427 protein-coding genes, 1 tRNA gene, 3 pseudogenes and 1 riboswitch (1 of these 432 cut by a window edge) are annotated in these 455,516 nt (G+C 62.1%); of the genes and pseudogenes, 203 read left to right on the plus strand and 228 right to left on the minus strand.

Annotation, left to right across the window (positions count from 1 at the left end; genetic code table 11):
* Positions 1-90 precede the first annotated feature (90 nt).
* Genes ACU8HS_RS23775 through ACU8HS_RS23795 form a run of 5 tightly spaced genes read right to left on the minus strand, consistent with a single transcriptional unit; the run spans position 91 to position 5,195 of the window.
* Positions 91-828: an ABC transporter ATP-binding protein gene (locus ACU8HS_RS23775; protein ID WP_112759159.1), complete on the minus strand. Its 738-nt coding sequence runs from the start codon at positions 826-828 to the stop codon at positions 91-93.
* Complete coding sequence (locus ACU8HS_RS23780) at positions 828-1,655, minus strand: ABC transporter ATP-binding protein (protein WP_447016343.1); 828 nt, start codon at positions 1,653-1,655, stop codon at positions 828-830. The genes ACU8HS_RS23775 and ACU8HS_RS23780 overlap by 1 nt, the downstream gene beginning before the upstream one ends.
* A gap of 1 nt (position 1,656) precedes the next feature.
* On the minus strand, positions 1,657-2,559 hold the full coding sequence (locus ACU8HS_RS23785; RefSeq protein WP_112572614.1) for an ABC transporter permease: 903 nt from the start codon (positions 2,557-2,559) through the stop codon (positions 1,657-1,659).
* Positions 2,556-3,584 (minus strand): ABC transporter permease, encoded by a 1,029-nt coding sequence (locus ACU8HS_RS23790; protein ID WP_113413605.1) that lies wholly within the window; start codon positions 3,582-3,584, stop codon positions 2,556-2,558. The genes ACU8HS_RS23785 and ACU8HS_RS23790 overlap by 4 nt, the downstream gene beginning before the upstream one ends.
* Positions 3,585-3,599: 15 nt before the next feature.
* Entirely contained in the window at positions 3,600-5,195 is a 1,596-nt protein-coding gene (locus tag ACU8HS_RS23795; protein ID WP_113413604.1) for an ABC transporter substrate-binding protein, read from the minus strand.
* A gap of 122 nt (positions 5,196-5,317) precedes the next feature.
* Between ACU8HS_RS23795 and ACU8HS_RS23800 the strand changes: the two genes are divergently transcribed.
* From ACU8HS_RS23800 to kdgD, 3 genes are all read left to right on the plus strand, one after another.
* Positions 5,318-6,028, plus strand: coding sequence for a FadR/GntR family transcriptional regulator (locus ACU8HS_RS23800; RefSeq protein ID WP_113413603.1), 711 nt, complete (start codon positions 5,318-5,320; stop codon positions 6,026-6,028).
* A 66-nt stretch (positions 6,029-6,094) separates the two neighbouring features.
* Positions 6,095-7,075 (plus strand): mannonate dehydratase, encoded by a 981-nt coding sequence (locus ACU8HS_RS23805; RefSeq protein WP_113413602.1) that lies wholly within the window; start codon positions 6,095-6,097, stop codon positions 7,073-7,075.
* A 43-nt stretch (positions 7,076-7,118) separates the two neighbouring features.
* Positions 7,119-8,042, plus strand: a complete 924-nt coding sequence (gene kdgD / locus ACU8HS_RS23810) for a 5-dehydro-4-deoxyglucarate dehydratase (protein ID WP_112759152.1) — start codon at positions 7,119-7,121, stop codon at positions 8,040-8,042.
* 69 nt (positions 8,043-8,111) lie between these two features.
* Here the strand turns inward: kdgD and derI are convergent, their stop codons facing one another.
* From derI to ACU8HS_RS23845, 7 genes are all read right to left on the minus strand, one after another.
* Positions 8,112-8,567, minus strand: coding sequence for a D-erythrulose-4-phosphate isomerase (derI, locus tag ACU8HS_RS23815; RefSeq protein WP_112572626.1), 456 nt, complete (start codon positions 8,565-8,567; stop codon positions 8,112-8,114).
* Complete coding sequence (locus tag ACU8HS_RS23820; RefSeq protein WP_113413601.1) at positions 8,564-9,349, minus strand: triose-phosphate isomerase; 786 nt, start codon at positions 9,347-9,349, stop codon at positions 8,564-8,566. The genes derI and ACU8HS_RS23820 overlap by 4 nt, the downstream gene beginning before the upstream one ends.
* Complete coding sequence (locus ACU8HS_RS23825; protein WP_113413600.1) at positions 9,346-10,122, minus strand: DeoR/GlpR family DNA-binding transcription regulator; 777 nt, start codon at positions 10,120-10,122, stop codon at positions 9,346-9,348. The genes ACU8HS_RS23820 and ACU8HS_RS23825 overlap by 4 nt, the downstream gene beginning before the upstream one ends.
* Before the next feature lie 94 nt (positions 10,123-10,216).
* Positions 10,217-11,152, minus strand: coding sequence for a sugar-binding transcriptional regulator (locus ACU8HS_RS23830; protein ID WP_112572632.1), 936 nt, complete (start codon positions 11,150-11,152; stop codon positions 10,217-10,219).
* Between the two features lie 69 nt (positions 11,153-11,221).
* Positions 11,222-12,154, minus strand: a complete 933-nt coding sequence (locus ACU8HS_RS23835; protein ID WP_112758550.1) for a TIM barrel protein — start codon at positions 12,152-12,154, stop codon at positions 11,222-11,224.
* Positions 12,155-12,164: 10 nt separating this feature from the next.
* Positions 12,165-13,676 (minus strand): glycerol-3-phosphate dehydrogenase, encoded by a 1,512-nt coding sequence (locus ACU8HS_RS23840; protein ID WP_112705536.1) that lies wholly within the window; start codon positions 13,674-13,676, stop codon positions 12,165-12,167.
* A 35-nt stretch (positions 13,677-13,711) separates the two neighbouring features.
* Entirely contained in the window at positions 13,712-15,283 is a 1,572-nt protein-coding gene (locus tag ACU8HS_RS23845) for an FGGY family carbohydrate kinase (RefSeq protein ID WP_447016344.1), read from the minus strand.
* An 803-nt stretch (positions 15,284-16,086) separates the two neighbouring features.
* On the opposite strand from ACU8HS_RS23845, the gene ACU8HS_RS23850 reads away from it, so the two are divergent.
* From ACU8HS_RS23850 to ACU8HS_RS23880, 7 genes are all read left to right on the plus strand, one after another.
* On the plus strand, positions 16,087-16,743 hold the full coding sequence (locus tag ACU8HS_RS23850; protein WP_447016345.1) for a DUF2291 family protein: 657 nt from the start codon (positions 16,087-16,089) through the stop codon (positions 16,741-16,743).
* Positions 16,740-18,281 carry a sugar ABC transporter ATP-binding protein gene (locus ACU8HS_RS23855; RefSeq protein WP_112705538.1) on the plus strand — a complete coding sequence of 514 codons (1,542 nt, stop codon included), beginning with the start codon at positions 16,740-16,742 and terminating at the stop codon, positions 18,279-18,281. The genes ACU8HS_RS23850 and ACU8HS_RS23855 overlap by 4 nt, the downstream gene beginning before the upstream one ends.
* Positions 18,282-18,304: 23 nt before the next feature.
* Positions 18,305-19,357 (plus strand): ABC transporter permease, encoded by a 1,053-nt coding sequence (locus tag ACU8HS_RS23860; RefSeq protein ID WP_112705539.1) that lies wholly within the window; start codon positions 18,305-18,307, stop codon positions 19,355-19,357.
* 107 nt (positions 19,358-19,464) lie between these two features.
* Positions 19,465-20,412, plus strand: coding sequence for a D-ribose ABC transporter substrate-binding protein (locus tag ACU8HS_RS23865; RefSeq protein ID WP_112705540.1), 948 nt, complete (start codon positions 19,465-19,467; stop codon positions 20,410-20,412).
* 131 nt (positions 20,413-20,543) lie between these two features.
* Positions 20,544-21,386 carry a DeoR/GlpR family DNA-binding transcription regulator gene (locus tag ACU8HS_RS23870; RefSeq protein ID WP_112572652.1) on the plus strand — a complete coding sequence of 281 codons (843 nt, stop codon included), beginning with the start codon at positions 20,544-20,546 and terminating at the stop codon, positions 21,384-21,386.
* A gap of 27 nt (positions 21,387-21,413) precedes the next feature.
* Complete coding sequence (locus ACU8HS_RS23875; RefSeq protein WP_447016346.1) at positions 21,414-22,949, plus strand: FGGY-family carbohydrate kinase; 1,536 nt, start codon at positions 21,414-21,416, stop codon at positions 22,947-22,949.
* Positions 22,950-22,961: 12 nt separating this feature from the next.
* A complete protein-coding gene (locus ACU8HS_RS23880) occupies positions 22,962-24,707 on the plus strand; it encodes a glycerol-3-phosphate dehydrogenase/oxidase (RefSeq protein WP_113413597.1) in 1,746 nt (581 codons plus the stop codon).
* Here ACU8HS_RS23880 and fba read toward each other — a convergent pair.
* Positions 24,697-25,776, minus strand: coding sequence for a class II fructose-bisphosphate aldolase (fba, locus tag ACU8HS_RS23885; protein ID WP_113413596.1), 1,080 nt, complete (start codon positions 25,774-25,776; stop codon positions 24,697-24,699). The genes ACU8HS_RS23880 and fba overlap by 11 nt on opposite strands.
* A 315-nt stretch (positions 25,777-26,091) precedes the next feature.
* Here fba and ACU8HS_RS23890 point away from each other — a divergent pair, with 315 nt between their 5' ends.
* The 3 genes from ACU8HS_RS23890 to ACU8HS_RS23900 all read left to right on the plus strand — a co-directional run bounded on the left by ACU8HS_RS23890 (position 26,092) and on the right by ACU8HS_RS23900 (position 28,883).
* Complete coding sequence (locus ACU8HS_RS23890; protein ID WP_112758540.1) at positions 26,092-26,550, plus strand: helix-turn-helix domain-containing protein; 459 nt, start codon at positions 26,092-26,094, stop codon at positions 26,548-26,550.
* 19 nt (positions 26,551-26,569) lie between these two features.
* Complete coding sequence (locus ACU8HS_RS23895; RefSeq protein WP_113413595.1) at positions 26,570-28,507, plus strand: SARP family transcriptional regulator; 1,938 nt, start codon at positions 26,570-26,572, stop codon at positions 28,505-28,507.
* A 133-nt stretch (positions 28,508-28,640) separates the two neighbouring features.
* The gene (locus tag ACU8HS_RS23900) at positions 28,641-28,883 is read left to right on the plus strand and encodes a hypothetical protein (RefSeq protein WP_112758536.1); all 243 of its coding nucleotides are present in this window, start codon (positions 28,641-28,643) and stop codon (positions 28,881-28,883) included.
* Between the two features lie 12 nt (positions 28,884-28,895).
* On the opposite strand, the gene ACU8HS_RS23905 is transcribed toward ACU8HS_RS23900, so the two are convergent.
* Genes ACU8HS_RS23905 through ACU8HS_RS23930 form a run of 6 tightly spaced genes read right to left on the minus strand, consistent with a single transcriptional unit; the run spans position 28,896 to position 35,506 of the window.
* Positions 28,896-29,912, minus strand: a complete 1,017-nt coding sequence (locus tag ACU8HS_RS23905) for a dipeptide ABC transporter ATP-binding protein (RefSeq protein ID WP_162703016.1) — start codon at positions 29,910-29,912, stop codon at positions 28,896-28,898.
* Positions 29,909-30,901, minus strand: a complete 993-nt coding sequence (locus ACU8HS_RS23910; protein ID WP_447016347.1) for an ABC transporter ATP-binding protein — start codon at positions 30,899-30,901, stop codon at positions 29,909-29,911. Before ACU8HS_RS23910 ends, ACU8HS_RS23905 begins: the two co-directional genes overlap by 4 nt.
* Complete coding sequence (locus ACU8HS_RS23915; protein ID WP_112571065.1) at positions 30,898-31,806, minus strand: ABC transporter permease; 909 nt, start codon at positions 31,804-31,806, stop codon at positions 30,898-30,900. The genes ACU8HS_RS23910 and ACU8HS_RS23915 overlap by 4 nt, the downstream gene beginning before the upstream one ends.
* Positions 31,806-32,741 carry an ABC transporter permease gene (locus ACU8HS_RS23920; protein WP_447016348.1) on the minus strand — a complete coding sequence of 312 codons (936 nt, stop codon included), beginning with the start codon at positions 32,739-32,741 and terminating at the stop codon, positions 31,806-31,808. Before ACU8HS_RS23920 ends, ACU8HS_RS23915 begins: the two co-directional genes overlap by 1 nt.
* Before the next feature lie 32 nt (positions 32,742-32,773).
* On the minus strand, positions 32,774-34,372 hold the full coding sequence (locus ACU8HS_RS23925; protein ID WP_447016349.1) for an ABC transporter substrate-binding protein: 1,599 nt from the start codon (positions 34,370-34,372) through the stop codon (positions 32,774-32,776).
* Positions 34,373-34,399: 27 nt separating this feature from the next.
* Complete coding sequence (locus tag ACU8HS_RS23930) at positions 34,400-35,506, minus strand: mandelate racemase/muconate lactonizing enzyme family protein (protein ID WP_162718933.1); 1,107 nt, start codon at positions 35,504-35,506, stop codon at positions 34,400-34,402.
* Between the two features lie 341 nt (positions 35,507-35,847).
* Between ACU8HS_RS23930 and ACU8HS_RS23935 the strand changes: the two genes are divergently transcribed.
* Positions 35,848-36,918 carry a LacI family DNA-binding transcriptional regulator gene (locus ACU8HS_RS23935; RefSeq protein ID WP_112753092.1) on the plus strand — a complete coding sequence of 357 codons (1,071 nt, stop codon included), beginning with the start codon at positions 35,848-35,850 and terminating at the stop codon, positions 36,916-36,918.
* A 6-nt stretch (positions 36,919-36,924) separates the two neighbouring features.
* Here the strand turns inward: ACU8HS_RS23935 and lpdA are convergent, their stop codons facing one another.
* Genes lpdA through ACU8HS_RS23970 form a run of 7 tightly spaced genes read right to left on the minus strand, consistent with a single transcriptional unit; the run spans position 36,925 to position 45,000 of the window.
* A complete protein-coding gene (lpdA, locus tag ACU8HS_RS23940) occupies positions 36,925-38,322 on the minus strand; it encodes a dihydrolipoyl dehydrogenase (protein WP_447016350.1) in 1,398 nt (465 codons plus the stop codon).
* A gap of 3 nt (positions 38,323-38,325) precedes the next feature.
* Entirely contained in the window at positions 38,326-39,567 is a 1,242-nt protein-coding gene (locus ACU8HS_RS23945) for a dihydrolipoamide acetyltransferase family protein (RefSeq protein ID WP_447016351.1), read from the minus strand.
* A gap of 3 nt (positions 39,568-39,570) precedes the next feature.
* A complete protein-coding gene (locus ACU8HS_RS23950; protein WP_112571077.1) occupies positions 39,571-40,584 on the minus strand; it encodes an alpha-ketoacid dehydrogenase subunit beta in 1,014 nt (337 codons plus the stop codon).
* 1 nt (position 40,585) lies between these two features.
* Positions 40,586-41,818: a 3-methyl-2-oxobutanoate dehydrogenase (2-methylpropanoyl-transferring) subunit alpha gene (locus ACU8HS_RS23955; protein WP_112571079.1), complete on the minus strand. Its 1,233-nt coding sequence runs from the start codon at positions 41,816-41,818 to the stop codon at positions 40,586-40,588.
* A 60-nt stretch (positions 41,819-41,878) separates the two neighbouring features.
* A complete protein-coding gene (locus ACU8HS_RS23960; protein WP_112703081.1) occupies positions 41,879-43,006 on the minus strand; it encodes an acyl-CoA dehydrogenase family protein in 1,128 nt (375 codons plus the stop codon).
* A 15-nt stretch (positions 43,007-43,021) separates the two neighbouring features.
* Entirely contained in the window at positions 43,022-44,209 is a 1,188-nt protein-coding gene (locus tag ACU8HS_RS23965; protein WP_112753096.1) for an acetyl-CoA C-acyltransferase, read from the minus strand.
* 23 nt (positions 44,210-44,232) lie between these two features.
* On the minus strand, positions 44,233-45,000 hold the full coding sequence (locus tag ACU8HS_RS23970; RefSeq protein ID WP_112753097.1) for a 3-hydroxyacyl-CoA dehydrogenase: 768 nt from the start codon (positions 44,998-45,000) through the stop codon (positions 44,233-44,235).
* Between the two features lie 136 nt (positions 45,001-45,136).
* Here ACU8HS_RS23970 and ACU8HS_RS23975 point away from each other — a divergent pair, with 136 nt between their 5' ends.
* From ACU8HS_RS23975 to ACU8HS_RS24090, 24 genes are all read left to right on the plus strand, one after another.
* Positions 45,137-46,150: an AraC family transcriptional regulator gene (locus ACU8HS_RS23975; RefSeq protein ID WP_112753098.1), complete on the plus strand. Its 1,014-nt coding sequence runs from the start codon at positions 45,137-45,139 to the stop codon at positions 46,148-46,150.
* Positions 46,151-46,215: 65 nt separating this feature from the next.
* On the plus strand, positions 46,216-47,361 hold the full coding sequence (locus ACU8HS_RS23980) for an isovaleryl-CoA dehydrogenase (protein ID WP_447016352.1): 1,146 nt from the start codon (positions 46,216-46,218) through the stop codon (positions 47,359-47,361).
* Positions 47,358-48,968, plus strand: a complete 1,611-nt coding sequence (locus tag ACU8HS_RS23985) for a carboxyl transferase domain-containing protein (protein WP_447016353.1) — start codon at positions 47,358-47,360, stop codon at positions 48,966-48,968. The genes ACU8HS_RS23980 and ACU8HS_RS23985 overlap by 4 nt, the downstream gene beginning before the upstream one ends.
* Before the next feature lie 9 nt (positions 48,969-48,977).
* Positions 48,978-50,843 carry an ATP-binding protein gene (locus ACU8HS_RS23990; protein WP_447016354.1) on the plus strand — a complete coding sequence of 622 codons (1,866 nt, stop codon included), beginning with the start codon at positions 48,978-48,980 and terminating at the stop codon, positions 50,841-50,843.
* A complete protein-coding gene (locus tag ACU8HS_RS23995; RefSeq protein WP_447016355.1) occupies positions 50,843-51,295 on the plus strand; it encodes a MaoC family dehydratase in 453 nt (150 codons plus the stop codon). The genes ACU8HS_RS23990 and ACU8HS_RS23995 overlap by 1 nt, the downstream gene beginning before the upstream one ends.
* Positions 51,292-52,140, plus strand: a complete 849-nt coding sequence (locus ACU8HS_RS24000) for an HpcH/HpaI aldolase/citrate lyase family protein (RefSeq protein WP_447016356.1) — start codon at positions 51,292-51,294, stop codon at positions 52,138-52,140. The genes ACU8HS_RS23995 and ACU8HS_RS24000 overlap by 4 nt, the downstream gene beginning before the upstream one ends.
* Before the next feature lie 523 nt (positions 52,141-52,663).
* Entirely contained in the window at positions 52,664-54,022 is a 1,359-nt protein-coding gene (locus ACU8HS_RS24005; RefSeq protein WP_447016357.1) for an extracellular solute-binding protein, read from the plus strand.
* 127 nt (positions 54,023-54,149) lie between these two features.
* Positions 54,150-55,034: a carbohydrate ABC transporter permease gene (locus ACU8HS_RS24010; protein ID WP_112571102.1), complete on the plus strand. Its 885-nt coding sequence runs from the start codon at positions 54,150-54,152 to the stop codon at positions 55,032-55,034.
* Positions 55,035-55,044: 10 nt separating this feature from the next.
* Positions 55,045-55,959 (plus strand): ABC transporter permease subunit, encoded by a 915-nt coding sequence (locus ACU8HS_RS24015; RefSeq protein ID WP_112571104.1) that lies wholly within the window; start codon positions 55,045-55,047, stop codon positions 55,957-55,959.
* A 13-nt stretch (positions 55,960-55,972) separates the two neighbouring features.
* Positions 55,973-57,082, plus strand: a complete 1,110-nt coding sequence (locus ACU8HS_RS24020) for a sn-glycerol-3-phosphate import ATP-binding protein UgpC (RefSeq protein ID WP_112571106.1) — start codon at positions 55,973-55,975, stop codon at positions 57,080-57,082.
* An 11-nt stretch (positions 57,083-57,093) separates the two neighbouring features.
* Complete coding sequence (locus ACU8HS_RS24025) at positions 57,094-58,131, plus strand: endonuclease/exonuclease/phosphatase family protein (protein ID WP_112571108.1); 1,038 nt, start codon at positions 57,094-57,096, stop codon at positions 58,129-58,131.
* A 200-nt stretch (positions 58,132-58,331) separates the two neighbouring features.
* Positions 58,332-59,855: an aldehyde dehydrogenase (NADP(+)) gene (locus tag ACU8HS_RS24030; RefSeq protein ID WP_113412814.1), complete on the plus strand. Its 1,524-nt coding sequence runs from the start codon at positions 58,332-58,334 to the stop codon at positions 59,853-59,855.
* 191 nt (positions 59,856-60,046) lie between these two features.
* Positions 60,047-60,145, plus strand: a riboswitch (TPP riboswitch).
* A 51-nt stretch (positions 60,146-60,196) separates the two neighbouring features.
* Positions 60,197-60,997 carry a hydroxyethylthiazole kinase gene (gene thiM / locus ACU8HS_RS24035; protein ID WP_447016358.1) on the plus strand — a complete coding sequence of 267 codons (801 nt, stop codon included), beginning with the start codon at positions 60,197-60,199 and terminating at the stop codon, positions 60,995-60,997.
* On the plus strand, positions 60,994-61,629 hold the full coding sequence (thiE, locus tag ACU8HS_RS24040) for a thiamine phosphate synthase (RefSeq protein ID WP_112703069.1): 636 nt from the start codon (positions 60,994-60,996) through the stop codon (positions 61,627-61,629). Before thiM ends, thiE begins: the two co-directional genes overlap by 4 nt.
* Positions 61,626-62,438 carry a bifunctional hydroxymethylpyrimidine kinase/phosphomethylpyrimidine kinase gene (gene thiD / locus ACU8HS_RS24045; protein ID WP_112571116.1) on the plus strand — a complete coding sequence of 271 codons (813 nt, stop codon included), beginning with the start codon at positions 61,626-61,628 and terminating at the stop codon, positions 62,436-62,438. The genes thiE and thiD overlap by 4 nt, the downstream gene beginning before the upstream one ends.
* Positions 62,439-62,622: 184 nt before the next feature.
* Positions 62,623-63,102, plus strand: a complete 480-nt coding sequence (locus ACU8HS_RS24050; RefSeq protein WP_113499773.1) for a GNAT family N-acetyltransferase — start codon at positions 62,623-62,625, stop codon at positions 63,100-63,102.
* A gap of 25 nt (positions 63,103-63,127) precedes the next feature.
* On the plus strand, positions 63,128-64,150 hold the full coding sequence (locus ACU8HS_RS24055; RefSeq protein WP_447016359.1) for a glycoside hydrolase family 3 N-terminal domain-containing protein: 1,023 nt from the start codon (positions 63,128-63,130) through the stop codon (positions 64,148-64,150).
* Positions 64,151-64,194: 44 nt separating this feature from the next.
* A complete protein-coding gene (locus ACU8HS_RS24060) occupies positions 64,195-65,841 on the plus strand; it encodes an ABC transporter substrate-binding protein (RefSeq protein WP_447016360.1) in 1,647 nt (548 codons plus the stop codon).
* Positions 65,842-65,900: 59 nt separating this feature from the next.
* The gene (locus ACU8HS_RS24065; RefSeq protein ID WP_183886556.1) at positions 65,901-66,878 is read left to right on the plus strand and encodes an ABC transporter permease; all 978 of its coding nucleotides are present in this window, start codon (positions 65,901-65,903) and stop codon (positions 66,876-66,878) included.
* A gap of 1 nt (position 66,879) precedes the next feature.
* Positions 66,880-67,758 carry an ABC transporter permease gene (locus ACU8HS_RS24070; RefSeq protein WP_447016361.1) on the plus strand — a complete coding sequence of 293 codons (879 nt, stop codon included), beginning with the start codon at positions 66,880-66,882 and terminating at the stop codon, positions 67,756-67,758.
* Complete coding sequence (locus ACU8HS_RS24075; protein ID WP_113412807.1) at positions 67,755-68,558, plus strand: ABC transporter ATP-binding protein; 804 nt, start codon at positions 67,755-67,757, stop codon at positions 68,556-68,558. The genes ACU8HS_RS24070 and ACU8HS_RS24075 overlap by 4 nt, the downstream gene beginning before the upstream one ends.
* Complete coding sequence (locus tag ACU8HS_RS24080; protein WP_113412806.1) at positions 68,555-69,454, plus strand: ABC transporter ATP-binding protein; 900 nt, start codon at positions 68,555-68,557, stop codon at positions 69,452-69,454. Before ACU8HS_RS24075 ends, ACU8HS_RS24080 begins: the two co-directional genes overlap by 4 nt.
* Positions 69,455-69,586: 132 nt before the next feature.
* Complete coding sequence (locus ACU8HS_RS24085) at positions 69,587-70,267, plus strand: hypothetical protein (RefSeq protein WP_112571132.1); 681 nt, start codon at positions 69,587-69,589, stop codon at positions 70,265-70,267.
* 208 nt (positions 70,268-70,475) lie between these two features.
* A complete protein-coding gene (locus tag ACU8HS_RS24090) occupies positions 70,476-71,627 on the plus strand; it encodes an alpha-hydroxy acid oxidase (protein ID WP_113412805.1) in 1,152 nt (383 codons plus the stop codon).
* Positions 71,628-71,667: 40 nt separating this feature from the next.
* On the opposite strand, the gene ACU8HS_RS24095 is transcribed toward ACU8HS_RS24090, so the two are convergent.
* The 5 genes from ACU8HS_RS24095 to ACU8HS_RS24115 all read right to left on the minus strand — a co-directional run bounded on the left by ACU8HS_RS24095 (position 71,668) and on the right by ACU8HS_RS24115 (position 77,417).
* A complete protein-coding gene (locus tag ACU8HS_RS24095) occupies positions 71,668-72,546 on the minus strand; it encodes an ABC transporter ATP-binding protein (protein ID WP_113412804.1) in 879 nt (292 codons plus the stop codon).
* A complete protein-coding gene (locus ACU8HS_RS24100; protein WP_112703058.1) occupies positions 72,543-73,577 on the minus strand; it encodes an ABC transporter ATP-binding protein in 1,035 nt (344 codons plus the stop codon). The genes ACU8HS_RS24095 and ACU8HS_RS24100 overlap by 4 nt, the downstream gene beginning before the upstream one ends.
* Before the next feature lie 4 nt (positions 73,578-73,581).
* Entirely contained in the window at positions 73,582-74,439 is an 858-nt protein-coding gene (locus ACU8HS_RS24105; protein WP_112571140.1) for an ABC transporter permease, read from the minus strand.
* 5 nt (positions 74,440-74,444) lie between these two features.
* Positions 74,445-75,449, minus strand: coding sequence for an ABC transporter permease (locus ACU8HS_RS24110; protein ID WP_112571142.1), 1,005 nt, complete (start codon positions 75,447-75,449; stop codon positions 74,445-74,447).
* A 66-nt stretch (positions 75,450-75,515) separates the two neighbouring features.
* On the minus strand, positions 75,516-77,417 hold the full coding sequence (locus ACU8HS_RS24115) for an ABC transporter substrate-binding protein (RefSeq protein ID WP_112571144.1): 1,902 nt from the start codon (positions 77,415-77,417) through the stop codon (positions 75,516-75,518).
* A 378-nt stretch (positions 77,418-77,795) separates the two neighbouring features.
* Between ACU8HS_RS24115 and ACU8HS_RS24120 the strand changes: the two genes are divergently transcribed.
* The 8 genes from ACU8HS_RS24120 to ACU8HS_RS24155 all read left to right on the plus strand — a co-directional run bounded on the left by ACU8HS_RS24120 (position 77,796) and on the right by ACU8HS_RS24155 (position 86,537).
* Positions 77,796-79,400, plus strand: a complete 1,605-nt coding sequence (locus ACU8HS_RS24120) for a GH39 family glycosyl hydrolase (protein WP_113412803.1) — start codon at positions 77,796-77,798, stop codon at positions 79,398-79,400.
* A 363-nt stretch (positions 79,401-79,763) separates the two neighbouring features.
* Complete coding sequence (locus tag ACU8HS_RS24125) at positions 79,764-80,648, plus strand: dihydrodipicolinate synthase family protein (RefSeq protein ID WP_112703055.1); 885 nt, start codon at positions 79,764-79,766, stop codon at positions 80,646-80,648.
* A gap of 23 nt (positions 80,649-80,671) precedes the next feature.
* Complete coding sequence (locus ACU8HS_RS24130) at positions 80,672-81,331, plus strand: GntR family transcriptional regulator (protein WP_112571150.1); 660 nt, start codon at positions 80,672-80,674, stop codon at positions 81,329-81,331.
* 51 nt (positions 81,332-81,382) lie between these two features.
* Positions 81,383-82,714: an ABC transporter substrate-binding protein gene (locus tag ACU8HS_RS24135; RefSeq protein WP_112703054.1), complete on the plus strand. Its 1,332-nt coding sequence runs from the start codon at positions 81,383-81,385 to the stop codon at positions 82,712-82,714.
* On the plus strand, positions 82,714-83,652 hold the full coding sequence (locus ACU8HS_RS24140) for a carbohydrate ABC transporter permease (protein WP_112571154.1): 939 nt from the start codon (positions 82,714-82,716) through the stop codon (positions 83,650-83,652). Before ACU8HS_RS24135 ends, ACU8HS_RS24140 begins: the two co-directional genes overlap by 1 nt.
* Complete coding sequence (locus ACU8HS_RS24145; protein WP_112571156.1) at positions 83,652-84,473, plus strand: carbohydrate ABC transporter permease; 822 nt, start codon at positions 83,652-83,654, stop codon at positions 84,471-84,473. The genes ACU8HS_RS24140 and ACU8HS_RS24145 overlap by 1 nt, the downstream gene beginning before the upstream one ends.
* Before the next feature lie 25 nt (positions 84,474-84,498).
* Complete coding sequence (locus ACU8HS_RS24150) at positions 84,499-85,554, plus strand: sn-glycerol-3-phosphate ABC transporter ATP-binding protein UgpC (RefSeq protein ID WP_112756341.1); 1,056 nt, start codon at positions 84,499-84,501, stop codon at positions 85,552-85,554.
* Complete coding sequence (locus ACU8HS_RS24155; RefSeq protein WP_447016362.1) at positions 85,551-86,537, plus strand: PfkB family carbohydrate kinase; 987 nt, start codon at positions 85,551-85,553, stop codon at positions 86,535-86,537. Before ACU8HS_RS24150 ends, ACU8HS_RS24155 begins: the two co-directional genes overlap by 4 nt.
* A 4-nt stretch (positions 86,538-86,541) precedes the next feature.
* Here ACU8HS_RS24155 and ACU8HS_RS24160 read toward each other — a convergent pair whose 3' ends face one another.
* Positions 86,542-87,213 carry a GntR family transcriptional regulator gene (locus tag ACU8HS_RS24160; RefSeq protein ID WP_112703051.1) on the minus strand — a complete coding sequence of 224 codons (672 nt, stop codon included), beginning with the start codon at positions 87,211-87,213 and terminating at the stop codon, positions 86,542-86,544.
* Positions 87,214-87,239: 26 nt separating this feature from the next.
* Entirely contained in the window at positions 87,240-88,265 is a 1,026-nt protein-coding gene (locus ACU8HS_RS24165) for a Gfo/Idh/MocA family protein (protein ID WP_447016363.1), read from the minus strand.
* A 221-nt stretch (positions 88,266-88,486) separates the two neighbouring features.
* On the opposite strand from ACU8HS_RS24165, the gene ACU8HS_RS24170 reads away from it, so the two are divergent.
* From ACU8HS_RS24170 to ACU8HS_RS24185, 4 genes are all read left to right on the plus strand, one after another.
* Positions 88,487-90,199 (plus strand): IlvD/Edd family dehydratase, encoded by a 1,713-nt coding sequence (locus ACU8HS_RS24170; RefSeq protein ID WP_447016364.1) that lies wholly within the window; start codon positions 88,487-88,489, stop codon positions 90,197-90,199.
* A complete protein-coding gene (locus ACU8HS_RS24175; protein ID WP_447016365.1) occupies positions 90,196-91,068 on the plus strand; it encodes an amidohydrolase family protein in 873 nt (290 codons plus the stop codon). Before ACU8HS_RS24170 ends, ACU8HS_RS24175 begins: the two co-directional genes overlap by 4 nt.
* A 114-nt stretch (positions 91,069-91,182) precedes the next feature.
* Entirely contained in the window at positions 91,183-91,533 is a 351-nt protein-coding gene (locus tag ACU8HS_RS24180) for an MbcA/ParS/Xre antitoxin family protein (protein WP_112703047.1), read from the plus strand.
* Positions 91,534-91,542: 9 nt separating this feature from the next.
* Positions 91,543-92,037, plus strand: a complete 495-nt coding sequence (locus ACU8HS_RS24185; protein WP_447016366.1) for an RES family NAD+ phosphorylase — start codon at positions 91,543-91,545, stop codon at positions 92,035-92,037.
* 55 nt (positions 92,038-92,092) lie between these two features.
* Here ACU8HS_RS24185 and melA (ACU8HS_RS24190) read toward each other — a convergent pair whose 3' ends face one another.
* The 6 genes from melA (ACU8HS_RS24190) to melA (ACU8HS_RS24215) all read right to left on the minus strand — a co-directional run bounded on the left by melA (ACU8HS_RS24190) (position 92,093) and on the right by melA (ACU8HS_RS24215) (position 101,088).
* A complete protein-coding gene (melA, locus tag ACU8HS_RS24190; RefSeq protein ID WP_112571172.1) occupies positions 92,093-93,457 on the minus strand; it encodes an alpha-glucosidase/alpha-galactosidase in 1,365 nt (454 codons plus the stop codon).
* A gap of 22 nt (positions 93,458-93,479) precedes the next feature.
* A complete protein-coding gene (locus tag ACU8HS_RS24195; RefSeq protein WP_447016367.1) occupies positions 93,480-95,147 on the minus strand; it encodes an ABC transporter ATP-binding protein in 1,668 nt (555 codons plus the stop codon).
* Positions 95,148-95,157: 10 nt separating this feature from the next.
* Complete coding sequence (locus tag ACU8HS_RS24200) at positions 95,158-96,291, minus strand: ABC transporter permease (RefSeq protein ID WP_447016368.1); 1,134 nt, start codon at positions 96,289-96,291, stop codon at positions 95,158-95,160.
* 1 nt (position 96,292) lies between these two features.
* On the minus strand, positions 96,293-97,300 hold the full coding sequence (locus ACU8HS_RS24205; protein WP_447016369.1) for an ABC transporter permease: 1,008 nt from the start codon (positions 97,298-97,300) through the stop codon (positions 96,293-96,295).
* Between the two features lie 114 nt (positions 97,301-97,414).
* Positions 97,415-99,502: an ABC transporter substrate-binding protein gene (locus ACU8HS_RS24210; RefSeq protein WP_377313010.1), complete on the minus strand. Its 2,088-nt coding sequence runs from the start codon at positions 99,500-99,502 to the stop codon at positions 97,415-97,417.
* Between the two features lie 119 nt (positions 99,503-99,621).
* Positions 99,622-101,088, minus strand: coding sequence for an alpha-glucosidase/alpha-galactosidase (melA, locus tag ACU8HS_RS24215; protein WP_113499811.1), 1,467 nt, complete (start codon positions 101,086-101,088; stop codon positions 99,622-99,624).
* Positions 101,089-101,301: 213 nt separating this feature from the next.
* Between melA (ACU8HS_RS24215) and ACU8HS_RS24220 the strand changes: the two genes are divergently transcribed.
* Entirely contained in the window at positions 101,302-102,177 is an 876-nt protein-coding gene (locus ACU8HS_RS24220) for an AraC family transcriptional regulator (RefSeq protein WP_112571177.1), read from the plus strand.
* 101 nt (positions 102,178-102,278) lie between these two features.
* Here ACU8HS_RS24220 and ACU8HS_RS24225 read toward each other — a convergent pair whose 3' ends face one another.
* The 12 genes from ACU8HS_RS24225 to arfA form a co-directional block, all read right to left on the minus strand.
* A complete protein-coding gene (locus ACU8HS_RS24225) occupies positions 102,279-102,605 on the minus strand; it encodes a hypothetical protein (RefSeq protein ID WP_112753131.1) in 327 nt (108 codons plus the stop codon).
* Between the two features lie 32 nt (positions 102,606-102,637).
* Complete coding sequence (locus tag ACU8HS_RS24230; RefSeq protein ID WP_447016370.1) at positions 102,638-103,216, minus strand: hypothetical protein; 579 nt, start codon at positions 103,214-103,216, stop codon at positions 102,638-102,640.
* A gap of 8 nt (positions 103,217-103,224) precedes the next feature.
* The gene (locus tag ACU8HS_RS24235) at positions 103,225-104,556 is read right to left on the minus strand and encodes a hypothetical protein (protein ID WP_447016371.1); all 1,332 of its coding nucleotides are present in this window, start codon (positions 104,554-104,556) and stop codon (positions 103,225-103,227) included.
* 115 nt (positions 104,557-104,671) lie between these two features.
* Entirely contained in the window at positions 104,672-106,546 is a 1,875-nt protein-coding gene (locus ACU8HS_RS24240; RefSeq protein ID WP_447016458.1) for a TPR end-of-group domain-containing protein, read from the minus strand.
* A 170-nt stretch (positions 106,547-106,716) separates the two neighbouring features.
* Complete coding sequence (locus ACU8HS_RS24245) at positions 106,717-107,064, minus strand: hypothetical protein (RefSeq protein WP_447016372.1); 348 nt, start codon at positions 107,062-107,064, stop codon at positions 106,717-106,719.
* A 106-nt stretch (positions 107,065-107,170) separates the two neighbouring features.
* Complete coding sequence (locus ACU8HS_RS24250; protein WP_112753135.1) at positions 107,171-107,638, minus strand: MEKHLA domain-containing protein; 468 nt, start codon at positions 107,636-107,638, stop codon at positions 107,171-107,173.
* A gap of 156 nt (positions 107,639-107,794) precedes the next feature.
* The gene (locus ACU8HS_RS24255; protein ID WP_112571184.1) at positions 107,795-108,718 is read right to left on the minus strand and encodes an ArsR/SmtB family transcription factor; all 924 of its coding nucleotides are present in this window, start codon (positions 108,716-108,718) and stop codon (positions 107,795-107,797) included.
* Positions 108,719-108,884: 166 nt separating this feature from the next.
* Positions 108,885-109,709 carry a carbohydrate ABC transporter permease gene (locus ACU8HS_RS24260; RefSeq protein ID WP_112571185.1) on the minus strand — a complete coding sequence of 275 codons (825 nt, stop codon included), beginning with the start codon at positions 109,707-109,709 and terminating at the stop codon, positions 108,885-108,887.
* Between the two features lies 1 nt (position 109,710).
* Positions 109,711-110,544 (minus strand): carbohydrate ABC transporter permease, encoded by an 834-nt coding sequence (locus tag ACU8HS_RS24265; protein WP_112703093.1) that lies wholly within the window; start codon positions 110,542-110,544, stop codon positions 109,711-109,713.
* A gap of 100 nt (positions 110,545-110,644) precedes the next feature.
* Positions 110,645-111,913: an ABC transporter substrate-binding protein gene (locus ACU8HS_RS24270; RefSeq protein WP_112703039.1), complete on the minus strand. Its 1,269-nt coding sequence runs from the start codon at positions 111,911-111,913 to the stop codon at positions 110,645-110,647.
* A 141-nt stretch (positions 111,914-112,054) separates the two neighbouring features.
* The gene (locus tag ACU8HS_RS24275; RefSeq protein ID WP_112571187.1) at positions 112,055-113,140 is read right to left on the minus strand and encodes an ABC transporter ATP-binding protein; all 1,086 of its coding nucleotides are present in this window, start codon (positions 113,138-113,140) and stop codon (positions 112,055-112,057) included.
* Positions 113,141-113,202: 62 nt separating this feature from the next.
* On the minus strand, positions 113,203-114,723 hold the full coding sequence (gene arfA / locus ACU8HS_RS24280; protein WP_112571188.1) for an arabinosylfuranosidase ArfA: 1,521 nt from the start codon (positions 114,721-114,723) through the stop codon (positions 113,203-113,205).
* A 259-nt stretch (positions 114,724-114,982) separates the two neighbouring features.
* Here arfA and ACU8HS_RS24285 point away from each other — a divergent pair, with 259 nt between their 5' ends.
* Entirely contained in the window at positions 114,983-115,225 is a 243-nt protein-coding gene (locus ACU8HS_RS24285; RefSeq protein ID WP_112571189.1) for a DUF982 domain-containing protein, read from the plus strand.
* A 348-nt stretch (positions 115,226-115,573) separates the two neighbouring features.
* On the opposite strand, the gene ACU8HS_RS24290 is transcribed toward ACU8HS_RS24285, so the two are convergent.
* The 5 genes from ACU8HS_RS24290 to ACU8HS_RS24310 form a co-directional block, all read right to left on the minus strand.
* A complete protein-coding gene (locus ACU8HS_RS24290) occupies positions 115,574-117,208 on the minus strand; it encodes an FGGY-family carbohydrate kinase (RefSeq protein WP_447016373.1) in 1,635 nt (544 codons plus the stop codon).
* Between the two features lie 164 nt (positions 117,209-117,372).
* Positions 117,373-118,101, minus strand: coding sequence for an SDR family oxidoreductase (locus ACU8HS_RS24295; protein ID WP_377313004.1), 729 nt, complete (start codon positions 118,099-118,101; stop codon positions 117,373-117,375).
* Positions 118,102-118,126: 25 nt separating this feature from the next.
* Complete coding sequence (locus tag ACU8HS_RS24300; protein WP_447016374.1) at positions 118,127-119,386, minus strand: sugar ABC transporter permease; 1,260 nt, start codon at positions 119,384-119,386, stop codon at positions 118,127-118,129.
* On the minus strand, positions 119,383-120,204 hold the full coding sequence (locus ACU8HS_RS24305) for an ATP-binding cassette domain-containing protein (protein WP_447016375.1): 822 nt from the start codon (positions 120,202-120,204) through the stop codon (positions 119,383-119,385). Before ACU8HS_RS24305 ends, ACU8HS_RS24300 begins: the two co-directional genes overlap by 4 nt.
* Before the next feature lie 68 nt (positions 120,205-120,272).
* A complete protein-coding gene (locus ACU8HS_RS24310) occupies positions 120,273-121,319 on the minus strand; it encodes an ABC transporter substrate-binding protein (RefSeq protein ID WP_112571194.1) in 1,047 nt (348 codons plus the stop codon).
* Positions 121,320-121,592: 273 nt separating this feature from the next.
* Between ACU8HS_RS24310 and ACU8HS_RS24315 the strand changes: the two genes are divergently transcribed.
* Positions 121,593-122,618: a LacI family DNA-binding transcriptional regulator gene (locus tag ACU8HS_RS24315; protein ID WP_112753140.1), complete on the plus strand. Its 1,026-nt coding sequence runs from the start codon at positions 121,593-121,595 to the stop codon at positions 122,616-122,618.
* Positions 122,619-122,814: 196 nt separating this feature from the next.
* On the opposite strand, the gene hutC (ACU8HS_RS24320) is transcribed toward ACU8HS_RS24315, so the two are convergent.
* Both hutC (ACU8HS_RS24320) and ACU8HS_RS24325 read right to left on the minus strand, forming a co-directional pair.
* The gene (gene hutC / locus ACU8HS_RS24320) at positions 122,815-123,540 is read right to left on the minus strand and encodes a histidine utilization repressor (protein ID WP_112571196.1); all 726 of its coding nucleotides are present in this window, start codon (positions 123,538-123,540) and stop codon (positions 122,815-122,817) included.
* 57 nt (positions 123,541-123,597) lie between these two features.
* Positions 123,598-124,944 carry a formimidoylglutamate deiminase gene (locus ACU8HS_RS24325; protein ID WP_447016376.1) on the minus strand — a complete coding sequence of 449 codons (1,347 nt, stop codon included), beginning with the start codon at positions 124,942-124,944 and terminating at the stop codon, positions 123,598-123,600.
* A 125-nt stretch (positions 124,945-125,069) separates the two neighbouring features.
* On the opposite strand from ACU8HS_RS24325, the gene hutI reads away from it, so the two are divergent.
* From hutI to ACU8HS_RS24365, 8 genes are all read left to right on the plus strand, one after another.
* On the plus strand, positions 125,070-126,329 hold the full coding sequence (hutI, locus tag ACU8HS_RS24330; protein ID WP_447016377.1) for an imidazolonepropionase: 1,260 nt from the start codon (positions 125,070-125,072) through the stop codon (positions 126,327-126,329).
* Positions 126,326-127,861, plus strand: coding sequence for a histidine ammonia-lyase (hutH, locus tag ACU8HS_RS24335; RefSeq protein ID WP_447016378.1), 1,536 nt, complete (start codon positions 126,326-126,328; stop codon positions 127,859-127,861). The genes hutI and hutH overlap by 4 nt, the downstream gene beginning before the upstream one ends.
* A 1-nt stretch (position 127,862) precedes the next feature.
* Positions 127,863-128,663, plus strand: coding sequence for an N-formylglutamate deformylase (gene hutG / locus ACU8HS_RS24340; RefSeq protein ID WP_447016379.1), 801 nt, complete (start codon positions 127,863-127,865; stop codon positions 128,661-128,663).
* Between the two features lie 16 nt (positions 128,664-128,679).
* Positions 128,680-130,368 carry a urocanate hydratase gene (gene hutU / locus ACU8HS_RS24345; RefSeq protein WP_112756381.1) on the plus strand — a complete coding sequence of 563 codons (1,689 nt, stop codon included), beginning with the start codon at positions 128,680-128,682 and terminating at the stop codon, positions 130,366-130,368.
* A 3-nt stretch (positions 130,369-130,371) separates the two neighbouring features.
* Positions 130,372-130,947, plus strand: a complete 576-nt coding sequence (locus tag ACU8HS_RS24350; RefSeq protein ID WP_113412788.1) for a HutD/Ves family protein — start codon at positions 130,372-130,374, stop codon at positions 130,945-130,947.
* Between the two features lie 121 nt (positions 130,948-131,068).
* Entirely contained in the window at positions 131,069-132,016 is a 948-nt protein-coding gene (locus tag ACU8HS_RS24355; protein ID WP_112703026.1) for an ABC transporter substrate-binding protein, read from the plus strand.
* Positions 132,017-132,076: 60 nt separating this feature from the next.
* Positions 132,077-132,850, plus strand: coding sequence for an ABC transporter permease (locus tag ACU8HS_RS24360; protein ID WP_112571206.1), 774 nt, complete (start codon positions 132,077-132,079; stop codon positions 132,848-132,850).
* Positions 132,847-133,632 carry an ABC transporter ATP-binding protein gene (locus tag ACU8HS_RS24365; RefSeq protein ID WP_447016380.1) on the plus strand — a complete coding sequence of 262 codons (786 nt, stop codon included), beginning with the start codon at positions 132,847-132,849 and terminating at the stop codon, positions 133,630-133,632. The genes ACU8HS_RS24360 and ACU8HS_RS24365 overlap by 4 nt, the downstream gene beginning before the upstream one ends.
* 32 nt (positions 133,633-133,664) lie before the next feature.
* Here ACU8HS_RS24365 and hutC (ACU8HS_RS24370) read toward each other — a convergent pair whose 3' ends face one another.
* A complete protein-coding gene (gene hutC / locus ACU8HS_RS24370) occupies positions 133,665-134,420 on the minus strand; it encodes a histidine utilization repressor (protein WP_112571210.1) in 756 nt (251 codons plus the stop codon).
* 191 nt (positions 134,421-134,611) lie between these two features.
* On the opposite strand from hutC (ACU8HS_RS24370), the gene ACU8HS_RS24375 reads away from it, so the two are divergent.
* From ACU8HS_RS24375 to solA, 6 genes are all read left to right on the plus strand, one after another.
* Entirely contained in the window at positions 134,612-135,454 is an 843-nt protein-coding gene (locus ACU8HS_RS24375; RefSeq protein ID WP_447016381.1) for a transporter substrate-binding domain-containing protein, read from the plus strand.
* 103 nt (positions 135,455-135,557) lie between these two features.
* Positions 135,558-136,283 (plus strand): ABC transporter permease, encoded by a 726-nt coding sequence (locus ACU8HS_RS24380; RefSeq protein WP_447016382.1) that lies wholly within the window; start codon positions 135,558-135,560, stop codon positions 136,281-136,283.
* Between the two features lie 11 nt (positions 136,284-136,294).
* Positions 136,295-136,999: an ABC transporter permease gene (locus tag ACU8HS_RS24385; protein WP_112542068.1), complete on the plus strand. Its 705-nt coding sequence runs from the start codon at positions 136,295-136,297 to the stop codon at positions 136,997-136,999.
* A 27-nt stretch (positions 137,000-137,026) separates the two neighbouring features.
* The gene (locus ACU8HS_RS24390; protein WP_112571216.1) at positions 137,027-137,803 is read left to right on the plus strand and encodes an ABC transporter ATP-binding protein; all 777 of its coding nucleotides are present in this window, start codon (positions 137,027-137,029) and stop codon (positions 137,801-137,803) included.
* Positions 137,800-139,293 (plus strand): HAL/PAL/TAL family ammonia-lyase, encoded by a 1,494-nt coding sequence (locus ACU8HS_RS24395; protein WP_447016383.1) that lies wholly within the window; start codon positions 137,800-137,802, stop codon positions 139,291-139,293. Before ACU8HS_RS24390 ends, ACU8HS_RS24395 begins: the two co-directional genes overlap by 4 nt.
* Positions 139,294-139,306: 13 nt before the next feature.
* On the plus strand, positions 139,307-140,437 hold the full coding sequence (solA, locus tag ACU8HS_RS24400; RefSeq protein ID WP_447016384.1) for an N-methyl-L-tryptophan oxidase: 1,131 nt from the start codon (positions 139,307-139,309) through the stop codon (positions 140,435-140,437).
* A 42-nt stretch (positions 140,438-140,479) separates the two neighbouring features.
* Here solA and ACU8HS_RS24405 read toward each other — a convergent pair whose 3' ends face one another.
* Positions 140,480-140,746 (minus strand): hypothetical protein, encoded by a 267-nt coding sequence (locus ACU8HS_RS24405; protein ID WP_112703021.1) that lies wholly within the window; start codon positions 140,744-140,746, stop codon positions 140,480-140,482.
* A 438-nt stretch (positions 140,747-141,184) separates the two neighbouring features.
* Here ACU8HS_RS24405 and ACU8HS_RS24410 point away from each other — a divergent pair, with 438 nt between their 5' ends.
* Positions 141,185-142,165, plus strand: coding sequence for a LysR family transcriptional regulator (locus tag ACU8HS_RS24410; RefSeq protein ID WP_447016385.1), 981 nt, complete (start codon positions 141,185-141,187; stop codon positions 142,163-142,165).
* Here the strand turns inward: ACU8HS_RS24410 and ACU8HS_RS24415 are convergent.
* Positions 142,131-142,352, minus strand: coding sequence for a hypothetical protein (locus ACU8HS_RS24415; RefSeq protein ID WP_112571226.1), 222 nt, complete (start codon positions 142,350-142,352; stop codon positions 142,131-142,133). The genes ACU8HS_RS24410 and ACU8HS_RS24415 overlap by 35 nt on opposite strands.
* A gap of 2 nt (positions 142,353-142,354) precedes the next feature.
* Positions 142,355-142,906: a hypothetical protein gene (locus ACU8HS_RS24420; protein WP_377312993.1), complete on the minus strand. Its 552-nt coding sequence runs from the start codon at positions 142,904-142,906 to the stop codon at positions 142,355-142,357.
* An 86-nt stretch (positions 142,907-142,992) separates the two neighbouring features.
* On the opposite strand from ACU8HS_RS24420, the gene ACU8HS_RS24425 reads away from it, so the two are divergent.
* Both ACU8HS_RS24425 and ACU8HS_RS24430 read left to right on the plus strand, forming a co-directional pair.
* Positions 142,993-143,193: a hypothetical protein gene (locus ACU8HS_RS24425; RefSeq protein ID WP_447016386.1), complete on the plus strand. Its 201-nt coding sequence runs from the start codon at positions 142,993-142,995 to the stop codon at positions 143,191-143,193.
* Between the two features lie 50 nt (positions 143,194-143,243).
* A complete protein-coding gene (locus ACU8HS_RS24430) occupies positions 143,244-143,597 on the plus strand; it encodes a helix-turn-helix domain-containing protein (RefSeq protein ID WP_112571232.1) in 354 nt (117 codons plus the stop codon).
* 107 nt (positions 143,598-143,704) lie between these two features.
* Here the strand turns inward: ACU8HS_RS24430 and ACU8HS_RS24435 are convergent, their stop codons facing one another.
* The gene (locus ACU8HS_RS24435; protein ID WP_447016387.1) at positions 143,705-144,889 is read right to left on the minus strand and encodes a low temperature requirement protein A; all 1,185 of its coding nucleotides are present in this window, start codon (positions 144,887-144,889) and stop codon (positions 143,705-143,707) included.
* A 110-nt stretch (positions 144,890-144,999) separates the two neighbouring features.
* Between ACU8HS_RS24435 and ACU8HS_RS24440 the strand changes: the two genes are divergently transcribed.
* Positions 145,000-145,206, plus strand: a complete 207-nt coding sequence (locus ACU8HS_RS24440; RefSeq protein ID WP_447016388.1) for a helix-turn-helix domain-containing protein — start codon at positions 145,000-145,002, stop codon at positions 145,204-145,206.
* Here the strand turns inward: ACU8HS_RS24440 and ACU8HS_RS24445 are convergent.
* The 6 genes from ACU8HS_RS24445 to ACU8HS_RS24470 form a co-directional block, all read right to left on the minus strand.
* Positions 145,188-146,129 carry a dihydrodipicolinate synthase family protein gene (locus tag ACU8HS_RS24445; RefSeq protein WP_447016389.1) on the minus strand — a complete coding sequence of 314 codons (942 nt, stop codon included), beginning with the start codon at positions 146,127-146,129 and terminating at the stop codon, positions 145,188-145,190. The genes ACU8HS_RS24440 and ACU8HS_RS24445 overlap by 19 nt on opposite strands.
* A 131-nt stretch (positions 146,130-146,260) precedes the next feature.
* The gene (locus ACU8HS_RS24450) at positions 146,261-146,965 is read right to left on the minus strand and encodes a GntR family transcriptional regulator (RefSeq protein ID WP_447016390.1); all 705 of its coding nucleotides are present in this window, start codon (positions 146,963-146,965) and stop codon (positions 146,261-146,263) included.
* 138 nt (positions 146,966-147,103) lie between these two features.
* Positions 147,104-147,877, minus strand: a complete 774-nt coding sequence (locus ACU8HS_RS24455; RefSeq protein ID WP_112571242.1) for a FadR/GntR family transcriptional regulator — start codon at positions 147,875-147,877, stop codon at positions 147,104-147,106.
* A gap of 105 nt (positions 147,878-147,982) precedes the next feature.
* Positions 147,983-148,939, minus strand: a complete 957-nt coding sequence (gene araH / locus ACU8HS_RS24460) for an L-arabinose ABC transporter permease AraH (protein ID WP_447016391.1) — start codon at positions 148,937-148,939, stop codon at positions 147,983-147,985.
* A gap of 17 nt (positions 148,940-148,956) precedes the next feature.
* A complete protein-coding gene (gene araG / locus ACU8HS_RS24465) occupies positions 148,957-150,462 on the minus strand; it encodes an L-arabinose ABC transporter ATP-binding protein AraG (RefSeq protein ID WP_113412779.1) in 1,506 nt (501 codons plus the stop codon).
* 69 nt (positions 150,463-150,531) lie between these two features.
* Positions 150,532-151,515, minus strand: a complete 984-nt coding sequence (locus tag ACU8HS_RS24470) for an arabinose ABC transporter substrate-binding protein (RefSeq protein WP_112703016.1) — start codon at positions 151,513-151,515, stop codon at positions 150,532-150,534.
* 292 nt (positions 151,516-151,807) lie between these two features.
* Here ACU8HS_RS24470 and ACU8HS_RS24475 point away from each other — a divergent pair, with 292 nt between their 5' ends.
* Together ACU8HS_RS24475 and ACU8HS_RS24480 are read left to right on the plus strand one after the other, a co-directional pair.
* Positions 151,808-152,698, plus strand: coding sequence for an aldose 1-epimerase (locus ACU8HS_RS24475; RefSeq protein ID WP_113412778.1), 891 nt, complete (start codon positions 151,808-151,810; stop codon positions 152,696-152,698).
* A gap of 33 nt (positions 152,699-152,731) precedes the next feature.
* Entirely contained in the window at positions 152,732-153,508 is a 777-nt protein-coding gene (locus tag ACU8HS_RS24480) for an SDR family oxidoreductase (RefSeq protein ID WP_112756405.1), read from the plus strand.
* Between the two features lie 24 nt (positions 153,509-153,532).
* On the opposite strand, the gene ACU8HS_RS24485 is transcribed toward ACU8HS_RS24480, so the two are convergent.
* Entirely contained in the window at positions 153,533-154,549 is a 1,017-nt protein-coding gene (locus ACU8HS_RS24485) for a GntR family transcriptional regulator (protein ID WP_447016392.1), read from the minus strand.
* Positions 154,521-155,510, minus strand: a complete 990-nt coding sequence (locus ACU8HS_RS24490) for an alpha/beta hydrolase (protein ID WP_447016393.1) — start codon at positions 155,508-155,510, stop codon at positions 154,521-154,523. The genes ACU8HS_RS24485 and ACU8HS_RS24490 overlap by 29 nt, the downstream gene beginning before the upstream one ends.
* A 150-nt stretch (positions 155,511-155,660) precedes the next feature.
* Between ACU8HS_RS24490 and ACU8HS_RS24495 the strand changes: the two genes are divergently transcribed.
* From ACU8HS_RS24495 to ACU8HS_RS24535, 9 genes and pseudogenes are all read left to right on the plus strand, one after another.
* Positions 155,661-156,686: a sugar ABC transporter substrate-binding protein gene (locus tag ACU8HS_RS24495; RefSeq protein ID WP_113412775.1), complete on the plus strand. Its 1,026-nt coding sequence runs from the start codon at positions 155,661-155,663 to the stop codon at positions 156,684-156,686.
* Positions 156,687-156,755: 69 nt separating this feature from the next.
* Positions 156,756-157,775, plus strand: coding sequence for an ABC transporter permease (locus ACU8HS_RS24500; RefSeq protein ID WP_447016394.1), 1,020 nt, complete (start codon positions 156,756-156,758; stop codon positions 157,773-157,775).
* Complete coding sequence (locus tag ACU8HS_RS24505; RefSeq protein ID WP_112571258.1) at positions 157,772-158,728, plus strand: ABC transporter permease; 957 nt, start codon at positions 157,772-157,774, stop codon at positions 158,726-158,728. Before ACU8HS_RS24500 ends, ACU8HS_RS24505 begins: the two co-directional genes overlap by 4 nt.
* A 1-nt stretch (position 158,729) precedes the next feature.
* Complete coding sequence (locus ACU8HS_RS24510) at positions 158,730-160,253, plus strand: sugar ABC transporter ATP-binding protein (protein ID WP_447016395.1); 1,524 nt, start codon at positions 158,730-158,732, stop codon at positions 160,251-160,253.
* Positions 160,254-160,261: 8 nt separating this feature from the next.
* Positions 160,262-161,380, plus strand: coding sequence for a mandelate racemase/muconate lactonizing enzyme family protein (locus ACU8HS_RS24515; protein WP_113412773.1), 1,119 nt, complete (start codon positions 160,262-160,264; stop codon positions 161,378-161,380).
* Between the two features lie 4 nt (positions 161,381-161,384).
* On the plus strand, positions 161,385-161,714 hold the full coding sequence (locus ACU8HS_RS24520) for an L-rhamnose mutarotase (protein WP_113412772.1): 330 nt from the start codon (positions 161,385-161,387) through the stop codon (positions 161,712-161,714).
* A 105-nt stretch (positions 161,715-161,819) separates the two neighbouring features.
* The gene (locus tag ACU8HS_RS24525) at positions 161,820-162,065 is read left to right on the plus strand and encodes a FitA-like ribbon-helix-helix domain-containing protein (RefSeq protein ID WP_112703091.1); all 246 of its coding nucleotides are present in this window, start codon (positions 161,820-161,822) and stop codon (positions 162,063-162,065) included.
* A pseudogene (locus ACU8HS_RS24530) lies at positions 162,062-162,472 on the plus strand (PIN domain-containing protein); the annotation flags it as partial. The gene ACU8HS_RS24525 and the pseudogene ACU8HS_RS24530, both read left to right, overlap by 4 nt.
* A gap of 157 nt (positions 162,473-162,629) precedes the next feature.
* Positions 162,630-164,402, plus strand: coding sequence for an SLC13 family permease (locus ACU8HS_RS24535; protein WP_112703005.1), 1,773 nt, complete (start codon positions 162,630-162,632; stop codon positions 164,400-164,402).
* 35 nt (positions 164,403-164,437) lie between these two features.
* Here the strand turns inward: ACU8HS_RS24535 and ACU8HS_RS24540 are convergent, their stop codons facing one another.
* A complete protein-coding gene (locus ACU8HS_RS24540) occupies positions 164,438-165,781 on the minus strand; it encodes a sensor histidine kinase (RefSeq protein WP_447016396.1) in 1,344 nt (447 codons plus the stop codon).
* The gene (locus tag ACU8HS_RS24545) at positions 165,781-166,497 is read right to left on the minus strand and encodes a response regulator transcription factor (RefSeq protein WP_112571272.1); all 717 of its coding nucleotides are present in this window, start codon (positions 166,495-166,497) and stop codon (positions 165,781-165,783) included. The genes ACU8HS_RS24540 and ACU8HS_RS24545 overlap by 1 nt, the downstream gene beginning before the upstream one ends.
* Before the next feature lie 212 nt (positions 166,498-166,709).
* Between ACU8HS_RS24545 and ACU8HS_RS24550 the strand changes: the two genes are divergently transcribed.
* The 4 genes from ACU8HS_RS24550 (at position 166,710) to ACU8HS_RS24565 (ending at position 168,920) form a co-directional block, all read left to right on the plus strand.
* On the plus strand, positions 166,710-167,015 hold the full coding sequence (locus ACU8HS_RS24550) for a hypothetical protein (RefSeq protein WP_112571274.1): 306 nt from the start codon (positions 166,710-166,712) through the stop codon (positions 167,013-167,015).
* Positions 167,016-167,076: 61 nt separating this feature from the next.
* Complete coding sequence (locus tag ACU8HS_RS24555; protein ID WP_112753167.1) at positions 167,077-167,988, plus strand: sterol desaturase family protein; 912 nt, start codon at positions 167,077-167,079, stop codon at positions 167,986-167,988.
* Complete coding sequence (locus ACU8HS_RS24560; RefSeq protein ID WP_112703001.1) at positions 167,985-168,248, plus strand: hypothetical protein; 264 nt, start codon at positions 167,985-167,987, stop codon at positions 168,246-168,248. The genes ACU8HS_RS24555 and ACU8HS_RS24560 overlap by 4 nt, the downstream gene beginning before the upstream one ends.
* A gap of 9 nt (positions 168,249-168,257) precedes the next feature.
* Positions 168,258-168,920 (plus strand): SH3 domain-containing protein, encoded by a 663-nt coding sequence (locus ACU8HS_RS24565; RefSeq protein WP_447016397.1) that lies wholly within the window; start codon positions 168,258-168,260, stop codon positions 168,918-168,920.
* An 18-nt stretch (positions 168,921-168,938) separates the two neighbouring features.
* On the opposite strand, the gene ACU8HS_RS24570 is transcribed toward ACU8HS_RS24565, so the two are convergent.
* Complete coding sequence (locus tag ACU8HS_RS24570; protein WP_112571282.1) at positions 168,939-169,859, minus strand: LysR substrate-binding domain-containing protein; 921 nt, start codon at positions 169,857-169,859, stop codon at positions 168,939-168,941.
* 123 nt (positions 169,860-169,982) lie between these two features.
* On the opposite strand from ACU8HS_RS24570, the gene ACU8HS_RS24575 reads away from it, so the two are divergent.
* Together ACU8HS_RS24575 and ACU8HS_RS24580 are read left to right on the plus strand one after the other, a co-directional pair.
* A complete protein-coding gene (locus ACU8HS_RS24575) occupies positions 169,983-170,528 on the plus strand; it encodes a peroxidase-related enzyme (RefSeq protein WP_112753170.1) in 546 nt (181 codons plus the stop codon).
* 55 nt (positions 170,529-170,583) lie between these two features.
* Positions 170,584-171,216 (plus strand): pyridoxamine 5'-phosphate oxidase family protein, encoded by a 633-nt coding sequence (locus tag ACU8HS_RS24580; protein WP_447016398.1) that lies wholly within the window; start codon positions 170,584-170,586, stop codon positions 171,214-171,216.
* A gap of 202 nt (positions 171,217-171,418) precedes the next feature.
* Here ACU8HS_RS24580 and ACU8HS_RS24585 read toward each other — a convergent pair whose 3' ends face one another.
* Positions 171,419-172,123 (minus strand): transcriptional regulator NanR, encoded by a 705-nt coding sequence (locus ACU8HS_RS24585; protein ID WP_112571289.1) that lies wholly within the window; start codon positions 172,121-172,123, stop codon positions 171,419-171,421.
* Between the two features lie 182 nt (positions 172,124-172,305).
* Here ACU8HS_RS24585 and oiaX point away from each other — a divergent pair, with 182 nt between their 5' ends.
* From oiaX to ACU8HS_RS24635, 10 genes and pseudogenes are all read left to right on the plus strand, one after another.
* Complete coding sequence (gene oiaX, locus ACU8HS_RS24590; protein WP_447016399.1) at positions 172,306-173,562, plus strand: 3-oxo-isoapionate-4-phosphate decarboxylase OiaX; 1,257 nt, start codon at positions 172,306-172,308, stop codon at positions 173,560-173,562.
* 2 nt (positions 173,563-173,564) lie between these two features.
* Positions 173,565-174,899: a four-carbon acid sugar kinase family protein gene (locus ACU8HS_RS24595; RefSeq protein WP_447016459.1), complete on the plus strand. Its 1,335-nt coding sequence runs from the start codon at positions 173,565-173,567 to the stop codon at positions 174,897-174,899.
* A gap of 99 nt (positions 174,900-174,998) precedes the next feature.
* Entirely contained in the window at positions 174,999-175,826 is an 828-nt protein-coding gene (locus tag ACU8HS_RS24600; RefSeq protein WP_112702995.1) for a phosphogluconate dehydrogenase C-terminal domain-containing protein, read from the plus strand.
* Between the two features lie 131 nt (positions 175,827-175,957).
* Complete coding sequence (locus tag ACU8HS_RS24605) at positions 175,958-176,899, plus strand: D-ribose ABC transporter substrate-binding protein (RefSeq protein ID WP_112571297.1); 942 nt, start codon at positions 175,958-175,960, stop codon at positions 176,897-176,899.
* A gap of 77 nt (positions 176,900-176,976) precedes the next feature.
* Positions 176,977-177,621, plus strand: a complete 645-nt coding sequence (locus ACU8HS_RS24610) for a DUF2291 family protein (protein ID WP_447016400.1) — start codon at positions 176,977-176,979, stop codon at positions 177,619-177,621.
* Positions 177,618-179,168 (plus strand): sugar ABC transporter ATP-binding protein, encoded by a 1,551-nt coding sequence (locus ACU8HS_RS24615; RefSeq protein WP_447016401.1) that lies wholly within the window; start codon positions 177,618-177,620, stop codon positions 179,166-179,168. Before ACU8HS_RS24610 ends, ACU8HS_RS24615 begins: the two co-directional genes overlap by 4 nt.
* Complete coding sequence (locus ACU8HS_RS24620; protein WP_112571301.1) at positions 179,165-180,229, plus strand: ABC transporter permease; 1,065 nt, start codon at positions 179,165-179,167, stop codon at positions 180,227-180,229. The genes ACU8HS_RS24615 and ACU8HS_RS24620 overlap by 4 nt, the downstream gene beginning before the upstream one ends.
* Position 180,230: 1 nt before the next feature.
* Positions 180,231-181,265, plus strand: a complete 1,035-nt coding sequence (locus tag ACU8HS_RS24625; protein WP_447016402.1) for a Gfo/Idh/MocA family protein — start codon at positions 180,231-180,233, stop codon at positions 181,263-181,265.
* A complete protein-coding gene (apnL, locus tag ACU8HS_RS24630) occupies positions 181,262-183,106 on the plus strand; it encodes a D-apionate lactonase (protein ID WP_447016403.1) in 1,845 nt (614 codons plus the stop codon). The genes ACU8HS_RS24625 and apnL overlap by 4 nt, the downstream gene beginning before the upstream one ends.
* A gap of 28 nt (positions 183,107-183,134) precedes the next feature.
* Positions 183,135-183,359 (plus strand): annotated as a pseudogene (locus ACU8HS_RS24635) (GlxA family transcriptional regulator); the annotation flags it as partial.
* 95 nt (positions 183,360-183,454) lie between these two features.
* On the opposite strand, the gene ACU8HS_RS24640 reads toward ACU8HS_RS24635, so the two are convergent.
* A complete protein-coding gene (locus tag ACU8HS_RS24640; protein ID WP_447016404.1) occupies positions 183,455-184,402 on the minus strand; it encodes a GlxA family transcriptional regulator in 948 nt (315 codons plus the stop codon).
* A 187-nt stretch (positions 184,403-184,589) separates the two neighbouring features.
* Here ACU8HS_RS24640 and ACU8HS_RS24645 point away from each other — a divergent pair, with 187 nt between their 5' ends.
* The 7 genes from ACU8HS_RS24645 (at position 184,590) to ACU8HS_RS24675 (ending at position 192,226) form a co-directional block, all read left to right on the plus strand.
* Positions 184,590-185,384, plus strand: a complete 795-nt coding sequence (locus ACU8HS_RS24645) for an SDR family NAD(P)-dependent oxidoreductase (RefSeq protein ID WP_447016405.1) — start codon at positions 184,590-184,592, stop codon at positions 185,382-185,384.
* 30 nt (positions 185,385-185,414) lie between these two features.
* Positions 185,415-186,278 carry a type 1 glutamine amidotransferase domain-containing protein gene (locus ACU8HS_RS24650; protein WP_112571313.1) on the plus strand — a complete coding sequence of 288 codons (864 nt, stop codon included), beginning with the start codon at positions 185,415-185,417 and terminating at the stop codon, positions 186,276-186,278.
* Between the two features lie 180 nt (positions 186,279-186,458).
* Positions 186,459-187,712, plus strand: coding sequence for an extracellular solute-binding protein (locus tag ACU8HS_RS24655; protein ID WP_112702987.1), 1,254 nt, complete (start codon positions 186,459-186,461; stop codon positions 187,710-187,712).
* Between the two features lie 95 nt (positions 187,713-187,807).
* Complete coding sequence (locus ACU8HS_RS24660; RefSeq protein ID WP_447016406.1) at positions 187,808-188,707, plus strand: carbohydrate ABC transporter permease; 900 nt, start codon at positions 187,808-187,810, stop codon at positions 188,705-188,707.
* A complete protein-coding gene (locus ACU8HS_RS24665) occupies positions 188,704-189,588 on the plus strand; it encodes a carbohydrate ABC transporter permease (protein ID WP_447016407.1) in 885 nt (294 codons plus the stop codon). The genes ACU8HS_RS24660 and ACU8HS_RS24665 overlap by 4 nt, the downstream gene beginning before the upstream one ends.
* A 31-nt stretch (positions 189,589-189,619) precedes the next feature.
* Positions 189,620-191,140 carry a DUF5060 domain-containing protein gene (locus tag ACU8HS_RS24670; protein ID WP_447016408.1) on the plus strand — a complete coding sequence of 507 codons (1,521 nt, stop codon included), beginning with the start codon at positions 189,620-189,622 and terminating at the stop codon, positions 191,138-191,140.
* Between the two features lie 15 nt (positions 191,141-191,155).
* Positions 191,156-192,226: a sn-glycerol-3-phosphate ABC transporter ATP-binding protein UgpC gene (locus ACU8HS_RS24675; protein WP_112571322.1), complete on the plus strand. Its 1,071-nt coding sequence runs from the start codon at positions 191,156-191,158 to the stop codon at positions 192,224-192,226.
* 76 nt (positions 192,227-192,302) lie between these two features.
* Here ACU8HS_RS24675 and glpK read toward each other — a convergent pair whose 3' ends face one another.
* The 9 genes from glpK to ACU8HS_RS24720 all read right to left on the minus strand — a co-directional run bounded on the left by glpK (position 192,303) and on the right by ACU8HS_RS24720 (position 202,378).
* Complete coding sequence (glpK, locus tag ACU8HS_RS24680; RefSeq protein WP_112753186.1) at positions 192,303-193,799, minus strand: glycerol kinase GlpK; 1,497 nt, start codon at positions 193,797-193,799, stop codon at positions 192,303-192,305.
* 144 nt (positions 193,800-193,943) lie between these two features.
* A complete protein-coding gene (locus tag ACU8HS_RS24685) occupies positions 193,944-195,674 on the minus strand; it encodes an ABC transporter substrate-binding protein (protein ID WP_447016409.1) in 1,731 nt (576 codons plus the stop codon).
* Between the two features lie 78 nt (positions 195,675-195,752).
* Positions 195,753-196,034, minus strand: a complete 282-nt coding sequence (locus ACU8HS_RS24690; protein WP_112571326.1) for a DUF2160 domain-containing protein — start codon at positions 196,032-196,034, stop codon at positions 195,753-195,755.
* Between the two features lie 12 nt (positions 196,035-196,046).
* Entirely contained in the window at positions 196,047-196,874 is an 828-nt protein-coding gene (locus ACU8HS_RS24695) for a carbohydrate ABC transporter permease (RefSeq protein WP_447016410.1), read from the minus strand.
* 14 nt (positions 196,875-196,888) lie between these two features.
* Entirely contained in the window at positions 196,889-197,755 is an 867-nt protein-coding gene (locus tag ACU8HS_RS24700) for a carbohydrate ABC transporter permease (RefSeq protein ID WP_447016411.1), read from the minus strand.
* A gap of 3 nt (positions 197,756-197,758) precedes the next feature.
* On the minus strand, positions 197,759-198,829 hold the full coding sequence (locus tag ACU8HS_RS24705) for an ABC transporter ATP-binding protein (RefSeq protein ID WP_112571332.1): 1,071 nt from the start codon (positions 198,827-198,829) through the stop codon (positions 197,759-197,761).
* Between the two features lie 9 nt (positions 198,830-198,838).
* Positions 198,839-199,918, minus strand: coding sequence for an ABC transporter ATP-binding protein (locus tag ACU8HS_RS24710; protein ID WP_112753188.1), 1,080 nt, complete (start codon positions 199,916-199,918; stop codon positions 198,839-198,841).
* A gap of 42 nt (positions 199,919-199,960) precedes the next feature.
* Positions 199,961-201,490 carry a glycerol-3-phosphate dehydrogenase gene (glpD, locus tag ACU8HS_RS24715; RefSeq protein WP_447016412.1) on the minus strand — a complete coding sequence of 510 codons (1,530 nt, stop codon included), beginning with the start codon at positions 201,488-201,490 and terminating at the stop codon, positions 199,961-199,963.
* A gap of 114 nt (positions 201,491-201,604) precedes the next feature.
* Positions 201,605-202,378: a DeoR/GlpR family DNA-binding transcription regulator gene (locus tag ACU8HS_RS24720; protein WP_112567389.1), complete on the minus strand. Its 774-nt coding sequence runs from the start codon at positions 202,376-202,378 to the stop codon at positions 201,605-201,607.
* A 241-nt stretch (positions 202,379-202,619) separates the two neighbouring features.
* On the opposite strand from ACU8HS_RS24720, the gene ftsZ reads away from it, so the two are divergent.
* Complete coding sequence (ftsZ, locus tag ACU8HS_RS24725; RefSeq protein ID WP_112703130.1) at positions 202,620-203,645, plus strand: cell division protein FtsZ; 1,026 nt, start codon at positions 202,620-202,622, stop codon at positions 203,643-203,645.
* 70 nt (positions 203,646-203,715) lie between these two features.
* Here the strand turns inward: ftsZ and ACU8HS_RS24730 are convergent, their stop codons facing one another.
* The 7 genes from ACU8HS_RS24730 to ACU8HS_RS24760 all read right to left on the minus strand — a co-directional run bounded on the left by ACU8HS_RS24730 (position 203,716) and on the right by ACU8HS_RS24760 (position 210,594).
* Positions 203,716-204,459, minus strand: coding sequence for a tyrosine-protein phosphatase (locus tag ACU8HS_RS24730; protein WP_447016413.1), 744 nt, complete (start codon positions 204,457-204,459; stop codon positions 203,716-203,718).
* A complete protein-coding gene (locus ACU8HS_RS24735) occupies positions 204,460-205,320 on the minus strand; it encodes a carbohydrate ABC transporter permease (protein ID WP_447016414.1) in 861 nt (286 codons plus the stop codon).
* Entirely contained in the window at positions 205,310-206,263 is a 954-nt protein-coding gene (locus tag ACU8HS_RS24740) for a carbohydrate ABC transporter permease (RefSeq protein WP_447016415.1), read from the minus strand. The genes ACU8HS_RS24735 and ACU8HS_RS24740 overlap by 11 nt, the downstream gene beginning before the upstream one ends.
* A gap of 83 nt (positions 206,264-206,346) precedes the next feature.
* The gene (locus ACU8HS_RS24745; protein WP_447016416.1) at positions 206,347-207,642 is read right to left on the minus strand and encodes an ABC transporter substrate-binding protein; all 1,296 of its coding nucleotides are present in this window, start codon (positions 207,640-207,642) and stop codon (positions 206,347-206,349) included.
* Positions 207,643-207,657: 15 nt separating this feature from the next.
* Positions 207,658-208,500, minus strand: a complete 843-nt coding sequence (locus ACU8HS_RS24750; RefSeq protein WP_112758961.1) for a metallophosphoesterase — start codon at positions 208,498-208,500, stop codon at positions 207,658-207,660.
* 111 nt (positions 208,501-208,611) lie between these two features.
* The gene (locus ACU8HS_RS24755; RefSeq protein ID WP_112567410.1) at positions 208,612-209,253 is read right to left on the minus strand and encodes a TetR/AcrR family transcriptional regulator; all 642 of its coding nucleotides are present in this window, start codon (positions 209,251-209,253) and stop codon (positions 208,612-208,614) included.
* Positions 209,254-209,370: 117 nt separating this feature from the next.
* The gene (locus ACU8HS_RS24760; protein ID WP_447016417.1) at positions 209,371-210,594 is read right to left on the minus strand and encodes a flavin monoamine oxidase family protein; all 1,224 of its coding nucleotides are present in this window, start codon (positions 210,592-210,594) and stop codon (positions 209,371-209,373) included.
* 105 nt (positions 210,595-210,699) lie between these two features.
* Between ACU8HS_RS24760 and ACU8HS_RS24765 the strand changes: the two genes are divergently transcribed.
* A complete protein-coding gene (locus ACU8HS_RS24765; RefSeq protein ID WP_447016460.1) occupies positions 210,700-212,241 on the plus strand; it encodes a cation:proton antiporter in 1,542 nt (513 codons plus the stop codon).
* Positions 212,242-212,254: 13 nt separating this feature from the next.
* Here the strand turns inward: ACU8HS_RS24765 and ACU8HS_RS24770 are convergent, their stop codons facing one another.
* The gene (locus ACU8HS_RS24770; protein ID WP_447016418.1) at positions 212,255-213,061 is read right to left on the minus strand and encodes a transporter substrate-binding domain-containing protein; all 807 of its coding nucleotides are present in this window, start codon (positions 213,059-213,061) and stop codon (positions 212,255-212,257) included.
* A 179-nt stretch (positions 213,062-213,240) separates the two neighbouring features.
* On the opposite strand from ACU8HS_RS24770, the gene ACU8HS_RS24775 reads away from it, so the two are divergent.
* Positions 213,241-215,568 (plus strand): putative bifunctional diguanylate cyclase/phosphodiesterase, encoded by a 2,328-nt coding sequence (locus tag ACU8HS_RS24775; RefSeq protein ID WP_447016419.1) that lies wholly within the window; start codon positions 213,241-213,243, stop codon positions 215,566-215,568.
* Between the two features lie 18 nt (positions 215,569-215,586).
* On the opposite strand, the gene fhuB is transcribed toward ACU8HS_RS24775, so the two are convergent.
* Genes fhuB through ACU8HS_RS24790 form a run of 3 tightly spaced genes read right to left on the minus strand, consistent with a single transcriptional unit; the run spans position 215,587 to position 220,582 of the window.
* Positions 215,587-217,554 (minus strand): Fe(3+)-hydroxamate ABC transporter permease FhuB, encoded by a 1,968-nt coding sequence (gene fhuB / locus ACU8HS_RS24780; protein WP_112758512.1) that lies wholly within the window; start codon positions 217,552-217,554, stop codon positions 215,587-215,589.
* Complete coding sequence (locus ACU8HS_RS24785; RefSeq protein WP_447016420.1) at positions 217,551-218,456, minus strand: iron-siderophore ABC transporter substrate-binding protein; 906 nt, start codon at positions 218,454-218,456, stop codon at positions 217,551-217,553. Before ACU8HS_RS24785 ends, fhuB begins: the two co-directional genes overlap by 4 nt.
* A complete protein-coding gene (locus ACU8HS_RS24790) occupies positions 218,450-220,582 on the minus strand; it encodes a TonB-dependent siderophore receptor (RefSeq protein WP_447016421.1) in 2,133 nt (710 codons plus the stop codon). Before ACU8HS_RS24790 ends, ACU8HS_RS24785 begins: the two co-directional genes overlap by 7 nt.
* Before the next feature lie 143 nt (positions 220,583-220,725).
* Here ACU8HS_RS24790 and ACU8HS_RS24795 point away from each other — a divergent pair, with 143 nt between their 5' ends.
* The 8 genes from ACU8HS_RS24795 to ACU8HS_RS24830 all read left to right on the plus strand — a co-directional run bounded on the left by ACU8HS_RS24795 (position 220,726) and on the right by ACU8HS_RS24830 (position 227,813).
* Positions 220,726-221,646 (plus strand): LysR family transcriptional regulator, encoded by a 921-nt coding sequence (locus ACU8HS_RS24795; RefSeq protein WP_113414563.1) that lies wholly within the window; start codon positions 220,726-220,728, stop codon positions 221,644-221,646.
* Positions 221,647-221,812: 166 nt separating this feature from the next.
* Positions 221,813-222,067: a type II toxin-antitoxin system Phd/YefM family antitoxin gene (locus ACU8HS_RS24800; protein WP_112567429.1), complete on the plus strand. Its 255-nt coding sequence runs from the start codon at positions 221,813-221,815 to the stop codon at positions 222,065-222,067.
* Positions 222,067-222,489 (plus strand): type II toxin-antitoxin system VapC family toxin, encoded by a 423-nt coding sequence (locus ACU8HS_RS24805; RefSeq protein ID WP_112758506.1) that lies wholly within the window; start codon positions 222,067-222,069, stop codon positions 222,487-222,489. The genes ACU8HS_RS24800 and ACU8HS_RS24805 overlap by 1 nt, the downstream gene beginning before the upstream one ends.
* 281 nt (positions 222,490-222,770) lie before the next feature.
* Complete coding sequence (locus ACU8HS_RS24810) at positions 222,771-223,607, plus strand: metallophosphoesterase family protein (protein ID WP_447016422.1); 837 nt, start codon at positions 222,771-222,773, stop codon at positions 223,605-223,607.
* Entirely contained in the window at positions 223,604-224,767 is a 1,164-nt protein-coding gene (locus ACU8HS_RS24815) for an ABC transporter ATP-binding protein (protein ID WP_447016423.1), read from the plus strand. The genes ACU8HS_RS24810 and ACU8HS_RS24815 overlap by 4 nt, the downstream gene beginning before the upstream one ends.
* Complete coding sequence (locus ACU8HS_RS24820; protein ID WP_112567440.1) at positions 224,760-225,686, plus strand: carbohydrate ABC transporter permease; 927 nt, start codon at positions 224,760-224,762, stop codon at positions 225,684-225,686. Before ACU8HS_RS24815 ends, ACU8HS_RS24820 begins: the two co-directional genes overlap by 8 nt.
* A complete protein-coding gene (locus tag ACU8HS_RS24825; protein WP_113414566.1) occupies positions 225,683-226,522 on the plus strand; it encodes a carbohydrate ABC transporter permease in 840 nt (279 codons plus the stop codon). Before ACU8HS_RS24820 ends, ACU8HS_RS24825 begins: the two co-directional genes overlap by 4 nt.
* A gap of 25 nt (positions 226,523-226,547) precedes the next feature.
* Complete coding sequence (locus ACU8HS_RS24830) at positions 226,548-227,813, plus strand: ABC transporter substrate-binding protein (RefSeq protein WP_113414567.1); 1,266 nt, start codon at positions 226,548-226,550, stop codon at positions 227,811-227,813.
* Positions 227,814-227,832: 19 nt separating this feature from the next.
* On the opposite strand, the gene ACU8HS_RS24835 is transcribed toward ACU8HS_RS24830, so the two are convergent.
* Positions 227,833-228,876 (minus strand): substrate-binding domain-containing protein, encoded by a 1,044-nt coding sequence (locus tag ACU8HS_RS24835; RefSeq protein ID WP_112758496.1) that lies wholly within the window; start codon positions 228,874-228,876, stop codon positions 227,833-227,835.
* A 77-nt stretch (positions 228,877-228,953) separates the two neighbouring features.
* Positions 228,954-229,871, minus strand: coding sequence for a sterol desaturase family protein (locus tag ACU8HS_RS24840; protein WP_112758495.1), 918 nt, complete (start codon positions 229,869-229,871; stop codon positions 228,954-228,956).
* 464 nt (positions 229,872-230,335) lie between these two features.
* Here ACU8HS_RS24840 and ACU8HS_RS24845 point away from each other — a divergent pair, with 464 nt between their 5' ends.
* Together ACU8HS_RS24845 and ACU8HS_RS24850 are read left to right on the plus strand one after the other, a co-directional pair.
* Positions 230,336-230,608 (plus strand): hypothetical protein, encoded by a 273-nt coding sequence (locus ACU8HS_RS24845; RefSeq protein ID WP_112567455.1) that lies wholly within the window; start codon positions 230,336-230,338, stop codon positions 230,606-230,608.
* Positions 230,609-230,783: 175 nt separating this feature from the next.
* Entirely contained in the window at positions 230,784-231,041 is a 258-nt protein-coding gene (locus tag ACU8HS_RS24850; RefSeq protein ID WP_447016424.1) for a CrpP-related protein, read from the plus strand.
* Here ACU8HS_RS24850 and ACU8HS_RS24855 read toward each other — a convergent pair.
* Positions 230,990-232,066 carry a LysR family transcriptional regulator gene (locus ACU8HS_RS24855; protein WP_447016425.1) on the minus strand — a complete coding sequence of 359 codons (1,077 nt, stop codon included), beginning with the start codon at positions 232,064-232,066 and terminating at the stop codon, positions 230,990-230,992. The genes ACU8HS_RS24850 and ACU8HS_RS24855 overlap by 52 nt on opposite strands.
* Positions 232,067-232,068: 2 nt before the next feature.
* On the opposite strand from ACU8HS_RS24855, the gene ACU8HS_RS24860 reads away from it, so the two are divergent.
* The 6 genes from ACU8HS_RS24860 to ACU8HS_RS24885 all read left to right on the plus strand — a co-directional run bounded on the left by ACU8HS_RS24860 (position 232,069) and on the right by ACU8HS_RS24885 (position 236,758).
* A complete protein-coding gene (locus ACU8HS_RS24860; RefSeq protein WP_113500955.1) occupies positions 232,069-232,608 on the plus strand; it encodes a cupin domain-containing protein in 540 nt (179 codons plus the stop codon).
* Between the two features lie 311 nt (positions 232,609-232,919).
* Positions 232,920-233,657: a dienelactone hydrolase family protein gene (locus ACU8HS_RS24865; RefSeq protein WP_447016426.1), complete on the plus strand. Its 738-nt coding sequence runs from the start codon at positions 232,920-232,922 to the stop codon at positions 233,655-233,657.
* Positions 233,658-233,818: 161 nt separating this feature from the next.
* Positions 233,819-234,568, plus strand: coding sequence for a helix-turn-helix domain-containing protein (locus ACU8HS_RS24870; RefSeq protein ID WP_447016427.1), 750 nt, complete (start codon positions 233,819-233,821; stop codon positions 234,566-234,568).
* A 113-nt stretch (positions 234,569-234,681) separates the two neighbouring features.
* Positions 234,682-235,641, plus strand: a complete 960-nt coding sequence (locus ACU8HS_RS24875) for an alpha/beta hydrolase (protein WP_447016428.1) — start codon at positions 234,682-234,684, stop codon at positions 235,639-235,641.
* Positions 235,642-235,678: 37 nt separating this feature from the next.
* A complete protein-coding gene (locus ACU8HS_RS24880; protein WP_447016429.1) occupies positions 235,679-236,206 on the plus strand; it encodes a nuclear transport factor 2 family protein in 528 nt (175 codons plus the stop codon).
* A gap of 30 nt (positions 236,207-236,236) precedes the next feature.
* Complete coding sequence (locus tag ACU8HS_RS24885) at positions 236,237-236,758, plus strand: nuclear transport factor 2 family protein (RefSeq protein ID WP_447016430.1); 522 nt, start codon at positions 236,237-236,239, stop codon at positions 236,756-236,758.
* Positions 236,759-236,777: 19 nt separating this feature from the next.
* Here ACU8HS_RS24885 and ACU8HS_RS24890 read toward each other — a convergent pair whose 3' ends face one another.
* Positions 236,778-237,395: a TetR/AcrR family transcriptional regulator gene (locus ACU8HS_RS24890; RefSeq protein ID WP_112703106.1), complete on the minus strand. Its 618-nt coding sequence runs from the start codon at positions 237,393-237,395 to the stop codon at positions 236,778-236,780.
* Positions 237,396-237,526: 131 nt separating this feature from the next.
* On the opposite strand from ACU8HS_RS24890, the gene ACU8HS_RS24895 reads away from it, so the two are divergent.
* The gene (locus ACU8HS_RS24895) at positions 237,527-238,291 is read left to right on the plus strand and encodes an SDR family oxidoreductase (protein ID WP_113500959.1); all 765 of its coding nucleotides are present in this window, start codon (positions 237,527-237,529) and stop codon (positions 238,289-238,291) included.
* 37 nt (positions 238,292-238,328) lie between these two features.
* On the opposite strand, the gene ACU8HS_RS24900 is transcribed toward ACU8HS_RS24895, so the two are convergent.
* The 7 genes from ACU8HS_RS24900 to ACU8HS_RS24930 form a co-directional block, all read right to left on the minus strand.
* Positions 238,329-240,320, minus strand: a complete 1,992-nt coding sequence (locus tag ACU8HS_RS24900) for a polysaccharide biosynthesis protein (protein WP_377312939.1) — start codon at positions 240,318-240,320, stop codon at positions 238,329-238,331.
* A gap of 118 nt (positions 240,321-240,438) precedes the next feature.
* Positions 240,439-240,999: a sugar transferase gene (locus tag ACU8HS_RS24905; protein ID WP_447016431.1), complete on the minus strand. Its 561-nt coding sequence runs from the start codon at positions 240,997-240,999 to the stop codon at positions 240,439-240,441.
* A 332-nt stretch (positions 241,000-241,331) separates the two neighbouring features.
* On the minus strand, positions 241,332-242,552 hold the full coding sequence (repC, locus tag ACU8HS_RS24910) for a plasmid replication protein RepC (protein WP_113414578.1): 1,221 nt from the start codon (positions 242,550-242,552) through the stop codon (positions 241,332-241,334).
* Positions 242,553-242,760: 208 nt separating this feature from the next.
* Complete coding sequence (gene repB / locus ACU8HS_RS24915; protein WP_113414579.1) at positions 242,761-243,753, minus strand: plasmid partitioning protein RepB; 993 nt, start codon at positions 243,751-243,753, stop codon at positions 242,761-242,763.
* Positions 243,754-243,949: 196 nt separating this feature from the next.
* On the minus strand, positions 243,950-245,170 hold the full coding sequence (gene repA / locus ACU8HS_RS24920) for a plasmid partitioning protein RepA (RefSeq protein WP_113414580.1): 1,221 nt from the start codon (positions 245,168-245,170) through the stop codon (positions 243,950-243,952).
* A gap of 742 nt (positions 245,171-245,912) precedes the next feature.
* The gene (locus ACU8HS_RS24925) at positions 245,913-247,190 is read right to left on the minus strand and encodes an L-fuconate dehydratase (protein ID WP_113414581.1); all 1,278 of its coding nucleotides are present in this window, start codon (positions 247,188-247,190) and stop codon (positions 245,913-245,915) included.
* A 73-nt stretch (positions 247,191-247,263) separates the two neighbouring features.
* On the minus strand, positions 247,264-247,998 hold the full coding sequence (locus ACU8HS_RS24930) for an SDR family oxidoreductase (RefSeq protein ID WP_447016432.1): 735 nt from the start codon (positions 247,996-247,998) through the stop codon (positions 247,264-247,266).
* A gap of 356 nt (positions 247,999-248,354) precedes the next feature.
* On the opposite strand from ACU8HS_RS24930, the gene ACU8HS_RS24935 reads away from it, so the two are divergent.
* From ACU8HS_RS24935 to ACU8HS_RS24945, 3 genes are all read left to right on the plus strand, one after another.
* Positions 248,355-249,140: an IclR family transcriptional regulator gene (locus ACU8HS_RS24935; protein WP_112567493.1), complete on the plus strand. Its 786-nt coding sequence runs from the start codon at positions 248,355-248,357 to the stop codon at positions 249,138-249,140.
* Positions 249,141-249,217: 77 nt separating this feature from the next.
* Positions 249,218-250,042, plus strand: a complete 825-nt coding sequence (locus ACU8HS_RS24940) for an amidohydrolase family protein (RefSeq protein WP_112567495.1) — start codon at positions 249,218-249,220, stop codon at positions 250,040-250,042.
* Between the two features lie 218 nt (positions 250,043-250,260).
* Entirely contained in the window at positions 250,261-250,668 is a 408-nt protein-coding gene (locus tag ACU8HS_RS24945) for a helix-turn-helix domain-containing protein (RefSeq protein WP_112567497.1), read from the plus strand.
* 45 nt (positions 250,669-250,713) lie between these two features.
* Here ACU8HS_RS24945 and ACU8HS_RS24950 read toward each other — a convergent pair whose 3' ends face one another.
* The 11 genes from ACU8HS_RS24950 to ACU8HS_RS25000 form a co-directional block, all read right to left on the minus strand.
* A complete protein-coding gene (locus ACU8HS_RS24950) occupies positions 250,714-250,980 on the minus strand; it encodes a hypothetical protein (RefSeq protein WP_112567499.1) in 267 nt (88 codons plus the stop codon).
* Between the two features lie 59 nt (positions 250,981-251,039).
* Complete coding sequence (locus tag ACU8HS_RS24955; protein ID WP_447016433.1) at positions 251,040-251,786, minus strand: TfuA-like protein; 747 nt, start codon at positions 251,784-251,786, stop codon at positions 251,040-251,042.
* Entirely contained in the window at positions 251,783-253,045 is a 1,263-nt protein-coding gene (locus ACU8HS_RS24960) for a YcaO-like family protein (RefSeq protein ID WP_447016434.1), read from the minus strand. Before ACU8HS_RS24960 ends, ACU8HS_RS24955 begins: the two co-directional genes overlap by 4 nt.
* A 13-nt stretch (positions 253,046-253,058) precedes the next feature.
* Positions 253,059-253,202 (minus strand): hypothetical protein, encoded by a 144-nt coding sequence (locus ACU8HS_RS24965; RefSeq protein ID WP_447016435.1) that lies wholly within the window; start codon positions 253,200-253,202, stop codon positions 253,059-253,061.
* A 102-nt stretch (positions 253,203-253,304) separates the two neighbouring features.
* Entirely contained in the window at positions 253,305-255,257 is a 1,953-nt protein-coding gene (locus ACU8HS_RS24970) for a BTAD domain-containing putative transcriptional regulator (protein WP_112703097.1), read from the minus strand.
* Positions 255,258-255,461: 204 nt separating this feature from the next.
* Positions 255,462-256,994, minus strand: coding sequence for a glycerol-3-phosphate dehydrogenase (gene glpD, locus ACU8HS_RS24975; RefSeq protein ID WP_447016436.1), 1,533 nt, complete (start codon positions 256,992-256,994; stop codon positions 255,462-255,464).
* 263 nt (positions 256,995-257,257) lie between these two features.
* Entirely contained in the window at positions 257,258-258,043 is a 786-nt protein-coding gene (locus tag ACU8HS_RS24980) for an aldo/keto reductase (RefSeq protein WP_447016437.1), read from the minus strand.
* A 159-nt stretch (positions 258,044-258,202) separates the two neighbouring features.
* Positions 258,203-259,102, minus strand: a complete 900-nt coding sequence (gene nadC, locus ACU8HS_RS24985) for a carboxylating nicotinate-nucleotide diphosphorylase (RefSeq protein WP_447016438.1) — start codon at positions 259,100-259,102, stop codon at positions 258,203-258,205.
* Between the two features lies 1 nt (position 259,103).
* Complete coding sequence (locus tag ACU8HS_RS24990; protein WP_447016439.1) at positions 259,104-260,648, minus strand: L-aspartate oxidase; 1,545 nt, start codon at positions 260,646-260,648, stop codon at positions 259,104-259,106.
* Between the two features lie 11 nt (positions 260,649-260,659).
* Positions 260,660-261,631 carry a quinolinate synthase NadA gene (nadA, locus tag ACU8HS_RS24995; protein WP_112572151.1) on the minus strand — a complete coding sequence of 324 codons (972 nt, stop codon included), beginning with the start codon at positions 261,629-261,631 and terminating at the stop codon, positions 260,660-260,662.
* Between the two features lie 71 nt (positions 261,632-261,702).
* Positions 261,703-262,599 carry an NUDIX hydrolase gene (locus ACU8HS_RS25000; RefSeq protein WP_447016440.1) on the minus strand — a complete coding sequence of 299 codons (897 nt, stop codon included), beginning with the start codon at positions 262,597-262,599 and terminating at the stop codon, positions 261,703-261,705.
* A gap of 155 nt (positions 262,600-262,754) precedes the next feature.
* On the opposite strand from ACU8HS_RS25000, the gene ACU8HS_RS25005 reads away from it, so the two are divergent.
* Complete coding sequence (locus ACU8HS_RS25005; protein WP_112572153.1) at positions 262,755-263,000, plus strand: type II toxin-antitoxin system ParD family antitoxin; 246 nt, start codon at positions 262,755-262,757, stop codon at positions 262,998-263,000.
* 39 nt (positions 263,001-263,039) lie between these two features.
* Here the strand turns inward: ACU8HS_RS25005 and ACU8HS_RS25010 are convergent, their stop codons facing one another.
* The 4 genes from ACU8HS_RS25010 to ACU8HS_RS25025 are packed head-to-tail and all read right to left on the minus strand — an operon-like array spanning position 263,040 to position 266,526.
* Entirely contained in the window at positions 263,040-263,843 is an 804-nt protein-coding gene (locus ACU8HS_RS25010) for a 3-methyl-2-oxobutanoate hydroxymethyltransferase (RefSeq protein WP_447016441.1), read from the minus strand.
* Positions 263,844-263,865: 22 nt separating this feature from the next.
* Positions 263,866-265,092 (minus strand): NAD(P)/FAD-dependent oxidoreductase, encoded by a 1,227-nt coding sequence (locus tag ACU8HS_RS25015; protein WP_447016442.1) that lies wholly within the window; start codon positions 265,090-265,092, stop codon positions 263,866-263,868.
* An 8-nt stretch (positions 265,093-265,100) separates the two neighbouring features.
* Positions 265,101-265,415: a MocE family 2Fe-2S type ferredoxin gene (locus tag ACU8HS_RS25020; protein WP_112572043.1), complete on the minus strand. Its 315-nt coding sequence runs from the start codon at positions 265,413-265,415 to the stop codon at positions 265,101-265,103.
* 22 nt (positions 265,416-265,437) lie between these two features.
* The gene (locus ACU8HS_RS25025) at positions 265,438-266,526 is read right to left on the minus strand and encodes a fatty acid desaturase family protein (protein WP_112758734.1); all 1,089 of its coding nucleotides are present in this window, start codon (positions 266,524-266,526) and stop codon (positions 265,438-265,440) included.
* A gap of 134 nt (positions 266,527-266,660) precedes the next feature.
* Here ACU8HS_RS25025 and ACU8HS_RS25030 point away from each other — a divergent pair, with 134 nt between their 5' ends.
* Positions 266,661-267,689, plus strand: coding sequence for a LacI family DNA-binding transcriptional regulator (locus tag ACU8HS_RS25030; RefSeq protein ID WP_112572047.1), 1,029 nt, complete (start codon positions 266,661-266,663; stop codon positions 267,687-267,689).
* Between the two features lie 153 nt (positions 267,690-267,842).
* The gene (locus tag ACU8HS_RS25035) at positions 267,843-268,655 is read left to right on the plus strand and encodes a TIM barrel protein (RefSeq protein ID WP_112758732.1); all 813 of its coding nucleotides are present in this window, start codon (positions 267,843-267,845) and stop codon (positions 268,653-268,655) included.
* A gap of 6 nt (positions 268,656-268,661) precedes the next feature.
* Here the strand turns inward: ACU8HS_RS25035 and cobM are convergent, their stop codons facing one another.
* Together cobM and cbiE are read right to left on the minus strand one after the other, a co-directional pair.
* Positions 268,662-269,420 carry a precorrin-4 C(11)-methyltransferase gene (gene cobM, locus ACU8HS_RS25040; protein ID WP_112758730.1) on the minus strand — a complete coding sequence of 253 codons (759 nt, stop codon included), beginning with the start codon at positions 269,418-269,420 and terminating at the stop codon, positions 268,662-268,664.
* Positions 269,421-269,424: 4 nt separating this feature from the next.
* Positions 269,425-270,654, minus strand: coding sequence for a precorrin-6y C5,15-methyltransferase (decarboxylating) subunit CbiE (cbiE, locus tag ACU8HS_RS25045; protein WP_447016443.1), 1,230 nt, complete (start codon positions 270,652-270,654; stop codon positions 269,425-269,427).
* Between cbiE and ACU8HS_RS25050 the strand changes: the two genes are divergently transcribed.
* Positions 270,653-271,423, plus strand: coding sequence for a cobalt-precorrin-6A reductase (locus ACU8HS_RS25050; RefSeq protein WP_447016444.1), 771 nt, complete (start codon positions 270,653-270,655; stop codon positions 271,421-271,423). The genes cbiE and ACU8HS_RS25050 overlap by 2 nt on opposite strands.
* Here ACU8HS_RS25050 and ACU8HS_RS25055 read toward each other — a convergent pair.
* The 5 genes from ACU8HS_RS25055 to cobF all read right to left on the minus strand — a co-directional run bounded on the left by ACU8HS_RS25055 (position 271,387) and on the right by cobF (position 275,706).
* Positions 271,387-272,151, minus strand: coding sequence for a precorrin-3B C(17)-methyltransferase (locus ACU8HS_RS25055; RefSeq protein WP_447016445.1), 765 nt, complete (start codon positions 272,149-272,151; stop codon positions 271,387-271,389). The genes ACU8HS_RS25050 and ACU8HS_RS25055 overlap by 37 nt on opposite strands.
* On the minus strand, positions 272,148-272,873 hold the full coding sequence (locus ACU8HS_RS25060) for a precorrin-2 C(20)-methyltransferase (RefSeq protein WP_113413980.1): 726 nt from the start codon (positions 272,871-272,873) through the stop codon (positions 272,148-272,150). Before ACU8HS_RS25060 ends, ACU8HS_RS25055 begins: the two co-directional genes overlap by 4 nt.
* A complete protein-coding gene (locus ACU8HS_RS25065; protein ID WP_112704344.1) occupies positions 272,870-273,502 on the minus strand; it encodes a precorrin-8X methylmutase in 633 nt (210 codons plus the stop codon). Before ACU8HS_RS25065 ends, ACU8HS_RS25060 begins: the two co-directional genes overlap by 4 nt.
* Before the next feature lie 2 nt (positions 273,503-273,504).
* A complete protein-coding gene (gene cobG / locus ACU8HS_RS25070) occupies positions 273,505-274,866 on the minus strand; it encodes a precorrin-3B synthase (protein ID WP_113413981.1) in 1,362 nt (453 codons plus the stop codon).
* A 75-nt stretch (positions 274,867-274,941) separates the two neighbouring features.
* Entirely contained in the window at positions 274,942-275,706 is a 765-nt protein-coding gene (gene cobF, locus ACU8HS_RS25075) for a precorrin-6A synthase (deacetylating) (RefSeq protein ID WP_447016446.1), read from the minus strand.
* A gap of 202 nt (positions 275,707-275,908) precedes the next feature.
* On the opposite strand from cobF, the gene repA (ACU8HS_RS25080) reads away from it, so the two are divergent.
* From repA (ACU8HS_RS25080) to ACU8HS_RS25095, 4 genes and pseudogenes are all read left to right on the plus strand, one after another.
* Positions 275,909-277,105: a plasmid partitioning protein RepA gene (repA, locus tag ACU8HS_RS25080; RefSeq protein ID WP_112572067.1), complete on the plus strand. Its 1,197-nt coding sequence runs from the start codon at positions 275,909-275,911 to the stop codon at positions 277,103-277,105.
* Positions 277,102-278,085, plus strand: coding sequence for a plasmid partitioning protein RepB (gene repB / locus ACU8HS_RS25085; RefSeq protein ID WP_447016447.1), 984 nt, complete (start codon positions 277,102-277,104; stop codon positions 278,083-278,085). The genes repA (ACU8HS_RS25080) and repB (ACU8HS_RS25085) overlap by 4 nt, the downstream gene beginning before the upstream one ends.
* 260 nt (positions 278,086-278,345) lie before the next feature.
* On the plus strand, positions 278,346-279,476 hold the full coding sequence (locus ACU8HS_RS25090; RefSeq protein ID WP_112759352.1) for an RHE_PE00001 family protein: 1,131 nt from the start codon (positions 278,346-278,348) through the stop codon (positions 279,474-279,476).
* A gap of 99 nt (positions 279,477-279,575) precedes the next feature.
* Positions 279,576-279,809: pseudogene (locus ACU8HS_RS25095) on the plus strand (IS6 family transposase); the annotation flags it as partial.
* Between the two features lie 135 nt (positions 279,810-279,944).
* Here the strand turns inward: ACU8HS_RS25095 and ACU8HS_RS25100 are convergent.
* A complete protein-coding gene (locus ACU8HS_RS25100; RefSeq protein WP_377312910.1) occupies positions 279,945-280,217 on the minus strand; it encodes an usg protein in 273 nt (90 codons plus the stop codon).
* A gap of 280 nt (positions 280,218-280,497) precedes the next feature.
* Here ACU8HS_RS25100 and groES point away from each other — a divergent pair, with 280 nt between their 5' ends.
* The 5 genes from groES (at position 280,498) to ACU8HS_RS25125 (ending at position 286,424) form a co-directional block, all read left to right on the plus strand.
* Positions 280,498-280,812: a co-chaperone GroES gene (groES, locus tag ACU8HS_RS25105; RefSeq protein WP_112572073.1), complete on the plus strand. Its 315-nt coding sequence runs from the start codon at positions 280,498-280,500 to the stop codon at positions 280,810-280,812.
* Positions 280,813-280,871: 59 nt separating this feature from the next.
* Complete coding sequence (gene groL / locus ACU8HS_RS25110) at positions 280,872-282,500, plus strand: chaperonin GroEL (RefSeq protein WP_447016448.1); 1,629 nt, start codon at positions 280,872-280,874, stop codon at positions 282,498-282,500.
* Positions 282,501-282,590: 90 nt separating this feature from the next.
* The gene (locus tag ACU8HS_RS25115) at positions 282,591-283,013 is read left to right on the plus strand and encodes a hypothetical protein (RefSeq protein ID WP_447016449.1); all 423 of its coding nucleotides are present in this window, start codon (positions 282,591-282,593) and stop codon (positions 283,011-283,013) included.
* 89 nt (positions 283,014-283,102) lie between these two features.
* Positions 283,103-284,197, plus strand: a complete 1,095-nt coding sequence (locus tag ACU8HS_RS25120) for a glycosyltransferase family 4 protein (protein ID WP_447016450.1) — start codon at positions 283,103-283,105, stop codon at positions 284,195-284,197.
* A 16-nt stretch (positions 284,198-284,213) separates the two neighbouring features.
* Entirely contained in the window at positions 284,214-286,424 is a 2,211-nt protein-coding gene (locus ACU8HS_RS25125; protein ID WP_447016451.1) for an amylo-alpha-1,6-glucosidase, read from the plus strand.
* 456 nt (positions 286,425-286,880) lie between these two features.
* Here ACU8HS_RS25125 and ACU8HS_RS25130 read toward each other — a convergent pair whose 3' ends face one another.
* The 9 genes from ACU8HS_RS25130 to ACU8HS_RS25170 all read right to left on the minus strand — a co-directional run bounded on the left by ACU8HS_RS25130 (position 286,881) and on the right by ACU8HS_RS25170 (position 296,630).
* A complete protein-coding gene (locus ACU8HS_RS25130) occupies positions 286,881-287,597 on the minus strand; it encodes a Bax inhibitor-1/YccA family protein (protein WP_112572084.1) in 717 nt (238 codons plus the stop codon).
* A 20-nt stretch (positions 287,598-287,617) separates the two neighbouring features.
* A complete protein-coding gene (locus ACU8HS_RS25135; protein ID WP_113413987.1) occupies positions 287,618-288,385 on the minus strand; it encodes an anti-sigma factor family protein in 768 nt (255 codons plus the stop codon).
* Positions 288,372-288,911, minus strand: coding sequence for a sigma-70 family RNA polymerase sigma factor (locus tag ACU8HS_RS25140; protein ID WP_112572099.1), 540 nt, complete (start codon positions 288,909-288,911; stop codon positions 288,372-288,374). Before ACU8HS_RS25140 ends, ACU8HS_RS25135 begins: the two co-directional genes overlap by 14 nt.
* A gap of 183 nt (positions 288,912-289,094) precedes the next feature.
* On the minus strand, positions 289,095-290,345 hold the full coding sequence (locus tag ACU8HS_RS25145) for an oxalate decarboxylase family bicupin (protein ID WP_112572101.1): 1,251 nt from the start codon (positions 290,343-290,345) through the stop codon (positions 289,095-289,097).
* Between the two features lie 27 nt (positions 290,346-290,372).
* Positions 290,373-293,495 carry an efflux RND transporter permease subunit gene (locus ACU8HS_RS25150; protein ID WP_113413988.1) on the minus strand — a complete coding sequence of 1,041 codons (3,123 nt, stop codon included), beginning with the start codon at positions 293,493-293,495 and terminating at the stop codon, positions 290,373-290,375.
* A gap of 3 nt (positions 293,496-293,498) precedes the next feature.
* Positions 293,499-294,686 (minus strand): efflux RND transporter periplasmic adaptor subunit, encoded by a 1,188-nt coding sequence (locus tag ACU8HS_RS25155; RefSeq protein WP_112759379.1) that lies wholly within the window; start codon positions 294,684-294,686, stop codon positions 293,499-293,501.
* Between the two features lie 184 nt (positions 294,687-294,870).
* Complete coding sequence (locus ACU8HS_RS25160) at positions 294,871-295,293, minus strand: hypothetical protein (protein WP_447016452.1); 423 nt, start codon at positions 295,291-295,293, stop codon at positions 294,871-294,873.
* Positions 295,268-295,789: a hypothetical protein gene (locus ACU8HS_RS25165; protein ID WP_447016453.1), complete on the minus strand. Its 522-nt coding sequence runs from the start codon at positions 295,787-295,789 to the stop codon at positions 295,268-295,270. The genes ACU8HS_RS25160 and ACU8HS_RS25165 overlap by 26 nt, the downstream gene beginning before the upstream one ends.
* Positions 295,790-295,796: 7 nt before the next feature.
* On the minus strand, positions 295,797-296,630 hold the full coding sequence (locus tag ACU8HS_RS25170; protein WP_112759356.1) for a formate/nitrite transporter family protein: 834 nt from the start codon (positions 296,628-296,630) through the stop codon (positions 295,797-295,799).
* Here ACU8HS_RS25170 and ACU8HS_RS25175 point away from each other — a divergent pair.
* The 3 genes from ACU8HS_RS25175 (at position 296,562) to ACU8HS_RS25185 (ending at position 299,447) form a co-directional block, all read left to right on the plus strand.
* Complete coding sequence (locus tag ACU8HS_RS25175) at positions 296,562-296,729, plus strand: hypothetical protein (protein ID WP_162703033.1); 168 nt, start codon at positions 296,562-296,564, stop codon at positions 296,727-296,729. The two genes, ACU8HS_RS25170 and ACU8HS_RS25175, sit on opposite strands and share 69 nt — an antisense overlap.
* A gap of 676 nt (positions 296,730-297,405) precedes the next feature.
* Positions 297,406-298,896, plus strand: coding sequence for a glycosyltransferase family 39 protein (locus ACU8HS_RS25180; RefSeq protein ID WP_447016461.1), 1,491 nt, complete (start codon positions 297,406-297,408; stop codon positions 298,894-298,896).
* A gap of 245 nt (positions 298,897-299,141) precedes the next feature.
* The gene (locus tag ACU8HS_RS25185; protein ID WP_112704355.1) at positions 299,142-299,447 is read left to right on the plus strand and encodes a hypothetical protein; all 306 of its coding nucleotides are present in this window, start codon (positions 299,142-299,144) and stop codon (positions 299,445-299,447) included.
* A gap of 26 nt (positions 299,448-299,473) precedes the next feature.
* On the opposite strand, the gene cueR is transcribed toward ACU8HS_RS25185, so the two are convergent.
* From cueR to ACU8HS_RS25210, 5 genes are all read right to left on the minus strand, one after another.
* Positions 299,474-299,866 carry a Cu(I)-responsive transcriptional regulator gene (gene cueR / locus ACU8HS_RS25190; protein ID WP_447016454.1) on the minus strand — a complete coding sequence of 131 codons (393 nt, stop codon included), beginning with the start codon at positions 299,864-299,866 and terminating at the stop codon, positions 299,474-299,476.
* A gap of 11 nt (positions 299,867-299,877) precedes the next feature.
* Positions 299,878-302,397 carry a heavy metal translocating P-type ATPase gene (locus ACU8HS_RS25195; RefSeq protein ID WP_447016455.1) on the minus strand — a complete coding sequence of 840 codons (2,520 nt, stop codon included), beginning with the start codon at positions 302,395-302,397 and terminating at the stop codon, positions 299,878-299,880.
* 106 nt (positions 302,398-302,503) lie between these two features.
* On the minus strand, positions 302,504-305,113 hold the full coding sequence (gene treY / locus ACU8HS_RS25200; protein WP_447016456.1) for a malto-oligosyltrehalose synthase: 2,610 nt from the start codon (positions 305,111-305,113) through the stop codon (positions 302,504-302,506).
* 63 nt (positions 305,114-305,176) lie between these two features.
* On the minus strand, positions 305,177-307,258 hold the full coding sequence (gene pbpC / locus ACU8HS_RS25205; protein ID WP_447016457.1) for a penicillin-binding protein 1C: 2,082 nt from the start codon (positions 307,256-307,258) through the stop codon (positions 305,177-305,179).
* Positions 307,255-312,735, minus strand: a complete 5,481-nt coding sequence (locus tag ACU8HS_RS25210; protein ID WP_447015941.1) for an MG2 domain-containing protein — start codon at positions 312,733-312,735, stop codon at positions 307,255-307,257. The genes pbpC and ACU8HS_RS25210 overlap by 4 nt, the downstream gene beginning before the upstream one ends.
* Positions 312,736-312,936: 201 nt before the next feature.
* On the opposite strand from ACU8HS_RS25210, the gene msrA reads away from it, so the two are divergent.
* From msrA to ACU8HS_RS25225, 3 genes are all read left to right on the plus strand, one after another.
* Positions 312,937-313,647: a peptide-methionine (S)-S-oxide reductase MsrA gene (gene msrA, locus ACU8HS_RS25215; protein ID WP_112759362.1), complete on the plus strand. Its 711-nt coding sequence runs from the start codon at positions 312,937-312,939 to the stop codon at positions 313,645-313,647.
* A gap of 226 nt (positions 313,648-313,873) precedes the next feature.
* Positions 313,874-314,314: a response regulator gene (locus ACU8HS_RS25220; RefSeq protein ID WP_113413993.1), complete on the plus strand. Its 441-nt coding sequence runs from the start codon at positions 313,874-313,876 to the stop codon at positions 314,312-314,314.
* 193 nt (positions 314,315-314,507) lie between these two features.
* Positions 314,508-315,314: a Wzz/FepE/Etk N-terminal domain-containing protein gene (locus ACU8HS_RS25225; protein WP_447015942.1), complete on the plus strand. Its 807-nt coding sequence runs from the start codon at positions 314,508-314,510 to the stop codon at positions 315,312-315,314.
* 36 nt (positions 315,315-315,350) lie between these two features.
* Here ACU8HS_RS25225 and ACU8HS_RS25230 read toward each other — a convergent pair whose 3' ends face one another.
* From ACU8HS_RS25230 to ACU8HS_RS25305, 16 genes are read right to left on the minus strand one after another with little or no spacing between them, the layout of a single operon-like run.
* Positions 315,351-316,145, minus strand: a complete 795-nt coding sequence (locus tag ACU8HS_RS25230; RefSeq protein ID WP_112704363.1) for a glycosyltransferase family 2 protein — start codon at positions 316,143-316,145, stop codon at positions 315,351-315,353.
* A gap of 55 nt (positions 316,146-316,200) precedes the next feature.
* On the minus strand, positions 316,201-317,373 hold the full coding sequence (locus ACU8HS_RS25235) for a glycosyltransferase family 4 protein (RefSeq protein ID WP_113413995.1): 1,173 nt from the start codon (positions 317,371-317,373) through the stop codon (positions 316,201-316,203).
* Positions 317,370-318,320, minus strand: coding sequence for an SDR family oxidoreductase (locus tag ACU8HS_RS25240; protein WP_113413996.1), 951 nt, complete (start codon positions 318,318-318,320; stop codon positions 317,370-317,372). The genes ACU8HS_RS25235 and ACU8HS_RS25240 overlap by 4 nt, the downstream gene beginning before the upstream one ends.
* A 6-nt stretch (positions 318,321-318,326) precedes the next feature.
* Complete coding sequence (locus ACU8HS_RS25245; RefSeq protein ID WP_113413997.1) at positions 318,327-319,181, minus strand: class I SAM-dependent methyltransferase; 855 nt, start codon at positions 319,179-319,181, stop codon at positions 318,327-318,329.
* Positions 319,182-319,189: 8 nt separating this feature from the next.
* On the minus strand, positions 319,190-319,771 hold the full coding sequence (locus ACU8HS_RS25250; RefSeq protein ID WP_112704367.1) for an acyltransferase: 582 nt from the start codon (positions 319,769-319,771) through the stop codon (positions 319,190-319,192).
* Positions 319,768-320,859, minus strand: a complete 1,092-nt coding sequence (locus ACU8HS_RS25255) for a glycosyltransferase family protein (protein WP_113413998.1) — start codon at positions 320,857-320,859, stop codon at positions 319,768-319,770. The genes ACU8HS_RS25250 and ACU8HS_RS25255 overlap by 4 nt, the downstream gene beginning before the upstream one ends.
* A gap of 4 nt (positions 320,860-320,863) precedes the next feature.
* The gene (locus tag ACU8HS_RS25260) at positions 320,864-322,225 is read right to left on the minus strand and encodes an oligosaccharide repeat unit polymerase (protein WP_113413999.1); all 1,362 of its coding nucleotides are present in this window, start codon (positions 322,223-322,225) and stop codon (positions 320,864-320,866) included.
* Positions 322,215-323,378 (minus strand): N-acetyl sugar amidotransferase, encoded by a 1,164-nt coding sequence (locus tag ACU8HS_RS25265; RefSeq protein ID WP_447015943.1) that lies wholly within the window; start codon positions 323,376-323,378, stop codon positions 322,215-322,217. The genes ACU8HS_RS25260 and ACU8HS_RS25265 overlap by 11 nt, the downstream gene beginning before the upstream one ends.
* Positions 323,371-324,129, minus strand: a complete 759-nt coding sequence (locus ACU8HS_RS25270; protein WP_447015944.1) for a HisA/HisF-related TIM barrel protein — start codon at positions 324,127-324,129, stop codon at positions 323,371-323,373. Before ACU8HS_RS25270 ends, ACU8HS_RS25265 begins: the two co-directional genes overlap by 8 nt.
* Positions 324,129-324,740, minus strand: coding sequence for an imidazole glycerol phosphate synthase subunit HisH (hisH, locus tag ACU8HS_RS25275; protein WP_113414002.1), 612 nt, complete (start codon positions 324,738-324,740; stop codon positions 324,129-324,131). The genes ACU8HS_RS25270 and hisH overlap by 1 nt, the downstream gene beginning before the upstream one ends.
* On the minus strand, positions 324,741-326,339 hold the full coding sequence (locus ACU8HS_RS25280; protein ID WP_113414003.1) for an oligosaccharide flippase family protein: 1,599 nt from the start codon (positions 326,337-326,339) through the stop codon (positions 324,741-324,743). It lies immediately after the preceding gene.
* Entirely contained in the window at positions 326,336-327,439 is a 1,104-nt protein-coding gene (locus ACU8HS_RS25285) for a DegT/DnrJ/EryC1/StrS aminotransferase family protein (RefSeq protein ID WP_113414004.1), read from the minus strand. The genes ACU8HS_RS25280 and ACU8HS_RS25285 overlap by 4 nt, the downstream gene beginning before the upstream one ends.
* 47 nt (positions 327,440-327,486) lie before the next feature.
* Positions 327,487-327,978 (minus strand): acyltransferase, encoded by a 492-nt coding sequence (locus ACU8HS_RS25290; protein WP_113414005.1) that lies wholly within the window; start codon positions 327,976-327,978, stop codon positions 327,487-327,489.
* Positions 327,975-329,039 carry a Gfo/Idh/MocA family protein gene (locus ACU8HS_RS25295; RefSeq protein ID WP_113414006.1) on the minus strand — a complete coding sequence of 355 codons (1,065 nt, stop codon included), beginning with the start codon at positions 329,037-329,039 and terminating at the stop codon, positions 327,975-327,977. Before ACU8HS_RS25295 ends, ACU8HS_RS25290 begins: the two co-directional genes overlap by 4 nt.
* Before the next feature lie 31 nt (positions 329,040-329,070).
* Positions 329,071-330,189, minus strand: a complete 1,119-nt coding sequence (gmd, locus tag ACU8HS_RS25300; protein ID WP_113414007.1) for a GDP-mannose 4,6-dehydratase — start codon at positions 330,187-330,189, stop codon at positions 329,071-329,073.
* A complete protein-coding gene (locus ACU8HS_RS25305) occupies positions 330,190-331,170 on the minus strand; it encodes a GDP-L-fucose synthase family protein (protein ID WP_113414067.1) in 981 nt (326 codons plus the stop codon).
* A gap of 549 nt (positions 331,171-331,719) precedes the next feature.
* Here ACU8HS_RS25305 and ACU8HS_RS25310 point away from each other — a divergent pair.
* The 6 genes from ACU8HS_RS25310 to ACU8HS_RS25335 are packed head-to-tail and all read left to right on the plus strand — an operon-like array spanning position 331,720 to position 338,541.
* On the plus strand, positions 331,720-332,895 hold the full coding sequence (locus ACU8HS_RS25310; RefSeq protein ID WP_377312883.1) for a class I SAM-dependent methyltransferase: 1,176 nt from the start codon (positions 331,720-331,722) through the stop codon (positions 332,893-332,895).
* A complete protein-coding gene (locus ACU8HS_RS25315) occupies positions 332,892-333,713 on the plus strand; it encodes a phytanoyl-CoA dioxygenase family protein (RefSeq protein ID WP_113414009.1) in 822 nt (273 codons plus the stop codon). Before ACU8HS_RS25310 ends, ACU8HS_RS25315 begins: the two co-directional genes overlap by 4 nt.
* 4 nt (positions 333,714-333,717) lie before the next feature.
* Positions 333,718-334,665 (plus strand): glycosyltransferase family 2 protein, encoded by a 948-nt coding sequence (locus tag ACU8HS_RS25320; RefSeq protein ID WP_113414010.1) that lies wholly within the window; start codon positions 333,718-333,720, stop codon positions 334,663-334,665.
* Between the two features lie 42 nt (positions 334,666-334,707).
* Complete coding sequence (gene rfbA / locus ACU8HS_RS25325; protein WP_113414068.1) at positions 334,708-335,598, plus strand: glucose-1-phosphate thymidylyltransferase RfbA; 891 nt, start codon at positions 334,708-334,710, stop codon at positions 335,596-335,598.
* The gene (rffA, locus tag ACU8HS_RS25330) at positions 335,591-336,739 is read left to right on the plus strand and encodes a dTDP-4-amino-4,6-dideoxygalactose transaminase (protein ID WP_113414011.1); all 1,149 of its coding nucleotides are present in this window, start codon (positions 335,591-335,593) and stop codon (positions 336,737-336,739) included. Before rfbA ends, rffA begins: the two co-directional genes overlap by 8 nt.
* Before the next feature lie 47 nt (positions 336,740-336,786).
* Entirely contained in the window at positions 336,787-338,541 is a 1,755-nt protein-coding gene (locus ACU8HS_RS25335) for a hypothetical protein (protein ID WP_162758048.1), read from the plus strand.
* Between the two features lie 25 nt (positions 338,542-338,566).
* Here the strand turns inward: ACU8HS_RS25335 and ACU8HS_RS25340 are convergent, their stop codons facing one another.
* The 10 genes from ACU8HS_RS25340 to ACU8HS_RS25385 all read right to left on the minus strand — a co-directional run bounded on the left by ACU8HS_RS25340 (position 338,567) and on the right by ACU8HS_RS25385 (position 349,041).
* Positions 338,567-340,186, minus strand: coding sequence for a hypothetical protein (locus ACU8HS_RS25340; RefSeq protein WP_113414013.1), 1,620 nt, complete (start codon positions 340,184-340,186; stop codon positions 338,567-338,569).
* A complete protein-coding gene (locus tag ACU8HS_RS25345) occupies positions 340,170-340,544 on the minus strand; it encodes an EamA family transporter (RefSeq protein ID WP_377312877.1) in 375 nt (124 codons plus the stop codon). The genes ACU8HS_RS25340 and ACU8HS_RS25345 overlap by 17 nt, the downstream gene beginning before the upstream one ends.
* Positions 340,528-341,469, minus strand: coding sequence for a hypothetical protein (locus tag ACU8HS_RS25350; RefSeq protein ID WP_113414014.1), 942 nt, complete (start codon positions 341,467-341,469; stop codon positions 340,528-340,530). The genes ACU8HS_RS25345 and ACU8HS_RS25350 overlap by 17 nt, the downstream gene beginning before the upstream one ends.
* A complete protein-coding gene (locus ACU8HS_RS25355) occupies positions 341,466-342,134 on the minus strand; it encodes an acetyltransferase (RefSeq protein ID WP_447015945.1) in 669 nt (222 codons plus the stop codon). Before ACU8HS_RS25355 ends, ACU8HS_RS25350 begins: the two co-directional genes overlap by 4 nt.
* Positions 342,131-342,760: a class I SAM-dependent methyltransferase gene (locus ACU8HS_RS25360; RefSeq protein WP_113414016.1), complete on the minus strand. Its 630-nt coding sequence runs from the start codon at positions 342,758-342,760 to the stop codon at positions 342,131-342,133. The genes ACU8HS_RS25355 and ACU8HS_RS25360 overlap by 4 nt, the downstream gene beginning before the upstream one ends.
* Before the next feature lie 35 nt (positions 342,761-342,795).
* Complete coding sequence (locus tag ACU8HS_RS25365; protein WP_113414017.1) at positions 342,796-343,497, minus strand: WbqC family protein; 702 nt, start codon at positions 343,495-343,497, stop codon at positions 342,796-342,798.
* Positions 343,494-344,552, minus strand: a complete 1,059-nt coding sequence (rfbB, locus tag ACU8HS_RS25370; RefSeq protein ID WP_113414018.1) for a dTDP-glucose 4,6-dehydratase — start codon at positions 344,550-344,552, stop codon at positions 343,494-343,496. The genes ACU8HS_RS25365 and rfbB overlap by 4 nt, the downstream gene beginning before the upstream one ends.
* A 147-nt stretch (positions 344,553-344,699) precedes the next feature.
* On the minus strand, positions 344,700-345,818 hold the full coding sequence (locus ACU8HS_RS25375) for an acyltransferase family protein (protein ID WP_447015946.1): 1,119 nt from the start codon (positions 345,816-345,818) through the stop codon (positions 344,700-344,702).
* A gap of 176 nt (positions 345,819-345,994) precedes the next feature.
* Positions 345,995-347,017 carry a galactose oxidase gene (locus tag ACU8HS_RS25380; RefSeq protein WP_162758049.1) on the minus strand — a complete coding sequence of 341 codons (1,023 nt, stop codon included), beginning with the start codon at positions 347,015-347,017 and terminating at the stop codon, positions 345,995-345,997.
* Positions 347,018-347,145: 128 nt separating this feature from the next.
* Complete coding sequence (locus tag ACU8HS_RS25385) at positions 347,146-349,041, minus strand: acyltransferase family protein (RefSeq protein WP_447015947.1); 1,896 nt, start codon at positions 349,039-349,041, stop codon at positions 347,146-347,148.
* 270 nt (positions 349,042-349,311) lie between these two features.
* Here ACU8HS_RS25385 and ACU8HS_RS25390 point away from each other — a divergent pair, with 270 nt between their 5' ends.
* A complete protein-coding gene (locus ACU8HS_RS25390; RefSeq protein WP_113414022.1) occupies positions 349,312-349,689 on the plus strand; it encodes a tyrosine-type recombinase/integrase in 378 nt (125 codons plus the stop codon).
* Positions 349,690-349,866: 177 nt separating this feature from the next.
* Here the strand turns inward: ACU8HS_RS25390 and ACU8HS_RS25395 are convergent.
* Positions 349,867-349,942, minus strand: a tRNA-Val gene (locus ACU8HS_RS25395).
* A gap of 159 nt (positions 349,943-350,101) precedes the next feature.
* Between ACU8HS_RS25395 and ACU8HS_RS25400 the strand changes: the two genes are divergently transcribed.
* On the plus strand, positions 350,102-350,719 hold the full coding sequence (locus ACU8HS_RS25400; RefSeq protein ID WP_113414024.1) for a class I SAM-dependent methyltransferase: 618 nt from the start codon (positions 350,102-350,104) through the stop codon (positions 350,717-350,719).
* Positions 350,720-350,730: 11 nt separating this feature from the next.
* Here ACU8HS_RS25400 and ACU8HS_RS25405 read toward each other — a convergent pair whose 3' ends face one another.
* From ACU8HS_RS25405 to ACU8HS_RS25415, 3 genes are all read right to left on the minus strand, one after another.
* Positions 350,731-351,756 carry an NAD-dependent epimerase/dehydratase family protein gene (locus ACU8HS_RS25405; RefSeq protein WP_113414025.1) on the minus strand — a complete coding sequence of 342 codons (1,026 nt, stop codon included), beginning with the start codon at positions 351,754-351,756 and terminating at the stop codon, positions 350,731-350,733.
* Positions 351,757-352,066: 310 nt separating this feature from the next.
* On the minus strand, positions 352,067-352,390 hold the full coding sequence (locus ACU8HS_RS25410; protein WP_447015948.1) for a hypothetical protein: 324 nt from the start codon (positions 352,388-352,390) through the stop codon (positions 352,067-352,069).
* 229 nt (positions 352,391-352,619) lie between these two features.
* Positions 352,620-352,742 (minus strand): hypothetical protein, encoded by a 123-nt coding sequence (locus tag ACU8HS_RS25415; RefSeq protein ID WP_447015949.1) that lies wholly within the window; start codon positions 352,740-352,742, stop codon positions 352,620-352,622.
* Between the two features lie 564 nt (positions 352,743-353,306).
* Between ACU8HS_RS25415 and ACU8HS_RS25420 the strand changes: the two genes are divergently transcribed.
* Entirely contained in the window at positions 353,307-354,200 is an 894-nt protein-coding gene (locus ACU8HS_RS25420; protein WP_447015950.1) for a DUF3313 domain-containing protein, read from the plus strand.
* Between the two features lie 240 nt (positions 354,201-354,440).
* Positions 354,441-355,010: a hypothetical protein gene (locus tag ACU8HS_RS25425; protein WP_447015951.1), complete on the plus strand. Its 570-nt coding sequence runs from the start codon at positions 354,441-354,443 to the stop codon at positions 355,008-355,010.
* 18 nt (positions 355,011-355,028) lie between these two features.
* Here ACU8HS_RS25425 and ACU8HS_RS25430 read toward each other — a convergent pair whose 3' ends face one another.
* From ACU8HS_RS25430 to ACU8HS_RS25445, 4 genes are all read right to left on the minus strand, one after another.
* The gene (locus tag ACU8HS_RS25430; RefSeq protein WP_447015952.1) at positions 355,029-355,790 is read right to left on the minus strand and encodes an ABC transporter ATP-binding protein; all 762 of its coding nucleotides are present in this window, start codon (positions 355,788-355,790) and stop codon (positions 355,029-355,031) included.
* Complete coding sequence (locus ACU8HS_RS25435; RefSeq protein WP_447016462.1) at positions 355,787-356,776, minus strand: FecCD family ABC transporter permease; 990 nt, start codon at positions 356,774-356,776, stop codon at positions 355,787-355,789. Before ACU8HS_RS25435 ends, ACU8HS_RS25430 begins: the two co-directional genes overlap by 4 nt.
* A 47-nt stretch (positions 356,777-356,823) precedes the next feature.
* Complete coding sequence (locus ACU8HS_RS25440; protein ID WP_447015953.1) at positions 356,824-357,846, minus strand: ABC transporter substrate-binding protein; 1,023 nt, start codon at positions 357,844-357,846, stop codon at positions 356,824-356,826.
* A gap of 196 nt (positions 357,847-358,042) precedes the next feature.
* Positions 358,043-359,026, minus strand: coding sequence for a zinc-dependent alcohol dehydrogenase family protein (locus ACU8HS_RS25445; RefSeq protein WP_447015954.1), 984 nt, complete (start codon positions 359,024-359,026; stop codon positions 358,043-358,045).
* A gap of 242 nt (positions 359,027-359,268) precedes the next feature.
* Between ACU8HS_RS25445 and ACU8HS_RS25450 the strand changes: the two genes are divergently transcribed.
* The 4 genes from ACU8HS_RS25450 to ACU8HS_RS25465 all read left to right on the plus strand — a co-directional run bounded on the left by ACU8HS_RS25450 (position 359,269) and on the right by ACU8HS_RS25465 (position 363,293).
* Positions 359,269-359,562: an SPW repeat protein gene (locus ACU8HS_RS25450; protein WP_447015955.1), complete on the plus strand. Its 294-nt coding sequence runs from the start codon at positions 359,269-359,271 to the stop codon at positions 359,560-359,562.
* A complete protein-coding gene (locus tag ACU8HS_RS25455; protein WP_447015956.1) occupies positions 359,559-360,821 on the plus strand; it encodes an MgtC/SapB family protein in 1,263 nt (420 codons plus the stop codon). The genes ACU8HS_RS25450 and ACU8HS_RS25455 overlap by 4 nt, the downstream gene beginning before the upstream one ends.
* Before the next feature lie 143 nt (positions 360,822-360,964).
* Positions 360,965-361,789, plus strand: coding sequence for a universal stress protein (locus tag ACU8HS_RS25460; protein ID WP_113414034.1), 825 nt, complete (start codon positions 360,965-360,967; stop codon positions 361,787-361,789).
* Between the two features lie 13 nt (positions 361,790-361,802).
* On the plus strand, positions 361,803-363,293 hold the full coding sequence (locus tag ACU8HS_RS25465) for an acetyl-CoA hydrolase/transferase family protein (RefSeq protein ID WP_447015957.1): 1,491 nt from the start codon (positions 361,803-361,805) through the stop codon (positions 363,291-363,293).
* A gap of 27 nt (positions 363,294-363,320) precedes the next feature.
* Here ACU8HS_RS25465 and ACU8HS_RS25470 read toward each other — a convergent pair whose 3' ends face one another.
* Both ACU8HS_RS25470 and ACU8HS_RS25475 read right to left on the minus strand, forming a co-directional pair.
* Positions 363,321-363,770, minus strand: a complete 450-nt coding sequence (locus ACU8HS_RS25470) for a universal stress protein (protein WP_447015958.1) — start codon at positions 363,768-363,770, stop codon at positions 363,321-363,323.
* Positions 363,771-363,928: 158 nt separating this feature from the next.
* Entirely contained in the window at positions 363,929-364,492 is a 564-nt protein-coding gene (locus tag ACU8HS_RS25475) for a threonine transporter RhtB (RefSeq protein WP_447015959.1), read from the minus strand.
* A 260-nt stretch (positions 364,493-364,752) separates the two neighbouring features.
* Here ACU8HS_RS25475 and ACU8HS_RS25480 point away from each other — a divergent pair, with 260 nt between their 5' ends.
* Positions 364,753-364,965 (plus strand): hypothetical protein, encoded by a 213-nt coding sequence (locus tag ACU8HS_RS25480; RefSeq protein ID WP_112568937.1) that lies wholly within the window; start codon positions 364,753-364,755, stop codon positions 364,963-364,965.
* Positions 364,966-364,977: 12 nt separating this feature from the next.
* Here ACU8HS_RS25480 and ACU8HS_RS25485 read toward each other — a convergent pair whose 3' ends face one another.
* The 7 genes from ACU8HS_RS25485 to ubiT form a co-directional block, all read right to left on the minus strand.
* A complete protein-coding gene (locus ACU8HS_RS25485) occupies positions 364,978-365,334 on the minus strand; it encodes a hypothetical protein (protein WP_447015960.1) in 357 nt (118 codons plus the stop codon).
* Positions 365,335-365,357: 23 nt separating this feature from the next.
* Positions 365,358-365,540: a twin-arginine translocase TatA/TatE family subunit gene (locus tag ACU8HS_RS25490; RefSeq protein ID WP_112568933.1), complete on the minus strand. Its 183-nt coding sequence runs from the start codon at positions 365,538-365,540 to the stop codon at positions 365,358-365,360.
* A gap of 93 nt (positions 365,541-365,633) precedes the next feature.
* Positions 365,634-365,873: a hypothetical protein gene (locus ACU8HS_RS25495; protein ID WP_447015961.1), complete on the minus strand. Its 240-nt coding sequence runs from the start codon at positions 365,871-365,873 to the stop codon at positions 365,634-365,636.
* Entirely contained in the window at positions 365,870-366,292 is a 423-nt protein-coding gene (locus tag ACU8HS_RS25500) for a hypothetical protein (RefSeq protein WP_112702826.1), read from the minus strand. Before ACU8HS_RS25500 ends, ACU8HS_RS25495 begins: the two co-directional genes overlap by 4 nt.
* Positions 366,289-367,206, minus strand: a complete 918-nt coding sequence (gene ubiV, locus ACU8HS_RS25505) for a ubiquinone anaerobic biosynthesis protein UbiV (protein WP_447015962.1) — start codon at positions 367,204-367,206, stop codon at positions 366,289-366,291. The genes ACU8HS_RS25500 and ubiV overlap by 4 nt, the downstream gene beginning before the upstream one ends.
* A gap of 3 nt (positions 367,207-367,209) precedes the next feature.
* Positions 367,210-368,187, minus strand: coding sequence for a ubiquinone anaerobic biosynthesis protein UbiU (gene ubiU / locus ACU8HS_RS25510; protein ID WP_447015963.1), 978 nt, complete (start codon positions 368,185-368,187; stop codon positions 367,210-367,212).
* On the minus strand, positions 368,178-368,684 hold the full coding sequence (gene ubiT, locus ACU8HS_RS25515) for a ubiquinone anaerobic biosynthesis accessory factor UbiT (RefSeq protein ID WP_112758260.1): 507 nt from the start codon (positions 368,682-368,684) through the stop codon (positions 368,178-368,180). Before ubiT ends, ubiU begins: the two co-directional genes overlap by 10 nt.
* A 101-nt stretch (positions 368,685-368,785) precedes the next feature.
* Here ubiT and ACU8HS_RS25520 point away from each other — a divergent pair, with 101 nt between their 5' ends.
* Positions 368,786-370,294: a UbiD family decarboxylase gene (locus ACU8HS_RS25520; protein WP_447015964.1), complete on the plus strand. Its 1,509-nt coding sequence runs from the start codon at positions 368,786-368,788 to the stop codon at positions 370,292-370,294.
* On the plus strand, positions 370,278-370,916 hold the full coding sequence (locus tag ACU8HS_RS25525) for a UbiX family flavin prenyltransferase (RefSeq protein ID WP_112568919.1): 639 nt from the start codon (positions 370,278-370,280) through the stop codon (positions 370,914-370,916). Before ACU8HS_RS25520 ends, ACU8HS_RS25525 begins: the two co-directional genes overlap by 17 nt.
* Here the strand turns inward: ACU8HS_RS25525 and ACU8HS_RS25530 are convergent.
* A complete protein-coding gene (locus ACU8HS_RS25530; protein WP_447015965.1) occupies positions 370,871-371,551 on the minus strand; it encodes an NnrU family protein in 681 nt (226 codons plus the stop codon). The genes ACU8HS_RS25525 and ACU8HS_RS25530 overlap by 46 nt on opposite strands.
* A 216-nt stretch (positions 371,552-371,767) precedes the next feature.
* On the opposite strand from ACU8HS_RS25530, the gene ACU8HS_RS25535 reads away from it, so the two are divergent.
* The 5 genes from ACU8HS_RS25535 (at position 371,768) to ACU8HS_RS25555 (ending at position 375,468) form a co-directional block, all read left to right on the plus strand.
* Positions 371,768-372,310: an iron transporter gene (locus ACU8HS_RS25535; protein ID WP_447015966.1), complete on the plus strand. Its 543-nt coding sequence runs from the start codon at positions 371,768-371,770 to the stop codon at positions 372,308-372,310.
* Entirely contained in the window at positions 372,310-372,660 is a 351-nt protein-coding gene (locus ACU8HS_RS25540; RefSeq protein WP_447015967.1) for a cupredoxin domain-containing protein, read from the plus strand. The genes ACU8HS_RS25535 and ACU8HS_RS25540 overlap by 1 nt, the downstream gene beginning before the upstream one ends.
* Entirely contained in the window at positions 372,657-373,511 is an 855-nt protein-coding gene (locus tag ACU8HS_RS25545) for an FTR1 family iron permease (protein WP_447015968.1), read from the plus strand. Before ACU8HS_RS25540 ends, ACU8HS_RS25545 begins: the two co-directional genes overlap by 4 nt.
* On the plus strand, positions 373,508-374,893 hold the full coding sequence (locus ACU8HS_RS25550) for a 4Fe-4S binding protein (RefSeq protein ID WP_447015969.1): 1,386 nt from the start codon (positions 373,508-373,510) through the stop codon (positions 374,891-374,893). Before ACU8HS_RS25545 ends, ACU8HS_RS25550 begins: the two co-directional genes overlap by 4 nt.
* A gap of 287 nt (positions 374,894-375,180) precedes the next feature.
* The gene (locus ACU8HS_RS25555; RefSeq protein ID WP_112702835.1) at positions 375,181-375,468 is read left to right on the plus strand and encodes a hypothetical protein; all 288 of its coding nucleotides are present in this window, start codon (positions 375,181-375,183) and stop codon (positions 375,466-375,468) included.
* A gap of 126 nt (positions 375,469-375,594) precedes the next feature.
* Here ACU8HS_RS25555 and ACU8HS_RS25560 read toward each other — a convergent pair whose 3' ends face one another.
* The 10 genes from ACU8HS_RS25560 to nirK all read right to left on the minus strand — a co-directional run bounded on the left by ACU8HS_RS25560 (position 375,595) and on the right by nirK (position 387,698).
* Positions 375,595-376,587, minus strand: a complete 993-nt coding sequence (locus ACU8HS_RS25560; RefSeq protein ID WP_447015970.1) for an FAD:protein FMN transferase — start codon at positions 376,585-376,587, stop codon at positions 375,595-375,597.
* A complete protein-coding gene (locus tag ACU8HS_RS25565) occupies positions 376,580-377,140 on the minus strand; it encodes a nitrous oxide reductase accessory protein NosL (RefSeq protein WP_447015971.1) in 561 nt (186 codons plus the stop codon). Before ACU8HS_RS25565 ends, ACU8HS_RS25560 begins: the two co-directional genes overlap by 8 nt.
* A complete protein-coding gene (locus ACU8HS_RS25570; RefSeq protein ID WP_447015972.1) occupies positions 377,137-377,964 on the minus strand; it encodes an ABC transporter permease subunit in 828 nt (275 codons plus the stop codon). The genes ACU8HS_RS25565 and ACU8HS_RS25570 overlap by 4 nt, the downstream gene beginning before the upstream one ends.
* Positions 377,961-378,878 carry an ABC transporter ATP-binding protein gene (locus ACU8HS_RS25575; RefSeq protein WP_162702971.1) on the minus strand — a complete coding sequence of 306 codons (918 nt, stop codon included), beginning with the start codon at positions 378,876-378,878 and terminating at the stop codon, positions 377,961-377,963. Before ACU8HS_RS25575 ends, ACU8HS_RS25570 begins: the two co-directional genes overlap by 4 nt.
* Positions 378,878-380,254 (minus strand): nitrous oxide reductase family maturation protein NosD, encoded by a 1,377-nt coding sequence (locus ACU8HS_RS25580; protein ID WP_447015973.1) that lies wholly within the window; start codon positions 380,252-380,254, stop codon positions 378,878-378,880. Before ACU8HS_RS25580 ends, ACU8HS_RS25575 begins: the two co-directional genes overlap by 1 nt.
* Complete coding sequence (nosZ, locus tag ACU8HS_RS25585) at positions 380,254-382,173, minus strand: TAT-dependent nitrous-oxide reductase (protein WP_447015974.1); 1,920 nt, start codon at positions 382,171-382,173, stop codon at positions 380,254-380,256. Before nosZ ends, ACU8HS_RS25580 begins: the two co-directional genes overlap by 1 nt.
* Positions 382,174-382,219: 46 nt before the next feature.
* Positions 382,220-384,403, minus strand: coding sequence for a 4Fe-4S binding protein (locus ACU8HS_RS25590; RefSeq protein WP_447015975.1), 2,184 nt, complete (start codon positions 384,401-384,403; stop codon positions 382,220-382,222).
* Positions 384,404-384,820: 417 nt separating this feature from the next.
* Positions 384,821-385,516 carry a Crp/Fnr family transcriptional regulator gene (locus ACU8HS_RS25595; protein ID WP_112568892.1) on the minus strand — a complete coding sequence of 232 codons (696 nt, stop codon included), beginning with the start codon at positions 385,514-385,516 and terminating at the stop codon, positions 384,821-384,823.
* A complete protein-coding gene (locus ACU8HS_RS25600; RefSeq protein ID WP_112756954.1) occupies positions 385,506-386,468 on the minus strand; it encodes an SUMF1/EgtB/PvdO family nonheme iron enzyme in 963 nt (320 codons plus the stop codon). Before ACU8HS_RS25600 ends, ACU8HS_RS25595 begins: the two co-directional genes overlap by 11 nt.
* An 81-nt stretch (positions 386,469-386,549) precedes the next feature.
* Positions 386,550-387,698 (minus strand): copper-containing nitrite reductase, encoded by a 1,149-nt coding sequence (gene nirK / locus ACU8HS_RS25605; protein ID WP_112568888.1) that lies wholly within the window; start codon positions 387,696-387,698, stop codon positions 386,550-386,552.
* Between the two features lie 200 nt (positions 387,699-387,898).
* Between nirK and ACU8HS_RS25610 the strand changes: the two genes are divergently transcribed.
* Positions 387,899-389,116 carry an NnrS family protein gene (locus ACU8HS_RS25610; RefSeq protein WP_447015976.1) on the plus strand — a complete coding sequence of 406 codons (1,218 nt, stop codon included), beginning with the start codon at positions 387,899-387,901 and terminating at the stop codon, positions 389,114-389,116.
* Positions 389,117-389,155: 39 nt separating this feature from the next.
* On the opposite strand, the gene ACU8HS_RS25615 is transcribed toward ACU8HS_RS25610, so the two are convergent.
* The 5 genes from ACU8HS_RS25615 to ACU8HS_RS25635 all read right to left on the minus strand — a co-directional run bounded on the left by ACU8HS_RS25615 (position 389,156) and on the right by ACU8HS_RS25635 (position 392,029).
* Positions 389,156-389,458 (minus strand): DUF6522 family protein, encoded by a 303-nt coding sequence (locus ACU8HS_RS25615; protein WP_112702843.1) that lies wholly within the window; start codon positions 389,456-389,458, stop codon positions 389,156-389,158.
* 94 nt (positions 389,459-389,552) lie between these two features.
* Positions 389,553-389,858: a metal-sulfur cluster assembly factor gene (locus ACU8HS_RS25620; protein WP_112756958.1), complete on the minus strand. Its 306-nt coding sequence runs from the start codon at positions 389,856-389,858 to the stop codon at positions 389,553-389,555.
* Positions 389,845-390,372, minus strand: coding sequence for a DUF2249 domain-containing protein (locus ACU8HS_RS25625; RefSeq protein WP_112758294.1), 528 nt, complete (start codon positions 390,370-390,372; stop codon positions 389,845-389,847). The genes ACU8HS_RS25620 and ACU8HS_RS25625 overlap by 14 nt, the downstream gene beginning before the upstream one ends.
* Positions 390,356-391,729, minus strand: coding sequence for a hypothetical protein (locus ACU8HS_RS25630; RefSeq protein ID WP_113414055.1), 1,374 nt, complete (start codon positions 391,727-391,729; stop codon positions 390,356-390,358). Before ACU8HS_RS25630 ends, ACU8HS_RS25625 begins: the two co-directional genes overlap by 17 nt.
* 15 nt (positions 391,730-391,744) lie before the next feature.
* Positions 391,745-392,029: a DUF2249 domain-containing protein gene (locus ACU8HS_RS25635; RefSeq protein ID WP_112568876.1), complete on the minus strand. Its 285-nt coding sequence runs from the start codon at positions 392,027-392,029 to the stop codon at positions 391,745-391,747.
* Positions 392,030-392,254: 225 nt separating this feature from the next.
* On the opposite strand from ACU8HS_RS25635, the gene hemN reads away from it, so the two are divergent.
* Entirely contained in the window at positions 392,255-393,607 is a 1,353-nt protein-coding gene (hemN, locus tag ACU8HS_RS25640) for an oxygen-independent coproporphyrinogen III oxidase (RefSeq protein ID WP_113414071.1), read from the plus strand.
* Between the two features lie 144 nt (positions 393,608-393,751).
* On the opposite strand, the gene ACU8HS_RS25645 is transcribed toward hemN, so the two are convergent.
* From ACU8HS_RS25645 to ACU8HS_RS25670, 6 genes are all read right to left on the minus strand, one after another.
* Positions 393,752-395,638 carry a VWA domain-containing protein gene (locus ACU8HS_RS25645; RefSeq protein WP_447015977.1) on the minus strand — a complete coding sequence of 629 codons (1,887 nt, stop codon included), beginning with the start codon at positions 395,636-395,638 and terminating at the stop codon, positions 393,752-393,754.
* A 7-nt stretch (positions 395,639-395,645) separates the two neighbouring features.
* Positions 395,646-396,458 (minus strand): AAA family ATPase, encoded by an 813-nt coding sequence (locus ACU8HS_RS25650; protein ID WP_447015978.1) that lies wholly within the window; start codon positions 396,456-396,458, stop codon positions 395,646-395,648.
* Between the two features lie 27 nt (positions 396,459-396,485).
* Positions 396,486-397,826: a cbb3-type cytochrome c oxidase subunit I gene (locus ACU8HS_RS25655; RefSeq protein WP_112568871.1), complete on the minus strand. Its 1,341-nt coding sequence runs from the start codon at positions 397,824-397,826 to the stop codon at positions 396,486-396,488.
* 18 nt (positions 397,827-397,844) lie between these two features.
* Positions 397,845-398,297 (minus strand): c-type cytochrome, encoded by a 453-nt coding sequence (locus ACU8HS_RS25660; RefSeq protein ID WP_112568869.1) that lies wholly within the window; start codon positions 398,295-398,297, stop codon positions 397,845-397,847.
* 190 nt (positions 398,298-398,487) lie between these two features.
* The gene (locus tag ACU8HS_RS25665) at positions 398,488-398,769 is read right to left on the minus strand and encodes a cytochrome C oxidase subunit IV family protein (protein WP_112756965.1); all 282 of its coding nucleotides are present in this window, start codon (positions 398,767-398,769) and stop codon (positions 398,488-398,490) included.
* Positions 398,766-399,308 carry a cytochrome c oxidase subunit 3 gene (locus ACU8HS_RS25670; protein ID WP_112756967.1) on the minus strand — a complete coding sequence of 181 codons (543 nt, stop codon included), beginning with the start codon at positions 399,306-399,308 and terminating at the stop codon, positions 398,766-398,768. Before ACU8HS_RS25670 ends, ACU8HS_RS25665 begins: the two co-directional genes overlap by 4 nt.
* A gap of 158 nt (positions 399,309-399,466) precedes the next feature.
* On the opposite strand from ACU8HS_RS25670, the gene ACU8HS_RS25675 reads away from it, so the two are divergent.
* A complete protein-coding gene (locus tag ACU8HS_RS25675) occupies positions 399,467-399,622 on the plus strand; it encodes a hypothetical protein (RefSeq protein ID WP_183727154.1) in 156 nt (51 codons plus the stop codon).
* A gap of 60 nt (positions 399,623-399,682) precedes the next feature.
* On the opposite strand, the gene ACU8HS_RS25680 is transcribed toward ACU8HS_RS25675, so the two are convergent.
* The 5 genes from ACU8HS_RS25680 to ACU8HS_RS25700 all read right to left on the minus strand — a co-directional run bounded on the left by ACU8HS_RS25680 (position 399,683) and on the right by ACU8HS_RS25700 (position 405,250).
* Entirely contained in the window at positions 399,683-401,206 is a 1,524-nt protein-coding gene (locus tag ACU8HS_RS25680) for a copper resistance CopC/CopD family protein (RefSeq protein ID WP_447015979.1), read from the minus strand.
* Positions 401,207-401,304: 98 nt separating this feature from the next.
* Positions 401,305-401,832, minus strand: a complete 528-nt coding sequence (locus ACU8HS_RS25685; protein WP_112568863.1) for a YcnI family copper-binding membrane protein — start codon at positions 401,830-401,832, stop codon at positions 401,305-401,307.
* 70 nt (positions 401,833-401,902) lie between these two features.
* Positions 401,903-402,355, minus strand: a complete 453-nt coding sequence (locus ACU8HS_RS25690) for a pseudoazurin (RefSeq protein ID WP_112568861.1) — start codon at positions 402,353-402,355, stop codon at positions 401,903-401,905.
* 223 nt (positions 402,356-402,578) lie between these two features.
* Positions 402,579-404,504 carry a PAS domain S-box protein gene (locus ACU8HS_RS25695; RefSeq protein WP_447015980.1) on the minus strand — a complete coding sequence of 642 codons (1,926 nt, stop codon included), beginning with the start codon at positions 404,502-404,504 and terminating at the stop codon, positions 402,579-402,581.
* A gap of 17 nt (positions 404,505-404,521) precedes the next feature.
* A complete protein-coding gene (locus ACU8HS_RS25700; protein WP_112568857.1) occupies positions 404,522-405,250 on the minus strand; it encodes a helix-turn-helix domain-containing protein in 729 nt (242 codons plus the stop codon).
* 233 nt (positions 405,251-405,483) lie between these two features.
* Between ACU8HS_RS25700 and ccoN the strand changes: the two genes are divergently transcribed.
* The 16 genes from ccoN (at position 405,484) to ACU8HS_RS25780 (ending at position 420,393) form a co-directional block, all read left to right on the plus strand.
* Positions 405,484-407,106: a cytochrome-c oxidase, cbb3-type subunit I gene (gene ccoN, locus ACU8HS_RS25705; protein ID WP_447015981.1), complete on the plus strand. Its 1,623-nt coding sequence runs from the start codon at positions 405,484-405,486 to the stop codon at positions 407,104-407,106.
* Positions 407,107-407,114: 8 nt separating this feature from the next.
* Positions 407,115-407,849 carry a cytochrome-c oxidase, cbb3-type subunit II gene (ccoO, locus tag ACU8HS_RS25710; protein WP_112568853.1) on the plus strand — a complete coding sequence of 245 codons (735 nt, stop codon included), beginning with the start codon at positions 407,115-407,117 and terminating at the stop codon, positions 407,847-407,849.
* An 8-nt stretch (positions 407,850-407,857) separates the two neighbouring features.
* On the plus strand, positions 407,858-408,010 hold the full coding sequence (locus tag ACU8HS_RS25715; RefSeq protein ID WP_112568851.1) for a cbb3-type cytochrome c oxidase subunit 3: 153 nt from the start codon (positions 407,858-407,860) through the stop codon (positions 408,008-408,010).
* Between the two features lies 1 nt (position 408,011).
* Positions 408,012-408,875 (plus strand): cytochrome-c oxidase, cbb3-type subunit III, encoded by an 864-nt coding sequence (ccoP, locus tag ACU8HS_RS25720; RefSeq protein WP_447015982.1) that lies wholly within the window; start codon positions 408,012-408,014, stop codon positions 408,873-408,875.
* A 12-nt stretch (positions 408,876-408,887) separates the two neighbouring features.
* Positions 408,888-409,073 (plus strand): hypothetical protein, encoded by a 186-nt coding sequence (locus ACU8HS_RS25725; RefSeq protein ID WP_112568847.1) that lies wholly within the window; start codon positions 408,888-408,890, stop codon positions 409,071-409,073.
* Positions 409,074-409,336: 263 nt separating this feature from the next.
* On the plus strand, positions 409,337-410,905 hold the full coding sequence (gene ccoG, locus ACU8HS_RS25730) for a cytochrome c oxidase accessory protein CcoG (RefSeq protein WP_112756973.1): 1,569 nt from the start codon (positions 409,337-409,339) through the stop codon (positions 410,903-410,905).
* Positions 410,902-411,387, plus strand: a complete 486-nt coding sequence (locus tag ACU8HS_RS25735; protein WP_447015983.1) for a FixH family protein — start codon at positions 410,902-410,904, stop codon at positions 411,385-411,387. Before ccoG ends, ACU8HS_RS25735 begins: the two co-directional genes overlap by 4 nt.
* Positions 411,384-413,666 (plus strand): cation-translocating P-type ATPase, encoded by a 2,283-nt coding sequence (locus ACU8HS_RS25740; protein WP_112756975.1) that lies wholly within the window; start codon positions 411,384-411,386, stop codon positions 413,664-413,666. Before ACU8HS_RS25735 ends, ACU8HS_RS25740 begins: the two co-directional genes overlap by 4 nt.
* Positions 413,663-413,821 carry a cbb3-type cytochrome oxidase assembly protein CcoS gene (gene ccoS / locus ACU8HS_RS25745; protein WP_112568839.1) on the plus strand — a complete coding sequence of 53 codons (159 nt, stop codon included), beginning with the start codon at positions 413,663-413,665 and terminating at the stop codon, positions 413,819-413,821. Before ACU8HS_RS25740 ends, ccoS begins: the two co-directional genes overlap by 4 nt.
* 22 nt (positions 413,822-413,843) lie before the next feature.
* On the plus strand, positions 413,844-414,509 hold the full coding sequence (locus ACU8HS_RS25750) for a Crp/Fnr family transcriptional regulator (protein WP_112756977.1): 666 nt from the start codon (positions 413,844-413,846) through the stop codon (positions 414,507-414,509).
* 151 nt (positions 414,510-414,660) lie between these two features.
* Positions 414,661-415,389, plus strand: a complete 729-nt coding sequence (locus tag ACU8HS_RS25755) for a response regulator (protein WP_112568835.1) — start codon at positions 414,661-414,663, stop codon at positions 415,387-415,389.
* Positions 415,390-415,452: 63 nt separating this feature from the next.
* A complete protein-coding gene (gene ccmI / locus ACU8HS_RS25760; RefSeq protein ID WP_447015984.1) occupies positions 415,453-416,604 on the plus strand; it encodes a c-type cytochrome biogenesis protein CcmI in 1,152 nt (383 codons plus the stop codon).
* The gene (gene ccmE / locus ACU8HS_RS25765; protein ID WP_447015390.1) at positions 416,601-417,143 is read left to right on the plus strand and encodes a cytochrome c maturation protein CcmE; all 543 of its coding nucleotides are present in this window, start codon (positions 416,601-416,603) and stop codon (positions 417,141-417,143) included. Before ccmI ends, ccmE begins: the two co-directional genes overlap by 4 nt.
* The gene (locus ACU8HS_RS25770; RefSeq protein ID WP_447015985.1) at positions 417,140-419,134 is read left to right on the plus strand and encodes a heme lyase CcmF/NrfE family subunit; all 1,995 of its coding nucleotides are present in this window, start codon (positions 417,140-417,142) and stop codon (positions 419,132-419,134) included. The genes ccmE and ACU8HS_RS25770 overlap by 4 nt, the downstream gene beginning before the upstream one ends.
* Positions 419,131-419,625: a cytochrome c-type biogenesis protein gene (locus tag ACU8HS_RS25775; RefSeq protein WP_447015986.1), complete on the plus strand. Its 495-nt coding sequence runs from the start codon at positions 419,131-419,133 to the stop codon at positions 419,623-419,625. Before ACU8HS_RS25770 ends, ACU8HS_RS25775 begins: the two co-directional genes overlap by 4 nt.
* 75 nt (positions 419,626-419,700) lie before the next feature.
* Positions 419,701-420,393 carry a CBS domain-containing protein gene (locus ACU8HS_RS25780; RefSeq protein ID WP_447015987.1) on the plus strand — a complete coding sequence of 231 codons (693 nt, stop codon included), beginning with the start codon at positions 419,701-419,703 and terminating at the stop codon, positions 420,391-420,393.
* A gap of 206 nt (positions 420,394-420,599) precedes the next feature.
* On the opposite strand, the gene ACU8HS_RS25785 is transcribed toward ACU8HS_RS25780, so the two are convergent.
* Positions 420,600-420,761, minus strand: a complete 162-nt coding sequence (locus ACU8HS_RS25785) for a heme exporter protein CcmD (RefSeq protein WP_112573266.1) — start codon at positions 420,759-420,761, stop codon at positions 420,600-420,602.
* A gap of 1 nt (position 420,762) precedes the next feature.
* A complete protein-coding gene (locus tag ACU8HS_RS25790) occupies positions 420,763-421,527 on the minus strand; it encodes a heme ABC transporter permease (protein WP_447015988.1) in 765 nt (254 codons plus the stop codon).
* 248 nt (positions 421,528-421,775) lie between these two features.
* Between ACU8HS_RS25790 and ACU8HS_RS25795 the strand changes: the two genes are divergently transcribed.
* Both ACU8HS_RS25795 and ACU8HS_RS25800 read left to right on the plus strand, forming a co-directional pair.
* Entirely contained in the window at positions 421,776-423,626 is a 1,851-nt protein-coding gene (locus ACU8HS_RS25795; protein ID WP_447016463.1) for an ABC transporter transmembrane domain-containing protein, read from the plus strand.
* Positions 423,627-423,788: 162 nt separating this feature from the next.
* The gene (locus ACU8HS_RS25800; protein WP_112706092.1) at positions 423,789-424,088 is read left to right on the plus strand and encodes a hypothetical protein; all 300 of its coding nucleotides are present in this window, start codon (positions 423,789-423,791) and stop codon (positions 424,086-424,088) included.
* Positions 424,089-424,127: 39 nt separating this feature from the next.
* On the opposite strand, the gene lysA is transcribed toward ACU8HS_RS25800, so the two are convergent.
* Positions 424,128-425,399, minus strand: a complete 1,272-nt coding sequence (gene lysA, locus ACU8HS_RS25805) for a diaminopimelate decarboxylase (RefSeq protein WP_447015989.1) — start codon at positions 425,397-425,399, stop codon at positions 424,128-424,130.
* Positions 425,400-425,546: 147 nt separating this feature from the next.
* On the opposite strand from lysA, the gene ACU8HS_RS25810 reads away from it, so the two are divergent.
* Positions 425,547-426,470 (plus strand): LysR family transcriptional regulator, encoded by a 924-nt coding sequence (locus ACU8HS_RS25810; protein ID WP_113500127.1) that lies wholly within the window; start codon positions 425,547-425,549, stop codon positions 426,468-426,470.
* Between the two features lie 24 nt (positions 426,471-426,494).
* Here the strand turns inward: ACU8HS_RS25810 and ACU8HS_RS25815 are convergent, their stop codons facing one another.
* From ACU8HS_RS25815 to ACU8HS_RS25840, 6 genes are all read right to left on the minus strand, one after another.
* Positions 426,495-427,556, minus strand: coding sequence for an ABC transporter ATP-binding protein (locus ACU8HS_RS25815; protein WP_112706089.1), 1,062 nt, complete (start codon positions 427,554-427,556; stop codon positions 426,495-426,497).
* Positions 427,557-427,577: 21 nt separating this feature from the next.
* Positions 427,578-428,432 carry a sugar phosphate isomerase/epimerase family protein gene (locus tag ACU8HS_RS25820; protein WP_447015990.1) on the minus strand — a complete coding sequence of 285 codons (855 nt, stop codon included), beginning with the start codon at positions 428,430-428,432 and terminating at the stop codon, positions 427,578-427,580.
* A 30-nt stretch (positions 428,433-428,462) separates the two neighbouring features.
* Positions 428,463-429,701, minus strand: a complete 1,239-nt coding sequence (locus ACU8HS_RS25825; RefSeq protein WP_112573249.1) for an ROK family transcriptional regulator — start codon at positions 429,699-429,701, stop codon at positions 428,463-428,465.
* Positions 429,702-429,741: 40 nt separating this feature from the next.
* Positions 429,742-430,584, minus strand: a complete 843-nt coding sequence (locus ACU8HS_RS25830) for a carbohydrate ABC transporter permease (RefSeq protein WP_112573247.1) — start codon at positions 430,582-430,584, stop codon at positions 429,742-429,744.
* Positions 430,581-431,510, minus strand: coding sequence for a carbohydrate ABC transporter permease (locus ACU8HS_RS25835; protein WP_112573244.1), 930 nt, complete (start codon positions 431,508-431,510; stop codon positions 430,581-430,583). Before ACU8HS_RS25835 ends, ACU8HS_RS25830 begins: the two co-directional genes overlap by 4 nt.
* A 68-nt stretch (positions 431,511-431,578) precedes the next feature.
* Entirely contained in the window at positions 431,579-432,877 is a 1,299-nt protein-coding gene (locus ACU8HS_RS25840) for an extracellular solute-binding protein (protein WP_447015991.1), read from the minus strand.
* Positions 432,878-433,155: 278 nt separating this feature from the next.
* On the opposite strand from ACU8HS_RS25840, the gene ACU8HS_RS25845 reads away from it, so the two are divergent.
* On the plus strand, positions 433,156-434,202 hold the full coding sequence (locus tag ACU8HS_RS25845; RefSeq protein WP_112573270.1) for a Gfo/Idh/MocA family protein: 1,047 nt from the start codon (positions 433,156-433,158) through the stop codon (positions 434,200-434,202).
* Between the two features lie 15 nt (positions 434,203-434,217).
* Here the strand turns inward: ACU8HS_RS25845 and ACU8HS_RS25850 are convergent, their stop codons facing one another.
* Positions 434,218-435,354 carry an ROK family transcriptional regulator gene (locus tag ACU8HS_RS25850; RefSeq protein WP_112757229.1) on the minus strand — a complete coding sequence of 379 codons (1,137 nt, stop codon included), beginning with the start codon at positions 435,352-435,354 and terminating at the stop codon, positions 434,218-434,220.
* 208 nt (positions 435,355-435,562) lie between these two features.
* Entirely contained in the window at positions 435,563-435,793 is a 231-nt protein-coding gene (locus tag ACU8HS_RS25855; RefSeq protein WP_447015992.1) for a hypothetical protein, read from the minus strand.
* A gap of 306 nt (positions 435,794-436,099) precedes the next feature.
* Here ACU8HS_RS25855 and ACU8HS_RS25860 point away from each other — a divergent pair, with 306 nt between their 5' ends.
* From ACU8HS_RS25860 to ACU8HS_RS25905, 10 genes are all read left to right on the plus strand, one after another.
* On the plus strand, positions 436,100-437,158 hold the full coding sequence (locus ACU8HS_RS25860) for an ABC transporter substrate-binding protein (RefSeq protein WP_447015993.1): 1,059 nt from the start codon (positions 436,100-436,102) through the stop codon (positions 437,156-437,158).
* Complete coding sequence (locus tag ACU8HS_RS25865) at positions 437,158-438,192, plus strand: FecCD family ABC transporter permease (protein WP_447015994.1); 1,035 nt, start codon at positions 437,158-437,160, stop codon at positions 438,190-438,192. The genes ACU8HS_RS25860 and ACU8HS_RS25865 overlap by 1 nt, the downstream gene beginning before the upstream one ends.
* Positions 438,182-438,967: an ABC transporter ATP-binding protein gene (locus ACU8HS_RS25870; protein WP_447015995.1), complete on the plus strand. Its 786-nt coding sequence runs from the start codon at positions 438,182-438,184 to the stop codon at positions 438,965-438,967. The genes ACU8HS_RS25865 and ACU8HS_RS25870 overlap by 11 nt, the downstream gene beginning before the upstream one ends.
* Positions 438,967-439,701, plus strand: a complete 735-nt coding sequence (locus tag ACU8HS_RS25875) for a molybdate ABC transporter substrate-binding protein (protein WP_447015996.1) — start codon at positions 438,967-438,969, stop codon at positions 439,699-439,701. Before ACU8HS_RS25870 ends, ACU8HS_RS25875 begins: the two co-directional genes overlap by 1 nt.
* Before the next feature lie 356 nt (positions 439,702-440,057).
* Positions 440,058-443,084, plus strand: a complete 3,027-nt coding sequence (locus ACU8HS_RS25880) for an alpha-mannosidase (protein ID WP_447015997.1) — start codon at positions 440,058-440,060, stop codon at positions 443,082-443,084.
* A gap of 210 nt (positions 443,085-443,294) precedes the next feature.
* Positions 443,295-445,325: a transketolase gene (gene tkt, locus ACU8HS_RS25885; protein WP_447015998.1), complete on the plus strand. Its 2,031-nt coding sequence runs from the start codon at positions 443,295-443,297 to the stop codon at positions 445,323-445,325.
* A gap of 147 nt (positions 445,326-445,472) precedes the next feature.
* Entirely contained in the window at positions 445,473-446,618 is a 1,146-nt protein-coding gene (locus ACU8HS_RS25890) for an extracellular solute-binding protein (RefSeq protein WP_447015999.1), read from the plus strand.
* Positions 446,618-447,508 (plus strand): ABC transporter permease, encoded by an 891-nt coding sequence (locus tag ACU8HS_RS25895; protein WP_447016000.1) that lies wholly within the window; start codon positions 446,618-446,620, stop codon positions 447,506-447,508. Before ACU8HS_RS25890 ends, ACU8HS_RS25895 begins: the two co-directional genes overlap by 1 nt.
* Positions 447,508-448,326 (plus strand): ABC transporter permease, encoded by an 819-nt coding sequence (locus tag ACU8HS_RS25900; protein WP_447016001.1) that lies wholly within the window; start codon positions 447,508-447,510, stop codon positions 448,324-448,326. The genes ACU8HS_RS25895 and ACU8HS_RS25900 overlap by 1 nt, the downstream gene beginning before the upstream one ends.
* Positions 448,327-448,350: 24 nt before the next feature.
* Positions 448,351-449,430 carry an ABC transporter ATP-binding protein gene (locus ACU8HS_RS25905; RefSeq protein ID WP_447016002.1) on the plus strand — a complete coding sequence of 360 codons (1,080 nt, stop codon included), beginning with the start codon at positions 448,351-448,353 and terminating at the stop codon, positions 449,428-449,430.
* Positions 449,431-449,436: 6 nt separating this feature from the next.
* Here ACU8HS_RS25905 and ACU8HS_RS25910 read toward each other — a convergent pair whose 3' ends face one another.
* The 3 genes from ACU8HS_RS25910 to ACU8HS_RS25920 form a co-directional block, all read right to left on the minus strand.
* Positions 449,437-450,270, minus strand: coding sequence for an inositol monophosphatase family protein (locus tag ACU8HS_RS25910; protein WP_447016003.1), 834 nt, complete (start codon positions 450,268-450,270; stop codon positions 449,437-449,439).
* Between the two features lie 227 nt (positions 450,271-450,497).
* Positions 450,498-452,225: a ubiquinone-dependent pyruvate dehydrogenase gene (poxB, locus tag ACU8HS_RS25915; protein ID WP_447016004.1), complete on the minus strand. Its 1,728-nt coding sequence runs from the start codon at positions 452,223-452,225 to the stop codon at positions 450,498-450,500.
* Positions 452,226-452,453: 228 nt separating this feature from the next.
* A complete protein-coding gene (locus tag ACU8HS_RS25920; RefSeq protein WP_447016464.1) occupies positions 452,454-454,313 on the minus strand; it encodes a TPR end-of-group domain-containing protein in 1,860 nt (619 codons plus the stop codon).
* Positions 454,314-454,950: 637 nt separating this feature from the next.
* Between ACU8HS_RS25920 and ACU8HS_RS25925 the strand changes: the two genes are divergently transcribed.
* Positions 454,951-455,516, plus strand: the 5' end (the start) of a protein-coding gene (locus ACU8HS_RS25925) for a DUF4082 domain-containing protein (RefSeq protein WP_447016005.1). The gene runs 6,472 nt beyond the window's last position; the window shows 566 of its 7,038 coding nt (coding positions 1-566); it begins with the start codon at positions 454,951-454,953; its stop codon lies off the right edge, out of view.

Here is a 455,516-nt window from a genome sequence, read left to right on the forward strand (position 1 = left end):
GACCCATAGGGATGTTCGTTGCGTAGAGCGGTGCGAGCAATCATCGCCTGTCATCGTGAGGCGGTATGCCCAGCGGTGCCAGCCGCCGGTTCAGATGAAGGTCGCTTCGAACAGTTCGCGCGCATATTCGTCATGCGTTTTCCCGTCCTGCAGATCCTGCTTCGAGAGTTCGTCGATGAACCGGCCATCCTTCATGATCAGCACGCGATCGCACATATGGGCGATCACCGCGAGATCATGGCTGACAAGCACATAGGTCAGCCCCATCTCCTCGCGCTGGTCCGCGAGCAGGTTCAGGATTTCCGCCTGGATCGACACGTCGAGCGCCGAAGTCGGCTCGTCGAGAAGCAGGATCGGCGGCGAGAGGATCAGCGCCCGTGCGATCGCGACACGCTGGCGCTGGCCGCCGGAAAGTTCGTGCGGGAACCGGTTCGCAAATGCGGCCGGCAGGCCGACCTGGCGCAGGGAGCGTTCGACGGTCTGCCAGATTTCCTGCCTGCCCATCGCCCGCAAGGGCTCGGCAAGGGCAGTGCCGATCCGGTGGCGCGGATGCAGCGATCCGTAAGGGTCCTGGAAGACCATCTGCGCACATTTGAGGTCGTCGAGGCTGCGGGACTTGCCAACGCTGCGGCCGGCGAGGGAAATCTCCCCCGACCATCCCTTTTCCATGCCTGACAGGCATCGCAGGACGGTGGACTTGCCGCAGCCCGACTCGCCGACAATACCCAGCGTTTCCCCGCGCGCGACGCTGAAGCCGATGTCCCTGACGACATGGTTCTGCTGTTTGCCGGACGTGAATGTGACGTTGAGGTCGCGGACGTCGATCATCATGCTCTCTCCAGGTCGATCTTCGAGCGGTCGAGAACCGCAAGCCGCCGGACGGGATGGCGCGGATCGGGCATCGCGGCGATCAGCCCCTTCGTATAGGGATGGCTCGCATCCTCCAGCCGCGTCAGCGTCTCGACGATACGCCCCGCATACATGACGATGATCCGCTCGCAGAAGGCGGAGACCATCCGGATATCGTGACTGATCAGCAGCAGGCCGGAATCGTTCTCCCGGACGAGTTCGTCCAAGAGCGTCAGCACGTCCTTGCGCACGCTGACATCGAGCGCCGAGGTCGGCTCGTCGGCGATGACGAGCTTCGGCTTGGCAAGCAGCATCATCGCAATCATGACGCGCTGGCCCATGCCGCCGGATATCTGATGCGGATATTGTGCCATCACGCGCTCGGCGTCGCGGATGCGGACCCGTTCGAGCATCGTTTTGGCCGCTGCACTGGCCGCCGCGCCGCGCAGGCCGAGATGCAGGCGGGCCGCTTCGGCGACCTGCTTGCCGACTGTCAGCACGGGATTGAGCGAATAGCGGGGGTCTTGCATGATGAGCGCAATATCCTTGCCGCGCATCTTTCCCATCTGCCTCTCGGACAGCGACAGAAGCGGACTGCCGTCGAGGTCGAGGCGCCTTGCCGAGACGGTGGCGCCTGCCGACAGAAGACGCATGATTGCCCGACCGGTCGTCGATTTTCCCGAGCCGGACTCGCCGACGATGCCGACGCGCTCGCGCCCGATCTCGAAGCTGACATGGGAGACGGCCGGCACGGCATTCTTGCCGAAGGTCACATTGAGGTCTTCGACGCAGAGGACTGGCTTCATATCAGGACCTGGCATGACGGGGATCCAGAATGTCGCGAAGCGCGTCGCCCGCGACGTTGAAGGCAAGGCTGGTGACGAGAATGGCAACACCCGGCATCACGGCAACCCACCAATAATCAAGCATGAACTTGCGCCCGCTCGATATCATCGCGCCCCATTCGGGCGCCGGCGGTTGCGCGCCCAATCCCAGGAAGCCCAGCGAGGCGGCCGTCAGGATGATGCCTGCCATGTTCAGGGTCAGGCGCACGATCACCGAAGGAATGCACATGGGGGCGATATAGACGAACAGGATGCGCAGGGGCGAGGCGCCATAAAGGCGGGCCGCGGCCACATAGTCGGCATTGCGGACGACCAGCGCCTCGGCGCGCGCGAGGCGCGCGATGGGCGGCCATGCCGTGAGCGAAATGGCGATGATCGCCGTCGTCAGGCCGGCCCCGAGCGCGGCCGCAAATGCCAGCGCCAGGATCAGCGAGGGAAAGGACAGGACGATATCCGTTGCCCGCATCAGCAGTGCGTCCGTCCGGCCTCCGAAGAAGCCGGCGACGACGCCGATCAAAAGACCGATCGGGCCGACGATGAGAGAAATCGAGAGCACGGTCTGGACGGTGATCCGCGTTCCGTAGATCAGGCGGCTCAGAATATCCCGGCCGAACTCGTCGGTGCCCGCCCAATGCGCGGCGCTCGGCGGCTGCAGCGCATCGGACAGGACCTGGATGTTCGGATCATAGGGCGCAAGCAAAGGCGCAAGGATCGCAACGGCGCAGAGGATCGCCAGAATGACGAAGCCGGCCATGCCGAGCGGCTCCTGCCCCAGCCGTGAGACGATCCGCATGGTCGAGGCGCCAATCCGGGCAGGCAGGCTCGGCGGGCGTACAGCGAGGTCGGTCTGGATTGCATCGCTCATTGCGCGGCCTCCCGCGTCCGCGGATCGAATATCGCATAGGCGATATCCGCCAGGAAATTGAGGAACATGAAGATGAAACCGATGATGATGGTGGCGGCGACGACGGCGTTCATGTCGCCGATCATCAGCGCGTTCGTCATATATTGGCCGATACCCGGCCAGGAAAAGACGATCTCCGTCACGACGGCACCTTCCAGCAGCCCGCCATAGGAGATCGCCAGGATGGTGATGAGCTGCACGGCGATATTCGGCAGAACGTGACCGATGACGGTGCGGGCCGGGCCGACACCCTTTGCCCGCGCGGCAATCACGTAATCCTGGCTCAATTGCTCCAGCGTGAAGCTGCGGGTCATGCGGGTGATATAGGCCATGGCGGCATAGGCGAGGATCACGGCAGGCAGGATGATATGCCCAAGCGCATTCCAGAAGATTTCCGTCTCTCCCTGCAGCAGGCTGTCGATGAGCAGCAGCCCTGTCTGCGGCGCGACCATGCCCTCGTAGAAGACATCGACACGGCCGGGGCCGCCAACCCAGTTCAGCCCGGCATAGAAGATGACCAGGCCGACGATCCCGAACCAGAAGACCGGGATCGAGTGGCCGACAAGCGCGACGATCCGGGCGATCTTGTCGATAAACGTGTCTCGAAAGAGCGCCGCCGTCAGCCCAAGCGGAACGCCGACAAAGGTCGAGATCAGGATTGCCAGAGTGGCGAGCTCAAAGGTCGCGGGAAATGCCTGGGCAAGATCCGAAGAAACCGGATTGCCCGTCAGCACCGCCGTTCCGAAATCGCCATGTGCGAGACCGTTCAGGTAGATCAGGAACTGCTGGTAGATCGGCAGGTCCAGACCGAGCTTCTGGCGCATGGCGGCATAGGCGGCGGGGTCCGCCAGCTCGCCGACGATCGCTCCGACCGGATCGGCGGGAAGAATACGGCCGATCACGAAGGTGACGCACAGCAGGATGAACAGGCTGACGGCCAGGTGCCACACACGGCGCGCCAGTTCCTTGACGGAGAGTTCCTTCATGATCGGCGACCTTGCTTAATCGGTCTCGGCTTTCGTGACGGCCTCAAGGCGGGTCGTCTGGTTCGGATGGCCGACATAGTTCTGAACCTTGTCGTTCAGCACGATCGGCTCGAACCGCTCGAACATCGGCAGGACGGCGGGCTTCTGATCCACGAACATCTTCTGCATCTCGACATAGAGTTCGCCGCGCTTCTTCGGATCGGGCTCGAGCGAGGCCTTTGCCGTCAGGGCCGTCAGTTCGGGTATGTCCCAGGCCGAGCGCCAGACGAAGTTGCCGGCATTGTTCGCCTCGAGAGAATTGTCGGGATTGGAGGCGAACTGCTCCATCGCCCCAAGCACGTTCGGCATGTAGGCGCCGGTCTGCGGAATGAGCAGATCGAAATTCCGAGCCCGATGGGCCGCGATGATATCGGATCCGTTGCCCTGCTGGATATCGACCTTGATGCCGATCTGGCCGAGCGAGGCCTGGATGGCAGTGGCAAGATCGATGCGAGGGGTCTGCGCGATGGTCTTCAGAGTAAGGGTGAAACCGTCCTTGAAGCCCGCCTCGGCAAGAAGCTCCTTCGCCTTGGCGACATCGAGATGCCAGTCAGGGCTTGGAATTGCATATTCGAAGTTTTCGGGAACCGGCACGGTGCGCGCCCGCCCGTAAGGCCCCATGATGGTCTTCTCGATCCCCGTGTAGTCGATACCGTAGGCGATCGCCTCCCGCACTTTCGGGTTTGAGAGATATTTGTTGCCGGCATTCATCGACAGCACGTAGAAGCCGCCCGTGGGCACACGCTGGATCTCGAAGCCCTTCTTGTTTTCGAAGGTGGCGAGATCCGATGCGGTCATTGCGCTTGCTATGTCGATGTCGCCGCGCTCCAGCATCAGGCGCTCCACCTGGCTTTCGGGAACATGGCGGACGATGACGCGGCGCATCTTCGGCGCACCCGCAACGTAATTCTTGTTGGCGTCGATAATGACGAGTTCGTTGGGCGTCCAGCGGTTCAGCGTGAACGGCCCGGAGCCGGCCGAATGCGTTCTCAGCCATGCGTTGCCATAGTCGTCGTTGACGACATGTTTCTGGACCTCGACGCTATCGACCACACTCGCAATGACCATGGCGAGTCGGTAAAGCAGAAGCTCCGACGTCACTTCGCCGGAAAGATCGACGCGCACCGTCTTGTCGTCGACGGCCTTGACCAGCTGGTCGACATTGTCCTTCGTATAGCCGACGCGCTTCAGGTTGGCGGCGGCGGCCTGATCGAGCTTCAGCAGACGGCCGAGCGAATAGACGACATCCCTGGAGGTCACCGGATTTCCGGAAGCGAAGGTCGCGTCGCGCAGCTTGAACGTGATCCCCTTGTCGTCGACCTGCCAGCTCTCGGCAAGCTGCGGCACGATCTTGCCGTCAGGCGTCGAGGCGACGAGCCTGTCATAGAGGTTCGACATGATCTCGTTGGCCTTGGCCTCCGTCGCCTGCTGCGGGTCCAGCGAAAGAACCTGGGCAAGCGAGGTGCCGATCACCAGCTGATCGGCAGGCGTCGCCGCCCGAAGCGCGGGCGCCGCCAAGGTCAGCGTGCAGAATGCGACGCCAACAAACAGGCTTCTGGAAAAATGCTTCATTGCAACTCCTCCCTGAGTTACTATACAAGACATAATATGTCGTCCGTATGTCGTATTATGATTTTTCGATCCGCTTTGCAAGCGCCATACGGACGGGGGCGAATAAAATGGGGAAAGACGAGATGGTAGCGGGCACGCGCGGCAGGCAGCGTTTGGCGCAGCAGGTGATCGATCAGTTGCGCACGCAGATTGAGACGGGAAAGCTTCGCGAGGGAGACCAGCTTCCGACCGAGCCTCAGCTTGAGGCAACCTTCGGCGTCAGCCGCACCGTCGTGCGGGAAGCGATCGCCGACCTGCGGGCGGCCGGTTTTGTCCGCCCAATTCAAGGCAAGGGCGTCTTTGTGTCCGATCCCAATGCGCACGGCCGGCTGATCCTGACCCCGGTCGAGGTCAAGAGCATTCCGGAAACCCTTGAATTGCTGGAGTTTCGCATGGCGGTCGAAGGGGAAGCGGCCGCCATTGCGGCCTACCGCAGAACCGCCGAACAGGAGGCGGCTATTCGGCTCGCCAACCGGAAAATGGCTCAGTTCATCGAGAGCGGCGAGCCCACGGTCGAGGCCGACTACGAATTCCACACGGCCATTGCCAATGCCTCGAACAATAGGTTCTATATCGATGCGCTGCGTCATTTCGGGCCGCGCGCGATCCCGCGCGGCCAATTTCCGACCCTGCCCGAAGCCAATGACCGCGCCTATCTCGAAAAAGTTCATGCGGAGCACGGCGAGATCCTGGCGGCTATCGCCGAGCAGGATCCGGACCGCGCGCGACAGGCCATGCGCGCACATATGATAGCGAGCCAGCGGCGATACCGGATGCTGGCGGAGCAGCAATGAGGCTCGACAACCTCAGAAATTCATATTATGTCATACGACATGATTTGAATGGTCGGGAGGTTAATCGTGTATTTGGGAACCCAGGTCGCCGCGCGGGACGATGATGATTTTCGCGTTTTTGCCCAGCTTGGCGTAAAGCATATTTCCGCCGACCCGCCGGGCGCACCGTCGAGCTGGACACTGGAGGATATCGAACGTCATCGCGATCATGTGGAGAGCTTCGGCCTCGTGCTGGACATGATCCAGCTGCCCCTGCCCTCCAAGCCGATCGAAAACGCCTCCTATCCCGACATTCTGCTGGCCGGCCCGGAACGCGACCGGCAGATCGATGCCGTCTGCCGGATGATCGAGAATTGCGCAAAAGCCGGAATTCCGGCGGCGAAATACAATCTCAACCTCATCGGCATTCCCCGGACGGAACTTGAAAAGGGCCGTGGCGGCTCGCTGAACGAGGCCTTCCGCTGGGACAGGGCCGACCAGCAGGCGGCACCTGGCCTTGCCGGCGTCCTCTCGGAGGATGAGAACTGGGAACGCATCGACTATTTCCTCGAACGCGTGGTCCCCGTTGCAGAGAGCAACAGGGTGCGCCTTGCCTGCCATCCGCACGATCCCTACACGCCGCCGGGCTATCGTGGCGTCACGCGCGTCCTTGGCACGGTCGACGGGCTGAAGAGATTCGTGCAGATGCACGAAAGCCCCTATCACGGGCTGAATTTCTGCCAGGGTTCGATCGGCGAGATGCTCGACAATCCGCGCGAGGAGATCGACGACATCATCCGCTGGTTCGGCACGCGCGGAAAGATCTTCAACCTGCACTTCCGCAACATCAGCGGCGGCAAGCTCTCCTTCATGGAAACGTTCCCCGATGAAGGCGACATGGACATGGTGCGGTCCCTGAAGGTCTACCGGGAGGTGGGCTACAAATACATGGTCATGCCGGACCATGTGCCGCGAATCAGCGGCCGCGACGCGACGGGCGTCGCCTTCAGCTTCTGCTACGGCTACATCGCCGCAATCCTCGAGGCGATGGAAGCCGGGCATATGTGAGCAGGCGCTCACCTTCAATCAGCAATCATTCAAGGAATTCGACATGGATCCCAACGCTATCAAGAAAGCCGTGGGCGACGGCCTCCTCTCTTTCCCGGTGACGCATTTCGACAGCGAGAACAAATTCAACGAGGCAGCATATCGCGAACATGTGAACTGGCTTGCCGGCTATGACGCAAGCGCGCTCTTTGCCGCCGGCGGCACAGGCGAATTCTTCTCGCTCAATCCGGCCGAAATTCCCGCCGTCATCCGCGCGGCCAAGGCTGCCGCAGGCAAGACACCGATCATCTCCGGCACGGGCTACGGCACCTCACTGGCGATCGACATTGCCCGGTCCGCAGAAAAGGCCGGTGCCGACGGGCTGCTGCTCCTGCCGCCCTATCTGATGTTTGCCGAACAGGCCGGGCTTGTCGCTCATGTGAAGGCCGTCTGCCGGTCGGTCGGGATCGGCGTGATCGTCTACAACAGGGACAACGCGATCCTGTCGGCCGACAGCATTGCGGAACTTTGCGACGAATGCCCCAACCTCATCGGTTTCAAGGACGGCGTCGGCGATGTCGACCGCGTCATAGAGATCACCACCCGGATCGGCGACCGGCTGGTCTATGTGGGCGGCATGCCGACCCACGAAGTCTACGCGCAGGCCTATTTCGCGGCGGGGGTCACCACCTATTCCTCGGCGGTCTTCAACTTCGTGCCGGCTCTTTCGCAGCGCTTCTACAAGGCTCTCAGAGCCGGCGACCAGAAGACGGTCGACCAGATCCTGAAGGACTTCTTCTTCCCCTTCGTCGCGCTGCGCAACCGCAGGAAGGGCTATGCGGTCTCCATCATCAAGGCCGGGCTGAAAGTCATCGGCCGCGATCCGGGCGCCGTGCGCGCGCCGCTCACGGACCTGACGGCCGAGGAACTTTCGGTATTGCGGTCGATTGTCGAGGCCAATGATCAGGCGAAACTGGCCGCGGAGTAAAACCGCGGCCAGCGGCGCCGAGTTTCACGGCCGCCACGAGCGGCTGGCCTTGCGAAGGGCGGCCCGCTCCTAGCGCGCGTTGTATTTCGCGTCGAGCTCATCAATGGCGGAGACGTTGCCGGCGGAGCGGCCGTTCTGGTCGAAGGTTTGCGCGAGAAACGCGTCGGCGATCGACTTCGCGAGCTCCGGTCCGATCACGCGCGCGCCCATCGTGATGATCTGCGCATTGTTTGAAAGGGCGGCCCGCTCGGCCGAATAGGTGTCGTGCGTCAGGGCGGCGCGAATGCCCGGCACTTTGTTGGCCGAGATGCAGACGCCGATGCCGGTGCCGCAGACCAGGATCGCCTTGTCATAGGTGCCGTCGATCACGCCCGAGGCGACACGGTCCGAGAGGTTGGCATAGAACGGGTCGAGCCCGTCGTTGACGCGCGACACTTCATGAACGTCGAACCGATCCTTGAGATGTTCGGCGAGCACCTTGGCGAGACCTTCGCCGGCGCTGTCTCCAGCAATTGCAAGCTTCATAATCTTTCTCCTTGGAGTTTGGCGGCGCATTTCGAGAGGATGTCGAGATAACCCTCGACGTTCCAGGCGGAACGGCCAATGAAGAGCCCGTCGATATGCGGGCTCGAAATCAGTTCCTCGCAGTTCTGCGGATTGACCGACCCGCCGTAGAGGCAGGGGATTTTTCGCCCGAGCGCCGCTTCGGCGACGGCGATGATCTCGGCCTGCCGGGCATCGGCATAGTCAGCGGTCGCCGGAATGCCCTTCTCGCCGATCGCCCATACGGGTTCGTAGGCAAGAAGGATTTCCGCGGATTTCTGCTCGCCGGAGAGTCTCGAAAGCGCCCCGCGCACCTGGACCGCCAGGATCTCCGCGGCCTTTCCGCTTTCGCGGTCGGCAAGGGTTTCGCCGATACAGATGAGCGGGATCAACCCGTGGCGGACTGCCGCCTCGGTCTTCAGCCCGACCGTCTCATCCGTTTCTCCGAAAAACTCGCGCCGCTCGGAATGCCCAAGCTCGACGATATCGAGATTGCAATCCTTCAGCATCAAGGGGGAGACTTCGCCGGTCCATGCGCCCTGGTCCGCCCAGTGCATGTTCTGCGCGCCGACCTTGACGGAGGTCTTTGCAAGCATGCGCTTGACCTCCCGCACCGCCGTAAACGGCGGGATCACGAAGCGCTGGATGACAGGATCGCGCAGAGCATCGGCCGCCTCGAGGCCGCGAGCGAAATGCTCGGCTTCCGCGAGCGTCTTGTTCATCTTCCAGCTGGTGCCAATCCAGAAGCGCGGTTTCTCCGTCATGCCTGATCCTGTGCTGGAGCGACGGTGAGCCTGATGCCCGCCCGATCGAATTCATCGAGAACAGCGGCCGCCGGCGCGCTGTCGGTGATAACAGTGTCGAAATCCGCCAGATCCGCCATGACGTGCAGCGCCGTGTGGCCGATGCGCTGGTGGTTGACGAGCAGGCAGCTTCTCGCCGAAGAGGCCATCATCGCCCGCTTGGCGCGAACGACATTGTCGTCCATGTGATAGGCAAGCCTGCCGCTCACCGCCGGCGTCGAAATGAAAGCGATGTCCGCCCTCAGGCGTGACAGCGCTTCTTCCGTCACGACGCCGAGATAGGCGTTGAACTTCGCCGAATAGATGCCTCCGAGCGCGATCAGCGTTATTCCGTTCTCGCCCTTCAACCGCTCCATGATCGCCGCGTTGTTGGTAATCACCGTCAGCGGCCGCTTGCGCAACAGCATTTCGCCGAGAACCGCCGCCATCGAGCCGTCATTGACCATGACCGTCATGCCGGGCTCGACCAGGCCAAGCGCTTCCTGCGCCATGGCAATCTTGGCTTCGCCGCCCTGACGCTCGCGAATGCGAAAATCGCTCTCGAATTGCGTTCCGGCATCGATCGTCGCGCCGCCGCGCACTTTGCGCAGGACGCCCGCTTGTTCCAGGTCGTCGAGATCGCGGTGAATGGTCATCTTGGAGACGGAAAAACGTTCTGCGAGATCGTCCACTTCGACGGTCTTGGCCTCGACAAGCAGATTGACGATCAGTTGCTGGCGTTCTTCCCGTTTCATTCTTCTCAATCCCGATTGATAACAAAATAACATTGAAATCGTGAAAATCAACAAACAATGATGTTACTATGTGGCTATCGGCCACCAATCATCGTCACGCCAGAAGGGCTTGCGCGGTCCGTTCGTCGGTGATGAGCCCGTGAAGGCGGCGGCTGCGCAGGATGGCTCTGATGGCGGCTACCTTGGCCTGTCCGCCTGCCAGGGCCACGAGGCGTTCCTTCTTGGTCGTCGGAAAGGATGCCGACAGCGTGCGGCCGGTCAGGGCCGTATCGAGGATCTGGCCATCCGCATTGAAAAAGTGACCGAGAATTTCGCCGACGCCGCCCGCGGCGGCAATGTCCTCGATCTCGCCCGGCTCGACCAGACCGGAAAGCACCAGCTGGGCCTCGGCATCGACCGTCCCCAGGCCGACGAGTTTCAGGTCGGCATTGTTTGCGAGATCGAACACTTCCTTGACGCCGCGCTGCGCTCTCAGCACCTCCCGGTCCTCGGCGGTGTTGGCGAAGAAGGGAACCGGCATGACATAGGCCTGTGTGCCGGTCTTTTCCGCGATGCGGTGCATGACGTCATAGGGATTGGCGCCGTAATTCCGCGTGAGGCCGCCAAGCAGGGAAACGAAGCGCATATCCTTGGCATTGGTCCGCGGCATGTATTGAACGGCGGCCGAAAGCGTGCGGCCGTGGCCAAGGCCGATGACGGCGTGATCGCCATGTTCGATCTCGCGCTTGAGATAGCCCGCCCCCGCATGACCGAGCGCGCGCAGCGGCAGGCCCTCTTCGCCAAGATCGGGCGCGACCTCGCAATATTGCAATCCGAATCGCTCGGCGAGCCGCGTCTCCAGTTCGACGCACTCGACGATATCGCCGTCGATCGTGACCTTGACGACACCATCGGCGACGGCCCGCGCAATCAGCCGATGCGCCTTGACGGAGGGGATACCGAGGCGCCGGGCTACATCGGACTGCGTCAGCCCGCCGGCGTAGTGAAGCCAGGCGGCCCGGACTGCAAGCGTATCATCGGCATCCGTCATCGCCGCACCCTTCCCATCTCTTCGACGGCTACACCGCCTGATAACAACCAGCCTTTGTAAATCGCCGGATCATATCTTCAAGTCTGCAGCGCCCGTATCGATATGCGGCGCCCAGAAGGCGACACTCTCGGCGATCTGCGCGATGACCTCGCGGTCGTTCGGTTCGCGTTCCTTGAAGGAGAGCTCGAGGCAGATCTCGTTGTCATCGGCACCGCCTGCCGCGAAAGCCTCCAGCAGCGGCTCGGCTTGAATCCTGCCCTTGGCATTGAATTCCGCCGTGAACGGCCGGTGGCCGCCCTTGTCCATCAAGCTCTGCTTGATGTGGATGATCGGCGAGAGCTTCGGCACGGCCCGCGCCCAGGCATAGGGATCGTAATCGTCGGGATTGGCGGACGTGACGTCGCCATGGTCGATATCCGCCATCATCCACATCGGCACCGCCATATCGGCGGCAGTCAGTCGCGCCTGCAGCGCAAGGCAGGATTCGATCGTGTCGCCGAATTCCCGGCCGATGCTCATCGGTTCCCAGAAAACATAGGAAAGACCGGCGGCCCTGGCATGCTCGGCAACCTCGCACCAGCAATCGATGGCGATTTTGATCAGCTCTTCGCGCCGGCTCGCGTCGTCGAAGTCCTTGTAGGTGAAGATTGCAAATTGCGTGCCGACGGAATGGCCGCCGAGATCGGCGGTGATATCTGCGAAGGTTCTGAACCAATCCACGTAATAGCGCCGGACCTCGGCATCCGGATGCCCGAAATGGTTCAGCCGTCCGTAAGGCCCGGTCATGCCCGAGGTGACGCGAACACCGGTGCGCTCCAGGGCCGCCTTCATCTGGCGGGTGAGACGACGGATGACAGGCGCCTGCCAGCTTGGATTGATGAATTCGTGCGTCAGCTGGAGATCACGGATGCGCAGGTCGCGCGCCACCGTCTCGATCAGGTCGTCGGGATCGGCGAAACGGTTTACCAGCGGATTGGTATTCAGCGAAAGCGAAAGCGGCATCAAGGCCTCCTCAGGCGGCGGCAAGATGGGATGAGGCAAACCAGTCGGCAAAGGCTGCCCGCTCGGCCTCGCTCAGATGCAGGTAATGCTTGGTGCGGCGATAGAGGATGTCTTCGGCCGTCTCCGCCCATTCGCAGGCGGCGAGATAACGGGCTTCGGCCTCGTAAAGCTGCCCGCCGAAATGGCGGCCGAGGCCCTGCAGGTCCGTTGCTCCGGCAACCAGGTTCCTGGTGCGTGTGCCATACAGGCGGCCGTAGTGATGGACGAGCTTGCGCGGCATCCAGGGATAGCTGTCCCGCAGGCTGTTGGCGAAGGTTTCGTAGTCGGCATTGGGCATTTCGCCGCCCGGCAGCGGCGCCTTTTCCGTCCAGTCACCGCCCATGTTCGGGAAGACGTGCCTGAGGCGCTGCATGCCGCGTTCGGCGAGTTCCCTGAATGTGGTGATCTTGCCGCCGAAGACGTTGAGAAGCGGCGCCCCCCCGGTCTCGTCGAGATCGAACACATAGTCGCGGGTCACGGCCGACGGATTGCCCTTGCCGTCGTCAAACAGCGGGCGCACGCCGGAGAAGCTGTGCAGCACATCCTGCCGGCGCAGCTTCTCCTTGAAATAGCGGTTCACCGCCTTCAAGAGATAGTCGATTTCCGCCTCGTCGGCCGACACATCCTCGGCCCGGCCTTCATAGGCGATATCGGTCGTTCCGATCAGCGCCTTGTCGCCCTCATAGGGGTTGATGAAGATGACGCGCTTGTCGTGGTTCTGGACCAGATAGGCGTTGGAGCCGGCCCAGAACTTCGGCACGATGATGTGGCTGCCCTTGACGAGACGCACATTGCGGCTGGAATTGGAGCCGGCGACGCGGTTGATGATGTCGGTGACCCACGGGCCGGCGCAATTGACGAGACATTTGGCGCGGAACGTCCGCGTCTCGCCGCTCGTGCTGCTTTTCGTCGTGATCGTCCACTGGCCGTTTTCCCGGCGCGCCGACACTGCCGGCGAGCGGGTGAGCACTAGGGCGCCCTTCTCGGCGGCGCTCACCGCATTCAAGGTGACGAGGCGAGCATCATCGACCCAGCAATCCGAATATTCGAAACCGCGGGTATATTGATCGAGTAGGGGCGTGCCTTCGGGATCGCGCAGCAGGTTGAGCGTGCGGGTGCCCGGCAGTTTCTTGCGGCCGCCGAGATGATCGTAGAGGAAGAGGCCGAGCCGGACGAGCCAGGCGGGACGGTCCTCCGGACTGTGCGGCAGGACGAAACGCATCGGCCAGATGATGTGCGGGGCTGCGTTGAGCAGCACCTCGCGTTCGATCAGCGCCTCCCGCACGAGGCGGAACTCGTAATATTCGAGATAGCGAAGGCCGCCATGCACAAGCTTGCCGGAGCGGGAGGAAGTGCCCTGGGCCAGGTCATCCTTTTCGCACAGGGCGACTTTCAAGCCGCGCCCGGCGGCATCGCGGGCAATGCCCGCGCCGTTGATGCCGCCGCCGATGACGAAAAGATCCAGGATTTCGGGTTCGGTCATGTCATGCTCCCTCGGATGCCCGTTGCATCAGCGATTCATTTTGCAGGCGGTATCGCCGCGGCTCTGGCCAGTATTTCCCAGGCAGCGGGCATCGCCCTTCGGATATCCGCATAGGCGGAGAAAAGCAGATCGAAGCGCGCAGCTTCCTCACCGACCGGCTCTTCGGCCTCGCCGAGCAGCGGCGTGACCCAGTCGGCGATGCAGTCGTCCATTGTCCGGTAGGCGCCGATCGCCACAGCCGCCATCATGGCGGCGCCGGCCGCTCCGGTTTCCTCGCGGCGGGACAGCCGGATCGGCGCCTTGAGGGAAGCGGTGAGAGAGCGGCGCAGCGCACCCGAGCGCACGGCGCCGCCGGTGACGCGCAGCTCTTCCGGCATATCGCCCATGGCGGCGTAACAATCGCGTGTTGCGAGCGCCAGTCCTTCGACGACCGCACGGACGAGATCCGGAAATCCGTGGCGGACCGAAAGACCGGAAAAACCTGCCCGCGCCCGGGCATTGACGAAGGGGCCTCGCTCTCCGGCCTCGGAAATATAGGGATGATAGACGACCGATCCCGGCGTGCTTTCGAAAAACCAGCGGTCGATCCTGGCGACGAGATCGGCGTGCGTGGCAGGCTTTCCGGCCTCCGCCATCAGATAGGCCGCCATTTCCAGCAGCCAGTCGATGTTGATCGTCGCCCCCATATTGGTCTGCACCTGGGTAACAATGCCCGGGATCGGCAGGGCGATAACATAACCCGTGCCCTCGCGGTTGAGATGCACGTCGGCGACCGGTTTTGCACGCAGATGCACGCCGGTCGAGCCGATCGTCGAACAGGCCGCGTTGCGCCCATCGCTGCGCACACCGGCGCCGAGCGCCGTCATCACCATGTCGACATAACCGAGGCTGACCGGCGTGCCGGCGAGCAGGCCGCAGGCCCCGGCCGCTTCCGGTGTCAGCGGATGGCTGGTTTGGCTTCCGTCGACAATATCGGGCAGAAGCGCGCGGCGATGCGTCAGCCCGAGCGCGTCAATGGCAACAGGCGAATAGCGCCGGGTCCGGAAATCACCAAAAGTGAAGCTTGCCTCCGAAGGGTCGGTCGCCCGCACGCCGGTAAAGTTGAGATAGAGCCAGTCCTTGCAATGCAGCGCCGCTTCCGCCCGATCCAGAAGCTCCGGCACGACCCGATCCATATGAGCGAGTTGCGCGCCCTGCTGGCAGGTGTTGAGCCCCGTACCGGTCTGTTCGAAACGCGCCCGGTCCGTTGCCTGGCCGGCAAGCGAAACCACGGTCGGCGCAGCACGGGCGTCAAGCCAGAGCCAGGCATCGGCCACGGGCCGATTTCCGGCGCCGACAAGCCATGTTCCGTCGCCCTGCCCCGTCACCGCGATTGCGGCGGTACGCGATGCAAGACCCTCAAGCTTCTCGCCAAGGCCGAGAAGCGCAGTGACGCAATCTTCCCAGGTCTGCGCGAGCGATTGCGTGGCCGAACCATCGCTGCCGCTTGAATATCTGTTGCGGACGGATGCTGCGGCGATCTGACGGCCGGAAAGGTCGAAGGCGACCGCCTTGATGACCGACGTGCCGGCGTCGATACCGATGATGACCTGGTGGCTGACGTCCATCGCGGCTTATCCGGCAACCACGTCGAGTGTCGCGAGGGGCAAAACGCGCGTCGATTTCATGTCTCATATCCTCCCGGTCGGCATGGCCGGCAAAGGGCACAGGCGACCACACTTCGAATCTACGGGCAAGTCGGCGGGCGCGCAGCCGCGCTCCAAACCCTTGAGGCCCGATCCTTTCCGGACCTCCCATAGCTTCACCAAGAAGATAACATAAAGATATCATTGTTCCAGTAAGATTTTTCTCGCAATGAAATTTTTTTCAGATAAAATACACCCGATCAACAGGATAGACGCCGACGACGATCCTGGCCGCGCGCGACCACAGCCGTATATCGCGAATACGCAAGTGAAGTAATTTTCTCTTTTATAATCAAATATATATTATCAGAGGCCGTGGCGATCGAGCAGCTGATCGGTCGAAGCCTGCGTCCGATATCACGCTCCTTTTCGCCGCGCTTCGGATACGTCGAACACCAAGTTGTCAGCACCAGTTTACAAAACGGCTGTTGACAGGCGGACGATTTGATAACATGATTTTTGGCATAAGTACCACTTACCTATCACGCAGGCATCGCTGCTGACGGGAATAGAGGCCCAGGCGGTTGGAGGAGACAAGCGCCGGTCCGAGATGGAGGAGGTTCGGATGTGCATCTTTCCCGCTGATCGTCGCGCTGCCCGTTCCGGCAGGGTTTCGCACTCCAATGCGGTTTTCGATGCGCGCCGCCTGCGATGAACGGCACCAGGCTCTCGCCTCGTTCATCCTCTCTCGAGATAAATCCGACCAGCCGTAAAGGCCGCCAGCAATGAATACCCAGTCCGCCCCCGCACCATCCACGCCAGGCAAAGGCAACCTCAAGACCATCGTCAGCGCCGTTGCCGCAATCGTTGTCATCGGCGCAATCGCGCTCGACACCAAGGTCGTCCAGATCGGCTCGGCGAACGACGTGAGGCAACAGGCCTTTTCTCCGGAGACCTTCGGTGCGGAGCAGTTTCCGAAAATCCAGGCGGATGTCGAAAAGAGGGCTGTCGCCGCGTCCGACCTGGCTGCGGCGATCGCGGCAGACAAGAAGGCTGCCGGCGAAAAATACGGTGTTGCCACGAGCACCGGCCCGGTCATCCCGGTGACGCTGAGCGGCACTTTCGGCGCGCGCAAATCCAATACAAACGAGATGAAGATCGACGGCCTTCCCCCCGAGACGGTGGTCCGTGTCCAGACCGGCCCTGCGGTCAATGGCACGGACCTCCGCGACGCCACGGGCACGATCGAATTCGGTCAGTTCACCAACCAGATCCAGTATCAGGATGCCGGCTCGGCCATCAACAACGAGATGAAGAAGACCGTCTTCGCCGGCCTTGATCCGGACCAGCTCGATGGCAAGCCGGCAACCGTCATCGGTGTCTTCAAGCTGATCAACCCGAAGAACTGGCTCGTAACTCCGGTCAAGGTCGACGTCAGATGAGCGCGCCGTCCACATCCGAAGTCGTCGGCGAGGTCGTGCTTGCGGCCCGCAACATCGCCAAATCCTACGGCAGCGTGCATGCCCTCAAGGGCGTCAATTTCGATATCCATCGCGGCCAGGTCACCACGCTGTTCGGGGAGAACGGGGCGGGCAAATCGACGCTGATGAAGATCCTTTCGGGCGTCGTCCAGCCGACATCGGGCGAGATCATCCTCGACGGCGCGCCGATCAGCTTCAGCTCTTCGACCCATGCGCGCGAATGCGGCATCTCGATCATTCACCAGGAGCTCAGCCTCGCCCCCAATCTCAGCGTGCGCGACAACATTTTCATGGGCCGCGAGATCATCAGAGGCGGCGTTGTCGATTTCGCGGAGGAAGAGCGCCAGACACGCATCCTGATGGAAGAGCTGGAAGAGGAGATCGATCCGCTGACCAAGGTCGAAGATCTGCGTCTTGGCCAGCAGCAGATCGTCGAGATCGCCCGGGCGCTATCGGTCAATTCGCGCATCCTGATCATGGACGAGCCGACTTCGGCGCTGAGCGCCACCGAAGTCGAGGTGCTTTTCAAGGTCATCCACGACCTGACCGATCGCGGCGTGTCGATCGTCTATATCTCCCATCATCTCGAGGAAGCGCTGCAGATCACCAACCACGCCGTCGTCTTGCGCGACGGCACCATGACCGCCTACGCGCAACGCCGGGACATCGATCTTGAATGGATCGTGCGAAACATGGTGGGCGACAATTTCGATCTCGGCAGTCCGCCCGACGGTTACGAATTCGGTAAGCCTGCGCTGTCGATCGACAATCTCACCGTTCCCGGCCCGTCCGGCTCGGCCTTCAACTCTGTCGACCGCCTGTCGCTGGACGTGCGCGCCGGAGAGGTCGTCTGCATCTACGGCCTGATGGGCGCCGGCCGTACCGAACTTCTGGAATGCGTGGCCGGGCGATTGCGCGCAAGTGGCGGCACCGTTCGGCTCGAAGGCCAGGACGTCGGACATCTGAGCATCGCCGGACGCATCGCCAGCGGTCTTGTTCTGGTGCCCGAGGATCGCCAGCGTGACGGCCTCGTCCAGACGATGTCGGTCGGCTCCAACCTGTCGCTTGCCAGCATCGGCGCTTTTACCAGGGGGCTGTTCACATCCGGCCGTCGCGAGCGCGAGCTTGTCGATGCTTCCATTCGCAGGGTCCGCGTCAAGACCGACGGGGGAGAGGCCGCCATCGGCTCGCTGTCGGGCGGCAACCAGCAAAAGGTGGTTATCGGCAAAATGCTGGCGACCGACCCGAAGGTCATTCTTCTCGATGAGCCGAGCCGCGGCATCGACATCGGCGCCAAGGCCGAAGTCTTCAAGCTGCTGGCCGAACGCGCCCGGCAGGGCCTCGCCGTCGTCTATTCGACCTCGGAAGTCAACGAATGCCTGAGCATCGCGCACCGCATCATCGTCATGCATCGCGGCCGGATCTCGGCCGAGTTCGGTGCTGATGTCACCAAGGAAAAGATCATGGCCGCATCAGGCGAAGCCGTGGTCGCGCACTAGCCCGGAATTATGGAGCACTGATTATGTCAGTCACGAACATCACCGAAAAGAAGTCAGTGTCGCACGGGCAGAAGCGCAACACCAACCTCGTGCGCCTGATCCTGGAAGGCCGCGCCTTCTTCGCGCTGATCGTCATCATCGCGGTCTTCTCCTTCCTGTCGCCCTATTACTTTACCCTGGGCAACTTCCTGACCATGGCCTCGCATGTGGCGATCTTCGGCATTCTGGCGATCGGCATGCTTCTGGTGATCCTGAACGGCGGCATCGACCTGTCGGTCGGCTCGACGCTCGGGCTTGCCGGCTGCATTGCCGGCTTTCTGATGCAGGGTGTGACGCTGACGGCTTTCGGCGTCATCCTCTATCCGCCGGTCTGGGCTGTCGTGGTCATCACCTGCGCCCTCGGCGCCGTCGTCGGCGCGGTCAACGGCGTGCTGGTTGCCTATCTGAAAGTGCCGGCCTTCGTCGCCTCGCTCGGCGTGCTCTATGTGGCGCGCGGCATTGCGCTGCTGATGACCAACGGTCTGACCTACAACAATCTCGGCGGCCGCCCCGAACTCGGCAATACCGGTTTCGACTGGCTCGGCTTCAACCGTCTGGCGGGGATTCCGATCGGCGTCATCGTGCTCGCCGTGCTCGCGATCATCTGCGGCATCGTGCTTAGCCGCACGGCCTTCGGCCGCTGGCTATACGCCTCCGGCGGCAACGAGCGCGCCGCCGACCTCTCGGGCGTGCCGGTCAAGCGCGTCAAGGTGATCGTCTACGTGCTTTCGGGCGTCTGTGCGGCCATTGCCGGCCTGGTCCTGTCGTCGCAGCTGACCTCTGCCGGCCCGACGGCGGGCACGACCTACGAATTGACGGCGATTGCGGCCGTCGTCATCGGCGGCGCTGCGCTGACGGGCGGGCGCGGCACCGTGCGCGGCACGATGCTCGGCGCCTTCGTGATCGGCTTCCTCTCGGATGGCCTCGTCATCATCGGTGTCTCGGCCTACTGGCAGACCGTCTTCACCGGCGCGGTCATCGTCCTCGCGGTCCTCATGAACAGCATCCAATACGGGCGCCGGGCAAAATCGTCCTGACGTCAAAAGCAGAACTTATCCACGACGGCACCTGGATCTCCAAAAGACGGATCGTGGAAAGCACCGCCGGTTTCCGGCAGCACCTGAACTCACAAGGGAGAGAGACTATGTTTAAGAAAGGCATGCGCATTCTTCTGGCAGCCGCGGCTGTCGCCCCGATCCTCGTCAGCTCCGCCTGGGCGGCGGGCCAGATGACGATCATCGTCAACGATCCGTCGAACCCCTACTGGCTGACGGAGGGCAACGTCGCCAAGGCAACGGCCGAAAAACTCGGCTACACGGCCACTGTCAGCGCGCATAAAGGCGACACCAACACCGAAAGCAACCTGATCGATACGGCCATCACCAACAAGTCGGTCGCCATCATCCTCGATCCGGCCAATGCCGACGGTTCGATCGGTGCGGTCAAGAAGGCGGTCGCGGCCGGTATTCCGGTCATTCTCGTCAATGCCGAAATCAACCAGGAAGGCCTTGCCAAAGCCCAGCTCGTTTCTAACAACGCCCAGGGTGCGGCGATCGGGGCGCAGCAATGGGTAGAAGCGGTTGGCGACAAAGGCAATTATGCCGAACTCTTCGGCGCGCCCTCCGACAACAACGCCGCCACCCGCTCGAACGGCTATGAAACCGTTCTGACCCAGTATCCCGACCTCAAGAAGGTCGCCCAGGAAGTCGCCAATTGGGACCGCACCCAGGGTCACAACAAGATGCAATCCATATTGCAGGCCAATCCCGACATTATCGGCGTGATCTCCGGCAATGACGAGATGGCGCTCGGCGCCATCGCGGCGCTGAAGGAAGCCGGCAAGCTCGCCAACGTCAAGGTCGGCGGCTTCGACGGTTCGCCGGATGCGGTCGCCGCGATCAAGGCGGGCGAGCTGCAATATACCGTCCTTCAGCCCGTCGCCGTCTTCTCCGAAGAGGCCGTCAAACAGGCTGACAACGTCATCAAGACGGGCAGCACCGGCGCCAAGAGCGAAAAGCAGCTGTTCGATTGCCTGCTGATTACCAAGGACAATATCGACAAGTACACCGGCCCGTTCGTTCTGGCCCAGTAACGCGATGGAGGGCGCCCGACCGGGCGCCCTCCACAACTTTCAACCGCGTCCGGCCGCTTTCGCCTTCTTTGCCTTGGCACGGCAATCACTATACGAAGCTGGGATATGGAATTCAGCGACAAGGGTGAACCGTGACACAGAAGACCAATCAGGGCGACGAGCTGTTGGACCAGCTGACCAGCGACAGCCGCCAGACACGACAGGTCGCGCGCCGGCGCATGATCGCGGAGGCCGTAATGAGCGAAGGTTCGATGCGCATCGAGGATCTGACCGATCGTTTCGGCATCAGCCTGATGACGGCGCATCGCGATGTGGACGAACTCGTCAGCCGCGGGCTCTTCAGGAAGACGCGCGGCATCGTCACGGCGGCGGCTACCAACCTTATCGAGTCCAGCGATGTCTACCGCTCCAGCCGGCAGTCGGCGGAAAAGAAGGTGATCGCCGAGGCCGCCATGCAGTTCGTGGAACCGGGACAGGCCATCTTTTTCGACGATTCCACGACTGTCCTGCAGATGGCATCGCATCTCTCCTCGAAAGTGCCGATCACCGCCATCACCAATTCCCTGACGCTGATGAATGCCCTGACCGGCATGCACGACGTCACCCTTCTTGCGCTCGGCGGCCAGTACTACAACTGGTGCAATGCCTTCATGGGGCGCATGACGATCAACGAGATCAAGGGCTTGCGCGCGGATATCGCGTTCATTTCCATGTCGGCCATCAACGACGGCATCGTGCTGCATCAATCGCCGGAAACCGTCGATACGAAACGCGCCATGTTCGACTGTTCCGTCAAACGGATCCTGCTTGCCGACCATACCAAATTCGAACGGCGCGCGCTCCACAGCTTCGCGGCGCTCGAGGAATTCGACGTCGTCATCGTCGATGACAAGACCCCCCCTGTCCACATCGACCGGATGCGGTCCAGGGACATCAACGTCGTCGTCGCCAGGACCGGCCACGGACGCACGTGACCGGTCGCCACGGAAAGGTGAATGTGCATGCCGAGTCTTCTCGGGATCGATAGTGGCCTGACGGTTACGAAGGCCGTCATTTTCGATATCGACGGGACACCGATCGCCGTCGCGCGGCGGCGCGTCACCCAGCTCATCCCGAGGCCGCGTTTTGTCGAACGAGACATGCACGAACTGTGGACCGCAACGGCCGAGGCCATCCGCGAGGCTATCGGCCTCAGCGGCCGCCCGGCAGGCGATATCCAGGCCGTGGCGGCAACGGCGCATGGCGACGGCATCTATGTGCTGGATCACGCCCAGGCGCCGCTCGGCAACGGCATCGTATCGCTGGACAGCCGCGCAGGCGATATCGTCGATCAATGGACGACGACCGGGATCGCCGATGAGGCGATCGCGCTCACAGGTCAGGTGCCGCACGTCTCCGCCCCGTCGGCGCTGCTGGCCTGGATCCGGGATCATGAGCCGGAACGCTTCAAGCGTATCGGCCACGTTATCAGCTGCAAGGACTGGCTGCGATTTTGCCTGACCGGTACCGTCGGTACCGATCGCACCGAAGCGAGCACCTCGTTCACCGATGTCGGGACACAAGATTATAGCCAGGATGCCCTGCGCCTGTTCGGTCTGCAGGCGCTTGCCGGAGCTCTGCCGCCAGCCTCGCGCTCGGACGAGATCGTTGGCCGGGTAACGGCCGATGCATCGCGGTTGACCGGCCTCTTGGAAGGCACGCCCGTGGCTGCCGGATTGCACGACGTGACCGCCTCGGCACTCGGCGCGGGTGGTTATGCCGATGGTATCGTTGCGGTCATTGCCGGAACCTATTCGATCAACGAGACGCTGTCTTTCGAGCCGCGCGTCGACCGACGCTGGTTCTGCCGCAATGGCATTGCGCCCGGCGTCTGGAACAGCATGTCGATTTCGCCGGCTTCGAGTGCCAACTACGAATGGTTCATCGAAAAGCTGTGCGGCCGCGAATGGGCGGACTGCGAAGCCAGGGGCACATCCATCCACGCTTTGCTGGCATCGGAGATCGACGCGGCTTTCGCGCGTCCGTCATCGGTGCTTTTCCACCCCTATCTCTTCGGCTCACCCTACGGGGCATCGGCAAGCGCAAGCTTTTTCGGGCTCGGCGGCTGGCATGACCGCGGCGACATGCTGAGGGCCGTCATGGAAGGCATCGCGTTCAACCATCGCATCCATGTCGATGCCCTGCGCGACGGCTTCGCCTTCCGGGAGGCACGGCTTGCCGGCGGCGTATCGCGCAACCCGGCAGTCGCGCAGATGTTTGCCGATGTGCTGGCAATGCCGGTGACGGTGACCGGCACCGACGAGGCCGCGGCCTGGGGGGCCGCCCTTTGCGCCGGCGCGAGCGCCGGTCTTTACCCGGACCCGCAAAGCGATCCGGCAAAGGACAAGCAGGGCAAGACCTGCAAACCGGATGCCGCCCGCAGCGCGGAATATGAAAGGCGCTACCGCCTCTTCCGGGAAATCGCGGAAACGATGAAGCCGCTCTGGCCGAAGATCACCGGCCTTGCGCAGGACAGCGCGGCAGAGGCCGCAGTTTAGGACGACAGTACCATGATCCCCGATACGCTTGAGCGCAGCGCCGGCATCCGCGAGCACGACGTCGACGTCGTGATCCTTGGAGCAGGCATCAACGGTGCCGGCCTGTTTCGCGATCTCGCGGCCCAGGGCGTCAGCTGCATGATCGTCGACAAGGCAGACTTCGGTTCGGGAACGAGTGCGGCCCCATCCCGCCTCATTCACGGCGGACTGAAATATCTGGAAACCGGGGAATTCGGCCTGGTTGCCCAATCCACCCTGGAACGCAACCTGCTCTTGAAGAACGCGCCGCATTGCGTTGAAGCGCTGCCGACATTCATTCCGATCTTTTCGTGGACACGCGGTATCTGGGCGGCGCTGCAGACATTGTTCGGCTCCAAGACCGCGCCCCGCAGCCGGGGCGCCCTGCTCATCAAGATCGGCCTTTCCCTTTACGACTTTTTCGGTTCGCGCGACCGCGTGATGCCGCGCCACCGGCTGATCCTGAAGAAGAAGGCCAGGCGGGAAATGCCGCATGTGACGCCGGCAATCGTCGCCGGGGGCATTTATTACGACGCAAAGATCAGCCGGCCGGAACGCCTCGTCTACGAACTCGTCAAGGACGGGCTGGAGGCGAACCCGCATTGTTCCGCGGCAAATTTCACCACGCTGACCGCCTGCTCGGAAGGCCGCCTGAGCTTTCGACGCGAGGACGGAGCGGAATTTTCTGTGCGTCCGAGGCTCGTCGTCAACGCCGCAGGCCCATGGATCGATCACGTCAACGAAGCGCTCGGTGCGCCCTCGCGCCTGATCGGCGGCACGAAGGGCTCGCATATCCTGATCGATCACCCCGAGCTGGTGCGCAGCCTCAACGGCCACATGATCTATTTCGAAGCCGACGACGGTCGCATCTGCCTTGTCTACGGCTATCTCGGGCTCGCGCTCGTCGGCTCGACCGATATCCCGAGCCGGGACCCCGACAGCGTGCGCTGCGAGGAGCCCGAGATCGACTATTTCCTGCAGAGCCTGAGATCGCTGCTGCCCACGTTGCGCTTCGATCGCGACCAGATCGTCTACACCTATAGCGGCATCCGGCCGCTACCGGCCTCCGACGGAACGGCGCCGGGCCTGATCAGCCGCGACCATTCAGCACCGGTCATCGAAGCGGACGGCACGCGGCCTTTTGCCATCATGTCGCTTGTCGGCGGCAAGTGGACGACGTTTCGCGGTTTTGCCGAGGAGGTTGCCGACAGTGTTCTGGCCCGGCTCGAGCGTCCGCGCAAGCAGTCGACGCGCTATCTTGCGATCGGCGGCGGAAAGGCGTTTCCCGCCGATGCCCAGGCAAGACGGGGCTCTGTCGACAAGATCGCCAAGGCCGCAGGCATCACGGCCGCGCGCGCAGAACAGCTTCTGAACCGCTATGGCACCACGGCAGAGGCTATTGCGACGTTCCCTTCGGCTCATTCCGACGAGCAGCGCATAGCGAGGGCGGAACATTACAGTTTTCGGGAGATCGACTGGATCGCCCGCAACGAGCTTGTGGTCCATCTCTCCGATATCGTCTTGCGGCGCACGACGATCGCGATCGAGGGTCGGCTGACCTACGAGGGCTTGACGGATATTGCCGGCATCGCCGCCAAGGCGCTCGGCTGGGATGCTGTGCGTATCGAGCATGAAATCAGTGACGTCGTCACCCTGCTCAAAGTGTTTCACGGCCAGTCCCTGGCGGCCGGCACGACGGATATCGGGCCGGGGAAAAGCGCCCGCCCCGTCAGCCTTTAATATCCTGGGAAAAGACCGGGTCGAGTGCGCCGGAGGCATAGCGCTTTGCCATCGCCGAAACCGGGAGAGGGGTAATCCGTTCCGCCATGCCGGCGGTGCCGAACTGCTCGAAGCGCTCCCTGCAAAGCCTGGTGAGCGCGGCCATTGCGGGCTTCAGATATTTGCGCGGATCGAATTCGCTCGGATCCTCCTGCAGGACCCGGCGGATCTGGCCGGTCATGGCCATCCGGCCGTCGGTGTCGATGTTGACCTTGCGCACGCCATTCTTGATGCCGCGCTGGATCTCTTCGACCGGCACGCCCCATGTCGGCTTCATCTGACCACCGTATCTGTTGATGATCTCCTGCAATTCGACCGGAACCGACGACGAACCGTGCATGACGAGATGCGTGTTCGGCAGCTTGCGGTGGATCTCTTCGATGACATTCATCGCCAGCACCGAACCGTCCGGCTTGCGGGTGAACTTGTAGGCGCCGTGCGAGGTGCCCATGGCGATCGCCAGCGCGTCGACCCGGGTCTCGCGCACGAATTTTACAGCTTCGTCCGGATTGGTCAGCAGCTGGTCGTGAGACAGCTTGCCTTCCGCGCCGTGACCGTCCTCGGCCTCTCCCATGCCGGTCTCGAGAGAGCCGAGCACACCGAGCTCGCCTTCGACGGAAATGCCGCCGAGATGCGCCATCTCGGTCACTCTCCGGGTCACGCCGACATTATAGTCCCAGTCGGCAGGCGTCTTGGCGTCCGCCTTCAGCGAGCCATCCATCATGACCGAGGTGAATCCCGCCTGGATGGCCGTCATGCAGCTGGCCGGGTCGTTGCCGTGATCGAGATGCACGCAGACGGGGATGTGCGGATAGATTTCGACGACCGCGTCCATCATGTGCTTGAGCATGATATCGTGGGCATAGGCGCGCGCGCCGCGAGAGGCCTGCATGATGACGGGGGCGCAGGCCGCATCGGCGGCCTCCATGATGGCGAGCGCCTGTTCCATATTGTTGATATTGAAAGCGGGAACGCCGTAGCCTTCCTCCGCCGCGTGATCCAGCAATTGCCTGAGCGTAATGCGCGCCATTGAACACCCTTCCTCTCACACGGGAGACCGTCGAAATCCCGGTGCTGAAAAGATCGCACAATCACTAAATTGGAACAAGCATAAATCACAATATCACAATATTTATGATGTTTTCCATCTCTTTAAAACGTTTAGCATCATGGCGATACGGCCCGGCGGAAGGAACCCGCGGCCGCCGCCTTCCAGGATGGGCGTGACAAAGCGGCACCGGTCAGGATCGACCATCGTATGATATTAAAAACAAATCGTGGAAAAGCGGCGCGATGCCGTCTACAAGTCGATGGATTGAAATGCGAAAGAGACAGAAGGTAGGCCATGAACGTCAAGACACCGAACGCGATTGATACCTATGTCGGCATGCGCGTGCGCAGGCGCAGGCAGCTTCTCGGCATGAGCCAGGAACGGCTTGCCGAACAGATCGGCGTGACCTTCCAGCAGGTGCAGAAATACGAAAAGGGCATCAACCGCATCGGCGCGAGCCGGCTGCAGAAGATCGCCGAAGTGCTGCGCACCTCGCCCGCCTTCTTTTTCGAGCAGGACGATACGCAAGCGCCGAGCCTTGCCGGCCTCGATTTGTCCGCCCCCGCCGATCCGGTCGCGGAATTTCTGCGGTCGAAGGAGGGCCTCGTCCTCAACAGGGCCTTCATGAAGATCGAGGACCGGCGCATTCGCGAAACGATCATTTCGCTCGTCAAGGCGATGGCGCAGACCGAAAGCAGCGACATTCCGCTCAGCGCACTGAGGATGGACGAGCCGGATTCCCGCAGAGAGTGAAAGCGGACGTCACCGGCGCATGTCCCTCAGGCTCGAGTCGTTTGGCGCGCTGCGGCTGCTGAATGCGGCGGGAGAGCCTGTAGCCTTTCCCGAAAAGGGCCTGCTGACGCTTTGTTACCTGCTCGACAGGCCGGATAGAAAATGTTCGCGCCGCGCACTTGCGCGCTTTCTGTGGGACAGCCCCGGCAATCCCGATATCATGGCGAACCTGCGCAAGATGATCTCGCGCATCCAGGTGCGGCAGGCAGAACTCGGCGTGGAATTGCTGGCCTTCACCGCGACCGACGTAAGGGTCAGGCGAGAAGCTTTTGTCGCCGACCGCTCCGAACTCGATACCCTTGCCTCGACCGATCCGCTCGATGTGCTGCGCAGGCTCCTATCCCTGCTGCGGCCGGTTTTCCTCGCCGAACTTGCCGATCAAAGCACCGGCATGCGGGCGTGGGTTTCCGGCGAGCGCAGCCGGCATATGGCAATCCTTATCGACGCGGTGAAGCAGGCGCTGCCACAAGCCCGCTCGCGGGCCGATATCGGCCTCATCAAGGAAGCCGCGCTCAGGATCTTCCGCGATGCCCCCGACGACGAGAACATCCGCCATATCCTTCTGCAAGCCTATGAGGCCGAGGGCTCCCTGGAAAACGCCAGGCAGCTTTTCGAAAGCCGCAGGCCTGATCTCCGGAACGCGCTGGATGTCGGCCTCGATCTGCAGGCCTTGAAGGAAGTGCGCAGGATTTTCGATGCCGGCAGGGCGACGCCGTTGCCGGCCGCACCGAGGCTTGACAGCGGCATCGTTCTCAAAGCCACGCCCCTGCCCCGCCTTGTCCTGCTGCCGCCGGCCGAAGCCGGCGATGCCGGTTTCCTGCCGATGCTTTCGGAGGCGCTGATCGAGGACGTGACCATCGGCCTTTGCGCCCTGAACAGCGTCTCGGTCGTTGCGCCACATACCGCCGTGCAAATCGCACGCCATGCCGATCGTCAAGGCATGATCCTGCGTCATTCGATTTCCTATGTGCTCCACACACGGTTGGCTGCGGGCAGCGGCCCGCCGTCGCTGTTCGTCCAGCTCGTCTACGCCGCCAGTGACGAGGTCATCTGGGCCGAGCGCTTCAGCCTCGAAAAATACGACCTGATCGCTGACCGCCGGGAGATGGCACGACGCATTGCCAAGGAACTTTCCGCCCAGATACACCAGAACGAGAGCGTGCGCGGAGCTTTCGAGGCCAATCCGGCCGCCTATCACAGCTATCTCCTGGGCTTTCGGGACATGAAGCGGCTTTCCCTGCCGGATATCCGCAGGGCACGAAAGGCGTTCCGCGAGGCCCTGCAGCACAGCGCCCATTTCTCACCGGCGCTCGCCGGCCTTGCGCGCACCTTCCTGATGGAATGGCTGCTGACGGCTCGCGGCGATGCCGAGCTGATCCGGCTTGCGGAGGATTATGCAAACCGGGCCATCGTCGCCGACCCCTCGCTGGCTTCCGGCTTCCGCCAGCTCGGCGTTGCCAAGCTCTATCTGAACGACTTCGATGAAAGCGTGGTGGCGCTGAAGGTCGCCGAGGAGCTCAGCCCGCATTATGCCGACGGCATCGCAAGTTATGCCGATACGCTCGTGCATGCCTCGCGCCCGGCCGATGGGCTCGCCAAGATCGACCGGGCAATCTCGCTCAATCCGCTGAGCCCCGCCGAATATCTGTGGACCGAGGCCGGCGCGAATTTTGCGCTCTTCCGTTATGGGGAAGCGCTGGATGCGATCGGCAGAATGGATGACCGCACGCCGGCCGACCGGCTTGCGGCCGCCTGCTGGGCGATGCTGGGCGATGTGAAAAATGCCCGCCTCTACATGCGCAAGGCGCGCGAAACCAATCCCGATTTCGACGTCGACAGATGGCTGACCCTCGTCCCCTTCAAGGAGACGTGGCAGAGGGAACAATATCGCGAGGCACTACGGAAGGCGGGCTTCTGAACTGCTCCGGATTGCGCTGCAGGGTTGTCGCCTTTCGATATGCCATCCAGACTGGTGTCACGCCCGTGTCACGCGCTTTTCCCGCCCTTATCCTCTAGGTTCCTTCCGGCACACCCGGAGAGCTCAAATAGACATGGCAGCTGAAGACAATATCGAACTCGGGACCACCGAGAAGGATCAAAGGCTGCGGGATATCGCATCGCTTGCTCGGCTCGTGTCCTACGCCCGCCAGAACGCCCGGGAACTCAATGCCGAGTTTTCCGTCTATTGCCTCGATCTTGCGCTCGGCGCGCTGCTGCAGGATCTCGCCGAGAGCGGCTTAGACCTGCCCGTCGAGGAAACGATCGAAAGTGCGCCGGCAGGCCAGGTGCACTGAGGGCCAATCGTTTCAGCCCGCCTGCGTCAGCGGATTGGGCGCAGCGAAATGGCAGGCTGAGAACTGGTTTGGCGAGACTTCACGCAGACCCGGCCGATCGACCTTGCAGATGTCCTTTGCAATCGGACAGCGCGTATGGAAGCTGCAGCCCGGCGGAACGCGGGAGGGGCTTGGAACGTCGCCCTGCAGCACGATACGGTTTGCCTTGCGATCCGGATCGGGTTCGGGTGCTGCCGACAGCAGCGCCTGCGTATAGGGATGCTGCGGCATGGAATAGACCGACTTCTTCGGCCCGATTTCGACGATCCTGCCGAGATACATGACTGCTACGCGGTCGGCGATATGCCGGACCACCGCCAGATCATGGGCGATGAAGAGGTAGGAAAATTTCCGTTCGGCCTGCAGATCCTGCAACAGATTGACGATCTGCGCCTGTACCGAAACGTCGAGCGCCGAAACCGGCTCGTCGGCGACGATGAAACGCGGATTGACCGAGATGGCGCGGGCAATGCCGATACGCTGGCGCTGGCCGCCGGAGAATTGCCGCGGGTAGCGGTCCATGAAAGCGGGCGACAGGCCGACCTGCGTCAGCAGTTCCGCCACACGGTCCCGCCGCTGCCTTGACGACTTCGCCATGCCGAAGACTTCCAGCGGCTCGGAGATGATCTGCGCGATCGAACGGCGCGGACTGAGCGAGCCATAGGGATCCTGAAAGACCATCTGCATCTTGGCGCGCATCATGCGCATCTCGGCGGCACTCAGCGATGTGATATCGCGCCCCTCGAACAGCACTTCGCCGTCGGTCGGCTGGATCAGCCGCAGCAGAAGCCGTCCGAGCGTGGACTTGCCGCAGCCGGATTCACCGACCAGCGCCAGCGTCTCGCCCGGCTTGACGGAGAAGGAGGCGCCGTCCACGGCGCGCACGCCACCCGAGGACGAGCGCGCAAAAGACAGGCCGCCTGCATCCGAAAAGGTCTTGCCAAGGTTGCGGACGGTCAAGAGGTCGTCGACGCTGCTCATCTCTGTCATGCTGTTGCTCCGGCGGTGACCCAGCAGGCCGCCTTATGGCGTTCTGAAACGGTGAACATGGGTGGCATTTCGGCCGCGCATCTTTCGGTCCGGTCGCCACAGCGGGCATAGAAGGGACAGCCCTGCTTGACGGTGCCGGCAAGAGGCACCGAACCGGGGATCTGGTAGAGGCGCTTCTGATCGTCATCGAGGCGCGGGATGGATTTGAGCAGGCCGCGCGTATAGGGGTGGCTGGGATTGGCGAAGATCGAGCGGACATCGGCATCCTCGACGACCCGGCCGGCATACATGACGATCACCCGGTCGCAGACCTCGGCGATGACGCCGAGATCGTGCGAGATCAAGAGGACCGCGGTATTCAGCGTCTTGCGCACCCTGGCCATCAGGTCGAGCACCTGGGCCTGGATGGTGACGTCGAGCGCCGTCGTCGGCTCGTCGGCGATCAGCAGCTTCGGATTGCAGGCGACCGCCATGGCGATCATCACGCGCTGGCGCATGCCGCCGGAAAACTGGTGCGGATAGGCGTCAAGCCGCCCCTCCGGATTGGGAATGCCGACCAGTTTCAAAAGCTCGATGATGCGGGCGCGGCGCTGCTCGCGGCTCATCTTCTCATGCAGCTTGATCGCCTCGCCGATCTGGTCGCCGATCGTCATGACCGGGTTCAGCGAACTCATCGGCTCCTGGAAGATCATCGCGATGTCGCGGCCGCGGATCTCGGGCAGTTTCGTCTTCGGCAGATCGAGAAGGTTGACGCCTTCAAGCTCGATACGCCCCTCGGCGATGCGGCCCGGCGGATTGGGGATGAGCCCCATGATCGCCAGCGACGTAATCGACTTGCCCGAGCCGGATTCGCCGACGATACCGACCGAACCGCCCGCCTCGATTTCGAAGGAGACGCCGTTCACGACGCGGATCGGAGAAGCCTTCGGGCCGAATTCGACGGCGAGGCCCTCGACTTTGAGCAACGGTGTCTGTGTTTTGGACGTCATTGGCTCGTCTCCGGATCCAGCATATCTCGCACCGCATCGCCGATCAGGTTGAAGGACAAAACCACGCAGGTGATGGCGAAGCCGGCGGCGATGATCGGCCAGGGTGAGCCGAAGAGGTTGTTGAGGCCATCGCGGATGATGTTGCCCCAGCTCGGATTGGGCGCGCGCGTGCCGATGCCGAGGAAACTCAGCGAGGCTTCGAGACGGATGGCCGAAGCGACCCAAAGCGTCATCAGCACGACGATGGGGGCTGCGATATTCGGGATGATGTGCCGGAAGATGATGACGGGCGTGCGCACGCCGACGGCAATCGCGGCTTCCACATAGGGTTCCTGCTTGACCGACAGGGTCGAGGCGCGGGCCACACGGGCAAATCCGGGAACGAAGGCAACGGTGATGACGGCGATGATATTCCAGAAGGCGCCGCCGAGCACGGCTGCGATGATGATGGCAAGCAGCAGTTCCGGGAAAGCGAGCAGCAGGTCGATGAAGCGGCTGATGATACGGTCGATCAGCCCGCCGAAATAGCCGGCGGTCACGCCGAGCGCGGTGCCGAGCAACGCAGCGAGGGCCGGAGAGATCAGGCCGAAGAGCAGCGAATTGCGCGAACCGTGGATCATGCGCGAGAGAACGTCGCGCCCGAACTGGTCGGTGCCGAGCCAATGGGCGGCCGACGGCGCCTGGTTGATCGACAGGATGCTCTGGGCCAGAGGGTCATAAGGCGCGAGCCATGGCGCAAGCACTGCGACCAGAAAGAACACGAGCGCGATCGCCAGTGCGAAGATCGTCGAAGGCCGATGCAGAAGGGTTCTGGAAAGAAGCGACAGCAGGCCGGGGGCGGGTGCCAGCAAGGGCTGCTCGGATGCCTGCAAGGCAGGGGCCGACGTTTGAGTGACGATGCTCATTATTTCACCCGGATGCGAGGATCGATGACGATGTAGAGGAGATCCATCACCAGATTGATGAGAAGGACGAGGAGCGCGAAGACAACGACGCCGCCCTGGATCACGCCGTAGTCACGCTCGTTGATTGCCTGGATCAGCAGGCGTCCGAGACCGGGCCGGTTGAAGACCAGCTCGACGGCGACCGAGCCCGAGAGCGTGGCAAGCAGGCTGAGCCCCATGCCGGTCGACAGCGGCAGCAGCGCGTTGCGCAGGCCGTGGCGATAGATGACGCGTGGTTCGCGGGCACCCTTGGCGCGGGCGGTGCGGACATAATCCTTGCCGAGCGTTTCCAGAAGGGCTGTTCGCGACAGCCGGCCGATGAAGGCGGCCTTGACGAGCGCAAGCGTCAGCGCCGGCAGCACGATATGGTACAGGCGATCCATGAAACCTTCGCCGCCGCCATTGATCGGGAACCAGCCGAAGTTCAGGGCGAAGCCGATCAGGAGCAGCGCACCGAGATAGAAATCCGGTATCGCGTAACCGAGCAGGGCAAAGACGCGCATGCCGGAATCCGGCAGCCGGTCACGATGGGTTGCGGCCAGCACGCCGAAGGGTACACCGGCGCCGACACCGATGATCATCGCCGCAACAGTGAGTTCGATCGTATAGGGCAGATTGGCGGCAATCAGCTTCAGCACCGGCTCGTCATTCATGTAGGACTGGCCGAAATCGAGGCTGAGCACACCGACGAGGAAGTTGATGTATTGCTGCCAGAGCGACACATCGAGCCCCATCTTATGGCGGAAGGCTGCAAGCTGCTCCGGGAGAGCCATGTCTCCCAGAGCCGCGATCGCCGGATCGCCCGGCAGGATGCGCATCGCGATGAACACGAGCGTGAGCACCAGCCAGATTGTCGGAATGGCATCCGCCAGCCGGAGGAGAAAATATCTAGCCATGTTCATTCACTCGCATTCATCGCGATCTGCGATCAGGCTGTCTTCGTGGCGCGGTGGAAACGCCAACGCGCGTAACCGCTCTGCACCTTGTAGCCGAGGTCGAGGCGGGCATTGCGGGCGACCGTGAAGGAGAGCGTGGACATGCCGATCAGCGGCAGGTCACGCAGAACCTGAAGTTCGATCTGCTTGCAGTAGTCGACATAGGCGTTGTAGTCGGTCGCCTGCAGCGCCTTGGCGAGCAGGTCGTCGATGCCGGGCATGGCGACGCCGTAGTGACTGTAGTTGATGCCGCCCGATCCGTCCGGCTTGACTTCCGCCTTTGTCGACAGCTGCTGGATATAGAGCTGCGTCGGGATCGGCGGATAGCTCGAGGAATGCAGGGCCAGCGTGTTCTTGTCGTGCTGGTTGTCGGCGTGATAGGCGGTGTGGTCGCCGATATGCAGGTTCATGCGCATGCCGACGGCCCGCAGTTGCTCCTGCACGATCAGCATGATCGACGCATAGTCTTCACGCTGGCTGATATTGCTTTCGAAGTCGAAACCATCGGGGAAGCCGGCTTCGGCCAGCAGCGCCTTGGCCTTGTCAGGATCGTAGTTGTACTGAAGCTCCGGCGGCAGGTCTTCGGTCTTGAAGCCGCCCGGGAAGAAATCGGGCTGCAGGCCGGCCGTAAAACCGCCCATCGGCTTCAGCGCATTGCCGACCGCATGACGATCGACGGCGTACATGATCGCCTGACGCACCTTGATATTGTCGAAGGGCTTGCGCTTCAGGTTGATATGCAGCGTGTTGAACGAGCCCGGCGACGTCATGTCGAATTGCAGCGTGGAGTCGCGCTGCAGCATGGAATCGACCCAGCCCGGGGCGCGGACGGCTTCGATCATATCGACATCGCCCGACAGCAGCGCGAGCGTGCGGGCGGTCGTATCGGCAATATAGACGGACTCGACCTTGGCGACCTTCGCCTTCTCGCCCCAGTAGCCTTCATGGCGCTTCAGCGCCGTGCCCCACTGGCTGTCGAAACGGGCGAGTTCGTAAGGACCGGTGCCGACAGCGTCGGTCTTGAACTTGTCCGCGCCGATCTGATCGTAGGCCTTCTTGGAAACGATCGACGTGTTGTTGAGGAAGATCGTGGTTCCCAGGAGGTTCACGTCGGAATTCTTCAGCGTGATGACGACCTCATAGGGGCCGTTCGCGACCACATCGGCGACATTCGACAGGATCGGCTTGTTGGTGCCGTCGGCCATGGCGCGCTTGAAGGAAAAGACGACGTCTTCCGACGTCATTTCGCCGAAGCCCTTGTGGAACTGCACGCCCTGGCGCAGCTTGAAGGTCCAGGTCTTGGCATCGGGGGACGCCGACCACTCGGTGGCAAGCGTCGGACGATACTGGTCGGGCGTGGTGGCGAAAGTGCCGTCATCCGGGCGCACGAGCTGTTCGTACATCTGCTCGGTTGCCCAGTTGTCGCCGCCCTGCGTCGTGTAGTTCGGATCGCTGCTGCGCGGACCGCTCGCTGCGATGCCGATGCGGATCGTGTCCGGATCGCTCGCAGCGCGCGCGAAAGCGGGTCCAAGCATGCTCATTGCAGCGGTGGCTGCAGTCAGTTCCAGAAACTGGCGTCTTCTCAGGTTCATGTCATTTCCTCCCATGTGTCAGAATATTCAGCTGCGCCGTCTGTCGAGCTCGGCATCGTTGACGATCAGGCCGAGACCGGGGCCGGACGGCACCTTGAACTTGCCGTCTTCCGGGATCGGCGGATTGGCGAAGCCGACATGCATGCGCGTCGACGGATCGGAGAATTCGGCGGGTTTGGTATTGTGCATCAGCGTGGCCAGCACGTGCAGGTTCGCCACATGCGCAATCATCGGCTGGGTCTGGTGCGGAACGAGCTCGACGCCGTGGGCAAAGCAGATTGCGGCGCATTGCATGAGGCCGGTAATGCCGCCCATCTTGACGATATCGGGCTGCACCATGCGCACGCCGGCATTGATCATGTCGACGACGGCCTGGGTCGTGTAGGACTGTTCGGCGGCCGAAACCGTGATGTCGAGGCGCTGGGCAACCTCGCCCATGGCGCGAACGTTATAGTGCTGGACCGGCTCCTCGAACCAGATATAGCCGAGTTCCTCGAGCGCGCGGCCGACGCGGATGGCGCCGCCGACGGAATATTGGTTGTTGGCATCGAAGGCGAGCGGGAAATCGTCGCCCACGAGCTTGCGCACGGCCTTGGCCTTGGCGATGTCGCCGGGAATATCATAGTCCTGACGGGTGCGGTCGCCATCCCAGCGGATCTTGATGGCGGCCGGCTTTTCGGCCTTCCACCGCTGCTCGACGACACGAACCGTTTCATCGACGGTGCGGCCAGCATTGTTGCCGACCGAAGCATAGAAGGGCAGCTCCGTGCGCCAGGCACCGCCGAGCAGCTTGTAGACCGGCTGATTGAAGTGCTTGCCCTTGATGTCCCAGAGGGCGATATCGAGCGCGGCAAGCGCGCCGGTGACGGCGCCTTCCGGGCCGAGCTTCACATATTTATGCAGCAGCCGGTCGTAGATGACCGCCTGGTCGAGCGCATCGGCACCGACGAGCGAAGCGGCGAAATCCCTGACGACGCCGAGCGAATGTTCGCCGCCCATCATCGGCGAGGCCTCGCCGTGGCCGACAGTGCCGTCTTCGGTCGTCACCCGCACAAAAGCGGTGCGGCGGCCCGGCGGCTCATTGGGCTCCCATTTCACCTGAAAAGCTTCGACGGACTTGATGATCGTACCCACTGGCATTCCCTCAAAGAACGGACGTTTTAAGCGCCGGCATTGTCGTTGGAGGGAGCATCTTCCAATTTGCATCCGTATGCAACACGGTGATTGAATTGAAATTGGAACAGCTTTTATGTCAGAATCCGCAAAAATGCCTTCGCACCGACATGATATATAAGAGTGTCATACAATTCCTTATTTTATCGGCCATCCGAATGTTGCAGCGCATATAACTCGCGCCACCATCAGGGCGAAAAGCCGCCGAAAGAAGAATTGACGGCCAAGCGCAGGAAGCAGTTGAAATTGTTGCATCCGAATGCAAAAAGAGTGAGCAGGGTAGAGATTGGCAACGGGGAAGCATGATGCGCAAACAGGGATCGCCGTCCTTGCAGGGGGAGCCGCCCGGCGACGCACTGAGCCGAAAGCCGATTACGGCGCGCGAACTGGCGCGCATGCTCGGAGTGAGCCAGTCGGCCGTGTCGCGCGCCTTCACGCCCGGCGCCAGCATCGCGGCCGATCTGCGCGAACGCATCCTGAAATATGCGGCGGAAGTAGACTATCAGCCGAACGCAATCGCCAGCATGCTCTCGAAGAGCCGCACGAACATCATCGGCATCGTCGTCTCCGATATGCAGAACCCCTTCTATCCGGGCCTGATCGAGAAACTTTCCCGCTCGCTGCAGCGCATCGGCCTGCAGAGCCTTCTCTTCAACATCACGAAGGGGTCCAATCTCGAGGAGCAGCTTTCGGCGCTGCGACGTTACAATGTGGATGCGGTCATCGTGATCTCGGCGACAATCCTGTCGGGCAGCACGCTGAGCTGGGCGACGGAAGGCAGGCCGGCCATCCTGATCAACCGCGTGATCGAAGACACGAACCTCAGCTGCGTCGCCTGCAACAATGTCGAGGGCGCGCGCGCCATCGCCGATCATTTCCACAGGCAGGGCGCCCGCAGGGTGGCCTATGTCGCCGGTCTCAGCCACACGACCACCAACCGCGAACGCCAGAACGGTTTCGTAACGCGCATTGCCGAACTCGGCATGACGCTGAGCGCCCAGATCGAGGGGCGGGAATACAGCTATAATGCCGGCCGCAGGGCCGCGCTTGAAATCGCCGCCAGGAAAAGCACCGACGCGATCTTCTTTGCCAACGACATCCTGGCAATCGGCGGCATCGACGCGCTCAGGGAGGAGGCCGGTTGCCGCGTGCCCGACGATATCCTCGTTGCCGGCTTCGACGATATCCCGATGGCCGGCTGGCCGCATTACAACCTCACCACCTTTCGCCAGCCGGTCGACGAGATCGTGCGCGTCGTCGTCGAAATGATCGAGGGCGATACGTCGGCGCTGCTCAGAGCCGCGACAACCATCCGCCTTTCGGGCGAACTCATCGAACGGCGCTCGACCGGCGCGCAACCTGACGCACCGTAGCGCTGCTCAGATGTGAAGGGCGCTGCCCAGGGCTTTCAACGCCGCTTCCATGATTGCCTCGCTGCGCGTCGGATGCGCATGGATCGTGCCGGCGATATCTTCGAGCCGCGCGCCCATTTCGATGGCGAGCGCGAAAGCGGCGGAGAGTTCCGAGACACCGGCCCCTACCGCATGCAGGCCGACCACCAGATTGGTGTCGGCCCGCGCCACGACCCGCACGAATCCCTCCTCCGAGAGCATGGTCATCGCCCGTCCGTTGGCGCTGAAGGGAAACTGGCCGGTCCTGATCTCATAACCCTGAGCGCGGGCTTCCGACGGGGACAGGCCGGCGCTGACGATTTCCGGATCGGTAAAGCAGATCGCCGGGATACAGCGCTTGTCCCAGGCTCGCTTCTTTCCGGCAACGATCTCCGCCACCATCTCCCCCTGCGCCATCGCCCGATGCGCCAGCATGGGCTCGCCGGTGACGTCACCGATGGCGTAGATGCCGCGCATCGAAGTCCGGCAGCGATCGTCGATCCTCAGAAAGGGGCCGGCGCGATCGAGATCGAGTTCTTCGAGACCGGAGCCTGTGGTTCTCGGGCGACGTCCGACAGTGACGAGAACACGGTCTGCGGCAAGTGTCTGCTGCCGGCCGTCAGGCGTTTCGACGACAAGGCCGTCGCCGGAATCGGAAAGGCCGATCGCCTTCGCACCGGTCAGCACGCGGATGCCGCGCTCGGTCAACTTGCGCATCACGGGCCGCACGAGATCGGCGTCATATTGCGGCAGGACCTGTTGCGTCGCCTCGACCACCGTGACCTGCGATCCCATCCTGGCGAAGGCCGTCCCAAGCTCCAGGCCGATATAACCGCCGCCGACCACGACAAGATTTTTCGGCAACTCGCCCAACGACAGCGCCTCGGTCGAAGATATGATGCGGCCGCCGAAGGGCAGGTTCGGCAGTTCGACAGGATCGGAGCCGGTAGCGATGACGACGGTTTCGGCGCGAATGATCTGCTGGCCGGTCTCCGTCTCGACCTCGACAGTCTTGCCGTCGCGAAAATGCGCGCGGCCGTGGACGATCTTCACGCGGGCCTTCTGCAGCAGGCCGGAGACGCCGGCGGTCAGTCGCCCGACAATGCCGTCCTTCCAGGCGATCGTTCGCGCAAGATCGATGGAGGCACCTTCGACACGGATGCCCATCGGGTTCCTGCCCGCCAGCATCCGCTGTGCGGCATCGAATTCCTCCGCCGCATGGATGAGCGCCTTGGAGGGAATGCAACCGACGGTCAGGCACGTGCCGCCCGGCTTGCCGGCCTCGACGATGACCGTGTCGATTCCGAGCTGGCCGGCACGGATGGCGCAGACATAACCACCTGGGCCAGCACCGATGACGAGGAGCTTGCAGACAATCTCTTTCATGACTCAGCCTTCGATGAAAATGAGCGCCGGCGTTTCGAGCAGCGTGCGGATGCGCTGCACGAAGGTCGCCGCGTCCCAGCCGTCGATGATGCGGTGGTCGAAGCTGGAGGACAGGTTCATCATCTTGCGCGGCACGAATTGCGTGCCGTCCCAGACCGGCCGTGTCGCGATCTTGTTGACGCCGATAATCGCCACTTCCGGATGATTGATGACAGGCGTGGAAACGATGCCGCCGAGCGCGCCGAGCGAGCTGATCGTGATGGTCGAACCGGAGAGTTCATCTCGCGTCGCCGTGCCGGAACGCGCCGCATCCGCCAGCCGGTTCAACTCGACGGCGCAATCGAAGATGCCGCACGCCTCGGCATGACGCACGACGGGTACGGTCAGGCCCGCCGGCGTCTGCGTGGCAATGCCGATATGCACGGCGCTGTGGCGCGTGATAATGCCGGCGTCGTCATCAAAGGTGGCATTGACCTCGGGCTGTTCGGAAATCGCCTTGACCAGAGCCCGCATCAGAAAGGGCAGCACCGTCAGCTTGGGATGCTCGGCCTTGCGGTCGGCATTCATGGTGGCGCGCAACTCCTCGAGCGCGGTCATATCCACCTCCTCCACATAGGTAATGTGCGGAATACGCGAGGTGGAGAGCACCATTTTTTCGGCAATCCGGCGGCGAAGACCGGTCAGCTTGATTTCCTCGGTCGCCGTCTTCTTACCGAGAACCGCCCTTGCCGGCGCGGCCGCCGCCCCCTGGGTCAGGAACTGCTCGATATCTTCGCGCAGGATGCGGCCGGCCGGCCCGCTGCCTTGCACCTGCCGCAGATCCACCCCGCTCTCGCGCGCAAAGAGCCGCACGGACGGGGCGGCAAGCGGCTTTTCGGCGGGTGCGGGACGGGGCGGCAGTGGGGATGCGGGCGCCTTCGGCGCGGGTTTGGGCGCGTCCACCTTCACCGGCTCGACCGGTTGCGGCGGCGGAGCCGCTGCGGGCTCTGCCACGCTCACCTCCCCCGATGTCTCGATCCTCACCAGCGGCGCCTTGACCGCGATGCGGTCGCCGACCTCACCGGCAAGCCAGGTCACGGTGCCGCTGACGGGAGACGGGATCTCGACGGTTGCCTTGTCGGTCATGACCGCGGCGATGACCATGTCCTCGCGCACGGGATCGCCCGTCTTCACATGCCATTCGACAAGCTCGGCCTCCGCAACGCCTTCGCCGACATCCGGCATCTTGATGATGAATTCGCCCATGGCTCAGGCCTCCATCACTTCGGCAAGCGCACGTCCGACGCGGCCGGGTCCGGGGAAATAATCCCATTCCTGCGCATGCGGATAGGGCGTGTCCCAGCCGGCGACGCGCACGATCGGGGCTTCGAGCTGATAGAAGCAATGTTCCTGCACCAGCGACACGATCTCGGCGCCGAAGCCCGAGGTCAAGGTCGCTTCGTGCACGACGACGCAGCGCCCGGTCTTGGCCACGGATTTGACGATCGTGTCGAGGTCGAGCGGCAGGAGGCTCCTGAGATCGATCACCTCGGCATCGATGCCGGCATCCTCGGCGGCGGCGAGCGCCACGTGTACCATCGTGCCGTAGGCGACCACGGTCACAGCCGAGCCCGCACGCCGCACCTCCGCCCTGCCGATCGGGATCGTATAATGTCCTTCCGGCACCTCGCCGAGGTCGTGTTTCGACCAGGGCGTCACCGGCCGTTCGTGATGGCCGTCGAAGGGTCCGTTATAGAGCCGCTTCGGCTCCAGGAACATGACCGGATCGGGATCCTCGATGGCCGCAATCAGCAGGCCCTTGGCGTCATAGGGGTTGGAGGGCACCACCACTTTCAGGCCGCAGACATGGGTAAACAGCGCCTCCGGGCTCTGGCTGTGCGTCTGGCCGCCGAAAATGCCGCCGCCGGTCGGCATGCGCACGACGATCGGGCAGGTGAAATCGCCGTTCGAGCGGTAGCGGATGCGGGCCGCCTCCTGCGTCAGCTGATCGTAAGCCGGATACATATAATCGGCGAACTGGATTTCGACGCAGGGCTTCAGCCCATAGGCGGCCATGCCGATCGCCGTGCCGACAATTCCGGATTCGCTGATCGGCGTGTCGAAACAGCGCGTCGTGCCGTATTTTGCCTGCAGGCCCTGGGTGCAGCGGAAGACGCCGCCGAAATAACCGACGTCCTCACCGAAGACCACGACATTGTCGTCGCGCGCCATCGAGACGTCCATGGCGCTGCGCACGGCCTCGATCATCGTCATCCGGGCCATGTCAGTACCCCGCCTTCTGTCGCTGGCGACGGATGTGCGGCGGCATTTCGGCATAGACGCCCTCGAAAATATCGCGCACCGACGGCTTGCCGCCGTCATGCAGCGTGCCGTGCTGTTCGGCCTGGCGTTGGGCTTCGATCACCTCGTCCATGATCTCGGCCTCGGCCTGGGCATGGCGCTCTTCCGACCAGACGCCCCTGACGATCAGGTGTTTCTTCAATCGCAGGACAGGATCGCCGAGCGGCCAGGCCTCCGATTCCGTCTTCGGCCGATAGGCGCTCGGATCGTCCGAGGTGGAATGAGCGCCGACGCGGTAGGTGACATATTCGATCAGCGTCGGGCCGAGATTGCGCCGTGCCCTTTCCGCCGCCCAGCGGGCAACGGCGTGGACGGCGAGATAGTCGTTGCCATCGACGCGCAGCGCCGGAATGCCGAAACCGAGGCCGCGAGCGGCAAACGTGCCGGAACCGCCACGGGCAATGCCCTGGAAGGTGGAGATTGCCCACTGATTGTTGACGATATTGAGGATGACGGGCGCCTTGTAGGTGGAAGCAAAGACCAGCGCCGAATGGAAATCCGATTCCGCCGTCGAGCCGTCGCCGATCCAGGCGGCCGCGATGCGGCTGTCGTTCTTGATTGCGGAGGCCATGGCCCAGCCGACCGCCTGCACATATTGCGTGGCGAGATTGCCCGAGATTGTGAAGAAGCCATGTTCCTTGGACGAGTACATGATGGGGAGCTGGCGCCCGCGCAGCGGATCGCTCTCGTTCGAGTAGATCTGGTTCATCATCTCGACCATCGGATAGTCGTCGGCGATGAGCAGGCCAGCCTGGCGATAGGTCGGGAAATTCATGTCGCCCTTGCGCAGCGCCTTGCGGAAGGCGCAGCTGACCGCCTCTTCGCCGAGATGCTGCATGTAGAAGGAGGTCTTGCCCTGCCGCTGCGCCATCAGCATGCGGGCATCGAAGGCGCGCAGCTTCATCATGTTGCGAAGCCCGGCCAGCAGTTCCTCGTCGGTCAGCGATCCGGCCCACGGGCCGACGGCCTCACCCTCCCGGTTCAACACGCGGATGATCGAATAGGCGAGCTCGCGAATGTCCTCGGACGCGACATCCACTTCCGGGCGCGGCACCGATCCGGCCTTGGCGATCTTGACGTTGGAGAAATCGGGATGGCCGCCCGGACGGACGGCGGGTTCGGGAACGTGCAGGCTCAAACGAGCAGATTCCACCATATGGTCTTTTTCCTCCCATTATCGGCCCCGCTCCTCTCCTCCAGAAGCAGGACCCACTTGTTACAGGTTGCGGGCGATCACCATGCGCTGCACGTCGCTCGTTCCCTCATAGATCTGACAGATGCGCACATCGCGATAGATGCGCTCCACCGGATAGTCGGCCATGTAGCCGTAACCGCCATGGATCTGGATCGCGTCGGAACAGACGCGTTCGGCCATTTCGGAAGCGAACAGCTTGGCCATCGAGGCCTCCGACAGGCAGGGCAATCCCGCCTCCCGCAGCGAGGCCGCGTGGAACACCAGCTGGCGCGCCGCCTCTATCCGCGTCGCCATGTCGGCGAGCCGGAAAGCGACCGCCTGGTGCTCGACAATCAGCTTGCCGAAGGCGCTCCGTTCCCGGGCATAATCGCGAGCCGCCTCGAAGGCTGCTTTCGCCATGCCGACGGCCTGTGCGGCGATGCCGATCCGCCCACCTTCGAGATTGGCAAGCGCGATACGATAGCCCTCCCCTTCCCCGCCGAGGCGGAACTCAGCGGGGATGCGCATGTTGTTGAAGGCGATCTGGCAGGTGTCGGAGGAATGCAGGCCGAGCTTTTCCTCGACCCGGATCACCTCATAGCCCGGAGTATCGGTCGGCACGATGAAAGCCGTGATCCCTTTCTTGCCGGCATCGGGATCGGTGACGGCAAAGACGATAATGACCTGGCCGTTCTTGCCCGAAGTGATGAACTGCTTGGCGCCGTCGAGCACATAATGATCTCCGTCGCGCCGCGCCCGCGTTTTCAGGTTCGAGGCGTCGGAGCCGGCCTGCGGCTCCGTCAGCGCAAAACCGCCGATCCATTCGCCGCTTGCAAGCTTCGGCAGAAAGCGCTGGCGCTGCTCTTCATTGCCGAATTTCAGGATGGGCACACAGCCGACCGAACTGTGCACGCTCATGATGGTGGAGCAGGGACCGTCGCCGGCAGCGATCTCCTCAAGGGCCGCGGCATAGGCAATGACACCCGTATCCGATCCGCCATAGGCCTCCGGCACCAGCATGCCGAGCAGCCCGAGTTCGCCCATCTCCCGCAATTCCTCACGGGGGAAGAGAGAGTCCCGGTCGCGTTTTGCCGCGCCAGGCGCGAGCCTTTCGCGGGCGAAGTCGCGGGCGAGATCGCGGATCTGCTGCTGAAGTTCGGAAAGGATCATGGGCCTTGCCCTCCCCTAATGCCGCTCGATGGCAACGGCGGTTGCCTCGCCGCCGCCGATACAGAGTGCCGCCATGCCGCGCTTCAGGTCGTAACGGTCGAGCGCCGACAGAAGCGTCACCAGAATACGGGCACCGGACGCGCCGATCGGATGGCCGAGCGCACAGGCGCCACCATGCACGTTCACCTTGTCATGCGGCAGGTCGAGGTCGCGCATGGCCGCCATGGCAACGACGGCGAAGGCCTCGTTGATTTCGAAGAGATCGACATCGGAGAGCGGCAGGCCGGTCCGGTCCGAAAGCTTCTGCAAAGCACCGATCGGCGCCGTGGCGAAGAGATTGGGCGCCTGCGAATGCGTGGCATGGCCGAGGATGGTGGCGAGCGGCTTGAGGCCACGGCGTTCCGCCTGCGAGCGGCGCATGAGGATGAGGGCGGCCGCACCATCGGAAATCGAACTGGAATTTGCCGCCGTCACCGTACCGCCGTCGCGGAAAGCGGGCTTCAGGGTCGGGATCTTGTCAGGCTTTACCTTACCCGGCTGCTCGTCGCGGCTTGCCACCAGTTCGGCCCTGCCGGATTTTATCGTGACGGGCACGATTTCCTTCTCGAAACAGCCCTCGGCAATCGCCTTCTGCGCTCGCGTCAGCGAGGTCACGGCATAGGCGTCCTGCGCCTCGCGCGTGAACTGATAGGCTTCGGCGCAATCCTCCGCGAAGCTGCCCATCAAGCGCCCCTTGTCATACGCATCCTCCAGCCCGTCGAGGAACATATGGTCCACGACCCGCCCATGGCCGAGCCTGTAACCCGCACGGGCACGATCAAGGAGATAGGGCGCATTGGTCATGCTTTCCATGCCGCCGGCGACCGCGATCGAGCCGCTGCCGGCCGCGATCAGGTCATGGGCCATCATGACCGCCTTCATGCCGGAGCCGCACATCTTGTTGACCGTGCTGGCGCCCGTCCCAAAGGGCAGGCCGGCATGGATCGCCGCCTGACGGGCCGGCGCCTGCCCTTGGCCGGCCGGCAATACGCAGCCGAAAACGACCTCATCGATCGCATCGGCCGCAACGCCGCTGCGCAAAAGCGCTGCGCGGATTGCCACGGCGCCCAGTTCCGGGGCGGCCGCATCCCTGAGTTCACCCTGAAAGCTGCCGATCGGCGTGCGGGCCGCGCCGACGATGACGATAGGATCCTGCAAGGTCATGTTTCCTCCTTCGGGCGAGGCGCTCAGCGCGCGCCCATGCGCAACGCGCCGTCGAGGCGGATGACCTCGCCATTCAGCATGTTGTTTTCCAGGATATGGCGCACCAGCGCGGCAAACTCGGCCGGGTGTCCAAGGCGCGGCGGGAAAGGCACGCTCCTGCCGAGCGCCTCGCGCACTTCCGCCGGCATGGCTGCCATCATAGGCGTTTCAAAGATGCCGGGCGCGATCGAGACGGTGCGGATGCCGTGGCGCGCAAGCTCGCGGGCAATCGGCAGCGTCATCGCTGCAACCCCACCCTTGGAGGCGGCATAGGCGGCCTGACCGATCTGGCCGTCGAAGGCTGCGGCAGAAGACGTATTGACGATTACGCCGCGCTCGCCTTCCGCATCCGGCTCTGCCGTCTGGATGGCGGCGGCGGCAAGCCGGGTCATGTTGAACGTGCCGATGAGATTGATGGCGATCGTCCGGGCAAAGCTCTGCAGCCGGTGCGGCCCTTCGCGACCGAGTACTTTCTCCGCAGGCGCAACGCCGGCGCAATTGATAAGCCCGCGAAGCGGGCCGAAGGCGTCGAAGGCCGCGGCAATGACGGCCGCGCCGTCTTTTTCATCGGTCACGTCGGCCTTGACGAAACGTGCCCCCTGCCCGAGTTCGCCGGCGATCGCCGCGCCGGCATCGGGATTGAGATCGGCAATCGTCACGCAGCCGCCTGCTTCGACGAGCATGCGCGCCGTTGCGGCTCCAAGCCCGGAGCCGCCGCCGGTAACGATGAAATTTGCGCCGCGGATCTGCACGGAACGCTCCTCCCTGCCCGGCAGACACTCCTCCAGAGCCCGCCTGAGACACGATTCTAGTCCCTCACCCTATTGCAAGCGATGACAGAATTGCCCCATTATTGCGGACAGTTTTGCCATAGATCGCGGAGCGGCGATGGCTGAGATCGAGCGACGCATGATTGCCCCCGGCTTCGTCGAGGAAGCCCTCGACAGCCTGCGACGGCTGGGAAGGCCGACGGCACCGCTCCTGACCAGGCTCGGCCTGCCGTCAAAGATCGATCAGCCGGTTTCAGCCGAGACCTATGGCGCGCTCTGGCTGGCAATCGCCGCCGAGCTGGACGACGAGTTCTTCGGCATGGGCGGCCGGCCGATGCGCAGCGGCAGCTTCACCTTGCTCTGCCATTGCGTTCTGCACGCACCGACACTCGGCCACGCGCTCAGGCGCGCCTTGCGTTTCCTCGATGTCGTGCTGGACGATCCGCGCGGCACACTGCTTGTCCGCGACGGCCTGGCACAGGTCGAGCTTCGCGATGCCGGCGAGCCGCGTTCCGCCTTTGCCTACCGCACCTACTGGATCATCCTGCACGGCATCATCTGCTGGCTGGTCGGCCGGCGCATCCCGATCCGTCTCGTCGATTTCCGCTGTGCGGAACCCGGCCAGGGCGCCGACTACCGTCTCTTCTTCGGCGCGCCGGTGCGTTTCTCGCAGCCGATCAGCCGGCTCGGTTTCGACAGCGCCATGCTCGACCTGCCGATTTCACGCAGCGAACAGTCCCTCAAGCAGTTCCTGCGCGGCGCCCCTGCCAATATCCTCGTGCGCTACCGCTACGATGCCGGCATCGCCGCCGCCCTGCGCCGCCGCCTCTCCCAAAGCTCTCCCGCAGCCTGGACGGGCTTCCAGACGCTCGCCAGGGATATGCGCATCCCCTCCTCGACCTTGCGGCATCGCCTGCACGACGAGGGTCAGAGCTATGCCGGCATCAAGGACGATATCCGCCGCGACCTTGCCGTCGACATGCTGATGAATACGCAGAAGACCATCGGCGAAATTGCCGTGCAGCTCGGCTATTCCGAGCCCAGCGCCTTCTTTCGTGCCTTCAAGAAATGGATGGGCAAAAGTCCCGAGGCCTATAGGCGCGACGAGGCAAAATCGCCCCGCTGGGAATAGACTTCGATCAAGGGAGCTTTGAACCGGCCGCAACCCGCGCTACATATTTTGGCGGGAGGAATGCCATGTTTGATTTTTCGCTCGGCGAAACCGCGGACGCGATCCGCGAGGCGACGGCGCGATTTGCCGCCGACAATATTGCTCCGATCGCAACGGAGATCGACGAAAGCAACACGTTTCCACGCCAGCTCTGGCCGCAGATGGGTGCGCTCGGCCTGCACGGCATCACCGTCGAAGAGGAGTTCGGCGGGACGGGTCTCGGTTATCTCGACCATGTCGTCGCCATGGAAGAGGTTTCGCGTGCCTCTGCATCCGTGGGCCTGAGTTACGGTGCCCATTCCAATCTCTGCGTCAACCAGATCCGCCGCTGGGCGACGGCGGAGCAGAAGCATCGCTATCTGCCGAAGCTGATTTCCGGCGAGCATGTCGGTTCGCTTGCCATGTCCGAAGCCGGTTCGGGCTCGGATGTCGTTTCCATGCGGCTGAGGGCCGAGCGCAAGGGCGATCGCTTCACTCTCAACGGCACGAAATTCTGGATCACCAATGCGCCGCATGCCGACGTGCTCGTCGTCTATGCCAAGACCGACCCGGCCGCCGGGCCGAAGGGTATTTCGGCCTTCATCATCGAGAAAGGCATGCCCGGCTTCAGCGTTTCCAAGAAGCTCTCAAAGCTCGGCATGCGCGGCAGCGATACGGCCGAACTCGTTTTTCAGGATTGCGAGGTGCCGGCGGAGGCGCTGATGGGGCGCGAAGGCGACGGCGTGAAGATCCTGATGTCGGGCCTCGACTATGAGCGCGCCGTGCTTGCCGCCGGGCCGCTCGGCATCATGCAGGCCTGCCTGGACGTGGTGCTGCCCTACGTGCGGGAGCGCAAGCAGTTCGGCAGGGCCATCGGCGACTTCCAGCTGATGCAGGGCAAGATCGCAGACATGTATGTCGCGCTGAATGCGTCGCGCGCCTATGTCTATTCGGTGGCGCGTGCCTGCGATGCCGGCCGCACGACCCGCTCGGATGCGGCGGCGGCAATCCTCTTTGCCAGCGAAAATGCCGTGAAAGTGTCGCTGGAGGCCATCCAGGCGCTCGGCGGTGCCGGATATACCAAGGAATGGCCGGTCGAGCGCTTCCTGCGCGATGCCAAGCTCTACGATATCGGGGCCGGCACCAACGAAATCCGCCGCTATCTGATCGGCCGGGAGCTCATCGCGTCATGACGGTGATTTCCTCTGACATCGATCGCGACAGCGAGACCTTCAAGGCCAATAGCAGCAAGAACAAGGCACTGATCGACGAGCTCTACGACCGCTCGGCAAAGATCCGCGAAGGCGGTTCGCCATCGGCACGCGACCGCCACACCGGAAAGGGCAAACTGCTGCCGCGCGACCGCATCCAGCTCCTGCTCGACGCGGGGAGCCCCTTGCTGGAGATCGGCACGCTGGCGGCGAACGGCATGTACGGCAACGAGGCGCCCGGGGCAGGGATCATCACCGGCATCGGCCGCGTTCGCGGCCGCGAGGTCATGATCGTCGCCAACGATGCGACGGTAAAGGGTGGCGCCTATTTTCCGATGACCGTGAAGAAACATCTGCGGGCGCAGGAAATCGCCATGCAGAACAGGTTGCCCTGCCTGTATCTGGTCGACAGCGGCGGCGCCAATCTTCCGCATCAGGCCGAGGTCTTTCCCGACCGCGATCATTTCGGGGCGATCTTCTACAATCAGGCGCAAATGTCGGCCGAAGGCATTCCGCAGATCGCCTGCGTCATGGGAAGCTGCACGGCAGGCGGCGCCTACGTGCCCGCCATGTCCGACGAGACGGTCATCGTGCGCAATCAGGGCACGATCTTCCTGGCCGGCCCGCCGCTGGTGAAGGCTGCGACCGGAGAGATCATTTCGGCCGAAGAGCTCGGCGGCGCCGAAACCCATGGCCGCCGCTCCGGTGTCGTCGATCACGTCGCCGAAAATGACGAGCACGCGCTGCTTCTCGTGCGCGATATCGTCGCCAGCCTCAACAGCGTGAAATCAGTCGATATCGACATCCAGCCACCACGCCCGCCGAAGCTCGATCCGGAAGATCTCAACGGCATCATCCCCGAGGATGTGCGCTCGCCCTATGACGTTCGCGAGGTCATCGGCCGCATCGTCGACGGGTCCGAACTGCACGAGTTCAAGCCTCTTTACGGCACGACGCTGGTCTGCGGCTTTGCCCGAATCTGGGGCATGCCGGTCGCCATCGTCGCCAACAACGGCGTGCTGTTTTCCGAGAGCGCCCTGAAAGGCGCGCATTTCATCGAGCTTGCCTGCCAGCGCCGCGTGCCGCTGCTGTTCCTGCAGAATATATCGGGTTTCATGGTCGGCGGACGTTATGAGGCCAGCGGCATCGCCAAGGACGGGGCGAAGCTGGTGACTGCGGTTGCGACCGCCAGCGTGCCGAAAGTCACGGTCATCATCGGCGGCAGTTTCGGCGCCGGCAATTACGGCATGTGCGGCCGCGCCTACCGTCCCCGCTTCCTCTTCACCTGGCCGAACAGCCGCATCAGCGTCATGGGCGGCGAACAGGCGGCTTCCGTGCTTGCCACGATCCGCCGTGATGCCATGGAAGCGCGCGGCGAGACATGGCCGGCAGAGGACGAGGAGGCCTTCAAGGGGCCGATCCGCGCCGGCTACGAGGCCGAGGGCAATCCCTATTATGCCACCGCCCGCCTTTGGGACGACGGCATCATCGATCCGCGCCAGACGCGCGACGTGCTGGGCCTTGCCTTTTCTGCCTGCCTGAATGCGCCGATCCCTCGCGGGACGCGCTTCGGTCTCTTCCGGATGTGAGGTGGCGCGATGATGGAGAGCCTTCTCATTGCCAACAGGGGCGAAATCGCCCGCCGGATCATCCGCACGGCAAAAAGCCTCGGCATCCGCACCATTGCCGTCCATTCCGAGGCCGATGCCGGCCTGCCCTTCGTGGCGGAGGCGGACGAGGCCGTGGCCATCGGCCCGGCGCCTGCACGCGAGAGCTATCTTTCGCAGGCGCGCATTCTGGAGGCCGCCCGCAGGACCGGTGCGGCAGCCATCCATCCCGGCTACGGCTTCCTGTCGGAAAATGCCGAATTTGCCGAAGCCGTCGAGAATGCCGGCATCATCTGGGTTGGCGCGCCGCCGGCGGCCATCCGCGCCATGGGGCTGAAGGACGCGGCCAAGCAATTGATGCAGACGGCCGGCGTGCCCGTGACACCGGGCTATATGGGCGCCGACCAGAGCGACGAAAGGCTTGCGGCCGAAGCGGACGCGACAGGCTATCCCGTGCTTGTCAAAGCCGTCGCCGGCGGCGGCGGCAAGGGCATGCGCCGCGTCGATCGGCCGGAAGACTTCGCCGAGATGCTCGCTTCCTGCCGCCGCGAGGCGGCCTCCTCCTTCGGCGATGATCGCGTGTTGATCGAGCGCTATATCGCCAATCCGCGCCATATCGAGGTACAGGTCTTCGCCGACCGTTTCGGCAATTGCGTTCATCTCTTCGAGCGCGACTGCTCGCTGCAGCGCCGGCACCAGAAAGTAATCGAGGAAGCGCCCGCACCCGGCCTCGATGCCGAAACCCGCGCCTCGATCTGTGAGGCGGCGGTCAAGGCTGCAAAGGCGGTGAACTATATCGGGGCCGGCACTATCGAATTCATCGCCGACGCTTCCGAGGGCCTGCGTCCGGACCGCATCTGGTTCATGGAGATGAATACAAGGCTGCAGGTGGAACATCCCGTCACGGAGACCATCACCGGTGAGGACCTGGTATTCTGGCAATTGCAGGTCGCCGCAGGCCAGCCGCTGCCGAAGGGGCAGGACGAGATAACCATGCAAGGCTGGGCTTTCGAGGCTCGCCTTTACGCCGAAAACCCTGCCGCCGGCTACCTGCCGTCGATCGGGCGCCTGGATCATCTGCGCCTGCCCGCAGACACCAGGGTCGATAGCGGCGTCGAGGAAGGCAACGAGATCACCGCCTTCTACGATCCGATGATCGCCAAGATCATTACCCATGGCCGCAATCGTCAGACAGCGCTCTCCAAACTCGTCAAAGCCTGTGAAAGCATTGAAATCTGGCCGGTAAAATCCAATGCCGGCCTTCTCGCCCGCGTCGCCGCCGATGCGGACTTCCGCGCGGCAAGGGTCGATACCGGCTTCCTCGACCGCCACGGCGAGACCCTGCTGCCGAAAGAGCCGGATGCGGCGACAATCGACCGGGCGGCGACGGCCCTGGCCACGATTGGCGAAACCGATCCCTGGTCGGCGCTCGCCGGACTGCGCATTGCGGGCGCAAGCGATGGCCGCACGCGTGTGCGCGTCGGCGATCATCTCTACTGGGGGCATGTCCGCCCCGCTCCTGGCATCAATGCCGTCCGCATTGGCGAAACCACCGTTCTCTTCGATGCCGGCAATGCCTGGCCGATCGGCCCTGCCGCGGCCAGCGAAATCGAAGCGCATCAGGGCGCGGGCGACGGTGCGATCCTCTCGCCGATGCCGGGCCTCGTCATTTCCGTCGATGTCGCGGAAGGCGACCGCGTCGCCAGGGGCGACCGCCTGCTGACGGTCGAGGCGATGAAGATGGAGCATACGCTGCGCGCGCCCTTTGACGGCGTCGTCGGCAAGTTGCCGGTTTCGGTGGGCGCCAGGGTTTCTGAAAACCAGCTCGTCGTCAGCGTCATGAAGGGAGAGGATTGATGGCCGGCCGCTACTTCGACGAATGGGCTGTCGGCGACCGCATCGCCCATGAGATCCGCCGCACGGTCACGGAAACCGACAACCTGCTCTTCACCGCGCTCTCCCATAACCCGCAGCCGCTGCATCTCGATGCCGACTATGCGGCGGGCACGGAATTCGGCCGCATCGTCGTCAACGGAACTTTCACCTTCGCGCTTACCGTCGGGCTCTCGGTTGGCGACACGACACTTGGCACGCTTGTCGCCAATCTCGGCTATGACAAGGTGACGATGCCCAAGCCCGTCTTCATCAGTGACACGCTTCGGGTGGAGACCGAGGTGACGGAACTCCGGCGTTCCAACTCCCGGCCCGATGCCGGGATCGTCACATTCCGGCATATCACGCTGAACCAGCGAAATGAGATCGTCTGCCAGTGCCTGCGCACGGCCATGCTGCAGGTGAAGCCATCATGAGGCTGCGCTCGCTGCTTTTCGTGCCCGGCGACCGGCCGGAGCGTTTCGACAAGGCGGTCGCCTCCGGCGCCGATGCCGTCATCCTCGATCTGGAAGATTCCGTTTCCGCGCCGAACAAGCCGCAGGCACGGGAGGCCGTGCGCGACTTCGTCACGCGCCGCGCCGCCGATGCAAAGCTCGTCGTTCGCATCAATCCCCTCGCCACGCCAGCCTGCGATGACGACCTCATGGCACTTGCGGATATCAACGCCTTCGCGATCATGTTGCCGAAGGCCGAAGGCGCATCGTCAGTGCGCCGGCTCGCAAGCCGCCTGTCATCCGCCGTCCCCATCCTGCCAATCGCGACGGAGACACCGGCTGCCATTTTCGAGATCGGCAGCTACAGGGATGTCGCCTCTCATCTTTGCGGACTGACCTGGGGCGCGGAAGATTTGCCCGCCGCCATCGGTGCCGCTGCCGCCCGCGAGGCGGACGGACGCTACACCGCCCCCTATGAGCTCGCCCGCTCACTGGTGCTGTTTGGCGCCCATGCCGCCACGGTTCCCGCCATCGAGACCGTCTATCCCGACTTCCGCGATCTCGGCGGCCTCGCGGCCTATGCCGGGCGTGCGCGGCGTGACGGGTTCTCGGGCATGATGGCGATCCACCCGAGCCAGGTCGAACCGATCAACCACGCTTTCACACCCGACGCTGCGGAGATCGCCTGGGCGGAAAAAGTCGCGAGCGCCTTCGCGGCTTCGCCTGACAGCGGCGTCGTCCAGATCGACGGACGCATGCTCGACCTGCCGCACCTGAAACTGGCAAAGCGCATTCTGGAGGCGGGAAAACGATCGGATGAAGGATGACTGTCCTTCTCGGCTCTGCCGGGCGACCGCGAGAAACCGGCAGACGCGGGGATATGGGACACGGTTCGCGGGGTCTGAAGCGCCCAATGAATAGGCAAATTAACCCATATGTCGTGAACAGAACATCAGATGTCGTATTTTCTCGGCTCAACGCACAGCTGTGCAAAGCTATTTCCGATGTCGAATTCTCTTGATAGCAGGTTCTTTCCGATGGAACTTCCGAGTGAATTTTGAAATCAATCAATAATAACGGCAATTAATAGAATTGAATAGGCACATAGTCATCTCAAATCCTAGCTATATTTCATATATAATTGGAATATAGGCCACCACAACGACCAAGATACCAGAACGTCAAGCATCGATGTTCAACGAAAATTTCGCGAAATTTGGACATGAATATTTTATGACAGAAACTTTCTACTCTTTTCATGTCATAGAAACTTCATTGGTGGCCGCAAATTGAACCAGTTAATAGGGCGTGCGCTCAAGAGGGGGCGCGTCCTATTTTTCGAGGGTTCTCATGCAAGCCAAGCTTCTCGGCGCCGTAGGCGCCCTTCTCGCTTCAGCTTTCGTCGCTGCTGGTCCCGCCGCTGCTGCCGAAAAGACCAAGATCGACTTCTGGTTCGGTAACTCGGGCGATATCGCCACGCGCGTTCAGGAACAGTGCGACCGTTTCAACAAGTCGCAGAACGACTACGAAGTCGTCTGCACCAGCCAGGGTTCTTACGACGCCTCGCTGCAGAACACGATCGCCGCTTTCCGCGCCGGCAAGCAGCCGACCATCGCACAGGTTTCCGACGCCGGCACGCTCGACATCATGCTGTCTGGCGCCTACTACCCGGCCAACAAGCTCATGACCGACATGGGCTACAACGTTGACTGGAACGACTACTTCTCCGGTATCGCCGGCTATTACGCAACGTCGAAGGGCGACATGTACTCGTTCCCCTTCAACTCCTCGACCGCCCTTCTCTACTGGAACAAGGACGCCTTCGCCAAGATCGGCAAGGACCATGCTCCGGCCACCTGGAAGGAAGCTGGCGAAGATTTCAAGGCTCTGAAGGACGCAGGTTACGCCTGCCCGCTCGGCTTCGACATCTCCAACAACGAAGTCTGGCAGTTCATCGAGCAGTTCGAAGCCGTCAACGGCGAGCCGATCGCTACCAAGAAGAACGGCTTTGAAGGCCTCGACGCCGAGCTGGTGTTCAACAAGAACCCGATGCTCGTCAACTTCGTCAAGGACCTGAAGGGCTGGTACGACGCCAAGGAAGCCGTCATCAAGAACAAGGCTGTCGGCCAGACCTTCGTCGAAGCCTTCGCCGCCGGCGATTGCCAGGTCATCCTGACCTCGGTCGGCGACCACGGCAATATCGGCCGCACCGCCAAGCAGGGCATGAACTGGGGCGTTGCCATGCTCCCGACCTACGGCGATGCAACCCGTCACAGCTCCTATGTTGGCGGCGCTTCGCTCTGGGTTCTGAAGGGTCACTCGGACGCCGAATACAAGGCTGCCGCTGCCTTCTTCAACTTCATCGCAAAGCCGGAAGAAGCTCTCACCTGGTCGACCGTCACCGGCTACATCCCGGTTCGTAACTCGGGCTTCGAATATCTGAAGAAGCAGGGCTTCTACGACAAGGCTCCCTATGCCGGTCGCGAACTCGCCATTCAGAGCCTGACCGCCTCCCCGGCCGGCGACACGTCTGCCAAGGGCATCCGCCTCGGCGGCCTGCTCCAGGTCCGTACCGAAATCGCCAACGGCCTGCAGGCAATCTTCGTCAACAATGCCGACGTGCAGACTTCGCTCGACTCCGCTGCCGACCGCGGCAACCAGTTGCTGCGTCGCTTCCAGCAGACCTACAAGGGCGTTCAGCTGCCCTAACCGACTGATATGAGCCGCACCCGGCCCGCTTCTGGCGCGCCGGGTGCGTCTTTGTACATTCCCTACCGGCTGCGGCGGTGCGATCGCCGTCCGCGCCAGAACCAAACCAGGACGAAAACGACCACTCATGGAAAAGCGCGTCACTTTCTCCTCGACGACGATCGGCCTTCTCTTCGCATTTCCGATGCTGTTGCTGATCTTCGTCTTCTTCTACTGGCCGAGCGCGCAGGCGCTGTATTGGGCGTTCACGCTCGAGCAGCCATGGGGCGGCGGCAATGCCTGGGTCGGTTTCGACAATTTCAAGCAACTGCTGAGCGACCCGATCTACTGGGATTCCATCACCCGCAGCATGATCTTCGGCTTCGCCTCGACCGCCATTGCCATGGGCCTGGCGCTCATTCTGGCGCTTCTGACCGATCGTGAACTGCGCGGCCACAAGATCTATCGCTCGGTCTTCATCTGGCCCTATGCGATCGCCGCTCCCGCGCTCGGCCTTGCCTTCCGCTTCATCCTGGCGCCGGAAGCCGGCCTTCTGTCGGTCATCAACCATGTCTGGCCCGGTCTCTGGAACCCCGCTTTCGACGGCAAGGATGCGATGATCGCCGTCATCATCGCCTTCTCCTGGAAATATATCGGCTACAACTTCATCTTCTTCCTGTCGGCGCTGCAGGGCATCCCCCGCTCGCTGATCGAGGCGGCCGCCATGGACGGCTCGGGGCCGATGCGCCGCATGCGGGATATCCAGCTGCCGCTGCTGACCCCGACATTGTTCTTCCTGCTCGTCATCAACATTACCGAGAGCTTCCAGGATTCCTTCGGTATCGTCGATGTCATGACCCAGGGCGGCCCGGCGCGCGCCACCGAACTCATGGTCTACAAGATCTATTTCGACGGCTTCAAAGGCCTCGATTATTCGGGCGCCGCAGCCCAGTCCATGATCCTGATGGGCCTCGTCATCCTGCTTACCATCTTCCAGTTCCGCTTCATCGAGCGGCGCGTGCACTACAAGTGAGGTCGCGGACATGATCGAACGCACGCCAATCTTCAATTTCGTCTGCTACACCCTGCTGGCTGTCGGCCTGGTGATCGCGCTTCTGCCCTTCCTGATCGTCATCGTGGCATCGACGCTCGATCTCGAGACGGTCAACCGGGTGCCGCTGCCGCTCATTCCGAGCAGCCATTTCTGGGAGAACGTGCAGACCGCCTGGGTTCGCGCCGATCTCGGCAACAAGCTGTTCCACAGCATCATCTTCGCCGCCACGGTCGGCGCCGGCAAGGTCATCCTCTCGGCCATGGCCGCCTTCTCGATCGTCTATTTCCGTTTCCGCGGCCGCTACCTGATCTTCTGGATCATCTTCATCACGCTGATGCTGCCGCTCGAAGTGCGTATCGTGCCGACCTACTCGATCGCCGCCAATGCGCTTCAGCCCTTCCAGTCCATCCTTGATGTGACCGGCATCACCTGGCTGATCGCGCAGATCACCGGCATCCAGGTCAAGTTGGAATGGGGCCTGCTGAACTCCTATCCGGGTCTGGTCCTGCCGATGGTGGCAACGGCAACCGGCACCTTCCTCTACCGCCAGTTCTATCTGACGGTTCCGGACGAGCTGGCCGAGGCATCGAAGATGGACGGGTCCGGCCCGGTCCGCTTCTTCTGGGACGTGCTTCTGCCGCTGTCGCGCCCGAACATGATCGCGCTTTTCACCATCATGTTCGTCTGGGCCTGGAACCAGTATCTCTGGCCGCTTCTGATTACCACCGATCCGAGCTTCGGTATCGCTGTTACCCAGCTGAAGACGCTCATTCCCTCCGAATTCGGCCTGCCCGACTGGAACGTCGCTATGGCCGGAACATTGATCATCATGTCGCCGCCGCTGATCCTCGTCATCCTGATGCAGCGTTGGTTCGTGCGCGGCCTAATCTCCACCGAGAAGTGAAAGGAACAGACCCTTGGCACCGATCTCCATCCGTGGCGTGAAGAAAAGCTATGGCAAGAACGCCGTCGTTCACGGCGTCGATCTCGAAATCCAGTCGGGCGAATTCATCGTCATCCTCGGCCCGTCCGGCTGCGGCAAGTCCACGCTTCTGCGCATGATCGCCGGCCTGGAAGAAATCACCGGCGGCGAAATCGCCATCGACGGCCGCGTGGTCAACCAGCTTGAGCCGCGCGAACGCGGCTGCGCGATGGTCTTCCAGAACTATGCGCTTTATCCGCACATGAGCGTTGCCGAAAACATCGGCTACGCGCTCAAGGTTTCGGGCGTGCCGAAAGCCGAGCGCGACCGCCGCATCGCCGAAGTCGCCAAGGCGCTCAGCCTCGAGCCCTTCCTGGAACGCCGACCGGCAGCCCTGTCCGGCGGTCAGCGCCAGCGCGTCGCCATGGGCCGCGCCATGATCCGCGAGCCGAAGGTTTTCCTCTTCGACGAACCTCTGTCCAATCTCGACGCCAAGCTGCGTATCGCCATGCGCGCGGAAATCCGCCGCCTGCACCGCCGCCTCGGCGCCACCTCGATCTTCGTGACCCACGACCAGAACGAGGCCATGACGCTGGCCGACCGCATCATCGTCATGAATGCCGGCAATGTCGAACAGGTCGGCACGCCGGAAGAGGTCTACCACTATCCCGCAAGCCGCTTCGTCGCCGGCTTCGTCGGCACCCCGGCCATGAACCTGCTGGAGGGCCGCGTCAACGAAAACGGCACCTTCATCTATGACGAAGGCCGCAGCGTCGCGCTTCCGGCCGAACGCGGCAAGCAGCTTGCCGGCCAGCGCGTCGTGCTCGGCGTGCGTGCCGAAGCCGCCCGCCTCGTTTCCCCGGATGCACCCGGCGCACTCGTCGCCACCGCCGATTTCATCGAAGAACTGGGCGCGAGCCGCGTCGTGCATGCCGATTTCGATGGCCTGCCCTTCGCTGTCGCGATGACCGGTTCGGTCTCGCTGAAGACCGGCGACCGGATCGGCATCGCGATCGATCAGGATTCGATCCATCTCTATTCGGCCGACACCGGCGCAGGCCTCGTCGCCCCGGCTCGCGCGAACGCCAAGACCGTCGACGCCTGAGCCTGCCAGCCATGAGCAATTTTTCCGATCTCGCGACCGGCGACCGCAACCTCGTTGCGGTTGCCGTGGAAGCGCTTGCCGCCCCGTCAGCCGCCTTCTTCGACGAGGCACGGGCCGCAGCATTGACGCGAGCCGAACATGACCGGCTGGCTGCGACGCAGCCGGCCCTCTCGACGATCGAAGTGGTCCATGCCGATAGCGGCATTGAAGCGGCCAGCGGCATCGTCGTCGCTGCGTGGAATGCCGAACGTCTGAAGTACCACGCGCCTTCGGTCGAACTCGTTTCCCAAAGCGGTGCCGATATCCTGCTGCTGACCGAGGCCGATCTCGGCATGGCACGCGCCGGCAACCGCCATACCGTTGCCGATCTCGCCCGCGATCTTGGCATGTCCTATGTCTTCGGCGTGGAATTCATCGAGCTCGGCCTCGGGGATTCGCGCGAGCGCGAATGGCACAAGGGCGAAACGAACGCAGTCGGTTTTCACGGCAATGCGCTGCTGTCGCGCCTGCCGGTGACGGACGCCGCACTCATCCGCCTCGACGATGGCGGCAATTGGTGGACGGATGCGAAGGACGGTCAGGGCCGGATCGGCGGACGCATGGCGATTGCCGCGAGGATCGAGACTTCACTCGGGCCGATCCTCGCCGTCAGCGTGCATCTGGAAAGCAAGACCGATATCGAGGATCGCGCCGGGCAGACGCGCAGGCTGATCGCGGCCGTTGAAAAGCTGGCCGGAAACCTGCCTGTGGTGATCGGCGGAGACTTCAACACCAATAGCCTTCCGGCCGGCACGCGCGAACCGGAAGCCCACGAACCGCTGTTCGGCCTGCTTGCCGAAGCCGGCTACCGCTGGGAGGCAGCCAACGACTTCGCACTCACGCAGCGCACGCGTCCGGACGGCACTCCGCAGCCGCCTTTCGCCCGGCTTGACTGGCTGTTCACCCGCGGGCTTACGGCAAGCCAAGCCGTGACCGTTCCCGCCGTCGATGCCGACGGCGCAGCGATCTCGGACCACGACCTCGTCAAGGCCCGGTTTTCCACGCTCTGATCAGCCACGGACAAAGAGCCGCAGCCCGGCAGGCCCGCCGAATGGCGGCCTGCCGTTTCCCCGAATTCCCTGCGGAATGTCTCCCCGACGATGCTTCTGCCAGAGAGGTCCTCTTCGCTGCGACTTTGGGGAAAGATGTTGTGAAATTGAGAAAGCGAACGCCTATATAGTCGCCGAGTCTGTTTGAAAGGAAATCCGTCATGACTATCAATGGAAGCCTGCTCGTCGCGGGATCGGAAAAGCGCGGCACGCGCGGGGAACTCTACGGCATCGAGGCAGCCACCGGGACGCCCTTGCCCGTTTCCTTTGGCGGCGCCTCTGCCGAAGACGTCGAGGAGGCGACCAGGGCTGCATGGGAGGCCTTCGCCTCCTACCGGGAAACCGATCTCGAAACGCGGGCGGCCTTCCTTGAAACGATCGCCAGCGAGATCGAAGCGATCGGTGACGAACTGATCGTGCGGGCGATGGCGGAGACCGGGCTCCCACGCGGGCGCCTGGAAGGCGAACGTGCCCGCACCACCGGACAGCTTCGGCTGTTTGCGAAGGAGGTCCGTGACGGCCGCTTCCAGGAACTTCGTTTCGACGGCGCCGATCCCTCCCGCAAGCCGGTTCCGAAGCCGGATCTGCGCCTGCGCAACGTTCCCCTTGGCCCGGTCGCCGTTTTCGGCGCATCGAACTTTCCGCTCGCCTTCTCGGTCGCCGGCGGTGACACGGCGTCTGCGCTGGCGGCAGGATGCCCTGTCGTCGTCAAGGCGCACTCCGCCCATCCGGGCACATCGGAACTGGTCGGCCGCGCCGTACAGCGCGCCGTCGCCAAGGCTGGCCTGCATGCCGGCACTTTCGCGCTTCTTTTCGATACCGGTTTCGAGGTCGGGCAGAAGCTGGTGGCCGATGCCAGAATCAGAGCCGTCGGCTTCACCGGCTCACGCCGGGGCGGCACGGCGCTGATGAAGATCTCGTCCGAACGCAAGCAGCCGATCCCGGTTTATGCGGAAATGAGCAGCATCAACCCGGTCATCTTCTTCCCCCATGCGCTGAAAACCCGCGCGGCGGAGATCGCGACCGCCTTCGTGGGCTCGCTGGTTCTGGGTGCGGGACAATTCTGCACGAATCCCGGCCTCATTCTTGCCGTCGATGGCGAGGGCCTGGATACTTTCATTGCCAGGGCACGCGAGCTTCTGCCTGACGTCAGCGCCCAGACGATGCTGACGGGCTCCATCGCCAAGGCATTCTGCGATGGTGTCGCCCGGCTGGAAAAACATCCCGAAGTCCGCCTTGTCGCCAATGGCAAGCCCGGCAGCGAATTCGAAGGCACGGCCGCTCTCTTCGAGACGACGGCTGCGGCATTCCTGGCGCATCATGAGCTTCAGGACGAAATTTTCGGTGCAGCCGGTCTCATCGTGCGCTGCCGCGATCTCGCTGAACTCGAACGCGTCCTCGACGGTCTCGAAGGTCAGCTGACCGTTGCCCTGCATATTGCGAGCGAAGACGAGCCGGACGCGAAGCGCCTCGTTCCCAAGCTGGAAATGCTTGCCGGACGCCTGCTCGTGAATGGCTTCGGAACCGGTGTGGAAGTATCGCCCGCGATGGTCCACGGCGGCCCCTATCCGGCAACGGCCGACGGCAGGTCGACGTCGGTCGGGACGCTCGCCATCTACAGGTTCCTGCGCCCGGTTTCGTATCAGGACTTTACGACCGAGCTGCTTCCGGCTCCGCTGCGGTGATCGGCCGGGGCTTGCCGGCCTCGATACGGCGGTCTCCTGGAAGAGACCGTCGAAAGGCCGGCAAGCCCCAGCACGGCTGGAAAGAGACATCCATCTTAAGACCGGTGCAGCGTCAGCATGCGCGGAGCCGCATTCGCAAAACCGTCATTTTGCCAGTGACATTGGCTCCATTCTCTGCAAGAAAGAGTGCCGTTGAGAGACAGGGGCGCCCGTTTGCAGGAACGGGCTGAGAAGCACCCTTCGAACCTGAACCGGATAATGCCGGCGGAGGGAGTCGCTCGGGTCACAATCTGCTTCATCGCATGATCGTTCCCGCGCCTGCCCCGCCTGAAAGGGGTACGATGGAGAACAAGACACCCGGGGCACTGTTGACGGCGATGCGCGCAAAGCCGCCGCTCGTGCAGTGCATCACCAATTATGTCGCCATGAACATCGCCGCCAACGTGGTGCTTGCTGCCGGAGCGTCGCCCGCCATGGTTCACGCCGCCGAAGAGGCGGGCGAATTTGCGGCGATCGCCGGAGCTTTGACGATCAATATCGGCACGCTTTCCACCCAATGGATCGACGGCATGCAGGCGGCGGCAACGGCCGCGAATGCGGACGGCAAGCCGTGGGTCCTTGATCCGGTCGCTCACTTCGCAACGTCCTTCCGCCGCAAGGCGGTTGCCGATCTGCTGGCGCTTCGCCCGACGATCATCCGCGGCAACGCCTCCGAGATCATCGCTCTCGCCGGCGGCGAAAGCCGCGGCCAGGGCGTCGACAGCCGTGACCCGGTCGAACAGGCCGAGGCATCCGCGCGGCTGCTTGCCGAACGGCATGGAACGGTCGTCGCCGTTACCGGCGTCGTTGATTTCGTGACCGACGGAGCGCAGGCGCTGCGCATCGAAGGCGGTTCGCCGCTGATGCCGCAGGTGACCGCGCTTGGCTGCTCGCTGACCTGCCTGACCGGCGCCTTTGCTGCCACCATTCCGGCAGATCCTTTCGCAGCCGCTGTCGCAGCGCTTGCCACTTTCGCGGTCGCCGGCGAGGAGGCCGCGAAGGAAGCGACCGGCCCCGGCTCGTTCTCGTGGCGCTTCCTCGATGCGCTTTGTGCGCTCGATGGCGCAAAACTCGATGCGCAAGTTAGGATCGGTGGCGCATGAAACGTTTCGATCTTTCCCTCTATCTGGTTCTCGATCCCGATCTCTGCGCTGGCATCGGCATGGTCGAGACGGCGCGGCTTGCCGTGGCCGGCGGCGCGACGATGGTGCAGCTTCGCGACAAGCATGGTGGGACGGCAAGGCTGATCGAGACCGGTCTTGCCCTGAAAGAGGTCCTGAAGGGCACCGACGCATTGCTGATCGTCAACGACGACGTGGAGGCGGCGATTGCGATCGGCGCCGATGGATTGCATATCGGCCAGGACGATATGGGACCGGCCGCCGCGCGCGCAATGATCGGACCGGACATGATCCTCGGCCTGTCGGTGGAGACGGAGGCTCTGGCAGCGGCCATTGAACCAGGGATCGTCGATTATGCCGGTATCGGGCCGGTCTTTGCCACCCCCACCAAGACCGACCACAAGCAGCCGATCGGCTTCGACGGGTTGGCGAAGTCGGTGGAAGCGGCACCGGTTCCCACGGTTGCGATCGGCGGCCTGAAGAGCGAACATGTCGCTTCCGTCTTTGCAGCAGGCGCCGATGGGCTTGCCGTCGTCTCGGCGATCTGCGGTACGCCGGACCCGAAGGCCGCGACGATCCGTATCGCCAAAGAAATCAGAAAGGCCGGCCGATGATCCGCAACGTCCTGTCCATCGCAGGTTCCGATCCTTCCGGCGGCGCCGGCATCCAGGCCGATCTGAAGGCTTTCTCCGCCCGCGGCGTCTATGGCATGGCGGCGCTGACGGCACTGACGGCGCAGAACACGCGGGGTGTAACCGGTGTGCATCTCGTGCCGCCGCAGTTCGTTTCCCAGCAGATCAAGGCGGTCTTCGCCGATGTGCGCGTCGATGCGGTCAAGATCGGCATGATCGCCAATGCCGGCATTGCCGAAGCGGTCGCCGAGGCGCTGGCGCCTCATCGCGGCATTCCCATCGTCGTCGATCCGGTCATGATCGCCAAAGGCGGAGCGGCACTTCTCGACCCCCAGGCTGTCGATGCGCTGACGCGGCACCTGCTGCCGCTTGCCACGCTGCTCACGCCCAACCTGCCGGAAGCCGCAGCCCTGCTGCACGAAGAAGTTGCCAAAAGCCGCGAGCAGATGGCCTCGCAGGCTGAGCGTCTGCGCGCGCTCGGCCCGGCCGCGGTGCTGGTCAAGGGCGGGCATCTCGAGAGCGACGAAAGCCCCGATGTTCTGTCGACTGCCTCCGGCCTGCATTGGTTCGAGGCGAAACGTGTTCCTACGAAGAATACGCACGGAACGGGCTGTACCCTTTCCAGTGCGCTTGCTGCCGAACTCGCAAAGGGTGTCTTGCCGCAAGCGGCTGTCGCGACTGCAAAAACCTATCTTGCGCAAGCAGTCGCCGCCGCGGGCGAGTTGACGGTCGGTTCCGGCCATGGGCCTGTCCATCATTTCCACGCCCTGTGGAAAGACGCCGCACTCTAATCCCGATCACAAATCCGATAGTGGACAAGCGGCCCGGTCAATCCGGGCCGCTTTGTTTTGCCTACCCTCAGTTGAGCAGGGGCATCAGGCAAAAAAGCCTGTTGACATGGCCGCTCAGATATCCAAAGCTATCTCATTAAAAGGGGATACATTCCGCAATAACGGAATAATTGGAGGAATTCGGGTGTCGGACCTGCTTGTGAGCTTATATTCCGCAAAGCTCGCCGAACTGAGAGGCAAAGCCGACTCCGTCGGCATCACCATCCGCCCGGCCCTGCCGCCGGAACTTCACGTCGTCATCGGCTGGGTGCGCGAACATTTCAGCGAAAACTGGGCGAGCGAAGTGGCGGTCGCCTTTTCCCGCCAGCCTGTCGCCTGTCTCATCGCCGTCGAGAACGGCAAACTTCTCGGCTTTGCCTGTTACGACACGACCGCCCGCGGCTTCTTCGGCCCGACCGGCGTCGATCCCGCAGCGCGCGGCAAGGGCATCGGCCTCGCCCTCTTTTCCGCCTGCCTGCAGACCATGAAGACGCTGGGGCACGCCTATGCCTTCATCGGCGATGCCGGCCCCGTCGATTTCTACGTCAAGACCGCCGGCGCGGTCGAGATTCACGCCCCCGACAAGGGCATTTACGAAGGCATGCTGCGAAGCCAGCCGAAATGACCATCTGATACCGGAGTTTGAAATAGTGTCCTCGACCCCGCTCGCTCTCTTCGTCGGCCTTCCCAATCCGACGCTTTCGGACGACGAATTCGCCCTCTTCCGCGAGACCAATCCGCTCGGCCTCTTCGTCGGTCGCCGCAACCTGCGCAATCCGGAACAGGCAAAGATCCTGATCGAGCGTTTCCGCGAGGCCGTCGGTCGCGACGATGCGCCCGTCTTCACCGACCAGGAAGGCGGACGCGTGCAGCATCTCGATGCCGGCCCCTGGCCGCTCTTCCGCAGCTTCGGCCAGTTTGCCGAGCTCGCACGCCATGACTTCGAACTCGGCAGGACGGCCCTGCGTCTTTCCTCGCAGGCCATGGGCGCGATGATGACAGAGCTCGGCCTTTCGAGCGGCTGCTCGCCGGTTCTCGACCTCGTGTTTGAGACGACGAGCGCTGTTATCGGCGCCCGCTCCTTCGGTCCGGATCCGGATTTCATCGCGGCCCTCGGCCGCCAAGTCGTGGATGGCCTGCTTGAGACCGGCAACATGCCGGTCATGAAGCACATTCCGGGCCACGGCCGCGCCACGCTCGATTCCCACAAGGAGCGCCCTGTTGTCGACGCCTCGCGCGAGACGCTCGTTTCCACCGACTTCAAGCCTTTCGTAGCGCTGAAGGATACGCCCTGGGCGATGGTCGCCCATGTCGTCTACTCCGCTTACGATGCCGAGCTTCCGGCCTCCATCTCGCCGATCATGCATGACGTGATCCGCAACGACATGGGTTATGACGGCGTCCTGATTTCCGACTGCATCTTCATGGAGTCGCTGCGGGGCACCCTGCCGGAACGCGTCACCCAGGTTCTCGATGCCGGTTTCGACATCGCCCTGCACAGCCACGGCGACCTCAAGGAAAGCGAAGCCGCCGCCAAGGCCGCGCGTCCGCTGACCGAGGCTGCGCAGAAGCGTATCGCCGCAGGCAAGGCTCGCCTCGGCAATCTCAGGATCGACTATCGCGCTGCCCACGCGGAGGTCGAAGCCATGTTTGCAAGCGCGCTGGTCTCCTGACCGGCGCCATTATTTTTCACCGCATAAGAAAAGGGGAATTTGACATGAAGAAATATCTTTTGGCCGCTGCTGCCCTGACCATGCTGTCAGGCTCGGCCATGGCACAGACCATCCTGACGGCCAATATCGAGCCGGCCACGACCTGGGTGCGCAACTTCAACCCGTTCAACCAGACATCGTCGCGCCAGTCGACGCTCGACTTCATCTACGAGCCGCTCGTCATCTTCAACCGCTTCGACAGCAACAAGCCGGTCTATCGCCTGGCCGAGAGCTTCAAGCTTTCCGACGACCTCAAAAGCATCGATTTCAAGCTGCGCCCGAACCTGAAGTGGTCGGACGGCCAGCCGCTGACCTCTGCCGACGTCAAGTTCACCTACGATTATCTCAAGAAGTTCCCGGCGCTCGACTTCGTCAGCATCTGGACCTTCATCACCGACGTTCAGGCGGTCGATGCCCAGACGATCCGCTTCACGCTCGCCAACCCGAGCTCGCTTGCAGCCGAGCAGCTCTCGCAGCTGCCGATCGTGCCCGAGCATGTCTGGAAGGACGTTGCCGACCCGGTCACCTATGCCAACGAAAACCCTGTCGGCAGCGGCCCGCTGACGGAAGTGCCGCGCTTCACCGGCCAGACCTACGACCAGTGCCGCAACCCGAACTACTGGGATGCCGAGCACCTGAAAGTCGACTGCATGCGCTTCCCGCAGCTTGCGGACAACAACCAGATCCTGACCGCGACCGCCGACGGCACGCTCGACTGGGGCGTCTCCTTCATTCCCGATATCGACAATGTCTACGTATCGAAGGATCCGGCCCACTATCACTACTGGTATTCGCCGAGCAGCATGGTCGCCTTCCTGTTCAACCTCGAAACCTCCAACGAGGGTAACAAGAAGGCCTTCAACGACGTGAAGTTCCGTCGCGCGGTCTCCATGGCGCTCGACCGCAAGACGATGATCGATGTCGCCGGCTACGGCTATCCGACGTTGAACGAAGACCCGGGCCTGATGGGCGAGCTCTACAAGAGCTGGGCGGACCCGTCCGTCAAGGCCGACTTCGGCAAGTTCGGCGCCTATGACGCCGATGCCGCCAAGGCATTGCTCGACGAAGCCGGCTATGTCGACAAGGATGGCGACGGCCTGCGCGACAATCCGGACGGCTCGAAGATCTCCTTCTCGATCATCGTTCCGAATGCCTGGACGGACTGGATCGACACGGTCAACATCGCCATCGAGGGCATGCAGGCCGTCGGCATCGATGCCAAGATCGAGACGCCGGAAGAAGCCGTCTGGACCTCCGACCTCATCGACGGCAAGTTCGATGCGGCGATCAACAGCCTGCCGGCATCGGCCTCGCCCTACTATCCCTACAAGCGCGCCTTCAGCGCTTCGGACAAGGGCAAGACCCGCTTCACCGCCCAGCGCTGGTTCAGCCCGGAAGTGGAAGATCTGGTGACCCAGTTCACCCACACGGCCGATCTCGACAAGCAGAAGGAAGCGATGAACAAGGCTCAGCGCATCGTTGCCGAAAACATGCCGATGATTCCGGTCTTCAACAATCCGAACTGGTATCAGTACAACACCAAGCGCTTCACCGGCTGGTCCACGAAGGAAAACCCCTTCGTCAATCCGTCCATCTCGCGCACCAACCCGGCACGTCTCCTGAACCTGCTGGCGCTCGAGCCGGTCAAGTAAGCCATTAGCAAAGGCGGGAGCGGCGCGGCAGGCGCCGCTCCTGTTTTGACGGAGTCCCCATGGCCTTTCTGCTTCGCCGCCTCGCCTTTTACCTGGCGGCCTTCATCGCGGCAGCGACGATCAATTTCTTCCTGCCCCGGCTGATGCCGGGCGATCCCGTGCGCATCATGTTTTCGAGTGCGGGCGCCGAACTGCCGCCGGAAAGCCTGCAGGCGCTGAAGCTCACCTTCGGCTTCGTCGATGGGCCGCTCTGGCAGCAGTACCTCACCTATCTCGGCAGCATCTTCACCGGCGATCTCGGCCGCTCGATCAAATATTTCCCGCTTCCGGTCACATCTGTTCTCGGCCACGCGCTGGTTTGGACCGTGGGCCTGATGGGCACGGCAACGATCATCAGCTTCGCGCTCGGCACCTTCCTCGGCATCGTCGCCGCCTGGCGGCGCGGCAGCAAATTCGACGTCATTGTCTCGATCGGCGCGATCTTCGCGACATCGGTACCGGCCGTCGTCACCTCTCTGATCGTGCTGTTTTTCTTCGGTTTCACGCTCGGCTGGTTCCCGAACGGCTATGCGGCCGATCCCTCGCTCGATCCGGCCTTCAGTTTCCAGTATATCGGCAGCGTCGCCTATCACGGCATCCTGCCGATGATCACGCTCTGCACCGTACTGGTCGGCGGCTTTACCGTGACCATGCGCAACAACATGATCAACCTGCTCGGCGAGGACTATATCGTCATGGCCCGCGCCAAGGGCCTCTCCGACCGGCATGTGATGCTCTGGTACGCGGCCCGCAACGCCCTGCTACCGACCGTTTCCAGTCTTGCGATCGCCATTGGCACTATTCTCGGCGGCTCGCTGGTGACGGAGGTCGTCTATAACTATCCGGGTCTCGGCAACATCCTTTATCAGGCGATCCTTGCCCGCGATTATCCCGTCATCCAGGGACAGCTTCTGATCATGACCGCGACCATGCTGATCGCCAATTTCATCGTCGATGTCAGTTACGTGCTGCTCGATCCGCGGCTGAAGGGAGCGTGAGATGAAGAGCCTTCTGCGCAACCGCAAGGCGCTGATCGGCCTTGCCATCATCGCCTTCATCGTCATCGTGGCGATCGCCGCGCCGCTTTTGACGCACTACGATCCCGCCGCCCGTACCGGCCGTCCGCACCAGCCGCCGTCAGCCGAACACATTCTCGGCACGACCCGCATCGGCCAGGACGTCTTTGCCCGCATGATCTACGGCGCACGCACTTCGCTTGCCGTCGGCTTCGGCGCAGGCCTGCTGATCACCGCCGTCGGCACCGCGCTCGGCATCATCTCCGGCTATCGCGGCGGCAAGACGGACGAGGTCATCAGCTTCTTTACCAACATGGTGCTGGTCGTGCCGAACCTGCCGCTGCTGCTCGTCCTTGCAGCTTTCATCGGCCAGGCGAGCCCGCTGGTCATTGCGCTTATCCTTGGCGCCACGTCCTGGGCCTGGGGTGCGCGCGTGACCCGCGCCGAAACGCTCTCCGTCAAGCAGAAGGACTATGTCAAATCGGCTGAGATGATGGGCGAGCCGCAATGGCGCATCATGACGTCAGAGATCTTCCCCAACGTGATTTCCATCGTCGGCATCAATTTCATCGGCAGCGTCATTTTCGCGATCATCACCGAGGCGACGCTGGAATTCCTCGGCCTCGGCGACCCGCGCGTCGTCTCCTGGGGCACCATGCTCTATAACGCGCAGAAGGCCTCCGCACTTTCGGTCGGCGCCTGGTGGGATATTCTCACGCCGTGCTTCGCACTCGCCTTCCTCGGCATCGGCATGTCGCTCCTCAACTTCGCCGTCGATGAGATCGCGAATCCGCGGCTGCGCACCGGCAATCATCTGAAGCGCTGGTCCCTGCTCATCCGCGCCGGGGAGGGTCGCCTGTGAACCAGCCGCTGCTTTCGGTCAAGAACCTCACGATCGACTATATCGGCGAGGAAAGGGACTTTCGCGCCGTCGATGACGTCAGCTTCGACGTGGCGCCGGGCGAAGTCTTCGGCCTTGCCGGCGAATCCGGTTGCGGCAAGAGCACGATCGCCTTTGCCATCAGCCGCCTGCACAAGCCGCCGGCGCTGATCCGCAAGGGCAGCCAGATCCTGCTCGCCGGCCGTGACGTGCTGGACCTCGATCCGAAGGCGCTCGCCGCCTTTCGCTGGCGCGAGGTCGCCATGGTCTTCCAGAGCGCCATGAATTCGCTGAACCCGGTGTTGCGCATCGAGGATCAGTTTTATGACGTGCTGCGCACCCACAAGGGCATGACGAAGGCCGAGTCGCGCGAGCGCACGGCCGAAATGCTGCGGCTCGTCGATATCGCGCCGGACCGGATGCGCAACTATCCGCACCAGTTTTCCGGCGGCATGCGCCAGCGCATCGTCATCGCCATCTGCATGGCGCTTGATCCGAAACTCGTCGTCATGGACGAGCCGACGACGGCGCTCGACGTGGTGGTGCAGCGGGAAATCCTGCAGCGCATCAACGAATTGCGCAAACAGTTCGGCTTCTCGGTGCTCTTCATCACCCACGATCTCGGGCTGATGGTGCAGTTCTGCGACCGCATCGGCATCATGCTCCAGGGCAAGCTCGTCGAGCAGAACGGTGCCGAGGCGATCTACAAGAGCCCGCAGCACGACTATACCCGGAAACTCTGGGCCTCCTTCCCCTCGCTTCACGGAGGCGTGCTGCTATGAGCGATGCCATTCTCGCCCTCGACAAGGTCACCAAGACCTTCGGCCACGGCGCTTCCACCGTTCACGCCGCCCGCGCCATCTCGTTTTCGCTGCATGCCGGCCGCGCGCTGGCGCTCGTTGGCGAATCCGGCAGCGGCAAGACGACCTGCGCCCGCATGGCGATGCGCGAATACGCGCCGACCGCAGGACAGATCCTCTACAAGGGCCGCCCCGTCGAAGCTGCCAAGGCGGACGAGATCGCCCGCTACCGGCGCTCCGTGCAAATGATCTTCCAGGACCCCTTCGCCTCGCTGAACCCGGCCCACACGATCGCTCACCATCTGCAGCGGCCGCTGAAGCTGCATCGGCCCGATATTCGCGGCAGCCGGATCGGCACGACGGTGCGCGAACTGCTCGCGCGCGTGAAGCTAGACCCCGATATCGTGGCGCCAAAATACCCGCACGAGCTTTCGGGAGGCCAGCGCCAGCGCGTCAACATCGCCCGCGCGCTTGCGGCCCAGCCGGAAGTGATCGTCGCCGACGAGCCGACCTCGATGCTCGACGTTTCCGTGCGCCTAGGCGTCCTCAATCTCCTGAACGAGATGAAGAAGGAGATGAATCTCGGTCTGCTCTACATTACCCACGATATCGCCACCGCCCGCTATGTGGCCGAGGATATCGCGGTCATGTATTCCGGCCAGATCGTCGAATGGGGCAATACGGCCAAGGTGATCGACAATCCACTGCATCCCTATACCCGCCTTCTGCTCTCGGCAGTCCCCGATCCGGACGTGCGCTTCGACGATCCGCGCACGCGGCTGCAGCCGCAGGAGGTGGACGATATCCGCCGCCGTTCCGCCGCGCCGCAGGAACAGGTGGTGGAACATGAGCCGGACCATTTCGTGCGCATGATCTAGCTTTTTTGTTTCGACGCAATTCCGGACGCGAAACGGCTGCACAGTTCCGCTGGAATTGCTCCTGGCAAGGCTTGCTGGCCCCGACCGTCACACTATGCTAGGGGACGGTCCCTTTCAGCGAGACGAACCGCCATGCTTCCCTGGATCCAGCTCGATTCCGCGACCATTCCCGGCGAAGGCGGGCAACTGCGGCTGAAGCAGCGCGGCAGTGAATTTTCCATCATGCTCGGCACCAACGAACTGATGAACAGCCGCCTCAGCGGCTCGGAAGAAGCGCTCGCCACCCTGTCCTTCGAGCGGATCAAATCGCATCCCAAGCCGAAGATCCTGATCGGCGGGCTCGGCATGGGTTTTACCCTGCGCGCTGCCCTTGCCGTTGTGCCCGAGGATGCCAGCGTCGTCGTTGCCGAGCTGATCCCGGAAGTCGTCGCCTGGGCGCGCGGTCCGATGGCAGAGGTCTTCAAGGGGTGCCTCGACGATCCGCGCGTGTCGATCCATCAGGGCGACGTGGGTGAGGCGATCCGTGCGGGAAGAGCCGGTTATGACGCCATCCTGCTGGATGTCGACAACGGTCCTGACGGCCTGACCCGCAAATCCAACGACCGGCTTTACGACTATGCCGGCCTGAAATCCGCCCGCGAAGCCTTGCGGGCCGGCGGCGTGCTTGCCGTCTGGTCGTCGGGTCCTGACACTTCCTTCACCCGCCGGCTGAAGGATAGCGGCTTTGCAGTCGATGCCGTCAATACGCGCGCCAACGGCAAACGCGGCGGCGCGCGGCACGTCATCTGGCTCGCAATCAAGCCCGGCCGCTGATCGCCGATCCACGGCCGATCCCATCCCCATGGCCGCCCGGCAACAAAATGCATCTTTCTCCGGCAGGGGGACGAAAGCGGACCCGAGAGAGCTTGAGATTGGTGCGATAATAATCGTATCCCATAAGCCAGGGATCGCGAAGACGAGGAGGTCTCGCGGACTTTCATCGGCTGGAAGCTGACGCGCCAGCCTTCGATTGGATAGAAGTATGCGCCTTTCAGATTGCCACAACTTTCATGACTTCCGCCGCCTGGCCAAGAGACGCCTGCCCGGCCCGATCTTCAACTATATCGACGGTGCCGCGGACGACGAAGTGACCTACAGGCGCAATACGTCTGCCTTCGAGAGCTGCGATCTCCTGCCGAGCGTGCTGCGCGGCGTGAGCGAGATCGACATGTCCGTCACCGTCATGGGCCAGAAGCTCGCCATGCCGGTCTATTGCTCGCCGACGGCCCTGCAGCGGCTCTTTCATCACGAAGGCGAGCGCGCGGTCGCCCATGCCGCCGGAAAGTTCGGCACGATGTTCGGCGTTTCCTCGCTCGGCACGATCAGCCTGGAAGAGGCGAGGCAGATCAGCAGCGGGCCGCAGGTCTACCAGTTCTATTTCCACAGGGATCGCGGCCTGAACAACGAAATGATGGCGAGGGCCAAGCAGGCCGGCGTGCAGGTGATGATGCTGACCGTCGACAGCATCACCGGCGGCAACCGCGAGCGCGACAAGCGCACCGGTTTTGCCATCCCTTTCAAGCTCAATCTTTCCGGCATGGCGCAGTTCGCCGTCAAGCCGGCCTGGGCGATCAACTATTTCACCCATGAAAAATTCCGCCTGCCGCAGCTCGACAGCCATGTGGATATGGGCAGCGGCACGATGTCGATCAGCCGCTACTTCACCGAGATGCTCGATCCCGCCATGAACTGGGACGACGTCGCCGGAATGGTCAAGACCTGGGGCGGGCAGTTCTGCCTGAAGGGCATCATGACGGTCGAGGACGCCAGGCGCGCCATCGATATCGGCTGCACCGGCATCGTGCTGTCCAATCACGGCGGGCGTCAGCTCGACGGTTCGCGCAGCGGTTTCGACCAGCTGGCCGAAATCGTCGATGCCGTCGGCGACAGGATCGACGTCATGGTCGATGGCGGCATACAGCGCGGCACGCATGTGCTCAAGGCCCTGTCGCTCGGCGCCAAGGCGGTCGGCGTCGGTCGCTACTATCTCTTCCCGCTTGCGGCTGCCGGCCAGGCCGGCGTCGAGCGGGCGCTGCTGCAGATGCGAACGGAAATCGAGCGCGGCATGAAGCTGATGGGTTGCTCCTCGGTCAGCGAACTTTCGGCCGGCAACCTGCGTTTCCGCGCCTCCTGAGAGCGAGAATATCGCCGCGCCCCATGTGGGCGCGGCCCTCTCAGGCGTTGACGATCTCGCGAGGCGCAAATGCGCCGGCATTCTGCTGGCGCTGGCGAATGATTGCCGATGCCTCGCCCGGATCGGGCGGCAAAACCGCGTTTTTCAAGGCGATCGAATATTCGTGCTGCGGATTGTCGAGCACCGTGCGCGCATCGCCGCTTTCGACCACCACGCCCTTGCGCATGATGATGACCCGGTCTGCGATGTAATAAGCGGTGGCGAGATCGTGAGTGATGTAAATGATCGAAACTTTCAGCGCATCACGCAACTCGCGGAAGAGATTGACGATCGACATGCGCAGCGATGCATCCACCATCGAGACCGGCTCGTCGGCGACGATGAGCTTGGGTTCGGGAATGAGGGCTCGCGCCACCGCTATGCGCTGAAGCTGGCCGCCCGACAATTCGTGCGAATACCGGCCGCGGATCTCCGCAATGGAGAGGCCGACCCGCTGCAGCGCCACATCGGCAAGCGCCTCCCTGTCGGCGCGGCTCTTGGCGCCCTTGAAGCGATAGGCAGTGGCATACAGGTATTCGTCGATGCGCGTCAGCGGATTGAAGGCCTCGAACGGATTCTGGAAAACCGGCTGAACCCGGGTCATGAAGGCCTCACGGGCCTTGCGGCTGCGGATATCGCCGATATCGGCGCCATCGAAGCGGATCGTGCCACGATCCGCCGTCTCGCTGCCGAGGATCATCTTGGCAAGCGTGGATTTGCCGGAGCCGGATTCGCCGACGATGGTGAAAATCTCGGGCCTGTCAGCCTCGAGCACGAAACTGACGTCGCTGACCGCCGTCATCCTGGCGCGCGAGAAGAAGCCCCCGATCGGAAAGAACTTGCTGACGCTTTCCAGCTGGAGAAGGTGTTCGCCACTCATTGGATCTTGTACTCCCCTGCCCTGAAACAGGCGACACGCCCGCCCGTCGCGCTCGGCTGCATGGCCGGCACTTCTTTCGAGCACCTCTCGATCGCAATCGGACACCGCGGATGAAAGCGGCATCCTGTCGGCGGGTTGGAAAGCGCCGGCGGTTTGCCCTGCAGGCTCTTTCTGGTTTTCGTATCGCCGATGCGCGGCAAGCTGCCGATCAGGTGAACCGTATAGGGATGCTGCGGATTGTCGAAGATTGCCTGGGTCGGCCCCTCCTCGGCAAGCCGCCCGGCATACATGATCGCCAGCCGGTCGGTGATTGCGGCATGAACGGACATGTCGTGTGTCACGAAGATGACCGAGGCCTGCATGCGCATCTGGACCTCCTTGATCAGCGCGAGGACATCCTGCTGCACAAGTACGTCGAGCGCCGTCGTCGGCTCGTCGGCAATGATGAATTCCGGTTCGCAGACGGTCGCGAGCGCGATGGTCAGCCGCTGGCGCATGCCGCCGGAGAGCTGGTGCGGAAAGGCTTCGAGAACGTGCGGGTCGAGCTGCAGGCGGGCAAGATGCGCCTCGACGCGCTGGCGAAAGGCGGCTGCATCCAGGCCCATATGCCGCGCGGCAAAATCGTTGAAGGCGTGCTTCACGCGCCGAACCGGGTTCAGCACGTTCATCGACCCCTGCATGATATAGGAAAGATGCCGCCAGCGGGCGGCCCGCATCTTCTGCGGTTCACCGTAGACGTCGATCGGCCTGCCGTCGAAATTGAAACTGACGCTGCCGCCGACCACACGCATCGGCGGGCGGATGGCGCCGGCGAGCGTCTTGATCAGCGAGGTCTTGCCGCTCGAGGATTCCCCGGCAATGCCGTAGATTTCATTACGGCGCACCGTCAGGCTGATATCGTCGACGGCGCGGATTTCGCGCCGGACTCCGAAATAGTCGTTGACGTAATAGCATTTCAGCCCGTCGATCGTCAGCGCGTCCCGGGAATTCTCGACGAGGGTCAAAGGTGCTTTCCTCAAAAGGTTCTGCATCGTCTCAAGCTCCCATCCGGGCAAGCCGCGATCGCGGATCGATATATTCGTTGACCGACATGGCGAGCATGAAGAGGCCAAGGAAGAGGATCACCACGAAGAGCATCGGAAAGGCCACCCACCACCAGATGCCGGCGACCATGGCGGAATGGGCGTTCGCCCAATAGATCATGCCGCCGACCGTCGGCCGGTTGATGTCGGAGAAGCCGAGCACGGAGAGCGTCACTTCCAGGCCGATCGCCCAGATCAGGTTGTTCATCGTCGTGAAGAAGACGATCGGCATGACATAGGGAAGATGCTCGCGGATCAGGATCTGCGGCGTGCGCATGCCGGAGAAGACGGCATGGCGCGTAAATTCCCGATGGCGGAGCGAAAGCGCCACCGAGCGGATCAGCCGGCTGTCATGCGTCCAGCCGAGCAGGGCTGCGACGATCGCCAGCATCGACCATGTCATCTGGTCGCGCAGCACGAAAACCAGAAGAAGCAGGATCGGGATATTGGGCAGTGCGCCGAGCGTATCGTTGATGCCCATGATGATCTGGTCCGTGCGCCCGCCAATGTAGCCGGAGACCAGGCCGACGACGAGCGCGATGAGGCGGCTGATGACGGCAACGATGATGCCGAAGAGCAGCGTGTTGCGCAGCGACGCGGCGATCTGCCAGAAGACGTCCTGACCGCGCGACGTCGTGCCGAACCAGAACTCGGCCGAGGGCGGCATGTCGGGGATCACGACATAGATGGCGTTCTCGTCATAGGGCGAGAAGAAGGAGGCGACGATCAGCCCGACGATGACCAGGATCAGGATCGTCCCGAACAGGAATTCGTGATTGTAGCGGAGCAGGTCTCTGAGGATCTTGAACATCGCAATTATCCCAGTTTCACGCGCGGATCGATCAGCGGGTAGATGATGTCGATCACGAAGACGGCGGAGGCGACAGCAATGATGGCGATCGTCGTGACACCGAGCACCAGGCTGTAGTCACCGGAATAGATGCCTGAAATCAGCAGCTTGCCGATGCCGGGGTAGTTGAAGACGAATTCGACGATGACAGCGCCGCCGAAGACGTTGCCGAGGCTGAGCGCCAGTCCCGTTACCTGCGGCAGCATGGCGTTGCGCGCCACATAGTGCGAAAAAATGCTGCGCGAACGCACCCCGCCAAGCTCAGCATAGACGACATGGTCGTCGGTGACGATGTTGGAGACGAGCGAACGCATGGAGATGAACCAGCCGCCGATGCCGACGAGCACCAGCGTCAGCGCCGGCAGGATGCCGTGTTCGATGACCGAACTGATGAAGGCCCAGTTGAAGGCCGGCGCAAGATTGACCTGCGCGCCGTCGCTGATCGGCAGGATCGGCCAGATGAAGCCGAAGAGGATGACGAGGCTGAGGCCGATAATGTAGGTCGGGATAGGCTGCAGCGCCATGATGACGATGCCGGCCAGCTTGAGCAGCCGGCTGTTGCGGAAATAGCCGGCAAGGGCGCCAAGCAGGTTGCCGATAATCCAGGCGATGATGGTTGCGAGCGTCAAAAGGCCGACGGTCCAGGGCAAGGCGCGGCCGATGACGGTCATGACCGGCGTCGGGAAGGACGACAGCGACGGACCGAAATCACCGGTCAGCACCCGCCCCCAGAAGGTAAAATACTGGTCGAGGAGGGGTCCGCCCGTTCCGTAGAGCTCCCGCAGCGACTGGCGCAGGATTTCGACCGCCTGCGGATCGGTCGAGCCGAAGCTCGTCAGAAGCGACACGGTCTGCTCCACCGGATCGACCGGCGAAAAATGAGCGATCAGGAACGCAAGCGTGATGCCGGTGAAGACGACGAAAAGGAACTGCAGGAAACGCTTGCCCGCATAGATCAGAAAGCCATTCATGGCATTCACCCTCCAAAAGCATGAGGGGAGCGGCCGGTTGCCCGGCCACTCCCCATATCGACGCGATCAGTTCTTGGGAGCGTCCGGATTGGCCTTCAGGCCCGTCACCATGTAGCGGATGTTCGACCAGTTCGGCCCGGAGGCGGAATAGGGGTTTTCGGCGCTCGGATAATTGGTCCAGTAGGTCGTGTCGAACGGCGCGAACTTGTTGTAGGCCATCAGCGGGATCATCGGCATCTCCTCGACGGCGAGCTTCAGGAAATCCTGGCCGACCTTGACGACATCGGGAGAGTCGAAGGCGATCGACCGGTTTTTCGCGATGATCTGGTCGAGGCGCGGATCCTGCCAGCGCTGCAGGTTGCGCGGCGGCTGGATCTGGCCGAGCGGCTTGATGAATTCCGAATGATAGCTGTCCAGGAAGAAGGACAGATCCGGATGGCCGCCCCAGGTCTCGATGCTCCAGTAGATCGCCGCTTCGAAATCGCCGGTGCTGAGGCGCTGGCCGTTGGTCGGGCCGGCAACGTCGACCTTGGTGGCAATGCCGTTCTGGCTCCACTGCTGGGCAATGACCGTGCCGGCACGGGCAAGTGTGGGAATGGCATCGCCCTCGACCTGCAGGCGGATCGTAAACGGCGTGCCGTCAGGCTTCAGCCATTGATTGCCGCTCTTCTTGAAACCGGCCTTCTGCAGGAGTTCGGCTGCGGCCTGCACGTCCTGCTTCCACCAGCCGAAACCGAAGGTGCGCTGCAGCTGTTTCGGATCGGTCGGGATCTGGTCGCCCCATTGGCCGCGAACCATGGCGGCGATCTGGGTGGAGATATTGGGATCATAGGGCTTGATCTTGCGGCTGCCGGTATCAAGCTCGAAATTGGTGAGCCAGTCCTGCATCGGCGCATAATAATCGTCCGGCGCCGATCCGGTGGGCGGCGTGGCGAGCGCGGCGAGATTGGCCGCACCACGATAGGAACCGAGCGCGACGGCGCGGATATCGATCATCAGGGCGAGCGCCCAGCGCACATCCTTGTTGTCGAAGGGCGGCTTCTTGGTGTTCAGCAGCACGGACGGCAGGGTCGGATCCGGATGGGCGAAGGGGAAGCCCTTGAGCCACGCGGCAACGCTCTTGCTGTCGCGCATCATGGCGAACATGCCTTCCGGCGCCATGTCGTTGATGACGTCGAGATTGTGATTGCGCTGCTCGATGACCCGGGCTTCCGGATTGCCGGCGGCACGATAGACGACATATTTGACCTGCGGCGGCTCCTTGGCGGCCATGCCGATCGAGGTGCGCTGCCAGTCGTCGCGCAGTTTCCAGATGGTCCAGTTACCGGCCTTGTCGTAGCTCTGCAGCACATAGGCGCTGAGCGAGACCGGCGGATTGTTCTTGAACGCCAGGGGATCGCCGGCCTTTTCGAAGACGTGCTTGGGCATGATCCAGGCGGCGTTCCAGCGCACGGTAAACAGCGTGTGGAAGCGCGAATTGGGCTTCTTCAGATGGAAGATCACCGTCTGCGGATCGGGGTTTTCCATGCTGGCGACATTGACGGTGAAGGGCGCGCTCCAGGACATGCCCGGATGGTCGATCTGCGTCTGGACCGTATAGACCACGTCGTCGCTGGTGAATTCGACGCCGTCGCTCCAATAGATGCCCTTGCGCAGCTTGACCGTCATTTGGGTGAAATCGGCATTATAGGCCGGCGGTTCGCTGGCCAGCGCATTCTGCCAGGCGTCAGGGCCGCCCTCCGGGTTGATGAACCACAGCGTGTCGGTCGTCAGCTGCTGCAGGCCGTTGACATTGGCTGCCCCGCCGCCGCCCGGCGCCCAGACGTTGAACCAGTCTGCATTCTGTTGCGGCGTGCCCTGAATGATCAGCGTTTCGTTACGCGGAATGCCGGCAATGAAATCCTGCGCGTAGGCAGGCAGAGCGGCGAGAGACAATAGGGCAATCATTGCAAATCTAGGGAACTTCATCGGGCGCTCCTCCTCCTTGGCCCGCAGGCGCGGGCGCTTCCCGTAGTCCGTTATCGATCGCGTTCCGGCGAAAGCGTCCGCATAGGGGTCCGACGACCCTTATGACTCCTCCGGACGTCCAGCTTCGCCTTAGCAGTTATCGACAATTTTTCACCTGACGGCAACAGGAAATTTTTAGAATGTCAAAAAACTCTCGTAATTTCGGCATTTTTTCCATCTGCCGGAAAGTGTCATTTTTTATATTATTGACAAAATGACCATTTCGCATAGCTTTTGCGACGAGCGCGGCACCCTCCCAAGACAGCCGCACCTCATCACCACATTGGTCGGTTGGCCTTCGGGAGGAGGCTGAGGCATGACCGTTCAAGAGGAAAGACGATGACGAGTTCCTATGACGTGACCATCAACGTTCACGCCGCAAGACCAACCGGACCCTACAAACCGTTGTGGAACTGGTTCGGTTATGACGAGCCGAACTACACATATTCGCCGCACGGAAAGAAGCTTCTGAAGGAGCTGACCGAGCTCAGCCCCGTCGCGCCGCGCATCCGCGCGCATAATCTTTTGACCAGCGGCGACGGCAAGCCGGCCCTGAAATGGGGTTCGACCAATGCCTACACAGAGGATGCAAACGGCAATCCGGTCTATGACTGGACCATCATCGACCAGATTTTCGACGCCTATGTCGAGGCCGGCAACGTCCCGCTGATCCAGATCGGCTTCACGCCCGAAGCGCTTTCCGATTTCGACGGTCCCTACAAGCATCATTGGGAGCCGGCCGACAAATATGCGACGATCACGACCGGCTGGACCGCGCCGCCGAAGGACCTGAAGAAATGGGGCGACCTGATCGAAGCCTGGGCACGGCATCTGGCCGATCGTTACGGCGAGGACGTCGTATCCTCCTGGCCGTGGGAAGTCTGGAACGAGCCTGACGGTCACTACTGGACCGGCACCATCCCGGAATTCTGCGCCATGTACGATGCGAGTGCCCGCGCCGTAAAGCGCGCCTTGCCGAAGGCACGCGTCGGCGGCCCGCACACGTGCGGAGCATTTGCCAACGAAAAGGCACAGACCTTTCTGCGCGCCTTCCTGCGCCATGTCGTCGAGAACAAGCCGCCGCTCGATTTCATCGCCTTCCACGCCAAAGGCAATCCCGTCATTTTCGACGGGCACGTCCGCATGGGCCTGCACAAACAGCTGCGCGACATCGAGACCAACCTTGCCATCATCAACGAGTTCCCGGAGCTTCGCCACCTGCCCGTCATCATCGGCGAATCCGATCCGGAAGGCTGCGCCGCCTGCTCGGCCCGCGTCCACCCGCAGAACGGCTACCGCAACGGCCCGCTCTACGGCGTCTATGTCGTCGAAAGCATGATCCGCACATACGAACTCTCGCGCCGCGCCAATATCGAAATCGAGGGCGCGGTGACCTGGGCCTTCCTCTTTGACGACCAGCCCTATTTCGACGGTTTCCGCGATCTCGCGACCAACGGCATCGACAAGGCCGTACTGAACGGCTTCCGCATGCTCGGCAAGCTCGGCGGCGAATGGCTGGAATCGGAGAGCGACTATCGCCGCGACATCGAGGACATCATGAGCCACGGCGTTCGCGACAAGCCCGACGTCAACGTCGTGGCGACGCGCGACGACAAGGGAGTCTCGGTTCTCGTCTGGCACTATCACGATGACGACGAGGCTGGCCCGGCCGCCAATGTCAGCCTTTCCATCGACGGATGGGGCAGCCGGCCGGCCTCGCTGAAGCACTTCCGCATGGACGAGCAGCATTCCAACTCCTTCCGCGTCTGGAAGGAAATGGGCAAGCCGCAGGATATCGGGGGCGCCGACTACGCCCGGCTCGAAGCCTCAGGCAAACTCGCCGAGATCGGCAGCGAGGCATCGGTTTCCGTCAGGGACGGCAAGATCGGTCTCAACTTCACCCTGCCGCGTCAGGGCGTGTCTCTCCTGCGCCTGGACTGGTGAGACGGCAGGCCAAAGGGAGCGCAACCCTCCAAGTTGCGCTCCCTGATCCCAGAAGAGATCGGACAAGCGCCCTTCCCCTTGATCCCGCGCACCGCGACAGCCGTTCGCTGACGGAAAGATAGACCGTCCGCCGGCCGATCCACGCCTTTGCCGCACATGGCCTGCCGCGCGCCACATTGTAATATGCGCCCTGACATACCGGCCCGTTCGCGGCCGCACCGGCAATGGCCCGCCCCCTGAACACGGCGGCAATCTGCCCCGACAATCCACAGCCCTCACCTCGACATCTGCCATTCACGACAAAAAGGTTTACAGTCGATAACTGACATGTTAGCCATTCGATACTGACATGAAGGAGATTTATTGGTGACGGGGTTTGGTTTGTCGGTCGCGTTGGCGACGCCTTTTGAAGACGACGGCGCGATTGCCGCCGAGGTCATGCTCGCTCAGGCAAAGCGGAGCCTGGATTCGGGCTGCGCCAGCGTCACGCTGTTCGGAACGACCGGCGAAGGCGCCTCCATCGGCAGCCAGGAGCGGCAGCGCATCCTCGACACTTTCATCGCCGCCGGCATCCAGCCGCGGCAGATCGTCGTCGGCGTGCTGGTCGATGCCGCCGAAGATGCGGCCGAGCAGGTTTCGCAGGCCTTGTCGAAGGGCGTGCGCAATATCCTGCTTGCCCCACCCTCCTATTTCAAGAATGTGAGCGACGACGGCATCTTCGCCTGGTTTGCGGATGTGTTTGCGCGTGTGGGCGATACGGCGCGTGACGTGCTGGTCTATAACATTCCTTCAGTAACGATGGTCGCGTTGAGCGTCGATCTTGTCAGCCGTCTGCGAAAGGCCTTCCCCTCCGTCGTCACAGGCGTCAAGGATTCGTCCGGTGACTGGCCCTATACCGAAGCGCTGCTGCGCCAGCACGGCGACCTCATCATTCTGATCGGTGACGAGCGCCACCTCGCCAAGGGTGTGCGCATGGGCGGTCAGGGCGCGATTTCCGGCATGGCCAACTTCGCGCCGCACGAAGTCCGCGCCATGGCTGTCGATGGCCATGACGATCCGCGCGTCGAACACTTTGTCGCAGAGCTTCTCAAGCACCCCGTCACGCCAGCCGTGAAAGTCATGGTGTCAAAGATGACGGGCGATGATACATGGCTTGCGGTTCGCCCGCCTTTGACGTCGATCTCGGCTGACGGTCGGCGCGAGCTTACCCTTGCCTTTGACGCACTTTTCCGCACAAAGGCAGCGTAGCGCTTATGTACGAGGAGAGCCCGATGGATGGAGCCGACGAACAGCCGACGCTGAGAGAGAAAGCTTACGAGAGCTTTACCCGGCATCTGCTGGCGCGCGACGTCCGCCCCGGGCAATTCGTCTCCCAGCGCAGGCTGGTCGAACTGACCGGACTGACGCTTGGCGCCATCCGCGAACTCATTCCGCGGCTCGAAGCCGAGGGGCTCATCAAGACCGTGCCGCAGCGCGGTCTGCAGATTGCCCATATCGACCTCAATCTCATCCGCGAAGCCTTCCAGCTCCGGCTTTTTCTCGAAAAGGAAGCTGTCGGGATCTTCACGGAAACGGCAAGCGACGAGACCATTGCCGCACTCCTGAAGGAACATCGCGAGATCGTCGCGGCGATCGAAGGCGGCAATCATTCGCATGAACTGGAAGTCCACGCCCAGGCCGTGGACTGGGGCATGCATGACGCCTTTATCGATGCGTTGGGCAACACCATCATTTCCAACGCCTACCGCGTCAACTCGATCAAGATGCGTCTGATCAGCCAGGAGCGCTTTCGCATCGACGGGCGCGTCGGCCCGGTCATGGGCGAACATCTTCGCGTGCTGGAGGCAATCGAACAAAGGAATGCGCAAGAGGCCGTCGATGCGCTTGCCGCACATATCAACCACGCACGAAGCCGTGCGCTGAGAATTTAGACCGACGCCTGCGGTGAGGAGATCGCAGGCCACACAGAGGAGGAGAACAGCATGTCATCATCATTCATTCGTCCGACGCGTCGAAACTTCCTGGCGGGTTCCGCAGCCATTGGTGCTGCCGGCCTGCTCGGCATCAAGCCCGCTTCGGCAGCCGTCGACTGGAAGCGCTTTGCCGGAACGACGCTCGAGGTCAACCTGGTCAAGAGCCCGCGCAGCGAAACGATCCTGAAATATCTGAGCGAATTCGAAGAGCTGACCGGCATCAAGGTCAATGCGGAGGCCACGCCCGAGCAGCAGCAGCGTCAGAAGACGACGATCGAACTCAGCTCGGGCAAGCCGAGCTTCGACGTCGTCCACCTCAGCTACCACGTCCAGAAGCGCCAGTTCGAAAAGGGCGGCTGGCTTGCCGATATCAGCGGCTTCGTCAAGGATCCGTCGCTGACCGACCCGTCGCTGGTCGAGAGCGACTTTGCCGAAGCCGGCCTTCAGTTCGCCAAGGATTCGCAAGGCGTGCTGCGCTCGCTTCCCTTCTCGGTGGACTACTGGATCGTCTACTGGAACAAGGAACTCTTCGAGAAGAAGGGCCTCTCCTACCCCTCGACCTTTGATGAGATGGTCAGTGCCGCCGAGGCGCTGACGGACCCGTCGTCCAATACCTACGGCTTCGTCGCCCGCGGCCTCAAGAATGCCAACGTCCCCGTCTGGACGACCCTGCTGCTCGGCTATGGCTCGACGCCTCTCGGCCCGGACGGAAAGCTGCGCACGACCTCGGACGAAGCTGTCGAAGCGGCAAAACTCTATCAGCGGCTGATGACGAAGGCCGCACCGGTCGGCGTTTCCGGTTTCAACTGGGCGGAAGCGCAGTCGGCCTTCCTGCAGGGCAAGGTCGGCATGTGGCTCGACGGCGTCGGTTTTGCGCCGCCGATCGAGAACCCGGAAAAGTCGCGGGTTGTCGGCAAGGTCGGTTACGGCGTCATGCCGAAGGGACCGAAGGCGCAGGCGGCCGCAACGACGGGCGACGGCATCGGCGTGACGGCGGCGAGCAAGAACAAGGAAGCAGCCTATCTCTTCTGCCAATGGGTCATTTCCCACGATATGGGCGCGCGGCTGCTGCAGGCGGGTGCCGGCGTTCCGTTCCGCAACTCGGTTCTCGAGGACCCCAAGGTTCGCGAAGGCGTTACCATGCCGAGCAGCTGGGTCGATGCCGTCGCCGGCTCGGCAAAGGTTTCGCAGCTCGCGCTGCCGGTCATCATCCCGGTTACAGAGTTCCGCGACATCTACGGCGTCGGCCTGACCAACATGATCGGCGGCGCCGATCCGGCAGCGGAACTGAAGGCGGCAACGGCGCAGTTCGAACCGGTACTGGCCCGAAGCGAGGGATAATGGCATCCGTGAGCATGGACACCGCGCGGTCTGAAGACACCGCACATGGAAGGAGCAAGCCTGGAAGGCTTGCTCCGAACTACTGGCCCTTCGTTGTCCCGGCGCTGGTCGTCATCGCCGCGGTCATCGTATTTCCCTGGGTGTTTACGCTCTGGATGAGCGTGAACAGCTGGACCCTGGGCCAGCCGGTGGTTTTTGCCGGCCTGGACAATTACACCCGGCTGCTGGTGGACATGCGCTTCTGGGAGTCCTTGTGGCACACAGCGCTCTATACGCTGCTTGCCGTCGTCGCCCCGCTGTTTTTGGGCACACTCGCCGCCCTGATCTTCGACGCGCAGTTTCCCTTCCGCGGATTGCTGCGCGGCGTCTTCGTCATGCCGATGATGGCGACACCCGTTGCCATCGCGCTCGTGTGGACCATGATGTTCCATCCGCAGCTCGGCGTGCTGAATTACCTTCTGTCGCTTGTCGGCATCGGGCCGCAGGAATGGATCTACAACCAGAAAAGCGTCATCCCCTCGCTCGTGCTGGTCGAGACCTGGCAGTGGACGCCGCTGATCATGCTCATCGTCCTGGGCGGGCTCGCCGCCGTTCCGCGCGAGCCCTATGAAAGTGCCGAAATCGACGGGGCAAACGCCTGGCAGAAGTTCCGCTACCTGACCCTGCCGATGATCGCGCCCTTCCTGATGATCGGCGTCATCATCAGAAGCATCGATGCGGTGAAAAGCTTCGACATCATCTACGCGATGACGCAGGGCGGCCCCGGCACGGCGTCCGAAACGATCAACATCTATCTCTACAACACGGCCTTTTCCTACTACGACATCGGCTATGGATCGGCGATGGCGGTTGTCTTCTTCATCATCATCGTCGCGCTTTCCTTCGTGCTGATGATGGTCCGGCAGCGCGCCAACTGGTCCGACACGGAGACACGCTGATGAAACGCAAGACGATCGACCGTCTCGGGCTGCTGTTTGTCGCCCTCGTCATGGTCTCCCCGGTCATCCTGTTTTTCCTCTGGATGATTTCGCTCTCGCTCAAATATGAAATCGACAACGGCGCCTATCCGCCGATCTTCATTCCCGAGCGTTTCGCATGGTCGAATTATGTGAAGGTGTTCGAGGAGAACAATTTCTTCCTCTATTTCTGGAACTCGATCCTCGTGACCGGCGGCGCAACCCTGCTTGCGCTGCTGATCGGGGTGCCCGCCGGCTACGGCATCGCGCGGCTGAAGGCCGAACGCTCTGCCATGGTCATCATGATCGCGCGCATGACACCCGGCCTGTCCTTCCTCATTCCCCTGTTCCTGCTGTTCCAGTGGCTCAACCTTCTCGGCACGCTCTGGCCGCAGATCATCATCCACCTCGTCGTGACCGTGCCGATCGTCGTCTGGATCATGATCGGCTATTTCGAGACGACGCCGATGGAGCTTGAGGAAGCAGCCAGCATCGACGGGGCGACGTCCTGGCAGGTGTTCCGTCTGGTGGCGCTGCCGATCGCCAGGCCCGGCATCGTCGTCGCCTTCATCCTCTCCGTCATCTTCTCCTGGAACAACTTCGTCTTCGGCATCGTGCTTGCGAGCCGCGAAACCAGAACCCTGCCCGTGGCCGTCTACAACATGCTGTCCTTCGAGCAGGTCAGCTGGGGGCCGCTCGCCGCAGCCGCGCTCATCGTCACCCTGCCCGTGCTGGTGCTGACGATGTTTGCGCAAAAGCAGATCGTGGCGGGCCTGACGGCTGGTGCCGTCAAGGGCGGCTGACGCGGGCACTGAAAGGACCATCAACATGGCAAATGTGAATATTCGAAACGTCCAGAAGCGCTTTGGTGCCGTCAACGTCATCAGGGACATCAGCGTCGATATTGCCGACGGCGAATTCGTCGTGCTCGTCGGCCCGTCCGGCTGCGGCAAGTCCACCCTGCTGCGCATGATCGCCGGCCTTGAAGAAATGAGCGACGGCGAAATCCGGATCGGTGCTCGTGACGTCAGCAACCTGCGGGCGCGCGACCGCGATATCGCGATGGTTTTCCAGAACTATGCGCTCTATCCGCATATGAGCGTCGCCGACAATATGGGCTTTGCCCTGAAGCTGAAGAAGGCCGATGCTTCGGAGATTTCCGAGCGCGTCAACAAGGCCGCCAACATTCTCGGCCTCGAAAAGCTGCTCGACCGCTATCCGAAGCAGCTTTCGGGCGGTCAGCGTCAGCGCGTGGCCATGGGCCGGGCGCTGGTACGCGATCCGCAGGTCTTCCTGTTCGACGAACCGCTTTCCAATCTCGACGCCAAACTGCGCGTGCAGATGCGCGCCGAAATCAAATCGCTGCATCAGCGCATCAAGACCACCACGATCTATGTCACCCATGACCAGATCGAGGCAATGACAATGGCCGACAAGATCGTCGTTCTGCACGATGGCGTCATCGAACAGGTCGGCGCGCCGCTGGAACTCTATGACCGCCCCGCCAATCTCTTCGTCGCCGGCTTTATCGGCTCGCCCTCGATGAACTTCATCGACGGCAGGATCGAGGAGGGCGTGTTCCGCACGCAGAAGGGCCTCGTCCTGCCGCTGCCGGAAAACATCAAGAGCGCACCGCCCGCAGGTGAGCTCGTCTACGGCATCCGTCCCGAACATATCCGCGCCGGCCAGGGCGGAATTGCCGGCCGCGCCGAGATCGTCGAGGGAACCGGATCGGAAATCTTCGCCAAGCTCGACTGCGGCGGCGAAGAGATTTCCTGCCTCTTCCGCGAACGGCTGGCGATTGCTTATGGCGATACCGTCTCGATCTCCATCGATCCGGCAAGTGTGCACCTGTTCGACAAGTCGACTGGCCGGCGCGTTTGAACACGACTTTTCCCGATCCGGACCGCAGGCAGCGCCACGTGCTGTGCGTCGGCGCGGCCGTGCTCGACACGCTGTTTCGTGTCCGGACGATTCCGCAGGCGCCGGGCAAGGTCCTGCCCCATGATATGCTGCAGGTGGCCGAGGGCATGGCGTCCAGCGCGGCCTATGCGATTGTCCGCCTCGGGGGCCTGGCAAGCCTGTGGGGCGCCGTCGGCGGCGATCAGGCCGGCCAGCAGATCCTGTCGGAACTGGAACAGGCCGGTATCGATGTCAGCGGCAGCGCACGGGTGGCCGGCGCCCGTTCGGCCGTTTCGACGATCCTCATCGACGACGATGGGGAAAGGCTGATCATCCCCTTCTACGATCCACGCCTGCATGAAGATGTCAGGACGGTCACGGCCGGCGATCTCGCGGCATTCAATGCCGTCATGGTCGACGTGCGCTGGCCGGCTCTCGCCCTCAAGGTCCTTCAGGCTGCGCGGACGGCGGGAAAGCCTGCCATCCTCGACGGAGATGTCGCTCCGCCTGATATCATCGACATGCTGGCGAGACATGCCGACCATATCATCTTTTCGGAGCCGGCCGCCTGCAGCCTTTCGCAGGTCGACGATCCGGCCGGCATGGTGCCGTTCCTCAAAAGGCAATATCCGCAGGCATTGGTCGTCGTCACGGCTGGAGAGCGGGGCAGCTACTGGTGGAACGACGAAACGGCAGGCGTCGCGCATGTGCCCGCATTTCGGGTCAGGACGGTCGATACGCTCGCGGCCGGGGACATTTTCCACGGCGCCTATGCGCTGGCGATCACAGAGGGATTGGCGACCGATGCCGCCATCCGGATGGCCTCTGCCGCCGCCGCATTGAAATGCAGCACCTTCGGCGGGAGGCTTGGCGCGCCGGAACGCGCCGCGGTCATGGCCCTCCTTGGCGAGGGAACGCATGGCCCGCTCGCGTCGGCCGGTACGATCGCCGGCCCACCCGGTTAGGCCGTCAGTTTTCGCTCACATAGGCAAGATAACGCTTCTTGCTGGGCTGCAGGTGATCGACGCAGAGCTGTGCGAGGACCCAATTGTCCCTGCCCTTCAGCATCTCGATCATCAGCCGGTGATGCTCGTGCGAGATGCGCAGCGATTCCTTGCTGGACATGGAGTTGGCGCGCACCGGCAGGCTGAGGCGCATGTAAAGCTCGATCGACTGGACGAGATGGGAATTGCCGCAAGCGCTGAACAGCGTCAGGTGAAACTTGTCGTTCGTCTCGTGTACGCCGCGCAGGTAGCCGGATTCGACGTGCCGGCCGTGCTCCTCGTGCAGCGCCGTCAGCTCGGCGATCAATTCGTCGGGCGCGGGCAAGGGAATCCAGAGGGCGGCCTGACGCTGCAGCAACTCGCGCACGTCGTAGATTTCCTGCACCTGCCGCGGGGTCAGGGAGCGCACGGTCGCCCCCTTGTTGCGCTCGCGCACGACAATGCCCATCGTCTCCAGCTGGACGATCGCCTGGCGGGCGAAATGTCGGGTGACGTGGAAGCGCGCCAGCAGCGTATCTTCGGTGAGCCGCGTGCCGGGCGCCAGCCGCCCGAAGATGATGTCTTCCTCGAGCGCACGCGCGATGCTCAGATCGTCGTGTTCGATCTCGTCCTCTCTGATATCGTCAAGCGTCTGCATCCATAATCCTCCGGCGGCAAGCCATCTTATCGCGGTTTGTGTCGAGCGTCGAACCGGCTCAGCCGGTAGATGTCCTCGACCAGCGCCAGTGTCCTGATATTGTCGGCAGGCATCGTCTCCATCACCACACGGCCATCCAGCCCGTCGAGGAAATGGGCAATCGTTGCGTCATAGGCGCCTTGATAGACGGCATCCGCATCGAACTCTTCCTCGCGCTCGGCCCGGCCCCTGGCCGACAGACGGCTTCCATACAATTCCAGCGTCGCCTGCGTCCCGAATATCCGCAGATGATCGCGCGGCGCCGGCGGCGCGCCATGCACCGCCAGATTGGCGTTTACAGTGACGATTGCCCCGTCGTCCAGACGGCGCAGCACGACCGAAGCCACATCTTCTGCAACAATATCGTCATTGCTGCGTTCGAGCCGTGCGGCCACCACCTCCAGTTCGCCGAGCAGATAACGCAGCGTATCGAGATGATGGATCATCACCTCCATGACGAGCAGCCGCTGCTGCCTGCGGAAAAACGGCTGGCGGATGAGCGCCGGCCTGTTGCCCTCGGCATCGGCAATCATGCCGCTCGAGAAGAATTCGAACTGGACCTGCCTGATATCGCCGGCAATACCCTCCTCCAGCCAGGCCTTCAGCCGGCGGTAATAGGCGCGAAACCGCCAGTTCTCGTGCACCATCAGGCGGATCGCTTCCGGCAGCTCCGCAACGAGCGCCGCCGCCTGATCGTAGTCCGGCGCCAGCGGCTTCTGGCAGAGAATATCGAGACCTCTTTGCGCCGCCAGCCGGACCAGCTCGACATGAACCTCACGCGGCGCGCAGATATCGACCGCATCGAGCGCTTCTTCCGCCAGCATCGCTTCTGCGCTCGCATAAGTCCTGGCAATGCCGAAGGCCCTGCTTCTGGCCGCGCTTGCCTGCGCGGCAGGATCGGCGATCGCCACGACCTCGGCGCGCGCCGACTGCTTCATCCAGGCAGGCAGGTGATATTCGCTGACCCAGCCGGCGCCGATAATTCCCACCCGCCTTCGTTTGATCTCTGCCATGACTGCTCCCGTCTCATTTTATCGATAATTTAAACGTCGTCAGTGGAAATGCCAATGCGTTGCAGCGATCAAAAAACGAAAATATGTCGAATTATCTTGGCTTTTCTACCATTCACCGCTTCAAGCGCAGCGATAGGCAAGAATGCCGACGCATCTTCTTTATTGACAATCCTGCATATCCCACTAGGCTTGAGCTCAATTTAAGGGATAAGGGAGGAACAATGTCGAGCGGTCTTCGTCGCAAGCTGACGAGTTACGGCGATCAGGGTTTTTCCCTTTTCCTCAGAAAGGCCTTCATCAAGGCGATGGGCTATTCGGATGACGCTCTCGATCGGCCGATCGTGGGCATTGCCAATACCTATAGCGATTTCAATCCGTGCCACGGCAATGTTCCGCAGCTGATCGAAGCCGCCAAGCGCGGCGTCATGCTGGCCGGCGCCATGCCGATGGTCTTCCCGACCATGTCCATTCACGAGAGCTTTGCCTCGCCGACCTCGATGTACCTGCGCAATCTGATGGCGATGGAGACCGAGGAGATGATCCGCGCCCAGCCGATGGATGCCGTGATCCTGATCGGCGGCTGCGACAAGACATTGCCGGCACAGATCATGGCGGCGGCCAGCAGCGAGATCCCGGCGATCTTCCTGCCGACCGGGCCGATGGCCGTCGGCCATCACAAGGGCGAAAGGCTGGGCGCCTGCACCGATTGCCGCCGTTTCTGGGGACGCTTCCGCGCCGGCGAAATCGACGAGGCGGAAATCACCGACGTCAACAACAAGCTCGCAAGCTCGGTCGGCACCTGTACTGTCATGGGCACAGCCAGCACCATGGCCAACCTGACCGAGGTAATGGGGCTCTGCCTGCCGCGGGCAGGATCGGCACCTGCTGCCGAATCCGAGCGGGTGCGGCTTGCCGAAGAGACCGGCCGCGTCGCCGCCGGGCTCGCCGCCAAGGAAGATGCGCCGACCGTGCGCGATATCCTCACACCCGCCGCCATCCGCAACGGCCTCGTCGCGCTGCAGGCAATGGGCGGCTCGACCAATGCCGTCGTCCATCTTGCAGCCATTACCGGGCGGCTCGGCCTTCGCCTCGACATGGCCGAGCTCGACAGGCTCGGCAAGATCATCCCGCTGCTTGTCGATCTGCAGCCCTCCGGCCAGCACTATATGGAGCAGTTCCATGAGGCCGGCGGCGTGCAGGCGCTGCTGAAGGCGGTGCGCCACGAGATCGACGGCAGTCAGCGGACGATCTACGGCAAGACGATCGGCGAGGTGATCGACGCGGCTCCCGATGAGCCCGGCCAGACCATCATCCGCACCGTGGAAAAGCCGCTGAAGCCGATCGGCACAATTGCCGTCCTCCACGGCAACCTGGCGCCGCGCGGCGCCGTCATCAAACAATCGGCGGCATCGAAGGATCTGCTGCAGCATGAAGGGCGAGCGGTGGTCTTCGATTCCGTCGAGGACATGGCCCTGCGGATCGATAGCGACGACCTCGACGTCAGCCCGGACGACGTTCTCGTGCTGCGCAATGCCGGCCCCAGGGGCGCGCCGGGCATGCCGGAAGCCGGCTATCTGCCGATCCCGCGCAAGCTTGCGCGCCAGGGCGTGAAGGACATGGTGCGCATCTCCGATGCCCGCATGAGCGGCACCGCCTTCGGGACGATCGTGCTGCATATCGCCCCGGAAGCAGCGGCGGGCGGACCGCTGGCGATCGTCAGAACCGGCGACCGAATTCGCCTCGACGTCCGGGAAAGGCGCATAGACCTTGCCATTGACCCGGCCGAATTCGACCGGCGTGTGGCCGAGCTTGGAAAAGTACCGGCCGCCGGGCCGGCGCGCGGTTATGCCAAGCTCTATCATACGCATGTGCTGCAGGCCGACGAAGGCGTCGATTTCGATTTCCTCCAGCATGAGGAGTTGGAAGGGAAATGAGCCTCGCGGACAATGAAGCGCCACTCTGCCTGCCGCGCCTGCCGCTGGCGCGTCTTCCCGCAAAGCCGCTGCCACAGGGCACGATCGATACGCATTTCCATGTCTTCCGGTCGGGCGCGCCGCTCAACACGCCCCGCAGCTATACGCCCCGGATCGCGACGACCGCTGACTGGATTGCCTTCGCCGACAGGCTCGGCATCGCCAGGGGCATCCTCGTGCAGCCGAGCGTCTACGGTCTTGACAACCGGGTTCTGATCGAGGCCCTGGCCGCCTTCCCGGAGCGCCTGCGCGGTATCGTCGTCATCGAACCCGAAACAGGCTCCGACGAGATCGCCCGGCTGGATCTGCTCGGCGTGCGCGGCGTTCGCATCAACACCCGCAACAAGGGCGGCTTGCCGCTGGCGGCCGCCGAGAGGCTTGCGGCAACGATCCGCGATTTCGGCTGGTCGCTGCAGCTTCAGGTCAGCCCGGACCAGATCGATGATCTTGCCGGACGGCTGCCGTCTCTCGGCATCCGCTTCGTGATCGATCACATGGGTTTCATACCGCTCGCCGACGGCGCATGGCGCCAGCACCTTCCGGCGCTGCAGCGGCTCGCCGATCATCCCGGCGGCTATATCAAGCTGACGGCTCCCTATCGGCTGACGCGTGAGCCCGGCTATGCCGGCTTTGCCGAAGTGGTGCGCGCGCTTGCGGCCAGCCATCCGGAAAAACTGCTCTGGGGCAGCGACTGGCCGCATACCGAGCTCTGGAACGACATGCCCGACGATGCCGACCTGATCGACGGCATGCAGGAGGCGATCGGCGAGGCCGCGCTTGCCCGCAGGATTTTTATCGAAAATGCCGAAACGCTGTTCTTCGGCCGCTGAGCGCGAAGGCGGCCGAAAAGATTGGCCAGCAATACCGGCAAAAGTAGCGAGATCATTGAACGCTGCCTGTTTTGACGCTATATAGTGTCAGTAATAGCGGCATGGAGATGGGTCATGGGCTTGGCACAATATGCAGATGACGGGCTGTTCGCCCCCCGCAAGATTGCCGATGCCTTCCGCACGACCAGCGAGGAGATTGCCCGCACCGCCGGTCTCGGCAAGGATGCGATCCAGCGCAAGGACCGACTGCGCTCGGACAAGACGCAGCGGCGGCTGCGCGAGATGATCGAGGTCGTCAACAAGGTCGAACCCCGCTTCGGATCGGCGCTGATGGCCTATGCCTGGTATCGTTCCGAACCCCTGTCGGGCTTTTCCGGCCAGACGGCGATGCAGCTCGTTCGCGACGGGCGGGCGGAGGAAGTGCTCGACTATATCGATGCGATCGATGCCGGCGTCCACGCCTGATCCCGGCCGATGCGCTACGAAGGAAAGCTCTATCGCGCGCTGAACCCGATCTATGCCCGCCAGCCGCTCTCCGGCCGCGGCGCGGAGCTTTATGGCGGTCGCTTCAATCCCAAGGGAATGCCGGCGCTCTATACGTCGCTCTCGGTACTGACGGCGCTCAGGGAGGCCAATCAGGTCGGCAGCCTGCAGCCGACGACACTCGTCTCCTACGAGGCCGATATCGAACGCGTCTTCGACACGAGGGACGAGAGCGCCCTCCACGCGCTCGGCATCGATGCCGCGGCACTTGCCTCACCAGGCTGGCGCGATGAAATGAGGGCCAAGGGCGAAGCGAGGACGCAGGCTTTTGCCCGACACCTCGCATCCGAAGGCTATCACGGGCTGCTGGTCAGGAGTTTCGCGCCCGCAGCGAGAGCCGAAGATATCAATCTCGTCCTGTGGCGGTGGGGCGACAAGGCGCCCTGCCGGCTGACCTTGATCGACGACGAGGGCAGACTGTCCTGACCGTGCAAGCCATCAGCGCCGGCCATCATTGCCGGCGCTGATGGTCTTTCGCACCTCAGGCGGCGCGTACCTTGTTCGGCCGTGCCCATTCCGGCAGCCAGTCGCCATGGCTGGCGAGCAGTTCGTCAACCAGCGACCAGATCTGGTCGAGATCGAGTTCGGCGGCCGTATGCGGGTCCATCATCGCGGCATGATAGATATGTTCGGGATTTTCCGTCATCAGTGCCTGAACCGTCAGTTCCTGGACATTGATGTTGGTGCGGATCAGCGCCGTCAGCTGCGGCGGCAGGTCACCGATGAAGGTCGGCTGGATGCCGGAAGCATCGACGAGGCAAGGCACTTCTGCCGCGCAATTGGCCGGCAGTGAAGTGATGCAGCCATTGTTGCGGACATTGCCGTAGATGACCGAGGGTTCGCCGGTCCAGACCGAATTGATGATCGAGGACGCATATTCCTTCGACGGCTTGACTTCGATCGTGTCGGCAGACCGATAGGTCTCCGCCTGCCCCTTCCAGCGGGCGATCTGTTCGATGCAGCGCTTCGGATATTCATCGAGCGGAATGCCGAACTTCTCGATCAGGTCCTCGCGGCCTTCCTTGATGAAGTAAGGCGTGTATTCGGCGAAATGCTCCGAGCTTTCGGTAACGAAATAGCCGAGACGCGTCAGCATTTCGTAGCGCACCTTGTTCGGGCAGCGCGGATTCCAGCCGGGCTTCGGCGCGCGGCCCTCGCGGTAGGCGCGCACCAGATCGGGATAAAGGTTCTTGTAGGAACCGTCCGGCTGGCGATGCTCGAATTTCAGGTAGAAGGCCATGTGGTTGATACCGGCCGAGCGGTAGCGGATCTCGTCATAGGGGATGTCGAGATCGTGGGCGAGTTCCATCGCCGTGCCCTGCACGGAATGGCAGAGGCCGACCTGTTTGATATCAGGGTATTTCTCGGCAATCGCCCAGGTATTGATCGCCATCGGGTTGACGTATTGCAGCATGATGGCGTTCGGGCAGACGGCGCGCATATCCTCGCAGATCTTCCAGAGATGCGGCACGGTTCTGAGGCCGCGCATGATGCCGCCGACGCCGAGCGTGTCGGCAATGGTCTGGCGCAGGCCATATTTCTTCGGCACTTCGAAATCGGTCACGGTGCAGGGCTCGTAGCCGCCGATCTGGAAGGCGACGACGACGAAATCGGCGCCCGAGAGCGCCTTGCGCTGATCGGAATAGGTCTCCGCCTTCGCTTTCACGCCAAGCGTGGAAATCAGCTTGTTGACGACGATGGCGCTTTCTTCCAGCCGCTGCGGATTGATGTCCATGAGCGCGATCGTGGCCCCCGACAGCGCCGGACGCTGCAGGATATCGCCGACGATATTCTTCATGAAAACGGTGGAGCCAGCTCCGATGAACGCTATTCTGGGATTTGCCATATGAACCTCCGGCATTCTGAAATCAGGCTACCTCGAAAGCGGCTTTGACGAGCCGTTCGGTGTAGGGTGTCTTGGGATTGGAAAGGACTTCGTTGACAGGTCCCTCTTCCATGATCTTGCCGTGCTGCATGACGATGACACGGTGGCAGAGGGCACGCACGACTTTCAGGTCGTGCGAGATGAAAAGGTAGCTCAGACCCCGCTCGTCCTGCAGCTTGCGCAACAGCTCGATGATCTGCGCCTGGACGGAGAGATCGAGCGCCGAGGTCGGCTCGTCGAGCAGGATGAATTCCGGCTCCAGCGCAATCGCTCGGGCAATGGCGATGCGCTGGCGCTGGCCGCCGGAAAATTCATGCGGGAAGCGTGAGAGGATATTGCCGGGCATGCCGGCGGCGACCAGGGCCTCGCGCACACGGTCGAGACGTTCTGCCCTGGTGGCGCCGAGCTTGTTGACGATGAGCCCCTCCTCGATGATCTGGCCGATCGTCATGCGCGGATTGAGCGAGGCGAAGGGATCCTGGAAGGCGACCTGCATACGCGAGCGCAGAGGCCGCATTTCCGCCCGCGACTTGCCGTGGATCGGCTGCCGGTCGAAATAGATCTCGCCATTGTCCGTATCGCTGAGCCTCAGCAACGCCTGGCCGAAGGTGGTCTTGCCCGAACCGGATTCGCCGACGAGGCCGAGCGTCTCGTGCCGCCTCAGCGTCAGATTGAGGCTATCGACGGCGACCAGCTCGCGCAGCTCCGGTTTGAAGAAACCGCCGTGGCGCATCATGAAGGAAACGCGCACACCGCGCGCATCGAGAATGATATCCGACCCCTCGGGCAGCGGATTGGCCTGGCCGCGCGGCTCGGATGCGAGCAGATGCTTGGTGTAGGGGTGCTGCGGATTGGCGAAGAGCTGTTCGGTCACATTGTGCTCGCGCATCTCGCCATGCTGCATCACGTAAACATAGTCGGAGAATTTGCGCACCACGGTCAGGTCATGGGTGATGAGGATCACCGCCATCCGCAATTCCTTCTGCAGGTTGCGGATGAGATTGAGGATCTGTGCCTGGACGGTGACGTCGAGCGCCGTCGTCGGTTCGTCGGCGATCAGCACATCGGGATCGTTGGCGAGCGCCATGGCGATCATGACGCGCTGGCGCTGGCCGCCGGAAAGCTGATGCGGGTATTGGCGCAACCGCGCCTCAGGATCGGGGATCTGCACCTGATTCAGCAGCTCCAGCGCCCGTGCCTCGGCCTGCCTGCGGCTCATCTTGCGATGAACCCGGATCGCCTCGACGATCTGGCTGCCGATCGTGTAGATCGGGTTCAGCGAGCTCATCGGCTCCTGGAAGATCATCGAGATGCGGTCGCCGCGCAGCCTGCGGCGGGCCTTCTCGGAAAATTTCAGGATATTGGCGCCATCATATTCGACGCTCGAGCGCGGCGAGATGACCGCGCGCTTGGAAAGCAGGCCCATGACGGTGCGCGCCGTCACGGATTTTCCGGAGCCGGACTCCCCGACAATGGCGATCGTTTCGCCGCGATAGAGCTGGAAGGAAATGTCCTTCACGGCTTCGACGGTGCCGTGCTCGACCTTGAAGTTCACGCCGATATTGCGCGCATCGATAACAGGGCTTTCCGTGCGGCTATCGTGATCGTGACGGACGGGCGGGGCGAAGGAACTGACGAGAGCGAGAGCCATCTTCATCACCTCAATAGGGATCGACCGCATCGCGCAGACCGTCGCCCAACGCATTGAAGGCGAAGACGGTGATCAGCACGAAGGCGACGGGAGCGAGAATCCAGGGGTAGGTTCCGATGACGGAATAGTTGGCCGTATCCTGCAGCATCAGCCCCCAGGAAATCAGCGGCGGCTTTACGGCAAAACCCAGGAAACCAAGGAAGGATTCAAGCAATACGACGCTTGGAATATGGATGGTGACGGCTACGATCACATGGCTCATCACATTCGGGAAGATGTGCTGGAAGATGATGCGCCGGTCCGTGGCACCGACCGCCATTGCCGCCCGCACATATTCGATACGCGCCAGCGCCAGCGTCTTGCCGCGCACCTCGCGCGACATCTGCGCCCAGCCGAGCGCGGACATGACGAAGATCACGAAGGCGAGGAAGACATTGGTCGGCGCCGTGATCGGGATCAGTGAGGTCAGCGCGAGATAGAGCGGCAGCTGCGGGAAGGCGAGCACCAGTTCGACGAAACGCTGCACCCAGACGTCGAAGGCACCGCCGTAATAGCCGGAGACCATGCCGACCGTCGTGCCGACGACGGTGACGATGAAGACCACCGTCAGCGCGATCATCAAGGAAATTCGCGAGCCGATGATCGCACGCGAGAGCACATCACGGCCAAACTTGTCGGTGCCGAGGAAATGCACCGGCTGACCATCGGCCGAACCGAAGAAATGGCGATTGGCGGGGATGAGGCCGAGCAGATTGTAATCGGCACCCTTGACGAAGAAGCCGAGCAGGCGCGGATTGTCATAATCCAGGCCGACGATCGGCTGGAAGGTGACGGGATCAAGCTCTTCGGAATCGGCCAGCGCATAGACGCGCGGCCAGACGAGATTGCCTTCCTTGTCGTGGATGCTGACGAGCTGCGGCGGCGCGAAGCCGACATCGGTCGCCTTCGGGTCCATCGGCGCGAAGAAATCGGCAAAAAGCGCCATAATGATCAGGAGGCCGACGAGGATCAGGCCGATCATGCCGGTCCAGGAGCGCCGCAACCGGCGCCAGACCAGCGCCATGTAGCTCTCATTACCGTGGCCGGCGTTCTTGACCGTCTCCTCATGCGGCGGTGGCGGCGTGGAAGAGTCGAAGGCAAACATATCAGGCTCCTCCATATTGACGGACCCGCGGATCGAGCATGGCAAGCAGCATGTCGGCGATGATATTGCCGACGATCAGCGTCGCCGAGAGCACCAGCATGAAGGTCGCGGTGACATAGACATCGCCGATCGCCATGGAACCGACGATGGCCGGACCGACGGTCGGCAGGGTGAAGATGATCGCGGTCTCGATCTCGCCCGTCAGCATGTAGGGAAGCACGACACCCTGATACATGACGAGCGGATGCAGCGCGTTCGGCACGGCATGGCGCATGACGACCGCGCCGCCCGAAAGACCCTTGGCGCGCGCCGTCTCGACATACTGAGCGTTCAGCGTATCCAGCAGATTGCCGCGCATCACCCGCATATTGTAGGCGAGCCCGCCGAAGGTGGCGATCGCGACGACCGGCCAGACGTGGCTGACAAGATTCATGAATTTCGCCCAGGACCACGGCGCCCCGCCATATTGCGGCGAGAAGAAACTGCCGATCTCCGTGACGTTGAACTGGAAGACGAGCAGATAGACGATGATCAGCGCCATGAGGAAGCGCGGCACCGTCATGCCCAGAAACGAGATGCCGGATAGGAGGCTGTCGATCCAGCTATACTGGCGGGTGGCCGCCCAGATGCCGAAGGTAATGCCGAGAATGGATGCGAAGATGTGGCAGACCAGCGCCAGAGCCAGCGTGCGCGGCAGGCGCTCGCCGACCACATCGGCCACCGGCTTGTTGTAATACATGCTGTAGCCGAAATCGCCTTCGGTCACGATGCCCTTGATCCAGTTGACGTACTGGACAACGAGCGGCTTATCGAGGCCATGCTCGACACGGTAGGCCTCAGCCTGGGCATCGGCCTGGGCAAAGGAGGCTCCGCCCTGATTGATCAGCTGTGAACGGATATAGTCTGCATAATCTCCGGGCGGGGCCTGGATAATGGCAAAGGTCACTACGCTCAGGATGAAGAGGACGGGGATCGCCGAGGCGATGCGCATGAGCAGGAATCGTAACATCGGACGGTTCGCTTCTCCTTGCCGTCAGCCGCTCGTCTCCAGCGCGGCCGGCTTGTTGGTTCTGACCGGCCGCGCGCATCACGCGCGGCCGGAATTTCTTCTTTCGGGAGGGAGCTAGTTAATCGGACCCTTGTCGCCGGGCTTGCCGGGCAACTGACCGGGGAAGAGTTCGTACTTGCCCTGCTTGTCGGCGGCGACCCACAGGCGTTCGCGGATGACGGAGTCTTCGGCCCAGTTGAACATCATGATCGGCGTGCCCTCAGGGATGTTCGAGAAGCGCTTGTTGATGATCAGCGCGCCCGGATATTCCGTCAGGCCGACGGTGTCGACATGCTCCGTCGCCGTCTTCTGGTACTGTTTCATCAGCGCTACACGTTCGTCATTGTCCTGGCTGGCGCGGAACTTGTTGACGATGTCGGCAAGTTCCTTCTCGTAGGGCATGAGATCGAGCTGGTCATCCTTGCCGGCGCGGTGATGCCAGCTGGTGCGCGGGCCGACCGCGGCAAGCTGCTCGGTATTCTGCACCACGGAGGCAAGTTCGGACGCATTGCGCTGGATCAGCCAGTCGAACTGGCCGGCATAATGCGCATTGTCGCGCTTCGGACCGTCGAGGGCATTGATGATGACCTTGAGCCCAAGCTTTTCCATCTGGCCGACGACGCCTTCGGCCAGGCTCTTGTCGGTGGCGTAGCCGTTGTTGACGAGAAGCACGATCTCGACATCCTTGCCGCCTTCGGTTCCGGCCGGGAAGTTCACGAAGCCGTCGCCATCCGTATCTTTCAGGCCCACCTTGGCAAGCAGCGCCTTGGCACCCTTGAGATCGAAGGGATAATAGACGGTCGAGTTGCGATCGTAGAAGCTGGTGCCCGAAGACAGGCCGCCGGCATAGATCGCTGTGAACGGACCCTTGACGAGGGAATCGCCGATAGCCTTGCGGTCGATCGCCATGGTCACGGCCTTGCGGAAGTCCTCGTTGCGGTTGAGTTCGCGGATCGCCTGGCCGCGGGCGTCGGGATCACCCCAGCCGTTGGCCGAGAGGTTCATGCGCAGGTTATAGCCGATGAGACGCGGGCCGAAGGCAAGACGCGCCGGAGCGGTCTTTTCGGCGGCACGCTTCAGCGAGGCGACGAAATTTTCCGGCTGCTCGAGATTCGAGAAGTCGGCCGAGCCGGCAACGGCCTGCACGTCGCGGTCGGCCCAGGTCGAGAGCTTGTACTGCAGCTCGTTGAGGTAAGGCAGCTGGTTGCCCTTCTCGTCGACCTTCCAGTAATAGGGATTGCGGCGCATGACGATGATATCGTCAGGCCGGTATTCGACCGGCACCCAGGCCCCCATGACCGGCATGTTCATGAATTCCGGCGGGAAGGCGTTCTTGAACTGGTCGTAAGTGTTCTTCGAATATTTCGGATGCTGCGGCTTCAGGATATGCGAGGGACCCGGGCAGAAGTTCGGGTAGGCCATCGTATAGAGGTATTGCTTCGGGAAGGCTTCCTTGAAGGTCCATTCGACGGTGTAGTCGTCAATCTTCGTGAGCGTCGTGCCTTCACCGAAAGCTTCCGGCGATGCGCCGCCGCCAAGCGGCGACACGTTCGGATCGATAACCTCGTCTTCCCAATAGAACATGACGTCGTCGGCATTGAACGGCGCGCCGTCGGACCATTTGGCCCCTTCGATCAGATGCATGGTGAGCTTGTGGCCGTCCTGCGACCACTCCCAGCCCTTGGCGAGGTTCGGCAGCGGCTCGGTATCCTTGGCTTCCACCTGGAAGAGCGGCGCAGTGCGCGTCAGGCATTCGGAGAGACCGATATCGATGCCGCCCCAGCCCTGCGTCTGGCCTGCACCGTAATTCCAGCCCTCCGGCCGGCCGCCGATGACATGGCGCATCACGTCACCATAGACGCCGGTGCCGTCAGGCATGTTACCGGTCTTAAAGACCAGCGGCTCCTTCGGCAGGCGATCCTTAACCGGCGGCAGCTTGCCGCTGTCGACGAAATTCTTCGTCACCCAGTCCGGCTCGTGATATTCCGGCAGCGCCTTGAACTCCAGGATGGAGTCGCGCGACACATATTTGATCTTGCCTTCCGCCGGGAATGCCGGCGGGGCCGGCGGCACCGTCGGCTCGGATGCATGGGCATTCAGGGCCGCGACTGAAACGCCAAGCGCCAATCCCGCCAGGATGCCGATTTTACGGAAATTCGTCATCGTCTCTCCCTCTTGTTCCGGAGCGCTCGCACGCGTCTCCGCTTCTCCTCAAACATGATGACGGAAGCTCGAGTGCGACGGCCTTCCTCCCGAAGACCCCGCAGCCTCCTTCACCTGATCTAGACGGCCTGCTTCAGCGCCGCCTTTTCGACGCGAAGCTCCTCAATGGAGCGGACATGGCGGCGTGCTGCCCCTTCCCACTCCCTCGTCTTCACCTTGGCGTTCGCCAGCCGCTCCTTCGCGGCCGGGACGGCATGCGCATATTGCGGCAGCCAGCGGGCCTGGGCGACGACCATCTCATCGACCATCTGCCACACCTCTTCCGGCGTCGAGACGGCTCCGACAAGCGGATCGTGCAACACGGCGAGCTTCAGCAGATCGATATCACCCGCGATAGCGGCATGAACCGACATGCGCTGGACATTGATCGACGAAATGCAGGTTGCCGCGCAGGCTTCCGGAATGGTGATGCCGGAGACCATGTTGATGCCGAAGCGATCGACGAAGCCGGGCGACTCGATGATCGCGTCCGACGGCAGGTTGGTGATGACGCCGGTATTCTTGACGTTGAAGTGACCGCGATAGACACGACCGGTCTCGAGCGCCTCAAGGATATGGCTTGCGTGTTCGTTGGAGCGCTTGGCCGGATCGATCGGCTTTTCGGCAGAGGCAAGGAACTGCGGGAATTCCGTTTCGAACCAGTTGCGGGTCTCGGTCGAGTGGCGCAGATAACCGCCGGTCTCGCCGTGGATCCAGTCGGACATATCGATCCAGCGGGTAATTTCCTCCGGCCGTTTGCGGTACCAGGGCAGGTATTCCGAGAGATGGCCGTTGCTTTCGGTCGAATAGACGCCGAAGCGCTTCAGGACGTCGATGCGCAGCTTCTCCTGCTGCGAATAGACCGGATGCGCCTCGAAGGCGGCAACCAGCTCGTCCTTGCCGATCTTGCGGCCGTTCAGGCGCAGATCGACGAACCAGGTCTGGTGGTTGATGCCGGAGCAGACATAGTCGAGTTCGCTCTGCGACCTGGCGCCGAGCACTTCGGCGATCTGTTCTGCACCGTGCTGGACGCCATGGCAGAGGCCGACCGTATCGACCTTGCCATATTCGATGGCGGCCCAGGTGTTCATTGCCATCGGGTTGGCATAGTTCAGGAACTTGGCCCCCGGTGCCGCCACCTCGCGGATATCCTTGCAGAAATCGAGGATGACCGGAATGTTGCGCTGGCCGTAGAGAATGCCGCCGGCGCAGATCGTATCGCCGACGCACTGGTCGATGCCGTATTTCAGGGGAATGCGGATATCGTCGGCATAGGCTTCCAGCCCGCCGACGCGCACGCAGCTGATGACGTAACGTGCGCCTTCGAGCGCCTTGCGCCGGTCCGTCGTTGCCGTCACCCTGGTCGGCAGCTTGTTTGCCTCGACGATCTTGTCGAGAATGGCCTTGATCATCTGAAGGTTATGTTCGCTGAGGTCGGTCAGCGCGAATTCGATATCCTTGAATTCCGGCACGCAGAGAATGTCCGTGAACAGCTTCTTGGTGAAGCCGACGCTGCCTGCCCCGATAATAGCGATTTTGAAACTCATATCCTTCACCTCGATCCGATCAAATGCTAGGGAGAAAGACAGCAAAGGAGGGCCGGGCGCCATGCTTGCGCATGTCGTCCAAAAATACCGGAAATGGTGCCTGTATTCCTCCCGGCCGTTCTTTCGACCGCGATCTCTTCCTCTTGTGAGAGGGGATTATGCGCATATTCGGCAGAGCGGCCAGAGAAGGATTATGCTTTCGAGGGTAATTTTGTGCTGCAGGATTTGATCGCCAACGGCCAGTCGATGAGGACGGTTTCGCTGCCGCGCGGCCGCCAGCGCCTACACGCCATGCCGACAAGCGCCGGCTATGAGGTGCGCGAAGACGAAACCTATGACTGGGACGGCCGGAAGCGCGGCCAGACACCGTTCACGGTGCTGCAGCACACGATCAGCGGCACCGGCCGTTTGCGCTACCAGAACCGCAACTACAAGCTCCAGAGCGGCGATACGATGATGGTGCTCGTGCCGCATAACCACCGCTACTGGCTGGAAAAGGGCGAACGCTGGGAATATTTCTGGATCTCGATGAACGGCGAGGAGACGCTGCGCATCCACAAGATGGTACTGGCGCTCGCCGGTCCGGTTCTGAAACTGCAGCAGTCGACCATCGATCATCTGGCCGATTGCAGCCTGCGCCTTGTCAAGGGCGCAAACACCCCCGGCTCGGCCTCGGCAATCGCCTATGAAGCCGCCATGGCGCTCTACGACGACATTTTCGGCTCACCCGCCTTCATGGCCGAGCAGAGCGCCATGCAGCCGGTGATCGACCATATCAACGCCAATCTGGAAAAACCGCTGCCGGTCAGCGAGCTTGCGGCGATCGTCGGCCTCAGCCGCGCCCATTTCTCCCGCAGCTTCGCCGAAAGCGAAGGCGTGCCGCCGGCCGAATATGTGCTGCAGCAACGCCTGCAGCGCGCCGCCAAGCTCCTGACCAAGGCGGACTTCCTGCCGGTCAAGGAAGTCTCGATCATGTGCGGCTTCGAGGATGCCAACTATTTCGCCAAGGTTTTTCGGCGTGTCTACGGCATCACGCCGACGGAGTTCCGGACGACGGGCATGTATGCGAGCATCGGCCGTAGCCGGTGAAAGAGCGGTCAAGATGGAACGTAGCCAGATAGCCGCTCGCATGGGAAATGCCTAGCGAAGTCGCGAATCGCCAAAGGCCTAATCACGGATCGCTCGGAACATCACAATACTTTGAATATTCCTTTTGCGCTTTGAAATTCACCGTTCAGTTTCACGACAACCCAATAATCAGGCTGACGATCGGTGCCTAACTGTGCGTGCGCTATTACCGACAAGAACCCATCAGCTTCCGCAGAAGCAGGATCAATTTCTACTTTTATTTGCTGAACTATATCACTACCATATTCATTCCTTGATATGTATACCTCAATTTCTCTCTCACTGAACCCACGGCCTATGAGTTTGAAAGGCTTGTCAACTCCCCAAAAAGCAACCACTGGCCGCTCACTCAATCGCTCGATCTCAACTTTAACGATATCCTCTGACATTTGTACCTCCGGGATCTATCCCCAATTGTGGATTAGTCGTTGTCACCTGATCTGCGGGGTATGAATCCACCTGATCTCGACATTACGCCGCCAGAGCGGGACAATGCGCCGCCCGACCTGGACATTCCGCCCCGTAGATCACTTGAAATTTCGGTCGAGAGCAGAATCTGTTCAAAGGTTCCTGTTTCGACATCGAGCCTCATCGAAAAGTCGCCCTTATCATAAGTCCAAACTCTCATATCTTTGGCGAGAGCTCCAATTTGGGAACCGAGACCTGTTCGGGCACTCGAACCAGGGGAGCGAGACAATCTTTCGTATTCGAAGTCGTTCGGGGCAGGATCGCCGGGATCTGCACCGGCGCCATGGACAACGAAGATTGTTGGCCGCCCCAGTTCGACGAAGGCACCCTCGAACGAGAATGCATAGATTCGCGCAAGATTCGCTCCCTTTGCAGCAAGCTGACTTCTCAGAAAATTGTTGTTTCCGACTTCGGGAGTGATTTCGGGGTCGTAAACGCTGCCTCTGAGGAGCAGATCGCTAAGTGGGCGCCCGAACAAATATACTGATGATATGCCAAGCAGGGTTTCATTGTCTGCCACGTCTGCCTCCATCTACCTGATTATTGACCAATGCCTGATCTCGACAGCAAAACCTGCTCGCGATAGCTCATCCTCGGAAATTCCAGATAATCTATCGGCAGCAAGATCCGCCCGGAGTGAACATGGCTGCGATGCTCGCCGCCTTTGAGGTGCCTGCCGGCATGCAATTCGCCGATCGCCCTCTGACTGAAATTTCTGGCAATGATCCTGGAGAACCGGCCGCCGCTTTCCTCCCGATCGATTGCCAGCATCGTTTCGGCGACGTCGCCATAATCCAGAAAGTCGGGTGCGAGAGCCCAGAGGGTCTCTGCCAGATAGGTGCCGGCGATATCTCGTGCCTCAAGCAGCGCCTCGACGAATCCATCGGAGTTGCGGTCAAAAGCGCGGTCGAAAGCATCTTGCACGGACGCTTCGACAGAGGCATCGAACTCGGCAATATCCGCCAGATCTTCAACCGCCCGCGAAATCAGGCCGCGCGCCACCAGGCTCTCGTGGAAGATATCGACGATGATGTCGAATAGCGCGCCGGTAAGCGGTTGCGAGAGCTCGTGCTCGTCCTTCCAGCCATGAGCGAACTCTTCCATCGTCCTCTTGTTGTTTGCCGAGCGGATCTGGCGATGCGGCGAAAATTCCGAAAAGCGCGACAGGCGATTGGCGCGGTGAAGGTTGCCGCCTGTCTCCTCAAGAACATTGTCGATCACCGAGGGAAAATGCATGGCAGCGATCAGCGACACGCAGTCCGAAAATGCCTCCTGGAAGCCGAGATATTCCGGATATTCGGTTCCCGGCTCCGGCACGCCCAGGACGCTGAAGATGATCGCGTGCCCCACTTCATGGGCCACGACATCGAAATCCAGGCTGAAGGGAAGGATGTGCCCGTCCTTCTCGAACTGGCTGCCGACTTCGAGAAAACCATAGCCGTACTGGGCATTGTTCCACTGCGGCAGGATGGAGATTTCCAGACGGTCGTAATGATCGCGAAAATGCCAGGTGAGCGGCTGGCCGAGATAGCGCTCCCAGACATCCAGCGTGAACCGCACGCAGCCGAACACATGCGCGGCTTCGAAGCCGGGCGTGGAAGGCTGCAGATAGTCGAAATTGCCCCACGCGTCAGGAGCGGCCGGCTCGATGATCCTTCCCGTCCAGGGCGGCAGATACATATAGGGGGTTCCGAGAGGGCCGCGGTTCACACCGTAAGGATTGATCTTGCCGACCGGCTCCACGACGAACATGCGATCGTCGGCCGGACCAGCTTTCACGCTGCCCTGCGGCGACGACACTTCGACAATCTCGGGGCTTGACCGAGCATCTTCAAACGGAGGCTGCACAAAAAGTCTGAACCGGGTGCCCATCCGCTTCCCCCTCAATAGACTTTTCTGAATGCCAGTTTAAGTTGATCCTCGACGCTCGCGACATATTTAGCAAGTACTGAAATAGTACTAGTGGGCTGCCGCCTGCATGCGGGCGCTATTCGGACAGTTCAAGCAGTCTCGAATAGCGTGGATGATCGCGGATGGGATCGAGGTCGGAATCGTTCTTGAACCATAACCGCATCTCGATGCCGACTTGGGGCATCCAGACCTCGAGCAGGTCTATCGCCCGGTCGATTTCGCCGAGCAAGGCATAGGTGCAGGCGGCATTGTACTGAATGTTGATGTCGTTGGGATCGGTCGCGAGCGCGCGCGCCAACCAGTCCAGCGCCATGTCGCGGATACCGAGAAAAGCCAGCGCCGTCGCGCCGAGACATGCGACATTGGCATTTTCCGGATGCAGGTGCAGCTCTTCCTCCGCCTTTTTCAAGGCAATCCGAGCGTAGCTCCTGGCCTTGTCGATTTGCCCCAGCGAACGAAAGACGTTCACAAGCATGATCGGCGCACCATAATCGGCAGGCTTAATCTCCATCGCGCGCTGGAAATATGTCGCCGCCAGCTCGAACTGACCGTCGGTGACGCAGAATTCCGCATAGTACCTGTTGGCCTCGTGGCAATTGGCATCGAGCGACAAAGCCTGCACGAATGCTGAAACCGCCTCGGCGCGATTGCCGGCTACCGCCAGCGCAAACCCCTTGGCGGCATGCGCCTCGGCCAGATTGGGGTCGATAACAAGCGCCCTCGCCGCGTTGGCGAGAATATCCTCCACCGGAATTTCCGAGCCGAACTGGGACCGCAGGCGCGCGTCGCAAACCGCAATACCGGCATAGGCGCGGGCATAGCCCGGATCCAGTTCGATGGCCCTTGCGAAACTCTGCCTGGCCATCAGGTGGTTTGAGCGGGAGGCGATATGATAATATTCACGCCCCCTGAGGAAATGCGTGTAGGCTTCGACATTGCCTGTCGGCGCCTGCTCTATTGCCTTCTTTTCCTCCGGGAGCAGCTTGACCTTGAGTTGCTCGACGATCGCCTTCACGATCTCGTCCTGCATTTCGAAGATATCGGTGAGGTCGCGGTCGTAACGCGCGGCCCAGACATGGCCGTCGCTGGCCGCTTCGATCAATTCCGCATTGATCCTGACGTGATTGTCCACCTTGCGCACGCTGCCTTCCACGATATAGGCGACGCCGAGTTCGGCGGCGATGCGCTGCAGGTTCTCGCTGCGGCCCTTCCACGCGAAGACGGTGTTGCGGCTCAGCACGAACAGGCCCGAAACATTCGACAGATCGGTGATCAGGTCTTCGGTAATGCCGTCGCTGAAAAAATCCTGCTCGGGATCGTTGCTGATATTGGCGAACGGCAGGATGGCGACCGAAGGCTTGTTGACGGGTGCCTTTGTGTGACTACCCGTGACAGGCAGAGCCTCCTCTTTGGGGGCGACATTGCCCCAATCGGCAAAATAGACGTGAACCGGGCGGGCAATGTTCTTGACGGTCACGGCGCCCTGGTCGGCGAAATCCAGATCGAGCTTGTTTGCGACTTCGTGGCGCACGGCCGCCGAACAGGCAATACCACCGGGCGCAGCAAGGGCCTGCAGCCGGACCGCGACATTGATGCCATCCCCGTGAAAATCATCCGCATCAAAGACGATGTCGCCCAGATTCAAGCCTATTCGGAACGCAAAATGCCTGTCTGCCGGGATTCCGGCATTGCGCTCCAGCATGCCGCGCTGGATTTCGACCGCACAACGGGCAGCACTCAGCACGCTCCCGAACTCGACGAGAAAACCGTCGCCCATGACCTTGATTATATGTCCGCCATGGGTCGCGACGGCGGGATCGAAGAGCTCGCGTCGATGCTGGCGAAGGGCATTGAGCGTATCTTCCTCGTTCGCCTCCAGGAGACGGCTGTAGCCCACCACATCGGCGGCAAGAATAGCCGCCAAACGACGTTCAACAAGCTCTGCGCACATGCCCGTCTCCCCAACGCGCTGGTGGCAATACTTCTCAATTCTAGCAGCAAGAAAGTAATGTTGCCGAACGATCGGTTGACTTACAACAAAAATCTCCCTCTGCCACCAAGGCGGCACCCGCCATCTTCCGGATTGCATCGTCTGGCTGAAAATTTTTCTTTGGGCAGGCCTCACCCCAACATCTGCATCGAGCCCAGCCCCAGAATATCGTTCAGCAACGCGATCCCCATGCCGATCGCCACGATGGCGAGGCCGATCAGGAACAGGCGCCGTGAGCGGTCGTATTTTTCGGCGATCAGGGAATCCCGCGCCGGCAGGTCGGCGAATACCTTCACCGGGAGGGCGATGCCGACGGTCAGAAACAGCATCGGCGCAATGTCGATGGCGCTCCAGTCATTGGGGTTGGAGACCCAGCGGCCGATGAAGTTCAGCGAGAAACCGAGAATGATCCCCGCCGCCGTCAATGAGCCGTTGCGGAACGTTGCGTCGATCTTCTCTTCTGGATCGGGCTGTAGCATCTCGCTTCCCGGAAGACGTTTCCATAAAGAAAGTCAGAAGCGACCGGGATCGGCAAGTCTTCTGCATTCCGGGCAAGCGCGGCATGAAACCAGGCACGGCGACGATCTAGGAGGGCGGCACCTCGGCCCACTGCGAAAATGTCGCCGCCTGGCCGAAGTCCTGTCCTTCCGCGTTCCGCAGTTGCCAGACTATGCCGTCTTCCATCCAGAACCGGCTCCCCGATTTCGTGACCCGGACGCCGCGATAGCCCGCCATGAAACCGTTTCGTGCCACCGCGTCGAGCAGAGCCTGACGCTCCGACCGCTCGCCGGGGCCGGCGGACAATCGGGATTGCAGCTTTACGAACTCGCTCCAGCTATAGCCGAAACGCCTCTGCGCGGCACAATTGGCATAGACGAAGACGGGATCGGCAGCCGTGTTGTGTGCAAGCACGACAAACGGGGCATCGCCATAGAGCCATTCAGGCCCCCGGTCCCTGGGCAGAAGGTCTCTGCCGACAAGGCGCCGGAAGCTGCCGGTGAGAAGTTCGAAGAATTCGGGATCGTTCGGGTTCAACTGGCCGTTCAACTGCATCTCATGTCCTTCTTCGGTGCGCCGCTCCGCGGGCCTTGTTCCCATCTAGTCGGGGGATATGGCAGCGGTGCGGCAAAGAAGCTTTCCTGCTGAAACGGGAGGCAGGGGCGGGCAGCCCGATTGCGCCCGTTGCGACAATCGGGCTGCCGCCGTCCGTCAGAAATAGATCGACATGACCAGATCCTGGTCGAAATCGCCGAACCCCTTGCCGAAGAGGTTCATGCCGCCGGGATTGTCGGCGTTTTCGTCGATGCCGATACGGAAGCGGATCGAGTGATGGTCGGCGATACCGAGCGAGGCGATGGTCTGGGTTGAAACCATGGCGCCGTCGATCCACGTGCCGGTCTCGTCGATCGTCCAGGTCTTGAGCTTGCCGTATTGCGAGCCCGAGAGCTTCCACCAGGACGGCGAATACATGCCGCGGCGATCGCCGTAATCGCCGGGCGAGGTCCAGTGGCCCGCCTTGATGCCGTTGACCCATATCGAAATGTCGGAAGGCCAGTTGGCATTCGTGGCCGGCGTCTCGGAGCTCAGCTCGGCGGTGAATTCGACCTTGCGGATTTTCTTGCCCGTCACCTTGGCATTGTTCGGGAATTTGTACTCGACGTAACCGCGGGTAAACCAGAGCAATGCCGCCTGCATGCGCTGCGGATCGAGGAAGACCTCCTGCACGTCCAGCATGCCGATGACGTTGTTGACCGAACAGAGGCCGCAGGGCGCTTCCACGTCGAACTCGGTGAAGAGGCCGATCGGCATGCTGACGGTCACGACGTCCTCGCTAGCCTTGGTGCCGTTGGTATCGAAGCGGATGAGGATTTCGTCGTAGATGCTGGAGCAGACCTTCTGATTTCCCTTGGTCGCCTTCATCGTCTGCGTCTGGATGAGGCCCGCCTGCTCGAGCGATTTCAGGTTGGTTGCCGTCGTCGATTGCGGCAAGCGCATCTGCGCCGCGATGTCGTTGACATTCAGCGGCCCCTTCTGGCGCAGCAGGTTGAGGATTTCGATACGCGTCGGGGAACCGAGTGCCTGGACGACATCAACGTCCCTCATCGGATCGACGGTCAGAAGTTTCGTCTCCATACCTTGATACTGGTTCTCCAGTCTTTCTTGTTGGTTTCCGCTGATATCACGGCGTCATGTCCCATGTCGCCGCTCTTTTTCGGGGGCGCCGGCCCGCGCCTCGGGAGAGCTGTCGCGGACCGGCAGGGCCTTCTCACCTCGGCCCGGAAGCAAATCTCTCATGCGCCTATCCCTTGATGCCCGATGACAGCATCAGGGCCTGCGTTACCCGCTTCTGGAACAGGAGGTAGGCGACGGCGACCGGCATCGCGGCAAGGATCGCAACCGCCATATCGCGCGCATATTTGACGCCGAAGGCGTCCCTCGTCTGGGTGATGCCGACGGTGATCGTCATCATGTCGTCGGAGTTGGTGACGAGGAACGGCCAGAGGAAGGCGTTCCAGGCCATGATGTAGGTGATGATCGCAAGCGCGGTGGTAATGCCCCAGTTCAGCGGCAGATAGAGCTTGAACAGGATCTGGAATTCGCCGCAGCCGTCCAGCTTGGCAGCTTCGCGCAGCTCCTTCGGCACGGAATCGAAGAACTGCTTGTAGACGATGACGACGACCGGGACGATCAGCTGCGGCAGGACGATGCCGCCCCAGGTATTGATCAGGTTCAGCTTGTGCATCAGCACGAATTGCGAAATGACCAGCGCCTGCGACGGCACCATGAAGCTTGCCAGGATGATGCCGTAGAGAAGCCTGCGGCCGGGAAAGACGATCTGCGACAGCGCGTAGGCGCACATGACACTGATGAGGATGACGACAACAGTGACCGTCACCGACGTCACGATCGAGTTCAGGTACCAGGTCGACAGCTTCGTCTCGAAAAGCGCGTAATAATAGGCCGAGAAGTTGAGGACGTCGGGAATAAGCGTGGTCTTGTTGACCACATCCTGTTCCGGCTTGATGGATGTGACGATCGCCCAGTAGATCGGGAAAGCCCAGGTGCAGGCGATCACCAGCGTCAGGATAAGAAGCAGCGCGTTGCCGATTGTCTTGCCGGGCATCTCAGCGCTCCCTCACGCGCAGAAGCTGGTACTGCAGCACGGAAACGACGACGATGATCAGGAACAGGATCACCGCGACCGCGGAGCCGAGACCGCCGTGGTTCGAGCGGAAAGCCTCACGATAGACGAGCTGCAGGAGCACATAGGTGGAATTGAAGGGGCCGCCCTCGGTCAGAAGATAGACCTGGTCGAAGATCTTGAGCTGCAGGATGAGCTGCAACGTCAGCACCAGCGCCGTCACCGGCCAGATCAGCGGCCAGGTGATGCGCTTGAAACATTGCCAGCGCGTCGCGCCGTCGAGCATCGCCGCCTCGTAATAGTCGTTTGGAATGTTGCGCAGGCCGGCAATGAAGAGCAGCAGGTTGAAACCGTTGGTCCACCAGACAGTCACGAGCGCCACCATCGGCATGGCCCAGATCGGATCGCGAAAGACGCTGACGCGCGCGCCGGTGAAGGCTTCGATGATGAATTGCGCGATCCCGAATTGCTGGTCGAGAACCCATTTCCAGATCTGCGTGACGACGGAAACGGGAAGGATGTAAGGAATGAAGAAGAGCACGAGAACCAGGCTCTGCATCCAGCCTTTCAGGCGCACGACCATCAGCGCAAGGCCAAGGCCGATCAGCGTGTTCGGGAGGACCGTCAGCACGACGAAATAGCCGGTGTTCCAGACCGAAGTGTAGAAGAGCTTCTGGTGGAAGAGCCTCACATAATTGTCGAAGCCCACCCATTGGCCTTCGCCGACAAGCGGGGCGTCGGTAAAGCTCAAGGCGAACATCTTGTAGACCGGATAGGCAAAGACGGTCGCATAGGCGATCAGGAACGGTGCGATCATGACGATCGCCGTCAGCGTCTTGCGTCGCTTTTCAGTGTTGACCACAGATCATCTCCCTGGACGAAGGACTGGCCGGAGGCGGGCTCCGGCCAGCGACTTCCTACTTCTGGCTTTCCAGCTCTTCGCGCATCTGGTCGATCGCATCTTCCGGATCGAGCTGACCGTTCAGTGCCGGAACGACGAAGTTCTGCGTTGCTTCGTAGATCGGGCCGGCAACACCCGCGAGCTTGGAGACCGGGTCGAAGACGGCGGTATCGGCAAGCTTCGCATAGGTGGCGTTCGGCTGCATCTCCTTGAACTCCTTGCTGTCCGTCACCGGCTTGTAGGCCGGGATGTGGCCGGCGCTTGCCCAGGAGATGCTGTGCTCGTTCATCCAGGCAATGATCTGCAGCACGGCCTTCAGCTTTTCAGGGGTGATGGGCTTGCTGTCGCTGTTCGGGACGGCGAAGGAATGCGAATCCGCCCAGGTGGCCTGCGTGCCCATCAGGTTCGGGATTTCGATGGCGCCCCATTCGAAGCCAAGCTCGCCCTTCTTTGCGAGGTCGGTCATCGTCGGCACTTCCCAGACGCCGTTGATATGCATCGCGGCCTTGCCCGAGGTGAAGAGCGCGATCGAGGCTTCATAGGAAATCAGTTTCGGCGAATAGCCCGAGGAAACCCAGTTCGCCATGGTCTTAAGCGCCTTCACGCCGGCATCGCCCGGCAGGATCTGGTCGCCGTCGATGAACTTGGCGCCCTGCTGGGAGAGCAGCGTGTAGAAGACGCGCCACATGGAGCCGCCTTCATCCGTGTGCAGCGACAGCGGATATTCGACCTTGCCGGTCGCCTTGATCTTGTCGAGGGCGGCATTGAAATTGTCGAGACCGTCGAGGCCTTTCGGCAGGCCGTCATCGCCAAGCAGGCCGGCTTCCTTCAGGATGGTCTTGTTGTAATAAAGAACGATCGAGTGCACGTCGAAGGGAATGCCGTAAACCTTGTTGTCGAAGGTCGCCTGTTTCCAGGCCGCATCGACATAGTTTTCCTTCTTGATGCCGGCGGCCGCTAGCTCCTCGTCCGTGAAAGGACGCAGGATGCCCGTCGGCACGGCCAGCGGATAGCGCGACATGTGATAGGTCATGATATCGGGCTGCTGACCGACGGCGGCGGACGTCTGCACCTTGGTGTAGAAGGGCACACCCCATTCAAGCGTCGTGGCATTGATCTTGATGTCGGGATGCGTGTCGTTGAATTCCTTGATGAGGGCCTTCATGCGCACGCCGTCGCCGCCGCTGAGGAAATCCCACCAGGTAATGTCTGTCTGCGCGAATGCGGCGGCCGAGGGCAGCAAGGCAATGGCCGCCGAAACGGCAAGTTTTAAGATCTTTCTCACGTTTGTTCCTCCTCTAAGGCATAGGTTGAAATTACCCCGCTGCACGGGGCCGCTTCTGTCGCCGGCCTCCTCCAAAGGCTTGCGACCACGTCTCCTGCATTCCGTCCCGGTTTCCGGGGCGAACTTCCGGATTCCGGTCAATCAGCTGAGCCTTCTGCCTTCGGCATCGAAAGCCAGCATCTCAGGCACTCTCAGCGAGAGGCTGATCTTCTCCTTCGGCTGGGGCCTGCTTTCGCGGCACTCGACCGTCATTTCCGCATTGGTCGCGGTCAGCACGTGAAGATATCCGGTGCCGCCAAGCTCCTCGGTAAACTCGGCAGTGACAGGCAGCACCAGGCCTCCGTTGCCAGAACCAAGCCCGATATGTTCGGGCCTAACGCCGATATTGATGGCTGCGCCCTCGGCAACAGGCGTGCGCGTCGGCAGATCGAAAACCTGGCCCGGCGCGTCGTCGAGCTCGATCCGTGCCGAACCCTGGCCGGCAACGATGACCTTGCCCTTCAGGAAGTTCATGCCCGGCGAGCCGATGAAGCCGGCAACGAACATGTTCTGCGGATTTCGATAGAGTTCCAGAGGTGCGCCGACCTGCTGGACGATGCCCTGCTTCAGCACGACGATCTTGTCGGCAAGCGTCATCGCCTCGACCTGGTCATGGGTGACGTAGACCATCGTCGCGCCGATCTGCCGGTGCAGGCGGGCGATCTCCATGCGCATTTTCACACGCAGCTCGGCATCCAGATTGGAGAGCGGCTCGTCGAACAGGAAAACCCGCGGTTCGCGCACGATGGCGCGGCCGATCGCCACGCGCTGGCGCTGGCCGCCGGAGAGCTGGCTCGGCTTGTGCTGGAGATAGTCGGTCAGGCGAAGGATATCGGCCGCCGCCTTCACCTTCTCCTGGATCTCCGCCTTCGGGCGCTTGGCGATCGAAAGGCTGAAAGCCATGTTTTCGAAAACGGAAAGATGCGGGTAGAGCGCATAGGACTGGAAGACCATGGCAACGCCGCGCTTCGACGCTTCCCTGTGCGTGACATCCTCGTTCTCGATGCTGATCTGCCCGCCGCTCGTTTCCTCGAGCCCTGCAATCATCCTCAGCAGGGTCGATTTTCCGCAGCCGGAAGGGCCGACGAAAACGGCAAACTCGCCCTGCTCGATCTCGATATCGACGCCGTGGATGACCGCAAACGACCCGAACGACTTCCTGACGTCTTTCAGCTTGATTCCAGACATGTATCCTCCCGATAGGCAGGCCAGATGGGGCAGCCTCCTCCGCTGCCCCGATGGCAATCGGCTTACGCCGAGGCGACGGACAGCAGGACGAAATGATAGGATTTCGCCGGCAGCGATCCGGTGAGCCTGCCGTCGTCGGCAATCTGGAGGCCGGATCCTGCCTTCGGCACGATGCGGTTCTGGTCCTCGACGGAGTTGCGCGCCTTCAGGTCCTCTCCCGCCATCGTATGGTGCTGGAGGATCTTGGCGCCCTTGAAGCCCTGCAGGGCGACATCGAGATCGATCGCCTCGTCGAGGCTGCGGTTGATCGCAAAGAGCGCGATGCTCTTGCCGTCCTCCTGCAGCACGGCCGAAAGATCGAGATAGGGAACGTCCTGCGCCACATCGCAATCATAGGTCGGCCCGGCGGCCGAAACCGCAAGCGCGGTGCCGCGGCCGTATTTTGATGCGAACTGCAGCGGATAGTAGATCGACTGGCGCCAAGCCGGTCCGCCCGCCTTGGTCAGGATCGGGGCAATGACGTTGACGAGCTGTGCCATGCAGGCGATCTTGACGCGGTCGGAGCGGCGGATGAAGACGTTGATCAGCGAGGCGACGAAGATCGCGTCCTCGAGATTGTAGAGTTCTTCGAGCAGCGGCGGCGCTTCCGGCCAGTCCCAGTTCTTGTAGCGCTGGTCGTCTTCCTTGCGGTCGTGATACCAGACGTTCCATTCGTCGAAGCAGATCTTGACGTCGCGCCTGGAGCGCTTCTTCGCCTTGATATAGTCGATGACGCCGCCGATCGTGACGATATAGCGGTCGAGTTCCATCGCCTTGGCATAATAGTTCAGCGTGTCGTTTTCCTCGTTGCCGAAATATTTGTGCAGCGAGATGTAATCGACGCTGTCGTAGCTCGCATCGAGAACCTGCGCCTCCCACTCGGGATAGGTCTTCATCTTGTCGTTGGACGAACCGCAGACGACGGTCTCGAGCGTCTTGTCGAAATATTTGAAAGCCTTGCTCACCTCGTTGGCAAGCAGGCCATATTCGGTTGCGGTCTTGTGGCCGACCTGCCAGGGACCGTCCATCTCGTTGCCGAGGCACCAGATACGAACATTGTGCGGGTCCTTGTAGCCATGCTTGGCGCGCAGGTCGCTCCAGTAGGTACCAGCAGGATGATTGCAATATTCAAGGAAATTGCGGGCGTCGTTGAGGCCGCGCGAACCGAGGTTCATCGCCAGCATCATCTCGGTCTTGGCGAGCTTCGACCAGTCGGCGAATTCGTTGACGCCCATCTGGTTGGTCTCGCGGGTCCGCCAGGCCAGGTCGAGACGCGTGGGGCGCTGGTCGCGCGGGCCGATGCCATCCTCCCAATGATAGGCCGACACGAAGTTGCCGCCGGGATAACGCACGATCGGCATGTCCAGATCGCGCACCATATCAAGAACATCGGTACGGAAACCGTTCTTATCAGCTTTTTCGTGACCCGGCTCATAAATGCCGGTGTAAACGGCACGCCCCATATGCTCCAGGAAGGAGCCATAGACACGCTTGTCGACGGTCGAGATCGTAAATTCCCTGTTGAGGGTCGCTTTAGCCCGCATGGATGTTCCTCGTTTATTGAATTTGATTTTCGGGCACGCTAATCTGTTCGATTTTATTAATCAAGTATTTTGTTTCATATCAAAAAATCAGTTTTAGTGTGACGTCGGAAACTCGAAACCCCATGAAAAATCAGGCATTCCGGTCGCGGTTTCCCGTCGCGGCCCGGCCATAAAGCCCAGATTAACCAACCCATCTCCGGCGCGGGAACCAAACTCCGCCCTGCCGCGTTGTGGGGCTCGCACAGGAGGAGGAAACCAGATGCCAAACGAACAATGGAGCGAGCCGGTCGAAATCGAATTCGACAATGCCGGATCCCGGACCGTCAAAGGCCCGTTCGACGCCCTCATCTATCTCCACGACATGTGGCCGCGGCGCACGGGCGCGAAATTCGTCAAGGCAAGCAACGCCTGCAAGGGCGCGATCGAAGGACGCGTCAGCCTGGAGGCGGCAAGGGAGGATTTTCTGGCCGCAGCCGCGGAAGTGAATGTGAGCCGGCATTGAGGCCAAAAAGGGCAGACGCTGGGGCAGCGTCCAGCCAGGTTTTTCGGAGGCAAACGCCATGCGCGCCTTATTGATATCACTCCTGTCCCTGGCGGCGGTAACGGTTGCGACCGGCCCAGCCGTGTCTGCCGACATGATCCAAGGCTATGAACGGCCGGCTGCCGTCAAACATCGGTCGAGGCCGGTTGTCCGCGCCCATTACGCCGAGCGCCGGCGTCTCGACTGCAGCGATATGATTGTCGAATATCGCTATATTCCGCGCACGGAAACCGTGACCATGTGCTACCGCGTAAGGCGATAGACGTTTTTTCGGACTGCCCTGAGAGCCGAGCCGGCAGGAGGCGGCTTTCAGACCTGCCGCAATGCGCGCGCCAGGGCCTGAAGCTGCTTGAACCCGTCATAGCGCTTTGCATGAAGATCGGCGACCGCTCCTTCTGCGGGCAGATATGTCCGCTCGGCAGCGGAGAGCTTCGTCATTGCCGCGCGCATGTCCGAAAACAGTCCTCCGGCGACGGCGCCGAGAATGGCGGCGCCGAGCAGGACCGGCTCCTCGGCCTTCGTTGCGATCACCGCTTTTCCGCTCGCATCCGCAAGCATCTGGCGGACGAAATCATGCTGGCCGGCGCCGCCGCTGATGACGATGTTCTCGATGATGACGCCGGCATCCGCCTGCGTGTCGATGATCTGCCGGAGCCCATAGCCGATGCCGAAGAGACCTGCGACATAGAGCGAGACCAGGCTGTCGATATCCCGCTCCATGTCGAGACCGGCGATGACGGCCCGGGCATGGGGATCGGCAAAGGGCGCGCGGTTTCCAAGGAATTCCGGAACGACGTGCAGGCCGGCCGCGAGCTTGACGGCATCCGAAGAATGCGCCGCTTTTTGTGCGGCCATGTCGGCCAGAAGGACCGGCAGCGGAACGCCGTTGCGCTTCGACAAGTCCTTTGCGTCTGCAGCGGCAGGATGGAAAGACAGCAGCTGATCGATGGCGGCACCCGCCGCACTTTGCCCCCCCTCGTTCAGCCACATGCCCGGCACCATGGCCGAATAATAGGGACCCCAGACGCCCGGCACGAAAGCCGGCTGCGATGTCGATGTCATCGTGCAGGAGGAGGTGCCGAAAACATAGCCGAGATTGGCTTCGGGGCCGGCCCCGATGCCGACCGTTCCGATGCCGCCGGCATGGGCATCGATCAGGCCGGCCGCAACCGCCGTTCCGGGATCGAGGCCGAGTTCGCCGGCAGCCGCGGATGTGAGGCCGCGGCCAAGCGCGCTGCCGGGTTCGACGATCGCCTGCCCGATGCGGGCAAAACCCTCGTCTGCCAGCGCGCCGAGGCCGATCCGGTGGAAGTAGCTGGCGTCCCAGCGCTTCTCGTGGGCGAGATAGGTCCACTTGCAGGTTACGGTGCAGACGGAGCGCGACAGGTCGCCGGTCGCCCGCCAGGTCAGGAAGTCCGCAAGATCGAAGAATTGCCAGGCGGCATCGAAGACCTGCGGTCGGTTTTCCTTCAGCCAGAGCAGCTTCGGCGTTTCCATCTCGGGCGAGATACGCCCCCCGACATAGCGCAGCACGTCATGCCCGAGCGCGTTGATGCGCTCCGCCTGCGGGACGGCGCGATGGTCCATCCAGACGATGATATCCCGGTTCGGATCTTCCGAAGGGCCGACCGGCAGCGGCCTGCCGCCTTCGCCGAGCACGACGAGCGAGCAGGTGGCATCAAAACCCAGACCGGCGACCGAGGCAGGATCGATGCCGCTTGCGGCAACAACCTCGCGGACGGCGGCGCAGACTGCCGCCCAGATTTCGCTGCTCGACTGCTCGACGATCGAGCCCGCCTCGTGAAACAGCGTGATATCCCGCTTGGCCGATGCCAGCATCCGGCCATCGAGATCGAACAGGCCCGCGCGGGCGCTGCCGGTCCCGACATCGACGCCGATGACATGTTTGGCACCCGCTGGTGGCGCGTGTGAAGTGTCGCTCATGGTCTCTCGATTCAAATCGGCAGTTTCAGGTTCTAGCGCATGTCCGTCTTCTTCAAATGACAGGCACGCTCTATCTCTTTGTTTTCACGCAATTGCACGGGCAAGACCGCTTCACGCTCCTGCCGGAATTGCTCTAGAGCAATCCGCAACCGGCCCTGTCAACCTCAGAGGTCGACGCTGTTCGGCAGGATCACAAGATCGCGGACGGTGACATTGCGCGGCCGCGACAGCATGAAAAGCACGGCATCGGCCACCTCCTTCGGCTGCATCAGGCTGCCATTGGCAAGCGCCTCTTCCATCTTGGCCTTCGGCCAGTCATCGAGGAGCGCGGTGACAACCGGCCCCGGAAGCACGGCGCCGACACGCACGCCATGCTGCGCAACCTGACGGCGGGTAGAATGGACGAAGGCCTGAACGGCAAATTTCGAGGCCGTATAGATCGGCTCCCAGACCACCGGCACGACGCCGGCAATCGAACTCGTAAACAGGATATCGCCGGACTTTTGCGCGATCATGTGCGGCAGCACCGCATGGACCGAGCGGAAGGCCGCATTGATGTTGAGGTTCAGCATGCGGTCCCAGGCATCCGGATCACCTTCGGCGACCGGGCCGCCGATATAGGCGCCCGCATTGGCGTGGAAAATATCGAGCCGGCCGGCCAGTTCCAAAATGCGCGGCAGCATGCCGGAGACTTGCGGGCCATCGAGAAGATCGACGACGAGCGGCAGGGCGCCATCGCCGATTTCCTTGCAGAGCGCCTCGAGCTTGTCCTTGGCACGGTCGACGAGCACGACGGTTGCGCCTTCGGCATGTAGCGTACGGGCGCATTCCAGGCCGATGCCGGAGGCCGCGCCGGTAATGGCGGCAACCTTGCCCTTCATGAGATCAGTCATGCGAATACTCCTTGAGAATGGGTAATCAGGCGCGGCCGTGGCTGACACGGGACCGGCGGGCAAGCGAATCGACGATGACGGCGATCGCGAGCACAGCGCCTGTGATCATGTAGCGAAGCGACGAGCTGAGGTTGAGAAGCGTCAGCCCGTTGGAAATCGCCTGGATGACGATGATGCCGAGCAGAGCGGAATAGGCGCTGCCGCGGCCGCCGAACAGGCTGGTGCCGCCGATGACCGCCGCCGCAATGGCGTTCAGGTTCACGTCGCCCGTGCCGGCCTGCTGGCTGGAGGAGGCAAGCCGCGAAGCCGAAAGAATGCCGCCGATCGTGGCAAGCGTCGAGCAGAGCACGAAGGCGCTCAAATAGATGCGGCGCACATTGATGCCGGCGCGGCGCGCAGCCTCGCGATTGCCGCCGACGGCAAACATCGAGCGGCCCCATTTGGTGCGGGTCAGCGCATAGTTCAGGACAACGGCGATGGCGACGAAGAGGCCGAACATCCACGGCACGCCGCGGCCGAGATTGAGATAATAGACGGCAAATTCCAGCGCCGCGGTAAGGACGATGGCCTTGACCGCCAGGGCACCGACCGGTGGCGAGGACAGGTTCGAGGCCTGTCGCCGGCCGCGCTTGCGCATTTCGTTGACGACGAGGATCAGGCCCGGCAGCAGCGCCAGCAGGTAGGACAGCCAGTCAGGCATGACGAGGATCTGGCCGAAACGGACGAGCGGCGAGGCATAGGGCAGATTGATGCTGCCTGTCGGCCCGAGAATATAGAGCTGCATGCCGAGCAGCGCGAGCAGGCCGGCAAGCGTGGCGACGAAACTCGGCATGCCGAGCCTGTTATACAGGACCGCATAGAGCGAGCCGACGATAATGCCGGCAACGATCGCAACCAGGATTGCGAGCGGGATCGGCCAGCCCATATTGACCCAGAGCACGCCGAGAATGGCGGAGGAAAGACCGCTCATCGAGCCGACCGAAAGGTCGATTTCACCCAGCATCAGCACGCAGACGATGCCGAGCGAGATGACGCCGACGGTGGCGCAGTCGAACAGCAGGTTGACGAGGTTGTTGGGGGCCAGAAATACCGGATTGAGCAGCGAAAAGACCGTGGAAATGACGATCAGGCCGACGAAAACCGGCAGCATGCCGAGATCGCCCGAGCGCACGCGGTCGAAGAAGGCCTTGACCATGCCCGTAACGTTGTCGTCGTGGCGCACGCGTTCGTCGCTGCGGTCGAGGGCGGCCGACTGGGGGATCGTCTCTGACATCTTCTGGCTCATGCGGGCCTCCCGCTGGTTTCATGTGCGCCACCCGTCTTGCGCTCGATCCGCCGGGAGACGGCGTTTTCGGTGGCGCCGGTAATGGCGGCGACGAGTTCCTGGTTGGAAGAATCGGGCGTGAAGACACCGTTGTTGCGCCCGAGGCGCAGCACGACGATACGGTCGGCAACGGCGCGCACGTCTTCCATATTGTGGCTGATGATGATGACGCCGAGGCCGCGTTCGCGCACGCGCTCGATCAGGTTCAGCACTTCCGCGGTCTGGGCCACACCGAGGGCCGCGGTCGGCTCGTCGAGCATGATGATCTTCGGATCGAGCAGCAGCGAGCGGGCAATGGCGACGGTCTGGCGCTGGCCGCCCGAAAGCGATGCGATCGGCTCGCGCACCGAGGGGATGCGGGCGGCGAGCTCTCTCAAAAGCGTCCAGGCGCGCACTTCCATGGCAACCTCGTCGAGGCTCCAGGGAGAAAGTTCATGGCCGAGGAAAAGGTTGGCGACGACATCGAGGTTTTCGCAGAGCGCGAGATCCTGGAAGACGGTGGCAATGCCGAGTTCCAGCGCCTTGCCGGGACTGTCGAGCGTGACGGTCTGGCCACAGAACTCGATCGTTCCGGACGAGGGCTGATGCACGCCGGCCAATACCTTGATCAGCGTCGACTTGCCGGCGCCGTTGTCGCCGACCAGCGCCACGACTTCACCGGCCTTCACCTCGAGTTCGATATCGGTCAGCGCCGAAACCGCGCCGAAATTCTTGGAAATATTGCTCAACCGGAGGATCGTCTGGCCCTTCTCCGGCATATCCTTCACATCCCTGCTCATGGGGCAGTCCTTCTTGCCATGGGGACATCCGGCCGCCACAGGTGCGGCCGGAGTTCACTCAAGCGCGTTTAGTTGGTGATGCCAAGCTTCTTGCAGCCTTCGGCATATTCGCCGGTGCAGATCTGCTCGGGCGTCTGGATCTTCTTGTCGAAGATTTCGGCCTTGATGTTCTCGGCGGTCACGACGGCGGGGACGAAGAGCTGCGACGGCGTATTGTAGAGCGTCGTCTTGGCTTCCGGCTTTTCGCCCTTGATCATCTGCACGGCCACGTTGGCGGCAGCGGCCGCGACGATTTCGGACGGTTTCGAAATCGTGTTGTACTGGTCGCCGGAGATGATCAGCTGAAGGGCGGCGATCGTCGCGTCATTGCCGGTAACCGGCGGAACCGGCTTCACGCCGGCGGCCTTGAAGGCGGCGATCGCGCCACCGGCCGTGCCGTCATTGGCGGCGACAACGCCCTTGATGTCAGCGCCGAAACGGGTGATCTGGCCGGCAGCCCATTCCTGCGCCTTCGGCGGCGCCCATTCCGGCGTGTCGTATTCGGCAAGCGTCTTGTAGGCGGATTCCTTCAGGCCGCGATGGATGCCGTCGCGGATCAGGCCCGCGGCCGCATCGGTCGGCGAACCGTTGATCTCCAGCACGCCGGCGCCGTCAGCCACGCCTGCGGCCTTCAGATGCTCGACCAGCGACTTGGCGATCGCATAGCCGATGCCTTCATTGTCGAAGGAGACGTAATAGTCGGCCGGCTTGTCCGGGATCGGGCGGTCATAGGCGATGACCTTCACGTCCTGGGACTGGGCGATTTCGACGAGGCCGGCCGCAGCCGCGGAATCGACGGGATCGAGAACGACGACCTTGGCCCCCTGGGCGATCACCGAGTTGAACTGCTGCTGCTGCAGCGAGGCATCGGCGTTGGCGTTCTGGTAGATCACCGTGCACTTCGGGCACAGCTTTTCCATCTCGGCCTTGAAGCCGGGGAAATCGTGCTGCTCATAGCGGGTGGATGCCTGGTCGGGCATCAGGAAAGCGACGGTCGCAGCTTCCTGAGCCGAGGCGGCACCGGCAAGACCCATGAAAACGGTCGCCGACGCCATAAGCAAATTGCGATAATTCATTTTCTCCTCCTTGGTGTGATTGAAACACAGGCCCAGGCATTGCCGAAAGCCGCTACGGTTCACCCGCTCGCCGCCACCCTCGCCGCCATGGAAACGACGAGCAAGGCGCCCCTGCGAAAGCACAGCCTCTCCGCAGCCTCTTGGAAATACCTCCCTGCACCGACTTTGCCAGTCGGCTTGTATCATCGATTGCGCAAGCTTGCTCAATCGATGAAGCAAGAATTGCCACTTCTGCCGTTTGATGTCAAGTTACCCCAAACGGAGAAGGGCATTTTGAATCAGGTGAAGCAGACGAAGCGGACGACGATCTACGATCTGGCGGAGCTTGCCGGCACGTCGGCGAGTGCGGTCAGCGCCGTGCTCAACGGCAACTGGAAGAAGCGCAGGATCAGTGCCCAGCTTGCCGAAAAGATCATGCGGATCGCCGGGGAACAGGGCTATGCGCTGAATATGCAGGCGAGCCTGCTGCGGCGCGAAAAGTCCCACATTATCGGCATGATCGTGCCGAAATACGACAACCGCTATTTCGGCTCGATCGTCGAAACCTTCGAAGACATGGCGCGTGCGCGCGGCCTGTTCCCGATCATCACCTGCACGCGCCGCGACCCCGAACTGGAGGTCGAGGCGGCCCGCACCATGCTCTCCTATCAGGTCGAATGCCTGATCGCGACGGGCGCGACCGATCCTGACCGGATCACCGAAATGTGCGCGGCGGCCGGTGTTCGCAGCCTCAATCTCGACCTGCCGGGCGCACTTGCGCCCTCCGTCATCTCCGACAATTTTGCCGGCGCGCGGGAACTGACGCGCCGCATCCTGAAAAACAGCGAGCAGAGGCTCGGCAGGATGGAACCGCTGCTCTTCATCGGCGGGCGCGGCAGCGACCACAACACGGCCGAACGTATCCGCGGTTTTCGCGCGGCCCATGCCGACCTCGGCGTCTCCGTGCACGAAGAGAATATCCTTGCCTGCGGCTATGCGCCGGAAAAGGCCGAAAAGGCGCTGGACGAACGCGCCCTTGGCGGCAATGCCCTGCCGAAGGGCATGTTCGTCAATTCGACGATCTCGCTCGAAGGCGTCATGCGCTGGATTCGCCGCTCCGGCCATCTGGACGACCGCAGCCTGGTGCTCGGCTGCTTCGACTGGGACCCGTTCGTCACCCTTCTCGGCAACGGCATCGAGATGGTGCGCCAGGATGTGCCGGGCATGCTCAACAAGGTCTTCGAACTCATCGAATCCGGAGCGAACAAGCCCGTGCTCATCCAGGTGCCGCCGCTCATTCCGCAAACGCAGGAGGCGTAAGCGCCTTATGCTCGTCGGGAACCGGCCATTCTTCATCGTTTGAGCGTAAGCGCCGACTTTCGCAATACCCCTGTTTTAGGGATGTTGACGCCGGGAAAATCGCTTTCTATGGGAAACCATCGACCCAGTGCGGCGGCAACAACAGGCGTCCGGCCATACGAGGTGGCCGGGCGCTTTTTTCATTGAGAAATCAAGCCTATTTCACCGCCTCGGGGGTGAAGCGGGCATAGAGCGCGTGGCGATTGCCGGGATAGACGAAGCGCACATGCGTAACCGGGCCTGATTTGTTCCAGGTGCGTCGTTCGACGACGAGGCAGGCGGTGGCTGCCGGGATGGAAAGCATGGCCCCCTCATCCTCCTCGACGCCGATCGCGAAGATCTTGTGCTCGGCAGCACTCCAGGGAACCTGGCTTAACAGCCATGGGCCGGGCGCCGTCTCCTCGAAGCCCTCGTCGGCGGCCTCCGGGACGGTCTGGAGATTGATCAGGCGCTTTTCCAGGCAGAAGGGCTGCGATCCGGCATAGTGGGTGCAGACGATCTCGATCAGGCTGGAATTCTGTTGCAGGTCCAGCATCTGCCGATCCTGCGCCTGCGCCTTCCTGCGAACGCGCTTTGCGACCTTGTAGGAATAGGCGAGGTTGAGGGATTGGACCTCTGCCTTGATATCGTGGATCTCGAGCACCGCGGATTGTGCCTGCGGCTGGATGACGAAGCTGCCGGATTTCTTCCGCCGCTCGATGAGCCCGGCCTTGACCAACTGGGTCAGCGCCTTGTTCACCGTCATGCGCGAGCAGTCGTACTGCTTCGTCAGCTCCACTTCGAACGGGATGCGATAGCCCGGCGGCCATTCGCCCGAGACGATACGGCCCTCGATATCGCTGAGGATACGCTGGTGTAAGGTCGTTTCCTTGGGTTCATTCATCGTCACGCTCCGGCTCTTCTTCCGCTGTAACGCCTGGGAAGCGCGGAGGAAAGGCCGTCATGCCGCCAGCAACTCGCTCATGGCGGCGATGAAGCGCCGGTCGATCCGCTCACGCCGCAGATGACGGCCGTTTTCAACCTGCTTGCAGCCAAGCGCCCAGACGCTATCGACCGCCACACCCCCGGCAAAGACCCAGTGATCGATAAGCCGGTCCTCGGAGAGATAGGGAACGGCGCTCCTGTCGAGCGAGAGGATGTCAGCATAGTTGCCCGCCACAAGGCCGGATGGCGCCTTCAGCGCCGCGCCGCCGCCGGCAAGCGCATGATCGAAGAGAGCCTGGCCGGTGGAACCGCCGGTAGTGGCGATGACGTTGCGGGCGCGCAGCGCCAGACGCTCGGAATATTCGAGCTGGCGCAGCTCCTCGGAAATCGAGATCAGGATATTGGAATCGGAACCGATGCCGTAACGCCCGCCCTCCGACAGGAAGAGCGGCGCGGAAAACGTGCCGTCGCCGAGATTGGCTTCGGTAATCGGGCAGAGGCCGGCGATGGCACCGCTCCTCGCCGTCAGGCGCGTTTCGTCCTCGGTCATGTGGGTGGCGTGGATAAGGCACCAGCGCTCGTCGACCGGCGCGTGGTCGAGCAGCCATTGCACGGGCCTTGCGCCGGACCAGGAGAGGCAATCCTCGACTTCCTTGACCTGTTCGGCGACATGGATGTGGATCGGGCGATCGCCGGCAAGCTCGATGGCGACGGACAATTCCTCCGGCGTGACGGCCCGCAGGCTATGCGGCGCGAGCCCGAGTTCGGCACCCGCGAGCCGGCCTGTCACCTGCCGGCAGCCTTCCCAGAGGTCAGCAAATCGGTCGGTGGAATTGATGAAGCGGCGCTGTCCTTCGATGGGTGCTGCCCCGCCGAAGCCGGAATGGGCGTAGAGCACCGGCAGCAGCGTCAATCCGATGCCGGCTTCCGCGCTGGCTGCGCCAATGCGCTCGGCCATTTCGGCGATATTGGCATAGGGGCTGCCGTCCTTGTCGTGATGCAGATAGTGGAACTCGCCGACGCGGCAAAAGCCGGCTTCCAGCATTTCCATATAGAGCTTGGCGGCCACCGCCTCCACATGGTCCGGCGTCATCGAGAGCGCAAACTTGTACATGACGGTACGCCAGCTCCAGAAACTGTCACTGGCCGGCCCGCGGACTTCGGCAAGCCCCGCCATCGCCCGCTGAAAGGCGTGGCTGTGAAGGTTCGGCATGGCCGGCAGCAGGACGGCATGGCGCTCGTCGTGAGCGTCGGGCACAACATCCGTTTCGATTGAGGCAATGCGCCCGCCTGCGAGCGTCAGACGCACATTCCTGCGCCAGCCTTCGGCCAGCAAGGCAGCCGCCGCATGAAGTCTCGTCATGATTGCTCCCCTTCTTTCTTTGTTGGCCGCTCCGCTTGTCTTTGTACGAAAGGCCATAAATTTCCACTTGTCACCCTTTCGATTATGTATATACATATTTACCCATAAGGAAAGGCGTAAAGCTGATGAGTGGGAACAAATTTTCCGGAGCGGGCCGCGATTCCAGCCCCCGTACGCTGTGGCGCAATGCGCGCCTTGCGACCTTGCGGCAGGATCTGCCGGGCCTTGGCCTAATCGAAAAAGGCGCTGTCGTTTGCGAAGGCGGGCGCATCCTCTTTGCCGGGCCGGAAAGCGAGTTGCCCTCCTGGCTGATCGAGACGGCCGAGATTGCCGATCTCGAAGGCCGGTGGGTGACGCCGGGCCTCGTCGATTGCCATACGCATATCGTCTACGGCGGCAACCGCGCCCGCGAATTCGAGATGCGCCTGGAAGGCGCCACCTATGAAGAGATCGCACGCGCCGGCGGCGGCATCGTCTCGTCCGTGAAGGCGACCAACGCGCTGTCCGTCGAGGGCCTTGTCGAGGCCGCGCTGCCGCGGCTCGATACGCTGATCTCGGAAGGTGTCACCACGATCGAGGTCAAGTCCGGCTATGGTCTCAATATCGAGGCGGAGCTGAAGATGCTGCGCGCTGCCCGAGCGCTCGCGGACCGCCGTCCGGTGCGTGTCATCACCTCCTATCTCGCCGCCCATGCAACGCCTGTCGAATACAGGGGGCGCAACCAGGATTATATTTCCGACGTCGTCCTGCCCGGACTGGAGCGGGCACGGGCGGAAGGCCTGGTCGATGCCGTCGACGGCTTCTGCGAAGGCATCGCCTTCTCGGTCAACGAGATTGCGCGGGTTTTCGACAAGGCCCGTTCGCTCGGCCTTCCCGTCAAGCTCCATGCCGAACAGCTCTCCAATCTCGGCGGCGCGAAACTCGCAGCCTCCTATGGCGCGCTTTCGGCGGATCATCTGGAATATCTGGACGAGGACGGAGCAGGCGCAATGGCTGCGGCCGGCACCGTTGCCGTCCTGCTTCCGGGCGCCTTTTACGCCATCAACGAAATACAGAAGCCGCCGGTCCAGGCGCTGCGAAAGGCCGGCGTGCCCATCGCGATCGCCACCGACTGCAATCCCGGCACGTCGCCGCTGACCTCGCTGCTGCTCACCATGAACATGTCGGCAACGCTCTTCGGGCTCACTGTGGAAGAGTGCATTGCCGGGGCAACCCGGGAGGGCGCCCGTGCGCTCGGGCTGCTGACGGAGACCGGCACGATCGAGGCTGGAAAGTCCGCCGATCTGGCGATCTGGAATATCGAGAGCCCGGCCGAGCTCGTCTACCGCATCGGCTTCAACCCGCTTCATTCCCATGTCTTCAAGGGCGAGAGGATCGACCGATGACCATCACCCTCCATCCGGGTTCCGTTTCCCTTCAGGATCTCGCCGCCATCTACTGGACCGGCGTCCCGGCAAAGCTCGATCCGTCCTTCGACGCCGGCATCGTCAAGGCGGCCAACCGCATCGCCGAAATCGCCGCCGGCAATGCGCCGGTTTACGGCATCAATACCGGCTTCGGCAAACTCGCCTCGATCAAGATCGACAGCGCCGATGTGGCGACGCTGCAGCGCAACCTCATTCTGTCGCATTGCTGCGGCGTCGGAGAGCCGCTGCCGGAAAACGTCGTGCGTCTCATCATGGCGCTGAAGCTCGTCTCACTCGGGCGCGGTGCTTCGGGTGTGCGACTGGAACTGGTGCGCCTGATCGAAGCGATGATGGCGCGGGGCGTCATTCCGGTCATTCCGGAAAAGGGCTCGGTCGGCGCTTCCGGCGACCTTGCGCCGCTTGCCCATATGACGGCGGTGATGATGGGCCATGGCGAAGCCTTCTTCGGCGGCGAAAGGCTGCATGGCGCCACCGCCCTTGTGAAAGCCGGACTGCATCCCGTCGTGCTGGCCGCCAAGGAAGGCCTGGCGCTCATCAACGGCACGCAGACGTCGACGGCGCTGGCGCTCGCCGGCCTCTTCCGCGCCCACCGCGCGGCGCAATCGGCGCTGATAACAGGCGCCATGTCCACCGATGCCGCCATGGGCTCGTCTGCCCCGTTCCATCCCGATATCCACACGCTGCGCGGCCATCGCGGCCAGATCGACACGGCGGCAGCACTTCGCGCCCTGCTCGAAAATTCGCCGATCCGCCAGAGCCATATCGAAGGCGACGAGCGCGTGCAGGATCCCTATTGCATCCGCTGCCAGCCGCAGGTCGACGGCGCCTGCCTCGATCTGCTGCGCTCGGTTGCCCGCACGCTGGAAATCGAAGCCAATGCGGTGACCGACAATCCGCTGGTGCTGTCGGACAATTCGGTCGTGTCAGGCGGCAATTTCCACGCCGAGCCCGTCGCCTTCGCTGCCGATCAGATCGCGCTTGCCGTCTGCGAGATCGGGGCAATTGCCCAGCGCCGCATCGCGCTTCTGGTCGACCCCGCCCTCTCCTACGGATTGCCGGCCTTCCTTGCCAAGAAGCCGGGGCTGAATTCCGGCCTGATGATCGCCGAAGTCACGTCCGCGGCGCTGATGAGCGAAAACAAGCAGATGTCGCACCCGGCCTCCGTCGATTCGACACCCACCTCGGCCAACCAGGAAGACCATGTCTCCATGGCTTGCCATGGCGCGCGCCGGCTTCTGCCGATGACCGACAATCTCTTCGCCATCATCGGCATCGAGGCCCTGACGGCCGCTCAGGGCGTCGAACTTCGCGCCCCGCTTGCAACCAGCCCCGAGCTTCGGAAGGCGATCGCCGCCATCCGCGCAGCCGTGCCCGCGCTGGAGGAAGACCGCTACATGGCAAACGACCTGAAGGCCGCCGCCATGCTGATCGCCGGCGGCACCCTTAACGCATCCGTTTCAAGCGGCATCCTGCCGGCTCTGGAGGTCTGACATGTCCGTTTTCGAGGTCAAGCAAGGCACCTCTCCCGTCATCCTCGGCTTTCCGCATACCGGGACCGATGTTCCCGCCGATATCTGGGAGCGCCTTGACGAGAACGGCAGGCTGCTTGCCGATACCGACTGGCACATCCACCGTATCTATGACGGCCTGCTCGGCAATCCGACCACCGTACGCGCCACCTTCCACCGCTATGTGATCGACGCCAATCGCGATCCTTCCGGTGTGAGCCTCTATCCCGGCCAGAACACGACCGGGCTGATCCCGCAGACGGATTTCGACGGCAAGGCGATCTGGAAAAAAGGCGCGGAGCCGACCGAAGCCGATATCGCCAAGCGGCTCAGCGAATACCATGCGCCCTACCACGCCGCTCTCGCCGCCGAGATCGAGCGGGTGAAGGCCATTCACGGGGTCGCGGTGCTTTACGACTGCCACTCGATCCGCTCGCACATTCCCTTCCTCTTCGAAGGCAAGCTGCCGGATTTCAACATCGGCACGGATATGGGCAAGACCTGCGATCCGGCGATCGAACAGGCAACCGTCGCGATTACCACGGCCGCGACGGGTTATGACAGCATCCTCAACGGCCGCTTCAAGGGCGGCTGGACGACGCGCCATTACGGCCGGCCGGAAACCGGTGTGCATGCCATCCAGATGGAGCTTGCCCAATCCACGCATCTCGCCACCGAGGCCCCGCCCTTCGCCTATGACGAAGAGGAGGCCGACAATCTGCGCATTCATCTCAAATCCATCCTGACGCGGATCGAAGAGATCGCGCTCGGTCTGAAACGCTAAACAAGGGAACACCATCATGACCGTAAACCCGCGCCACAATATCCGCGACGTCCGTTCGCCCCGCGGCGATCAGCTGAACGCCAAGAGCTGGATGACCGAAGCGCCGCTGCGCATGCTCATGAACAATCTCGATCCCGACGTCGCCGAAAACCCGCATGAGCTGGTCGTCTACGGCGGCATCGGCCGTGCTGCCCGCACCTGGGACGATTTCGACCGTATCGCCGCCACGCTGAAGACGCTGAACGAGGACGAGACGCTGCTCGTCCAGTCCGGCAAGCCGGTCGGCGTATTCCGCACCCACAAGGATGCGCCGCGCGTGCTGATCGCCAATTCCAATCTCGTGCCGCACTGGGCGACCTGGGATCATTTCAACGAACTCGACAAGAAGGGCCTCGCGATGTACGGCCAGATGACGGCCGGCTCGTGGATCTATATCGGCACGCAGGGCATCGTGCAGGGCACCTACGAGACCTTCGTCGAGGCCGGGCGCCAGCATTACAACGGCAACCTCAAGGGCAAGTGGATCCTCACCGGCGGCCTCGGCGGCATGGGCGGCGCCCAGCCGCTCGCAGCGGTCATGGCCGGTGCCTGCTGCCTCGCCGTCGAATGCGACGAGACCCGCATCGATTTCCGCCTGCGCACCCGCTATGTGGACGAAAAGGCCCATACGCTGGACGAGGCGCTGGAAAAGATCGAGCGCTGGACCAGGGCCGGTGAAGCAAAGTCGGTCGGCCTCGTCGGCAATGCGGCCGAGATCTTCCCGGAACTGGTGCGTCGCATGAAGGCCGGCGGCCCGCGCCCCGATATCGTCACCGACCAGACCTCGGCCCATGATCCGCGCAACGGCTACCTGCCGGTCGGCTGGACTGTCGCCGAAGCCAAGGCCAAGCGCGAAAGCGATCCGAAGGCGGTCGAGGCCGCCGCCCGTGCCTCGATGAAGGCGCATGTCGAAGCCATGGTCGCCTTCTGGGATGCCGGTGTGCCGACGCTCGACTACGGCAACAATATCCGCCAGGTCGCCAAGGACGAGGGCCTGGAAAATGCCTTCGCCTTCCCCGGCTTCGTGCCGGCCTATATCCGCCCGCTCTTCTGCCGCGGCATCGGCCCGTTCCGCTGGGCAGCGCTCTCGGGCGATCCCGAAGATATCTACAAGACCGATGCCAAGGTGAAGGAGCTTTTGCCCGACAACAAGCACCTGCACAACTGGCTCGACATGGCCAGGGAGCGCATCGCCTTCCAGGGCCTGCCGGCCCGCATCTGCTGGGTCGGCCTCGGCGACCGCCACCGCCTCGGCCTTGCCTTCAACGAGATGGTCCGGAATGGTGAGCTGAAAGCGCCTGTCGTCATCGGCCGCGACCATCTCGATTCCGGCTCCGTCGCCTCGCCGAACCGCGAGACGGAAGCGATGAAGGACGGATCGGACGCCGTTTCCGACTGGCCGCTGCTGAACGCGCTGCTCAACACTGCCTCGGGCGCCACATGGGTGTCGCTGCATCACGGCGGCGGTGTCGGCATGGGCTTCTCGCAGCATTCCGGCATGGTCATCTGCGCCGACGGGACCGACGATGCGGCCCGCCGCCTGGAGCGCGTGCTCTGGAATGACCCGGCGACCGGCGTCATGCGCCATGCCGATGCCGGCTACGACATCGCCGTCGATTGCGCCAAGGACAAGGGTCTTCGCCTGCCCGGCATTCTCGGAAACTGAGCCATGAAGATCCTGCGCGCCGCCGATCACAAGCGCATGCCGTGGAAGAACGGCGGCGGCGAAACGGTGGAAATCGCCATTTCGCCGGCAGGTGCCGGCCTTGCCGATTTCGATTGGCGGGTCAGCATGGCAACCGTCGCCTCCGACGGGCCTTTCTCCGTCTTTCCCGGAATCGACCGCACGCTGTCGATCCTGGAGGGCAATGGCATGCGGCTCTTCATTGATGGGCACAGGCCGGTGCTGCTCACTCAGGAAAGCGAACCGCTTTTCTTTCCGGCGGATGTCCCCGTTGCCGCTGAACTCGACGACGGCGCGATCACCGACCTCAATGTCATGACAAGGCGGAGCGCGCTGCGACACAGCGTGCTCCGCCTTGTCGTGAATTCGCGACAGGAACTGTCCCTGACAGGCGGGCAATCACTTCTGCTTTGTCATCGCGGCGATCTCGAACTTGACCTTGGCGATGACAAAATTGCTCTTGGTGCCGGCGACGCGGCGCTGCTTGCCGAACCCTCCGGCAGAGCCCTGGGACTGCACGGCAACGCCCTTGTCTTCGTGATCACGATCACGGCAATCTGACGGCGGGCCATCGCGCCAGGGGCCATGATAATGTCTAGACAAAACGAAGTGACCATGCCTTAAATGCATTTAATGGGCACCTGGATCGAGTGCTCAAAATAAGAGCAGGGAACTTCGGATCATGAAAAAAACTGGGATTATCGCCACCGCCTTTGCCGCTTTCCTCGCAGCAACGGCGGCCCATGCCGCAGACACGAAAGTTGCCATCGGCATTTCCGGCTGGACCGGCTTCGCGCCGCTGACGCTCGCCAAGGAAGCCGGTATCTTCAAGAAGCACGGGCTGGATGTGACCATCACCAAGGTGCCGCAGGCAAGCCGGCATCTGGCGCTTGCCTCCGGTGACATCCAGTGCGCCGCAACCACGGTTGAAACCTGGATCGTCTGGAATGCAGCCGGTGTCGCCACCACGCAGATCTTCCAGCTCGATGTTTCCCACGGCGCCGACGGCATTGCCGCCAAGCCCGGCATCGAAAAAATCACCGATCTCAAGGGCAAATCGGTCGCCGCATCGGCACCCGGCACATCTCCCTACTTCCTGCTCGCCTTTATCCTCGCCAAGAACGGCCTCAGCATGAAGGACGTGAAGGTCGTCAATATGGAGCCGGGTCCGGCAGCGCAGGCCTTGCTTGCCGGCCAGAATGATGCGGCCGTGACCTATGAACCCTATCTTTCCAGCGTTCGAAACGCGCCGGACAAGGGCAAGATCATCGCCACGACGCTCGACTATCCCGCTGTCATGGACACGTTCGGCTGCACCACAGCCTTCCTGAAGGACAATCCGGAAGCCGCCAAGGCGCTCGCCGCCAGCTATTATGACGCGCTCGAGATGATCAAGACCGATAAGGACAAGTCCTTCGAAATCATGGGCAAGGATGTGAAGCAGTCCGGCAAGGAATTTGGTGAATCGGCCGCCTACCTCGAATGGCAGGACAAGGCAGCCGCCCAGAATTTCTTCAAGACCACCTTCAAGAGCTTCAATGAAGAAGCGGCCGATCTTTTGCTGCAGGCTGGCGTCATCAAGGCAAAGCCTGATCTTTCCACGCTCGCCGACCCTTCCTTCATTCAATAAACCACACAGATGTCAGGGAGCGCCGGCACAGGCGCTCCCTGTTTTTCAGCAGGGCTCCGCATGCGTCCACTTCAACCCATCGGCTCAGGCAGCCGGCTGCTTTTCGGCCTGCTGTTCTTCATTCTCTTTTTTATCGCGTGGGGCTACGCGACGCTCGGCGGCTATGTCTCGAAGACCTTCCTTGCCGATCCGATCACCATGGTGCAGGACGGCTATGACCTGCTCGTCAACCAGGGCTTCCTTTTCGATATCGGCATGACGGTGTGGCGCGTCGTCGGCGGCTTTATCCTCTCCGCACTGGTCGCCGTTCCGCTCGGCATCCTGATGGGCGCCTACAAGCCGGTTGAGGCATTGCTCGAACCCTTCGTCTCCTTCGCCCGCTATCTGCCGGCTTCCGCCTTCGTGCCGCTGCTGATCCTGTGGGCCGGCATCGGCGAGACGCAGAAGCTGCTCGTGATTTTCATCGGTGCCGTGTTCCAGATCATTCTCATGGTCGCCGTTGCCGTTTCCGGCACGCGCCGCGATCTCGTCGAGGCCGCCTATACGCTCGGCGCCGGGGATAGCGGCGTCGTGCGACGCGTGCTCATTCCGGCAAATGCGCCCGACATCGCCGAAATCCTCCGCCTCGTCCTCGGATGGGCATGGACCTATGTCATCGTCGCCGAACTGATCGGCGCTTCCTCCGGCATCGGCTACATGATCATCAACAGCCAGGCGCTGCTTGCCACCGGGCAGATCATCTTCGGCATCATCGTCATCGGCCTGATCGGGCTCATATCCGACTTCGCCTTCAAATGGCTGAACCGCTGGCTGTTTGCCTGGAGGCTGGCATGAGCGAACTTGTCATCAGGGGCGTCAGCCGCACCTTCCCCGGCGTGCGGGGCGGACAGCCGACGCTTGCCCTGCAGCCGACAGACCTCGATATCGCCAGGAACGACTTCGTGACCGTGCTCGGCCCCTCGGGCTGCGGAAAATCGACGCTGCTGCGCATCGTCGCCGGCCTCGATTTCCCCTCCACCGGCACGGTCACGCTCGACGGACGCGAGGTGAAGGGACCGGGGGCCGACCGCGGCATGGTCTTCCAGTCCTACACGCTTTTTCCCTGGCTGACCGTGCGTGACAACATCGCCTTCGGACTGCGCGAAAAAGGCATGGCAGAGGCCGAAAAAAACGAGATCGTCGCAAGCTATATCGCCAAGGTCGGCTTGCGCGGCTTCGAAAACCATTGGCCCAAGCAGCTGTCCGGCGGCATGCAGCAAAGGACTGCAATCGCCCGCGCGCTTGCCAACAATCCGAAAATCCTGCTGCTCGACGAACCCTTCGGCGCGCTCGACAACCAGACGCGCGGCCTCATGCAGGAATTGCTGCTCGGCATCTGGGAGCGTGAACAGAAGACCGTGATCTTCGTGACGCATGACATCGAGGAAGCCATCTTCATGGCATCGCGCGTCGTGACGATGACGGCGCGTCCCGGGCGGATCAAATCGATCACGCCGGTCAATCTTCCCCATCCGCGCCACTATACCATCAAGGCGAGCCCGGAATTTTTAGCGCTGCGCCTGAAGCTGACGGAGGATATTCGCAGCGAAGCGATCGCGGCGGCAGAGCACGAATAGATAGGAAGCAGATACTTCCATATACAACCAGCCTATTCCTCGAAGATCTTGCCGCTGCGCGTTTCCAGCCTGTAGCGGTTTCCGGGATAGACGAGACGGGCAATGGAGACGACCTGACGGGCCGACCAGGTGCGGCGGCGGATGGCAAGGCACGGCTCGTTCTGCAGGATTGTCAGGAGCTTGCATTCCCAGGCGCGCGGCGTCACCGCTTCGACGATATGTTCCGAACCGCTCAAAGGGGCGGCGGCCGTCAGATAGGCATTGGGCGTCAGCGTCGAAAAGTCCTGAACGAGGTAGTCGGGCGCCGCCGCCGGATTGACGAAACGATCCTCGATCTGGACAGGCACGCCGTTTTCACTATGGACGATCAACGAGTGGAAAACCGGGGCGCCGATCGAAAGCTCGAGCGCATCGGCAATCTCCGGAGAGGCCGTCTCCTCGGCCAGGACGATGACCGTCGCCTCGTGAACATGGCCCCGCTCGGCAATCTCGTCGGCGATGTTGCGCACCTCGAAAAGTGCGGAATGCCCCTTGGGCTCCGCCACGAAGGAGCCGACGCCCTGGATGCGGACGAGCTCGCCTTCGTTCGCCAGTTCCCGCAGCGCCCGGTTGGCCGTCATCTTGCTGACGCCGAGCTCCGTCACCAGCTCGTTTTCGGAAGGGACACGGTGGCGCGGCGGCCATTCGCCGCTGCGGATCCGGTCGAGAATGACCTGCTTGACGCTGGCATAGAGGGGCGCGCCGTCATTCTCCGCGAGCTCGCGTTTCATCTCGTTGGAACGCTTCATTGCCTATTCCCTTTGCACGAGCGGAATCTGCTCCTAAATTCGACTTTCCTCTTGCATATCACAAAATATCTCATATGGTACCCTATACAACCTGCCGATCTGAAAATTGAACGACGGATCATGGCGGGCAAGCCGGCGAAGATCGGCACTCATTCCGCAAGGTCTGTCCAATCTCAGAGGAGATCATATCAATGAAGCTCAGCACTGCTCTTCTTTCCTGCGCGATGACGGCAGCCGCCTTTGCGGCCCCTGCCTCCGCCAAGGACTGGACGAAGGCGACCATCACGCTCGAAGGCGCCTACGCTCCCTGGAACCTCACCAATGCCGACGGCACTCTCGGCGGTTTCGAACCGGAACTCGCCAAGGTTCTGTGCGAACGCGCCAAGATCGAATGCACGCTGGTCGCTTCCGACTGGGACGGCATGATCCCGGCGCTGAATGCCGGCAAGTTCGACGTCATCATGGATGCGCTGTCGATCACCGACGAGCGCAAGCAGGTCATCGACTTCACCATTCCCTATGCCGCAACGCCGGCAGCCTTCGCAACCGCCAAGGACAGCCCGCTCGCCAATGCCGCCGGCACCGGTGCGACGATCAAGATGACCCCCGGCCAGACCGGCGTGAAGGAAATCGAAGCCCTGAAGGAAGCCTTCAAGGGCAAGACGATCGGCATCCAGGCGGCCACCGTCTATGCCAAATTCGTCTATGACAATTTCGGCAGCATCGCCGAGATCCGCGAATACAAGACGGGTGCCGACCGCGACCTCGACCTGCAGAACGGCCGTATCGACCTCGGCTTCGACGATGCCGTCTATTTCAACAACGCCTTCGAGGCCGCCAATGGCGCGCTGACCTTCACCGGCCCTGAAATCGCCGGCTCGATCTGGGGTGAAGGCGAAGGCCTCGGCATCCGCAAGGCCGATACGGACCTGCGCGACAAGTTCAGCGTAGCCATCAAGTCCGCGCTTGCCGACGGCACCGTCAAGAACCTCTCCATGAAGTGGTTCAAGGTCGACGTCAGTCCGCAAAACTGAGCTTTCAACAGAAGCCGCATTCCGTGGTCTCCGCTTTGTGATCGGAGACCGCGTGCTATTCTGACCGCCCGTCATCACGACGAAGACAGCGCTGGGAAGGCCCATGGCGACACTCGACCTGATTGGATTCGGCTCAACCGGGTGGGGAGCATTCCTCCTCCTCGGCGCCTTGCTGACGCTCTGCGTGACAGCCACGGCACTGGCGATCGGCGCCGTACTCGGCGCGATCATCGCGGCGGCGAAGCTCTCGAGCAATTTTGTGCTCGTCACGATCGGCCATATCTACACGACGGTCTTCCGCGGCGTGCCGGAACTCCTGATCATCTACCTGATCTATTTCGGCGGCTCCTCGGCGGTCACAGCCATCGGCCAGTCCATGGGTTACGAGGGCTTTCTCGGCCTGCCCTCCTTTGCCGCCGGAGCGCTTGCCGTCGGCATCATTTCCGGCGCCTATCAGGCGGAAGTCTATCGCGGCGCCTATCTCGCCATTTCCAAGGGCGAGCTCGAGGCCGCCTCGGCAATCGGCATGCATAGTGGCCTGAGGTTCCGGCGCATCGTCATTCCGCAGGTTCTGCGCCTGGCCATTCCCGGCCTCGGCAATGTCTGGCAGTTGAGCCTCAAGGATTCGGCGCTGATTTCAGTCACCGGCCTCGCCGAACTGATGCGCTCGAGCCAGGTCGCGGCCGGCTCGACCCGGCAGTATTTCCTCTTCTATATCGTCGGCGGCGCCCTCTACCTGATCCTCACCAGCCTGTCGGACCGCGTCTTCAACGGCGCCGAACGCAAGGCCAACCGCAGCATGCCGGCTTCGGCCATGGGCCAGGCATAGGGGAGAGCCGGATGGATATCGCTTTCCTTTCCAGCACCATGGTCACGCTTCTGAAAGCCGTGCCGACGACGCTGATCCTGTTCTTCCTGTCGATCTTCTTCGGCGGCCTGCTGGCGCTCGTCATCGTCTCCATGCGCGTCAGCGGCAATCCGATCCTGTCGGGCTTTGCCAAGGGTTACATTTTCGTCTTCCGCGGCTCGCCGCTCCTGATCCAGATGTTCCTGGTCTTTTACGGGCTCGGCCAGTTCGGCGTCATTCGCTATTCCTTCCTCTGGCCGTTCCTGCGCGAGCCGATGGTCTGCGCCGTCCTTTCGCTGGCGCTCTGCACCGCCGGTTATTCCGCCGAAATCTTCCGCGGCGGCATTCGCGCCGTTTCGCCGAAGGAGATCGAGGCCGCGCGCGCCATCGGCATGTCCGGCTTCCTGATGGTGCGCCGTATCCTGGCGCCGATCGCCTTCCGGCACGCGTTGCCGGCCTATTCGACCGAGATCGTGCTGATGATGAAATCGACGGCACTCGCCAGTCTCGTCACCGTCTGGGAAGTGACGGGTGTGGCGCAGCGGCTGATCTCGCAGACCTACCGCACGATGGAAGTCTTCCTCTGTGCCGCCATCATCTACCTCGTTTTGAATTTCATCATCCTGCAGGCCATGTCCCTTCTGGAATATTGGCTGTCCCGTCATCGCCGCGCCATTCCGCCGGCCTTGAAGGCATAAACCCGACTGAACGTGATTGGAGCTTCCATGCCCGGCGTAACCCGACTTTCGGTCCGCAATATCCGCAAGAGCTTCGGCACCCATGAAGTGCTGCGCGGCATCTCGCTCGATGCCGAGGACGGCGACGTGATTTCGCTGCTCGGTGCCTCCGGCTCCGGCAAATCCACCTTCCTGCGCTGCATCAACCTGCTGGAGATCGCAACCGACGGCGAGATCTGGGTCGATGGCGAACATATCGAGATGATCCACAGGAACGGCAAGACGAAGCCGGCGAGCCAGAAGCAGGTCGATCATATCCGCTCCGAACTCGGCATGGTCTTCCAGTCCTTCAATCTCTGGTCCCATATGACGATCCTGCAGAATGTCATCGAAGGACCGGTGCATGTCTTGAAGCGACCGCGGGCCGAATGCATCGCCGAGGCCGAGGCGCTGCTCGAAAAGGTCGGCATCGCCGACAAGCGCCATGCCTATCCCGCACATCTTTCCGGCGGCCAGCAGCAGCGCGCGGCGATTGCCCGATCGCTTGCCATGAAGCCGAAGGTCATGCTCTTCGACGAGCCGACTTCGGCGCTCGATCCGGAACTGGTCGGCGAAGTGCTGCGCGTCATGCGCGCGCTTGCCGAAGAAGGCATGACCATGCTCGTCGTCACCCATGAAATGAGCTTTGCCCGCAACGTCTCCAACCGCGTCGTCTTCATGCGCGAAGGGCTGGTCGAAAGCAGCGGCACGCCGGAAGAGATGTTCGGGGGCGGCGCTTCGCCGGCCTTCCGCCAGTTCATCGGCCATTTCGGAAACGGGCAATGACCATCACGATCGAGACTGTGCTTGGCTGGCGCGATGTCGCCGATGTGGCCGAGGGCAAGACTTTGGCGCTGTCGCAGGCAGCCTGGGATCGTGTTGCCAACGCAAGCCGCATCGTCGAGCGGATCGTCGAAACCGGCCTCAGGGCTTATGGCATCAATACCGGCGTCGGCGCGCTTTCCGATACCGTGGTCGACAGGGCCTCGCAAAGCAGGCTGTCGCGCAACATCATCCTCAGCCACGCCTGCGGCGTCGGTGAATTGCTGGCGCCGCGCGAAGTGCGCGCCATCATCGCCGCACAGATCGCCAATTTTGCGCATGGGCATTCTGGCGTGCGCCCCGAGATCGTCCGCCACCTCGCCGCTTTCCTCGAAAGGGACTGCATTCCCGACGTTCCCTCCAAGGGCTCGGCCGGCTATCTCACCCACAATGCCCATAGCGCGCTGGTTCTGATCGGTGAGGGCAGCGCCCGCGTTCGGGGCAGAAGCATGAGCGGCCTGGATGCCCTGACCGCGATAGGGCTTGAGCCGCTGGTGCTCGGCGCCAAGGAGGGCCTGAGCCTCGTCAACGGCACGGCATGTGCGACCGGGCTCGCAAGCGTGGCGCTTGCCCGCGCCGAGCGGCTGCTCGATTGGGCCGATGCGATCGCCGCACTCACGCTTGAGGCCGCCGGCTGCCAGATGGCGGCCTTCGACGAAGCCGTTCTGGCGCTGCGCCCTTCCAGGGGCATTGCGCGCGTCGGAGCGTCCCTGCGCGCCCGGCTTGCCGGCAGCGGGCTGATAGCGGCAGCATTCGGCAAGCGGACGCAGGATGCGCTCAGCCTGCGCTCCGTCCCGCATGCGCATGGCGCGGCACGCGATGTCTTCGATGCTTCCGCGCTTGTCGTCGACCAGGAACTTGCCTCCGTCACCGACAATCCGGCCGTATCCGGCTCGCCGGAGCAGCCGGTCGTCTCCTCGGAAGCCCATGCGGTGGCCCCGGCGCTTGCCCAGGCCGCCGACAGCCTGGCAACGGCGCTCGCGCAGATTTCCGCCATGAGCGAACGGCGCACGGACCGCCTCGTCAATCCGTTGGTCAGCGGCCTGCCACCCTTTCTGGCAAGCGATGCCGGCAGCAATTCCGGCTTCATGATCGCCCAATATACGGCAGCAGCGCTTGCCAACGAGAACCGGCGGCTTGCCGCACCGGCTTCCACCGATGGCGGCATCACATCCGGCCTGCAGGAGGATTTCCTCGCGCATCCGACCGCGGCCGCCAACAAGCTTCTCGCATTGATCGACAATGCCGAATATATCCTGGCGATCGAATTGATGGCGGCTGCGCAAGCACATGAATTTGTTGGTGACACCGCTCGAAGAGCGGCAGGCACGGATGCGATCCACAAGACTGTGCGCGCCGTCGTTTCCCCCTATGCCGACGACAGGCCGCTTTCGCGCGATATCGAGGCTCTGCGCGGACTGATCCGCGCAGCCTCGGCGCCGGCAATTCCCTGATGAGGAGATTTTCATGACCGCCCGCTTCGACGTTGCCGTTATCGGCCTCGGCGCCATGGGGAGCGCTGCGATTGCCTTTCTCGCGGCGCGCGGCGTCAAGGCGATCGGGTTCGATGCCTATTTTCCGGCCCATGCCTTGAGCTCTTCGCATGGCGACAGCCGCCTCATCCGGCTCGGTTATTTCGAGGATCCCTCCTATGTGCCGCTGCTCAAGCGCGCCTATCAGAACTGGCGGTCGCTGGAGGCGCGCCTGCGCACCGATATCCTGACGATAACGGGCGTCCTGCAGATCGGCGCCCCGGACGGCAAGGTCGTCGGCGGCACGCGAGCCTCCTGCGAACTGCACGGACTGGCCCATGAGGCGCTGGACAAGGCGGAAATGGCCCGCCGATTTCCGGCCTTTCAGCTCGACGATCATGAGATCGGCCTGCTTGACCCGCAGGGCGGGTATCTTCGTCCCGAAGCCGCCGTCATGGGCTACCTGAAGCTCGCGGCAGAAGATGGCGCGGTCCTGCATTTCGGTGAGAAGGTCACGGCAATCGAACCCGATGATGCCGGTGTGACGATCGTCTCCGGAACCGGGCGGTATCGGGCGGGAAAGATCGTGGTGGCGACCGGATCATGGATTGCCGAACTCGTGCCCCAGCTCGCCCAGGCAGCAGTGCCGATCCGTCAGGTGGTCGCCTGGTACCAGCCGCAGGATGGCTTTGCCACCCAGCCGCAGCGCATGCCCTGCTTCCTGCGGGACGAAGGTGCCGATGGTTCCTATTTCGGCTTTCCGGCCATCGGCGTCGATGGCGTGAAGATCGGCAAACATGCGCATTTCCGTGAGCCGATCGATCCCAACCAACCGAACCCGCCGGTCAACGATGCCGACAATGCGCTGCTCGACAGCTTCATCAGAAAGCGGGTTCCCGGTGCAGCCGGTCTTCGCGTGAAGGCAACGACCTGCCGTTATACGATGCTGCCGAGCGAGGATTTTCTTCTCGACCATATGCCGGGCGAAAGCAACGTTGTCGTCGCGTCGCCCTGCTCCGGTCACGGTTTCAAGTTCACGAGCGTCGTCGGCGAAATCCTCGCGGATCTTGCCCTTCACGGGCAGACCGACCTGCCCGTCGACGCTTTTTCCTTTGCCAGGATCTGAAAGCCTGCTCCGGCGAGCCGTCACGCGCGGGCGACGATCATGTCAATTCGGGACAGCCCGGATCTGCGACCTGCCGGCAATTTCCTGTTTCTCGCGGATGAGATTCAGGAAGGCACGCTCATCGAGGTTTTCGGCATCAAGCCCTTCCCAGTCGAGCGCGGTCTGCATGAGCGCCATATCCATCAGGCGCACCAGATCCATAAGCTCCAATGACGATGCACTCTCTCTCGCCGCAGAAATGAGACGGAAAAGCCGCAGGAATCCCACCGGCTCATTGCTGTCATTCACATCAGAAATTCCATCGGCCATCGCCTTGTTTTACCCCCACGCCTGGCGAAAGTTTCGCGATTGCGCAGGCCTTCCTGCGCCGGTCGCGAAACGGAAAGTTGAATCGGATCTTGCCCGCTACGAAACGCTAACAAACCCTATGAGTTGCGTAAACGATCCGACTAGATCGATTTAAACCGCAAAAATTCCAGTTATTTGTCGAAGAACAAAAAAGAGGAAGAAACATCCTATCGGTAGTATTCCTGGGTGGAGAACGACTAAAATCGACACTTCAAACGCTCAGGCTGCGACCAGCAGCACCACTTGCTGTCATCCGTCAGCAATTGCCCGTAATCGCCGATCGAGTATATTGTTGAGCCTCCACTAATACGCGAGGCGGTCGTGAACAAACCTTTCCCTCCTCTTCCATTCGGCAGCGAACGGGCCGACCTGGACAAATCGCCACTTGAAATTAGGGGATTGCTTTCGCGACCGATCTGGCGCGAGCTCAGAACCTTTCTGGCGGTTGCCAAAAGCCCTTCCTTTGCCCAGGCCGCCGAACTGCTCGGCACCAGTGCACCGACCGTCAGCCGCGATGTGAAGCGTCTTCAGGACCAGATCGGTTCGCAGCTCGTCATCTCGACCTTTTCCGGCGTCACGCTGACGGAGACAGGACGCAAGCTCGCCATCCAGGTAGCGGAACTCGATTTCCAGCTGTTTGCCCTTTCCAACGACCTGAAGGACGAGATGGAGGCCGTCACCGGGCGTGTGGCCGTCAGCGTAACCTCCGGTCTTGCCGTCGCCATTGTCGCTCCTGCCGTGCCGCGGCTGAACGACAGCTATCCGCGCCTCAATCTCGACATCCGCGAGCAGGTGTCTCTCGTCAATTTCGAGAAGAACCAGGCCGACCTGATGATTTCGCTCTCGCCGATTTCGAGAGCGGATGTCGATTGCCTCGAGATCGGCACCCTTCATCTCATTCCGATCGCCAGCCGCGATTACCTGAAGAAATCCGGCGTGCCGCAACGGCAGTTCATTTCCCAGCATGTCTATGTCCAATGCAATTATTACGACTCCGACCGGGAGATCTGGAACGGCTGGCGCGGTCTCGTGCAGGCCGGCCACCAGACCCACAATTGCGAAAATTCGCTTGCCTATTTCGCCCTCGTGCGCAACGGCGCCGGCGTCGGGCTGCTCGGCAATTATGTGCTTGCCGATCCCGAACTCGTGCCGCTCGATCTCGGCGTCCACGTCGCCCTGCCGATCTACCTGATCTCGTTCGCCAATCGCCGGCAGTCGAGGCCGGTGGCCGCCGTCTATGACTGGATCGTCGATATTTTCAGGACCAATCCGTCCTTCGCCAGCAGATTGACCTTCCCCTCCGGGCGACACGAACAGGAAGAGAGCCTGCGCAAGATGCTGGAAACTATCGCCCCTCCGCCGCCCTCACAATTTGGCTGAGCTCTTCCGAGATCGAAAGATAGGCGTTTGCGACATCCTCCAGAAAGCCGGCGAGTTCGGCCGGCTGCACTGTCGGATCGTTGATGAGACGACGCACCATTTCGGTATGCAGTCTGGTGCGCGTGAGAATTTCCTCCTGCAGCGCAGCCGTCGCGGACATGTCGCCCGCCTTGTCGATACCTGCCATCGTTACACTGTCTCGAACGAACTCGGGGCGTCCCATTGACCTTCGACCCGCAATAGCAGGGCGCTGCTGCTTTCCATGGTGATCGGATCGGAGGATGCCGGGATCGTGCCGACGACGGTCAGGTACGGCTCCGGATGGCCGGCAATTTCCACAGGCGGGCTGTCGACGATCTCCAGGTCGAAGAGGATGGTCCACAGGCGCGCCAGCCGCTGCTCGGCCTGGGTCAGAACCTTCGTATAGCCTTTGCGCGCCACATGATCGAAGGTCATCTGAATGCAACGCTTAACCGTAAAAGGGTGTCGGTACTTTTCGCGGAAGCAGGTTCGTTCATATTTGGCAAAGTCGGCGAACCAGCGGATGCGAAGGGAACCAACCGGCTCTTCGCCATCATAAAAGACGAAATGCGTGGCCTGGTGGTCATTCCCGTCGAAGATAAAGGAGGGCGAGATACCGTGTTCATGGACAAAGCAGATGCTTCGCAAGATCATTGCATCCCGGACGTGATCCGGGGTGGTTGCTACCTGGCATCGAAGATTGGGATATTTGTTCACCATCGGTCGGCCCCCTTGTCTGCACAACCCACTTCAACCCCAGAACGCGTGCCGCGCGAAGGACGAAGATTTCAGGGGGGATTTCAAAAATGACGGACCCTGCCGATCCGATGGCAACCATCATCGCTCTGTGTGCGGAAGGGGCACGCCGATTTGGCGACGATCCGCGGGCCATTGCGAGTTTCGTCGAACATGAAATCTCATTGATGTCCGAGACAGAACGGCGCCAGCTCAAAGAACAACTGACGCTTCTGACCGATGGAGGTGGATATCGGAAGCCGATCATGTAAAGACAGGTCGCAAGACTTTGCGGTTTACTGACGTATTCTTAAGGAGAGGCATGAAGGACCAGGAACTGAATTTGGCAATCGGCCAGAGACTACGCTCCGTGCGCGCCGCCCGCGGCATCACCCAGAGCGAACTGGCCGGGCATATCGGCGTCGCTTTTCAGCAGATCCAGAAATACGAGAATGGCACGAACCGCCTGTCCGTTGCGGTCATGCTGCGCTTGTGCAGCTACATGAAGGTGGACGCCGGCTGGTTCGTCAACGGTATCGAGATCGAAGCGGGGACGGGCGGCGAGGACGAGGCGGCCTATCTTGCCGCAGAAATCGGGCGGATATCCGATGAGAAGATCCGGCGCAATCTGACGATGCTCATTCACTCCCTGACCGTCACCAACCTGGCCAATTGACAGGGCTCGCCATCAACTGCCTGCCGACTGTCGTGGAAAACAGATCGCAAGATCGGGCGAAAGCGCCGCAAGCGGCATTCTTCTTTCGGCAGCGCTCCGATGAAAGATCACGCAACGACCGTTGTCCGCTGCCGGAGAGCGACATATTCGATGACGGCCGTCACAAGCAGGCTTGCCGTCGCGCCGAGAGCGACAATGTCGTTGGAGACAAAGGGCACGAGGCCCGCGATCGCGACAAGCATCGCAAGCCCGGCGACATGCGAAAGCGGCAGATGCCGCGCCGCCGCCAGCTTCACCCATATGTTGCCCGCCAGGAACAGGGCCGGCCCGCCAAGGATTGCCGAGGCGTATTTGAAGCTCGCCTCCTCCCTTGCATGCGACAACGCAAACTCCTCGCCGACCGCCGCCATGATGATGCCTGCGACGATCGGCAGATGCCCGTAGGTGAAGAGGTTATGAGCTACGGCTTCCGGTTCCGTGGCATCTTCGGCTGCCTCTGCTGCCTCGGCCTGGCCATAGTGGAAATAGATCCACCACATGCAGCCGGTGCTGAGAAAGGCGCTGCAAAAGACGGTGAAGGTCATGTCGGCCGTCATGTGGGATACGGCATTGCGCCCACCCGTCAGAATGGTCTCTCCAAGGCAGATGATGACGAAGAGGGCGCAGCGCTCGGCCATGTGTTCGCCGGAAACGCTTAGCGTTTCCTTTGGCGCGCTGCCGATGCCGGGCACGGGATATCGAAGCAGGGGAGCGGCATATTCGAAGGCGATCGCCAGTCCCCATAAGACAAGCCGCCATTCGAACTGCGCAAGGGCTCCGGCAATCCAGAGGCATCCCGCCGCCGCCGACCAGGCGGTCACGCGCAGGAACGTTTCCGCCGACTGCCGGTCCTGCGGGAAGAATGCCCAGGCGGTGAAGGCCGACCGCCCGGTCTGTATCAGCACGTAGATTGCAGCGAAGGGGAGCGCGTGTTCGCCAAATGCTTCGGGCAGCGCGATTGCCAGCAGGATGCCGGCAAGCATCAGCGCAAACAGCAGAAAGCGGACGGGCTCACGGTCCGTGTCGAGGAGGTTTGTAACCCATGTCGTGTTGATCCAGAGCCACCAGACGGCCAGAACCAGGAGGGCGGCCTCACCAATCGTCGCGGAGGTAAAGTCGGCGGCAAGCGTATGGGAGAGCTGAATCAGGCCGAACACAAAGACGAGGTCGAAGAAGAGTTCGGGAAAGCTCGCCCGCGATCTGCTCGCGTCCCGCTTTCGGATCCATTGCCTCCTGTCATCCCCCTGCTCCATTGCCACCTCTCAAGGATCCGCATAGCCGGCGCGGGCCGTTCCAACTTGCCGAGGTCATCTGCAAAATCCTCGATGAAGCCATGCACTGAAAGCTAGTGCACAATGAATGATTGGCGAGAGCCACCTCATGGCTTGCCGAGGGTAAGTCGAACGAGGAGATCGCAACAAATCTCGGTGTGGGGACAGGCACTACGAAAGCCCATATGAAGGCTATCTATGAAAGGATCGGCTCTGACGGACGCGTTGCCGCCCCCGTCATCGCCCATTCGACACCGCCGTTTGCGACATTGCCGCCATCTCAGGCGGCGTTCGGGTAGCGGGCCGCGTACCAGGCCCTGAACAGGCGGTACTGGTTTTCGAGGTGACGGCGCTGCGAGTCGCTCAGCCTGTCGGTCTCGTTGAAATGCAGCGTGTATTCCTTCTCGCCGTTCAGCACCATCAGATACTTGTAATGCAGGACGAGGTCCGGGCCTTCGTCATAGGTGGACAGGACCATCAGCGCCTCTTCGAGCTCGCGGGCGGCACTGCGGGCGGCGGCATCGCCCTTGGCTGCCTTTTCGCAGAGCGAGACGAGATGCAGCACTTCCTTCGGCAGCGCGTTGCCGATGCCGGTGATGGCGCCGCCGGCACCGCAATTGACGAAGCCGTGATAGACGCCGGTGTCGACGCCGACCATCAGCGTCAGCGCATCATCGCCCGACGTGATGTTTTCGGCCGCATAGGTCATGTCGCTCTTGCCGCCGAATTCCTTGAAACCGACGAGGTTCGAAAAGCGCGAGCGCAGGTCGAAGAACAGGTCGGCGCGCGTCGCAAAGCCGTAATAGGGGCTGTTGTAGATGACGGCCGGAAGGCCCTTGGCAGCTTCGAGAATCGCCGAAAAATGATCCCGCTGGGCCGAAACGGACGAACCGCGCGACAGCACGCGCGGAATGACCATCAGCCCCTTGGCGCCGACGGCCGCCGCATGGGCAGCATGGGCAACAGCCGACTTGGTATTGACGGCGCCGGTACCGACGACGACGGGCACGCCCGCCTCGACGAGGCGCTTGACGCCCTCCTGGCGCTGCTCGTCCGTCAGCAGCGGCCAGTCGCCCATCGAACCGCAATAGACGACGGCGGACATGCCGAGGTCGACCAATTCCCTGCCCTTGCGGGCAAGCGCATCGAAATCAGGGGTACGGTCATCCTTGCACGGCGTCATCAGCGCCGGGATGCAGCCTTGGAATACGGAACCAGTCATCGCCAATCTCTCGCTCTCTGGAAATGCCCCGATTGCGGGGTTGATGAGGCATTTAACACCTTGCCGACTTCTTGTCGACAATAAAAATACAGAAAGCGGTTTCCGTTGGCGGCGCGGAGCGGCTGGCCCGACTACAAGACCAGCCCGGCATTGTGGCGGGAATCGGCGGTGATATAGGAGCGGATCTGCCGGACGATCTGATCGGCATGCGCGGAGGCAAGGCCGTCGGCGAGGACCACGTCGCGATGGATGATGGCCTGGATCATCTCTTCGTGCTCACCGACATACTGGCGCGGCAGGATATCGTTGAAGGAGGAATAATAGAGCCTGAGAATACGGCGGCCTTCATCGAGAAGCCGGGTGAAAAGCTCGACATAATAGCGGTTGCGGCCGGCCCGGGCGATGGCGATATGGAAATCGCGATTGGTCGATATCATGCCGAGTACATCGCGCTCGGCAACAGCGGCTTCGAAAGCCTTCTGCTCGACACGGATGGCGGCGATATCGCCCTCGGCATGGTTGGCCGCGGCAAGCCGGGTCGTGACGCGATACATCAGCGTCAGCGCATCGAAGAACTCCGGCAGGCCGAGAAAATCGATATTCGAGACGATCGTCGCGCGGTTCGTCAGCGTGGTAATCAGCCCCTCGGCGGCAAGCCTTACCAGCGCTTCACGGATCGGCGTGCGTGACAGCGCGAAACGATCGGACAGCTGCTGCTCGTCGATCGGGCTGCCCGGCGGCAGTTTCAGTTCGATGATTTCGTTTCGAAGCGTCTCGTAGACCGTCGATACGCCGGAACCGCGCCGGTGCGTTTGCAGTTTTTCGGTCTCGTCCACGCGCCCATCGTCCCTTCAAGCAGCCGAGTTCACGCTCAGTCTACTAGCGAATCCACGGGTGGACTTCAAACTGAATATACTTTCTGTCGGCACGCCGAATTCTGAATGTTCCCTTCGCCGTTGCCGGAAAATCAGCGCCTATTCCTGCCTGCCCGGCTTGCCGACACGCAGCGCGTCGCTCAATTCCATGCGGGCCGTACCGATCAGCTGCTCCATCGCGAAACGCGCCGCGTCGGGCCGGCGCATGCGGATCGCATCCAGCACATCCTGATGCCGGGCGATCGCATAGTCATGGCTCTGGCTTGCCCTATTTGTCAGGCGGAAGCTGGCAAGCAGGGCGGCGCGGATGGCGGTGGCGAACTGGCGGAAAACCCAGTTGCCGCTGGCATTGATGATGGCGGTGTGGAATTCGAGATCGGCCTGGCTCCAGGCTTCGTTGTCGCGGGCATTGGCCGCCACCATGTCCTCGAAGGCCTCGGCGATCTGGGCGAGCTGTTTTGCCGTGGCATTCGCCGCAGCCTGAGCGGCGGCGGCCGGCTCAAGGAGCTGGCGGGCATCGAGCAGCGAATCGTAGAAGCTGCGGTCGTCGCTGAATTCCAGCGTCGCATCGAGGACAAGCGGATCGAGATAATTCCAGTTCTCGCGCGGCAGCACACTGGTGCCGGCGCGGGTACGCGAGCGCACCATGCCGAGGGCCGAGAGATATTGCATGGCTTCGCGCAGGCTGGTGCGGCTGACGCCATAGACTTCGGAAAGCTCCGCCTCGTTCGGCAGCAGCGATCCCTCGGCGATGTCGCCGGAGACAATCTGGCCGATGAGCTTCTTCAAAAGCTCCTCGCGCACGGTGCGCCGCCCCTGTTCGGGCTTTGTCACCGCGCTCCCCGTTCGCAGAAGTCCCGATCGCGTGCTCATTGCATCCCCCGTACTGCTCGCCTCGCCGTCACCATGAGCAGCGCCACGCTTTCTCATCAATGGACAACAGCAGACCCGGCTGGCTTCTCCCAAGAAATCTCATCGTCACGCGCGGCTGCCGCGTCCGGCGGCCGACGAACGCATATTGTCGAGCAGGACGGCGATCAGAAGAATAAGACCGCGCACCACATATTGATAGAAGGCCTGGATGTTGAGCAGGTTCATGACGTTTTCGGCAATGCCCATGATCAGCACGCCGACGATCACGCCCGTCATCGCCGCCCGGCCACCGGCAAGCGAGACGCCGCCAAGCACGCAGGCCGAGATGACGGAAAGCTCGAGGTCGGTCGCCGCGTTCGGCTGGCCGGATGTGATGCGCGAAGCCAGCAGGATACCGGCAATCGCGCAGACGAGGCCCTGCAGCGCAAAGATCCAGATGCGCATGGTGACGACATTGACGCCGGCAAGGCGCGAGGCCTCCGGATTGCCGCCGATCGCCAGCGTGTTCTTGCCGAAGACGGTGCGGTTCAGCACGAAGCCGAAGACGATGAAGAGCAGGATCATGATCCAGATCGGCGTCGGCACCGTCAGGAAGCGCGACAGCGCCAGCTGATAGAAGGCCGGATCGTTGATGCCGACGGCGCGGCCGTCGGAAGCGATCAGCGCCAGGCCGCGGACGATCTGCATGGTCGCCAGCGTCGTGATCAGTGCATTGATGCGGAAGCGGGCGATGACCACGCCGTTGACGACGCCGACGATGCTGCCGCAGATCAAAGCGGCGAGCAGGCCGAGCGGAATGGAGCCGGTCGAGTTCGACACCATGACGGCAATCATGCCGGAGAAAGCGACGGTCGAGCCGACCGACAGGTCGAAGTCGCGCGAGGCAAGGCAGAACATCATCGTGCAGGCGACGATGCCGATCGTCACCACCGACTGCAGGAGGCCGAGCATGTTGCGTTCGGTCAGGAAGCTCGGCACGGTCAGCGAGACGATCACGAAGGCGATCGCGAAGATCACCACCAGACCCTGTTCGCCGAGAAGGATTTTTTTCAACGCGTTCATGACTGCTCTTCCTGAAATTAGATTGTGCCGGCGGCGTTCTTGTCGGGCAGAGCCGCGGTCAGAATGCTGCGTTCGTCGAAATCGGCGCGCGCCACATTGGCGACAACGCGGCCCTGGCACATGACCATGATGCGATCGGAAATGCCCATGACCTCGGGCAGCTCGCTGGAAATGACGACGATCGCCATGCCGCCGGCGGCAAGTTCGTAGAGGATTTCATAGATTTCCGACTTGGCGCCGACATCGATGCCGCGCGTCGGCTCGTCGATGACGAGCACCTTGACGCCCTGTTCCGACAGCCAGCGGCCGAGAATGACCTTCTGCTGGTTGCCGCCCGAGAGATTGATGATGTCCTGCTTGCGCGAGGGCGTGCGGACCCGCAGCTTGGCGATAAACTGGTCGGCGACCGAGGCTTCCTTCTTCGGGTTCAAGACGCCGAAGGGCGAGAAGTGGCGGCGCGAGGAGATGGCGATATTCTCCTCGATCGAGCGGCCCTGGATGATGCCGTCGAACTTTCGGTCCTCCGGGCAGAGCACCATGCCGGCACCGATTGCCGCCTTCGGATTGTTGGGCGAAACGGCCACGCCATCGATCGCAACGCTGCCCTGATGGCGATGATCGGCGCCGTAGAGCAGCCGCGCCATTTCGCTTCGCCCCGCCCCGATAAGGCCGAAGAAACCGAGAATCTCACCCTTGCGGACCGAGAAGCTGATGGGGCTGCGAAGCTTCGAACCCGAGAGGTTCTTGACCTCGAGACGCACTTCGCCGAGCGGGCGCGGGCGCCAGCCCCAGATATTGCTGATCTCGCGCCCGACCATTTCCGCGATGATCTGCTCGCGCGTCGTCTCGGCGACTTTTGGATGATGGGCGGCAAGCCTGCCGTCGCGCAGCACCGTCAGGCTGTCGCAGAGACGAAAGATCTCGTCGAGGCGATGCGAGACATACAGGATGACGGTGCCCTTGGCCTTGAGCTTGCCGATCAGCGAAAAGAGGATTTCGCTTTCACGCGATGACAGCGAGGAGGTCGGCTCGTCAAGCGCGATGACGCGCGCATCGAGCATGACGGCCTTGGCGATCTCGACCATCTGGCGGGCACCGATCGACAAAGACGATACTTTTGCGGAAGGGTCGACGTCGATGCCGATGTCGTCCAGCCTGGCGCGCACCGTCTCGATCAGCACCTTGCCGTCGATGATGCCGGCCTTGCCGGGAAAACGGCCGAGCCAGAGGTTTTCGGCAACCGTCAATTCCGGAACGAGCTGCAGTTCCTGATGGATGACGATGACGCCGGCATGGAAGGCATCGCGGACGGAGCTGTATTTCTGCTCGACGCCATCGATGACAATGCTGCCTTCATCGGCGGACTGGTCGCCCGAGAGCACGCGGATCAGGGTGGACTTGCCGGCGCCGTTTTCGCCCATCAGCCCGTGCACGGCGCCTTTTTCAACGCCGAAGGAGACGTTGGACAGCGCCTGAACGCCCGGATAACCCTTGGAAATGGAATTGAATTCGAGGAAAGCCATCATCGCTCCGTCGAGAATATGCCCGGCGGCGGGACATGCCGCCGGGATGAAATCGTCATCAGGGGATGATTATTCGATGCCGAGGTCCTTGCGAACCTTTTCATAGTCGCCGCGCAGGGCGAGCGAACCCGAGGTCAGCGTGACCTTGGCCGGCTCCTTGCCGTTGGCGATCCAGTCATACATGTCGAGGGCGGTTTCGTAGCCGTGACGCTTCGGCGAGATGATGACCGTGCCGAAGAAGCCGGTTGCGGACGGCTTCTTGAACTCGTTGATCGCCGATTCCGCGCCACCGATGCCGACGCCGATCATGTTGTCGGCGGCAATGCCGACCGATTCCGATGCACGCACGGCGCCGAGTACGGCTTCGTCGTTGAGGCCGAAGGCGACCCAGTATTTGACGTCGGCATGCTTGTTGAGAACGGTGGTCGCAGCATTGAGCGCTGCTTCCGTGTCGGTCTTGGCCTGCGGGGCGTCATAGATATTCTCGGCCGGGAAGCCGGCAGCCTTCAGAACCGAAATCGCGCCTTCGACACGATCGACGGCAGTCGGCAGCTGGTCGTAGGAGACGCGGATTGCGCCGACATTCTTCATGTCCCAGCCGCGCTTCTTCATTTCGTCGACGATCGCCTGACCGACGCCCTCGCCGATCTTGGTGGCGGAAATGCCCATATGTGGCACGTCTTCCAGCGGCTTGCCGTCGGCGCCGACCAGGCGGTCGTCGACCGTCATCAGCTTCAACTGGTTGGCGGCAGCCTTGGCGACAATACCGGGGCCGAGCTTGACGTCAGGCGTGCAGATGATGAAACCCTGGGCGCCCTGCGCACCGAGATTGTCGATCGCCGACTGGACCTTCTCGCCGTCTTCGGCGCCGATCTTGACGACGGTGAAGCCTTTCTCCTTGGCGGCTTGGTCGGCGAATTTCCATTCATCCTGGAACCACGGCTCTTCCGGCTGCTTCACGATGAAACCGATCTTGACATCCTCCGCCAGAACGGAACCGGCGGCCAGAACGGCAAAGGCACCGGCGAGGACGGCTGCTTTGAAGAAGCGCATAATCTCTCTCCCTAAAATCTCGATCTGCCGCTCACTCGGCAGCGACTACTGAATAGAAACAAACATCATACCAGTCAACATTTGTGTATGATTATTTCTGCGATTATGCCGATGGAAAGCCGGCTAAAACCGTCCTGTTGACCACAACACCTAGGAAAAGTGGATGAAACACAGCGCCAACCATCCAGGAAGTGCAAAATAAATCCTATATATATTGACATTCAGCCGGCCGATAATAACTGTGCCGCCACAGTCCGGATCAGCCTAGATCGCGTGGAGAAGGCATCACGTCATGGCCATCATCGATTTTCAGGACGGCCCGCTTTCGGCCCGTGTTTCGACAGCCGGCGGCGTGCTGCTCGACTTCTCCTGGACACGCGACGGCCGAAAAACCCCGCTCCTGAGACCGGCCGAAGATGACGCGGATGCGCTCTCATCCGCCGGCTATCCGCTCGTTCCCTTCGGCAACCGTGTGAGGGGCAACCGCTTCACCTTCCAGGGGCGAGGCTACGACCTCAGGCCGAACAGGGACTGGGATCCGCATTACCTGCATGGCGACGGCTGGCTGGGAGAGTGGGAGCTTCGCTCCGGAAGCGCCAGCGAGGCGCTGATCGCTTTCCGGCATCCGGCCGACGGCACACCCTATAGCTACGAGGCGGAGCAGCACTTTGTGCTGACGGCAACGGGGCTTCAACTTGCCATGCAGGTTAAAAACACCGGTGACGAAGCCCTGCCCTTCGGGCTTGGCTGGCATCCCTTCTTTCCCTTGACAGAGGGTACGACGCTTCTTGCCAAAGCCGAGCGTTTCTGGACGGAGACCGAGGGCTGGCTGCCGGGGGAGCCCGCCGATATCCCCACCGATCTCGATTTTTCGCAGGCTGCACTCCTGCCGCGGCGCTGGGTCAACAATGGTTTCGAGGGCTGGGACGGCAGGGCGCGCATTGCCTGGCCGGAGAGCGGCACGGCACTCGACCTGACGGCCGACCCCATCTTCCGCCACGCCGTTATTTTCCTGTCGGACCAGCGCTTCGACCCCGGCTTTCGCGGCGATTATTTCTGCTTCGAGCCGATGTCCCATCTCGCCAACGGGCATAATCTTCCCGGCCTCGGCGACCTCACCGTTCTGCGGCCCGGCGAAAGCCTTGCGGGCTCGATCCGCCTGCAGCCGCGGGAAATCGCCTGATCGTCACGAATGCGCATAGAGAGGAAACAGACGATGCCAAACCGCCTTTCCGGAAAACGGGTCTTCATCACGGGTGCCGCACAGGGGATCGGACAGGCGATAGCGGAAGCATTCGCGGCCGAAGATGCCCGCCTCTTCCTCGTCGATCGCGATGAAAAGCTGCTGCAGGAAACGGCAGCAAGCCTTGCCGCAAAAGGCGCCGTGCTCGGCTATCGGGCGGCCGATATCAGCGATGGCGATGCCATCAAGGCTGCCGTCGCCAAAGCGGCGGAAGAGATCGGCAGCATCAATGCCCTCGTCAACAATGCCGGCGTCAATGTCTTTGCCGAGCCCTTGCAGACAACCGACGAGGAATGGCAGCGCTGCTTCGACATCAACCTGAAGGGCGCCTGGCATTGCTGCCGCTCCGTGCTGCCGCAGATGATCGCGCAAGGCGGCGGCGTGATCCTCAACATCGCCTCGACCCATGCCTTTACCATCATTCCGCATACGTTCCCCTATCCGCTCGCCAAACATGCGCTCATCGGCATGACCAAGTCGCTCGGCATCGAATATGCGCCTGACGGCGTGCGGGTGAACGCGATCGCGCCCGGCTATGTCTCGACCCAGAAGGTGATCGACTACTGGAACAGTTTCCCCGATCCGGAACAGGCGAAAGCCGAGACGATGAGGCTGCATCCGGGCGGGCGCATCGCCACGCCGCGGGAGATTGCCATGGCGGCGGTCTTCATGATTTCGGACGAATGCACGTTCATGAACGCCGCCTGCCTGACGATCGACGGGGGCCTGAGCGTCATGCAGCACCAGTAATTGGCAGCACCAGCCATTGCCGGCTCAGCGCTCGCCCTTGACCTGGATCAGATAGGGCGGCGTCAGGCCCGCGGGCATGGCGGGCAGGTGCTGCAGGATCTTCAGGTTGGGATCGAGCGCCCGGCGCAGGTGATTGGCAAGTGCGGCGCAGGCGCCCTCGATATCGCTGGCAAGCAGCGCGTCGTAGACGCGCGTATGCTCCGATATCATTGCCGAAATCTCCTCCTCCGTGCGGAAATTCGCGAAAGTCGAGTGGGTGGCGATCAGCACCCGCTGGCTGCGGCGCACGGCTGCAAGAAGCACCGTGTTGGGGCAGCCTGACAGCGAATCGAGATGCAGGTCGGCTTCCACCCGCTCCAGCTTTTCCGGCGGCTGCGGATAGGGGCCAAGAGCAGCGAGCCTTTGCCTGCGCTCCTCAAGCGCATCCTTGTCGAGGAAAGGATAGGCCTGGCGCAGGGCCTCCGGCTCCAGCAGGCGGCGCATGTCGTAGTGATGGCGAAAGACCCGCGCACTGAGCGGGCCGGCGTACCACCGGTTATTGCTGTCCTGTTCGATGATTCCGCTGCGCTCGAGCTGGGTCAGCACTTCATGGGCGATGGTGCGGCTGACATCGTAGTGCTGGGCAAGGGCCGTCTCGTTCAGCAGGAAACGGCCATAGGCCAGACAGACGGCAACGGCGTGCTCGACTTCCGGATAGATCTGGTCCCTCCGGTTGACGACCGGCACGGTCAGCGAATGCGGCAGGTCGAGGCCGGCGGCAAAAAGGTCGCCGCGCTGCGGCGCGCCACCCGGCACGATGAAACCGCGCCCTTCGAAGGTGTGGATGAGGCCGTCCCCCAGCAGCCGCCCCAGCGCGATACCGGCCGGAATGCGGCTGACATTGAAGGCACGCGCGACGTTTGCCTGGCCGAGGACAAGACCCGGCGCCAGTGCGCGCCGTTCCAGATGGTCGCGAAGGACCTGGTAGATCGTCAGATAGATCGGCTCTGACCGCACAGCCGCAACGGCGGCGTCAGTCTCCACCCCGCTCTGCACCGTCATGTCTGTTCCAGAGGCCCTCTGCCCATTCCCCGATGCGCCCGATCAGTTTGCGGGCGGTCCTGCCTGCACGATCCATGATGAAGAAACCATGGATGGTTCCCTGCCATTCCTCGTAACAGACGTCATTTCCGGCGGCAATCAAGCGCTGTGCATAAGAGCGGCCTTCGTCACGCAGCGGATCGTGATCGGCCGTGACGAGCAGGGCCGGAGCCAGACGCGAGAGGTTGGGTGCAAGCAGCGGCGACACGCGCGGGTCGGACGGCGGCGTGCCGCCGCAGAGATAGTTTTCCGCAAACCAGACCATGGTCGACTGATGCAGGGAAAAACCGCTCGAAAACTCGGCCCGGCTGGCGCTCGCGCCGGCAAGATCGGTCGCGGGATAGATCAGAACCTGGCCTGCAAGCGGGACGGCAAGATCGCGCGCCCGGATTGCCAGCGATGCGACAATGCTGGCGCCGGCGCTGTCGCCGGCCAGAATCAGCCTGTCCGCATCGAGCCCAAGCACCCCGCCGTTTGCCTGAAGCCAGAGCAGCGCCGCCTCTGCATCCTCCAATGCCGCCGGAAACGGGGCTTCCGGCGCCTTGCGATATTCGACCGAAAGCACATTGGCCCGCGCCGCATTGGCAAGCGTGCGCACTGGCCCGTCATGGGTTTCGATGCTGCCGACCATCCAGCCGCCGCCATGGAAGAACAGGATGGTCCGGCGCGTGCCGGCCATGCGGTAAAGCCGCGCCTTCAGCCCGATATCGCCGTTCGGGATTTCCAGATTTTCGATACGGGCAACCTCGTCCCTTGCTCCCCAATGAAGCGCCAGCCGGATTTCTGAATCGGCACGTGCCTGCTGCGGCGAAAGCGTTTCCATCGCCGGTCCGCCAAGCGCCTCCTGCTCCTCCAGCAGGGCTCGGTATTCCGGCAGAAGCCTCGACCGGTCCGCAGGCGCTCGTTTGTGTTCCGGCTCCATCGACGCCTCCCTGCTGATTGCCTGATGCGATGGAAACGGAAGACGGCAAAAAAGTCAATAATCGAATATTGCATGCGATATTCGATCGTGTTAGCGATTGGACATGGCAATGCTGGAAGAGGACCGGGCTTGCCCAAACGGGAGGATGTCATGACGATTCGCAGTTTCATTGCTGCAGGCCTTGCATGCTCTGTGGCGCTTGCGCCGCTCGGCGCCTTTGCCTCAGACAACAAGATCGCCCTGGTTCCGGGCGGCCCGCACCCCTATTTCGCGCCCTGGGAACAGGCAGCCGCCGATGCCGCCAAGGATTTCGGCATCGCTGCGGTGGAATACAAAGTGCCGAGCGAATGGAAGCTCGAAGCCCAGACCGAGCTTCTCGAAAGCCTGGCGGCCCAGGGCACCAACGGCTTCGGTGTCTTTCCGGGCGATGCCGTCGGCATCAATGCCACGCTCTCGGAAATGAAGAGCAACGGCATTCCTTCCGTCGCGCTCGGCGGCTGCGCACAGGACCCGACCGATACCGGCCTTTGCCTGGCGACCGACGTGTCGCAATCGGCCTATCTCGGCACGAAGGCGCTGATCGAGGCGATGGGCGGCAAGGGCACGATCGTCCATCTGGCCGGCCTGCTTGTCGATCCGAACACGACGCTGCGCGTCAAGGCGGTGGAAAAGGCCGTTGCCGAAACGAACGGCGCCGTGATCCTCCTGCAGACGGTCGGCGATACCGACAGCCAGGAACAGGGCGACCAGAAGGTCAATGCCCTGCTGGCAGCCCAGAAGGACAAGATCAACGGCCTGATCGCCACCGGTTATATTTCCTCGGTGGTGGCCGCGACTGCGCTCAAGAATCTGGGCGACAAGAAGATCAAGCTCGTCGGCATCGATGACGACAAGATCATCCTCGACGGCATCCGCGACGGTTTCGTCGCCGGCACGATGGCGCAGAACCCTTATGGTCAGGCTTATATCGGCGCCTATGTACTCGATCAGATGGCGGCCGGCTGCAGCGTGAAGGCCGATGCGCCGTGGATCGCAACGCCGCAGACGGCGCATTTCGTCGATTCCGGCACGCTGCTGATCTCCGCCAAGAATGTCGACAGCTACAAGGACGACCTGAAGGCACTGACGAAGAAGCTGCAGGCAGGCTTCAAGGACACCTACCTCGCCTGCAAGTAACGCAAGCGGCGCGGGGCCGAACGTCCCGCGCCCGTCATTCCCTTTTCACGAGACCGGTCATCCCAGCGCATGGCACCCATCGACAATGATAGTCCCGTCCCCGATGCAGGCCGACCAAGCCTGCTGGGACTGCTGACCAGGGGGCCGGCGCAGCTTGGCCTGCTGATCATCCTCCTGATCTTGTGGGGCGTCTTCACGGGCCTCGCGCCGGGCTTCCTGTCGCGCTTCAACCTGAATTCCATGGGGCGCTCGGTGGCGATCGATGTCGTCGTCGGCCTCGCGCAGATGGTGGTGCTGGCAACCGGCGGCATGAACCTCTCCGTCGGAGCGATCGGCGTCTGCTGCGTGATGGCCGCCGGCTACCTGATGCAGGCGGCCGGCCTGCCTATCCCCGTCGCGATCCTCCTGACGCTCGCCTTCGGCGGTCTGCTCGGGATGCTCAACGGGCTGGCGATCGTCAGGACCGGGGTCAACAGCTTCATCGTGACGCTGGCGAGTGCCAGCCTGTTTTCCGGTGGCATGCTGATCTTCACCAAGGGCGTGCCGCTGAACGGCCTGCCGGCAACCTTCGGCGCCTTCGGGCGAAGCGGCGTCGGTCCGGTGCCGTCGCTCGCAATCGTTGCCCTGCTGATCGGCGCCCTGCTCTATGTCCTGTTCAAGCATACGGTGCTCGGCCGGCAGATTCTGGCCGTCGGCGCCAATGCGCGCGCGGCGGAAATGTCCGGCATTCCGGTCGGGCGGATCACGATCTTCGTGCATGTCCTTTCGGGCGTGCTCGCCGGTGCCGCGGCCCTGATGCTGACCTCCAGGCTCTCCGCGGCCATGCCTGCCGTTGCCGGCGACGACTGGCTGCTGCCCTCGTTCCTGGCGCCCGTGATCGGCGGCACGGCGCTTGCCGGCGGCATGGTGTCGGTCATCGGCACGATCCTCGGCGCGCTGCTGGTTGCCACCATCCGCAGCGGCCTGCTCGTGCTGCAGGTCGGAAATTTCTGGCTGCAGCTCTTCCTCGGCATCTTCCTGCTCTCGGCGATCCTCTTCGAGCGCTACCGGGCAAAGCTCGCCATCCGCGAACAGACGAGGCGGGCATGAAGACGCTGCTTTCCTTCGCCGCACGCACGCAGTGGTCCGGCATTCTCGCAGGCGTCATCGCCGGCGCCGTTGCGCTCAGCCTCGCATCTCCCGCCTTCATGACCGAATTCAACTGGTTCGTCATGCTGCGCAGCATCTGCGTGTCGCTGCTCGTCGCCTTCAGCCAGATGGTGATGCTGGGCGTCGGCCAGATGAACCTTTCGGTCGGGGCGCTTGGCGGGCTCGTAGCCGTCGTCACCGGCGGGATGATGGACGTCTGGGGCCTGCCGGCCATTGTCGCGATCGTGCTCGGCATCGCCTTCGGCGGCCTTGCCGGCTTCATCAATGGCTGGCTGACGGTGCGCACCGGCATCAACGGCTTCATCGTCACGCTGGCGACGGGATCGGCCTTTGCCGGCATCAATCTCGGCATCACCAAGGCCATCCCCTTCTACAATCTGTCGCCCGCCTTCGTCGCCTTCGGCAACGGCCGTTTCGGCCCCTTCCCGTTGCTCCTCATCGTGCCGCTGGTCGTGACCGTGCTGCTCGTCGTCTTCTTTGCCCGCACGGTCGAGGGCCGCTACATGCTCGCGGTCGGCGGCAATGCCCCTGCGGCGGAACTCTCCGGCATCTCCGTTGCCCGCGCCACCATCATGGCGCATGTGCTCTCGGGCCTGCTGGCGGCGACCGCCGGCGTGCTGGCCGTCGCCCAGCTCGGCTCGGCGCAGCCGACGATCGGGGCGGACTGGGTGGTGATTTCCTTTGCAGCACCGATCATCGGCGGCGCAAGCCTTGCCGGCGGCTCCATCTCCATCCTCGGCACGTTCATTGCCGTGCTGCTGGTCGGGCTCATCCAGAATGCCATGGTGCTGCTTGCGGTCGACCCCTACTGGGTCACGTTCCTGCTCGGCGCGCTGATCCTTGCCGCCGTCTGGATCAACCGCTACCGCGCGATCCGCGTCGGGGAGGATTGAGATGGCGCTCGTTCTCGACAAGATCGGCAAATCCTTCCCGGGTGTCAGGGCGCTCAACAATGCCGCGCTGACGCTCAACGGTGGCGAGATCCATGCCCTGATGGGCGAAAACGGCGCCGGCAAATCGACGCTGATCAAGATCATCACCGGCGTCCACCGGCCGGACAGCGGAACAGTCACGCTCGATGGCGCGCCGCTGTCGCTTGCCTCGCCGCGCGACGCCATTGCGCTCGGCATTTCGGCCGTTCACCAGGAGCGCAACCTCATTCCGCGCTTTTCCGTGGCCGAGAACATTCTTCTCGAAGGCCTGCCTGTCCGGAACGGCCTTGTCGATTTCCGCCGCGCCAATGAGGAGGCGCGGACGCATCTGAACAAGGTCGGCCTCGATATCGATCCCGCCACCGAGGTGCGGCGCCTGAGCGTCGCGCAGATGCAGATGGTGGAGATCGCCAAGGCGCTCAGCCACCGGGCGAAGGTGCTGCTGCTCGACGAGCCGACTGCATCGATCACCGATGCCGAGACCGAAATCCTCTTCCGCCTCGTGCGGCAGCTGCGCGATCAGGGAACGGCGATCCTCTTCGTCAGCCACAAGCTGGAGGAAGTCCTGAGCCTTTGCGATCGGGTTACGGTCCTGCGCGACGGCGAAACGACGCTGCGCGGCGCGCCGATGGCCGGCATGACGCGGCAGACGCTGATCGAGGCGATGATCGGCCGCGCCGAGCGCCCCGTCATCGCGCGTTCCGGCCAGCCGCAGGAAGGGGTGCCGAAGCTCGAACTGCGCGATATCGCCACTGCCGCCGGCCATGACGACGTCTCCTTCTCGCTTCGCCGCGGCGAAATCCTCGGCCTCTACGGCCTTGTCGGCGCGGGACGCACCGAACTCGTCCGCGCCGTCATCGGCAAGGACAAGCTGACCTCCGGCACGGTGCTGATCGACGGCAAGCCAGCGCGCATCCGCTCGGTCGAAGAGGCAATCAAGCGCTTCCGCATGGGTTACGTCAGCGAAGACCGGAAATACGAGGGCGTCATCCTCTCCCATCCGATCCGCACGAATATCGCCATGACCGTCTGGGGCAGGATCGCCTCCGCCCTCGGGCTGATCGGCGCCGGCCAGGAGCGCAAGACAGCCACGCCGCTTGCCCGGCAACTGGAGATCCGCACGCCCAATCTGGAACAGCTCGTCGGCAATCTCTCGGGCGGCAACCAGCAGAAGGTGTCGCTTGCCAAGTGGCTCGCCGCCGATGTCGACATCCTCTTCATCGACGAGCCGACCGTCGGCATCGACATCAAGGCCAAGGCCTATATTCACGCGCTGATCAACGGCCTTGCCGACAAGGGCATGGCGATCCTGCTGATATCGAGCGACATGCCGGAAATGGTGGCGCTCGCCGACCGCATCCTCGTCATGCACGATTTCAGGATCGTCCACTTACACGAAAACGACCACAAATACGAGACGGCCAGCCGCGCCATCATGTCGGCGATCCATGCGGCCGAACCCGCTCAGGCCCAGACGGCAAGCTAGGAGGAACCATGGCCCGCATTGAAAAGATCGAACTGCGCATGGTGGACCTTCCACCCAAGGTGAAGCGCACCGATGCGATCCAGAGCTTCGTCAGCCAGGAAACGCCGATCGTCACCATCACCGATTCCGACGGCGCTTCCGGCACAGGCTATTCCTACACGATCGGCACCGGCGGCTCCTCCGTCATGCGGCTGCTTGCGGACCATCTGGCGCCGCTGCTGATCGGCGAGGATGCCGATTGCATCGAGGCGATCTGGCACAAGCTGGAATTTGCGACCCACGCCACGACGATCGGCGCGATCACGGCGCTGGCACTCGCCGCCGTCGATACCGCGCTCTGGGATCTGAGAGCGAAAAAACAGATGCTGCCGCTCTGGAAACTCGCCGGCGGCGCCAAGGAAAGCTGCCCGCTCTATACGACCGAGGGCGGCTGGCTGCATATCGGGAAGGAAGCGCTTGTCGAAGATGCACTGCAGGCGAAAGCCAAGGGTTTTGCCGGCTCGAAGGTCAAGATCGGCAAGCCGCACGGCGCCGAGGATTACGAGCGGCTGTCGGCGGTGCGGGCCGCGCTCGGCGACGGTTTCGAGATCATGACCGACTGCAATCAGGGTTTTACCGTCGATGAAGCGATCCGTCGCGCGTCGCGGCTGAAGGAACTCGATCTTGCCTGGATCGAGGAGCCGCTGCCGGCCGACGATCTCGACGGTCATATCCGGCTGTCGCGCTCGACGGCGACGCCTGTCGCGGTCGGCGAATCCATCTACTCGATCCGGCATTTCCGCGAATATATGCAGAAGGGCGCCTGCTCCATCGTGCAGGTCGATGTCGCCCGCATCGGCGGCATCACGCCCTGGCTGAAAGTGGCGCATGCGGCCGAAGCCTTCGATATCCCCGTCTGCCCGCATTTCCTGATGGAACTGCATGTCAGCCTGGTCTGCGCCGTCCAGAACGGCAGATATGTCGAATATATCCCGCAGCTCGACGACCTCACGACAGAGGGCATGGAGATCCGAAACGGCCGCGCCATCGCCCCTTGCGAACCCGGCATCGGCATCGAATGGGACTGGGATGCGGTGAAGGCCCGCAGCATCGCAGAGTTCACGACGGAAATCACACAAGGGCGGTAGCGACATGCAGCGCATGGGCATGGTGATCGGCCTGGAGCCGGACAAGGTCGCGAACTACAAGGCGCTTCATGCCGCCGTCTGGCCGGAGATCCTGACGCTGCTTTCGGCCTGCAACATCACCAACTATTCGATCTTCCTGAAAGAGCCGGAGAACCTGCTCTTCGGCTATTGGGAATATGTCGGCGACAACTTCGAAGCCGACATGGCGAAAATGGCCGCCGATCCGGCAAACCGGGCATGGTGGGAAGGCTGCATGCCCTGCCAGAAGCCGCTTTCGACCCGTCGGGAAGGCGAGTGGTGGGCGATGATGCCGGAGGTGTTTCACCTCGATTGAGGCAGGGCTCACAAGCGCGCCCGGCATGCAGCTCATCGGGGGGCCATAGAATTGCAATCCTGCAATCACTGCATTATATGCAATCAATGATGAATGGGGGCTCTCATGGCCAGCATGACGATCCGCAACATTGATGATGCGCTGAAACGGCGCCTTCGAATCCGCGCCGCCAGCCACGGTCGGTCTATGGAAGACGAGGCGCGCGATATTCTCCGGTCTGCGCTGGCCACGAGCGAGCCAACTCGCAGCCTTGTCCAATCCATCAGAGCGCGCCTGACGCCGACAGGTGGCGTCGATCTCGATATTCCCGCACGTGAGCCCATTCGTGACCCGCCGGACTTCGAGCAATGATCATTCTCGACACGAACGTCCTTTCCGAGCTGCTCTTGCCTTCCCCAAACCCAGTCGTCGTCGACTGGCTGGCTGAGCAGACCCCGGCTTCGGTGTTCACGACATCGATCACCGAGGCCGAAATTCTCTACGGCTTGCGATTACTCCCGGAGGGTCGTCGTCGTCGGGAGCTGGAGGCCGCGATATTGCCGATCTTCAGGGAGGATCTCGCAGGCCGCGTTCTATCTTTTGATCGTGACGCGGCGGATATATATGCCACCATAGCGACTGCCCGGCGCACGGCCGGTCGGCCGATCAGTCAATTTGATGCACAAATTGCAGCAATAACCTTATCCCGCGGCGCATCGCTTGCGACGCGCAACGAAGCCGATTTTCAGGAGATCGGTTTGGAAGTCATCAATCCCTGGATGCCGCGCAAATCTGCGCAAAGCGATCCGATCAAATCCGACATCCGACGCTGGCCCCCGACGGGCTTGTGGAACCCTTCTGGCCCGCCATACGTTTCCAGCGCATTCTCGCCTGCCAATTTCGAACCCATCGACAATTGCAGCTCCACGGATCGGGATGACAACGCAGCAGATCCTCGCTTTCTCCGTCATCGCCGTCATGATGGGGGTCTTTATCTGGGATCGGTTCAGATATGATGTCGTCGCATGCTGCGCGCTTGTTCTTTCCGTTGCGATCGGCATCGTTCCGCCGGACAAGGCCTTTGCCGGTTTTTCCGACGATATCGTCATCATCGTCGGCAGCGCATTGATCGTTTCGGCCGGCGTGGCGCGTTCGGGCGTCGTCGATCTGGCGATCAAGCGCTTCTTCCCGAACCTCGCCACGCTGCACAGCCAGCTTGCCCTGCTGATGATCGCCGTGGCGCTGCTGTCGGCCTTCATCAAGAATATCGGCGCGCTGGCAATCATGATACCGGTCGCCTTTCAGTTTGCCAGGAAGTCGGGCGCCTCGCCCTCCAGATATCTGATGCCGATGTCTTTCGCGGCCCTGCTCGGCGGCTTGATGACCCAGATCGGCACGTCGCCCAATATCGTCGTCTCGCGGCTGAGGGAGGAGATGACGGGCAGCTCGTTTACGATGTTCGATTTCACGCCGGTCGGCGGCGTCCTGACGATCGTCGGCATCACCTTCCTGATCTTCTTTCATTGGCTGGTGCCCAGCCGGACGAAACAGAGCAGTTCGATCGAAGAAGCGGTCGAAATCAAGAACTACACGTCGGAAGTGCTCGTAACCGCGGAATCGGCGGCCCTGGAAAAGCCGGTCAGCGCCCTCGTCAGGCCCGGCGATGGCGAGGCGATCGCCACGGCCGTCCTGCGCGGCGCGACGCGCATGTCCCCTTTCCCCGACCTGACCTTGCGGGAGAACGATATCGTCCTTCTGGAGGGGCCGCCGGACGCACTCGACCGCATCGTGTCGGCCGGCAAGCTGAAGCTTTCCGGCAAGCCGATCGTCGAAAAGGGGCAGGTACAGGCGGAAGTCATCTCGATCGAGGTGGTGATTGGCCAGGAGTCGCCGCTGAAGGGCCGATCCGTCAGGCAACTCGCACTTGCCTATACGCGCGGCGTCAACCTGCTGGCCGTCAGCCGGCACGGCGAACGGCTGAAGGAGCGCCTCGCCAACCTGAGCCTTGCCGCCGGCGATGTGCTGGTGCTGCAGGGAAGCCGTGAAAACCTTCCCGTCGTCATACAGGATCTCGCCCTTCTGCCGCTCGCCCAGCGCGAGATCATGCTCGGCACGCGCAGGCGCGCCTTCATTCCGCTGATCATGCTGGCGCTTGCCATGGCAACGACGGCCGTCGGACTGGCGCCGGTGCCGGTCGCCTTCTTTGCCGCAGCGCTCGGCATGGTCGTCTTCCGGGCAATCCCGCTTGCCGACATCTACAAGTCGGTCGACGGGCCGATCCTGATCATGCTTGCGGCCCTCATCCCGGTTTCCGACACGCTGCGGACGACGGGCGGCAGCGACCTTATCGCGCACGCGCTCGGCGATATCGCCAAGGGCTTGCCGGCCTGGGGCGCGCTCGGGCTGATCCTCGTCGCGGCGATGGCCGTGACGCCCTTTCTCAACAACGCCGCCACCGTGCTCGTCATGGGGCCGATCGCCGCCGGTTTTGCCACCGATCTCGGCTTCCGGCCGGAGGCGTTCCTGATGGCGGTGGCGATCGGCGCGGGCTGCGACTTCCTGACCCCGGTCGGCCACCAGTGCAACACGCTGGTCTTCGGTCCGGGCGGCTACAGGTTTTCCGACTACCCGCGCCTCGGCCTGCCATTGTCCTTGCTGATCATCCTGATCAGCATTCCGGCACTGCTCTTTGTCTGGCCGGTGCGCTGACGGTCGGGCGCTGGCTCGCAAGAGAAATTCCCGGCCTATGCCTGGAACAGGGGCAGCCTGACGACGACCCTTGCTCCGCCTCCGGGCGCCTGATCGATCTGCAGCCTGCCGCCGTGCGCTTCGGTCAGTGACCGGGCAACGGCAAGGCCCAGCCCGGCACCGCCGGTCTTGCGGGCACGGGAGGTTTCCAGCCGCACGAAGGGCTCCAGAATCATGTCCCGCTGCTCGGGCGGGATGCCCGGTCCCGGATCGTCGATGACAAGCTGCAGCCAGGCCCCCTCGACCGTCAGCACCAGATGGGCGCCGCCGCCATATTTCACGGCATTGTCGATCAGGTTGGCGAAGATGCGCCGCAGCGCCAGCCGGTCGCCGATCACGAGAGCCGTTTCCGGCGGCAGCGGCGCAAAGGTGACAGGCGCGCCCGCGGCACAACGGTCCGCGACTTCCGCCGCCAGCAGCGGCACGAGATCCAAAAGTTCCTCGCCAAGCGTGCCGACACCGGCACGGCCGGCGAGCAATGCATTGTCCAGAAGCTCGATCATGTCGTTGATCTCCGCTGCCGCCTTCTCCCGTGCGGCCTCATCGGGAATGCTCTCGAGCCGAAGGCGAAGCCGCGTCGCGAAGGTGCGGACGTCATGCTGGATGCCGCCGATCAGTGCCAGGCGGGCGCGGACGATGGCGTGCAGCCGCCCCTGCAGCCGCTCGAAGGCGTTGACGAGCGCACGGGTTTCGGGTGCCGCCCCTTTCAGCCTGGGCAATTCCACCGGCGCACCGGTCGGATCGATCCGGTCGACGGCTGCGGCAAGCCGTGTCAGCGGCCGTATCTCGCGATGGAGCGCCACCAGCGCCATGAGGCCGAAGAGCGTACCGATGAGGCCGGCGCCAAGTCCGGCAGGCAGGCCGAACCAGTTGACGATGAACGGCGTCTTCGTTGCCAGCACAAGGACCCGATCGGCGGACAGGCGGATGCGAAACTGAACCGGGTTGACGATGCCCCGGAAGATCCGCAGCCCGTGAACTCTCCGCCGTTCCGGCTTCAACAGCCGGATCGAAAGCAGGCTGTCGCCGAGCGCTTCGCGGTAGACGCCGTATTCCGCATCGTTCCACAGGTCCGTTGTGTCGTCCGGGGGCGCATCGCTCCCGGACAGGCTGGCGTCGAGGATCGGGGAATTGATGGCGTCGATCAGCAGCGGCCAGCGATCCGGCGGTTCTCCCTTCAGCAAGGAGGCGATTGCGGCGATCTGCCGGGGCGGCGGGCTGGAGGCGGTACGCGAGAGCCCGTTTACGACATAATAAGAGGCGATCAAGGCGATCCACAGCGACAGGAAACCGACGCCGCCGATGGCAATCAGCCGCCGCGAAAGACTGAGGCGCGGCATCAGGACACCGGACGTACCGGCGCCGTCAGCAGGTAGCCGCCATTGCGCACCGTGCTGATCAGGTTGCTGCCGGGGCTTGCCGCCTCGAGTTTCTTGCGCAGCCGCGAAACCAGGAGATCGACGGTGCGGTCGAACGGATCGGCGCTGCGGCCATGCGTCCAGTCGAGGATCTGGTCGCGGGAGAGAACCCGGCGCGGCCGCAACAGGAAACAGGACAGCAGTTCGAATTCGCCGCTCGTCAGCGCCACCAACCCGTCCGGTGCCGCCTCGAGCTGGCGCGCGTCGAGATCGGCGACGAAGCGGTCGAAGGCGTAGCGCCGGCTCGGCGGTTGGAAGGGTTGCGGCGAGGCGCGCCGCAACAGCGCCCTTACCCGCGCCAGCAGCTCACGCGGCCCGAAGGGCTTGACGAGATAGTCGTCGGCGCCGAGCTCCAGCCCCACGACACGGTCGGTCTCATCGCTCTTGGCGGTCAGCATGAGGATCGGCAGCGGCCGGGCCGCACGCACGCGCCGGCAAATGGAAAGCCCGTCCTCACCCGGCATCATCAGGTCGAGGATCATCAGATCCGGCTCGAGACGGCGCAACACCTCGTCCATCGCGCGGGCGTCCTCGGCAGTCTCTACCGCATAGCCTTCCCGCGACAGAAGACCGCCGACGAGCTGCCTGATTTCGGCATCGTCGTCAACGATCAGGATTGTGCGGGCTTCGTGCTCCATGAGGCGACCATGAAGAAGCGTTCCGGCGAAATCAAGCGTCGCCGGGCCATCGATACAAATTGCTACAAACGGGCGACAAAAGCCTACATTTCAACATCCGCCGGACAAAAGCGGCATACATCGGCCCGCCATCCTCGGCCCTGCATCGACGGCAACCTGTGCAGCCGGTGCAAGGACCCAACGCCATGAGCCAATGCCATGAGGATGTCACGATGACCAGAACACTTGCCACCGGCCTGCTTGCCGGATCGCTCGCCCTCCTTTCGTTCGGACAGGCCTATGCCTGGACCCGCGACGGACATGTCAGCGGCCCGCGCGGCACCGCATCCGTCCATGCCAGCGGCGGCTGCGCCAACGGCGCCTGCTCGCGCAGCATCACTCGCACCGGACCTCGCGGTTACAGCACCACCCGCAGCGGTTCGGTTGCCTGCGACGGCGCCTATTGCACCGGCACGCGCACCACCACCGGCCCTTACGGCAACAGCGTGACCCGCTCGGGCAGCTTCTATCGCTACTGAACGGAAGCAGCGCCGGCAGCCGGCATCCGTTCCGTCCGCAGCTCTTTCCCGGGAGACTTCCATGTTCCAGAGCGACCCATCGCTGCGCGTTGCGATCGCCGTCATCGCTCTTGCTTTCATGCTGCTCGAATATCTGATCGGCAGGCTCGCGGAGCACGATACGCACGACCTGAAGGAATCGGCCGCCTCGTTCGGCGTTGCCGCCGTTCACAGCCTGCTGCGCACGGCCGAGGCGGGGTTTGTCGCAGTGCCTTTCATGCTCGCATACCGCCACCGTGTCTTGGACATCAATCTGACCACGGCCAGCGGACTGATCGCCCTCTTCGTCGCCGTCGATTTCGTCTACTACTGGCAGCATCGCGCCTCGCATCGCATCCGCTGGCTCTGGGCCACGCATGCCGTCCATCATTCCACGACGAAGCTCAACCTGACGGCGGCCATGCGGCTCGGCTGGACCGGCAACATTTCCGGCAATTTCCTCTTCTTCGTGCCTCTTGCCTGGCTCGGTTTCCATCCGTTTGCGATTGTCGCCACGCTGGGGCTGAACCTCGCCTACCAGTTCTTCATTCACACGGAACTCTCGCCGCGTCTCGGGATCCTGGAATGGGTGCTGAACACGCCGGCGCACCATCGCGTGCACCATGCCTCCAATGCCGGCTGCCTGGACAGGAACTACGGCGGCATCCTGATCGTCTTCGACCGCCTGTTCGGCACCTTTGCCGAAGCGCCGAAGACGGAGCCTCTGCGCTATGGGCTGCGCGGCCGCAGCGCTTCGCTCAATCCGATCCGCATCGCACTCGGCGAGTGGGTGCTCATGTGGAGAGATCTGCGCCGGGCAGCGGGCCTGCGCGAAAAGCTCGCGACGCTCTTCGGCCCGGTGGCCCCAGGACAGCGCCCGCCGGAACGGCGGGCGGAAACGGCGGGCGAAAGCCGACCCGCCCCGATCACCACAACAGAAGGAATAATGCCATGACCCGCAAAACGCTCAAAGCCGCCGCACTTTCCATTCTCGCCTGCACCTGCCTGGCCGGATCGGCCATGGCAGAGACGCAGCTCACGCCCGAAATGCGCCAGAAGGCCTTTGCCGTCGCCCGCGTCTGCCGCACGGATCTTGCGACCTATTGCAAAGGTGTCGAGCGCGGCGGAGGCCGCATTGCCGCCTGCCTCAAGGACAATGCCGAAAAGCTGTCCTCGCCCTGCCGTTCGGCGCTTGCCGACATCCGCCAGCAATAGGATGACGCCATGTTCCGTAAAATGCTTCTCGCGCTCGCCCTGCTCACGGGCATGAGTTCCGCCGCCGCAGCTGCGACCAGGGGCGTTGCCGCCGGCGACGTCAATCTGAGAGCCGGCCCCTCGACCGCCTATCCCGTCGTCACCGTCGTTCCGGCCGGCGTATCCCTGACGACCTATGGCTGCGTTGCGGGCTATACCTGGTGCGACATTGCTGTCAGCAGCTACCGGGGATGGGTTTCGGCAAGCTATATCCGGGTCGTCTGGCAAGGCGCACCCGTGATCGTCACGCCGCTGCTGGCGCCCCGCATCGGCCTCACCGTCATCGTCTACGATCGCGCCTATTGGGACCGCTATTATCCGCGCTATCCCTGGTATCACACCTGGCGCTACTATCCGCCGGCGATCGCACCGCGGGTGGAAAGCTTCGACCGCACCGTGCAATGCGCCAACGGCGCCTGCAGCGCCACGCGCGCAACCACCGGGCTCTACGGCGGTTCTGCCCTTCATACCCGCACATGCGCCGATGGCGAATGCACCGCGACGCGGCAATGGGAAGGCCCCGCCGGCAATAGCGGATCGCGCGTGCGAAACTGCAGTCGCGCCGACCAGTCCTGCACGGTCACGCGTACCGGACCGCGCGGCAACAGCCATACGCGTATTTTCGAGCGCTGAAGCGCAACAGGTGAGGATTCAGCGCCGGGAAGATTGCAGGGCGGGCACGCTCACCCGCAGCCGGGGCGCTGCGAAATCGAGGAAGTGACGCATCTTGAGCGGCATCTGGCCGCGTGAGAGATGAATCAGATGAATGGGGGCAGGCTCCGGTTCGAAATCCTCGAGCACCAGCTTGAGCGCGCCGGAAGCAACCGCCTGCGCGACCTGATAGTGGAGCAGGCGGGTGACGCCGACACCGCGGATTGCCGCCTCCGCCGCCGCATCGGTCGTGGTGACGGAAAGCCGCGGGACGATCGCCACGTCGATCGTCCCTGCGACACCGGCCTTGCGGAACTGCCAGCCGGCGGCCGGGGTCAGAACCTCGACGCCGATGCAGGGCAGGTTCAGGAGATCGGCCGGCTCCTTCGGCACGCCGCGGGCGGCAAAGAGATCCGGACTGCCGCAGACCACCCGGCGCACCGAGCCGACGCGTGTGGCAACCATGGCGCTGTCGGGCAGATTGCCGATGCGCACGGCCATATCGACATGCTCTTCGACGAGATCGATGTTCCGGTCCGAAAGGACCAGCCGCACATTGATCGCCGGAAAGGCGGCCAGGAAGTCGGCCACGACAGGCAGGACGTGAAGACGGCCGAACTGGACCGGGGCGGTCATCACCAGTTCGCCCTTTGGCATGGCGAATTCGCCGGATGCCTGACGCTCGGCCTCCTCCAGCTGCTCGAGGATACGTCTTGCCGCCTCGATATAAGTCACCCCGGCATCGGTCAGTGCGATCCTGCGTGTGGTGCGGGTCAGAAGCTTCGTTCCAAGCAGCACTTCCAGCTCGGTGATCTTGCGGCTCAGCGTCGGCAGCGGAACTTTCAGCGACCGGCTGGCCGCAGACAGGTTTCCCTGGTCCACCACCTCCAGCAGCATCGACATGGCTTCGAACCGGTCCAATTCATTCTTCCATTTTCTGGTAAAATTACTTTCAACCAGAGCATATTCTCTTTGTCAGTGGAAATCGACACATTCAAGCCGCCAAGCCGATACCGGTTTTGCTTTTCCATCAAGGAGATTTCCATGTCCCGTATTTCCATCCCCAGCAAAGACGACGCCCCGGAAGCCACCAGGCCGACGCTTGACGGCATCCAGAAGGCGCTGGGTTTCGTTCCGAACATCTTTCGTCTCGTCGCCAACAGCCCGGCCGCACTGGCGGCATTCACCGGCCTTCAGGGCGGGCTTTCGAGAACGCTCGATGTCAAGACGCGCGAGCGGATCGCCCTTGCTGTCGCGGAGGTGAACGGCTGCGACTACTGCCTCTCGGCCCACACCTATATCGGCCTCAACCTCGCAAAGATCAGCCCGGAAGAAATAGCGCTGAACCGCAAGGGCGCATCCGCCGATGCGAGGGCGAATGCCGCCGTCGGCTTTGCAGCCAGGGTTGCGCAGGTGCGCGGTCACGTCTCCGATGCCGATATCGCCACCGTGCGTGCTGCCGGCTTTTCGGACGCTGAGATCGTGGAAATCGTCGCTCTGGTCGTCGAGAACACCTTCACCAATTATCTGAACGAGGTCGCCAGGACCGACATCGACTTCCCGGCGGTTGCGGCTGCCAGTGCGGCCTGACGGATGAGGAGCGGGGCTGGCGCTCCGCTCCCTCCAACCCTTGAGGAGACGGATCATGTCCTATGGATTTCTCGACATAGCCTCGACGCCCAGTGTGCGCGCCGCGCAGGCCGAAATGGGCGTTCAGGAATTCTGGACCAACCTGCGGAGCGACCGGAGCTTCGACCGGTTCACCGAAAACGAGCGCGCCTTCATCGGCTCCCGCGACAGTTTCTACATGGCGACCGTCTCCGAAACCGGCTGGCCCTATGTCCAGCACAGGGGCGGCCCACAGGGTTTCCTGAAGGTGCTCGACGACCGCACGCTTGCCTTCGCGGACTATCGCGGCAATCGCCAGTACATCAGCACCGGCAATCTCGCCGCCAACGACAAGGTCTGCCTGTTCCTGATGGACTATCCCCGCCGCGCCCGGCTGAAGATCTATGCCCATGCCGAAAAGCTCTCGCTCGACGCCGATCCGAAGCTAGCGGAGCTGCTCGCCACGCCTTCCTATCGTGCAAAGCCGGAGCGCATCTTCCGCCTGCGCCTCGAGGCCTTCGACTGGAACTGCCCGCAGCACATTACCCCACGCTATACCGAGGCCGAGATTGCTACGGCCGTTGAGCCGCTGCGCCAGCGTCTGGCAGAACTGGAGGCGGAGAATGCGGCTTTGCGGGCCAAGGTTGCTTCGGCCGGGAACGCAAAATGAGCTAAAGGACCTCCGACGCTGGCTTGTTCAATGCAGCGCCGGAGTTCTTGGTGGACCAGGAACTGGTTTGAGATGGTGGATTGACCATTCATGGCAACGGCTGACGGGATGGTTTCTGTCAGCCCGCCGCCCCTGAGGTCGGCCCGCGCAGCGTGTCTGCGGCGGTAAGATAAGAAGCGCGAAGACAGGCTCCGGGCGGCCCCTACTTCACATAGAGCGAGCGCGAGCGCTCCAGATGCTTGAGCACCGCCGCCTCGGCGCCGTCGGCGTCGTTGGCGGCAAGGCGCTCCAGGATCTCTTCATGTTCGGCCAGCGTGTATTTCTCCTTGCCGGTCCAGATCAGCATTTCCGTGTGATATTCCTTCAGCCATGCCAGCATGGCTTCGCTGACCGCCACATAGATCGGGTTGCCGGAAATCTGCGCAATGCGGGTGTGGAACCGCATGTCGGCGGAAATGAACTCCTCGGCGCGACCGAGCGAGGCACGCTGCTGGTCGATGATGTCGCGCAGCGCATCGACATCGGCCGGCTTTGCCCGCTGGGCCGCCTCGCGCGCCATGCCGCGCTCGAAGAAGATACGGGCGCTCTTCAGGTGCTCCAGCGAATCCGCCGATTGCGACAGCATGATCTTCGCTGTCAGGTCGACCTGCCGAAAGATCGACTGGGCGGTCAGCTTCAACACCTTCGCCCGCTCTCCGTGCGAGATGCTGACAAGCCCCTTGTTGGCGAGGGATTGCATCGCCTCGCGGATGGCGGGGCGGCCGACGCCGAAGCGTTCCATCAGAACGCGCTCGGAGGGCATCTCGTCGCCCGGTTGCAACTCTCCCGAGGTGATCAGCCGTTCCAGCCGGTCAAAAACCTCATCGGACAGTTTTCGACGGACAATGGGCTCGATGGCTGAGGTCATGGCGTCTCGCTGGCTCAAATCTTCTCTCCCCTTAGCATTTTCACCGACCGACGACAAAGCGCGCCACGCGAAATTCACATCTGTTGAAAATTTCCATTGCAGAAAATGGAATACTCATTATACCAGATTACAAGTTGACGCCATGCCTTCTTGACGTGGCGAGAGGAGCAACCGGCAATTTCATGATGATAGTCCTGACCTACCGCATCGAGACGCCAGGCAGCGTCGAAGCGATGGCGCACAAGATCGCTTCCGATCAATCGACCGGCACCTTCGTTCCGGTTCCGGGCGAGACCGAAGAATTGAAATCGCGCGTGGCCGCGCGCGTGCTTGCCATCCGTCCGCTGGAAGACGCCAGCCACCCTTCCTGGCCGGAGGCGGCGGACGGCGTGCGCCTGCAGCGCGCCGATGCGGATATCGCCTTCCCGCTCGATGCGATCGGAACGGATCTTTCGGCCCTGATGACGATCGCGATCGGCGGGACCTTTTCGATCAAGGGGATGACCGGCCTGCGCGTCGTCGACATGAAGCTTCCCGAAGCCTTCAGGGATGCCCATCCCGGCCCCCAGTTCGGCATTCCCGGCAGCCGGCGCCTGACCGGCGTCGAGGGACGGCCGATCATCGGCACGATCGTCAAGCCGGCGCTCGGCCTGCGGCCGCACGAGACGGCCGAGCTCGTCGGCGAACTGATCGAATCCGGCGTCGACTTCATCAAGGATGACGAGAAGCTGATGAGCCCCGCCTATTCGCCGCTGAAGGAGCGTGTGGCGGCCATCATGCCCCGCGTCCTCGATCACGAGCAGAAGACCGGCAGGAAGGTCATGTATGCCTTTGGCATTTCACATGCCGATCCCGACGAGATGATGCGCAACCACGATCTCGTACTCGAAGCGGGCGGCAACTGCGCCGTCGTCAACATCAATTCGATCGGCTTCGGCGGCATGAGTTTCCTGCGCAAGCGCTCCGGCCTCGTGTTGCATGCGCATCGCAACGGCTGGGACGTGCTGACGCGCCATCCCGGCATCGGACTCGACTTCAAGGTCTATCAGCAGCTCTGGCGGCTGCTCGGCGTCGACCAGTTCCAGATCAACGGCATCCGCGTGAAATATTGGGAGCCGGACGAGAGTTTCGTCGCCTCCTTCAAGGCGGTCAGCACGCCGCTCTTCAGCCCCTCCGACTGCCCGCTTCCCGTTGCCGGTTCCGGCCAGTGGGGCGGGCAGGCGCCGGAAACCTACCAGCGCACCGGCCGCACGACCGATCTTCTCTATCTCTGCGGCGGCGGCATCGTCAGCCATCCGCACGGACCGGCCGCCGGGGTGCGCGCCGTGCAGCAGGCCTGGCAGGCGGCAGTCGCCGACATTGCGCTCGACGAATATGCAAGAGATCATCCCGAGCTTGCCGCATCGATCGCCAAGTTCGGCGACGGCAAGGCGGCGTGACGATGCGAGACCTGCTCGTCAGCTACTACGGCGACGATTTCACCGGCTCCACCGATGTGATGGAAGCGCTCGCCAGCAACGGCATTGCGACCGTGCTCTTTCTCGGCATTCCCGATCAGGCCCTGCTCGACCGCTTCGGGGATTGCCGTGCCGTCGGCCTTGCCGGAACGAGCCGCAGCGAGAGCCCGGCCTGGATGCAGGAAAACCTTACCCCGGCTTTCCGATGGTTGAAGGATCTGCAGGCGGGCATCTGCCACTACAAGGTCTGCTCCACCTTCGATTCCGCGCCCGAGGTGGGCAATATCGGCAAGGCGATCGAGATCGGCAAAGAGATCTTTGGCCAGCCGCTGGTACCCGTCATCGTCGGCGCGCCGCAGCTCAAGCGCTACACGGCCTTCGGCAATCTCTTCGCCGCCTATCAGGGGCGTGTCTTTCGCATCGACCGGCATCCGGTCATGAGCCGTCATCCCGTCACGCCGATGCATGAGGCCGATCTTGCCCTGCATCTCGGCAGGCAGACCGACCTTGCCGTTTCGCTCGCCGACCTGACGATGCTTGCTGCACCCGATGCCGATGCCATGATCGACCGGCTCATAGACGAGGGTTCGGGCATCCTGCTGCTCGATGTCGCCTCCGCCGAGAGCCAGTCTGCCGCCGGCCGGCAGCTGCAGCGCATCACGGCAGCCAGCGGTGCTTTCGTGGCCGGCTCCTCCGGCATCGAATACGCGCTCCTCGATGCCTGGCGCGAAAAGGGCATGACCGGTCCGGGTGTCGAGTTCCAGTCGCCGGGCAAGGTGGACCGGCTCGCCGTCGTTTCCGGCAGCGTCTCGCCGACGACGGAGCGGCAGATCCGCACGGCGATTGCCGACGGCTTTCACGACATCCCGCTCGATCCCCTGGCGCTGGTCGGCACCAATGCCCAGGCGGCACTGGACGTCGCGGTCGCCGCCGGCCTTGCCGCCCTGAAGGCCGGCCGAAGCGTCATCCTGCACACCGCGCTTGGCCCTTCCGCCGATCGCGGCACCGACATCGACCAGCTGCCGGGCGCCCGTCACCGGCTCGGTCGCGCGCTCGGAACCATCCTGCGCCGTCTCGTCGAAACCGAAGGCCTTTCGCGCGCCGTCATCGCCGGCGGGGACACATCGAGCCATGCGCTGAAGGAATTGCGCGTCGATGCGCTGACGACCCTGCTGCCGCTGCCGCAAACCCCCGGTTCGCCGCTCTGCACGGCCCACGGCGGCTACGCGCCCACCGACGGGCTGCAGATTGCGCTGAAGGGCGGCCAGGTCGGGGCGGACGGCTATTTCTCGCAGATCCGGGATGGGAGGAAGGACTGATGGCCAATCAGGCGACTTCCATCCACTGCCGATAATGGAATGGTGATTGACTCATCATACCAGTTAAGATACCAATCCAGCATACGAAGGTGAGGAAATATGACTGCAATTGCCCTCTTTGGCGCCGGCGGAAAAATGGGATACCGGCTGGCCAAGAATCTCAAAGGTTCCCGTTTTGACGTTCGCCATGTCGAGGTCAGCGATGTCGGCAAGGCGCGCCTGAAGAACGATCTCGGCATCGACTGCACGCCGGCCGATGCTGCGCTCGACGGCGCCGAGGTCGTGATCCTGGCCGTGCCGGATACGGCGATCGGCAAGGTTGCAGCCGGCATCGCCGACAGGCTGAAGCCCGGCACGATGGTCGTGGCGCTCGATGCCGCCGCCCCCTTTGCCGGCCACCTGCCGGAGCGCGCCGACCTCACCTATTTCGTGACCCACCCGTGCCATCCGCCGATCTTCAACGACGAGACGGATATGCAGGCCAAGAAAGACCATTTCGGCGGCCTGTTTGCCAAGCAGCACATCGTCTCCGCCCTGATGCAAGGCCCGGAAAGCGCTTATGCCCTCGGCGAAGAGATCGCCAAGGTCATCTGGGCGCCGGTCATGCGCTCGCACCGCGTCACCGTCGAGCAGATGGCGATGCTGGAACCCGGCCTTTCGGAAACCGTCTGCGCCTCGCTGCTCGTCATCATGCGTCAGGCAATGGACGAGTGCATCGCCCGCGGCGTGCCGGCGGAAGCGGCCCGCGACTTCCTGCTCGGCCACATGAACGTGCTCGGCGCCGTCATCTTCAAGGAAGTCGACGGCGTGTTCTCGGATGCCTGCAACAAGGCGATCGAGTTCGGCATCCCTGCCCTGATGCGCGACGACTGGAAGAAGGTCTTCGAACCTCAGGAGATCGCCGACAGTATCCGTCGCATCACCTGACACGACCGCGGCAGGGCTCGCCCTGCCACGCTGCCGGCCCGGAGGGGACAAGCGGGCCGGTCTTTGATTTCGCATGAGTATCAGCCGAACCGGCCTTGGTTCGGCCATGCGTCAAACCTGGGAGGAGAACCATGAAAATTACGCGTAGACTGACCCTTGCCGCCTTCGCCGGCGCCCTGTCGCTCGGCGTTGCGATGCCGGCCTTTTCGGCTGACCTGATCGCCATCATCACGCCGGCCCACGACAACCCCTTCTTCAAGGCGGAAGCCGTCGGCGCCGAGGCCAAGGCCAAGGAACTCGGCTATGAAGCGCTCGTCATGACCCATGACGACGATGCCAACAAGCAGTCGGAAATGATCGATACCGCCATCGGCCGCGGCGCCAAGGCGATCATCCTCGACAATGCCGGCGCCGACGCTTCGGTTGCCGCCGTCAAGAAGGCCAAGGATGCCGGCATCCCGTCCTTCCTGATCGACCGCGAAATCAATGCGACCGGCGTCGCCGTCGCCCAGATCGTATCGAACAATTACCAGGGCGCCCAGCTCGGCGCGCAGGAATTCGTCAAGCTGATGGGCGAGAAGGGCAATTATGTCGAGCTCGTCGGCAAGGAGTCGGACACCAATGCCGGCATCCGCTCGCAGGGCTATCATGACGTCATCGACGACTATCCGGACCTGAAATTGGTCGCCAAGCAGTCGGCCAACTGGAGCCAGACGGAAGCCTATTCGAAGATGGAAACCATCCTGCAGGCCAATCCCGATATCAAGGGCGTGATCTCCGGCAACGACACGATGGCCATGGGCGCGATCGCCGCGCTTCAGGCCGCCGGCCGCAAGGACGTGATCGTCGTCGGCTTCGACGGTTCCAACGACGTGCGCGACTCCATCAAGTCGGGCGGCATCAAGGCCACCGTGCTGCAGCCGGCCTATGCGCAGGCCCAGATGGCTGTCGAACAGGCCGACGCCTACATCAAGAACAAGACGGCACCGAAGGAAGAAAAGCAGCTCATGGACTGCGTTCTCATCAATGCCGACAATGCGGGCAAGCTCGAGACCTTTGCTCTGGCAAAGTAAGGCGGACCGACTGCTGCAGGGAGCGCGGGAGACCACGCTCCCTGCAGCCTATTCTCATGGATTTCGAGGTTGACAGCATGTTGAGGATCAGGGGCGCCCTGATTGCCGCTCTCGTGGCGGCGGCTTTGCCCGGCTGCAAGATCATCAAGACACCGACTGCGGAAGAAAAGGCCGCGGCCGCAGCCAGGAGCGCTTTCGACCCGAATGCCAAGGTCGAGGCGATATGGCAGCCGCAGGTGGTTCCCTATTACGAAAAGCGGGCCGGCGAGCTGAAGGATGTCACAGCCCTCGCCGCATCGAGCCCCGATCAGGCGGGGGAGAAATACGGCAACCCGCACAAGCAGGCGAGTTCGCCCTGGACCTATGCGGTGAAATTCACCGGCAAGGTCGTCGCGGCCGATACGGCCTCGCGCGCCGCAACGCTCGATGTCGATGCCGACGGCGACGGCAGGGCCGACGCGAAAGTGCAGATCGGCCCGGCCATCCGTGGCACGGCGTTGCGCGACACATTGGATTTCGTCAATTTCAACGAATTCAAGAACCAGATCGAATGGGCGCAGTTCGGCAAGTCCTTCAACGAAAAGGCCAATAGCGCCTTCCTTTCGGCGATCCCGCGCGACGGGCTGGTCGGCAAGACGGTGAGTGTGACCGGCGCCTTCCCGCTGCCGTCAGGCGGCGACCTTCCGCTCGTAACCCCTTCGGCGCTGACGGTGGCACCATGACGACCAGCGAGGCTTCCAAGGACGATATCATCCTGCGCCTCGACGACGTGTCGAAGGTCTATTCCGGTATCGTGGCCGTCAAGCGCGCCAATCTCGAGCTGCGCCGGGGCGCCGTCAACGTGCTGGTCGGCGAAAACGGTGCCGGCAAATCGACCCTGATGAAGATCATCGCCGGCGTCGAGCGACCGACACTCGGGAACATCATTCTGGACGGCGAAACCGTTTCCTTCGCCAGCCCCGCGGATGCGCAGGCCCACGGCATCGGCATGATCTTCCAGGAACTCAACCTCTTCGCCAACATGTCGGTTGCCGAAAACATCTTTGCGACGCGCGAACTCACCCGCGGCGTGCTGGGCATCGACCACAGGGAACAGGTCCGCAAGGCCAACGAATTCCTGGCCCGCCTCGATGCCGGCATCGATGCCGAGACCATGGTCGAGGATCTGCCGATCGGCCAGCAGCAGCTTGTCGAGATCGCCAAGGCGATGTCGCTGAATGCGCGCATCCTCATCATGGACGAGCCGACTTCGGCGCTGTCTGCGGCGGAAGTCGAGATCCTATTCAAGGTGATTGCCGAGCTGAGAGCGCAGGGTGTGGCGATCGTCTATATATCGCACCGCCTCGAAGAGCTGATGCGGATCGGCGACTACATCATCGTGCTGCGCGACGGGCAGATCACCGGCCAGGCAATGGTCAAGGATATCGACACGCGCTGGATCGTGCGCTCGATGATCGGCTCGGACGCCAAGGATTTCGCCAAATCCGTCGATCATGCCGTCGGCAGGGAAATGTTCCGTGCGGAGAACATCAGCCTGCCGCGCCCGACCGGGGGGCTTGCCGTCGACAATGTTTCGCTGTCCGTCAGGGCGGGCGAAATCCTCGGCATTTACGGATTGATGGGCGCCGGGCGCAGCGAGTTCTTCGAATGCGTGATCGGCCGCCATGCACACTCGACGGGCAAGATCTTCATCGACGGCAAGGAAGTGCGCGCCCGTGACACGACGCGGCGCATCCGCCGCGGCCTGGCACTCATTCCCGAGGACCGGCAGCGCGAGGGCCTGGTGCAGGTTCTCTCCATCGCCTCCAACCTCACGCTTGCGAGCCTTGGCCGCTTCACGCGCCTGTTTCATATCAACGCCAAGGCCGAGAAGAACGCCATTGCCGAGGCGATCCGCGACCTTTCCATCAAGGCGCCGAACCCGGATTTCGAAGTGACCTCCATGTCCGGCGGCAACCAGCAGAAGGTGGTCATCGGCAAGGCGCTGATGACCAATCCGAAAGTTCTTCTGATGGACGAACCGAGCCGCGGCATCGATGTCGGCGCCAAGGCGGATGTCTTCCGCACCATGCGCCGGCTTGCCGCCAATGGCCTCGCCATCCTGTTTTCAACCTCCGACCTCGAAGAGGTCATGGCGCTTTCCGATCGCATCGCCGTGCTCAGCAACGGCCATCTCATCGCCGTCTTCGACCGCACTGAGGCAACGGAAGAGGCCATTATCGCAGCCTCCGCCAAGGGGCACGAACATCAAGGGAAACTTGCGTCATGACGGCCGCCACCGCATCCACTTCCGCGCCGAAGGGCGCCAACGGCTCCTTCCTCCTGACGCTGATGAAACTTCGCACCTTCATCGCGCTCTTTGCCGTCATCATCTTCTTCTCGATCTTCGCGCCGAACTTTACCTCGACCGCCAACATGATCCTGATGTCGAAGCACGTCGCGCTCAACGCCTTCCTGGCGATGGGCATGACCTTCGTCATCATCACCGGCGGCATCGACCTCTCGGTCGGCTCGATCGTCGGCCTCTGCGGCATGGTCGCCGGCGGTCTCATCCTCTACGGCATCGAACTGCCGATCGGCTATACGGTCTATTTCAACCTGGTCGAGATCGTGCTGATCACGCTGTCGATCGGCCTCGTCATCGGCCTCATCAACGGCCTCTTGATCACCAAGCTCAATGTCGCGCCCTTCATCGCCACGCTCGGCACGCTCTATATCGCCCGCGGGCTGGCGCTGCTTTCCTCCGACGGCCAGACCTTTCCAAACCTTGTCGGCCGGCCGGAATATGCGACGACCGGCTTCGATGTCTTCGGTGCCGGCCGTATTCTCGGTCTGCCGGTATCGATCTGGATCCTGATCCTCCTGGCGCTGGTGGCCGCCTATGTGGCGCGCTCGACGCCGATCGGCCGGCATATCTTTGCCGTCGGCGGCAATGAGCGCGCCGCCCGCATGTCCGGTATCCGCGTCGATCTGGTGAAGATCTTCGTCTATATGTTCTCAGGCCTTTGCGCGGCGATTGTCGGCATCGTCATCTCTTCGGAGTTGATGGCCTCGCATCCGGCAACCGGCGAAAGCTTCGAACTCAACGCGATCGCCGCGGCCGTTCTCGGCGGCACCTCGATGTCGGGAGGGCGCGGCACGATCGGCGGCACGATCATCGGCGCCTTCGTGATCGGCATCCTTTCCGACGGTCTTGTCATGATGGGGGTTTCCTCTTTCTGGCAGATGGTCATCAAGGGCCTGGTGATCATCATCGCGGTCGTTGTGGATCAGGCGCAGCGCCGGCTGCAGCAGCGCGTCACCCTCATGCAGATGGCAAAGGCAGGTTGAAATGGCTGGTTTGAAAGGTGCCTTGATCGGTTGCGGCTTCTTTGCGATCAACCAGATGCACGCATGGAAGGACGTGGACGGTGCCGCGATCGTGGCGATCTGCGACCGTGACCCGGAACGCCTGAAGATCGTCGGCGAACAGTTCGGCATCGACAGGCGCTACACGGATGCTGCCGCCATGTTTGCCGATGGCGGCTTCGATTTCGTCGATATCGCCACCACGGTCCAGAGCCATCGGGCATTGGTGGAATTGGCCGCCGGCCACAAGGTCCCCGCCATCTGCCAGAAGCCTTTTGCCCGGACGCTTGCCGATGCCAAGGCAATGGTGGAGGCCTGCCGGACAGCCGGTATCGCGCTGATGGTACACGAGAACTTCCGCTGGCAGACACCGATCCAGGCTGTCCGACGGCTGCTCGACGACAAGGCGATCGGCATACCCTTCTGGGGCCGGTTCTCCTTCCGCTCCGGCTATGACGTGTTTTCCGGCCAGCCCTATCTCGCCGAAGGCGAACGTTTCATCATCGAGGATCTCGGCATCCACACGCTCGACATCGCTCGATTCATCCTCGGCGACGTGAAAACGCTGACGGCCCGCACCAGACGCGTCAATCCCAGGATCAAGGGCGAGGATGTGGCGACGATCCTGCTCGACCACGAAAGCGGCGCGACCTCCATCGTCGATGTCAGCTACGCGACGAAGCTCGGCAACGAGCCTTTCCCGGAAACGCTGATCGAACTCGACGGCACGGATGGAACGATCCGCCTTTCGGCCGGCTACCGGCTGGAAGTCACCAACGCAGCCGGCACAATCGTCTCCGACGCCTCGCCGCAGCTGCTTTCCTGGGCATCGCGGCCCTGGCACAATATTCAGGAAAGCGTCTACGCGATCCAGAAACATTGGGTCGACCGGCTGAAGAACGGCGGCGAGCCGGCAACGTCGGGCGCCGACAACCTCAAGACCTTCGCCCTTGTCGAAGCCGCCTATGACAGCGCCGCATCCGGCAGGACGATCGATGTGGAGGCGATGCTGAAATGAGCACGGACGCCTTCGCCCTCTACGGCACGCATGAGGCCGAAGAGCATCCGGTCCGCCTGACTGCCGGGCGCCTCTCGGCCGATCTCGCCAACGGCAACCTGCGCACGATCCGCTACGACGGCGTCGAGGTGCTGCGCGCCGTCTCCTACCTGGTGCGCGACCGCGACTGGGGCACCTATAGCCCTGCAATAAGGGACCCTTTCGTCGAGCAGGCGAAAGACAGCTTCTCCGTCCGTTATGTCGCCCGTTGCGAGGGACCTGACGGCTCCAGCCTTGCCGTTTCCGTGGGGATTGTCGCGACGGAGCATGAGCTGGCCTTCGAGGCGACAGCGCTTTCGCCGGGCGGTTTCGAGACCAATCGCTGCGGCTTCTGCATCCTGCATCCGATCGTCGGCATTGCCGGAAGGCCGGCGAAGGTCGAACATGTCGACGGCCGCGTCGTGGAGACGCGTTTTCCCGACCGGATCGACCCCTGGCAGCCCTTCAAGGACATGCGCGCGATCACCCATCAGGTGGTCCCCGGCGTTTCGGCCGAATGCCGCATGGAAGGCGACACGTTCGAGATGGAAGACCAGCGCAACTGGTCGGACGCTTCCTACAAGACCTATGTGCGCCCGCTGGCGCTTCCCTGGCCCTACCGGATCGCGGCAAACGAACCGGTGCGGCAGAGGATCGTCCTGTCCCTCAAGGACATCAGAAGCGGACAGACGGTAACCGGCGGTGCGGCGGCGGGCAATATCCGGCTCGAACCGGGTGACCAAGGCGGAACCATGCCGGCCATCGGCCTGATCGTCACGCCTGAAGAAGCCCGGGCCGTGCTTGCGGCCCGCGACCTGCTTTGCGAAATCGCGCCGCAGGAGCTGCTTTTCCACTTCGATCCGGATGCCGGCCACGGCACGCAGGCACTGAAGGATTTCGCTGCCGTCGCGGCCCTTCACCGCGGCGGCTCGACGCTGGAAATCGCCCTGCCGTGCAGGCAGGCGCCGGCCGCCGAAACGGCTGAAATCGCAAGGCAGATGCAAGCTGCCGGCTTCCGCCCGGACGCGATCTTGATCTCCCCTTCCATCGATCGGCAATCGACGCCGCCCGGCAGCAAATGGCCGGAATGCCCGCCGCTCGAAGAGGTCTATGCCGCCGCCCACGAGGCTTTTGCCGGCATCCGCATCGGCGGCGGCATGCTGAGCTATTTCACCGAGCTCAACCGCAAGCGCGTGCCGGCCGACCGCCTCGGCTTCGTCAGCCACTGCACCAACCCGATCGTCCATGCCGCCGATGATCTGAGCGTCATGCAGACGCTGGAGGCGCTGCCCATCATCACCGGCTCGGTGCGTGCCATCTACGGCGACAAGCCCTACCGGATCGGCCCCTCGACCATTCCCATGCGGCAGAACCCCTACGGCAGCCGCACCATGGACAATCCCGCCGGCGGCCGCATTCCGATGGCAAACCGCGATCCGCGCCACAATGGCCGTTTCGCGGAGGCCTTCGCGCTGGGTTATGCGATCCGCGTGCTCGATGCCAACCTCGAATGCCTGACGCTTGCGGCGCTCACCGGCCCCTTCGGCCTCGTTGCCGGCAAGGGAGAGCCGGCCGCCGAAGGAAGCACCCGGCCAATCTTCAATACCGTCAAGCTATTGTCGGGTCTTGCCGGCTCGTCCTGGCTGAGCTGCATCTCGTCACATCCCGCGCGCCTGCTGGCCTTCCAGTCCGGCGCGAGGCTGCATATGGTCAATCTTACGGCAGACGAGCAACGCGTCGATATCGGCTTCGCAGCCGCGTTGCGCGACAACAGCGTGACGTTGACGCCCTTCGAGACGGCGTCGATCGAACTCACCACCTAGCGTGCTCGGGCACGTCCTGCAGACCGTTGGGCAACAGCAGCTGCTTGAGCTTGAGCCGAAGTCAGACCGGATCCAGAACGCTCGCACCTATGCCCGGTCCAATCTCAAGAGCGTGCTGTCGCTGGACGAGCTTGCCGAAGCCGCACGCCTGATGCTGGAGGCTGGCCGCCATACGGTTGAGACCGTCGCCTACGAGACGGGCTTCGCCGACCGCGAACGCATGCGCCGCCCATTCATTCGTGTCCTTGGCTAGCCGCCGCAGGCGGTGAGTCGAGCGCTGAAGGAGACACGCCGGGAAATCCTCAAAGCCTCCTGAGCCGAAGGGACCTTTGGCCGAACGAAAATCCGTCAGGCTGCCGCCTCGACCATTCCTGAAGCCCGCTGGATCGCCTGCGGCGATTGGCCGAAGGCCCGCAAAAAGGCCTGCCGCATGCGCTCGCGGTCGCCGAAACCCGTTTCGCGCGCAATCACCTCGATCGGATGGCGGCTGGTTTCCATCATGAGCCGCGCCGCCTCCACACGCAGGCGTTCGATCGCCTTGGCCGGCGTCTGGCCCGTTTCCTCGCGGAAAACGCGGCTGAACTGCCGGGGGCTCAAACGGGCGGCTTCCGCAAGCGTTTCGATGGAAAGTTCGTTCGCCAGGTTTTCCCTGGCAAAGGAAAGGGCCATCTGAACACGATCCGATTTCGGATCCATATCCAGAAGCACGGAAAACTGCGATTGGCCCCCGCCACGGCGCTGATAGATCACCATTTTGCGGGCGATGGCGCGCGCCGTTTCCAAACCGAGATCCCTCTCGACGATGGCAAGCGCCAGATCGATGCCGGCGCTCATCCCGGCGGAGGTCCAGATCTGGCCATCGACGACGAAGATCCTGTCCTCATCGAGAGTGACGTTCGGATAGCTGCTTTCAAATGTGCGGACATGCGCCCAATGCGTGGTCGCGCGCCTGCCCTCGAGCAGTCCTGCCGCAGCCAGCACGAAGGCACCGGTGCAGACCGAGGCGATACGCCTGGACCGTTCCGGCGCGCGCTTCAGAAACTCGATCAGGGTCTGGGAGGGAAGACGGCAATCATTGTCTCCGGTGACGATCAACGTGTCGAACCCGCCGTCGCCAAGCGGCTCGGTATTGACCGAGAAGCCCTCCGAGGTGCGCACCGGACCGCCATGCTCGGACACGATCGTCAGCTCATAGGCCTTTTCCTTGCTGTTGAGATTGGCGTATTCGAAGACAGTGGTGACGGCGAGGCCAAGTGATTGAAAATTCGGGTAAACGATCAATCCGACGGTGTGCATGTCAGCTCCGGAAGCGGCGACTAGAAACGTTGCTTATGATGAAAATAAGCCATCGCGGGGGCTGGTTGCAAGAGCCGAGCCGCATGTCCGAAATCCTTGCATCTATGTCATTGAGGATATGAATTTTCGAGCTCAGTATCCGGGACATCGCCGACGAGGTGTCGGCAGAGAACCAGGAGAAAGCCCCATGACATCAACGCAGTTCAAGGGCACGGCCCTCATCACCGGCGCATCGAGCGGCATCGGCGCAATCTACGCCGACCGTCTCGCAAAGCGCGGATACGACCTGATCATCGTTGCCCGCAACGCACAGCGCCTCGACACGCTTGCCGAGAAGCTGGGCAAGGAAACCGGTCGGACGATTACGACAGTCGCAGCCGATCTCGCCAACAAGGCCGAGCTTGCCAGGATCGAACATATCCTTCGCAAGGACGCCACGATCACCGTGCTCGTCAACAATGCCGGCGTCGGCTCGGTCGCATCCGTTCTGCAGGACAATGTCGATGAAATGGAAGCGATGATCGAACTGAATATCACGGCGCTGACGCGCCTGACCTATGCGGCCGCGCCGGGCTTCGTGGCACGCGGCGCCGGAACCATCATCAACATCAGCTCCGCCGTCGGCATTGCCGTCGAAGCCCTGAACGGCGTCTACAGCGCTTCCAAATCCTATGTCCTCAGCTTCGGCCATGCCCTGCAGCGCGACCTGGCAGACAAGGGCGTCAGGGTGCAAACCGTCCTTCCGGCCGCGACCGCCACCGATTTTTGGGATGTTGCCGGCTACGCGGCACAGAAGGCCAAGCCCACGACCATGTCGGCCGAAGATCTGGTCGATGCCGCACTCAGCGGTCTCGACCAGGGCGAACTGGTGACGATCCCGCCGCTGCATGACGGCGATCAGTGGCTTCGCTGGGAAGCCGACCGCCGCGCCTTCGCGCCGAATTTCGGCAATTCAAAGCCGGCACCGCGCTACGCGATCTGAAACGACCGTCAGGACAAAGGGAAGAAGACAATGAATCTCCTCACCATCGGTGCGGCGGCTGTCGCCATGGTCGCTGCAATTGCATCCCCGAGCCTCGCTTCGGCCCAATCTCGCGGCAAGGTTCTCGTCGTGATGTCGAGCGCGCATGAACTCGATCTTCGCGACGGCAAGACATACGAGACCGGCTACTACCTCAACGAATTCGTGGTTCCCTATCGCAAGCTCGTCGATGCCGGCTACGAACCGGTCATCGCCAATCCGAAGGGCGATCTGCCCGTCATGGACAATAATTCCAACAATAAGATGTTCTTCGGCGGCGACGATGCGGCGCGCGCCGCAGCACTGGACTACGCAAGGACCATCGAACAGCTCAAGCATCCCAAGACGCTCGAGCAGGTGGTGAAGGAAGGAACCAGCGATTACGTCGGTCTCTTCATCCCGGGCGGCCACGCGCCGATGGCCGACCTCCTGAAGGACCGGAACCTTGGAAAGATCCTCGTGAGCTTCCATGACACGGCCCGGCCGACCGGCATCATCTGTCACGGCCCGATCGTCCTTCTGTCGGCGCTGCCGGATCCGCAGGCTTTCGTTGCATCGATGATCGCAAATGACGGCAAGGCAAATTCGCTTGCTGCCGGCTGGCCCTATGCCGGATATCGCGCGACGATTTTCTCGACCGGCGAAGAACAGGCCTTGGAAGGCCCCGCCGGTCTCGGCGGCAATGTCCAGTTTTACCCGGTCAACGCCCTTGCCGAGGCGGGCGCGCATGTCGACACGGTGGCCAACTGGCACAGCAATGTCATTGTCGACCGGGAGCTGATCACCGCTCAGCAGCCGATGTCGGCTCCGCAATTCGGCGATGTGTTCGTCGCCAGGCTGAATGAGAAGAAATAACGCCATCCGCCTCTCGGACGACAGGGACCGCCGGCTATCTGGCCGGCGGTTTCATTTTGCATCCGCTTTTTCGCCTGCGGGCAAATTCTGAGTATGATCGCCATGGTTAGCTCATCATACCAGTTGACATGTAAATGATCATACTGCAAGAAGGGCGCCAGCTTACAAGAGGAGGACGCAATGCTGACGCTTTCTGCAAAATTGAAGTCTTCATGCATGGCCGCCATCGCTGTCGCGGCTGTTGCGGTCACGCCCGTCAAGGCCGAGGACATCACGCTCTGGACGCTGAACTTCGACAACAATGCCGCCAATGTGGCGCTGAAGAAGGTTGCCAGCGACTTCGAAGCGGCAAATCCCGGAACGCATATCGAGATCGTCCAGCGCGCCGTCGACGAGCACAAGACGGCGCTGCGTGTGGCGGCCGGCTCCAACCGCGGCCCCGATATCTATTTCAGCTGGGCAGGCCTTGGCCTCGGCGGCGAATATGTGAAGGCGGGCCTGTCGCTGCCGCTCGACAAGTATTACACCGAATACAAATGGAACGACGAGCTGCTTCCCTCGGCAGCCGCCTTTGCCGATCTCTATCCGGGCGGCAAGCACGGCACGCCATTCACCTTCAAGGGCGAGGCCGTCTACTACAACAAGAAGCTCTTCCAGCAGGCCGGCATCACAGAGGAGCCGAAGACCTATGAGGATCTTTTGGCGGCGGCCGACAAACTCAAGGCAGCCGGCATCCCGGCCTTCACCTTCGGCGGCACCGTCAACTGGCACGTCATGCGCCTGATGGACGTCATTCTCGAAACCAAGTGCGGCGCCGAAAAGCACGACCAGCTGAAGCTGATGAAGCTCGACTGGACGAAGGAACCCTGCGCCACCGACAGTTTCGCCGAATTCGCCAAGTGGACGAAGGACTATACGCTGCAGCCTTTCATGGGCATCGACAACAAGCAGTCCTATAGCCTCTTCACCGCCGGCCGTGCGGCAATGATGCTCGAAGGCGACTGGCTGGTCGGCCAGCTCTCCGGCAGCGGCGCCAATCTGGACGATTACGGGATCTTCCCCTTCCCGACCAATACCAACCGGCTCTACGGCTTCGCCGAGTACAATTACATCAGCACCAAGACCAAGAACCCGGACATGGCTGCGAAGTTCATCGACTATTTCCTGTCGACGAAGGTGCAGCAGGATCTCGTCGGCCAGATCAGCTCGATCTCGGTCAACAAGAACGTCCAGTACACCAACCAGAAGCCCCTGGAAGCCGAGTGGCTGGATATCTTCAAGACCTACGACAAGATCTACATGAACGGCGACCAGGCCTTCCCGCTTGACGTGACGACGGAATATTTCCGCGTCATCAACGATGTCGCCTCCGGCAGCATCGAGCCGGCCGAGGCCGCCAAGCAGATGCAGGCCTTCATCGCCGGCAGAACCTGACCCCTCCCGAGACGCCGGCTGGCCGACACCCGTGTCGGTCGGCTGGCGCCGCATCCGCAAGACCGGCAGGGGATACCCTGCCCCCGGAGGTGAGAATGTCCTTGCGCCAAACAACGCATGATCCGCGCGTGCAGGCCTTCATGCTGCTCGTGCCCGCGCTCGCAATCTACGCGATCTTCGCGCTCTACCCGATGGTCAACGTCGTCGTTTTGAGCTTCCAGAAATGGAACGGGCTCGACCCGCAGCGGCCCTTTGTCGGCTTTGCCAACTATCAGGCGATCTTCACGCGCGATCCGGTCTTCTGGGTCGCCTTCAGGAACACCGTGATCTGGACGCTGATGAGCCTCGTCTTCCCGCCGCTCCTCGGGCTTCTGCTGGCGCTCAGCCTCAACCAGAAGATCTTCGGCCGCAATGGGCTCAGAGCCATCTTCTACCTGCCGGTCATCATCGCGCCGATTGCCGTCGCCACCATGTGGAAGTGGATGTACGATCCCTTCTTCGGCCTGTTCAGCCAGATGCTCACCTCCTGGGGCATGCAGACCTGGATCAAGGACTGGCTCGGCAACAAGGACATCGCGCTCTATTCCGTCTTCGTCGCCTATCTCTGGCAGACCGTCGGTTTCTCGATGGTGCTGTTCCTCGCCGGCCTTCAGAACGTGTCGCAGACGCTGGTCGAGGCAGCCCGTATCGACGGTGCCGGCCGCTGGGCCGTCTTCAAGCACGTCACACTGCCGGCGCTGCGCCCGACCATCACCATCGTGCTCGTCCTGTCGATCATTTCGTCGCTGAAAGCCTTCGATATCGTCTACGGCCTGACCGGCGGCGGCCCCGCCCAATCGACGCAGATGCTGGCGCTCTGGGCCTTCACGCAGGCCATGCAGATCTTCGATTTCGGCCGCGGCGCCGCCATCTCGGTCGTGCTGCTCCTGATCACCATGGCGATCGTCATCCCCTATCTGCGCTGGACGCAAAAGCATGAGGAGGTCGAATCGTGACAGTTCTCGGCGCTCAAGCCAACGATATCGACATCGATACGAAGCCCCTTCGCCTGAAGCGCGATCCCATCCTCATCGGCCTGTGGATCGCCCTCATCCTCGTGGCGCTCATCTGGGTGGCACCCTTCGTCTTCATCGTCTTCACGTCGCTGAAGACACCGGCGGCCGTGACCAGCACCGGCGCCTTCATGCCGCCGACCGAACTGGCCTTCCAGAACTATACCGACGCCTGGAGCCGGGGCAATTTCGCCAGCTCCTTCTTCAACAGCGTCATCATCACCGTCATCAAGGTACCGCTCGGCCTGGCGCTGTCGGCGATGGCGGCCTACGCGATCGCCAAGATCAAGCTCAGGATCAGCAAGGCGCTGCTCCTGCTCGTCGTCTTCGGCACGATGATCCCCTTCCAGGTGATGCTGGCTCCCCTCTTCACGCTGGTGAATTCCTTCGGGCTCATCGATACCTATCCCGGCGTCATCCTGCCCTATATCGCCTTCGGCGTTCCCTACCAGGTCTTCATCCTGCACGGTTTCTTCAAGGGCATTCCGAAGGAGCTTTCGGAAGCGGCGCTGATCGACGGCGCCACCCATTTCACGATTTTCAGGCGCATCTTCCTGCCCGTCTGCCTGCCGGTTCTCGCCGCGCTGCTGATCCTCGACTTCGTTTCCACCTGGAATGAATTCGCCATGGCGCTCGTCCTCCTGCAGGACCAGCACATGTGGACCCTGCCGCTCGGCCTCATGTCGTTCCAGGGGCAGTTTTCCAGCAATTACGGGCAGCTCAACGCCGCGATCGTGATGACCGTGCTTCCGGCAACGATCGTCTACCTGATGTTCCAGCGCTACTTCGTGTCCGGACTGACCTCCGGCGCCGTGAAGGGCTGACCCGCGCAATTCATTCTACGAGGAGAGACATATGTCCGATGCAGCAGTCGAAAAATGGGGCGTGTTCGAAGTGGCCTTTGCCGGTCCCGCCGAGGGCAATCCCTATCTCGACGTGGCATTCGATGCCGTGTTCGCGCACAAGAGCCGCAAGGTCCGCGTGCCGGGCTTTTACGACGGCAACGGCACCTACCGCATCCGCTTCATGCCGGATGTCGAGGGCGAATGGTCCTTCAGGACGCGCTCGAAGACAGCCGCGCTCGACGGCAAGACGGGTTCGTTCGTGGCAACGGCGCCGTCCGCCGGCAATCACGGCCCGGTGCGGGTGCGCAACAAGTTCCATTTCGGCTATGCCGACGGCACGCCCTTCTTCTCCTTCGGCACGACCTGCTACGCCTGGACGCACCAGCCGCTGGAGATGCAGAGGCAGACGCTGGAGACCCTGAAGAAGACGCGTTTCAACAAGATCCGCATGGGCGTCTTCCCGAAGGACTATCCCTATAATACCAACGAACCGCTGCACGCCTGTTTCGAAACGGGAGCCGATGGCAAGCCCGATTTCGACCGGCCGAACCCGGCTCTCTTCCAGCATTTCGACCGGCAGGTGGCCGCCCTTTGCGCGCTCGGCATCGAGGCCGACATCATCATCTTCCACCCCTATGACCGCTGGGGCTATGCCGACATGTCGGCTGAGCAGGATTTCCGCTATGTCGCCTATCTGGCGGCGCGGCTTTCGGCCTACCGGAACGTCTGGTGGTCGCTTGCCAACGAATATGATTTCCTGATCGACACCAAGCCGATGGAGCAATGGGACCGCTATTTCCACATTCTGGAGGAAAACGATCCCTACCAGCACCTGCGCTCGATCCATAATGGCGACGTGACCGCGAATTTCGACCATCGCAAGCCCTGGGTGACGCATACCTGCATCCAGAACCCCGACGTCAAGCGCACGCAGGAATGGCGCAACGCCTATGGCAAGCCCGTCGTCAACGACGAGCCGGAATATGAAGGCGATATCCTGCAGTCCTGGGGCAATCTGTCTGCCCGGGAACTGGTGCACCGCTACTGGATCACCGTGGCGCGCGGCGGTTATGCCGGCCATGGCGAAACCTATTCGCATCCCGAGGACCTGATCTGGTGGGCCAAGGGCGGCGAGTTGCGCGGCGAGGCCTGGAAGCGCATCGGCTTCCTGCGTGACTTGCTCGAAGCCGATGTCAGGCACGGACTGGAGCCGCTCGGCATCCTTGGCGAGTGGCCCTGGTCGCGCGTCTCGGGCGCGCGGGACGGCGACGGCGATTTCCGGCTGATCTATCTCGGCGAGCACCAGCCGGTCATCTGGTCGTCCGGCCTGCCGCTCGACGACGACAATTACGATGTCGATATCATCGACACCTGGGAGATGACGATCACCCCGGCCGAAAAGGTCGCCGCTCCCGTGCCCCACCCCACCCGCCATGGCGCCATCGTGCGCGGCGGCAAGCCCGACGCAGCTTTCGGCGTCAAACTGCCGCGCAAGCCGCACCAGGCGCTGCGCGTGCGCAGAAAGCGCTAGGAAGAAGGAGCCCCCATGTCCGGCCTGAGCATCCAGAACGTCAAGAAATCCTTCGGCGCAGTCGACATCATCCACGGCATCGATGTCGATATTGCCGATGGCGAATTCGTCATCCTCGTCGGCCCGTCCGGCTGCGGCAAGTCCACGCTGTTGCGCATGATCGCCGGCCTTGAAGATATCAGCGCCGGCAAGATCAGCATCGACGGGCGCGTCGTCAACAATCTGCAGCCGAAGGACCGCAACATCGCGATGGTCTTCCAGAACTACGCGCTCTATCCGCAGATGACGGTCGCCCAGAACATGGGCTTTGCGCTGGAGCTTGCCGGCGCCAAGCGGCCGGAAATCGACAGGAAGGTGGCGGAGGCCGCCGCCATCCTCGGCCTGCAGCCGCTTCTGGAACGCAAGCCGGCGCAGCTTTCCGGCGGCCAGCGCCAGCGCGTCGCCATGGGCCGCGCCATCGTTCGCGATCCGAAGGTCTTCCTCTTCGACGAGCCGCTGTCGAACCTCGACGCCAAGCTGCGCGTCAAGATGCGGGCGGAGATCAAGGCGCTGCACCAGCGCCTGAAGACGACGATCGTCTATGTCACGCATGACCAGATCGAGGCCATGACCATGGCCGACAAGATCGTCGTGCTGCAGGGCGGACGGGTCGAGCAGATCGGCAGCCCGCTCGAACTCTACGACCGGCCACGCAACATCTTCGTCGCCGGCTTCCTCGGCTCGCCGGCCATGAATTTCCTCGAGGGCACGCTTGAGGCGGGCAGCGGGCCGAGCCTCGCTCTGGCCGGCGGCGCCCGCGTCAAGCTCTCGCAGGCGCCCGGAAATTCCGCCGGCAGGCCGCTGACACTGGGCATCCGCCCGGAAGATATATCGCTCGGCGGCGACGAGGGTGTCGATGCCGTCGTGAAGGTGATCGAGCCGACTGGCTCGGAAACCCATGTCGCCGTCGAAGTCGAGGGCAAGGAGCTGACCTGGGTCGTGCGCGAACGCGTCAACCTTGCACCCGAGCAGCGCGTCAAACTCTCCTTCGCGACCCCGAAAGTGCATTTCTTCGACCGGCAGACGCAGAACCGGCTCGACGCTTGAGGCTGGATGCAGACCGATCTCTGAGCCGGGCGGCCTGACACCGCCCGGCTCTTTTCACGGTGGTGGTCCGCCCCCGTCAGGTCACCGTGCTGAGCGTGCGCGCAACCGCGTTGCGCCAACCGACGATCCTTGCCTGCCGGTCGACATCAGCCATATCGGGCTCAAAGCTCCGGTCGCGCGCCCAGGCGCGGGCAAACGCCTCCTGTCCCGGCCAGACACCAGCCTTCGATCCGGCAAGCCAGGCTGCGCCCAGCGCCGTCGTCTCGAGCGTGGCCGCGCGATCGACGGGGCTGGAGAGAATGTTGGCAAGGTGTTGCATCGTCCATTCGGAAGCCGACATGCCGCCATCGACGCGCAGAACCGTTTCGATCGGATGGTCGCCCCAATCGCTTCTCATGGCGACGAGAAGATCGAGCGTCTGGTAGGCGACGGATTCCAGGACCGCACGCGCCAGTTCCGCCGGGCCGCTGTTGCGCGTCAGGCCGAAGATCGCGCCGCGCGCCTCCGGATCCCAGTAGGGAGCGCCGAGGCCCGTGAAGGCGGGCACGATATAGACACGCTGCTGCGGATCGGCCTTGTCGGCCAGCGCACCGGTTTCCGATGCCTTGTCGATGATGCCGAGACCGTCGCGCAGCCATTGTACGGCCGCCCCGGCGATGAAGATCGAACCTTCCAGCGCATAGGTCGTCCTGCCGTCCAGGCGATAGGCGATGGTGGTGAGCAACCGGTTCTTCGAGCGCACCAGATCGTCACCCGTATTCAGCAGCGCAAAACAGCCGGTTCCATAGGTGGATTTCACCATGCCCGGTTCGAAACAGGCATTGCCGATCGTTGCCGCCTGCTGATCGCCGGCAACGCCGAGGATCGGGATGGCCGCACCGAAAATAGCGGGATCGACGGTGCCGAAATCGTCGGCACAATCCCTGACCTCGGGCAGCAGCGCCCGGGGGATGCGCAGGATCTCGAGCAGTTCGTCATCCCAGTCGTTCTCGGCAATATTGTAGATGAGGGTTCGCGAGGCGTTGGTGGCGTCGGTGACATGCGCCCGCCCGCCTGTCAGCTTGTAGATGATCCAGCTGTCGATCGTGCCGAAACAGACTTCGCCGGCCTCGGCGCGGGCGCGCAGTCCCTCGACATTGTCCAGCAGCCAGCGCAGCTTCGTTCCGGAGAAATAGGGATCGAGAAGCAGGCCGGTCTTGGCGGTAAAGAGCTTTTCATAACCGTCGACCTTCAGCCGGTCGCACATTTCCGCCGTACGCCGGTCCTGCCAGACGATCGCCTTGTGGAGCGGCCGGCCGGTGGCTCTTTCCCAGACGACGGTCGTCTCGCGCTGGTTGGTGATGCCGACGGCGGCGATTGCGCCCGGTGCCGTGCCGCTCCTTGCCAGCGCATCGCGCGCCGTCGAAAGCACCGTATCCCAGATTTCGTCGGCGTCGTGCTCCACCCAGCCGGTCTGCGGGAAATGCTGGGTGATCTCCGTCTGCGCCGACGAGACGATGTTCATCCGAGGGTCGAAAACGATCGCCCGCGACGATGTCGTGCCCTGGTCGATGGCAAGGATGTGGCCGCTCATGACATCTGTTTCCTGCGCAGCAGCCATCGTTCCGCCGGAACGGCAGCTCTGTTCCCCGTTTGTGTTCTGGAAGTGGTGTCGACCTTCCCGGCGCGCTGCCGGGAAGGCCTGAAGGCGTCCGGGCCTGCGGCCCGGTCGATCAGCCTATTTGTTGGCTTCGGCCCAGCTCTTGACGAGCTCGTCATAGTTGACGGTGATGGGCTTTTCCTTCTCGTTTTCGATCTTCAGCTGCGGAGCAAGGTTGCCCTTGGCGACGGCGTCCTTGTTCCAATATTCAAGATCGTGCTCCTCGGCGAGTTTCGGGCCGATATCGCCCTGCACCTTGGCGCGTTCGAGGCGCTGCAGCACCTTTTCCTGCTCGGAGCAAAGCGAGTCCATCGCTTCCTGCGCCGTCTTTGCGCCCGAGGAGGCGTCACCGATCGCCTGCCACCACAGCTGTGCGAGCTTCGGATAGTCAGGAACGTTCGTACCGGTCGGCGACCACTGCAGGCGGGCCGGCGAACGGTAGAACTCGATCAGGCCGCCGAGCTTCGGCGCGCGGTCGGTGAAGGACTTGTGGTCCAGCGTGGACTGGCGGATGAAGGTCAGGCCCACATGGCTCTTCTTCACGTCGACGGTCTTGGACGTGACGAACTGGGCATAGAGCCAGGCCGCCTTGGCACGGTCGTCGGGCGTGGACTTCATCAGCGTCCAGGAGCCGGCGTCCTGGTAACCGAGCTTCATGCCGTCCTTCCAGTAGACGCCGTGCGGGCTCGGTGCAAAACGCCATTTCGGCGTGCCGTCGGCATTGACGACCGGCAGGCCATCCTTCACGAAGTCGGCCGTGAAGGCGGTGTAGGTGAACATCTGCTGGGCGACTTCGCCCTGAGACGGGACCGGGCCGGATTCGGAGAAGGTCATGCCCTGGGCGGCGGCCGGTGCATAGGCCTTCATCCAGTCCAGATATTTCTGGATGGAATAGACGGCTGCCGGGCCGTTGGTATCGCCGCCGCGTGCGACGCAGGAGCCGACGGGCCGCGAGTTTTCATCGACCTTGATGCCCCATTCGTCAACCGGCTTGCCGTTCGGGATGCCCCTGTCGCCGTTGCCGGCCATGGACAGCCACGCATCGGTGAAGCGCCAGCCGAGCGACGGGTCCTTCTTGCCGTAGTCCATATGGCCGTAGACCTTCTTGCCGTCGATCTCGCGGCCGGTGAAGAACTCGGCAATATCCTCATAGGCCGACCAGTTGACCGGCACGCCGAGATCGTAGCCGTACTTCGCCTTGAAGTCCGCCTTGTTCTTCTCGTCGTTGAACCAGTCGTAGCGGAACCAGTAGAGGTTCGCGAACTGCTGGTCGGGAAGCTGGTAGAGCTTGCCGTCAGGCGCGGTCGTGAACGACTTGCCGATGAAGTCGTCGATATCGAGGCCCGGATTGGTGACGTCCTTGCCTTCGTTTGCCATGAAATCGGTCAGCGAGCGGGCCTGCTGGTAGCGCCAATGGGTGCCGATCAGGTCCGAGTCGTTGATATAGGCGTCATAGATGTTTTCGCCCGACTGCATCTGCGTCTGCAGCTTTTCAACGACGTCACCCTCGCCGATCAGGTCGTGGGTAATCTTGATGCCGGTGATCGCCGTAAAGGCGGGCGCCAGCACCTTCGATTCATATTCGTGCGTGGTGATCGTTTCGGAAACGACCTTGATATCCATGCCGGCAAAAGGCTTGGCAGCGTCGATGAACCACTGCATTTCCTTTTCCTGGTCGGCGCGCGTCAGTGTCGAGACGTCGCCGATCTCCTTGTCGAGGAAGGCCTTCGCCTCGTCCATGCCGGCATAGGCGGAGCCCGCCATGGCCAGCAAAATGCCTGCTGTCGTCGTCAGTAGATGCCGTCGCATAATATCCTCCCAGGTTTAGCGATTGCAGTCTTTACGTCTCAGGCGGCCAGTACCCCCGGCCTCCATATCACCCTGGCATCACACGTAGCGGAACACGCCGATGGCGTAGACCACGGAGAGGCCAAGAGCCCACCAAAGGCTCGGTCCGACAAGACCCAGCCATGCGAGATGAATGAACGCTGCCCCCAGCAGCGAGATGAAGAGCCTGTCGCCGCGCGTGGTTTCGAAACGAAGCAGACCAACGCGCGGCGAGCCCCCCGGCGAAAGGAATTCCCAGACGCTCATGGCAATCAGTAGCGCCAGGATCGTCAGGAAGAAGAGCGCCGTCGGCAGCGTCCAGGCCATCCAGGAAAAGTTCATGTCCGGTCCTCCTCAGACGCGGCCCAGGGCAAAGCCCTTGGCGATGTAGTTGCGGACGAAATAGATGACGAGCGCGCCGGGGATGATGGTAAGCACGCCGGCCGCCGCCAGCACGCCCCAGTCCATGCCGGCCGCCGAGACCGTGCGCGTCATGATCGCCGAGATCGGCTTTGCCGCCGTCGTCGTCAGCGTGCGGGCCAAGAGCAGCTCCACCCACGAGAACATGAAGCAGAAGAAGGCGGCGACACCGACGCCGCTTGCAATCAGCGGCGTGAAGATCTTCACGAAGAAGCGCGGGAAGGAATAGCCGTCGATATAGGCTGTTTCGTCGATCTCCTTCGGCACGCCGGACATGAAGCCTTCCAGGATCCAGACGGCGAGCGGCACGTTGAAGAGGCAGTGCGCCAGCGCCACCGCGATATGCGTGTCGATCAGGCCGAAAGCGGAATAAAGCTGGAAGAAGGGCAGCGCAAAGACCGCCGGCGGCGCCATGCGGTTGGTCAGCAGCCAGAAGAACAGGTGCTTGTCGCCAAGAAAGCGGTAGCGCGAGAAGGCGTAAGCGGCGGGCAGTGCGGCGAGCACGGATATGACCGTGTTCATCGCCACGTAGATGATCGAATTGATATAGCCGCTGTACCAGGACGGATCGGTGAAGATGACCGCATAGTTCCTGATCGTCGGGTTCTGCGGCCAGAGCGAGAAGGCGCCGGTAATTTCGGCATTCTCCTTGAAGCTCATGTTGACCAGCCAGTAGATCGGCAGAAGCAGGAAGACGATGTAGATCGTCGTGACCACCCAGGAGAGATTTCCGGCGGGCTTGTGTTTCATCGTCGAAACCATGGCTCTCTCCTTTCTCAAGCGTTCGCGTCGCTGCTGGTCATGACCGTGTAGAAGATCCATGAGAGCAGCAGGATGATCAGGAAGTAGACGATCGACATGGCCGCCGCAGGCCCGAGGTCGAACTGGCCGACGGCCATCTTGACGAGGTCGATCGACAGGAAGGTGGTCGAATTGCCCGGCCCGCCGCCGGTGACGACGAAAGGCTCGGTATAGATCATGAAACTGTCCATGAAGCGCAGGAGAACGGCAATGAGAAGCACGCGCTTCATCTTCGGCAGCTGGATGTAGCGGAAGACGGACCAGCGCGAGGCGCCGTCGATCTTGGCCGCCTGGTAATAGGCGTCCGGGATCGAGACGAGGCCGGCATAGCAGAGCAGCACGACGAGGCTCGTCCAGTGCCAGACATCCATGACGATGATGGTGATCCAGGCATCGAGCGGATCGCGCACGTAGTTATAATCGAGGCCGATCGCTTCCAGCGTGTGGCCGAGCAGGCCGATATCGACGCGGCCGAAGACCTGCCAGATCGTGCCGACGACATTCCACGGGATCAGCAGCGGCAGCGCCATCAGCACGAGGCAGACCGGAACGCCGATGCCCTTCTTCGGCATGTTGAGCGCGATGAAGATGCCGAGCGGAATTTGGAGCGCCAGGATGATGAAGGAGAAGAGCAGGTTGCGCTGCAGGGCCTCCCAGAAACGGTCGGAATGCAGGATATCGTCGAACCAGTCGGTGCCGGCCCAGAAGAACTCGTTATTGCCGAACGTATCCTGCACCGAATAATTCACCACCGTCATCAGCGGGATGACCGCCGAGAAGGCGACGAGCAGCAGGACCGGCAGAACCAGAAACCAGGCCTTGTTGTTCCGGGTCTTTTCCATGGTTCAAGCCTCCCTGCCGACACGCCAGGAATCGGCGTAGATGCTGATTGCCGCGGGGTCGAAACGGACCCTCGCATCCTCGGGGATCTCGGCGTCTTCCGGCACGACGATCGCCAGCGGCTGGCCGGCGAAACGGGCGCGCACGATCTTCTGGCGGCCGATATCCTCCACCTTGGAGATCGAGACCGGCATGCCGTCGCGGCCGAGCCGGATGAATTCGGGGCGGATGCCGAGTTCGACCCTGGCCGCCCGCGCCGTGTCGGGCGCATAGTCGAGATTGATCGTCTCCTCGCCGACGCTGACGCTGGAGCCGGCGACCTTGGCGGGCATGACGTTCATGCCGGGCGAACCGATGAAATAGCCGACAAACGTGTGGCTCGGCCGCTCGAAGAGCTCGGCCGGCGTGCCGATCTGGACGATTTCGCCCTCATACATGACGACGACCTTTTCGGCGAAGGTCAGCGCTTCCGTCTGGTCGTGCGTGACATAGACCATGGTGAAACCGAACTGCTTGTGCAGGCGCTTCAGCTGCGAGCGCAGCACCCATTTCATATGCGGATCGATGACGGTCAGCGGCTCGTCGAACAGGATGGCGTTGACGTCATTGCGCACGAGGCCGCGGCCGAGCGAAATCTTCTGCTTCTGGTCCGCCGTCAGGCCCTGCGCCTTGCGTCTGGCCCAGTCGGAAAGATCGATCATCTCGAGGATTTCGCGCACGCGCCGGTCGACTTCGGGTTCGGCCACGCCCCGGTTGCGCAGCGGGAATGCCAGATTGTCGTAAACGGTCATCGTGTCGTAGATGACCGGGAACTGGAACACCTGGGCGATGTTGCGCGCCTGCGTCGAAAGATCGGTCACGTCGCGGCCGTCGAAGAGGATGCGCCCGTGCGAGGGCTGCAGCAGGCCGGAAATGATGTTCAGCAGCGTGGTCTTGCCGCAGCCGGAAGGCCCGAGCAGCGCATAGGCGCCGCCGTCGGTCCATTCGTGGTCGACTTCCTTCAGCGCATAATCCTTGTCGGATTTCGGATTGGGGCCGTAGGCGTGGCGGATATGGTCGAGCGTGATGCGTGCCATTGAAACCTCCTATGCCGCCTGGCTGCCGGTTGCGATTGCCCGCCCGTCCGGCCCGAAGGCCATGAGATGGCGGGTGTCGAGGAAGACGGCGATCTCGGTATCGGGATCGATGTCGTGAATGCCATGCGCCAGCATCACCCAGCGCACGCCGTTGAAATCGACATGCACGAAGCTTTCCGAGCCGGTGATTTCGGAAATCTGCGTGCGGGCCTGGAGCCGCGGCGAGGCCGGCGTCTGGGCCTCGAGCGACAGATGATGCGGATGAAAGGCGATCGTGACGGCCCCATCAGGCGTGGCGGCCAGATGCGGCGGCACGATGATCTCGGCACCGGCCCCATGCCGGAAGATGGCGCCGTTCTTTTCCACCTCGATGAAATTCAGCGGCGGGTCGGCAAAGGTCTTGGCGGTGACGAGATCGACCGGGCGGCGATAGACCGAAATCGTCTTGCCGAACTGGGTGACGCGGCCTTCGCTGAGCGTTGCCGTATTGCCGCCAAGCAGCAGGGCTTCGGAGGGTTCCGTCGTCGCATAGACGAAGATCGCGCCCGACTGGGCGAAGATGCGCGGCAGTTCCTCGCGCAGTTCCTCGCGCAGCTTGTAGTCGAGGTTCGCCAGCGGCTCGTCGAGCAGCACGAGGCTGGCATTCTTGACGAGCGCGCGGGCAAGGGCGGTGCGCTGCTGCTGGCCGCCGGAAAGGTTGAGCGGCGTGCGATCGAGATAAGGCGTCAGCTTCAGAAGCTCGGCCGCCTTGCGCACTTCGAAATCGATCGTCTTCGCATCACGCCCGGCAATGCGCATCGGCGAGGCGATGTTTTCATAGACGCTGAGTGCCGGATAGTTGATGAACTGCTGGTAGACCATCGCGACATTGCGCTTCTGCACCGGCATGCCGGTCACATCGGCGCCGTCGAAATAAACGGAACCGCTGGTCGGCCGGTCAAGGCCGGCCATCAGCCGCATCAACGATGTCTTGCCCGAGAGCGTCGGTCCGAGCAGGACGTTCAGCGATCCCCGTTCAAATGTCAGGTTCGTCGGGTGAATATGATATTCACCGCCGACCATCTTTGCGGCATTGCGCAATTCGAGCATTCCGGTTCCCGTGCCTCCTCAAGACGGGGACCACATGCCGGCCTAGCCTGCGAGCGTCGCGGGCAGAGCGGCGATGTACTCCTCCAAAATATGCATCTGTTGTTTCGTCATGTGCAGGCCGGCCTTGGTCCTGCGCCAGAGCACATCGTCAGCGCAGACGGCCCATTCGTTGTCGATGAGATAGCGCACCTCGGCCTCGTAGAGATCGGAACCGAACAGCCGGCCAAGGTCGTCCGTCTTGCGGGCATCGCCGAGAATGACGGATGCTTTGGTGCCGTAGCGGCGGACGAGCCGGCGCGCATGGGCATCGGCCAGGAACGGATAGCGGCCCTTGAGTTTCGTCACTTCCGCCTCGTAGCCCTGCACCGGAAAGTCGCCGCCCGGCAGATGGCTGCCCGCCGTCCACGGCCTCCCCCTGGCACCGATCGCCTCGCCGATCTTCTCCAGCGCATGTTCCGACAGCCGCCGGTAGGTGGTGAGCTTGCCGCCGAAGACGTTGAGCAACGGTGCCTCGCCCGCCTTGCCCTCCACCTTCAGCACATAGTCGCGCGTCGCCTCCTGCGCCTTCGAGGCGCCGTCGTCAAACAGCGGACGCACCGCCGAATAGGTCCAGACGATGTCCTCGGGCCTCACCGGCTCCTGGAAATATTCCGAGGCCGCATTGCACAGATAGGCCGTCTCTTCCTCAGAGATCGCCACGTCCTTCGGATCGGCGGTGTAATCGCGGTCGGTGGTGCCGATCAGGGTGAAATCGCTCTCGTAGGGGATGGCGAAGATGATGCGGTTGTCGGGGTTCTGGAAGAAATAGGCGCGCGGGTCCTCGAACTTCTTCTTCACGACGATGTGGCTGCCCTGGACGAGGCGCACATGGCGGGCCTCGTTATGGCCGAAGGCAGAGCGGATGACGTGATCGACCCAGGGACCGGCGGCATTGACCAGCATGCGGGCCTGATGGCTCTCGCTCTTGCCGGTCAGCGTGTTGACCGTCTCGATCGTCCAGACGTTCTTGCCCTCGCCATCCTTCTCCTGCCTGGCCGAGACGACCTTGGTGCGCGGCATGACCAGCGCCCCCTTGTCGGCGGCGTCGCGGGCGTTCAGCACCACCATGCGGGCATCGTCGACCCAGCCGTCGGAATATTCGAAGGCCTTGGTGAACAGCGCCTTCAGCGGCCTGGCCGCCGCATCGCTGCGCATGTCGAGCACGGCCGTCGGCGGCAGAAGCTTGCGGCCGCCGAGATGGTCGTAGAGGAACAGGCCAAGCCGGATCATCCAGGCCGGGCGGATGCCGCCCTTGTGATAGGGCAGCACGAAACGCAGCGGCCAGATGATGTGCGGGGCCATGGCCCAGAGGATCTCGCGCTCCATCAGCGATTCGCGCACCAGGCGGAACTCGTAATGTTCGAGATAGCGCAAGCCGCCATGGATCAGCTTGGTGGCGCCGGACGACGTACCCGAAGCGAAATCGTTCATCTCCGCAAGCGCAACCGCATAACCGCGCCCAACCGCATCGCGCGCGATCCCGCAGCCGTTGATCCCCCCGCCGATGACGAAAATATCGTGAATACGGCCCATGTTCCCCCTCGTTGAGCCAGGACAGCGCAGCGGTTCCCCCAAACCGTTGCGAAAGTGAGGACGATTAAATCGAAAATTTTCCGAATGTCAAACGAATGTTATTGAGCGCTAAAATCAGCGGTTTGTTTTCGCGGTTTCGACGAGCACGACACCGCTCTGCTGACAGATATTGCGGATGGAGGGTGACTCGCATTGGTCGGTGATGAAGGTGTGAACCTGCGAAATCTGGCCGATGCGCACGGGCGCGGTGCGCTCGAACTTGGTGGAATCCGCAACCAGGATGACGTGACGGGCATTGGCGATGATGGCCTGCGCCACTTTCACCTCGCGAAAATCGTAGTCGAGAAGCGCGCCGTCCGGATCGATCGCGGAAGCGCCGATCACGGCATAATCCACCTTGAACTGGCGGATGAAATCGACCGCCGCTTCACCGACGATGCCGCCGTCCGACTGGCGCACCACACCGCCGGCAATCACCACCTCGATATTGTCGATCAATCGCAACCTGTTGGCAACATTGATATTATTGGTAATCACCATCAGTTCGTGGTGATCCGTCAAGGCCTCTCCGACGGCTTCCGTCGTCGTGCCGATATTGATGAAGAGCGAGCTGTTGTTGGGAATGAGATCGGCTGCGGCGACGCCGATCGCCTGTTTTTCGCTGGCGGCGATCTGGCGCCGCGCATCGTAGCGGACATTTTCCGTGCCGCGCGGGAAGGTTGCGCCGCCATGGATGCGCGTCAGAAGCTGCGCATCGCAAAGGTCGTTCAGATCCTTGCGGATCGTCTGCGGGGTCACGGCAAACTGCGCCGCCAGATCGTCGACCAGTACCCGGCCCGACGATCTCGCAAGTGCGATGATCTTCTCCTGACGATCCGACAGAAACATGCGCCCTCCCTTCGTTTCGCTTTCATCTTTAACGAAACTTCGCTTCGAGGCAAAGCAATCGCCACTGGTGCGATCGGCAGGAGCAATTTCGCCGTGCGGTTCTTTCGAACATGATCGCGTGCTGAAATCCCTTTGGATATTGCAAAGCTCGCCCAGCCTCTGCCTTGTTGCGCGCTTAACCTATAGGCGATTCGCGGTCCGCGACGGGCGGAACACGCACGAGGGACAAAAGGAGAGTTCGATGACAGACGCCAAGAGCGGCATTACGGGATTGCGGCCGCAGATTACGGTGATTGGCGTCGGCGGGGGCGGCGGAAACGCGATCAACAACATGATCGCCGAAAAACTGGCGGGTGTCGATTTCATCGCCGCCAATACCGACGCCCAGGTGCTCGCGACCTCCAAGGCGACGCGCCGCATCCAGCTCGGCGCCCATGTCACGGAAGGCCTCGGCGCCGGCTCCCTGCCGGAGGTCGGCCGCGCTGCGGCGGAAGAATCGCTCGACGAAATCATGGATCACCTGAGCGGCTCGCACATGTGCTTCGTCACCGCCGGCATGGGTGGCGGCACGGGAACGGGCGCGGCACCGGTCATTGCGCATGCGGCCCGCTCGGCCGGCATCCTGACGGTCGGCGTCGTCACCAAGCCCTTCACCTTCGAAGGCAACCGCCGCATGAAGATGGCCGAAGCCGGCATCGAGGCGCTGCGCCAGGCGGCCGATACCGTCATCGTCATCCCCAACCAGAACCTCTTCCGCATTGCCGACGCCAAGACCACCTTCGCCGATGCCTTCATGACGGCCGATCGGGTGCTTTATGCCGGTGTCGGCTGCATCACCGATCTCATCGTCAAGGAAGGCCTCATCAACCTCGATTTTGCCGACGTGAAATCGGTCATGCGCGGCATGGGCCGGGCGATGATGGGCACCGGGGAAGCCGGCGGTGAAGGCCGCGCCATGAAAGCGGCCGAGGCTGCGATCGCCAATCCGCTGCTCGACGATATCTCGATGAAGGGCGCCAAGGGCGTGCTGATCTCGATCTCGGGCGGCTCCGACATGACCCTCTTCGAGGTCGACGAGGCGGCCAGCCGCATCCGCGACGAAGTGCAGGACGACGCCGAAATCGTCGTCGGCGCCATCTTCGACCGCAGCCTCGACGGCAAGTTCCGCGTCTCGGTCGTGGCGACCGGCCTCGACGGCGCCGGCCAGCCGGCCGCCGTGCCGGACTATGCCGCAGGACAACAGCTGCAGAACCGCACGCTGCAATAACGATCGCCTCGCTGCCTGCGGGGACGGCGCGCAAGCGGAGGGCTGGCGCCGTCCGCCGCTGCTGCCGACATCAGCCGGCGAGCCGCCGTTCCAGGTCCCGCACGTCCCGGCGGCTCATGCCGATCTGCGCCATGTAGGAGCCCGCCCCGCCATACCGGCTGGCGAGATGATCGAGCGCGCGGGCCATGCTTTCCGGCGCGGATGCAAGAACGGTATCGACGAATGCGGGGGAAGCGCCGCGCGTCAGCGCCCGCGCCCGCAATTGGCCGAGCAGCGGACCGGATACCGATCCCGTCAGCGCGTAGTCTTCGATGATGACGGCGTCGTCGACCCCGGCATTTGCAAGAATGAGGGCGGCGATGAGGCCGGTACGGTCCTTGCCCGCCGTGCAATGAAACAGGGCGATACCGTCAGGCGCGCGGGCAATCGTCGCCAGCACTTCGGCGATGGCCGGCTGACAGCTGTCGAGAGCCTGGCAATAGCGCTCGCCCATATCGAAGCCTGCCGCGTCGGCCGCGCCCATGTCGATGGGCGCAAGCGCGGCAAATAGCGGTATGTTGGCGTAGACGACCCGCGCGTCCCCCTCGAGCCGGTTGGGCTGGAGGGCGATCTCGTGGCCGTTGCGCAGGTCGATGACGGTCGTTACGTCCTGCGCAACGAGGGCTTCGATATCGGCCGCGCTCAGGCCGTGCAGGGCATCGCCGCGCAGGAGGGAGCGCCAGCGCGTCAGCCCGCCGGCGCCGGTCGCATAGCCGCCAAGGTCGCGCACGTTATGGGCGCCATCCAGCGCAAGCACTCTTTGATAGGTCTGCATTCAACGGATTCCGGATTTCATGAAGGATTCGATGACGTGGCGCTGGAGGACGAGATAGATCAGCAGGATCGGCAGGCTGGCGAGCGCGGCCGCCGCCATCAGCGGCCCCCAGAGGTTTCCCTCCTGGGTCATGAACATCTGCAGGCCGATCTGTACGACGGAATTCTCGGGCTTGCGCGAAAGAAGCAGCGGCCAGAAATATTCGTTCCAGGCGGAAATGAAGGCGATGATGGAAAGCGAGGCGATCGGCGCCCCCATGTTGGGCGCAACGATCTGCCAGAGAATGCGAAAACTGCGCGCCCCGTCCATGCGCGCCGCCTCCAGCACCTCGGTCGGGAAAGCGCGCATGGCGTGGTAGAGAAGCAGGATCGCGAAGGCATGGGCGGCGTTGGGCACGACGAGACCCGTCAGCGTGTCGAGCAGCCCGAGCCTGGACGCCAGCACGTAGTTCGGGATCATCGTCACCTGGAAAGGCACCAGCCAGGACAGGGCGATCAGGCCATGAACGACCCCTGAAAACCGCAGGCGCCAGCGCACCAGCGCATAGGCGGCGAGCATGCCCGTCGCCACCTGCAGCAGGGCGGTCGCGGCCGAGACGACCGTCGTGTTGACAAGCATCTCGAGCATCGGCACGCGCGTCAGCACGAAGAGGTAGTTGTCGAAGGTCGGACGGGACGGCCAGGGCACCGTCGAGAAGATCTCGTTTTCGGGCCGCAGCGACGTGACGATCATCCAGTAGACCGGAAAGACCGAAACGAGGGAGAGCAGGATCATGACGGCGTGGACGCCGAATGCCCGCGCGGAGCCGCGCAATGGGGACGGCCGGCCCTGCCGGCGATCGCCGATGGCCTCAGTTGTCATAGAAGGCAAACCTCTTCGTCAGCCACATGCAGAAGGCGGCGAGCAGCGCGAAGCCGGCAAAGGCGATCATGCCGGCAGCCGAACTCCAGCCGGCCGAAAGTGTCTGAAAACCGTATTCCCAGAGCAGGTAGAAGATGTTGGTCGTCGACTTCAGCGGCCCGCCATTGGTGAGCACGTTGATATAGGCGAAGCTCCATTGCGCGCCGAAGAGCACCGTCATCATCGACAAGAGCAGGATGGTCGGCGACAGCAGCGGCAGGCGGATGTCGCGGATAATGCGCCATCGGCTGGCGCCGTCGATGCGCCCAGCCTCGATATAGGACGGGTTGATGCCGGCATTGGCGGCGGAAAAAAGCAGGGTGGAAAAGCCGATCAGCTTCCAGCCGGTGATCCAGGTCAGCGTCGGCAGGGCGTAATGCGGATCGGTCAGAAAACCGATGCGGGCAAGCCCAAGCGCCTGGAGGGAAAGCGTGACGAGCCCCTGGTCCTCGTTCAGCAGCCAGCGCCACAGGACGGCCGCGACAACGGGGGCGATGATCATCGGCACGAAGATCATCGCCCGGTAGAGCGTGCGGGCGCGGCCGCCGAGATCCTGCGTCCAGATCGCCACGAAGAGGGGGATGACGACCGACATCGGAAACAGGCCGATCGTATAATAGAGCGTGTTCCAGAGGGCATTGCGCATTTCCGGCAGCGCCAGCAATCGCTGGTAATTCGTCAGGCCGACGAAGCGCTGCGGCGCCGTCGGCAGCATGTTCCACTGGTAGAAGGACAGCCGGAACGCCTCGGCCAGCGGAATATAGGTCCATACCATCAGCAGCAGCAGCGCGGGCGTCAGGTAGAGCCAGGGTGAAAGCGCAAAACGTTCGCGCCACGGGCGCGCGCTCGTCCGGGCTCCGGCAAGCTCGGCAGGGCCGGCGATGTCCGCCTGGATATCTGTCATTGGCGAAAGCTCCGATCGACTGGCGATGAAGGGCGGTGGTCTGGCGCCCTTCATCCTCCTGGTTCCTCGTGAAGGCTGCGGGCTTACGGCATCAGGTCCTGGCCCTGCTGCTGCGCGCTCTTCAGCGCTTCGACCGGATCGCCGCTGCCGAAGACGGCTTCGCGAACGCTGTCCATCATCATCTTCTCGACCTGGCGATAGTTCGGGCCGGGGAAGGCCATGTTGGCGGTCAGGTGGTCGAGCTGCCTGATATTGGCCCGGAACATCGGGTTTTCCTTGACCCAGGGGCCGAGATAGTTCGGGTCGTCGACGATATCGAGGCGCAGCGGCAGGTAGCCGATCTTGCTGGTGATGATCGTATAGGCTTCCTTGCTCGTCAGGTATTTGAGCAGCTCGTAGGAGGCGCGCTGCTTTTCAGGGTCCTTGCTGAAGACGAAGAGGGCGCTGCCGGAATTGGTCGGCGCCGTCGGCTTGTCGCCGAAGGCGGGCATGGCCGCCAGGCGCAGCTCGAACTTGCCCTGGGCCGATTTCTTGACGCTGGAAAGCAGCGCGCTCGTATAAAGGAACATGCCCATATTGCCGGCCGCGAACGTGTCCGACGCGCTGGCCGGGTCGATCCTGGCATGCGCCCCGCTGTCGACCATGGCGCGCAGCATCCTGACGGCATCGGCCGCATCCTTGTCGGCAAAGGTCAGCGTGTTGCCGTCGCGGACCTTGCCGCCGTTCGACATGACGATCGACTGATAGACAAAAGTGCCGTCGGTCGGGCCGTAGGCGCCGGGGAAGAAGCCGTTCTTGCCGGTCTTTTCCTTGATCGCCTTGCCGGCAGCGTCAACCTCGTCCCAGGTCCTCGGCGGCTTGTCGGGATCGAGGCCGGCCTGCCTGAAGAGATCGGCATTGTAAAACAGGATCGGCGTCGAGAACGTGTAGGCAAGGCCGTAGGTCTTGCCGTCGACCTTGCCGAGCTCGAGCCCCTGCGGGATCATGCCGGCAAGATGGTCCTTCAGCTCCTTGGCATCGACCATGTCTTCCAGCGCATTGGCGCCGAGGTCGCTGGCGATGTAGATCAGGTCGCGGAAGACCAGTTGCGCCACGTCCGGCTGCTTGCCGGCAACGATATCGGCCTGCACGCGCGACATGATCTCGTTGGACGGGACGGCGACGGTCTCGACCTTGACGTTCGGGAATTTCTTTTCGAAACCGGCGATCAGTTCCTTGGTCGCCTCGGCGCCGGCGCTCGCCGAGGCGAGATTGTAGTTGTAGAAGCTGATCGTCACCGGCTTGTCGACGGTTGCCGGCATCCCGGCGAAGACGCCTGATGGCAAGAGCGAGACGGCGGCGAGCGCGGCCGTGAACTTCAACGTGGTTCTGCGCAACATATCTGTCTCCTGGAATTATTCGGCGGCGACGGGAACGGCCCGCGCCATGAGCATGTCAAGCGGATAGGTGTTGAGCTCGGCGCGATCGGACGGCAGCGGCACGAAGGCCATGGTGAGGCCGGAGGGGCGGATGGTGCCGATGCCGAAGGAAGCGCCGCGCACCATGCGCAGGATGTCCGTGCGCAGAATGTCGGTTGCGGCATGCTGGCCGGTGCCGACGACGACGGGGATGCCGTGCCAGACGGAAACGCGGTCGTGATGGATGTGGCCGCTCAGAATGCCGATGATGTTGCGGCCCTTGAGCAGGGCGCGGAACCGTTCGGACTGCGGGAAGTGAATGGTGCGCCAGTGCGTGGCGTCGGCCTCTTCGCCGAGCGCCGGCGGATGATGAACGACGATCAGCTTCGGCAGTTCCGGATGCGTATCGAGCGTCGAGGCCAGCCAGTCGAACTGTTCGGGATCGATCGTGCCGCCGATCAGGCCGGGGGTCGAGGAATCGATCGTCACGATGTGAATGCCGTCGATGACGGTATCGTGGTCGTAGGGCGCATCCGGATCGTCGGTGGCGATTTCCATGCCCTCGTAGAAGCCGGGGCGCGTGTCGTGATTGCCGAGCGCATAGACGACCGGCACGTCGATCCGGGCATCCATGATCTGTTTCAGCCGGCGAAAGCTTTCCGCGTCGCCGCGGTTGGTAAGGTCGCCGCTGGCGACCACGAATTGCGGCTTCGGCGTAACCGTTGCGACCAGATCGAGCACCTTTTCGAGTGTCTCGGTCGTGTCGCTGTAGAGATGGTCGTCATCGGCGGTGCCGATGTGCAGGTCGGTCAGATGAATGAAGGTGGTTTCGCGGCGCATCGGAAGGCTCCCTGACGGTTTTCGCGAGGCAACCGATAGAGGGGGCGTGTTTCGCAGGCGTGACGGATTTCGAATGCTGTTCGAAACCCGACCGGCTGCGACCGGCCGAGGTCAGCAGGACCGCCGGAACATCGGCGCGATGACTTCCACCATGCGCGCGATGACGAGCTCGGGATTGTCGAGATCCATCTGATGGTTGGTCAGGATCTCGGTGCGCTGTCGGCTGCGGGTGACCTGCGAACGGATGCCGAGCGCGCAGTTCAGGCGCCAGCCGATATCCACTTCGTCGAGCCAGGGCGCGATCCGCTTCAGCTGCGGAATGAAGGCGCGGTGATGCTCGACATCGTCGGTGATGCGGCGGTAGTGCGGCGCCCCGTCGCGGTTCGAATGGGCCATGGAGGTGAAATGCGAAAGCACCGGATAGCTCGATGTCGGATCGGTTGCCCAGCGGATCGACGGGCCGATAAGCGCGGCGATCACCTCCTCGATATCGGGAGGATTGGGCGCCCGCCGGTCGACGGCCTTCTGCAGGAGGCTGAGGCGCTCGGCGTTCAAACGACGGTAGACGCGTTCGGCCACCGCGGTGATCAGCTCTTCCTGCGATCCGAAATGATAGGCGATTGCCGAAGGCGTGGCCTGCGCCTGGATCGCGATCCGGCGCGCCGTCAGCTCTTCCGGACTGTGCGCTTCGCAAAGCAGCGACTCGCAGGCATCCATCAGGCGTTTTGCAGTGACGTTGGTTCGACTGGACATGAGGCTGAAACCTCCGCCCAATGGCGTAGGCCGCAAGTGTGTAGTGCAGATGACGCCCCGGCCAGGTTCGGCCAAAAAAGACCGTCGGCGGGCAAAAGCCTGCCGAAGCCGTCGATCTCAGGCAGCAGATTCGATGGCCTGGCCTGCCGCGCGCAGTCCGCTTTCCCAGGCTCCGTGCGCCGTCGAAAAATCGGATTGATGCGTCGCCTCGCCGGCAAAGAACAGGCGCTCGCCGACCGGCCGCGCCAGGATCGCGCGGGCGCCGGCATGGCCGGGCAGCGCGTGGCTGTAGGAGCCGCCGACCCAGTCCGTGCGGCACCAGGAGGAGGCCGCCAAGGGCCGCAGATGGCGGCGAATATCGTTTCCGAGAAGCGATGACAGTTGATCGAGCGCGAAAGCGAAGGCTTCGAGCAGGCCCTTGCTTTCGAGAACGACGGCGCCCTTGCCTCCGAAAAAGCCTTCGACGACCGGCCGGCCGAGCGGCCGGATATAATAGCTGCCGGTCTCGTCGCTCCTGGGATCGCCGAGCAGGTGGGTTTCCCGCTCCAGGCCATGATTGCCGGCAAGCTCCATGAAGAGCTTGTCGGCAAGGCCAAGCGGCAGCTGCCCGGCGGCATGGAGATGATCGTCAACATCGGCGTCGAAGGCGATCTTTCCCCCGGCAAGAACCGCGGTCGAAACGGTGACGATCGCCGCGCCCGCCGTCACCGCGCCCCTGTCGGTCGACAGCCGCACGCCCTTGCCGGTCAGCGCAACACGGCGCACCGGCGTCGAGAGACGCAGTGCGACGTCGGGGACGGCGGCACCGATCAGGCTGCCATAGCCTTCGTGCACCCGCCAGTTGGAATCGGTCGCGGCACTGTCATAGGCCAGGAAATCGGCGACCGACAGGCGTTCCAGCGGTGCCCCGTTCAGATAGCCGCTCAGCGACTGGCAATAGGCGTTCCACTCGCCGCCGGGCTCCAGCGCGTCCGAAGCCCTGTCGCTTTGCGGCGGATCGGCGCGAAGCCGCGCCTCCAGTGCCATCCAGGCGGCGGCAGCGGCCGCCTGCTGCTGCGGCGCAAAACCGAGATCGCGCCATTGGCCCTGCCAGGCCGTCGGCCCGCTTTCGATCGTGAAGCCGGTGTCGCGGCCCAGCGCGACAAGCGGGTTGCGCTCTGCCGAATGCAGCCAGCCGCAGCCCATGTCCAGCGGCATGCCTGACAGTTCGATCGTCCAGGCGCGGCCGCCAACGCGGTCGCTCGCTTCGAGGATGGCGACCGAGCGGCCGGCAGCGGCCAGCTTTCGTGCCGCGGCAATGCCGGCTGCGCCGGCGCCGATAACGGCCACATCGTAGTCCATCGTCAACCGCCTCGTCCCGTTCTTCGTCATCACCTTGACAGGCTTAAGCTTTACATGGGAGCCGCACCCGCTTCAATGCGCCCGAAAGCCTGCTACTATGCCCGCATGACCTTCTTCGAAACGCTCGTCGCATTGCTGGCTGTCGCGATCCTGCTGCTGCAGATCACCCGGCGCACGCACCTGCCCTATCCCGGCATCCTGGCAGCCGGCGGCGTCGCCGTGGCGATGCTGCCCGGCGCACCGGTCATCCCGATCGATCCGCCGACCGCGCTCGCCCTGTTCATCGCGCCCGTGCTCGTCGATTCCGCCTATGATTTCCCGATGGGGGCTGCGCGACGCATGCTGCTGCCGCTCATCTTCTACGCCGTCATCGCGGTACTGGTGACGACCGGCGTCGTCGTGTCGATCAGCCTGTTGACCGTCGGCCTGCCGATTGCGGTGGCGGTCACGCTTGGCGCCATCGTTGCGCCGCCCGATGCGGCGGCGGCGACCGCCGTGCTGTCCAACCTGCCGGTAGACCGCCGGGTGGACGCGCTCCTGAAGGGCGAAAGCCTGTTCAACGACGCGACGGCCCTGCTGCTGTTCGGAGCGGCGCTGACGGTCCAGGCACGGGGCGGGCTCGACGGCGCAACGGCGCTGCAGATCGGTTTTGCCGCCCCCGGCGGCATTCTCTTCGGCATCGTCTTCGGCTTCTTCGTCTCCAGGCTTCGGCCCATGACCGAAAATACGGTCGGCGGCACGCTGCTGCAGTTCGTCTATGCCTTTTCGACCTGGCTGATCGCGGAACATCTGCATCTCTCGGCCGTGCTGGCAACGGTTGCGAGCGCCATGACGATCGCCACGCTTTCGACGGTCGAGGATTCGCCGCGCATGCGGGTGCATTCCTTCGCCGTCTGGACCACCGTGGTCTTCCTGCTGAACGTCGTCGCCTTCCTGCTCATGGGCCTGCAGGCCCGCAGCATCGTGGAATCCATGTCCGCCGAAGCGCTCGAGCGGGCGCTCGGTTTTGCCGCCATCGTGGTGGCCGGCGTCATCCTTGCGCGTCTCGCCATGGCCTTCCTGCTGCACGCCTTCGTCGCCTCGCGCCACCGGCGCGGAAACGGGCTGGCGCCGTTTACGAACGGGGAGACCTTTCTGGTGGGCTGGTCCGGCATGCGCGGCCTCGTCACCCTTGCGACCGCCTTTGCGCTGCCTGCCGATTTTCCCGAGCGCGATCTCGTCGTGCTGACGGCCTTTGCGGTCGTGCTCGCAACCCTGGTCATCCAGGGGGCGACGCTTGCGCCGATGATCTACTTCCTCAAACTCGGACGTCAGTCGGAGGTCCGCGACGAGCTGGAAGCGGCCCGGCGATCGCTGGCCGAAGCCGCCTTTCAGCGTCTGGAGACGGAGGGCGGCGCGGAGGCCGAGGCGATCCGCACCGTCTGCCGGGATCACTGGACCGTGCCGTCGGACCTGGGCCAGGCCTCGCCGCTCGAAAGGCGCCGCAAGCTGACGATCGCGGCCGTCATCGCCCAGCGCCAGCGCCTGGAGGAGCTGCGCGACAGGGACCAGATCGGGCCGACGCAATATCTGGAACTGCAGGAAGACCTGGACTGGAAGCAGCTCTCCGTCGGCACCGACGAGGACCGGCGCATCACGGAGAGCTGAAACATGCCGCCTGTCAGCGGATGCTGAACGGGAAATATTTCGCGTTGATCGTATCGTAGATATCGTTGGCCTGGATGGTTTCGAGCGCGGCATTGAGCTTGTCCAGCAATGCCTTGTCGGAGGGGCGCACGGCGATGCCGGCTCCGTCGCCGAAATATTCGGTATTCTTGATATCGGCGCCCTTGAACTCGCAGCAGCTGCCCGCCTTGGTGTTCGCGAGCCAGTCGTAGACCGCCAGCTTGTCTTCCAGGATGATATCGACCTCGCCGTCGGCAAGGCCCTTGTAGAGATCCGGCGACGCCTTGAAGACGGTCGTCGCGACACCGCCATAGAACTTCCTGGCGTAGGATTCCTGGGAAGTCGCCGCCGTTACGCCGAGCTTCAGGGTCTTCAGGTCCTCGGGTGACGTGCCGGCAATCGCAGACGTCTTGGGAGCAATGAAGACAGTGGGGCTGTCGTAATATTTGTGGGTGAAGGCGACTTTTTCGCGCCGCTCGGCGCTCATCGACATCGACGAGATGATCGCGTCGTATTTGTTGTCCAGAAGGTTCGGGATCATCGCCGTCCATTCCTGGATGACGAATTCGCATTTCAATTTGGCCGTCTCGCACAGGGCCTTGGCGATATCGACGTCGAAGCCCTGAAGCTGGTTATTGGAATCGAGATAGTTGAACGGAGGAAACGCACCCTCGACGGCGATGCGGATGGCGTCGTTTTCCGCGGCAGCGACAGAAGCCGGCCCGAAAATACCGATCGAAGCGACGGCGGCACAAGCAATGGCGAAGAATTTCGAACGAAAGAGAAAGCCTGATCGCAACATATCAATCACCTTGATGTAGAGCCCGATTGCCAACCTTGCATCGGCAAGCGTTGCGCGACGAACAGCCAATCACAAAACGATTAAAAAGCTCGTCATTGCGAACCCTTCATTTTGATGCTGCTTGAAAAGCTTTTTGTAAACAATCGCGGTCAGTATCAGGGCGCTCGGGAGAAGACGACGTGCCTGCTGATCCGTCTTTAAGATTATTCGCACAAAGAGCGACCAGGACATCGTCCGGGTCGATACTGATCCTGCTTGCAATCAGCGGCCTGGCAATTCTTGGCCTGGTGTTCCTGGCCGCCATCTGGGCCGGCCGGGAAAGCGACGCGGCCGCCCTCGACCGGCAGCGCAAGCTGGTCAACGGCCGCCTTATGGACCAGGTCCAGCGCGTCTCGCAGGACATCCAGCTGATGGGTGCGGGCTACGGCTCGCTGCTGATGGCGGATTCGACCATGGCCAGCGGCAAGAGTGAAGGCGCGGGTGCGACATCGGCAGCGACGTTCGGCAAGATCGCGACAACGGTATTCGGCTATAACGCGGCTTTCCTCGTAACCCCGGCAGGCGAGCTTGCCCTGCAGTCCGATCCCGAAACCAGCCGCCGCTTCAAATGGGTGCGGCCGCTGCTTCAGCCGATGATCCAGGACCTGGAGGCAAGGCAGCAGGGCGCGCCGCACGGGCCGAATTCCGATCCGGAGCCCAGCCGGGTGGAACTGATGCGGCTTGAGGGCCGGCCTTCGGTCGCCGGCGTCGTTTCCGTCACCGGCTCTTCGAAGGATGCCGCGCCGGACGGCAATCACGCCAACCGGCTCTACCTCGTGGCATTCCGTTTCCTCGACGGCATCACGCTCGATATGCTGAGCCGCGAACAGGGGCTGGCCGGCGCCCGTTATGCCCGCACCGCCGATCAGGAGCAGGACGAAGTCGCCTTCGAAATCGAGGCCACGGCATCGCGCGAACCGATCGGCTTCATCATCTGGAAGCCGGACCTGCCGGGCTCGCGCGTCATCGGCCGGCTGGTCCCCGTGCTCTCCGTGGCCGGCCTCTTCATCGCCGGCCTCTTCTTCGCCCTGATGGGCCGTCTGCGCGGCAGCCTCCGGGAACTCAGCGCCAGCGAGCACCACGCGCGGCACCTGTCGCTGCACGACGTCTTGACGGGCCTGCCGAACCGCGCACTTTTCGCAGCCCGTTTCGAGCAATGCCTTGCGGCCATGAAATCTCCCGGCAAACGCGCCGTGCTTGCCCTCGTCGATCTCGACAAGTTCAAGGAGGTCAACGACATCCACGGCCATGCCGCCGGCGACGAGCTGCTGCGCGGGGTCGTCGAGCGGATGAATGCGCTGATCGGGGCGGGCGACACGCTGGCAAGGCTCGGCGGCGATGAATTCGCCCTGCTGCTTCCCGACGCGCGCGCGGGCGACGATCGCCATATCCTGCTCTGCAACGCCATTATCGAGGCTCTCGGCAAGCCGTTCCAGCTCCACGGCGGCGACGTCGTCGTGCGCATCGGCTGCTCGGTCGGCATTGCGGCCTTTCACGACGCGGCCCAGGCGACCAGCGAGATCCTGCGGCGCGCCGACGTCGCCCTTTACGAAGCCAAGACCAAGGGGCGCGGCCGCCTGATCGAATATGATCCGTCCCTCGACCACCGGGTCGAGGCGCGCGAAAACCTCAAGAACGACCTTCGCCTCGTGCTGGAGAACCACGCGAACCCGCCGGGCGGCGCGGACAATCTGCGCCCCGACCATCCCGGCCATCTGGAGGTCTTCTTTCAGGGCGTGCACCGAGCCGACGCCCAGGGCAGGCTTTCGGGTGCGGAAGTTCTCGTGCGGTGGCGCCATCCCGCCCACGGATTGCTGTCGCCGGACAGATTCATCCCGATTGCCGAGGAGGCCGGCATGATCGACCAGCTCGGCGAATGGGTGTTGCGCAGCGCGGCAAGGACCGCCGCAAGCTGGCCGGCCGACATGTCGGTCGCCGTCAACGTCTCGCCCTCGCAGATCCGGCATCGCGACTTCGACCGCCAGGTCCTGTCGATCCTGGCGGAGACGGGCCTGCCGCCGTCGCGCCTCGAGCTCGAACTGACGGAAGCGGCCCTCTTCAACATCGACGAAAACGCCCAGGGCACGCTCGGCAGGCTGCGCTCCCACGGGATCCGGATCGCGCTCGACGACTTCGGCACCGGCTTCTCTTCGCTCAGCCACCTCATTCAGTTCAACATCGACCGGATCAAGATCGACCGGTCCTTCGTGCGGCTGCTCGGAACGCAGGCCGAGGGTGCCGCCATCGTTTCGGCGATCCTCGGCCTCAGCCGCACGCTTGGAAAAGCGACGACGGCCGAAGGCGTCGAGACGGAAGGGCAGAGGGACTTCCTCGTTGCTGCCGGCTGCAACGACCTGCAGGGCTTCCTGTTTTCCCGCCCCGTGCCCCTGGCCGATTTCCTCTCGTCGCTGCCGTCCGCGCAGGTGATGCGGCCGCAGACGGCTGCCGCCTCCTCCCCGCGCGATTGACCGAAAGCCAGGGCGCCCTTACGGCCGCCTGCCGATCATCCAGACAAGGTAGGGCGCGCCGGCAAAGGCCGCAAAGAGGCCGAGCGGCAGCTCATAGGGAAAGGTGACGGTGCGGGCGCCGAGATCGGCGATCACCATCAGCACGGCGCCGATGACGGCGGCGGCGGGAAGCCCGCTGCCCGGCTTTTCGAAACCGGCGCGGTGGGCGATATGCGGAGCCATCAGGCCGACGAAGCTCAAGGGACCGACGAGCAGCGAGGCCGCGGCGGTCGCAATGCCTGCCGTCAGCACCATCAGCAGACGGGCCCCGACGAGCGGCAGGCCGAGCGCAAGCGCGGTGGGTGGCCCGAGCGGCAGGATCGTCAGCCATCGCGCAAAGACCAGGCCGATGATCAGGATCAGAACGGCGAGGCCGGCAAGGAAGGTTGCCGTTTGCGGCGTGGCCGCCGCAGCCGACCCGCCGAGCCAGGCCAGGATCTGCCAGGCGCGCTGGTCGCCCACGGCAAGCAGCGCGCTCAGGATCGCCGAACTGAAGGCGCTGACGGAAATGCCGGCGAGAAGCAGCCGCTCCGGCGGCAGATGCCGGCGGGCGGCAAAGAGCGCGACGATGACGAGCACCAGGATCGCCCCGCCGCCGGCGCCGAGGAAGAGCGCGGGCGCACCGGCATTGGCCGAAACGCTGAGCGCAACGGCATAACCGACGCCGGCTCCGCCGCTGACACCCAGCACTTCCGGGCTCGCCATCGGGTTGCCGGTGAGGCGCTGCAGCATGGCGCCGGCCATGGCGAGCAGGCTGCCGGCCGCGGCCGATGCCAGAAGCCGCGGCCAGCGGGCGGGGAAGAGTTCCCGCAAGAGGTCGCCGCTCAGCAGCGTCCAGCCATCGGGCAGGCGCGCGACGCAGAGCCCGGCCCAGACGAGCGGCGGCAGCAGGCAGAGGATGAGGACGAGGCGTGAGAGCGGCGCCCGCGACACGACAATGCTGTCTGGCGGCTGCGGCGGTTCGACGGCGCGCACCTGCGGCAAGAGCCAGATGAGCAGCGGCCCGCCGATCAGGGCCGTCACCGATCCTGTCGGGAAGGTTTCGCCGGCCGAAGCGGCGACGAGCTGGACGATACCGTCGCAGAACCAGAGCAGCAGGCCGCCTGCGACCGGCGACAGAAGCAGGATGCCGCGCGTCGTGCGGATCCCGAGCAGACGCACCAGCGCCGGCGCGGCAAGGCCGACGAAACTGACAAGGCCGACGGCGGCGGCAACGCCGGCGCTCAGCGCCACTGCAAGGCTTGCGACAGCAATGCGCGTGCCGGCAAGCGCCACACCCAGCGACCGCGCGCTGCTGTCGCCAAGCCCGAGCAGGGTGAGCGGGCGCAGCAGCAGAAGGGTGACGGCAAGGCCGAGCAGCAGCTCCAGGCCGAGGCTGACCGTCGCCGACCAGTCCTGCTGGCTGAGCGAGCCGCCGTTCCAGGTAACGAGCGACATCAGGTATTCGCCCTGCGAGAGCGTCATTGCCGCCGCCAGCGCGCTGCAGGTAATGCCGACCAGAAGGCCGGAAACCGCCATGGTGATCGGCTCGAAGCTGCGCCGCCAGCCGAGCAGGAAGACGAGGGCCGTGGCCGCGCCGGCACCGGCAAGCGCCACGAAGGCACGGTAGCCGTCGAGGATCTCGGGGAAGAACAGCGTCGCCGTCACGATCGCAAGCTGCGCGCCGGAGGAGACGCCGAGCGTCGAGGGATCGGCGATCGGATTGCGCAGCAGGCGCTGCAGCAGGGCACCGGCAAGGCCGAGGGCGGCGCCGGCAAGAAGCGCGACTGCGCCGCGCGGCAGGACGGCATAGGCGAATATGATCTGCTGCGTCGTCATCCGCCCGGCATCGAACGGCAGGGAGGGCCAGTCGGCGAAAGGCAGACGGTCGAGCGCCACCCACAGGAAGAGGCCGGCGGAAGCGGAAAGGGCCGACAGCGCGGTGAGGAAAGCGGCAGGTCTCGTCACGGGTTCTCCCCGGACGACTGCAGCGCCGCCTTGAAAAGCCGCGCGAAGCGGGCGGCGGCCAGGATGCCGCCATAGGGATTGATATTGCCGAGCATCAGGACGCGGCCGGCCCTTACCGGCGGCAGCGACTGCCAGATCATGCTGTTCTTCAGGCCGTTGCGCGCCTCGACCGGGATATCGGAGATGATGACGATGCGCGCCTGCGGCTCGCCCGCGAGGTTTTCGATCGGCACCGGGGCCGCAAACGTGTAGCGGGAGCGGTCCGTCCAGGCATTCGGCAGGCCGAGCCGGGACAGGACATCGCCGAACATGCTGTCGGCGCCGAAGACGCGCACATGCCTGGCATCGCCGATATTGACGAGGTAGGTCGGGCGGGAGGCAAATCCCTGCAGGCTGAGGCGCGTCTGCTCGAGGAGGGCTGCCTGCTGCTCCACCACCACGCGCCCGCGTTCGGCAAGATCCAGTTCCTTCGCCAGCGCCGAGACGGCATCCACCGCCTTCTGATAGGGCGGCTCGCCCCTGTTGTAGAAGGGCAGCGACAGAACGGGCGCAATCGCCCGAAAGCTCGCCTCGAACCTGGTGTAGAAGGGCGAGATCAGGATGAGGTCCGGGCGCAGCAGGCGCAGGAGTTCGAGGTTCGGCGATCCGCGCAGGCCGAGATCGGCAACCGAGGGGTCAAGCGCCGGCTCGACCGCATCCTTGCGGAACTGCACGAGTTCGGTCGCGGCGACAGGCGTGACGCCGAGCGCGACCAGCGTTTCCAGCATCGCCCAGTCGATCGCGGCGATGCGCGTCGGGGCGGCGGCAAGGGTTCTGCCCGGAATGGCGAAAGCCGCCAGCAAGGCAAGTGCCTGCCGGCGGCTGACGAGCGTTGCGCTCCGTTCTCGATCGTCTCTCACCATTGAAAGGTCAGCTTGCCCATCACCGTCCTGCCGTCGCCATAGGTGCAGCCGAAGGAGCTGCAGCTTGCAACATAATCCTTGTCCGCAAGGTTCTTGACGTTCAGCGAGGCCGTCACATTGTCCTTCTTGTAATGCACTGCTGCATCGAGAAGGGTCACGGCGTCAAGATCGAGCGTATTCTTGGTATTGCCGTAACGCTGGCCGACATAACGCACGCCGCCGCCGAAACCGAAGCCTTCGAGAGCCGTATCCTCCGGGAACGTATAGTCGAGCCAGAGGCTGGCGGCGTGTTCGGGCACATTGTCCGGGCGGTTGCCGTCATCGGCGCCGCCGACGATTTCGGCCTGCATGTAGGTGTAGGCAGCGCGCAGGTCGAGCCCGTCTGTGAGGCTGGTCACGCCTTCCAGTTCGATGCCCTTGACGTCGACTTCACCGATCTGCGCGGTCGTCGTCCCGATCGTCGTCAGCACGTTCTTCTGTTTCAGGTCATATCCGGCAACCGTGAAATAGCCGTTCCAGCCCTCCGGCTGATATTTGACGCCGACTTCCACCTGCTCGCCGGTCGTCGGTTCGAGTATCCCGCTCGTTGCGCTCACCGGCACCGGCTCGAAGGAGGTGGCATAGCTGATATAGGGCGCGATGCCGTTGTCAAAGACGTAGCTGAGGCCAGCACGGCCGGTGAGCTTGTGATCGTCCTGATCAAGCGGGCGAGAAATACCGGTCAGCCGGTTCGTCGAGGTTCCGTCGGTGCTTGCCCAGTCCTGGCGAAGGGCGGCCGTCGCGCGCCAGTTCTCATAGGCAAGCTCGTCCTGCACGTAGAGACCGACCTGGGTCATGGTGGAATCGACATAGGTGCTGAGCGTCGGCGCAATCAGCTTGACCGAGCCATAGACCGGATTGAAGGCATCGAGCGGGGTGGCGCGCCAGAACTGCGTGCCGACATTGTTGCTGTAATAGCGATAGTCGAGGCCGAAGAGCATCTTGTGCCGGATCTCGCCCGTATCGAAGTCCGCCAGCAGGTTGTTGTCGACGTTGAAGGTGTTGAGCAGCTCGTCCTGGATGGTGGCGTTGCGGTTGATGGTTCGTCCGTCCGCCGCAAGGCCCGAGGTCGACATGCCGAGGGCCTGATAGTTCCAGTCGAAATTCTGGTAGCGAAGGTTCTGGCGGAAGGTCCAGGTATCGTTCAGGCGATGCTCCAGCTCATAACCGAGATTGGTCAGCGTCCGGTCCGACGTGTCGAAGCTCTTGTCGCCGACGAAGAAATCGCGCGACAGGCGGTTGGCGCCACCCGCATCCAGCGTCAGCTGCGGCGGCAGGCCGGACGGCGTGCTGGGATTGTCGTGCTGGACGCTGGTCAGGATCGTCAGCCTGGTATCCTCGTCCGGCTTCCAGGTGAGCGCGGGCGCGATGAAGTAGCGGTCATTGTCGAGCTCCTCCACCTGCGCCGAGGCCGTCCGCGCCAGACCCGTCAGGCGATAGGCGAAATCGGAATTGCCGGGGACGATGTCGCCGAAATCGAAAAAGGTGCCGTAGGTATCGTAGCTGCCGGCCTGCACGCCCACTTCGCCGAAACGCTCGAAGACCGGCCGCTTGCTGATGAGGTTGACCAGGCCGCCCGGATTGCCCTGGCCGTACATGACCGAGGCCGGGCCGCGCAGCACTTCGATGCGCTCCAGCTGATAGGGATCGACGGCAGGCGCCCCGGCGGTGCGCATCATGCGCAGCCCGTTCAGGAATTGCGACTGGCGCCCGTCGAAGCCGCGGATGCGCGGGGAATCGAAGCGCGGATCGGCGCCATAGGGCTCGCCGACGACGCCCGGCACATAGTCGAGCGCCTGGCCGACGGTTTCGGCATCCTGCGACTTCAGCTGGTCGGCCGTCAGCACCGAGACCGACTGCTGGGTTTCGAGGAGCGGCGTGCCGGTCTTGGTCGCCGTCGCGCTGGTTCTGGCGACAAATCCCTTCACCGGTGCCGTCGGGTCCTCGTTCCCCGTGCCGTCGATGACGATCGGCGCAAGCACGGTCGGATTGGCCTCCTGCGCAAGAGCCGGAAGAAGCGGCCCGCAAAATGCGCCGGCGAGCGCCGTGGTGGAGGCGAATGTGAGAAGGCGAAGGGAACCAGTCATCGGGAGCTCGTTATATCGGAAAACTGGATTTTTCTAATCATGTTATTTTTCGGAGGTCCAATAAACGGGGGTCGAATTTTTCATAAGTCCTGGTTATGAAATTCGATAAACGTCATAGTTTTGAATTCTTCTAGGAGCGCGCAATGGCACTGACCGACCCCGGCTTCGAACTCCGCCACCTCAGATATTTCGTGACCCTGGTCGAGGAGCGGAATTTCGAGCGCGCCGCCATCAGGCTCGGCATCGCCCAGCCGGGCCTCAGCCAGCAGATCATGAACCTCGAAAAGATCGTCGGCACGTCGCTGCTCGACCGAAGCCGCCGGGCCGTGCAGCTCACATATTCAGGCGAAGTGCTGTTCCAGGAAGCGCGCAAGGTGCTGGCCCAGACGGAGGCGACGGTCGCGGCCATCGACCGCGCCGGACGCGGCGAAAGCGGGCGCATCTCCATCGGCTATGTGGCGTCGGCCGCCTATTCCGGCGCCGTCGTCGGCTCGATCAAGGACTTCAAGCGCGATTTTCCCTATGTCGAGGTCGAGCTGCAGGAAATGGAACTGCGCCAGCAGTTGCAGCGCATCGCCGACGGCCTGCTCGATTTCGGCTATATCCGTGCGCCGGCGCCGATACCGGCGGGCGTTTCCGTGCAGGTCGTGCTGCGCGAGCCGCTGGTCGCCATGATCCCCGCCGGCCATGAATTCGCAGAGCGCCCCATCGACACGCTGGCCCGGCTGGCCGGCAATATTTTCATCACGCCGCGCCAGCCGCCCGAAATCGGCTTCCACCGCAACACGCTGCAGGCCTGCCGGGAAGCCGGCTTCGAGCCGTCCGTCAAGGCCATCGCGCACGACTTCACCGAGATCGCCGCCCTCGTCGGCATCGGCGTCGGCATCGCGCTCGTGCCGCAATCGATGAGCCGGGTGGAACTGCCCGATATCCATTACCGGCCGCTTCGAAGCGTGGCGGTGACATCGGATGTGGCGATCGCCTATCGCAAGGGCGAGGGCGCGCCGGCGGTCAGGGCCTTCATTGCCCGGCATCGCGAGCAGCTTGTGTCTGCGGGCAGCTGACCATCGGCATCCTTTCAAACAAGCCTCGGCGCCGGCAAAGTATGAGGAGCCGCACTCGGTTGCGCATTCGCCTCTCACCCACCGGTTCTCCTGCGGACAGGATTGAAACCCTTGCCGATACGGCCTATGTTCTAACGTATGAACATCAAGCAGCAGGTGGCAAACCATGACCATCACGACCCTGTCCAGCCGCCAGTTTCAGCAGAACGCCAACCGGGCGCAGAAGGCGACCAGGGCGGGTCCTGTCTTCATCACCAACAGGGGCAAGCCAACGCAGGTTCTGCTCAGCTTCGAAGAATATCAGAGGATCACCGGGCAGCGCCGCAACATTGTCGAAGCGCTGTCGATGCCCGGCCTCGGGGATATCGATCTGGACATTCCGCGTTCACGTGATCTCCCGCGGCCAGCCGACCTATCCTGATGTTCCTGCTCGATACCAACGTTCTGTCTGAACTGCGCAAGGCGGGTTCGGGGAAAGCCGACCCTAACGTCATCTCGTGGATGTCGGCTCGGGATGCTGAGAGTTTCTACATCTCTGCCGTGACGCTTATGGAACTGGACCTCGGCATTCTTCTGATGGAAAGGCGCGATCCTTCACAAGGCGCCCGGCTGCGCACCTGGATGGACGACTATGTGTTACCGGAATTCGCCGATCGAATTTTGACCGTGGATCGAACCGTCGCACTTCGCTGCGCTCGCCTCCATATTCCCGATCCGCGGCCAGAACGCGATGCGTTCATCGCGGCGAGCGCACTGGTTCATGGAATGACGATCGTGACCCGCAACGTTTCTGATTTCGCGCCTATGGGTGCCGCGATCGTCAATCCCTGGGAGCCAACATAGGCTGCGGAGCGCTTTCCCGCGACCGGTCGGACAAAATCGCCACGAGTCCAACCGAACCCGAAATTGGCCGCGGCCAACTTTCTCTATCGATGCCCGCCAATCGGTCTTCGCACCGATAGGGGTCAGCACAGCCCGCACCCTCCTCATGACAATTGCACGACACAATTGGAACAAGGGTGGAAACGCTTGTAACCGGCCTGACATTGGGGCGCTCTAAACAGGCGGCAAGAGCATCGCCTGCCGCCGGACAACCTGCCGCGGGCCAATCGGAGAGCGCCGGCATGAAAATCGTCCAGATCACCGACACGCATTTCAGCCCGTCGAAACCGCATTTCAACGGCAACTGGCAGCCGCTGGCCGATTGGGTCAATGCCAGCGGTGCCGATCTCGTCATCCATACCGGCGACCTTGCCGTCGACGGCGCCGACAGGGACGAGGACCTGACCTTCTGCATGGAGCTGATGCGGCAGGTGAAAGTCCCCATGCTGATCGTTCCCGGCAATCACGATGTCGGCCATCTGCCGGGCTCGCTGCAGCCGGTCGATGCAACAAGGCTTGCCCGCTGGCGCAGCCTCGTCGGCCCCGATTACTGGCTGGAAGATGCCGGCGACTGGCGCCTGATCGGCCTCGACAGCCTGCTGATGGGCATGGAAAACGACGAGCAGGAAACGCAGTTTGCGTGGCTGGAACGGGCGCTTGCCACGCGCGCCGGCCGCCGCGTCGCGATGTTTGCCCACAAGCCGCTCTTCGTCGACACGCCGGATGAAGGCGACACCGGCTACTGGAGCATCCGCCCGGCCCAGCGCCGGCGCCTCTACGACCTGATCGCCGCCCATGACGTGGCGCTCCATGCCAGCGGCCACCTGCACTGGGCCTGGAAGGGCCGCTTCAACGACACGTCGCTCGTCTGGGGACCGTCGGCCGCCTTCATCATCGGCACGATGGAGCGCGAGATGCCGGGCGAGAAGATCGTCGGCGCGGTCCTCCACGATCTCGGCGATACGGTAACGAGCGAGATCGTCGCCGTGCCCGGCATGGTGGCGCATGTGCTCGACGACGTGGTCGAGCAGGTCTATCCGCACGAAGCCCACAAGGTGCAGAAGGAGCCGGCGCAATGAGCGCGCTCTCCCTCTCCGCGATCAAGAAATCCTATGGCGACAACGCCATCCTGAAAAACATCAGCCTCGACGTTCAGCCGGGCGAATTCATCGCCCTCGTCGGCCCCTCCGGCTGCGGCAAGAGCACGCTACTGCGCATCCTTGCCGGGCTCGACCATGCCGATAGCGGCGAGATCGTCATCGGCGGCAAGGAAATGTCCGACGTGGCGGCGGCCGACCGCAACATCGCCATGGTCTTCCAGTCCTACGCGCTCTATCCGCACCTGACCGCCGGCCAGAACATCGCCGTGCCGCTTGCCATGCGGCGCCTGAGCCGCCTGCAGCGCCTGCCCTTCCTCGGTCCCGCCATGCCGGGCTACCGGACCATTCGATCCGGCATTTCGAAGGATGTGCAGGAGACGGCCAAGGCGCTCAAGATCGACCATCTCCTGGAGCGCAAGCCCGGCCAGATGTCCGGCGGCCAGCGGCAGCGCGTGGCGCTGGCGCGTGCCATGGTGCGCCATCCGAGCGTCTTCCTGATGGACGAGCCGCTGTCGAACCTCGACGCCAACCTGCGCGTCCACGCGCGCGGCGAGATCGTCGAACTGCATCGCCGCGCCGGCGTGCCGACCGTCTATGTCACCCACGACCAGGCCGAGGCGCTTTCGATGGCCGACCGGGTTGCCGTGATGATCGGCGGCGAGCTTTTGCAGCTGGCCGCACCGCAGGTCATCTATGACGATCCCGCCCATATCGAGGTCGCCCGTTTCGTCGGCCAGCCGCGCATCAATCTCCTGCCCGCACGCGCCGAGGGCGGAATAGTCGCCTTCGGCGATATCAGGCTGGCGCTGGAAGGGACCAGCCCCGCCGGTTCGGACGTGACGCTCGGCATCCGCCCGGAATTCGTCCGCCTTGCCGGCGAGGGCGAGACATCGCTCTCCGCCCGCATCGAGCGCATGGAGTTCCTGGGCTCCGAGGTCATCCTGTTCTGCCGGCTGAACGCGATCGGGCAGACCGTGCTGGCCAAGCTTGCACCTGACGATGCCGCAGGTCTTGTCGCCGACATGGCGATCGCGCTCTCCTTCCAGCCCGACAAGGCCATGGTCTTTGCCGCCGATGGCCGCCGCCTGCGCACGAGCGCCCTTCCCGCCGATGCAAGCAGGGAGAAGGCCCATGGCTAGCATCGCTGTCGGCGATATCCGCCCGGCCGCATCGGCCGCCAGGCACGAACGGCGCGAGGCGCAGACCGCATGGCTGCTGGCGCTGCCGGCGATCATCCTGATCGTGCTCTTCGTGCTCCTGCCGATCGTTGCCGTTCTCGTGCTCGGCTTTACCGATTTCGAACTCGGCGCCGGCAGGTTCCGCTTCGTCGGCTTCGAGAACTATGCCGAACTCTTCACCGACCGTACCTTCCGCAAGTCGCTGTGGAACACGACCGTCTACACGGCGATCGTCGCGCCCGTCTCGATCCTGCTCGGGCTCGGCGTCGCCATGCTGATCGAGAGCGAGGGTTGGGGGAAGAGCTTCTTCCGCACCGCCTATTTCCTGCCCGTCGTCTCGCTGATCGTCGCCATGGCGACCGTCTGGCAATATCTCTTCCACCCGACCATCGGCCCGCTCAACGCGCTGCTTGGCCTCGCCGGCCTGGGCAAGCCGAACTGGCTCGGCTCTTCGGCAACCGCGCTCTACAGCCTCTCGATCATCGGTGTCTGGCAGACGGTCGGCTTCAACATGGTGCTGTTCCTTGCCGGCCTCACCGCCATCCCGCGCGAGCTTTATGCCGCCGCCGAGATCGACGGCGCCAAATCCCCGCTCGACCGTTTCTTCCTCGTCACCTGGCCGATGCTCGGGCCGACGGCGCTCTTCGTCACCACGATCAGCATCATCAATGCGGTCAAGACCTTCGAGACGGTGAAGACGCTGACCGATGGCGGCCCCAACCACGCCTCCGAAGTGCTGCTTTTCACCATCTACCAGGAGGGCTTCGTCTACATGAAGGTCGGCTATGCCTCGGCCATGACCGTGGTCTTCCTCGCCATCCTCGTGGTGATGATGTTCCTGCAATACCGCTTTCTCGACCGGCGGGTGCATTACTCATGAAGGCGCGCTCCCGCCTCACCACCGGCCGGCTGATCCGCCTTGCCCTGCTCCTCCTTGGCGCGATCGTCTTCCTCGCGCCCTATATTTTCATGATCTCGGCGGCCGGCAAATCGCAGGACGACATCTTCACCGCAGCGCTTTCGCTGATCCCGACGCATTTCTTCTACGTGCAGAATTTCTCCAAGGCGCTCGACAAGGTGGCGATGGGCACGCTCTTGTGGAACGGTTTCGTCGTCTGCGCGCTGATCTTCGTCTTCCAGGTGCTGGTCGCCATCCCCTGCGCCTATGCCATGGCGAAGCTGAAGTTCCGCGCCGCCCGCCTGATGATGGTGCTGGTGCTGCTCGGCCTGCTGGTGCCAATCCACGCGACGGCCCTGCCGCTCTATGTCGCCTTCGACAGCCTGTCGCTGCTCAACGGCTATACGGCACTGGTCGCCCCCTTCACCATCTCGGTCTTTGCGATCTTCCTGTTCCTGCAGTTCTTCCGCGCCATGCCCGACGATCTCATCCATGCCGCCCGTCTCGACGGCATGTCCGAACTTGGCATCGTCTCGCGCGTCATCGTGCCGAATGCCTGGCCGGCGGTCACGGCCTTCGCGATCTTCTCGGTCGTCGCCCACTGGAACGACCTCTACTGGCCGCTGATCGTCATTTCGAAGCCCGGCTATGCCACGCCGCCGCTCGGCCTGATGAACTTCCGCGCCGCCGAAGCCGGCGACGATTACGGCGCGCTGATGGCGGCCACCATCATCATCACCATTCCCCTCGTTGCGGCCTTTCTGCTTGCGCAGAAACGCTTCGTCGAGGGCATCACCATGACCGGTCTCAAAGGCTGACCGGCTGAACCCAGGAGAACGAGCGATGAAGCATTTCACCCAGTTCCTCGCAGCGGCGGCTCTGTCCGTGGCGGCAGCCCTGCCGGCCCACGCCGAAACCACGCTGACGATCCATTACCCGATGCCGGGCTTCTTCAAGGACGTGATGGACACGATCTCGAAGAAGTTCATGGAAGAAAACCCCGATATCAAGATCCAGTTCGCCGCTCCCTCGGCGACCTATGAAGACGGCATCCAGCTGATCCTGCGCCAGGCCGGCACCTCGGAAATGCCCGACATCACCTTCATCGGCCTGAACCGCCTGCGCATGCTGAACGAACGCAATGTCGCCGTCGACATGACGCCGCTCGTCCAGAAGGAAGGCAATATGGCCGAACAGGGCTTCTCGGACACGATCCTGAAGCTCGCCCAGGTCAACGGCAAGCAGGTCGGCCTCGCCTTCGCCACCTCCAACCCGATCATGTATTACAATGCCGATCTGGTGAAGGCAGCCGGCGGCAACCCGGACAGCCCGCCGAAGACCTGGGACGAAGTGATCGCGCTCGCCGCCAAGATCAAGGCGCTCGGCAACGGCGTCGACGGCATGGACTTCCGCTGGCAGGGTGACGACTGGATGTTCTCGGCCCTGCTCTTCGGCGCCGGCGGCAAGATGCTGAGCGACGACGAGCAGAAGGTCGCCTTCAACGGTCCCGAGGGCCAGAAGGCCGTCGATCTCATCAGCCGCTTCGTCAAGGAAGGCGGCATGCCGGTCTTCACCAAGGCTGCCGGCGAACAGGCCTTCGCAGCCGGCAAGGTCGGCTTCGAGTTCCAGACGACGGGCGCGCTCGTCAATACGATCAAGAATGTCGGCACCAAGTTCGATCTGCGCACCGCCCAGATCCCGCTTCTCGACCCGGAAAAGGGCCACCTGCCGACCGGCGGCAACGCCGTCGTCATCCTCGCCAAGGACCCGGCCAAGCAGGAAGCCGCCTGGAAGTTCGCCAAGTTCGCCGCCGGCCCCTATGGCGCCTCGGTCGTCGTTCCCGGCACCGGCTACGTGCCGAACAACGAGCTCGCCGCCAAGTCGGCCGAATATCTCGGCGACTTCTACAAGAAGAACCCGCTCTTCCAGGCCGGCCTCAGCCAGATGCCGCGCATGATCCCCTGGTACGCCTTCCCCGGCACCAACGGCGTCAAGGTCACCCAGACGATCGTCGATAACCTGTCGCGCATCGTCGACGGCTCGGCCGAGCCGAAGGAAGCCCTCGACGACGCGGCCGCCGATGTCGAAGGCATGCTGCCGCGCAGCTGAAGCGCATGACAATCGCGGGTCAAGCCGCCCGCGGTCTCGATCCGGAACCGCCGCATCCCAAAGGGGGTGCGGCGGTTTCGTCTTTGCCGAGGTTGCGCACCGTGCCGCCGGAATGCAGCGCATGCGACAGTTCCAGGTGCCGCAGCGGCGCGTCGTTTTCGACGATATCGAGCAGCAGCGAGGCCGCCGTCGCCCCCATGCTGAGATCCGGCATTTCGATCGAGGTCAGCGTCGGGTTGATGAGCCTGCCGATGGCAATACCGTCGAAGCCGGCAACCGAGACGTCGCCTGGCACCCGCAGGCCCTCGCGGTGGATGGCGCCGATGACGCCGAGCGCGATCAGGTCGTTAGAGCCGATGATGGCCGTCGGCGCGACGCTGCGCAGAACCTGGCCGAGATCCATCTGGTCGTAGCCGCTGACGAAGGACACTTCCACGGCCTCAAGCGGCGCCACGCCGGCCGCCTCCATCGTCTGCAGATAACCGCGGTAACGCAAAAGCGCCCGGTCCGAGGCCTTGAAACTGCCGGAGACATAGAGGATGCGCCGGTGGCCCATGGACAGGAGATGCTCGGTCAGCCGGCAGCCTGCCGCATAGTTGTTGACGGTGACGGCGGCCGGGTAGCGGGCGGTCGGCGGATTGCCGAGCAGCACGGTCGGCGGCAGGTCCTGGGCGAGCGCGGCACTGGTGCCGGCATCGCAGACGGTGAGGATGAGCCCTGTCGGCCGCTCGCCGAGCAGCCCCGCCACGGCATCGGCCTCCTGATCGGGATCGTAGTTCGATTGCGCGATGAGAACGCTGTGGCCGGCAACCAGCATGCGGTTCTGGATGCCCGAGAGCGACGAGGCAAAGACCGGATTGGTCACGCTCGGCACCAGCACACCGATGACCGGCCGCCGGCCGCTGCGCGCCGAAGGCGCGGCTGCGCGATAGCCGACTTCGGCTGCGGCGCGGCGCACGCGAAGGGCCGCCGCCTGGCTGACGGGACCGCTGAGGTTCAGCACCCGGCTTGCCGTCGCCATGGAACATCCAGCTCTGAGCGCAACCTGTTTCAACGTCGTCATCGCCGCACCGTCCGCTTCCGTCGAAGTTTGCAGGCTCTTACGGGGCGATTGTCATGAAATGATGACGGAGAGAGGTCTCAGCCGCGCTTGGGCTGGCGGCCGAGGATCTGGCGCACGCCGTCCCTGGTGAAGGGTTGCGTCAGCTGGCCGACGAAATCGGGCGCGATCTGCCCCTTGATGCCGATATCGGTCGAAGACGGGCGGTCGGGATTGAAATAGGTGCCGAAGATCTGGTCGAACAGCACGATATTCTCGCCGTAATTGGTGTTGCCCTCGCTGATATCCTTCGAATGGTGCCAGCGATGCAGCCTCGGCGTCGAGAAGACGAGGTCGAAAACGCCTGTGCGCATATCGACATTGCAATGGGTCAGGATGCCGATGAAGGCGGTGACGGCGCCAAGCCACCAGAAGACCTGCAGCGGCGCCCCGAGCAGATAGAGCGGGATCTGGCTCAGCGCCACCTTGAACAAAGAATCCATGACATGGAACCGGCCGGTATTGATGACCCAGAGCCGGGTGACGCTGTGGTGCAGCGCGTGAAAGCGCCAGAAGAACAGCCGTTCATGGGCGATGCGGTGTGCCCAGTAGAGGCCGAACTCGGCAATGACGACGGCAAGGGAGGCCTGCAGGATCATCGGCCAGGACGACGGCCAGAGCGAGAACTGCATGGCCGCGACCGGCTGCAGCAGACGGGCGGCGAGCATCGGAAAGATCACGCCGGCAAGCGCCGCTAGCTCGACCAGCCCCTTGGTCAGCACCGTATGGGCAATGTCATTCGCCGTCTCGCCATCCGGCTGAAGCCAGCGCTCTTCATAGGGAATGGTGCGTTCGAGCAGGAAGAGCGAAGACACCGCACCGGCGTAGACGGCCACAAATGCGATCATCGGGGTGTCGCTGGCAAAGGCGAAATATGCGCCCGTCAGGCCGGAGAAAAACACCAGCGGCCAGGACAGATAGGCAAGGACAAGCCTTGCGGCGGCAGCGGCTTTCGACATCGATTTCACGTCCCCTCGTCATTCATAGCGTTCATGCCGGCCGAACCATTGCGCAGGAGCACGAACGGCAGCGGGTCCGAACTCAGATCATCGCCATACTGTACCCAACGACAGGATCCGGGTGCCCAACCCGCATCCCTGCCCCGCCTGTCAAGCGATCGGCAAGGCGAACAAATCACAACGAACGGCATTCGCATAGCCATCAGTCTCGTTGAAGGATGCGGCACGTCCCGAAGCGGAAGATTGCAGGATTACGCGATGGGACCGATCACAAGCCGACGACCAGATTCCTTGCAGTTTTATGACCTTGAGTGAGAAGCCGGACTTCTGCGGCCTGGGCTCCGTCCCTTTCAAGGCGGCGGAGCGCCCGATCGGTTGACGATTGATATTAACCTTTCATTAACCATGGCTCCTTAGCCTCAGGAACGCTGCAACATTCTCCGGCAATTTTTGAGGAGACCAAAATGTCGCTCGTAACCGTGCCCGGTAAAATCCGCCTTTGTGGCACCCACGCTGTTCTGGTCATGGCCGAAGGAAATCTGCATCAGGCCGTATGCATAGCAGGCGATGCTCTTCCTTCCTTCGCTGGTGACATGATCCAAGGCCTCCTGGAGAGGCTTGACCTGTATGAGGGTATCGCCGACCGCAAGTTTGCGCATGGCGAACTGGCCTATGACGGGCGGGTCTGGATTACCTCATCGGACATCGATCCGCGATCTCCGCAAAACCGGCTTTGACAATTGCCTGAAATCCGAAAAAGCCCCTTGGTGGCCACCAACCGGTGACGGCTGACTGGCTTATCCGGTCACGTCACCCTCACGAAGCCGATTGTCCCGGATTAACTCATTAATTAGCAATCTCTTGCATGAGCGGCCGATGATGTTAGCCTCATCGCACCGTTGAGGATTGCATATGACGATTGAAGAGCTGATCGATCTGCAGGAAGAAGGTTCACGGGCCTGCGTGCTTGGATTGAAGGCGCACGAGAACCCCTATCTCGAACCGCACAGGATGCCCACTGACGATGCCGGTGCTCTCGGCGATTGGCTTGCGCGGCACGACGCGTGGAAATTCGCCTGGGAGGCGGAAGACGCCAGTCGTGAAGGCCGGATTGCCACTCACTTCAAGGGACTGATCTCGCTTCCCAAACGGCGGGTGCTCGACGCCTGATCCATTGGAGACCGCGTCCAGGCAGGCCGCGCGCCGAATTCCTCAGCCGTGACGGGAAAGCTCACTTCGTCGAGCGGCTTCAGGAGATCGATGATCAGGCCACGCAACCACTCGTGCTCGCGGTTGCTCATATCGCGTTTGCGCCAGTAGAGATACATGTCGATCAGCGGCATCTCGAACGGCAGGCGGTAAGCCACCAGTCCGAGCTTATCGGCAACCGACAGGGCAAATCGTGCCGGCAGCACGCCGATCAGATCGCTCTGGGCCGCCACGCGGCCGACACCGTAATAGCCCGGCATGGTGAAACGCACATTGCGCGATCGGCCGATCCGCTCCAGCGCGGCATCCTCGAAATGGCTGAAATCGTCGGTGACGGAGAAGATCACATGCGGCAGGCCGCAGAAGAGGTCGAGAGGAAGCACGCTTCCCCATGTTAGGCCGCGCAGCATCGGATGATCCTGCCGTGCGACGACCATATTCGTCGCCTGAAAGGCGCGCTGTTTCTCGATCCAGACCGGCGGATCGATGGAGATCGAAAGCACCACGTCGAACCGGTCCGCCGCCAGCATGGCCGGAAAGCTCGCGGTCGCGGCCGGCAGCATCTTCAGCCGCATGTTCGGCGCGCTCCGCGTCAACAGGTCCGCAAGCTGCGGCATCAGCATCTCGTGGAAATAATCCGACGCCCCGATCACGAACGACCGCTGGCTCCTGGAAGGGTCGAAGCTTCCCCCGCCCGACAATGCGTGTTCGAGGCTTTCGAGCGCTGCGCGCACCGGGACCTGAAGGGAAAGGGCAAAGCCTGTAGGAACGAGAAGATTGCCTTCCCGCACGAATAACGGATCGCCAAGAATATCGCGAAGCCGCCTGAGCGCCGAACTGACGGCAGGCTGGCTGAGGCCGACGGTCTCGCCAACGCGTGTCGTGTTGCGCAGCGACAGCATCGCATCCAACACGCGCAGCAGGTTGAGATCGAAGGCACGGAAATTCATAGGGTGAATACCTGGAATACGAACTGTCGATTTCATTTATGGCCTCGTTTGCGCGAGAAGTCATCTGGCGATACCGGCCGGTCGCGCTCTGGTTCACTTTCCTTGGGACGATCAACATCATGACCCTTTACGCCGACATATTGCCGGCCGGCACGACCGTGTCCTGGCTGCATTCCGTCTATAAGATCCTGCTTACCCCTCATGAGACGAACGGCCTGCTCGGCATGTTCTCCGCTGTCGGCGCGCCCGATAGCGGGCCACCCCGCCACGTTCACGAAAACGAGGACGAAACGATCCACATTGTCGAAGGCGAAGCGGAATTCTGGCTGGAGGGAGAGACCTTCCGTCGCGGGGCCGGCGACACTGTCTTCGTGCCGCGCGGCAAGGAGCATGCCTTTCATATCGTCAGCAGCACGCCCGCACGCTTCATCACCTGCCTCACACCCGGCGGCTTCGAAAGCTTCTTTGCCGCTGCGGCGCGAGATGGCCTGCAAATCCCGCAGCACGGCAAGGAACTCAACGCTCTGGCGGGGCAATATGGCTGCAGGTTCACCGGCCCTCCGCTCCGCCAACGATAATCGCACCGCACATGGTCAGGACGACGCGCCAGTTCCCGATGCCTTCCCGCTCGGCGAAGAGACGGGCGACAGAGGTCCGATCTGCGCCGATCACCTTCCGGTCGCATGGCCCGAGGGCTGGCTTGACGACAGCCTGATGCGCTGGGCCGTCCGGTTATTCAGCATTCGGCTGTGAGCCTGAGGGCCGGACGCGGCCCTCAGGCATATGAGTGAGGCGAGCCGCCACATATTCGTGTCTTGAGACTGTCGGCAGCCTTTGCCAGATTGGCGGCAGCGGCTTCGGGCTGCTTCAAAATCAAAGGGATTGGTTCATGAAACGCGATATTGAAATCACGACGGCCGACGGCGTTGCCAGGGCGTCGATTTTCCGCCCCGAAGGCAGCGAGGGCAAGGTTCTGCCCGGCATTCTCTATTACATGGACGCGCTCGGGCCGCGCGAGGCGACCGACATCATGGGCGAGCGCCTGGCCGATGCCGGCTATATCGTGCTGCTGCCCGATCTCTTCTACCGTTTCGGCTCATACGGCCCCTTCGACGGCTCCTCCTTCGGCAACGAGGCTTCGCGCGCCGAGATCATGAAGATGATCCGCGAAACGACGCAGGAGATGACGAAGAAGGACAGCCGGGCCTTTCTCGACGCGCTCGAAGCCGAAGGCGTTTCCGGCCCGGTCGGCGTCGTCGGTTACTGCATGGGCGGCGGTCGTGCCTTGACGGCAGCGGCCACCTATGCCGACAGGATCGCGGCTGCCGCAAGCTTCCATGGCGGCAATCTGGCAAGCGAAGCGCCCGACAGCCCGCATCGCCTGGCCGCCGGCATCAAGGCGCGCGTCTATATCGGCGTTGCCGGTATCGACGGCAGTTTCCCGCCCGAACAGTCAGCGCGCCTGGCCGAAGCGCTGCGCACCGGCGGCGTCGACCACATCATCGAGAACTATGTCGGCATGTCGCACGGCTGGACCGTTCCCGACCGCGGCGCGATCTACAACGAGAAGGGCTCCGAACGGCACTGGAAGCGCCTGCTCGAGCTTTTTGCGGAAACGCTTTCCTGACGATCGGCATGCGGGAACGGCGCACGGCAGCCCGGCACTTCGGCAACGGGCCTGCGGTTTCATGACGCAGCCGTGAACGCCCTGCGATTGAAAATGCCGCTGGCCGGCCTAACATCAGCCCCATGAGCGGATTGCGGGCGCGCCTGGCGCAACAGCGAGTGATGGCCGAAAGCTTTGATGTGCCGCCTGGCGGCGGCGCATTCGTGCTGCCGCATCTGGCGGTCGGCCTCTTCCTCAACGACCAGCCGGACCACCGGATTGCGGTCGGATCGGATCGTCGCAGGCCGGTGCCGCTTGCGGCCGGCGAGGGCTGGATATTGCCGGCAGGCGCATCCGGCATCTGCGAATATGATGCCCCACTCTCCTATCTGAGGCTCGCACTGCCCGCGGCCTTGCTCGCCGATGTCGGCTTCGAGCGCGCACGGGATGCAGGCCCGGTTGTCGGCCGCATCGATCCGCTGCTGGCCGGTCTGGCGCGCCAGGCGGTCGCGTCGGCGAAAGAACCGGCATCGCTCTACCGCGACACGATGGAACTCGCGCTTGCCGCGCATCTTGCGCATCTTCTGTCGCCGCGAGCGGCCGGGACGGCAGCGGCCGACGACCGGCGCCTGCAGCGCGCCGTCGCCTATATCCAGGACAATATTGCCGAAGACCTGTCGCTGGAGGAGATTGCGGCCGAGGCCGCGTTCAGCCGCTTCCATTTCGTGCGCGCTTTCCGCAATGCTTTCGGCACGTCGCCCTACCAATATGTGATCCGCGAGCGGATGGAGCGTGCCGGGATCCTGCTCAAGACGACGCGGCTGCCGGTCGCGGAAGTCGCAGCCCGGGTCGGTTACGGCGACGTCTCCCGTTTCGGCCGGCATTTCCGGCGCCATGCCGGCGTCACACCGGCCGCCTTCCGCATGGGCTGACGGCCGCAAAGCGCAAGAAAGGCCCGTCCTTCGCCAAGAATGACGCCTGTGGCCGGCGCCCCTTCCTGCCAGATTTCCTTCGACGCCAATGAGGAGCGGATGGAGGATTTGCCATGAGACGCCTTGTCCTTTCGACGATCGGTGCGGCCCTGATGAGCGCCGGCGCCATTGCCGCCGATATAGAGACGCGGCCTGTTTCCTTCGAGAATGAGGGGACGACGCTCGCCGGCACGCTCTACCTGCCGGCCGATTTCCGGCCGGGCGAGAGGCGCCCCGGCGTGCTGGTCACAGGCGCCTGGACATCGGTGAAGGAGCAGATGTCGGGCCTTTATGCCCGCGAGATGGCCGAACGCGGCTTCGTGGCGCTCGCCTTCGATTTCCGCGGCTGGGGACAATCGGGCGGCGCGATCCGCTTCAAGGAAGACCCGGCCGCCAAGACCCGGGATATTTCGGCCGCCGCCAGCTATCTCGCCGGCCTGCCGGAGATCGATGCGTCCAGGATCGCCGGTCTCGGCATCTGTGCGTCCGCCGGCTATATGGCGGCGGCCGCGACCGGGAACGCGCATTTCCGAAGCGTGTCGCTGGTCGCCCCCTGGCTGCACGATAGCGGCATCGTCGAGCAGGTCTATGGCGGCAAGGACGGTGTCAGCAGGCTGATCGCCCTGTCGCGCCGGGCCGAAGAGGCCGAACGGAACGGCCAGCCCCGGGTCATCACCGCCGCCAGCATGACCGACGAAACCGCGCTCATGTATCGGCTTCCCTATTACACGGAGACGGGCCGCGGGCTGATCCCCGAATATGACAACCGGTTCAACCTCGCCTCCTGGGAGCCGTGGCTGACCTATGATTCCGTCTCGCTCGGCAGCCGTCTCGACAAGCCGGTCCTGATCGTGCATTCGGAGGCGGCCGCCGTGCCGCAGGGCGCCCATGCCTTCATCTCGCGGCTGACGGGCGAGGCCAGCGAGCTTTGGCTCGACAATGTCAGCCAGTTCGATTTCTACGACAATCCGACGGATGTCTCACGCGCCGCGGATGCCGCAGCCCGGCATTTCCGGCGCATCAACGCACGCTGACCGCACCTTTCCCCAACCTGGTTTCAAGGAGAGCCCGATGAAGCGCCTGACCCTGATGACGGCGATCTGCTTCCCCTTTGCCTGCCCCGGCACGGCAGGCGCCGAGCCGATCGGCATCGACGACCGCATGGCCATCATCGATCGGATCACGGATATCGCCGCCGGCGCCGACCGGCATCAGTGGGATCGCGTGCGCGGCGCATTCGCCGAGACGGTCACGCTCGATTATACCGGCCTCTGGGGCGGCAAAGCCACGAGCCAGAGCGCCGACGAGGTGGTGGCCCAATGGTCGGGCTTCCTGCCGGGCTTCGAGCGGACGCTGCATCTTGTCGCCAACCACGCCATCGTCGCGGCCGGCGAGACGACGGCAACGGCCGAGGCCGATTTCCAGGCCGTCCATCGCATCGGCGCCGATAGCTGGACGCTGATGGGCCACTATCACTACGAGCTTGCAAAACGCGACGGCGCCTGGAGGGTCACGCGGCTGACCATGACGCCGACGCATGAGACCGGCGACCGCGGCCTGGTGGACCGTGCCGCGGCGCGCGCCAGGGCCTCTCGCTGAATAATCCCCTCTCGACCCAAGGAGACCGATATGCGCATTTCACAGCTTCCCGCCATCGCCTTCGTGCTGTTTTGCGCAGGCGCATCCATGGCCGCCGGTCCCGGTGAGAACAGGCCCGGCGAGAACAGGCCCGATGAAAACAGAAAGGTGATTGCCGATTATTACGCTGCCTATGCCAGCGGCGACATGAACCGGGTCGCCGGCTTCTTCGCCGACGATATCGAATGGCATATTCCCGGCCATCATCCGCTTGCCGGCACCAAGCGCGGCAGGAGCGAGGTCGCCGCCTTCTTCCGGGAACTCGGCAAGTCCGGCTTCCGGGCCGAACTCATCGCGCTGGCGGCCGACGAAAACTGGGTGGTCGACATGCATCGCGGCTGGTCCAATCGCGAAGGTGGGGCCAATGTCGATACGGTCTGGGTGCTTGCCTTCCGCATCGAGGACGGCAAGATCCGGGAAGCCCGCAATTTCGCCTTCGACCAGGCCGCGGCCGACAGTTTCTTCTGGCGGACCTATCCGCTGAAACCTCTGCCTGAACGACTGGCGCAATAGGACAGATGCGCAGACCGGCCTATCGGCGGCGATGGTGCCGGACCATGCCTTCAAGCGCGGGGGCCGCGGCGCGGGCGACCGCCATCAGGGCGTCCTGCCCGCCGCCGTCGCGGGCAAGCAGCGACATGCCGTTCTGCAGCGTGGCAAAGAAGACGGCAGCGGCGGCGCAGTCGAACGTATCAGCCAGTTCACCCTCACGGACGGCGCGCTCGAACCTTTTCATGATCTGGCTGATGTTTTCGGCGCGGCGCAGCCTGAGATCCTCGCCGATTGCCGCGATCTCGCTGGCGGCGGGATTGGAGCCGAGCACGATCATGCAGCCGGGGGGCTGGTCCGGGCGGCTATAGGCGCGGGCGGTATTGACGAGGAAACCTTCGATCGCCGCGGCAATCGTCTCCCCCTCGTCGAGGGCGTTCCAGATCTCGTTGTTGACCGTTGCCTGATAGAGATCGAGCGCTTCGGTAAAGAGCGCCTCCTTGGAGCCGAAGGCGGCATAAAGGCTCGGCGGCGCGATGCCCATGGCCTGGGTCAGGTCGCTCATCGACGTCTCCTCGAAACCCTTCTGCCAGAAGAGATGCATGGCGCGCGAAAGCGCCTGCTGCCGGTCGAAGCTTCTCGGGCGTCCGCGCTCGCTCATTTCGGGTTTCCTCAGCCTGCCTTCCCCAGCCCGGTCGGCTTCCATTCTGTATCGATCAATACATAAATCGCTTGACGGCGGGATGCAATCGCAGCATGAATTCTGTATCAATCACTACAGAAAGGAAAACCATGTCTGTCCTTGACGGAACACTGCCTGTTCTGAAGGGAAAAGTTGCGCTCGTCACCGGCGGCAGCCGCGGCATCGGCGCTGCGATCGCCAGGCGGCTTGCGGCCGATGGGGCCGCGGTCGCGCTGACCTATGTGAACGGGGCGCAGGCGGCCGCCAAGGTCGTCAGGGCGATCGAGGCCGCAGGCGGAACGGCGCTTGCGCTCAGGGCCGACGCGGCCGACGCCGCCGAGGTCGAGGCGGCGGTTGCAGCCGTTGCGCAAGGCTTCGGCCGCATCGATATTCTCGTCAACAATGCCGGGATATTCCGCGCCGCGCCGATCGAAACCCTGTCGATTGCCGATTTCGACGCGACCATCTCGATCAATCTCCGCTCCGCCTTCGTGGCCTCGAGGGCGGCCCTTGCCGTCATGCCGGACGGCGGCAGGATCATCTCGATCGGCAGCAATCTCGCGGTGCGGGCCACCTCTCCCGGCCTCAGCCTCTATACGGCGAGCAAGGCTGCGATCGCCGGCCTGTCGCAGGCGCTTGCCCGCGAGCTCGGCCCGCGCGCCATCACGGTCAATGTCGTGCATCCCGGCTCGACGGACACGGACATGAACCCGGCAGACGGCCCGCATGCGCGCGAGCAGAAGGGCCTGATGTCCAATCCGGCGGGTTTTGCCGATCCCGGAGAGATCGCCGATGTCGTCGCCTTCCTCGCCTCGCCGGCCGCCCGCTCGGTCACGGGTGCGGCCTGGACGGTCGATAACGGGGCCAATGCCTGAAACCGGAAAGAAAGGCCCGGCGCAAACCGGGTCCTGATTACGCCGCCGTATGGGCCTCGGCGGCGCTGAGCGCCAGATCCGTGACCTCGCCGGTCGAGGCATAGCCGGAAACGAGCTCGGCGAGCATCAGGCGGGCGGCCGGAATGTCGTTGCGGTCCAGCGCCGCGTCGAGCGCCTTCAGGCGTTTGGAAAGCTCCGGCCAGAAGAGGAAATCCTCGCGCGCCTTCATGATGCGCGGATGCTCGGTCGTCTCGGGATTGTCGCCGATCAGCAATTCCTCAAAAAGCTTTTCGCCCGGCCGCAGGCCGGTGACCGAAAGCTCGATATCGCCTTCCGGGTTGTCTTCGCTGCGCACCGTCAGGCCGGAAAGATCGATCATCCGGCGGGCGAGATCGGCAATGCGAACGGGCTCGCCCATGTCGAGCAGGAAGACATCGCCGCCATCGGCCATGGCGCCGGCCTGGATGACGAGCTGCGAGGCTTCCGAAATGGTCATGAAATAGCGGGTAATATCCGGATGCGTCAGCGTCACCGGGCCGCCGTCCCTGATCTGCTGGCGAAACAGCGGCACGACCGAACCGGAGGAGCCGAGCACGTTGCCGAAGCGGACCATGGAGAAATTGGTGTGTGTGCCGGCCGGCCTTTCGGCCGACAGCGCCTGCAGCACCATTTCGGCAAGCCGCTTGCTGGCGCCCATCACATTGGTCGGTCGGACCGCCTTGTCGGTGCTGATGAGAACGAAATTCGACACGCCGTATTTTTCCGCCGCCTGGGCGGTGATCAGCGTGCCCATGACATTGTTCTTGATGCCTTCGACGGCATTCTGCTCGACAAGCGGCACGTGCTTGTAGGCTGCGGCATGATAGAGCGTCTGCGGGCGCCAGCTCATGATGATGTGCTCCATGCGGTCGCGGTCGCGCACGGAACAGAGGATCGGCACGATCTGGACCTTCTGCCGGTCGTAGAGTTCCGAAAGCTTCTGCAGCTCGCCATGGATCGCATAAAGGGCATATTCGTTCTGCTCGACGAGGATGAGATGCGTCGGGCCGCTGCGCAGGATCTGGCGGCAGAGTTCGCTGCCGATCGAGCCGCCGGCGCCCGTCACCATCACCACCTTGCCGAGCGTCGCCTTGTCGAGCAGCTCCTGGCGCGGCGCAACGGCCTCGCGCCCGAGCAGGTCCTCGATTTCGAGTTCGCGGATATCGGAAACGGCGATGCGGCCCTGGGCAAGGGCGGTCAGGTCCGGCAGCGTGCGGACGTTCACCCGCGCCTTGCGGATCTGTTCGAGGATCTCGTTGCGGCGCTGGCGCGATGCCGACGGCAGGGCGAGCAGAACGTTGTGCACGTTGAGCGTCTGGACGAGCATCGGCAGGTCGCCCGGATCATAGATCGGCAGGCCGCCCATGATGCCGCCCTTGAGCTTCGGGTCGTCATCGAGATAACCGACGACATTCAGCTCGGCACTGTTCGTCAGCGCCGCGGCAAGCTGCCGGCCGGAACTGCCGGCGCCGTAGATCAGCACCTTTGCCATCGCGCCCCTGCGCAGGATGCGCTGGTAGGTGTCGCCGAGCCAGTAGCGGATGCCGAGGCGCGAAAGGCCGATGGCGATCAGAAGCAGGAAGGGCTGCAGGATGCCGACGGTGCGCGGGATGCCGGGAACGCTGAGGGCGGTGAAGATCGTGGCGAAGGCAATGCCATAGATCGCGATCGCCTTCAGGACGGCCAGGAAGGCGGCGATGCCGGCATAGCGGAAGATTGCCCGGTACATGCCCATGACGATGAAGATCGGCAGCGCCAGGCACAGCGAGACGAGAACCGCAAGCCATTGCACGCCCGTCAGCACCGTCCATTCGTTCAGGCGGAAACAATAGGCGAGCCAGATCGTCAGGACACAGAAGCTGGAATCGACGATGAGTGCAAGAATGCGCTTGGCCGGACGCGGCATCGCCAAGAGCGGCCCGACCAGTGCCTGCATCGACATCCAGGACCGGCTGGCCGTTGATCCGTCGTTGGAAGGATCATCATGCATGTTTATACTGTCCACCCATCATTCCAGCCTGACTTCTTCTTGTCCTTTTCGATCTTAAGTGCAACCGAAATAATCGTCGGTCGTGCAAGCAACCTGTTTATAACCTTAGGTCGTAGCCTCAATGGGTTATGCCCTTGCTGCCCAATACCTTGCCGACCGTCATGGCCAGAATGCGCATATCCATGACGAAAGAGCGGCGCCTGAGATAATCAAGGTCGAACTCCACCTTCTGAGGTATGGGCAGTTCGTCGCGCCCGTTGACCTGCGCCCAGCCGGTCAGCCCCGGCAGCAGCGCATCGACGCCCTTGGCCGTGCGCAGGGCGATGAGGTCGTCCTGGTTATAGAGCGCCGGGCGCGGGCCGACGAAGCTCATTTCGCCCCTCAGGATGCACCAGAGCTGCGGCAGTTCGTCGAGGCTCGATTTGCGCAGGAACCCGCCGATCGGCGTCAGGTAGCGGGAGGGATCCTCGAGCAGGTGCGTGGCGACCGTCGGGGTGTCGATCCGCATGCTGCGGAATTTCGGCATTCGGAAGATCACGTTGCGCCGCCCCACCCGGTTCGACCAGTAAAGCGCCGGCCCCGGCGAGGTCAGGCGCACGCAAACCGCCACGACCGCGATCGGAACGATCAGGATTATGGATGCCACCACAGCCAGGAAAAGGTCCACCGCCCGCTTCAAGTCCGTCCTCGTCTTTCGCTCACTCTGCCCGGCCTCCAGCGGCCCGCCCTGCCCTATCGTTTCCGGCCAATTCACGTCAACGATCCTTTCCTGCCTGCGGGCGCTTTATGCGTTGTTTCTCAGGCATTTGCGGCAATTGGGCCACCGTTTTGCGGCAATGCAGTTCACCCAAGCCATTGACATGACATATCTATCTCACGTTTACGGAAGTCAAATCATCTTTCATTTCCGCCACCTGTTCACGGTTTGAAAAAGCCCGCGTTGTGCAATCGTCCCCATCCATGCGCCGTTTCCGGCCATGACGGGCCGCCATCGCGGCTCCTCAAGCGCGTTCACGCCCTCCTGTGCGCAACCGGACTGTTCTGCCGGACCAGCGCCATCAGCATCGGCCCGAGCGAGAACTCTCCTCGTGCTCCCTTGCGGGTCAGGTCGCGCAGATAGCCGCCCGGCGAGTTGATATGATTTGCCCGTTCGAGCATGCAGGCGATGACGACTGCGGCATTTCCCCGGCCGAAGCTTTCGCAAGCGGCCTGATAGGTCTCGGCGGTGATCCCGAGCATGGACCGGACGGTGACGGCAGCGGTCACGAGATCCCTCCAGCCCCTGATCGATCCTCCCTGCGCATAATCGGCAATCTGCGGGCAGGCCTGCAGGATGAGGGCAAGAGGGAATATCTGCTGGGGTTCGCCGACCCGAATGCTCCCAGGCATGGGTACGTCTGCGGCCGTTTCCACTTGCGCTGCCGGAGAGGATTCTAATTCAAGAGAGTCTATATCTGAATTCTGTATGTGCGGTTCATTTTGAACCACACTGGCGCTCGTTTTTTGGGAATTATCGAAATCTGTCAACAGATTGACGATATCGGCGCGAAGCACTTCGAGCTTCAGGCGCACGTTGTCGAGATCGCAGGCTTCAGGGTTGCGGGGAAGGCAAGCGAGATGACGGGCATAGGTCGTCTCGATGTCGTCCCAGTTGCCGGGAACGCTTTCTTCGATGGCGGCATCGATCAGCTTTCGCACGTCGCGGCGGCAGATCGTCAGCCGCTCTCGGGCGCGCCGGAATGCGATCCGGTCGGCCTCGATCTTCCGCGCCATGGCGGCCAGCTCCTCGCTGCGGGCAAGGAGAGGCGCCAGGCTGAAGCCATAGGCCTCCTCCAGTTCGCCTGACGTCTTGCGGCGGGCAAAACGTTTTCCGTTGGCGCTATCCCTGCGGGTAATCAGCCCGGCATCGACAAGAGCCGCCAGATGCCGGCGCAGCGTGGTGACTGCAATGCCATGCGCACGCACCATCAGTTGCCGGTTGGAGGGAAAGACGACCATGCTCGCCTCACCGGAGAGATGGCTCTCGGGATAGAAGGAGAGAAGGGCGTTGAGGACCGCAAGCGTGCGGTCGGAAATGTCGAGCAGCGGACGTGCTTCGCAGATATCGCGGAACAGCTTCCACTTGTCGACGGACTTGTCCGGCTTAACTGATTCGGCCTGAAGCTGACCTCTCATCAAGGCAAGCGACATCGGCCGCCGCCCGAAAGGCGTCGTTACGAGTCCCGTATCCATCGTGGTTCACCTTATACAAAGGCAAATCATCAGCGCCCGCCAAAACGGCGTTCAAAAACCTTGACAGTGATTCCGGGAAGTGCGATTCTCTGGGTGCTAAACGAGAGAAGAGGGCTTCCGGATGTTTTGTTCGGGGGCCTTTTTCTTTGCCTATTGGCTCCTTTTCCTAACAGTCAAATCCTCGTCAGCAGGCCTAACCTGCCAACAGTTATCGTTGTGACCGGACGGCGCCGAACTCCTCGAAGAGTTCATCCAGCCGGGTCGTGAGATAGTCGGCAAAGTCAGGCACCATACGCTCGTCGAACGTGATGCGCGTCTTGGTGCCGGAGCGCTCGATCTGTGCCGCCCTCTGTCCTTGCCGTGTCTTCCAGGTTTCGGCCGCCGCCTTTTTCGCGTCACGGGCGGCCATTTTCGACAATATGCGTTGCAGCCGCTGATCGCTGTCGAGATCGGCGAAGCCTTCGTCCTCGATGATCGCCTCGACCTTCTTCGGCGAGGAAGAAACGGCATCGACGAGCGCCAGCCACCGGGCGCGGCCGGCTTTCGGTGCCGGGCCGATGGCCAGGATCACGGTCTGCGGCACGCCACGGGCAACCGAGATGTAGCGGCTGAGATCGGCCTTGTCGGTGGAGAGCGCCGCCATGATGACATCCCGCGCGTAACCCGCCTGTTCCAGGCGATGGGCAAAGAGCGCCTTCTCGATGAAGGAAAGATCCTGCCGGTCGAGATTTTCCTTGCCCTGGGCGATGACCAGTTCGTCGTCGCTGAGATTCTGTACGATCGCCTTGACCTTGAGCCCGAGCTTTGCCGCGGCGCGCAGACGGCGACGGCCATAGGCGATCTGGTAATGCCCGTCCTTTTGAGGGTCGGGACGTACCAGGATCGGCACCTTCTGCCCATGTTCGGAAATGCTCGCCACCAGCGCATCGAAATCGGCGTCGCGCTCGATCGGGATGCGGTCGCTGATCGAGGAATTGGAAATATCCGACGGCTCGATTTCCAGAACGGAGAAACCGGAGGAAATCTGCGCCTGCAGGCGGCCGGCGGCGCGCGCCGCCTCCGTCATTTCCTGCAGCGACGCGCCCATGGCCGAAACCGCTCCGGTGCGCACGCGCTCCGGGTTTTTCTCGACACCGGCCGAAGGCAGCGGCGCATCCGCCTTGCGCATGAAGATCGAATTGAGAGTATCGCGTCGGCTCATCAATTCTCTCCTTTCCGGTCAGATACGGGCAAGCCGGACGGGCGCAGTTGGGAGCTCCCAACGCGTTTGCGGATGGCCGCCAGATGGAGGGGCTCTTGCCGGATGCGTTCACGGCAACGGCCTCCGTTGGGAGCTCCCAACAGAGTGGCGGCTGTTTCGCCGAAAGCCGACAGATCGGTGCGGATCGAAGGGAACGTCATGTGCGCCCCCATGCCTGGCGGATCAGCGCCTCGACCTCGCCGTTGACGGCATCGAGAGCTTCCATCGCCCGGTCATAGGTCGAGCGTGTCAGGTTCTCGCGGCCGATCTCATAGAGCGTCTGCTTGGTGAGGCCCGCATCGGAGACGGCTGCCGATTTCACCATGGCGTTGATCATGACGTGATCGTCGAACAGGTTGCGCAGGAGGGCTGCGACCTTCGTCTGCGGCGCGTCCTGCGGTTCGTAGCGGGTGAGCAGGTAGCGGATGAAATCGTAGTTGAGTTCGCCGCCGGCTTCGCGCACCACCGAGAGAAGGTCGTGCGTCATCAGCAGGAACTGGCTCATCGAGGCCACGTCCAGCATCTGCGGATGCACAGTGACGATCATCGAGGTCGCCGCGCAGAGGCCGCTCAGCGTCAGGTATCCGAGCTGCGGCGGGCAATCGAGCACGACGACATCGTAGTTTTCGGCGACATCGTCGAGCGCCTTGGCGACGCGCATGAAGAAGACGCCCTCGCCATCCCTGGAGCCGCGCATCAGCGCGCGCGGCGTCGTATGCTCGAACTCCATGAGTTCGAGATTGCCGGGGATGAGATCCAGGCCGTCGAAATAGGTATTGCGCACCACGTCGGAGAGCGGGCGCCGCTCGTCGTCGTAACGGATCGCCGCATAGAGCGTCTCGTTGGAGCGGACATCGGTTTCCGGCATGACGCCGAGCATGGCGGACATGCTGGCTTGCGGATCAAGGTCAAGGGCGAGCACGCGGTAGCCCTGCAGCGCAAGATATTGCGCAAGATGCACCGAGGTCGTGGTCTTGCCCGATCCGCCCTTGAAGTTGGTGACGGCGATGACCTGGAGATGTTCGTTCTCCCTGCGGCGCGGCAGGAAATCATGGGCCTCACGCCCGCGGGCCGAGGCCGCAAGCAGAACACGCAGTTCGTTGAGCTGGCGCAGGGAATAGAGACGCCGGCCGTTGCTGGCGACATCGGGCTGCGGGCCTTCGCCGGCAAGCGTCATCTTTCGCAGGGTCGAATCCGACACGCCGATCAGCTTGGCCGCCTCGCCGGAGGTGAACCGGCGCAGCGTCTTGCTGGCGGTCGGCGGAAACAGGGCTTCGCTGATCGCCTGCAGCTGCGAGCTGATCGTCGACGCATGGGCGCCGATCGTCTCATCGACGCTACGCTGAAGGGTCCGAGAAGTCCTTTGTGCCTTGCTCACGCTCTAATCTTTCATCACGGAAAAACGCCAGAAACGGCTTTTTAAGCGTGACGATTACCGATCGCAGCGATTCTGGCAAGGTATTCCGATGAAACAAGGCCTTAGCGGGGGCGCCGGAGATCACGAGTTTACGACAGGGGGATTACAATTTCCTCTGATATCTCCATCAGTTAACAGAAATCCGATTCCCTTTGCAAAGCTGTGCCATCCTCACATCATTTTTTGCGCCCGGCATGGCGGAGCCGGCCTTTTGATCCCGCAGACGACACCTCGCGCATCCCCTTGAGAAGAATCAGCTATTACCGATTTCTAATCTTTGCCGGCAAAGGAACTGGCGACACAGCGGACCGGGTGGCCCGCTCCCGCAATCCCATCGGCCCTGACGAGGCTGCACAAGCGCGCCTGCCTCCCGCGTCCGGGAGGCAGGACCGGTGAGGTGCCGCCTCTGTGCGGGAGGGGAGCAGGCGCAAGGATCGGGGCGAGGCCTTATTGCGGGGCCGGTCGTATCAAAATCGAACAGGCTGTGGCGGAATCAATCCGCGAAATGGATTCCGTTTCGATGAAAGATGTCAGAAAAAACAGCGAGTTAGAAAAGCGCAAAACATGCTGTCCGAAGCTCGCGGAAACCGCTCCTCCGAGCCCGTCTCCCTGGGCCATCTTTATAAAAGATCCGGCGTGCTTTCGCAATGGCTGGCATGTTTCTATCCCCAGCAGACAGGGGGAGGCCACGATGCTGCCTGCCCTAGCCTCGGAATGTGTAGCCGGCAATCGAGGCCGGTTTCATCTCGATCGAGAAGCCGGGGCGTGTCGGCGGCATATAGGCGGCGCCCCTGATGGTGCAGGGGTCGAGGAAATGTTCATGCAGATGGTCGACATATTCGATGACACGGCCGTCCTTCGTGCCTGATACCGCCACATAATCGATCATCGACAGGTGCTGCACATATTCGCAGAGCCCGACGCCGCCGGCATGGGGCCAGACGGGCAGGCCGAATTTCGCCGCCACCAGCAGCACGGCCAGCACCTCGTTCAGTCCGCCCATGCGGCAGGAATCGATCTGCACGATATCGATCGCGCCTTCGGCGATGAACTGCTTGAACATGATGCGGTTCTGGCACATCTCGCCGGTCGCGACCTTCACCGGCGCGATGCCCTGGCGTATCTTGCGGTGGCCCGCAACGTCGTCGGGGCTTGTCGGTTCCTCGATGAAGAAGGGCTTGGCGAAGGCGAGCTGCTTGACCCAGTCGATTGCCTGGCCGACCTCCCACACCTGGTTGGCGTCGATCATCAGATAACGGTCCGGGCCGATCACCTCGCGGGCGATCCGGAGGCGGCGGATATCGTCCTCAAGGTCGCGCCCGACCTTCATCTTGATGTGGTTGAAGCCGGCATCGATCGCTTCCCGGCAGAGCCGGCGCAGCTTCTCGTCCTCGTATCCCAGCCAGCCGGCCGAGGTCGTGTAGCAGGCATAACCTTCCTTCTCGAGCGTGGCGATACGCTCGGCCTTGCCGGTTTCGGCTCGCCTGAGGATGGCGATCGCCTCGTCGCGGGTCAGGACGTCGGTGAGGTAGCGGTAATCGACGATGTCGGCGATTTCTTCTGCCGGCATGTCCGCAACGAGGCGCCAGACCGGCTTGCCGGCCTCCTTGGCAAGCAGATCCCAGACGGCGTTGACGATAGCGCCGGTCGCCAGATGGATCGCGCCCTTTTCAGGCCCGATCCATCGAAGCTGGCTGTCGCTGGTCAGGTGTCGCCAGTATCTGCCGGGATGGGCGAGCACGTCCGAAAGCTCGGTGCCGACGACCAGATGCCGCATGGCCTCGATCGCGGCGCAGCAGATGTCGTTGCCGCGGCCGATGGTGAAGGTCAGGCCGTGACCGGCGAGATCCTTCCTGTCGGTCTCAAGGATCACATAGGCGGCGGAATAATCGGGATCGGGGTTCATCGCATCGGAGCCGTCGAGGCTTTGCGAGGTCGGAAAGCGCAGATCGAAGACGCGGAGGTCGGTAATGCGGGTCATGGTGTCTCTCCCGTCTGGCCGGGGCCGTTGGGCGGCCGGCATCCGCTCGTGCGGATGCCGGCCGGGGAATGGTTCAGATCGTCCATCCGCCGTCGATGGCATAGGCCTGGCCGGTCGTGTAGGTCGCGCCGGCGAGATAGACGGCGAGATCGGCGATCTCTTCCGGCGTGCCGAGGCGGCCCAACGGCTGGCGGGCGATGAAGGCGGCGCGCGCCGTCTCGTAATCCCCCTGGGCGCGCATGCGCTCCTGCAGCGAGGGGCTTTCCACCGTGCCGGGGCAGATGCAGTTGCAGCGCACGCCCTGCGCGACGTAATCGGCAGCGACCGACTTGGTCAGCCCGATCACGGCTGCCTTGGTCACGCCATAGGCGAAGCGGTTCGGCACGCCCTTGATGCTCGAGGCGACCGACGACATGTTGATGATTGCGCCATCCTTGCGCTCCAGCATGCCGGGCAGCACCGCGCGGATGGTGCGGATCATCGCCTTGACGTTGAGATCGAAGGCAAATTCCAGGTCGGCATCCTGCATCTCCAGCACCGAACCGTTATGGACGACGCCGGCGCAGTTGAAGAGAACGTCGACGGCGCCGATCTCGGCCACCAGCGTCTTGACCGCATCCTCGTCGAGCACGTTCAGCTTGTGAGTGGCGATCCCGGTCCCGGCGGCCAGGGCTGCCAGCGCATCCCTATTGATATCGGTGGCGTGCACCCTGGCGCCGGCAGCGGCGAAGGCGAATGCCGTGGCGCGGCCGATGCCCTGACCGGCTGCGGTGATGAGAACGGTCTTGCCGGAAAGATTGCTTGTCATGTCATGGCCTCTTCGGGGATTTTCGCGCGCTGGCGGTGATGCTGGAACCTGTCTCAAAAGGATCGGTCGTGAAGGCCGCGCCCGGTCGAACGCCCTCTCCGGCGAGGCCGCGCCGGGCCGCCGGTTTCGATATCCATGCGCTGCATGGCATCCTCCCTCTCCCCTTGTCTCCTGTCTCGCCGGAGCGGGACTTTCCGGGAATTGCGGCGTCCGGCGCCAGAAGCACGCCGGACATCTCCTCACGCTTGATTTGTCTGTTTATAGACAAACAGACGATGGCTCCACGGTCAAGCGAACTTTTTCTTTTCCGCTGCCCTGTCTGCGTATATGCAGAGTGATATTCACAGGAGAGAAAAATGGAGACCGAAGAGGCAGATCGCTATCGCGCTCCGGCGCTCGACAAGGGTCTCGACATTCTCGAACTTCTGGCAGGCGTCGACAGCGGCCTGACGCAGGCGGAAATCGCCAAGCGGCTGGAGCGCAGCCCGAACGAATTTTACCGCATGCTCGACCGGCTGGTAAAGCGCGGTTACGTCACGCGGCTCGACGGCGACCGCTATTGCCTGACGCTGAAGCTCTTCGGGTTGGCGCAGCTGCATGCGCCGGTGCGCCGGCTTGCCTCCTACGCCACGCCGCTGATGCGCGATCTTGCCCAGCGCTCCCGCCAGGCAAACCATCTTGCCGTCTTCGACCGGGGCTCCGCCGTCGTCATCGCCCAGCAGGAGGCGCCCGATTATTGGGGCCTCTCGATCCGCGTCGGCTCCCACATCAGCCTCTTCGACACCGGCTCTGGCCATGTGCTGCTTGCCTTCCGCAGCGACGAAGAGCGCGAGATGATGATTTCCGAACATGTGCGCAGCCGCGAAGACGCCGATCTCGGCCCGGAATTTTACGAGCGGCTGAACCAGATCCGCGAGCGCGGCTACGAGATGATGGCAAGCGCCCAGACGGCCGGCGTCTACAATCTGTCGGCACCGGTCCTGGGGCCGGACGGGCGCGGCATTGCGGCGCTGACCTGCCCCTATATCGCGCTGGTCAACGCGCCGGCAGCGCCCGACATTACCCAGGCGATCGCCATGGTGCAGAAAACGGCGGCCGAGCTTTCCGCGCTCGCCGGCGCCACGATCGCCGTGCGGGGTTAGAGCGAGCGGAATTTTTATTTGAACAATCCATTCACCAAGGATAGGTTGCTGCCAACCACTCTTTGGAGGAGAAGAGCGTGTTCATCGATACCCATCTGCACGTCATCGACCGGTCGGCGCTGAGCTATCCGTGGCTTGCCAATGTGCCCGATCTCGATCGCGATTTTCTTTACGGGACCTATGCGGCCGAAGCCAGACGCTGCGGTATTGCCAAGGCGCTGCACATGGAGGTGGATGTCGATCCGGTCATCATGCAAGCCGAGACCGATTATGTCGGCCGCCTCGGCGATCTGGTGGCTGGCGCCATCGTCGCCTGTCGGCCGGAGGAAGCCGGATTTGCCGCCTATCTGGAGCGTCAGAAGGCCGATCCCTTCGTCAAGGGCTTCCGGCGCGTTCTGCATGTGGTGCCGGACGACGTTTCGGAAGGCGCGCTTTTCCGCGAGAATGTCAGAAGGCTTTCCGGCACCGGACTGACCTTCGATCTCTGCACGCTGCCGCATCAGGTCGGCAAGGTCCTCGCGCTCGCCGATGCCGCCCCCGATGTGCAGTTCGTGCTCGATCATTGCGGCAATCCGGATATCAGGTCGAACGCATTCGAGCCCTGGAGCCGCGGCATTGCCGAAATCGCCCGCCGGCCGAATGTCGTCGGCAAGATTTCCGGCATCGTCACCAATGCCGATCCGGCAAGCTGGACGGCGGAAAACCTGCGGCCCTATATCGAGCACGTCATATCGAGTTTCGGCTGGGATCGCGTGGTCTGGGGCAGCGACTGGCCTGTCTGCACGCTGGCAAACGGCCTTTCCACCTGGGTTGCGGCCACCCAGGCAGTGCTGTCGGGCACGGCGGAAACGGAGCGTTCGCGGCTGCTTTTCGCCAACGCCCAGCGTTTGTGGAAGCTCTGAACCTCACTGGGGTTCGCCCCTTTCGCGTTCAATTCTGGCCGATTCCCGTCTGAAGCGATCTGTCGCGGCGTGCAATCCGCAGGGGCTCTCGGATGGCGCGATGTTTTGCCCAGGCTAAACTACATCCAAACAATTGCTAGGTTGAACCAACTCGGCTAAAAGTTGTTGTTGCCGGGCGTGTAAGTTGTCGGCCCGGTTTTCGCAGGAGGGAATATCAGATGAAAGAAGAACCGCATTCCGTGGACGTTCACGTCGGCAAGACGATCCGCATACAGCGACTGCTGAGAAAGGTTTCTCAGACGGAACTGGGCGATCGTGTTGGCGTGACCTTCCAGCAGATCCAGAAATACGAAAAGGGCTCCAACCGCGTTTCTGCCAGCATGCTCGTCGAAATCGCCGGCGCGCTGAACGTCGATGTCAGGACCTTCTTCGACGACCTGACGGCGCCTGCCGCCAATGCGAACGATAATCCCGCTCCGAGCGAAGAATTCGTCATTTCGCGTGAGGGCGTACAGCTCAACGCTGCCTTCTTCTCGATCAAGAACGAGCAGCTCCGCAAGAAAATCCTCAAGCTCGTCCAGGCGATCGCCAATACCGAGCAGATGGAAGCCGACGCCGCGGAATAGCACGCCGGCCTGATTTTCTGGCGCTCAGCGCACCCTGCACCAGGGCTAATGGCGATCGATCACGATCAGATTTTCGCCAGCGTCCTTCATTGCGATCTTGGCTTTGCTGCCGACGAGTTTTTCGAGGTTCGCATCGAGTTCCCTGTCCGGATCGATGCCGTCCCAATCGATGACGACCTGCAGCAGCGCCATGTTTGTCAGGTGCATGAGACTGCGCAGCTGAAGTTTTTCAGCCTCGTCCCTGGCTGCCGACAGCAGCCGGAAGAGTCTTGCGTATTCTCTGCCCGCACCTTCGTCCCTTGTTTCGAACATTGTTTCCGCCCTCGACAACAGTCATTTCCCCCACCCGAGGCACATTGGGCCTGGAACCGTTATTCGAGCGTTACAGGCTGCATCTGCTGCGTGACTTCGGCCTGCAGCAGCTCGAAATGCGAGGTCGCCGCAAAGCGCCAGTCACGCTTCGCTAACGCGAATTCTCCCTTTTTCAGCCATTCCAGCACGAGCCTTGCGTCGCCACGTTTGCGTTCGACGCGATTGGCCCGGATGGCGGCCAGGATCTGTTCGCGCCGCAGCTTGCGGGCAAAGTGCGACTCTTCGACCACCCTGGCATAGGTCCGTTCGGAAAAATGCAGGAAGCGGCCGGCCAGCAGCAGCTTCTTGCGCTCGCTGACGGTAATCTCGCCTCTCGCATGCAGGCCCTCGATCGTCGGCTCGAAATCGACCCAGGGGACCGAAAGCGGCAGCCAGCCGAGTTCCTGCGGCGCATGGACGAGGGCGACAGCCTCGTCGTCCATCAGGTCGCCGGATTCGTAATCGTCGAAGATCGAGCCGATGCCGACCATGCCGAAGGCGGCGCATTCGGCAGCGCGCAGTGCCCCCATGCTGGCGCCGCCGGCAACGGCCACACCTTTCTCCAGCGCAAAGAGGATTTCCTTGTGCCAGACGGATGGCAGATCGCCGAAATAACCGTCGACCAGACCGATCGCGGTCGCCCCTTCATGGACGGCCTTGAGGATGTCGCCGCAAGCGGCAGGCGGGCGGAAGTCGATATCGGGATGCTCTTTGCGCGCTGCAGTGATCTCGCTTGCAAGGCTCGGGCCGACGAAGAGGATCTTCATGCTGCGGCCTCCCGGATGACACTGACGGCGCGCAGGCCGAGCTGGATGTACTGGCCGCTGATATCGACCTCCAGGCCCGGCACGATCATGCGCACGACGCAAACCGGAAGCGCCGGATGCGGCAGCGGCACGGCGACGATCTGGCCGATGCCCGCCGCCCTCAGCCGGCCGGCTATGTGGCGGATCGTGTCCTGGATCGTTGCCGGGCGCTGCGGGCGCATGGGGAAGGGTTTCAGCGCCGCGTCGTCATTGCAGAGATCGACGACCTGGCGCATGCCGGCGCTGCGGTCGATCCGCTGGTAGATCTTCGGCGAGAAATCGTCGCGGCTGCCGGCGATCGCCGTCAACCGGCTCTGGGCGGCCTCGGTGATGGCGCGAAGGGCGGCACGGACGGGATCGGGATGGCAGCCGCAACCGCCGCAGACCTGCGCCCAGCGTGCATCGACGCGGTCCGAAAGGTTGCCGGGAATGATGATGGCGAGAAAAGCCGGCACAGCGATATCGGTGGTCATGTCGATCAGGAGCAGGCGCATGCCGGCCTGACGGATGCGATCGACCATGACGTCGATCACGGCGTCGCCGAAGGCGAGCGGATCGATGCGGTTCTGCTTGAGCTGTTCGGGAGATTTGAGCTGGGTCAGCGCCCAGGCATCGCGCTCGACGAGCTCACAGAGCCCGTGCAGCACGGCCTCGGCCGGCGTATTGCCCGACGCAAGGCCGTCGCTCGATTGTTCGAAACCCGGCGGGCGTTCGCCGCGATGGTCGAGGCCGACCAGCCACCAGGGCACGAACGTGGTGCTGCCCGAGAGGAGGTCGTAGCCGGAGCACCAGGGGATCTGGCCCTCGCCGATCTCGTCGGGCGCGCAGCGCGCCACGCTGTCGAGGTCGATCATGGCGGCCCGCTCGGCTTTCATGGTCGCGACACTCGCAAGCGTCAGATCGGCGGGAGCGATTTCGGCGACGCGGGTTTCGATCGCTTCCATGGCCGCCGAGGTCATCGCTGCTTCCTTGTCGATGCCCTTGCCCTGGAAGACCGACAGCGTATGGCTGTTCGGCCGCGTGGCGAAGGCAACCGGAATGTTCAGCACGTCGAGCCCGGTCAGCAGCCCCACGCGGGTGATGCCGAGATCGCGCAGGTGCGGCTTGATGGCCGCAAGGGTCTGCGCCGGCGTCATCGACCGGTCGTGATAGCTGTTGACGCCTGCCGATGATCTGCTGAGGTCAGCGGCAAGCGTTTCAAGGTCGGCCAAAGCGGGCATGCCGATCGGACCCTTAGCGGAACCTCAGCGCATGCGTCAGGCTTTCAAGGCCGTTTGCCGAAACGTTGAGTTCGTCCTGCTTCATGGCTGCCTTGGCGGCGGCGGAGAAGCGGAGTGCGGGGGCCTGGGTTGCGGCGCTGGTTTCAACGGTCTTCATGGTCTCTCTCCAATAGGTTGGGCGGCTGGTCGCCGTTAACCATTCGAAAAGAGCATTACCTGCGTCATTTAAGCGTTACAGGCTTCGTTAAAAGGCTTTCTATCAGGGAAGACCGGCCAGTTGCAGGCCCCTTATCAAGGGTTCTGTGAAGGCCGGGTCGCGATCGGGGACGAAGTGACGGATCTCTTCGCTGCGGAAATCGGGGAAGTTTTCCAGCACCACGCGCGCGTAGCTCCTGGCTTTCGCGGTGTCGCCGGCCATGGCATGGGCAGCCGCAAGCAGGCGTGCGGTCGCCTGTTTCGACTTTACCGGCTCCAGGGCATCGATCGCCTTTTCATATTCTTCGCGCATGAAGTGGATGCCGCCGAGGTTCCAGTAATAATAGTCCGGCGGCAGCGGATTGAGCTTGAAGGCAGCGCGGCTGAGTTCGAGTGCCCGGTCGAAATCGCCGTCATGGGAAAGCGCATCGGCGAAATCGGCCAGGATGTCGGCATCGTTGGGATTGAGATCCTGGGCCTGCTGGAAGGAATCGAGGCTTTCGTCGAAGCGGCGGCGATAAAGCGCCACGAAGCCAAGCTCGCGATAGGCCCGGCCGCTGTTCGGGTCGGTCTGACGCGCCATCCTTGCGGCGCTATAGGCTTCGTCGAGCAGTTCCCGGTCGTGCATGCCGCGGATCAGCCATTCCATGCCGAGCGCGCGCGACATGCCGGCATGGGCGGGCGAGAAATGCTCGTAACGGCTGAGCGACGACTTGAACCATTTGCGCGCCTGGCGCAGGTGCTGCAGGTCGGTCTGTGAAATCAGCCGCTTGCCCTCCAGATAGAGGCGATAGGCGGAAGCCGGCACGTCGCCGAGCGGCATGGCCAGCTCGTAGCGCTCGATCGTATCGGCAAGCGTCATGACGATGCGCCGGGTCAGCTGGCTGAAGGCTTCGCTGATCTTTTGCATCGCAAAGGGAATTTCGACCGCCCAGAGCACTTCCGACGTCGCCGTGCGCGTCAGCCGGCAGGTGGCATAGACATCCTCGTCGCGGCCCTGGATCGTCACATAGACGGCATAATCGAAGGACAGGTCGAGCGGGCCGATGGTCGGGCGCGTCGGGTCGAGCGCGCGGCTCAGCATCTCCAGGCTCGTATGGGCGGCAATCACCTTGAAGCCGCGCTGCTGGCTGAGGCCGATCGTGACATCTTCGAGCAGCGCACGGCCCACCCGCTCCATCAGCGGATCGGTGAAGATGCTTTCGGGCGGCAGGATGACGATGCGCGGCTGGCCGGCCGGATCGATCAGCAGTTCCGAAGCGGGGCGAAGGCGGTCCGCCGCCGGCTGCGCGGCAGCCAGGATGCCGAGTTCGCGGGCAAGGGCGGTGGTGGCCTCGTCCGGCTCGATGTCGAAATCGTCCTTGAGCTGGCTGCGGCATTTCAGATAGGCCTGACGCGCCGCCGGCAGGTCGTTCATGCGGGCATGGGCGCGCATCAGCGCCCGGCAGGCGATCTCGTTGGCGGGGTCGAGCTCGATCAGGCGTCTGGCGAAGGCGATCTGGTCCTCGTCCGGCCGCTGGTCTTCACTTTCCAGAAGACGGACAAGATGCGCCGAGCGCGCTTCGTTGATGCGCTGGCGCTCGAATGTCAGCCAGTCCTCGGCGCCCTGCGTCGGAGACTTGACGCTTTCAAGCAGTTCGCCGAGCAGGGCGACGCTTTGCTCAGGCCCCAGCACATCCTTCTGCTTGAGCATATCGAGGTCGATCTCCCAGCCGGGCGCAAGGCCGAGATGGGTGCGCGTGGCGACCAGCAAGGGCGGCAGGCCCTCGGGAATGCTCTGTTCGATGCGCGACAGAAGCTGGCGCAGGCTGCCGGCCCGCTTTTCGGGAAGCTCGGATTGCCAGAGCTGGCATCGGATGGTTTCGCGATCGACCAGCGGTTCCGACGACAGCGCTAACATTGCCAGCAGGAAATAGGACTTTTCGGGCAAGGGCAGTTCGGTCCCGGCGGCCAGCAATCGCGGCCTGCCGAGCAGACATAATCTGTTCGCTTTCACTTCCCCGGTTGACCCGTCCATTACGGTTCTCACCTTCAAGGGCCGGAACGCCTGGAGCGAACCGACCGGTTCCATGATGTTAGAGTGAATAGCGCGCAACGGGAAGCGCTTTTGCTTTGATGAGGCAATATTTTCATCGAATATTTACGTTCCGGCCGCTGCCTGCTGCCAACACACTTTACGAATACTGCATATGGGCGCGAGACACCGCCCTGTTTCGGAGCATCATCCCGCCATGCGGATCGGCGCTGCGGCCATATATTCATCCAGCGCCGCCGCTTCCGCGCCCGAGAGATAGAGCCCTTTCTTGCTGCGTCGCCAGAGCACATCGTCAGCGCAGACGGCCCATTCGTTGTCGATGAGATAGCGCACCTCGGCCTCGTAGAGATCGGAACCGAACAGCCGGCCAAGGTCGTCCGTCTTGCGGGCATCGCCGAGAATGACGGATGCTTTGGTGCCGTAGCGGCGGACGAGCCGGCGCGCATGGGCATCGGCCAGGAACGGATAGCGGCCCTTGAGTTTCGTCACTTCCGCCTCGTAGCCCTGCACCGGAAAGTCGCCGCCCGGCAGATGGCTGCCCGCCGTCCACGGCCTCCCCCTGGCACCGATCGCCTCGCCGATCTTCTCCAGCGCATGTTCCGACAGCCGCCGGTAGGTGGTGAGCTTGCCGCCGAAGACGTTGAGCAACGGTGCCTCGCCCGCCTTGCCCTCCACCTTCAGCACATAGTCGCGCGTCGCCTCCTGCGCCTTCGAGGCGCCGTCGTCAAACAGCGGACGCACCGCCGAATAGGTCCAGACGATGTCCTCGGGCCTCACCGGCTCCTGGAAATATTCCGAGGCCGCATTGCACAGATAGGCCGTCTCTTCCTCAGAGATCGCCACGTCCTTCGGATCGGCGGTGTAATCGCGGTCGGTGGTGCCGATCAGGGTGAAATCGCTCTCGTAGGGGATGGCGAAGATGATGCGGTTGTCGGGGTTCTGGAAGAAATAGGCGCGCGGGTCCTCGAACTTCTTCTTCACGACGATGTGGCTGCCCTGGACGAGGCGCACATGGCGGGCCTCGTTATGGCCGAAGGCAGAGCGGATGACGTGATCGACCCAGGGACCGGCGGCATTGACCAGCATGCGGGCCTGATGGCTCTCGCTCTTGCCGGTCAGCGTGTTGACCGTCTCGATCGTCCAGACGTTCTTGCCCTCGCCATCCTTCTCCTGCCTGGCCGAGACGACCTTGGTGCGCGGCATGACCAGCGCCCCCTTGTCGGCGGCGTCGCGGGCGTTCAGCACCACCATGCGGGCATCGTCGACCCAGCCGTCGGAATATTCGAAGGCCTTGGTGAACAGCGCCTTCAGCGGCCTGGCCGCCGCATCGCTGCGCATGTCGAGCACGGCCGTCGGCGGCAGAAGCTTGCGGCCGCCGAGATGGTCGTAGAGGAACAGGCCAAGCCGGATCATCCAGGCCGGGCGGATGCCGCCCTTGTGATAGGGCAGCACGAAACGCAGCGGCCAGATGATGTGCGGGGCCATGGCCCAGAGGATCTCGCGCTCCATCAGCGATTCGCGCACCAGGCGGAACTCGTAATGTTCGAGATAGCGCAAGCCGCCATGGATCAGCTTGGTGGCGCCGGACGACGTACCCGAAGCGAAATCGTTCATCTCCGCAAGCGCAACCGCATAACCGCGCCCAACCGCATCGCGCGCGATCCCGCAGCCGTTGATCCCCCCGCCGATGACGAAAATATCGTGAATACGATCGCTCACACCCAATCTCCAAACCGTCGCCCACAATCAGGGCATTGCGCGTTCCGGTACCGGGGAGGCACCGGGCGTTCCGTATCGCCCCGAAGCCTCAAGCAACCGCAATTGCGCCGCTGCGGGAGCAGCGGTTCATTACTCTGTCAGACTGACGATCGTGCACGTTACGACGGCAAACTACGACGCGATTGAGACAATGATGTAAAGGGGGCGTTCGCAGGCAGAGCGCGCGCCGAAAGTTCGCAAGACATGTCATTCGCGGAGAAACCTCAGTCCCAGTCCGGCCCCCAGTCCGGATCGACGACGCGGTGGTTGCGGTCGATGGTCTCGATGCGGCCTATCTCCTCAGTCGAAAGCGTGATCGCGCTTGCCCTGAAGTTCGAGCGGATGCGCTCCGGCCGGCCCGAAGTCGGGATGGTGCAATAGCCCTTGGCAAGCTCGAAGGCGATCGCCACCTGCTCCGGCGTCGCGTCGTATTTTTCGCCGATCGAGCGCAGGACCGGCTCGTCGGACAACATGCCGCGGGCGATAGGCAGGTAGCAGGTGACGAGGATCCCCTTTTCCTGGCAATGGTTTGCGAGCTTCTTGTTCTGCAGGATCGGGTTCAGCTCGAACTGGTTGTTGGCGATCTTTCCCTTGCCGAGCAGCGCTTCGGTCTGTTCCAGCAGCGCGATCGTGAAGTTCGAGACGCCGATCAGCTTCGTCAGGCCGCGCGCCTGTGCCTCGGCGATCTGGGTGATGTAGACCTCGAGCGGAACGCGGCCGTTGGGTGAGGGCCAGTGGATCAGCGTCAGGTCCACCCGATCGACCTTGAGCGCTTCCAGGCTCTTTTCCAGCGAGGGCACGAGCGCGCCCGGACCGAAATTATCGGTCGAAATCTTCGTCGTCAGGAAAACGTCGTTTCGGTCAAGACCCGAGCGGCTGAGCGCTTCGCCGACTTCGAATTCGGTATCATAGGTTTGGGCAGTATCGAGGTGCCGGTAGCCGGTTTCGAGGGCGCACAGGATCGCATCGATGCCTGTGGGGCCGTTGCGCCCGTAAGTGCCAAACCCCATTAACCGAATAACATCATGTTTTTGCAAATCTATTTCCTCCAATTCGCCTCGCTCCTCCAGCGCGCGTCCAAAGATTTGCAATAGCTTGGGGCCGTGTCCAGCGAAAAACGCCTGCGGAACATGACGCCAAACCGGATCGCGGCCGGGTTTGAACGGCGCCTAGAACGCCTGCGCAACCCGGCGCAATGGCGCAGCGCTTTCGGCAGCGGCTTCGACGAAATCGAGGCCGATATCGAGAACCGGGGCGCTGTGCGTTAGCCAGCCGACCGAGATCAGGTCGACGCCGGAGGCTGCGATGGCCGGCGCCGTTGCCGGGGTGACGCGGCCCGACGCCTCCGTGATCGCCCGGCCGGCGACGATGCCAACCGCCTCGCGCAGCTGGTCGGGCGTCATATTGTCGAGGAGAACGGCATCGACCCCCTCCGCCATCGCCTCGTGCAGCTGGTCGAGCGTGTCGACCTCCACTTCGATCTTGACCATATGGCCGACAGAGGCTTTGGCGCGGCGGATGGCTTGCGAAACGCTGCCGGCAATGGCGACGTGATTGTCCTTTATCAGCACGGCATCGTGAAGCGCGAAGCGGTGGTTCATGCCGCCGCCGGCGCGCACGGCATATTTTTCGAGCGCCCGCAGGCCAGGCGTCGTCTTGCGGGTGCAGACGACGGAGGCTTTCGTGCCGCGGATCGCCGCCACGATGCCGGCCGTCACCGTCGCGATGCCGGAAAGATGGCCGAGGAAATTCAGCGCCGTGCGTTCGCCCGTCAAAAGCCCGCGCGACGGGCCTTCGATGGTGGCGATCACGCTGCCCGGCTGAATGGCAGCCCCATCAGGCAGATGTTGCCGCATCGTGATGGCGGGATCGACAAGCTGGAAGGCAAGCTCCGCCGCGTCGAGACCGGCAACCACGCCCGGCTGGCGGGCGGCCATGACGACCGTCGAGCGATGGTCCGGGGGGATGACGGCAGCGGATGTGATATCGCCGGCAAGGCCGAGATCCTCGGCCAGGGCTGCGCGCACCAGCGGCTCGACAATGACGCGCGGAAGGGAAGCGAGGTTCATCTCAGGCACTCCTTGCAAGGGGATGGGAAGCCGTTGTCCGGGCGATTTCGAAGGCTTCGGCCAGGGTCATCCGCCGCCGCGCGGCTTCCGCACGCTTCAGCGGATAATCGGTACGCGCATGCGCCCCGCGCGATTCCGCCCGAAGGCTGGCGAAGACGGCGATCAGAAGCGCAACGATCGCCGGATCGGCAGCCGGTCCTTCGCCTTCGGCAAGCGGCAGCAGGCTTGCGACGGCGCCGTGAATGGCGCCCGCGTTGCGCAGCACGCCGAGATGGCGTGAAACGATCGGCCGGACAAGCGAAGGATCGGCTGCCGGCGGCAGCGCCCGGAGGGACGCGGGCATGGGCGGTTTTGCCGACGGCGCGGCGAGAATGTCGCGCGCGGCGCGCATGCCCATGACGGCGGCCTCCAGCAGGGAATTGCTGGCGAGCCGGTTTGCGCCGTGCAGGCCGGTGGCGGCCGCCTCGCCGGCCACCCAGAGCCCGGCGACGGAGCTGCGGCCGGCGGCATCGGTCGCCACTCCCCCCATGTGGTAGTGGACGGCAGGCCGCACCGGGATCAGCTGGGAGGCGGCATCGATGCCGGCTTCCCGGCAGAGTGCGTCGATGACCGGGAAACGGGTTGCGAAGTGGTTGCCAAGCGCTGCGCGCGCGTCGAGGAACACCCTGCCGCCACGCGACAGTTCGGCGCTGATGGCGCGGGCGACGACATCGCGCGGCGCCAGTTCGGCTGCGGCCACGCCGGCCATGAAACGCTCGCCATGTTCGTTGACGAGCACCGCGCCCTCGCCGCGCACGGCTTCGCTGACGAGCGCCAGCGGCCGGCGGCGGGAATCGAGCGCGGTCGGGTGGAACTGAACGAATTCCATATCGGCAAGCTCGGCTCCGGCGCGCGCCGCGAGCATGATGCCCTGGCCGAAATTGCCGGTCGGGTTGGTGGTTGCCTCATAGAGCCCGCCGATGCCGCCGGTTGCCAGCACGATGCGCCGTGTCGGCAGGATGACGGCGCCGTTCCTGCCGGCACAGACGAGGCCGGTGACGCCGCTCTCATCCGTCAGGACGCGGCGGGCCTCCAGCCCTTCGAGCACGGTGATGGAAGGCGTGGCAACAACCGCTTCGACCAGCGCGCGGATGACAGCCGCTCCCGAACCGTCGCCTTGCGCATGCACGATGCGGCGCCGGCTATGGGCCGCTTCCAGGCCGAGGGCAAAGCGGCCGTCCGCCGTCCTGTCGACGCGCACCCCTGCCTGCTCCAGTGCGGCAATGGCGGCCGGCGCCTCGGCGACGATGCCGGCGGCGATGACGGGATCGCAAAGCCCGTCGCCGGCAGCAAGCGTGTCGGCCAGATGCAGTTCGGCGCTGTCATCGGCTCCAAGGGCGGCGGCCATGCCGCCCTGCGCCCAGGCGCTCGACGTCTCTGCGCCAAGGCCCGCGCGGGTGATGATGACAACGGGCTCGGGCGCCAGCGTCAGCGCCGTCATCAGTCCGGCAAGGCCGCTGCCGACGATGACGGTGCGGCCGGCAAGCTGGTCGGATATCCCGCTCATGTCGCCCCCGTTCATACCGAAAGCATCCTCTCGACGGCGCGCCGGGCGGCAGCGGCAATCGCGGGATCGACCGTCACTTCATGGCGGTTTTCTTCGAGAGCCGTGCGGATATTGGACAGCGTGATGCGCTTCATGTGCGGGCAGAGATTGCAGGGACGGATGAATTCGACATCCGGGTGATGCACGGCGACATTGTCGCTCATCGAGCATTCCGTCAGCAGCACGACGCGCGCCGGCTTCTTCTGACCGACATAATCGGACATGACGGCCGTGGAGCCGGCAAAATCGGCCTCGGCAACGACATCGGGCGGGCATTCGGGATGGGCAAGAACCGTCACGCCCGGATGGTTTTCGCGCAATTGCCTGACGTCGTCGGCGGTGAAAAGCTCGTGCACCTCGCAATGGCCGTGCCAGGCGATGATCTCGACATCGGTTTCCTTGGCGACATTGCGGGCAAGATATTCGTCGGGGATCATCAGCACGCGCGGCACACCCAAGGATTCGACCACCTGTTTGGCATTGCCCGAGGTGCAGCAGATGTCCGAGGCGGCTTTGACGGCCGCCGAGGTGTTGACATAGGTAACGACGGGCACGCCCGGATGGGCCTGGCGCAGCAGCGCGATATCCTCGGGCGTGATCGAATCCGCCAGCGAACAGCCGGCACCCATGTCGGGGATCAGCACGGTCTTTTCCGGGTTCAGGAGCTTTGCCGTCTCGGCCATGAAATGCACGCCGGCAAGCACGATGACATCGGCATCGACCTCGATCGCCTTGCGCGCCAGCGCCAGGCTGTCGCCGACAATATCGGCCACGCCATGGAAGATCTCCGGCGTCTGGTAGTTATGCGCGAGGATGACGGCATTGCGCCTGCGCTTCAGCTCCAGGATCGCATCGACATCGTCCTGGAACATCATCCATTCGGCTTTGGGAATGACGCGGCTGACGCGATCATAGAGGGACGACGCGGATACAAGGTGGTTCATGGCCGGCTCCATCAATTATGCTCGATTTGAGCATATTATGCGCAAAGAGATATTCTCACGATGAGCATATGTCAATTGCGGGAGAGCGGTAATTTCGTTCCGGCGAGCGCGCGCTCTTCGAGAATGGTCTGGCGGAAGCGGAAAAGCTTGGCCGGCCGGCCGCCGGTCTCGCTTGTCGCCTCACCGGTTTCCTCCACCAGTTCCTGCTGTTCGATCAGGCGGCGGAAATTCTGCTTGTGCAGGGTCAGGCCGGCCAGCGCTTCCACGGCGCGCTGCAACTGCAGCAGCGTGAAGCTTTCCGGCATGAGTTCGAAGACGACGGGGCGGTATGTGATCTTGGCGCGCAGCCGCGCAATGCCGGTCGCCAGAATCCGCCGGTGATCGGCAAACATCGCCCGGCCGAGATTGTCGTCCTTGCTGGCGCCGGCTTCGGAGACGAGACCGGCCTCATAGAGCAGCTCATAACGCTGCAGCGTCAGATCCTCGTTCCAGCCGCCGCCATCGAGCCCGAAGGTGAAATCGGCGCGGCGATGACGGTATTCGCGTCTTGCCGGATCGGCATCGGCCCAGAGGCGCAGGCGCGCGATCAGGTCGTCGAGAATGGCCGGCCGCCCGTCGCGATGGTCTTCCCAGGGGAAATATTCGTACCAGCCATGCCAGCCCGGCCGCCCGGCGCCCGACTGTTCGTTGACGAGGCCGAGATAGCTGATCGAGATGGTGCGCCCGCCCTGGATATCGTTGTTCCGGTCGCGGTCGGCAAAGGTGTAGAGCTGCTCGAGAAAACCGACGGGATGGGCGGTCTGTTCCTGGATCCATTCACGCAGGCCCGATTGCAGCGTGCGATGGCCCATTTCGAAAGGGCCTGATGGCAACGCATCGCCATTGCGGATCGTCATGACGCGCGGCTCATCGCTCGTCACTGCGACGAGAACCGCGATCAGTTCCGCATGTGCAAAGCCTATCGTCACCGGCGCCTGAGAATCTGTTTCTGATGGTTCTATTCTCTGGCATAGGGCATGTCCGATGCCAATGACGGGCGCGCACCCTCCCCAGCAAAGACGTGCGCGTCGAATTGAGAATTACCAAGTATTGGTATATATTGGTAGCAATGCAGGAGGCTTCCTTGTCCAAGAATACATCCATTGCTTTGGGCGATCATTTCGCGGGTTTCGTCGAGCGGCAGGTCGTCGAAGGCCGTTACGGCTCGGCAAGTGAGGTCATTCGCGCCGGCCTGCGACTTCTCGAGGAGCACGAGGCCAAAGTGAAATTTTTACGAGATGCAATCGATGCAGGGATCGATAGTGTCGAGGCCACGGATTTCGATTTCGACGTATTTCTCAAAGACAAGCGTCGAGTTCGGCCCAGATGAAAGCTCAGGTTCTGTCCTGTGTCGAAAGGTGGAAGGTATTTACCCCTCCGCCTCCAGCCGGTGCAGGAAATTGCGCAATTCGGCCTCGTCGATGCCGACGAGATGACGTTTTTCCGGATAGGCGCCGGAGCTGACATGCTCGGAAAATTCGCTGAAGGCGGCGATGCGTTCGCGTTGCAGCCGGTCATATTCGGCGGCGAAGTTGCGATAGACCTTGGCGTGGCGCGGCGTGTGGTCTCGGGTCGTGCCGAGCACGTCGTCGGCGAAGAGATATTGCGCATCGCAGCCCCGTCCGGCGCCCATGGAGATCATCAGCATCGAGGTGCGGCTGGAAATCGCCGCCGCGACGTCGCCGGGAACGACCTCGATTTCGGCTGCGAAGGCGCCGGCATCCTGAAGCGCTTTCGTCTGGCGCCAGACATCGAAGGCGCTGGCCGCGGTCTTGCCGACGGCGCGAAAGCCGCCGGTCCAGGTCGCTTTGGAGGGGATGAGCCCGACATGGCCGCAGACGGGAATGCCCTCGTCGCGCATGCGCCTGATGGTCTGCAGGCTTGCCGCGCAATAGACGGCATCGCCTCCGGCTTTCAGCGCCTTGAAGGCCTCGCGCATATAGTCCTCGGCCGAGACATGGTCGCCATATTCGAGGCCCGGAATGGCGAAAGGCGTGGGAGCCGCCTCGCGAAAGGCGGGGCCGAGCAGGGCCGGCGGCACGGAGACCATGTCGATGCCGGCTCTTTCCGCCGCTTCCGCCTCTTCGAGCGAGGTGACGCGCAGCATGGTGAGCTGCCGTTTCCCCTTGAGTGCCAGCAGGTCGGCGACCGTGGCGCGATCGTGCTTTTTCATCGCAATATCCTTTGGACCGGTATCAGGCGGCGAGAAGCGTCTTCAGCTTGACATTGCTGGCCGTCAGCGCAGCCGGATCGGGATGGGCGCGCGCGGCAATCAGCATTTCCGCCAGCCGGATATCGCGGGCGACCGCATTGCCGGGGCCGATGCCGCTTGCGGCGATCAGCCGGCCCTCTGCGTCGAGATGGAAGAGGATGAAGGCGCCCTCGGCGAGATCGCGGCGCAGATGCGTGACCGCGCCGTCGGCCAACCCTGATATCTGCAAGGTCATGTCATACTGATCCGACCAGAACCACGGCACGGCGGAGACCGGCTCATCGGCGCCGAGCATGTTGGCGGCGGCAAGCGCGCCCTGTTCCTGCGCGTTGCGCCAGGATTCCAGCCGCACGCGCCGGCCGCCATAGAGTGCGAGCGGGAAGGAGCAGCAGTCGCCGGCGGCGAAAATATCGGGGGCGGAGGTGCGCAGCCGGTCGTCGACGGCAATGCCGTTGTCGATGACAAGCCCGGCCGCTTCGGCAAGCGCGGTATTCGGCCTGGCGCCGATGCCGACAAGCGCCAGATCGGCCTCGATTACTTCGTCGCAGGAAAGCCGGATCACGGCCTTGCCGTCTTGCTCGGCCAGGGATTCGATGGAGACGCCGCAGCGCAGATCGACGCCCTCTGCGCGGTGGCGTTCGGCGATGTGGCGGGCGATGTCTTCGGGAACGGCGCGTTTCAGCACCCGTTCCAGCCCTTCGACGATGATGACATCGGCACCGAGCTGGCGCGCAGTGGCCGCGACCTCCAGGCCGATGAAGCCGCCGCCGATCACGGCGAGCCGCTTGCCGGGCTGCAGGGCGGCACGCAGCGTCACCGCATCCTGATAGGTGCGCAGCGATCGGATACGGCTGCTTGCACCCGGTGCATTGGGAAAGGCGCGCGCACTTGCGCCTGTCGCAAGCAGCAGCCGGTCGTAAGCGAGTTCGCCGCCGTCGGAGAGAGCGACGGTATGGGCCGCGGCATCGAGGCCGCTTGCCGTCATGCCGGTCAGCAGGCGGATCCTGCCGGCCTCGTAGGCTTCCTCGGCGGCGACGAATTTCGGATCGGCCTTGCCGGCAAGGCCCGCCTTGGAGAGCGGCGGGCGCTCATAGGGCGCATGCGGCTCCGAACCGACAAGCGTGATGTCGCCGTCAAACCCCTTTTGCCGGAGCGCGAAGACGGCACGCGCTCCGCATTCCCCTGCCCCGATGATGACGAAATGGGCCATGGCGCGCCTCAGATGGCGATGAAGACGGCGCCGTCTTCGATCTTGACGGGATAGGTCTTCAGGTTGACGCAGACCGGAGCCCCCTTGGCTTCGCCTGTCCTGTAGTTGAAGCGGCCGTTATGCTTGGGACATTCGATGATCTCGTCCATGACGAGCCCGTCGGCGAGATGGACCTGCTCATGGGTGCAGAGCCCGTCGGTCGCAAAGAATTCGTCGTCCGGGCTGCGATAGACGGCAAAGGTGCGCCCGCCATGGTCGAAGCGAATGACATCCTCCTCGTCGATCTCGTCCCTGCCGCAAACCTCGATCCAGTTTCCGCTCATGTCTTTTCCTCCCTCGATCTTGTTATTGAGCTGCGGGCGCCAGTTCGGCGTGGAATTCCTCGCGATAGGGCCGCGCCGTTGCCGGCAGTTCCCGCTTGAGGAAATAGTCTTCGTTGCGAAGCTGGCGCAGGAAGGCCGGGATCATTTCCCTGTAGCCGGACCAGATCGACGGATTGGGCGCCGGCAGGTCGTGTTTGATCATCGCATGCAGTTTCGGCAGCGCGTGGTAGGGCACCATCGGGAACATGTGGTGTTCGACGTGGTAGTTCATGTTCCAGTAGATGAAGCGGCTGATCGGGTTCATATACACCGTGCGGCTGTTCAGCCGGTGGTCGATGACATTGTCGGCAAGCCCGCCATGCTGCAGCAGGCCGGTCAGGACGTGATGCCAGGCGCCGTAGAGGCGCGGCAGGCCGATCAGCATCAGCGGCAGGACAGAGCCCATATAGACGGCGAGTGCGATGGTGACGACGTAGATCGCAAGCCAGATACGGGCAATGCGGATCGCCTTCGGCTGCTCCATCTCGGGAATGAAGGTCTTTTCCTCGGGGCTGATGACGCCGGCCGAATTTCTGACCATGTCGATGACCGCATGCCAGGCATCGAGAATGCCGAAGACGTTGAGCACCAGACGGAAGAGATCCGGCGGGCGCATGACGGCGATCTCGGGGTCGCGGCCGACAATGACGGTGTCGGTATGGTGGCGCGCATGGCTCCAGCGCCATGTCACCGGATTGCGCATGATCATGAAGCAGGCAATCTGGTAGACGACATCGTTCATCCAGCGCGTCTTGAAGGCTGTGCCGTGGCCGCATTCGTGCCAGCGGCTGTCGGAGGCCGAGCCGTAGAGCACGCCATAGGCCAGAAAGAAGGGAACGGCGATCCAGGAGCCCCAGAAAGAGATGCCAAGTGCTGCTGATACCGCCATGCCGCCGAGCCAGAGTGCCGTGTCGCGGATCGCCGGCGTGTCGGAGCGCTGCATCAGCGCCTTCATCTCCTTGCGCGGAATATCCGTGTGATACCATTCCGCAGCCGCCAGCCCGGTTTCGACCGCCGTGCGCCCGCTCTCTCCCAAGAGGCTGTAATCGCGCTTGCCCGCCTCGCCTGCCATGCCTTCCTCCCTCGTCAGCTCCTGGCCCGGAGAATAGGTTGACTTCGAAAGGCGCTCAATGCAGGCTTGATATATTCTATCAAAAGCCATCAAAATCGGCTTTCATTTATGAGTGAAAACTATCAGGAACAGCCATGCGCCGCCCCACCATCTCCGATCTCGCCCAGGCTTCCGGTGTCAGCGTCGCCACCGTCGATCGCGTGTTGAACGGCCGCCATCGGGTGCGGGAGGAAACGGCGCGGCGCGTCTACGATGCGGCCCAGTCGATCGGCTATCATGCCGTCGGCCTGATCCGGCAGCGCGTCTTCGAGGATCTGCCGCAATATCGGCTGGCCTTCCTCCTGCAGAAGCCGGCGCAGCCTTTCTATCAGGCCTTTGCCCGGGAGATCGAAACGGCAGCTCGCAATGTTACCAGCGCGCGCATCCAGACGCAGGTGGAATATCCGTCAACCGCAACGCCGGCGGCAATCGTCGAGAAGATCAGGCTGCTTGGCGCCAGAAACCAGGCCGTCGCCCTTGTCGGGCCGGATTATCCGGCGCTGACGGCAGCGGTCGAGGAGCTGAAGGAGCGCGGCATCCCCGTCTTCTCGCTGCTGTCGGATCTGGCGACCGGCGTCAGGGACGCCTATGTCGGCGTCAACAACCGCAAGGCCGGCCGCACAGCCGCCTGGATGATCGCGAAAGCTGCGCGCCGGCCCGGCAAGGTCGCCTGCTTCGTCGGCAGCCACCGCTTCCACGGTCATGAGCTGCGGGAAATGGGCTTCCGCTCCTATTTTCGTGAGGAGGCGCCCGATTTCGAGGTGGTCGAAACGCTGATCAATCTCGAAACGCCCGAGATCACCCATGAGGCGACGCTGACGCTCCTGCAGAAACATCCCGATCTCGCCGGCCTCTATGTCTGCGGCGGCGGCATGGAAGGGGCGATCTCGGCATTCCGCGAGGAGGGGATCGGCGGCCGCACCATACTTATCGTCAATGAGCTGACGTCGGACAGCAAGGCCGGCCTTGCCGACGGCATCGTCACCATGGCGATCGGCACGCCGCTGCCGGCGCTTTGCCAGGAGGTGATGTCGCTGATGATGGGGGCGCTGGAACAGGGCGAGATTGCCGTCCCCGGCCAGTCCTTCCTGCCCTTCGAGATTTTTCTGCCGGAGAATATCTAAAAATGATGGAATTCCATCATCCATCCGGAAAATCTAGCAGCAATGATAGAGTTTGATGCGCCGCGGCGGATGGATTGGCCGGGAAATTCCAGTAGAGATCGGCCGAACATTCACAATGCTTCTCACGCATGAGGGGCGAGGAGGAGATTTCGCATGGCATCCATCCGTTTCGCGCTGAACCATATGGCCGCACCGTCGCTGCCGATCGAGGATTTCTTTGCCCTTGCCGCCTCGCTCGGCATCGATGCGGTGGAGATCCGCAACGATCTCGCCGGCAATGCCATTCTCGATGGCACGAGGGCAGAGGTCATCAAGCAAACGGCTGTCCGCCACGGAGTCGCGATCATTTCCATCAACGCCTTGCAGCGCTTTAACGAATGGAACGCGACGCGCGCAAGAGAAGCCCGCGAACTGATCGATTATGCCAAGGCGGTCGGCTCGCAGGCGCTGGTGCTGGTTCCGAAGAATGACGGCACGGGCTGCGCCGACGGCGAACGCCAGGCAAATCTCCGCCGCTCGCTCAAGGAACTCCGTCCGATGCTGGATGCCGCCGGCATTGTCGGGCTCGTGGAGCCGCTCGGCTTCGCAATCTGCTCGCTGCGCTCCAAGGCGGAGGCAGCCGACGCGATCGAGACGCTGAATGCGCAGCCGACCTTCCGGCTGGTGCACGATACGTTTCACCATCACCTTGCCGGCGAAACGCCCTTCTTCCCGCATCTGACGGGGCTTGTGCATATTTCCGGTGTCAGCGATACCGCCGTTTCGGTCTCCGACATGCGCGATCCGCACCGCGTCCTCGTCGATGCCAACGACAGGCTCGGTAACGCCGCCCAGATCAGCGCGTTGCTGCAGGCAAGCTACAAGGGGCCGTTTTCTTTCGAGCCCTTCGCATCCGAAGTCCATGCGCTGAAGGACCCCGGCGCCGCCCTGAAGGCGAGCATGGATTATATCCTCGCGAAGGTCTGAGAAGCCCTATTCCCGGCCGCGGAAGCGGCGCTGGTAGGCAGGGTCGTAAAGAGAGCTTTCGCGGAAATCCTCCGTCGAAAGAGAGCGGCCGACGAAGATGATGGCCGTGCGCTCGATCGGCTCGGCCGCCACTTTCTCTTCGATATCGGCGAGCGTGCCGCGCAGGATGCGCTCGTCGGGCCAGCTCGCCTTGACGACGATGGCGACGGGGCAATCGGCGCCGTAAAGCGGGGTCAGTTCCGTTACAACCTCAGCCAGCGCATGGATGGCGAGATGGATTGCGAGCGTCGCGCCGGTTGCGCCGAATTTTTCGAGCGTCTCCTTGTTCGGCATCGGCGAGGCGCGGCCCGATACGCGGGTGAGCACGAGGCTTTGCGCCACGGCAGGGATCGTCAGTTCGCGGCCGAGCGCGGAGGCTGCGGCCGCGAAGGCCGGAACGCCCGGCGTCATCGTATAGGCGATGCCGTGTTTTTCCAGCCGGCGGATCTGCTCGGCGACAGCGCTCCAGACGGAGAGATCGCCCGAATGCAGCCGCGCCACATCCTGGCCGGAATTGGCGGCCTTCAGATATTCGGCCTCGATCTCGTCAAGCGACATGGGCGCGGTATCGATGACGCGTGCGTCCGGCGGGCAATATTGCAGGAGTTCGGGCGAGACGATGGAGCCGGCATAGAGGCAGACCGGGCATTTGCCGATCAGGTCGCGTCCGCGCACCGTGATGAGATCCGCCGCACCCGGTCCGGCGCCGATGAAATGAACCACCATTCTTCTATTCCTTGATCCAGCGCCATTGCGTGACGGGCATGGCCGGCCGCCAGCCGCTCATGCCGCCGACGGGGGCGGGGCGGGCGATTTCGATTTTGGTGAGCAGACCGCCGCGTGCGGCATATTCGGCCAGGAGCAGCGCTTCCACCTCCAAGGTCACGGCATTGGCGACGAGCCGCCCTCCCCGCTTCAGAGCCGCGATCGCGGCCTCCATGACACCGGCCTCGCTGCCGCCGCCGCCGATGAAGATCGCGTCAGGTGCCGGCAGGCCGGCAAGCGCTGCGGGTGCCGTTCCCTCGACAAGCGCCAGATCCGGCACGCCGAAGGCCGCGGCATTGCGGGCAATGCGGGCCGCCCGTTCCGGCGCCTGTTCGATGGCGATTGCTTTGAGCGACGGATCGGCCAGCATCCATTCGATACCGACAGAACCGGATCCGGCGCCGATATCCCAGAGGAGTTCGCCATGACGCGGCGAAAGCGCCGAAAGGGTCATGGCGCGGACTTCCCGCTTGGTGATCTGTCCGTCATGTTCGAAGAGCGCGTCGTCGAGGCCCGGAGCATAGGGCAGGACGCGCGCCGCCCTGCCCGCCACGACCTCGAGAGCGCAGACATTCAGCGGGTCGATCGCGTCGAAATCGAAACGCGCCGCCGTCGTGCTGCGGATGCGCTCCCGCCCGCCGCCAAGCGCTTCCAGAACCGTCAGCCGTGTCTCGGCAAAGCCGTTGGCGACGAGCAGGTCGGCAAGCGCCTGCGGCCCCGTCTCGTCCGAGGTCAGCGCCAGAATGTGCCTGCCGGCATGGAGATGCGGGCGGATGAGGTCGAGCGGGCGTCCATGCAGGGATATGCAGGCCGTCTCCTGCAGCGGCCAGCCGAGCCGCGCCGCCGCGAGGCTGAACGCGGAAGGTGCCGGGATCGTGCGCATCTCGTGCGCCGCGATCCGGCGCGACAAGGTCGCGCCGACGCCGTAGAGGAACGGATCGCCCGAGGCCAGAACGACGACGGGCGTGCCGCGGCGAGCCACGATCGCCTCCACCGATTTCTCGAAGGGGCTCTGCCATGCAAGGCGTTCGCCCGTTATCAACGTATCGGCAAGTTCAAGATGGCGCGCGCCGCCGAAGACGGCAGGTGCCGCAGCGATCAGGCGCCTTGCCTCTGCGCCGAGCCCGTCTGGACCATCTTCGCCGATGCCGATAAGAGTGAGCCAGCGCGGGCCGGAAGGGGACGTATCAGACATGGAGAAGACCCGTATCCTGATCCTCGGCGGCACCGGCGAGGCGCGCAGGCTGGCCGCGGAACTTGCCACGCGCGAAGAGTTCGACATCCTGTTGTCGCTTGCCGGCCGCACGGAGACCCCTGCCCGACAGCCGGTTCCGGTCCGTATCGGCGGTTTCGGCGGGGCCGACGGCCTGGCGACTTTCCTGACCGAAGGCGGCTACGGCCTGCTGATCGATGCCACCCATCCCTTCGCCGAACGCATTTCTGCCAATGCTGCGATGGCCGCCGGACGCACGGGTATCCCGGCACTTGCGCTCGTCCGCCCCGAATGGCTGCCGGAGCCTGGCGACCACTGGCATATCGTGGCCGATATTCCGGCGGCGATTGCATCGCTTGGGCCGGCTCCGCGCCGCGTCTTCCTGGCGACCGGCCGGCAGGGCGCCCACCATGCCGAGGTCGCGCCGCAGCATTTCTACCTTGTGCGCAGCGTCGATCCCGTCGATCCGCCGCTCGCCCTTGCCGATGTCGAATATATTCTCGACCGTGGCCCCTTCACGCTCGAGGGCGAAATCGAACTGATGCGGCAGTACCGCATCGACGCTGTCGTCACCAAGAACAGCGGCGGCACGGCGGCCTATGCCAAGATCGAGGCCGCGCGCCTGCTTGGGCTCAAGGTCGTGGTGATCGCCCGCGCGCCCGCTGCCGCCCTGACGTCGGTCGAAACGGTGGAAGCGGCGCTCGAAGCGATCGGTCATCTCGTCTCCCCGGCCATGAAGCGCGGCGTATAGATCAGGTCCGGCTGGCCCTCGCGGGCAATCACCCGCGTCTGCGGCGAACCGATGATCACGCAGGTCGCCATATCGGCAATGGAGGAATCCGCCGTTTCCAGCGGCTGCACCGTGATCCGCTCGTCCGGCCGGCCGGCCGCGCGGCCGAAGATGACGGGGGTCGCGCCCGGCAGATGCCGCCGCAGGAGTTCGAAGGTGGTGCCGAGCTGCCAGGGGCGGGCCTTGCTGATCGGATTGTAGAGAGCGATGACGAAGCCGGCTTGTGCGGCAAGCGCCAGGCGGTTTTCGATGACGGGCCAGGGTTTCAGATTGTCCGACAGCGAGAGCGCGCAGAAATCGTGGCCGAGCGGTGCGCCGACACGGGCGGCGACCGCCAGCATCGCGGTGATACCGGGCAGAACGGTGAGATGGATATCTCGCCATTCCGCCGGCCCCTTGTCGATCGCTTCGCAGACGGCGGCAGCCATGGCGAAGACGCCCGGATCGCCGCCGGAGACGACGCAGACATCGGCACCCTCGGCGGTAAGCGCCAGGGCGGCCCCTGCCCGGTCCAGTTCCTCCCTGTTGTCGGAGGCATGGCGGCGCTGGTCGGCGCGCAGCCTCAGGCGATCGAGATAGGGACCGTAGCCGAAGAAATCGCTCGCGGCTTCAACGGCGGCCAGCGCTTCCGGCGTCATCTGCTCCGGATTGCCGGGACCGGTGCCGATTACAAACAGTCGCCCGCTCATCGGCGGGCCTCCCAGCCGGGCACCAGCACCAGCGAGAAATAGGGCGCGTCACCCTCGCCCCGTTCGGCAAGCTTCACCATCGCCGCATTCGCCATCGTGCCGCGCTCGACATAAAGCGCGTCTTCGAGCCGGCCGGCCGCCTTGAGCGCACGGCGGATTTTCGGCAGGTTGCGGCCGACCTTCATGATGACGGCGGCTTCGGTATCGGCGAGACGACGGGTAAGCTCCTGCTCGCCCATCGTGCCCGGCAGGACGGAGAGCACGTCGTCGCCCTGAACGATCGGGATGCCTGCCAGCGACCAGCAGCCGGACATGGCGCTGATGCCGGGAATGACCTCGGTCGGGTAGCGCTGCGACAGCCGCACATGCAGATGCATGTAGGAGCCGTAGAAGAGCGGGTCGCCTTCGCTCAGCACCGCAACCGTGCGGCCTGCTTCGAGATGGCTGGCAACGGCATCGGCCGAGGCATTGTAGAAATCGGTGATGCGGCTCTGGTAGAGCGGATCGTCCTTGTCGAGTTCGGTCGTGACGGGATAGTAGAGCGGCAGCAGGGCCGTGCCGGGTTTCAGCAGATGCTCGACGATCGCCTTGCCGTTGCCGCCCCTGCCCTGCTTGGCGAAATAGGCAATGACGTCGGCGCCTTCGATGGCGCGGACGGCCTTGACGGTGAGAAGCTCGGGATCGCCGGGTCCGGTGCCGACGCCGATCAGGCGGGCGCTCATAGACCGGCCCTCGAAAGCGCATTGATGGCGGCCGCCGTCATGGCGCTGCCGCCGAGCCGGCCACGCACGATCGCATAGGGAACGCCGTAGGAATTTTCGGCAAGCGCGTCCTTGGATTCGGCAGCCCCGACGAAGCCGACCGGCATGCCGATGATCGCTGCCGGCTTCGGCGCGCCGTCGCGCAGCAGTTCGAGAAGATGGAAAAGCGCCGTCGGTGCGTTGCCGATCGCAACCACGCTGCCGGCGAGCCGGTCGAGCCAGAGATGCAGGGCGGCGGCCGAGCGGGTGTTTCCGGTCTCACGCGCAAGCTCGTGGGTGCGGGGATCGTGCAGGGTGCAGATCACCTCGTTGCCGGCAGGCAGGCGGGCGCGCGTCACGCCATGCGAGACCATTTCCGCATCGCAGAGGATCGGTGCCCCATCCTGCAGGGCAATGCGCGCCGCATGGACGAAATCGGGCGAGAAGACGAAATTCTGAGCCGCCTCGACCAGCCCGCAGGCGTGGATCATGCGCACGGCGATATCGGCCTCCTCGGGCGAAAAACGCGACAGATCGGCTTCGCTGCGAATGATCGCGAAGGAGCGTTCGTAGATCGCGTCTCCGCTGCGGATATAATCGTAGTCTGGCATTGCTATTCCTGTTGCAGCGCTTCGGCGAGACCGGAGGCTCCAAGCCTTTGCAGGCAATCGGCACTCGACTCGCCGGCACCTCTATTGTCTTCGATCAGCCGGGCGAGCCTCTCTATAGCGAAATCGATCCGTTCGCCAGCAATCCTTGCAGCCGGCGGGTCGGCCGCAAGCCCGCCGACGATAAAGCCGTACCCTTCGGCCGACCCCACGATCGCCAGATCGGCGCGCCGATGCGCGCAGCCTTTTGCGCAGCCGGAAAGGTGAAGCTTCATCGAGCCGTCGAAGAGCGCGGGAGCGCGATCCATCAGCCGACCGGCCAGGACCCGCGTTTCGTAAAAGCCCGAAGCGCAGGCGCCAGCCCCGGCGCAGGCGGCGACCTGCTCGGCCGGCTCGTTTGCCCGCACACTGAAGCCGTGATCGACGGCCGCCTTCCGGATCGCCGGCATTGCCGTCTCGGGCAGACCGATCACGAAGAAACCACGATCCGGAGCCAGCCGGATTTCTTCCGCGCCGGCGCTCTCGGCCGAAGTCAGGAAGGAGATCAGATCGGCGGCTCTTGCCTGACCGAATGTCAGGCGCACGCCAAGTGCGGCGCGGCCATCGCCCAAGGCCGTGATGCCGACGAAAGAGGATTTTTTCGGAACGGGACGGGTCGATCGAATGCTATCGATATCCGGAAAGCGGGCCGTCAGCGCTGCCGCATCGATATCGCGGGCGCGCGCACGCCTGCCATCGGCGGCCAGCATCTGCAGCAGATGGCCCACCGCATCGGCAGCGGCATCGGCGTTTCCAAGGGCAAGCGGCGTCGCGCCCTCTTCATCGCCTGCTATCGAAACCAGCCAGTGTCCCGATGGCTGCGCGACGATGCGGATATCGGCCGTGAGAGCGGAAAGCGAAAAGCGGCCGCCGCCGTCGATCAGGATGGAGAGTTTGGGAGCAAGACGCGCGGAGTTCAGGAGGTCGCCGAGCTTGTGGCGCAGCACGGCCTCCATCTCTGCCGCATCGGCGATCTCCTCGGCGTCGATACCGTGCAGCGGCGAAATCTCGATCGCCACGCCACCGGGCACAATGATCCCTGCATTGTCGACCTCCGCCGCCAGCGGCCCGACGGTATCGCTACGGAGCCCCCGGATCTGCAGATTGCCGCGCGGGGTGATTTCGAGAATGCCGTTGCCATGCAGTGCCGCCGCGCGGGCCAGGCGTTGGAACTGGGAAACCGTGAGTGCGCCGCCCGCAGGCCGCAGCCGCACCAACAGGCCGTCGCCGGTTTGCATGGGCGCGGCAAGCGCCGGGCAGGCACCACGCTGCATGCCCGCGATATCGGGTCTCCCCGCGTTCAAGATCTTGCCGGCAGCGCTGCGCATTCACCCATCCTTTGGTCCATCTCTTACATGATCGCGCCGGATGCAGCAAAGTAAGATCGGTCCGGTGGTCGGTGTTCAGTCCTCGAAATCCCGTCCCTTGCGCAGGAGATAGATGTCCATGATCCAGCCGTGCCGCGCGCGTTCCTCGGCGCGCAGACGGGCGATATCCCCGGCAATATCGCCAAGGCGGCCGGAGCGGATGACCTCGTCTTTGGTGCCGAGATAGGCACCCCAGAATATCTCGGCATCGGGATCATCGATCTTCGAAAAGGCCTGTTCTCCATCCAGCATCACGACCGTCGTCTCGTGCGTCAGCCCCGTTTGCGCCAGCCGCCGGCCGGTGGTGATCTCGACCGGCTTGCCGACGAGGTTGACCGGGATGCGATGGCTTGCCGCCAGCGCCTGGATGCTGGTAATGCCCGGCACGACGCTGTAGTCGAAAGCACAGGTCCCGGCATCACGCACCCGTTCGATGATGCGGATTGTGCTGTCATAGAGGCTCGGATCGCCCCAGACGAGGAAGGCGCCGCTTCCTGTTTCCGGCAGGCCTCCGATCAGGCCCTCGTAGATGCGGGCGATTGCCGCGTGCCAGTCGTCCACGCTCTCCATGTAGCTGCGGTTCTGGCCCGCCCGTTTCGGTACCTCGAATTCGACGATGCGGACGTCTTTGCGGCTCAAATATCGCTCGCAGATGTCCCGCCTGATGTCGGCCAGGTCTGCCTTGTCGGCGCCCTTGGTCGGGATGAAGACGACGTCGGCGCCGTTCATGGCGTTGATCGCCTGCACGGTCAGATGCTCGGGATTGCCCGTGCCGATGCCGATGATATGGATATGCCGCACGCTTCCTGCCTCGCAATTTTTGGGCGGTTGTGCCGCTAAAGCCGGCCCTTGGCAAGAGCAGCTTCAGGAGTTGGCCGCGGCCAACTTTCTATCTGTGTGGTTAGCGGAGCGTTTATTGTCGCCATCCCCCGAATCATGTCATCTACGATACGCTTTTTGAAGCTATGTTGACGGAAAAGCGCTTTGAGAAAGGGCAAGTGTTTTGGACAACATTAGCGTATCGACGACAGACATTCGCATCGAGCGGCACGCCACGCAGCTCTCGCGCCAGCTGAAGCTGCTGCGCGAAAGGCTCTTCCCGCCGCTTTCGCAAAAGACGCTGCGCACCTTCACCTCGGGTGAAGCGGCGCAGATGATCGGCGTTTCCGATGGTTATCTTCGCCAGCTCTCCCTGGACGGCAAGGGGCCGCAGCCGGACGTCTCGCAGAACGGCCGCCGCTCCTACACGCTCGGCCAGATCAACGAGTTGCGCCAGCATATGGCGAAGATCAAGCCGAAGGATGCGCTCTCCTACCTTCCCTGGCGGCGCGACGGGGAAAAGCTGCAGACGATCGCGATCACCAATTTCAAGGGCGGTTCGGCCAAGACGACGACCACGCTCTATCTGGCGCAGCATCTGGCGCTGGAAGGCTATCGTGTCCTGGCGATCGATCTCGATCCGCAGGCCTCGCTTTCCTCCCTGCTTGGCGTCCAGCCGGAATTCGACCTTTTGGATGGCGATACGCTCTATGGTGCGATCCGCTACGATGCACATCGGCGCCCGTTGAAGGATATTGTCCGCAAGACCTATTTCGACGGTCTCGATCTGGTCCCCGGCAATCTCGAGCTGATGGAGTTCGAGCACGAGACGCCGCGAGCGCTCAGTGATCGCCAGAGGCCGGAAGAGCTGTTCTTCCGTCGTGTCGGCAATGCGATTGCCGAAGTCGAGGCCGACTACGATATCGTCGTCATCGACTGCCCGCCGCAACTCGGTTATCTCACCCTCGGTGCCGTCTGCGCCGCCACGTCGCTTCTCATCACCATTCATCCGCAGATGGTCGATGTCGCCTCCATGTCGCAGTTCCTGCTGATGACGTCGGATCTTCTGTCTGTCGTGCGCAAGGCCGGCGGCGACCTGCAGCATGATTTCATCAAATATGTCGTCACCCGGCACGAGCCCTTCGATGCCCCGCAGTCGCAGATCGTGGCGCTCCTGCGCGGCCTTTTCGGCGATGACGTGCTGACGGCAACCATCCTGAAATCGACGGCAATCGCCGATGCGGGCCTGACCAAGCAGACCCTCTACGAGATTGAAAAGGGGCAGGTTCGCCGCTCCACCTATGACCGGGCTCTGGAATCGGTGAACGCCGCCAATGGCGAAATTCTTGCCAGCATCCATAAAGCATGGGGCCGCACATGAGCAGACGCGATCGACTGAAGGGACTGTTTACCGATACGGCGCAGGAGTTGGCCGCGGCCAACTTCGAGAGCGCATCCGCGCGCGGCGCGGCCGGCCCGGTGCGCACCATGGCGCTGACGCTCGGACGCATGGAGGAAGAGAGCAGGGCGATGGAGGAAGCCCTGCTGTCTGGCGAACATGTCGTCGAACTCGATCCGGAGCTGATCGATTCCTCTTTCATTCGCGATCGTCTCGGCGACGAGCCGCTCGACATGGAAGACGAACTCGTGCAGTCGATTGCACAGAACGGCCAGGAAGTGCCGATCCTCGTGCGACGCAACCCGCATCATGACGGGCGCTATCAGGTCGCCTATGGCCATCGCCGCCTCCAGGCGGTGAAGCTGCTCGGCCGCAAGGTGCAGGCGGTCATCCGCAAGCTCGACGATACCGACCTCGTCATCGCGCAGGGCATCGAAAACTCGGCACGGCGGAATCTGTCCTATATCGAACGGGCCGTCTTCGCGCTCAATCTCGAACTGAAGAAGTTCGACCGACCCGTCATCATGAAGGCACTTTCGACCGACAAGACGGAATTGTCGAAGCTCATTTCCGTGGCGAAAGCCATTCCCGCCGATATTATCCAGGCGGTGGGTGCCGCGCCCGGTATCGGTCGCAGACGCTGGATGGCACTTGCCCAGGATTGGACGGATGCTGCCGCTTCGCGGCTGACGAAGCTGATCGGATCGTCCACCTTCAATGCGGTGGAGAGCGACCGTCGCTTCGAGCTTCTCGTCGCCGAGCTTTCCAGGAAGGAAGAGGCGAAGCCCGAAACGGTCGAGTATGACTGGAAACCTGCGAGCGGCGGCAAGATCGCCGGCCGCATCAAGAGTTCCGGCAGCTCCTTCACGATTGCCCTGAAGACCGGCGACGCGCCGGAATTCGGCGCCTATCTTTCGAGCCGCCTCGACGAGCTCTACGAAGCCTACAAGGCCGGGAAGTAGACAGCGGGGCAGGGACGGCAAACCGCGGCGGGATTGCTGCCGCGCGCTGGTCGGTAGTGTAACTTCACCGGAGAGGCGGAGCGATTGCGATCGCTCTGCTCGTGACGCTCGGCGAGGCAGGCAAACACTCCGGTCTGAAAACCGGGTGATAACCTCGATCTCGCCGGCCGCGACGTTGTTTGCATGTTTTCGCCATGCGATAACTGACGGAAGCAAATACGGCTTTCCCTTCCCTTTGTGAGAATCCGTTAAACCTAACAATGCGCTACGATATAGATGCCGCAACGCTCCAGACGCTGCTTCCGGCCATTGCCGGGGCCGAGGACGCGTTGGCGCGGCTCGACGAGCGGACGGCACGGTCGCCGGTGGGGCAGGGCTTTGCCGCGCGCGGCCATTTCTTCGATGCGGCCGGTGCGCTGTGGGTGGCGGGCGAACTCGTGCATGTCGAAGACCTGGTCCTTCACGATGCGCATATGGACAGCCGCGCGCCGAGCCACGAGCTGACCATCGCCCATTCCGTCCTGCGCACGCGGCGGCGGATCGAGACGGCCGATCCGGCCTGGGCGCTCAGCCCGGCGGGCCTTGGCGTTCTGACCGCCAGCATGCTGGAAGGGGAGGAGAGGGCGCCCGAAGCACCCGAGGCCGCGCCTGTCGGGCATGAGCCTGACGAAGAGGACGACGGGGCGCCGCTTGCCGCCGAAATCGCCGAACTCGACGCCCTGCTCGCCCGTTCGCAGAGACTTCTCGACCGGCATGCCGGAAAACCTGTGGCGGAAGAGCTGGCAGAGGCTGCGTCGACGCAACGCAACGACGATCCGCTTGGCCTGTTCGGCGACGACGAATGGAACGAGGAAGAGCGGCTTCAGCAATGGCGCGGGCTGATACCGCTCGTCGAGGAGCTGCCGCACAGCCTGGCGGCCGCCGTTCTCTTCGACGCCTGGGAGCGGATCGAACCTCTGCGCCGGCAGCATTGGCTGGGCGGACTGCTGATTGCAAGCAGCCTGCGGGCGCGCGGCAAGGTCGCCTCGCATCTCTTTTCTTTTCACACCGGGCTGAAGCAGATCCGCCACGAACGCCGCCGCTCGCGTGATCGCGTCACACGCCTGCAGGCCTTTCTCGATGCGATGCGGGAAAGCGCCACTGTCGGTCTGAAGGAGATCGATCGTCTGTCGCTCGCCCGCACGCAGATGGAGTTGCGCTTCCGCGGTCGCCGTTCGAACAGCAGCCTGCCGCAGCTTGCCGATTTCATCCTGTCGCGGCCGATGGTGTCGGCCGCCATGGTTGCGCGCGAGCTTGGCGTGACCCAGCGCGGCGCTCTGAACCTCATCAACGAGATCGGCATCCGCGAAATCACCGGCCGTGGCCGCTACCGGGCCTGGGGCATTCTCTGAAGCCGCTACCGGATACGTCTTTTCGACCGCCGCAAGGGTGTATCCGCAAAGACTTTGAGTGGCATCGTAAACTTAACGAAGTCGCGATCAAGATGTGGGATCTGGCGGCATGACCGCTTTGCCCGTGATCCGCTTTATCGCCGCCATCGCTTTCCAACCGAAATCATCGCCCACGCGGTGTGGCTCTATTTCCGCTTCCCACTGAGCTTGCGAATGGTCGAGGCCATCCTGGCCGCACGCGGTATCATCGTCTCGCATCAGACGGTCCGGCTGTGGGCTGAGAAGTTTGGCGGTGCCTTCGCCAACGACATCCGCAGACGCACGGCCGGCCGGCTCGGCGAGCGAATTGCGCGCCGCGGCAATGGACCAATGGGCCAAGATCGCCCGGATATGACCTCTTGCTGAAACTCGGCATCTCCGCTTGTTTCGTGACCGTTAAGTTTACGATGCCAATCCGGTCTCAAGACTTCAGTGAAGCCTCAATTCACCTTCGACACGGCGCCATTCGTTGGGTCCAATCAGGCGCTGATGGGTGTAGCGCACGGAATGCAGCGGCCCATCGAGGTTCGCCTGCCAGAAGTCCAGGAACTTGTGCATTTCGGGAAAGTCGGGAGCGAGATCGTAGTCCTGCCAGACATAGGTCTGCAGCACGGATTCAAAATCAGGAATGCGGTAGAGGATATGCGCGGTTGTCAGTCCATAGCCATTAAGCTGACGCTCCAGATCCGATGAGAATTGCATGCTTCGTCTCCGTTTCATGACAATCCAAAGGTGGCGCAAAATTTTGCGGCCATCAACGAATTTCCGAACGCGACAGCTCAGTTTGTTGTTCCTTTACAGCATGTTAGCAGCCGCTGACGGTAATTGCTAATTTTTCGTTCTGACCTCTTGAAATCGAAAATCCGCAAAACCAGATCATTTCGCGCAAAACGCTCGAACGAGGTTTTGCACCCGCCCGGACTGGTCATCCGGTCCGGCCCAGGGGGAACAACGTCATCTTTTTTGCTCAACGGAGGAAAACATGTCGTTCCGACCGCTTCATGATCGCATTCTCGTTCGCCGGGTCGAATCCGAAGAAAAGACCAAAGGCGGCATCATCATTCCCGACACCGCCAAGGAAAAACCGCAGGAGGGCGAAGTCATCGCCGTCGGCCCCGGCGCGCGCAACGAGGCCGGCCAGATCCAGGCGCTCGACGTTAAGGCCGGCGACCGCATCCTGTTCGGCAAGTGGTCCGGCACCGAGATCAAGATCAACGGCGAAGACCTGCTGATCATGAAGGAAAGCGATGTCCTGGGCATCATCGAAGCTCAGGCCGAGCAGAGACAAGCGGCCTGAGGCGATACCCGTCAATCCAACCCATCAGTCAGATAGCTGCCTATTGAGGAGTTAAAGAAGTGGCTGCGAAAGAAGTCAAGTTTCACACCGATGCCCGTGAACGCATGCTGCGTGGCGTCGACGTGCTCGCCAATGCGGTCAAGGTCACCCTCGGACCGAAGGGTCGTAACGTCGTGATCGACAAGTCCTTCGGCGCCCCGCGCGTTACCAAGGACGGCGTTTCCGTCGCCAAGGAAATCGAACTCGAAGACAAGTTCGAGAACATGGGCGCCCAGATGCTGCGCGAAGTGGCATCGAAGACCAACGATCTCGCCGGCGACGGCACCACCACCGCGACCGTTCTCGCTCAGGCAATCGTCAAGGAAGGCGCCAAGGCCGTCGCCTCCGGCATGAACCCGATGGACCTGAAGCGTGGTATAGACCTTGCTGTCGACGCTGTCGTCAAGGAGCTGAAGACCAACGCCCGCAAGATCACCAGCAACTCCGAAATCGCCCAGGTCGGCACTATCTCCGCCAATGGCGATTCCGAGATCGGCCGCTATCTCGCTGAGGCGATGGAGAAGGTCGGCAACGAAGGTGTCATTACGGTCGAGGAAGCCAAGACCGCCGAGACCGAACTCGAAGTCGTCGAAGGCATGCAGTTCGACCGCGGCTACCTCAGCCCCTACTTCGTCACCAACCAGGACAAGATGCGGGTCGAACTGGAAGATCCCTATATCCTGATCCACGAGAAGAAGCTTTCGAACCTGCAGGCGATGCTGCCGGTACTCGAAGTCGTCGTCCAGTCCGGCAAGCCGCTGCTGATCATCGCTGAAGACGTCGAAGGTGAGGCGCTCGCCACGCTCGTCGTCAACAAGCTGCGCGGTGGGCTGAAGATCGCTGCCGTCAAGGCACCGGGCTTCGGCGATCGCCGCAAGGCCATGCTCGAAGACATCGCCATCCTGACGGGCGGCACCGTCATCTCCGAGGACCTCGGCATCAAGCTCGAGAATGTAACCCTCAACATGCTCGGCCGCGCCAAGAAGGTGGCGATCGAGAAGGAGAATACCACCATCATCGATGGCGTTGGCTCCAAGACCGAGATCGACGGTCGCGTTGCCCAGATCCGCGCCCAGATTGAGGAAACCACTTCCGATTACGACCGCGAAAAGCTGCAGGAACGTCTTGCCAAGCTCGCCGGCGGTGTTGCCGTGATCCGCGTCGGCGGCTCGACGGAAGTCGAAGTAAAGGAGAAGAAGGACCGCGTCGACGATGCGCTGCACGCTACTCGCGCAGCTGTCGAAGAAGGCATCCTGCCTGGCGGTGGCGTTGCCCTGCTGCGCGCCGTCAAGGCGCTCGATAATCTCGACGCTGCCAACCAGGACCAGAAGGTCGGCATCGAGATCGTTCGCCGGGCGATCGAAGCGCCCGTTCGCCAGATTGCCGAGAATGCCGGCGCCGAAGGTTCCATCATCGTCGGCAAGCTGCGCGAGAAGGCCGACTTCTCCTACGGCTGGAACGCCCAGACCGGCGAATATGGCGACCTCTATGCCCAGGGTGTCATCGATCCCGCCAAGGTCGTGCGTACCGCACTCCAGGATGCCGCCTCTGTTGCCGGTCTGCTGGTAACCACCGAGGCGATGATCGCCGAGAAGCCTAAGAAAGAAGCTGCACCGGCGATCCCCGCCGGCGCCGGCATGGACTTCTAAGGCAATCGAAGGAGGCTCGCGCCGTCCGCCAGGTGCGGGCCTCACAAGCACGAACCAAGTTCCATCGGTCAAGATCAATGGAGCCAAGCCATGAGAAAGGAAAGCACCAGAAATTCGATACCGGAGGAAGCTAAAGCAGCGATCAGCGCCGGACATCTTCTTCATCCAACCAAGCATTTTGGTCATCCCTGTGACGTTCTTGCCGCCGACGATATCGGCGATGACGAGAAACGCGCCATTCTTGCGTCGTGGGCATCCGACATCTTTGCCATCGAGTCCATTCCGGCCCTTCGCCTTTATCCGGGCACGGATAAAGCCGTCTCCTATGACGAGATCATTGAAGCGCTGAAGACGTTGGACCAGCGTGATACGCAGTCCGGAGAGCAGGACTCGTCCAGTTCCTTCGACTTCCCCAGGACTCATCGCCGCAGATCACAAGTACGCCGGTTCGGCGGCCTTGGCTTGTGCAGCTACCGGAAAGGAGACCACCGCCGACAGCCGTTCGAGACGTAAATACCGCTTCTAGCCTGCAGCGTGCCTCTTCGAGAACGCGGGCATGATTTTTACCGACGACTCTTTGCTCAATTGAGGAGGTTTTGCCGATGAAGATCGCTCAGATTGCACCACTCGCCGAAAGTGTTCCGCCGAAGCTCTATGGGGGAACCGAGCGCATTGTTTCCTATCTCACCGAAGAACTTGTCGCCCAGGGCCATGACGTGACCCTCTTTGCCAGCGGCGACTCCGTCACCAACGCCCGGCTGGTGGTGTGCTCGGATGTCGCGCTCAGGCTCAATCAGGCTGTCAAAGACCACTTGCCGCACCAGGTCGTGATGCTGGAGGAGATCCGTCGGCGGGCGCACGAATTCGATGTGCTGCACTTCCACATCGATCTCCTGCATTTTCCGCTGATCCGGGCTTTCGCAGACCGCACGGTCACGACGCTGCATGGGCGCCTCGACCTGCCGGACCTCAAGCCCTTCTACAAGGCATTCCCCGATGTTCCGCTGGTTTCGATTTCCAACGACCAGCGCCGCCCGATGCCGCCCGTCAACTGGTCCGGAACGGTCTACCATGGGCTGCCGGTCGACCTGCTGCCTTTCATCGAAAAGCCCCAGGGCAATTATCTTGCCTTCCTCGGACGGATCTCGCCGGAGAAGCGGCCGGATCGTGCCATCGAGATCGCAGCGAAGGTCGGCATGCCCCTGAAGATCGCAGCCAAGATTGACAATGCCGACAAGGCCTATTGGGAGACGGTGGTCGAGCCGATGGTCAAGAGCCATTCGAATGTCGAATTCGTCGGCGAGATCAACGAGCATCAGAAGGCCGACTTTCTTGGCAATGCCGGTGCCCTGCTGTTCCCGATCGACTGGCCTGAGCCGTTCGGACTGGTCATGATCGAAGCCATGGCCTGCGGCACGCCTGTCATCGCCTTCCGATGCGGCTCGGTTCCCGAGGTGATCGACGAGGACGTTTCCGGCGTGCTGGTGGACAGCGTTCAGGAAGCTGTGGAAAATATCGAATGGGCGTTGCGGCTCGATCGTCGCAAGGTCCGGGCCGCTTTCGAAAAGCGCTTCACAGCCGAACGCATGGCGCGCGACTATGTCGACATCTATCGGCAGCTGCCCGGCACCCGGACAAAGGCCGCGCCGCTTCGTCGCGCCAACAGCCAGTCCCTCGATCTCCAAGTGGTAGCTTAGGAAACCGGAGGCCGTCATGCCGATCGCTTCTGCAGGCAGCAATTCAGTCCCCGAGCCGGCAGGCCAAGGGACGCCGATAGCGCAGTTCTTCATTCCCGCTGCCGCGTCGCTGCAGGAGCGACGGCCGCGTACCCTGAAGCACGGCGATACCTTCGCCGTCTTCGACCACAATGGCGATGCGCTTTCCGGGCCCGGCAGCCCGGAAGGCCTCTTTCACCGTGATACGCGTTACCTCTCGCATCTCTATCTGACGATCAACGGCAAGCGGCCGATGCTCTTGTCATCGACGCTGCGCGATGACAACGCGATGCTTACCTGCGATCTCACCAATCCTGATATCTTCGACAAGAAGGGGAAGCTCGTTCTGGAGCATGACCTGATCCATCTGCGCAGATCCCGCTTTCTCTGGAATGCGCATTGTTACGAGCGATTGAGCGTGAGGAACTATGACGACCAGCCGCGCCACGTGCCCATCGGGATCGAGTTCGCGTCAGATTTTGCAGATCTTTTCGAAGTGAGGGGGACCGCAAGAGCGCGAAAGGGGCGCTATCTTCCTGCGGTCATGGAGCAGGATTCGATCCTGCTTTCCTATATCGGGCTCGATGACCGCAGACGGTCGACGCATCTTTCCTTCTCTCCACAGCCGGACGAGATTCGCAGCGATCTCGTCATCTATGATCTCCATCTTGAGCCGCACGAGACGCGGTCGCTCTTCATCGAGATCGCTTGCGACCAGAGCGCTATCGAACGACCAAGTCACTTTTCCTTTTTCGCGGGCCTGCGGGATGCCCGCCGTGCGTTGCGCTCTTCTTCCTCGCGTGCGGCGTCAATTGCAACGTCCAACGAGATCTTCAATGAGGTTGCGCGCCGCAGCATCTCCGATCTCTACATGCTGATGACCGACAAGCCGGAAGGGCCGTATCCCTATGCCGGCATTCCCTGGTTCAGCACCGTCTTCGGCCGCGATGCGCTGATAACAGCGCTGGAGACGCTCTGGCTCGATCCGCAGATCGCCCGCGGCGTGCTCGGACATCTGGCGGCAAACCAGGCCACAGAGATCAATCCTGCCTCCGATGCCGAGCCCGGAAAGATCTTGCATGAGGTGCGCTATGGCGAAATGGCCGAACTCGGCGAGGTTCCCTTCCGCCGTTATTACGGCAGTATCGACTCAACCCCGCTCTTCGTGATGCTGGCCGGCGAGTATCTCAAACGGACCGGAGATCTTGCGACCATTGATCGCCTTCTGCCGCATATCGAGGCGGCGCTCACTTGGATCGACGAGCATGGCGACCGCGACGGCGACGGTTTCGTCGAATATGGACCCATGACGGACGAAGGGCTGATCAACCAGGCCTGGAAGGACAGCCATGACTCGGTCTTCCACGCTGACGGCACATTGGCGAAGGGGCCGATCGCGATCGTCGAGGTTCAAGCTTATGTCTACGGCGCCTGGCAGGCGGCCGCAGAGATCTTCCGGCGGCTTGGCCGGCCGGAACGGGCGGCAAAGTTTCTTGCACGAGCGGAGGGTCTGCGCCGCACCTTCGATACGAGCTTCTTTGACGAGGACCTCGGCACGTATGTCCTGGCTCTGGACGGGGACAAGCGCCCCTGTCGCGTCTGCTCGTCCAACGCCGGCCACGCACTGTTTACCGGCATCGCTTATCCTGAACGAGCCGCGCAGGTTACCCGCACGCTGATGAGTGCCTCGTCCTTCTGCGGCTGGGGCATCCGCACCATTCCTTCCGCCGAGGCTCGCTATAATCCGATGAGCTACCACAACGGCTCGATCTGGCCGCACGACAATGCCCTGATCGCCAGCGGACTTGCCCGCTATGGCTATCGCGCTGAAGCGGCTCGGATCTTCGAGGGCCTGTTTGCGGCTTCGACGTATATCGACCTGCGCCGGCTTCCGGAACTCTTCTGCGGTCTGCCACGCCAGCGCGCGCAGGGGCCCACCTTCTATCCTGTTGCATGCTCTCCACAAGCATGGGCAGCCGCAGCGCCACTTCTCCTGCTGCAATCCTGCCTGGGCCTCGACTTCGATCCGAACGCCCTGCACATCAGCTTCGATGAACCGCAATTGCCTTCTTTCCTCGACGAAGTGACCCTGCGGCGCCTGCAGATCGGCAATGGCTCGGCCGACGTCGCTATCCGCCGATCCGGCCGGCAGGTCGTGGTCGACGTTATCGATCGGCGAGGGAACGTCCGAGTGCTGACAATGGCATAGCCAGGTAGCAATCCAAGGAAACGGGGTTGCCTGTCTTGCCCATTCGAACTTCTCTTCGTCCGAAACCAACAGATCGACCAGGGCGGCAGTCCTGCCCGTCGGCAGACGCCGCCCTTCGCCCATCAAGGCTTCGCCGTTGTTGGCCCACGCAAATGCCTCGGCGGGCATCGTAAACTCAACGAAGTAGCGATCAAAACGTGGGATCTGGCGGCATGACCCGCTTTGCCCGTGATCCGCTTTATCGCCGCCATCGCTTTCCAACCGCAGCGCATCGTTTGCGCGCTTTGCCAAAGCGTAAGAGGACCCGCTCAAGCCTAAGAATAGCAGACATGACAAACGAAAACGGCCGGGCGTCGCGCCCGGCCGTTTCTTTAGGGTGAGCACCCGATCCGTCATCCTGTCACAGATTTCGAACCGGGCGCTCTTGCGCTTCCATTGCCCCCAGAAGCGCGGTCCTTATTCCCGCTCGCCCGTGAAGTTGAGCAGAAGCTGGAAGATGTTGACGAAGTTCAGGTAGAGCGACAGAGCGCCGAAGACGGCGAGCTTCTGGTTCGATTCCTGATCGTAGTTTTCCGAATACTGTTCCTTGATGTTCTGCGTATCGTAGGCGGTGAGGCCGACGAAGACGACGATGCCGATCACCGAGATCGCGAACTGCAGCGCAGACGAACCGAGGAAGATGTTGACGATGCCGGCGATGATGATGCCGAACAGGCCCATCATCAGGAACGAACCCATCTTCGAGAGGTCACGCTTCGTCGTATAGCCGTAGAGGCTGATCGCGCCGAACATGGCGGCGGTGATGAAGAAGGTCTGTGCGATGCTCGTCCGGGTGAAGACCAGGAAGATGGAGGCGAGCGACAGGCCCATCACGGCGCAGAAGGCCCAGAAGGTTATCTGCGCGGTGCTTGCCGACATGGACTGGATACGGAACGAGAAGAAGAAGACGAAGGCAAGCGGCGCCAGCATCACGACCCACTTGAGCGGCGTCTGGAAGATCGGCACGAAGAGCGCCGGCGTGGTGCCGACAATGAAGGCGACGATGCCGGTGATGACGAGGCCGAGGGCCATGTAGTTGTAGACGCGCAGCATGTGCTGGCGCAGACCCTCGTCAAAAAGGGCCTGCGTGTTGGCGGCGGAGCCGTAACCATAGCGGGGATTGATCGGGTTCATGACTGATCTCCTCGGTTGAACTAGTAGAGCGACCGGGCCAGCCGTTCGGCGGCCTGATCGAGATTGGTGCCGCTATTGTCGGCGATCAGCGCGTAGGCAACGTCACCGATCTGCCAATAGGCGGCCTCTGTCTTTTCAAGGGCGACATGGCTGACCGGCTTCACCTCGAAGGCACCCGGCCGGACGGCGAAGAGCGACAGGCGCTTGCCGTCCGCCTCCTCGATTGCCATTTCGACGCTCGGGCCAAAATCCGACGGGAAGATCTGCACATCGGCGACCTTCCAATCCTTGGGTAGGTCCGGCATCACGATTGCGGTCGCGGCGCGGATATCCTCGGCGCTATAGGCCGGCGCGGTCTGCGACGGGATGGTTTCGCGCAGCGCTGCCGTGCGATAGGCGCGTACCGCATCCTCGACATAGGCCGGAGCTGGAACCGACGCATTGACCTCCGTTGCCGTGAAGGCCCCGAAGGAATTGTGCGCCACCCAGCCGGCGGCAAGCAGAATACCGACGGCAGCAATGCGCTGCATCGAATGCAAGATGCGGCCATAGGAGAGGCCACGTTCCAGCCTGCGGGCGGCATCGCGCGTTTCGGCGCGGCCGAAGGCGCGTTCACCCGCGAGCGCCAGCCGAAGCTCGCCCTTCATGCTCAGATCGGCCATAACCTTTGCGGCGATCGCCGGATTTTCGGAGAGATAGGACTCCACCTGGATGCGCCGTGCGACATCGAGCTCGCCGTCCACATAGGCGTCGAGATCGGCATCGATGATTGGATCAATCGCCTTCATTGCCGTTCCCTCCAACGAGTTTCAGGTGTGCGATGCGCGGCGTCTTTTCCTCGAACTCGCGCAACTGGGCGCGGGCGCGGGAGATGCGCGACATCAGCGTACCGACAGGAATGCCGAGCGCATTGGCCGCTTCCTGATAAGACAGGTCCTCGATCGCCACGAGATGCAGCGCCTCGCGCTGCTCTTCCGGAAGGTCGAAGAAGGCGTCGCGCACCTGCTGCAGGCGCACTGCATGTTCCTGGCCTGCCGGCAGCGACTGTTCCGCCTCGACCGCCGCCTCATCGTGGCGGCGCGTCAGCGAGCGGGTCTGCCGCACGCGGTCGATATGGGCATTGTGCAGGATGGAAAGCAGCCAGGTACGCAGGTTTCCGCCGCTGCGGAAGCTCTTGCGCTTCTCGAAGGCTCGCAGCAGCGCATCATGCACCAGATCCTCCGCCTCGTCCGAATTGCGCACCAACGAGCGCGCATAGCGGCGAAGCGCTGCGAGCTGACCGATGACATCGAAGGGGCGTTCTTTCCGTTCCATGATTGAGTATACGTAAGCATCGCGGATTTTATTCCGCACCCGTGCAGATTTTTTTCTTCGGCCGCGGCAGAAGGAAAGGTCGCTCGTCGGACAGCGCGAAAAACCTCCGCCGTCTGCGACAGCGGAGGCGGTGGCTTCGGTTATTGCTGTAGGATCAGCCCCTGCTGGGCAGGATCCCCGGGGTCAGCCTTTTGGCATGATCCCCGGCTGGTCGGCCGGAAATTTGGCGATGTCCTGCACGCTGATATTGAGGTGCTGGGCAACAAGGGTTGCCGGCGTATGGGTGAGCCACGAGGAGAGGCCGACTTCCTGATAGTCTGCCACCTTGAAAACGGCGACGAATTGAAGGTCCGTCTTGCCCGTATTTTCGATGATGTGGCCCTGGCTCCTTTTGACATAGCCGATATCGCCGGGCCGGAAATCGGCGGTCTGGCTGCGCGGGCCGGCATCGAAGACCGTCATGCGGCCTTCGCCCTTGATCCAGTACTGCCACTCGTCGGCATTCGGATGCCAGTGCATTTCCCGCACGGCGCCCGGCTTGATCGTCTCTATCGCTGCGGCAATCGTTTTGGAGACCTTGAAGATGCTGCTGTCGGCCAGCTGGATCGTGCCCGATGCATTCTGCTTCAGCGGCGCCGACGCTGCCAGCCGGTAGGTGAAAGGATAGGGCGGCAGGCCGCCGGACGCGACCGCCTCCTGGTCGGCGGAAAGCGGACCCGGTTCCTTGCCCTGGAAGATCCAGAGGTCCTGCAGCGGGATGTTCCTGAACGTGTCCTGCGAGACGCCGAAATTCTTGGCGAGCAGGTCCGGCGAGGTATGCGCCAGCCAGTCGGTCAATAGCAGGGTGCCATATTCGGACTGGTCGCCCTCGTCGAAGACGATGACGAATTCGCAGCCCTCCGGTCCGAGCCCCTGCAGAGAATGCGGGAAACCGGCCGGAAAATACCAGAGATCGCCGGCCTCGACGTCCTGCACATAGGCGCGGCCCTGCGGATCGAGCACCGTTACGCGGCAGCGGCCATTGGTCATGATCGCCCATTCGGCTGCCCGGTGCCAGTGCATCTCGCGGATGCCGCCGGGGCCAAGGCGCATGTTGACGCCCGAAACCGCCTCGGAAATGGCAAAGTCGGCCTTCGTCACCTGTCGCGCCCAGCCGCCGTTCTGGATGCGCTTGGCAGCATTGTTGAACGATCCCCAGAAGAGCTGCATGTCGCCGACATCGGTCGCCGGCGGGCTGTCGAAGGAGGGAAACTGGTCGCTGATGGCAGGGTTCTTCGGCCCAGGATCGGAAAGCCCTGCGGGATTGGCGTTGATGGCGCCTTCAGCCGGCTGGTCGGGATTGCCGAAGCTCGCCGCACGGGCGCCACCCGCCGCAAGGGCGGTTCCCCCCATCGCTCCGAGCGCAAGGACCGTGCGTCTTGAGAGAGGTTCCATGGTTTTACTCCTTTCACGTCGATTGGGCTATTCCGCCGGCACCTGGTCTTGGGGCCGGGCGCCGGCAAGGGCACGTCGTCTGCCGCCGACGAACTGGCTCAGCCGTTCGAGGTAGAGGTAGACGACCGGGGTCGTGTAGAGCGTCATCAGCTGGCTGATGAGCAGGCCGCCGACCATGGCGTAGCCGAGCGGCTGGCGCAGTTCCGAGCCGGTGCCGTGGCCGAGCATCAGCGGCAGGCCGGCCAGAAGAGCGGCCGCTGTCGTCATGATGATCGGGCGGAAGCGCAGGAGGCAGGCCTGGCGGATCGCGTCCTCCGGCGACAGTCCCTGCTCGCGCTGGGCGGCGATGGCGAAGTCGACGATCATGATGCCGTTCTTCTTGACGATGCCGATCAGCAGGATGACGCCGATCAGCGCGATGACGGTGAAGTCGAAGCCGAAGGCCCAGAGCATGGCGAGCGCGCCGAGACCGGCCGACGGCAGCGTCGACAGGATCGTCAGCGGATGGAAATAGCTCTCGTAGAGCACGCCGAGGATCAGATAGATCACGGCAATCGCGGCAAGCACCAGCAGCGGCTCGCTGGCAAGCGAACTCTGATAGGCCTGCGCATTGCCCTGGAACGTGCCGATGACGGTCGCCGGCTTGCCGAGATCCGCCTCGGCCTTGCCGATGGCGGCGACCGCCTGGCTGAGGGCCACGCCCTTCGCCAGGTTGAACGAGAGGGTAACGGCCGGGAACTGGCTCTGATGGTTGACGGCAAGTACGGCCGTCGGTTCCGTCGTCTGTTTGACGAGCTGGTTCAGCGGGACCTGTTCGCCGGTCAGCGGCGACTTGATGTAGAGGCCGTTGATCGCCAGCGGCGAATTCTGGAACTGCGGCGCCACCTCGAGAATCACATGGTAGCTGTTCAGGTCGGTGAAATACTGTGTGACCTGGCGCTGGCCGAAGGCATCGTAGAGCGTGTTGTCGATCGTCTGCGGCGCAATGCCGAAGCGCGATGCCTGGTCGCGGTCGATCGCCAGCGTCACCGTGGCGCCGCCATTCTGCTGGTCGGTGGCGACATCGGTCAGTTCCGGCAGCGTCTTGAACTTGGCAAGCAGCCTGGCCGCCCAGTCGTCGAGTTCTCCCGCATCGCCGTCCTGCAGCGTATACTGGAACTGCGTTGCCGAGCTGCGCCCGCCGACATTGATGTCCTGCGCCGGCTGCAGGAAAAGCTCCGCACCCTGCATCCCGGCAAGTTTCGGGCGAAGCCTGTTGATGATCTCGCTGGCCGAGGCATCACGCTCGCCTTCCGGCTTCAGGGTGATGAACATGCGGCCGGTATTGACCGTCAGCCCGGCCCCGCCGCCGACCGCCATGCCGACGCTGGCGACCGCCGGGTCGCTCGCCACGATATTGCCGGCCTCGATCTGATGGCGCGACATTTCGGCGAAGGAAATATCCTGCGACGCTTCGAGTATGCCGGTGATGAGGCCGGTATCCTGTATCGGGAAGAAGCCTTTGGGAATGTCGACGAACAGGAAGCCGGTCGCCGCCAGCGAGGCGAGGAAGGCCGCCATCGTCAGCCGGTGATGGCGAAGCGCCACGTCGAGCGTGCGGCGATAGCCAGCAAGAAGCCCGTCGAATATCCTTTCGCTGAGATTGTAGAGCCTGCCGTGGCGGGCGTCCTTTTCCGGCTTCAGGAAGCGGGAGCTCATCATCGGCGTGATGGTGAGCGACACGAGAGCCGAGACGACGATCGTCATCGTCACCGTGATCGCGAATTCCCGGAACAGGCGGCCGACGATGCCGCCCATCAGGAGCAGCGGAATGAAGACGGCGACGAGCGAGATGCTGATCGAAATGATGGTGAAGCCGATTTCCCGTGCGCCGTCGATGGCCGCCTCCTTCGGCGTCTTGCCCATTTCCATGTGGCGATGGATGTTCTCGACCATGACGATCGCGTCGTCGACGACGAAGCCGACGGCGATGCTCAATCCCATCAGCGAGAGATTGTCGAGGCTGAAGCCCGCGGCATACATCAGCGCCAGTGTGGCAAGAAGCGCAAGCGGCACGGTGACGCTCGGGATCACCGTGACCCAGACATTGCGCAGGAAGATGAAGATCACCATGACGACGAGGGCGATGGTGATGACAAGCGTCGTCTCGACATCCGCCACCGAGGCGCGGATCGTCGTCGTCCGGTCGCTGAGGACGGAAAGGTGGATCGCGGCCGGCGCGATCGCCTGGAGCTGCGGCAAGGCGGCGTGGATCGCATCGACGGTGTCGATGATATTGGCGCCGGGCAGCTTGAAGATCGGCAGCAGGATGGCCCGCTTGCCGTCGGCCCAGGCGGCCAGCTGATCGTTTTCCGGTCCGTCGATTGCCTGGCCGATATCGCCGATGCGCACCGGCGCGCCGTCGCGATAGGCGACGATCGCATCGTTCCACGGGGCGGCCTTCAGGAGCTGGTCATTGTCGTAGATCGTATAGGTATGTTCAGCACCCTGCACACTGCCCTTCGGCGCGTTGCTGGTGATCCCGGTCACGGCGCTGCGGATATCCTCGAGCGAAAGCCCCATTTCGGCGATCTTGCCGGGATCGATCTGCAGGCGGACAGCGGGCTTCTGCTGGCCGAAAATCAGAACCTGGGAAACGCCGTCGAGCTGGCTGATATGCTGGGCAAGCACGCTCTCGGCAAAGTCGTCGACCTGCGTGAGCGGCAGAGTGTCCGATGTCAGGGCGAGAACCATGACGGGCGGATCGGCGGGATTGACCTTGCGATAGGTCGGCGGCGAGGGCAGGTCCGTCGGCAATTGTCCGCCGGCCGCATTGATCGCGGTCTGCACGTCCTGGGCGGCGCTGTCGACGTCGCGCGACAGGTCGAACTGCAGGGTAATCGCGCTGCTGCCGAGCGTGCTCGTCGAGGTCATCTGGGTGACGCCGGGGATCTGGCCGAACTGCCGTTCCAGCGGCTGGGTGACTGTGGAAGCCATGGTTTTCGGATCGGCGCCCGGCAATTGCGTCGAGACCTGAATGGTTGGAAAATCGACTTGCGGCAAAGGCGCGACCGGCAGGAGAGGGTAGGCGACGATACCGATGCCGAAGAGGCCGGCCATCAGCAGCGAGGCGGCAATCGGTCGCTCGATGAACCAGGAGGAGATCGACATCGCCTACTCCCTGCTGGCCGCTTGCGAGGCGGCCGGCTGTTGAACGGTGACGCGCGTCCCGGCATCCAGGCGATACTGGCCTGACGTGACGACCTGCTCGCCGCCATCAAGGCCCTCTTCGATGACGGCGCGGCCATTCTCGATCGGACCGGGACTGACCTTGCGGACCTGGGCAGCACCGCCCGCATCGACAATGTAGACGAAGAAGCCGCCTTGTCCCCGCTGCAATGCAGCCGAGGGAACGGTGACGGCCTTGCGGATCGTCTGCTGCTTGACCCGCAGCATCACGAACTGACCCGGCCACAAGGCATCGTCCTTGTTGTCAAAGGTCGATTTGATGCGGATCGTGCCGCTTGCCTGATCGATGACATTGTCGATCAGCGACAGCGTGCCCGAGGCAAGCTGCTGCGACTGATCCATCGACATGGCCGTCACTTCCACCGGGCCGGCCCTCAATGCGCCGCGCACGGCATCGAGGTCGTCCTCGCGCAGCGTGGAGATGACGGTGATCGGCTGCGTCTGGGTGATGGTGACGATCGGTGTCGTATCGGTCGTGTGGACTTCGTTGCCGGCGTCGATCCGCCGGATGCCCGTGCGGCCGTCGATCGGCGAGCGGATCTCGGTATAGGAGAGCGAGACGTCAGCCGCCTCCTTGGCAGCCTGATCCTGCGCAAGCTCAGCCTCGGCGCTTGCCACCTGGGCCTGCTGCTCTTCCAGGGTTTCCTGCGTAACGATCTGCTGCTGCGAAAGCTTCTGATCCTTGACCAGCAGATACTGGGCATTGGCGAGATCGGCCTGGTCCTGCTTGATCTTGGCCGCGGCCTGGTCGACGGCTGCCTGGAAGGGGCGCGGATCGATGACGGCGAGAAGATCCCCTTTCCTGACGGCCTGGCCCTCGTCGAACATCACGCTCTGCAGCTCGCCGTCGACGCGTGTCGTGATGTTGACCGTATAGTTGGCCTGCACGGTGCCGAGACCGTCGAGATAGACAGGCACGTCGGCAACCGCCGGGGTGGCGACCTCGACCGGCACCGCCGGTGTGCGGGGCTCGGGTGCGGCAGCGGTTGGCTCCGTCCCCGCAAACCAGAAGGCGGCCGCCGATCCGCCGGCAATGGCGAGGATGGCGATGGCAGCCAGAGCGGCCGGGCGCCGGCGCTTGCGAGGTTCGGTCACGGTGCGGATGGACGTCACGGCTGGCTCCATGGCTATGGGATTGAAACATACCGATCTCGCCGCCGGGATCGGGCGGCCTCGGGCTGGCTCTGCCTGGTTGAGGGGCTATGAAGCGGGGAGTGTGAAATCACCGTCTTCTGCCGACCAATACCGACGGAAAGAGGCTACGACCGGGCAGGGCTGCGCGCATCTATACGCAGGTCTAGTTGCCGTTCCCAAAAGGTATAAGCCCCGGCAAACGGAGAAAAGCAGCGGCGGCGGCCGGAGGCGATCCGCCTGTCCAGCGCGCCGCCTGCACGGCTTGCGGCGGTGCCGCCGGCGGCCGCCTGCGAAAGTCGGGATGCAATGGCCCGAAGGGCATCGCGCCCAGGCCGGCGACAAGGGCAATGCCGGCGATCGCAAAGCAGAAGGACAGAACGAAGAGGTCGGCATAGGCAAGCACGCTTGCCTGCGCATGGACCGCCGTCGCGACTGTGGAGAGAGCCTCCAGCTCTGCGCGCTGGCTGGTGCCGAACAGCGTCCCCAGCTTCGCCAGCGCTGCGTGGAGACTGTCCGACGATCCGGAAATCGGCCCGGTCAGGACATTGGAATGATACTGCTCACGTTGTCGCAGCCAGGTGTTCAACAGGCTTTGCGCCAGCTCGACGCTGCCAAGCCGGATCACCTGAATATAGGCGGAGACCGCGGTTGAGCGTTTCGGGTCGGAATTGGCGATCAGGTAGACGACGGTCGGCGGCCAGATTGGCCCTGGAGGCGGCGACCGCCGCATCATATTCGCGCGGGTCGATCTCGGCGAGCAGCTGGCCCTTCGTGACCCGCTGATAGTCGGCGACCGGAGCGTTCCGGACGATGCCGCTGATCTGGGCGCTCAGCGTCGAGACATCGGCGCTGACCACGGCGTCGTCGGTCGATTGATGTGATGTACCTGCCACCCAGCGGTTCCAATCTGCGGTGGCGACCGCCACTCCGCCGCTGACGAGCGTGACGGCAAGAAGGGGAACGGCAAGCCGTCTCAACGACACGACGCTTGCCGGGGAGGGAGCGGCCGGCGCTTCCGGCAGCTGGGGTGAACGGGCAGGCTCGGACGGGCTCAGGCTGGTGATCGCAATCTGGCTGACCATGGGAACCTCACTTTTCGCCGCGGTTTGCAGATGGTTTCGTGCGGAGGCGGACCGGGGCCGGTGCGAAGGAAACGTGGCCGGTGCCGTCGGCCTGCAGCCAGTAGCCAAGCGCCATGAAGACGGCACCGCCGATGAGGTTGCCGAGCGTCACCCAGACGAGATTGTGGACGGCGGCAAAGAGCGTGATATTGGCCGGATGGTCGCCCATCAGCGCCATCGAGAAGGTGAACATGTTGGCGACGCTGTGTTCGTAGCCGGCGGCAACGAAGATGGTGATCGGCCAGAAGATCAGCATGATCTTGGCCGCGGCGTTTTCGGTGCGTCCCGCCATCCAGATGGCGAGGCAGACAAGCCAGTTGCAGAGAATGCCGCGGGCAAGAAGCTCCAGCGAACCGGCCGACATCTTGGCCGAGACGATGGAGAAGAACGCCTGGCTTCCGTCACCCAGAAGCACGCCGCCGCCGGCCAGATGGAACAGGCCGGCAAGCACCATGGCGCCGATCAGATTGCCGATCCAGGCCGTTGCCCAGACAAGCAACATATCGGCAATATTGCTGCGCCGCGTCAGCACGGAAAGCGGCATATACATGGCCGTTCCGGTAAAAAGCTCGCTGCCGGCAAAGACGACGATCGTCAGGGCAGAAGAAAAGACTACGCCCATGACAAGGTGCGCCCAGGCGGGATCGGCATGTGCGCCGGCGGTGAACATGATGATATCGCCGAAACCGATATAGGCTCCTGCCATGGCTGCCCCGATAAGGAAGGCAGCAAAGTGGTGACGGACGGCATCGGCTTTTTCTTCACCGGACTGGGCGAAGTGATCAATCGAATCCTGATACATGACGGCAGCTCGCGTGTTGTGACGATCGAACCGGGCTTCGTCCGGAACGGCCAAACGTTAATCACGCGGGCTGCAGAGCTGAATCATACCTACGTTTAGACCGCCTGCCGATAGGTTCAGGTGCGCCCCGCCGTTGCGGGCCTGCCTCTTCGCAATCGATCCGCCAACCGAAAAGAAAAAAGGCCGCCTCCGATATGCCGAAGGCGGCCACTTGCGGATCCTCGGGCAATCCGTGGCTTCGGGCGGAGGGGAGGGACACCGGGAAGCTCAACCGAGATTTCTATCGCCCGTCAGGAGGAGGCTTCGGGCGATGGGCAGGACGTTACGCCGATCCCCGAGCCTGCGGAACTAAACTTACGTATTGGTCCGCCTGGACAAGCAGGCGATGTCATGCCGCTTCGTCTTCGCGCCGCATGAAAGTCCAAACAACTCGGCTCGCACTGCTCCTGGCGGAAACCCGAGTAGCCATAAGAGTATCTTGCCTGATGTCTGTGGCTTTTATGTAGCCGGCTCAAATAATCGGATCGAAACGGCCGGGCAGGTCTCCATATTTCCGCCATTCGCGGTCATTTGCACTTCCCCGGGATGGATCGGCCTGCTAACTAGGACTGCATTTACTGGGGGATATATGCATGCCTCGAAGAGGATACGCTCAGCTTGGGCAAGCTGTTTGTAAGACCGTAAATCCTGCTGTCGTGAGATCGGTCAGCAGATAGTGAGCTCCGAAAGTATCCTCCTTCCACCGCTTGAGGAAAGCCAGGCGGGCCGGCGATCACTGCTCGCGCGGATCGGCAGCAGCCTCACCGCTGCGAGCCTGTTCCTGGCATTCTATTTTGTCGTCAATATCGTGTTTCGGATCGCGCTTCCCGACACGCTTGGTCTCGACGAATCCGAGCAGGCCTTCTTCTCGCAATATCTCTTCCTGGGCTATGGTCCCCAGCCGCCCTTCTACAACTGGCTGCAATATGCGGTCGTCTCGGTTGCCGGCCTGTCGATCTGGACGCTCGCAATCCCGAAGAACATCCTGCTTTTTCTCTGTTATGTGCTCTATGGGCTCGCCGCGCGGGAGGCACTGAAGGACAAGGTGCTTGCGTCGGTCGCGATGCTGAGCCTCATCACCCTGCCGCAGGTTGGCTTTCTGGCACAGCGCGAGCTGACCCATACCGTGGCGCTGCTTGTCGCAACCGGGCTCTTTCTCTACAGCCTGTTCAGAACCCTGCAAAGGCCGACGCTCGCCTCCTATCTCCTGGTCGGCATTGCTGCCGGCATCGGCGTGATCTCGAAGTATAATTTTGCCATTCTGCCGGCCGCTGCCTTGCTCGCGGTCCTGGCCGACAAGGAATGGCGGCGCCGTCTGTTCGACTGGCGCATGCTTGCGGCGATTGCCGTCGGCCTCCTGATCGTCCTTCCGCACGCCTTCTGGCTGCTGGACAATATCGACAGCGCGTCGTCCGCCACCCTGCAGCGGATGACGGCCCGGCACGAGGCGTCAAGCACGATCCTGCGTATCGGCCAGGGGCTTGTCTCCCTCGTCGTTGCGGTCATCGGCTTCTCGGCCCTGCCGACCGTCCTTTTCGCCGCCGCTTTCCGTCGCGATTTCTTCCGGGCGCTCACGGCAACCAGCCCGATGATACGCCTGATCGAACGGATGATGGCGGCAAGCCTGCTTGCCGTCGCCCTCGTCGTCGTTGGCGGCGCAAGCCATATTCACGAGCGCTGGCTCGATCCCTTCCTGCTGATCCTGCCCGTTTATCTGTTGCTGAAAATGCAGGCCGCGGGCTTCGATCTGTCTGTCGGGATACGCCGTTTCCTGCCTGTTGTGCCGGTCGCGATGGCCATCATCATTACGGTGCTGACGCTGCGGATCGTGGGGGCTCAACATGTGGGGAGCTATCCGATCCTGAACGCGCCGATGGTCCGGTTCGCCTCGGAACTGACTGCCGCCCGCCAGCCCGTCCTGATCATCGCGTCCAGCAAATATCTTGCCGGCAATTTCCGTCTGCAATTGCCCGACGTGCCGACCGTGCTGCCGGACTTTCCCGATCCGGCATTGCCCGACTATGCCAATGCGAAAGGACCTGTTCTCGTCCTCTGGCGCGGGCGCAGCGAAACGGACGCAACGATACCGGCGGATTTTGCAGCGCGGCTTCAGGCGGCAGGCATCGAGCTGCCGCAGACAAACACGCTTGCTCTGCCCTATCTCTTCGGACATCCGAACCACAAGTTCGCCATCGGCTATGCCTGGATCGAGGGCGGAGCGACATAGCCGGGCTGCAGTCCCAAGATTTGCCAGGACGACGTCAGCGATTTTTCAGAACTGCGCAGCCTGGAAGCGTGAGTTGCGAGCGCCGGTGGAGGCTTGCCGGGAGTATATCGCGACAGGCCACAAGAAAATCTGTCGCTTTCCACTGTTGCACAGCTGTTCAACTGTCGACACAGCGGTCCGGGCGATTGTTTGTGACAGTTACATGACAGAGTATGGCCCCGCTGATTTGCAGGGGAATACATACAATGAAAGAAAAAAAGCGAGTCTACGAGGCTCTCGTGGACGGCGCCATGGAAGGTCTGGTGGGCGATGCGCTTTATGATTTTGTCCGCAAGCGCTGCCCCAAAGCCTCCAGCAAGAAGATCGTTCGTGCCTCGCTGCTGGCGCTGACCGATCCGCATCTGAGGGACCGCAATATCCTCGACGTCATCTACGCGCTGGCAATCAAGCACCGGCTGGACGACACGACGGTCGAGGATGAACATGATGAGGAGGCCGAGGAGAGGGAAACCTCCGACACGGCCGGCAAGGACCAGCCGCCGCTTTCCTGAGCAGACAGGGCGGGAGATAACGGGGCTCAGGGGGCGCTGTCGGAGAGCTCTTCGAGGATCGGGCAGTCCGGACGATCATTGCCGTGGCAGGCATGAACGAGATGTTCGAGCGTGCGCCGCAATTCCGTCAGCTCGCGGATCTTCCGGTCGATTTCCGAAAGCTTCGCTTCGGCAATCCCCTTGACGTCGGCGCTTGCCCGGCTCTTGTCCTCGTACAGCGCCAAGAGCTGACGGCACTCCTCCACCGAGAAGCCGAGGCCACGCGAGCGCTGCAGGAAACGCAGCTTGTGCACGTCCGAAGCCGTATAGTCGCGATAGCCGTTTCCGCCCCGGTCGGGGCGGATCAGGCCGATATCCTCGTAATAGCGGATGGTCTTCGAAGGCAGGCCGGACTGTTCAGAGGCTTCGCCGATGTTCATCGTCTGGTTTCCTACAGTTTTTCCACTCTCAGCCTCAGCGCATTGCCGATGACGGAGACCGAGGAGAGGCTCATGGCGGCCGCCGCGATCATCGGCGAGAGCAGCAGGCCGAAGATCGGGTAGAGCACGCCCGCCGCGACGGGGATGCCGAGCGCATTATAGCCGAAGGCAAAGCCGAGATTCTGGCGGATGTTGCGCATCGTCGCTTCGGCGAGCCGCCTGGCGCGGACGATTCCGTTGAGATCGCCCTTCACCAATGTAATGCCGGCACTTTCCATCGCAACATCGGCACCCGTGCCCATGGCGATGCCGACATCGGCGGCGGCCAGCGCCGGCGCATCGTTGACCCCATCACCGGCCATGGCGATGACAGCGCCTCTTGCGCGGAGTTCATCGACCAGCGCCTTCTTGTCCTCGGGCAGAACATCGGCGCGGACCTCGTCGATCCCGAGACTTTTGGCCACGGCGCGTGCCGTGCGTTCATTGTCGCCGGTCGCCATGATGATCTTCAGGCCGCTGTCATGCAGTGCCCTGATGGCCGCAGCCGTCGTTGGCTTGATGCGGTCGGCGACGGCGACAAGGCCCGCCAGACGACCGTCGAGGGCGACGAACATGACGGTCTTGCCGTCCCCGCGCAGCGCTTCGGCCCGGTCTGAAAGCGCTGCCGGATCGATGCCGAGATCGGCGAGCATGGCGGCGTTGCCAAGCGCGACCGATGCGCTGCCGACCGTGCCTTCCACACCCTTGCCGGTCCTTGCCTGAAAACCTGTGACGTCGCTGAGGGTGAGCCCGCGTTCTTCCGCGCCCGAGACGATTGCCTCGGCGAGCGGATGTTCGGAGCCGCGTTCCAGGCTTGCGGCAAGCGCCAGCAGATGTTTTTCATCAGTTCCGCCCGAGGGGAGGACGTCCGTCAGTCTGGGCTTGCCTTCGGTCAGCGTGCCCGTCTTGTCGACGATCAACGTATCGACCTTTGAGAAACGCTCCAGCGCTTCCGCATCCTTGATCAGCACGCCTTCCTGCGCGCCGCGCCCGGTGGCGATCATGATCGACATCGGCGTTGCGAGGCCGAGCGCGCAGGGGCAGGCGATGATGAGCACGGCGACGGCGGCGAGCAGCGCGTTGGCCAGCCGCGGCTCCGGCCCGACAAAAGACCAGATGAGGAAGGCTGCGACGGCGGCTGCAACGACAGCCGGAACGAAGATCGCCGAAACGCGATCGACGGCACCCTGGATCGGGGCGCGCGAGCGCTGCGCCTTCGCCACCATATCGACAATGCGGGACAGCGTCGTATCGGCACCGACCTTTTCGGCAGTCATGATGAGCGCGCCGTTCCCGTTCATGGTGCCGCCCGTCAGTGCGTCGCCCTTTGCCTTCTCGACCGGCAAGGGCTCACCGGTGATCATCGATTCATCGACGGTCGATTGCCCTTCGACGACGGAACCGTCGGCGGGTACGCGTTCACCGGGGCGTACGCGCAGCCGGTCGCCGGTCACGATCTCGTCGACAGGCACGTCGCTTTCGCTGCCGTCGGCATTGACGCGGCGGGCAGTCTTGGGTGCGAGATCGAGCAGGGCGCGGATGGCAGAGCCGGTGCGCTCGCGTGCCTTCAATTCCAGTACCTGCCCGACGAAGACAAGCGCGACGATGACGGCAGCCGCCTCGAAATAGACAGGCACGGAGCCGCCGTGGCCGCGGAAACTGTGGGGAAAGAGATCGGGCGCCAGCGTCGCCACGACGCTGTAGAGATAGGCGGTGCCGACGCCGAGGCCGATCAGCGTCCACATGTTCGGGCTGCGGTTGACGAGCGATGCCCGGGCGCGGCGGAAGAAGGGAAGGGCTGCCCACAGCACGACCGGCGTCGCCAGGAGCATTTCGACATAGCTCGCCAGCGGCTCACCGAGTGCCTCGCGCGGGAAGGCGAGCCCGATCATCGGCCCCATGGTGAGGATGAGGAGCGGGGCGGCCAGAAGAGCGCTGATCCACAGCCGGCGCGTGAAATCGACGAGTTCCGGGTTCGGCCCCTCATCCTCGGGCGGAATGCCCATCGGCTCCAGCGCCATGCCGCATTTCGGGCAGTCGCTGGGACGGTCGCTGACGACCTCGGGATGCATGGGGCAGGTATAGAGCGTACCCTTCGGCATGGCCGCTGCGGCAGGCTTCCTTCCGTCGCGATAGTTTTCGGGGACGGCTTCGAATTTCGCCTTGCAGCCGGCCGAGCAGAAGTAGAATTTCTCGCCCTCGTGCTTCAGGAAATGCCTGGCGCTGGCGCGGTCGACGCTCATGCCGCAGACCGGGTCCGTCGCGGTGAGGTAATCCAGCGGCGTTGCCTCGAATTTCTTGCGGCAGCCGTCGCAGCAGAAATGGTAGGTGTGTCCTTCATAGTCGAGGGACGGTTTGCCGGCATCGGGATCGACCGTCATGCCGCAGACGGGATCGCGCACGACGGTCTCTGCGGGTTTTCCTGCGGGTGCTCCCGCGTCATGGTGGTGATGGTCGTGACCGTGATGACGATGATCGTGCTTGTTATCCATAATGCTGCGCCTTTCATGCCTTTCTGGCATCCGGACAGCTTTATGAACCTTCCAGCAACTGGAAGGTCAACAGTTTTTTTGCCGGCGCGGATTTTTTCGCCTGCGGTCAGGCCGGAACGATCAGCGCCGCCGGCTGGTCCCCGAGCAGCGCGGCAAGCAAGATCCTGCTCCCCGGCTCCAGCATCTTGCCGGTCAGCAGGTCGGCCTTGAGCCCGTGAAGGGGGGAGGGCACGGCAATGGCCGTATCGGCCCAGAATTCCGGGCCGGCGAAGAGCACACCGGGGTCGAGCCAGCCGAACATCAGTCGCGGCGCGACCGTGATGGCGAAGTTCTCGTGATGCAGGCGGGCAAAGGCGACGACATGATCGCTTCTGGCCCCGTCAACGGCAAGCGGCAGGTAATCCCCGTCCGTGAAAAGCCGGCTGCGTTCCATGCGAAGCCCGAGGCCGATCTGGATGATGCGCTGTTTCAGTGCCGCGGCCTGCAGCCTTGCCAGCGGCCCGCCCTCGGCAAGCCAGCCGCTCAAGGTCTCGAAATCCGGCGGGCGCCTGTTATCGGGATCGACGAAACTGAAATCGAAGCCCTCTGCTCCCTGATAGATATCGGGGATACCCGGCGCCGTCAGCTTGATCAGCGTCTGGGACAGGCTGTTGACATAACCGGCCTCGATAAAGGGCTGCAGAACGCGAGCGAAATCGTCGATGAATGCGTCGTTATCGGGTGAGACAAGGGCAGCGGCATAGGCGAGGACCGCTTCCTCATAGGCACTGTCCGGCGCCGTCCAGGCGGTGCGCAGCTTGGCTTCGCGAACGGCCTTTTGCGCATAGGCGGTGAAGCGTTCGTGCAGCGCGGCAAAGTGGCGGCGGTCGAAATCCTCGGGCCAGGCGCCGGCAAGCGCCTGGTAGAGCATCCATTCCAGATCGGGTTCCGGCGCCGCGCCATCCGGCAGCTCGACGCGGTTGTTTTCGTTCAGTCGGCGCCAATGTCCGACGGCGTCGGCAAAGACGCCGGCGCCTTCGCTGACAGCATAAAGCCGCGCCCGCGCATCCTCCCCGCGTTTGGTGTCGTGCGTCGACGTTGCCAGAAGGCCCGAAGGCTGGGAGCGTGCGCGGTCCTGCATGAACTGGTGAAATGCCTCGATGCCGCCGGTCACATGATCCGGCTCGCCGCCGACCTCGTTTGCCGCCAGCAGCCGGTTGTAGCGGTAGAACAGCGTATCCTCCATTGCTTTTGCCATGACGGGACCGGAGAGCTGCTGAAACCGGATGCGGAACTCGCGGGCCGTCTCGTTGTCATGCCTGCCTTCGAGAATGGCAGCGACGCTCTGCAATGGCTGCGCGTGGTCCAGATAGCCCGCCGCCGCCATCTCGGCTTTCTTCAGGATATCCGTATCCCGCGCGTCGAGCAGGCCGTCGGCTCCATAGGTGCGATAGACGGAGAAGGCGATCAGAAGCTCTGAGATCGCGCCGGCAATTTCCTCTTTCGACAGTTCGGGAAGGAGGCCGGCTGCGATGCGGACGAGGCGGGCCGTCTCGCCGGCGAAATTCCGTTCGACCATCAGCCGCTTCGCCGCCCTCCGGGCGGCCGCGAAATCGCCGTTGCCATCCGCCAGCCGGCAATAGGCTTCATCGAGTTTGCGTAAGCCATTGCCCTCCACGAAGAGCCTGCTCAAGGCCGTAATGAATTCGTAGCCCGTCGTTCCCTGTACCGGCCAGTCGGCGGGCAAGGCCTCACCTGGGCCGAGGATCTTCTCGACCACGATAAAGGTGTCCGCGCCGACAGCCTCCCGCAGGCGATCGAGATAGGCTCGCGGTTCTGCCAGACCGTCGATATGGTCGATGCGCAGGCCCTGTACCTGGCCCTGACGCACGAGATCGAGAACCAGCCGGTGGCTCGCCTCGAAGACCCCGGCATCCTCGACCCGCAGGCCGACCAGTCCCGTCACCTCGAAGAACCGGCGGTAGCTCAGATGTTCCGAAGCCTCCTGCCAGCGCAGAAGCTGCCAGTGCTGCAGTCCGTGCAATCGCGTCATGAAGGCATGGTCTTTTGAAATCTCCGTGAGCCTTCCGCTCAGCCTTGCAAGATCACCGGCCTCGAAGATCCTGTCGCGCAGGCGGCGATGCAGCTCTTTGCCGTCACCGGAAGCCGTCAGTTCCGCCATCCCGGCGAGGACCGGGTCATCCGCTTCCGCAGAGAGCAGAGCATAGCTTTCCGTGCTCAGTGGAAAGAGCGTGTCGTAATAGCCGATCGCCAGATTACCATGCGCCTCGTCGACGGTGATCGCCAGTTCGCCGGCAGCAAGGCAATCGGCGAAACTCCCGCCAAGCTGCGGCAAGGTCAGCCGCTCGCTCCAGTCTATGTCGAAATAGCCTGCAAACGGGCTATGCCTGCCGAACTCCAGGACGCTGCGCCACAAGGCATTCTCCAGTGAAGCGGCCATATGGTTCGGTACGATGTCGAGGATCAGGCCCATGCCCGCTTCCGACAGTGTCTGCGTCAGGCGGTCGAAGCCCGCCCTTCCGCCAAGCCCCGGGTCGATCTCGTTGGGATCGGTTACGTCGTAGCCATGCGTCGATCCGCTGGCCGCCGTGAAGACCGGCGAGGCATAGAGGTGGCTGATGCCGAGCGACTTCAGATAGGGTACGAGGGCGCAGGCGCGATCGAAGGTCATGCCGTTGCGGAACTGGACCCGATAGGTCGCGGAGGGGAGCGTCATGGGGTCATTTTGCCGTTTGGAGGAGACATCTTCCAACGGTTGTGAGGCGCTTTTGTTCCTCCCTCAGTCGACGAAGATGCCGACGCTTGCCGCCCGTCCCATGGAATCGATCACCGTCAGCTTGGAATAACCGCCACCATCCGGCATCCAGCTTTGCGTGCGCCGTCGGGAGAGATCGGGCAGCGGCTTGCCGTTGGCAAGCCAGCGGAAGGGCGCGCGCCCGCCCTGAAGCTTGAGCATCAGCGGCGTCAGATCGCCCGCCTTTGCCCCGAGGTCGACATGGGCGCCCTCCGGTGGATAGACGATCTGCGGCGACGGCTCGCGTCCGGAAGCGGCGAGCAGCCCGTTGGCATTGACGGCAAAACGGCGCTGGCTGAACGGCAGGTCTGCCTGGGCGATGCGCACGGCCCCTGCCGGTGCGCGCGGCAGCGGTGTCGTGGCGATGCCGGATTTCGCGAGCGCCTCGAAGAGAATGGGTGCGGCTGTGCCATAACCCGTCAGACCGGGTACGGCGCTGTTATCGGGCCGACCGACCCAGACACCCAGCACGTAGCGTCCGTCGTAACCGACCGACCAGGCATCGCGATAGCCGTAGCTCGTGCCGGTCTTGTAGGCGACGCCGCGTTGCGCTGCGCCGGCCGGCGGTACGACGCCCGAGAGTATGTCGGCGACATTCCAGACCGCGACCGGCTCCAGCAAGGGTTCACCGTCGATCTTGCCTGGCTCGCTCGTCACGCCGTCGCCGATCCTGACCGGCTGGCCGCGATTGGCAAGCGCCGTATAGAGCTGGACGAGATCCTTCAGCGTGATACCGACGCCGCCAAGGCCGATCGCCAGGCCCGGCGCCTCGTTCGGCGGCAAGGTCGGGCGCACATCGGCACGGCGGAAACGCACCATGAGCCGTGACGGGCCAACCGCATCGAGCAGCTTGACCGCCGGTACGTTGAGGGAAAGCTGCAGGGCCTCGCGCACCGTCACGTCGCCCTGATAGCTCATGTCGAAATTGCGCGGCCGGTAGCCGAAGAAATCGGCCGGCCGGTCCTCGATGATGGTTTCCTGGCTCACCAGCCCCTGTTCGAAGGCAAGGCCGTAGATGAAGGGTTTGAGCGTCGAGCCCGGCGAGCGGCTGATGCGCGTCATGTCGATCCAGCCGGAGCGGCTGGCATCGAAATAATCGGCCGAACCCACCTCGCCGACGATCTCGCCGGTCCCGGCGTCCGCCATCACCATGGCGAGCGACAGCTTTGGTCCGAGTTTCATCGTCGCGGCACGCGCGACGGATTCGAGACCGGTCTGGACCTGCTTTTTCAGCGTCGTACGGTGCTCCACCGCCTTCGGGTCCCTGCGCAGGGCTGCCTCGGCAACATGCGCGGCAAGGGCCGGAAGCTGCAGCCTGCGGGCGGGAATGGCGGTACCCTCGGCGCGCTCGGCCTCACCATCGCCGACGACCGCGGCCACGGCGATGCGGTCGAGCACCCGCTTGCGGGCCGCTTCCGCCGCCTTTAGATTTCTGTCCGGGCGGCGTTTTTCGGGCAATTGCGGCAGGGCGACCAGAAGGGCGGCCTCTGCCACGGTCAGCCGTTTCGGCTCCTTGCCGAAATAGGCAAGGCTTGCGGCGCGTACGCCTTCCAGGTTGCCGCCATAGGGCGCATGGGTGAGATAGAGATCGAGGATCTGCTCCTTGGAAAGCCGCCGTTCGATCTGCACGGCGCGCGCGATCTGCAGCAGTTTTGCCGAAAGGGACCGGCTTTCGCGCGGCTCGATCAGCCTTGCCACCTGCATGGAGAGCGTGGAGGCGCCGGATACGATGCGGCCGTTGCTGACGAATTGCAGCGCCGCGCGCCCGAGCGCCCAGACATCGATGCCGGCATGCTCGTAGAAGCGCTGATCCTCATAGGCGACCAGCATGCGGACGAATAGCGGATCGACATCGGAGACGGCGGTCTTCAGCCGCCAGCGCCCTTCCGGTGTCGCAAAGGCGCGCAGCAATTGCCCGTCGGCATCGAGCACTTCGGGCGAGACGGAGACGGCCTGTTCGAGCGGCGGGGGAAAGGCCCGGTCGGCGGCTTCAAGCACAAAAAGGCAAGCGCCGGCAACGACAATGCCGGCCGCAGTCCCGATTGCAAGCTTGCGCCACCGCCTCATTGTTGAGCCGCAACGACCTCCATCTTGCCGGTCGCCGTGCGGGCCGACATATCGGGACGATACATGTCCTCGACGGTCGCTGCCGGATGGTCGTAGACGCCGGGAGTGACGGCGCGCACGACATAGGCGACGTTGAAATCGCGTGCCGCATTTTCAGTACGGTTGAAGGCGGCGACGAAGCGGTCGTAGCGGAATTCGGTATGAGCGGCGGACATTTCGCCGAGCCAGTCGAAATTCGTCATCTGGGCGCTGTCGACAAGGCTCGGATTGTCGATCTCGAAACCGGCCGGCAGCAGATCGGTGATGACGATCCGCGAGGCCCAGTCGTTCTGCTCGGTCACATGAAGGACGACGACATATCGTTCGTTCTGCTGCGCCTCACTGACATTGGCCTCTTCGCCGTCCAGCGTGTAATAGCTGCGCTCGATGGTAAAGCCGTTGCCGCCGGCCGGCAGGGGCTTGACGGGGGCGGCGACCGTGGTGACGACGGCCGAGACCGTGTCGCCGGCGGCGCTCGTCAATGTCAGCGGATGGTCGATCAATGCGTCACCCGTCATCTTCGCCATATAGGCGCCGGTCCGCTCAGCGCCATTGACGTTGATCTTCAGGTCGTCGTCGCCGTTTTGCAGGGCGCGTGCGGCAAGCAGCATCCAGGCCTGTTCCTGGGTGCTCGTATATTTGCTGCGGTCCCATTCGCGGGCGACCGCCTTGGCAAGCTCGGGAATGACGGGCGGAACCGGCCGGCTCTCGGCCGCAAGCGCCAGGATTGCGGCGCCATCGCGCAGCACGGAGCCGTAGTCGGTGCGCGAGAAATTCACGCGGGTGACCATCGACTGTTGCGACATCTGCAGCGCGTCCACAAAAATGTTTTTCGAACGCGTCGCATCGCCATAGAGCGCCAGTGCTGCGGCGATATGGGCCTTGGCAAGCGGTGTCGGGAAATCGTTGATCATCGTGTCTGCATAGTAGCGCAGGTCGCTGACGGCAGCCTTCTTGTTGCGGGCAAGCACGTAGAGGGCATAGGCGATCTCATCGCCCTTGCCCTTCACGTCCGTCGTGTAGGAAAGCGAATTCTGCAGATTTTCCAGCGCCTGCACCAGTGCGCGCTCCGGCACGTCGTATTTCTGCTCGCGGGCGCGCGTCAGGAAATCCGTGACGTAGGAATCGAGCCAGAGATCGCCGGAATCCGGTCCCCACAGGCCGAAGCTTCCCGCATAGGCCTGATAGGAAAGCACACGGTAGATCGCATCCTGCACGCGCTTGTGGATATCGTCATCCGTTTCATCCATGCCGGCCTGCTTGGCGACCTCGGCAAGATAGAGCAGCGGCAGCGCGCGGCTCGTCGTCTGCTCGGCGCAGCCGAAGGGATAACGATCGAGCGTCATCAGCAGGGCCGGCATGTCGAAAGCGGCGGAGCGCGTGACGTTGACGCTGATCGAGGCACCCGGCAGCACGCTATCGGCCAGCAGGTTCTTGTCGATCGTCAGGCTTTTGCCGGGCGCAAGCGCGATGACGCGCCGTTCGGTGACCGGCAGCGACGACGGCCGCACCGGCACGTCCACGACCTGATCGAGCGACAGGCCCTGATCGTTCGACAGGTTGATCGCCACGCGGCCAGCGCCCGGCTCGCCGCCGATCAATGTCAGCGTCAGGTCGGACCTGGCACCGGCCTCGAGCTTCAGGGTCTGCTCGGCCGGCCCATCGATGCTGAGCGCACTATTGCCCGTCAGCGTCAGTTTGTAGTCGCCGGCCGGCGCATCGGTATTGGCGATGTCGAGGCGCAGGTTGGCTTTGTCCCCCGGAGCAAGGAACTTCGGCAGGCTTGCGGTGACGACGACGGGATCGCGGATGATGACATCCCGGGCAGCGTGGCCGACACCGGTCTTCGTCCAGGCAACGGCCATGACGCGTGCCGTGCCGTTGAACTGGGGAATATCGAAACTGACCTTCGCCTTGCCCTCGGCATCGAGCCTGACCGGACCGGCGAAGAAGGCGACGAGCTTCTGCGTCGGCGGGCTTGCCTGCAGCGCGATCGCGCCGCCGTCGCCGCCGGTGCGCAGCTTGCCGGTCGCACCCAGCGAGCCGTCGATCAGCCGGCCATAAAGGTCGCGGATTTCAAGGCCGAGCTGGCGCTGACCGAAATACCAGTCTTCAGGGTTCGGCGGTTCGTAGCGCGTCAGATTGAGAATGCCGACATCGACGGCGGCAACCGTGACATAGGCCTCCTCATTGGCGCCGGCGCCGGCAACCTGCAGGCCGATATCGAGTGGGGCGCGCGGCAGCATCTTTTCCGGCGTGTCGATCCTGACCTGCAGTGCGCGGTCGGCCGGATCGACCTTCAGCCACTTGATGCCGATCGAACGCGCCGGCATGTGGGTGTCGAGGGAATCGCCCGGGCGGAAGAGGGTCGCGGTCACATAGGCGCCGGCACCCCAGTCGGCGGTAACGGGAATATCGACCTCGCCGCCGGCCTCGCCCACAGTGGCGTTCTCAACGGCAATTAGCTTTTCCGTGCCGGCCGTGATCATCAGTTCGCCGCCATAGCGCGACGTCACTTTCAGCTTGGCAGTCTCGCCAACCTTGTAACTGTCCTTGTCGAGCGCGATCTCCAGGCCGTCAGGCGTTTCCGTCGAGGTCGAGGCGACGAACCAGCCGGCATCGAATTCGACGCTGGAGGTCGGGCCGTCGGCATCGGGGCTTTCCACCTCGAGCCGGTAGCGGCCCCGCTCGACCGGCGCCTGGATCTTGCCGCCGTTCTCGGCCGTCGCATCCACGGAACCGGAGGCGACTTCCTCGGGCGTATAGGTGGGCTCGTATTTCCAGGCCGTTCCCTCGCGGTACCATTGGTAGTCGCGGCGCAGCTTGTAGAACTTCCAGCGCAGGCCCTTCATTGCCTGCTTCTGGCCTTCAGTATCGAGGCCGATCACCGTGAAATTCGCCAGCGCGTTTTCCGGCAGGTCGCCGTCGAATTCCGGCTTGATGCCGATCGCCGTCTGGTCGGTCTTGACCGGGATTTCCAGCGAACGCTCGATGGCGCGGCCACCCGGCTCCTGCATGCGCAGATAGACGGTGGCGTTCAAAAGCTGGGTTGTCGCCGGCAGTTCGCCGATCGTCAGATCCGTCGAGGCCTCGCCATTCTCGTCGAGTGCCGGCAGGCCGTCGATCGGCTGGCGCGAATCCTCACTCGCCTCCTCGTCGGCAAGGCCGAACTGGTATCCGGGATAGGCCGCGTTCGCCCGCGTCGGTTTGACGACGACGTCGCCTTCTATGGCGAGGCCAGCCGCCGGCGCGCCATAGAGATATTTGCCGGAAATGGTGATCGTGGCGGGCGTATCCGTGCCGATCTCCTTGGACGCGGTCTTGATCTCCATGTCGGTGCGGTCAGGCACGAAATCGTCGACGAGGAAGGTCTTTGTCGCGATGGCCGAGCCCTTGGGGTCGGTATAGACATTCATCGTCCAGGTGCCGCGCATGGCGTTTTCTTGGGTCTGCAGGTCCACCTGATAGCCGCCGAGATCGCTCGTCTGGCTGACGATGCGCCGGTCCTCGACGCCATCCGGCCGTGAGAAGATGAAGGTGAGCGGCAGGTTCTCGATCGCGTTGCCGTCCGTATCGCGGGCAAGGGCTGTCGCATGCACGGTCTCGCCGGCGCGGTAGATGCCGCGCTCGGTGAAGGGCAGCACGTCGATCGCGCCGGGCGAGGCGCGCCCAGTCACGCCGCGGTCGGACAGGTCAAAGCCGGCGCGCGTCATGTCGAGGAAGACATAATCCGACGTGCCGTTCCTGGCGGTGATGACGGCAGGTGTGAGGGCCGCGGTGCCGCGCATCAGGCCGGCCGTGAAGGTGGCGCGACCGTTCTGATCGGTCGTGGCGGTGCCGAGCACTTCGTTGTTCTTGGCAAGCAGCTGCAATTCGACACCGGCCATCGGCTTGGCGGAGGCGAGCGAGCGGGCAAAGACGTTCAGGCCATCCGTGCCGGCATAGGTGGTAATGCCGATATCGGAGACGAGGAACCATTGTGTGGCCTGCGAATCCCAGTCCTGCACGGGACCGGTCGGCGGGGTGGCCACCATCACATAGATGCCGGGCTTGCGCTCGGGCAGGGCCTCGTCAACCGGGAAGGAGGTGACGACATCCTTGTTGAGCTCGTTGGCAATCTCGATCGAACCCTGCCAGACGAGTTCGCCGCTCTGGTCCTGGATAGCCTGGGCGCTGTAGCCGTCAAGCTGTGTCAGGAACTGGGAGCCGGTCAGGAGCGGTGCGATGCCGCGGTCGCCGATGCGATAAAGCTTCAGATTGGCCGAGGCCATGTTGACGGAGACAATCGGGATGCCGCGGCGCGCCGTCGACGGCAGTACGAAACTGTCGCCGGTAAAGCGCACCATCTGGCTGCGGTCCTTGATATAGACGTCGATCGTGACAGGCGCTTCCAGGACTTCGTCGACCGAGGAGGGCAGGCCGGTGCGCAAGCCGATCTTGTAGGTCTCCCCGTGGACGAGGCCCTCGACGCAGATCTGCCTGTCCTTTGCCTCCAGCGCCTTGGGTGCTGCGCCGTTTACCGTCACGAAGGGCGCATAGTCGACCGTCTTGACCAAAGCCTCGGAGAAGGTGACGCAGGCGCGGGGCGTGGCGCTGTCGGCATCGACCGTATGTTCGGTGATGCGGAAACCCTGCGTCTGCTTGAGCTGCAGGTAGTCCGCCTGCACGTCCCTGGCGCTGACGAGCGCAAGGCTCGCCTTGTAGGCATTCAGCGCATCGCGATAATTGCCATTCCTTTCCAGGGCCTTGGCAAGCACCGCCAGCGCATCGGCGCGCCTGGTGGTCGTGCGCGTCAGCTGGTAGCCGTTCAATGCGTCGATGACCGCCTGGCCGAAAATGCCGCTGTCGGGTGCCCCGAGCGAGGTGGCGGCACGCGCCGTTTCGATCCAGAGATCGCCATCGTCGGGGGTGATCGAGAGCGCGCCATGGAAGGCCTTCAGCGCATCGGCAAGATTGCCGCCGGTAAGATCGAGCCGCGCGCCTGCCGTCAGGCTGTCGACGCCCTGGCCCTGCTGGTCATCGGCAAGCGACAGATCGTTGCGGAAATTGCGGGCCTGCTGGACGAGATCGTCGGAGAGGAAGGGCAGGCGGGGGGCAGCACCGATGTCCGGCTCCTGCGGGACAGGGGCTGCCGCTGTTTCGACGATCCTGCCGGCGATGGCGCCCGGGAAGGCGTTCATCGTCTTGAAATCGGATTTCAGGAAGCACCACTTCACCTTGGGATTATAGGTGAAGGCCTTGCAGCTCTTGTCGCCGATGCAGGCTGCCTTGCACTGATCGAGCGAGAGGTTCTGTTCGGTGCGCAGGTCGAAACCGAAATAATCCGCGTCCTTGACGGTCACGATATCGCGCCTGGCCTCGGCAGCCGAAGCCGAAAAGCCTACAAAAACCACGGATGCGAGGATGGCGGAAAAAGCAAAGAACGAGCGCGCAGACATTGGTCCCCCCGGATGCTGGCTCTGAACCGGCGGCACTGTCCTCACTCCCCGGGGAATTGTCAACTCACCTTCAAAGCTGTTCCAGTTTCGCACATTCGCTTTCGCGCAATCGTCACATCGGCGTGAGTGACCAGCTTGTGATTTGCGGCTTATGAGGCGATCGGCAAGGATTTTTGGCACATTGTCCCGGAGGTAGTTCCCATGTCTTTCCGCAGATCAGGCAAATTCCTTGCCGCCCTTTTCGCGACCGCAGCCCTTTCGCTCGCTCTCGGTTCCGTCGCCAGCCGCGCTGCCGAGGAAGCCGTCGTCATTCCTGCTCCCGCCATCGACGAGGCGGGCAAATCCGGCACGGAGACCGCCGTCTTCGCCGGCGGCTGCTTCTGGGGCGTACAGGGCGTCTTTCAGCATGTGAAGGGTGTCAAGAGCGCCGTTTCCGGCTATGCCGGCGGCGAGGCCGCAACCGCGCAGTACGAAACGGTCAGCACCGGCACGACAGGCCATGCCGAATCCGTCAAGGTCGTCTTCGATCCGAAAGAGGTGAGCTACGGCAAGCTTCTGCAGATCTTCTTCTCGGTCGCGCACAACCCGACGCAGCTGAACTTCCAGGGACCGGACGAGGGCACCCAATACCGCTCGGCGCTGTTTATTTCCGACCCGGAACAGCGCAAGGTCGCCGAAGCCTATATCGCCCAGCTCGACAAGGCGCATGTCTTCAAGAAGCCGATCGTCACCAAGATTGCCGACTATACCGGCTTCTATCCGGCCGAGCAGTATCACCAGGATTTCCTGACGCTGAACCCGACCTATCCCTATATCGTCTATAACGACCTGCCGAAGATCGAAAACCTGAAAGAGATATTCCCGGCCGACTACAGCAAGGAGCCGGTTCTGGTCCTGAAGGCCAAGGGTTGAGGAGCCTCCGGAATGAGGATTTGGGAAGGCGGCCAGGGCGGCCGCCTTTTTTGCGACCCGTCCGGATCTTAAGAATCTATCAATCTTAACAAAAGTTTAATTGCGAAATGCTGCGTTTCACGCCGGAACATATCGCCGCATCGCCCGTTTAAGCTGCGAGCCTGTTCGACGCAGTCTGTCGTCGACGAGGCGGAGTCTCCTCAGTGTAGCGTCAAGGGGATCTGTCATGGCCACGAATGTCATGCGTAGTTGGCAACGGGAACATCTGATGGAACAGCGAGTACTGATTGTCGAAGACGAACTTCTGATCGCGCTCGATCTCGAAATGACGATCGAGGAGATGGGCCTGCGTGTCGCAGGCCTCGCATCGGACCGACAGGCGGCCCTCAGGCTCGCCCCTCTCGCCGATATCGCCTTTGTCGACGTCAATCTTGCCGACGGCGCGACCGGCCCGGATATCGGTCGCCACCTCGCGCAAGAGCACGGCATCTCCGTCGTCTTCATGACGGCAAATCCCGAAGCCGTTGCCGATGGCGTGCGCGGCGTGATCGGCGTGGTGCAGAAACCGATCATGCCGAGGGTGGTGGAACAGCTGCTGAGATATGTCGCCGCACGGCGCTTAGGCATGCTGGCGGCAGTCCCGCCGCAGATGATGGTGTTTGGGTGACTTGGTCCGAGTACTTGTTAGGGCATCGGTGGAGCTCCGCAGCCTCTTGGTTAGGCGTCGGGACCCAGTTCCACTGATGTGCGATGAAATGCTTCGAACATTGACTTAAGCGCGAGGATGCGGTTGAAGCGGTTTGTGGACGAATGAACATACTTCGCTCGAGCTAAGTTTGTGAACGTTGTCGGGAGCCACCATGAACGAGAAGCGATTTGACGACGAAATAGATCTCTTCGTTTTAGCTTCCTTTCTTAGGAGAAACTTTCTTCTGGTTGGTGCTTGCTCGGTCATAGGCCTAGCGGTTTCGGGTGTGCTTGCGGGCAAAGCGCCGGTTGTTTTCGAGGCATCAGCGCAGTTGGCCCTTGCAAAAGTCAGTAAAGCCGGATCTGACCGAATCGTCACCGTAGTTCCGTTGGAACCACGAGACAGGTTCCTATTCCGTATGCGTTCGCCGGCTGCATTTGACATGAAGCTTGCTGCCAGCTGTTCTGAAGGCGGTACCGCGACACGCGAGCAACTGGCACGAAGCGTTAGAATCACGGCTCCAGCGATACCTGATGACGTGATATCGATATCCTTCAGCGCATCCGCACCGGAAGTCGCAGAGCGTTGTGTGACGGCAGTCGTAAAGCTTATCCAGGAGCAGCAATCGACCTTGGCGTTGCAGAGCGAAGCTGGCATCAAGGCACAAATTGCTGCAAGTGAGAGTCAGCTCGCAGACAACTTGAAATTGATGGAATCGTCGCAGGGATCGGATTGGCAGAAAGCGATTTATCTGGCTACCCGCGACGATTCCAATTATCTTCGCGAGAAGATTACGAATCTAAATGCACAGTTGCAGCTTGATGAGCCTGCGCAGCTTTTGTCGCCAATCTATGCGCCGCCGTCTCCTGTGTCGTCCGATATCCTCAAGAGAATGGTCGTTGGGCTGATCGCCGGTGTTGCGGTTGGTGTTTTCGCAGCAATCGCAAAGACTTGGTACGGCTCCCGGCGGATGAACTAAGTCAGAACTCTCGTCAATCGGGATTGGTCGGCGGATTTATGAAACGTTTGATGTACTGGAAGTATGGAACCTGCCGCGAACAAACTGCAGGCCTCGTGAAAGAAATTTTCCGCTCAGGAATTTCAATGGGTGTGCGTTCAAGCCGTGACTGTGCAGCGCACGAAGGATTTCTTTGTTCTGATTGATGATGTTTGCAAGGTTGCGGTTGGTCGTTCCTCCCATCCGCATCTTGACCATCACGCCCGGCACGTACTGGACACGGATCCGATGACGCTCCAGGAGCCGCATCATCAGTTCGACGTCGGCGGCAATCCGGTATCCGAGATCAAATGAACCAAATCGCTCATAAACATCGCGGCGAACGAAGAAAGTGGGATGAGGTGGAGCCCACCCTCTTTCGAATGAGGCTGGCACAAACGGTGACGAACGCCAATAGCGAACGATGGTGTCGGGATCGTTTTGTTTGACGTAACAGAGATCCCCATAACAGGCTTGAAGCTGCGGGTTATCTTTGAACGTTTTTGCAACCTTGGCCAACGTCCCGGACAGATAAAAGTCGTCTCCATTGATAAAGCCGATGATATCGCCTGTCGCCAAGGCGATACCTTTGTTCATCGCGTCATAAATGCCGGCGTCCTTTTCGGAGATCAGTTTGCTGATGATCTCCTTGCGCTCCCTGATCCTGTCGAGGGTCCGGTCCTGTGAGAGACCGTCGATAACGATATACTCCAGATTGGAGTAATCCTGCGCAGCAACAGACTCGATTGTTTCGGCAATTGTGTCTTCATTGTTGAAGACGACCGTGATGACAGAAATCTTTGGCTCGCTCATGGCGTTCTCTTATGCTCAACTGAAGCTGAATGACGTGTTTTCGCCAAGTGCTCTATCATTGCGCTTGATTGCAGGCGTGGCGAACAAGCAACGTGAAGTCAGAAACGAAGCGAAGGACCCGTTCATTGGACATGGCCTGCGCTAGGTCTCCGCTGATTTCGATCTTTGCAGCGGTGCGTGGACGAACGGAGGCCAAAGCGTCGGCGAGCGACCGTGCATCGTACCGGTCGAAATAAACTGCTGCAGCACCTGCCTGCTCTCGATTTACGTCGAGATCCGAAAGGACCAGTGGCACGCCCCACGAAAGCGCCTCTTCGACTGTGGTGCTCCATCCCTCGAATAGCGAAGGATTTAGCAATGCCATACTTGCAACGCCGAGGGGGGCAAGGTCCTGGTAGGGGATTAACCCGAGCAGACGGAAGCTCTGATCCAGCCCGGCTTCTTCGATAGCTGCTTTCACCCTTGGAAAATATGTTGGATCACGCGGATCCGATTGATTGCCACTCGCCGCGATTGTTATTTCATGATTTCGCTGACGAAGGATCTTCAATGCCTCGAGGACGAGGAGATGGTTCTTATGCTTCCAGAATTGATTGGGCAGGAAGACATAGCGCTCTGGCAAACCGTATTTGTCTGCAGTCGCTCGTGCCACATGATACTCGATCTTTCCCTTTGGCGGCACCGCAAAGCGAACAACATGTGTACGCCCCCGAGATGATGGATAGAATTGCTCGCAGGAGCGTCTGGAATCTTCGCTGCTCAGCATGACCGAGCGATGCGCCGCAATCTGAAGCCGAAATCCGATATCGCGCTTCCAGTATCCAAACCTGCTGAAAAGATGCGCCAGATAACGATGCTGGAAGTCCGGAAACCATGCGATGGCTGGCAGACCGAGCCTGAAGCCAAAGAACTGGGCGACTTCAAAGACAACATTGATATCGTGCCTATTGAACTCCGCCCGGATGCCCCTGTCCGCGCCGGTCGCAACGCTTAGCAGCAGAGAGCGAAAGCTTCGAGATCTGTTGAACAACGAATGGCGGACAATCTTCACGCCATCCAGGCGGGCGAATGGTGCAATCTCTTCTTCCCCAATGTCGGTTCCGAAGAAAACGACGGGACAAATCTCCTCCTTCCGGTAGCAAGCCAAAAGCGTGACGAGATTTAGCAAATAGTTGTACCCGCCGGTCCAATTGCGACCGCTGATGATGGTGAAGCCGATATTGATCATCTCACCGTGCCGGCTTCCGAGCGAAACCAGTCGACATAGGCGGAAAGGCCGTCCTTTAGATCGCTGTGCGAGGCAAAGCCGAGGGATTTGAGTTGTGTCGAATCCGCGATCAGGCTTTGGGGGTCGCCCTTTCTCGCCTCGCCGGAAAAGATGATCTCGGGTCGCGAAGACGCTTTCTCGAACCAAGCGTCGACAACCATTTCGACGACAGAGCGAACGCTCGTGCCAATGCCGGTGCCGACATTGACGATCCTCTGGGGCTGGCCGGCGTGTCGCTCGATCACTGATAGCGCTCGCACTACCTCGTTAACTTCAATCCAGTCTCGAAGTTCGCCGCCCCCGCCACCAAGGCTAAGACGTTCCGGATTTTTCTCGAGCTGTGAACATATGTCCCACAACAACTGCTTACGCAGCCCTTTTCCGTAGACCGAAAACAGGCGAGCAATAGTGACTCTCAGCCCATATGTGTCGCAATAGGACTGACATAGAGATTCCATTATGCTTTTGTGATGGCCGTAGGGGGAGAACGGGTTCTTGACCGTCGTCTCCGCGATGGGACCCTTGTGATTTGCGCCATAGACCGCGGCGCTTGAAATAGCCACCAGCCGGCAATCAGGTGCTTCCAGTCGCAGCCACTCGAGGAGTTCAGCTGTTGAATTCACTGTGCGGTGAAAATCCTCGCGGGGGTTTGCAATCGCGACACCGACCGAAGAGCCGCCTCCAAGATGATACACGATCTCCGGAGTGCCAGACTGTCGCTGAATTAGCCGAAGATTGAGGCCATCAATCTCACCATTGTGCCACAGCGTCAGCCCCCACCGCTCCGCGTGGAGTGAAGGCCAAATACCGTGACCGAGACCAACCACGGCATGCCCGTTCTCCGCAAGATACCGCGCCAGATATCTTCCTATAAAACCGTGGGCGCCTGTAACGAGTATTCGAGCCATTCTTCTCTATCTGGGCCTCGTGGCAATGAAGGAGTAAAGTCGTCCGGGCCGATTGTCGAATGTCTGCGCGATCCGCAAAATAGCAGCCCAGACGAGGCCGAAATGTAATACTGAGGAAGCGATAGCGCCGATCACGGGCAGTCTGGTACCGAGCCGTTCACCCATTTCTTTCCTTAGGTCGTTCTTGGTGTAAGGAGCGAAATTTATCGCGCTCGCGAGAGGCTTAAGCACCTCGTCCATCTTAAAACCAGCAGAAACGATGGCATTTTCATACTCGGCCAACAGGAACGCATTTTCTCCACCGTAGAGCCTGTGGAGAGGATGCTGATCAAGAAACACCTGAAGATCGTCTTTTGATGAAATGACATGCTCCCGCACGGCGATGAACCGGCCGCCAGGCTTCAGGACACGAAAAAACTCCCGACACGCAGCTGCGAGATCCGATGTGTGGTGCAAGACAGCTCTCGCAAAGACGACGTCGAACGCCTCGTCAGGAAACGGCAATTTTTCAGAGAACTCTTCGACCGCCTCGATCGGCAAACCAGTTTCCTGCGCGAGACCCTTGATCGCTCCTGAACCCACGAGGTCGCTTTTGTCCGGCTCAAGAGCAGTGACGTCGAAACCTTCCTTTGCCAGTGCGAAACTTGCGATACCTCTACCTGCGCCTATATCAACCGCCCTGCCCCGCTGATCGGGAAGAAATCCACGGATCACTCTCCACTCATCGCTTCGCCAATAACGTTCGGCCGCCTTTGAAAGGGGGTCGTCGTAATAGGCATCGATAACGAGCTTCTGCTGGTCGGGTTGTTCCCGAAGCCATTGGACGGCTTTTTCCCATGTATCCAGCTGCTGCGATGTCATCGTCTATCCTAGGTTAACGCCGCTTCCGGCGTTATGTGGCGAATGATCCGGGCCGGGTTGCCAGCAACAACTGTGTAGGGTGCTACGTCGCGCGTTACAACGGCCTGGGCTCCAATAACCGCACCTTCGCCGACTGTCACTCCCTTCAATATGCTGGCCCCAAATCCGATCCACACTTTATCTCGGATGATGACTGGCTTAATCGAAACTCCGGACCAATCCTTGCGACCCAAACCCCAATCGCGAACATCGTTTTTTCGCAGTCCCCAATCCAGGGAATGGGAGTCGTGATCCACGATCGTCACACCCCAGGAGATAATGACATCGTTTTCAATTTGAATGTCTGAATGACACACCAAATGGCTTGATCCAATATAACACCGATCGCCAATGCTGACACATCCATTCGGATCGTCGAAACTGATGATGCAATTTATGATGCTGTTTTGACCAATTTGAACCGTGCCGCCCCGAATGGACCGCAGCGCCAACCAGCGCACGGTACTCCGCGGTCCCACAATGAATCGACTTTTGCGTCGCACCAGAACGCCAGCCACCATGTCGATCATTGCCAAAGGTTTCAGCTTCATGCGATCTCGATAAGACGATTGAAATGTTGCCACTGAGCTTCCTTGTTGTACATCGTCTTGACAAGAGTGTGGCCCCTTGCTGCGACGGACAGCAGGCGATCCCGGTCTGCAAGCAGTTCGCGTAGGACTGATACTGCGGCTTCGGTGTTGTCATACGTCACCATACTCTCCCCATCTATCATGCCATGAGGGTAGTTGCCGGCATCCGAAACCATTGCTGCACCACAACCAAGTGTTTCCCAGCAACGCATGTTGCCTCTGTCCGGCCCGGCCATATCCACTGCACCATTTAGCACGATCTTTGAGTGCGAGATCGCCTTATACAGGTCGCGTCCGAATACCGCTGGCTGTGAAACGGCTCGAATGCTCCTTGGTCGTTTGTGCTTACTAATCGGTGGCAGCCAGCCGATCGGGCTCTCCGCGAGACGCGTAAGACGTGAGCGGTCCAGGTGAAACACGATCCGGAATTCGTTGCAGAGTTCCGAAACCGCCTCAAGAACTTCAGCACGCTTTCGATGATGGCGAGTATAGCCCCCAACAAATAAGACGTCGATCGGCCGATTGGTGTTGGCAGCGTATTGATCCATTGCAGGATCGTGCGCCGGAGCAAAATACTCTGCATGCCATCCGCGCTTGCGATAACCTTCCAAAATCAACGGAAAATTGCAGATGATGAGATCGTAAGCCCCGAAATCCACATTGCCGGAAGGAGCAGCTCTCCACATGATCGATTTGCGAACGCAGCCTGGCAGCTTTTTTAGAAATTCGCTGCCATAGCGCATGGGATCCATGTTGTAAAAAATTTCTGTTCGGTGATGCTCTATCTGGGCAAGAAGAATTTCTTCCATAGTGGTCGAGTTTGGAAGACCATTTTCCGCTGCCCAGAATTTCTGAAGCCTCTCGTCATCGCCATTCGTAAAGAATACATCCTCGGTTGATTCGGCGGGAGGCTTTAGGATGTGGCAAGCCCCGTAGGAGTCGTTCAGAAACGTTTTCAGCCGCTTCTGGAACTGCATGTCATTCTTCGCAAGGCGGTCGAGCCGAGGCAGATAGGATGCGTAGACACCGGAATTCTGGAAAATGCGCATCGCTCTAGGCCTGCTCAATACGAGCCATGTTATTGAAACTTTTCGAATGGCCTTTGGTAGAGCGCCACTTGAAGGCGGAAGATATTCCCATCGTCAACGGAACCACCAGCACCAATCCACCTGTGACCATCGCTGTCTGCAATGCCGTTGAAAGCATGATGAAGACGCCATATTGGCCGAGGGCCAGGCCAGCAATCGTCGCAGCCGTCTTCCCTCGCTTTAGGATTAGCTGAATATCGAGCCATCGGACGAGAAAGCCTGCGAGAACGGAGTAACAAAGGATGCCTGCCCAGGAAAAGTCTGCCCAGGCGTCCGCAATGAACATGGCAGTTGTGGTCGATCCCGTGACGCCGCGATGCACGGCACCAACCAGCAGATAGGTGGGTGGCGATGGTTGTGACTGCAGACTACTTACCAACCAGCTGAATTGGCTACCCCAGCTGTGTGGAAGTACGTTTGGTATTGCGGCGAAATACTCAAGCAAACTTTCGTTGACGATCATGAATATGCGATAGAAAAGGAAATCAAGCGTTGCGCTTATGCCGCTAACCTCGCGAACAGCCACCGCCGTCATCGCTCCAAATAGAACAATGCAAATAGTAACAAAACCCAGTACCACTCCCAACCGTACCCGCAGCGATCGACGCAAGTACTCAACGACCATCAGCTGTAGGACGAAAATCGCCAATGGCGCCTTGCTTAAGGTTGCTGCTTTTTCGAAAAGTACAACAGCAATGAATGCATATGCCACGAGTTTAAGCCGAATGGCGTCCTCTCGCAGCAACACAAAACAGCAGAATGCCACATACGGGAACACATTATTGTTTAAGAGATTCAATAGATAAAAGCGGCTGCCGCCATATTCACGACGCATCGCTATCTTCTCGAACTCAAATGCGTCCGATGAGAAGTAGGTTATAACATGCGGGATGCTGTTTTCGACGACGATAAAAAAAACGAGAACCATCACGCCTATAGCTGCTGTGACCTCAATCCGCTCGGCAACTCCTCTTGGGATACGGACGGTCTCGCGGCTCCAACTGCTGATGGCATCTTGCATCTTCAGTCGACTGCTACCGAAAACGCTGTCCGAAAGCACCATTCCGGCACATATGCCGCAGAAAGATAGTGCTAGTGCCAGGTCGAGAGAGGGGATAACTTCCCATTTTGGCGCGGCAAAGAGGATCGTTGTAAAAAAGGCGGTTTCTGGTCCCCACACCCGCGTATAGTAAAGATAAAGCGGACCGTGCAGAATGAGCATCAGCCCAAGCAGCAGCGAGGAGAGGGTGAAATTGACGCCAATATACCGGATGTAGAACACCGCCGATATCGCAACCGTGATTAAGAAGATCAGGCTAGTCGACATCCGCTACCTTTGCGGCCGTGTGACGCGCGGTTGGCGTGAATTTTCTGGTGAAATTACGCAATTCCATCAGTATTTTGTGCAGTATCATGCCGTTAGCGTAATGCGTATGGGGAATCGGCGGCGATGCGATGTAGTTTTGCAATTGCTGTTCGGATAATCCCAGCTTTTTGGCGATGAATTTGGTTTCCCTGCGTGCTTCTCGTTCCGGTATTATTGGCTTTGCAATCTCTGCCAAGGCATCGTCGCGGGTCATCTGTCCTGCCACGATCAGGCTCGAAAGATGAAGCCTTCTCTTATCGAAGTTAAATTTCGCGGGTAGGTAAATGTCTTGGTAGAACTTCGTAAAACGTGACTCGCTGTGTTTGCTGCCGTATTCGCGCCAGCCGTATTCGCGCCGTAGTTCCTGCTGTGCCTTCTCCTTGTCGTAGTCGAAATAGTTCAGCGGTCGATGAATCGTCAGCTGCTTCCTTACCCGTGTCATCCAGATATATTCCGGAAAACTCATGAATGGGTAAGTTGAAAGTGTCGTCGTGCCGAAGCGCTTCTGAATGGCGTTTGCGTGCGTGCCATCGATAGATGGGTAGCCGAAGCCGGGAGGAACGACCGATTCTGACGCGAAGTTGACGCCGCTCAAGAAGTGGCGAATTCCGAACTTGGCAGCTGTGCGGTAGAGGGTGGAAAAGAACGCATGGTCCTGGGGGATGTCCTGGTTGAGGACGGATGCTTTCAAGAAGGAGACCTGAAGATCCCGCATTTCCTGCCATTCTACAACATAGGTGTGAAGGTCGAGGTCGAGTTTCCGCACCAGCCGCTCGATGTTGTGGACGGCAGGCTCGGAGTTCCAACCGCCATCGACATGGACGGCGAGCAAGCGGAGGCCGTGCTTGCGACTGGCGAGATGGGCGAGAAAAGCGCTATCAATACCGCCGCTAAGCCCAACCATTGCGTCATAGGGCTTATTCTTTCCTTCCTCCTTTAGCATGGCGACTAGTCGCTGCATTTTTAGATCGCCCTCTGGGCCAGGCAGCCATTCGTGCGGTTTTCTGGCCAGAGCGTCGCGGCAGCAATTGCACTGACCGTTCGCGTCGAACTCGATCGCCGGATTGGAATCGTCCATAACGCAGAAGGAGCATATTCTTTGCATCTCACGCATGGGTGTCGCGCTCCATTCCCTCCAGCATTTCCGGATCCGGGTAGTTGACCAGAACGGCGCGCAACCCGCCGACAAAGGTAAAAGTGCTTCCGGACGCGGCCGCCGAGGCGCCTGCACGCAAACCCTCAGTCAAGTGTTCGTAGTTTCCCGCGCCACCAAGTGCAACGACCGGGATGCTTAACCTGCCGGTTACCAAGCTTATGAGTTCGAGATCATAACCAGATCGTCTTCCGTCGAGTGTTTTCGATTGGAGGATAATCTCACCGACGCCCAGATCCTGAAGTTGAAGGCAAAACTCCACTGGATTCTGCGGCACATCAGCATTCGGCCGGAAGCATTTTGCTGCAGCGCCTCGTCCCTGGACGTCCACACAGACAACCAGCGCCTGACTCCCCAGATCCGCAGCAATCCCCTTCAGCAACTCCGAGTCGCCGGCTCTGCTCCCGATGACGAATTTTTCGACACCGAAGCGATTCAGCTCTTCACATTCCTGTGGCTTGCTTATTCCGCCGCCATAAGCCAGTGGCATGAAACATTCGGCTGCTAATTCGCGCATGAATCCAATATCGGGTCCGCGACCCCTTCTGGAGGCATCGATATCGAGGATGCATATTTCATCGACCTCCTTCTCGTTGAAGAGCCGCACCACATTGAAGGGATCGCCGACATAAGTCCGCTCTCCGAACTCAACTGTTTTGACGAGGCGATGTTTTTCGTCGACCAGCAGAACTGGGATCAGCCTTTTTCTCATCAGATCTTCTCGAACGCTTCAAGCACGCGCATGCCGAAGCGATGGCTCTTTTCCGGGTGGAACTGCACCCCGCTTATATTTCCCGAACTAACGGCACAGCAGAGTTCTTGACCGTAATCGATCGTAGCCGTGACATCCTCAGCGTTGTCGCATTGCACATAGTAGCCGTGGTCAAAGTAAAAGCGTTCGTTTTGCACAGCCGGATCGAAAAGATCACTCAGGCGAGATGGTTTGACTCCAAGCCAGCCAATATGTGGCACTTTGAGAGGCGATTCAGGCGGCAGTGCGATCCGAAGCACATCCGCCGCTATCCATCCAAGGCCGGGTCGAGTGCCCTCGTCGCTTCCGCGCGCCAGCAGCTGCATGCCAAGGCAAATGCCAAGAACGGGAATCTGCCGCTTCAATACGGCCTCGTTGAGCGGTGCGATGAGTCCCCTGTCTTGCAGGGTTAGCATCGCCTTGTCGAAAGCGCCTACACCTGGAAGAATGAGCTTGGAAGCGGTCCTGATCTTTTCGGGATCTCCGCTTGCTTCGGCATCGATCCCGAGATAGTCCGCCATATTGATGATTGCACCAATATTGCCAACACCGTAGTCCACTACAGTGATCACTCAGCGCCCTCTCTTATGTCTTGCAAGACTAACTAACATATCAAGATGCCGATCTATGATTGTGTTTCTAACGGACCGATAAATCCGCGACAAGATAATACGCCCGGTTTTTGACGCCATGGCAGTGAACATAATCGCAGCTGCGACGATGACGAAGAATAAGGTATAAGCGAGGCCGAGCAGGAACCAATTGCCGATCCATCGGAATTCCATCTGGTAGAAAGCAATCGACAGTATGGAACCGACAGCAGATGGCCCAAGGGTGCTTGCAAACATCTGCTCAAGGCTGAACGCCGGGAAGAAACGCTGGCGGAGCACTATGAGGGTAAGGCCAGAGCGCACGGTGGTTGCCGCCAACAGGCCATAGCCCGCTGCGATGGGGCCGAAATATCCTATGAATGCGATGGAGAACATAACTGTCATCGCGGAATATGCCAGCGATACTGTGGTTGCGATAGCGTTTTTTCCCATGCTTGCAGCATAGTAGAAAAACACATTGTAGCCGCAGCCGATCAAGCCTCCCAGAATAAGAACCTGCAACAGATGGCCAGCAGCCTCAGCCGTCTCTTTGCCGACCCAAAGAGTGAGCAGGGGGCGCGAGAGGATTGCAATCGGCGACAGCATGATTGCGCCGAATGCTGCGTTAACCCACGATGAGCTGAGGAAAAAATCAAACCGTTCAGATTCACTGCTGGCGGCCATGCTGCCGAAGCGGGGGAAAAGTACCTCGCAGGCTCGTATCGTGGCAATGTAGCCGGCCTCCTGCACGCGGTTGCAGATATTGTACTGTCCCACCACGGCAGCAGGAGCCAGAGACGCAAGCACATACCTGTCCATTTGATTGCCGAGAATACCTGCAAGCTGGGATAGGCCTTGCCATGTCCCGAAATGCAGCAAAGCGCTCAGCTCATCACCTGTTTTTGGGCCAGCGGGCTCGTCCCCGGTCAAGAGGTGGCGTGTGACAAGCAGCCATCCCAGCGCAGAAAGGATGAGGCTGCCTGCAAAACCGGAGAGGTAGCCGTTCAGCGTCGGGATGAACCAGGTACATCCCAGGGTAAAAAAAACCGTTGCAAAAGAACTCCAGGCGGAAGCCTTGGCGATGTTCTTGAAATGCTGACGCCCCACCGAAATGGCCTGCAGCACCAAGGAGAACTGCTGGGCAAAAATTCCGGTTGCCGTGATGAGGAACGGAACCATGAAATTTTGAGAATTGGAAGCCTCAGGGCTCGCAAACCCTCTCATGATCCATGGGCCGATCAGGATAAGCGCCATGCATCCGATCGACGATGCGATCAAGCAGGTCTTCAATGCGATGGCTGCCACATGAAATGCAGCGCTATATTCTCCGCGTCCCGTTCTTGTCGATGTTTCCCGGACAGTCGCCTGACCCAAGACCGTACCGATGAGTGTAAGGGGCGCTGTAATCGCAATGACAATACCTGCATTACCAAAATCATGCAGTCCGATCCAGCGGACTACAAATGGAACGGTGGCCAAATTCGCGACAAGTGTGAAGACGAAAGCTGCCATATTCCAGCCGGAGTTGCCGAGGAGGCTTGAGCGCGCCTCTCTCTGGCCACCGGGTTGCGGTTTACTCACGCGGCAAATTCCCTGATGACATCAGCCACATAAGCGAGCTGATTTTCGGTCATCTCGGGGAATATTGGAAGCGACAGGATCCGGGATTGATTGTGGAAAGCGTTGGGGAAATCCTCCGGACTGTGCTCCAGATGCTCATAGGCGGGGAGGAAGGGCAGTGCGACGGGATAGTTTATGACTGTCTGTATGCCGTGATCGTTCAAGTAGGCGGCAAAGGTGTCGCGGCGCTCATGCTTGACGACGAAAAGATGGTAGACATGCGTTCTGCCAGGTGCAGTTTCGGGCAGCTTCAGTCCACCGACATTGCCAAGAGCCGCGGTATAGCGCGCAGCAATCTCTTGCCGCTTTGCTGTCCATTCGGTGAGGTGAGGTAGTTTAACAGATAGAATTGCCGCCTGCAGCCCGTCGAGCCGGCTGTTGATGCCTTCGATCCGGTGATCACCTTTGGTCAGGCCGCCGTGACGGGCAAACATTGCCATTCTGTCGGCGAGAGATTTGTCCTTGCAGGTGATGGCCCCGGCATCGCCCATGGCGCCAAGGTTTTTCCCCGGATAGAACGAATAGGAGGCCGCATCCCCAAAACTACCGATCAGCCGTTCATCGATCTGCGCAAGATGTGCCTGGGCGCAGTCCTCGATAACCCACAGGCCATGTTTGCGGGCAATCGCCATGATCGCGCCCATGTCGGCGGGCTGCCCATAAAGGTGAACGGGAATGATGCCGACTGTGCGCGACGTTATTTTCTCCTCCAGCTTCGTCGCGTCTATTGTGAAGGTTGAGGCATCTGTGTCACAGAAGACCACCTTGCCACCGGCCTGCGTAATCGTCTCGCTAGTGGAAATCCAGGAATGTGCTGTCGTAATGATTTCGTCGCCGGGCTTTACGCCCAGCGCATGCATAGCGATATAAAGCGAGTCCGTACCATTCGCACAGGAGACGCAGTATGGGGCGCCAACTGCGACGGCGAATTCTTCCTCGAACTTCTGAACGAAAGGACCTCGAATGAAAGCCGAGGACTTGATGACCGCAGCAATCGCAGCATCGACCTCGTCCTTTATCGACAGATATTGCAGATGGAGATCGGCGAAGGGGACTTTCATGATGTCGTTCTCGATATGTCGATTGATGTTGATGCATCCACTGTATTTCAGGTCTCGGCAGGCCCTGGTCCCACGGGACGTATGAAGCGTGCCGGATTGCCGACGTAGATGCCGGCAACTTCAATATCACGGGTCACGACCGCTCCAGCGCCGATAACCACATCGTCACAAATGGTCACCGGCAGGATTGTGGCATTTGATCCGATGGATACTCGATTTCCTATACGCGTTTCCTTCCAGAGTGTCCGGTTCCCTCTTGCCGGCCCCCCGTTGGAGAAAAGATCGTTGATGAACATCACCCCGTGGCCGATGAAGCAGTCCTCGCCTACCTCGACTAGCTCGCAGATGAAACTATGCGACTGCACCTTGGTACGGGCACCGATCCGAACGCCCTTCTGGATCTCGACAAAAGGTCCAACGAAACAGTCGTCGGAGAGCGTACATTCATAGACGTTGGCAGGCTCAACGATCTTGACGCGATCGCCGCAGGTAACATCCCGGACCTGCGCCTTCCAGAGGGTTGGCGAACGACCCGTCACGAGGATCGGCTTCCTAGTTTCGAATGTTTGACCTCCAGGGGCAGGTTCACTTCCTTCTGCGATGCAATCGATTCATAGAGCGCCATGATGAGTTCCAGGCTCTGCCGGCCCTCATGACCATCGACAAGAGCCTTGGTGTCATTCGTCAGGCAATCAACGACATGTTCATAATAGGCCTGGTGCCCGAAGCCATAGACATTGGGCGGATTGACCGAATACTTTTCCATGACCTCAGCGTCTGCCACATGATTGTCGCCGAATTGCCAAGTCCGGATCTTGTTGACCGCAAAACCTGCAATTTCCACTGATCCGCCCGCACCAAGAATGGAAATCGAGCCCTCGATATCCTTGGGACGTGTTGCCGAAGTGGCTTCGATGATCCCAAGAGCACCATTGCGGAATTTCAGTGTGGCGACGGCCGTGTCTTCGGCCTCGATGTTGACAAGGGCTGTTGTCGCGCGAGCATGAACGCTCTCGACTTCGCCCATGAACCACGTCAGCATATCGATGTGGTGGCTCGCTTGGTTGGCGAGGACACCCCCGTCATAAGCCCAGGTGCCACGCCAGCTATCCTGATCGTAATAGCTTTGGTCGCGACACCAGCGAACGCGGACGGTGCCAAGGACAAGTTTTCCAAAACGGCCAGCGTCCAGCGCTTCGCGTGCCTTCACAACGGGAACGTTGAAGCGGTTCTGCTTGACGACGAAGAGGCGCACACCATTGGCGTCGCACGCCTTGATCATCGCCTCAGCGTCCGTCAGCGTCAGCGCCATCGGTTTCTCGACGACGATGTGCCGCTTATATCTGGCCAATGCGATGACATGTTCAGCATGCATGCCGCTCGGCGTCAAAACCGAGGCGACGTCAATCTGCTCGTTCTGCATCATCTCGTCAAACGACTGATAATAGGGTACACCGAAACGTTCGCCGAATTCCTTTGCCTTTTCGAGAACAATGTCGCAAACCGCGGCCAATCTTGCACCTGCGATCTGCTCAAGACCGAGCAGTTCAGAGTGTCTTTTTGCGATCCGCCCGCAACCAACAATAGCGAAATTTATCACGATCTCTTCCCTGATGATTTTGGGTCAGTTGTTATTCGGTGCTGACCCTGACGTCAAACCCGTGGCGCTTGAGCAGGGCGTGTCGCTTTGCTTCCACAAGGTCGTGCGAGACCATTTCACTGCACATGTCTCGCGCAGAAATTTCCGGAACCCATCCGAGCAGATCGCGGGCCTTGCTTGGGTCACCAAGCAGAGTTTCGACTTCGGCAGGACGAAAGTATCGAGGATCGATCTTGAGGATGATATCGCCTGGCTTCAGCGCCGGCGCTTTATCTCCGGAGACGGATTCCACGATGCCTTGCTCTTCCAGGCCGCTTCCCTCAAAGCGCAACTTGATTCCCAGATCTGCCGCCGCCCACTCAATAAACTGGCGCACGCTATATTGCTTGCCAGTTGCGATGACGAAGTCCCGAGGATGTTCCTGCTGGAGCATCATCCACTGCATGCGGACATAATCTTTTGCGTGCCCCCAGTCGCGCAACGCATCAAGGTTGCCCATGTAAAGGCAGTTCTCAAGGCCTTGCGCGATATTTGCCATCCCGCGGGTAATCTTTCTTGTCACGAACGTCTCACCGCGACGGGGGCTTTCATGGTTGAACAAGATGCCGTTGCACGCATACATGCCGTAGGCTTCGCGATAATTCACCGTAATCCAGTAAGCGTAGAGCTTTGCGACTGCGTAGGGACTGCGGGGATAGAAGGGAGTCGTTTCCCTCTGCGGCGTTTCCTGGACGAGTCCATAGAGCTCGCTGGTGCTGGCTTGGTAAAAGCGCGTCTTTTTTTCAAGGCCCAAAATCCGGATCGCTTCCAAAAGTCGCAACGTCCCTAGGGCGTCCGTATCGCCAGTATATTCAGGACTTTCGAAGCTGACGGCCACATGACTTTGAGCTCCGAGGTTGTAAATCTCGTCAGGCTGCGTGTCCTGGATTATGCGGATGAGATTGCTCGTATCCGTCAGATCTCCGTAGTGTAGCTTGAACCGCATGTTCTCGTTGTGCGGATCTTCGTAGATATGATCAATTCGTTGCGTATTGAACGAGCTCATGCGCCGCTTGATCCCATGGACCTCGTATCCTTTCGAAAGAAGGAATTCCGCAAGGTAAGAACCGTCCTGGCCGGTAACGCCGGTTATGAGTGCGACTTTGCTCATCTATGCGCCCCTCTCTCGGGATAGGAAATCTTCGTAAGCCAACTTGAGCCCTTCCTCGAGGTTGACTTTTGGCGACCAACCCAGATTTCTTGCGATTTCGCTGTCCATCAGTTTTCGAGGCGTGCCGTCGGGCTTGTCTGTGTCGAGATCGATCCTGCCGGTGAAGCCGACGATCTCGCTTATGACGGTTGCAACTTCACGTATCGTCACATCACTTCCATAGCCGACATTGATATGGCTTTGCCCTACCGGCATCAGTCTCTTGTAGTCTTCGTGAGGCAAAGTCATGATGTGAACACTCGCGGCAGCCATGTCATCGACGTAAAGGAACTCCCTTAGCGGCGTACCGCTGCCCCAGAGCGTCACGCTTTGGGCCCCCCTGACCTTCGCCTCATGGAAACGCCTTATCAGAGCGGGAATGACGTGGGAATTCTGAGGGTGGTAGGAGTCACCGACGCCATAGAGATTGCTCGGCATTACGGCACGGTAATCGACGCTATGGCTGTCACCATATTGCCGATTATAGCTTTCGCAGAGTTTAATCCCGGCGATTTTTGCAATGGCGTAAGGCTCGTTGGTCGGCTCTAGGGGACCCGTCAAAAGTGCGCTTTCCTTGATCGGTTGATCGGCGAGCTTTGGATAAATGCAGCTCGAGCCGAGCAACAGCAGCTTCTTGACACCCGTTCTGAACGCTGCGTCGACCACGTTAAGCTCCATCATCAAGTTGTCGTAGATGAAGTCAGCCGGGTAGGTATTGTTCGCATAAATGCCGCCGACTTTTGCGGCAGCAAGGTAGACCTCGTCAGGTCGTTCTTTTTCGAAGAACCTTCGGACGTCCGCCTGTTCGATAAGATCGAGTTCTTGGTGCGTTGCCGTCACAATGCGATCGGCCGGATGGCCGTCAGCCAACAGTCGCCGTACGATGGCGGAGCCGACCATCCCCCTATGTCCTGCTACGAATATCCTGGGAGGCCGGATCATCGTGTGCCCATCCATCTAGTGCTCGTCGAGGCCTTTGAGCCTGCCAATCTGCAACTGCAGCAGCGCCGACCTGAGGCGTGCAACAGATGTCGGTCTCATTGATTGTTCCGGCCCGAAATGTCAATCGTCGGTCCCTAAGCGTCAAGGTTCATAATCTGAAGCTGTGCTTGGCAGAAGTGGTGGTCTTCGACAGTTCCCGCAATTCCTCGATTGCCGGCTTCCGACGTTTGACGGCTATTTGTGATCACCAGTGGGTTCAGTTCCACCTGATTGCTACAGCGCGTTTAAAAGTGCCAGCGAGGAACGTTAACCTGAACCGGATTGCGACTTCGCGATAGGCCTGTGAGATGCATTGCGTACAAAACCCGCTGGCGTGATCGGAATCCCGTACACTGCCTTGCTCCTCGTGCAGGCACCCAAGCGCTACAACTACCCACAGGCGCAACTTGTAAACGGTTCGCCCGGGGTCGCCGATATAGTATTACGGCTTGCAAGTTGCCGGCAAGGTGCGATATGGGCTTCGCGTAGCCCCGGTGCGGGAGATATGGCTTGACAGAATACAATCATATATGCCCCGCATGCGGTTCCCCTGACTGTCATGTTTTGCCTGTTCCGCACCCGACACGCTCGATGATCAGCGATGGGGCCGTTATAGGCAAGCCATTAAAGCGATCCAGTTGCGCGAATTGCGGTCATGGCTTTCACTTCGAAAGCATTTCGGAACGGGACGTAAGAGAAATCTATGGCGAGAATTATTCTATAGGTCTGAGGGACACGGCTGCAGAGGTCGAGAGATCCCTTGAATACGACCGGCAGGTGAGAGTGTTTCTTGCAGGGCTTGTCGGTGAGGTGAATTTTAAGACGATTATTGAATTCGGGTGCGGGAGCGGCACGCTTCTAAATTCTTTGACAACCAATCTCGAAGCAGAATTTGGGATTGGGGTAGAGCCCAGCGGCAAGGTCGCGGCATATGCCCGTTCCATCGCTGGTGAGCGCATTTCCATCCAGCAGGGCTTCGCAGAGCAGTTTGCTCATACTGCGCAGAAGTATACTTTGTGCCTGTCTGTAAATGTCATAGAACATGCAAGCAATCCGCTCTCCTTCCTGCGGGCCTGCGCCCGAACAATCGACGAAACAGGTAGAATTCTCGTCGTATGTCCGGATGGAGAGACGGCCGGATCGGAATTGCTTTTCTATGATCATATATCAAGCTTTTCATCGACATCTCTGGCCACGATCGCAGCAAAAGCTCAGTTGACAGCCGTTGCGAATGCGCCTCTGACCGGTGTATTGAAAGGCTTTAGAATTTACCTTTTCCAGTTGGCGGCGACACAGGTGGGGCCGTCTTCTGAACACTTCCATTTTTTGGCCAACCAGCGGGCCGAGTATCTGCGGACATGGAGCAAGATTGCGCGCGCAATCGATCAAATGTCATCTGGTCAAAAATATGGTGTTTTCGGAGCGGGCGAATATTGCGACCTACTTCATGCCTATTGCCCATCGGTCATCGAGGGAGCCATGTTCTTGGTCACCGATCGCCCGGTCGGTAGCCAGCTGTACGACAAACCAGTGATTTCAACTGAAGAGTTCCTGAATTCAGTCCCGATTTCTTTGGTTGCCGCTGTTCACGAACGAAATTGGCGGGTAGTTCATGACCGGTTCGAGTTAGCAGCTGTGCCGATCATTCATCCTTTCGAAGTTGTAAGTCAGGGTGCAATACGATGACAGAGATCTCACGCTACGGAGTCCTTGAAACTACCAGCGCAAGTGACGTCTATGACGTTCTGGCTGAGGAAGTCAGGCTCCTCGGGTACAGCGCTCTAGACGCAGCCTTGTCCGAAAGCGAGCTTGACAGATATTCCAACCTTTTTGATGAAGCCGCGACACGGTATGGTGCCGACGCTTCTACAAAGGGTTACAATCTTGAAGATATAAACGAGCGCGACACAATTCGGCTTCTCCCGACGATAAGTCCGATTTTTTGGAACATCGTTTTTGACGAACGGCTCCATCAATTGTTATCGAGGCTGCTGGGAGGGTATTATATCCTGAATCAGGTAAATGGGCTTATTAACCGCGGCCATCAGAGCAAGTACCATCAGGCTCAATACCATCGGGATTTGCCGTACCAGCACTTTACGAGTTCACGTCCCCTCGCGATTAATGCGCTTTTCGCCTTAGATGACTTCACCATTGAGAATGGCGCCACTCGCATCATTCCTGGTAGCCATCATCGTGAAGCATTTCCGCCCGACGAAGTTGTTCGGCGTTTGGAAAAGCAAGTCACCGTTAGGCGTGGGACCTTCATCGTTTTGGACTGTATGGTGTATCATGCAGGTAGCACCAATCTGACTGTCAGAGATCGCCGGGCCATCAATCACGTATTTACGATCCCCATGCTTCGGCAACAGTTTCACATTCCGTCTGTAATTGCCGACCCTTCGGCCTTTTCCGACCAGCAGAAAAAGATTCTTGGTTACGGATTGGAAGAGTATCGCTCTGTCGATGACTGGCTTAGGTCTAGGCAGACGAAAGCCGTATAAGATAATGACGTGCAAGCTTTCGATAGTCACCACACTTTACCGTTCTCGAGAGACAATCGAGGAATTTGTCCGACGCGCCGTAGCCGCGGCCGAAGCAGTCACCGACGACATTGAAGTCGTGATCGTCGACGACGGTAGCCCGGATGATTCCGCGGCAATCGTTCGGAGGAGCGTTGACGCTGATCCTCGTATCTTGCTGGTTGAGCTGAGTAGAAACTTCGGCCACCACCGCGCGATGCTCACTGGGTTGGAGTATGCCAGCGGCGATCTTGTCTTTTTGATCGACAGTGATCTTGAGGAGCCACCGGAGCTGCTTTCGGAAATGGCCAACGTCCTGCGAGAAAAATCCGTAGACTGCATCTATGGATTACAACGGAAGCGTAAGGGTGGTTACGTCGAGAGGGTATCTGGGCGACTGTTCTACTGGCTTTTCCGCACTTTGAGTGACGTCGGCATCCCAGAGAACGTGTCGACGATGAGATTGATGACCCGTCGATATGTCGCTTCGTTGCTTCGCTTTCGGGATAAGAACCCTGTCTTCGTTCCGCTCAGCATTCTTGCGGGTTATCGTCAGGCACCATTCGAATTTATCAAGTCCAGCACGTCGGAAACGACTTACTCCTTCGGCCGAAGGATTGCTCTCATGGTTCTCGCAATTACAACGTTTTCAGCGCGACCGCTCATGCTGATGCTGTTTTTCAGCCTCATCCTGGCCGCTTCAGGCTTCCTCTACGGCAGTTATGTTGTGTTGAGCGCGCTAACTGGGCCGGTTCAAGATGGGTGGTCATCGCTGATGGCGGTAGTGGTGTTTTTCTTCAGTTTGAACGCGGTCTTCACCGGGCTGATTGGGCTTTATGTGAAACAGATCCTCGAGGAGGTGAAAGACCGCCCCCGTTCGATCGTCCAGGAAATTTACTCACATAGAAGATCGTCCGAGACGACGCGCGTCTGATCGACCGATCAATTATCCGGTGTCCCTGAGGAGCAAAAGTTGTTGAAACGAAAAGGCATAGTCCTCGCAGGAGGCACAGGTAGTCGGCTATTCCCTCTCACACTGAGTGTTTCGAAGCAGCTCTTGCCGATCTTTGATAAACCGCTGATATATTATCCACTTTCTGTCTTGATATTGGCAGGCATCCAGGAAGTCCTTTTTATTACAACGCCAGACTCGGCAGAGTCATTTCGCAGCCTGCTGGGCGATGGCTCCCGCTTTGGAATGTCGTTTGAATATGCTGTGCAGACGGAGCCACGCGGCCTGGCTGATGCCTACAAGATTGGGCGAAATTTCTTGAACGGTTCACCGAGCGTTTTGATCCTTGGTGACAATATTTTCTTTGGGCATGATTTTCAAACCCACCTTGCGAGAGCTTACGCGCGAAAAGGCGCGTCAATATTTGCCAGCTTGGTCAAAGATCCTGAGCGCTTCGGTGTGGTTCAAGTTGACGAGAGGGGCAAGGCTCTTTCCGTCGTCGAGAAACCATCGAAACCATTGTCACGATGGGCAATAACGGGGCTGTATTTCTTGGACGAAAGGGCGCCCGATTTTGCAGAAGAAGTGAAACCTTCGGCTCGCGGAGAGATTGAAATTGTTTCCATCCTTGAGCGCTATTTGGCTGAAGATGAATTGAGTACCGAGATGCTGCATCGCGGTTTTGCATGGCTTGACGCAGGCACTCACGAGAGCCTGCATCAGGCGTCGGATTTCGTTAAAACCCTCCAAGATCGGCAGGGCTTGCTGGTTTGTTCGCCCGAAGAAATAGCGTTCCGGATGAAATTGATCTCGCTGGATCAATTGTCCCGACTCGCCAACGACCTCAAACAGTCGTCATACGGGCAAGCTCTGCAGGCAATTGTGCAGCAGGAAGCGGGATCATATCATGGCTGAAATTCCTTTTAATCGGTCCCCACTTCTTGGCAGAGAAAAAGCATATGTCGAAGACGCGATCGGACGACGTCGCCTGAGCGGTGACGGTTTTTACACCAAGTTGGTTTCTGAACATCTCAAGCAACGATTGGGTGCAGCGGAGGTTTACCTCACGCATTCCTGCACAGCCGCACTTGAGATGGCGGCGCTGCTTATTGACCTAGGCCCAGGTGACGAGGTCATTATGCCATCATTCACGTTCACTTCTACAGCGAATGCGATCGCACTGAGAGGTGCCAAGCCAGTTTTTGCGGACGTTTCAATAGGATCGATGAATATCGATTTAGATGAAATTGAAGCACTGGTAACCCCCGCCACAAAGGCAATTCTCGTCGTCCACTACGCCGGTCGTGTCCCTGATATGGATCGAGTGAACGAATTCGCGCGCAAGCGCGGACTTGTCGTTATTGAAGACGCGGCGCAATCCTATGGCTCCCATTATAAAGGGTCTCCTGCAGGAACGCATTCCGCGCTATCGACGATAAGTTTTCACGACACGAAGAACGTCACTGCGGGCGAGGGCGGAGCACTGGTGATCAACGATCCTCGATTTATCGAGCGAGCGGCGGTGCTGCGCGAAAAGGGCACAAATCGACAACAGTTCATTCAGGGACAGACCGACAAATATACGTGGATTGACTTAGGCTCATCTTATCTTCCATCGGAGTTGATTGCGGCATTTCTGCTCGGCCAACTTGAGTGTTCAGACCAAATCACGGATGCCCGCAGGGATCATTGGAAAAGGTACCGGGAAGGATTCGAAAGGTTGATGAACCGATTCCGCCTGGGGCTACCGGATCAAGAAACAGCTGACCAGCCGGTAAACGGCCACATATTTCATATTCTGCTGCGGGATGCCCGCCATCGACCAGTATTCCTTGAGGAGATGAAGGCGCGGGGCGTTAACTGCACGTTTCACTATGTTCCCTTGCACTCGGCACCGGCCGGCATCCGCTTCGGGGTTGCGCCTCGTGGATGCCCAGTTACAGAAGATGCGGCTGCCCGTCTCGTCCGTCTTCCGCTCTTTTATGAGCTGACGCCCCAAGATATTGACTATATCCTATCTCAAGCAACTTCGGTACTCGGAAGTCTCGAAAATTGAATCGCGCGCTTTCTATCAGAGCAAGTTTTTTGCGATTAAGAGGCCTTGTGAAGCGCTCATTTGAACAAGAAACATTGCCGCTCGCTGTTGCTTGGTCAATGTTTGCAGCACTCCTCTTCTTTATTTTAGTTCGACTTGATGCCGGCGTTGATATAACTGACACAGCGTTCTATCTTATCAGCGTAGCACGCCACGCACAGATTATAGCGCAAGTGACACTGTTTGGTGCGTTGTGGGACGGGATATCACCTTTCTCGTCAATCTACTGGAATCGAATTCTCGCTCTGGCCCTGATTGTGGTCTCGAGTTCGTATCTCGCGTGGGCCGCAACCAAGTATGTGACATCATCCCAGCCTGCACATCGGTTCCTATTTGTCAGTCCACTCTGTGCTGCAACAGCACTCGCGTTCTACAATTTTTGGCTACCGGACCCCTCTTATGACTTAATGAACCTGATCCTCGTGAGCACGGTTTTAGGTTCCTTTTTTCAACTCATCGACCTCTTCGGCAAGGCAAAAACGCCAAGTGCTCGCAGTGTATTGCTGCCAATGGTGATTTTGGGTGCAGCCGGGCTGAGCCTTGCATTGGTGAAGGTAACGACAGCCGCGTTGATTGCGCCATTGGTCATTATTTGCCTTCTCTGGACTGCGCGTCGTGTAACCGAAGCAAAGGTGTGGATTGCCTCAATCGCAGGCGCGCTTTTGGGAATGGCTCTTACGGTACTGCTGCTAATATCAGTCGGCCTTTACCCCGCGAAAGCGATCGATGTTCTCATCGAGGGATATTACGTCGCCCAGATGATCACAGACCCTCATTTTAATATCCTGGGATCTTTGAGAATACACGCCGGGAACATCCGAAGTGTCATCGAAGGGAATCCGTACCTTCTTGTATCCTTTATCCTGCTTGGGGTTCTTTCGACCGTTGTGGCGCCATGGCGGACAACGATGTTTACTGTCCTACCGTGGATAAGGGGTGCTCAAGCTGCGACGTTGATCGTTGTTATTGTCATCCTGTCTTTTGATAGAGCGTCGCCGCAAGTCCGACTGTCAATGCTCGGGTTGCTGGCGCAGATGATGGTGATTTGCTCCATTGCAGCGAGTGACGTCAAAGCTGACATCCGTAGGCGTGCTCTGTCTGTCGTCGCGGTCGCGGCCTATGGGCAGATGGCTTACTGCTTCGGGACGAATTCTCCTTGGTCCAATCTGCTTTCCTTGGCTACCCTTCTGGCGTTAATCCCCGCAGCGGTGTTTTATGGAACACTAGCGCGATCGAAGGTTATCTATGCACTCGCATTGGTTGGCGGGTCGGCGCTCATTACTGCGACCTCGATAGAGCGAAGTCCGTACCGATTGAACTCGACATTTTCCGCGCTGACAGAGTCTGTTGAAATCGGCCCAAATAGCGAGCCATTCAAGGTTAGTCCCGCTTTGGCGCGGTTCTATCGCAATCTCCAGGATGTCAGGGGCAAATATTTCGGCCATGGCGATGTCCCTGTTCTTCTTGACATGACCGGCAGGGCGCCGATGGCTGCCTATCAACTCGGTGCACGGATTCCTGGAACGGCGTGGACACTAGCGGGATATAGCGGGAGTTCTGATTTTTTTCGGTACTTCGTGTCAAGGCTCTCTGATGCTGATCGAAGGGCTGCGTGGCTACTTGTGCCGGATGGGACGCACCCAGGTATTCCTTTGAGCCTCCTGCCTCAGTTGGGCATCGATTTTCCGGGACATTACGTGCCGGTGACTGAAATTCCGATCCCCTTCATTGATGGGCACGCGATCCTGTATCGTCCTGGTTGAAAATTTGCACGTCAGTATATCTTTCCTAGGGTGTCGGGATCACGCATTGGACCTTCCGAAGTGGAGAGTCGGCAATCTTACCAATATCTTGGACATCCAGGTTACCGACAAAGTGCTCTTTGCAGTAGCTGCCCAAGGTGCGTAGATCTTGCGAAGATGCCATCATGAACAATCCTTGGGAGGACCGTAATTGCTGTTCGAACGAACGCCCTCCCGCTACCTCTTCAGCCGCAACCGAAAAAGGTGCAGGCGTGAAGACACCAAATCCATAGATCTTCAGATCAAGACCGTTGGTCAAATCGCGTGTTGGCCCATAAACCTTTTGAAACGGAAATTGATCGCCCCAAACATAAAGGGGTGCGCCGTTCAATAGATTGAGATCAAACAGCGCGTCCTTTTGGATCAACGTGGAGCGAGATGCCGCGGCGGATATGTGAGCGGCATTGGCGAGCAGACAATAAATAACAATACTGGAGACCAGATATTGCCGAAATGCTGATGGCCTCGATAATAAAGGGGCCACCGTGAGAAGAACAAGAAGCGGATAATAGACCCTCATGATTGCGGGCCTGCCGAGAAGCGCCAGCAGAATGATAGTGGCAATGCAAATTGCCCAGGATGCAATCATTCGCCAACTCAGCCGACATAGTACAAGCAGAAGCAAAGCCGCGGCAAGGGGATAAAGAAGATAGGGATGCTTGAACGCATTGATTGCCAGCATCACGTTTTGCGCGGCGCCACCCGTAAACACGACAAGGCCTAGCTTCCTTAACATTTCGGTAAGTATGATAGGATTTGCCAGAGTGGGAACCGCGTACAGACCCCAGCCCGTGATGAGGGTGGCATCGTTGCTGGAAAATCCATAAGCCTTGTAGATATCGGGCCGATCGCGCAACATTAAGCCAGCGCCGAAGTCGGTATATGGTGCACGCGCGAAATTGACCTCGTTGAACGTCTGCCACTGGGGCGTTTGGTAGCTCATATAGTCCATGACCGATGAGACTAGGACGGCTAAACCGACGACAATAGCTGCAATCCACGTCGCCCGGTTTCCAAAGATTTCACCTTTAAGAATGAAGGGGAGAGCAACCAAAAGGACGAGGAATGCTTCCTGACTTCGGATAATGTAGGAGAGGTAAGCCAACAGACAGCTGGCCGCTAGCAGGTATAGTCGTTTCCTTTGACAGAATAAGTGAAGAACACATATCGAGGCGACCATCGTTAAACCGGCAGTAAGCGTGAATTGCGGAACTGACCATGGCCGAAAGAGAAGCAGGCCAACGACCGAAACGCACAGAATGTGCATGCAGCCGGACTTTCGCAGGGTATAGTAAATGATCGTGCCGCTTATAGTAATTGAGGCGAAAGCACCAATTGAATAACCAACATAACCGAATATTGCTGTCAGCAGTCGAACTGCCTGACCCCAGATGTAATTTGAAAAGATAAGCTGCGATGACGGCTCGGCGGCCAGGCCTCGGCCATTCGCGATCATCGCCATCGCTGCGTCGTCGTTCGTTTCCCATGCCGGGGGCAAGAAAACACACGTCCCTATGCCGAGTATCAAATTGACGGCAAATGCGATGGGAAAATTGTAACGACTCCCGATCGTCTGGCGGTCTTGCTTCTTACCCTCGAGCAGCAAGTATCGTCCCCAATACGATTAGGCCCAGGCCCGCGCTTTTTTGTGCGGAGATAGGTTCGGCCAGAAGCCAGTAGCTCAATACTCCGACCACAACGAAGTTCAAGCTCATGAATGGGTAGGCATGGTTCAGAGGGAACTTGGTCATCGCTGCCATCCATGCGAGCGATGCCAAAAAGCCTGCCGCAAAACCTGTAAAAATTGCAGGATCAAAAAGAAGCAGAACAAGAAACTTCAGCTTACTGAGTGGGTCAGAGGGAAGAGCGCCAAACTGGCTTATCCTCCATTTCAACATCATTTGACCGTAAACTGTAAAACAAATCGTCGCTGCAATGTATCCATAGTCAAGCAACCGAAGCATTATGGCCCTCGAGTACAGCAAGACCGAAGCCGCTTTTGCCAAATCCATTTCCGTTATAGAGCATGTAAACTGCACCTCTGTGTGTGAAGACGAAGGGATATTCAATCATTTCACTATCCCAACCGCTCTCAGACGGGTGAATGGAAAGCGAATCAAGTGCCAACATCCAGGTAGCGCCGTCATCAGTACTCTGCGCATGGCCTATCCGATACGTCGAGCCGTCTCCTGCTCTGTATGAAAACCACATATGATCGATACCATCGTTCAATCGTATGACCGTTGGGCGAGAAAACGCTTGGGCGGTGCCGAGAATATAGGGGACAGCTAGGCCGGTCTTCCGCCAGCTTCCTCCGTCTGGAGATATGGCCCCCTTGATCACATGGACCATTTCACCGTTTCCGCCATCCCAAGTGTCTGTCGATCCATACCACATTTGGTATTCGGCATTGTGTTTGCGAACCCACGGATAGGACAAGCTAATACGGTCCTCGGAATCGCTCACAAGATAGGGATGTTCGTCTATAATCTCCAGATTGACCTCTGGGGTCACCCTGAGGCGTCCGATGTCTCCGCGCCAGTGATCACCTGGCTTATTTTGCCACCCCATGAAGAGAATGAAGCGATCGCCATCCGTTGAGTATTCATTGCCAATACTGATCCCAGCCTCGTAAAAGCTGCCTTCCGGGCCATGCACAACAAATGGCTCAATGTGATCGCAAATCACGACCCCTGTGGGAAGCTCGATGTCTACCGCGCCGACCGAGGATCGATTTTCACGATCCCTGCCGCTATAGAAGATTCGGAAAACATCGTTTTCCAAATGGACTGCGAGTGGATTGGCTTGGTGGGTAATTAGCTTGGGATGCCTCTCTCCACTTGCTACAAATAGCCTTCCACGTTTTCTCCAGACCCAGTTCGCCGTCATATATTTCTCAATCGATTGCTTGGAACGCGGGATCGTTCGGTCTCTGGAGTGCTGTAGACACTGTATTCTGCGGCATCGGAAAGAAGTACGGTCCCAGCCCCCAGCACGCAAAAGTTGCCGAGGGTGATATGATCTCGCAATGTCGAGTTTACGCCAATGAAGCAGCTTTCTCCTATGGTTACGCCGCCGGAAACAACAACATGAGATGAAATGAAGGTGTGGTCACTGATCGTCGAATGATGACCGATGTGATTTCCACTCCAGAGTGTCACATTATCGCCGATTTTTACGAAGGGCTGAATCGTATTGTCTTCCAGGATAAAGCAATTCCTTCCGAGGGCGGCGCCATTCAGGGTTGTGGCCTTGGAGCTAACGTAACTACAGAGCTCATAGCCAGCGGCAATTGCAGCCTCAAATTTCTGCTTGCGGATCTGGTTGAGCTTTGCGTAACTGAGGGCCACGAACATTGAATATTCGGTCGGAGGATACCGGTTGGTCACCTCCTCAAAACTGACGACCGGGAGGCCACAAAAGCTATCCTCGTTCAGAAAGGCCTTGTCGACCGTGAAGGCAACGACCTCATATGCGCTATCAGTGCTGAAGTAATAGTGTGCAAGTTGTGCAATGTCGCCAGCACCAAATATCACAATTTTTTTCATCTTCATTTCCGTACGATCATCGTGAATTCGTAGAGTCCATAGTCGTGCAGGAGTGCCACATGTCGCGAGTAGCGGCTTTTACAAATATGGAACAGATGAAGGGGGTCCGCGTAAAATAAGTCTCTACGCATTTTATCTGCGTCGGAGTAAGACGTCAGGCAATTAAACGCAAACCCGCGTGTACTGACCTCGTTCATCACGTCGAGCGTCTCAAGTAGATACTCTTCCCACTCCTCCTGAGATCTCTCAAGTTTAACGTTGAAGATCCCTGAGGCGACACTGTAATCGACAAGGGTGTCGGGGCGGCTTGCAATCTCAAACCGAGCGTTTGGATTGTGAACGAAACGCTGCCGAGCAGCGTCGACCATTGCCGACGAAACGTCCAGCCCGATATACCGGATCGAATGCCCAAGGTCCGAGATATAATCGAGGAGGGCGCCGTAGCCGCAACCGATATCGCACAGGGTGTATGGCTTCGCAGCCGCAACAAGCTTCAGCAACTGATCAAAGCGAAGAATTTGACTGTCCGTGTCTCTCCAGTCTACACCCGCAGCGGTCTGCCCATGTTGCGCAAGCCGATTTGAGTAGTAAACTGCAACCTCGCCCAGAAGCTCGTTTGTTCCATCAGTCATTCTATCACCTTGGATCCAGCAAATTTGTAGAAGTCCTATCGTCCAATGTTTAGATGCTGCATATAAAGTTTGCTGTCGTGGCCGCAATTAAACAGCAAGTCCAAAATGGAGACGCTGTGCTCAAAATCACCCCAGAGTTGAGGGTAGATCGGGTATCCGCGATAATCAAACCATTCTACGGCAACACCAGCGTCCGCGAAAAGAGATTGGTCGAGATAATCCTGTGCTGCAGGGCCGGATACGTATGTGGTCGCGCCGGTCGCAAGACAAACGCCCAAAAGGCGCTCGCTTTTCCCTTCAAGAAGGTCAAATTCAGAAGCCTGCCGAATATAGGTTGTAATTCCTAGATAGCTGCAGACCGCTTTCAGCAGGTCTGCGTTCAAATCGGAAAGGAATGTTTGCTTTCCGTGCAGGAGAATGGGTTCGATTAGTGTGGCGACGTCATGATAATAGGGAGCCTTGCCATAGTTGTAGGCCAGGCTTTTCCAATGAGCTTCACGCCAACCGTCGCCATCGATCTCAGTCTCTTTGATGGTTTGAAGGTAGCGACCCTTGACCTTTACGGGTACGGTCAACCATTGCAGTCCCTGTGGCGTCTTGAATTTATTGCGATTGCGCCAGTCACGCCGCGTATATTGTACTTCGTCGTAGAGGATAAACTCGTCTACCGAAGCAATCATGTCAAAGTATCCCTTCCAAGGAAGGTAGTTTGACTGAACAATCGCAACTTTCTTCATACGCCGGCCCCCATACGCTGCAAGCGGTAGCTTCCATCGAGAATTGCTCGCCACCAATGCGCATTGTCTAGGTACCATTGAACGGTTTTGCGAAGGCCGGTCTCGAAATTCTCCCGAGGTTCCCAGCCTATCTCGCTCTTGATCTTGTTGATATCCATCGCATAGCGATAATCGTGTCCAGGCCGATCCACGACATGAACTATCTGGCTTTTGTAACTCTTGCCATCAGGCAATGGCCGAAGCTCATCCAATATTGAGCAAATTTCGCAGACAACGTCGATATTTCGACGTTCTGCCAAGCCGCCGATATTATATGTTTCCCCAACCGTCCCCTTTTCCGCGACAAGGGCCAAGGCACGAGCATGATCTTCGACGAAGAGCCAATCCCTAATCTGGTGCCCGTTGCCATAAACTGGAAGATCGGCTCCACTGAGAGCGCTCACAATCATGTGCGGAATAAGCTTCTCTGGAAAATGATAGGGTCCGTAATTGTTGGAGCAATTGGTAATAAGGGTGGGAAGCCCGTATGTCCGATGCCAAGCGACAACCAAGTGATCACTTGCGGCCTTACTCGCCGAATAAGGTGAATTTGGACGATAGCGATGGATTTCAGTGAAGGCGGGGTCACCTTCGTGAAGTTCACCGAAAACTTCATCAGTACTCACATGATGAAATCGAAATGTCGTCTTTCTTGCAAGCGGAAGCTGATCATAATATGCCCGCGCCGATTTCAGCAGGCTATATGTGCCGACAATATTCGTCTGGACGAAGACGTCAGGTGCGTCGATTGATCGATCGACGTGGCTTTCCGCAGCCAAGTGCATGATAATATCAGGCCTAAAGTCGAAAATGAGCGTCCTAATGTGGCTGGTGTCGCAGATGTCTAGGCGGTGAAAGCTGTACTCCGCCAATCCATTAACCGAATCGAGTGACCTCTCATTCCCAGAATAGGTCAGGCAGTCAACGTTGCAGACCGTCCATTGCCTTTCTAAGACCATATGCCTAACGACAGCGGAGCCTATAAATCCCGCTCCGCCAGTCACCAAAACTCTCATACTATACCGACGATAACGTCTTCCCTAGCTTGTCTCTCTGTGGATGGAACGCATAGCAGTCGATCCTCTTTGTCGCAAGGCGGAGCCATTGCGATAACCAAGTCGTCGGGAATATTATTGTTCAGTCTACGTGGGCGAGATCGAAACTCAATTCTGCGATGGAGCTAGTTGGATCCTGACACGATTGTAGCTGTAGACCGCTTGCCGGCCGAAAAACCGTGATATCTGGATGGCGAGTCTATTTACGGGAATCATGGGCAACGCAACGAGAACTGAGATCACGCAGATCCCGACATCAATGGCGAATTTCGATTGCGCCGTCCCGCCGAAGTTGTGAACCAGCGGCTCTCCAATTAATACCAAAATGGGTCCATGAACGAGATAAAGAGGAAACGATATTATGCCAAGAAGTTTGGAGAATTGGCATGACAGGAAGCTATTCACTGGCTTAATCCCTATGCACCCAAGCGTCAACGCGACCGTGGCTAACATATTCCAAGCATCATAGGCAGGCGGCAAATAGGCGGGGGCGGATATGCCGATTGCAAGCATTCCTGCGAATAACCAAGGCGAGATATCTTTAGCATATCCCCTGTGAATGAGGCCTGCGATCATGGCGCCAAAAAGGAGCAACGAGTAAAATTTAAAAACCTGGGTCACCGAAAACATAAGTATGAAAGAGACAGCAGAAATGATCGCGAGATAGTATGCCGATCGGCAGCTGAGCAAAAGAACAGCGAAAAGAAGGAAAGAGCCAATTAGCTCGACGCTCATCGTCCACATCGGGCCAGCGTAAGTTAGACCTGGATTGTAGTTAAAGAAGACATCGAAAAACGAAAAGCGCAGGACGTTTTCTATCGTGGATTGAAAACTCAAAGCGTTTGAAAACGGCGCTATTCTTTCTTTGGATAAGCTGTGTAGCCCAGCGATCATTGCAAGGTGCACAGCAACTGCAACCACGAAAATAGGGATCGCTAGCCGAAAGTAACGAGAGCCTGCGGCTGCAATCAGTTTCTCAACATTCCGTTCTCTGAAATAACCGTACGACAGCGAAATTCCCGACACCACAAAAAATACAAGCACGGCGTATAAACCGCTGAACGGCAGAAGCCGACGCAAATAAGCACCACTCTCAGCCGTTACTGGCAAGCCCTCGCAGAAGACATGAAAAAACAGGACAAATATAGCTCCCCATCCGCGCATTCCGTCCAATACATGTAAGCGTTCCTCCTGGCGGGCGAAGCTATCGACATGGGCCGAATTCATGCATTTACTTTCGTTCGTTTGCTTATCAATTCTTCGACCGCTATTGCTTGGTCGTGGTGCTGCTGTGGCGTATCCGACCAATAGCGATTCCTTCCAGTTAGTGGGAAAGATTGCGCCATCAAACTTGGGGGCGAAATACCTAGTGCCTGCCCGATACGATCCGATTCATGAAGCCTTCAATGCTCGTCTTTCGGCGAGGGGACGTTGAGCTCCCATACCTCGTTGGTGATTGGGTCAGCGTGACCGCCGGCAACGAAAATCTTGTCGTTGAAAACGTATGTCGATTGCTCGTGTCTCCCTCGCCAACTACCGGCCAAAGCTAGGCGTGTCCATTTGATGCCATCACCCGAGTACCAGATGTCGTCAAGATTCAACGTCTTCTTACTCCACCCTCCTACAATCCACATGAGGTCCCGATATACGACCCCGGAGAACCAAATCCTTCCATGCCATGGGGCGTCAGAAACTTTAGTCCAATTGACACCGTCAACCGAGCTCCACACATCATTCAAGGCAATGAAGTCTGGGGCATAAGACCCTCCGCCAATTACCCAAAGTTTACCCTTGTAAGCGAGCGCCGTGTGGAACGCTCTCGGTTGCCAAGCCGCGTGCTCTGTAACTTTCGTCCAGTTAATACCGTCGCTGGAACGCCAAACGTCGTTTCTGAGAATAGGCTTACCATTGACCACCTCCTCGCCGCCAAAAATCCATAGTTCACCATTCCATTCGACGATTGGAGTGGCTGTTCTAGGGCTCCATGCTGCAGCGTCTTGAACCTTCGTCCATTGGATCCCGTCATCGGAATTCCAAATTGCGTTACTGGTGGGATGCTCTGGGTCTGAAAGTCTATTGCCACCGAGTACCCACATCTTGTCCTTGAACACAATTGTCATCGGCAAGTCGGTGTAGTCGAAGGGAAGCTTAGGCTGAACGAGGCTCCACTTCACGCCATCGGTCGAGTTCCAAACATCTCGAAGTAGTTCGACGGGGCCAGTTTTCCATCCGCCCAAAATCCAGAGTTTACCTTTGTAAACAAACTCACCGGCAGAGTCCCGCGGCTGCCATTCGGCAAACCCTATTCGTTTTAGATTTGCTCCTGGGGAGACACGCAAAAGTCCTAGAGACCACAGGAGACAAAGACAGAGAAAACCCAGGATAAAAAGACGTAACAGTAGAGGGCGCTTGATGTTTAAATGCATGACTGAAGCCTCTATGGCTGACGAGGGGCTGATTGGCCCCGACTTGGCCCGCGAGAAAGGAGTTGTCAATTGGCGTCCAAACTTTGCGCGCCGGAACGCAAAGGAATAACGCACCCGGTCAACTATTCTTAGTATCCTAGGTTAGCAAGTAACCTGTCACCGACAAACTTCCCTGCGTCGGTGGTTAGGTGGCCGTAGTCCCATGAAAGCAGGTCAGATGGGTCGCCCGACCATGTTGTAGCGCAAGCGTCATTTCGGCAGAGTAAGTTGGTGAGGGACAGATACTCTAGGTGACGCGTCTTGGCTAGCGTGCTCAGTGCAGCCTCTGCCGACGCAACATCGCTGGATGGCATACCCTCGATTGCAATCGGTATTCCGCCTGATCGGCTCGAAAGCCACTTCTTGAACACTAAGTCCGGAAGCTTTTCCGAATAATTCGGGAACGGTCCGACAAGCGCCACTCTTATCCCTGCGTGTTCCAGTGCGTCAATCGTAGCATTTAGGCCGATCGCGAAAGAGTTGTCCGCGCCGAAAGTGTCGGAATAGTGTGACCAGTGAGCGTAGAGAACGACGATGTCTGGTTTACTGTCAAGGATGGATTTCAGTGCGCGAGATACGAAGAGACCGCATGTTGAGGCCGCGCCGACGATCGGAGGGCAGGCGTCTGCAGCATAGTCTCCCACTTGCGCTCTTCCTTGCGCCGCAATTGCAAGGCCGGGGTATAAACGGCCGGCGTGCGAGTCACCCCAAACAGCTATTCTCGGGAGACCTTGCACATGCTTTGGAGCGCAGTTACTCGTATAATCCTGGCTTTCGTCATAAAGCCAGCATGTGCCAATTCGGGCGTCTGACCGGAAATCGTAGCGAGAGTATACGAGTATATCTCTCATTTTCTCGGGATAGAAGAGGGATCGCATGTCGACCTGACTGTTGGCTGCGCCGAAGCATCCGATACCAATAAGAGCCACCAGGAATGCAGACGCAACTTTGGTCGCGGGGACACGATGCAAAGGTCTTTCAATTCCAAGGTAGGTGACGGCAGCAAGTGCAGTTGCAAGCGCCACAAAGAGGCACGTGACAAGGGCGCTTGGCTGGCCGTCGATCTTGCGGGCAAAAACCAGAATGGGCCAGTGCCAAAGATAGAGTGGATAGCTGATAAGACCGATCGCGACGAATGGCTTGGTTGAGGTCGATAAACGAGAAAGCGGGCTATTTTCGCCACAGCTTATCATAAGGGCGGCGCCGAAAACCACCATGCCATTGTGCAAAGGTTCGATAGTGGCCTCCTGAGCTAGTACGAGGGCGGCAACTACTAGCGTTAACCCTAAGCCAAGCGCGACTGTTCGAATGCGGGCAGAAAGGGCGATTGGCGGGCCGGCCGCAAGTATTGCCCCCGCCGCCAGTTCCCATGTGCGACTTAAGGGCGAATAAAACGCCGCGATCGGATCGTGCGTCGACAGGTAGATATTGTGAGCCAGAGACAGCGCGGTAATAGCTGCCAGAACAATGCGCAGCGGTATCTTGGTGCGAGCTGCCATCCACAGCACAACTGGCCACGCAAGATAGAATTGCTCCTCGACGCCCAGCGACCATAGGTGTAGCAGTGGCTTGCTCAAAGAGTTTGTGTCAAAATAGCCGGACTCTCCCCACAGCAGTAGGTTGGGTATGAATAAAGCCGATCCAAGAGTGTGCCACCCCAGTTGCTGAGACTCGGTCGGCATCAATAGTGCAAGGCCTGCAATTAGCGAAGCGATCAGCATGAGAATGAGTGCAGGATAAATCCGTCGAATGCGACGTTGGTAGAACGCCAACAACGCAAAACGCGTCTCTCCGATATCCCGTAAAATAATGCCGGTAATCAGATAGCCGGAAATAACGAAGAAGACATCGACGCCTAGGAACCCCCCCGGTAAGAGTTTTGGAAAGGCGTGGAAGACAACCACCGCGCTAACAGCAATTGCCCTAAGGCCATCGATGTCCGGTCTGTAATTGTCTTTTTTTGTAATCTTGGGTTGATCAAACATGGCGGCATTTGCGTAGCCTGAGATTGACGGTGTGTCGAGATTGTCGTTGCAAATCGCAATCTGAATTCCAACCGTTCTTCCACAAATAAAGTCGTCGATATGGAAATCGGCTTTACCACGCCTCGGGCAGCGATTCGGGCGAATTGAATGGCATGGTGCTCAAGCTGAAGGTGCTGGAGCTGAGTTCTGACGAATTCCTTTCGGGGATGATCGTGCGATGCAGACAAGACAAGCCGCACTGGGGCGCGTGCAAGATCCGCGAGCTCCTGGATGGAAATCATGATCAACGTTGGCGCCCGTCGTTCCGACGCCTGCAGCCTCGGCCCACGCAATGAAACGATAATTGAGGGCCAACGCTGGCTTCGTTTCACCGCATATAAGAACCGCGATCGCTTCACTGTGACGATCGAAGCGTTGATGACCAAGGAACTTGAGGCCGCACTAGCAGCCACGAAAACAGGGCATGATGCGTATCTGGTCACATCGTTCGGCAAGCCGTTCGTGATCGACCGGCTCGGGAACAAGATGCGCGAATGGTGCGATAAGGCGGGTTTGCCGAAATGCTCAGCGCACGGCCTCCGAAAGACCGCGTCCGTTGCCTTCGCGGAAAGCGGTGCCTCAGCTGATGGCGGTGTTCGGCTGGACTAACATGAAAACGGCGCAAATCTACGTGGAAAAAGCCAACAGACGGAAGCTGATCGCCGGCGCCTATCGAGGCTTAAAGCGGATCGAGGAGAAGCAAAGTGTCTCACTTTCGCAGCCTCAAAATTCAAATGAGACAAACGAGGAAAAAAGCGATGCGTAATCAAAGGGGGAATTCGGGAATGGTGGGCGATGAGAGACTCGAACTCCCGACATCCTCGGTGTAAACGAGGCGCTCTACCAACTGAGCTAATCGCCCGCGATGCTCTGTGTCATCGTTCGGTGCAGCGTCTCTAGCGATATTGAGAAAGAACCGCAAGCCTCTTTTTGAATTTCTGAGCAATTTGCCTGTGCATGCCGCTCTTCCCCGCGAGGGGCATTGTCTGTAGAGGTGCGTCTGTCAGAATATGGAGCGAAAATGACGACGCGAGAGCAGCGAGCAGCCCTTCGGCAAAGCACGCCACGGGCCTTTTTGGACGACGTCCACACGGAACATGCCAGGTTGCTGCCTGATCGCGGCAGGCTGCTCGACAATCTGCCGAAGGGTGGGGTCGTTGCTGAACTCGGCGTGGCAGAAGGGGCTTTCAGCGAGGAGATTCTGGCACGCAACCAGCCCCGGCAGCTCTATCTCGTCGATCCGTGGAATATGGACCGCTATTCCGAAGGCCTCGGCATCATCAACGGCAAGTTCGCCTCCGAGATCGCCGACGGCCGTGTGGTGATTCGTCAGGGTACGTCGCTCGACATGCTGTCCCGGTTCGACGATGCCACTTTCGATTGGCTCTATATCGATACCGATCATTCCTTCGCGCTGACCTGGGAGGAACTTCTGCTTGCGGACCGGAAGGTGAAGCAGGATGGCCGGATCGCCGGCCATGATTTCTGTACCGGAAACACGGTCAAACCCGTCGTCTACGGGGTTGTCGAGGCGGTCAACAAATTCTGTGTCGAATATGGCTGGCGCTTCGAGTTTTTGACGCTCGAACCGGATGCTCACTTTTCCTATTGCCTCAAGCGTATTGACGCATCGCAATAGCCGTCAGCGGGTCAGATATCGACCACGCCGAGCTCCTGCCTGGCTTCCAGATACCAATCGACGAAGGCCCTGGCGCCCGCTTCCAAAGGCGTGCTCGGCTGGTAGCCCGTCAGGGCCTGGAGAAGATCGGGGCTTGCGAAGGTGCGCGGCACGTCGCCCTTTTGCATCGGCAGCATGACGCGTTTTGCCTTGTGCCCCATCGCATTCTCCACCTTCTCGATGAAGTCCATCAGGCTGACCGGCTGGCCGCCGCCGATATTGACGATGCGGAAGGGGGCCTGATGCGAGAGGGTTTCGATTTCAGCATCGGCGACGCGGTTGGCTTCCGAGGGAACGACGCCTGACAATCTGACCACGGCTTCCACGAGATCGTCGATATAGGTGAAATCGCGGCTCATGTTGCCCTTGCCGTATATCTCGATCGGCTTGTCCTCGATCATGTTCTTGACGAATTTGAAGAGCGCCATATCGGGCCGGCCCCACGGGCCGTAAACGGTGAAGAAGCGGAAGGCCGTGGTCGGGACCTTGTAGAGATGCGAGTAGCTGTGCGCCATCAGCTCCATCGACTTCTTGGTAGCAGCATAAAAGCTTAGCGGCTCGTCGGCGCGGTCGGTTTCGCGGAAGGGAACATGCGTGTTGGCGCCGTAGATCGAGGAGGTCGAGGCCAGCATGAGGTGGCGCAGTTCGATGCGGCTTGCCAGCTCCAGGATATTCCAGGACCCTTCGATATTCGAACGCAGATAGGCCTGCGGATGTTCGATGCTGTAACGCACACCGGCTTGCGCTGCCAGATGAATGAGAACGTCCGGCTTGGCAGCTGAAATGGCGGCTTCCAGCGCTGCCTTGTCCTCGAGCATGGCGATGACCGGGCGGAAGGCAGGATATTGCGTCAGCGCCGCATGACGCATCTCCTTCAGCCGGACATTGTAATAGGGTGTCAGTCCGTCGAAGCCTGTTACCTCATGCCCATCCTGCAGCAGCCGGCGGGCCAGATGAAAGCCGATGAAGCCTGCCGTTCCCGTAATGAAGTAGCGCATTTCTACCTTTTTCTCGGGTCTCCTGCCGGTGGCAAAGTAACCGAATCCCTGTTTGATCGCTTCCCTTACCGGATAGATGCTCCCGAGATCAACAATCACCTGGATCTTCGGGGCTCTTAAGCGGTTGGAGGCCAGCGAAACCGTGCCTAAGCATGGGGCCGGCAGCAGTTCGAAAGCACTCGACTGATGCCGGCCACGTCGTCAGGCGGCCTTTCTCACGACAGGACAAGACCTGATCGGGGGAGGGGGCGCCGGCAGCCATATGCGCCCGCTTGCGTCGACATCGAAATCCTGGCTGTGGGCTGGGGCTTCATCGCTTGAGCAGCCAAACGGTTTTGCCGTTCTGCGAGGCTTCGATGCCGGCCTTCGTCCGGGTCAGCCGAAGGCATTTTTCCGGGTCTTCCGGCCGCGGCCTTATGCAAATTCCGTTCGGAACGGCCCTCCATGTCGGATTGATGCTGACCAGGCTGTCGCTGATCGTACCGCCGCCATCCGGACGAAATACGAGGATGTTGGAGGCCCTTCGCTTGACGACGACCATCTCCCATGGCTTGCCGTCGGCAATCACGCTGGAAAGAGGTTCTTCGGCGTGCGCCGGTGCGCCGGCCAGAACCGCAAGGGCGAGCAACGGCATGAAAAATCGGCCGACTGGCAAGCGAACTGCAGGCATTTCGTGTTCCTTTGTTTGAATGAGATTCCGGTGGAAGGCCGCGATCGAGGAGCAAAATCGAGCGGCGGAGCATGGTCCTTGCGCCGGCGGGGATCGCAGGGCCGCCGCCCGGCGGGGTCACGCGGCGCGTCTGTCGCAGCGAGCGCCGGCGCAGAGGCCGCGTACCGGAATATTGGCCTGCCGGTTCGCGTCGTCACAGCGCAAGTCGCTCCGAAAGCAAAATGAGCATCACGATCGGACCGCCGAAAAGCGCTCCAAACAGGATCGTTGCGAACAACAGGTTTGCGAGCAGGTGGAGCATGGTCTTGCGCGTCACGGCTGCACGCTAACCCGCGCTGCAGGTTCGAACCGCACGAAACCCGCCTTCATCCCGCCTGTCCCGAGGCTGATCGCCCTTCCCACCCTCCTGAAGATCGGGATGACAGGCCATTGCCGGATGTTGCCCGTTCCCCATGCCGCAGCGAGATATGTGACGGCAATGGAGCTGGATGCGATAGCTGCCAGCCTTGCGGCCGGTCCTGCTGTCCGTTCTGAAGCCATGGCCTGTTCCAAAGTTGAGGACGGGGAAGGTCAGGTCCGTCCTTTGCGCGTTGAACGGATTTCCATTTGGGCTCCAATAATTGCGGAAACATGACCGGTTCCGCCTTTCGGCATGTCGTCTTGCCGTAACGCGAAAGAAACAGATGGATTTGCCTGACGGCGAAGGCCCGGACCCGCCGGTCATCGTGCCGACGGTGTGAAACCGGCAAATGGAGCGGGGCAAGCGAATAGGGGCCTCGATCCGGCTTCAAGATGCCGGGCACGGCGGGCCATGTAATTCTGCGGCAATGGTTCGCTCCGAGTGTCCGGTCATCGTCATGACCGGAGGCCAACGACAGACATGCCCAGCAATTTCCATTCGCGCCGTCGATTTTTCAGCCAGCCGCCTTTCAGGCGTCCATCCAGGGCATTGCTCGTGGGATTCATTGTTTTGCTGGCAGCGGCGACCGGTTCCGGATGCGCTGCCGTACCGCTCAAGGAGGCCGGAGCGCTTGCTTCCTACCAGAAACTCGGTCCGCAGAAGGGGACGTTTGCCAAGAAACGGCTCTATGTCGACGGGCCACAGCTGGCGCGGGTAAAGACGGTTGCCATCGTCCCGACGGTCTTTTCCTTCGGCGCTGCGTCCAAGATCAGGTCCGAAGCCGACCGGTCGATGGTTTCCAACGCTCTCGACCGGGCTCTTTGCGTGGCGCTGAGCGACAAATATCAGATGGTTCCGGCCGGCCAGCCGGCCGATCTGACGATCCGGTCGGTTATCGCCGACATCGTTCCGACCAACAAGGCAGTTGCCGGCGTCGCCACTGTCGTCAGTGTCGGCTCCGGCTTTGCCCTGCCTGTCGGCGTGCCGCGCCTCCCCTTCGGCCTCGGCGGCCTAGCGATCGAAGCCGAAGCGCTCGACGCCGCGGGAACGCAAAATGCCGCGATGCTGTGGTCGCGTGGCGCAAATTCCATTCAGGACAAACCCCGCGTTTCCGAAGTGGGCGACGCCTATGGACTGGCTGCGAAATTCGCCGACGACTTCTCGCGAGTGCTGATTGCCGGAAAGGAGCCGAAGGGATTGAACCTTTCGCTCCCGTCGAGACAACGCGCACGCTCCTGGCTTGGCGGAAAACCGAAATATGCGGCCCGCGAAGCGTTCGGGCGCGCGCCCGGGCTGCTTGGCGCGCTCGCTTCGAGGTACGGCGCTCCGCCGCAGTGGACGGAAAAGAAGCCAAAGCCGGCAATGACGCATTGACGGAAGGGTCGGCGCTGTCCAGCGCGTCTGCAAAGATTTGGGACAGGTGCCAGGAAGATCGGCCGGCTTGCCGGTCGAGGACGGGCAGGGACAGGGCCAGAACCCCGGGCACCGCTCTGCCCGTCCTTTGTCTTAAGGTCACGTCGCAGGCGCAGGCAATGACCTGATGCAACGTTCTTTCCTTTGCATCGGGACACTGTATTCTGATCTCGCCAGACGCATTTCGACGTGAGGAAGACCATGCGGGTCGATAATCGTGACGTTCGTTCGAAGACGGGATCCAGCTTGCCCGGTGACAGGAAGCGTCAGGGCGCGGGATGGCGGAACGGCTGGCGCCACCCGGGATGCGTGGCCTTCAGCGCGATCGTCATTGCCGCACCGCTTTTGAGTACGCCGGCATTCGCGGCCAATGTTCTCGAACGGGCGATCGCGGCCGCGCAGCCCTGCAAGCCACTGAAGGTCAGGCAGCCGGTTTTCGGCGTGAAAGTCGAACTGGGCATCGACCGGCTCGACTTCGTTAAAATCGACACGATCGAAATCAGAGTTGACGGGGATCAGGCCGAGGCAAACGCGCTCGGCACGCTCGCGTGCAAGACGTCGCAGGATTCGCCTCTGGAGGGCGGGTTCTCGGCAAAGGCCCGAGTTCACCTGCAGGCAAATCTCGCCACCTGCGTGACGGAGGCAAGTTCGATTGATATTGTCGAGGCAGGGGGAGAGTTCGGAGACGTTGTCACGACGTTCGAACCGGAGATAGCGGCTGCTCTTCGCAAAGGCGTGGAGAACGCGCTGAAAAAGCTCTGCGCCAACTGAAATCGCAGGGCAGCATCGTCAACGGCGATAGTGGATGTGTGGCCGGGCATGGTAGGGCGAGATCTCGACGTGGGCGTCCACCGAGAAAACGTCCCTGAGCATCTCCTTGGTCAATACGTCGGCCGGCGTGCCGGACGCGACAATCTTCCCGCCTTGCATGACGATCAGCGCGTCGCAGAACATGGCCGCGTGGTTGAGGTCGTGCAGCGCGATGATGCTGGTGACGGGCAGGCTGGACACGAGCCGCATGAGGCCGATCTGGTGCTGGATATCGAGATGGTTGGTCGGTTCGTCGAGGATCAGTTCTTTCGGTGATTGTGCCAGAGCCCTCGCAATGTGGGCGCGCTGCTTTTCCCCGCCGGACAGGCTCTGCCAGCGATCGTGCCTATTGCGGCTCATTCCGGCCCGCTCCAGCGCTTCCTCGACAGCCTGATCGTCGGCAAGCGTCCAGCCGGAAAACATCGAACGGTGCGGAAAGCGTCCGAGTTTGACGACATCCACGACCCTGAGATTGGCGTTGGTCGTTGCATGCTGTTCGACGAAGGCAACGCGCTGCGCGATCGTGCGGCGCCCGATGGCCCCTATGTCCTTGCGATCGAGCAAGATGCGCCCGGAATGGGGGCGCTTCAGGCCGGCGAGAAGCCGCAGCAGCGATGTCTTGCCGGAGCCGTTCGGGCCAAGAAGGCCAAGCATCCTTCCCGGCGGCGCTTCGAAGGAGACGCCGTCTAGAATGGTCTTCCTGCCAATTTTCCAGACGAGGTTTTCTGCCTTGATACTCATGATGCGCGCTGGAACCGGTAGAGAATGACGGAGAAGAAGGGCACGCCGACCAGCGCCGTGACGACCCCGATCGGCAGGACCTGTTGCGGGATGAGGGCACGTGAGGCAATGTCGGCAAGCACCATGAAGATTGCGCCGGCGACGGCGCAAGCCGGGAGAAGCCGGACATGGAGCGGCCCGACGACGAAACGCGCCGCATGCGGTACGACAAGGCCGACGAAGCCGATCGAGCCCACCATGCTGACGATCGTGGCCGTCATCATCGCTGTCAGCGCAAACAGGACGATGCGGGTCCGGCCGACGTTGACCCCGAGGGATGCGGCCGCTTCGTCGCCAAAGGCAAAAGCATCCAGAACCCTTGCATGGAGCAGGCAGACGGCGAGCCCGAAACCGATGACGACCGAAACCAGCGCAAACTCCGGCCAGCGCACGCCGCCGAAACTGCCGAGCAGCCAGAACATGACGTCGCGGGCCTGCTGCGCATTGGCTGATGTCGTGACGATGTAGGATGTGGCGGCGTTGAAGAGCTGCGAAGCGGCAACGCCGGCGAGAATCGTCCGGTCGGCGCCGCCACGCGTGCCGTTGGACAGTAGCGCTACGAAAAGGAAGGCCGCAAATGCGCCGGCAAACGCCCCGGCCGACAACGAAACCGCGCCCGCACCGAGGCCGAGAATGACGATGGCGACCGCGCCGGTGGATGCGCCGGCGGAGATGCCGAGCACATAGGGTTCGGCCAGCGGGTTGCGCAGCAGCGATTGCATGATCGCACCCGACAGAGCCAGTCCCGCGCCGCAGAAGGCGGCCACGAGCGCGCGGCTGAGACGATAGTCCCAGATCACCGTCTCGTGGATGCGGTTGAGTTCCACGGCCGTCCATCCCAGCCTGTTCGTGATGGCGGCAAACGTCGTTGCAAGCGGGATCGGCAGGTCGCCGATCCCGACGCTGATGCCGACGACCAGGCCGACCGCCGCAAGGGCGGCCAACAGGAGAAGGGCGAAAAGGACGGCCTGCCGGAGCGGACGGTTCGAGGCGGTCACTTGATCAGGCCGCGTGCTTTCAGCTGCGCGGCCACCTGCTCCGCGCCGTAGATCGTGCGGATCGTCGGGTTCATGGCCTGGCCGTCCATGACGACGATCGCCTTGTTTTTCACCGCCGGCATCTGGCTGACGGCCGGGTCGCTGTTCAGGAAGCTGATCTTGGCCTCAGGCTTGTCGAGTTCCCAGCGGTTGCGGTCGAGATTGGCGACGACGATGACGTCAGGACTGGCGGCAATGATGCTTTCCCATCCGAGCGTCGGCCATTCCGCCTCGGCGGTGATGGCATTCCTGCCGCCGAGCAGATCCGCGATGAAGCCGGATGCCGCGTTCTTGCCGCCCAGATAGGCGTCCGCGGAGGGCGACTGGCTGGAAAACCAGAAGACGTAGGAAAGCTGTTTGCCGTCCCTGGGGGCGTTGGCGCGCAATGTCGCTTCACGCTTCTTGAAGTCGGCGATCAGCGCCTGACCGCGATCGGCGACGTCAAAAATCTGCGAGAGTTCGTCGATCTCCTTGTACAGGAGATCCATGTTCCACAGCTGGTCGCGGCTGCCGTACTGATCCTTGACCTTTTCGGTGCTGAGGCAGGTGCTGGGAGAAACGTAGCTTGGCACGCCGACCTTGTCGAAGTCCTCGCGCTTGGCAACCTTGCTCGTCGGTCCGACCAGGCTGGGCAGGGCGGCGGCCACGAAATCCGGACTCTGCGCCAGAATAGACTCGAAGGTCGGAAATTCAACGGACAGAAGCTTGACCTTCGCATTGGCTTCGGCAAGCTGCGGCAAAACCTTGCTCGGCCAGAATGCGGTACCGGCCATTCTGTCTTCCAGGCCGAGAAGCAGCATGATCTCGGCGCTGTTCTGGCCGAGCCCGATGGCGCGCTCCGGAGCCTTGGCAACAGTGACCTTCGCGCCGCAATTGTCGAGCGTCAGCGGATATCTGGTTGGCTCCGACAATGCCGGCGTGGCGATCAGGCCGAGTGCGGCGGCAAGCGCGGGAGCCGTGAGAGACTTGAAAACCTTCATGAAACGTCCTGTTCTTCGAGTCCCCGACATGGGGATTCTAAGGGCGCGCGCGGTATAACCCGCTTGCCTGCAGAAAAACAAGAGTAATTCAGTCATCTTTATTGACGGCGAAGATTTGCTGGCGCTCTGCGGCGGTCGAGCGGCTTGAGAGCATCACCGTCCGGCCAGTCAGTGGCGTGGTCCGACGCAGGACCCTTCAAGGGACCAGGACCGCCGCTCCGCTCAGGCGGCCGGCACGCAAATCGTCAAGCGCAGCGTTGGCGTCTTCGAGCCGATAGGTCTTCGTGTGGGTGCGCACGCCTGCCTGGCGGGCGACGGGGAAGAATTCCTCGGCGTCTTTCCGCGTCAGGTTGGCGACTGAAACCACACTTCGCTCGCCCCAGATCAAGGCATAGGGCATTGCGGGCAGATCGCTCATGTGAATACCGCCGCAGACGATGCGGCCTCCCTTCCGCACCGCCCTCAACGCCGCCGGCACGAGTTCGCCGACGGGCGCGAAGATGATGGCCGCGTCAAGCGCAACGGGCGGGCGCTCGTCGGAGCCTCCTGCCCAGACGGCGCCGAGACCGCGCGCGAAGCCTTGCGCCGCTTCGTCGCCGGGGCGCGAGAACGCATAGACGTCGCGGCCCTGCCACCGGCAGATCTGCGCGATGATATGCGCGGCCGCGCCAAACCCGTAAAGCCCGATGCGCTTGCCGTCGCCGGCCTTCTTCAGCGAACGCCAGCCGATCAGGCCGGCACAGAGGAGCGGGGCAAGCGCGATCGGATCGGCCTTGCCGTCGAGCGCAAAGGCATAATCGGCATCCGCAACGACGTGGGTGGCAAAACCTCCGTCGCGGGTGTAGCCGGTAAATTGCGGCGCATCGCAAAGGTTTTCCTCGCCGCTGCTGCAGAACGGGCAATGGCCGCATGTATGGCCGAGCCAGGGCACACCGACCCTTTGTCCCAGGCGCGACGGCGCTATTCCTTCTCCCACTGCTTCGACGATGCCGACGATCTCATGGCCGGGAACGAGCGGCAGCTTCGGCCTCGGGAGATCGCCGTCGCAGACGTGAAGATCCGTCCTGCACACCGCGCAGGCTTCGACCCTCAGCATCAATTGGCCCTTTCCCGGCAGGGGATCCGGCCGCTCGACCGGGCGCAGGGGCGCCCCCATGGCCTCCAGGATCATCGCCTTCATGAACTGTTCCTCATCCTCATGATGCCATGATCCCCCAACCGCGGCAAACCGGCATTGACGATCGTCAAAGACGGTTCGCGCCTCCGCTCCTTCACTCCCACGGAAAATTTCCCAGGCGGCATGTTGATCCAGCGCAATGATCGCAGGCGCGTGCCGTGATCGGTTCTGCGGGAGGAGGAGAACGAGAAATGGACGACCCTCGCCGGCAGGACCACGCCGTCCCTCCCTCCGGGATATGGCTCATGGCCACGGCCTGGAGACCGGTGCGTTCCCGTTCGGGCCGTGGTCTTGGCGTTGCCATCCCGCGTGCGGCGGGGACTGCGTCCTACCACCTGCGGGAGGAATGGGTTAACCTGCGGATCGGTATCCGGCTTATCCCTTCGCCATGGGCACGCCATGACGCTGCAAAGCCGTCCTTTGTCTGGAATGCGTTGATTTGCGGCATTCTTCCCGCCGCCCTCGGATCGCTGTTTCGCGACGCGAACCGTCCAGGCGCCGCTGAGGAAAAGACCGGCAGCGACTGGACCGGCCAATGATGACATTGCTGATGACAACGGAAGCATTCCAGCGCCTCAGCCTGGCGCTTGCGATCGGTATCCTGGTCGGCATCGAGCGCGGCTGGCAGGAACGCGAGGCGGCAGCCGGCGAAAGGGTGGCCGGCATTCGCACCTATGGCCTCTCGAGTTTCCTCGGCGGCCTGTGCGGCTTCATTCAGCCGGTGACAGGCCCCATCCTTCCGACGGCTGTGTTCGTGTTCTTTTGCATCACCATCCTCGTTTTCAGCTCCATGCAGGTGGCGCGCGACAAGGATTTCAGCGCGACCGCAGCCATTGCGGCGATAACCGTCTTCGTGCTCGGTTTCAGCGCCGTCGTTGCCGACATGACGACGACGGCAGCGGCCGCCGTTGCCATAACAGTGCTTCTGGCGGCGCGCGAACCCTTGCACGGCTTTCTTCGGCGGCTGACCTGGCTCGAGCTCCGGGCCGCCCTGATCCTGCTGACGATGACGGTCGTCATCCTGCCCATCCTGCCCGACGCGCCGATCGACCCCTGGCAGGCGATCAATCCCTTCGAACTCTGGATGCTGACAATCCTCGTGGGCGCCGTCTCCTTTGCCGGCTATATCCTGATCAGGATCGGCGGCGCACGCGCCGGCATCCTGCTGACCGGCGCAAGCGGCGGCATCGTTTCCTCGACGGCCCTGACGCTTTCCTTTGCCCGTCAGTCGGTCCAGGTGCCCGCTCTCTCCTCCCTGCTGTCGGCCGGGGCAATGCTGGCGGGAGCCGTATCCCTGACCCGGGCGCTGCTGATCTGCGGCGTCGTGGCGCCGGCGGTTCTGCGGGAGCTTGCGCCATTGCTTGCCCCGGCGGCCGCGGTCTTCGTGATTGGCGGCGGGCTTGCCGGAGCGTTGCGGCGCCCGGATAACAGTCCCGATTTCTCGCCGCGAAATCCGCTCGAGGTCATGGTCGCGCTGCGCTTTGCTCTTGTTCTTGCCGTGGTGACGATCCTGACGCGGGCGACCCTGGTCGTTTTCGGAACACAGTCGCTGCCTGTCCTTGCCTTCGTGACGGGACTGGGCGATCTCGACGCGATCACGCTCTCCGTCGCGAAACTCACCTCGATCCAGCTCCCTGCGGAGGTGGCCGCCCGCGCCATAGCGGTCGCCGCTTTCGCCAATCTCCTTGCGAAAGCGGTTCTGGCGGCAGTCACGGGAAGCCTCGCCTACGCGCTTCGTCTGGCGGCCGCGACCGCTGGCGCGGCTCTGGCCGCATTTGCCGGCTTTCTGCTGACGTGAGCTTTGGCATCAGCACTCTCGCAGGGAAGCTGTCCGGCTCGGGCGCGTTGCCTGTCAGAATTGAGGTATGTCAATGCGAGACTGTCAACGGATGCGAAAGTGATGAGGATCAGGCCTTACCATTTTCCGTTCGGAGCCTCCCGATGAAACAGCACCTTTTTCTTCCGCTCCTCACCTATCCGGACATGACGTCCGAGTTCATCATCGCCAATGCGGTCGCACTTGCCCGCCACATGCAGGCAACGCTCACCGTTTGCCCAGTGGTGATCACGATCCCCGATGTTTCCAATGCGCTGTCGTCATTGATCATCGATGCGGCGAAGATGGCGCGGGACGCTGAGGCGCTGAGCCGCAGCCGGGCCTCCGCGCTCACCCAAAGGGCGCTCGAACAAGGCAAGGACGCCTGCGTCGAGGTCTGCGTGCGCGAGATCAAGGCCGGCGAGCCTTTCGTCGCCGAAGCGCTCGCCGAGGCCTCGCGCGCATATGATTTCGTGCTTCTGGAATCGGCGGGCATCTCCCGCCCGATCGTCGAGGCTGTACTCTTTCTCTCCGGCCGGCCGCTCATCCTCTATCCCGCCGCGCCGTTCGGCGGGCGGCTGGACCACGTCGCCATCGCCTGGGACGGGAGCAGGGCTGCCGCGCGCGCCGCCCATGACGCTTCGCCCTTCCTGGAGAGGGCGGCCAGGGTCTGCCTGCTGTCTGTCACCGACGAGAAGCCGCTCAAATCCGATACGGGCGACCAGCTTGTCGAAAACCTGCTCAAGAGCGGGGTGGCGGCGGAGACGGTGCGGGCGCAGGCAGGCAGCGTGCCGATTGGCGAAGTCCTGCAGGCCAGGGCGTTCGAGCGGCGTGCCGATCTGCTCGTCATGGGCGGGTTCGGCCATTCGCGCCTGCGCGAATTCGTGCTCGGCGGCGCCACCGAGGGCGTGCTGGCCAATATCACGCTGCCTGTCCTGCTGTCGCATTGAGGATTGACCTGCCATGTTCAAGGATCGTCTCCGGAGCAAGCAGCTCTGGGATCGCATCGTCGGTGCCGACGAAGCTGCCAAGCTGATCACCGACGGCATGACCGTCGGCATGAGCGGCTTCACCCGCGCCGGCGAGGCCAAGGCCGTGCCGCTCGCCCTGGCGGAAAGGGCCAAGCGTGATCCGCTGAAGGTTACGCTGATGACCGGCGCCTCGCTCGGCAACAATCTCGACCGGACGCTCGTCGAAGCCCATGCCATCGCCCGCCGCATGCCTTTCCAGTCCGACGCGGTCATGCGCAAGGCGATCAACGCCGGCGAGGTGATGTTCATCGACCAGCACCTGTCCGAAACGGTCGAATTTCTGCGCAGCGGCCAGCTGGCACCCGTCGATGTCGCCGTTATCGAGGCAACCGCGATCACCGAGGAGGGCGGCATCGTGCCGACCACCTCCGTCGGCAATTCGGCGAGCTTCGCCATCCTGGCGCCGAAGGTGATCGTCGAGATCAACCTGTCGCAGCCGGAAGCGCTCGAAGGGCTGCACGATATCTATATCCCGACACGCCGGCCAAGCCGCGAAGCGATCCCGGTCGTGACGCCCGACAGCCGCATCGGCACGCCCTTCATCCCGATCTCGCCGGAAAAGATCGCGGCGATCGTCGTCACGCAGAGCGGCGACAGCGCGTCCACGGTCGAAGCGCCGGACGCGGAGACGAAAGCGATTGCCGGCCATCTCACCGAATTCCTGCTCAACGAAGTGCGGCAGGGAAGGCTGACCGAGCGCCTGCTGCCGCTCCAGGCAGGCATCGGCACGATCGCCAACGCGGTCCTTCACGGATTTGCCGAAACGCCTTTCCACGACCTCACCATGTATTCCGAGGTGCTGCAGGATTCGGCCTTCGATCTCATGGACGCCGGCAAGCTGAATTTCGCCTCCGGGTCCTCGATGACCTTGTCGACGGCGAAGCATTTGCAGGTATTTTCCGCGATCGAGCGCTACAAGCGCCAGCTCGTCCTGCGCCCGCAGGAGATCAGCAACCATCCCGAAGTTATCCGACGCCTCGGCATCATCGCCATCAACACGGCGCTGGAACTCGATATCTACGGCAACGTCAATTCGACCCATGTCGGCGGTACGCACATGATGAACGGTATCGGCGGCTCCGGCGATTTCGCCCGCAACGCCTATATGTCGATCTTCGTGACGAAGTCGCTTGCCAGGGACGGCGCGATTTCGCGCGTCGTGCCGATGGTCAGCCATGTCGACCATACCGAGCACGACGTCGACATTCTCGTGACGGAAATCGGTCTTGCCGATCTGCGCGGCCTGGCGCCGCGGGAGCGGGCGGAGGTCATCATCGCCAACTGTGCCCATCCGAACTATCGCGAAGCGCTGGCGGACTATTACAGGCGCGCGCTGCTGCGCGGCGGGCAAACACCGCATCTGATCGAGGAGGCGCTCGGCTGGCACGACAATCTGCGCCGGACGGGGAGGATGTTTGGCTAGTGACCCGGCCCGATCCGACGAAACCCGTTACCGCGCAGGCCGGCCCTGCCCCTGGCCCGCACTCGGTTTGCGATCGACGAGGACCGAGCATTTGGCGTGTCGCACCACGCGGTCGACCACGGCCCCGAAAATATAGTCGGTAATATCCGGCACATGGGTCGACAGGATGATGAGATCGGCCTTCTTTTCCTGCGCGGCGGTCAGAAGCACCCTGGCCGCGCTGCCGGTATGGACCTCCACCAGGGCAGGGATCTTCATCTGCCGGCAGAGCAGGGCGAGCTTCTCCTCGGCATTCTCTATGGCGGCGGTCTCGAAGTCTTCCGGCAGGCTCGCCGCCATGTAGCGCGGGGCGGCTTCCAGGGCGTGGATGACGAAGATCGAGCCGTCCTTGTCGATAAGGCCGGCTGCCCTGTTCAGGATGCGCTCGGCGGTCTCGCGAGGGCCGGTGCCTATTGCGCAGATTATCGTTCGGTACATATCGGATCACTCGCCTCGCCTGCCGGATGATCAGGCAATTCTAGCTGCTCGCACGGACCGTACATTGACCAACATCAAGAAACGGTCCGCCGCCGCACCGGATGCAGGGCAAGACGCAAGGACACAGGCGGGCTGCCCGCGAAAATCTCACATGGCGATCAGGACCACAGCGCGCTGACGGCAAGGGTCAGGGAGAAGGCGACCAGTACCGCGCAGCCGCAATGGCGCACGGCAGGCGGCATTTGTGCGCGGCGTCCGACGAGCAGGCTGCCGAGGCCAAGCCAGATCGCCGACGTTGCCGTCGCGCAGCCGGCGAATATCGCCATCGCGCTCGTCGGTCCCGCCTGGACAGCGGGCACGAGCGTGAGGCCGATGATGATGGCCTTGGGATTGAGCAGGGTGGTGACGAAGAGCTGACCGGCGCCGAGCCTGTTCTGCCCGCCCGCCGGCGCCGGAACCAGGAGCTTGAGGGCAAGATAGAGAACCCAGCTTGCCGAGATCAGCTTGACGGTGCCGGCAATGCCCGGATGGCCGTTGAGGAACGGGGCGGCGATGCCAGACACCGGCACGATGACGACGAGATAGGCAGACACCACCGCGGCGACGAGCGACAGGCACCGCGAAAGCGTCAGCGCTGTGGAAGCCAGGGCCAGAACCGCATTGGTCGGACCTGGAAGGATCAGCAGCGAGACGATGGCGATCGCGAATGTCGGCAGGTTCATCAGATCCGGTCCTTGCGGGTGTTTCTCACCCTTGCCACGAATCCGGACGGACGATTTTGATCTGTGTCAGTTCGAGCGCCGCCCGGTCGGATTGAGATTTGTCAAGGACGGGCAAGGAGAGAGGCGATAGCAATGGCGATCGATATCCGTCCGTCATGCGAAGACGTATGCGCCCTTGTGCCGCGTCAGCGAAGGCGGAGGGGGCTCTCGCATCACCGCGGGGGTATGAAATCCATGTTCGAAAGGCAGCCTGTCCCGCCATGCTTCTGAGAGACCTCGATCCGGCCACCGCCAGGCGCGTTCTGCAGGTCTATGACGGTATTGCGCAGGCGCCCTGGTTCAATCGCAATCGTGCCACCGAATGGGAGCTGCTCAAGCTCGTGCTGCGTCATGTCGCGCGCGACCAGGAGGAGGACTATCTCCGGAAACTGTGTACCCGCGAGGCGTTCGAGCGTTTCTGCCGGAGCGCCTAGCGCGGGGACGGATCAATTCGGCGGGGAAGGGACGGCGGCGATACTGCCGATGCCCTGCCACGTCCACAGCGGCTCCGGCTGTGAATGACCGCGGCGCCAGCGCCTGACGTCGGTTGCGGTGACGACCAGGATTTCGGCATGCTGCGGATCGCATTTGCCATAGGCGAGCGCGATCTCGCAAAAGCTGTGCAGAAACTGGAAAAGCCGCGCTTGGCTGGCGCGCGGCGGCGAGGCGATGCTGAGCAGCGCCCGCCTGGTGACGATGAGAGGCCTGATACGGTCGGCGACCCGAAGATCGATGCGGCCGCACTTTTCCCCCTCGTCGAACCGGGCCGAAACGATCGAATAGGCGGTAGTGGGTTCAGTCATGGCCGAACCCGCCACGATCCGGATCAAGGCCGATCTGCATCGCCGTTCCCATCCGTCTTGCCGCCCTCTTCGTCGTTTATGCCCTTCTTGAAGGCCCGGATCCCGTGTGCGACGTCACCCATGAGTTCGGGAATCTTGCCGCGTCCAAACAGGATGAGGACGATGGCGAGGACGATCAGCCAATGCCAGGCGCTAAAGCTTCCCATTCCAACTACTCCTTGCGATATGGCGAGCTTATGCTTTCCGCTTCGGCCGTGATTGATCTGGCGCAAATGCAACCATGTTTGTGAAATCGGCGGTCAGCCGCCGCGGCTGGCCTGGGCATGGATTGGCGGATATCGATGCCCTCCCGCCGCATTTCCGTCGCCTCCGCGCCGACCGTCCGGCGGGCTGCCGGCATTCGGTTCCCGCGTGGGGATCGGCTGTGGACGCAGGAGCAGCATTTCGAGCGTCGCTCGCGCCTCGCCTGCGGCCGAACTGTCGCAACCCAGGAATTCGAGCATGTCGAGGTGCCGGTCCGGGCGATACTCTGCCGTCATGACGGACGTTCTCCAGCCTCTTTCGTATGAAAGGTTCGCTCCGCGTCAAGAATGTCGTGACGACTTGCGACAAAGGCCTTGAGAAGTTGAGAGCCGATCTTCGCCTGCTTTGCCACATCGTCGAAAATCAGAGCCGCTTCCTCGACCTCGCCGATCTCGGAGGCGGGTCCGAACTGCTCGACTTCCCTCAAAAGCTCCAGCAGCGTGGCGACCTTCGTTCGCTGGCGCAGTGCCGACATGAACAGTTCCTGCACAACGGCAGCTCTTTGCCTCGGCGCCAGATGCGCGAGCAGTTCGCCGATGATGAGGGTGCAGCTGCAGTCGGCGTCGGGGTCCTTCGCAAAGGCCTTTATCTGACGCACGGCAGAGAGGATCCGCCTGTCGCCGGCAGCATTGGTTTTCGCCAGTCTCATGGTCATTCTGTCAAATCCCTTGCGTTCTTGAGGCGCGCGACCCATTCCGCGCCGGTCTTGCCGTGATGGAATCCGTTCGAGAGCGGAATGTCCGGATAGACGTCACGCAGCCTTGCCAGCGCCTGCGCGGGCTCGATCTCTCCAGTGAGAACTTTGCGAAAAGCCCAGGATACCTCGACCATGTCGCAGGTCTGCGGCGACAGTCGGAGCGAACCGACGCCTTGCGCCGCCCATTCGTCGGAGTGCTCCAGCAGGGCCTGACACGTATGCGACAGCGTCTGCACGCCATTCAGGGCAAGAAAGGGCTGTCCCGAGATCGTGTTGACCGCGATGCCATCCGGATCTTCCTGGCAGACGAACTGGCAATTGTCCTTGGTTCGCCCTTTCGAGCGCGCGTGGGCGCAACGCGCGGAAATGGCGAGCGGCATGCGGCCGAAAGCGAAAATCTCCACGGCAATGTCCGGACAGGTCCTGGCAATGGTTGCGACGGACGCGGCCGGAAGCTCGGGCGGCAGGCAGATTGCGGTCGCACCGTTGGATGCCAGAACGCGGGCGGTAGCCGCGTTGTAGACGTTGATGAACGGTCCGACGGTGTGCGGCCGGCCTTTCAGAAGATGGAGGGCGGAGAGATCGTTCGCCTCTACCAGCCGGCTATCCTCCTGGGCGAGCGCCCTTTGATAGTTTGCCTCGCGTTCGAGCGTGACCAGCGCCAGCGTCGAGAGCCTGACGTCCTTTCCGGCGGCCTCCAGCCGGTCGATGACGGCAGCAAGCTCGGCTTCCATGAAATGCAGCCGCTTCGAGCAGATCGTCTCGCCGATGACGACGACATCGACGGGCGCCTCGTCGGCGATCTCGAAATAGAAATCACGCCAGCGGTCGCTCGGCCAGAGATATTGGAGCGGGCCAAGTGTGAGCTTCATCACCTACCTCCACCGCTTCTCGTAGGCGCCGTGGGTCGTTTCCAGCCCTTCGCTGAGGGCCTTCAGGCGGGCCATCAGAGCCGGACGTTCGGCAGGTGCTGCTTCCATCGTCGCACGGAGCGTGGAGACGACCTGCGAAATATAGGCCTTGCCGCGTTGGCGTCCCTCGACCTTCAGCGCCGTGACGCCGGCTGCCCGCAGTTCGTCCAGCTGATCCATGACGTCGAGGGAAACCGGATCCTCGAAGGCATAGGTCTTGCTCTTGCCGATCTCAAAGCGTCCCTTGCACAAGGTCGGATAACCGGCCGGCTCCTTCTCGGAGAACCTGTTGATCGTAAATCCGCCGAGTTCCGACACCATGTCCCTGCCCTCCTGGCGGTAGCGGACATGGCTTGCCGGCGAGCAGACGCCGTTCATGTTGGGCGATTTTCCGGTTGCATAGGAAGACAGGGAGCATCGTCCCTCCGCCATCACGCAGAGGCCGCCGAAGACAAAGACCTCGAGCTCGCAGGATACTTGCCGGGCGATGCGGGCGATATCGGCGACGGTCAGCGTCCGGGGAAGCACGACGCGGGCGGCGCGGAAACTTTCGACCAGATAGGCAAGGGCGTCCGGATTGGAAGCCGAAGCCTGTACCGAAATGTGCAGGCGCTGATGCGGATGATGTTCGGCAACATGCGCCATCAGCCCGAAATCGGCGACGATCAGCGCGTCCGCCCCGGCCTCGGTCGCCTCCTGCGCCCGGCGATACCAGAGATCCTCCCGCCCTGCCGTCATGAATGTGTTCAGCGCCACGAACGTCTTGACGCCTCGGGTGCGGGCGTAGGAAACAGCCTCCCGCAGCTCCTGCAGATCGAAATTCAGGCCTGGAAAGTTTCTGGCATTCGTTTCGTCGCGAAAGCCGCAATAGACGGCATCCGCGCCGGCATCGACGGCTTCTCGGAAGGACGAGGGAGTTCCGGCCGGGCATATCAGTTCCATCTGGCGCCCTCGGCTTTGAGTGCATGGCGCCGGACGGACGAGAGTGCCGCCACGACAGGACGGCGGATCGGCCCCGACATGTCTCCCGCCAGTTTCACCAGATCGATCCCGCTGTCGTCGAGTGCATTTCGAAGCGCGAGCACGGCTTCCATATTGCCGGTCACGGCAAGCTTGCGGGCAAAGAAGACGGCGTCGCCGTCCAGACGGCCCTCGGCAAGGCCGAGCATCAGCAGCAGGGGACCGCTGATCCTGGCATCCGCTTCCGGCGCGCGCCCGCGCCGGTAGGTGCGGATGGTGCCGCCGGCAGGCCGGATCACGAATTCGAAGGCAAGGTCCGAGGGGGCAAAGCCAAAGCACGAATAACGATAGTCCCCGAGCCGGTCGAAGAGCCGGGGGTGGGATTTGAGCACCTGCTGGAACAGCAGGGATGCGGCGCGGGCCGCGATGGGCAACGGCACGATGCCGGCCGCAGCCATCAGGCGGGATGAAACAAGCATTGAGGCCTCTTCTCGTGAGAGTGGCACCCTACGACCTGGAGCCTTCGTCCTGTTTGTTTTTGGACAAAGACAGGAGCGGTTTCCTCGCCGATTGCATCCCCATGTTGAACGATGCGCCCAAGATCAAACGTCATGCCGACCTGCAATTCTTCATGCGTGAACTCGAGCAGCGGCGGCTGCTTCTGTCGGTCGACGAACCCGTGTCGCTCGTCCACGAGCTGACTGCGCTGCACAAGCACGTCCTTGAGGAAAACGGACCGGCCCTCCTCATAAGGGCACCGATCGATGCGGCAGGACGACGCAGTCCCATCCCCGTGCTCGTCAACCTGTTCGGCACCAGGGAGCGCATCGAGCTTGGTTTCGGGGTCGGGGAGGGTGGCCTTGGCCGGTTGGCGGAGGATCTCGCCGATCTCCGCAACCCCTCTCCGCCGAAATCGCTTTCGGATGCCCTCGGCAAGCTGCCCCTGCTCAAGGCGGCAAGCCGCATGCGGCCGCGGCACCGACGCACGGCCCTGTCGCAGGCGGTCGTCTACCGGGGTGCGGAGATCGACACCGGCATGCTTCCGGTCCAATGGTGCTGGCCGGGAGAACCGGCCCCGCTGATAACCTGGCCGCTGGTGATAACCTGCGATCCCGACGATCCTGACGACGTCAACGTCGGCATCTACCGGATGCAGGTTCGCGACCGCTCCTCGCTGATCGTGCGCTGGCTTTCCAATCGCGGCGGCGCAAAGCACTTCCGCCAATGGCAGCGACGCGGCCAGGACATGCCGATCGCCGTTGCGATCGGCGCTGACCCCGCAACGCTCCTTGCCGCCGTCATGCCCTTGCCGGAAGGCATGAGTGAAATGAACTTTTCAGGGCTCCTGCGCGCAGCGCGCGCGCAGGTCGTCAACGCGCTGACCGTGCCGCTCGCCGTGCCGGCCTGTGCCGAAATCATTCTGGAAGGGAGCGTGTCGATCGACGAAACCGCGCCGGAAGGTCCCTATGGCGACCACACCGGTTACTACAACAGCGTCGAGCCCTTTCCGGTCGTCCGGTTGAGCGCCATCACCATGCGCCGCTCCCCCGTCTACCTGTCGACCTATACGGGCCGTCCGCCGGACGAGCCTTCCCGGCTCGGAGAAGCGATGACGGAACTGATCGTGCCGATCCTGCGGCGCCAGTTTCCCGAAATCCGCGATTTCTGGCTGCCGCCGGAAGCCTGCTCCTACCGCGCGGCGGTCGTCTCCATCGACAAGCGGTATCCGGGACAGGCCCGCCGGGTGATGATGGGGCTCTGGTCGATGCTTCCGCAGTTCAACTACACCAAGCTCATCATCGTGGTGGATGCCGATATCGGGGTCAGGAGCTGGGAGGACGTGATGTGGGCCGTCTCTACGCGGTTCGACGCCGCGCGCGACCTGACGGTCATCGAAAACACGCCGATCGACTATCTCGATTTCGCCTCTCCCCGGGCAGGCCTTGGAACGAAGATGGGTCTCGACGCCACCCGCAAGATCGGAGCGGAGAGCGACCGCGAATGGGGGCGCGAGCTTATCATGCCGGCAGACATTGCCGCGCGCGCGGCAACAATATGGGAAAGGATCAAACGTGACATCGCTTCATGAGCAGCGCGACGTCGTTCTGGCCGTTACCGGCGCCTCCGGTGCGGCTATCGGCCTCGCCATCCTCGATCTTTTGTGCGGGCTCGACATGCGCGTACATCTTGTCGTCTCGCAAAGCGGCAAGCGGACCCTTCTGCACGAGGTCGGGGCCGAAGTCCACGACCGGATGCTGCCGAAGGCCTACAGAAGCTACGACAATAGCGATATCGGTGCCACCATCGCCAGCGGCTCGTTTCCTGTCGCGGGGATGATCGTCGCGCCGTGCTCGATGAAGACGCTTGCGGCGATTTCGACAGGCCTTTCGACAAGCCTTGTGGCGCGTGCCGCCGACGTGCAGCTCAAGGAGAGGCGCAGGCTCGTGCTGATGACGCGGGAGACGCCCCTGCATCTTGGACACCTGCGCAACATGACATCGGTCACGGAAATGGGCGCGATCGTGATGCCGCCGGTTCCGGCCTTCTACAATCGGCCGCGGTCGGTGCAGGAGATCGTCGACCACCTTGCCCGTCGCGCCGTCGATCTCCTGGACTTGCCGATCGCACGACAGTCGAGCGCCTGGCCCGGCGAGGCGGACTTCACTCAGCCGAAGACGGAAATCGGATCGGCGCCAAAAAGCAGGGCGTGACCGCCCGCAAGCAGCAGCCAGGCGGTCAGCGCCAGCGTGGCCGCCGCCGCTGCGACAAGAGCGGCGTCCGTTTTCGGCCGGACGCCCGAAACAAACGCCGCCAGGGGCCAGACGGAGGTCTGCGCGGCGCAGATCTCCCAGCGATCGCAAAGGCGCTTCCTCGCCCGGCGCTCGGCCATCGGAATGCCGGCAAGCGCAAACAGTCCAAGGCCGCCAAACAGCAGGAGAGAACGAAGGTCGCCGTTGGCGATGACATGGCCGAGCGCCCAGAGGGCAAATCCCCATTGCACGGGATGCCGGGTAATCCGCACGACCGCGCCGGCCGGTCCCGACGAGCGGATCGAGATGGACAGAGGGTTCGCGCTCATCAGGCCGGCGAGCACGAGAAAACATCCGATCGGCGCGAGCATGAAGGTCATGGCGGCATGCCACGGACGAAGCTCCCATAACGGAACGTAGTCGAGGGCGAGCGCTGCTGTGAAGAGCCAGGCCAGAGCCGCCAAAGAGGCAGCCGAATAAGTGACGATGTAGGCCGGCTTGCCGATCGACCGGATGATGCGAAGGCGAATGTCCGGGATCGCCGGGATCGAATGCAGCATGAGAAAGACGGCAAATGCGCCGATGAACTGGATCATCCGGGTGTTACCTCGCCATGTCGAAGGTGATGTATCGCCACCGGTCCTTCGCGACTTTGACCAAAGTCAAGCAATGAGGATGAGCGAGGGGATTTCCGTTGCGTGGCCGCCAAAGGCTTGCCCCGTGTTAATCCGTGCCTCTTTGCGTTAGCGCAAAGAGCAAGGCGATCGCGCTGTTAAACGTGACGGCAATACTCATCTTTAGGAATTGCCGTCATGCTCCGTGCCACCAGCCTATTTGCCGCTCCTCTCCTTCTCGTCGCAGCGCCGCTTGGCCTGCAGGCTGCCGAATATCCGATCGGCTCGCCCCAGATCACGGCGGGCATGGAAGTGGCGGCCGTCTATCTGCAGCCGATCGAGATGGACCCGCCGGGCATGATGCGCGCCGCAGCGGAATCCGACATCCACCTGGAAGCGGACATCCACGCGACCGCCGACAATACGAACGGCTTTGCGGAGGGCGACTGGCTTCCCAACCTGCATGTGGAATATGTCGTGACAAACCTCGACAACGGCGACGAGCAGGTTGGGGCGCTGGAACCGATGGTCGCCAGCGACGGGCCACATTACGGCGACAACGTCAAGCTGTCGGGACCGGGCCGCTATCAGCTGGAACTCAGCGTTCATCCGGGCGGCCATGGCGAAATGTCCTTCGGCCGCCATGTCGACAAGGAGACGGGCGTTGCGCCCTGGCCGGACGCATTCTCGCTGAAATTCGACTTCGTATTTGCCGGCGTCGGCAAGAAGGGCGGCTATTGATGCGGCCCATCGGCTGGTCGGGACGGCTGCTGGCCGCAGCCATGCTGCTGACGGCACCTTGTCATGCCGCCTTCGCCGAAGACGAAGATCCGGTTTTCCAGGTGCATTTCAGCAACGGCATCATCTCGCCCTCGGTCATCGAGGTGCCTGCGAATACCCGTTTCAAGCTCGAACTGCACAATGACGGTTCGACCCCCATCGAATTCGAGAGCATTCCGCTGCGCAAGGAAAAGGTTCTGGCGCCCGGCGCATCGAGCTTCCTCGTATTCCGTTCGCTCAGCGAAGGAGACTATGCCTTCTTCGACGACTTCCATCTCGACATGCCCCCGGCAAGACTGATCGCCCGATGAACCCGGATCTTACTTTACAGACATTCGAGATCGCCTCGGTGGTCTGGCGGGAAAGCTTCGAGGCCCTGCTGGTCGTCGGGATCCTGCTGACCTGGTCGGTGCGGGCGGTTCCGGCGGCACGCGCGCGGGCAACCCGCTGGATTTTTGCCGGGGCGGGCGCCGGTCTCGTCCTCGCCCTGACGCTTGCCCTCGTCATGAGCAAGGCGGCCGATGTGCTTGAAGGAGATGGCGAGGATATCCTGCAGATGGTGATCGCCGCGTTTGCCGCGGTCCTCATGCTGAGGATGGTGTTCTGGATGCGCGCCATGGAGCGCGGCCAGACCGGAGATCTCGCAATCCAGGCCGTCCGGCATGTGGAGGCCGGCAACTGGCTCGGGCTCTCCGTGCTGGCAGCACTGGCGGTGGCGCGTGAGGGTGCGGAGACGGTCGTTTTCCTGTACGGGCTGACGGCGTCCTCGCAAGGTTGGCAGGCCGGTTTTGTCCTTGCCGCAGGTCTGTTTGGCTTCGTGCTTGCCGCAATCAGCTTCTGGGCGTTCAGGACCGGTTCGAAATTGATCTCCAGGGCGGTGCTTGCACGCATCAGCGAAGTGCTGCTTCTGATCCTCGGAAGCGGGTTGACGATGCTTGTCGTCGACAAGGCGATTTCGCTTGGGCTTGTTTCGCCGATGACGGGACCGCTATGGGATTCAAGCCGCCTGCTTGACGATGGCAGCGGTTTCGGTGCCTTCCTCGCCGGTCTCGTAGGCTACCGGGCACGGCCGGAGCTTTTTCCGCTTCTGAGCCTCGGCTTCTACTGGCTGATCGCGTCCCTGGCCTATGCGCCTCCGCTGACCGGCAAGGCGCCCGCATGACTTCTCATGGTGGCGGCGTGCCGGCGGTTGTCGCCAGGTTCGGCGACGTGCTCCTGCGAAACCAGGCATCCATCCGGCGTCTTCAATGGGCAATGGTGGCAATCTATGCGAGCCTTCTCACGGTTCCGCTGCTGCTGCCGCTTTCCACGCATGCCGATTACCTGTGGAACAATGCCGTCCGGTTTGCACAGTTCGTTTTCTGGGGCGTCTGGTGGCCGTTCGTCATCCTCGCCACGGCGCTGGTGGGCCGCTTCTGGTGCGGCATCCTGTGCCCGGAGGGCGCGCTTTCCGAACTTGCCAGCCAGCACGGCGCCGGCCGGGCAATTCCGGGATGGATGAAATGGTCCGGCTGGCCGGTCGTCTCCTTCATATCGACCACCGTATACGGGCAGCTGACGAGCATCTACCAGTATCCGAAACCCGCCGCGCTGCTGCTCGGCGGCTCGACCTTCGTGGCCATCGTCATCGGCGCGCGCTATGGAAAGGCAAAAAGGGTCTGGTGCCGGTTCCTGTGCCCGGTCAACGGCGTATTCGGCATCGTTTCGAAAATCGCGCCGCTGCATTTCCGGACCGACGCAGACGGCTGGCGCGCCAGTCATCAGCAGCAGGGGCGGTCGAATGCCGTCAACTGCGCGCCGCTCATTCCCATCAAGACCATGCAGGGCGCTTCCGCCTGTCACATGTGCGGCCGGTGTTCCGGATATCGCGGCGCAATCCGGCTTTGCTGGCGCAATCCGGCCAGCGACATCGTCCGCGGCTCCGGTCGGCTCGCGACCATGTGGGAGACGGTTCTGATCGTTCCGGTTCTGCTCGGGCTGGTTCCTGCCGCACTGCATTGGTCCGATAGCGGTCTCTTTCAGGTGATCCGCCTGTGGCTGGTGGAACGATGCCTCGATCTGCAGCTGGCCTGGCCGCTCTCGCTGCGCCTGCCGTGGTGGATCCTGACCGACTATCCCCTGAAGAACGATGTCATGACGTCCGTGGATGCCGCCGCTCTCCTGATGCTTCTGTCGGCTTCGGTCGCGGGGGCCACCGCCCTGTTCGGCATTCCGCTTGCGGCATGCGCAAGGATCCTGCGGATGAAGAGGGGCTTGCCTCACCATCTCGCCCAGGCGCTCATTCCGCTTGCGGCAGCCGGTCTCTTCGGCGGGCTGCTCTCGTTGACCATCTCGCAGCTGCGCTCCGACGGCATCGTCATACCCTGTACGGATCTGTTTCGCGGCGGCCTCGTTCTTGCCGCGGCCGTATGGTCCGTTGTGCTGGCGTTCCGGATTGCGGCGCTCTACGACCCGCGCCGTGCCGCCAGACTATGGGCAACAGTCGTCATGGCCGTTCCGATCGCCTTGTTTTCGGCCGCCTGGATCGCGGCATTTCTCGCCTGAAGCGAAGGTCGAAAAGCCGCTCAGCCCGTCTTGTCCGGCCGGCCCTTGGGCAGGTCGGCGAGACGGACCGGGCGCCTGCGCCTGCGTCTTCTGATCTCCACGGTGAACGGCTTCTGCAATGTGCGCATCGGCATTCCTTTCCTTTGTCCGAAACGCGGCCCGGCGCCGCGAGCCATCACGGGAATCCTACGGCCTTGGGCCTGCATCCTCTTTGAGGGATGTCAAAGACATCGGAGCCCGACCGGTTATGCTCTCATCCGTCATGGACGAAAGAGGAGGGAGCCCGGATGTTGCCGAGGTTCATCACCGCATTCCTGAAATCCTCCGGAGAGACAGGCGTCGTGCTCATGGAACACGACGGCGCGCAGCGCGTGGTCATCATCGATCGCGAAGCCCTGCGGGAGATCAGCAGCCCGCCGCGCGCCGACGAAACCCGGCTGCAGGAAAATGTCGGTACGATATGCGAAATCGCGACATCGAAGATGCTGTTGCAGCCGCAGTCGACATTTTCGCCGATACGCGTATCGAAAGACGACATCGAGGCGTGGAAGGCGTCGCACGACACGCTGCACTGAGGAGAGTCGCGGCAGGATTGCGCCGCCTGATCCCTCCGGCAGTGTATGCAGTTCGACAATCCTGTCGTGGGGCGATCGTCCTGCGCGAGCAAAGTTGGCAAAGGCACGCCCGGCAATCTTCGCTCGTCACGCGCTGCCTTCAAAACGCGCGTGGCTGCCGTCCAGGCCCACCAGATCGACGAGCAAATCCCTACGCGTCCTGGCCACCGAGCGGATGCTGGCCTCTTCCATCAGGCTAAAAGCCGTGGAGAACGCGTCGGCTGTCGTCGCGTCGTCAGCCACGACCGAGACGCGTCGATAGATGGCCGGTGCGGTACCGTCACGCGGATCGAGGATATGACCGAAGCGGCCGCCTGCGTCAAAATGAAAGCCTGCGGCACTGGAGGTTGCGACCGCCTTGTCGACAATATCCAGTATCCGGTCGGGACGATCGTCGAACTGGCTGTCCGCCAGTCCGATCCGCCAGGGGGTTCCGTCCGGTTTGGAGCCGATCGCCCGATCCTCTCCCATGTCGACCAGGCTGCTCGTTACGCCCGCGTTTCGCAGCAGGTCGACGATGCGGTCCGTTATGTATCCCTGCGCGATGCCGTTCAGGGTCAGTGCCATATGCGGGCGCATGACCACACGGTCTCGATTGAATACGACCCGGTCGAAGCCGATCTGTTCGAGCGCCTGGCCGACCTCGGGCCTCGCCGGACCCGACGGGTCAGCGTTCGGGGCGGAGAAATGCCTGTAGAAGAGCGACCAGAGCGGCTGCACGGTCGGATCGAAGGCGCCGGAGGTCTGCTCCCAGAAGGCCCGACTGCGTTCGAGCAGGGATACGAGGTCGGGCGAGGGAGCGGCAAGCGCTCCCGTCCTGTTCAATTCCGCAAGCGCTGAATCGCTGCGGCTGAGGCTGAAGACCGTTTCCAGCCGCGAGACCTCGGCAACGACCAGCTCGACAAGGCGGGCAGCCTCGACCGGGTCCTCATGGTTTAGAATCAAGGTTGCCGGCGCGCCGAGCGCCTGTCCCGTCCAGATCTTCGCGGGGACCGCCGCGCCGGCGGTCCTTATCAGCGGCAGCCCTGCCGCGGCTGCGAAGATTGCGATCGCCCGACGACGGCTGACCGGTCTAGCCATGATGCTCTGTCTCCATTTTCCCGTCATCGGCGGCGGGGCTGCCCGTTTCCGCACCCGAGCCCAGGACGTAGTCGCGGGGAACGTTGCCGAACGTCACCACGCTGCCGCCGTTGCTCGCCGCGAACTGCATGGCGGCTTCCCTGGTCGAGAAGGGCACGGTCTCTTCCGCTCCCATGCCGCTTCGCAGCGAGCTGTCGATGACGTAGAATGCCTTTCTCGCGTCAATCCAGTTCTCCGTCCCGGGCTTGTCCCAGCTTGGGGCCTTGCCCATGTCGGACACGTAGATGGCGACATAATCTTTCGGCTCTTCCGGCAGCATCGTGAAGGCGAGCGTGTCGCGGGCCGACGAGAACCAGATCGGCTCGCCGACCCTGGCGTCAAGGATGACCTGCCCTTTGGGTCCCGCATGTTCGAGCACGTTCATGCCGCAATATCTGCCGATGGCATCCGTTGTCAGCGCGAATGGGGGCGGGGGTGCCGGTGGCTCCTTATCCTCACAGCCGGCCAGCAATAGGGGGCACAGGAAAGTCAAGGCGAAGATCATGGTCCTCATAGCTCTCTCCTTGAAAATATCAGGGCGGCAAGTGCCAGCGGCGCAGCAGTCCAGGCGCCGAGGACGCTGACCAGCGTGGCGCTGCTCAGCCCGGCATGACCTGCGACACCCGCCATGCCGGAGAAGGCACGGGTCTCGCCGGAGCCGAGATTGAGCATCCGGTAGGCATCGGTCGGGTTGAGCATGAGAAGGGCGTCCAGCAGGCCGCCGGGGAGGGCATGTCCGCCGGCTGCGACCAATGTGCCGAGCAAGGCCATGTCATAGATCAGCACGAAGAAGAGCCAGACGCCGATGGCAATGCCGCCCGCCGTGCTGCGTTCGCCTGCCAGCCCGCTCACCAGATAGCCGATCGCCACGAACGCCGCACCGAGCAGCACGGAGGAGGCCAGCATCGCGGCGAAAGCCACTGAGCTCGCGGCGTCGATTGCCGCACCGGTCGCTGCCAGCGCGACAGCTGCCGCGCCGTAGCCGAAAAGCGTTGCGAAGGAGAGAATGGCGATATGGCCCAGAAACTTGCCCGCGATTACCTGTTTGCGGCCGATCGGATAGCTGAGGAGCAGAAGCATGGTGCCGCGCTCCATCTCTCCGACGATCGCATCGTGAGACAGCAGGAGCGCAATCAGCGGCACCAGGAAGATGGTGAGACTGGAAAGGCTCACGATGACCACGTCGAGCCTGTTCACGCCGACATTTCCCGTGGGCGCGCTGCCCAGGAACGAGAGCGTCAGCGCCAGCGCCGCCAGCAGAAGGGTCGTCGCCAGGACCCACCTGTTGCGCAGGCCCTCACGGATCTCCTTGGCGGCGACGATCAGGATATTCTTCATGCACGCGCCCTCCCGGCGTTCAGAAAATGCGCGTAAAGGTCGTCCAGGGTCGGTTCGTTGACGTGGAGCATCGCAATGTCGTCGGGATTGGCGGTCACTTCCTTGAGCAGGGTGATCTTGTCTTCCATCGCCACCTCGAATTCGAACGTTTCCGGCGCGGTCGGCTTCCAGGCGACGGCGACGCTCTTCGGACTTCTGATATTGGCGCCATGGCGAAATCTGACGCTTACGCGGGTGGGAAGCCGCGCGAGAGCCCGCAGATCGTCCAGCGTCCCGTCGGCGATCGCCACGCCGTCGTTCACGATCAGCACCCGGTCGGCCCGGTCTTCGAGTTCGGTCAGCGCATGCGACGACAAGAGGATGGTCGTTCCCTTCGCGCGGAGTTCGCTCAGCAGATCGTAGAACCGCCGGCGCAGCGCCGGATCGAGGCCACTCGTCGGCTCGTCCAGCAGCAGGAGACGAGGCTCGCCCAGCAGGGCCTGCGCCAGCCCCAGTCGCTGGCGCATCCCCTTGGAATAGGTGCGCACCGGCCGGTCTGCCGCGGCCGCGGCCAAGCCGACGCGCTCCAGGAGATCCATCGAGTTGGAAGGGGAGACGCGCTTCAGCCGCGCGTAGAAAGCAAGTGTTTCGCGGCCGGTCAGGGCCATGTGGAAGGCGACGCTTTCCGGCAGATAACCGAGCCTCTGCCGCACGGAGAAATCGCCGCTCGAAGGATCCTCTCCCATGACTTCGATGCTGCCGGCCGACGGGCGAATGAGGCCCAGCATCAGCTTTATCAGCGTTGTCTTGCCTGCGCCGTTATGGCCCACCAGCGCGACGGTTTCGCCCTCGTTGAGCGCAAACGAGATGTCCTTGATTGCCTGCACCTCGCCGTAGCGCTTGACCACGCCGGAGAGGAGAACGGTCGGGTGCATCATTGCCCTGCCTCCGAATGCAATGCGGGAGGTTCCATCAACGGGTGGCCGTCGACCACGCCGCCGGGCAGCAGGGCGGGAAACTGCGCCTGCGCCCATCGGATGAACTGGATCGCCGGGCTTGTGGTGAGAACCTTCGCCTGGGGCGCGGTCCACAGGACCTTGTCGATGAGATCGTTGGGACGGTAAGCGTTGTCGCCGACGCCGTCGCCGTCCAGATCGAATGCCGGATTGTCGCTCCAGTAGTTGCCGCGACCGTTCTGGGACCAGTCCAGATACCGTGTTCCGACATATTTGACCTGGTTGCGGTTGTTGATGAACGAGTTGCCGCTGACGGCATTACCTTCCGACCCTGCGGTGAAGTGAATGCCGATTCCGCAGCCGTTGAACTCGTTGCCGATCAGCCGGTTCTTGTTTGCATTGTAGACGAAGACGCATTTTTCGGGGCCGACACGCAGTCCCGTTCCGTCTGCGCTGGAGCGCATCGGATCGTCGTCCGCGGGCAGCTCGTCGGTGGACCCGCGGGAGCCGCCTGTCGTCCACCGATCTTCAGGCTGCAAGCGCCCGCGCACCACGTTGCCGCTGATCAGCGAATTGTTGGCGAAGTTCAGGAGCACGCCGTGATCGCGGTCGCCGTCGGAGACGTTGTCGACGATCTTCAGCCGGCTGGAGAACATGATCGCATAGCCGACGACGTTCCCGACCGAGACGTTTCCGCGGATTTCGCTGTCGTTGGTGTACATGTAGTGGACAGCAAAACGAAGGTCGTGGAAACGGTTGTCGCTGAAGACGTTTTGCTTGCTGGCGTTGGTGGCGATTCCGTCGCGGCCGAAACTGATCTCGTTGGAAAGGACCTTGGCGCCGGGAGCGTTCCAGACCGTGACGCCATTTCCGGCCTCGCTCGGCCGGCCCTCTTTCAGGCCGACGATCCTGTTTGCGCGCGTTATGGAGTCTCTCGCGCCGTGGATGTAGATGCCGTAGAGGTTCTCCGCCACGAGGTTGTTCTCGATCACCGCACCCTTTGCCGCCTCGGTCGCAAACACGCCCGAATCCATCGTCTCGAGGTTTGTGCCTGAACCGCGGATCTCAACGCCGCGCAAGGTCACGTCGGCGGCGTCAATGGTTACGACCGTGCCGTGGCCGTTGCCGATGATGGCCGCGCCGGGATCGCCCTCCACGACCAACGGTTTCCTGATCGTCAGCGGTCCTCTGTAGCTGCCGGGGCGCAGGATGATCCGGTCGCCCGCAGCCGCCTGCTCGACGACGGCGGCCAGGTCCGTCCCGTCGGCGGGCGTGACGACGCGATCGGCCGCTCCGGCGGGCGAACAGGTGGCGGTCCAAAGGACCGCCACCGTTATGACAAAAGCCTGGCGCATCAGGCTGACTTGGGTTCGACGAGCATGCGGCCCTTCATTTCCATGTGCATGGCATGGCAGAACCACGAGCAATAGTACCAGTAGACGCCCGGCTTGCTTGCGGTGAAGGTGACGGACGAGGTCGCCTGCGGCCCGATCTCCATGTTGATGCCGTAGTTGACGATGGCGAAGCCGTGCGTCAGGTCCTCGACTTCGTCGATATTGGTGACATAGACCGTCACCTCGTCGCCCTGTTTGACGGTAAAGGATTCCAGGCCGAATACCGGCGCCGAGGACGTCATGTAGACGCGCACCTTGTTGCCGTCCCGGATGACCTGCGAGTCGATCATCAGGTCGATATTGTCCTTCTTGGCTTGCGCGACCGCATCGGCAAAGAAGGGGTCGTCACGGCTCCAAAGGCTGACCGGGTTGATCTTGGATGCATGCACGATCGTCGCGTCGTGCGGCTCGGCGAAGGTCGGGTTGTCGTGCACGAGAACCATCTCGTCGCCCGAAATGTCGATGAGCTGGTCGCTTTCCGGCTTCAGAGGCCCGACGTTCAGATACCGGTCCTTCGAGAATTTGTTGAGCGAGATCAGCCACTTCCCGTCCGCTTCCTTGGTCTGGCCCATCGAGGTGTGATTGTGCCCCGGCTGATAGTGGACATCGAGCTTCTGGCGGATCGGATTGACTTTCTCGCCGGCGAAGGCGCGCTTGGCGTCCTCGATGTTCCACTTGCAGATCTGACTGTCGATGAACAGGGTGGTATAGGCGTTGCCGCGGCCGTCGAAAGCGGTGTGCAACGGGCCGAGGCCGAGTTGCGGCTCCGCGACCACCGTGTCCCGAGGCTGGATCTTGTCGTCGAACAGGTCGTCGAACTTGCGGACGTCGAAGACGGTGACGGTGGGGGAAAGCTTGCCCGCGGCCACGGCGTGAATTCCGTCGGGCGCGGTGTTCATGCCGTGCGGGCCGTTGGAAACCGGAATGTAGCGGGTGTAAGGCGAACCGTGCCGTCCGTCGATGACGGGCACACCGCCGATTTCCTTGTAATCACCCTTCTCTACGGCATCCTCGATGCGCTTGATGTTGAAGACCACGACCCAGTCCTGGTCCTTCGCCATCATCTGCTCGAGATTGACGCCGTTTTCCGAATTGTAGCAGGTCGCAAAGCAATATTTGCCCTGATAGTCGGCATCGACATTGTCGAGATTGCCGTCGACGATGACCTGCCAGGCAACCTTCATCGTCTCGCCATCGACGGCCGTAAACACTGCCTGGTAGCTCTTGGGATCGTCGAGGACCTTGCCATCGTTGGGGATCGGTACCCCGTCTTCGCCGTTGCAGAAGACGTAGCCGGTTTTCGGATATTTCTGAACGCGCAGGCCGTGAACCGTGTGCTGGTTCGGCAGCTCGATGATCTTGTCGCACTTCATCACGTCGAGGCGGATGCGGCAGATGCGGGTATTGGCCTTGTCGTTGGCGTAGAGATAGCGCCCGTCATAGGTGCCGTCGGTCTGCGACGGATGCGGATGGTGAAGGTCGCCGTTATGGTAGACGCCGCCCCGGTCCTTGAGGAATTCGACCGTCTGGGGAAGCAGGCCTTCCGTCAGCACCTTGCGGCTCTCGTTGGTCAGGCCCCAGCCCGTCGCGCTGCAGCGGTTGAATACCGGAATGCGCATGATCTCGCGCATCGAAGGAATGCCCACGATGCGGACCTCCCCGGTCTGGCCGCTCGAAAAGAACGTGTAGTATTCGTCGAGCTCGCCGGGCTTGACTTCCCATGTCTGGCGTCCGGACTCGGCGGCCACGGCGGGCGTCGCGACTGTGCCTGAAAAGCCCAGGACCCCACCCGCCGTCGCCGCTCCCGCCGCCGCGGCCATGGCCGTGGTGCCCAATAGCTGACGTCTGTTGAACACCGGCTGTTTGTCTTCCGTAGACATGCTTTCTCTTCCTTCGTTATGGCCGCGAGCGAAGTGCCGCAGCCGATTAAGCTCGTTCGATAGGTTTGCCCTTGTGGGTGACGACGGTCTTCGCCGGCTTCTCGCCGCGCGATTCCGGAGTGGAAAGCGCCATGAATTTCTCGCGTTTCAGCCGCACCTGGATCATGTGCGGACAGCGCTGGTCGTCATGGTACAGTTCCTGGCAATGCATGCAGTAGATGCACTCGTTTACATTGATCTGGCCCTCGGGATGGATGGACTGCACGGGACATTCCTTGGCGCAGCGGTGACAGGGCGAGCCGCATTCCGGGTAGCGCTTCAGCCACTCGAACATGCGTATCCGGCCGGGAATGGCGAGCGCGGCGCCAAGAGGGCAGAGATAGCGGCAGTAGAAGCGTTCGATGAACAGGCTCGCGACGAGCAAGGCGGCCGCGAAGACGACGAACGGCCAGTCCCGCACGAATTTCAGGATGATCGCGGTCTTGAACGGCTCGACCTCGGCCGCCATCTCGGCGTAGCTCATCGAATAGAACGACAGTCCGAAGAGCCCGAGGAAGATGATGTACTTGATGGGCCAGAGCCGTTCATGCAGGCCCCAGGGCAGCCTCAGCTGCGGGATTTTGAGACGCTTTGCCACTTTGCCCAGAAGTTCCTGCAACGCACCGAACGGGCAGAGCCAGCCGCAGAACGGGCCGCGTCCCCAGAACAGCAGGCCCGCGGCAACCGCTGCCCAGAGAACGAAGATGAGCGGCGCGGCGAGAAAGAACTCCCATGTGAAATTGGTGATCAGCGCGTTCGTGAACGTCAGCACGTTGACCACGGACAACTGCGCATTGGCATACCAGCCGAGCCAGACGAGCGTGAACATGAGGTAGCCGTTGCGCACCCATGCAAAGAGTTTGGGCCGTTTGACCAGCCAGTCCTGGAAGAAGAAGATCGACGTCAGGACAAGCAGCGCGCCAATCGTGATCCCGATATTCAGGCGGTTGCTGTCCCAGATGCGGATCCACAGGGCATCGTTTTCCTGCGCCTGATCCGACACGTGCTCCTGCGTGGGCGGCTCGGGCAAAGGAGCCGCGGTTTCGGCTGCGCTGATATATTGCTGCGGCAACACGTATCCGAGATTGAAGGGAATGATCGCCTTGTCCCGCGCGTCGCTGCTGCTGCGCTGTGCGAGCAGCTGGAGTTCCCACGGTTCGGTAACGTCAAACGTGAAGTCCGACGGAACCACGAACAGTGCGATCTCTCTCAGGCTTGGAGCGTCAGAAGCGGCAAATGCCGCGATCCGGGTGTGGTTGCGATCGCGGAACCGGAGACCTTGCCCGTCCTGCAACAGTTCGATGCGATCGAAAATGCCGCCTCGGACATAGCCTGATCCCTTGAAGGAATAGGCCCCGTCCCCGGCGACGAGAATTGCCGACTGACCCGGCTGCAGGCGGCTCCGCAGGCGCTGGTATGCCGCATCGCCAAGAAGACTTCTGCCGATCGTCGGAACGCTGACCGGGGCCACGTAGAGGTCGATGAAGCGGTCGTCGCGGTTTGCTGTTTCCGGGTGCGATGCCGCGTCTGCGTGCCCGGCTTGCTCGAAAGCTTTCGAAACCTCTCCCACCGACAGCCGCAGGCTGCGAATTGAGCCGTCGCCAAGAAGCGTTTGCCAGTCTTTGACATTGCTCCGGGAGAGATCCAGCGTTTTCACGTCGGGCTGCGCGTTGAGGCCGGTTTCGCCGCCCGTGTGCAGCCGGTTGCTTTGGATGAGCTTGACCGCGGAGCGTATGACGCTGTCGCCCATGACGAGCACCGTCACCGTGGCGCCGCTGACGATCTCCACCTGCGGCGGACGTTCTTTTCCGGCCGCTACAGGGCTGAGATTCTTGCCGATGATGGAGTTGAGCGCGGCGACGACCTTCGCCTGGGGAATGCCGATCAAGACGATCGGTTCATGATGTTCGATGAGCTTGATGCCGCGAACGACGCCTGAAGTGTCGATGCCGACGGCGATCTGTATCGGTTTACCGGAATATCCGGTGGAGCTGGTGAAATCGGAGCTCAGATAGGCATAACCCACCATTTCCTGGCCCCGGTATACCGGCGCGATCGGCGGCTCTCCGGACGGATCGCCGAAGCGATCGGCACCCTCGAACAGTTCGCCGGGCTGGACCTTGCCCAGATATGCCGAAAGCTGGCTTGCGGCGAATGAAGGGGAAATCGAGATCGCCGCAAACGCGATCATCGCAAGCCAGAAGACGGCTGTGGTCCGTATTACCGCACTTAGCCTCTGTGATCCCATCCCACCTGATTTCCAGTTATTTCGACCCGGCGCTTGTCGGTATAGATGGAATGGCCGGCGGCTCGTTGAGCTAGATCAACATCGCGGGATGAAAGGCGGGCGGGATTTTCGCGAGCGCTTTTCCCACAGCGGAACGATGTGTAGGCCCTGCCGCGGGAGGGAGATCGGTCAATGCCGAAGAATGCGCTTTGGCGCTGCGAACCGCTCGTCGGTCGCAATCAACACAGTATCGGGAATAGTGCGGGCAATGATCAGGAGGCGCGGACATGCTGCGCAGCCTATCCCCTCACTGTCCCGCAAGTGGCGTGAATTCGGCCCGGATCAGGCTCCGCATCTGCGGACGGCCCTGCAATCAGCTGGTCAGTCGCCTTTGCCTTCCGCAAGCCTCAGAAGACGTTGCGGGTCGGTGACGGTCAGTTTCTGCCTGCCGCCTTCGACAATGCCCTTGCTTTCCCAGGCGCTCAGGATTCGCGATACGGTATGCAACGTCGTGCCTGTCATCTCGGCAATATCCTGCCGGGATATGGGGAAATCGATCCTGATGGCGGTTCCCACAGCCTTGCCGGCTTGCTTGGACAGGCGCAGCACGGCATGCGCGACCCGTTTTTCCACTTCTTCCGTCGACATCTCGCGGATGCGCGTATGCGCCTCCTCAAGCCGCTGGCCGATCGTCTGCATCGCGGTCATTGCCAGCCGCGGGTTTTGCTCGACGAACCGCGACCACATGTCGGTCGGCCAGCCGAGGATGAGACTTTCGGCCGCGGCAGTCGCCGTTCCCGGATAGTCCTGCCGGCGCAGCGCCATGGCAAAGCCGAAGAGATCGCCCGGATGCACCATCCTGACGATGATCTGCTGGCCGTCATGGGTGACCTGTGTAACCTTGAGCCTGCCGTGGAGCAGCAGGAAGAACGATTTGGCGGGAGCTCCCTGCTCGAAAACCGCATCGCCCTGGGCGATGCGGCGCGGGGTCGCGTGTTCGAGCATGGCGTCGAGATCGGCATCCGTCATGCGCTCGAAAAGCGGCAGCGACTTCAAAACTGTACGGTCAACCTTCATCGTCGTTTCGCTGAACCCCTCTCAATATGGCACCGCCGATCATATCGGTCACAACGCGGCGGGTGAAGTCCTCGATGCGCTCGAAGAAGCCCGCCTGCCGGACAAGCCGGAAACCGAGATTGTCGGGCGGGCTGCCGACCGAGCACCCGCCGCCCTTGGGGTTTCTCACGAAAGTGCTCATCGGCGCGCGGTGCCTGCCGGCGGCGATCATGATGCCGCAGCCGGCCGGATCGGGCTCGCCGGCAAGGCTCTCCTTGTCGAGGTCGATGCGTTTGTTGCAGGTCGAGGTCCATTCCCAGACGTTTCCGCCGAAATCGGCAAGGCCGGTCCGGCTCAGGCCGAACGATCCTCTCGGCTGCGGCGCCGGGTCGCTCGAGGCGGTGCGCCGTGCCTCGCGTTCATAGTCCGCCAGCCAGCGCAGCGCCGGGTTTTTACTGTCGGCATCGACGCCGAGCGCGTCGTCGGGGAAACGGTCGTCGGCGGCGTAGGCGAGCTCGAAGTCGGTCGGAAGCCGCCAATCTTCGCCGGTCCGTTGCGACAGCCAGCCTGCGTAGCGCAACGCATCCTCGTAGCTGACGCCCGTCACCGGCGTGTCGCCGCCGGACGCGGTACCGCGACCTTCCGGCTCGGGGCAGGCGCCGTCGGCCACGCAACGGCCGTATTCCGAAAGGCTGGTCTGGTATTTCATGATCGTCAAAGGCATTCGCACACTGGCCCTGCGCTTCGGCGCATCGACGGCCAGGCCGCTGCGGAAATATTCGGTCGCGTCGCGATACTCGAATTCATGGGGTGCAATGGTGACGGCCTCGGGAGCGGCAAGCGCTGCGTCGCGCCGCCCGATATTCACGAGCCCGGTCTCAACCGCGAGCGCTGCGGAAAGGACCGCAAGAAGCGCCAGCGGAATTGCGATCGAAATGCCGGAAACCCCTGCAGTCTCGGCGTGCGGTGTCATGTCCTTTTCGCAACATGCGCCCCCTTTTCACAAAAACATGCTGTGCAGGCCGCCCTCACGGCCTGCACAGCCCCACTCCGGTCAGCTGGCCGACGGCGACTTGACCGAAGTCATCAGATCGTCGTTCCAGTCCCCTGTGACCTTGAAGTGGGCAGCCGCACCGAGTTCGAAGGCCTCGATGAGGTTGTGGTTCACATAGGCGTAGATGCCTGGCTGCGCGAAAGTGTAGAGCGCCGCACCCGCCGTGCCGCCCGGGATGAACCAGGTCTCCTGGTCGATGTCGGGCGCGTTGGCAAACTTGCCGGTTGCCCAGACATATTCGCCGTGGCCGCCGATGAGATGCGGTCGCGTATCGCGGTTTGCCTGCGAATGCACGATCAGCACGGTCTCGCCGACCTTGGCGGTCATGGCATTGTCGCCCGTCAGCGCCCCGACGGCACCGTTGAATACGATGTGGGTCGGGGTCAGCGTCTTCATGACGGCCAGCGTATCTTCATAGGCTTCGCCGGGGCTGTCGTATTTCTTGAATTTGCCGTTCTCGTCGCGCGGGATGTAGAAGTCCTGCTCGCCGACATAGTAGACCTTGTCGTAGACGAGGGGCTTTCCGTGGCCGTCGGTAAGGCCCTCGCGCGGAAGAACCATGATTGCACCGTTCATGCCCGAGGTGACATGCCAGGGAACCATGCCGGGAGGTGCGCAGTGATAGACGAAGACGCCTGCCTTTGTCGCCTTGAAGCGCAGGATCGTGCTTTCGCCGGGACCGACGACCGTCAGCGCGCCGCCGCCGAGCCCGCCCGTCGAGGCGTGGAAGTCGATATTGTGCTGCATCGTGTTCGTTGCGGGATTGATCAGCGTCAGTTCCACATAGTCGTCCTGATGGACGACCATCAGCGGGCCGGGCACCGAACCGTCGAACGTCATCGCGTTCACCTCGGTTCCCGCCTGGTCGAGCACCATCTTCTTCTCGTGGATGGTGAGCGTAAATTCCTTGATCTTCGGGGGACCCTCGGCCTTCTGGCTGTGGGCGTGGACGAAGGGCGGCTTGACCAGCTCGATCTTCTCGCGCTGAAGCTTGCTGAAGTCGACGGCCGATACCTTCTTGGGCGCATTGGCTGCCGCGGCCTCGTCGGCGTGAGCGGCGGTGTTGGCGACGATGATCGGCGTCAGCGCTCCCGCGACGGCAGCACCCGTAAGCATTGTGCGACGGGTCATTTGCAGAGTATTCGTCATTTCTAATCTCCCGTAGTCGAAGAGCGAGCGAATGCCGCCCGGTCGAGAAGGAAGGTAGTAGAAACCCGGCTGGACTCTTTGATTTGGAGCAAACTGACTATTTGTGTCAGCGCAAAGTTCTGCCCCTGCTATTTGCGTAATCTCAACGACTGCCCCGACAATCTTTTGCATTGCTGTGTCGTCAATTTGGAGACACGGAAATGAAAAACACTTCGGACGCCGCGCGCGATCTTCCGCGCGGCATGTCGCGAACCGGACCGGTCCTCTTTTCCTACGGCTTCCGGCCCTTCTTTCTCGCCGCAGCACTCTGGGCCATCGCAAGTATCGATCTGTGGATCGCCTATCTGAACTTCGGCATCCCCGTCGCGTCGGATTACGGGACATTGTACTGGCACGCACACGAGATGCTGTTCGGTTTTGCGCCGGCGGTTCTGGCAGGCTTCCTGCTGACGGCGATCCCGAACTGGACCGGACGCCTGCCGATCGCCGGCCGGCCGCTCGTCGTGCTCTTTGCGGTCTGGTGCGCCGGCCGCCTGGCCATGCTGCTCAGCGGCTCGATCGGCATTGTCGCGGCGAGCGCCATCGACAGCCTGTTCCTGCCGGTCATGCTGCTCGTCTGCGCGCGCGAGGTCGTGGCGGGAAAAAAATGGAAGGACCTGAAGGTCATCGCGGGTCTTTTCGTCCTGTCGCTCGCCAATCTGCTCTTCCACGTCGAAGTCATCGGCGACGTAGGCCCGGATGTAGCGATCCGTCTCGGCATCGGAGCCTACGTCCTGCTGGTGACGATTGTCGGAGGCAGGATATTGCCGAGCTTCACCCGCAACTGGATCAACCAGTTCGGCCGCACGGATTTTCCGGTCCGGTACAACAGTTTCGATGCTGCAACCATCATCGTCGGCGCGGTCGCGCTCGTCCTGTGGGCGTGCTTGCCGGATTCGACGGTGGCATGCGGGACGGCCGCTGTCGCGGCGGTTCTCAACACGGTCAGGCTCGTTCGCTGGCGCGGCTGGACCACCTGGGCGGAACCCATCCTGTTCGTCCTGCACGCCTCCTTCCTGTTCGTTCCGCTCGGCTTTGCCGCCATTTCGCTTCAGGCCTGCGGATGGCTGCCCGAAGTGGCGGTGCTGCATGTCTTCGCGATCGGCACGATTTCGATGATGATGCTCGCGGTGATGACACGGGCGACGCGGGGCCATACCGGACGGAAACTGAAATCAAGCCGCATGACCAATATTTCCTACGTCCTGCTCGGCGCTGTCGCGCTCGTCCGGCCACTTGCCGAACTCGTCCCCGGGCTGAGCACCGAGATCCTCATCGTGGCGGCGGTCGGATGGACGGCGGCCTTCGGATTGTTCGCGGCGGAACACGCGCCGCTCCTGTGGTCCGGGCGCAAACCCCTGGCGGTGAAGGGAAGGTGATATGCCTGACCGGAAAGGCCGTGCGAGCGGCCTTTCGGTTCAGCGGCGCTCGCCGCCAGAGCCCGTGCCCGAAAACCGCATTTCCTCGCTGAGCACATGGCCGTCGTCGCTGACGATGGCAATCCAGACCCGATTGCCGATGCGCACGGAAAGGCGCCGCCTGCCGGCGTCCGCGCCGGTGCCGACCTCCACTCTCGAGCGGACAAAGCCCCGGCGCAGGTGATCCATAAGAAGGTCGGGTGTCAGGCCGAAACGTTCGGCGAGAACGCCGGCGTCTACCACCGGGCTTCCGTCCGGCTGCAATCCAAACAGGTTCTTCTTGTTGTCCAGGTCTTCGCTCATCGGCCTCTCCAATAGAGGGTAAGGCGAACTGATTGTCCAGCTTCGACGCGCAGCCTTGCCCGTCAGGCGGCCGGTCCGCCCCATGAAAAAAGCATCAGGCCTTCGGCAGGCCGAAGAGCGACACCATATCCGGCGACCATGCCGGCTCGTAGACGAGATCGACGACGGCGCGGCTCACGCCGGCCATGTCCTCGACGCGCTGGCGCGCAGCCTCGGCAATATAGCCCGACGCCGGACAGAAGCGGGTGGTCGTGGTCATCTTGATCTTCACGACGGCGGGCTCGGTGACGTCGATCTCGTAGACCAGGCCGAGGTCGACGATGCTCGTCCCCATTTCGGGATCTTCTATTTCGCGCAGCGCGTCGCGCACATCCTGCTCCGTGACCTCAGTCGCCAGCATTGCTCTCACCTCCCGCGGTCGTCCTGATCATGATCCGATAGGTCTTGCCGGACGAATCGAAATTGCCGATCCATTCGTGGCCCCGCGCCTTCAATTCGTTGAAGAGGAAGACGGGCTCCCGGTTGAGAAGGGCGAACAGAACCTCGCCGTCCGCCATCGTCTCCAGCCGGGACAGGATGCGCTCCATCGGCTCGGGTGGCGCAAGGTCGGTCAGGTCGAGGTTCCAGACCGGATCGGGCCAGACCGCTTCAGTGGCGGCCACGGCCGGTTCGGATCGCTGAATGGGCTTGTTCGGGATGAAATCGATTTCCCAGTCGTCATCGGCCAGGCGCTTTGCGACATGCGAATAACCGCGCTGTTCGAGCTGGCGGATCAAAGGGACGGGTTCGAATATCGCGCGCAGCTTCAGGCCCTCGTCGGGTTCGAGGCCGGCGAATGTGTCCATGATGAGCTGGAATGGCGTGCCGCCATCGCGCAGGATTTGTCGGACGTCGAGTTCACGAAACTGAACCATTGGCGTTACCCCTGTGGTTTGCGGCGAGCAACAGCGCCGGCTTGTGAAATGGTGCGCTCTTCAATCGGGGAGGCACGTTTGCGAGCGTGCGGGCAAGCACCAGCTCGGCGATGAGAGCGAAGGTCGATGCGGTTTGAACGGCTGCGAATATGCGAAAACCCGTGTCCGATCCAAGCCAGAGCGCGAGCGCGGCGCCCACCACCGAGAAGTAGAAGAGGCCAAGCCAGACGCCGGCCCGGCGCCCGTTGATCAGTTCGCCGAGCTTCGGCGTCGGCCTGCGGCCAAGAAGCGGGCCGAAGGCCTCGATCCAGGTGAGAAAGGGAACGATCTTCAGGAGCTGGGCGAGACCGAAACCGGTGAGCCAGCCGAACACGAAGAGATAGACGATCGCCGACACGACGGGCGTCTCGGCATGGAGAAACAGGGACAGGGCGAGGAGGACGACGGAAAGGCCGAGCATCGTGAAGGCCGGCAGCGAGCCCAGCGTATTGAGCTCGAGCGCCGGACGGCGCCTCGTACGGTATGTCCCGTAGATCTCGAGGAGATAGGCGGCGACAATTGCGGCAAACAGCACCGCAGCCGACAGAAAAAGCGCGCGTGCGACATCGGGTGCGACGGCGGCGGCGATCGCTGCGGCCGACAGGATGAGGACCGCCAGCGTGCTCGACCGGCGAATGAGCTGCGCCTTGCGCATGTCGTTGGACAGGAGGAACATCGGCAGCAGCTTGTAGCTGACGCCGATCGCCGCAAACGTCATCCATCCGCCAAGACCGAAGCTCGCGTGGAAGGCCACCGCTTCCGCGCCGTAGGCGACGAGTGCCGGTTCTTCCGTCTGACCGGATATCGTCAGGGCAAACAGGACGCCAAAGGCCGTCGTCACGAGCAGGCAGCCGATGCCGACGAGCACGATGAGGGAGGCGGCATGCACGCGCCGTCCCCGCCAGAGCAGGGCCGACAGGGACAGCGAGACAGCGGCGATGGAGATCGAGATCGTGACGGATGCTGCGACCATGACAGGGCCGGCCGCAGCCGAACCGATGCCGATCAGATGAAAGCCCAGCATGAGAAGTGCCGGGCCGGCGGCCATGCCGGCAAATGCGACCGGATCGAAGCGGCCGGTCGGCCGATCACGGCCCGTCAGCACCGGCGCAAACTGAAGCAACGATCCGATCATGAGAAGCAGAAGCCATCCGAGCGTCACCGCATGCACGATGGCCAGCGCTCCGGGCTCGCCGATGCCGAGGGACGGCGTCCAGATGCCGGCTGCCAGCAGGCACTCCGCCAGCAGCAGGTAAGACAGCGCCGCGCCGAAATACGACATCGTCCACCGCGACAGGGTCGTGCCCACGGGCATCATGGCGCGTCTCCGGCGCTAGTGGCTGCCGCAGCAGCAGTCGCAGCCCGCATCGAGGCGGGTGATCTCGACGCGCCAGACATCCGGTCCCTGTTCCAGATATTCCCACGAGAACTTTCCGGGCAGGGCGGTGTCGAGCTGGTACTGCAGCGGGCGGGGTTCGTGATCGCTGGTAATGTGCAGGCTCTGGCCCGGTGTCAGCGAGTGCAGCGTGCCGAAGATCCGGGGATGGCGTTCGACGGGCGGCAGGACCCGCACGTCGATATGTGCGACCGCGGTCTGCGTGGCTGGCGCTTCAGTCATTATGGCTGTTTCCTTTTTCCGCGAGATGACAAGTGACCGGACCGCGGCCTGTCCTGTGTCGTGGCGGACGATAGCCGGGTGCGCAGCGGGCGACTTTGACAGCGAGCAAACAGCCGGGCGATTGTCAGTTGTCAGTCCCGCGCGGCCCATTATTGATCCAGGACAAGGAAGAGCGCCCCGTTATCGGCCTATGCACATCATGATACTTTCATGAAGGAAGCCGAAATGTCCGATACCCTGGTCGCCAAATATGGCGAGGCCCGCCTGCCACGTTACACCAGCTATCCGACCGCGCCTGCGTTTTCGCCGGCGGTCGGGCCGGAGCAATATGCGCACGGCCTTTCAGATGTTGCCGCCTCCGGACCCGTCTCCGTCTACCTGCACGTTCCGTTCTGTCGTTCCATGTGCTGGTACTGCGGCTGTCACACCACGATCACGCGCCAGGATGCGCCCGTGCTCGAATATCTCGATGTCCTGAACCAGGAGATCGAACTTGTGTCGCAGGCCGCCCGAAACGAGGTCCCGGTCCGGAACGTCCATTTCGGCGGCGGCACGCCGACGATCATGAAGCCGGACGAATTTGCGAGCCTGATGAACAAGCTCAAGAGCGCTTTCCAGTTTACGAGCGACTGCAGCGTTGCTGTCGAGATCGATCCGCGGACGCTATCGAGCGCAATGATATCGGCGCTGGGCGAAAACGGCGTCGACCGGGCAAGTCTCGGCGTCCAGAGCTTCGACCCGGTTGTGCAGAAGGCGATCAACCGGGTCCAGAGCTTCGAGCAGACGCAGGCAGCCGTGACCGGGCTGAGAGGCTACGGTGTGACGAGCATCAATTTCGACCTCATCTACGGGCTCCCGCACCAGACCGTTCAATCCTGCATCGAAACGGTAAGAACGGCTGTCGAGCTGCGGCCGGAGCGTTTCGCAGTCTTCGGATATGCCCATGTGCCGGCCTTCAAGAAACATCAGCGGCTGATCGATGAGACTGTTCTGCCCGACGCTGCGCAACGCAACGAGCAGGCCGAGGCGATTGCAGGCGAGCTGGAGAGCGCCGGATATGTCCGCGTCGGCCTCGACCATTTTGCCTTGCCCGACGATCAGCTTGCCATCGCCTCCGCCTCGGGAACCCTGCGTCGGAACTTCCAGGGCTACACGACCGACGAATGCGATACCCTGATCGGGCTCGGCGCTTCGGCGATCGGGCGTCTGCCGGGCGGCTACGTCCAGAACCACGTTGCCCTTGGCCGCTACGCGGAGCGGATCGCCTCGGGAATCCTCGCAACCGCCAAGGGATACGGGCTGACCGATGAGGACAGGTTCCGCGCCAGAGTGATCGAACGGCTGATGTGCGACTTCAAGGTCGATCTCGCAAAGCTCGGCGCAGAAGCCGGCTACGACGCCGGCTTCCTCCTCGAGCGGAACGAGCGGCTGGACAGTCTCGCCTCCGATGGCGTCGTGACGATCGAAGGCGGCTGCGTCCGCGTCTCGAAGCAGCATCGCTTCATGGTCCGTGCCGTCGCGGCGGCCTTCGACGCCTATTTCGGTTCCTTCGGCCGGACCCACAGCAAGGCGGCATGACCCGCGGCCGGCCGGGGAGAGGCGGCAGGCGATCGGCTGCGATGCGCCGGCCGGTCTCGGGCCATCGGCACAGAAAACCAGGCCGGAAGCGATTCCGCCTGGTTCTCCGCGAGCGAAAGGGGGTGGATTGATTCTTTCGCGTCGTTATGTCGTCAAGTTCCTGTAGATCGCGGGCAGCGCGCTCGGCAATTTCGCAATGCTCGACACGAGCGCGAACCCGGATCTGCCGAAGATTGCCGGCAGGTAGTCGCCGGCGCTGCGATCCACCGTCACGGCAAAGACCGCCTGTCCCCTGGCGCGCGCCTCCATGACGGCCTTGCGGCTGTCTTCGAGCGCAAAGCGGCCCTCGTAGTGATCGACGTCGTTGGGTTTGCCGTCGGTGAGAATGAGCAGCAGCTTCTTCCTGGCGCCGTCGCTTTCCAGCTGGCTGGATATGTGCCGGATGGCCGCTCCCATGCGGGTATAGTAGCCGGGCCTCAGGCCTGCGATACGGCCGGCGGTCCTGACCGAGAAAGTCTCGTCGAAATCCTTGATCGTATCGACGCGGACCCAGTCGCGCCGGCGCGATGTGAAGGTCTTGATGGAAAAGCGGTCGCCACAGGATTGCAGGCCGCGGGCAAGGACGTCGAGCGCCTGCATTTCGACGTCGAGAACCCTGCGGTTGTCGACCCAGGAGTCCGTCGACAGGGAGACATCGACAAGGATCGCGGTCGCAAGTTCGTGGCTTGCGGGGCGGGCGCTCGCATAGATGCGGTCATCCGGCTGGCCGGTGGCGATGAAGTCGATGCGGGAGCGGACGGCCGCTTCGAGATCGATCTGCTCGCCGTCGAGCTGAGCCCTTCGCAACTCCCGCTTGGGGCGCAGCGTTTCGAACTGGCGCCTGACCTTGCGCACGAGGGCGGCGTCGCTGACGATTGCCCGGTCCGTATCGCCGGAGGGAGTGCCGGCCACGACGCGGCAGTGGTCGGCAAGATACCGGCCCTTCCTGAAATCCCATTCCGGATAGACGAATTCTCCGTCTATCGTCGTCGGATCGACGGCCTCGGGCGACAGGTCCAGGTCGAAGTGAAATTTCGATTTCGGCCGTTCGCGCGTTTCGCTGAGCGTGATTTCCTCAAGCTCGTCAGCCGCCGAGGGATCGTGCTCCTCGCCGTCATCGCTCGGGCGGTCGACATTGACCATCTCGGCCATGGCGAGGATCTTTTCGAAGCGGTTCAAGACAAAGGGATCGCGCTTGCGGTCCTCGGCGTCGCGTCTGCGCGTCGCCTCGTGCGACGGCCGCGCCTGTTGGTCGTTGCCTGCCTGATCGGACGGAAGGTCTTCGCGTTCGGATGGGCTGGTTTCGCCGCGTCCCCTGAAATCCGGCCAGACCGGCAAAGGCAGCATCGGCAGATAGCCGGCAGGGGCGGCGGTTATGGTCGGGCGGAGAATGTCGGGAAGGGGATGATGCAGGGGAACGGTGAGCGCCAGCTGGGCGAATTCTTCGATCCACCGTTCCGCCTGGGGAAGCGTGCCGCGCCTGCGACAGCCAAGCAGCGCCTCCGTCAGCCGTGCGTAGCGCGCCGCCATGCCGGGAAAGCTGCGGATGACCAGTGCGGCGTTTTTCCGGCCTGTCTCGATCCGCCAGAGATCGGCGAGGGCCGGGTCGGCAGGGGGCGAAACGCATGGCGCAGCCGCCACATAGGCGGCCAGCCAGAAATAGAGATCCCGGTTGAGCGAGCGCTCCTCGAAGAAGTCGATAGTGGCGGGCAGGTGGATTGCCGTGTCGTCCCAGCTCGGATGGTCCGACCGTTCCTCGCCGAGGCCGATGACCTGTCTGAGGCGCAGCCGGTGCATCGACGTTTTCTGCCGCGCTCGCTGGATCTGCAGCGTAGGGTCGCCGCCGAACGCCCTGAAGCAGACGGCAAGCTGCGGCCTGAGCTCTGCAAGGTGAACGGCTTCGGCCGGATGGTGCGGCCATGAACTGGTGTCGCCGACCAGCCGATGCCAGGCGCGTCCTACCGTCTCTTCGAGTTCCAGGAATTCCAGCATGCTTCACCTATCCGATCGCGGCTCTGGCAACCTCGACGAGGGCGGCCTTGACGTCCGGTTCGTCCGTCAGCGGCTCGATGATGGCGGCGCGCACCGCATCGATCGCCGGCAGGCCGGCATCGATAAGCGAGGCGCAATAGATGAGCAGGCGGGTCGAAACACCTTCTTCGAGATCCTGGCCCTTGAGCGCGCGCAGGCGCCGGGCGAGTTCGACAAGCGGTGCGACCCTGGCCTCAGCAAGGCCGCTTTCCAGGGACACGGTCGCGATCTCCCGTTCGGGCGGCAGGAAGTCGAATTCGATCGACACGAACCGCTGCCGGGTGCTTGGCTTCAGCGCCTTCATCAGGTTCTGGTACCCGGGATTGTAGGAGACGATCACCATGAATCCCGGACCGGCTTCCAGGACTTCGCCGGTCCGTTCGAGCGGCAGGATGCGCCGGTCGTCCGTCAACGGGTGGAGAACCACGCTCACGTCCTTGCGTGCCTCGACGATTTCATCGAGGTAGCAGATGCCGCCGTCCCGAACGGCCTTGGTGAGCGGCCCGTCCATCCAGACCGTTTCCCCGCCCTTGAGAAGGTAGCGACCGGTAAGATCGGCGGCGGTCAGGTCGTCGTGGCAGGAGACGGTCGACAAGGGCAGGCCGAGACGGGCGGCCATATGCTGCACGAACCGTGTCTTGCCGCAGCCGGTCGGCCCCTTCAGCAGGATCGGGAGCTGTCGCGTCCATGCGTGCTCGAAGAGTGCGCATTCGTTCCCCTGAGGCGTGTAATGCGGGATCTCGACATCGGGATCAAGCGGATGGTTGAAGGCTATCGTCATCACTGTTCTCCAGGAAAATGGCCCGCCTCATTCGGCGGGCTGGGCCACCGGGCTCGGGATGCGCGTCCGTCCGGGAACGAGCAGCGACCAGATGAACATCAGGGCGCTGATGAATACGAAGATGCCGGAGCCAAGTCTGACCCAATAGAAGAGAGCAAGCTGGTCCTGGACCTCCATGTAGGACTCGCCGAGCACCCGCTGCAGGTGCACCTGGATGATGCCGGCGAAGGTGAGCGCGAAGGTCATGACCGACATGGCGGTGCACATGATCCAGAAACTGGCGATCGACAGCCATTGATTATAGGGCGCGCGGCCGCGGATCTGCGGGACGGCATAGGCCATGGCCGCAAGGTTGAGCATCACATAGGCGCCGAAGAAGGCCAGATGCCCGTGCGCTGCGGTGATCTGCGTGCCGTGGGTATAATAGTTGACCGACGACAGCGTATGCAGGAAGCCCCAGACGCCGGCGCCGAAGAAGGCCATGACCGAGCATCCGAGCGACCAGAGAAGGGCAGCCCGGTTTTCATGCTTGCGGCCGGCGCGCCAGGTCATGACGAAGGTGAACACGACCATGGTGAAGAAGGGGGCCACTTCGAGCGTCGAGAAAAGCGATCCGATCCACTGCCAGTAACCGGGCGCGCCGATCCAGTAGTAGTGGTGGCCGGTGCCGAGGATCCCGGAAAAAAGCGCCAGTCCAATGATGACGTAGAGCCACTTTTCGACCACTTCCCGGTCGATGCCGTTCAGCTTGATCATCAGGAAGGCGAGAACCGACGCCATGATCAGCTCCCAGACGCCCTCGACCCACAGATGGACGACATACCACCAGTACATCTTGTCGAGCGCCAGATTGATCGGGTTGTAGAAGGCGAAGAGGAAGAAGATCGCAACGCCCCAAAGGCCGAACAGCAGGATGTTGGTGATCGTCGTCTTGCGCCCCTTGAGCGCGGTCATGGTGACGTTGAAAAGGAACATCAGCGCCACGATCACGATCCCGACCTTGATGGCGAAGGGCTGTTCCAGGAATTCGCGGCCTTCATGAATATGGAAGAGATATCCGACGACGGCGACTGCCGCCGCGATCAGGAAAATCCAGAACTGCGCGATTGCGATCCTGGTGCTGTAAAGCTCGGTTTCGCATTCTTCCGGCAGCAGGAAGTAGGTCGTTCCCATGAAGCCCATGAGCAGCCAGACGATCAGCGCATTGGTATGGATCATGCGCACGATGTTGAAGGGCAGCTCGACGGATAGTGTATTGGGCAGCACGTAGATGGTGCCGGCCAGCACGCCGAACAGGAGCTGGGCCATAAACAGGCCGAGAGCGCCGTAGAAATAGAGCATTGCGATGCTCTGGGTCTTGTATTTCATGTCTATATCCTCTCGCTGTCAGCCGGCCTGGTTCGGGGGCCAGTTCTGGGTGTTGGTCTTGCTGACCCATTCGAGGAAGTCGGCGAGGTCATCGACCTCCTGGTCCGTCAGATTGAACTGCGGCATCTGCCGCCGGCCTTCGATGCCGGAGGGCTGCGCCGCCATCCATGCGTGAAGCGCCTCGCGGGCACTGGCCGGGTCCTTGTCTCCGCCCCAGCGGATCCAGACGTTCGACAGTTCCGGCGCGAAATAGGCGCCCTCGCCGTCGAGCGTATGGCAGTTGATACAGGCGTTCTTTTCCCAGATATGTTTTCCGCGGGCGACGCTTTCCGTCAGGGTCGCCTCGTTGGTGGAAACCGTGCGGATGTAATAGTGACTGTGGGCGGTGAGGCCCACGAATATGGCGAAGAAGAATGCAGACCCGCCGTAGAACACGTTGCGGGCCGCGGTTTTTGTCAGGCGTTCAGCCATCGATCATCCTTTCATGTCAGTGGCGATGCCGCCGTGACGTCGGAAATCGAGCCAGCGGGCTCGTCGGAAGGGAATGGCGGAAATCGGCCGCAAGCTCTTTGCTCATTCGCAAGCAAACCGGCGAATGTCGCCAGGGCGGCAAGCCATATGCCGCCTGCAGGCGCCTTGACTTCCAAAGTCGGTGCAGGCGTCAGACAGACAGTTGCAGGGCGGAGCGGGCAACGGCGATCAGCAGCACGAATGCCGCCCAGGACCATAAGGCGGCGCTCAACGGTGTCCTGGCCCCGCGAAGCCCGAGAAAATCCAGCACGACGAGCCGGACCTTGATGACGGCAATCGTGGCGATCACGACCGCTGCCAATGCAGGCAACACGCCGTGCGGCAGGGCGCGGGTCACGACGAACATGCTGCCCGTCAGAGCAAGGAGCAGCAGCAGCGCGCGCGAGCAATTCGGATGGTCGGGACGTTTCATAGCAGGTAGATGACCGGAAACATGACGAGCCAGACAATGTCGATCACATGCCAGAGCGTGCTGATCAGATGGACGTTTTCGCGCGTCGGGAAGACCGAGACCAGAATGAGGATCATCGATCCGAATGCCACATGCGTCAGGTGAAATCCGGTGATGAGCAGATAGAGCTGCGAGAACGGATCGCCGGACAGAAGCGAAGCGCCTTCGAGCGCATATTCCACACATTTGAGCCCGACGAAGACAATCCCTCCCAGTGCCGCCGCAAGCAGCATCAGTCGGCGGCGAGAGGTCGTGTTCTGTTCGCCGGACCTGGCTGTAAACCAGCCGCTTGCCAGAAGCACGACCGTGTTGACGACCGGCAGAGTGTGATGAAGCCTCGCCTTGCCGGCAGCGAATGTTTCCGGATGCAACATGGAGGCAACGACGAAGGCGGTCAGCAGCGCCCCGAAGGCAACGAGCTCGCTCCAGGCGAGGATCCATACCAGCAGGTCGCCGTTCTCCGTATCGCGCGTCTCGCGGCTTGAGGTCATCAAGGTCATGCGTCGTGCATAGGGTGCCGTCGGGCGCCCGTCTTTGTGAAACCGCAAACAGAAGGTCGTCGCCTGCGGACGGCCGTTCGTCGAGCGGGGGCCTCTTTGACCGATCTCAAAGAAGCGTTCGCGGCGCCCGGCTATTGTGCGCTCACAAAGGAGACCCCATGAGCGACGCGCAAATCGGACTTTCGATCGCAACACCTGTCATCGTGATCTTCGCGATTACGCTCTATCGGATGGGCGTGCTCCAGCGCACCGGTGTCGTCACCGCGGTCATCGCCGCCATTGCCATTGCCGCGAGCCTGTTCCTCCAGCGCTGAACGACGCATCACGCGATATTCTGCCATGCCCGATGGACGGCGTTGCCGCACGGTCGCGGCCTAGCTGCCGGCTTCTGACGGGAAATTGCCTTCGAGATGGACGAGATTGAAGTCGTCGATCAATATCTGTACGTCCACGCTCCAGCCGGCCATGTCAGAAAGCGGCAGGCTGGTTGCCGTCCATGTGCCGTCTGCGGCACTCGTCAGCCTGTACTTGAGAGGTTCGATCCCACGTGCGGCGCTGCGCAGGCTGAGAGAGACGCTTCGCGGCCGTATCGGATCGAATTGCGGGCTCATGATCGAAACCTGGACGTCAACCGTACCGTCGGGCCGGGGTGCCGTTTCGAGCTCGGCCATTGCTTTCTGCCCATGCAGATGAAGCGACATTGCCGGATGCACATGCGCATACTGATATTGTCCGGGACCTGCGAAGCGCCACAGTGAGGCCGTTGCCACGATCAACAGCGCCAGCGCGATCTCTCCGCCGATGCTCCAGCCCAGTCTGCGCCGCGCAGCAGGGTTTCCGGCGAGCGCCGGGGCGGTCAGCCAGAACCGATTGTAGAGCGCCAGCATGCACAGAACCGCGACAAGGCCGATCTTGACTGCCAGAATGCGCGCAAACAGCGACGACCACGCCAGGTCGACGCGGGGAATTTCCATGACGGCAAGCAGCAGTCCCGCCAGCAGCATCAGGACGAAGGGAGCGGGGATCAGCTGCGAGAAGATCCGCAGCGGCCGCCGGCCCCCAGCGGAGCGGCTGAGGCGCAGGAGCGGCGGCAGGCTTCCGATCCAGAAAAGCATGACGGCAGCGTGCAGGAAGATCGATGCCTGCGCGATGAGGCGGGGCTGCGCCATGGAACTGTGGCCGGTCAGCGTAAAGGCGAAGGAGGCAAGGACCAGGGCCGCGGCAGACGCCATCCGCGCCGAGCGCAGACGCAGCGGCAGGAGCGCAAGCACAATCGCCGCAAGCGTAAGACATTGGGCAGTCCCCGTCCGGTCGGAGAAAGCCTGAGCGATCGGCTCCGGTCCGGCCCAGACGAGGCCCGCGCCGATATCGTCCAGCCCCTGAAGATAGAGCCGTGCCAGGACGAAGACGATTGCGACCGCTGCCAGGGTAGGGGAGCCGGCGCGCATGCTTGCCGGATCGAGCCAGCGATTGAAAAATGCGCCTCCGACGACGGCTGCGACGGCGAGCGTCGCGCCCATATTGCCGAACCAGATGGCGGCAAGCAGTGCCTCCGATGGCGTCTCGGAAACATTTCCGGAGCGTGCCGACGGTTTGCCGACATGAAAGACGATGGAGCCGCCGACCGGATGCCCGTCTTCCGACGCCACCCTGTAGCTGACGATCACCGTCCCGTCTGCGAGCGGACCGGGTATCGGCACGGCGATTTCGGCGCCAGTCGGATTGGCCGAAAGCTCCTTGGCCGCTCCGTCGGGCGCGACCATTCCGAGGCGAATGACCCTGACCGTTTCGTTAAAACGCAGCAGGACCTTTTCCGGCGCGACGGCGACAATGGCGCCGTTCGCAGGAAAGGATGCGGTCAGGACGGCGTGGGCGTCAGCTCCTGCCGCCATGACCATGAGCAACCCCGCTGCACGCGCGAGAAGGCAGAAAGCGGCCCATAGTGGAAAATTCCGTGCCATGGGCGATGACCTTCCGGGCTCGTCTCGGCCGCGCTTCAGGAATGGGGTTTGGCGACGACGTCGAAGAACGGCGCCGGGGTCTCGTAATCGTCGGAGGTCTTGCCGGCAGCGGGAATGTCGATCCAGCGCTCGACCGCGCCTTCGGCGCATTCCTGGACGACGGGAACATATATGCGCGTAGACGCAGGCAGCTCCTTGGCGACCGTGGCGCGAAATACGAATTCATCATATTCGTCGTCGGCAAGCGAGCCGCCCTGCCATACGATCTCGGTCACGCCTTCCTTGACCTGCTCTCCGTAGAGATCGTAGCTTTTTTCGAAGGGGCCGCGGATTTTTTCCAGCGTCCAGCCCGTCTTCGGCATGGGCTTGGCCGACAGCAGCCCTTCGGGGATCTTCACCCGGATCCTGACGGTTGCCTTGCCTTCGCAGCCGTGACCGACGCGCAGCACAGCCTTGTAAGCCTTGCCCGATACCGCCTCGGTCTGCTCGAGCGTGATGTGAGCCTGCGCCGATCCGGCAAGGCAAAGCATGCCTGCTGCGGCGAGCGCAAAGTGTCTGATCATGACATGTCTCCCGGTCCGCAGGTGGGGCGCAGGCGGCCGCCACCTGTGAGAACCTCTATGGTTGCGTGACTTACTGCGTCACCTGAGTGATCTGCGCGAGGGCTGCGTCAAGGCGCTTGCGCACCATGTTCGGAACCTTGGCGGTCTTGATGGCTTCGAGGTTGGTGGGATTGTCGCCGACCTGGATCAGCACCACCATGCCCATGCCGGCGTGCGGCGTGCATTTGATGACATAGGCGCCGGGGACGTCGAGCTTGGCCTGGAACTGTTCGCTGGGCTTGGACTTGAACTCGGCTGCCCCATCCGGAATAAGACCCTTGTAGGTCTCGGCATTGTGGCTCTTGTCGGTGGGCACGAAGGTAACGGTGTCGCCGGGTGCGACCTTGACGAATCCCGGCTCGAAAACCATTGCGCCGTCAGCGCCCTTGTTGAGCATCTGGATCTGATGGTCGGCCGCCATGAGCGGCGCTGTCGATGCCATCAGAACCGCCGCGGCAGCGATCAGTCCAAATTTCAGACGCATTGCATTTCTCCTATCGTTCGGGGCCGATCTTGGCCTCGGCCGCGGTTTTAGGGCATGCAGGCGGCTCACTCTTTGATGTCCGTCAAATTGGCTGCGCCTATTCGAGCGACAGGCGGCCCTCCCGGCCTGGCTTCGGCAACCGGAAAGACAGGCAGCCGGCCGCGGAACCGTCACAGGCTCCGGCAGGCGGCCGGATCGCAGGAATGATTGGGGAAGACCCGCGTCACCGGGCGTCGATGAGCTCACGCACTTTCAGGGCGAGGTCGCGTGCCGTATAGGGCTTGCGAAGCCATTGCGCGCCGGCGATGACGTCGTTTGCGGCCAGCGCGGGCTCTGAATAGCCTGACGTGAAGAGCACGGCGAGGTCGGGACGTTCGGCCCGTGCCGCCCGCGCCAGCTCGTCGCCTGTCATGCCGCCGGGCATGACGATGTCGGTGAACAGGAGCGCGACGTTGGGATGTTCCTTGAGCAGTTCAAGCGCGCGCTTGCCGTTATCGGCCTCGATCACCGAATATCCCATCCCGGCCAGCCGGGCGACCGCAACCCTGCGGACGCGCGAATCGTCCTCGACCACGAGAATGTGTTCGTCGCCGCCCGGCAGAGCCGCTTCGCTCCTGCCGGTGACGCTCGCCTCCCCCCTGGCGGAGGCGCTTGAAAGGGCCGGCAGATAGATGCGGATCGTCGAGCCGCGGCCGACCTCGCTATAGATCTGCAGGTGGCCGCCGGATTGCTTGACGAAGCCGTAGACCATGCTGAGACCCAGTCCGGTTCCGGACCCGACTTCCTTGGTGGTGAAGAAGGGCTCGATCGCGCGCTTCTTGACCTCTTCGGTCATGCCGTCTCCCGTGTCGCTCATGGAGACGAGCACGAAATTGCCGCTGCGCACTTCCGGATACATTTTCGCATAGTCCGCGTCGAGCTGGACGCGCGAGACCTCCGTGGTCAAGGTGCCGCCTTTCGGCATGGCGTCGCGCGCATTCAGGGCGACGTTGAGGATCGCATTCTGCAGCTGGGAACTGTCGACCAGAACGTTGAAATCAGACCCCGAAAGGACCGTCGACAATCGGATGTTTTCCCCGAGCGTCCGTCGCAGCAGGTCGGAAAAACCGGTGACGAGCTGGCCGAGATCGGCCTGCTTCGGGTTAAGCGGCTGGCGTCTTCCGAATGCCAGCAGCTGTCCCGTCAGCTTTGCGCCGTCGGCTGCGGCATCCTGGGCCTCCCGCAGCATGTCGCGCAGCGGGCCGGCCGGAAGCTTGTCCTCGATCATCTCCAGATTGCCGCTGATGACAGTGAGGAGATTGTTGAAATCGTGTGCCAGGCCGCCGGTCAGCTGCCCCACGGCTTCCATCTTCTGGGCCTGGCGAAGGTCTTCCTCGATCTTGAACTTGCTGGTCAGGTCGCGAACGAAACCGGTGAAGATCCGCTCGCCGTTCGCCGTCGCCTCGCCGACGTGCAGCTCCATCGGAAACTGCGTGCCGTCGGCGCGCTGCCCCGTCACCACGCGACCGTAGCCGATGATTCGCTTCTCGCCCGTCTGCATGTAATGGTCGATGTATCCGTCATGGGCCGCACGATAAGGTTCGGGCATCAGCTTCTTGACGTTCTGGCCGCAGATCTCCTCGAACGTGAAGCCGAAAAGCGCCTCGGCCGCCTTGCTGAACGACATGACGTGGCCGTTCTGGTCGATGACGATCATGGCGTCGGGCACCGTGTCGAGAATCGACGACAGGTGTGCCTCGCGCGCCCGCACGGCCTCTTCGGCCTTGCGCAGGGCGCTGACGTCGCTGTTCGTCTCGATGACGACGGGATCGCCGTCGGGAAGGTTGACGAGCACGCAGCGCGTTGCCACGTGCATGTCGCGTCCGTTCTTGTGACGGTGAACGACCTCGCCCTGCCAGAAGCCCCGCGTCGTCAAATGCGCGCGGACGGCCTCCATCGGCTCAGGAAAGCGGGTGTCGAGCAAGGCATAGACAGTCTCGCCGACGGCCTCTTCCCGGGTCCAGCCGTACATGTTCTCGCTGCCGATCGACCAATGGGTGATCGTGCCTTCGAGCCGGTGCACGATGATGTCGGCCCCATCAAGCACATGCACGAGCGCGTCCAGTTCCTGGGGCGATGCGATGCGCGGCGAGATCAGACGGTGAGGCATAGGCATTGGTTCCGCAATCAGTGGACGCTACCCCTATGGCAGGTTCTGTCTGAAAAATCATCCACATTGCCAGACAGCCGTGCCAGGCGGGCCAGATTGACGATACGCAGATTGTGGCGGCCGTCCGGAGTGACGATTTTTCTCTGGGCGAGCTTGCTGATCGAGCGCGAAACGGTCTCGATGGTCAGGCCGAGATAGTCGGCGATGTCCTGCCGGCTCATCGGCACTTCGAGCAGCCCCTGGCGGACCGATTCGCTGTCGCGGGTCGCGAGCTTCATCAGGAAGCTGCAGAGGCGTTCCTCCGCATTCTTTCTGGAGAGCAGCACCAGCTGGTCGTGGGCCGACGCGGTCTCCCGGCAGAGCAGGCTGATATAGGCCGGCCGCAGAAGCTCGGAGCGTTCGACCTCCTCCTGGAACTGCTTGCGCGAGAGGCGGCGGATCTTGCAATCCGTGACGGCTTCGGCGGTAAACAGGAAATCGCCCTGCAGGAAGGAGCCGACGACATCGCCGGCGAAGTGAAAGGCGGTAATGACCCGGCGCCCGTCACCGATGATGCGATGAAGGCGCACGACGCCTTCGGTGATCTGGAACAGATGCCGTGCGGCATCGCCCTCCCAGCAGATCGCCTTTCCTGCCTCGACCGTTTCGCTCGCCGACATCTGGAAAAGCGCCGACAGGCAATTGCCCTGAACCGCCTTTGCGCCGAGATCGGCACTTTCGAATGCCTGGTGGCCTTGCATCAACATCCCAATGATCCCCGTGCCCTGATTGAACGTGAGGCCAATAGAAAGGCGTTCGGTCACAGCCGAATGAGCGGACGGTGCCAAAGAGTAAGACTCTGTAACAGTCTGTAACAACGGGCAAAGGCGAAGCTTTGTTGACCTGGATCAAGGAACGGGCGGGGCCTCCATGACAGTCGTTCCCCAAAGTACGAGAAAGGCGACCGCCCTGTGGTCGTCTGCGCACTGGGGACGTCATCATGAACTATACTGCGGAAACCATGGTGGTCGCCGTGGGAGCATTCCTGGCACTGCTTGGCGCTGCCTTCGCCCACGACCATCTATTTTCAATCCACATGGGGATATTGAGCCTCTGCCTTTTTGCCGGAACATTGCTTCTCGTCAGAAACGTGGATTTCTCACCGGCCGGCCGGCGGCCGAAAGCCGATCCGTCCGGCTATTTCGACGAAGTGATCCGCTACGGTCTGATCGCCACCGTGTTCTGGGGCGTCGTCGGCTTCCTCGTCGGCGTCGTCATCGCGGCGCAACTGGCGTTTCCCGATCTCAATTTAGCTCCCTACCTGAATTTCGGCAGGCTGCGGCCCGTTCACACGTCGGCGGTGATCTTCGCCTTCGGCGGCAACGCGCTGATCATGACGTCCTTCTACGTCGTCCAGCGCACCTGTCACGCGCGTCTCTTCGGCGGCAGCCTCCCCTGGTTCGTTTTCTGGGGCTACCAGCTCTTCATCGTCATGGCGGCGACCGGCTATGTCCTCGGCATCAATCAGGCGCGCGAATATGCCGAGCCTGAATGGTATGTCGACCTGTGGCTGACGATCGTCTGGGTTGCCTATCTGCTGGTCTTCCTCGGTACCATCCTGAAGCGCAAGGAGCCGCATATCTATGTGGCGAACTGGTTCTATCTCGGCTTCATCGTGACGATCGCGATGTTGCACGTCGTCAACAATCTCGCCGTGCCGGTCTCCTTCCTCGGCTCGAAGAGCTACTCGCTGTTTTCGGGCGTCCAGGACGCCTTGACGCAGTGGTGGTACGGCCACAACGCCGTCGGCTTCTTCCTGACGGCCGGCTTCCTCGGCATGATGTATTATTTCGTGCCCAAGCAGGCCAACCGCCCGGTCTATTCCTACCGGCTGTCGATCATCCACTTCTGGGCGCTGATCTTCATGTATATCTGGGCCGGCCCGCATCACCTGCACTATACGGCGCTGCCCGACTGGGCGCAGACGCTCGGCATGGTCTTCTCGGTCATGCTCTGGATGCCGTCCTGGGGCGGCATGATCAACGGCCTGATGACCCTCTCGGGCGCCTGGGACAAGATCCGCACCGACCCCATCATCCGCATGATGATCGTCGCCATCGCCTTTTACGGCATGTCGACCTTCGAAGGCCCGATGATGTCGGTCAAGACGGTGAACTCGCTCAGCCACTACACCGAATGGACCATCGGTCACGTGCATTCGGGCGCGCTTGGCTGGGTCGGCATGATCACGTTCGGCGCGATCTACTACATGACGCCGAAGCTCTGGGGCCGCGAACGCCTCTACAGCCTGCGCATGGTCAACTGGCACTTCTGGCTCGCGACGCTCGGCATCGTCGTCTACGCGGCGGTCCTGTGGGTCGCCGGCATCCAGCAGGGCCTGATGTGGCGGGAATACAATTCCCAGGGCTTCCTCGTCTATTCCTTCGCCGAAACAGTGTCTGCGATGTTCCCCTATTACGTGCTGCGCACGCTTGGCGGCGGCCTTTACCTCGCCGGCGGCATCGTGATGGCCTGGAACGTCTTCATGACCATTCGCGGCCATCTGCGTGACGAAGCCGCAATTCCTTCTGCCTATGTGCCGCGCGCACAGGCTGCCGAGTGAGGTGACACATGGCATCAATCCTGGACAAACATCAGATCCTCGAGAAAAACGCGACCCTGCTTCTGGTCGGTTCGCTGCTCGTGGTCAGCATCGGCGGCATCGTCGAAATCGCGCCGCTCTTCTATCTGCAGAATACGATCGAGAAGGTCGAGGGCATGCGTCCCTATACGCCGCTCGAGCTTGCGGGCCGCAATATCTACATCCGCGAGGGCTGCTATCTCTGCCACAGCCAGATGATCAGGCCCTTCCGGGACGAGGTGGAGCGCTACGGCCATTATTCGCTGGCCGCCGAATCCATGTACGACCATCCCTTCCAATGGGGCTCGAAGCGCACCGGTCCGGATCTGGCGCGTGTGGGCGGCCGTTATTCCAACGAATGGCATGTCCAGCACCTGTCCGACCCGAGAGCGGTCGTGCCGGAATCCATCATGCCGAGCTACGCCTTCCTCAAGGAACACGAAGTGACCGTCAAGGACGTCGGCATGGACCTCAGGGCGAATGTGGATGTCGGCGTGCCCTATAGCGACGACATGATCGCCAACGCGGAAGCGGACATGAAGGTGCAGGCCGACCCGAACGCCGATACGACCGCGCTTCTCGAGCGATATCCCAAGGCCAAGGTCGGCGACTTCGACGGCGATCCGTCGAAGCTCACCGAGATGGACGCCCTCGTGGCCTATCTGCAGATGCTCGGCACGCTTGTCGACTTCTCGACCTACGACGATGCCACCGGCTACCGATGAGGTGAAACATGGAAACCTACACCGCAATGCGGCACTTCGCCGACAGCTGGGGCCTCCTGGCGATGACGGCCTTCTTCATCGGAGCGGTCCTCTTCACGCTGAGGCCGGGCGGCAAGCAGGCCGCGAAGGACGCGGCCAATATTCCCTTGAAGGACGATTGAGATGTCGGAAAAACATATAGACGAAATCAGCGGCGTCGAGACGACCGGCCATGAATGGGACGGCATCCGGGAACTGAACAATCCAATGCCGCGGTGGTGGGTGTGGACCTTCTACGCGACGATCCTGTGGGCGATCGGCTATGCCATCGCCTATCCGGCCATACCGATGATCACATCGGCGACCAAGGGTTATTTCGGCTTTTCCAGCCGTGCCGAACTGCAGCAGGACCTGGATCTCGCCAAGGCGTCGCAGACGAAGTTCCATGACATGATCGCCGCCAAGACCGTGCAGGAAATCGACGCCGATCCGGCGCTTCGCGAATTCGCGATCGCAGGCGGTGCCTCCGCCTTCAAGGTCAATTGCGCTCCCTGCCACGGTTCGGGCGCGAGCGGCGGACCCGGTTTTCCCAATCTCAACGACGACGACTGGCTCTGGGGCGGTGATCTCGATTCCATCCAGACGACAATCGCCCACGGCATCCGTTTCGACAACGACGCGGACACGCACGTCTCCGAAATGCCGGCGTTCGCCGACATGCTGGACAAGGATCAGATCCGCCAGGTCGCAGCCTATGTCTGGAGCCTGACGAACAAACCGTCGGACGAAACCCTCGTCGAGCCCGGCAAGCAGGTGTTCCTCAACAATTGCGCCGCCTGTCACGGCGAGGATGCCAGGGGCAAGCCGGACATGGGCGCGCCTGATCTTGCCGATGCCATCTGGCTGAAGGCTAAAGGCGAGGACGCCATCATCCGCCAGGTTGCGGCTCCCAAACATGGCGTCATGCCGGCCTGGTCTGCGCGCCTCGGAGATACGACGGTCAAGGAACTCACCGTCTTCGTGCACTCGCTCGGCGGCGGCCAATGAGGAGAAGGCAGGATGACGAACCATGACCACAATGCGCTCCTTGCACTTTACGGCACCCCGCGGGCGGTGATCCGCTCGCGCGTGTCGATACGCGCGAGGTTCACCCCGCCGGCCTGCGAGCAGGAAGATCCGGCAAGGATCGGCAGTTCGATCGTAAGTTTGATCTGCCTCAAAGATCACAATCCGACCAGCCGCTAGACCTGCGAGCGAGGACGTCCCAGCGGCTTCTCCCCGTTGTCCTCCAGGATCGCGCCCACCTCTCTGGGCGCGGTCCCCTTTCTTTGACCAAGCGCAAAGAACGATCCGGCGCGATCACCTATGCCTGTCGATTGCCCGGCTCTTTCAGGGCTGCATTTCCTGCCCGGGCAGGGCTTTCTCCGTACGCGCCGCGTTCTTGATATGAATCAAGGATTGCGCGCGCGAAACGGGAGAGAAGGGCAGTCGTAATTCGGAACAGGCCCATGAATCTCTACACAGCACCCGATCCCAAATCCGTGGAACGTGTCAACGCCGAGCCGGTCAACGCCCGCCGCAACCGCCAGCCGCTTTATGCGGCGCGCAAGAAGGTCTTCCCCAAGCGCGTTCAGGGACGTTTTCGCCGGTTCAAGTGGATCGTGATGCTGGTCACGCTGGCAATCTATTATCTGGCACCCTGGATCCGCTGGGATCGCGGCCCCTTTGCGCCCGACCAGGCGATCCTGGTCGATCTGTCGTCGCGCCGCTTCTTTTTCTTCTTCATCGAGATCTGGCCGCAGGAATTCTACTATGTCGCCGGATTGCTGGTCATGGCGGGGTTCGGGCTGTTTCTGGTGACATCGGCGGTTGGCCGCGCCTGGTGCGGTTATGCCTGTCCGCAGACCGTATGGGTCGATCTCTTTCTCGTCGTCGAGCGCGCCATCGAAGGCGACCGTAACGCTCGAATGAAACTCGACGCCGGGCCGTGGACCTTCGGCAAGCTCGGCAAACGCCTGCTCAAGCATTCCACCTGGCTCGTCATCGGTGTTCTGACCGGCGGCGCATGGGTGTTCTATTTCGCCGATGCGCCGACCCTTGCCAAAGGGCTTTTCACAGGTGGGGCTCCGGCCGTCGCCTACGCCACGGTCGCCATTCTGACATCGACAACCTACGTTTTCGGCGGGCTGCTGCGCGAACAGGTTTGCACCTACATGTGCCCCTGGCCGCGCATTCAGGGCGCCATGCTTGATGAAAACTCCCTCGTCGTAACCTATAACGACTGGCGCGGCGAGCAACGCTCGCGCCATGCCAAGAAGGCGCAGGCGGAGGGGCAGGCTGTCGGCGATTGCGTCGACTGCAACGCCTGCGTCGCGGTCTGTCCGATGGGCATCGATATCCGCGACGGGCAGCAGATGGAATGCATCACCTGCGCGCTGTGCATCGATGCCTGCGACAATGTCATGGACAAGATCGGCAAGCCGCGCGGCCTGATCGCCTATGCGACGCTCAGCGAATATGCCAGCAACATGAATATCGCCACCGATGAGGGCAGGACGCCCGTCCAGCCGGCGCGCGTCAGAAATCCGGACGGCTCCTTCGTCGACGGCATTCGCCATTTCAACTGGCGCATCATCTTCCGGCCGCGCGTCGTCTTCTACGCGGTCGTCTGGACCGGCATCGGCATTGCCATGCTGGTGCATCTGTCGATGCGCGAGAGGCTGGAGCTCAATGTCGTCCATGACCGCAACCCGCAATATGTGCTGGAAAGCGACGGATCGATCCGCAACGGATATACGCTGCGTGTGCTCAACATGGTTCCGTCGCCGCGCACGATCGAACTGACCCTGTCGGGCATCGATGGTGCGACGATGCGGATCCCCGAACTCGGCAAGGAGGAGGGACGTCGGTTCCTGATCGACGCCGCCCCCGATGCGGCCACGACGCTCAAGGTCTTCGTCACCCGCAAACCGACGGGCGATGCCGTCAACGAATTCCTCTTTTCGATCGAAGATGCCGGCCATGCCGACCGCGCGACCTATCGGGCCGCATTCAACGCCCCAGGAGAAGCCAGATGAGCACCCGCACGCAAGGATTTACCGGCACGCACATGCTGCTTGTGACCTGTGCCTTCTTCGGCGTTGTCATCGCCGTCAACTTTACGATGGCATGGTACGCCTCGTCGAGCTGGAGCGGGCTGGTGGTCGAAAACACCTATGTCGCCAGCCAGGAGTTCAACGAGAAGGCCGCCGTCATGAAGGCGATGGCCGCTTCGGGGATCGCCGGCAGGCTCTCGCTGAAGAGCAACGAAATCCATTACGATATCCGCAACAGGGACGGTTCGCCGGCCGATGTCGATGACGTTGTCGCCAACTTCAAGCGGCCTGTCGGCGATCACGAGGATTTTCACGTCGCCCTGACCAAGCTCTCGCCAGGGCGGTTCGAGGCCGAGCATGCGATCGCCACGGGGGACTGGATCGTCGAAGTGACCTCGCGCCGCGGCGGCAACATCGTCATGCACGAGGCCGTGCGCATCGATACGGCGGAGTTTGGCCAATGACCTGCTGCACCATGAATGCCGACGGCGTCCTTGCAATGAGCACGACCGCCTTCAGCGCCGAGGAGATCGGACTTGCCAGCCACGCGCTCGGCGGCGGGCTTCGCCAGCTCGATCTCAGCGTGCCAGACGTCCATTGCGGCGCCTGCATATCGACCATCGAACGGGCTTTGTCCGCTTTGCCCTATGTGCGCAGGGCCAGGGTGAACCTCACCTCCAGGCGCGTGACTTGCGTCTATGCCGAGCAGATGGACGACAGGACGGTCGATCCTACCGGCATTACGGCCGCCATCGGCGCGACCGGCTACAGGGTTCATCTCTTCGCGCCGCTTGCGCCGGAAAGCGACAAGACGCGCAACCAGCTCCTCCTTGCCGTCGGGGTTGCGGGTTTCGCCGCGGCCAACATCATGCTGCTGTCCGTGTCGGTCTGGTCCGGCGCGGATGCCGCCACGCGCGACATGTTCCACTGGATCTCGGCGATGATCGCCGCGCCGGCGCTCGTTTACTCCGGCCGGTTCTTCTTCCGCTCGGCCTGGAACGCGTTGAAGCGCGGGCGCACGAACATGGACGTGCCGATTTCGCTTGCCGTGACGCTCTCCTATGCCGTTTCGCTCTGGGAGACGATGCATCATGGCGAGCATGCCTGGTTCGACGCGACCGTATCGCTGCTGTTCTTCCTGCTGATCGGGCGAACCCTCGACCATGTCATGCGCGAAAAGGCGCGCGCGGCAATCAACGGGCTGGCGCGGCTTGCCCCGCGCGGGGCGCTGGTCGTGGCAGCCGACGGTTCGAGGCGCTACGTGGCGGTCGAGGAGATCGCCGTCGGCGACGAAATTGCCGTCGCGGCCGGCGACCGCATCCCGGTCGACGGTATCGTCGCCAGCGGCGAGAGCGATCTCGACCTGTCGATCGTCACAGGCGAGAGCAGCCCGGTGGCCGTCGGTCCCGGCGCGGAAATCCATTCCGGCGCGATGAACCTGACAGGCTCGCTTACCGTGCGTGCGACCCGGCTTGCACGTAACTCGCTGCTTGCCGAGATCATCGGCCTGATGGAGGCCGCGGAAGGCGGACGCGCACGTTACCGGCGGATCGCCGACAGGGCCGCGGCGCTCTATTCGCCGGCCGTGCACCTGCTCGCTCTGGTGTCGTTTCTGGCCTGGGGGATCATCGGCGGAGACTGGAAGCAGGCGATGCTCGTCGGCGTCGCCGTGCTCATCATCACCTGCCCATGCGCTCTCGGGCTGGCGGTCCCGGTCGTGCAGGTCGTCGCAGCCGGCGAGCTCTTCCGCCGCGGCGTGATGGTCAAGGACGGTTCGGCGCTCGAGCGGCTGGCCGAGGTCGATACCGTCGCCTTCGACAAGACGGGCACGCTGACGCTCGGACGCCCGAGGCTCGTACGGACCGAGACCGACGAGGCGAGGAACATCGCGATTGCTGCGGGACTTGCCCAGCATTCCAGGCATCCGCTCTCGCGGGCGCTTGCCCGCCAGGCCGCCGCGGCGGAACAATTCGAGCGTGTCGCGGAGATCGCAGGCGGCGGTCTCGAAACTGTGCGCGGGGATGTCGTCTACAGGCTCGGAAATGCCTCCTTCGCCTGCGGTGCGGACGAGGTGGCGATGTCCGGCGGTGGGCTTTCCGAAGTCGTGCTTTCGGCAAACGGGGCAGCAATGGCGCGCTTCTTCTTCGAGGATACGCTTCGGCCGGGCGCCGGCGAGGCGGTGGCCGATCTGGAGTCGGCCGGTTTCCGGACGATGATCTTTTCGGGCGACCGCCAATCCGTCGTCGAAAGCACGGCGGGCATCCTTGGCGTCGATCGCGCTCTGGGTGCGCTCACCCCGAAGCAGAAGGTGGAAGCTTGCGAAACCCTCCGGGAGCAGGGGCGCCGCGTGCTGATGGTCGGCGACGGCATCAATGACGCGCCGGCACTGGCCGCGGCCCATGTTTCGATGGCGCCGTCCAGCGCGTCCGATATCGGGCGGCAGGCGGCCGACCTCGTCTTCTTCAACGAGAGGCTTGACGCAGTGCCCGACGCGATCCGGATCGCCAGGCGTTCGGCTGCGCTCATCCGGCAAAATTTCGCGCTCGCGATCGGCTACAACGTCCTGGCGGTGCCGATCGCGATCGCCGGCCTTGCGACGCCGCTGATCGCCGCCGTGGCGATGTCCACGTCGTCGATCATCGTCGTCACCAATGCCCTGCGTCTCAACAGTTTTGCAGGGCGAAACGCGGCCCTGCCGTTGTCGGGGATGCCTGTTGGCAAGCAGAAGGCGGAAGCCGCATGAACATGCTCGTCTATCTGATCCCGATCGCGCTTTTCATGGGCGGCCTTGGGCTGGCGGCGTTCCTCTGGTCCCTCAAAAGCGGCCAGTACGACGATCTGGAGGGTGCCTCCTGGCGCGTGATTGCCGACGATGATTCCGATCCGACCGCCCGATGACGGCATCAGCCGGAACAGACCGATGCTCTCCAACAACGAAAAGCTGCTGCAATCGGATATGTTTCGCGGGCTGAGCGACGATGCGGCAAGACGGCTCGTATCCCTCGGACGGCGGCGCATATGCGTCTCCGGCGAAGAGATCCTGGCGCAGGGCGAGCCCGGCGTCCACGTCGTCTATGTGGCAAGTGGCGTGGTGAGGCTGACACGGACGGAATCGAGCGGACGTGACGCCGATATCCGTGTCTGCGAGCCGGGCGACTTCATCGCCGAATATGTGATTTCGCTTGGCGGCAGCTACGCGCACGACGCGTGTGCCGGTGCCTTGAGCGAACTCGTATTCTTCGAGGCTGCGGCATTGCGGGTCCTTGCCGACGAATGCCCTCAGTTCCAGCGCAACCTGTTGAAAATATCGGCGCGTCACCTGCTCGAAGCCTTCGACGGCATCGCTGGCGACCGTCTGCACACCGCAGCTCAGCGCGTGGCGAATTTCCTCTTGCATCATTGCCCGGACGCGGCTCTCCAGGCGACGATCCACCTGCCATACAAGAAGCAGATTCTGGCCGGAAAACTCGGGCTTGGACCGGAGGCCCTGTCCCGGGCGTTTGCGGCCCTCGCGCGATGCGGTGTGGACGTGAAGGGTCGAACGGTCCGCATCGAAAACGTCATGCTGTTGCGCCAGGTCTGCTAGCAGAAATCCGGGGAAGTTGCCCGGACGCTGCCAGGGGGCCGGTCGTCACCAGCTTTCTTTGGGAACTGTCGCATATGGCGCCGAGAACGGTGGCACCGGTCGAATTCCTGCGCTATCTGGTTGGCAAGTCGAAACAAGATCGAAGAGGACCATGGAACCGGACCGTATTCTGGTGGTCGATGATGACGCGCGGATTCGACAGATGCTGGTGCGTTACTTCGAAGACAACGGATTTAAGGTGAACGCGGTTGCAAACGGTGCAGCAATGCGTTCCGAACTTGCCAAGAGTTCTTACGCGGCAATTTTTCTCGATCTGGTGCTCCCGAACGGCGAGAATGGTCTGGAATTGCTTCGGGAGCTTCGGAGCACATCCGACGTCCCGGTTCTCATGCTGACCGGTCAGGATGACGTCACGGACAAGGTCGTCGGCCTCGAGGTCGGCGCCGACGACTATATTGCCAAGCCCTTTCATCTGAGGGAATTGCTGGCCCGCCTCAGAACAATTCTGCGGCGTCGCACAGCCTCGGACGCGGCCCGCGCCACCAACGGACAGGACGAAACGCTCGCCTTCGAGGGCTGGTCGCTCGACGTGTCGCGGCGGCGGCTGACCTCGCCCCAGGGCGATGACGTTGCCTTGACGACCGGCGAGTTCGACATGCTGCTGGTCTTCGTGCGCAATCCGGGCCGGGTTCTTTCGCGCGAAACCCTGATGGACCTGACGAGAAACCGCAGTCTCGAAGCCTTCGATCGCGCAATCGATGCCCAGATCGTCCGCCTGCGCAAGAAGATCGAGAATGATCCAAAGAGCCCGGATCTCATCCAGTCGGTGCGCGGCGTCGGTTATGTTTTCACGGGCCGGCCGGGGCGAACACCGAGATAATTGATCCTCGTCAATGTCCGGCCGCCTGCTCGGGCTATGAGTTGAGCCATTATGGCTGCAACAATGACGATCTGGATTCTTTTCGCGGTGATGACGACCGCAGCGACTGCCGTCCTGCTTCATCCGCTTTCGACGAGCACCCGGAAGGCAGCGGTTGCCAAGGAAGATGCCGACAAGGTCTATCGCGACCAGCTTTTCGAACTCGAGGAGGATATCGCTTCCGGGCGGATCGCGCCGGACGAATACGAACTGGCCAGGGCCGAAACGGCGCGGCGCCTGTTCAAGGCGGCGGACAAGCGCCGGCCGGCGCAAACCGTGCAGCGCCCCGGCAGATGGCTGAAACATGCGATTGCCACGTTCCTGCCCTTGCTCACTATCGCCCTCTACGTTTCGCTCGGTTCCCCCGAGCTTCCCTCGCGCCCGTTGGCGGCGAGGCTGGCGGAGCCGGGCCAGGATCTCCCGATCCTCGTCAAGAAGATGGAGGATCATCTGGCGGCCCGTCCCGCTGACGGGCGGGGGTGGGAGGTTATCGCTCCGGTCTACCTCAAGATGGGCAGGTTCGATGACGCGGCGAAGGCCTATCGAACCGCGCTTCGTCTGAACGGAGCCAGTGTCTCCCGCCTCGAGGGGCTGTCGGAAGCGCTCATGGCTACCTCAAACGGTGCGGTGACGAGCGAAGCGCTTGATGAACTCAAGCAGATCCTCACCCTCGAGCCCGACAACCCGCGCGCCCGCTTCTACATTGCCTTGAGCCTGGAACAGGCGGGACAGGCGGAGGCGGCGCGCGGCGCCTTCGAGGCGCTGGCGAAGCAGTCGCCGGCCGATGCGCCCTGGCTGGCGCTGGTCAACGAACATATCGCCCGGAACGGCGGCACGGCGTCTGCGCCTGCCGCCCCGCCGGCCGCCGGCTCCGCCGCGCCGGGTGGCCCGACGGCCGAGGACGTGGCGGCGGCCGGGACGATGAGCAGCGGCGAGCGCCAGCAGATGATCCGCGGCATGGTGGAAAGCCTCGATGCCAGACTGACCGTCGATCCCGACAATTTCGAGGGCTGGATGCGCCTTGTCCGCTCCTACGCCGTATTGAACGACAAGGATCGCGCAGCAGACGCGCTGAAGCGCGGCCTGGCCGCCTTCCCGGCCTCCGGGAACGAGGGCCGGCAATTGCTGGCGCTGGCCAGGGAACTCGGCATCGCCACGGAGGGGTTGACGGAATGACGCGCAAGCAGAAACGCCTGGCGGTGATTGCCGGCGGCATGGGCTTCATCGCCGCCGCCGTGCTGCTCGTGCTGTTCGCCTTCAGCCAGTCGGTCGCCTATTTCTACATGCCGGGCGATCTCGCCGGCAACCCGGTCGCACCCGGCACCCGCATCCGCCTCGGCGGGCTGGTGGGCGCCGGCAGCGTGCTGCGCGGCGAGGGCTCGGTCGTGCGGTTTGCCGTGACCGATCCGAGCGGTGAGATCGTCAACGTGCGCTACCAGGGCATCCTGCCCGACCTGTTCCGCGAGGGGCAGGGGGTGGTGACGGAAGGATCGTTCGAGGCCGGCAGCAATATCTTTACCGCCGATACCGTGCTGGCCAAGCATGACGAGACCTATATGCCCAAGGAAGTGGCCGACAAGCTGAAGGCCGAGGGCCTGTGGGAAGAGGGCAAGGGCGCCGCCCCGCAGGGCAAGGACGCCAAGGACCAGGGGGCGACGGGCCAGGAAGCGACGGGCCAGCAAGCCGGCGGCCAGGAAGCGAAGGCGACGCCATGATTATCGAGATCGGCCATTACGCGCTGGTTCTGGCGCTTGCCACGGCAATCGTGCTGTCGCTGGTGCCGGCCATCGGCGCGCGCCGCGGCGATGTTGCGATGATGGACGTGGCCCCGCTCGGCTCCGTCCTGCTCTTTGGCCTCGTCGCCTTCTCCTTCGGCGTCTTGACCTATGCCCATGTCGTCTCCGACTTCTCGGTGAAGAACGTCTGGGAGAACTCGCATTCGCTGGTGCCGCTGATCTACAAATATTCCGGCGTCTGGGGCAATCACGAGGGCTCGATGATGCTCTGGCTCCTGATCCTGGCGCTGTTCAGCGCGCTGGTCGCGCTCTTCGGCCGCAACCTGCCCGATACGCTGAAGGCCAATGTCCTGTCCGTCCAGGCCTGGATCTCGGTCGCCTTCATCCTTTTCATCCTGCTGACCTCCAATCCGTTCCTGCGCCTCGATCCGGCCCCGGCCGAGGGCCGGGACCTGAACCCGGTGCTGCAGGATGTCGGCCTCGCCATCCATCCGCCGCTGCTCTATCTCGGTTATGTCGGCTTCTCGGTCTGTTTCTCCTTTGCCGTCGCCGCCCTTCTTGACGGGCGCATTGATGCGGCCTGGGCGCGCTGGGTCAGGCCCTGGACGCTGGCCGCCTGGACCTTTCTGACGCTCGGCATCGCCATGGGCTCCTACTGGGCCTATTACGAACTCGGCTGGGGCGGCTGGTGGTTCTGGGACCCGGTGGAGAACGCCTCCTTCATGCCCTGGCTTGCCGGCACAGCACTTCTGCATTCGGCGCTCGTCATGGAAAAGCGCGAGGCGCTGAAGATCTGGACGGTGCTGCTTGCCATCCTCACCTTCTCGCTGTCGCTGATGGGCACCTTCCTGGTGCGCTCGGGCGTGCTCACCTCGGTGCATGCCTTTGCCAGCGACCCGAGCCGCGGCGTCTTCATCCTCTGCATCCTGCTGGTCTTCATCGGCGGGGCGCTGTCGCTCTTTGCCCTGCGCGCCCCGTTGCTCTCGGCCGGCGGCCTGTTTGCGCCGATCTCGCGCGAAGGCGCGCTCGTCGTCAACAACCTGATCCTGACGGTTGCCTGCGGCACGGTTCTGACCGGCACGCTCTATCCGCTGGTGCTGGAAACGCTGACCGGCGACAAGATCTCCGTCGGCCCGCCCTTCTTCAACCTGACCTTCGGCCTCTTGATGGCGCCGCTTCTGGTCGTCGTGCCCTTCGGGCCGCTGCTGGCCTGGAAGCGCGGCGACCTGCTCGGCGCCCTGCTGCGGCTCTATGTCGTGGCCGCTCTCGCCTTTGCCGCCGCGCTCGTCTTCTTCTATCTCGAACATGGCGGCCCGGTCATGGCCGTGCTCGGCCTTGCCGCCGGCCTGTTCCTGATCCTGGGCGCCGTTGCCGATCTCTGGTACCGCGCCGGCATCGGCAAGGTGAAGGCCGATATCGCCTGGCGGCGGCTCTCCGGCCTGCCGCGCTCGGCCTTCGGCACGGCGCTTGCCCATGCCGGGCTTGGCATCACCGTGCTTGGCATCGTCACTGTCACCACGTTTGCGACCGAGCATGTGATCGAGATGAAGCCCGGCCAGTCGGCGGAGGCCGGCGGCTACGGCATCGTCTTCGACGGCATGCAGCCGGCGACCGGCCCGAACTACACGGAAGAGCGCGGCCATTTCTCGATCCGCCGCGGCGGCGCGCAAGTCGCCGATACCTGGTCGGCCAAGCGGCTCTATACCGCAAGGCAGATGCCGACGACGGAAGCCGGCATCCTGACCTTCGGCCTCAGCCAGCTCTATGTCTCGCTCGGCGACGCCACCCATGACGGCGGCATCGTCGTGCGCATCTGGTGGAAGCCGTTCATCCTGTGCATCTGGGGCGGGGCGCTGGTCATGGCGCTCGGCGGTTTCGTCTCGCTCAGCGACCGGCGCCTGCGGGTCGGCGCCCCGAGCCGGAAGGCGAAGGCCGCCAAGGCTGCCCCCGCGATGGAGCCGGCGGAATGAGGCGCTTCCTCCAAATGTCGCGCCGTCTCTCCCGGCTCCTCCCCATCCTGGTCGTCCTTTTCGCCCCAATGTCCGCCTTCGCCGTCAACCCGGACGAAGTGCTTGCCGACCCGGCCCTTGAAGCCCGGGCGCGGGCGCTGTCGGCGGAACTGCGCTGCATGGTCTGCCAGAACCAGTCGATCGACGATTCCAATGCCGATCTTGCCAGAGACCTGCGCCTTCTCGTGCGCGAGCGCATCACCGACGGCGATACGGACGAGGAGGTGCTGGACTATATCGTCTCGCGCTACGGCGAGTTCGTGCTCTTGAAGCCGCGCGTCAGCCTGCGCACGCTGCTGCTCTGGGGCGCCCCGGTGCTGATGATCCTTGCCGGCGGCGCCTCCCTTATCGTCTTTGCCCGAAAGAGAGCCGGCAAGCCGACCGGCAGCAAGCTCACCGACGAAGAGCAGGCACGGCTTGCCGAGCTTCTGGATCCGACTCTGCGACTTTGACGGAGGTCAAGGCCCGTTCGTCCCGGCCGCCCTACTCTCATGGAACAAGAGGTTTCCGGAAGGGGAGGCGGAGCTATGCAGGCCAAGGACATTATGACGAGCGACGTGTTTTCGATCAGCCCAGCGGCGGGGATCCGTCATGCCGTCGCGGTGATGATGCAGAACAATATCAGCGGGCTGCCTGTCGTTGAAGACGGGGGGCGGATCTGCGGGATTGTGACCGAAGGCGACCTCCTGCTGCGCCGGGAGATCCGGCTTGCGCCGCGCAGCGCGCACCACGCGGAAGTTACGTCCGATGTCGATCTCGACCGCTACATTCGCGGCAACGGCTGGTCCGTCAGGGATATCATGTCACGCGATGTCATCGTCGCCGGTCCGGACAGCGAGGTTTCGGATATTGCCGAAAGCCTTGAGGTGCATCGCATCAAGCGCATCCCGATCGTCGAGGGCGGGCGGCTCGTCGGGATTGTCAGCCGGCGCGATATCCTCGCTTTGATAACGGACGCGCCGACGCTCAGATTGCCACGCGAGGATGACGCGATCCTCCTGGCGGTTCGCACGCGCCTGAAATACGATCTCGGCCTGACGCCGCAACGGATACGCGTCTCCGTTCGCAACGGGCAGATCACGCTCGAAGGGAATTTGGAAAGCGATCTGCAGCGCCGTGCCGTGCTGGCGCTTGTCGAAAACCTCGGGTTGGGAGGCTGCCTTGATCGGTTGCAGATTGCCGCAGATCCGGGTCTGGAAGATTGGTCGCAACAGGCCTGAGCCCGGGCCGCAGCCCCGGCACTTCCGATCGGCGGCCGGCGGCCAATGCTTGCCGGGCGCTGCACCGATGCGGGCCAACCTGCCTGAACGGCGTGCGGCCATCGCTATGGGCACGCCATAGGCACCCGGTCCATCAGCTCCGTTCGGACTGATTCAAGGACAGCGTGGGGGCTGTTGCCGCGCGCGAGGACGGTGTTTCCGGCGAATTATCGCCCGTCAGCATGAGGGGCCGCGCGATGCCTGATCTTCGCGACGACCTCGACTTGCCGGCGATAGGCGCGGCCACGAAACCAGGTCGTCACGCTGATGGCGGTCATGGTGGCGAAGGCGACGGCATAGGCGGCCAGCACATATTCCTGATGTGTCATCTCAGTTTGCCCTTTCTGTTGCGGCCCGTGCGGCCAGGCGGTGATGCGACATGAGCTTTCGCCGCCAGATTTCGTTCCTGATCGAGGCGATGTGGAGGGTGAAAAAGAGTGCCGTAAAGGCCAGGCCCATCGTCAGCAGCGGGCGAAGGAATTCGATATCCAGGGCGGGGCCATCCAGCCTGAGCACGCTCGCCGGCTGGTGCAGCGTGTTCCACCAGTCGACAGAGAACTTGATGACGGGAATGTTGACGAAGCCCACGACAACGAGAACGGCCGTGATACGGGCAGCACGCGTCGGCTCGTCGATGGCACGGTTGATCGCCAGCAGTCCGAGATACATGAGGAAAAGCACGAACATCGAGGTCAGGCGCGCATCCCAGACCCACCAGGTGCCCCACATCGGCTTGCCCCAGATCGCGCCCGTCACAAGCGACACGAAGGTAAAGGCCGCACCGATTGGCGCCGCGGCGCGGGCGGCGACATCGGCCAGCGGATGGCGCCATACGAGAGAGCCGATGGCGTTTGCCGTCATCACCGCATAGCAGAACATTGCCATCCAGGCCGCCGGAACATGCACATACATGATCCTGACAGTCTCACCCTGCTGGTAGTCTCCATCGGAGACGAAACTCAGATAGAGGCCGATGACGAAACAGAGGGCGGTGAGCGTCGAAAGGCCGGGCAATATCCGGTCGGCGAACGCCAGGAACCTGGCGGGCTGCGCAAGGCTGGCGATGTTGTCTTTGATGCGTCCGGCATAGGTCATGGCCTGCTCTAGCGCCCAACACCGCCAGATTAATTGACCCGGATCAAACTGCGGTCATGCGCCTCTCATTCGCTCGGCCGACATCAGGGTTCGAGGTAGGGGCAGCGAAGCCTTTCGCTGCATGTTGCTGAGACCTTGTGCCGCGGCAGCGCTCCGGCTCAACCGGTCGATAATTGATCGCGGTCAAAGACGATCGTCGCGCAATGTCAAAAAAAGGGGGCATTCCAGTTCAGGAGACCCTCATCTTGATGATTGCCGCGCACGACCGAACCGCCGCTCCCCCTCCCGGCGCGATTGCGGGTTCCCACCCGCGCTCCGGGAAAAAGAAGCCGGCCGTTTCCGGCCTTCTCCGATTGCTGCCCCTGCTGCGGCCCCACCGGGGTCTTCTGCTGTGGGCGCTCGTCTCGTTGGCTGCTGCAGCCATGATCTCGCTTGCGCTGCCGATGGCGGTCCGCCGGATGATCGACCATGGATTCGGTCAGTCCGACGGCGGTTTCGTCAACAGCTATTTCCTGATGCTTCTTGCTCTCGCCGTCGCGCTCGCCATAACAAGCGCCTGCCGGTACTATTTCGTCACGACGCTTGGCGAACGCATCGTCAGCGACCTGCGTGTGAAAACCTTCCGGAACGTGACACGCCTGCCGGCTCGCTTTTTTGACGCCAACAAGTCCGGCGATATCGCATCCCGGCTGACGGCTGACGCTGCGCAGATCAAGTCCGCATTGAACCTTGCCGCGTCGGTGGCCCTGCGCAATTCGCTGCTGTGCCTGGGCGCTCTGGCGATGATGTTCGTCACGAGCCCGGGATTGTCCGCCATTACTTTGGGCGCCATCCCGCTCGTCATTGCGCCGCTCGTTCTTTTCGGTCGCTCGGTTCGCAGAAAATCGCGGGCGGCGCAGGACACGCTTGCGATCGCGTCGGCCTTCGCCAGCGAGATGATCGCCGGCAGCCGAACGATGCAGGCTTTCAACGGGGAGGCGGCGGCGAGCGAGAGATATGCACGCGAGGTCGAGACCTCCTACCGCAGCGCCGTCCACGCCGCCCGCTCCCGCGCGCTGCTGACCGCCGTCGCCATTGCCCTCATTTTCGGAAGCGTCGTCGGGGTTCTCTGGATCGGCGCCCACAACCTGCTGTCCGGTACGCTTTCGGCCGGGAGCCTCAGCCAGTTCCTGCTCTATTCCGTCATTGCCGCTGGCTCGCTGGGCTCGCTCTCGGAAGTCTGGGGCGAGCTGGCGCAGGCGGCAGGTTCGGCCGAACGCCTTTTCGAGCTGCTCGATGAAGATAGCGGCGAAAGCGAGCCGGTCTCGCAAACTGCGCTCAGCCGGCCCGCCGCAGGCGCAATCGAAATCCGGGACCTGCATTTCGCCTATCCGGGGGCTCCTGACAAGGAGGTTCTTGCGGGCCTGTCGATGAGTGTCCGGCCCGGAGAGACGGTGGCGCTTGTGGGCGCTTCCGGCTCCGGCAAGAGCACGATCTTCTCGCTGCTGCTCGGCTTCTACCCGGATTATTCCGGCAAGATCTCGCTCGATGGCTGCGATATCCGCACAACCGCGGCCTCGGCCGTTCGAGGCGAAATAGCCGTCGTGCCGCAGGACGTGACAATCTTTGCGACGACCATCGCTGAGAATATCGGCCTTGGACGCCCCGACGCCTCAGACGAAGAAATCGCGGCGGCTGCGGCCGCGGCACGGGCGCATGGATTTATCTCCGAACTGCCGGACGGCTATCGTAGCGTGGTCGGCGAGCGCGGTCTCACCCTGTCGGGTGGGCAGCGGCAAAGACTGGCGATCGCCCGCGCGGTCCTGAAGAACGCGCCGGTCCTTCTGCTGGACGAGGCCACGGCATCTCTCGATGCAGAAAACGAAATGCTTGTGCAGAAAGGGCTCGACGATCTGATGTGCAACCGCACGACGATCGTGATCGCGCATCGCCTTGCCACTGTGCTCAAGGCGGATCGAATCCTGGTGATCGACGGCGGGCGGGTGATCGAGGAGGGAACACACGCCGCGCTGATCCGCCAGGGCGGAACCTATTCCAAGCTTGCCGAACTGCAGTTCGATCTCACGGAGGCGACGGCGCTCACGGGGCACGCGGCATGAGCCTTGCGGCGACAGGTATCTGCGATGTGCGGCCTGTCGCCTGCACCAGGGCCGGTCATTCCGCTGATCGGCCCGGAACCCAGGCTCTTCGGATATGAATAAGGTTGACAAGTAACCCTTTAGATGAGAACAAAAAGAGAACTATTGGGAAGGCGGTTATTCATGATACGTTTCGCGCCGAAGACTACTCCGGCAATCAAAATTGCAAAGCCGAATACCGACATCGAGCTGGCGGATTCCATCGCCGCCGTCCAGAAAGTGGCCGATGACGCGAACAGGCAGGCCGATCCGGCGACGGGCGAACCTGCAGCAATATTACTCCTTGAGTTATCGGGGGAGCCCGCTCCAAAAGTCAGAAAGACGGGCTCCAGGAAGCGCAGAGAGGCTGGAAACCCGACGCGGCTTGAAACGGGCAACCGGGGTCATGATCGAAACGCCGGTGATTTGCTGCTCGACCTCTGACGACAGGTTTCCAGCACCAGTGCCGAAGGTTTGGCTACGTCACGCCGCCGCCGCGGCGTGACCTGCGGTCAATTCCAGCTCGCAAAGCTCGTCGATGGTCTGGCGTCGGCGGATCAGCCGGGAATTTGCCCCGTCGATGAGATATTCGGCAGCGTGAAGCCGGCTGTTGTAGTTCGACGACATCGACGCGCCATAGGCGCCTGTCCCGTGGAAGACGAGGAAGTCGCCGACCTCGGCATGAGACAGCGGCCGTGTCTCGACCACGCCGTCGGCCCCTTGCGTGAAGACGTCTCCCGATTCGCAGAGCGGTCCTGCTACGACAGTGGGGCGCGGTTCGGACGAGCTTAGGTCTCGGCCGTCGTGAGGCAGCACCGATATCCCGTGATAGCTGCCATAGAGGGCAGGGCGCATCAGGTCGTTGAAACCTGCATCCACGAGAGTGAAGTGATTTCGGCCAGCCTGTTTTGTCGCGCGGACCTCGGCCAGCAGCACACCGGCTTCTGCCACGAGGAAACGTCCAGGCTCGATCTCCAGGCGCACGGCATGGCCGAGCCTGCTTTCCGCCTGTCTGCGCACGCTGTCCCACAGGCTGAAATAATGCGCGGTATCGATTGCCTTGTCCCCGTCGCGATAGGGAACGGAAAGGCCACCGCCTGCCGAGATCGCCTCGATGTCGTGATCCAGACTGTTGAGCAGGCCGGTCATCGCGTGACAGACCTGTTCGAGATGGCCGTAATCGACGCCGGAACCGATATGGAGATGAAGCCCGACGAGATGCAGGCGATAACGGCGGACCAGGTCGATGGCGTGGCCGAGTTCCGTATGCCAGATGCCGTGCTTGCTGTTTTCTCCGCCCGTATTTGTCTTGTTGCTGTGGCCGTGGCCGAAGCCGGGATTGACGCGCAGCCAGACGCGATGACCGGGCGAAAGCTGGCCGAGCTGGTGCAGCATGTCGATGGAGCCGGCATTGACTTCGAACTTGTCGTTGACGACGCGGCGCAGGGTCGGGCGGTCGAAAATGTCGGCAGTGTAGACGATCCCTGCCGCGCCTGAAACGGTCGAACCGGCAGAAAACCCGGCCCGCTGCGCGCGCTCGATTTCACCAAGGGATACGGAGTCCACCAGCACGCCCGCCTCCCGCATGAGGGAGAGGATGTGGATATTGGAGCACGCCTTCTGCGCATAGCGGATCACATCGAACGCCCCAAGCTGCCTTATCCGCTCACGGATCGTCGAAGCGTCGTAAATCCACAAGGGCGTCCCGTATCGATGGGCGAGGGCAATAAGGTCATTGGCGGGGGTGAAGGGCATGGTACGGCTTATCCATAGGGCGGCCCTTCGAACCGGGAGATCGTTTCAGCTGGGCAATGCGGTTTTCGCAAAAGGGTTGACCACGAAACCGGCCATATGAAAAATATCAATTTTTCCAGTCCGCATTCAATTCCGATATGAGGTGGCATGGCCGTTACCCTTCGGCATATCGAAGTCTTCAGGGCGGTGATGATGACGGGCAGCGTCACGGATGCGGCCGCGATGCTGAATACGTCACAACCGACGATCAGCCGCGAACTGGCGCGCTTCGAGCATCTGATCCAGATGCAGCTTTTTGAGCGCATACGCGGCCGGCTGCGCCCGACCGCGCATGCCCTGCAATTGTTCGAGGAAGTGCAACGCGCCTATTTCGGGCTGGATCGCATCCTCGATACAGCGGCGTCGCTGCGCCAGTTCGAGCAGGGACAGCTTTCCATCGTATGCCTGCCGGTCTTTTCTCAATCGCTCCTGCCGCAGACATGCCGGCGTTTCATCGAGCGCTTCCCGAACGTGGGCGTCAGTATCGTTCCGCAGGAATCCCCTCTGCTGGAGGAATGGCTGTCGGCGCAACGTTATGACTTCGGGCTGACCGAGGTCGGCCACGCCCCTCAGGGCACGGAGGCGACCCCACTCATGACGCTCGACGAGATCTGCGTGTTGCCGGAGGCTCATCCGCTTCTGGCAAAGGCCGTTCTGTCGCCCGGCGATTTCGAAGGGCAATCCTTTGTCAGCCTGTCGGCGACGGACAGCTACAGGCAGCAGATTGATCAGATTTTTCGAAATGCCGGCATCGCCAGGCGCATGGTCGTCGAGACCCACAGCGCGGCATCCGTCTGCTCGATGGTGCGGGAGGGAATTGGCCTGGCCATCGTCAACCCCCTGACGGCCCTGGATTTTTCCGGCAACGGTGTTCACCTTCGCCGGCTGTCGTTCTCGGTCCCGTTTTCCGTCAACATCGTGCGGCCGATCCATCGGCCGCAGTCGCAACTGGTCGAGCTATTCGGGGGCGAACTGGCCCGGCAGGCCCGGCAGATCGAAACCCGGCTTGCCGCCCTCATTGGCCCTCGCTGACCGCCGACACCCTGTTGCACCTCGTCAGTTCAGCACCGGTTCTCCAGCGGTGATACGCTGCTCGCCTTCGTCAAACAGATGAACAGAATCGTGGAGCGGAGCGATGCGCAGAACATCGCCGGGGGCAGCTCTGATCCGCTCCCGGAACACGCAGCTGATCGTCTGCGCGCCAAGACGGGCGATCACCAATGTCTCGGACCCTGTCGGCTCGACAACGGCGGTCGTCACCTCGATGCCGTTGGGATCGAGCGTGATGTGTTCGGGGCGAATGCCGTAGGTGACGGCGCCGGACGGGTGCCGCTCGCTCGGCAGGACAAGCCCGTCTGCGGTCCGGAAACCTTCATTCGTCATGGTCCCCCTGATGAAGTTCATGGCGGGAGAGCCGATGAAGCCGGCAACGAAGAGGTTGTTCGGGCGATCGTAAAGTTCGAGCGGAGAACCGGATTGTTCGATCAGGCCGTCCTTCATCACGACGATCTTGTCTGCCATCGTCATCGCCTCGATCTGATCGTGGGTGACGTAGATCGTCGTGGTCTTCAGCCGCTGATGCAGTTCCTTGATCTCGGAGCGCATCTGCACGCGCAGCTTGGCATCCAGGTTCGACAGGGGCTCGTCGAACAGGAAGACGGCGGGATCGCGAACGATCGCGCGTCCCATGGCGACGCGCTGCCGCTGGCCGCCCGACAGCTGCTTCGGATAGCGCTCGAGAAGCGCCTCCAGCCCGAGGATCTTGGCGGCATTGCCGACGCGCCTGTCGATCTCGGTCTTCGGCATGCGCTTCAGCCGCAACGAGAAGCCCATATTCCTGGCGACCGTCATGTGCGGATAAAGCGCGTAGTTCTGGAACACCATGGCGATGTCGCGATCCTTCGGTGCCAGCTCGTTGACGATATGCGCGCCGATCTGGATCTCGCCGGAGCTAATGTCTTCCAGGCCGGCGATCATTCTGAGCAGGGTGGATTTGCCGCAGCCCGAGGGACCGACGAGCACGACGAACTCGCCGTCGCGGATATCGACCGAGACACCTTTGATGGCTTTGAACGCGCCGTAGTCCTTGCGCGCATTGTTCACTCTCACATGGGCCATTTCCGTCCTCCCGGGGCGCTCTCAAAGCTTGTCCAAGACGTTTCTGAGGTAGGCGAGCCCGAGGCGCTCACCTTCTTTTCTGGCCTCGAGATCCTTGCCCGGCCATCCGTGGGCGGCGTCCTCGTGCTCGATCGAAAGCGTGCCGTCAAAGCCGCCGGCGCGGGCCTGGCGCAGGAAGCGGGGCCAGTCGAGCAGGCCCTGGCCCGGCAGCTTGTACTGCCACCAGCCCCTGCCGTGGTAGCCGACCGCCTGCTGGGCGGCTGCATCGATGGCCGTATCCTTGGCGTGGAGAATGGCGATGCGATCCTTGACTGCCTCCATCGCGGCATAGGGATCGACGCCGATACGAATGAGGTGCGACGGGTCGAACTCGAGAGCGAAGCGCCGGTCGGGTATGCGCTTGAAGAGCGCCTGCCAGCCTTTCGGCGTGGTGCCGATGAAATTGTCCTTCGGCCCCGGCCAGTTTTCGATCGCGAAGGTGAGGCCGCTTGACGTCGTGCGGGCAATCAATCGGTTGGCGAAATCGGCGAAATCATCGTAGTTGGTCTCCTCGTCGGCACTGTCGTCGCGGCCGGGAAAAATCACGAAGATCGGCACTCCTGCCTCGCCGATCGCCTCCGCAAATTCCTCCGTTCGGGTGCGAAGTTCACCGCGCTTTGTGCGATCGGAATCGAGCTGGTTGCCGAAATAGGTAATCGAGGAGACGAAGAGGTTCCGGTCCCGGGCGAGTGCCACCGCAGCCCGCACCCTGTCCGGCGTCCTGATGTGGCCGCCGACGTCGATTTCGATCGCGTCGAAACGGGCCGACGCCGCAAAATCCACCACTTCCTCAAGTGGCCGGTCGTTGAATGTCGACGTATAAAAGCCAATCCTCATCAAAATCCTCCCAGTGCCTTGCCGGCGGTTTCAATTGTTCAGGCGATCCATGAATTTGAGGGGCGAGCGGGTGCGCTGAACGGCGTCGGCCGATGCCAGCATCAGGGCCGCGGCCATCGGCATCGCTGCCGCACCGAGCGCCGAAGCGTCCTCGCCGAGCGAAGCGCGATGCAGCGAGGGCAAGGTGGTGTCTGCGGCCGTCAGATGTTCGTGAACGTAGCGCAGCAGCTCGTCGATCATGCGGATCGGCAATCGGCCGCCGATGATGATGGCGTCGGGATCGACGATCATGCCGATATGCTTGACGGCAACGGCAAGATGCGCGCTCATCTCCTTCAGCCATTTCGAAACGAGCGCCCTGCCATGCGCGTCAAGGGCCAGCAGGTCCTGGGGCACGCTTGCGCGGATGCCGTGTTCGGCCAGGAACTTGTAGAGGAAGAAGATCGTCACCATCTCGCCCAGAAGATCGACCTTCGGTGCCGCCTTGTCCCGATCGTCGGCGATCGGCAGCCAGCCGATTTCGCCGCTGAGCGCCATGGCGCCGCGATGGCCGTTGCCGTCGAGCACGAGGCCTCCGCCAAGGCAGGCGTTGATGGCGATGTAAAAGAAGCTGCGGCTTTCCGACCCGAGGCCGTAATCGAGTTCCGCAAGTGCCGCGGCATTGGTCTCGTTCTCGATGAAGACCGGGTGCTGCGTCAGGTTTTCCAGCGCTGCACGGACGTCGAATTCCATCCATTCCGAGTAGTCGTCGGGCATGCCGAGGAAGCTGATCTCGCCGAGCCAGTCCGGCATGGCGAGCCCGATGCCGGCCAGATGCGCGTCGTCGATCAGGCGGCTTCGCTGGAAGTGGGAGATCGCATCGGCCGTCAGCTGCATGAATTCGGCCGGTCGCACATAGCGCTTTTCGTGGTGCACGCGGGCGCGCACGTTGCCGACCGCATCGACGGCGACAATCGTCAGATGGTCGCGATCGATGTTGATGCCGATTGCATAGAATGCATCGGGGTTGATCTCGAGCTCGATTGCCGGCTGGCCCCGGAGCCCATGGCGCCGGCGCGCCTCGATGATCAGGCCCTCGTCGAGCAGGCGGTCCACGATGCGGGCGATCGCCGGTTTGGTAAAGCCGGTCTGCCGGGCAATCTCGGCACGCGAGATCGGCGCCTGCCGATGGATGCAGCGCAGAACGACGGCTCTGTTGTGTTCGCCCGCATCCTCGACATTGGCCCCCGTCAGGTCGGGAGACAGTCTGGCGCCGGTTGTCTGGTTCATGGTCGGGATCCTCTATCTGCCACGCACATGCAAGCCGGCCTCATCCTTTCACTGCGCCGCTGGTCATGGCACCAAGGATCAGCCGCTGGAGCGACAGGAAGGCCACGATCGCCGGCACGACGGAGATCAGGCAGGCGGCCGCAAGCAGCTGGATGGACGAGTCGGTCTGCATGCCACGGAAGTTAAAGATCCCGACGCCGATCGGCATCAGATTGTTTTGCGTGAGCAGCAGAAAAGGCACGAGGAACTGCGACCAGCCGGCAATCACGGTGATGATGAAGACGGAAGCGATGCCCGGCGCCGAAAGCGGCAGGACGATCCGCCAGAAGACCGAGAACCGGTTGCAGCCGTCGATCATGGCTGCCTCGTCGAGGCTGCGCGGAATGCCGTCTATCGTGCTTTTCAGCAGCCAGGTCGCAAGCGGCACGCCGAGCGCGATATAGACCATCGTGACGGCGAAATGCGTGTCGAGCAAGCCGAGACGGTTCATGTAGCGGTAGAGCGGCACCATGATGACCAGCGGCGAGATCATCTGGAACAGCAGGAGCCCCATCATCGACAGGCCCTTGCCGCGGAACTGGAAGCGGGAAAATGCATAAGCCGCAGGCAGGGCGACGATCAGCACGCCGAAACCGCTGAAGGCAGCAAGCTTCAGCCCGTTCCAGAGATAGATCGGGAAGTAGCTGTTGTTGAGCACGGTGACGAAGTTGTCGATGGTCGGATTGTGCGGGATGTAGCGCGCCACGCCGCGATAGATTTCCCGCCTGTCACGCAAGGCCATCGACAGGAGATAGGAGAGGGGGCCGGCGAAGAAGATGAACATCGCCAGCATGAAGAGGTAGCTCAGGAAATCGCCGAAGCGCGTGCCGGTGCGCCTGCTCATTGCTCCTCCTCCTTCGGCAGGAACGATGCGTAAACGAAGGCAAGCCCGAGGCTGATGATCAGCATCAGCACGGAGAGCACGCTGCCGCCGGAAAGATCGTAATTGCGGAAGACGATATTGAACACGTAAAGCGAGATCACCTCGGTCGCCCGCCCCGGACCGCCGCCGGTCAGCGTGATGATCGCGTCGAAAGTGTTGAGCGTCATGATCGTGATGAGGATCATGTTGACCAGCATGGCGGCGCGCAGCTGCGGGAGAGTGATGAAGAGGAACTGTTGCGAACCTGTCGCGCCGTCGACATCCGCCGCCTCGTAAAGGGACGGGTCGATCGATTTCAGGGCTGCGTACATGACCACCATCGAGAAGGCCGTGCCGCGCCAGATATTGGAAATCAGCGCCGACCACGGCGCGATCGCCGGATCGGATAGCCAGGCGACCGTCGGCAGGTGCATAAGCCGCAAGATGCTGTTCAACGCCCCGTAGGGAGCTTCGGAAAACAGCATCTGCCAGATGATGCCGCCGGCAATGCCGGGCACGACCCAGGCAACGAGCGCCGTGGTGCGCAGGATCGTCGTGCCGAACAGGCCGCGTTTTTCGCCTCTGATGACAACGACGGCAACGGCGAGACCGAATATCTGCTGTCCGATGACGCTGCCGCCCACGAAGATGAGCGTGGCCCATAGGATGTCGGGCAGCTGCGGCGAACTCAGCGCGTTCGAGATCGTGCCGAGCGTATAGACCGGATTGTCGCCGATCAGGGTCGCATTGGTGAACGACAGGCGAAACACGTCGATCACGGGATAGAGATAGAAGATGCCGATGACGATGATCACGGGCATGATCCAGGGCAAGGGTGCCCCGGCAAAACGGCGCATGAACGATCTGCTGTGAGGCGGGCTGGCAGCCTCGATGGCGATGGGGCTCATTGGGCTTCTCTGTCCGGGTTTGACATGACCGGCGACGCCCGTCATGGGCGCCGCCGCAATCTCAATCGTTAGAGACGCTTGTATGCCTCCATCGTCGCGTTGAACGCCGCGTCCAGAGCCTCTTCCGGCTTCTTGGTGCCGGAAAGGACGTCGCCCATCATGATCTGGATCTGGTTGGAGATTTCCGGATAGATCGGAGCGCCCGGACGGGCCTGGCCGTTGACGAGAGCTGCGGCAAAGGTCTTGTTGGCCTCGGTTGCGAAGACATCATATTTGTCGAAGAGCGACTTGCGCGTCGGCAGCTGCTGCTGCAGCGCATTGGCCGGTCCCATATAGACTTCGCGGGCAAGGTTGGCGCACATCTCCACCTTGTCCTTGTCCTTGCTGAACGAGGCGATCGTCCATCCGCCGGTGCCGGTGGAGCGCTGGTCTGCGGTCGGGCCGGGGATCGGCGAGAAGGTCCAGTTCTTGAACTCGTCTTCGTCGAGCGTGACCTTCAGCTGGGCATATTGCCAGTTGCCGCCTATGAAGAGAGCGGTGGTTCCGGCAGCTGCCGCGGCGTTGAGGTCGTCATAGTTTCCGATGGTCGTCACGCGCTTGGGTGCGGCACCGGAATCGACCAGATCCTTGTAGTAATTCAGGGCCTTCAGGAATTTCTCCTTGTTTTCGCCCTCGCCGAAGATGGGCTTGCCGGAATCGTCGACAAGCTTGCCGCCGAGCGCCCAATAGTTGGCCAGCCAGTCGAAGGTGGATCCTTCGTAGCGGCCGGCGTTGAAGAGGATGCCTTCCATGCCCTGTTCGACGGAGGAAAGCCCGGCCTTCTTCAGGTCATCCCAGGTCTGCGGCGCGTCGGCAACGATGGATTTGTTGCGGTAGAGAACACGAAGGTCCGTGTCCCACCACCATGCACGGATTGTCTGGTCCTTGTCGGTGATGCCGTTGCGGATGAAGGGGAAGAGGTCGGCGATTTCCTCCTTCGAGAAATAGGGCGTGAAGTCGGCGAGCACATGGTTGACCATGAACTGCGAGAGCACGAAGGAGTCGACCGCAGCACAATCCGGAGCGTTGCCGGCCTTGGCCTGCTCCAGCATCTTGGCCTGTTCGGTGCCGATATCGGCCGACATGAACTGCATCTGCAGTTTCCAGTCGGGATGCTTCTTGATGAACTCGACGAAGAGTTTCTGGTAGCCTTCGGCGATTGCCGGGTCGGCATTGTTGGGGCTGTCGTTGGTGAGCCGGACGACCAGGGTTTTCGGGGCGTCGGCAGCCCCGATCCTGTCCTTTGTCGCGAGTTCCTGGGCAAATGCGGCAGGCACTGAAAATAACATTGTGCTCAGCGCTAACGCGCTGATGAACGCTCTCTTCATGATGGGTCTCCTCCCCATTTTAAACGGATACAGCCTGGTGGTCGGTTGACCTCTCCTCATTTCCATGCTGCATTAATTAGATTAAGTTACTTTGATTTGATGTCAAGCCGCAGCTTGGGAGGAATGAGATGCTGGCGACATTCAACACAAGTTAGCGAACCGCAGCCGCACGTCCCGATCACAAGAAAATCGAGCCATTTCGGGCACCCGCAATGGCACGGTGAGGTTTTGCCTCGGCTACGTGAGGATAGCCGAACCTGACATCCATGGAGGATCAGATGCGTTTACTCATTCTCGGCACTGGTGGAATGGCCAACCAGCATGCCGCAAATTTCAAGGCGATCGAAGGCGTCAGCGTGGTGGGCGGGGTCGATGTCGTGCCCGAACGGCTGGCAGCCTTTTGCTCCGAACACGGTATCCCGAACCACTTCGGCTCGCTCGAGGAGGCGCTGGCCTGGGGCGAGTTCGACGCCGTCGCCAACGTCACGCCCGACCGCATTCACCACCCGACGACGCTTCAGGCGATCGCGGCGGGAAAGCATGTGTTCTGCGAAAAGCCGCTGGCGACCGATGCCACCAAGGCGATGGAAATGACCGATGCGATCGAGAAAGCCGGCAAGGTCGGCATGGTCAACTTCACCTATCGCAATTCGCCCGCCCTGCAGAAGGGCCGGCAGATGGTGCTCGCCGGCGAGATCGGCGCGGTCAGGCATGTCGAGGCGTCACATCTGCAGAGCTGGCTCGTCGGCCGTCATTGGGGCGATTGGAAAACCGAGAGCAAATGGCTGTGGCGCCTGAGCAAGAAACACGGTTCGAATGGCGCGCTTGGCGATATCGGCATCCATATCGTCGATTTCGCGTCCTACGGTTCGGGGCTGGACGTCGCCCATGTCTTTGCCCGGCTCAAGACATTCAACAAGGCGCCGGGTGACAAGATCGGCGAATATGACCTGGACGCGAATGACAGTTTCACGATGAATGTCGATTTCACCACAGGGGCGATCGGCACAATCCAGGCGACGCGCACCGCCGCCGGCCAGATGGATCAGCTGCGTCTCCGGGTCTATGGCGAAACCGGCTCGATCGAGATGATCTACGATACTGGAAAATCGACGCTTCGCGCCTGCCTCGGCGAAGACGTTCACACCGCCACATGGCGCGATATTCCCTTCGATCCCGTCGAGACCAACTACCAGCGTTTCGTGCAGGCTGTCAGGGCGGGCAAGACGCAGGAACCTTCGTTCCGTCGCGCGGCGAATATCCAGAAAGTGCTCGACAAGGCACTGGCTTCCGATATCAGCCACGCCGACGAGGCGCTTGTCTGATCGGATACTCGGACATCAGGCAGAGACCGGCGGCAGCAGGGTGTTGAGGAAAGGCAGCAATGCCGCCCCCAGCGCCACGCCGCCGCCGCTGAAGCTTGCCGGTTTCATCGGCGAAATCCATGGTGTCAGGAACGGTCGCTTGGACGTGTCGCGCCGTTCGACGGAAAGCTGGTGGATCAGCGCTTCGATGACGCTTCGCGGCAGGTCGCTGCCGATCATGATGACACCAGGGGCAATGAAACCGGCCATGGCGATGATCGGGTCGAGAAGGTGGCTGGCCGCCTCGCGGATCCACTGCGTCAACTGGGGGGAAGACGGTTCCGCGCCCGCAATGAGGCGCCGGAACTCCTCGTCGCTGATCAGGGCGCGCAGGGCGCCGAAGCCGACCACGCTGTTCAGCCGGACATTGTCGGGACCGGTCAGCATCTCGCCGATACTGCCGGCGCGTCCGTGAACGCCGGAATAGGGGATGCCGCGAACGAGGAAGCCGGCCTGGACGTCTTCGTCGATGATGATCATTGCCAGCCCACCTTCAGGCGCGGGCGCGCCGATGGTGCGCTCGGCAAGCAGGCTTGCGGTGCACTCGTTCTCCACATGTATGCGTGCAAGCGTCGAGGTCGCGTTGAGTTCCTCGCCTTCCTGTGGGGTCCAATCGTTGGACCCAATCCCCAGGCCGATGATCGGCAGGCCGGCATGACGGCTCGCCATGGCCTGGGTGGCCGAGACGATTGACGGCACTCTCGCGGTCGGGGAAAGCGGAAAATATTCGCGATCATGGACCTGGCCGCTGAGATCGATCAGCACGGCTTCGCCCCTGCTCTGGCGGACCCTGACGCCGATCGAGAACGCACCATCCGGGCGCAGGGCGAATTCGGCGGCGGTTGCGCCGCTGCCCGCGCCGTTGCGGCGGTGCGACGTCACCAGGCCTTCATCGCTGAGCCGGCGTAGAATATTGGTGATGCCAGGGCCGGTAAGACCCGAGTGCTGGCCGAGTTCCATGCGGGTCAAAGGGCCGTGCCGGCGGATGGCTTCCAGGATGACGCGGATATTTCTGTCGGCGATTTCTCCCGATCGCAGACCGATTGTCTTACCCCGCGTAACAGCCGTTTCCTCTGCCTGACGTCGCCGCGGCCCGGATCGAAGATACCGCATTATCGTCTTCCCTCAGCACCATGACGCTTGTGTATCACAGGGTGTCGACGCCCCTAACCGTTTTCATTTTTGGAAGATAAGCCATTAATTCTATTGGGGCACAAATCGAAGTCTCCCGGACACATTTTCCAAATGTCCCCATAAGTCGTTTGCAAAAAAATACCATCCGGACACGCGATACAAAAAGCCCGCCACTGCCGGGTTTTCTTTAAAGCAGATTTTCAGACTGTAGATCGGTTTTCGAGACGCGGGCATCTGGGACTTCGGCTCGATCGGCCTGCTTGGAGATCGATTGCGGCGACGTTGCTGGCGGGTGCGCGGTGTCATCACTCTTCTGGGCGCGTTCGCATTGCCTCTCGTTCTCGGCAACGGCGCTCCCCTTCCAGCGCGAGATCTGGCGATCCTTGTCGCTGCCCCGCGTCGTCTTGTCGCTCATCATCGCCAATCTCGGGAGACGGGGATAAATGAGCCCAGTTGGGGGGCGATCTTGCAAGATCGTACGCTGGAGACGCACGCGCAGGATCGACCAAACGGATGGCGGCGGCCGTCGGCGAGGGAGCCGCGGTCATCTGTCAAATTCAGCAGGCGCTGAAGTTTCTCGACGTCGTGACATGATTTTTTTGTTGACCTCGACCGACCGGCCGATCGAAGAAATCTGCTTAAGCGAAATATTTCTGAGAATATAACGAATTGCATGCAGCGGGCTGTCCTGATAGGGAGCGGCATCTTCATCAGGGGAAAATCAATGCTAGCTCGCCTCGTTTCCATTGCGAAAATCGCAGTCGCCGCCGGTGGCCTGTTGTTCGCCGTACCCGCCTGGGCCGATCATATCGTTACCGATCAGATCGGCCGCCAGGTGCATGTGCCGGATGTCGTGAACCGAGTCGTCATACTGCAGCACCAGACGCTCAACATCGCGGTGCAGCTCGGCGCGATGGACAAGGTTGTCGGCGTTCTGGACGAGTGGAAGAAACAGCTGGGTGCCAACTATGTCCGCCTTGCGCCGCAACTGCCCGGCCTCCCGACGCCGGGTGGCCTCACCAAGGTCAATATCGAAGAACTCCTCAAGCTGAAACCAGACGTGGTCTTCGTCACGAACTACACCCCGGCCGACATGGTCAAGCAAATCGAGGACTCGGGCCTTGCGGTCGTCGCCATTTCCCTGCTCGATGTGCCGCATGAGGAGGCGGTGAAGATGAACCCTTCGGTGAAGGACGAGCCAGCGGCAATTGATGCCGGATTTGCGAGCGGAGTGAGACTCATCGCCGACATCCTGGGCGAAAAGGACAAAGGCGAAGATATGATCGCCGTCACCAAGAAGGCACGAGCGCTGGTGGCGGAGCGTCTGGCCGATGTTCCCCAGGAAAAACGAGTGGCGGTCTATATGGCGAACCCGGATCTCTCCACGTACGGGCACGGCAAATATACTGGCCTTATGATGGAGCGCGCAGGTGCCCGCAACGTCGCGAACGAGATCGCGGGCTTCAAGCAGGTGACGATGGAGGATGTCCTCAAATGGGATCCGGCGGTTATTTTCGTGCAGGAGCGCTACCCCGACGTCGTCACCGAAATCAAGAATACCGCGTCATGGCAGACGATCGACGCCGTCAAGAATGGCCGCATATATCTCATGCCGGAATACGCCAAGGCATGGGGCTATCCGATGCCGGAAGCGATGGCTCTTGGCGAATTGTGGATGGCGCAGAAGCTTTATCCCGATCGGTTCAAGGACATCGACATGCAGAAAGAAGCCGACGCGTATTATAAGGAATTCTACCACACCGACTATCGCGCCACGCACTGATGGAAGACGACGAATTTCCGCGACGCCCGCCCGGCGTCGCGATCGCCATACTCGCTGCTTTCCTGGTTATCGCCGCCATCGGGGCGCTCGGTGTCGGCCGCTACGATATTCCCTTTTCAAGAGTGGTCCAAATTCTGATGGATCCGATCTCCCATCCAGACATACCCGTTTCACCGACGGAGGCGAATGTAGTTTTTACCGTTCGGATGCCGCGAATCCTCTTGGCAATTTTAGCGGGGGCAGGGCTTTCGCTTGCAGGCGCGACGATGCAAGGCGTCTTCCGAAATCCGCTCGTCGGTCCCCAGGTTATGGGTGTGTCCTCCGGAGCCGCTTTCGGTGGAGTGCTCGCCATTCTCTATGGCGTATCGGGTTTAGGTCTGCTGGGCTCCGCCTTCGCCTTTGGTCTATCGGCGCTCATCCTCGTCTATTTGCTGAACGGCATCGTTGCCAGACGCAATATCCTGGCCCTTGTCCTGGCGGGGGTCGTTGTGAGCGGTTTGTTCGGGGCCTTGGTGAGCCTCGTCCAATATCTGGCAGACACGGACGACAAGCTTCCAGCGATGGTTTTCTGGCTGCTCGGTAGTTTTGCGACCGCCAGCTGGGAGAAGCTCTCCCTGGTTGCGGCCCCTGTGCTGATCGCCGCTCTCTTGCTTCTCGGCTTGCGTTGGCGCGTAAACCTGCTGTCGATCGGGGACGAGGATGCCAGGGCAATGGGAGTAAACGTCGAACCGATGCGCTGGATGATCCTGGTCCTGGTCTCATTTATCGTGGCCGCACAGGTGGCTGTCAGCGGGATTATCGGCTGGGTCGGCCTCGTCGTGCCGCACATGGCCAGAATGCTGGTCGGTCCGGATCACAGGGCGATGATGCCGGCCTCGCTGATTATCGGTGGACTCTACCTGCTCATCATCGATACCGTGGCTCGCACGGCGACAGCCAGCGAAATTCCCCTCGGTATCCTCACCGCACTCATCGGGACTCCGGTCTTTGCTATCGTCTTGAGGCAGACGCAACGAGGCGGCCGTGGCATCTGATCGCATCAGACTGGCGATCGAGCGCGCAAGCCAGACCTACGACGGCAAGCGTTGGCAATTCCGGGATCTCGATTTCCAATTGAAGGCGGGCGAGATCACCGCAGTGCTTGGTCCGAACGGCCGCGGCAAATCCACGTTGTTGCGCGTGCTGGCGGGTTTGCTCAAACCCACTTCGGGAAAAGTGCATCTGAGCCGAAGTGTTGGGTTTGTGCCCCAGGAATTCTCGGGGACTTTTCCGTATTCCGTGCTGGACATCGTATTGATGGGACGCGCGCGGCATATACCGTTGTTCCAGACCCCGCGGAAAACCGACATCGAAAAGGCGATGGCAGCGCTCAGTGCGACCGGGATGGCGGACCATGCCTCACGCAGCATCGACGCGCTTTCCGGAGGCGAGCGCCAGCTTGTTCTAATCGCGCGTGCTCTTGCTGGCGAAAACGAGGTCCTGTTGCTCGACGAGCCGGCCTCGGCGCTCGATCTGAGAAATCAGGATATCGTGCTGCATCTTCTCGGTGAACTGGCTGACCGTGAAGCGCTGGCAATCGCATTTACCACTCATCAGCCCAACCACGCTGTGGCAATTGCCGACCATGCACTTCTCATGCTGCCGGAAGCGAAGACGATTCTCGGCCGGGTTGGTGATGCGATGACCGAGGACAATCTGGAAGCTTTATACGGCCTTCCTATCCGCGCCGCGTCGTTCGGTCTGGGCTGTCGGGAGGAGCGCGCCTTCACGCCTCTTTTCCGCCAACGGAATCGAAAGGGAGGATTGTGATGAAAAGAACCATCAAGGTTCTGTCCGCGGGAAGTCTGAGACATGCATTTCCGAAGATTATTGAAGCATTTACGCCAGAGATGGATGTCGAAGTTTCGCTTTCACTCGGACCGGCAGGTCTTTTGCGCGAGCGGATCGAGAACGGCGAGGACTTCGATCTCTTCGCTTCGGCGAATATGGAGCATCCCCAAGCGCTCGCCGCAGCAGGCATAGCCGAGGAGGCGATCTGTTTTGCTCGCAATCGTCTCTGCATGATGGCTCGCCCGGATATCGGCATGACGACTGAAAACTTCGTCGAGATCCTAGCCAATCCTGACTTGCGGATCGCTACGTCGACACCGGGCGACGATCCGTCGGGGGACTACGCGTTCGAATTGTTCAACCGGATCGAAGCCTTCTATCCCGGGATGGGAATGATGCTGAAGGCACGTGCCCGCCAACTCGTCGGCGGGCGCAATTCTCCGCCGACACCACCCGGCAAAGGCCCCGGCTATCTTATTGCCGATGGGGAAGTCGATCTGATGACGAGCTACTACTCGAACGCGCGACTGCTGGAGGGCAATCCGGCTTTCTCGGTTGTCGAAATTCCGGTGGAGCTCGCGCCTGCCATTTCCTACGGACTTTCATTGCGAAAGGGGGCATCGCGTGAGGCGCATTTGCTGCGCGAGTTCATGCTGGGCGACGCCGGTCGAGTCATATTAAGTGAAACGGGTTTCGCACTGCCGCTGCGCTAGCTAGAGCAAACTGATCCTCAAGAGAACCTCGTCGTCCCCATGCAGTATACGACCAGGGCGGCGAATAGCGCTCCCGTGCGTTTCGGCGTTGCTCCGGTCGATCTCCAGGCAGATCGGCGCTTGCAGGGTCGAGCTTCGCGCCCCGCGAGATGCTGCAGAGGGCGCGGGCTTTTACCCGTACCCACCGGAAAAACTCTCGCAACGTGTTTCTTGCGCGCTTGACGTAAAAACAAAGTTACTTAATCTAAGGGCCGCCACGCGTTTCGGTTGGAGGAGACGGACGCGGTGCCTGCTGCCTGTCTGCGCGCGCCTGATCTCCCCCGCTGTCAGTTGCTTATTCTCCGATAGGACCCGCCATGTCTCTTACCATTGCCCAACGCCTCGATCGTCTGAAGGTCCGCACAGCCGAGCTCGCCCACTGGCGCGACCGGCAAAGCGTCGTGATCGACGGCTGGACCTTCGACGGCGAGCCGATCGCCCATCATCAGGACTGGCCGCACCGCAAGGGCACGGTCCGTTTCGCCGCGTCGGCGACGGTGCCGCGCGACTGGCCGATCGAAGAGGTTCGCCTGCAGCTCGATCTCGGCGGCGAGAGCCTCATCACCTTGCACTATTCCGGCGGCCAGACCGAGACGTTCGGGCTCGACCCCTACCATCAGGAATTCCCGATCAAGGGCCGGGAATTTTCGATCACGACCGAAAGCGTCGCGCGTTTTCCCTTCGGAGAGCCGAACCGGGCGCCCAGGCTCAACAAGGCGCGGCTGATCTGGCTGGACGAGCCGGTCCACAAACTGCACCTCCTCTTGCGGCAGATCGGCGAGGCCGCCGGCGTGCTCGAAAGCCATGAGGTTCTGCCGCACCTGATGGAGGCGGCCGAGCAGGCGCTGCGCAGTCTCGACTGGCCCTCGGACACGCCAGCCTATATTTCGCGCACGTCCAGCGCGGTCATGCAGCAGAAGATCTGGGAGCTGCCGGAGCTGCAGGAAAACCCGGCCGGTCTGACGCAAACACAGAGTGCTTCGGCCGCCGCGGCGCATGATCAACTGGTCGCGCGACTGAAGGAGCTTCAGAAGCGCTTCCCGCAAAACGGCGAGCTGCTGCTCACCGGCCATGCCCATATCGATCTCGCCTGGCTGTGGCCCTATCGCGAGACGCGACGGAAGATGCGCCGCACCTTCAATACCGCGCTGTCCTTGATGGAGCGCTCGGACGACTTCCGCTTCAACCAGTCGACCGCCCACTATTATGCGCAGATGGAAGAGGACGATCCGGAGCTTCTCGAACGGATCAAGAAGAAGGTCGCCGAGGGCAAGTGGGAGACGGTCGGCGGCATGTGGGTCGAACCCGACACCAACATGCCGACCGGCGAAAGCCTTGCGCGACAGGTGCTTTACGGACAGCGCTATTTCGAGAAACATTTCGGCCTGCGCCATACGGTCTGCTGGCTGCCGGACTGCTTCGGCTTTTCGGGAGCCTTGCCGCAGATCCTGAAGCTCGGCGGCATCGACAGCTTCTTCACGATCAAGGTGAACTGGAGCGAAACCAACCATATCCCATCCGACCTTTTCTGGTGGAAGGGCCTCGATGGAAGCAAGGTTCTGACCCACACTTTCGACAATCCCATGCACGGCTACAACGGTTTCGTGCAGCCGGACTGTTTCGTGCCGACCTGGAAGAATTTCCGCGGCAAGACACAGCACGACACATCATTGCTGGCCGTCGGTTACGGCGACGGCGGCGGCGGCGTGACACCGGAGATGGTCGAGCGGGAAGTGCAACTGCGCGACTTCCCGGCGATCCCGAGCGCACGCTGGGGCACGGTGAAGGGTTTTTACGAAAAGGCGCACCGTACGGCGGCGCAAAAGGAGCTGCCGGTCTGGGACGGGGAAATCTATCTCGAACTGCACCGCGCGACGCTGACCTCGCAGAGCGGCGTCAAGCGCAAGCACCGGCAGGCCGAGCGGGCGCTGATAACGGCGGAAACGATTGCGTCGCTTGCGCATCTGCTGGGGGCCGGCAAGCCGCAAAGCCTGGAAGCGGACTGGCGCGTCGTCCTGAAGAACGAGTTTCACGACATCCTGCCGGGTTCGAGCATCCGCGAAGTCTATATCGATGCCGAACAGGAACTCGACGGCGTCATCACTAATGCCAAGGCTGAACAGACCAAGGCTTTGAAGGCGCTTGCGGCTGAGCTTCCGGCAGGCGGCGTGGCGGATGCGCTTGTTGCCGTCAATCCGTCGCTTGCCCCGCGGCCGCTGACGGCGCGGCTTTCCGACGGGACGGTCCTGTCATCTGCCGATACCGTCGCGCCGCTGTCCGTTGCCGTCTTCGATCGCAAGGCGCTGAAGCCCGCAGGCATGCTGAGAGCCGACACCCGCAGCCTCGAAAACCAGCATCTGTCGGTCGTCATCGGCAAGGACGGCGCCGTGTCGAGCCTCGTTCACAAGGCGACGGGCAGGGAGGCGGTCGAGGGCGGTGCAAATCAGCTCTGGGTCTATCCGGCCGACAAGCCGCGCAACTGGGATGCCTGGGACGTCGATGCTGACTATGCCGAAAAGGCCGTCCGCCTCGACAGGCCGGAGAATATCACGCTTGTCGAACAGGGACCGCATCGCGCGGCGATCCGCGTCGTTTACCGCTACCGGAACTCGACCGTCACCCAGCTTTATGTGCTGACCGCCAACGCCCGCAGGCTCGACATCGAGACGGTGATCGACTGGCATGACCGGCGCACTCTGCTTCGCACGCTGAATCCGGTGGCGGTCCGCTCGCGGACAGCCACCTTCGAATGCGCCTTCGGTGTCGTCGAACGCCAGACCCACACCAACACCTCCTGGGAACAGGCGATGTTCGAGGCTGCCGCGCATCGTTTCGTTGATCTCAGCGAGCCGGGCTTCGGCGTCGCCCTGCTCAACAATGCCAAATACGGACACAGCGCGCGCGGCAATGTCATCGGCATGAGCCTGGTGCGCTCGCCGATCTATCCCGATCCGCTCGCCGATGAGGGGGAGCAGAGCTTCACCTACGCGCTGATGCCGCATGAGGGCGCCTGGCACGAAGGCGACGTTCTTCAGGAAGCGATCGACCTCAACCAGCCGCTCGTCACCGCCGAGGCAAGCGGGCTTTCGGCAGGCACTCTGTCGCCGCTCGGCGTCGAGGGCATCCCGGTCGCCTTTTCCGGGCTGAAGCCGGCCGAGGAGGGAGACGGCCTCATTCTGCGGCTTTACGAACCGGCGGGCCGGCGTGGCCGGCTTTCCCTCGCCCTGCCATCGGGGTGGCGTGCATCGGGTGCCCTCAACATCCTCGAAGAGCCGATCGAGCGTGCCGGGCCTGCAGACATCATGCCGTTCGAAATTCGTACCTGGCGGCTGCAGCGAGGCTGAAAGCAGCAATATCCGGGCTTTGCGATTTCGCGTTCGGCGCTCCGGCCGATCGCGTATGCGCAGGGCATGGGGCAGAGCGCGGCTCTCGGCATCAGGCGATCTGTCACCGGATGAGAGGCCGCGGAAAAAGTTTCAACATGCCGCAGTGGCCCCGCTCGCGTCGGACCCTATCTTCCGGCTGGTCTTTCACCAGCCTCCGAGGAAACGATCATGACGGAAACCGTGAAGTCCGTACCGGCGCCCCGCGATCAGCACCTGCGCGACATGGCCAATTGCATTCGGTTTCTCTCGATGGATGCCGTCGAGAAGGCCAAGAGCGGGCACCCGGGCATGCCGATGGGCATGGCCGACATTGCCGTCGTGCTCTTTTCCGACTTCCTGAAATTCGATGCTGAAGACCCTTACTGGTTCGATCGCGACCGTTTCCTGATCTCCAACGGCCACGGTTCGATGCTGCTTTACAGCCTGCTCTACCTGACGGGCTATCGCGACATGACGATCAACCAGATCCGGAATTTCCGGCAGATCGACAGCAGGACGGCAGGTCATCCGGAATATCGCCATGCCACGGGCATCGAGACGACCACCGGCCCGCTCGCGCAGGGCATTGCCAATTCGGTCGGTTTCGCCCTTGCCGAGCGCATCATGAACGCCCGTTTCGGCGATGATCTTTCAAGCCACTATACCTATGTCTTCCTCGGCGACGGATGCCTGATGGAGGGCATCAGCCAGGAGGCCATCTCGCTTGCCGGCCATCTGAAACTCGGCAAGCTGATCGCGTTCTGGGACAACAACTCGATATCGATCGACGGGGCAACGAGCCTGGCGGAATCCGACAATCAGCCGGCGCGCTTCCGCGCATCGAACTGGCACGTCCAGGAAATCGACGGTCACGACACCGACGCCATCCGCAACGCGATCGCCGAGGCGCAACGGGTCAGCGATCGCCCGTCGCTGATCGCCTGCAAAACCATTATCGGCTTCGGCTTTCCGACCCGGGCCGGCACGCAGAAGGCCCATAGCGACGCGCCCGGCGAGGAGGAGATTGCCGGCGCCCGCAAGATTCTCGGCTGGAGCGCGCCGCCCTTCGAGATCCCGTCAGACCTGCTCGAAGATTGGAGAAAGATCGGCGCGAAGGGACGTAACGCCCGTATGGCCTGGGCGATGCGGGTGCAGACGGCGCGGGCGGATGTCCGCGCCGATTTCGAACGCCGGATGAAGGGCGAACTGCCCCCGGACTGGACGGGGGCGATCGAAGCGGCAAAACAGGAGCTTCTGTCTGCCGAAAAGGACCTTGCCACAAGGCAGGCGAGCGGGATCGTTCTCAATCACCTTGCCGAGGCCATTCCCGAGCTTCTCGGCGGATCGGCCGACCTGACGCCGTCGAACAATACCAAGGCCAAATCCATGATCGAGATCGCGCCGGGCCAGTATAACGGATCCTATATCCACTACGGCGTGCGTGAACACGGAATGGCTGCGGCCATCAACGGGATTGCCCTGCACGGCGGGCTGGTCCCCTACGGCGGCACTTTCCTGACCTTTTCCGATTATGCCCGGCCGTCCATCCGGCTGGCGGCGATGATGGCCGTGCGTTCGATCTTCGTGATGACGCACGATTCCGTCGGCCTCGGCGAGGACGGCCCGACACATCAGCCGGTCGAACATCTGACGGCGCTGCGCGCCATTCCGGGCCTTGCCGTGTTCCGCCCGGGCGACCCGATCGAGACGGCGGAATGCTGGCAGGCCATTCTCGAATCCCCGCGGCAGGCCGCGCTGATCGCCTTGTCCCGCCAGCCCATGCCGCTTCTGAGAAGGCAGCCGGGCTCCGCCAACCTGTCGGCAAAGGGCGGATACGTTCTGCTCGAGGCAGAAGGCGGCGCTCGCGAGCTGACGATCATGTCGACCGGATCGGAGTTGCACCTTGCTGTCGAGGCAAGGACGAGGCTTCAGGCGGAAGGCATTCCGACGGCGGTCGTCTCCATGCCGTGCCGCCTGCTGTTCGAGGCCCAGGCACCGGACTACAAGCGCGAGGTTCTTGGAGAGGGAACTGCGCGCGTCGCGGTGGAAGCAGCTGTCCGGGACAGCTGGGACCGGTATCTCGGGCTCGACGGCCGGTTCGTCGGCATGCACAGTTTCGGGGCCTCGGGCAAGATCGACGACGTTTATAAGAAGTTCGGTATCACGACAGACGCCGTTGTGAAGGCTGCTAAGGACGCAGTTGGATTGCGGTATCGATAAGCAGAATCGAGACGCAGCCACTGCCCTGCCGGGTTTGGCACACGTGTGCATTTTCTTCGCTTCTGTCATTCCGATGTTACGCGCCGGGGCTAGCAAGTTCTCAGAACTCATCTGGGGCGCCGCCTCGACAGCGAAGGGAGACAGGGTATGAATAGACGCGAATTTCTGATCACATCGTCGGCGGCTGCGAGCCTTCTCGCCCTTCCGCGCTTCGCCTCGGCCGCCGCAGGCACGATCGACCTCTACAGCGGTTCGGATTCCAATATTATCGACCTGTGGAACAACATCATCCGTCCGGCTTTCGAAAAGGCGCATCCGGAAGTGACCCTGAAGGTCACCGATGCCGGAGACAATAACGGCCTTCGCGCCATCGGCGACCGCGCTCTCGCTGCGCTTAAGACCAAGACCGATCCGCAGGCCGACCTCTTCGAATCCTTCGATCCGCGCCTTCCGGCCGGCGGTATCGATGCCGGTCTCTGGGTAAAATTCTCCGCTGAGAACGTACCCGGCTTCGACCGCGTCAATCCGCTCGCTTTCGACACGCCCTACTCATTGCCCTATCGCGGCTCGCAGGTTCTGCTTGCCTATGACAAGACCAAGCTCGACCCGAAGGATGCGCCGAAGACCTGGGAACAGCTGACGGCCTGGATCAAGGCCAATCCCGGCCAGTTCATCTACAACCGTCCGGACAAGGGCGGCTCGGGCGGCAATTTCGTCCGCCGCGCCATTCATGAAGCCAACGGCCGCGATCCGAAGAAGTTCAAGATCGACAACTTCACCGCCGATTATGCCGAGCAGTCGCTGACGCCCGCCTGGAAGATCCTCAACGATCTCGCGCCGTCGCTCTATCAGAAGGGCGCCTATACCGCCGGCAACACGCAGTCGATCCAGCTGCTCTCCCAGGGCGTCGTGACCATGGCTCCGGTCTGGTCCGACCAGGTCCTGCAGGCAATCTCGCAGGGCGTTCTGCCCGAGACGACCGGCCTCGTGCAGCTCTCCGATCTCGCGCTCTGCGGCGGGTTCTCGGCCATGACGATTTTCACGAACGGCGCCAACAAGGATGCCGCCCTCAAGCTCGCCTCCTTCATGCTGACGAGCGAGATGCAGGAAGCCATCATCACCGAGATCGGCGGTTTCCCGGGCGTTTCCTGGGATCACATTTCCGAAGACCTGCGCAAGAAATATGCCGATGTCATCCCGGCCACGATCCCGACCTTCCCGGGCGGCGATTGGGAAAAGGCGATCAACGACGGCTGGTACCGCAACGTCGCTCCCGGAATCAGCCGCACCTGATGGCGCTGCATGCCGTACAGCCTGCGGTCGCGCACCGCGCTTCGTCTCTCGGCAGGGGGAGCCTTTACGGGCTCCTCCTGGTCGGCATGCCGGTCTTTCTGGTCGGCTGGCTGATCATCTTTCCGATCCTCTCGGCCGTCGCAACCACCATCTTCGTCCGCCAGCCGGACGGGACGAGCGGCTTCTCGCTCGCCTCCTACCATTTCTTCTTCACTGATACCTACAGCCTCAACAACCTCTGGCTGACGCTCTGGACGACCATGGTCTGCGGGCTGCTCCTGCTTGCGATCGGCCTTCCGATTGCCCTTTACCTGCGCTTTTCCGGCAGCCGCCTTGCGGCCTACGTGCAGGGGCTGGCAATCTTTCCGATGTTCGTTCCCTCGATCATTCTCTCCTATGCCCTGATCCGCACGATCGGACCGAACGGTACGGTCGATATCCTGCTCAACGCCGTTGGCCTGCCGAAGCTGCCCAGCCCCTATCTGACGCCCTGGGGACCGGTCATCGGCCTCGTCTGGGACAATCTGCCTTTGACGGTACTGATGCTGACGGCTGGCCTCGCGTCTGTTTCCAACAGCTCCGTCGAGGCGGCCCGCGATGTCGGCGCAACGCCTTTGCGCGTCTTCATCTCGATCATCCTGCCGCGCATGGGCAATTCGCTGCTGGTCACGGCCTCCTTCGCCGTTCTCGGCATATTCTCCGCCTTCACCTTGCCCTATGTGCTTGGTCCGGCCTCTCCGGAGATGATGGGACCGTTCATGCAGCGCACCTTTGCCGACATGAACGACCCGCTCGGTGCGCTCACGCAGGCCGTCATCACCTTCGGCTTCTGCCTCCTCTTCGGCGTCTTCTATGTCTGGTCGATCGCCCGCAACCGGGAGGGTCGGTGATGCGCCGGCCGACTGCCTTGAAATTCGACTGGATGGGCATGCTGCTGGCGATGCTGCTGACGCTGTTCATCGCGCTGCCGCTGCTGGTTGTCGCCACCTGGGCCTTCACCGAGGTCTGGCGCTATCCTTCCGTCATTCCCCAGCAGTTCGGTCTGCGGTTCTGGTCGCAGACGCTTGCCCGCAAGGATGTCTGGGACGCGTTGTTCCTCAGCCTGCGTCTGACCGCGACCGTTACGGCGCTCTCGGCGATCGTCTGCCTGCCCGCCGCCTATGCCTTTGCAAGGATGCGTTTTCCCGGCCGCAACGTCCTGTTCCTGTCGTTCCTCGCCTCGCATGCCTTTCCGAAATTCGGCCTGCTGGTGGCGATCGCCGGCATCTTTCTGCAACTCGGGCTGATCAGCACCTTCTGGGGCGTGGTGCTGATCCAGCTCGTCGGCACTTTGATGCTGATGATCTGGATCCCGGTCGCCGCCTTCCAGAATGTCGACCGGCGCATGGAGGAAGCCGCGCGCGATGCCGGCGCGACGCCGCTTCGCGTCTTCTGGTCGATCACGCTTCCACAGGCCGCGCCGACGATATCCGCGGCCCTGCTGCTGACCTTCGTCGGGACCTTTTATGAGACGGAAGGCGCCTGGCTGATCGGAGCGCCCGAAATCCGTACCATGCCGGTGCTGATGATCAGCTTCATCAACAGCCAGATCGTCGTGCAATATGGGGCGGTCCTCTCCGTCATGCTGTGGGTGCCGTCCTTCGCGGCGTTGATGTTTGCGCGGCGCGTCGTCGGAACCGGCGCCTTCGCACGGGGCTTTGGCGCCTGAGCGCGGACAGAAAGGGTTTCAAGAATGGCACATCTGGCGATCGAAGGCGTTTCGAAGAGCTTCGGCCATACGTTTGCCGTCCGCGACTTCTCGCTCGAGGTCGGCGACGGCGAACTCGTCTGCCTGCTCGGCCCCTCGGGCTCCGGCAAATCGACGCTGCTTCGCATGATCGGCGGTTTCGAACACCCGAGCGCAGGCAGCATTCGCATCGACGCGAGAGACGTGACGAACCTGCCGCCGGAGCGGCGCCCGACCGGCATGGTCTTCCAGAGCCATGCGCTCTGGACGCATATGGATGTCTTCAACAACATCGCCTTCGGGCTGAAATTGCGGCGCCTGCCGAAGGCCGAGATCCGCCAGCGGGTCGAGGATGCTCTCGCTCTCGTCGGTCTCGCCGATTACGGGCGGCGCGCGGTGACACAGCTTTCCGGAGGCCAGCAGCAGCGCGTGGCGCTTGCCCGTTCGCTGGTCCTCGAGCCGAAGATCCTGCTGCTCGACGAGCCCTTCGCCAGCCTCGACCAGCACCTGCACGAGCGGCTGCGGGAGGAAGTGCGCGATATCCAGCAACGGCTCGGCATCACGACATTGTTCGTCACCCACGGTCAGGACGAGGCCCTGGCGCTCGCCGACCGCATCGTCGTCATGCGTGACGGGCGCACCGAACAGGTGGCTCCGCCGAGCGTCATCTACCGCGAGCCGCAGACGGCCTTCGTCGCCGGCTTCATCGGCTCGATGAACTTCGTGGAGAGCGAGATCCGCAACGGGGTCTGCACGCATCCGCTGTTCGGCTTTTCCGTTCCCGTTGCCGACGGTCCCGTGACGCTCGCCATGCGTCCGGAAGCCCTGACGGTGCGTCCCGCCGGCCGAACGGCAGATGCGACGGTCCGCCGCGTTACCGATTTCGGCACCCACAAGATCGTCGATGTCGATCTCGCCGATGGCATCAGGCTGAAGGCGATGGTCGCGCCGGCCGAAACGATCCGGGCCGGGATGGCCGTCGCTCCCAGTTGCTCAGGCTTCTTCGCTTTCCGCGACAACGCCCTCATCCACCAATCGGGAGAGCCGCAGGCGGCTGCGCCCGCAAAGCCGCTCCCCGCGACCTGACGTGTCTCAAGCCCTCGGCTGAAAACCCTCCTGCAGCCAGGGATGCAGCGCCTTGCTTGCTGCCAGGATATCGCCTTTGCCGGTGACGGCAGCGCCGGAAAACCGTGTGACGATACCGCCCGCTTCCTCGACCATCAGCGCCGAAGCGCCGAAGTCGTGGACCGAGAGGCCGTCCTCGAAAAAGCCGTCCAGCCGGCCGCAGGCGACATAGGCGATCGAAAGTGCTGCCGAACCGAGACGGCGCACACCGGCGGTATTGGCCATCAGCCGCTTCACGGCATCGAAATAGAGTTCCTCCGGGACCGCCTTGACCTGGCCGGGTATCGGCAGGCCGGCGCCGATCAGCACGTTCTGGATGTCGGCAACCTCGGCGCAATGCATCCGCTCGCCGTCCAGCCAGGCGCCGGCGCCAGCCTCGACGCTGAAAAGTTCGTCCTGCATGGCGTCGTAAACGACGCCGGCAACGATACGGCCGCCCTCGGCGATCGAGATCGTCATGCCGAAATGCGGAATGCCCCAGGCAAAATTCGTCGTGCCGTCGATCGGGTCGATATAGATGACCGGCGCGTCCGCGCCAGCCTGCCGGTTGCCGACCTCTTCCTCACCCCTTATCGCGTAGGACGGGAATGCCTTGACCATCTCCTCGACGATGATCCGCTCGACCGCGACATCGATTTCCGTCTGGTAGTCGCGTGGCGCCTTGTGGACCATCTCGGCCGCCGTGCGCCGCCTGAGCGCGTTGCGCGCCGTCTCTCCTGCCTTGAGGGCTGTTTCGGCCAGGACGAGAAGGCGGGGCGAGGCTGCCGGCGACAGACGCGCGGCGGTCGAAGACAATTTCATGAGGACAATCCGTGTGATGACTGAGGATGGCGGGCAGTTCGGCGCTTCTCATTGCAAATGCGCATGATGTTTTTATGAAACAGGCGACATGCTGCAAGTCGCCGCGCGCGATGCCGGCGCGACGGCCGGTTCCGGCAACGATTGGCGCGGTGCCTGCCTGGACTGAATCACGATTCACACGGCTGCCGCAATATGTCGCCGCCAACCGATTCTGGCAGTGCCCGACCTCACCGGGACAGGAAGTTCGAGACCGTCAGGTCCACGAGTTCGTCTCCCCGGCCGTTCATGACAGCGCGGATGGCCCAGAGACCGAAACCCTTCGCCTGCGCCGCTTCGATCTTCGGCGGCATCGACAATTCCTGTGTATTCGTCACGACGTCGAGCAGGGCCGGGCCGGGATGCGCCAGAATTTCCCTGACGGCGCCGTCAAGCTCGGCCGGATCCTCGACGCGAATGCCGTGGATTCCGGCCGCGCGGGCAACCGCCGCAAAATCCGGGTTCTTGAGTTCCGTGCCGGTTTCAAGAAACCCCGAAGCTTTCATTTCCATCGCCACGAACCCCAGAACGGAGTTGTTGAAGACGACGACCTTTACCGGCAGGTTCTGTTGAACGAGCGTCAGGACGTCGCCCATCAACATGGCAAAGCCGCCGTCGCCGGACATGCTGACGATCTGGCGGTCCCGGTATGTCGCCTGCGCCCCGATCGCCTGGGGAAGAGCGTTGGCCATCGATCCGTGCACCAGCGATCCGATCAGGCGACGTTTCCCGTTCATTTTCAGGTAGCGTGCCGCCCAGATGGTGGGCGTTCCGACATCGAAGGTGAAAACGGCATCGTCGGAGGCGTGCTCGCTCAGAAGGCGTGCCACATATTGCGGATGGATCTTGCCGCCCTGTCTGCCGGTGGCGAGGTCGTCGAGGCCTTCACGCGCTTTCCTGTAGGCGGCAAGGCACTCATCCAGGTGGTTCCTGTCTGCTCGCTCTGCCAGCTTCGGCAGCGTTGCCGCCAGTGTGGATCTGACGTCACCGACGATTGCGAGATCCAGCGAGGCCCTGCGGCCAAGGTTTTCCGGGCGAATATCCACCTGCACGATTCTGGCGCCGGTCGGGTAGAATTGCCGGTAGGGGAAATCGGTGCCGAGCATGAGAAGCATGTCGCACTCCAGCATGGCCTTGTAACCTGACGAAAAGCCGATCAGGCCGGTCATGCCGACATCGAAGGGATTGTCCCACTCGACATGTTCCTTGCCGCCGAGCGCGTGGACAACAGGCGCCTTCAGCCGATCCGCAAGGGCGATCAGCTCGTCATGCGCCCCCTGGCAGCCGCGCCCGCACAGAAGGGTGACTTTCGAGCTCTCGTTGAGCAATGCCGACAATCGCTCGATCTGGTCGTGCGTCGGCACGATGCTCGGCTGGGGCAGGGCAAGCGCAGCCGGTGTCGAAATCTTCGCCGTGAAATCGGTCAAAGCCACGTCGCCCGAAATGACCACGACGGCAACGCCCCGTTTTCCGATGGCCGTGCGAACGGCCATCTCGATGACCGCCGGCAATTGCTCCGGGTGGCTGACCAGTTCGCAATAGTGGCTGCATTCCCGAAAAAGCTGGTCGGGATGCGTTTCCTGGAAATAGCCCCTGCCGATTTCAGCCGAAGGGATCTGGGCGGCAATGGCCAGGACGGGGACGCGGGAGCGATGGCAGTCGAACAGGCCGTTGATGAGGTGAAGGTTGCCCGGACCGCAGCTTCCGGCGCAGACGGCCAGCCCGCCGCTGAGATGAGCTTCTGCACCTGCCGCGAAAGCGGCTGTCTCTTCGTGGCGGGTATGGACCCACTCGATGTCGCCTCTTTTCCGGAGTGCTTCCGTAAGCCCGTTCAGACTGTCTCCGACCACGCCGTATATTCGCTTGACCCCGGCCGAATGCAGAACTTCTGTCAGTACATCAGCGGCGTTGGACTTCATCGAATGGCTCCTGCGCTTTGGGGTTTCGGGATCACCGACAAGAGAAGCTAGGCCTCGCTCGACGCTTCTCAACCGCAAGACCTGCCAGAGCGGCGCAGCCGTCAAACCGGACCTGCGTGCCGTCTGCGGTCTGCCCGCATGTCCGGAAGGTTGTCTCCCGCACAAAGACATAGGTTCGGCCCGCCCCCTGCGCTTGCCGGGTCCGATCGATGCAATGGGCGCCGCACCCTATCCCGCGATCCGCTCCCGTTCCTTCATCGCCTCTGTCAGCAGCTTCTTGAAGCGGGGATGCCGGCGCAGGTTGTCGAGGTCGGAATCATGGGTAAACCACTTGATATGGTAGGCCGAGCTGCGCGGCAGCAGGCTCTCCAGAATGTCGATCGCCCGTTCCACATGGCCGAGTACGGAATGGACGCAGGCGAGATTGTATTGGGCCACGATATCGTCGGGATCAATCGCGCTTGCCCGGGCAGCCCAGTCGCAGGCGCGCGCCGCTTCGCCGAGATGGGCAAGGGCGAGTGCGCCGCGATGGGCGGGGCCGGAATTTTCCGGGTTCTGGTTGAGCGCGCGCTCGGCTCTCTCAAGCCCCTTGCGTGCCCAGTTTTCCCTGTCCACCGCCCGCCCGAGAGAGTGGTACGAGGACATCAGATGGATTGGAGAAACATAGTCGTCCGGGCGGATTTCGGCGGCGCGGGTAAAATAATGCACGGCCTCGGCGAAGTCGCCGCGCATGAAGAAGATGCGGGCATAGTGGAAATTTGCCTCATAAAGGTTGGGGTCGAGGGCAAGCGCGCGTTCGAAGCATGCCATGGCCTTGTCGTCCTCGCCGTTCTGATGCAGCGCCAGGCCGCGGGAGGCATGGGCTTCCGCGAGGTCCGGCTCAAGTTCCAGGGCCTTGGCGCTCATGGCGAGGATGCGCTCCAGGGGCACGTCGCCGGGCGCCCAGTCGCGGATCGCCGCATCGCAATCGGCAATGCCGGCATAGGCGCGGCCATAATCCGGATCGAGTTCGACGGCCTTGTAGAACATACGCCGGGCAAGCTGCAGATAGGACTTGGTCCAGGTATGGGAGAGCTGCCGGCCTCTCAGGTAATAGGTATAGGCTTCGACATTGGCGGTCGGCTCGGCGGCGATCGCCTTGCGCTCCTCCGGTAAGAGCCGCACCTTCAGCTGGCCGACGATCGCGTTGGTGATCTCGTCCTGGATGGCGAAGATATCGGTGAGGTCGCGGTCGTAGCGTTCGGCCCAGAGATGATCGCCGTTTGCCGTATCGATCAGCTGGCCGGAGATGCGCACCCGCGTACCGGCGATGCGCACGCTGCCTTCCAGCATGTAACGCACGCCGAGTTCCTGGGCGACCTGCTTTACCTTCACCGACGTGCCCTTGTAGGTGAAGACGGTGTTGCGCGGCACCACATGCAGGCTGGAGACCTTGGAAAGATCGGTGATGATGTCCTCGGTGATGCCGTCGGAGAAATAGTCCTGATCGGTGTCGCCGCTCATATTCGTGAAGGGCAGGACGGCGATGAAGCAGGTGTTGCGGTTCTGCGCGACGAGGCGGGCGGAATTCGGCTTCTCGAAGGAAACCGTGTAGACCTGCACCGGCTGCCGGATATTCTTGAACACGTGTTCACCTAAAAAATCGAAGCCGAGACTGAGGCGTGAACCGACCTGATCGCGCACGATTGCCGACACCGCAATGCCGCCGGTCGGCGCAATGCCTTCCAGACGCGCGGCAAGGTTGACGCCGTCGCCGAAAATATCCTCGTTCTCGACGACGACGTCGCCGAGATTGATGCCGATGCGGAATTCGACGCGCTCTTCCTTCGGCACGTTTTCGTTGCGCACGGCCATGTTGCGCTGGATTTCGGCGGCGCAGGCCACGGCATTCACGACGCTCTGAAACTCGGCAAGGATGCCGTCGCCCGTCAGTTTGACGATGCGGCCCTTGTAATCGGATATACGGATGTCGACCAGTTCGCAGCGATGGCGGTTCAAGGCCTGCAGCGTACCCGTCTCGTCCATGCCCATGAGCCGGCTGTAACCGACAACATCGGCAGCGAGGATGGCACTCAATCGCCGCTCCATGACCCTCTCCATGGATTGTCTCATGTCAGTTTCTCGCTTTTCCAGATTATAGCCGCGCTAGGGTTCCCTCCCTTGCAGCCGAAATCTCTCGATTCGGCATGCTGTCACGGCGGCGCAGAGCCTATATCGTTACGGCGCAGCTTCAATACTCCGAACGGGCGAAGATTGCGTCAAACGATAGCTCTTTCGAATGGGAAAGACCGCGGACGCGGCGCGGTGCCCAATTTTGAGGCCGTGCATCAATTTTGGCAGGCCTCCCGGGGGAAGGGTTCGGGTGCGGCGCGCACGAATTGACCGGCGCATTGTCTAGCGCCGGTTCTTCGCCGCTGAGCGCTTGTGGGGCGCCGCCGCCAGACGAAGTTGTGCTGGGTGGAAGCCGGGTACGATTTCCGGGTGATCCGCCGACAGCCGTGGAAGATGACAGGATCGCGCAAGGAAAAGCTGACGACCGAGCCGCTTTCTGCCTCTCGAACGGCAAGTCAAGCGTTTGCACAAAAGCCCTTTTGCCTAAAAGGATGCCGCCTGTAGGTCGAAAGGGGTAAGATATACTCGCCCGTTTTTCGATTATAATCGGAAATCCGCGTATCGAACGATCTCTCATAGATTTGATTCTGGCAATTTCGCGAGAGGGCACGCCATGTATCGCAACGCTCGCCGGTGGGCTTCGCGCTCACTAATGGTGGATTCGTGGGCTCCCCGGTGGTTGACCGTCGGTGGAAAGACAAGGCCACGCAAGAACGCAGATCGGCCCGAGGACAGTGCCCAGCTTGCGACATCCGCGCAGGCTGCGGGCGCAGGCTTGGCAGGCTTGGGAAGCGTCTTTGTCGCCAATCCCGACAACAACCCTGCATCTGGCGGAAACGGCAGTGAAGCGAGAGCGGAAGCGGTCGGCGAGGCAGACGGTCGCGGCAATATCGACCGGGCATCCCCGTCCTTGCCCGCTGCTCTCGAAGCCGCACGCAGAGCGGCGGAACGAAGCGGAGATCCTGCCGCGTCGGTGCTTTCCGCCCAGATTCCGGCCCTTGCACCTTTCGAGCGGACAGCGAATGGCGCAGCATTCGGGTCCACGTCGTTTCCCTATCGCACCTATGCGGGACCGAGCACCATCGGCGACGATCCCCTGGCGCCATATCTGCCGCAGAACCCGGGATCGGTCGCATCAGGGCAAGGTTCGGCCGCCGCAGCTGGCGGGCGTGCGCATTC

The sequence above is a fragment of the Rhizobium sp. KDH_Rht_773_N genome (assembly GCF_052946295.1).

Coding starts and splice junctions, on each gene's coding strand:
- ACU8HS_RS23775 (WP_112759159.1), bottom strand. CDS start 828: ATGATCGACGTCCGCGACCTCAACGTCACATTCACGTCCGGCAAACAG.
- ACU8HS_RS23780 (WP_447016343.1), bottom strand. CDS start 1,655: ATGAAGCCAGTCCTCTGCGTCGAAGACCTCAATGTGACCTTCGGCAAG.
- ACU8HS_RS23785 (WP_112572614.1), bottom strand. CDS start 2,559: ATGAGCGATGCAATCCAGACCGACCTCGCTGTACGCCCGCCGAGCCTG.
- ACU8HS_RS23790 (WP_113413605.1), bottom strand. CDS start 3,584: ATGAAGGAACTCTCCGTCAAGGAACTGGCGCGCCGTGTGTGGCACCTG.
- ACU8HS_RS23795 (WP_113413604.1), bottom strand. CDS start 5,195: ATGAAGCATTTTTCCAGAAGCCTGTTTGTTGGCGTCGCATTCTGCACG.
- ACU8HS_RS23800 (WP_113413603.1), top strand. CDS start 5,318: ATGGTAGCGGGCACGCGCGGCAGGCAGCGTTTGGCGCAGCAGGTGATC.
- kdgD (WP_112759152.1), top strand. CDS start 7,119: ATGGATCCCAACGCTATCAAGAAAGCCGTGGGCGACGGCCTCCTCTCT.
- derI (WP_112572626.1), bottom strand. CDS start 8,567: ATGAAGCTTGCAATTGCTGGAGACAGCGCCGGCGAAGGTCTCGCCAAG.
- ACU8HS_RS23820 (WP_113413601.1), bottom strand. CDS start 9,349: ATGACGGAGAAACCGCGCTTCTGGATTGGCACCAGCTGGAAGATGAAC.
- ACU8HS_RS23825 (WP_113413600.1), bottom strand. CDS start 10,122: ATGAAACGGGAAGAACGCCAGCAACTGATCGTCAATCTGCTTGTCGAG.
- ACU8HS_RS23830 (WP_112572632.1), bottom strand. CDS start 11,152: ATGACGGATGCCGATGATACGCTTGCAGTCCGGGCCGCCTGGCTTCAC.
- ACU8HS_RS23835 (WP_112758550.1), bottom strand. CDS start 12,154: ATGCCGCTTTCGCTTTCGCTGAATACCAATCCGCTGGTAAACCGTTTC.
- ACU8HS_RS23840 (WP_112705536.1), bottom strand. CDS start 13,676: ATGACCGAACCCGAAATCCTGGATCTTTTCGTCATCGGCGGCGGCATC.
- ACU8HS_RS23845 (WP_447016344.1), bottom strand. CDS start 15,283: ATGGACGTCAGCCACCAGGTCATCATCGGTATCGACGCCGGCACGTCG.
- ACU8HS_RS23850 (WP_447016345.1), top strand. CDS start 16,087: ATGAATACCCAGTCCGCCCCCGCACCATCCACGCCAGGCAAAGGCAAC.
- ACU8HS_RS23855 (WP_112705538.1), top strand. CDS start 16,740: ATGAGCGCGCCGTCCACATCCGAAGTCGTCGGCGAGGTCGTGCTTGCG.
- ACU8HS_RS23860 (WP_112705539.1), top strand. CDS start 18,305: ATGTCAGTCACGAACATCACCGAAAAGAAGTCAGTGTCGCACGGGCAG.
- ACU8HS_RS23865 (WP_112705540.1), top strand. CDS start 19,465: ATGTTTAAGAAAGGCATGCGCATTCTTCTGGCAGCCGCGGCTGTCGCC.
- ACU8HS_RS23875 (WP_447016346.1), top strand. CDS start 21,414: ATGCCGAGTCTTCTCGGGATCGATAGTGGCCTGACGGTTACGAAGGCC.
- ACU8HS_RS23880 (WP_113413597.1), top strand. CDS start 22,962: ATGATCCCCGATACGCTTGAGCGCAGCGCCGGCATCCGCGAGCACGAC.
- fba (WP_113413596.1), bottom strand. CDS start 25,776: ATGGCGCGCATTACGCTCAGGCAATTGCTGGATCACGCGGCGGAGGAA.
- ACU8HS_RS23890 (WP_112758540.1), top strand. CDS start 26,092: ATGAACGTCAAGACACCGAACGCGATTGATACCTATGTCGGCATGCGC.
- ACU8HS_RS23895 (WP_113413595.1), top strand. CDS start 26,570: ATGTCCCTCAGGCTCGAGTCGTTTGGCGCGCTGCGGCTGCTGAATGCG.
- ACU8HS_RS23900 (WP_112758536.1), top strand. CDS start 28,641: ATGGCAGCTGAAGACAATATCGAACTCGGGACCACCGAGAAGGATCAA.
- ACU8HS_RS23905 (WP_162703016.1), bottom strand. CDS start 29,912: ATGACAGAGATGAGCAGCGTCGACGACCTCTTGACCGTCCGCAACCTT.
- ACU8HS_RS23910 (WP_447016347.1), bottom strand. CDS start 30,901: ATGACGTCCAAAACACAGACACCGTTGCTCAAAGTCGAGGGCCTCGCC.
- ACU8HS_RS23915 (WP_112571065.1), bottom strand. CDS start 31,806: ATGAGCATCGTCACTCAAACGTCGGCCCCTGCCTTGCAGGCATCCGAG.
- ACU8HS_RS23920 (WP_447016348.1), bottom strand. CDS start 32,741: ATGGCTAGATATTTTCTCCTCCGGCTGGCGGATGCCATTCCGACAATC.
- ACU8HS_RS23925 (WP_447016349.1), bottom strand. CDS start 34,372: ATGAACCTGAGAAGACGCCAGTTTCTGGAACTGACTGCAGCCACCGCT.
- ACU8HS_RS23935 (WP_112753092.1), top strand. CDS start 35,848: ATGATGCGCAAACAGGGATCGCCGTCCTTGCAGGGGGAGCCGCCCGGC.
- lpdA (WP_447016350.1), bottom strand. CDS start 38,322: ATGAAAGAGATTGTCTGCAAGCTCCTCGTCATCGGTGCTGGCCCAGGT.
- ACU8HS_RS23945 (WP_447016351.1), bottom strand. CDS start 39,567: ATGGGCGAATTCATCATCAAGATGCCGGATGTCGGCGAAGGCGTTGCG.
- ACU8HS_RS23950 (WP_112571077.1), bottom strand. CDS start 40,584: ATGGCCCGGATGACGATGATCGAGGCCGTGCGCAGCGCCATGGACGTC.
- ACU8HS_RS23955 (WP_112571079.1), bottom strand. CDS start 41,818: ATGGTGGAATCTGCTCGTTTGAGCCTGCACGTTCCCGAACCCGCCGTC.
- ACU8HS_RS23960 (WP_112703081.1), bottom strand. CDS start 43,006: ATGATCCTTTCCGAACTTCAGCAGCAGATCCGCGATCTCGCCCGCGAC.
- ACU8HS_RS23965 (WP_112753096.1), bottom strand. CDS start 44,209: ATGACCTTGCAGGATCCTATCGTCATCGTCGGCGCGGCCCGCACGCCG.
- ACU8HS_RS23975 (WP_112753098.1), top strand. CDS start 45,137: ATGGCTGAGATCGAGCGACGCATGATTGCCCCCGGCTTCGTCGAGGAA.
- ACU8HS_RS23980 (WP_447016352.1), top strand. CDS start 46,216: ATGTTTGATTTTTCGCTCGGCGAAACCGCGGACGCGATCCGCGAGGCG.
- ACU8HS_RS23985 (WP_447016353.1), top strand. CDS start 47,358: ATGACGGTGATTTCCTCTGACATCGATCGCGACAGCGAGACCTTCAAG.
- ACU8HS_RS23990 (WP_447016354.1), top strand. CDS start 48,978: ATGATGGAGAGCCTTCTCATTGCCAACAGGGGCGAAATCGCCCGCCGG.
- ACU8HS_RS23995 (WP_447016355.1), top strand. CDS start 50,843: ATGGCCGGCCGCTACTTCGACGAATGGGCTGTCGGCGACCGCATCGCC.
- ACU8HS_RS24000 (WP_447016356.1), top strand. CDS start 51,292: ATGAGGCTGCGCTCGCTGCTTTTCGTGCCCGGCGACCGGCCGGAGCGT.
- ACU8HS_RS24005 (WP_447016357.1), top strand. CDS start 52,664: ATGCAAGCCAAGCTTCTCGGCGCCGTAGGCGCCCTTCTCGCTTCAGCT.
- ACU8HS_RS24010 (WP_112571102.1), top strand. CDS start 54,150: ATGGAAAAGCGCGTCACTTTCTCCTCGACGACGATCGGCCTTCTCTTC.
- ACU8HS_RS24015 (WP_112571104.1), top strand. CDS start 55,045: ATGATCGAACGCACGCCAATCTTCAATTTCGTCTGCTACACCCTGCTG.
- ACU8HS_RS24025 (WP_112571108.1), top strand. CDS start 57,094: ATGAGCAATTTTTCCGATCTCGCGACCGGCGACCGCAACCTCGTTGCG.
- ACU8HS_RS24030 (WP_113412814.1), top strand. CDS start 58,332: ATGACTATCAATGGAAGCCTGCTCGTCGCGGGATCGGAAAAGCGCGGC.
- thiM (WP_447016358.1), top strand. CDS start 60,197: ATGGAGAACAAGACACCCGGGGCACTGTTGACGGCGATGCGCGCAAAG.
- thiE (WP_112703069.1), top strand. CDS start 60,994: ATGAAACGTTTCGATCTTTCCCTCTATCTGGTTCTCGATCCCGATCTC.
- thiD (WP_112571116.1), top strand. CDS start 61,626: ATGATCCGCAACGTCCTGTCCATCGCAGGTTCCGATCCTTCCGGCGGC.
- ACU8HS_RS24060 (WP_447016360.1), top strand. CDS start 64,195: ATGAAGAAATATCTTTTGGCCGCTGCTGCCCTGACCATGCTGTCAGGC.
- ACU8HS_RS24065 (WP_183886556.1), top strand. CDS start 65,901: ATGGCCTTTCTGCTTCGCCGCCTCGCCTTTTACCTGGCGGCCTTCATC.
- ACU8HS_RS24070 (WP_447016361.1), top strand. CDS start 66,880: ATGAAGAGCCTTCTGCGCAACCGCAAGGCGCTGATCGGCCTTGCCATC.
- ACU8HS_RS24080 (WP_113412806.1), top strand. CDS start 68,555: ATGAGCGATGCCATTCTCGCCCTCGACAAGGTCACCAAGACCTTCGGC.
- ACU8HS_RS24085 (WP_112571132.1), top strand. CDS start 69,587: ATGCTTCCCTGGATCCAGCTCGATTCCGCGACCATTCCCGGCGAAGGC.
- ACU8HS_RS24090 (WP_113412805.1), top strand. CDS start 70,476: ATGCGCCTTTCAGATTGCCACAACTTTCATGACTTCCGCCGCCTGGCC.
- ACU8HS_RS24095 (WP_113412804.1), bottom strand. CDS start 72,546: ATGAGTGGCGAACACCTTCTCCAGCTGGAAAGCGTCAGCAAGTTCTTT.
- ACU8HS_RS24100 (WP_112703058.1), bottom strand. CDS start 73,577: ATGCAGAACCTTTTGAGGAAAGCACCTTTGACCCTCGTCGAGAATTCC.
- ACU8HS_RS24105 (WP_112571140.1), bottom strand. CDS start 74,439: ATGTTCAAGATCCTCAGAGACCTGCTCCGCTACAATCACGAATTCCTG.
- ACU8HS_RS24110 (WP_112571142.1), bottom strand. CDS start 75,449: ATGAATGGCTTTCTGATCTATGCGGGCAAGCGTTTCCTGCAGTTCCTT.
- ACU8HS_RS24115 (WP_112571144.1), bottom strand. CDS start 77,417: ATGAAGTTCCCTAGATTTGCAATGATTGCCCTATTGTCTCTCGCCGCT.
- ACU8HS_RS24120 (WP_113412803.1), top strand. CDS start 77,796: ATGACGAGTTCCTATGACGTGACCATCAACGTTCACGCCGCAAGACCA.
- ACU8HS_RS24130 (WP_112571150.1), top strand. CDS start 80,672: ATGGATGGAGCCGACGAACAGCCGACGCTGAGAGAGAAAGCTTACGAG.
- ACU8HS_RS24135 (WP_112703054.1), top strand. CDS start 81,383: ATGTCATCATCATTCATTCGTCCGACGCGTCGAAACTTCCTGGCGGGT.
- ACU8HS_RS24140 (WP_112571154.1), top strand. CDS start 82,714: ATGGCATCCGTGAGCATGGACACCGCGCGGTCTGAAGACACCGCACAT.
- ACU8HS_RS24145 (WP_112571156.1), top strand. CDS start 83,652: ATGAAACGCAAGACGATCGACCGTCTCGGGCTGCTGTTTGTCGCCCTC.
- ACU8HS_RS24150 (WP_112756341.1), top strand. CDS start 84,499: ATGGCAAATGTGAATATTCGAAACGTCCAGAAGCGCTTTGGTGCCGTC.
- ACU8HS_RS24160 (WP_112703051.1), bottom strand. CDS start 87,213: ATGCAGACGCTTGACGATATCAGAGAGGACGAGATCGAACACGACGAT.
- ACU8HS_RS24165 (WP_447016363.1), bottom strand. CDS start 88,265: ATGGCAGAGATCAAACGAAGGCGGGTGGGAATTATCGGCGCCGGCTGG.
- ACU8HS_RS24170 (WP_447016364.1), top strand. CDS start 88,487: ATGTCGAGCGGTCTTCGTCGCAAGCTGACGAGTTACGGCGATCAGGGT.
- ACU8HS_RS24175 (WP_447016365.1), top strand. CDS start 90,196: ATGAGCCTCGCGGACAATGAAGCGCCACTCTGCCTGCCGCGCCTGCCG.
- ACU8HS_RS24180 (WP_112703047.1), top strand. CDS start 91,183: ATGGGCTTGGCACAATATGCAGATGACGGGCTGTTCGCCCCCCGCAAG.
- ACU8HS_RS24185 (WP_447016366.1), top strand. CDS start 91,543: ATGCGCTACGAAGGAAAGCTCTATCGCGCGCTGAACCCGATCTATGCC.
- melA (WP_112571172.1), bottom strand. CDS start 93,457: ATGGCAAATCCCAGAATAGCGTTCATCGGAGCTGGCTCCACCGTTTTC.
- ACU8HS_RS24195 (WP_447016367.1), bottom strand. CDS start 95,147: ATGGCTCTCGCTCTCGTCAGTTCCTTCGCCCCGCCCGTCCGTCACGAT.
- ACU8HS_RS24200 (WP_447016368.1), bottom strand. CDS start 96,291: ATGTTTGCCTTCGACTCTTCCACGCCGCCACCGCCGCATGAGGAGACG.
- ACU8HS_RS24205 (WP_447016369.1), bottom strand. CDS start 97,300: ATGTTACGATTCCTGCTCATGCGCATCGCCTCGGCGATCCCCGTCCTC.
- ACU8HS_RS24210 (WP_377313010.1), bottom strand. CDS start 99,502: ATGACGAATTTCCGTAAAATCGGCATCCTGGCGGGATTGGCGCTTGGC.
- melA (WP_113499811.1), bottom strand. CDS start 101,088: ATGAGTTTCAAAATCGCTATTATCGGGGCAGGCAGCGTCGGCTTCACC.
- ACU8HS_RS24225 (WP_112753131.1), bottom strand. CDS start 102,605: ATGTCAGAGGATATCGTTAAAGTTGAGATCGAGCGATTGAGTGAGCGG.
- ACU8HS_RS24230 (WP_447016370.1), bottom strand. CDS start 103,216: ATGGAGGCAGACGTGGCAGACAATGAAACCCTGCTTGGCATATCATCA.
- ACU8HS_RS24235 (WP_447016371.1), bottom strand. CDS start 104,556: ATGGGCACCCGGTTCAGACTTTTTGTGCAGCCTCCGTTTGAAGATGCT.
- ACU8HS_RS24240 (WP_447016458.1), bottom strand. CDS start 106,546: ATGTGCGCAGAGCTTGTTGAACGTCGTTTGGCGGCTATTCTTGCCGCC.
- ACU8HS_RS24245 (WP_447016372.1), bottom strand. CDS start 107,064: ATGCTACAGCCCGATCCAGAAGAGAAGATCGACGCAACGTTCCGCAAC.
- ACU8HS_RS24250 (WP_112753135.1), bottom strand. CDS start 107,638: ATGCAGTTGAACGGCCAGTTGAACCCGAACGATCCCGAATTCTTCGAA.
- ACU8HS_RS24255 (WP_112571184.1), bottom strand. CDS start 108,718: ATGGAGACGAAACTTCTGACCGTCGATCCGATGAGGGACGTTGATGTC.
- ACU8HS_RS24260 (WP_112571185.1), bottom strand. CDS start 109,709: ATGCCCGGCAAGACAATCGGCAACGCGCTGCTTCTTATCCTGACGCTG.
- ACU8HS_RS24265 (WP_112703093.1), bottom strand. CDS start 110,544: ATGATCGCACCGTTCCTGATCGCCTATGCGACCGTCTTTGCCTATCCG.
- ACU8HS_RS24275 (WP_112571187.1), bottom strand. CDS start 113,140: ATGTCTGGAATCAAGCTGAAAGACGTCAGGAAGTCGTTCGGGTCGTTT.
- arfA (WP_112571188.1), bottom strand. CDS start 114,723: ATGCGGGCTAAAGCGACCCTCAACAGGGAATTTACGATCTCGACCGTC.
- ACU8HS_RS24285 (WP_112571189.1), top strand. CDS start 114,983: ATGCCAAACGAACAATGGAGCGAGCCGGTCGAAATCGAATTCGACAAT.
- ACU8HS_RS24290 (WP_447016373.1), bottom strand. CDS start 117,208: ATGAGCGACACTTCACACGCGCCACCAGCGGGTGCCAAACATGTCATC.
- ACU8HS_RS24295 (WP_377313004.1), bottom strand. CDS start 118,101: ATGACTGATCTCATGAAGGGCAAGGTTGCCGCCATTACCGGCGCGGCC.
- ACU8HS_RS24300 (WP_447016374.1), bottom strand. CDS start 119,386: ATGAGCCAGAAGATGTCAGAGACGATCCCCCAGTCGGCCGCCCTCGAC.
- ACU8HS_RS24305 (WP_447016375.1), bottom strand. CDS start 120,204: ATGAGCAGGGATGTGAAGGATATGCCGGAGAAGGGCCAGACGATCCTC.
- ACU8HS_RS24310 (WP_112571194.1), bottom strand. CDS start 121,319: ATGAATTATCGCAATTTGCTTATGGCGTCGGCGACCGTTTTCATGGGT.
- hutC (WP_112571196.1), bottom strand. CDS start 123,540: ATGAATGAACCCAAGGAAACGACCTTACACCAGCGTATCCTCAGCGAT.
- ACU8HS_RS24325 (WP_447016376.1), bottom strand. CDS start 124,944: ATGACGAGACTTCATGCGGCGGCTGCCTTGCTGGCCGAAGGCTGGCGC.
- hutI (WP_447016377.1), top strand. CDS start 125,070: ATGAGTGGGAACAAATTTTCCGGAGCGGGCCGCGATTCCAGCCCCCGT.
- hutH (WP_447016378.1), top strand. CDS start 126,326: ATGACCATCACCCTCCATCCGGGTTCCGTTTCCCTTCAGGATCTCGCC.
- hutG (WP_447016379.1), top strand. CDS start 127,863: ATGTCCGTTTTCGAGGTCAAGCAAGGCACCTCTCCCGTCATCCTCGGC.
- hutU (WP_112756381.1), top strand. CDS start 128,680: ATGACCGTAAACCCGCGCCACAATATCCGCGACGTCCGTTCGCCCCGC.
- ACU8HS_RS24350 (WP_113412788.1), top strand. CDS start 130,372: ATGAAGATCCTGCGCGCCGCCGATCACAAGCGCATGCCGTGGAAGAAC.
- ACU8HS_RS24355 (WP_112703026.1), top strand. CDS start 131,069: ATGAAAAAAACTGGGATTATCGCCACCGCCTTTGCCGCTTTCCTCGCA.
- ACU8HS_RS24360 (WP_112571206.1), top strand. CDS start 132,077: ATGCGTCCACTTCAACCCATCGGCTCAGGCAGCCGGCTGCTTTTCGGC.
- ACU8HS_RS24365 (WP_447016380.1), top strand. CDS start 132,847: ATGAGCGAACTTGTCATCAGGGGCGTCAGCCGCACCTTCCCCGGCGTG.
- hutC (WP_112571210.1), bottom strand. CDS start 134,420: ATGAAGCGTTCCAACGAGATGAAACGCGAGCTCGCGGAGAATGACGGC.
- ACU8HS_RS24375 (WP_447016381.1), top strand. CDS start 134,612: ATGAAGCTCAGCACTGCTCTTCTTTCCTGCGCGATGACGGCAGCCGCC.
- ACU8HS_RS24380 (WP_447016382.1), top strand. CDS start 135,558: ATGGCGACACTCGACCTGATTGGATTCGGCTCAACCGGGTGGGGAGCA.
- ACU8HS_RS24385 (WP_112542068.1), top strand. CDS start 136,295: ATGGATATCGCTTTCCTTTCCAGCACCATGGTCACGCTTCTGAAAGCC.
- ACU8HS_RS24390 (WP_112571216.1), top strand. CDS start 137,027: ATGCCCGGCGTAACCCGACTTTCGGTCCGCAATATCCGCAAGAGCTTC.
- ACU8HS_RS24395 (WP_447016383.1), top strand. CDS start 137,800: ATGACCATCACGATCGAGACTGTGCTTGGCTGGCGCGATGTCGCCGAT.
- solA (WP_447016384.1), top strand. CDS start 139,307: ATGACCGCCCGCTTCGACGTTGCCGTTATCGGCCTCGGCGCCATGGGG.
- ACU8HS_RS24405 (WP_112703021.1), bottom strand. CDS start 140,746: ATGGCCGATGGAATTTCTGATGTGAATGACAGCAATGAGCCGGTGGGA.
- ACU8HS_RS24415 (WP_112571226.1), bottom strand. CDS start 142,352: ATGGCAGGTATCGACAAGGCGGGCGACATGTCCGCGACGGCTGCGCTG.
- ACU8HS_RS24420 (WP_377312993.1), bottom strand. CDS start 142,906: ATGGTGAACAAATATCCCAATCTTCGATGCCAGGTAGCAACCACCCCG.
- ACU8HS_RS24425 (WP_447016386.1), top strand. CDS start 142,993: ATGACGGACCCTGCCGATCCGATGGCAACCATCATCGCTCTGTGTGCG.
- ACU8HS_RS24430 (WP_112571232.1), top strand. CDS start 143,244: ATGAAGGACCAGGAACTGAATTTGGCAATCGGCCAGAGACTACGCTCC.
- ACU8HS_RS24435 (WP_447016387.1), bottom strand. CDS start 144,889: ATGGAGCAGGGGGATGACAGGAGGCAATGGATCCGAAAGCGGGACGCG.
- ACU8HS_RS24445 (WP_447016389.1), bottom strand. CDS start 146,129: ATGACTGGTTCCGTATTCCAAGGCTGCATCCCGGCGCTGATGACGCCG.
- ACU8HS_RS24455 (WP_112571242.1), bottom strand. CDS start 147,877: ATGAGCACGCGATCGGGACTTCTGCGAACGGGGAGCGCGGTGACAAAG.
- araH (WP_447016391.1), bottom strand. CDS start 148,939: ATGAACGCGTTGAAAAAAATCCTTCTCGGCGAACAGGGTCTGGTGGTG.
- araG (WP_113412779.1), bottom strand. CDS start 150,462: ATGGCTTTCCTCGAATTCAATTCCATTTCCAAGGGTTATCCGGGCGTT.
- ACU8HS_RS24470 (WP_112703016.1), bottom strand. CDS start 151,515: ATGCGCTTCTTCAAAGCAGCCGTCCTCGCCGGTGCCTTTGCCGTTCTG.
- ACU8HS_RS24475 (WP_113412778.1), top strand. CDS start 151,808: ATGGCCATCATCGATTTTCAGGACGGCCCGCTTTCGGCCCGTGTTTCG.
- ACU8HS_RS24480 (WP_112756405.1), top strand. CDS start 152,732: ATGCCAAACCGCCTTTCCGGAAAACGGGTCTTCATCACGGGTGCCGCA.
- ACU8HS_RS24485 (WP_447016392.1), bottom strand. CDS start 154,549: ATGACGGTGCAGAGCGGGGTGGAGACTGACGCCGCCGTTGCGGCTGTG.
- ACU8HS_RS24490 (WP_447016393.1), bottom strand. CDS start 155,510: ATGGAGCCGGAACACAAACGAGCGCCTGCGGACCGGTCGAGGCTTCTG.
- ACU8HS_RS24495 (WP_113412775.1), top strand. CDS start 155,661: ATGACGATTCGCAGTTTCATTGCTGCAGGCCTTGCATGCTCTGTGGCG.
- ACU8HS_RS24500 (WP_447016394.1), top strand. CDS start 156,756: ATGGCACCCATCGACAATGATAGTCCCGTCCCCGATGCAGGCCGACCA.
- ACU8HS_RS24505 (WP_112571258.1), top strand. CDS start 157,772: ATGAAGACGCTGCTTTCCTTCGCCGCACGCACGCAGTGGTCCGGCATT.
- ACU8HS_RS24510 (WP_447016395.1), top strand. CDS start 158,730: ATGGCGCTCGTTCTCGACAAGATCGGCAAATCCTTCCCGGGTGTCAGG.
- ACU8HS_RS24515 (WP_113412773.1), top strand. CDS start 160,262: ATGGCCCGCATTGAAAAGATCGAACTGCGCATGGTGGACCTTCCACCC.
- ACU8HS_RS24520 (WP_113412772.1), top strand. CDS start 161,385: ATGCAGCGCATGGGCATGGTGATCGGCCTGGAGCCGGACAAGGTCGCG.
- ACU8HS_RS24525 (WP_112703091.1), top strand. CDS start 161,820: ATGGCCAGCATGACGATCCGCAACATTGATGATGCGCTGAAACGGCGC.
- ACU8HS_RS24535 (WP_112703005.1), top strand. CDS start 162,630: ATGACAACGCAGCAGATCCTCGCTTTCTCCGTCATCGCCGTCATGATG.
- ACU8HS_RS24540 (WP_447016396.1), bottom strand. CDS start 165,781: ATGCCGCGCCTCAGTCTTTCGCGGCGGCTGATTGCCATCGGCGGCGTC.
- ACU8HS_RS24545 (WP_112571272.1), bottom strand. CDS start 166,497: ATGGAGCACGAAGCCCGCACAATCCTGATCGTTGACGACGATGCCGAA.
- ACU8HS_RS24550 (WP_112571274.1), top strand. CDS start 166,710: ATGACCAGAACACTTGCCACCGGCCTGCTTGCCGGATCGCTCGCCCTC.
- ACU8HS_RS24555 (WP_112753167.1), top strand. CDS start 167,077: ATGTTCCAGAGCGACCCATCGCTGCGCGTTGCGATCGCCGTCATCGCT.
- ACU8HS_RS24560 (WP_112703001.1), top strand. CDS start 167,985: ATGACCCGCAAAACGCTCAAAGCCGCCGCACTTTCCATTCTCGCCTGC.
- ACU8HS_RS24565 (WP_447016397.1), top strand. CDS start 168,258: ATGTTCCGTAAAATGCTTCTCGCGCTCGCCCTGCTCACGGGCATGAGT.
- ACU8HS_RS24575 (WP_112753170.1), top strand. CDS start 169,983: ATGTCCCGTATTTCCATCCCCAGCAAAGACGACGCCCCGGAAGCCACC.
- ACU8HS_RS24580 (WP_447016398.1), top strand. CDS start 170,584: ATGTCCTATGGATTTCTCGACATAGCCTCGACGCCCAGTGTGCGCGCC.
- ACU8HS_RS24585 (WP_112571289.1), bottom strand. CDS start 172,123: ATGACCTCAGCCATCGAGCCCATTGTCCGTCGAAAACTGTCCGATGAG.
- oiaX (WP_447016399.1), top strand. CDS start 172,306: ATGATGATAGTCCTGACCTACCGCATCGAGACGCCAGGCAGCGTCGAA.
- ACU8HS_RS24595 (WP_447016459.1), top strand. CDS start 173,565: ATGCGAGACCTGCTCGTCAGCTACTACGGCGACGATTTCACCGGCTCC.
- ACU8HS_RS24600 (WP_112702995.1), top strand. CDS start 174,999: ATGACTGCAATTGCCCTCTTTGGCGCCGGCGGAAAAATGGGATACCGG.
- ACU8HS_RS24605 (WP_112571297.1), top strand. CDS start 175,958: ATGAAAATTACGCGTAGACTGACCCTTGCCGCCTTCGCCGGCGCCCTG.
- ACU8HS_RS24610 (WP_447016400.1), top strand. CDS start 176,977: ATGTTGAGGATCAGGGGCGCCCTGATTGCCGCTCTCGTGGCGGCGGCT.
- ACU8HS_RS24615 (WP_447016401.1), top strand. CDS start 177,618: ATGACGACCAGCGAGGCTTCCAAGGACGATATCATCCTGCGCCTCGAC.
- ACU8HS_RS24620 (WP_112571301.1), top strand. CDS start 179,165: ATGACGGCCGCCACCGCATCCACTTCCGCGCCGAAGGGCGCCAACGGC.
- ACU8HS_RS24625 (WP_447016402.1), top strand. CDS start 180,231: ATGGCTGGTTTGAAAGGTGCCTTGATCGGTTGCGGCTTCTTTGCGATC.
- apnL (WP_447016403.1), top strand. CDS start 181,262: ATGAGCACGGACGCCTTCGCCCTCTACGGCACGCATGAGGCCGAAGAG.
- ACU8HS_RS24640 (WP_447016404.1), bottom strand. CDS start 184,402: ATGCACACCGTCGGATTGATCGTTTACCCGAATTTTCAATCACTTGGC.
- ACU8HS_RS24645 (WP_447016405.1), top strand. CDS start 184,590: ATGACATCAACGCAGTTCAAGGGCACGGCCCTCATCACCGGCGCATCG.
- ACU8HS_RS24650 (WP_112571313.1), top strand. CDS start 185,415: ATGAATCTCCTCACCATCGGTGCGGCGGCTGTCGCCATGGTCGCTGCA.
- ACU8HS_RS24655 (WP_112702987.1), top strand. CDS start 186,459: ATGCTGACGCTTTCTGCAAAATTGAAGTCTTCATGCATGGCCGCCATC.
- ACU8HS_RS24660 (WP_447016406.1), top strand. CDS start 187,808: ATGTCCTTGCGCCAAACAACGCATGATCCGCGCGTGCAGGCCTTCATG.
- ACU8HS_RS24670 (WP_447016408.1), top strand. CDS start 189,620: ATGTCCGATGCAGCAGTCGAAAAATGGGGCGTGTTCGAAGTGGCCTTT.
- ACU8HS_RS24675 (WP_112571322.1), top strand. CDS start 191,156: ATGTCCGGCCTGAGCATCCAGAACGTCAAGAAATCCTTCGGCGCAGTC.
- glpK (WP_112753186.1), bottom strand. CDS start 193,799: ATGAGCGGCCACATCCTTGCCATCGACCAGGGCACGACATCGTCGCGG.
- ACU8HS_RS24685 (WP_447016409.1), bottom strand. CDS start 195,674: ATGCGACGGCATCTACTGACGACGACAGCAGGCATTTTGCTGGCCATG.
- ACU8HS_RS24690 (WP_112571326.1), bottom strand. CDS start 196,034: ATGAACTTTTCCTGGATGGCCTGGACGCTGCCGACGGCGCTCTTCTTC.
- ACU8HS_RS24695 (WP_447016410.1), bottom strand. CDS start 196,874: ATGGTTTCGACGATGAAACACAAGCCCGCCGGAAATCTCTCCTGGGTG.
- ACU8HS_RS24700 (WP_447016411.1), bottom strand. CDS start 197,755: ATGGAAAAGACCCGGAACAACAAGGCCTGGTTTCTGGTTCTGCCGGTC.
- ACU8HS_RS24705 (WP_112571332.1), bottom strand. CDS start 198,829: ATGGCACGCATCACGCTCGACCATATCCGCCACGCCTACGGCCCCAAT.
- ACU8HS_RS24710 (WP_112753188.1), bottom strand. CDS start 199,918: ATGCTCGAATTGCGCAATGCCGCAAAGATGGTCGGCGGTGAATATCAT.
- glpD (WP_447016412.1), bottom strand. CDS start 201,490: ATGGGCCGTATTCACGATATTTTCGTCATCGGCGGGGGGATCAACGGC.
- ACU8HS_RS24720 (WP_112567389.1), bottom strand. CDS start 202,378: ATGTTTCTGTCGGATCGTCAGGAGAAGATCATCGCACTTGCGAGATCG.
- ftsZ (WP_112703130.1), top strand. CDS start 202,620: ATGACAGACGCCAAGAGCGGCATTACGGGATTGCGGCCGCAGATTACG.
- ACU8HS_RS24730 (WP_447016413.1), bottom strand. CDS start 204,459: ATGCAGACCTATCAAAGAGTGCTTGCGCTGGATGGCGCCCATAACGTG.
- ACU8HS_RS24735 (WP_447016414.1), bottom strand. CDS start 205,320: ATGACAACTGAGGCCATCGGCGATCGCCGGCAGGGCCGGCCGTCCCCA.
- ACU8HS_RS24740 (WP_447016415.1), bottom strand. CDS start 206,263: ATGACAGATATCCAGGCGGACATCGCCGGCCCTGCCGAGCTTGCCGGA.
- ACU8HS_RS24745 (WP_447016416.1), bottom strand. CDS start 207,642: ATGTTGCGCAGAACCACGTTGAAGTTCACGGCCGCGCTCGCCGCCGTC.
- ACU8HS_RS24750 (WP_112758961.1), bottom strand. CDS start 208,500: ATGCGCCGCGAAACCACCTTCATTCATCTGACCGACCTGCACATCGGC.
- ACU8HS_RS24755 (WP_112567410.1), bottom strand. CDS start 209,253: ATGTCCAGTCGAACCAACGTCACTGCAAAACGCCTGATGGATGCCTGC.
- ACU8HS_RS24760 (WP_447016417.1), bottom strand. CDS start 210,594: ATGGACTACGATGTGGCCGTTATCGGCGCCGGCGCAGCCGGCATTGCC.
- ACU8HS_RS24765 (WP_447016460.1), top strand. CDS start 210,700: ATGACCTTCTTCGAAACGCTCGTCGCATTGCTGGCTGTCGCGATCCTG.
- ACU8HS_RS24770 (WP_447016418.1), bottom strand. CDS start 213,061: ATGTTGCGATCAGGCTTTCTCTTTCGTTCGAAATTCTTCGCCATTGCT.
- ACU8HS_RS24785 (WP_447016420.1), bottom strand. CDS start 218,456: ATGGTGAGAGACGATCGAGAACGGAGCGCAACGCTCGTCAGCCGCCGG.
- ACU8HS_RS24790 (WP_447016421.1), bottom strand. CDS start 220,582: ATGACTGGTTCCCTTCGCCTTCTCACATTCGCCTCCACCACGGCGCTC.
- ACU8HS_RS24795 (WP_113414563.1), top strand. CDS start 220,726: ATGGCACTGACCGACCCCGGCTTCGAACTCCGCCACCTCAGATATTTC.
- ACU8HS_RS24800 (WP_112567429.1), top strand. CDS start 221,813: ATGACCATCACGACCCTGTCCAGCCGCCAGTTTCAGCAGAACGCCAAC.
- ACU8HS_RS24805 (WP_112758506.1), top strand. CDS start 222,067: ATGTTCCTGCTCGATACCAACGTTCTGTCTGAACTGCGCAAGGCGGGT.
- ACU8HS_RS24810 (WP_447016422.1), top strand. CDS start 222,771: ATGAAAATCGTCCAGATCACCGACACGCATTTCAGCCCGTCGAAACCG.
- ACU8HS_RS24815 (WP_447016423.1), top strand. CDS start 223,604: ATGAGCGCGCTCTCCCTCTCCGCGATCAAGAAATCCTATGGCGACAAC.
- ACU8HS_RS24820 (WP_112567440.1), top strand. CDS start 224,760: ATGGCTAGCATCGCTGTCGGCGATATCCGCCCGGCCGCATCGGCCGCC.
- ACU8HS_RS24825 (WP_113414566.1), top strand. CDS start 225,683: ATGAAGGCGCGCTCCCGCCTCACCACCGGCCGGCTGATCCGCCTTGCC.
- ACU8HS_RS24830 (WP_113414567.1), top strand. CDS start 226,548: ATGAAGCATTTCACCCAGTTCCTCGCAGCGGCGGCTCTGTCCGTGGCG.
- ACU8HS_RS24835 (WP_112758496.1), bottom strand. CDS start 228,876: ATGACGACGTTGAAACAGGTTGCGCTCAGAGCTGGATGTTCCATGGCG.
- ACU8HS_RS24840 (WP_112758495.1), bottom strand. CDS start 229,871: ATGTCGAAAGCCGCTGCCGCCGCAAGGCTTGTCCTTGCCTATCTGTCC.
- ACU8HS_RS24845 (WP_112567455.1), top strand. CDS start 230,336: ATGTCGCTCGTAACCGTGCCCGGTAAAATCCGCCTTTGTGGCACCCAC.
- ACU8HS_RS24850 (WP_447016424.1), top strand. CDS start 230,784: ATGACGATTGAAGAGCTGATCGATCTGCAGGAAGAAGGTTCACGGGCC.
- ACU8HS_RS24855 (WP_447016425.1), bottom strand. CDS start 232,066: ATGAAATCGACAGTTCGTATTCCAGGTATTCACCCTATGAATTTCCGT.
- ACU8HS_RS24860 (WP_113500955.1), top strand. CDS start 232,069: ATGGCCTCGTTTGCGCGAGAAGTCATCTGGCGATACCGGCCGGTCGCG.
- ACU8HS_RS24865 (WP_447016426.1), top strand. CDS start 232,920: ATGAAACGCGATATTGAAATCACGACGGCCGACGGCGTTGCCAGGGCG.
- ACU8HS_RS24870 (WP_447016427.1), top strand. CDS start 233,819: ATGGCCGAAAGCTTTGATGTGCCGCCTGGCGGCGGCGCATTCGTGCTG.
- ACU8HS_RS24875 (WP_447016428.1), top strand. CDS start 234,682: ATGAGACGCCTTGTCCTTTCGACGATCGGTGCGGCCCTGATGAGCGCC.
- ACU8HS_RS24880 (WP_447016429.1), top strand. CDS start 235,679: ATGAAGCGCCTGACCCTGATGACGGCGATCTGCTTCCCCTTTGCCTGC.
- ACU8HS_RS24885 (WP_447016430.1), top strand. CDS start 236,237: ATGCGCATTTCACAGCTTCCCGCCATCGCCTTCGTGCTGTTTTGCGCA.
- ACU8HS_RS24890 (WP_112703106.1), bottom strand. CDS start 237,395: ATGAGCGAGCGCGGACGCCCGAGAAGCTTCGACCGGCAGCAGGCGCTT.
- ACU8HS_RS24895 (WP_113500959.1), top strand. CDS start 237,527: ATGTCTGTCCTTGACGGAACACTGCCTGTTCTGAAGGGAAAAGTTGCG.
- ACU8HS_RS24900 (WP_377312939.1), bottom strand. CDS start 240,320: ATGCATGATGATCCTTCCAACGACGGATCAACGGCCAGCCGGTCCTGG.
- repC (WP_113414578.1), bottom strand. CDS start 242,552: ATGGATACGGGACTCGTAACGACGCCTTTCGGGCGGCGGCCGATGTCG.
- repB (WP_113414579.1), bottom strand. CDS start 243,753: ATGAGCCGACGCGATACTCTCAATTCGATCTTCATGCGCAAGGCGGAT.
- ACU8HS_RS24925 (WP_113414581.1), bottom strand. CDS start 247,190: ATGACCCGCATTACCGACCTCCGCGTCTTCGATCTGCGCTTTCCGACC.
- ACU8HS_RS24930 (WP_447016432.1), bottom strand. CDS start 247,998: ATGACAAGCAATCTTTCCGGCAAGACCGTTCTCATCACCGCAGCCGGT.
- ACU8HS_RS24935 (WP_112567493.1), top strand. CDS start 248,355: ATGGAGACCGAAGAGGCAGATCGCTATCGCGCTCCGGCGCTCGACAAG.
- ACU8HS_RS24945 (WP_112567497.1), top strand. CDS start 250,261: ATGAAAGAAGAACCGCATTCCGTGGACGTTCACGTCGGCAAGACGATC.
- ACU8HS_RS24950 (WP_112567499.1), bottom strand. CDS start 250,980: ATGTTCGAAACAAGGGACGAAGGTGCGGGCAGAGAATACGCAAGACTC.
- ACU8HS_RS24955 (WP_447016433.1), bottom strand. CDS start 251,786: ATGAAGATCCTCTTCGTCGGCCCGAGCCTTGCAAGCGAGATCACTGCA.
- ACU8HS_RS24960 (WP_447016434.1), bottom strand. CDS start 253,045: ATGCCCGCTTTGGCCGACCTTGAAACGCTTGCCGCTGACCTCAGCAGA.
- ACU8HS_RS24965 (WP_447016435.1), bottom strand. CDS start 253,202: ATGAAGACCGTTGAAACCAGCGCCGCAACCCAGGCCCCCGCACTCCGC.
- ACU8HS_RS24970 (WP_112703097.1), bottom strand. CDS start 255,257: ATGGACGGGTCAACCGGGGAAGTGAAAGCGAACAGATTATGTCTGCTC.
- ACU8HS_RS24980 (WP_447016437.1), bottom strand. CDS start 258,043: ATGGGGTTTGGCACTTACGGGCGCAACGGCCCCACAGGCATCGATGCG.
- nadC (WP_447016438.1), bottom strand. CDS start 259,102: ATGAACCTCGCTTCCCTTCCGCGCGTCATTGTCGAGCCGCTGGTGCGC.
- ACU8HS_RS24990 (WP_447016439.1), bottom strand. CDS start 260,648: ATGAGCGGGATATCCGACCAGCTTGCCGGCCGCACCGTCATCGTCGGC.
- nadA (WP_112572151.1), bottom strand. CDS start 261,631: ATGAACCACCTTGTATCCGCGTCGTCCCTCTATGATCGCGTCAGCCGC.
- ACU8HS_RS25010 (WP_447016441.1), bottom strand. CDS start 263,843: ATGAAAAAGCACGATCGCGCCACGGTCGCCGACCTGCTGGCACTCAAG.
- ACU8HS_RS25015 (WP_447016442.1), bottom strand. CDS start 265,092: ATGGCCCATTTCGTCATCATCGGGGCAGGGGAATGCGGAGCGCGTGCC.
- ACU8HS_RS25020 (WP_112572043.1), bottom strand. CDS start 265,415: ATGAGCGGAAACTGGATCGAGGTTTGCGGCAGGGACGAGATCGACGAG.
- ACU8HS_RS25025 (WP_112758734.1), bottom strand. CDS start 266,526: ATGGCAGGCGAGGCGGGCAAGCGCGATTACAGCCTCTTGGGAGAGAGC.
- ACU8HS_RS25030 (WP_112572047.1), top strand. CDS start 266,661: ATGCGCCGCCCCACCATCTCCGATCTCGCCCAGGCTTCCGGTGTCAGC.
- ACU8HS_RS25035 (WP_112758732.1), top strand. CDS start 267,843: ATGGCATCCATCCGTTTCGCGCTGAACCATATGGCCGCACCGTCGCTG.
- cobM (WP_112758730.1), bottom strand. CDS start 269,420: ATGGTGGTTCATTTCATCGGCGCCGGACCGGGTGCGGCGGATCTCATC.
- ACU8HS_RS25050 (WP_447016444.1), top strand. CDS start 270,653: ATGGAGAAGACCCGTATCCTGATCCTCGGCGGCACCGGCGAGGCGCGC.
- cbiE (WP_447016443.1), bottom strand. CDS start 270,654: ATGTCTGATACGTCCCCTTCCGGCCCGCGCTGGCTCACTCTTATCGGC.
- ACU8HS_RS25055 (WP_447016445.1), bottom strand. CDS start 272,151: ATGAGCGGGCGACTGTTTGTAATCGGCACCGGTCCCGGCAATCCGGAG.
- ACU8HS_RS25060 (WP_113413980.1), bottom strand. CDS start 272,873: ATGAGCGCCCGCCTGATCGGCGTCGGCACCGGACCCGGCGATCCCGAG.
- ACU8HS_RS25065 (WP_112704344.1), bottom strand. CDS start 273,502: ATGCCAGACTACGATTATATCCGCAGCGGAGACGCGATCTACGAACGC.
- cobG (WP_113413981.1), bottom strand. CDS start 274,866: ATGCGCAGCGCTGCCGGCAAGATCTTGAACGCGGGGAGACCCGATATC.
- repB (WP_447016447.1), top strand. CDS start 277,102: ATGAGCAGACGCGATCGACTGAAGGGACTGTTTACCGATACGGCGCAG.
- ACU8HS_RS25090 (WP_112759352.1), top strand. CDS start 278,346: ATGCGCTACGATATAGATGCCGCAACGCTCCAGACGCTGCTTCCGGCC.
- ACU8HS_RS25100 (WP_377312910.1), bottom strand. CDS start 280,217: ATGCAATTCTCATCGGATCTGGAGCGTCAGCTTAATGGCTATGGACTG.
- groES (WP_112572073.1), top strand. CDS start 280,498: ATGTCGTTCCGACCGCTTCATGATCGCATTCTCGTTCGCCGGGTCGAA.
- ACU8HS_RS25115 (WP_447016449.1), top strand. CDS start 282,591: ATGAGAAAGGAAAGCACCAGAAATTCGATACCGGAGGAAGCTAAAGCA.
- ACU8HS_RS25120 (WP_447016450.1), top strand. CDS start 283,103: ATGAAGATCGCTCAGATTGCACCACTCGCCGAAAGTGTTCCGCCGAAG.
- ACU8HS_RS25125 (WP_447016451.1), top strand. CDS start 284,214: ATGCCGATCGCTTCTGCAGGCAGCAATTCAGTCCCCGAGCCGGCAGGC.
- ACU8HS_RS25130 (WP_112572084.1), bottom strand. CDS start 287,597: ATGAACCCGATCAATCCCCGCTATGGTTACGGCTCCGCCGCCAACACG.
- ACU8HS_RS25135 (WP_113413987.1), bottom strand. CDS start 288,385: ATGAAGGCGATTGATCCAATCATCGATGCCGATCTCGACGCCTATGTG.
- ACU8HS_RS25140 (WP_112572099.1), bottom strand. CDS start 288,911: ATGGAACGGAAAGAACGCCCCTTCGATGTCATCGGTCAGCTCGCAGCG.
- ACU8HS_RS25145 (WP_112572101.1), bottom strand. CDS start 290,345: ATGGAACCTCTCTCAAGACGCACGGTCCTTGCGCTCGGAGCGATGGGG.
- ACU8HS_RS25150 (WP_113413988.1), bottom strand. CDS start 293,495: ATGTCGATCTCCTCCTGGTTCATCGAGCGACCGATTGCCGCCTCGCTG.
- ACU8HS_RS25165 (WP_447016453.1), bottom strand. CDS start 295,789: ATGGTCAGCCAGATTGCGATCACCAGCCTGAGCCCGTCCGAGCCTGCC.
- ACU8HS_RS25170 (WP_112759356.1), bottom strand. CDS start 296,630: ATGTATCAGGATTCGATTGATCACTTCGCCCAGTCCGGTGAAGAAAAA.
- ACU8HS_RS25185 (WP_112704355.1), top strand. CDS start 299,142: ATGAAAGAAAAAAAGCGAGTCTACGAGGCTCTCGTGGACGGCGCCATG.
- cueR (WP_447016454.1), bottom strand. CDS start 299,866: ATGAACATCGGCGAAGCCTCTGAACAGTCCGGCCTGCCTTCGAAGACC.
- ACU8HS_RS25195 (WP_447016455.1), bottom strand. CDS start 302,397: ATGGATAACAAGCACGATCATCGTCATCACGGTCACGACCATCACCAC.
- treY (WP_447016456.1), bottom strand. CDS start 305,113: ATGACGCTCCCCTCCGCGACCTATCGGGTCCAGTTCCGCAACGGCATG.
- pbpC (WP_447016457.1), bottom strand. CDS start 307,258: ATGAGGCGGTGGCGCAAGCTTGCAATCGGGACTGCGGCCGGCATTGTC.
- ACU8HS_RS25210 (WP_447015941.1), bottom strand. CDS start 312,735: ATGTCTGCGCGCTCGTTCTTTGCTTTTTCCGCCATCCTCGCATCCGTG.
- msrA (WP_112759362.1), top strand. CDS start 312,937: ATGTCTTTCCGCAGATCAGGCAAATTCCTTGCCGCCCTTTTCGCGACC.
- ACU8HS_RS25220 (WP_113413993.1), top strand. CDS start 313,874: ATGGCCACGAATGTCATGCGTAGTTGGCAACGGGAACATCTGATGGAA.
- ACU8HS_RS25225 (WP_447015942.1), top strand. CDS start 314,508: ATGAACGAGAAGCGATTTGACGACGAAATAGATCTCTTCGTTTTAGCT.
- ACU8HS_RS25230 (WP_112704363.1), bottom strand. CDS start 316,145: ATGAGCGAGCCAAAGATTTCTGTCATCACGGTCGTCTTCAACAATGAA.
- ACU8HS_RS25235 (WP_113413995.1), bottom strand. CDS start 317,373: ATGATCAATATCGGCTTCACCATCATCAGCGGTCGCAATTGGACCGGC.
- ACU8HS_RS25240 (WP_113413996.1), bottom strand. CDS start 318,320: ATGGCTCGAATACTCGTTACAGGCGCCCACGGTTTTATAGGAAGATAT.
- ACU8HS_RS25245 (WP_113413997.1), bottom strand. CDS start 319,181: ATGACATCGCAGCAGCTGGATACATGGGAAAAAGCCGTCCAATGGCTT.
- ACU8HS_RS25250 (WP_112704367.1), bottom strand. CDS start 319,771: ATGAAGCTGAAACCTTTGGCAATGATCGACATGGTGGCTGGCGTTCTG.
- ACU8HS_RS25255 (WP_113413998.1), bottom strand. CDS start 320,859: ATGCGCATTTTCCAGAATTCCGGTGTCTACGCATCCTATCTGCCTCGG.
- ACU8HS_RS25260 (WP_113413999.1), bottom strand. CDS start 322,225: ATGTCGACTAGCCTGATCTTCTTAATCACGGTTGCGATATCGGCGGTG.
- ACU8HS_RS25265 (WP_447015943.1), bottom strand. CDS start 323,378: ATGCGTGAGATGCAAAGAATATGCTCCTTCTGCGTTATGGACGATTCC.
- ACU8HS_RS25270 (WP_447015944.1), bottom strand. CDS start 324,129: ATGAGAAAAAGGCTGATCCCAGTTCTGCTGGTCGACGAAAAACATCGC.
- ACU8HS_RS25285 (WP_113414004.1), bottom strand. CDS start 327,439: ATGAAAGTCCCCTTCGCCGATCTCCATCTGCAATATCTGTCGATAAAG.
- gmd (WP_113414007.1), bottom strand. CDS start 330,189: ATGAGCAAAGTCGCACTCATAACCGGCGTTACCGGCCAGGACGGTTCT.
- ACU8HS_RS25305 (WP_113414067.1), bottom strand. CDS start 331,170: ATGATCCGGCCTCCCAGGATATTCGTAGCAGGACATAGGGGGATGGTC.
- ACU8HS_RS25315 (WP_113414009.1), top strand. CDS start 332,892: ATGACAGAGATCTCACGCTACGGAGTCCTTGAAACTACCAGCGCAAGT.
- ACU8HS_RS25320 (WP_113414010.1), top strand. CDS start 333,718: ATGACGTGCAAGCTTTCGATAGTCACCACACTTTACCGTTCTCGAGAG.
- rffA (WP_113414011.1), top strand. CDS start 335,591: ATGGCTGAAATTCCTTTTAATCGGTCCCCACTTCTTGGCAGAGAAAAA.
- ACU8HS_RS25345 (WP_377312877.1), bottom strand. CDS start 340,544: ATGCTTCGGTTGCTTGACTATGGATACATTGCAGCGACGATTTGTTTT.
- ACU8HS_RS25350 (WP_113414014.1), bottom strand. CDS start 341,469: ATGACGGCGAACTGGGTCTGGAGAAAACGTGGAAGGCTATTTGTAGCA.
- ACU8HS_RS25355 (WP_447015945.1), bottom strand. CDS start 342,134: ATGAAGATGAAAAAAATTGTGATATTTGGTGCTGGCGACATTGCACAA.
- ACU8HS_RS25360 (WP_113414016.1), bottom strand. CDS start 342,760: ATGACTGATGGAACAAACGAGCTTCTGGGCGAGGTTGCAGTTTACTAC.
- ACU8HS_RS25365 (WP_113414017.1), bottom strand. CDS start 343,497: ATGAAGAAAGTTGCGATTGTTCAGTCAAACTACCTTCCTTGGAAGGGA.
- rfbB (WP_113414018.1), bottom strand. CDS start 344,552: ATGAGAGTTTTGGTGACTGGCGGAGCGGGATTTATAGGCTCCGCTGTC.
- ACU8HS_RS25375 (WP_447015946.1), bottom strand. CDS start 345,818: ATGAATTCGGCCCATGTCGATAGCTTCGCCCGCCAGGAGGAACGCTTA.
- ACU8HS_RS25380 (WP_162758049.1), bottom strand. CDS start 347,017: ATGCATTTAAACATCAAGCGCCCTCTACTGTTACGTCTTTTTATCCTG.
- ACU8HS_RS25385 (WP_447015947.1), bottom strand. CDS start 349,041: ATGTTTGATCAACCCAAGATTACAAAAAAAGACAATTACAGACCGGAC.
- ACU8HS_RS25390 (WP_113414022.1), top strand. CDS start 349,312: ATGGAAATCATGATCAACGTTGGCGCCCGTCGTTCCGACGCCTGCAGC.
- ACU8HS_RS25400 (WP_113414024.1), top strand. CDS start 350,102: ATGACGACGCGAGAGCAGCGAGCAGCCCTTCGGCAAAGCACGCCACGG.
- ACU8HS_RS25405 (WP_113414025.1), bottom strand. CDS start 351,756: ATGCGCTACTTCATTACGGGAACGGCAGGCTTCATCGGCTTTCATCTG.
- ACU8HS_RS25410 (WP_447015948.1), bottom strand. CDS start 352,390: ATGCCGTTGCTCGCCCTTGCGGTTCTGGCCGGCGCACCGGCGCACGCC.
- ACU8HS_RS25420 (WP_447015950.1), top strand. CDS start 353,307: ATGCCCAGCAATTTCCATTCGCGCCGTCGATTTTTCAGCCAGCCGCCT.
- ACU8HS_RS25425 (WP_447015951.1), top strand. CDS start 354,441: ATGCGGGTCGATAATCGTGACGTTCGTTCGAAGACGGGATCCAGCTTG.
- ACU8HS_RS25430 (WP_447015952.1), bottom strand. CDS start 355,790: ATGAGTATCAAGGCAGAAAACCTCGTCTGGAAAATTGGCAGGAAGACC.
- ACU8HS_RS25440 (WP_447015953.1), bottom strand. CDS start 357,846: ATGAAGGTTTTCAAGTCTCTCACGGCTCCCGCGCTTGCCGCCGCACTC.
- ACU8HS_RS25445 (WP_447015954.1), bottom strand. CDS start 359,026: ATGAAGGCGATGATCCTGGAGGCCATGGGGGCGCCCCTGCGCCCGGTC.
- ACU8HS_RS25450 (WP_447015955.1), top strand. CDS start 359,269: ATGGCCACGGCCTGGAGACCGGTGCGTTCCCGTTCGGGCCGTGGTCTT.
- ACU8HS_RS25455 (WP_447015956.1), top strand. CDS start 359,559: ATGATGACATTGCTGATGACAACGGAAGCATTCCAGCGCCTCAGCCTG.
- ACU8HS_RS25460 (WP_113414034.1), top strand. CDS start 360,965: ATGAAACAGCACCTTTTTCTTCCGCTCCTCACCTATCCGGACATGACG.
- ACU8HS_RS25465 (WP_447015957.1), top strand. CDS start 361,803: ATGTTCAAGGATCGTCTCCGGAGCAAGCAGCTCTGGGATCGCATCGTC.
- ACU8HS_RS25470 (WP_447015958.1), bottom strand. CDS start 363,770: ATGTACCGAACGATAATCTGCGCAATAGGCACCGGCCCTCGCGAGACC.
- ACU8HS_RS25475 (WP_447015959.1), bottom strand. CDS start 364,492: ATGAACCTGCCGACATTCGCGATCGCCATCGTCTCGCTGCTGATCCTT.
- ACU8HS_RS25480 (WP_112568937.1), top strand. CDS start 364,753: ATGCTTCTGAGAGACCTCGATCCGGCCACCGCCAGGCGCGTTCTGCAG.
- ACU8HS_RS25485 (WP_447015960.1), bottom strand. CDS start 365,334: ATGACTGAACCCACTACCGCCTATTCGATCGTTTCGGCCCGGTTCGAC.
- ACU8HS_RS25490 (WP_112568933.1), bottom strand. CDS start 365,540: ATGGGAAGCTTTAGCGCCTGGCATTGGCTGATCGTCCTCGCCATCGTC.
- ACU8HS_RS25495 (WP_447015961.1), bottom strand. CDS start 365,873: ATGACGGCAGAGTATCGCCCGGACCGGCACCTCGACATGCTCGAATTC.
- ACU8HS_RS25500 (WP_112702826.1), bottom strand. CDS start 366,292: ATGACCATGAGACTGGCGAAAACCAATGCTGCCGGCGACAGGCGGATC.
- ubiV (WP_447015962.1), bottom strand. CDS start 367,206: ATGAAGCTCACACTTGGCCCGCTCCAATATCTCTGGCCGAGCGACCGC.
- ubiU (WP_447015963.1), bottom strand. CDS start 368,187: ATGGAACTGATATGCCCGGCCGGAACTCCCTCGTCCTTCCGAGAAGCC.
- ubiT (WP_112758260.1), bottom strand. CDS start 368,684: ATGCTTGTTTCATCCCGCCTGATGGCTGCGGCCGGCATCGTGCCGTTG.
- ACU8HS_RS25520 (WP_447015964.1), top strand. CDS start 368,786: ATGTTGAACGATGCGCCCAAGATCAAACGTCATGCCGACCTGCAATTC.
- ACU8HS_RS25530 (WP_447015965.1), bottom strand. CDS start 371,551: ATGATCCAGTTCATCGGCGCATTTGCCGTCTTTCTCATGCTGCATTCG.
- ACU8HS_RS25535 (WP_447015966.1), top strand. CDS start 371,768: ATGCTCCGTGCCACCAGCCTATTTGCCGCTCCTCTCCTTCTCGTCGCA.
- ACU8HS_RS25540 (WP_447015967.1), top strand. CDS start 372,310: ATGCGGCCCATCGGCTGGTCGGGACGGCTGCTGGCCGCAGCCATGCTG.
- ACU8HS_RS25545 (WP_447015968.1), top strand. CDS start 372,657: ATGAACCCGGATCTTACTTTACAGACATTCGAGATCGCCTCGGTGGTC.
- ACU8HS_RS25550 (WP_447015969.1), top strand. CDS start 373,508: ATGACTTCTCATGGTGGCGGCGTGCCGGCGGTTGTCGCCAGGTTCGGC.
- ACU8HS_RS25555 (WP_112702835.1), top strand. CDS start 375,181: ATGTTGCCGAGGTTCATCACCGCATTCCTGAAATCCTCCGGAGAGACA.
- ACU8HS_RS25560 (WP_447015970.1), bottom strand. CDS start 376,587: ATGGCTAGACCGGTCAGCCGTCGTCGGGCGATCGCAATCTTCGCAGCC.
- ACU8HS_RS25565 (WP_447015971.1), bottom strand. CDS start 377,140: ATGAGGACCATGATCTTCGCCTTGACTTTCCTGTGCCCCCTATTGCTG.
- ACU8HS_RS25570 (WP_447015972.1), bottom strand. CDS start 377,964: ATGAAGAATATCCTGATCGTCGCCGCCAAGGAGATCCGTGAGGGCCTG.
- ACU8HS_RS25575 (WP_162702971.1), bottom strand. CDS start 378,878: ATGCACCCGACCGTTCTCCTCTCCGGCGTGGTCAAGCGCTACGGCGAG.
- ACU8HS_RS25580 (WP_447015973.1), bottom strand. CDS start 380,254: ATGCGCCAGGCTTTTGTCATAACGGTGGCGGTCCTTTGGACCGCCACC.
- nosZ (WP_447015974.1), bottom strand. CDS start 382,173: ATGTCTACGGAAGACAAACAGCCGGTGTTCAACAGACGTCAGCTATTG.
- ACU8HS_RS25590 (WP_447015975.1), bottom strand. CDS start 384,403: ATGATCGCGTTTGCGGCGATCTCGATTTCCCCTTCATTCGCCGCAAGC.
- ACU8HS_RS25595 (WP_112568892.1), bottom strand. CDS start 385,516: ATGAAGGTTGACCGTACAGTTTTGAAGTCGCTGCCGCTTTTCGAGCGC.
- ACU8HS_RS25600 (WP_112756954.1), bottom strand. CDS start 386,468: ATGACACCGCACGCCGAGACTGCAGGGGTTTCCGGCATTTCGATCGCA.
- nirK (WP_112568888.1), bottom strand. CDS start 387,698: ATGACGAATACTCTGCAAATGACCCGTCGCACAATGCTTACGGGTGCT.
- ACU8HS_RS25610 (WP_447015976.1), top strand. CDS start 387,899: ATGAAAAACACTTCGGACGCCGCGCGCGATCTTCCGCGCGGCATGTCG.
- ACU8HS_RS25615 (WP_112702843.1), bottom strand. CDS start 389,458: ATGAGCGAAGACCTGGACAACAAGAAGAACCTGTTTGGATTGCAGCCG.
- ACU8HS_RS25620 (WP_112756958.1), bottom strand. CDS start 389,858: ATGCTGGCGACTGAGGTCACGGAGCAGGATGTGCGCGACGCGCTGCGC.
- ACU8HS_RS25625 (WP_112758294.1), bottom strand. CDS start 390,372: ATGGTTCAGTTTCGTGAACTCGACGTCCGACAAATCCTGCGCGATGGC.
- ACU8HS_RS25630 (WP_113414055.1), bottom strand. CDS start 391,729: ATGATGCCCGTGGGCACGACCCTGTCGCGGTGGACGATGTCGTATTTC.
- ACU8HS_RS25635 (WP_112568876.1), bottom strand. CDS start 392,029: ATGACTGAAGCGCCAGCCACGCAGACCGCGGTCGCACATATCGACGTG.
- hemN (WP_113414071.1), top strand. CDS start 392,255: ATGTCCGATACCCTGGTCGCCAAATATGGCGAGGCCCGCCTGCCACGT.
- ACU8HS_RS25645 (WP_447015977.1), bottom strand. CDS start 395,638: ATGCTGGAATTCCTGGAACTCGAAGAGACGGTAGGACGCGCCTGGCAT.
- ACU8HS_RS25650 (WP_447015978.1), bottom strand. CDS start 396,458: ATGACGATAGCCTTCAACCATCCGCTTGATCCCGATGTCGAGATCCCG.
- ACU8HS_RS25655 (WP_112568871.1), bottom strand. CDS start 397,826: ATGAAATACAAGACCCAGAGCATCGCAATGCTCTATTTCTACGGCGCT.
- ACU8HS_RS25660 (WP_112568869.1), bottom strand. CDS start 398,297: ATGGCTGAACGCCTGACAAAAACCGCGGCCCGCAACGTGTTCTACGGC.
- ACU8HS_RS25665 (WP_112756965.1), bottom strand. CDS start 398,769: ATGAAACGTCCCGACCATCCGAATTGCTCGCGCGCGCTGCTGCTGCTC.
- ACU8HS_RS25670 (WP_112756967.1), bottom strand. CDS start 399,308: ATGACCTTGATGACCTCAAGCCGCGAGACGCGCGATACGGAGAACGGC.
- ACU8HS_RS25675 (WP_183727154.1), top strand. CDS start 399,467: ATGAGCGACGCGCAAATCGGACTTTCGATCGCAACACCTGTCATCGTG.
- ACU8HS_RS25680 (WP_447015979.1), bottom strand. CDS start 401,206: ATGGTCATGGCGGCAGGAGCTGACGCCCACGCCGTCCTGACCGCATCC.
- ACU8HS_RS25685 (WP_112568863.1), bottom strand. CDS start 401,832: ATGATCAGACACTTTGCGCTCGCCGCAGCAGGCATGCTTTGCCTTGCC.
- ACU8HS_RS25690 (WP_112568861.1), bottom strand. CDS start 402,355: ATGCGTCTGAAATTTGGACTGATCGCTGCCGCGGCGGTTCTGATGGCA.
- ACU8HS_RS25695 (WP_447015980.1), bottom strand. CDS start 404,504: ATGCCTCACCGTCTGATCTCGCCGCGCATCGCATCGCCCCAGGAACTG.
- ACU8HS_RS25700 (WP_112568857.1), bottom strand. CDS start 405,250: ATGTTGATGCAAGGCCACCAGGCATTCGAAAGTGCCGATCTCGGCGCA.
- ccoN (WP_447015981.1), top strand. CDS start 405,484: ATGAACTATACTGCGGAAACCATGGTGGTCGCCGTGGGAGCATTCCTG.
- ccoO (WP_112568853.1), top strand. CDS start 407,115: ATGGCATCAATCCTGGACAAACATCAGATCCTCGAGAAAAACGCGACC.
- ACU8HS_RS25715 (WP_112568851.1), top strand. CDS start 407,858: ATGGAAACCTACACCGCAATGCGGCACTTCGCCGACAGCTGGGGCCTC.
- ccoP (WP_447015982.1), top strand. CDS start 408,012: ATGTCGGAAAAACATATAGACGAAATCAGCGGCGTCGAGACGACCGGC.
- ACU8HS_RS25725 (WP_112568847.1), top strand. CDS start 408,888: ATGACGAACCATGACCACAATGCGCTCCTTGCACTTTACGGCACCCCG.
- ccoG (WP_112756973.1), top strand. CDS start 409,337: ATGAATCTCTACACAGCACCCGATCCCAAATCCGTGGAACGTGTCAAC.
- ACU8HS_RS25735 (WP_447015983.1), top strand. CDS start 410,902: ATGAGCACCCGCACGCAAGGATTTACCGGCACGCACATGCTGCTTGTG.
- ACU8HS_RS25740 (WP_112756975.1), top strand. CDS start 411,384: ATGACCTGCTGCACCATGAATGCCGACGGCGTCCTTGCAATGAGCACG.
- ccoS (WP_112568839.1), top strand. CDS start 413,663: ATGAACATGCTCGTCTATCTGATCCCGATCGCGCTTTTCATGGGCGGC.
- ACU8HS_RS25750 (WP_112756977.1), top strand. CDS start 413,844: ATGCTCTCCAACAACGAAAAGCTGCTGCAATCGGATATGTTTCGCGGG.
- ACU8HS_RS25755 (WP_112568835.1), top strand. CDS start 414,661: ATGGAACCGGACCGTATTCTGGTGGTCGATGATGACGCGCGGATTCGA.
- ccmI (WP_447015984.1), top strand. CDS start 415,453: ATGACGATCTGGATTCTTTTCGCGGTGATGACGACCGCAGCGACTGCC.
- ccmE (WP_447015390.1), top strand. CDS start 416,601: ATGACGCGCAAGCAGAAACGCCTGGCGGTGATTGCCGGCGGCATGGGC.
- ACU8HS_RS25770 (WP_447015985.1), top strand. CDS start 417,140: ATGATTATCGAGATCGGCCATTACGCGCTGGTTCTGGCGCTTGCCACG.
- ACU8HS_RS25775 (WP_447015986.1), top strand. CDS start 419,131: ATGAGGCGCTTCCTCCAAATGTCGCGCCGTCTCTCCCGGCTCCTCCCC.
- ACU8HS_RS25780 (WP_447015987.1), top strand. CDS start 419,701: ATGCAGGCCAAGGACATTATGACGAGCGACGTGTTTTCGATCAGCCCA.
- ACU8HS_RS25785 (WP_112573266.1), bottom strand. CDS start 420,761: ATGACACATCAGGAATATGTGCTGGCCGCCTATGCCGTCGCCTTCGCC.
- ACU8HS_RS25790 (WP_447015988.1), bottom strand. CDS start 421,527: ATGACCTATGCCGGACGCATCAAAGACAACATCGCCAGCCTTGCGCAG.
- ACU8HS_RS25795 (WP_447016463.1), top strand. CDS start 421,776: ATGATTGCCGCGCACGACCGAACCGCCGCTCCCCCTCCCGGCGCGATT.
- ACU8HS_RS25800 (WP_112706092.1), top strand. CDS start 423,789: ATGATACGTTTCGCGCCGAAGACTACTCCGGCAATCAAAATTGCAAAG.
- lysA (WP_447015989.1), bottom strand. CDS start 425,399: ATGCCCTTCACCCCCGCCAATGACCTTATTGCCCTCGCCCATCGATAC.
- ACU8HS_RS25810 (WP_113500127.1), top strand. CDS start 425,547: ATGGCCGTTACCCTTCGGCATATCGAAGTCTTCAGGGCGGTGATGATG.
- ACU8HS_RS25815 (WP_112706089.1), bottom strand. CDS start 427,556: ATGGCCCATGTGAGAGTGAACAATGCGCGCAAGGACTACGGCGCGTTC.
- ACU8HS_RS25820 (WP_447015990.1), bottom strand. CDS start 428,432: ATGAGGATTGGCTTTTATACGTCGACATTCAACGACCGGCCACTTGAG.
- ACU8HS_RS25825 (WP_112573249.1), bottom strand. CDS start 429,701: ATGAACCAGACAACCGGCGCCAGACTGTCTCCCGACCTGACGGGGGCC.
- ACU8HS_RS25830 (WP_112573247.1), bottom strand. CDS start 430,584: ATGAGCAGGCGCACCGGCACGCGCTTCGGCGATTTCCTGAGCTACCTC.
- ACU8HS_RS25835 (WP_112573244.1), bottom strand. CDS start 431,510: ATGAGCCCCATCGCCATCGAGGCTGCCAGCCCGCCTCACAGCAGATCG.
- ACU8HS_RS25840 (WP_447015991.1), bottom strand. CDS start 432,877: ATGAAGAGAGCGTTCATCAGCGCGTTAGCGCTGAGCACAATGTTATTT.
- ACU8HS_RS25845 (WP_112573270.1), top strand. CDS start 433,156: ATGCGTTTACTCATTCTCGGCACTGGTGGAATGGCCAACCAGCATGCC.
- ACU8HS_RS25850 (WP_112757229.1), bottom strand. CDS start 435,354: ATGCGGTATCTTCGATCCGGGCCGCGGCGACGTCAGGCAGAGGAAACG.
- ACU8HS_RS25855 (WP_447015992.1), bottom strand. CDS start 435,793: ATGATGAGCGACAAGACGACGCGGGGCAGCGACAAGGATCGCCAGATC.
- ACU8HS_RS25860 (WP_447015993.1), top strand. CDS start 436,100: ATGCTAGCTCGCCTCGTTTCCATTGCGAAAATCGCAGTCGCCGCCGGT.
- ACU8HS_RS25865 (WP_447015994.1), top strand. CDS start 437,158: ATGGAAGACGACGAATTTCCGCGACGCCCGCCCGGCGTCGCGATCGCC.
- ACU8HS_RS25875 (WP_447015996.1), top strand. CDS start 438,967: ATGAAAAGAACCATCAAGGTTCTGTCCGCGGGAAGTCTGAGACATGCA.
- ACU8HS_RS25880 (WP_447015997.1), top strand. CDS start 440,058: ATGTCTCTTACCATTGCCCAACGCCTCGATCGTCTGAAGGTCCGCACA.
- tkt (WP_447015998.1), top strand. CDS start 443,295: ATGACGGAAACCGTGAAGTCCGTACCGGCGCCCCGCGATCAGCACCTG.
- ACU8HS_RS25890 (WP_447015999.1), top strand. CDS start 445,473: ATGAATAGACGCGAATTTCTGATCACATCGTCGGCGGCTGCGAGCCTT.
- ACU8HS_RS25895 (WP_447016000.1), top strand. CDS start 446,618: ATGGCGCTGCATGCCGTACAGCCTGCGGTCGCGCACCGCGCTTCGTCT.
- ACU8HS_RS25900 (WP_447016001.1), top strand. CDS start 447,508: ATGCGCCGGCCGACTGCCTTGAAATTCGACTGGATGGGCATGCTGCTG.
- ACU8HS_RS25905 (WP_447016002.1), top strand. CDS start 448,351: ATGGCACATCTGGCGATCGAAGGCGTTTCGAAGAGCTTCGGCCATACG.
- ACU8HS_RS25910 (WP_447016003.1), bottom strand. CDS start 450,270: ATGAAATTGTCTTCGACCGCCGCGCGTCTGTCGCCGGCAGCCTCGCCC.
- poxB (WP_447016004.1), bottom strand. CDS start 452,225: ATGAAGTCCAACGCCGCTGATGTACTGACAGAAGTTCTGCATTCGGCC.
- ACU8HS_RS25920 (WP_447016464.1), bottom strand. CDS start 454,313: ATGGAGCGGCGATTGAGTGCCATCCTCGCTGCCGATGTTGTCGGTTAC.